Raw genomic sequence first — 372,027 nt, 5'->3', positions numbered from 1 at the left:
GACCTTCTTCCATCACTTGGTGTCCACCTATTTTGGTGGACACCTCATGCCAAAGCTCACTCAATTGCAGAAGGTGCGGGGAAAATCGCGCTTACCGATACTCGGTTGAAATCGTGGCTATTCACCATCATGCGCAACACATTCTGCACAAAGTTCCGCATCGCCAAACGCGAGGCTCCGGGTAACAAAAAATGCATATCAGACGTTGGCGTCGCACCAGCGTCGCAGGAATGGACAGTCCGTGCAAAGGAACTGCAGCGGGCGTGCAACCGCCTACCGGAACACTATCGGATAGTGCTGGAGTATGTGGTGATCGAAGGCCGCTCCTACGAAGATGCCGCCACGAAGTTCGGTTGTGCGATTGGCACCGTAAAAAGTCGCATCAACCGAGCTCGTCAGCAGCTCGCGGAGCAGCTTGATGAGGACCTTTACTGAGATTCCGGTTCTCAGACATCCAGCCGTCGCGCACCGAACAGCGCCATGGCGATATGCTCGATATCATCAACTTTTTCGCGTAGGACGAAGCCGGGAAATTGCGGAGGCGGGTTATCCGCTATGGCAAATACGTAGGGAAGCCCAACTTCCTCAAGCGCTTCAGCCATCGCATACGCAAGATCTGGATCAAGCCGAATGTCGATAATCGCGGCATCCACCTGATTGCTTTCGATCAAATCGAGAGCGTGGGGGACATCGGTCATCGGGCCGATCAGAATAGCTCCCAATGAACATAACTTCCGGCTTGTCCGTTCTGTAAGGAAATAGTCGTCCTCGACGATCAAGAGCCGTTTGCCGGAAAACATTTTACTATACGCAGGTGTCGAATCGCTCATTGGCCAGCCTAGCTCAGGTTATGCGATCATAGTTCGCTCTGCGTGAATTCAAAGTGAATGCGAAGCCGGTCGTCGCGCATCAACGCGGCCGAGCGAGCTGTGCGGTCAGAAGATTACCTTCAAGCCAGCAAAGATCCATGTGTCGAATGAAGTGGGGGGACAAAGCCTTTCGAACTGTATGTCCGCTTTTTTGACATAGAGATCAAATTGAGCGCGGCGGCACGCCGTGGACAACCATGAAGCCCCAATGGCGCGGGACGTGATACTCGTCTGCTTTGAGGCACACTGTCGAACATGTTGCCTCGACCTGACGGAGGGGAAATGACATCCAGCCCTCCCAGTTCATCGGCGGCGGTTCACACCGCCGTCAAATGGGGTGCAAGATCTGAATGCGACACTTTATTTTACATGCCGTTAGGGCGCGGACCAAATAGCGCTTGTGCGATCTTCTCCAATTCGAACGGCTTTTCGTTCAATAAAAATCCCTTGAACGACGCGGGCACGATGGAAGGATCATATCCAGTAGCAAAGATGAATGCGACATTGAGCTCCTGTAGTCTCTCCGCAACTGGGAACACCAGTTCTCCGTCGAGATATATATCGAGAATAGCAACATCTATCTTCTCGTCATCAATCAGTTCCAGAGCAACGTCAACACGACCGGTGGGGCCAATGACGGTCGCTCCCAACTTCTTGAGCTGGCGGCGCGTTTCGTCGGCCAGCAAATACTCATCTTCAACGATGAGTACCCGCTTGCCCGCAAACATCTTGCTGTAGCTGCGAACCATGATATCGCTTCCACGTCAGGACCAAGACGACCTACAAACTCCTTGCCTGACTGTACAGTGTTTTGAACCGCCTCGGCCTCCATTTCCTCCCAACTTCCAGGGCTACGGAAGGTTGCCTCAAAACCTGCATTTATCAGTAAGTAGCCGGCGGTACCGCCTGCGCTGCTTCGCACCAATGGTGACGACACCGGCGAAACTGGTCCAGAGCATGCGGCGAATGCTGGCCGAGGCGTTTTGAACATCCTCGGACGTGTAACTGAAGTCAATTGCAATAGTGCGCGGCCGCCGATCCCAGCACGGTCATTCACCCGTTGAACGAGATCTCCGTTTTGAGACGGTGGGCAATTCAAGAAGGATCGCCCTTGATTCAGGAACCGCGGCGAGACAGTCTGTCTGGAAGATCTTGCGCTGCTGGCGGACCAAAAGCCTTGGGTTTTCGCGCCTGAAGCCGAGCGTGATCTGCGCGGCATTTTATCCGCACGGTATCGGTTCGATATTTATCTCCATTCAGGAACAAATCCCGCTCATGAGGGTTCGACCGCCGGAGGGAAGTCAACGCCGGTCCCTCCTGGCTCGCAAATCCGCTGGCGAGCCGCCTCCTGAGGCGCGTCATGAATTCAAAGGCCGCTGGGCTGGATTGGATTCATGGCGCGTCTGGTGGGAGACGCCAATCGCGATCGTGCGGTCAGCGGCTTTTCTTCATACTATTGGGATTGATCCAGGGCATGGGGCGAGGGCTGACCGGGCCGTTGTGGCTCATGTCGATGAAAGAAAAGGGCTCCCGCGACAAGTACGCAGCCGATAAGCACCGCCAATATGATATAGGCAATCAGAGCACCGAATTTTCCCTTTTCGAAGACGGCCATGACTGCACTTCCCTGTGCTAGAAACCAGCGTTTCACATCCAAACCTCCTTCCGACTCGAAAGTTCCTTTTTCAAATCAGGCTTTGCGGATGTCGGAAATTTGCAACAGTCGAACATCTCCCCAAATCGATACCGGCGAGGGTGCGCCAGTATCCCATCGGTTGCCCGGTCGTGAACTCCGGCCGCCAAATTTTAGTTGCCTGGGAACATCGCCGCAGGCCGACTGTTTGGCGCAGGATCGAGATGTTGGAGGAACCGATGAAAGCACTGACCTGGCACGGCAAGCATGACATACGGTGCGAGAGTGTTCCCGATCCTCGGTTAGACGATGAACGCGACATCATCATAAAGGTAACCGCGTGCGCCATCTGCGGTTCCGACCTCCATCTCTATGATGGCGTGATGCCCGCCATGGAAAGCGGTGATATCATCGGCCATGAAACCATGGGGGAGGTCGTTGAGGTCGGCAAAGGGATCTCGAGGTTAGCCGTCGGAGACCGCGTGGTCGTTCCCTTCACGATCGCCTGCGGCGAATGCTTCTTTTGCCAGCGCGGTTTCTTCTCAGGTTGCGAGCGGACAAATCCCGATCGTTCGAAGGTAACGAAGCTTTGGGGAAATTCGCCAGCCGGCCTGTTCGGCTATTCTCACCTCCTTGGCGGCTACAGCGGCGGTCAGGCCGAATATCTGCGCGTTCCCCATGGCGACGTCGGGCCAGCCAAGGTTCCAAATGGGCTGGATGACGAACAGGTGCTGTTTCTCTCCGATATCTTCCCGACCGGTTATATGGCGGCGGAATTCTGCAGTATTCAGCAAGGCGATACGATCGCGATCTGGGGATGTGGCCCGGTAGGTCAAATGGCCATTCGATCGGCTTTCCTGCTAGGTGCTGAACGCGTTATCGCCATCGATACCGTTCCAGCGCGTCTTTTGCTGGCTGAAGCTGGCGGCGCTGAGACGGTCAATTTCCTGGAAGAAGATGTCTATGACCGCATCATGGAAATGACCCGAGGACGTGGTGCCGATGCATGTATTGACGCGGTGGGAACCGAGGCCGAGGCTTCCGCCAGTTGGGATTCCAGATGGGATCGCATCAAGGTGGCGACCTTCATGGGTACGGACCGGCCCCACGTCTTGCGCCAGGCCATCCATTGTTGCCGCAACTTCGGCACCGTATCGATCGTCGGCGTTTATGGCGGATATCTTGACAAGATTCCAATGGGATCGGCGATCAATAGAGGCCTGACCTTCAAGATGGCGCAGACGCCGGTGCAACATTACCTGCCCATGTTGATGGACGTATCGAAAAGGGCGAAATCGATCCTTCCTTCGTCGTTACCCACCGCGGGACCCTGGAAGATGGGCCCGACCTTTACAAGCTTTTTCGCGACAAACAGGACGGTTGCGTGAAAGTCGTGCTCAAACCTTGAGAAGGAGCAGGCTTATGGCCAAACGGGCTTTGGAAAAAGGACTGGCTGTCATCACTGGCGCCTCTAGCGGCATCGGTTATGAACTGGCGGCCTGCGCCGCCGCGGAAGGTTACAATCTCATCGTGGCGGCCGACGAGAGCGAGGTCGAAACCGCGGCCGCGCAGCTCAGAAAGTTTGGCGGCGCGGTGCAAGCGGTGCAGACCGATCTTTCGACACCATCCGGGGTCGACACGCTTTTGGCGAACATCGCCGCGACCGGTCGGCCCGTCGATTTGCTCATGGCAAATGCCGGACAGGGGTTGGGCCGGCAATTTCTCGATCAAGACTTTACCCGCGTCAGAAAGGTCATTGATACCAATATCGTCGGAACCGTGTATCTGATCCAGCACATCGGAAATCAGATGAGAAGCCGCGGCAATGGCCGCATTCTGCTGACCGGCTCGATTGCCGGGTTCCTGCCAGGCGCTTACCAGGCGATCTACAATGGAACCAAGGCCTTTATCAATAGCTTCTCCTTCGCTCTGCGCGAAGAATTGAAGGGTACCGGCGTGTCGGTCAGTTGCCTGATGCCTGGGGCAACGGACACGAATTTCTTTAAGCGGGCCGACTTGATGGACACGGAAATTGGCCACGCCAAGAAGGATAATCCCGCGGAAGTCGCCCGGATCGGCTTCGATGCGATGATGGACGGTGAAGCGGATGTCGTGAGCGGCTGGAAGAACAAGCTGCAAGCCGCGGTGGCGAACATAACACCGGCCAGCATCTTGGCGCACCAGCATGCAAAAACGGCCCGCCCGGGCTCGGCCGAAAATTAATCAGCGTCCATGAGGTCCGACAAGCAAGCGAGGTATTCGTAATGGCCAAGTCGAACAATAATCCAGGCGGAAAAAAGAGGGGAGATCCCACTCAGGACGCCAAAGGTCAGTATCGAAAGCTGTTGCATAGCAGTCAGAGTGACGGTGTCGCGAGTGCCAAGCCAAGGGTCATTACCGGTTCCAGCGATGCAACCGTAAACAAGACCCCACCAGGATCGGCAGAACCCGAAAAGGACTGGGATCTCAATTATGATCCGCGTGACATGAACGAGGGCAAATATCGCGGCTGAATTCCTGTTTGCTGGATGATGGCGGGATGAAAACCTGGCTGCATTTGTGCATCGACATGCAATGCATGTTCTTTGAACCAACACCCTGGCAGGTGCCCTGGATGGCCCGCACGCTGGATCAGGTTGTGGAGGTGGTGGGGCGATTTCCCGAGCGGACGATTTTCACGCGCTTCATGCCACCAACACAGCCGGACATCATGCCAGGCAAATGGCGGACCTATTACGAGAAATGGGACATGATGACCGCCAGCAAGCTGCCTCAAGAGTTGATGGACGTGCTTCCAGTCTTTCGAGCCTTGACACCGCCGGCGCGCATATTTGACAAATTCACCTATTCGCCGTGGGTGGATGGTCGTCTCCATCAGATATTGTCCCGTCAAGGCGTCGACACTCTGGTCATAAGCGGGGGAGAGACGGACGTCTGCGTCCTGGCCGCGGTACTTGGCGCCATCGATCTCGGTTATGGCGTTATCATCCTGAGGGATGCCGTCTGCAGTGGTGATGACGATGCGCACGACGCAGCGCTTACGCTGTTTGAAAGGCTATTTTCGGTACAGGCCAAAATTGTGACGGTCGAAGAGTTTCTGTCTGCGGAATGATAACGGTGACGGCTAGCTCGACCCCCTGCGCATGAGCCAGCATAAATACAGAAGGATTTCCCATGATCGATCGCCGACCGGATTCATTGAGGACATGGTCCATTCGGGAACTCCGCGGCTCCGGCGCAGTTGGATGTCGGTATCTGCGAAAGGGCTCTCCGATGACAAAAGAGGACATCAGAAAGGCTGCCTATGCCAGGTGGGAAATGGAGGGAAAGCCGAATGGGCAGGAATTGCGCCATTGGTTGGATGCGGAACGTGAGCTAAGGGCCCGTGACGAAGATCTCCCGAAAACATCGTCTGATGACCATCATGCCGGCGTGGTGCCGGAGTCGGAGGATGAAACCCGCCCAGCTCCCACGTCGTCGGATGCCATTCCCTCACAAGAAGCCAAGCCAGGGAGATTCAAGCCAGGAGAGCTTGCCTCCGAGAACAAGTGAGATGGCTTACTTCTTCTAATCGGTCGAACGCTTGACCGTGCTTCGCGCCAACGAGAGGAGCCTTGATGCGCGTTCTTTTCATGTTTACGGCCTGTCTCGTCGGGCTAATCGGCATCACCCTTGCGTGCCTTGGCGCATGGCTATTCATACTCGGCGGCACTTCCTATTATCTGATAGCTGGTATCATCCTTTTGTGTATTGCGGTGCTGTTGTCCAGGGGAAGCGTCTTCGGTCCATGGCTTTACACGTTATTGCTGATCGGGACGCTGGCATGGGCTCTGACCGAATCCGTTTTTGATGGCTGGGCGCTTATCCCGAGACTGGTCGCTCCGGCGGTTCTTGGCTTATGGATCTGGTCCCCTTGGATTGCCGGTCGCATCGAGCGCTTGGCAAGGGCAAGAATGATCCTCGTCACCAATCTCGTTTTTTCATTGGCGATCCTGATCTTCGTCTTTGGCTCTGGTTATCGGATCAGCGAAGCCAGGACCATCAGTTTCGGCGATCCCGCCCGCTGGAAGGTCATGGATGGAGATCACAGCGATGCTGGTTCAGCAGGCGATTGGGCCTACTACGGAGGCACGCCAGCGGGAGACCGGTATTCGTCTCTCGACAAAATCACGCCTGACAATGTCAATCTCTTGCAACAGGCTTGGTCGTTTTCGACGGGCGACAAGCCGAGGCCGGGTGAGAATTCCAAAGGCAGGGAGTTCAGCTTTGAAGCGACCCCGATAAAGGTTGAAAATAGCCTTTATTTCTGCACGCCGCATCGCGAGGTTATCGCGCTCGATGCAACGACGGGACAGCTGAAATGGCGTTATGATCCGGGCGGCGACATGTCGCACAATGTCTATCAAGCTTGCCGCGGGGTTTCATATTACGACGCCTCGTCCGTGGCATCCGCGGGACCATGCGCGCACCGCATAATCTCGACGGCATCGGATCTTCCAAGGCTGTTCGAACTTGATGCCGATACGGGCAAGCCCTGCGAACAGTTCGGTGAGCGGGGGACGGTCGATTTGCGCGATCACATGGGGCCGGTTCCGCCAGGGTTTCATTTCATTTCGTCGCCGCCGCTTGTCCTGAACGGGCGTATAGTTCTGGGAGGATGGGTCTATGACAATCAGACCGTCGGCGAGCCTTCGGGCGTGATACGCGCCTTTGACGCAAACACGGGGCGACTTGCATGGTCTTGGGACATGGGGAAGAATCCCGCTAACAGGCCGTTGGGTGCAGATGAAACCTATACACGTGGAACGCCGAACGGCTGGGGCGTCTATACGGCCGATCCAAAGCTCAATCTCGTCTTCGTGCCCCTGGGTAACGCAACTCCGGACTATTTCGGAGGGCAGCGCAGATCTTTCGACGACCACTACTCAAGCTCGCTGGTGGCGCTGGACCTTACCACCGGGCAGGAGAGGTGGCATTTTCAAACCGTGCATCATGATCTCTGGGACTTCGATCTTCCCGTGGGGCCATCGCTTGTCGATCTCCCCGACGATAGGGGCGGCAGTATCCCGGCGCTTGTTCAAACCAGCAAACAAGGCCAGCTTTTTCTTCTTGACCGCCGCGATGGCCATCCTTTGGCCCAGGTCGACGAGCGGCCGGTACCGCCGGGCGATATACCGGGCGAACGCTATTCGCCCACACAACCCTTCTCGACCGGCATGCCGCAATTGCTCGCGCCCAAGCTTCGAGAAGCGGATATGTGGGGTGCAACTCCCATCGATCAGCTTCTCTGCCGGATCTCCTTTCGGCGGATGCGGGACGACGGTTTGTTTACGCCGCCAGGATTGAAACCGACCATCGGCTGGCCAGCCTTCGACGGGACCTCCGATTGGTATGGCGCGACGGTCGATCCGGAACGCAAACTCTTGTTTATCAATACGACATTCATGCCGTTTCAACTGCAGATGCTGCCCTATGCGTCTGCTCTCGCCAAAGGGCTCTTCGCGCCATGGGGCGGATGGAAGCAGCCATATCCGCAGCCTGACTTCCAAAATAATCCCGAGCATGGCACGCCTTTTTCCATTGTCGTCAAAGCTTGGCTCGGTGTGCTTGACATTCCTTGTACCCGCCCGCCTTGGGGTCAGATGCAGGCGATCGATTTGTTGACAAGAAAGGTCGCATGGCAGCGTCCCCTTGGAACGACAGAGGATATGGGGCCGTTTGGACTGCGCCTGCCCTTTGGTCTGCCCACGGGAATATTCAGCATGGGCGGGAGTGTTGCGACACGTAGCGGCTTGATCTTCATCGCCGCAACGACGGATCAATATATCCGCGCGCTCGATGGCAAGACGGGAAAGGTCGTCTGGCAGTTTCACCTGCCGGCAGGTGGAAACGCCACCCCCTTGACCTATCTCGGCTCGGACGGAAGACAATATGTCGTCGTTGCAGCTGGTGGGCACGGCGGCTTGCAGTCGCGCAACGGTGACGACATCGTGGCTTTTACGTTGCCGCATCGCTAGGTCAGTAAGCAATTTTCCGTTCAGGGCGGTGCTGACAGCAATTTTCCTGGAATGAGACGGGAACCAATCTTCAGGCCGTCCGTTCGGGAGGAGCCAAGGAAGATCTCAAGAAGAAGCCAGAGGAGAAAACATCACGCGCAAAAGACCGGCACATCGGCGCGCTGCTTCAAAATGATCTTTTCTCAAAATGTTGGAGGACTCCAAATGGCATCCGAGAAGACTTTGAATGATCTCTTTCTGGAAACATTGAAAGACATCTACTATGCCGAGAAGCAGATTCTAAGGGCATTGCCAAAGATGGCACGCGCGGCACATGCCGAGGAGGGCAAACAAGGTTTCCTTCATCACCGCGACGAAACCCAGGGCCACGTGGAACGCTTGGAGCAGGTATTCGAGCTGCTTGGAAAGCCAGCGCGCGGAAAGACCTGCGAAGCAATCCAGGGCATTATCGCCGAGGCCGACGAGATTATCGAGGAATTCAAGGGCACGCCGGCGCTCGATGCCGGTCTTATCTCTTCGGCGCAGGCCGTCGAGCACTACGAAATTGCCCGCTACGGCACGCTTATTGAATGGGCCAAGCAACTCGGTCTGAAGGATGCCGTCACTCTCCTGCAGCAGACGCTGGAGGAAGAAAAGGCGACGGATCAGAAACTAACGAAACTCGCCGAGACGGCGGCCAATGCGAAGGCCAGAAAGGCCGCATGAAACATGGTTGCCTTTGATCTTTGGTGCGTTGCGGAAGCAGCGCACCGTCAGGGGACGCCCTGGTCACGAATATGCTTCGTGCGACAGCGTTGAAGGGAGCTTGTCGGTTTCGATATCATGCCGACCCATGGGCCGGTAAGTTAGAGGTGTCATGTCAAACCGCCGACCCCATCTTGCGCGACTTGCCGCGCATATAGAGACCATCGCCGCCGGAGAGATGGCCGAGCAATACGGCGCGTTATGCTTTCGGCATCGCGACGATAATTCGCGTGAAGTGCTGCTTATCACCACACGGGAGACCAAACGATGGATGATCCCGAAGGGATGGCCGATTAAAGGGCTTGATGGTGGTCAGGTGGCGCGACGCGAAGCCTGGGAAGAGGCAGGCGTCAAGGGCAAGGTCAAAAAGGGGATATTCGGATATTTCACATATTTGAAGATGCTGGCTGACAGGCAGACGATACCGTCAGTGGTGGAAGTTCACCTGCTTGAAGTCCAAAAACAATGTGGAAAGTTTCCTGAAAGTGGGCAGCGGACAATCGAATGGATGATGCCGGAAGAGGCAGCCCGCCGTGTGCGCGAACCTGAACTGAAGGGGCTATTGATGCGCTTTGTGCTGGAGGAAACAAGGCCTACGGAGACGGATTAAGCAATAGCCGTGGGCATCGTCTCACGCGACCATGCAATTTCACCGTGGGCCAATCTAATACGCCTTGGTTCAGGCCGGGGTCGAATCCTTCTCCTCCTCATCGCGACCAATCGCAAGCTTGCGCCACTTCTTGGCAGTTTTCGTGGCGGCGCCATGGCCTGGCGGCATCGTCAATCATCGCCTTTTTGTTTCAGTGCGTCGGATACGCGACGCTTGCGTGGATGATCGATATTTTCGCCGTGGGCATCGCGCGCTTTTTCACCTCCATCCTTGGCCGGTAGGTATCCAGCCGGCTTTGATCCAGCCGGTCCTTCCCATCGCGGCGATTGATCCGTCGTTCCTGGCGCGCCTTCACGAGGTTGCTGATGTTTCATAGCGGGGCCTCCTCTGGGATGTATTTTGCGGCGATAGCGCCAAAGACGATCCGCCTTCGTCTTAAAAACTGCCGGTATCCCGCATTGTTCCAGGCAAACGGGATGGAATGCACCATCTGCGGCCGACACTACAGATGGTGGAACTTTCAACCCCGGTTTTCGTTTGACCCCATTGCGAGGGCGAATTCAGGGGAATTCCGTGGCGCAGATCTTTACGGCATCGGCTGATACGAGGCTGCGCGCATCTCTGCTCGTTGCCGCCATCCTGATATTCCTGATCGTCCTGTTTGTCGGCGGATACGCGAGTTCCAGCTATGGCACCCTGGTCGGCTGGGTGCAGGATCAGCCGGTTCCCTTCAGCCATGAGCATCACGTCGGAGGTCTCGGTATCGACTGTCGGTATTGTCACACCTCCGTCGAGACAAGCGCCCGCGCAGGACTGCCGGCGACACATATCTGCATGAGCTGCCACTCGCAAATCTGGACCGGTGCCAGCATGCTGGCGCCGGTCCGACACAGCCTCGCGGCCAACGTGCCGCTCACATGGAACCGCGTCAGCCGGTTACCCGACTATGTCTACTTCAACCATTCGATTCATGTCGCTCGCGGCGTTGCCTGCGTGACGTGCCACGGGCGGGTTGATCGGATGCCGTTGATGTCGCGCGCGCAGCCCTTCCGGATGCAGTGGTGCCTGGATTGCCACCGAAATCCGGCGCCCAATCTGCGCCCGCCCGATCAGGTGACGCGCATAGACTGGTCCGACTGGGACGCCAATCCCGAGCAGCACAAGGATTTCGGCGCGCAGGTGGTGAAAGCCTATGGCATCGAACCTAGGAAACTCATCCAATGCAACATCTGTCACAGGTGATCCGATGATAGATCGTCCGGTTCAAAAAGACACGGTCCACGAGCGGTTGATCGGCAAGACGGGGAGGCATTTCTGGCGGGCACTGGAGGAGCTCGCCGATACGGAGGAGTTTCACCGGTTCTCCAGGCGTGAATTTCCGATGATGCACAGAGGCGGTATCACCTTCGACCGCCGTACCCTCCTCAAGATCATGGCGGCATCGCTTGCGCTATCAGGCCTTTCGGCCTGCAAGGGCGAGGAGGACGAGGAGGCGCTCCCATACGTCCAGGCGCCCGAGCGCGTGAGCGTCGGCGTCGCCAAGTGGTTTGCCACAGCCGCGACCTTTGGCGGCTACGCGCAGCCTATCCTCGGCAAGACCTTCACCGGCAGACCGGTCAAGCTGGAAGGCAATCCCGATCATCCCGTATGCGGCGGGGCCACCGATGCTTTCACGCAGGCCTCACTCCTCGGCCTTTACGATCCCGGTCGCTCGCAAACGCCGCTGCACCTGGGCAAGCCCGCCGATTGGAACGCATTCGATGCCGAGATGGCGGCGAAAGCTGATGAACTGGACAAGACTGGAGGGGAAGGGTTTCGGCTGCTGACCGCACCTTTTAGTTCGCCGACCTTGCGCCGCCAGATCGAGGCGATGATGCAGCGGTGGCCAAGGGCACGGTGGCATATCTGCGATCCATTGCCTGAGACCGGCCGATGGAACGCCACGCAGCACATTTTCGGTCGCCCGCTGGAGTTTCAGCCAGCATTCGCCGCCGCCGAAACCATCGTCAGTCTCGACGACGATTTCCTCGGCCCTGGTCCTCGGCAGACGTCATATGCCCGTGCCTTCGCCGATCGCCGGCGGTTGCGCCAACACATGCAAGGGGCGAGCAGGCTCTTCGTGGCCGAACCGACACCTTCGGCCACTGGGGCGGTTGCGGATATGCACCTCGTTGCATCGCGTTCGGGGATGGATCGCCTGCTGCGCGCCATAGGCGCGCGGATTGGTCTCAAGGGCCTGGGGGATGTCAGCCTCGCTGATCACGAGCGACAATGGGTGATCGGCGCCTCAACCGCTCTCCAGGCATCTAAGGCCAATGCCTTGGTGCTGGTCGGCGTCCATCATGGAGACGATCTTCAGGCGCTTGCCTTGCTGATCAATGAGAGATTGGGGAGTCTCGGAAACACGCTTCACTTCTCCGAGCCGGTCAATGCCCAAGCGCCGGACGGCCCGCGATCGCTCGACGTGCTTGTAACCGACATGAACGACGGCAAGGTGTCGACACTGACGGTTATCGGTAGCGATCCCGCCTATTTTGCGCCGGGCGATCTCGCGTTTCGCGATGCTTTGCAGAAGGTGAAGCTCCGCGTTCACGCCGGGCTCTATGTCGATGAAACGGCTTCTCTTTCGCATTGGCATGTGCCGCTTCAACATGATCTTGAAAGCTGGAGTGACGCGCGTGCTGTGGACGGCAGCGTGACATTGATCCAGCCATTGGTCCGGCCGTTCTATGCGGTACGCGCAGCGCATGTCGTGCTTGAAGCAATGATGGGCCGCGCATTGAGCGATAGGGATCTGGTGCAGCAGACCTGGCGCGCGGCCTGGGATGGAGAGTTCGACGAGCGCTGGCGCGACGCGCTTTATCGCGGCTTCGTTTCGGATAGTGCCGCACCGTCGCTCATCCCGACCATTCTGGACCGCGCCGTCCCGCCGGCTGCGCCGGACGCCCCTTCCGGCCTGTCCCTAGTCATTCGTCCGGATGCCGGCGTCTGGGACGGTACCCTCTCGGAGAATGCCTGGGCGCAGGAGACGCCACGGCCTCTGACCAAGATCACATGGGGCAACGTGATCCTCATCAGCCCGCAACTTGCATCTGAACGGAAGTTGGAAAATGGCGCCGAGGTCAAATTGACGGCGGGGGACGCTTCCATTCACGGGCCTGTCTGGATCATGCCAGGTCAGGAAGCCAATACAATCGCCATCACGCTCGGTTATGGACGCAAGCTGAAGGATTCGATCGCGGATGGTCTTGGCTATGACGCCTACGGCCTGCGGCGATCGGCAACACCTTGGCATATAGCCGGCGTCACCATCGAGCCGACGGACAAAATGCTGCAGGTGGCAACGACACAATTACACCAGGCGATCGACGGCTTCGACTTCATCCGGACGGTCGAAGTCGGGCAGCTTGATCCACACTCCCGGCCGGATCAAAAGCAAAAGCCGCCATCGCTCTATCCGGACAGGCCGATATCGGATCCCTCCTGGGGCATGTCGATCGATCTCGATCTTTGCATCGGCTGCAATGCCTGCGTGACCGCCTGCCAGGCTGAAAACAACATTCCGGTGGTCGGCAAGGAACTTGTTGCCGAAGGGCGGCAAATGCATTGGCTGCGGATCGATCATTACCATGAAGGCGATGCCACGGCGCCGAAGTCCTATTTTCAGCCGGTCCCCTGCATGCATTGCGAGCAGGCGCCTTGCGAGATGGGCTGCCCTGTCAATGCCGCGGTCCATAGCATCGATGGCTTGAACCTGCAGATCTATAATCGCTGCATCGGCACACGCACTTGCTCGTCCTACTGTCCCTATAAGGTGCGCCGTTTCAACTGGTTCGACTTCACGGGCGACGATGCCGAGCAGATCCAGGCCATGCGCAATCCGGATGTAACGGTGCGCAGCCGCGGTGTCATGGAAAAATGCACCTACTGCGTCCAGCGCATCGCTGAGGCACGGATCGTAGCCGACAAGGAGGGCCGGCCGATGCACGATGGCGAGATCGTTACAGCCTGCCAGCAAGTTTGCCCGACGCAGGCAATTACTTTCGGCAATGTCGCGGACCCCAATTCCGGTGTCAGTCGACTCAAGGCAGGTTTGCGTGACTATAGCCTGCTCGAGGAAGCAAACACCCGGCCCCGAACAACCTATCTCGCCCGGATCGAAGATCCGTCCCTTGCAAAGACGGAGGCAGCGGGATGAGCGGGAAAATTCGCGATCAGGACGCCGCGGCCGCGGAGCGGATCACGCGGATCCCGTTGAAATATCCGGCACCCGTCGCATGGTGGATATGCTTCGCATTTTCCCTGCTGCTGCTTTTATCCTTTGTGGTTTCGGCGACGGTGCTTCTCATTTCGGGCGTCGGCGTCTGGGGCAACAATATTCCCGTCAATTGGGGTCTGGCGATCGCCAACTACATCTGGTTCCTGGGCATCGGGCACGCCGGGACGTTGATCTCGGCAATGTTGCTTCTATTGGGTGCCCACTGGCGCAATTCGCTCAACCGCTTCGCCGAAGCGATGACGCTGTTTGCCGTCATTTGCGCCGGGCTATATCCCATCCTGCATCTTGGCCGGCCATGGTTCTTCTACTGGATCGCGCCCTATCCCAATACGATGACGATTTCGCCGCAGTTCAAGAGCCCGCTGAGCTGGGATTTCTTCGCCGTCCTGACCTATCTCACTGTTTCCATACTGTTTTGGTATATCGGCATTATCCCGGATCTAGCGGCGGTACGCGACCGCGCCAGGCGACGCTGGCAGCAGGTGATTTACGGGCTCGCGGCGCTCGGCTGGCGGGGATCCGCCCGGCACTGGGCACGCTGGAACCAGGCCTACAGGCTGACGGCAGCGATCGCCGTTCCGCTGGTGGTCTCGGTTCATTCGGAAATTTCGCTTCTCTTCGCCGCCGGTCCGATACCGGGCTGGACCTCCACGGTCTTCCCGCCCTATTTCGTGCTTGGGGCGGCCTTTTCCGGTTTCGCCGTCGTCGCCATGATCGCGGTCGTGCTGCGCCACGCCCTCGGTCTTGGCATGCTGGTCACCGACCGCCATCTCGACCTGCTCGGACGCTTCCTGCTCGCAACCGGCCTGATGACGGCCTACGGTTATGTCGCGGAAGTGTTCGACAGCCTTTACGGCGGTGAATTGCAGGAGGTGGGAACGCTGATGGACCGGCTGGCCGGCGCCTATGCCTTCAGCTATTGGAGCGCCGTCATTTTGAATTTCCTACCGCTGCAGCTGTTATGGTTCGAAAGCGTCAGACGCCAGCCGCCCATGCTCTTCCTGATCGGCTTGTCCGTCACGATCGGCATGTGGTTCGAGCGTTACATGTTGCTGACGACATCGCTATATCGCGACTATCTGGTTTCCTCCTGGGGCCAATATCATCCGAGCGTTTGGGAATGGGGCCTTTATGCCGGAATGCTCGGCGTCTTCCTGACACCGTTCCTTCTCTTCGTGCGCTTCCTGCCTGTGATCTCCACGTTTGAAGTGGAGGAGGCTTTACGCGAGACGGGGGATTTGAGGCATGCGTGAGCCGCGTCCTGGAGGAGATCTGTTCGGGCTGCTGGCCGAATTCGACAGGCCAGAGCGACTGATCGAGGCGGTGAAACGCGCGCGCAAGGCGGGCTTTACCGCCATGGAGGCATATTCTCCGTATCCGGTCGAAGAGCTGACGGAGGCGCTCGGCTTCGAGGAGAACATCATTCCGTGGCTGACTTTGGCCGGCGGTCTCTTCGGCGCGGTGCTCGGCTACGGGCTGCAACTCTACACCAACTACGCCTATCCGATCGAAATCGGCGGTCGGCCCCTCTTTGCCTGGCAGTCCTTCATGCTCATCACCTTCGAACTCACGGTTCTTTTTGCCGTACTTTCAGCAATTTTCGGCATGCTGCTTCTGAACCGCTTGCCGCGACTGCATCACCCGCTATTCGACATCGAGGCGTTCCAGCTCGGGCAGTCCGACAAGTTCTTTCTCATCATTCTGAGTAACGACCAGCGCTTCCATGCGAAGCGCACACGCGCCTTTCTCGGCATGCTCGAGCCAATCAGCGTGGACGCCGTCGAGCATACGGAGCAACCGGAATGAGGTGCGGTCTTCTCATTCTTGCGCCGATGCTTCTGCTTGCCGGCTGCGATGACATGAACCATCAGCCGCGCTATGATTCTTATGAAAAGAGCCAGCTCTTTGCCGATGGCAAAGCCCTGCAGGCGCCGCCGGATGGAACGGTCGCGCGGGACGATCTTCAGAATGCGCGGGCGCTTGCCGATCGCCCAGCGATGAATATCGAGCTTCTCCAGCGCGGGCAGCAGGAATTCGGCATCTATTGCACGCCTTGTCATGACAACGCCGGCTACGGCAATGGCACGGTGCCGGCGCGAGGCTTTCCCCATCCGCCGAGTTTTCACATCGACCGACTGCGACAGGCGCCATCCCGTTATTTCGTCGAGGTGATCTCCAAGGGGCACGGCGTGATGTATTCCTATGCGGACCGCGTTTCTCCACGGGATCGCTGGGCGATCGCAGCCTATATCCGGGCGTTGCAGCTAAGTCAGGGCGCCAGTGTCGCGAGCCTGCCGCCGGAGGATCAGGCGCAGCTGAAGAGGACGGGATCATGAGCCGGGTCGAAGCCCTGCCGACCCGCTTGCTGGCGCTGAGCGGCGTGATCTTCTGCCTCGCGGCCCTTTCCCTGGCGCTGGTCGCGCCCGCGCCTGCCTTGCTCGGTTGGCTTTCCGCGCTGGTCTTCGTAAGCGCGCTCCCGCTGGGTGCGCTTTGTCTGGTCATGATGATGCGCATCATTCCCGGAATCTGGCGGCATGATCTCGATCATGCGGCGAGATCGTCGCTGTCGCTGCTGCCGCTTGTGCTGATCGGCTGGCTGCCGATCCTGTTCGGCCTGTCATCCGTCTATGAATGGGTTCGGCAGCCTCCAATGGAACCGTTCAAGGCGATCTACCTGACGCCGTTATTCTTTGATCTCAGGACCCTCTTTATTCTCGCCGCCGCTTATCTGCTTGCGCAGGCACTGTTGCGCAGCCAATCTCGATCGATTGCGATCAGTGGACTCATCGGTTTCGTCCTCCTGCAGGAAATCCTTGCGACCGATTGGCTGATGTCGCTCGATCCCCACTTTCATTCCTCCGGTTTCGCGCTCTATGTACTCTCCGGCCAGATGCTGACCGCGCTTGCCTTGCTGGTGCTCATGAGCCTGGGGGAGGGTGGTGTCGCCAAGCCGAGCGTGGTCGGTTCGGTGTTGATCACCGCCATCCTCTGTTGGGCCTATTTGGCGTTCATGCAATATTTCATCATCTGGTCGGGCAATCTGGTTCAGGGCGCCCTCTGGTTTCAGCGCCGCAGTACGGGCATTTGGTCGTTGGTCGAGGTCTCGATTACCTTCCTGCATCTGACGCCACTTTTCCTTCTGTTCTTTCCACCGATCCGCCGATCCAGACGGTGGTTGGTGGGTCTGGTATCGATCATCCTCGCCGGGCGGTTGCTGGAATACGCCTGGCTCGTCCTGCCGAGGCTGACAGCGCATCTCGGCTACGCCATCATAGCCTATGGCTTGTCGCTTGCCGGTCTCGCGCAGATCACGCTTGCCATTCTTTCCCGCGCGAGCAAGGTCGCGCGCCGGCTGGCGGCGACCGCGACGGCGGAGGCTTCATGATGGCTGCCTCGCTTTCCAGGAAGCCGCGGCGGCAGAAAGCGTCGCCACTATTCGAACCGAAGGATGTCTCTCCCCGGCTGGTGCTCTGGGTGACGCTTGGCCTCTTCCTCGGCATGGGTCTTTCGGTTCTCCTTGTCTTTGGCATTTTGTGGTGGATTGGCCCGAACGCCGCGCCGCCGCGGACGAAGTTCGGGTCTAAGCAGGCGGAGCTAGGCCCATGCCTCGAAGTGTCACCATCCGCCAATCGCGAGCTGCTTCAGCGGCAGGCGGAACAGCGTCTTCAGGGTTACGGCTGGATCGATCGCCAAGTCGGGGCGGCGCATATTCCGATCGACAGGGCCATGGTCATCCTGGCGGCGCGCGGCTGGCCGGATCACGATGAACGGGAGGAAGCGCGATGAGGACGGCCGCATTCACGCTGGCTCTTGCCTTGCTTGTCTGCGCCGGCGAGGCACGCTCAGCCGCCTTCGATCCATTCTCTGTGACCGGAATCGATCAGAAGCCGGATGCCTTCATCCCCCTCGATCTGCCTTTCCATGATGAGGCCGATCGCGTCGTGACCCTTCGCCAGCTTGGGGGCGGCAAGCCGATCGTGCTGGCGCCCGTCCTGCATAATTGTCCCAATATCTGTGGTGTCACCTTGTCGGGGCTGATGGAGGCGATAGAGGGACAGTCATTTCGGCCGGCTACCGATTTTACAATTGTCGCCTTTGGCATAGATGCAGGCGAGGGTCCCAAAGAGGCTTCGGCTTCGCTCAAACAGCTGAAGCGCCGCTTTCCCTCACTCACAAACGACGGCGTGCATGCGCTGACGGGCGAGGTGGCCGCCATTCATAGCGTCACCGATGCCCTCGGCTATCGTTATGCCTGGGATCCCGACATTGGCCAATATGCCCACGATGCCGCTGTCGCTGTCTTAACACCGGACGGGCGGTTAAGCCGGTGGCTCTACGGACTTGCGCCGACCAGCGGAGACCTGAAACTTGCGCTCACCGAGGCCGGTGAGGGGCGCATCGGTAGCTGGCAGGACCAGCTTTTGTTGCTGTGCTATCATTATGATCCGCTTACCGGGCGATATTCGTCCCTTATTCTGATTGCGCTTCGTGTCGCATGCGGCCTCGTCGCGATCCTCGGCATCGGTGTGCTTGTCATCTTGCTCCTTCGCGAGTGCCGTTCGAAAGATGCCGGAAGGAGGCTGCCGTGAATTTCATTCCGCTCTGGCCCTCCGGCGCGTCCGCTTACAGTCATCAGATCGATTTGCTCGTCATTGCCTTCACCGTGCTGATCGTGGCGCTGTCGGCGCCGGTGTTCGTCCTGCTCCTCATCTTCATCGTCAAATATCGGCGGGGCAAGGAGGCCGATCGCAGGCATGCGCCGAACCGCAACATTCCCCTGGAGCTTTCCTGGACCATCGTCCCGTTTCTTGCCTTGTTCGGCTTTTATGTCTGGTCGACGGATCTCTTCGCCAGGCTTTATCATCCGCCTGCCGACGCCATGCAGATCGACGTCGTTGCCAAGCAATGGATGTGGAAATTCCAGCATCCCGAAGGACAGGCCGAAATCAACGAACTGCATGTACCGTCCGGTCAGCCGGTCAAGCTCACAATGGCGTCGCAGGATGTCATTCATAGCCTCTTCATCCCGGCCCTGCGCATCAAGCAGGATGTCGTGCCTGGGCGATATACGTCGAGTTGGTTCGTGGCCGACAAGCCAGGCACCTATCGCATTGCCTGCTCGCAATATTGCGGCAGCAATCATTCAGAGATGACCGGCAGTTTTATCGTCATGAACCCCACCGACTATGCCAAATGGCTGTCCCTGTCCTCGAATGACGTGAGCCTCGCCGCGGAAGGGGCGACACTCTTTCGCAGCCGTGGCTGTAGCGGCTGTCACGATCCGGGGGCGTCGGTGCGAGCGCCTTCACTGGTTGGCATCTATGGCAATCCAGTGCCGCTTCAATCTGGAGAGATCGTCACTGCGGACGATCAATATATTCGCGACAGCATCCTGCTGCCGCAATCGCAGGTCGTTGCCGGCTATCAGCCGATAATGCCGACCTTTCAGGACCTTCTGAGCGAGGAGGATGTCATGAAGCTCGTCGCCTATGTCAAATCACTAGGGCAGGCGGGGGGCACACAATGACCGATGTCGCTGATCCCAAGCTTGAAGAGGCCAATGTCGGCGGAGGCGGCTCAACGGAAACCACGGCGCAGCGCGTCAGCTACCTGCGCGCCGGGCATAGTCTCAAGTCGTGGCTGCTGACGACGGACCACAAGCGCATCGGTGTTCTCTATACACTCTCCATCACGTTTTTCTTCTTCATCGGTGCGGCCGCGGCCGCGCTGATCCGGCTCGATCTGCTGACGCCGGCAGGAGACCTTCTAACCAATGAAGGCTATAATCGCGCCTTCACGATCCATGGCGTCGTCATGGTCTGGTTCTTTCTCATTCCATCCATCCCCAACACCTTCGGCAATTTCCTGATCCCGTTGATGATCGGCGCCAAGGATCTCGCCTTTCCCAAGCTGAACCTGCTGAGCTGGTATATCTACATGCTCGCCGGGCTGTTTACGGTATTCATCCTGATCGCGGGCGGCGTCGATACGGGATGGACGTTCTATACGCCGCTTTCGACAATGTATGCCAATGGCAACGTGATCCTGGCCGCAAGCGCGGTATTCATCGTCGGCTTTTCCTCGATCCTCACGGGGTTGAACTTCATCGTCACGGTTCATACCCTGCGTTGTCCCGGCATGACCTGGGGCAGACTGCCGCTTTTCGTCTGGTCGCTCTATGCGACATCGCTGATCCTGGTACTGGCGACACCGGTGCTGGCGATCACGCTCGTGCTCATCTCGCTGGAACGGCTGTTCGGTCTCGGTATATTCAACCCCGCGATTGGCGGCGATCCGCTGCTATTCCAGCATCTCTTCTGGTTTTACAGCCATCCGGCCGTCTACATCATGGTCTTGCCCGCGCTTGGGGTCGTCAGCGAACTTGTCGCGGCTGGTGCCCATAAACCAATCTTTGGCTATCAGTTCGTGGCCGGCTCTTCGATCGCGATCGCGGCCCTCGGTTTCTTCGTTTGGGGCCACCACATGTTCGTTTCAGGGCAATCGCTTTATGCAAGTGCCGCATTTTCCTTTCTCAGCATCGCGGTGGCGATCCCCTCCGGCGTGAAAGTTTATAACTGGACGGCAACGCTGTTCAAAGGTCACATCTCGCTCGATCCGCCGTTTCTCTTCGCCATGACCTTCATCGGCCTTTTCGTCTTCGGCGGATTGACCGGGCTGATGCTGGCGATGCTTGCAATCGACGTCCACGTGCACGACACCTATTTCGTGATCGCGCATTTCCACTACATCATGGTCGGAGGAACGATATCGGCCTTCTTCGGCGCGCTGCATTATTGGTGGCCGAAGATCGTCGGGCGCATGTATTCCCTGGCCTGGGGGCGGGTCACTGCGATCTTCTTTTTCATTGGATTCAACCTGACATTCTTTCCGCAATTTCTGCTCGGCTATCTTGGCATGCCGAGGCGCTATCATGTCTATCCGCCGGAATTTCAGGTGCTGAACGTCGTTTCAACCGGCGGCGCCGCCGTTCTTGGGATCGCCTACCTCATGCCATTGATTTATCTGATCTATTCGATGCGCTATGGCAAGCCGGCACCCAACGACCCATGGGATGCGACCGGACTGGAATGGACGACGCCATCGCCGCCGCCGAAGCATAATTTCGAAACGCTGCCAGTCGTCGATCGCCCGCCTTACGACTATGAGATCGAGATGAGGGACGAGCATGTCTGACGCAAGGCCCTCCGTCGCCGAGCCATTCACGGATCCCCTCCAGCAGCATCGTGCCGCGATGATGGGGATGTACGTCTTTCTCGGTAGTGAAATCATGCTCTTCGGCGGCTTGTTCTGCATTGCCGCCGCCGTGCGTCTGGCGCATGCGCCCGAGATTGTCCGCGCCTCCCATGCATTACATTCCGGTATCGGCGGAATAAACACGGCGATCTTGCTGACCTCAAGCCTTTTTGTCGCCCTGGGCGTGGAGAGCGCCAAGGAGGGCCGCGCCAAAATCGCGTCCGGCTGGCTCGTTGGGGCCGCTGCCCTCGGCTTGGTGTTCCTTGTGATGAAAGCCTACGAGTATTGGATGGAGTTTACAGAAGGGCTGCTTCCGATAGAGGGCGTGCATTCCCGCTATGTGGACGACGTTCAGCATCTTTTCATGAACCTCTATCTCATCGCCACCAGCCTGCATGCGGTGCATCTGTCGATCGGCATCGTGCTTTTGATCGCGCTATTGTTTCGCTTGACGCTCAGCTCGATCAAGCTACCGGAGCGGGCGATCGTTCTCGTCACCGTTGGCCTCTATTGGCACCTGGTCGATGTGATCTGGGTGTTCCTCTATCCTGTGTTCTATCTTGCAAGGTGAACCTTAGATGCCGCGCCTCGTAAATCCTCTCGTCGTTATCTGGGTAATCTTGCTGGTTTTGCTAAGTGCCACTATCGCGGCAAGCTTCGTGCTGGGTGGGGCGGTGGGCCTGGTCGTCAGCCTTTCGATCGCGGCGATCAAATCCGCGATGATCTATTGGCGCTATATGCATCTGAACGAGGAGACGCCGCTTAACCGCATTGCCGCGCTTGCCGCCGGTCTCTGGCTGCTGATCCTGCTCGGCTTTCTCGGCGTCGATTACTGGACCCGCGCGCTCGTCTAGCCACATGCGAGCCCTCTCGGGCAAAAAACGCGCGACGTTCGCCGGCGGATCATCACGCGCGATCGTGGCAGCGATGGAGATATGCGCGCCCGTGAAAAAACCTCTTCGGAACATTGTCGGCCTGGTAGGGTTCTACCCTGGTCGACGAGAGATGCCGAACGGACAAGCATGCGTTAGTAGCTCGCGAGGAGACCACATGGACCACCACTCAGATGCACGCCGTCGCATGATGATTTTCGTCGTGACGATTTTCGTTCTTGCCTGCCTCATCGCTGTCTATTTTGCCTTTGCACTTCATCCCGGCGAGCCGGTTCCGCCGACCGCGGGGGCGGTGTCGTCCCAGGTCAAATGACGGCGGCGTAATGATGTGTGCACATGCGAAAAGCGGCAGGTAAATCAGCATCGCCTGATCGAGACGGCGCGCCTGATTTCCTGGTCATCCTGTCGAGGATGTGTGCCCAACGATTTTAGACCGCGCCGGCGATGCCGTTGGCCCCGGAGGCGAACGCCGAAGGTGCTCGTCAACGGGTGGTGAGGCGCAAGATCGCATCAAGGGTCTGCTTCGGTGCTTCCTGGGGAATGAAATGGCCGATCGCGTCGAGAACAACGCGTTCATATTGTGCCGCGAAATACTGGTCCTTGCCAGCCGAGGTATCAACGAGATTACACCCGTCGGAAGCGCCGTGCAGTACCAGGGTCGCAACTTGGATCGCCGGGTTTTCGGCAAGCCCGCGCTCGACATCCTCGTGCTCGGGCGCGCCGGGTGTCTCTTTCCAACGCTGCAGATAAGCATGAATGCTGATCGGCGCCCAATCGTCGTTCTGAAGCGAGGGTGCCATTTCGTCGGCCAATCGGGAGACCAGGTCGCCCAGAGAAATCTGGCAAGGCGGAGCCGGTCTTTGTCCATTGCCTCCTGTCCCTGCTTGAGTGCAACTACCCACTCGTACCAATATGCCTTTGCCAGGTCGTAGCTTATCTCCTTGATGGGCTGGGAGGTAGCGTAACCCGCAGCCATTGCCACCAGGCCGCGCAGACGCGCGGGAAAGAGTGCCGCCACGCCATAACCGGCACGCGCACCCCAATCATAACCGCAGATCACCACGTCACTCAGGTCGAGCGCTTCGAGGAATTCGGCTAGGTCCTCGGTTAGCGCCGCGATTGCGCCACTCCTCATCGTGTCTGCCGAGAGAAAGGTCGTAGGACCGGTGCCGCGCAGATATGGAGCAATGACGCGATGACCGCCATCCACTAAAGCAGGAACGATCTTATCCCAACAACGGACATCGTCGGGCCAACCATGGACAAGCACGATGGGCTTCCCGCGCGGGTCACCGGCTTCCTCATAGGCGATATCGAGATCGCGTGTTCTAATATGTTTCGTCATCGGCATGTCCATGATCGATTAATCACTTCCTTGGCCTCAGGCTCGGGGCGGATGAAATGGTCACACGACTAACCATAGCGCATGCCTATTGTTCCAAGGCTGATGGTCGGGTCAGACAGCTGGAATGCGGGATTATGAAAGGGCGAGGGAGGCGAAAGCCTTGTTGGCGTGGAACGCGGTATTGAGCCGAGCAGCAGCTCAATGGGAGGCTTCCAGGATCGCTCAAACCCGCTTTGGAATTTGATCGGAACATTTGGTCATTGCTCCGGTTAGGAAGCTCATTACCCGATCAAAGCGGTGAAAGGATTGCTGTGATGCAGATCAGCAGTTTCAAGGACATGTATCTCGCCGAGCTTCAGGAGCTTGTCAGTGTCGAAAGTCAACTCGCCGATTCGTTGCTGCGAATGGCTGAGGTCGCAGCACATCCGTCATTAAAGGATGCACTGGTCCACCATCGCGCGCAAACCGAGGTGCAAAAGGACCGCCTCGTGTCACTCCTGCAGAAGCATGGAGCCACCCCGGCAGCCCATACGGATCAGGCGATGCAGGCTCTGATCCATGAGACCGAAAAAATGGCTTCCATGCTGAAGGGAAATGACCTGCGTGACGCTGGTCTAATCGCTTCCGCTCAGAGGCTCGAACATTACGAGATCGCGGCATACGGCACGGCCGCCGCTCTGGCCGGCCAGCTGGACCTGCGAGAGGATCAGGAGGTGCTGCACCGGAGCCTCGAAGAGGAGAAGCAGACGGACATCCTGCTGACCCGATTGGCCAAAGGCGAAATAAATCGAGATGCGCTGCCGTCTGACTGACGGACCACTATCGTGACTATAGCCGGCTGCGAGCTCTATCTGAAAGGAGCATTCAATGAAGCACCATGCCCCTTCAAGACATTCAGACCGTTGCCAATGTCAATCTTGGATATCCGCACCGGCTGCCCGCGATGACCAGGCGCGAACGTCTCGAACGCTGGGTGGATCTTCTCGATGACTGTGGGCATCAAGCACTTTCAACCCTGGAGGAGATAGAATTTCAACCTGCGAGGGAACGCGCGCTCATGCGCGCGGACAACTCGCCTCTGTCAGTGGCGTTTGCCGACCAGCTTATGCAAGAAGCAGGCCTGAAAGACGACAGCTACGGCGAAGCCAAGCGATTCTTCGAACTGAGTGACAATCACTTGCATAAGCTTGTCTGTCATTGCCACTTCGGGCCAACGGTGCGTGCATCGACGGCCGCGCATAACGTTCGTGCAATCATTGCTGCAGGCGATCGGCCGGGCATTTTGACCAGGATGCGTAATATGTTCGGCGAGAAGATCCGCTTACTTGATCGTCGTTGTTGATACGCCGGCTGGAGCGAACTGAAATGGAGGTTCAAATGAAAACGTTTATCATTGTTACCAGCGTAGCGTTGTGTCTCACGGCTTGCTCTTCGACAGAGCAAGGCGCCGGGATCGGCGCCGCCACGGGCGCCGTCGTTGGCGGCGTAGCAACAGGCAATGTTCGCGGCGCCGCGGTCGGTGCAGCCGTGGGCGGAGTATCCGGCGCCTTGATCGGGAACGTCGCAGGACAGCCCGGCCGCTGCTACTACCGCGACCGCAACGGGAACCGCTATGTCGATCGCTGTTGAGCTTAGCAGACGTGGTCGGTGTCGTTCTTGAACAATCCATAGGAGCGGATTCGCCCTTACACCACGCCCGAAAGTCGCTGGAACGGCGAGGAAAGGGCAAGGAGGCCAAGATGGCCGACTACCAGCGCATGCGCGATTATATGGTCGAGGCGCACATCAAGCGACGCGGGATACGGGACGAGTATGTTCTCAATGCGATGCGTGCCGTACCAAGAGAACGCATCGTCGCCGAGGGCATGGCCGAGTTCGCCTATGAGGATGCGCCTCTCGCTCTCGGTGAGGGGCAGACCATTTCCCAGCCCTATATCGTGGCTTTGATGATCGAGGCGGCGGAGGTGCGCCCGGGCGATCGCGTGCTCGAGGTGGGAGCCGGCTCGGGCTACGCGGCCGCGGTGATCGGCCAGATCGCGGCGAATGTTTATGCGATCGAACGCCATGAAGCCTTGGCGGTGCCGGCGAGACGGCGCGTGTCCGACCTCGGCTATGACAATGTGGAGATATTTGCCGGCGACGGTACGCGTGGATTTCCCGACCAGGCGCCATTCGACGCCATTCTGGTGGCTGCGGGCGGCCCTGCCGTGCCGGAAGCGCTGAAGGAACAGCTCGCGATTGGCGGGCGGCTTGTAATCCCCGTGGGCGAGGAGTTCGGTCAGAGGTTGTGCAAGATCGTTCGGCGCACGGCGGTACGCTATGAGGAGACGGATCTCGGTGCTGTGATGTTTGTGCCCCTGATCGGCGAGCAAGGCTGGTCCGAGGATGGCCGGCGCGCGGCAAGCAATCATAAGCCGGGCGCGTCTCGAAAGCAGAGCCTGCCGGAGTTGATTACCGAAGCAGCGGAAGACCTACCGAACTTCGATGATCCTGCCTTCGGGCATCTTTTCGACCGCTTCGGCGACCGGCGCGTCGTTTTGCTCGGGGAGGCGAGCCACGGAACCGCCGAATTCTATCGTGCCCGGGCTGCGATCACGCGCTGCCTGATCACCCGTCGAGGATACACAATTGTTGCGGTCGAAGCGGATTGGCCGGACGCGGCGAAAGTAGATCGATATGTCAGACATCGGTCGGCCTCAGGGCGTGAGGAGACACCATTCCAACGGTTTCCAACCTGGATGTGGCGCAACACAGAGATCCAAGCGCTGATCGAATGGATGCGCAAGCATAACGCAGCTATCGACGCAGAGGACCGCACCGGCTTCTACGGGCTCGACATCTACAACATGTCCGGCTCGATCGGTGCAGTGCTTGACTATCTTGATACGGTCGACCCGCAGGCGGCAGCGATCGCCCGTGAGCGCTACGGCTGCCTGACGCCTTGGCAGAAAAACCCCGCGACCTATGGCCGGGCGGCGCTCAGTCGCGGTTACGCGGAATGTGAGCAGGCGGTGATCGACCAATGCCAGGATCTTTTACGCAGGCGGCTGGATTATGCCAGGCACGACGGCGACGCTTTCCTCGATGCCGCCCAGAATGCCCGGCTGATCGCTTCCGCGGAGCGCTACTACCGCATCATGTATTATGGCGGAGCGGAAAGCTGGAACCTGCGTGATACCCATATGTTTGAAACGCTGCAACGCCTGCTTGACGCGAAGGGACCGGATGCCAAGGCGATCGTCTGGGCGCACAACAGTCATATCGGTGACGCACGCTTTACCGATATGGGTGCAACGCGTGATGAGCTTAATATCGGCCAGCTTTGTCGAGAGGCTTTCGGAGGCGAGGCGGCTCTCATCGGTTTCGGCACCCATACTGGCACGGTGGCCGCCGCGCATGACTGGGATGGAGACATGGAAGTCATGCATGTGAATCCCTCCCGACCTGACAGTTACGAGCGGATGTGTCATGATGCGGGAGGTGACAGCTTCCTGCTCGACCTGTCGCCTGGCAAGCACGAGCCACTCCGGCGCCGCCTTTCCGAGCCACGACTGGAGCGCTTCATCGGCGTCATCTATCGGCCCGACACCGAACTGTGGAGCCATTACAGCCAGGCGATCCTTCCCGAGCAATTCGATGCCTATGTCTGGTTCGATGAGACGCAGGCAGTGGAGCCGCTTGGGATTGAGCACCATCGCGGCATGCCGGAAACCTATCCCTTTGGTGAATAGACGATGCTTCGCGACATTGATCGTGTCCTGGCCAAGCTCGTTGCGAGCTTCACCTCTTGCGGAGAAAAATGCGCTTTCTAAATTTTTCGGCCATCGGCACACCAGGTAAAGGAAGGAAACAATGACAAGTCACGTGTTTGACCGCCCTCTTTTCGTGAGAGGGAAGCACTTCATTCAGGAAATATGCTGCCTCGACGACATCATTGATTTCCTTGAGGAATGGCCGGAGGAGAAACGCGACGTCGCGCATGTCGTCATGCTGCGGGCCTGCAGAGATGCGGTAGTCGATCAGTTTCCATTGAGTGCCGTGAGGAAGAACTTCGAGCGGTTCCTGAAGAAGAACGATATGTTGGCATCGATCGAGGAGTTTCCATTTCGTCAGCAGAGCGCCGGCGATCGCGACATCGGTGGCGTTTGACGTTTTCGTGCATCGCCGACGAGATCCCGCTACGTACCCGCCCGCATCCCGGCTTGTCGTGAGGGTCTTTCATGCGGAACTTCAACGGCCGCTGAGTGTTTCCTGTAGATGCCGGACAATGACTTTCATATACGCTGGGATGCATCCGCGCTCGCGTTGTTGCGGTCGCGCATTCGCGGCTTTGAATGGCCGTACAACGCTGCGGACAGCGGATGGCGTTATGGCTGTGATCCCGATTTCCTGCGCCGTTTTTGCCGTCATTGGGCAGACAGCTATGATATCGAAGCCGGCGAGGGCATACTCAACCGTTATCCGCAGCTGCTCGCCGAAGTCGCGCCGGGGATGCGGCTGCACGTCGTTCATGTACGCGGCGAGGCGCAGGGGCGGCGTCCGCTCCTGCTGATCCACGGTTGGCCGGGTTCGGTCTACCAGTTCTGGCCGGTCATCGATGCACTGGCTTTTCCGTCACGCTTCGGCGGCACGCCGATGGATGCATTCGACCTCGTCATCCCTTCGCTGCCCGGCTACGGCTATTCGGATAAGCCGGCCGCGCCAGTCGGCCCGCGCGTCACCGCCGGGTGGCTTGCGCGCCTAATGCGCGACGCGCTTGGCTATCAAGATTATCTGGTGGCGGGGACCGACTGGGGTGTCGTCATCGCCGCCTGGCTCGCTCTGGATCACCGCGAAGACGTACGCGGCATCCACATCGACTATCCCGGCGCGCAACCCGCGGCGGCGCCGACGACCGACGCGGAACGCGCCTATCTCGAGGCATTCGAAGCGGCCGAAAACCGGCTCGGTGCATACAGCCGGCTCCACGCGACGCGGCCGCAGTCGCTCGCCTTCCTGGCGGCGGGTAATCCCGTCGCACAGGCGGCCTGGATTCTCGAGCGCTTCCATGACTGGGCGGATCTGCGTGGGCGTGCGATCGATGAGGTCTTCGGTCTCGATACCCTCATCACTAACCTCATGCTGACCGTCATGACCAATAGCTTCGGATCGGCGACCTGGATGTACGCTGGTGCAGAATCAGAGGGTGCACGACGCCTGCCGGAAGGATGTCGGGTCCCCGTCCCGGTGGGGTTCGCGAGCTTCCCCGATCCGCGTCATCCGCGGCCGCCACGGAGCTGGGTCGAAAAGGGTTACGACGTCGTTCATTGGCGAGAACACGATCGCGGCGGGCATTTCGCCAGCATGGAAGTGCCGGATCTCGTCGTCGCCGATCTCCGGGATTGGGCGGCGTCTTTAGCCAATATCCACCGGAAGGTCGATGGTATCGTCGAGGCTGAGAAAAAGGGCGACTGACTGAGCGAGGACAATTTCGTGGCGAAGTCGCCGGGAACCCTGTGGCGAATTCATGGTTAGGCGTGCTCACGGCGGTCCTTCGGACCGTGTGGTCTTCCTGCTGAAATCGACATCGGAAAGGGTATCGGATGTCTAATCCAGAAGAAGCCCCGGCCTCGGGGGTCACGAGGCGCACACTCCTGGCCGGGACAATCACGTCTGCAACGGCCATTTCAGTCGGTGCTGCCTCGAAAGAGCAAGAAGCGCGGCTCGCTGCGGTGTCGACGCAGTCCACGGTCCCGATAAAGATGAAGATCAATGGCCAACCCTATCAGTTCAGCGTTGACCCGCGCACATCGCTCCTGGATCTCCTTCGTGACCATGCGGGCCTGACGGGTACAAAAAAGGGCTGCGACCACGGGCAATGTGGAGCGTGCACGGTGCTCACCGATGGAAAGCGGACCTTGTCCTGCATGAGTTTCGCGGCGATGAATGACGGGCACAAGATCACCACGATCGAAGGTCTTTCGTCGGTTAATGGGCGTCTGCATCCGATGCAGCAGGCGTTTATCGACCATGACGCCTTCCAATGCGGTTACTGCACGCCCGGTCAGATCCTGTCCGCGGTTGCCTGCGTGCACGAAGGACATGCCGGTAACGATGCCGACATTCGCGAATACATGAGCGGCAATATCTGTCGATGCGCGGCTTACCCCAACATCCTCGCTGCCGTGAAACAGGCCCGCGACGAGATGGAGAAGCTCTGATGCTACCTTTCAGTTATCAAACTGCTCGTGATGTCGGCAGGGCCATCGCGGAGGCGAGCGAAGCAAAGGAAATTCCTCCAACCGCCGCGCCGTCACAGTTCATCGCCGGTGGCACGAACATGTCCGACTACATGCGGCTCGGCGTCAATCGGCCGTCGCGTCTGGTGGATATCAACTGCATCGAGGATCGATCATTGAAGACGATCGAGATCGGTGATCCCGACATTCGTCTCGGCGCTCTGGTCCGCATGAGCGAGGTCGAGGACCATCCGGAAATCAACCGAAGATGCCCGATGCTTGCCGAAAGCCTGAAACTCGCGGCCAGCCGACAGATCCGCAATATGGCAAGCCTTGGCGGCAATGTGCTGCAGCGGACGCGCTGCGAATATTTCCGCGAGATTTCATGGCCTTGCAACAAGCGCGATCCCGGCTCCGGCTGCGCTGCCATCGAAGGCTTCAACCGGCAGCATGCGGTGCTCGGGACTAGCGACTCCTGTATAGCGACCTATCATGGAGACTTTGCCCAGGCGCTGATTGCTCTCGATGCCTCCGTCGACATATCAGGCCAATCCGGCAGACGGCGTATCCGCTTTGCAGAACTGCATCGCCAGCCGGGCGATCGGCCGGATGTCGAAACGACGCTGCGGCCAGGCGAGATCATTACGGCCATCGCGGTGAATGTCCCGGCCTGGGCTGCACGATCTCGTTACCTCAAGATACGCGACCGTCAGTCCTATGCCTTCGCCCTCGCTTCCATAGCCGTCGCAATCAACCTCGATGGAGATATCGTGCGCGATGCGCGTATCGGTCTTGGCGGGCTGGCCACCGTTCCTTGGCGCGCCACGGCGGCCGAGGAGGTGCTCCGGAACAAGCCCCTCACGGAGGAAAGCGCCTCAATCGCGGCACAGGCCGCGTTTGCGGACGCCCGGCCGCGCGAGCATAACGCCTTCAAGATCGAGCTTGGAAAACAGACATTGATACGGGCCTTGCTCGAGGTTCGGGATATGAGGATATGACCATGAACGAGGCCGCACCACCTGCAAAGGAAAACATGGGTGAGCCACTGCCGCGGATCGATGCCCGCCTCAAGGTTACGGGAAAGGCATCCTATCCCGCCGACATTCCGGTCAACAATCTCGCGCATGCGATGCTGGTGACCAGTGCTGTAGCGCGGGGTCGCTTGACATCGCTGCATCTGGACCAGGCGCGGGCCGTGCCAGGTGTAATTGACGTCATTACTCATGAGAGCATCCGAGATGAGCTGGAACCCCCCGAATTCGGGACATCGGGATCGACTTCCATCGGGCCTCTCCATGATACGAAGATTTGGCATGACGGCCAGATCATCGCGCTGGTTTTGGCCGAGACCATCGAGGCCGCCCGCGAAGGCGCCATGCGCATCACCCCCGATTACGAGGCGGAGAAGCCGAGCACGAGCTTCGGGTCGGAGGGCACGGAAACCGTGGCTGCGGCAGAAGCGAGCAAGCAGTTCAAGGAAGACGTCAAGGCGGGCGATTTCAACGCCGCCTTTGCTGCCGCGGACGTCAAGATCGACGCCGAATACGAGATGCCGACGCAACATCACAATCCGATCGAACTGTTCTCCACGACTGCTTATTGGCGAGGGGATGAACTCGTTGTTCATGAACCGAGCCAGAATGTCTACGGCTGGAAAGTCGAGATCGCGCGGCAGCTGAAGATCAAACCTGATCAAGTAAGGGTGGTCAGTCCCTACATCGGGGGTGCCTTCGGATCGAAGGGGCCGATAACGCCGCGAACAGCCATCGTCGCGTTTGCCGCGCGCAGGCTTGGCAGGCCGGTGCGGTGTGTCGTTACCCGACCACAGGCGTTCACCACGCAGACCTACCGTGCCGAAACGCGCCACCATATCCAGATTGGCGCGTCGCGGGACGGCAAGATAACTGCTCTAAAGCACGAGGGCTGGGAGGTGACGTCCCGTCCGGATCCTTATGTGGTCGGCGGAACGAAGACAACCGGCCTCATGTATGATTATGGATCGGTACTGACCAAGGTTTTTCTGGTCAAGGCGGACAGGCCGACGCCGAGCTATATGCGTTCCCCACCGGAAACCCCCTATGTCTATGCACTGGAAAGCGCGATGGACGAGATGGCGGTTGCTCTTAACATGGATCCGGTAGAGTTCAGGCGCGTCAACGATGCCGTGAAGGAGCCGATCGAAGGCCGCCCCTTCTCCAGCCGCTCGCTGATGGAATGCTACGATGAGGCGGCCCGCGAATTTGGCTGGTCGAAGCGCAATCCGGATGTAGGCAGCATGCGGGATGGCGACTGGCTTGTCGGCATGGGCTGCGCGACGGCGATCTATCCGACCAATATCGCGCCTTGCGCAGTTCGCGTCACCCTGACCGATGATGGGCGGGCACGGGTCCAGACCGCCTCCCATGAAATCGGCACCGGGGTGCGCACGATTGCCGCCCAGGTTGCGGCCGAACAATTGGGGCTCGACGTAAGCGCCGTCGAGATCGAGATGGGTGATACGCGGCTTCCGCCGGCGCCCGTTGCCGGAGGCTCGAATACGACGGCCAGCGTCTCTTCAGCGATCATCAAAGCCTGCTGGGAAATCCGCGAAAAGCTCGCCTACGCGGCGGTGACATCAAATGACGGGCCACTCGCCGGCCGAGATCCGCACTCGATCATGCTCAGAGAGGGTAAGCTCGTCATCGGCGAGAGCTCGCAGGGCCTCAAGGACGCTTTCAAGCAGTTGGGAGCCGGCGTCATCGAGCAATATAGCGAATTTCGTCCTGACACTGCTTCCGAGGAAGCCGTTTCCAACCTGTACAAGGGCAAACTGGAAATGGTGAGCGGTGATCAAGGCAAGAAGGTAAAATATGCCTTCGGTGCTGAATTCGTCGAGGTCCGGGTTCATCGAAGAACCCGGGAAATCCGCGTCCCTCGGATCGTCGGCGCCTTTGGAGCTGGCCGGATCATGAATACCCGGACGGCGCGCAGCCAGCTCATGGGCGGGATGATCTGGGGAATTTCGTCGGCCCTTCACGAAGCGACCGAATTCGACCGGCGCGATGCCCGCGTCGTCAATCGGGATCTGCAGGACTATCTCGTGCCGGTGAATGCAGACATCCAGGACGTAAAAGTCATCCTTGTGTCGGAGACCGATCCGGACGTCAACCCGGCGGGCGTCAAGGGGCTTGGCGAACTCGGCAACGTCGGAACGGCGGCCGCGATCACCAGTGCGGTCTACCACGCTACCGGCAAGCGTATCCGCAAACTTCCGATCCGCATCGATAACCTGATTGGCTAATGTCAACGTAGGCGCTTTCTCGCGCCAAGACGTGCTTGTTCCCATTGGCAGGCACCCGGATGGGGCCACAGTTCCCTTATGCCGGCAAGCCGTTCTTGCCGGCATTTCCGCCTTGGCCACCGGCGAGCATGCCAATGCTCATGAAGGTGCGGATCACAGCGGTCGCTTTTCGGTACGTCGTCGCGCCCCCGCCAGTGACGCCCCACGTCGGCACGATGGTCAATACCAGTGGTTCGAAGATTTAATGTTCTCCCTCCCAGCCCCCTCGGCGCGCCGCAGCGCTTGTCATGCTTCCATCATTCGAGGCCGGCTGCTAAGTGCGGAGCGCCTAGGGGTTCCGAAACCGGTAGGTGGACAAGCATCGGGGAACTGAATTGCGGACATAGCGTTGGCAAAGAAACAGGATCGCTGGGACACTCGAGAACCGGATGAATATTCTTCGCAATGAACGTCGTCTGTTCGGATTTGGCATGTGCTGATACTTTTTCAGGGCCTGGTTAGAAAGGTGTGCACCTCTTCGGCTTCACCGCATTCTAACGAAATGTCTCTTCATTGAGGATAGTGCAGCGAGGAAGGCGGGGAGGCGATCGAATTCCCTCGACGGCATCGCCTTCGTTGCCGGTCTTGCCAGGGCTCGGGCGGCCATTACTTTTACCGGGAAACCTGTGACATATGTCGGGTGCATCTGCTGGAGCAAGGGGAATGATGCTGGAAGATCTATACCGCCTTTTGCGAACCGGACATGTCCAGGCGCAGGGAGTGGTCGATACGATGACGCAGCCGATTGTCGTTCTTGATCAGAACTTGTGCGTCGCGACCGCAAACAACGCTTTCTTGAAAACGTTCGAGGTCGAGCGGGATGATATTCTGGGAGAGAGTTTCTTTGATCTCGGCAATGGTCAGTGGGATATTGCCGAACTCCGGCAGCTGATCGCCGCGGTCATCCCAAAAGCAGCCGCTGTCATCGGGTACGAAGTCGCGCATGATTTTCCAACTATCGGCAGACGCACGTTCCACGTCGATGCGCGCCGTCTTGTGCACCCGGATGACAATAGCACCAACATCCTTGTCCTCTTCGACGACGTGACGGAAATGCAGCGGCACGAGGCCGAGAAGGATTTCATCATTTCGGAAACACGCCATCGGATGAAGAACCTTTTCGCGGTCGTGCGATCGCTAGCGATGCAGATGAATGCGGAAGATCTGACGGCCGTTGACTACCGTGATCGTTTCCTGGGACGCCTCGAGGTCACTCTTCATGCCCAGGAGATCGCGGCCATCAATGAAACGACCGATTTTGAAACCCTGCTGAGGCAATCGGTCAGCGAGCCTGGAATGGATCGTCTCCATTGCCGGGGGCCAAGAGTGCAGATTCGGGGCTCGGAGATCGTGCCAGTCAGCATGATGTTCCATGAGCTGGCAACGAATGCGTTGAAGTACGGCGCGCTATCCGCCCCAAGCGGTGCCTTGCATGTCGAATGGTCACTGGAGGAAGTGCCGGAGAGCCGCTCTTATTTCGTATGCCGGTGGCGCGAAACGGGCGGCCCCGCGATCATGCCGCCGACGAGAAGAGGCTACGGTACCGAGCTGATCGAAGGCACTTGCCGACATCTTGGTGGAACGGTGGAACTTAACTTCAATCCAAAAGGTTTGACTGCCATCATCAAGCTCCCTTGGAAACGTTCATGAGCGAACCTGAAAATGACAAGGCTCTTGGCAGGATCGTTCTTGTGGTTGAAGACGAGTTCCTTATCGCCCTGGAGCTGGAAAGCGTGTTGACCAGTAGCGGATTCGAGGTCCTGGGCCCGGCGAGCTCGGTCGGGCAAGCCCTCGACCTGCTGAGGAGCCAACGTCCGGATGCCGCTGTTCTGGACGTCACTCTCGGCAGCGAGAAGGTTACTCCGGTCGCTTTCCTTTTAAAATCATGGGATGTCCCGTTCGTCCTCGCCAGTGCAAGCGATGCGGCGGAACTTGCCCGGCATGATGTTTTGGCCAAGGCACTCAATCTCGGGAAGCCCACCGACATGAAACGTCTTGTGGACGTCGTTCAATCCTTCTTTAGCCGCTGACGATGGATAAAGCGGCGATCCGTCAAGTGAACGCCGCGAACGTGACCGCGTCGATTGGCATGCTACTCCTTTGAGGCGATCTGGAATACCAGCGAATGGGATGACACCAGCGACACGCCATCCCTGGCTCAGTGTCAGCGCTTCCGCCGCGGGCTGGTTAACAGTCGAACGACCGAAGGTAGATGGTTCAGATCTTCTTAAGCACAATTATTCGTCGAGGTGGGGCAGCAATATCGTCGGAAAAACGACATTATTCGAGATCCAAAATGCAAGCCTTTCGATCATCCAGACGATGCTTGGGAACCATCTCAACGCGGAATAGTTCCGTCCGGCGGATGACCACCTGGAAAGGGCTGTCATGAAGAAGCGGAAACATGAAGAGATGACGGATCCCCCTCGCTCGCGACCAGCGAAATATGAGGAGACCGAGGGCGCGACCGGTGCGGTCGAAAGGCCGGCCATCCCGCCGGTCATGAAAAAGGGAGAGAAGCCGTCTTCCAAGAAAAACAAGCACAAGGACGATGCCGGCGGGCAAGGGGACTGAACCTCGCGGTTGCGCAATAGGGCTTGGCGGCTTTATCCCACCCAGTTCGTGATCCAGTAGGCTATTGCCGAGATAGCCGCCGCCGCGGGCAGGGTTATTATCCATGCGACGACGATATTGCTCGCCAATCCCCATCGAACCGCCGAGATCCGCCGCGCGGCGCCGACACCGACGATTGCGCCCGTGATCGTATGGGTCGTCGAGACCGGGATGCCAAGCCATGTCGCGGCGAACAAGGTCAAGGCGCCACCGGTCTCAGCGCAAAAGCCCTGCATTGGATTGAGCCTCGTGATCTTCGAGCCCATCGTGTGCACGATCCGCCAACCGCCAAACAGTGTTCCGAGCGCCATCGCGGACTGACAGGATAACACCACCCACAGGGGCACGTGGAACTCCGCTCCGGTATGACCTTGGGAGTAGAGCAGTACGGCGATGATGCCCATGGTCTTCTGGGCGTCGTTTCCGCCATGGCCGAGGGAGTAGAGAGAAGCGGAGACGAATTGCAGGACGCGGAAGGTGCTGTCGACGGCGAAAGGCGTCTGGCGAACGAATATCCATGTCACGCATAGCACGAGGAAGAGCGCGAGCACGAAGCCAAGCAGTGGCGACATGACGATGGCACCGGCCGTCTTAAGCAGGCCGGACCAAACAATGGCATCCATGCCAATCTTCGCCACGCCGGCACCTACGAGGCCACCGACCAGAGCATGCGACGAGCTTGATGGGATGCCCAGTACCCAAGTCACGATATTCCATATGATCGCCCCCATCAGGGCGGCGAAGATGACCTGTGGCGTGACTATGTTGGGATCGATAATGCCGGTGCCGAGGGTTTCGGCGACGTGGAGCCCGAAGAACAGGAAAGCGATGAAATTGAAGAATGCGGCCCATAACACGGCGTATTGCGGTCGCAGGACCCGGGTCGAGACGATGGTGGCAATTGAGTTGGCTGCGTCGTGCAGCCCATTCAAAAAATCGAAGAACAATGCCACCGCGATGAGGCCCACCAGCAATGGGAAAGCGAGAGTGGCCTCCATCAGACGTTCTCGATTACGATGCCGTTGATTTCATTGGCAACATCCTCGAAACGGTCGACGACCTTCTCCAATTCACCAAAGATCTCGCTGCCGATGATGTATGCCATTGGATTGGTGCCGCCATATCGGCGAAAGAGATCTTTTAGACCTTGATCATGTAGCTCATCGGAGCGACCTTCGACCTTTACGACCTCTTCGGTGAGCGCGCTGAGGCGAGAAGAGTTGGCACTCATGCGATCAAGGAGAGGGATTGCCTCGGCTACCAGTTTTGCGGCCTCGACGATCGCCTTGCCCATTTCCTGCATACCGGGATCAAAGCTGTCCTGTTCGAATAGCCGGATCGTCTTGACCGTCTTGTGCATCATGTCGATCGCATCGTCCATTGACATGATGAGATCCTTGATGTCGCCACGGTCAAAGGGCGTGATGAAACTGCGCCGAGTGGCAAGCAGAACTTCGCGCGTGATGTCATCGGCCTCGTTCTCGAGCTCAACAATGCGCTGGCAGTGCTGCTCCGTGTCTTTGCCGGCCAGCAATTCGTTCAGAGCTTCCGCCGCGCTGACGATCGTGCGCGAATGTCGAGAGAAAAGATCAAAAAACCGGTCTTCTCTCGGCATCAGTCTACGAAACCAGTTCACTTTCCGCACTCCAAACAGGCGTTGTCATAAATCCGTCATAAATGAGGAGGCCCGACATGGAAAGCCGAGACATCCCCAAAACGGCGCTCTCTGACAGCCTCATCACAAGATTTGAACTGCTTATGCGCGGTCTAATCGGTTCCCGTGACCGTCGAAGAAATGCAGGCTCTCGGCGGAAGCGGTAACCACGCATTCTGTGTCCATTGCGAGCCGGGACCGCCCCGAAACTCGAAAGACGACGGTTTGGCCGTCCGCCAGGGTGCCGTAGACATAGCTCTCCGCCCCGACGAGCTCCACCGCCTGGATACGCACTTTCGCGCTGAAAGCCGCATCGCTCGCACCGCCGGCCAGGTGAAGATCCTCGGGCCGGACGCCGACCGTCATGTCAGCGGCGCCAAGGCGGCTGTCAGGCGAAAGCACAATTGTGCTGTTTTCGGTAGGTTTCAGAAGATTCATCGAAGGCGAGCCTATGAAGGTCGCAACGAAGGTCGTGGCCGGTCGTTCATAGAGCTCGATGGGTGTGCCGACCTGCTCGATCCGTCCGCCATTCAAGACGACCAGGCGATCGGCCAGCGTCATGGCCTCCATCTGGTCATGGGTGACATAGACGCTCGTGGTCGCGAGAGATCGTTGCAGCCGTTTGATCTCGACACGCATTTGCACCCGCAGCTTGGCATCGAGATTGGAAAGCGGCTCGTCGAACAGAAACGCCGCCGGCTCGCGCACGATGGCACGACCCATCGCTACGCGTTGCCGCTGACCGCCGGAGAGTTGACGTGGTCTGCGCTCAAGGAGGGGTTCGATTTCAAGCGATCGTGCCGCTGATTGGATGCGCTGGTCTATTTCGGCTGCTGGGACATTCCTGTTCTTCAGGCCATATGCCAAATTCTGTCGCACCGTCATGTGCGGATAAAGCGCATAGTTCTGAAAGACCATCGCGATGTCGCGCTCCGAGGGTTCCAGACGATTGACGATACGACTGCCTATGTTGATTTCGCCTGAGGTGATGGCTTCAAGGCCTGCGATCATGCGCAGGAGCGTGGACTTGCCGCAGCCGGAAGGCCCGACCAGGACGATAAGTTCGCCATCGGCGATATCGAGCGACACACCCTTGATCGCGTCGACGTTGCCGCCGTAACTTTTGCGGACGTCCTTGAGAGTGATCCCGGCCATTATTTCTCCGTCTCCACCAGACCTTTGACGAACCAGCGCTGCATCAGCACCACGACGAGGATGGGCGGAATGATCGCCAAGATCGCCGTTACCATCACAAAATTCCACGGTGTCGCCGCGTCGGCGAAATCCACCATCTTCCGGAGCCCGATGATGATCGTCGACATCTTCGCGTCATTCGTGACCAATAGTGGCCACAAATATTGCGTCCAGCCATAGATGAAGAGGATCACGAACAAGGCGGCGATATTGGTTTTCGATAGCGGCAACAGGATATCGCGCATGAAGCGGAATGGGCCGGCATTGTCGATGCGGGCGGCTTCAAGGAGTTCACCCGGCACCGTCAAGAAGAACTGCCGAAACAGGAACGTCGCGGTCGCTGATGCCATCAGCGGCAGGGTCAGGCCGGCATAAGTGTCGATCATGCCGAGATCCACGATGACCTTGTAGGTCGGCAGGATGCGTACTTCCACCGGCAGCATCAACGTGACGAAGATCATCCAGAAGAACACCATCCGCAGCGGAAAGCGGAAGAAGACAATGGCGAAGGCCGAGAGAAAGGAGATCGCGATCTTGCCGGCGGCGATGATGACAGCGACAACAAACGTGTTCCAGAGCATCCGTTCAAGGCTGACGCCGACCACGCGCTCGACACCGCCGTTCAGCGCCTCGCCATAGTTCTCGACGAAATGGCCGCCGGGCAGCAGGAAGATCGGCGGCCGCAAAATCTCGGCCGACGTCATCGTCGAGGCAACGAAGGTGTAATAGATCGGGAAGGCGACGATGATAATGCCGATGACCAGCATCAGATGGCCGATGAGATTGGCGACGGGACGCTTTTCGATCATCGGTAATCCTCACGCATAATGCACACGCTTCTCGACGAAGCGGAATTGGAATGCCGTCAGCGCTATGACAATCACCATGAGGATGACGGACTGAGCCGCGGAAGAGCCGAGGTTGAGATTGACGAAGCCGTCATTGTAGACCTTGTAGACGAGGGTCTCCGTCGCCTTCGCCGGCCCACCGCCGGTGACGGCATGGATGATGCCGAAGGTGTCGAAGAAGGCGTAGACCGTGTTGACCACCAGGAGAAAGAAGGTCGTCGGCGCAAGCAGGGGAAAGACGATCGTCCAGAAGCGCCGGTTGCCGCGGGCGCCGTCGATGGATGCGGCTTCCAGCAACGATTTTGGGATTGCCTGCAGTCCGGCAACGAAGAACAGGAAATTATAGCTAATCTGCTTCCAGGCGGCGGCGATGATGACCAGCACCATGGCCTGATTGCCGTTCAGCAGGGGGTCCCAGGCAAGTCCGTTGCGACGCAGGATATAGGCCAAGGTACCCATTGCAGGATTGAACATGAAGAGCCAGAGCATGCCGGCGACGGCGGGTGCGACGGCATAAGGCCAAATCAGCAGCGTTCGATAGAGTGTCTGGCCGCGCACCACCTTGTCGGCGGCGGTTGCAAGCGCGAGCGCGACGCTCATCGACAGCAGCGCCGTCGCGATACTGAAGATCACCGTCACCTGGAGGGAATGCAGGTAGGTCTCGTCGGATAAGATGGTGCGAAAATTCGCAAGCCCTACGAAGCCGCTCTTCAGTCCGAAAGGGTCTTCGCGCTGCGTCGATTGATAAAGCGCCTGGCTTGCCGGCCAGAAGAAGAACACGATCGTCAGGACGATTTGTGGCGCGACGAGGAAATAGGGTAGGATCTTGTTGGGAAAGACAACGCGCTGCACGGCGATCTCCTAGGACGAGAAAACGGCCCGCAGCTTTGTCGGCCGCGGGTCAAATCGCATCAGCCCATCAATTGCCAATGGCTTGCTGGATAGCGGCATCGCCACGCTGGACAGCCTTGTCGAGCGCCGTCTTGGCATCTTCCTTGCCGGCCAGCATCGCCTCGAACTCCTCGTTCATGATATCGCGTACCTGCGGCAGGTTGACGAGGCGAACGCCCTTGGAGTTGGCCGTCGGCGCCTTGCCGAGCATTTGCAGGATCGGCGTTTCGCGGCCGGGATTCTTGTCATAGAAGCCGGATTTTTTTGTTTCCTCATAGGCGGCCATCGTCACCGGCAGGTATCCGGAAACCTGATGCAGGCGTGCCTGGATCTTGGTCTGAGACAGGAAATGGAAGAATTCGGCAATGCCCTTGTATTCTGTGTCGCTCTTGCCGGCAAACACCCAGAGGCTGGCGCCGCCGGGAATGGTATTCTGTGGGCGGCCTTCGCCTTCGTAGTAAGGTAATTGGCCAATACCGTAATTCATGCCGCTCTTGATGATGTCGCCGAGGCCTCCCGACGATTCCGTCAGAATGCCGCATTCTCCCGAGGTAAAGAGCTGCTTTGCCTCCGATGTGCGGCCGCCATAGCGGAAGGTGCCATCCTTGGCGAGATCGGCGATCGACTGGAAATGCTGGACGAAGAGAGGCGTATTCAACGCCAGCTTGACGTCGGTGCCTCCGAGACCATTTTCGTTGGAGCCATAGCTGATATTGTTCCAGGCGGCGAAATTCTCGGTCTGAATCCAGGTCAGCCAGGTCGAGGTGAGGCCGCAGGCCGATGCCCCGCTCGACTTGATCTTCTTGGCGGCGTCGAAAACCTCCGGCCAGGTTTTCGGCGGGTGCTCGGGGTCGAGCCCGGCCTTCCTAAAGGTATCCTTGTTGTAATAGAGGATCGGTGAAGACGAATTATAGGGGAAGGACAGCATCGTGCCATCCGGCTTGGAATAGTAGGAAACGATACCGGGCAGGTAGAGCGACTTGTCGAATGTATAGCCGCCCTTTTTCAGAACTTCAGCCGCCGGCATGATCGCGCCTTCCGCACCCATCATCACGCCACTGCCGGCGTCGAAGACCTGCAGGATCGCCGGCGCCTGCTTGGCGCGAAACGCCGCAATACCGGCATTCAGCGCTTCCGGATAGGTGCCCTTGAACACCGGAACAATCTTATAGTCCTTCTGGCCGTCGTTGAATTCCTTGGCCAGTTGCTCGACGACTTCGTTGTTCGCACCCGACATGGCATGCCACCATTGCAGTTCGGTCACTGCAAGCGCGTGCGACGTCCCTCCGAATGAAATGGCAGCCGCTACAAGGCAGCTCCACGCGAGGCGATTAGGCATTTTTCCTCCCATTATGATCCCTTCCATGAAACGATTGGCTAACCCTCCTTGATCAGCCAGTCCGCTTTGCGCAGCGTGGCCACCCGATTTGGCGGCAGATTTGCAAGCGCGTTCATTTAAACTAATGCCTACTCGGCTGTTGTCTACCGGGAAAACTTATAAGCCAGCTATCTTTTTAAGATCATCGATCGCACCCGGGGCGGCACCCAGAACCACCGATCCCTTGGTCAGACGTTCACCTTCCGTCGGAAAGGGATGGTACCAGCCGCCGGCTTCCTTCACGAGGCAATAGCCGGCCAGGCAATCCCAGGCATGCATATAGGGTTCGTAATAGCCGACCAAGCGGCCGGCGGCGACATAGGCGAGCATCAAGGCGCCCGAGCCGTTGCGGATGAAATTGCCGCCGGCTTCGAGAACCTGCTCGACCATCTTCGCGACAAAGGCCGGTGAGACATGGTTGTTGGCGCCGATGCCGGTCACGGCGTTACGGATGTTGCGCGATACATCCAGCTTGAGGCTCTTGCCGTTCAAGGTGGCACCCTTGCCGTGCGCGGCGACGTAAAGCTCATCGTGGCATGGTGCGGAGATGACGCCGATCACGGGAATGCCGTCATGCAATACCGCGATGGAAACGCACCAGTTCGGCATGCCGCTGACGAAGGGACTTGTGCCATCGATCGGATCGACGACCCAGGTGTAGCCGGAGCTGCCCGTTTCCAGACCATATTCCTCGCCGAGAATGCTATCTTGCGGGTGCGCTTCATGGATGCGTCCACGAATGAGATTTTCAACCTCCCGGTCGGCGATCGAAACGACATCCTGCGGGTCGCGCTTGGTTTCGATGATCAGGGTCTCGCGGCGCTTGAAATAGTCGAGCGCGAGCTTGCCGGCCTCACGGGCGATGGTCTCGGCAAGGGCGAGACGTGCTTCGAGATCGGCGAGGGGAGCGGAGGTCATGCAATTATGTCCTTAATCGTCTGATGTTTGACGGCAATCAGTCGCTGATGACGGCAATGCCGCGATCCTTGAAAGCGATCGTGACATCGGTGTTGGGAGGAAGGGCGGAATCGACCGTGGCATCGACAACGAAGAGCGATCCGCGATCGGTCTTTACCTCATACTCGACATGATCGCCGAGGTATGCGGAATGAGTGATCTGGCCATGGAACTGGCCGTTGCCTGTCCTTGGCGTCAGAATGATCGCGTTCGGCCGGACGGCAAGCTGGGCGGGGCCGTGTTTGACTGAACGGTTGCTGATCCTGTGGCGAAGTCCTTCGATGGCGATTGTGACACCATCGTTGTCGGTTTCGACAACGTCGCACGGCATGACATTGGCCTCGCCCATGAAGTCGGCGATAAAGGCGGACGCCGGGGCATCGTAGAGTTCGCGCGGCGCACCTTGCTGAGCGATACCGCCATCCTTCATGACGATGATGCGATCGGAAACGGCGAGCGCTTCGTCCTGGTCATGGGTCACATAGACGGCGGTAAAGCCAAGCCGTTGCTGCAATTCGCGAATATCCGTCCGCACGCGCCGGCGCAGCCGGGCATCAAGATTGGAAAGCGGCTCATCGAGAAGCAGAACCTGCGGCTCAACGACGAGCGCACGGGCCACGGCGACGCGCTGCTGCTGGCCACCGGAGAGCTCGGCCGGAAGACGCGAGCCCATGCCGGCAAGGCCGACAAGACCAAGCGCACCCTCCGCCTTCTCGCGCGCTTGCCTGCGTTTCATGCCGGAGGATTCCAATCCATAGGCGACATTGTCGAGCGCCGTCATATGCGGAAACAAGGCATAACTCTGGAAGACCATCGAGACGTCACGCTCGTTTGCCGGAAGCATGGTGACATCCTTGCCGCCGATCAGAATACGGCCGGAGGAGGGATGTTCCAGCCCCGCCAGCATGCGAAGCGTCGTCGTCTTGCCGCAGCCGGAGGGGCCGAGCAGGGTGACGAGCGTGCCGGGCTCGATGGTGAGCGAGAGATCGGGAATGGCCGTGAACGCTCCGAAGGTTTTTCGAACATTCTCGAAGACGACGGAACCGGGAGCCTTCGGATTCATGCGGTTTTCTCCTGAACGAGGGATGTAGGCGCGGTCGGCGACGGTATTATCGCGACACGGTTCACGCGCCGCAGCCGCCTTTCTCCGACGAGCAGCTGGAACCCGGCGATGACTGATATCATGACGACGATAAGCGCGGAGGAATAAGCGATCGCGACGCCATATTCGCCGTTTTCGACCAGACCGACGATATAGGCAGTGGACATGTTGTACTGGGCGCTGACGAGGAAAATAACTGCGCTGATCGAGGTGATGGCCCGTACAAAGGAATAGACCAGCGCCGCGGTGATCGCCGGCCGCAGCAGCGGCAGGATCACCTTCCGAATGGTGCGCAGGCTGTCGGCTCGCAATGTCAGCGATGCTTCATCGAGGCTTTTGTCGAGCTGGCTCATGGCGGCAACGCCACCGCGCACACCAACCGGCATGTTACGAAACACGAAGCAGGCAACGAGAATCAGCGCCGTTCCGGTCATCTCCAGGGGCGGCAGGTTAAAGGCCATGATGTAGCTAATGCCGATGACCGTGCCGGGGATGGCAAAGCTCATCATCAGCGCGAATTCGAACAGGCCGCGACCGACGAATTTCTGGCGCACGATCAGATAAGCCGTCAGCAGGCCGACGGCAGCCGTCAAGGGCGCGGAGATCAGGGCGATCTCCATCGTCGTCCAAAAGGAGTTCCATGCAACGCCGGTCCAGGCAAGACCGCCATCGTCGCGCAGGCCGATCGAGAAGGCCTTGACGTAATGTTCCACCGTCAGCGTGTTGTCGAGACCCCAAGTGCGGACAAAGCCGCCGAAGAGGATCATGAGGTAGACGACGACGGTAAAGATCATCCAAGGGATGACGAGCGCATGGACGGCGATGGAGAGGCCGCGGGGCAGGGCGCCATGAGCGCCTGAATCTCCCTTGCCTGTCACCGTCGCAAAGCTCTTGCCCTGTAGCCACAGGCGTTGCGCGAGGAAGGCGCTCAGTGTGAAGACGAGCAGGATCATGGCAAGGACCGCCGCGCGTGAAGGATCGTTCTGTGCGCCGACGACACTGAAGAAAATCTCCGTCGACAGAACTCCATGGCTGCCGCCGAGAACCATCGGATTGCCGAAATCGGCCATGCTTTCGATGAAGCCGATCAGGAAGGCGTTTGCGAGGCCTGGTTTCATCAGCGGCAGGGACACCCGCCAGAAGGTGCGCCAACGATTGGCGCGTAAAGTTTGAGAAGCCTCTTCCATCGACGGGCTGACGCCTTCGACCACGCCGATGAGGACAAGAAAGGAAATCGGCGTGAAGGAGAGAACCTGCGCGATCCAAATGCCGGTCAGGCCATAGAGCCAGCGGCTGGGTTCCGTTCCGAAGATCGAAGCCGCGGCCTGTGTCACGACGCCGGCCCGTCCGAACAGCAGGGTCAGCGCGAGACCGACCACGAAGGGCGGCGTGATAATCGGCAGGATCGTGAGAAGCCTCAGTCCCTTCTTGAAGGGAAAGCGGGTGCGGGTGGCGACAAGCGCAAAGCAGAGCCCGAGCAAGGTCGACGCGCTTGCCGTCAGGATAGCAAGCCAAAGCGTGCGCCAGGCGACGCCGCAGCGGTCGCCGCCGACAATGCAGCTGAGGCTCCAGATCGACGGGTCCTGGATGTTCGTCGTGAAGCCGCTGGGATCGAAGGATCCGTCGAACGACTGGAAGGCTCCGACGAACATGCTGCCGACGGGATAAAAGACGAAGATCGCGACAAGGACGATCAGCATGGTAATGGCGCTGACGACGAAAGCATCTCCCTTCATCGCGCCGCGTTCGGCAAGGCCGAAGGAAAAGAACAGGACGAAGACGATGCCAAGGATAATGGCGCCGGCACCCATCGCTGGCTGGCCGTCCGCCAGCGCACCGAAGATGGTCTCGAAGATCGACCAACTCCAGCCCGACGGTGTGATCGCTAGTCCCTGCAGCGACAAAAAGGCAAAACCCAACGCACCGGCGAGCGCCATCAGCGCACCGCGCGGCATCGCTTTGGAGATGAAGCGCGCGATGCCACCGAGCATAAGGAGCCCGGCGGCGATCGCGAGCCACCATCGACCGTGACTGACGATTTGCAGGATTCCAGGCGCTGTGGAGGGGTCGCCGGGAAAGCCGCTCAGCCAGCCAAGGCCGAAGAAGCCGCCCTCTATGCGATACCATGGGAGTAGTATCAGGGCGGCAATGCCGAAGATCAGCGTAACATCCAGCCGGCGTTTGCTATTGGTCATGGTCGGATTCGCATCCCGTTCAGCAAAAATCAGAGATGACGCAGGCCGGTTGCACGAGGAGCCGGCCTGCGAGGGCAATCGAAAAAGCCGTCAGTTGGCCTTGGCGCCGATTTCCCTGTCCCATCGGGCAAGCAGCGCCTTACGGATCGTGGGATCGCCGTATTTCTTGAAGTCGTAGTCGATCAGCTTTATCTCCTCGAATTTCGGGGCCTCCTTCGGCACCTCGGCCGACTTGTTGGAGGGAAGCTGGTAGGACTTGGCATCCTTCATATGCGATTGTACCTCGGCGCTGAGTGCCCAGTCGTACCATTTCTTGGCGTTGTCGAGATTTCTGGCGCCCTTGATGATCGACATGGAGCCGATCTCGTAACCCGTGCCCTCGCACGGTGCCACCGCCTTGATGGGAAAGCCTTCGACGGTCTGTGCAACCGCGTCATGCATGAAAACGATGCCGATCGTCGATTCCCCGCGCGCTGCCGCTTTCACCGGGGCGGAGCCCGACTTGGTATATTGCGAGACATTGGCATTGAGCTTCGAAAGATAATCGAAGGCCTTGTCCTCGCCCATGATCTGCACGAGTGTCGCCAAAGTATTGTAGGACGTTCCCGACGAGTTCGGATTGGCAATCTGGATCTCGCCCTTAAAGGAGGGGTCAAGAAGGTCGGCCCAGCATTTAGGCTCCTTCAAGCCCTTCTTCCTCAAGATATCCGTGTTATAGCCCCAGCCAAGCGCTCCCGCATAAACGCCGACCGTGCGGAAATTGGCGCTTTCGGCCTGCTTCTTCGCCCAATCCTGAAGCTGGTCGAAAAGCGGTGATTTATATTCCAGCGTCAGGCCCTCGGCCGCGGCTTGCAAATGGGGGTCACCGGTTCCCGCCCACCAGATATCCGTCTTCGGATTGCGCGCCTCGGCGCGGATCTTGGCGTAGGTTTCGCCGGCCGAAAGCCGAACCATATTGACCTTGATGTCGCTTTGCTTCTCGAAGAGCCCCTTCATCAGGTCGCAAACTTCGGGATCCGCCGAGCAGATCACGTTCAAATCGCCCGCGGCATGCGCCGACCAGGCAATAAGCGAAATTCCCGCGGCAAGGGCTGTCGCGGCCATGTTGACCAATCGCATGATGTCCTCCTACTTTACGGCGCCTCCACGCCGAGCGCTTTTTGCAAGCGCGTGCAAATGCTGCATTGGTTATCTCACACTGTCAACTACCGCTGTCATAAAAGTTTCACAAAACCACCGAGATCACCATATTGCACGCGATTGCAAACTATGATGGAGTTTGGATGGAAGAGGAGAGGCGGTGTGTCGCAACGAGATTTTGTCAGTGCCGAGGAAGTTGCGCGGCGGGCGGGTGTTTCGCGCTCGGCGGTTTCTCGCGCATTCACGCCAGGGGCGAGCGTTTCGGAGGCCACCCGCCAAAAGGTTCTGCGGGCGGCGGAGGAGCTTGGATATCAGGTCAATCATCTCGCCCGCGGGCTGATGCGCAATGAAAGCGGCATCGTCTGTCTGATTGTCTCGGAGGTGGCGACACCTTATCGGTCTGCATTGCTGCGCGAGCTGACACAGCAGCTGCAGATCGTCGGCAAGGTCGCCATGCTCGTCAATACCGACCGCTCCGACGGCAGCGTCGATCGCGCGCTTCAGCAGGCGATCCGATATAGGGCGGATGCATCGATCATTCTCTCAGGCCTGCCCGACAAGTCGATCACGCAGCTCTGCCTGAGAAACGGCCAGCGCCTCGTTCTGATCAACAGAGACGACGATCAACCTGGACCCTTGCGGATCAATCTCGACGATCGCGAGGCGGCAGGGCGCGTTGTGACCGCTTTCGTTCGCGCCGGCTGCACCAGGCTGGCGTTCGCGAACTCGGAAGCCGGCACGCCGAGTTTGATGGCGCGTGAGGCCGGTTTCATCGCGGCGGCGAAGGCCCATGGACTGGATGTGATCGTCGAACGATATGGCTGGACCGGATACGAGGCTGGCAAGGTCGTCGCGCAGCGGCTGCTGACCCTAAGCGAACGACCGGACGCGGTGTTTTGTGCAACCGATCTGCTGGCCTGCGGCCTCATGGACGCGGCACGGCACCAGTTTTCGCTTTCGATCCCGGATCAGCTCTGCGTCGTCGGCTTCGACGATATTGAGCAGGCCTCATGGTCGTCCTATGATTTGACGACCTTTGCTCAGCCCGTCGTGGCAATCGCACGACAGGCTGTGACATGGCTGGGCGAGAGCCCGTCATCGGACAGGCTCGAGGGCCATTCCGTAACATTGCACGCCGAATTGGCGTGGCGAGGCTCGGTTAGAGGAGGATAGGGCGCTGGATAGGCTGATAAGTTGAATGATATGACATCAAAAAAAGACAGCGGCAAGCCAACATTCCCCAAATCAAAGCACCTGCTGCAACAGCTGGCACGCACGCCGGAACGGCTGTTTTCCAGTGCGTTTCGAAACCAATATGGCGCGCTTTGTTTTCGCTACAAGGAGGGCGGTGACGAGATCGAAGTTCTGGTGATTACCTCGCGTGAAAGCGGGCGCTGGATCGTGCCGAAAGGCTGGCCCATGAAAGGCAAGGAGCCTCACGAGGCAGCCGCCATCGAAGCATGGGAGGAAGCTGGTGTCCGTGGCAAGGTGAGAAGAGCGCCGATCGGCCGATACACCTATCTGAAAGAACTTGACGACGGAAAAGTCGTGCCATGCGTCGTTGACCTGTTTCAAGTGGAAGTGAAAGAAATCCGGAATGAGTTCAAGGAGCGAGGCCAGCGGCGGATCGATTGGGTCAGCCTCGACGAGGCGGCTAGACGCGTACGTGAAATTGAGCTCAAATCTCTGCTCATCAACTTTAGGCCTCAGCGAAAATAAACGTTGGAAATCAGAAACTTCAGAACCACAGGTCCTGGCCAACACCTGATCACATAGACTTCGGACTGTTCTCGCCCGCAATCAACCTGAACGATTTCTAGTGTTCAGGTTCGCGGAGGCCGGAAGGTTCGTTGACCGGGCTCCAGTTTGAGGGCACCGAACGCGGAGCTTGGCCAACATCGCACGGTGACGGAGCGCACCATTGAACGGGCGCCTCCTTTGATCAAACCGGTGTCTGATCTCCCAAAGAAGGTGAGAGCCGCCATAAGAGATGCGTTTGCGGGAGCCACCTTGGACAAGGGCCCTGGTAAGGTGCAGGCGCTTGACGATTACGCGAGCAACGAGGTTCGTGCCGCATGTCGGGCCGATGATGGGAAGGGCGGCTGGACCGCGATCGCCCCAGAGATTCTCAACAAGCACTCCAGCAGCCCGTCGTTTTTCGATGCCAAGGGGATGCGATGTCATTTGCCTGCATATCAGGAAGCATATTCCTTGCCTCATGCGCCTGGTCGTAGCCCATAGCCAATCTCTGCCCCCTCCTTTCTAGAGACAGGCGGAACCATCCAGCAAATGTGCTGTCGTCGACACGACGGACTGTCCAGACATCGCGCTCGGTTCTCTCAGTCTCCGGAGGTGAACCCAAGCTCCATTCGCGCGCAGGTCACAAAGGATCTTACTGGATCGAGGCGGCACTACGTATCGAATTCTCGCCGAGGATTTTAACCAAGGTCGCGCGTGCGCGTGACACGCGGCTTTTAATCGTCCCGATCTCGCACCCGGAAAGTCTCGCCGCATCGTCATATGACAAACCATCGACAATCATAAGAAGTGCGTCTCGTTGATATGTGGGAAGGCGAGCTAAGGCAGAACGGACGTCGGCCGTATAAATGCAGAGCTGCTGGCGGCCTGCTACTGGAATTTCGAAAAGTCCATCATCACTATTACGAAGCTGGACCCGTTTTTGGCGCTTGTATTCGGTCATGTAGGTGTTTCGCATAATGGTGAATGCCCAGCTCCTGAGCTTGGTTCCCGGAGTGAAGCTATCGAGATGGGCAAGCATTTTGCCGACAGTCTCCTGCGTGAGGTCGTCGACATCGGTCTCGCTAAAAACGAACCGTCGGGCAAAGTTGCGCAAGGCTGGCAGCAGGGCGACAACTTCGTCCTGCAATGTAGAACATGCGGTTATGAGCATTTGATTTATCCTCCTGGATAAATCTGCAATGCTTACTCGCCTAGCTTGTTCCCCTTTCATATTTTCCGTACGCAAGCAGACAAAACTATGTTCGGATAATTACAGAGAGCTTGTCCTTTCCGATCACGACCCAGCATGTTTTCCCATCTAGGTTTGATATCAGTGCAGTGTTCACAAAAGACATCGCATCATCGTATTTGCAGCTAGAAAGACGATAGGAATCGCCGCAGCATCGCCTTGTTCTTGGTGGTCAATCAGCATTATTCGCTGACTTGAAAATATGGCGAATCCGCTTCGCGAGTTGTCTTCACAAGATATATTCGATTGTGACTTTGGTCTTGTTTCGATCGCAATGGCGGGCTTTATAATTGTCAATTCATCTACGAATGATCCGAAAGCGAAATGAGACGATCGGTAATGTAGGCGCTAATCCGCTTAGCGGATATGCCTCGAAGCAGACCCAACGGCTGTCGCAAGGAGCGGTCTTGCCGCGATCATCATGAGGCTGAGAGGTAGCCGTCGAAGGACGCGCCCTGTTATGAAGGCCGCCAGTGATGCTGCGGATAACTTCAGCCATGGATAAGCTCCAAGTTGGTCATGCGCAGAGGCATCAACCAATCGGATTCCACTCCAGGCGACATTCCTTGCCCGATATTTAATCGTCAGCAGTCGAATTCGCACGATTGCAATTTGGGTTCGTAGCTCCAGCAATCGCAGCTGGAGCTTCTCGCGAGGGCCGATCTCTGCCTGGTGATGGGTTTCGAGTTTAGCTGTATCCTCGAGGCTGTCATTCTGATTCATCTGGTACTCTCCCTTGTGGCAAATAAGACTCTGCTACCGCAACAGTCCTTGCCCAACGTCGACGAACACCGGAGTGCCGGTGATAGGATCGAGCAAATCCCTAATCAGCTTGGCGACATTGATGGCACTTACTTCTTCCAGCCAGACCCATTCACCTGAGGCATCTCAGTTATTGCGCGTCATCCTCAATCCACCGGTATCTCGGCGGCGTTATTGATGATCGAATTGGTTAGCGTGTCATGCCACACGCAAACCCTATCACCGCGGCCGCAACTATTGTCGCGATCGGTCGCTCGCGAATCCTATGCTTGAACTCGCTTAGCAGACCGGCGCCATCTGGCGAAGGGACGGAAGCGTCACGCGCAGTTGGCGCCGGATCAGTTCGACTCGCTTGGCGCGCTGCTCGGTAAAGCGCACGAACCTCGGTTTTTGCGGCACCTTTGTCACCGGCTCCGTCGCCTGTCGTTACGTGCCTGTCTGAAGTGATAGGAAGTCTGTCTTCAAATGCATCAACATGATGCCGCGCCCTGCCTCTTTCGGAGGCTTCTGAGGAGGCATGCTTCGGTAAGACTGCTGTATGGGTCGCAGAAACAGGATCGGACGCCGGGAATGTGTCCTCAAGGCCCCTTTCGAGTTCGTTTTGCGTTGCTTGCTGCTGCTGCTCCTCGCGTTCGTTCGAGAGGGATTGAACTGCAGGAGAATCGTTCCGTTTGGGCATCTCAGGCTCCGTTCGTGGCGATCGACTTGTTTGACCGTAATGAACCTTGTTCATTAGGTACGTGTTAACTTACCGTTTTACTTCAGAGACCCGGCCGCGGGTTGTAACGACCAGGTCTTCTTCTTCGTCACGCTGCCGGCCGCCGAGGGCCGAAGCTGCGGAGGCGATGAAAGCGCCCACCAGGAGCGAAAGAGAACCGACCAGTGCGGTCGTCGTGCCCGCCTTCCTAGCCTTGTCAGCCGCTTCTTTCGCAGCTGACTTCGCGTCATCGATCTGTTTAAGCACGGTATCGACGCGGTTGCGCGCATCGGCCTCAGAAAGGCCAGCACGCGCGGAGATAATTGCTGCCATATAGGACTTATCGCTATCGGGAATTTCTCCACTGGCCGCCCCTTGCAGGAGGATGCGTGAGATTTCTGCCGCTGCTGCGCGATCATCGGATTGGGCACGGTCTGAAACCTTTGCGGGCCGAAGCAGGGCGTCGGTAAAGTAAGCTGTCGCGTCCGTCTTCGTCGCTGGTGCAGGAGAGGCACTAACATCCGCCGCGGTCTGCGCGACCTTACCCGCGGCATCGACTGACGCGCCCGCCAGCGATGTTAGCGAAGACGCTAGAAATCCAGCCACGAACACTGTTGCCAGCGCCCAACTTAGAAATCCATGCGCCGTGTCACGGAAAAAGACCTCATCGGAGTGTATCTCCACCCATTTCGTACGCAGCCTGCCAGTGATGTAACCGCCGATCGCGGACGATAGCCATTGAACCACTATCAGCCAGATCGCGGCGGTTATACCGACCGTCGCCGCTGAGCTGGTTTGGCTGGACCACGGTGAAACCATCGTCAAGCCGACCCCGGATCCGAGGAGGAGAAGGATAAGAGCAATGCCGGTCGCTGCGAGCGCGCCACCGATGATCGGGCCCCAGACGATGGCCGGCTTGGACGACTCGACTGGGACGGTTCCCGCGGGTACTTCTTCGACAGAGGACATCCGCACCTCCTATCGCGTGAAGAGAACGAGAAGAATGACGATTGGCAGCGGGATGCCGAGAAGCCAGAGCAGAATACCTCGACCCATGTTGAATATCCTCCAAACGTGAAACTCACGCCTATTGCAACGGCGGTCGACATTGTTTGTTCCAGATGATCACTCACCCGTTTGATGGATTTTCTCCGGGATCGATGCAGTTTCCCGTCACGACATAAGGCGCTCCGGGAACCGCGACGCCGGATGGGAGTTAACGGCCCATGAACCAGATAGTCGCCAAAGTCGAAGCCGCTGCCGCGGCTGCCGAAGCAAAGCTCCATTCCGGACTGATCTACATTGGCAATCTCGAAGACGGCATCACCCGAAAGCCCGGAAGGAACGGATTCGTCTATTACCTTCCAAACGGAATAAGGATTAGGGATCGAGATGAGATCGCTCGCCTGAATGCCTTGGCCATTCCTCCCGCCTATACGGATGTTGTGATCTCAACCAATCCGTTGTCTCATCTTCAGGCTGTCGGTTTCGATGCCCGGGGCCGCAAACAATATCGCTATCATCTGGAATGGCAGTCCGAGCGTGCCCGCGCGAAGTTCGATCGTCTCGCCGATTTCGGCGATACCCTTCCCGAAATTCGCCAGCGCGTCGACGTCGATCTGCGCTCGCGCGGCTTGACGATGGAAAAGGCTTTGGCCACGGTGATCTGGATACTCGATAACCTCTATATTCGCATCGGCAACACCGCCTATGCCGAAGAGAACCAGTCCTATGGAGTGACGACGTTGAAGAGCCGTCATGTCCGGGTGGAGGGCGGGACGGTCAAATTCCGCTTCAAGGGAAAATCAGGTAAAGAATGGAATCTGGTTCATAGCGACCGGCGTATCGCCAATGTCGTGCGACGTTTGCAGGAACTGCCAGGTCAGCAACTTTTTCAGTATGTCTGCGATGACGGTGGTTGTCGCCAGATTTCGTCGCAAGATGTCAATACGTATATCAGGGAAACCATGGGAAGTGATTTCACCTCGCGCCAATTCAGGACGTGGGGCGCGACCTGTTTGGCAGTCTCGGCGCTGGCTCCTCTCAAGGTCGAATCGTCGGAAAGCGCGATCACGCGGCAGCTTAATCAGGTGGTCGATGCTGTCGCAGCAATGCTCGTCAATACGCGCGCGGTTTGTAAGACATCCTATATTCATCCCGCGGTCTTCGAGGATTTCCGGAATGAGCGCCTCGGTGATGTGCTTAAGATTCAAACACGCAGTGAGCGGCTTTTAAATTGGATGGACATGGAGGAGATCCGCGTATTGCGGTGGCTTCAAAGACGGGCGGCGAGGGATGTCAGCCTTTAAACGGGAGTCCGCATCCTCTTGGATGAGGTGATCGGCGGACTGAGCATGGGAGGCGAGAATTGTTTGACGGTATGGCAGTCGAGACCGTGAATGTCGGACCTGGCAGTTTACGGGTTCGGTATGGAGGCAATGGGCCGCCCCTGCTTCTGCTCCACGGGCATCCGCGAACGCACATGACGTGGGGCCAGGTGGCGGACTTGCTGTCGCCGCATTTCACCGTCGTCTGTCCCGATCTCCGAGGGTTCGGGAAATCCTTTCAACCACCTGACACAGACGATAGCCGGCACTCGGCAAAGCGGGCAAAGGCGCTCGATTGCGTCAGCTTGATGCAGCTATTGGGCCATCGCAGCTTTGCCGTCGCGGGCCATGATCGTGGAAGCTACGTCGCTTTCAGGCTCGCCATGGATTATCCCGAGATCATCACGAAACTCGTCGTGATCGACAGTATCCCCATTATCGAACATCTCGAACGGATGGATTGGCGGTTCGCGCGCGATTGGTATCACTGGTTCTTCTTTGCTCAACCAGACAAACCGGAACAGGCGATCAATGCCGATCCAAGAGGCTGGTACAAGGCGATCACACCTGAGTTCATGGGGGAGGAAGCCTATCAGGATCTCATGGCGGCGATCCATGATCCGGCCGTCGTTCATGGAATGATCGAAGATTATAGGGCTGGCTTGACAGTCGATCGCGAAGACGAATGGCAGGATCGCAAAGCCGGAAAAAAAATTGCATGCCCGTTGCTTTGCTTATGGTCGACACGTGACGATCTCGAGTATTTCTTCGGCGATCCGAGAAAAATTTGGCGATCGTGGGCGACCAATGTCTCGGGTCATGGCATCGAGAGCGGACACCATGTAGCGGAGGAGAACCCCATGCATCTTGCACGCGCGCTGCTGCACTTCCTCAAGGCGTCCTGACGTAGGATTTTCCGCCCGGTCCTTATCTATTGTTGCGGCATTTCTTTCGTTAGCTCGTCAAAAGACGGCTTCCGCCCTTTTGCGGCCATCAGCAGGTCAAGTTCGATCGAGGATGGACCGAAGCGGATGAAGAGATCTTCGGCGCTGCGGTCGTCGAGGTCATACTTTTTCTGAAAATCGGTGAGCGTATATGCTGAGCCTCTTAACGGTCGACGTCGCTCGAAGCGCCGTTGCTTTTCCATATGCGCGGTCTCCTTAGTTGCGTTGTAGATCAAATCGATCTGGATGCAGAAGGTTCCCGCGCGGAGAAGATATTGCGAGGAGCAAGCAGGAATTGATCGTGCCGCCCCTTCCAAGCTTTTGAAATTGGATTGCTTTCGCGCGGGCTGCGTGTCCGGGAACAAATGATCAATAAGCACGGTTTGTTCGCACCGCGACCGACAAGATGCGCGGTCCGGTTCTGCAGGAGGCAGTCATGAGCGGCTATCAGATGGACGACAAAAGCTCTGTCGTCGAACCTTCAAAACCACGTCTGTTGGAAATCCTGGGACCAGGCCTGGTCACCGGCGCCTCGGACGACGACCCAAGCGGGATCGCGACTTACTCACAGGCCGGAGCGCAGTTCGGCTACCTCGCGAGCTGGACGCTGGTGTTCACCTATCCGCTGATGGTGACGGTGCAGATGATCAGTGCCCGCATTGGCCGAACGACGGGCCGAGGTTTGGCGGGCAGCATGGTGAAATGTTATCCGCGCTGGGTGGGCGTCAGTGTCACCGTTCCGCTCCTGATTGCCAATGTCATCAATCTCGGCGCCGATCTCGGCGCGATGGGGGATGCGGCACATTTGCTGTTGAATGGCAATTCGCTCATTTACGTCGCGGCTTTTGGCGTGATCTGCATCCTTCTGCAGGTCCTCCTGAAGTACAAGCGTTACGTCGCCGTCCTGAAATGGTTGAGCCTGGCGCTCTTGTCATACATTGCGACCCTCTTTGTGGTGCGTGTCGACTGGTTGGCCTTTAGCCGCGGTCTCCTGCTCCCAACCATCAAGGCGGATCCGAATTACTGGTCAATGATCGTCGCGATCTTCGGAACCACCATCAGCCCCTATCTCTTCTTCTGGCAAGCATCTCAAGAAGCCGAGGACCTCAAGGAGAAGCCTCGTGAAGAACCTCTCGTCAAGCATCCGGCGGAGGCGGAGAAGGCAAATACACGGATCACACTGGATACGCTCGTTGGCATGGCCGCTTCCAATATCGCCGCACTCGCGATCATCACGACGACCGCCGCGACCCTTAACACAGCAGGCTCAACGAATATCGAAAGCTCCGTCGACGCGGCGAAAGCGATCGAACCACTGGCCGGACCGTTTGCCAAGATCATCTTTGCAATAGGCATTATGGGGACCGGTCTTTTGGCAGTGCCCGTTCTTGCAGGTTCAGCTGCGTATGCGATTGGCGAGGCGGCTCGTTGGAAGGTCGGCCTATCTCGCGACCCCAGCGAGGCCAAGGCTTTCTACACGACCGTCGGTCTGGCGACTATCGTTGGCATGCTTTTGAACTTCACCCCCATCCCGCCGATGAAGGCCTTGTTCTGGAGTGCGGTGATCAACGGCGTGGTCGCCGTTCCCGTCATGGTGATCCTCATGCTGATCGCTTCCAATCGCGATGTCATGAAACAGTTCGTCATCGGCAGGGGCCTGCGTGCTGTCGGCTGGGCGGCGTGTCTAGCGATGTTCGTTGCCGTGATAGGAATGGCGGCAACTGCGTTTTTTTGATCGCTGCTGGGAACCAACATGTCCAAAGCCTGTTTGAAGCCGCGAGACCAATGAAGGTCTCGCAATCAAACAAGAGGAGAAACATCATGGCTTCCCAAGGTGGGTCCCACGAACAGCACGTCAAAGCCGGCCAGCAGAGCCACAAGAACGCCGACAAGGATACCAACACGAAGCACGCTTCGTCTCGTAACGAGCAGTCGGGCGGCACCCGTGGCGGTAGCCACGAACAGCATGTGAAGGCTGGCCAGCAAAGCCACAAGAATTCCTGATAGAGCTCGCTAGGGAGGTCCGCATGGCGGACTTCCTTTCGATCCTTATTCGATGGAGGACATCCATGGCATCCGAAAAGACACTCAACGACCTCTTTCTGGAAACGCTGAAAGACATCTATTACGCGGAAAAGCAAATCCTCAAGGCCCTGCCGAAGATGGCGCGCGCAGCGCAAGCGCAGGAAGGCAAGGACGGCTTTCTCCACCATCGCGATGAGACCCAAGGTCACGTCGAACGCCTGGAACAGGTATTCGAGCTCCTTGGAAAGCCAGCGCGCGGCAAGACCTGCGAAGCGATCCAGGGCATCATCGCGGAAGCTGACGAAATCATCGAAGAGTTCAAGGGAACTCCGGCACTCGATGCAGGTCTGATCTCCTCGGCGCAGGCCGTCGAGCATTACGAGATCGCCCGCTATGGCACTTTGATCGAATGGGCCAAGCAGCTCGGCCTGAAGGATGCGGTACCTCTTCTCCAGCAGACGCTCGCGGAAGAAAAGGCGACGGATCAGAAGTTGACGAAGCTGGCGGAAACAGCGGCCAATGCAAAAGCCAAAAAGGCGGCATAGGACTACAGCCGGCACTTCTTCTTCGGTGCGTTGCCCCCTGGCAGCGCACCGCCTGAGGTCGAACATGACGAACTTTTATTTCGCAACGAAAGATCGCGAGACAGTGCTTGATGATGACGAAGGCCAAGATCTCCCGGATCTCATATCAGCCGTTGATGAGGCGAAGCGAATACTGGCGGAGATGGCGTTGGATGGTATCCCGAACAAGAACGGCGAATGCCTTGCTGTCGAAGTCGCCAGGAGTGACAAGATTCCGGTAGTGCGGCTCACTCTGACAATGGAGATCACGTACCTGGCTCTCAAGGATGAGGGAACCTGACTATATACGGGCGAGCCGCTGGTCGCCAGTTGTTGCAATCAGATTATTTCAACCCTGCCGTGCATCGCGAGGAGCAATCGCGCCGCTCTTTGCCTGAAATCCATCTCCCACTGAATTGCGGGAACAATGGGCCCTTCGCGTGGTTCGCATCGGCAGTAACGAAAGGTTTGAACATGAACAAGCTTATCAGCATCACATTTGTCGCGATGGCTTTTGCGACGGGATCGTTCGCGCAAAGTGAGAAACCAACCACATCGCAGACAACGCCCGCCGTCAACACTGACCGCAATCCCGGGGCTCCGATCGCCGGCAAAAACAGCTTCAGTCAGAAGCAGGCGAAATCGCGCTTCGAAAACGCCGGATACAGGAATATTCGTGATCTGAAGCTCGATAGCCAGGGCGTCTGGCGTGCAAGCGCCGACAAGGATGGCAGACCAGTCGGCATCTCCCTGGATTTCCAGGGTAACGTGACAATGGCGAAATAACCCACAACAAAGCGAGAAGCATCCAATGCAAACGGTTACTGGACTTTATGACAGCTATGATAATGCCCGCACGGCCGTAAAGGCCCTTGAGGATGCAGGTGTCGCGTCTGACGAGATCAGCATCATCACGAACAAGGCCGATGGCGTCGATGTCGAAGGGCAAGGCAGCTACGGCGCGGAAGGCGCCGGCACCGGTGCGGGCATCGGTGCCGTTGCAGGTGGCGCCGGGGGCCTGCTCGGCGGCCTCGGCATGATCGCCATCCCCGGAGTGGGACCGGTCGTTGCAGCCGGTTGGCTTGCTGCGACGGCCGCCGGTGCAATAGCGGGCGCTGTGGCCGGTGGAGCGGTGGGGGGGGATTATTGGCGCGATGATCACGGAAGGCATTCCCGAAGAGGATGCGCATTTCTATGCAGAGGGTATTCGTCGCGGCGGATCGCTGGTCGCTGCTCATGTCGAAGACAGTCGCGTAGCCCAGGCTCAATCGATCCTTGCCGCGTCTCGTCCGGTCGACATTGCACAACGGCGCGCGAGCTATGTGGAGCAAGGATGGACCGGCTTTGACGAATCGGCACCGCCTTACACGTCGGAACAGATCCTGGCCGAGCGCGAGCGCAATCGCGCGCACCGCCTCTAGAGCAATTACAGGAAAAGTGTGTAGCGGTCTTTCGCCCGCAATTGCGTGAAAACAAAAAGATAGGGCGGTTCAGGGATTCCGCGAAAAGCTGAACCGCTCTAGGAAGCTGATCAACGGGCGGTTCAAGCCTCTTCCGGCGGTCTCGTTCGGGGAAGAACATCGGCTGGAATTCGCAGTGTAATCTTCAATCCCGCCGGATCCCAATCACGATTGATTGCACCTTGGAGGGATGCAATCGTCGCGCGCTCGAGCTGGGAGCCGAAGCCGCCCGGCCCCTCGGGTTGGTTGACCGATGGACCACCTATTTCAGTCCAGGTCAAAACAAAATCCGGATCGTACCGCACTTCGATCTCAATACGGCCCGCCGGCGCGGAGAGCGCGCCGTATTTCACTGCATTCGTTGAGAATTCGTGGAGCAGAAGCGCGAGCGATGTCAGCGTCGTTCCGCAGACTGGCACATCCTGGCCGCGAATGGAGGCCCGTTCGATGTCGGCGCCTTGGTGGGCGGCGAAAAGGGCTTTAACGAGTGTAAATAGCGACGTCTCGCGAAACTGAACGGCGGTGAGGCCGATGTCTGGCAGCGTCAGTTCATAGGCGATCGCCAAGGTATTTACCCTTGCACGGATGTCGCTCGTTAGTTCTTTGACGGTTGTTGCCGTGCGCTCGCTTACTCCAATGACCGCACTCATGATGGCGAAGATATTCTTGATGCGGTGGCTCATTTCCCGCAGCAACAGCATCTGGCGTTGGGCCGCATGCTTGCGTTCGGAAATGTCGCGCGCGATTTTTGATGCACCGACAATGGCGCCGCTGCTGTCGCGAACGGGCGAAACCGTCAGGGAGATGTCGAGCGGACTTCCATCCTTATGGCGACGGACGGTCTCATAGTGCTCTATTCGCTTTCCCTCGCGGATGCTGGCGAGAATCGTGTCTTCTTCATGCCGGCGATCTTCCGGGATGATGATGGTGATATGCTGTCCGACCGCCTCTTCTGCGCTGAAGCCGAAAAGCCGTTCGGCGCCGCTGTTCCAACTGGTAATGAAGCCATCAAGGGATTTGCTGACGATCGCGTCATCCGAACTTTCGACGATGGCTGCAAGCAGAGCTTGAGCTGAGGGAGTATCGCCCCCGCCCCGTGGAGTCGCAACAGCGGAGGGTATCGATATGGATATTCTTGGTGCTCTATAAGGGGTATCTGTTGACGGCGTGGACCGATCAGTCTTCCCAGGCATCTCCACCTCCCATTTTTCGGCAGAAAAGGTCACATGCCGTTGCCGATGCTCCTGTGGCGCCTATGTAGAAGTCATGCCAGCGAGATTTTATCTCGCAGATGATATTTGTGCTCCGCATTCCTGAGCCGATATCATTTAAGTAAAGCCTTCAGCTCTTCAGCCGAAGGGCGCTGCCGCATTTCAGGGACGGTAATAGCTACTGGCTTATAGGCGTCATCCAACGAGCGACCGCGTAGTGTAAAATAGGCCAAATTGCGAGCTTTGCCACAAAATCCGCTCTTCTGTCTGCTAGCGTACATTCCTTGTGACGCAGCTCCAAGAAGAGTAGCTTCTTTCATGTTGCCCGGCTGCAGCTCAGACGGCAAGGCGTGCATGCCATGCTCTTGCCTAACCAGGAGGAAGCGCTGTCATGCCAGCCCCCCACCAGTCCAATATGCAAAACAAACTGCTCTCCGTTCTTCCGTCGGGGGATTATGAACAGATTGCGCAAGAGCTAGAATATGTGGCGCTTCCGCGCGGCACGCTCATCGGAAAAGCCGGCCAGTCGATCGACTATGTTTATTTTCTGACATCCGGCATCGGATCAATCGTCGCCGTGACACCGGAAGGCCGCCGCGCCGAAGCGGGCGTGTTCGGCTTTGATGGCTATGTGCCGACATCGGCCGTTGCTGGCACCGAATTTAATGCTCATGATGTTATTGTGCAGCTCGAAGCGGAATCCTATCGGATGAACTATGGATCGTTTCGTCATTTCATGGATCGGAATCGAAATTTCAACAAACTTATAATCCGTTCCATCGAGGCCTTCGCCGTCCAATTGGCCTACACCGCTATTTCCAACGCTCTTCATGACGTGAACGAGAGATTGGCGCGATGGCTGCTGATGTGCCACGACCGAGTATCGGGCAACGAGATAGCGCTGACGCATGAATTCATATCCCTCATGCTTGCGGTGCGGCGACCAAGCGTCACCACCTCGCTGCATATTCTCGAAGGCAATCGCTTCATCACAGCGGAGCGCGGCAGCATCACCATTCGAAATCGAGCCGCTCTCGAGGAGTTTGCCCATGACGCTTACGGCAAGCCGGAAGAGGAATATCGGCGTTTGATGAAGGATCTCTTTTGATCGCGGCGGCAATGGCGCCAGTGGTGTTGGCGGTGGACAAGTGCTGAAGGAGCCTGCATGACACGCTACTTCTTTCATATTCGCCGAAATGGCGAAACCGTCCGCGATGGCGAAGGCGATGAATTTGCCACCATCGATGATGCGCGTTCGAGTGCAATAAAGGCAGTGCGGGAACTCGTCGCCGCGCGGATCAAGAATGGCCAGATGGTCCCCGATGAGCATATCGAGGTTCACGACGAGACCGGTAAGCTGCAGTTCTCGGTTTCATTTCATGCGGTCGTTCGCGACCATTTGAAATAGCGCTCCGTCAGAAATCACCGATAAGGCGACGATATTCCTCTTCCGGCTTGCCATAGGAGCCGCCAGTAAATTCTTCAAGTCCTCTTCTGTCGCGGATCGTAATGCGGCCACGCTCGGCCCTGATGAGCTTCCTTCCCTCAAGAACGTGCAGGGCCGTCGTGATGCTCGGCCTTCTGACACTCAGCATCGCGGCGATGAAGTCATGTGTTAAAGCAATCTCGTCGCCATCCACCCGGTCATGGCACATGAGCAGCCAGCGGGCGAGCCGTTCGTCTACCTGATAGTTTGCGTTGCAAAGGGCCGTATAGGAAATCTGTGTCGCAAAGGTCTGAATGAAACGCGCCAAAAGGTTGGAGAAAACCGGATTTTCCGGCAATGCTGCAAGGAGCGCATGCAGCGGCATCCGTACGCCCTGACCGTCCATTTGCATGAAGACCTCGTGGATGCTGATCGTCCCACCGACGCCGGCCGGCATTGGCAAAAAACCTTCACGCCCCACCATGCCGGCTTCGGCGCGCTGGCCGTCAGGCGAAATGGCAACGACGGAGCTAATTCCACTCGAAAGGAAATAGACATCGTCGATCAGGCAATCGGCTCCGGCAATGTTGAAGCCGCGCTCGAGATCGATCTGCTCCAACTGCTTGCCGATGCTGCGAAATTCATCTGCGGGCAGGCGAGCGAGAAGCCGGTTCGTTGTCATTAAACGTTCTAGGTCGAGCATGGCTCTCGCGAAAGATCGAGCATGGGAATTGGGTCCTCGCCGGCCTGCCCTTAGCTTTGTGGGCGGATCATGATTCTATAGCACCCTGATGTTGGGGATGATTTTGCGTACGCTGGCGGACGTTCGTCGTGCACCAAGTTCCATGGCTGTTTCCGAGCGAGCGTTATCTTGGCGAATGAAGCGATCGGAGGAGGGTAGACCCTTAGGTTGGAAAGGGCGACCCTAGCGAGAATGGTGAAGGATGGCGCTGGACTGAATGACGAGTACGGCTACGATCCCGACACGTTGCTTGCCTTGCGTTTCTCCCACACTCATCGGGATGCATGCGTTCGCCGCGGCCAACGTTCGTTGACAGAAGTCATCGGCAAATATCACGTCTCGCCCGGCGCATTTTTCGCAACCCTCGCCGCTCACGAAGTTTGTCGCATGAGGTAAACTCGTGATGGCTGCAGATGGTAGCCAAAGAGGAACATTCTGATGGCTGTGCAATTTTCCTTTCAGTTCGTAAGAACTAAAATGCAAAGGAGAATGCTATGAGAACGAGACTCATCGTTTCAGCGGTTGCCGCCTTTGGCCTTCTCGCTGGTTCAGCCTTGGCGCAGTCTTCCACGGTCACTGGAGCCGCGGGCGGCGCGGCCACTGGAGCGGTTGTAGGGGGGCCTGTCGGTGCTGCAGTTGGCGGTGTTGCCGGAGCGATTGCCGGTACCGCGATCGATCCGCCGCCACAAAAAGTGATCACCTATGTTCAGGAGCAACCACTGCCTCCAACCGAGACTGTCGTGCAGGACCAGATTGTCGTCGGTCGAACTCTCCCAGAGACCGTTGCCATCACACCGGTTCCGGACAACCCGACATATGGCTACGCTGTCGTGAACCATGAACGCGTCATCGTCCAACCGAAGACGCGTAAGATTGTTCGCATCGTTGAATAATGCCGAGAGGGCCTCCGAAAGAGGCCCTTTTGGCTAAACCAGGCAAGTACATTGTCAAGTCTTGGCCGACACGGACTTGAATGTGACATGGCGCATAGCGCCCTTGTGATAAGCGGCAAACCACATCCAACTTCAGCGTTTGTGAACTCCTCCGCAGTTTGGCGATCATGGCCTCGCGCATTCCGCGGCGCAGTCGGAACATTTTTGTGGCGATATCGTTCGGCGGGGAAAAGGGAACACCCGCCATGATGCCGTTTCGAAGAATCTCGCACTGTCTCAGAATCGTCGCCATGGCCGCCGCTATCTTCTTAAAGGTGGCGGCGGTGAGCCATGCATGTCCTGAAGAGACTAGTGCTGGCTACATGATCGAACGGAGCGGTCCGCGTGAGGTTCAGACAGAAGGCACACCGCGGCCGTGTTGTTGTTCCGTCGCGCATTGTTGTGCGCTAGTTCCTGATTACTTTGCAGGCGGGCTATTCATCAGGGAAGCCGACAATCTCGTGGCCCGAACGATCCAGCCGAGTCCTCTCCTCCTTATCAGGGCGTTGGATCCGCCGCCTCGATCTTCGTTTGGTTAAGAGAAGCGAACCAAATCAGAAGGAGATCGACATGAATATCACCAGGAAGATCGCATTTGCAGCGGTCATCACCATGGCAGCCTTCGCGCTGAAACCTGCCGGCGCAGCGGCGCAGATCGCCTATCCGGAGACGTGTAAATCCGAGGAGATGCAGATGTCGTCGGCGGGCATGCAAATGCCTGGCGACATGACCGACTACCAGAAAGCGGCCATGGACGGAATGAAGAGCATGAATTCCAACATGATGCAGGGAATGATGAAGAAGGATGCGGACGTGTCCTTCCTTTGCGGCATGATCGCTCACCACATGGGTGCGATCAGCATGTCGCAGGTCGAACTCAAGTACGGCCATAATAAACTGGCGCGGCAAAAGGCTCGCAAGATCATTAACGATCAGACGAAGGAAATCAAACAGATGAGCGGCTTGCTCCACAGCGAAGCCAAGTAAGGAGGATGCCAATGCACCACGTTTCAGCCGAAATGAAGAGCTGCATCGAAGACTGCCTCGCGTGCTACGGCGAATGCCTGTCCACTGCGATGGGACACTGTCTCCAGGCTGGAGGAGAGCACACCAGTCCGCCGCATTTCAAGCTCATGATGGCCTGTAGCGAGATATGCCGGACGGCCGCGCATTTCATGCTGATAGGCTCTCAACATCATCGCCACGTCTGTCGTGAATGCGCGGAGATCTGCGCTCAATGCGCGGATGATTGCGAACGGATCGGTGACATGCAGGATTGCGTTAAAGCCTGCCGCCGCTGTGCGGACAGTTGCCATCGCATGGCGTCATAGAGAAGAAGGCCCTCGTACCATCTTCGCATCTGACAAGCGGGTCGACGTTGCATCTTTGCGCCGGCCCGCCGATTGAAGCGTCGCTGTGGTAGATGTGGGTCGGGCTTGCAACACCTCCATCCCATGATGCGGCTTCGTCAATTTCGCTAGAAAACGTCGATGCGATCAAGCTCTCCATTTAGTAGCGGAGTGATTTGAAATGCGAACGGTAGCCGTTACCATTTCCGCAGCAGGATACGACATGACGGCGCAGATTATAGCGGAATGGGCAGCACAACGGTTTCGAGGTTCTCGATCCGTGGACGTATCGTCGGCCTATGTCACTGATATCGTCTACGATCGCCGTGCCTGATTATTGACGTCTGCTACGACATCTCAGATACCGGCATACCATTCGTAGCCACGATCTTCCCAGAACCCGCCGTTACCACCCCACAAATCATCGAACCGGTCACGGATTTCGATGCGCATGACGTATTTGGCGTGTTTGTAACCAAGATGACGCTCGACGCGCAGCCGCAAAGGAGCGCCGTGTTCGACTTCCAGATCCTTCCCGTTAAGAGAATAGGCGAGGATCGACTGCGGATGAAAGGCGTCGATCAGGTCAATACTCTCGTAGTAGCGACCGCTGCCATCGAGGGTTTGTTCCAGTTCATCTGCACAATAAAAGACGGCGTAACGAGCGCCTGGCTTCAAACCCGCAGTCTGCAGGATAAGCCCGAGAGGAACGCCCTGCCATTTCCCGATGGCGCTCCAGCCTTCGACACAGTCGTGGCGGGTGATCTGGGTGCGAGAAGGCAGCTTCTTTAGGTCGGCCAACGAAAATTCCATCGGCCTATTGACCATGCCATCGATCTTGAGCCGCCACTCGGCAAATTGAGTTTCGACCATCTGGATATATTCGAAGCTGTTTGGCTGAATTGATCCATTCGGATGAAAGCTCGGTGAAATATCTGCGTCGGTATATTCTCGAGCAAGCGTCTGCGGCGAAACTATGAGCCGCTGTGTGCCCATGGTCAGCCGCTCAGCCAGAGCGAGCACCTTCTGAACGTGCTGGTTATGGGAAATGTCATCGCATCCCGTCAGGCCCACGGCGCCCAGACTGGCGGCCGAGCCAATGAGAAAACGGCGGCGGGTGAAGATGGAGCTCATCGGTCGGCCTCCTCGTTGATGATAGCGTAGCGGCCGGTCACCATCGAACGCATGTTGTTCCAAAGCCCGGAGAGAATGACCATCGCGATATGCACGACGACGAAGGCCACCAGGCTCCAGGCGGTGATGAAATGAATGGAGCGGGCTGATTGGCGACCACCCAAAATATCGAGCAGGAAGGGGTAACCGGCGTCTATCGCCGGTGACATGGTCAATCCTGAACCGATCATCAGCGGCAGCAGGATGAAGATTACGATGAGATAGGTCAGCTTTTGCAACGCATTATAGTGCTGCGCCTTTTCCCCCTGCGGGAAGCGCAATCGGGCATGATCCTTGATTTCATGCCAGATGTTCCCGGGCTTGATGTCTTGAATCGTCGGCGCCAGATCGCGGCGGAAATGACCGCCGATGAGGCTGTAGGTCATGTAAACGAACCCATTGATGACAAGCAGCCAGGCGAAGAAGAAATGCCAGCGTCGGCCAGCCGCAAGATCCTGGTAGCTCGGTATGGTTGCCCAGGCCGGAAATGCGCGCGGCATCCTTTCGCCGTCGGCCGTGGAGGCCCCGAGTATGCCGGTTGTGGTGATCGAGAGACGGCCGATGCGCACTAATCCGGTGATGTTGTTGCCATCCCGATTGCTGGCGATTTCGAACCATGACGGATCTTCAACCGCTCCGTAGTTTCCCCAATGTAATTGTGGATCGGCATTGAAGATCTGCATGCCACTCATCATCAGTAAGGTCAAACACAGCACATTGATCCAGTGCGTTATCCGCGTAAGAGCCGAATGACGGCGAATGAAGATCTTGGCCGGGGGCGGGGGCGGGGGCGGCGCTGTGCCGATCTGCTCGATGCTTGTCATGGGTAATTCTCCTGACGTGCCGCCAAAAGGCGGTGTCCGAAATCATATGCTGCAACGCTATCGCCGCTCATTGAGCTGCCCGGATGCGATCGGCAACCGGGCAGCCCCGTGGTGGCAGCATCGATGCGTCACATTGGCGGGATGACGCCGTTTATGCCGACCACGACACGGTCGGATTCAACCGTATTGTCTCCATCGGTCGTGCCGTTAATGATGACTCCTGCGCCGGGCTTGATGTCGTCCTTCGTCGCCTTACCGAAGGTGACGACCGGCGTGCCCGGCGGGATCGAGATCTTTTTCTCGCCGCCCTTATAGGTGAGCGACAGGGTGGGGCCGTTGACCGAGGTGACGGCGCTGGCAACCGTCGCATTGGTCATCGAGCTCTTCGGCTTCAGATCCCAGCCGTAATCGCCCTCGCCGGTGCCTTTCATCGCGGCCGGGAAGATCAGTACCTCAAGCGCCCCGTTGATGCCGCTGTCGGTCGGAACGGACGCGATGCCGACGAAATCCCCAGGCTTGATGTCTGTCACGGAGGCGTTGACGATGCCGTTGACGGCCCAGCCGGATTTCAGCTTGATCGTCACGTCCTTGCCTTCGCGCGATTTGACCATCAGCGTATCGCCGCTAAGGCTTTCCACGACGCCGCGAACGCGCGCCTTATCGGCAGCCTGTGCGGATAGTGTGGTCGCGGCACCCAGCGCCAGCACCATACCCATGATTTTGAACTTCGTGAGCGACATTCTGCTCTCCATATCTCACATCTTTTGACATGATGCCCATCCAGCTATCTGGAGCGGGTAGGGCGATCGATTTGGAAATGAGGCAAAGCGGCTATGGCATCCTACCGGCGACAACCGATCGTCCCTCAATTCCGCCCCTTCATTCGGCGCTGGTGCGAATGCGTTACAGCGATCACGCCGTTGTGATCGCAAGAAGGGCGACAAAAAATCCGGTTCGGGATGTAACAAATAGCGCCGATCAACGAATGACTGCACGCGAATGACGAAATCGGTATCGGAACAGGTCCTGAAAGGCTTGATGCTTCTCTCGCTTGACGGCGATGAGGCTGCGTACAGGCGCTTGCTCGTCATGTTGCGAGATCTGCTTCTGGCATTTTATCGAAGGAGGCTTGGATCGAATGCGGACCGTGATGGCGAGGATCTGGTCCAGGAGGTGCTTTTGGCGGTGCATAGCCGGCGCATTACTTATGATCGGGAACGGCCGTTCACCGCGTGGTTTTTCCAAATCGCGAAATACAAGCTGATCGATCACTTCAGGGTAAATGGCAGCAGAAGAGGCGTAGAAATTGCTTTGGAAGACGAGATCGCCGCTGAATTTCGAGAGGAGACACTCTTTGCTCACCTCGACATCGACCGTCTTCTCGACCAATTGCCTGCCAAACAAAGGGAGCTTCTGCGCCAGGTAAAGATTGCTGGCAAAACCACTGCTGAAGCCGCGAGCGAGAGCGGCCAGTCGGAAGCAATGGTTCGCGTCAGCATTCACCGAGGGATGCGCGCGATTGGACGCAAGCTGGGTTTTGCCAATGACGAAAAATGATGAATTGATCGAGGCTCTGGTAAGCGATCTCACTCCGGTTCGCCATCATGCGCTGCGAGTGAGGCTTGCGCTTACAATCATTGTCGGCGTGATCGGCGCGGCCATAGCACTGCTGATATCGCTAAGTTTTCGCCCGCATCTGCACCACGTGACGGTGGCGGCGTTTTGGGTGAAGTTCTTATATACTGCCGTACTACTGAGCGCGACGATCGTGGCCCTTGAACGGGTTGCGCGCCCAGAGGGTTCGATTGGGAGTATGGCTCGGGTTCCGGTCGTGGCATTCGGCATCGTCGCGCTTCTGGCCATCGCTCAACTCGGGCTGTCGCCGGCTTCATCCTATCCGGGTTTGATCATCGGATATTCGGCGTCCTTTTGCCCTTTCCTGATCGTAGCTTTCGGCATTCCCGCTTTCTGCGCCAACATGTGGTTTCTCAGACGTGCAGCCCCCACGCGCCCGGCATTCGCCGGTTTCGTTGCAGGCGCTTGCGCCGGGGGCGTCGGCGGCTGGGTCTACTCCTGGGCCTGCGTCGAAAACGGCATTCCATTCATCGCGATATGGTACACGCTCGGCATCTTGCTGAGCGGGCTGGCCGGAAGCCTGGTCGGCAAATTCAGTCTACGCTGGTAGGTACGTTTTGACCTGCCGAGGTGCTGCAGGCATGCTGCCGATCTGAAGCCTTTCCCAATTTTTTGATGGTGATGGTCATCATGAGGGTGATCGGCGGGAGACGATCGGGCATTTTCGCGGTATGAATGGTAGTCATTGATCCTACCAATCAGACGCTGAGGTCCTTCACATGGCTTTGAACGTGCTTTTCATTGGCGGTACCGGCCAAATCTCATATCCCTGCGTCGAGCGTGCTGTTGGCCAGGGACATCGCGTCAGTGTCTACAACCGCGGCCTGAGAGGGGACCCGTTGCCTGCTGGCGTGACTTCGATCACCGGCGAGCTCGGATCGGCTGCCTATGCTAATCTGGCCAGAGCCAACTATGACGTCATATGCCAGTTTATCGCTTTCACGCCGGATCAGATTGCGCGAGACATCGAGGTGTTTGCAGGCAATTGCGGCCAGTACATTTTCATCTCTTCGGCTTCGGTTTATGAGAAACCGGCACGCCACTATGTCATCACCGAAAAAACGCCGGCCATCAATCCCTACTGGCCCTACAGTCAGGCCAAGATCGCCTGCGAGGAGCTGCTGATGGCGTCAAAGGGGCTGGCCTGGACGATCGTTCGCCCCAGTCACACCGTGCGCACGGGCCTGCCGATCATGATGGGCGACAGCGATATAATGGCGCGGCGCATGCTGGATGGCGAGCCCACGATCGTCGCGGGTGATGGCCACACGCCGTGGACATTGACGCGCTCGGTCGATTTCGCAGTGCCTTTCGTTGGGCTTTTCGGCAAGCAGGCAGCTTTAAGCGAAATCTTCCACATCACCTCCGATCGCGCCCATTTATGGGATGATATTCAGAAGGCGATCGCCAGATTGCTGGGTGTCGAGGCGAAAATCGTCCACGTACCGACGGATACGCTGATCAAGTATAATCCGGATTGGGTAGGCCCTTTGGTCGGCGACAAGGCCTGGACCGCGATCTTCGACAATTCGAAGGTCAAGCGCGTTGCCGGTGACTTCAGCTGCGCCGAGAACCTGGAAGAGATCCTCGCCGAACCGATCATGCATTTGAAGCATCGCTTCTCCAAAAATCGTCCCCCAAAGGGTGAGCTCGACGCTCTGATCGACAGGATTTGCACAGCACAAAGCGCTCTGCGATAGGACAGGCATCTCTCGAGCGACGCTTAGCGTATTGCCGGTTGATTATCAGCTGAAAATGACCCAGCTGCACATTTTACGATCACCTGCTGCGTTCCCAACTTTTTGAAAGAATTGGTCTTTTGCTTCTGTAAGATCGGAGTGAAGTGTCAGACTGGGTCGATTCGAGGCAATATCAACACTGAGCCGAAACTCGGATTGACCGGCGGCTGGCGGCTTTGTAGATCCTGCCTTCAGGGGAAGGGCAGGCTTGGACCCCGGACAGTCAAACCTGGGTAGCGCCGCCGTCCACGCACAGTTCCGCGCCGGTCGTGAAGCTGCTTTCGCTGCTTGCGAGGAAGAGCGCCGCCGCCGCCACTTCATCAGGTCTGCCGAGACGGCCTAGCGGGATCATCCCGGTAAGTGCGGCACGAACTTCGTCTGTAGTCGCCGCCATCATGGCCGTGTCCGTAGGTCCAGGGCTAACGACGTTGACGCGGATCCCTCTGGGGGCAAGTTCGTTTGCCCAGGTGCGGGTGAACGATCGAACCGCCGCCTTGCTCGCGCTGTAGACACCGTATCCTTTCGGACCGATCGCATCGGCTATGGATCCGATCAACACGATCGAACCGTTATCAGGGATGAGTTCCAAGGCGTTCTGTGCGGCAAAGAGGAGAGAGCGAACGTTTAGGTCGAATATGCGATCGTATAGATCTTCCGAGATGCCGCCGAGCTCTGCGTATTCCGACATGCCCGCGTTCAAGACCAAGACGTCAATTCCGCCGCGTTCCTCGCGAACCCGGTCGTATAGCTGCTTCACATCGGAGGCGAGGCCGGCGTCTGCAACGACCGGGACTATCCGGCCTTGGTCAGGGGACACGAATGGCTTACGGCTGGTCGCGTAGACAATTGACCCTTCGGCCGCAAAGCGAGCCGCGACCGCGGCTCCGATACCGCTTCCACCACCAATAACCACTGAAATCTTGTCTTCGAGTCTCATCGTGAACTCCTTGCGATTGAACACGAGGAGTCAGATATAGTTCCTATATCTAGTGCGAAATACGCACCGTGTGTAAATCAGATATAGGAAAGTATATCAGTGCCAAGTTCTATCGATACGAGAACCGCAACCGCGGGGCGAACCCAAAAGTCGACAAAGAAGTTGATCGACGAGGCAATGATCGATGCAAGAAGGGCGAGGCCGGTGCTCGAGCAAGTCGCAAATAAGTGGTCGCTCCTGATCCTAAGCGTACTCTGCACGAAACCGTCCCGTTTCAACGAGATCATGCGTCGTCTCGACGGTATAACGCACAAGGCCCTCGCGGATGCGCTCAAGCGTCTCGAGAGAAACGGACTCGTTCGAAGGCATGTTTTGCCGACAGCCCCGGTGGGCGTCGAGTACTCCATCACGCCAATGGCCGAGTCTCTTCGCGAGCCTTTCGCGGCGCTTTACCAATGGGCGATGGCGAACGGCGCGGCCATGGAACAGTCTCAAGAGGAGTATGACCGCAGGACCTCGACTTCAACCGAGGAAACGTTCTGATGGAAAGCTGGGCGGCCGACGCTCTCGACACGTCTGGCATGTTTGACGCGCATCATCTTCAGCTTGCCAGCAAGCCATCCTGGAAAGATGCAGAAGATGATCGTGGCGAGCGCGTGCGCGATCGTGCTGCTGTTCGGGCGACGCTTGCCCTTGAAGATGAAGTAGATACACGGCGCTTATGTTCCATAATATAGATTATCTGATACTTGCATGTAGCCGGGCAGATTCCATTTTCAAATGCAACGAAGACAATAATGGCCATGATTTGAGGAGGATGGAATGGCCCGCTCTTTTGTGCAGTTGAGTATGGACGAACGTCGCGTCATCGCGCGGATGCATGAGAAGAAGATCAGCCAGGCGGAAATCGCCCGCACCCTTGACCGCGACCGCTCGACGATCAGCCGGGAGCTACGTAACATGTTCCATGACTGCGAGTTTCCGCGATATAGCGGCTACTTCTCTATGCTTACCGATGATATCGCCAAGGAACGCCGCGGGCGCTTGAGGAAACTACGACGCCAACTGTGCTAGGCTCCTTTCAACAGGAAACCTCTCTCTCTATCTCGCATCCGCCGTAGAGCGATCTCAGCTTAGCTCGCTGAGTGCTCGACATTGTCTGGGAAAAGTCGCTCAATGCCCAGAACAGCGCGATCTTTTCGAGCTGGGTCGGATTGACTATTCCACATCGAAACAGGTCGATCAGCGCGACGGCAAAGCCCTCACGGCTGTATTCAGCGTCATCGAACCAGCTCTGCGTCGTAGCTAAGTCGAACACCCGCTTTATGACTTCGAGCTCGCTTTGCGACAAAGCGCCTTTTGCGAGGCGTTTCAACCTTTCCATCATCATCTCCACCGCGAGACTGCTGGCAACCCCACGTATGCCGGCCGAGTTCTCCTAGGTTCTTTCCGCCATTGACTGTGCCCATAGAGCTTGGGGGTGGACCAGCACACTTGGCGGCATCAAGCAGCATGAGATTGCGACAGCGATAGGCACTATCAACGATTGTCTCGCCGGCGTGATCGGGGTCGCCTCGCGATCCCTATTCTTAGCCTTGGATCAGAGCCAGTTCAGCGAACGGCAGATATTGTAGGCAATCGCAAGCCATGCAGCGATGATTGCTCCAAATATTAAGAACGCAACCCTCATATTCCCTTCTTTGAAATCCGCGACGATGCCTGCCGTATCGGTGGAGCTTACTTTTCTCACGGACCATCCCACCCTGGTTAGTATTCGTCTCAGCAGACTGGATCTCTCGAAGTTTCCGTGTGTCAGCCCGACATCAATCGTTGATAAGAGAAAGACCAGAGCTTGCTAACAGTGACCACGTGCGTCGCCGACAAGCCCGTTCAGATACTCGCCGGACAGCCTCGGGAACTCGGTTTCCAAAAGCGAAAGAAGAGCAGCTTGTGCGGCGTTTATAAGGAATACGGCCTGCGATGCGTTCAGCTCACTTGCGACGCCTCCGGCATACTGCATCATTTTTGCAAGCGCCAAAATCTCTCCCTGGCGTTCCTGTTCCTCAAAATCAGTCACTTTTAAAACCCCAACAAATGATTTCGTTGGGGTAGATTGGCATATTTCGATCGACACGGTGCGTTGCAAAAGCGTTGCACACGCAGTGCCTGTATTTTGGAATAAATTATATACGGTAAAATTGTGGGAAAAGTTTGCGCCACAGCGGAGTTGCATTGAATGACCAGTCCGTTATAGGTGCCAGCAACGGTGCCTCGGCAATGGCGCGTATAAGCTCTATGGCATCGTCGCGCTTTTGATCAGTCCATGCTGTTGCGACGAGAGCCCTCACCTGCCCTATGTCCATATCGGCGGTTTCGGCAAGACGTCTCCAGGTCCGATCCTTGAAGAATAGACGTCGTGCCGCCCGGGAGAGCCGCAGAGCCTCTTCCTTGCCGATAATGGCCTGGTCAATCGCAGTCTCTAGTGTCGCATCGACATTGACCAACGGCACCGACAAAGGGGGATAGCCCAATTCCGCTGGGCCATGAAGGAGAGCGACATCCGCATCCTCCTCCCGGAGTCCGGAGGCATAGTCACCGAATATCCTCCCGATGCCGACCATGCCGTAGGCCTGGCACTCCACCGCGCGGAGCGCTCCCATGCTGGCTGCTCCGAGCACGGGAACGCCCTGGGATAGGGCAAAGAGCAGCTCCTTGTGCCAGACCGGCGCGACGAACTCGAACTGGCCGTCGACAAGACCGATAGCGGTCGCGCCATTCTCAAGTGCTCTGACAACGTCGCCCTGGGATGCCGGCGGCCGTATGAGCATTGTGTCATCGGCGAACGTTTCTGCATCGGGGAGGCTCGGACCCACGAAGATCACTTTCATAGGAAACCCTTTGACAACGCGCGGCTGCCGAGACGAATGCGGCGATCCCCGTCTGGATGCTCAAGTTGCGGCGCGAAAACCTTTGCGACCGATGCCGGTAGCCATTCAGGTGCCAGCTCGATAGCATAAAGCTGGTCAACTCCGCATTCCAAAAGCGTCTCGACAAGCTGGTCGAGCGCATCTTGCGCCGACGTGGCCGACATCGTCGCCAGTTCGGCCAGGCTCGTCGTGCATCGCGCCTGAAACGACTGCAGATGGTCGAGATCGGCGCGGCGTGAGAACAGCTCCGGGATAAGATCATCTCTGGCCCCGGCGATGAAGGTCATCCGCGACTGCACGGCCTCGGAAATGGCTCGGGCTGCTGCCACATCGGGGGACAAGGATGCCCCTGCCCCCATGGTCAAGTCGACATATCTGAGCGAGCCGTCATCGCCTTTCGGCCGCAGCAACGCGACGATGGAGGCAACGGCCAGATCGCTCGTCACATCGAAAAGGGCGAGATCGAAGTCGGCCGAGAAAATCTTCTCCAGCATCTCGCGAATACCCTCATCTTCAATGCTATGCGGATCGATCCGGCGCGCATGCCGGCATGCCGGATCGCCAACATTCCAGAGGACGCAAGCATCCCGCTCTATTCGCTCCAGCAACCCGTGCAGGACTGCCTCATGCCAAGTATTCCCCGATGCCAGTCCATCCGATGATACCCAAAATCGCGGGCTGACATGCGTCCGGTCAAGATGAATGGCCTCGAAAGGTACGAATATCGAGGCGTTCTTTGCCAGATCGTGGGCTTGAGACCATCTGATCTGTTCCATGGTCTCTATCGGTTGCGCGCCGATCGCCAGCAGATCTTCCAGGCAATCCGTGGCATGACCGCTTGCGGTAAGCTCATCCAGACTCGCCATGAGCACTGAGCAACAGGGTTGGGTCGCGACCGATCGTTCGATCGCTTCCATCACCGCGGATGTCTTCGCGGAGACGTCGTCAAGGCCTTTTCCCTGAGCGATGACGATCGCCCTGGAATTCGGGGCGTAGGCGCACCAAACGGGAATACCTATGCGATCGAGCTCAGTCTGGCGGCCAACACGAGTTATGCCAAGTCGTCCCAGATAGGGCCAAACCCTCGACAAGGTTTCGCCAGGCGGGAATGCTCTAAAGTTGTTTGACACTGAATGATGAGTGCCTAGCCTTCATAAAGGCCAGATGCGATGTCGCCTACCGACTTCAACGCCACAGCGAAATCGACACCTTTCTCCACCCTGACCCCTTTGGCTCGCCAGGATTCTGCCCTCCCCAGATCACCCGTCAGCCGCCGCGTATATCGAACGATAGTCCCTTTTTCGAGGTCGGCCAGCCAAAGTCCCTTTTCACCCTTAATCCCGATCAGAACTGCCCCTGCCATGATTTCGTCCTTTCAAAAACCGGCCTTCCGCAGGCCCTCCCTGTAATGCTCCGTCTGCCATTTTTCCTTGTTTGGAATCATGGCAAGCCATGCCTCAAGATCGAAATTCGGGTTGTCGCGCAAGGCGCGCTGTCGATACATCTTCGCCTTGGCAAGGTTCCCCAGCATTGCCCAGCTTGCGGCAGCAAGTCTGCTTGCTGGTGCAGGCTCTCTCATCCTGTCCAGATAGGACAATGCTTCGGTATATTCTCCAAGGAAATAGCTGGCTCCAGCCGCGGTCCAGTAATAATAGTCCGGGGCAAGCGGATTGAGATCGAGAGCGGTTACGACCTTCTCCAACGCTGCTCTTGGATTGGCGCCATGGGTGAGGCTGTCGGCGTGGCTACAAATGACATCAGCATAATGCGGGCTTAGGTTCTCGGCATTCGACAAGGCCTCGAGGCTGCCGTCGATATTTCCCCGGTAGAGCCGGGTGACGCCGATTTCCTTGAAGCCTCCGGCAAACTGGTTGTCATCCCGGATTGCATCGGCCGCCATTTTTTCCGCTTGATGCAATAGATCGCCATCGCCGCGCGCCGTCAGAACCCATTCCATCGTCAAGGTTCTGGCAATGCCCGCAAGTGCCGCTGCAAAGCCCCGCTCGTGCTCGAGCGCCTCCTTAAAATGCTTGCGCGCGCGACGGACATTCTGAAGGCTCAGGCGGGACAGACATTGTACGCCCTCAAGATAGGCAAAATAGGCTTCCGGCTTGCAGCTAAAGTCAGAAACGATGTGGTGGAAGGCTCCCACACGCTCGATGATGGAGTGCTGGATCGCAGTGGCGATCGCGTTGCGCTGTTCTGTTATGGCCGCATTGTCCAGCTGGACGCGCGTTGCCCAGACAATTTCGTCGCGCGGCATGAAAATCAGCTGCGCGAAAAGGCTGCCTCCCGTTCTCTTGGTATCGAGCGCGTAGACAACATTATGTTGCTTGAGAAGTGCGGCCTTGTCGTTTGAGGAGCGAATCTGCTCAGCGGTATAGGGCGCGACTACGGATACGCTTCGATCGACACAAAGACTGATCGTCAGGTCTTCGATGACAGCATTGGCGACCGATCCGGCACGCTCCGAATCCTCCAGGGTCTCGGGAGGAAGCAGAGCGATACGTGGCACTGCGTTGTCAGTGATCGCAATCATATCCTGAGCCGACGGGCCGGGATTCGGATCTCTCGTTACGCTAATCAACTGACTGTAGGAGGTGATTTTTTCACCGAGCGCGACCCTGACTTCATCATCGGTCTGGTCCCAGTCCAGCAGAAGCATGGCTGCACGCTTCAATTCGCCGCGATTTTGAGACAAGGAAGGTTGGCTCATCGCCTTGAAGAATTCTGCTCGCAGCTCCCGCGCAAACCGTGCCCGAACATCGCGTACCCAGACAGCCACAGCTCCGGAGCCATTGCCGTAAGCCGGTAGAAACGTCTTGGCGACGGCATCGGCGAACACGCTGAGCTTGGCAACGCCGGACGCATTTTCGATGCTATCCAGATCGCACCGCAGCGCGTTGAAGTTCAAGATAATGTCCGTCGTGACACCGCCGATCAGCGGCTGGGGGGATTTGGACGTCGCAGTCGCCAAACGCAGCAGGGTCGACCTTAAATTGGCGCCGGCGGCCTGAAGATTGCTGGACCAAAGAAAAGCCGCCAAATCTTTCCGCGGCATCGGCTGCCGACGATCGTAGAGATAGGCCAGCATGAGCAGAGCCTGCTTAGGCACGTTCACGCGATCGCCCATCTCATCATAAAGGGCGCAGCTGCCGAGTGTCGTTAAATGAAATGTCATCTTGCCAGGTCAGCGCTCGTTGTCGGGTTCGGATGATTGCACGAAGGCGAGGATCTTCGCCCGCAAACGCTTGTCCTCGATCCTGGACAAGGCCGTGCGTAGAACGGCCTTATGATGCTTCGCAAGTCGAAAATCGGCCAGCGCCTCCTTGGAGGGAAAGGCGTCGTCCGATGCACTTTCGAAGAAAAACATGACCGGTACAGCGAGGAGTTCTGAAATGCGCAGAAGGCGGCCAGCGCTGATTTTTTCGATGCCGCGTTCGCATCTGTCGAGCTGTAGAGGGCTTATGCGAAGCTTCTCGGCCAATACCTCCTGCGCGATTGACAATTCCTCCCGACGCAATCGGATACGTAATCCAACCTCGACATCGATCGCATCGGTTTTTTTGTCCATGAGGGAACCGCCAGAAGAGAAACTGCTTTCATGTTCGCAGGTTTCCCTTGAATTCACAATCTTCCAACAAGACTCTCAAAGTCAATTTTACACAGAGGCACGACGTTTCCGATCATTGTATCAAGACCATAGCGAAATCGTTCTTGGCGGTTGCAGCCGCATCGGCGATATCTTATCGCAGCGCTTCCCGGCTGCCGTACAATGTCAGGCGTTGGCAAAAACATCGGCGCCGAGAATTCTCTTAAGCGATCCGATGGCCGAGGCTGGGGTATAGGAGCCGGTCACACCGCCGAGCGACTGCGAACTCACCGAAATATCCCATTCAAGACCCCTGCCGGAAACCGCTATATGGTGCTGCATCGTTTTCGTATCGGGATCGGCGACAACGATGCTGCGGGTACGGTCGAAACCGATCCCCGCAAAGGCAACGGCGGCATGGACATTGACGTTGCGCGGAAACCGCATGCAGGCTTCGCGGGTCGAGCCATCGAAGAGCGTTCCCCTGGCATCGGCCGGCTGACCGAGGCTCGCGCCGCTTTTCGTCGTGGTTATCACTACTTCTTCGATCTGCTCACGACCATCGCGCAGACCATCGAGACCGAGAACGGCGCCGTGGGGAACGAAGAAGCGTCGTCCGCTCCTGCTGGCTGCCGCATGCATCGCCGCCTCCACGGTGTGATCCGCCAACGCGGAGCAACTGAATCCGCAAAGGTCCGAATGGGCAAGGATGTCCGGCCCCAGCGTACCCAGAAGAGCCGGCGTCGCGCATTCGAGCACAAGGTCCGCCTTCCGGTCGAGCGCATATTCGGCATCATCCGTGACGAGCGTAGCCATGGCGGCGTTCCGCGCGTATTTATCCTTGTCGGATACGAGAATATAAACGACCTCGACCCCATCCAGACTGCTGACATAGTCGAACAGGCTCCTGCCGATCACGCCTGCGCCGATAATTCCTATAGTTCTATATCTCATCATTTCGCCTACATGGATTTCAAGTTTTGGAGATCCCTTCACAGGCCTCGACAAACGCGCGAATGGCCGCAATCCGTGGGCCGGAATTCGCCCACAGCACTCCCATATTGCGAAGCTCGCCATCTTCCATGCGATGTTTTTGCAGACGCAGTCCCTCCGGCCACGGCGGAGCCCAGTCGGGAACGAGCGCGACGCCCAGTCCGCGATCGACCAATGCCGCAATGGCATCCAGCGCGTCCAGTTCCGCCCATTCGCGCACGCTGATGGCATGGCGGCGCAGATAACGATCGACGATCTGGCCTCCCCACTGATTGCGGTCATAACGAATGAAGGGCTGCTGCGTAAGCGCCAGATGAAAATCGTGAATTTCCAGGTCCGCGGGCGCCAGCAAGACCAAAGGTTCGCGCCGGATGGTCGACCAGCCGAATGCTTTCGGAATGGGAAATTGCGGCTCGATGATGAGAGCGGCGTCCAGCTCACCTGACAAAACCGCATGATAGAGGTTCACAGACGAACCCGGCTGCAGGAAATAGTCGATCTGCCGAAATCGCTCGCTGAGGGCCGCGGTAATCTGGGGAATGAGACCCGTCATGGCCGTCGCCGTCGCACCGAGGCGAAGCTGCCCGCTCGGGAGATCGCCCGCAGCTATTGCTCGTAGGTCCCTTGCCATGCGCACAAGCGCCGGTCCATGGCTCTGCACGGCAAGTCCCGCCGCAGTGGGTCGGACCGTGCGCCCCACGCGAGAAACCAATGGCTGCCCGAGCTCCGTCTCCAGCGCCCTTATGCGCTGAGCGACCGCCGCCGGCGTCATATTCAAGCGCCGCGCGGCTTCGGCGACCGATCCGCATTCGGCGACGATGAGGAAGCTTTCGAGGAATTTCGTGTCCATAAGATATATTTTCTATCTTCTGAAGAAACTGGCAAGCATATTTTATTGCTTTAAATCCAGGCTATCCTAGCTTTCCAGTCTTACGCCCTCGCCGATAGAAGGAGTTTCAATGACCATTCAAGCCAAGTTCGAGCGCATGGGCACCGACGCCGCGCCAGGCCAGGAAGTGCGCCAGCAGGTCGAAGGCATCGAAGCGCTGTTGCGGGGTGAACGGATCGCGGGACGTCAGGTCGATTTTTCCCATGGTGACGTCGATGCGTTTACGCCGACGCCAGGCTCTTTCGAAGTCTTCACCGCTGGGGTGGAGGCCGGCGGCAAGCAGGCCTATACCGAATACCGCGGTGATCTCTCGATCCGCGAGCAGCTTGCGCCTAGTCTTGCGAGCTTCACAGCCGCCCCGGTCGACCCCGCCGATGGCATGATTCTGACGCCCGGCACGCAGGGCGCACTGTTCCTCGCCGTCGCCTCCACCGTCGCCCATGGCGACAAGGTCGCGGTGGTGCAGCCGGATTATTTCGCCAACCGCAAGCTGGTGGAATTCTGCGAGGGCCATATGATGCCCATTCAGATGGACTACCTGAATGTCGAGGGGCGTGCGGGTCTCGACCTCGGCCAGCTGGAAGATGCCTTCGCGGCCGGGGCGAAAGTTTTCCTGTTTTCCAATCCGAACAACCCGGCCGGCGTCGTTTATTCGCGCGAAGAAATCAAGACGATCGCATCGCTGGCCAGCCGTTATGGCGCGACCATCATCGTAGACCAGCTTTATTCGCGGCTGCTCTATTCCGGCGTCGATTATGCGCATTTGCGCGCGGAAGCCGTCGACGCGGAAAACGTGATCACCATCATGGGGCCCTCGAAGACAGAGTCGCTGAGCGGTTACCGTTTGGGCGTCGCCTTCGGCTCGAAGGCGATCATCAACCGGATGGAAAAGCTGCAGGCGATCGTATCGTTGCGCGCCGGCGGCTATAGTCAGGCGGTTTTCCGTACTTGGTTCAACGAACCGCAAGGCTGGATGGATCGGCGCGTGCGCGAACATGAGGCCATTCGGGACGATCTCCTCGGGCTATTTCGCGCGGGCAAGGATATCAAGGTTCGCATCACCGAGGCAGGAAGCTATATATTCCCGCAATTGCCTCCCCTTGCCGTCGGCGGCAAGGATTTCGTGCGGATCCTCCGGTTGCAGGCAAGCGTCATCGTGACGCCCGGCACCGAGTTCAGCCCTTTCTGCGACAGCAGTGTGCGCCTGAACTTCTCGCAGGACCACGCTGCCGCAGTAGCCGCGGTGGAGCGGCTCGTTTCGCTTGTCGATCGATATCGCGCATGAAACAGAGCTCCGCAATATAGCATGAAGGCTCCCTGCTCGCGGATATCGAGTGGACAACACCCATCATGAGCTCCGTGCGGAGGTCAAATCCGACCGCGCAGCTTTTAAATCGATTTTAAAAAAGCGAGATACGAAGCTAATCGATTTTAATTTGCGTATTAAAAAATTCTTGTTGCGGCGCGAAGAAAATCACCCCTAATTGCCTCAGCTGTTCTGTCCGTTCTCAGGAAACGCGCAATGACGATTTCATTTCCGCTTACAGACAAACGTACTGTCGATGAGCTGCTGAAGCACCTGAACGCGCATAAGCTGTTCTGTCCAGGAAACTGCGCCATCACCGTCAAACCCCTCGCCGCGCACGTTTCGTCGTGCCTTTCATATGCGCTCAGCACCGCCCGGACCGCGTGGTAGACCTGATCGTTCCTCCATTAAGCCTGTTTCGAGTGTGGAGATCCGAAGCTTGACCTCGGCGCAGGCCGCGTTGTTGGCATCCGCCCGGCATTGCTTGATTCCATAACGATACACTTCCGCAGGAGAAAGACATTGATGACGACATTCGAAGCCTATCTCGATGCCCATAAGGGAACATTGTTGAATGAGGACATGGTCGCCATCCTTCGCAATATTGCCGAGGCTACCCGGCAGATTTCGAACAAGCTCAGAAGCTCGTCATTGTCAGGCCTGACGGGCGCGACCGATGCTGTCAACGTTCAGGGCGAGACGCAGAAACCGCTCGATATACTTTCCAACGAGATCATGCTCGAGGCATGCCGTAAATCGCCGGCGGTCGCATTTGCCGTATCGGAAGAACTCGATGCCGAAGTGCTCATTCATCCCGCTGGCAGATATGCGATGATCTTCGATCCGCTCGATGGATCCTCCAATCTCGATGTCAACGTAACGGTCGGAACGATCTTTTCCATCGTCGAGGCTAGCTCCGCGGCTGAGATCCTGAAAAGCGGCCGCAGTCAGTTGGCTGCGGGGTACGCGGCTTACGGGCCGCAAACCAATCTCGTGCTTGCGATCGGAGATGGCGTACAGATTTTCACGCTCGACCAATACGACGTCTACGTGATGACGACCGCGAACGCCAAGATCGTTCCGGAAACCAAGGAGTTTGCGATCAACGCGGCACGTCGCCCGTCATGGGACGACGTCATTACCGAATATGTCGACAGGTCCATTGGAACTCCTGGGTACAATATGCGCTGGGTCGGTTCGATGGTTGCCGACACGCATCGCATCTTCAACCGCGGCGGAATCTTTCTCTATCCCGCCGATCGAAGTAAGCCTGCCTCCAGCGGCCGCCTGCGTCTGCTTTATGAGGCAAATCCGATCGGCTTTCTGGTCGAAGCCGCGGGCGGTTCCGCCATTGCCGGGAAGACCGCGATCCTCGACATCGAACCAACCTCCTTGCACCAGCGGGTTCCGGTGATTTTTGGCTCGCGCCAGGAGGTCGAAAAGATCAGTCGGGCGTATTGCGTCGAGCGGACCATCGAGACGGTGTAGCAACCGAACAGAATTCCGCTTGAACGGGCAAGCACCCGCTCCCGCTCCAAGCCTTTGTCGCGATGATCGGATCATGAAAAGCGCGCGCGTCGATCGTTGCACCGTCGAGAAGTATCATGAGGATCGAAGCAACGCACGCAGCGGCGGCTTCTGGTAAAAGCGCCTTAAGCATGTCGGCCATCAATGCCGTCATGGTCTTCTTGCATCGAATGGCGAGGGCACAGATATTTGGATAATCGGCTCCGAACGAGATTTTGCGCGAACACGCAAAACGTTTGATCGCGCGCCCATTGCCACATTCTCCGGTTGCTCTATTTATCGCTCAAAGGCCATAGGCCTGAAAGTAGACAGTTCCCGTGAACCGGATGCCTTCGACCTTCATGTTCAATTTCTCAATACTCGACTTTCCCGAAAAAGATCGGTTTCATGCTTGGGTCAGCGACAACAACTGCGATTGCATATTGCGTGACGATGCTCCCCATCGAGTTCGACGCAGAAGCAAGCAGCGCGGCGCTTGGTCCTCTTATCCTGTCCACCACGCGGTGGCTCGATCAGGTCCGACCTTCTGCCTATGAGGTTAATCGAACCGAACGACATATACGGAGCGATCGCCCGAGGTTCATCGATGCAAATCGGACTTCAGGTCCGCATTGGCCGATTTTCAGAAGGCGCTCGCATTGACGTCGGCCGATGATCCAAGCCGCACCAATATGCTGTTGGCAACAGAATCGGTGAAAAGATGAACTTAATCGCAGCTTCGCCACGAACCGCGCCGCAGCACGGCACGTGGGGTCGGCCACCGCGACTGTCCTAGCCCTGCCCCATAGATCTATCGTCGTATCATCAACAGAGGATGTTTTCGCTTTGTGTAAGACAGCTTTCTACGCTTTTGCGTTCGCCACTATTTCTCTCGGCTCCGCCGCCGCCAGCCCATGCTCGCAACACTATCAGAGCACCGGCGTTCCGCTTGTAACCGGGGTGACCTATAAGACCTGGATGGAATTCCCGTCAATCAGCCCCGCCGTCGCCTTTGATAAAGTCTCGCGGGCGGTCCTGGCCGAAGGTTTTGTGGATGTGAATGTCGAGAAGCAGCTCGGCACGCTAACCGCGCAGCAGGAAACGACCGGTTCGGGTCGGCCTCAGACCCTGCGCGTCGTCGTCAGAAAGAGTGGCAAGGGCAGCCGGGTTGATGCGCTTTTCATGGTGCCGCAGGGCCAAGTCGCTCCCAACATGAGCGACAATCTCTGCCGTGTCGTCAATTCTGTAGCCGATTAAGTCTTCCGCGATCCTGCCGAGCATGCGCGTGTTTAATCTCACGTTTCGGCTGCTATTGGAGTTTGATTGCTGTTTGGGCCGGCCGCGACATGCGGCCGCGCTCTTCAATATCGACAGGTTCGACTTGATCCGCTCATGAACAACGGCTTCACGACCGTAGTTCAGTAGGAAATACGTCCATCGACAATGGGCGAGGAGCCAGATGAAAGCTGCTGCTTCAACACCTGCCTTGCATCATCGCTGACAATAGACATGGGAGCGGCGACCACAACTTTCGCTGCGGAGCCCGCCAGGTCCGCGGTTCGCACCGCCGCCATGCCGACCCGATCCGCAAGCGAGGTTTGCCCGGTGTCCAACGACTGTCCTGCCAGCCGCCGTCCAAGCAATTGGACCATATCGCGATTGTCCGCAAACGTATTATGGCCCAGCGCATCGTCGGGTTTAACGGAACTCGTATCGACCACCGTGATACCGAGCTTGGCCAAATCGGCTGCATAAGGTGTCGAATCGAAGCCGCCAACACGGTTGACGCCGCCGGAGAGCCATCGCGAAACCTGCAATGCCTTGTCCCTTGTCGATGAAAAGATCGTGAAATGCGGGTGCTGCGGCCCCATTTCGATCATCTGCCGACGAAAGACGTCGATATCGATGTCGGGCGATGCCAGGATAACATTCTTTACCTTCGACGGAATTGTCTTGTTACGCATCGCGACGCCGCGCAGCGCCTCTGCGGTCAGCCAGGATCCCATGGAATGGGCAAGAATGGTCACTTCCCCGACATCAGGGCTTCTGGCAGATTGCAGGATCAGATCCTCCAACGCCCGGCGGGAGAAATTCGTGCTCTCCTTGTCGTAGAGATAGTCGAAGACATTGCCGCGCGAGGGCCAGGTGAAGAGGATCGGCGCGGCGTCGGTTCCCGAATCATGAATGATCTGCGCGAAGCGAAAGACCGCGTCGGAATAGGTATTGTTGAAGCCGTGCACGAAGATGACGACCTGGCGCTTGGCATTGCGGTTCTTGCTGAACCACTCGAAGATATTGCGTTCGGACGCCACCCTTCCGACCTTGAGGACAGCGAACTCCTTTTCGGGATTGGCCGGCACATGCGATGGCCATTGCACTTCGCCGATCTTGCGACTTCGATCGGGAGGAATGGAAACGACGATATCGTTGAGAGAAATCGCCGTTCCACGTTCGCCGGAGTAAAGCTCACCTGGCTTGTCGGTCGGCTGGCGGGTCGTCGCCACCATCATGTCCACGGTGCTGGTGCCCGGTCCCGCCGTTGCGACCGGCTGGAGAACATTCTCCAGCCGCCCCGCGCATCCGGCCAATACCGATAGGGCCATCAGGACAGAAAGACATGACCGCCTAGCAGCACAGGTCGCCTTTCGAACGCCAGACATCAGATCACCTCGTTCCGGGCGCCATCACGGGGAATGCGAAACCAGGCGACGTACAGGGCGGGAAGGAAAAGCAACGTCAAAGCCGTGCCGACGACGATGCCGCCCATCATCGCATAGGCCATCGGACCCCAGAATATCTCCCTGGAGATCGGGATTAGCGCAAGCGTTGCCGCAGCGGCCGTCAGCATGATGGGCCGCATTCGATGCTCCGTTGCCTCGATGACGGCTTGCCAGGCCGGCACGCCCTCGCTTCGAAGGTGCTCGATCTGCACGACAAGGATCACCGAATTGCGGATCAGGATCCCTATGAGAGCGAGCACGCCAAGGATTGCGACGAACCCCATGGGCGCGTTGCTGAAGAGAAGTGCGATAACGACACCGATAAGTGCTGTGGGAGCGACAGCGAACACCAGAAAGAGCCTGCTGAAACTTTGCAGCTGGATCATCAGGATCGTCGCCATGATGAAGAGCATCAGCGGCGCCACCGCCACGATCGGCCCTTGCGCTTTGGCGCTTTCCTCGACCGAGCCGCCATCCACGATATGGTAGCCGCTTGGAAGCGTCTTGCGGAATTCGTCGACTTTCGGCCGCAGTTCGTTGACGATCGTCGCCGGCTGCGTCGACCCGACGACTGCGGCCTTGATGGTGATGGTCGGTATGCGCGTCCGCCGCCAGATCGTCGGCTGCTCCAGCTCGTAATGGAAATTCGCAACCGCCGAAAGGGGCACGGATTTGCCGTTCGAGCCGGCCAGTAGAAGGTTCTGCAGCGTCTCGATCGAGCCGCGCTCGGCCATCTGGGCTCTGCCGATCACATCGATCAGATAGATGTCGTCGCGAATATTCGTTGCGGCCGTTCCCTCGACGATGCCGTTCAGAGCCGTTGCGATATCTTGGGACGAGACGCCCAGCTGCCGCGCCTTGTCCTGCAGAACGTCGACTTTGACGACGCGCGAAGGTTCGTTCCAGTCGAAGGTCATGTTGGACAGCAGCGGATGCTGACCGACGATGCCCGCAAATTGCTGGGCGATGTCCCGGACCTTCTGGACATCGGGTCCGCTGATCCGGTACTGCACCGGTTTGCCGACCGGAGGGCCGATGTCGAGCAGCTTCACGAAAGCGTCGGTTCCGGGGAAGGTCTTCGTCAGATAATCCTGCAATTCGGCTTTGACCTTGTCGCGAACGTCAAGACCCTTGGTGACGATCACTGTCTGACCGAACGAGACGTCGGGTGTTTGCACATCGAAGGACAGGATGAAGCGAGGAGCGCCTTGCCCGACATAGCTCGTCCAATGATCGATATCCTTGTTGTTCGCCAGCATCTCGCGTTCGAACCTGGCCATCTGCTTGTTCGTCTCGGAAATCGAGCTGTTCTGCGGCAGGTTCCAGTCGACGATCAGTTCAGGTCTGTCGGAGGAAGGGAAGAATTGTTGCTGCACCAGGCTCATCCCGCCGATGGAGAGGGCAAACGCGGCCACGGTCGCACCGATGGTTATCCAGCGCCAACGCAGGGCAAGGCTCAGGAGCCAGCCAAAGACGCGCGCAAAGCGGCCTTTCTGCTCATGGTGGGATTTCATGGTCTTCGGAAGGATCGTCACGCCTAGAAGCGGCGTGAACAACACCGCGACGACCCATGAAACCAGGAGCGAAACGGCAATGACCACGAAGAGAGTGAAGGTGAATTCGCCGGCAGCACTAGTATTGAGACCGACGGGAATGAAGCCCGCCACCGTCACAAGCGTGCCCGTCAACATCGGGAAGGCGGTCGAGGTGTAGACGTAGGTCGCCGCCTTTCTGAGGTCGTCGCCCACTTCCAGTCGGGCTACCATCATCTCGACGGCGATCATGGCATCGTCAACAAGAAGGCCAAGGGCGATGATCAGCGCTCCAAGCGAAATACGCTGCATGGAAATGCCGGTATAGGCCATAACGAGAAAGGTAATCGCCAGCACGAGCGGAATTGAAATGGCGACCACGAGTCCCGCCCGGACGCCAAGGCTGATGAAGCTGATCGCAAGCACGATGACGATCGCCTCGAACAGCGCGCGCGTGAAGCCCGATACGGCCTCGTCGACGACGGCGGGCTGATCGGATACGCGCTGAACGTCGACGCCGATGGGAAGATCGGCCGTGACCTGCTCGATTTCCTTGTCGAGCGCCTTGCCGAACTCAAGCAGATTTGCCCCGGTCTTCATGCCGATGGCAAGCCCGATGGCCGGCTGCCCGTTAAATCTGAATAGGGACGAAGGAGGATCGACATAGCCGCGTTTGATCGTCGCGACGTCGGTCAGCGGAAAGAAGCGATCGTTGACGCGAAGATTGATCGATCTGAGGCTATCCTCGGATGTGAACTGTCCGCTCACCCGCAAGGCGATGCGCTCAGGACCGGCGTCGACGAAACCGGATTGGGTCACGGCATTCTGCGCCTGAAGCGTGTCGATGACGGATTGCTGGTTAAGGCCGAGAGCGGCGATCTTTCGCGTGGAAAATTCGAGATAGATGGCCTCGTCCTGCGCGCCTATGATATCGACCTTGCCGACATTGGGAACCGTCAGCACCTTCGCGCGCGCATCCTCGACCAGATCCCGAAGCTGGCGCTGCGTCAGTCCATCACCGGTGAAGGCATAGATATTGCCATAGACGTCGCCGAAGTTATCGTTGAAAAACGGTCCGACGACGCCGCTTGGAAAATCTCCCTTGATGTCGCCGACCATGTTGCGGACCCGCATCCAGATGGCATTGACATCCTTGGCCTTGGTCGTCGGCAGAAGCTCGACAAAAATGGTCGTCTGGCCGGCAACCGTCTCGCTCTTCGTATAGTCGAGCGAATCCAGCTCCTCCAGCTTCTTTTCTATGCGGTCGGTGACCTGTTTGGTTACCTCCTCGGCCGATGCACCAGGCCATTGGGCCTGAATGATCATGGTCTTGATGGTGAAGGCGGGATCTTCTTCGCGACCAAGACCGATATAGGAAAACGCGCCGGCCAGAATGAAGACGATCATGAAGTACCAGACGAGCGAACGATGTTCGAGCGCCCAGTCGGACAGATTGAATTTTTTCACGGGGATCTTTCCTTAGTCTACCCTGACGGCCTGGCCGTCGGCAAGCTTGTGAACGCCGGCGATAACAATGCGTTCGCCCGGGCTGATGCCTTCGGCGATCCTCACCGAACCGCCTTCGACGAGGTCCCCGTCGATCTTGATCGCGCGAATGGAGACCTTGCGAGCCGCGGTATCGACCACCCAGACGTTTGGCTTTCCGTCTTTCACCAGCACGGATGAGGACGGCAGCAAGATCATCGGATCCGCGATAACAGTCGCGGTCGCGGTAACGACGGAGCCAAGGCGAAATGCTGCCGGCGGATTGATGAGCGTGATTTTCGTGCGCCGCGTGCGGGTGGTGGCCTCGGCTTCCGGAGCAATCTCTCGGACCACACCGCTCGCGCGGATGGTCGGGTCGAGCTGGAGCGCCACTTCAAAGGGCGAGCCCACCTTGAGACCGTCGAAGCTTGCCACCGGTATGTCGATGATGGCATCGCGCTGGTCGGGACGTGCGACGGTGGCGATGCTCTGGCCGGCCGAGACGACCTGGCCCACTTCGGCGGAAGTTGCGGTCACGACGCCATCGAATTCCGCGCGCAGCTGCGCATAGCCCAGCTGCTCCTCGGCCTTGTCCAGATTGGCCTGCGCCTTGGCAACCGCCGCACTCGCGCTCTTGCGGCCAAGTTCGGCTTCTTCGTAGGCCGCCTCGCTTCCTGATCGGCTCTCGAGCAGGGACCGTTGGCGTTCTTCCGTGGATGCGGCATTTACCAGCTGTGCCTGGGCATTCGAAAGCTCGGACTGAGAGCTCTTGACCGCAAGCTCGAGCGAAAGTGGATCGATGGCGGCAACGACATCGCCTTTCCTGACGATGTCGCCGACGCTGACCTTGCGCGCAATGACCCGTCCCAGGACCCGAAATGCCAGCTGGGTCTCGATCTTGGCCTCGACCGTTCCCGGCAGGGTCAGCGCCGAAGCCGCTGTGGACTTGGCGACAACGGAAAGCACGGGACGCGGCGGCTCGTAATGGGCTTCATCCTGTTTTTCGCAAGAAGTCAGCAGCAATGACCCGAGGATCGCCAGGCCAGTCGTGATGCGGATATTCATTTTGCAGCTCCGTTGTCATATGTGACGGCCTGGCCCGATCGCAGGAATTTCGCGCCGTCAGCGACAACGATCTCGCCCGGCGACACGCCCGCCCGCACGGCAAAACGGCCGGTTTCATAGCTGGAGACTTCGACCTGGCGAAGAGAGACACTCGACGAGGCAGGATCGACAATCCAGACGGCCGGCTTGCCGCTCTTCGACGCCATCGCCGACCACGGCAGCTCGATTGCGTCCCGCGCCGCGGACCGAAACAGCCCGACCACCGGAGCGCCGAGCGGCATGTCTGGCGCCCCCTCGAGCGCCACCTTGATCCTGATCGTCCCGGTCGACGAGTCAATCGTGGGCGAGATTTCGCGGACGGAGGCCTCTATCCTGTGAGACGGCGCCGAAAGGAGGCTGACAGCGACCTTGTTTTCAAGATTGCGGCCCAGATAAAGGGATTCAAAGACGTTGAAGACCGCGTCGCGCGGACCGTCATGCGCAAGGGTGAAGACAAGTTGCGCTGCTTGCGCGACCTGGCCGACCTCGGCGTTTCTGGCGGTGATCACACCGTCGGCATCAGCGCGCAGCTCCGTATAAGAAAGCGCGTCCTGTGCGGTGTCGAGCTGCGCTTGCGCGGATTTCACGCTCCCCTGGGCCGTCAGGAGGGTTTCCTGGGCCTGATCAAGCGCGGCGCGGGTCGTAACCTGCGTCTTGAAGAGGTTCTGCTGCCGGTCGAAGGCGAGCTGAGCCTGTGTCTGCTGGGCAAGCGCCGATTGCAGGTTCGCCGTGGCGACCCCCAGATCGGCCTTCTGTTCTTCCGCATCCATGCGCGCAAGCACCTGTCCCGCCTTCACCGACGAGCCGACATCGACGAGGCGTTCGACAATGCGCCCACTGACCCTGAAGGAAAGATCGCTCTCCACCCGGGCACTGACTTCGCCGGTGATGCTGTTGTTTTCGACGACCGGCGTCACCTTGGCGACGACGGTCTCCACATTCTTCGGCTTGGCCTCGCTCGCGCTTTGCTCTTCGCATGAGGCAAGCGCGACGGCGCTGACACCGAGCCAGGCGACGACAAGGACAGTTTTCATGAATTTGACCTCTTGCATCCGTTCGGCAGACGAATATTATTGACTGACTAGGAAGTCAATGGAAATTGTCTTGACGCCAAACGACGAATAACGCTCAAGGTGGGATATGCCCGATACGAAAAAGCTGACGCGCGCGGAGCAGAAAGCCCGCCGCCCCGTTCAGATCCTGGATGCTGCGTTTGAGGAATTCGTCGAACGTGGTTACGTCGCGACGCGCGTCGAAGATATAGCCACCAGGATTGGAGTTACGAAGGGAACCATCTACGTCTACTTCGAGACGAAGGAGCAGCTTTTCGAAGCAATGATCCGGCACATTTCGACGCCCCTCGAAGATCTATTGATAAGCGGAAATGAGCTGAAGGGGACCGCTACGGAGCGGCTTCGGAAAAATATCGAGCTGATCTACGATCTCATAATCAATGATCGCAAATTGCGCGAATTGATGAGGTTCGTCATTGCGGAAGGTTCGCGGTTTCCACATATCGTCGACAGGCACCACGACATATTCATCGATCCTCTCGAACGGCAGATGCAATCCCTTATCGACGAAGGGGTAAAGCTTGGGGAGTTCCGTCAAGCACCAGCGGCGTTCTGCGACGCGGTCGTCGCTCCTGCCATTGCCTTTCTATTCTTCAAGCTTCTTTTCGACGAGCGGCGAACTCTGGACAAGGCAAGCTATGTGAAAGCACATATGGATCTCGTCCTGCATGGGCTGCTTGACCGGCGTTGAACGTGCAATGCTCTTTATGGCCTTGCCGGCCATGGTGCGTCTCGGAACTCAATGCGCCCCTTTCGGCTCTCTGATCTGCTTGGTGGAATCGTTCGTCCGAACAAAAAGCAGACCACTCGTGAGATATTGAGCAGAAAGCTAACCGATGAAACAGCGTATGGCCAAAACTTACGGCGGCAGGCTGGGGCGATTATAGCCTTATCGACTGACACATGGAGGACGATATGTCGCTGAATGATTTCGGAAATGTCGGAGGCGCCTATCAGAGATATTCGGAGGGGATACGCGGCAGAATACGACACGAACTGGTGTTCCAGGTGGTTGCTGAACTGACAGCTGCGGGAGGAACGGTTCTGGATATGGGATGTGGCGATGGTGAAATAGCCGTGCGTCTATGCGAGGCGGGTTTCAATGTTCTTGGTGTCGATGCATCGCCCGAAATGCTGCGTCGAGCCTATTTGCGTAAGGATCAATTGTCGGAGCGAGCCCGCAATCGACTAGATTTTGCAGTCGGCACTATCGAAAATTTCAAGCCAAAGCAGACATTCGACGCGGTCTGCTGCCACGGAGTGTTGATGTACTTGGATGACAGCGGCGCTGCCATTCAAACATTAGCAAACCATGTCAGCCCCGGCGGCCTGCTTAGTATTCTAACCAAGAATGCACTCTCCAACGGTTTTCGCGAAGCACTCCGAGGAGACTATGAGTTGGCTCGGCAATTGATCGAGACCCGCGCGGCGAGCAGCATCGGCAATCTCGGCATCAGCACGCGCGGCGACGATCCTTCAGTAATTGTTGACTGCATGAAGCAATGTGGTTTCAACGACTGCCAGTGGAGGGGAATCCGCATTTTCTCAGATCACCTCGATGCGGACAGCTTTGACGACAGTATGGCTGATGCACTCATTGCGCTGGAGCAGGCAACCTCGCTGCGCGATCCATATAGGCTAATGGCCCGGCTGTTCCACGCGACGGGTCGAAAAAATCAATAGGTTTGCCACTGAGCTGGTCAAGAGCGAAGCGCTGGCGTTATCGTCGCGCCGTTACCTTCCCCGAAAGTCACCGCGCGTCGCCATGCCCGCTTACCGCAACGTGCCGATCGTTGCCGCACAGCTCGGGCGCCATGCCGGCTTGATCGGTGCGGCCAGCCTCATCTTCGATAGCTAGCTGCTGGCAGACAGCTCGTTGTTCGAGAAATAGCTCATCGGGTCTTCGGTGCGGCCACTCGTTCGAGCCATCCGCACCGTGCATTTTCTATCGGCTGGCCAATGCAACTACGCGATCGGCCGCCGCTGAGAAGCCTTGCAGAGACACCTGAAATCCAAGGGCATTGCCGCCATCGGCAACAACCTTGAGATTCAAGCGCGAGCCGGTTCGCAATTTGGCAAGGGTCGGAGCATCGATCGGAAGCAAGGCTATGCAGCCGTTCGGCAGGCAGGTGCGAAAGCGCACCGGCTTCAGGGGCGGCTGATCGTCGATATTCGGGGTGACGCCCGAGTCGAGCACAATACCGAACGGCAGCAGCAGCGTTGCAAGCGCGCTGCCGTCGGGACGCATCTGCATTTCCACGGCGAGCAATCTCTGACCATTCTGCTGGGTTTGATCCTGCGAGAGCGCACAAGACGCAGCCTTGTCGCGCTGATTGCACGCGACATGCCAATCCTGATAGGTCTCCTGCAGACTGGATGCGCCGTTCGGCAGAGCCGATTGGGCAAAGGCCAAAGGTGCGGGCGTCAGAGCAAAGCCCGCGGAGATGAAGGCAAGTACCGCATGGGATATGCGGCTGATGGTCCGAGATGAAATGAATGCGGAATTTGACAAGGGATAAAATCTCTCAGCTTGAAACATGACCTTGTGCAATCGGTTGCGCAAAAGGCCAAGATAACGGGCTAGCGGCGGCGGCCGCCTTTGAACGCGAACTGGCGCGCCCAAAGGCGGTCATGTTCGAAAGCGTTCAGGTACATACCCACTCCCGTACGCTGCAGCGGGAGCCGGAGCTCTCGCAGGCCTTGAGCGCGAGGTCTTCGGCTTCGCGGCGCGTCGGTGCCGAATTCGCACCCCATGGCGTAACGCGCTTGCCGCCTTCCTTGCCGATGGCGAGTGCGCCGCAATGATTGTAGGGAAAGCCGGTTTTGTCGTCGTCATCCCAGTGACGATGATTGCGGAAGACGCTGACGACGATGCAGCTCTTGCCCTTATCCCGCTCGCAATGCTTGAGGGCGATATCCATGGCTTCCTGGCGCTTGTCGGCTCCCCAGAAGAAGCCGTATTTTTCATCCGGTGCCGAATAGGCGATGGCTGCCCATATGCCGCGCTCTTCAGGCGGGGGAGCCGGCGGCTGCTCTGTAGTGAAGAGATCGGCGGCCCACGGATGGACGGCGGAGACAAGCAGCATGCCTATCGCGGCAATCGCGGATTTCAACCTCATTTTGCGCTCCCTTGGTTTCCTGCTGCCGAAGCCACGGAAATGACGACGCAGCCGCTTCCTGTCGGCAAAAGCATCGCGTCACCGCCATCGTTGCCGAGCTGGTAGACACCGACCTGGTCGAGATTGTCGACGAGCTTGCTTCCATTCGGGAACTTGGCCGAAACTTCCGGGCAAGACATCGTGAACGGTGCAACGCGAACCATTGATCCTTCACAGCCGGATGCGACGGGCGCTGCGAATACGATGCCGGCGGCCGGACCGTTATAGCCCTGTGTGGCATAGTTCATGCCGACAAGCGCTTGTACGGCATGCTTGTCGGCTGCCTCTTTGTTCCACACCGATTGGACATTGTACTGCGTGCCATTGGTCAACAGCTGCCCGAGAACCGGGAAAATCGTCGAGCAGGAATGCAGTCCGGCCTGCTTGGCGTGCTGCAGGAATGGCGTATCGGGCAGCGCCTGATTGGCATCATTCGCGGCCGCGACCGCCGGCTGGGAGAGAAGATTACCCAAGACATCATATCGTAAGGCGGCATAGCCGCCAGCGGCGACGATTGCGATCGCCAGCACCGAAAGGGCGGCGGTCTTTCGCCAGCTTCGCTTCGGCTTGACTTGCTCGACGGCCAGGTTCTGAATTGCGGCGTCCTTGGTGTTTCGCGACATGATGCGATCGTGAATTGATTGCTGGGTCATTGAAATCCATCCATCACTTTATCGCCTTCACGGCTGTGGAAAGGCCTTTGAGATTTGCGGTCACGCTGATCGTTCTCCCGTCCGCGGTCGGGTAGGAAACCGTTGGCGCGGTATTCTTGGAAATCTGCTCGCGCAGTAGGGGGCCGACCGGCAGCATGCCGACGCATACCGTGTTGTTGCAGCCGTTGAACCGGACCTGTATCGGCTCCTTGCGGCCCTCGAATTGCAACAGGATACCGCCGTCGTTTTTGGCAATCGGGGCCGCACGCAAGATCATGTAGGGATCGCCCTTTTTCGTCGCGGCGAGTGACCAGCTGAATGCGACCTGCCCCGCCTCGTTCTCGATGATCTGGGTAACGTTGCAGACCCGCTGGCGAATTTTGAGATTTTCGTCGCAGATCAGCGTCCAGTTTTCGAAGGGACGAATGGTTCGCTGATAATCGCCAGGCCTTACTTCCGGAGGAACAACGACCTCAGACGGCTTTATGCGATACGCGGGAGTGGCAGTCTCCTGTCCGGCTGCAATCGGGCCGAACAAGAGCATGCACATCAGGAAAGTCGGGACGCCGAGAAGCGCTCCTTTGACCATGACAGGCTCAATTCAGAGTGAAGCTGAGGCCAGCGCCGACACCCACCTGGCCGCCGGCTGCCGTACCGGACAAATTCGCCCGGACCCTCCCGTTCTCGCTGGTGTAGCCGGCACCGAAGGCCAAGGCGCCCTCGCCTCTCCACACACCGCCGCCAACTGCTACGCTCACCTTGCCGGGGCGATCGTCATAGCGAAGCGATGCCGCGGCAAGTCCAATCGCGGCTGCCTGTCTCGCTTCCGACCGTACGTCTCCGAGTTCTCGGTTCAATTGCCCGAACTTCTGGTCTGTATAGTTGTTCGCGGAAGCCAGCGTAGTGGCGGCGGCCGTGTCCGCGTAGGATTTGACCTGAGTGATGCTGTCACCCAATTGAGCGACGTTGACGGCATCCGTCGGGGCGACACCCTTGCCGACATTGGAAATGACCACCGGCGCATTCACGTCACCACCCTGCAGCGTGATGCTGTTCTTCTTGCTGCCATCGGGATTGAGATCATAGGTGACGGCGTTCTTGGTGATCGTTCCGACACCCGTCTGCAGGCTGTCGATCGCCTGATTGGTCGCATAAAGCTGCGATCCGTTGATGGCATCGGTGCTGTCGGAAGAAATGCGGCCGGCAGCGACGTTCGTGATGGTTCTTTCAGCCCCTTGGGAACCCACACTCACCGTTCCGACAGGCGTGGTACCGGCGAAATCGTAGTGCTGACCCTGAATATCCGTGCCCGACGTGCCGACAGCAGCTTGTGTTGTAGAACCGGAGCCCAAGGCCACATCATTGGCATTGTTAGCCTGCGCCCCCTGGCCGAGGGCAACCGCCCCCTCCCCTGCCGCCGTAGATCCAAGTCCTGCTGCCAGGCTGCTCACGCCGCTGGCGACACTCTGCGGACCGATCGCAACGCTATCCGTGCCGCTGGCGGTGGAATCGGCCAGCGTCGAGTTGGCGTGGAAATACTTGATGCCGCCGCCATTCATGATGTTGGTCAGGGAGTTATCGACCGCACCGAAGGCATCATAGACCGTATTGTAGTTGTTGCCCTGGATATTATAGGTCGGGCCAGTGATCGATCCATCCGGGTTTACCGTCGTATTGCCGCCGATCAGGTTGGTAACGTTGGTGCCGAGACCCTTGAGCTGGCTGACATTCACCGCATCCGTATCAGCCGAACCGGCCGCGAGATTGGTCAGCTTGCGCTCCGATCCAGCCGAGCCGATCGATACTTCGCCGACGGAGGTTTGCGGCGCCGTAAGGGCAAAGCCGGTGTAGCCGGTTTGAGCGCCCACTGTGGTTACGGATTGGGCACCCAGCGCAACGCTGTTGATGTTGTTGGCTTGCGCGCCGGCACCGAGCGCCACCGACTGGACGCCCGCAGCCAGCGAGTTCGTACCAAGCGCGACGCCATCAGCCAGCATGACATGGGCATTCTGGCCGATGGCCGTGCCGCCAGGGGCAACCTGGTCGACGACAGCGCCATTGCCGATGCCGATGCCATTGTCGCCGTTGACGACGGTCGTCGGGCCGACTGCTACCGACTCTGCGCCAACAGCAAGCGAGTCACCCGCCGCTGAATTGGCATGGAAGTATTTGCTTGGTGTCGTCGCCACCGAAGCGATGGCGCCCTGGAGCTGACGAACGGTGACGGCGTCCTGCGCGTTGGTGCCATCAGCCACATTGATGATCTGTCGATAGGCCGTGCTCGAACCGACCGAAACGGCGCCCAGCAGGGTCTTGTCCGTCGTATTGTATTGGATGAAGTTCGTCGGCCCGGCCGCGATCTGGCCCGTTGCCGGTGCGAGGGCGCGATCGGAAACCGAGTCGGAACCGAGGGCAACTCCGCCGACGATGGTGGCTTGGCTTTGTCTTCCAAGTGCCAGGGCATCGCCTGCCGTAGCGGTCGCGTTATAGCCGACCGCCGTGGAGCCGACGCCCTGAGCCGAGGAGTCGCTGACGGCAAGCGTGCTGTCATTGGTGCGCACATATCGGATACCTTTACCGTTTGCATCGGTATAGGTCGTCGATGTGTCACCGGCGAGATTGTTGATCGTATTGCCGAGATTGGTCAGGTTGCCGTTGATGGTGGTGACCGTCGTGCCGAGAGCATCGACCGCCTGGTTGGTGGCGAAGAGCTGCGAACCGTTGATGGCGTCGGTGGACGAGCCGCTGATCCGGCCCGCCGCCACGTTGGTGATGGTGCGCTCGGCGCCAACTGCGCCGACGCTGACCGTCGAAGCCGGATTGGTGCCCTGGAAGGCGTAGGTCGTGCCGTTGATCACCGTACTGGCGGTGCCGACGGCGACGTCGGTCACAGAGCCCGAACCGAGTGCCACTGCGCCTGCGTTGCCGGCGGTAGCGTTGACGCCCAGAGCGAGCGCATCTGCGGCACTGGCATTCGCTTGTTTGCCGAGAGCGGTTGCTTGAGCGGCGGTGGCAAAGGCATTTTGGCCGACCGCGGTGCTGGAGATGGCCGTGGCATTGGCATTGGGGCCGATGGCCGTGCTGTAGTCACCCGTGGCCTGGGATATGTATCCGAACGCTGTCGCGTCGAGACCGGAAGCCGTCGCGCTGTTGCCGGCCGCGATGGCGTTTGCCCCTGCCGCAGTCGAGAGAGGTCCGATCGCAACCGATTCCGCACCCGTCGCCGATGAGTCTGCCGCTGCCGAATTAGCATGGAAATACTTGATGCCGCCGCCCGTGGTGATGTTGTTAATCGCGGTTGTGTTCAGGTCAACCTGCTGGTTGGTGGCAAACAGCTGCGAGCCGTTGACGGCGTCGGTGGACGAGCCGCTGATCCGGCCCGCCGCCACGTTGGTGATGGTGCGCTCGGCGCCAACTGCGCCGACGCTGACCGTCGAAGCCGGCGTCGTGCCAGCAAAGTTATAGGTATTGCCGCCGATCACCGTGCTAGCCGTGCCGACGGCGACGTCGGTCACCGAGCCCGAACCGAGCGCCACTGCGCCTGCGTTGCCGGCGGTAGCGTTGACGCCCAGAGCGAGCGCATCTGCGGCACTGGCATTCGCTTGTTTGCCGAGAGCGGTTGCTTGAGCGGCGGTGGCAAAGGCATTTTGGCCGACCGCGGTGCTGGAGATGGCCGTGGCATTGGCATTGGGGCCGACGGCCGTGCTGTAGTCACCCGTGGCCTGGGATATGTATCCGAACGCTGTCGCGTCGAGACCGGAAGCCGTCGCGCTGTTGCCGGCCGCGATGGCATTCGTCCCTGCCGCAGTCGAGAGAGGTCCGATCGCAACCGATTCCGCACCCGTCGCCGATGAGTCTGCCGCTGCCGAATTAGCATGGAAATACTTGATGCCGCCGCCCGTGGTGATGTTGTTGACCGTCGTGCCGATGGCATCGACCGCCTGGTTGGTGGCAAAAAGCTGCGAACCGTTGACGGCGTCGGTGGACGAATTGCTGATCCGGCCCGCCGCCACATTGGTGATGGTGCGCTCGGCGCCAACTGCGCCGACGCTGACCGTCGAAGTCGGGTTGGTGCCCTGATAGGCGTAGGTCGTGCCGTTGACCACCCCACTGGCCGTGCCGACCGCCGTGGAGGTCGAGGAGCCCGAGCCCAAGGCCACGTCGCCGGAACTCGCCGCCGCCGTTGCGCCGTTACCCAAGGCGACGTTGCCGGCGAAGCCAGATGCGCCCGCCGTGGAGCCGTTGCCGAGCGCAACCGAGCCCTGACCGATCGCCTTGTTGTTGTTGCCGATCGCGACCGCACCGGCGGCTTGGTTGGCGCTGGTGGCGGTCGCCGTGCCATCGCTATTGGCGATGTTGTTGGCGCCGCCCGTGAAGGCGCCGGTGCCGCTCGCATAGCTCGGATCGCCGATCGCGACCGCGCCGTCACCGTAAGCGGAATTGCCGTAGCCGATTGCGACGGCCTGACCGCCATCGGCGATCGCGCCCGTGCCGATTGCGACGGAATCGTCGGAGAGCGAGCCGGCGGCGGTGCCGATGGCGATCCCGTTCACGCCTTGTGACACCGCGCCCGAACCGAGTGCAGTCGAGGCCGCTCCTGTCGCGACGGCCGACGTGCCAATGGCGGTCGAGTCATCCCCTCCGGCATTGGCGATACGGCCAGCGGCGAACGCGCGGTTACCGGTGGCCTTGGCCGCCGATCCGATCGCTGTCGCATAGTCGGCTCCCCCGTTCGCGTTAATGCCCAAAGCAACCGACTGAAGCCCGCTGGAGACCGACCCGCCGCCGATTGCCGTGCTGCTCACACCACTGGCGGTGGAGGACTCGCCTAAAGCAAGGGTGTTTGACTGGCTCGCGTTCGCGTTCGGGCCTAATGCGACTGCATTGATGGCGGTAGCCTGTGCTACATAACCTATGGATACGGCCCCAGTGCCTGAGGCATTCGCACCGGCACCAACCGCAGCGGATAAATTGGACGCGGAGTTTGCGTTGTTGCCGAGAGCAATGCCGGAAGTCGCACCGTTTGCGACGACTGCGCCCGAACCTATCGCAACGGCACCGCCGGCAGCGATTGCTTGTGCCTGGTTACCTAAGGCAACCCCGAAGGCTCCCGACGCGACGGTAGTAGGACCGATGGCGAGCGAATTGGTTCCGGAGGCGGCGGCTGACGTGCCAACGGCGATGGTATCGGTGTTCGAGGCGGCGGCGAGATAACCCATGGACGAGCCTCTCAAGCCGGAAGCGGTCGCCCCATTTCCGACTGCGGTGGACTGGTTGGCCGACGCGGTCGCTGACGTGCCGAAGGCACTGGCTCCAGTCCCCGTAGCCGATGAGCTGGAACCAACCGCATTCGCCCACGCTCCCGTGGCCGTCGCGGCGGAGCCTAACGCAACAGACTCGAACGTGAAGCCGGAAGGAGCAGTGCCACTTGCATTGGCATTGGTGCCGATGGCAATCGGAGAGCCGCCGCCTGTTCCAGCGTTAGCCTTGGAGCCGACGCCCATGGCGATGGCGGCACCGTTTGACGATGAGGCGTTGGAGGACAATCCAACCGCTATCGAGGCGCCTCCGGAAGCGCTCGCAGTCGAGCCGAGGGCGACGGCGTTCGCTCCATTTGCCGTGGTGTTGACACCAAAGGCCGAAGCGCCGTCCTTCAATGCGCGGGCATTTCCACCCACGGCAAGAGCATTGACGCCGGTGGCGTTCGCGAAAACACCCATGCCTATGGCATTGAGGCCATTGACGCCCATCGAATAGCCGATGGCGATCGAAGCATCCCCCGTCGCACTATTGGAGGTACCCAACGCGATGCTGTTCGGATTATTCGCTACGGTACCGTTACCGATAGCGACGGCGTTGCCGCCGGTCGCCGTGCCGCCGCCGGCCGCATACTGCGCCAGAGCCGGCGTGGCGATGCCCCCGAATACGATCGCTCCCAGTGCCGCCACTCCACCAACACCCAGCATCCCGTGCCCCAGACGGCTCCGCTTGAAGCCGAGCACGCGAGATGCCATCCGCAGCACCGCCATCAGCCGACGGCGAACCAGGCGATTGCTATCACCGCCCGAAATCCAGCTTCGTGCAAATCCGACACGCGATTTAGTCTGCAGATGTTCCCCAACGCACTCGCTCATGCTGCTTTCTCCTCGCTGCTATCTGGACGACCGAGCGCGCGTGAACCCGCATCTGCGGCTGTGTCGTCATTGAAATTGTGCGCTTCCTGAAGCGCACGACCCATTTTGGCGGCCTGACTTTCGAGCTGTTCGCGCACGGTGTCGGCCCATGGCTGCGTCAGTTCCGGAACGGAATACAACGCAGCGTCAGCCCGATCGGGCGGAAGCTTCATCGTCACCAGGGCGCGGCAGACATCGAAATGGAATAATGGTTCTCCTTCCCCATAGGCCGGAGAGGTCAAACCAAAGACAAGGCAGGCAAATAGATAATCGACTTCCGGGCCGGTCAGGCGGCTGGCATATCGTTCTTGCAAGGCAGTCCAGGCTACCTCGATTTTCGGAGCAAAGATTTCAAATTCAGGGAATTGAATGTCCATGAAGCACCGGATGGTTACCAGCACGAACATGGCCTTATTTCAGCACAACGGTATTTTAGAAAATTCCGGATTTTTTTTAGGAAATTACGGTTTTTTGCTTAGCCGGTTGCAGGTGTAACCGCTTTGCCACACTTAACCTAAAGCTGTTCCGCATGAAGAGGCGAATCGCCTGATGATCGGCGCCAAACGATTCTTTTCATTCCGAAAATCTCTTCTGCCGCGTGAGCAGAAAAACCCCATGCCACATACGCCTCTCGGTCAGCCCCCGGAAAAACATGGGTTACGGAATATTCGAATTGGCTTGGAACGAATCCGGGGGTTGCCTACAAAACCCGCGCGGTTATCGCATGTATCGAAGCTCCGTCGGCGTCCGTCCACGGTATCTCTTCATCGTGGTCGCCAGGTGGCTTTGATCCGAAAACCCTGTCATGTAGGCGATTTCCACAATCGCGATCTCGCCTTCGGCGAGCAGCTTTTCCGCAAGATCCAAGCGCAGATTTATCAGATACCGGTGTGGAGGCATGCCAAAGGTCTTGGCGAACCTCACGATGAAATGGTTGGGCGAAATGCCAGCGACCGCCGCAAGTTCAGCGACGTGAACCTTTTCGGTGAAATGTTCGCGAAGATACTCTTCCACGCGTCGAGCGCTTTTCGCGGAGAGCCCTCCCCTGGGCGACGGAAGCTGTCTCATATTGTTCGCATAGGTACGGAGAAGATGGGTACTAAACAGCGTAACCAATGAATCCAGATAGAGTTCATTCGGAGTTGCTTTCCCGGTTAGCTCGACGGAAATCCTCTGCGCTATGCCGAGGGCGATAGGATCGACGGTTCCAAATGCTGGAGGTTCGAGTTCTACGTCGGCAAGATCAAACTCTTGGAGCGCCAGCTCGGACAAGATTTGGGGAGGAATCGCGACCACCAGATTTTCCCTGGTTTCCGACCAGGCAAGAGTGCTGTCCACGCCAGCAGGATTGATGATGAGGCAACCAACAGGCGCGTCATACTGGGTGATCTTGTCGCTGCCGAGAGACGCTCGCAAGCCACGCATGGGAGCCAGCACGATCCCCATCGCATGTTCTTTGGCCAGGAACGTCTGCGATCCAGGCTCGCGAACGGAGCTGATGACGCTCCCCCGCATGGTGGCCTTTCTAGGACCCGCGCTTTCGGGAATTATGTCGAACACATATCGATCGGTACGTTCCCGCACCTCACCCGCATAGTCCATTCTTCATCGCCCCGCCCGAACGAAATCATGCAATTGCTAACAAGCAGACGAGATCCCAACGTCATCTGAGATCTCATTATTCCCAACACTGCCCGCCGGATACCGCCGTAAACCAGCTTATAGCGCAAGATTAAATAGTATAATTCACTGAGTTTGGAAGGGGGATACGCATATGGTAAAGAAAGAATGACGCGGTAAAAACACTTCAATCTTTAGCGCGGACAAATATATCCACGCACTTCGATAGATGGTTGCAGTCGGGCTAAACCTTTGTTCACGTCGAAGTAGAAAAAAGCGATTGTGGAGCGGCTGTGACCGCTAAAGATCGCCTCGGCGCTTTTCATATAAGTCCCAAGCGACATCCACCATCGCTAGAAGAACATCCTTCTGATTCCATCCAGCTGCAGCCGCGGCCCGAACGATTTCACTAACTATAGGCTGCAATTGGCGCTGGCACTCGTTTGAAATGTCATCGGCCCCGTTTCCTACAGGTGGTTCACTAAATTTGAATTCTACCATTCGCACTCTCGCAGCCTTAATATATGTCAGCTATCACATTCCCAACATAAAATAAATCCGTAAGGACGCCCCGAGATTTTCATAGCCCCGTACCTAGTCACACTATCGCTATGCTGTAATCAAGCCAAACTTCATTACAACCATTAACTCTATATCATTGGGCAACTCGCACAGTGAGCAGCAAGTGATACAAGAAGAACGGAAGTTATTCTGCCGCCCCGACGAAAGAGCTGAAAGAGGCGGCGGCAAATCTCCAAAGCCGATCGTCAGGCCGAAATCCTCAACGAAGGGGTCTGTGCCTTCGAAATCGCGAACATTGCGTATCACGACACTCAAACCGTGAACGAGCGCAGACGGGCCTTCTGGATTTCGCGCAAATGGCAGGCGCACCCGCAACGGGTTAATGCGGCCCGGGTCTTCGGATTGTGGTGCCGGAGAGCTAGCCTATCGCCCGCTATTGGACCTCATGCACATAGCGATGGCTTCTGGTCGTCGCACGATGTTTCGCGACGAGAACCGGAACCGCGGATTGATCATAGGCCACTTCGTCGATCGTCAGTACGGCGCTGGGCATGCTCAACTGCAACAGCCGGCAATCCTCCTCCGTCGCCATGTCGGCGGCAATCTGCTCTCTGACGGCGGAAATGCGAATCCCGTAGCGATCGAGAAGGAAGAGATAAAGAAGGGAGGGAATCTCCTCCTTCTTATCGGGAAACTCCGGCAGCATGCTCGCCGAAAGTGCCATGACTTCATGCATGACCGGCTTGCCTCCGACGCTGCGCAGCCGGTGAATCGAGATGACTTCAGCCGCATTGTCAAGCCGCAGTCCGGCCCGCTCTTCTTCGTTCGCCCCACGGCGTTTCAGCGAAAGAATGTCGGATGTTGAGTTTTGCAACGAACCGTCGAGCCCATGCAGGCGAAAATACTGGAAGAAAAAGCGAAGGCTGTGCTGCGGCGTGCGACCGGTGACCACCGTCCCCGTCTTGCGCCGGCGGCTGAGCAAGCCCTCATTGGTCAGGTCCTGCAGGGCACGCCTGATCGTGCCGACAGCAACTCCAAACTTTTGCGACAGCGCGATCTCGCTCGGCAGCACGGTCCCGGCCGGCCATTTGCCCATCATGATTGCTTCCGTGATCTGACGTTTCACGACTTCGTAGAGCGGAACGGAGAGCTCGGATGCACGCGGTACATCTGCTGAAAATTTGGGCATTTCGCGCAATTATTTGCCTCTTATTTGGAGTTGACTCGAAGCGTGAGCGGCAGCATCATTACTATATAGTTTATATAAATACGAGTGCGGAACCTCCATGTGTTTCTGCGCGTCTTTTCGGAATTCGAGCATGCGCGATCAAATCTTGTCATCTTTCGAGGAGCCATTTGCAAGCGCCTTGAAAATCATTGAAGAGACCGTCGAAAGCGCTGTCAGCGACCTCGCGCGGATGGTCGCGATCGATACCTCTTTTCCGCCCGGAGACGGCTATCCCGCCTTTGCGGCGCTGATGTCGGGCCTGCTGGAACCCATGGGCTTTCATTGCCGGGAGGTTACCGTTCCGGAAGAGCTGTGGCGGGTCAGCAATGGCCCTGCCCAAGGGGCGCGGGTTAATCTCATTGCCGCGCGATCCGGCAGCAAGCCGGTTTGCGGGCTGTACTACCACGTCGACACGGTTCCGGCCGCCCCTGCCTGGCAACAGGATCCGCTCTGTCTGCGCCGCGAAGGCGAACGCCTCTTCGGGCTTGGAGCTGCGGACATGAAAGGCACCATCGCGGCGACCCTCCTTGCGCTGCGTGCCGCCGATGCGTGTGGGGTCGAGCTTGCCTACGATCCGATGCTGCTCCTCTGCACCGATGAGGAAGGCGGCCTCTATCCGGGAATCCGATATCTCGCCGAGCAGGGCATGCTCAAGGGACATATCGTCAATTTCAACGGTTCGGCAGCACCACGCATCTGGGCGGGCTGCTTCGGCGTCTTCAATCTTCAGATCACTATTCGCGGCCATGCGGTTCACGCGGGCGAAGGCAACCGCACCGGCTCGGGCATCAATGCCATCGACGGAACCCTTCCGCTTCTGAATGCCTTGCACGCCTTGAAGCCGCAGGTGGCTGCCTTCGCATCCGCCTTGCCAGCGCCGCCGCATGCGAGCGGACCGCTGCGGCCACAGCTTTCCATCGCCGCCATCAATGGCGGTACGTCGGGAGGACAGGTTCCCGCGGAGCTGAAGATCCTCGTCAGCCGCCGTTACGCACCCGAGGAAAGTTACGAAACGGCAAGGGCTGAGATCGAAGAGCTCGTGCGCACCGTCATGGCAAAATCGCCCGAGCTGCGCGTCGAGATCGATCTTGTCGGCCATCTCATTCCGACCTCAGACCCGGACGGTCCGCATTGGCCGCGCTGGCAGAAGGCGCTCAGCCTCGGCTTCGGCTATCAGGATTCCGATTTCAGCAAATGGGGCGCCGCCAGCTGCTCCGATTTCGGCTACGTGCAGCAAACGGGTACGATGCAGGAAGTCCTGCTCGGCGGCCTTGGACGTCCGGAGAGCTGCATCCATAGCGCCGACGAACATACGACGATCACGGATATCGTCGCGCTGGCGCAGAGCATCCTTGCCTATCTCGCCCGCGACTTTGAGACCGGCCTTATTCCAGAACACGCACCATCAAAATAAGGGAACATCGCAATGCTGAAGCTGAATCGACGTCATTTCCTGGCGAGCACCGCCGCCATTCTGGCAACGCCTACCATCGGCTTTGCTCAGGCCGCCGTTCCAGCCAAAGGCGGCACATTGCGCATTTCCGTCGATCAGGCCGCAAGCGTGATCCATCCGCTGCTGACGCGCGTCAACCCGGAATACATGGTCACCGAGTTGCTCTACAGCAATCTGACCCGGCTGAAGGTCGATATGTCGGTCGAGCCGGATCTTGCCGAAAGCTGGAGCGCCAACGATGCGCTGACGGAATGGACCTTCAAGCTGCGTAGCGGCGTCAAGTTCCATGACGGATCGCCGCTGACCGCAAACGATGTCGTCCAGAGCTTCAAGGCAATCCTTGATCCGAAGAACGCTTCGCCGGCACTCAACAATGTCGGCCCGATCGCCGATGTGATCGCAGTCGATCCTCTGACCGCCGTCTTCAAGCTTTCGACCCCTTACGCTGACTTCCCAGTGGCGACAGCCTACACGGTCGCGCGCATCATCCCTGCCTCCATCGCCACAGGCGACTTCAAGAAGCTGTCGACCACGGCCGTCGGCACCGGCCCGTTCAAGCTTGTCTCCTACGAACCCGACCGACTGATCGTCGTCGAGCGCAATCCCGATTATTACGATCCGAAGCGTCCCTATCTAGATCGCGTCGAAATCCAGGTCTTTCCAGATACCTCGGCGCAGACCTCGGCCCTGCTTGCCGGCGATATCGACATCATTTCGACCGTGCAGCCGACCGAATATCTGCGGATGAAGGATGCCCAAGGCGTCAATCCGCTGCGCGTGCCGTCGGGCCAGTTCTGCAACATCAATTTCGGCTGCGACACAAAGCCCTTCAACGATGCCCGCGTTCGCCGCGCGCTGGCGCTTACCGTCGACCGGCAGGCGATGGTCGACTTCGTCACCGAAGGCTTCGGCACGCCGGGCAACGATACCGCCCTCAATTCCTCCTATCGCTTCTATGCCGACCTGCCGCTGCGCCAGGCCAATATCGAGGAAGCCAAGAAGCTGCTGGCCGAGGCCGGTTATCCGAACGGCTTCGAGGCGACGCTGATTGCATCGGATAAGCCGAGCCAGCGCACCCAGCTCGCTGTCGCATTGCGCGAGATGGCGAAGGAAGCCGGCATCAACATCAACGTCCAGACGATGCCGCACGCGACCTATCTCGAGCAGGTCTGGAAGAAGGGCAGTTTCTATGTCGGCTTCTACAACATGCAGCCGACGGCGGATGCGATCTTCAAGCTGCTCTACACCTCCGATGCCGCTTGGAATGAAACGCGCTGGAACAATGCCGCCTTCGACAAGGTCGTCAACCAAGCGCGCGGCATCACCGACGAAGCCAAGCGCAAGGAGCTTTATGCCGAGGCGCAGAAGCTGATGAATGAGGACGTTCCTTCCATCATTCCGGTCTTCTTCGATGTTCTCGCCGCCAAGCGGGATTGGGTCGCCGGTTTCGAGGTCCATCCGCGCGCTTCCGTCTTCCGTCTCGATTATGTCTCCTTGACGGACAAGGCGCCGAAGCGGAGCTGATAGCACCTGCGAGCTGAATGAGCGTCGCGAGGCCAACGACCTTCGCGACGCATCCCATAGCAAGAAGATCGGCGCTTATGTTGAAGCGACCGGTCGCTCCAACGCCAGGGAATGGCCCTTGTCACCGAACTATCTCCTGAAGCGGCTTTTGATGATCGTTTACACGCTCTTCATCGTGTCGCTCGTCGTCTTCGCGATCACCCAGGTCCTGCCGGCGGATGCCGCCGTGATGATGCTTGGGGAGAACGCCACCGACCAGGCGCTTGAGGCACTGCGCCAGCATATGGGATTGAACGATCCCGTCTGGCTGCAATATCTGCATTGGCTGGGCGGCGTCCTGCATGGCGATTTCGGCCAGTCGCTGCGCACCGGCCAGCCCGTCGGGCCGGCCATGCTCCAGGCTCTCGGCCGTTCGCTTCTACTCGCCGTGCTCTCCATCGCCTTGATGCTCGCGCTTGCCATACCCCTCGGTGTCCTCGCAGCGATCCGCCGCGGCAAGCTCGCCGACATGATCGTCAGCCTCATCTCCTATGCCGGCGTATCGCTGCCGGAGTTTGTGACGGCGACGCTCGCGGTGCTCTTCGTCGCCGATTGGGCGAAGCTTTTGCCACCGACGGGCTATGTGCCGCTGACCGAAAATTTTGTCGACGGCCTTGCCCACCTGGTGCTGCCGGTTTGCGTGGTGTCGATCATCCTCATCGCGCATGTCTCCCGCATGGCGCGTTCCGAACTCGTCGATGTGCTGCATACCGATTACATCCGCGCGGCTCGGCTAAAGGGTCTTTCCACATCAAGAGTGCTGTTCGGTCATGCGCTGCGCAACGCCCTGCTGCCGACCATTACCGTCGTCGCGCTCGATGTCGGCTATCTCCTCGGCGGCATCATCGTCGTAGAGGAAATCTTCGCACTTCCCGGCATCGGCCGGCAGTTGATCGTCGCCATCCAGACGCGCGATCTTCCCGCGATCCAGGCCGGCGTGCTGCTCATGGCGGCAACCTATTCCATCGTCAATTTCGCCGCCGACATTCTCTACGCATGGCTCGACAAGAGGATCCAGTATGATTGAGCTTCTCAAACGGCTGCTGCGCACGCCGCAGGGCGCGGTCGGCCTTGTCCTGGTCGTCCTCGTCTTCATCGTCGTCGTCGTCGGTCCCTGGCTTGCTCCACGCGATCCGGAAGCCATGTCGATCCTTGCCCGCTATAAGGGACCGAGCGCGAATTTCCTTCTCGGCACCGACCAATACGGCCGCGATATCTTGAGTCGCCTGCTGATCGGTGCGCGCTCGACCGTGACGATGGCGGTCTTCGCCACGCTTGCCGGCACGCTTGCCGGAGCCCTCATCGGAACGGTATCGGCCTTCCTGGGCGGCCGCGCCGACGAATTCATCATGCGCACCATCGATGCGATCATGGCAATCCCGAACCTTCTGTTCGCGCTGCTGATCGTCAATCTGCTTGGGTCCAGCAGCATCAATGCGCTGGTCGCCGTCGCCGTTGCCTTCGCGCCGGGCATGGCGCGCATCACTCGCAGCGTAGCCCTTGCCGTGCGCAAGCAGGACTATGTGAGCGCGGCGATCGCCCGCGGCGAAAGCTCGCGTTACATCATCCTGCGCGAAATGCTGCCGAATGTCGTCGCACCCATCGTGGTGGAAACGACGATCCGCGTTTCCTTTGCCGTCATGCTGTTCGCGACGTTGAGCTTCCTTGGTCTGGGCGCCCAGCCGCCCGCCACCGAATGGGGGCTGATGGTCTCGGAGGCGAGACAATACATGCACCTCAGCGCCGGCATCCTGATCTGGCCGAGTCTCGCCATCGCCATTGTCGCCATCGGCTTCAATCTTCTCGGCGACGGGCTGCGCGATGCGCTCAACCCGCGCACCGGAGGCTGAGATGACAGAAACGGCAAGCAATATCGTCCTACAGGTCCGCAATTATTCGCTCGACTATCTGACGGCGGGCGGCGTGTTTCATGCGCTCAAGAATATCGATCTCCAAGTCGGAGCCGGCGAGATTCTCGGCCTCGTCGGTGAGTCCGGCTCGGGCAAAACCTCAATGGCCTGGTCGATCATGCGCTATCTGCCGGCGAACGCTCGGGAGGTCGGTGGCGACATCCGGCTTCGCGGCGAGGATCTAACGGCGAAATCGTCAGCCGAGGTCAATCGCATGCGGGGCAAACGGATCAGCATGGTGTTCCAGGACCCCGGCACCTCGCTCAACCCGACGCTCTCGCTTGGCACGCAGCTCACGGAAACGCTGAGGCGCCATCGCGGCCTGACCGCAAGGCAGGCGTGGAACGAAGGCGAAGCCATGCTGCATCGCGTCGGCCTTAAAAGCCCCGCTGACATGATGAAGCGCATGCCGCACGAGGCATCGGGCGGCGAAAAGCAGCGCGTGGTTATCGCCACCGCCTTTGCCTGCAATCCGGAATGCATCATCTTCGACGAGCCCACGACGGCGCTCGATGTCATCACCTCCCGTCAGATCCTCGACCTCTTCCTCGACCTGCAGGCCGAGACGGGCGTCGCCTCGCTCTATATCTCGCATGATCTCGCCTTGCTGTCGCGCACCGCGAAACGGGTCGCCGTCATCCGGCGCGGCGAAATCGTCGAGCAGGGAGCGGTCGACGCGATCTTCCATGCGCCGCAGCATGATTATACGCGCCAGCTGACCGCCGCGGTGCCGCGGCCGAGCGACCGCCGGACGCAGACACGCCCGTCCTATCAGGACCAGCCCCTGATGAAGGTCGAGAATGTCAGCGTGCATTACGGCCGCAAGCCGTTCCTGTCGACGCTGACCGGCCGGTCCTTCGAGCGCTTCGCGGGCAATCGTGCCATCAGCCTCAGCGTGCAGCCGGGAGAGATCCTCGGCATCGTCGGGGAATCAGGCTCCGGCAAATCGACGCTTGCCAAGGCAATGACCGGGCTCAATCCCTTCGAGGGCCGGATGACTTTCGCCGGGCGGACGATTTCAGGCCTTGCCGACATGGACAAATCCTATCGCAAGAATGTCCAAATGATCTTCCAGCATCCGGACGCCTCGCTCAATCCACGCCAGAAGATTCGCGAAATCCTGGCACGGCCACTGAAACTCTATGGCGAAGGCGAGAATGGGGCCATCGCCCAACGGATTGGCGACATGCTCGAGCAGGTGCGCCTGCCGCGTACCCATGCCGATCGCTATCCGCATCAGCTCTCCGGCGGCGAAAAGCAGCGCGTCGCCATCGCGCGCGCCTTCGCATCCAGACCGAAGCTGGTGATCTGCGATGAGATCACCTCGGCGCTCGACGTCTCGGTGCAGGCCTCCATCATCGAGCTGCTGCTGGAACTGCATCGCGAACATTCCACCGCCTTCCTCTTCATCACCCACGACCTCAACCTCATCCGCCAGATCGCCCACCGCATCGCGGTGATGTATCGCGGAGATCTCCTCGAAGTCGTGCCGGCGGAAGACATCACCAGCCCCGAGCGGGCCGACTATACGCGCCGGCTGCTTGCCGCGGTCCCGACGCCTGTCGGCGCCGCACCTACAGAACGAGACTTCTAAGGAGCATCAAAAATGGACCCGAAATCGCTCATCGGAACAATCGATGAGAAGAGCTGCCTCGACTTCCTGTCGATGATGGTTCGCCAGAAGAGCCATTCCCAAACCGAAGGCGAACGCGAGCTCGCGCGCATCATGGCGCGCCAGATGGAGGCGATCGGACTTCAGTCCGAACTGCAACCCTTCGATAACGGCGAGCGCTTCAATGCGATCGGACGCCTGAAGGGAACCGGCGGTGGAAAGAGCCTGCTCTTCAACGGCCATCTCGATACAAACCCGGTTACCGAGGGCTGGACCGTCGATCCCTGGGGCGGCCTCGTCGACGACAAATTCATCTATGGCATCGGCGTATCCAACATGAAAGCGGGGGATGCCGCCTACTTCTGCGCGGTCAAGACCTTGCTCGACGCCGGCGTCAAGCTGAAGGGGGATGTGATCCTAACCTATGTCGTCGGCGAGCTTCAGGGCGGCGTGGGCACGCTTGCAGCCATCCGCAGCGGTGTTAAAGCCGACTATTTCATCAACAGCGAGCCGAGCGATCTTGCCGCCGTGACGATGCATGCCGCCGCGCTAAGCTTCGTGATCGAGCTGACCGGCGACACACGGCACCTGTCCAAACGCGAACAATCGGTCGACGCCATCGCCGCCGCTTGCGATCTTATCCCGCGTATCAACGCCATGACCTTCAGCGGCGCGAGAAGCGAAGTGCACCGCTCGATCAATCGCGGTCATGTCGGTGTCGTCCATGGTGCGCTCGGGCGTGAGCTGGAGGAATGGCGCCCGCCGCAGGTCGCCGATTTCGTCCGCATCCGAGGTTCGGCCCGCTATGCGCCGGGCCAGACGCAGGAAGGCGTGCTTGCCGATCTCGCCGCGGAATTGGTCGCGCTCGAAAAGCGCTTTCCCGGGCTGAAAGCCAAGCTGGTGCCTGAGATGATCGAAGGCCGTCCCCTGATGCCTCCTTTCGAAGTCTCGCCGACTTCACGCATCGTGACCTCGATCAACGCCGCCTATGAGACCGTCCGCGGCGAGACGCAGCCGACGGGCGCCATTACGCCCACGCGTTTTTACGGAACGGACGCCGGCCATCTCTACCATGAACTCGGCATGGAAGGCATCGTCTGCGGACCAGGCGGCCGGTACAACACCATGCCGGACGAACGCGTCGACATCGTCGACTATCTCGACATGATCCGGATCTACATGCTCACCATTCTCGATATTTGCGAGGCTGCCTGAGGCCGCATGTTTCCTCGTGACGAATATGATTGGCGTATCGCCAAGGCACATGCCGCCATGGACGCCGCCGCTGTCGATCTCCTCCTGATCGACAGCGGTGAGCTCCTTGCGTGGCTTACCGGTTATACCGTTTCGGAAACCATGTACCGCGCCGCCTTTCTCCCGCGACACGGTGCGCCCTGGTTCGTCCTGCGCGAGCTCGACGAAGCGCCGTGCAGGGAAAAAACCTGGATCTCCGATATCATCGGGTTCGCCGATACGACCAATCCGCACGAGGCGATCGCCAGCAGCATCCATGCTCGAGGTTTCGCCAGCGCCCGCATCGGCGCCGACTTCGCCTCCTATAGCTTCAGCGCCGATACGGCGGCCAAGCTTCGGGCGCACCTGCCCCAAGCGCAATTCGTCGCTCTGCCCGGCATCAGCGACAGTCTGCGATGGGTCAAATCGGCTCGCGAGATTGCCGTTCTGACGCAAGCGGCCGGCATCGCCGACAGGGCCATGCTGGCGATAGCGCAGAATACGCGAGCCGGCTCTTCGACCCGTACGGCTGCGGCGACCGCGGCTGCCACCTTCCTGCTTGAAGGTGCTGATAGCGGCGAGACCGGTCCGATCGTCAAGGCCAGCGGCGACCACCAATTCCTGCACGGCTCTTTCAAGAGTGAATTGCTTGACGCAGGCGATATTCTGCACGTGGAGCTTATTCCGCGCGTGGGCAGCTATGGTGCCCGTCTCATGCGGCCGATCGTCATCGGCAGTGCATCGGCAAGGCTTCAGGATATCGCCTCGCGCATCATCGCGCTGCAGGACCGGCAGATCGAAGCCATGAAGCCGGGCGTTCCTGCCTGCGAGGTCGATGCCATAGTCCGTCGGGGTCTCATGTCGTCAGGACTGAGACAGCGTTATGACAATGTAACGGCCTATACGCTTGGTCTCTATACCCGCACGCCGCGCACCAGCGATTTCTCCCGGGTTTTTCTGCCGGACGCGAATTGGCCGCTGGAGGAAGGCATGGCTTTCCATGTCTATACGACAGCCGCCAGGCTTGGATTCAGCGAGACGGTGGTTGTTACGCCGGAGGGCGGAAGACGGCTGACGATGACGCCACGCCGCCTCCTCGGTCTGGCTAAATAACATCTGGCCGACACGCGAAAGTCCTGCGCGCGGCGAGGTCGTGCCGAGATTTTAGCCGAGCGCCTGGCTAGCGAGAGCATATGTGACCGCCATACCGGCGCTGGCCTTGTTTCTATTGGAGGGATGGTTTCCAAGCGACATGGTCAGGACGGTATCGTAGACAAGCATCCCGCACTGCGACACGTAAGAGGCGAAATCGCCGCTCTCCATGTGCGTGTCGAGACGAAGAAATTGGCCGGCATGATGCACCACGTGTGGCTCGACCACGACGATCGCATCGGCATCACTCGACGCAACCACGGGCCCGACGACATGGCCGCGTCCGAAGGGCCGGCACAAGGCGAAAGCCTGCAAATCCGCTCCCCGGAACAGGCCGTAACCGATCGATTGCTCGTTGAGACGCCTGACCAGCTCCGAGCGATCGGCACCGAAGGCGATGGCATCGAGCCGCAGGATCGCGGCAAGATCGGCGGCGCCAAGCCGCCTTACCGTGCCGTCCGAAGGCAGCGGCGCGAAATCCTTCGCGATCCGCGCCTCCCCCTGACATTGGTAGACCGTCTTTTCCGGCTTGAAATCCAGCGAAAGATACAGACGCCGCGCCGCCCGTGTCGCGCTGAGGCTGAGGCGGCGTCCCGCAACCTTGTCGAGGATCCGGCTCATCAGCCATTGACCGGTGCCATTGGTCTGCAAACGCGGAGAGGTAATCACCATGCCGACGGTGGCAAACTCGTCTCCGTGCGGAAACCACATGGCAGATCCCATGACGCGACCGATCTCATCGAGTGCGACGATGCCGCTACCCGTCTGCCTCAGAAATTCCCAGTCTTCGGCTCGATGCGGCCAACGGACTGAGATCGACAGCGCGTGCAACTGATCGAGCTCCACGTCCTTGATGTCGCCGATATGCATGGAGAAAGCATCGACCCGCAAACTGTCAGATACCTTCACTGGACCACCTCGAAACCTGCTAGCTATACCCATGCGCCAAAACAGACGCGCTCCCCGTCAGCAAGGATAGGCGACGCCCGCCGATACAATTAGCTCGAATTGCGTGTGCCTGCACAACAATCGACTGAAACACTTCGACATTCGGCATGCAATTATGAAAGCGCAGGCCAATGCTATTGGGAAATGTCAGCAAATGCCGCAGCCGCCGAGGAGCATATGGACACGGTTGAAATCCTCGCCCGTCTTGTCGCCTTTCCGAGCGTCGTCGGCACGCCGAATGACGGGATCGTCGGCTGGATCCAGACGTATCTGCAAGGCCTCGGAATCCACGTCACCGTGCTTCCAGGGCCTGAAGGTGACAGGTCCAACATCTTTGCCACGATCGGCCCCAGGGATGTCGCGGGTTATATCCTATCTGGCCATATGGATGTCGTTCCCGCTGGAGAGCCCGGCTGGGCGTCGGAACCTTTCGCGCTCAGAAAGGAGGCCGATCGGCTCCACGGGCGTGGTACGACCGACATGAAAGGGTTTCTTGCCGCAGCGCTTGCCGCGGCGCCGGAACTTGCCAGGGCAAATCTTGCCCGTCCCATTCATCTCGCATTCTCCTATGACGAAGAAGCGGGATGCCGGGGCGTGCCGCATCTACTGGCGCGGATGAAGGAACTCTGCGCACCCCCGCAAGGCGCTATCATCGGCGAGCCCAGCCGCATGCAGGCCGTGCGCGCCCATAAGGGGAAAGCGGCGGCTCGCGTCACCGTCGGCGGACGGGCGGGCCATTCGTCTCGTCCAGACCTGGCGCTCAACGCCATCCATGCCATGTCGCGGGTGCTCAATTCGGCGGTCGATGAAGCTCGGAGGCTGACGCTCGGCCCGTTCGACCCCGTATTCGAGCCGCCGTACTCGACGCTTCAGGCCGGCATTGTGTCCGGCGGACTGGCGCTGAACATCGTCCCCGACAACTGCCGGCTCGACCTCGAGGCACGTGCTATCGCCGACGTGGCCCCTGAGGAACTGCTTGCCCCAATCCGCCATTGCGCAGACATGCTCAAGGAACAGGGCTTTTCCGTCGATTGGACGCCGCTCAGCGCCTATCCCGCGCTGTCGCTTGCGAAGGACGCGCCACTTGCGGCCCTGTTGGAAGAAATGACCGGCAGGCCGTCGCTTGCGGCGGTCAGCTACGGGACCGAGGCTGGCCTATATCAGGCAGCCGGGATCGATGCGATCATCTGCGGGCCTGGCGACATAGAGCGCGCGCACAAGCCCGACGAATACATTCTAGAGGACGAACTCGAGGAATGCCGCCAGATGATATTGGCCCTGGCCGCGCGCTGCGCACGGGCTTGAGGGAGCGATCGCCATGACATTTCTCTTCAATTCGGATGCCAAGCGCGGAGCGATCTTCGCGCAGGCCTTCGCCGAGGAACTGCCGGATCTGGCATTTTCGATGAATGCGGCGAGCGTGGATCCTGATGAGGTTCGCTTCCTCATCACTTGGACGGTGCCCGACGACCTCGCCCGTTACCGCAATCTGGAAATCCTGTTTTCGATCGGCGCGGGCGTTGACCAGTTCAAGACGGATCTCGTGCCTGAACATGTGAAGATCGTCCGCATGGTCGAGGATGGCATCGTCAGGATGATGCAGGAATATGTGACGCTTGCGGTGCTCGCGCTGCATCGCGACCTTCTTTCCTATCTTGCGCAGCAGCGCGCCGGGGAATGGCGCGGCCTGCCTCAGCGCCAGGCGCATGAAAGACGAATCGGAGTTCTGGGATTGGGCGTTCTCGGGACAGCCGTGCTCGAGCGGCTGAAGCCCTTCGGTTTCCCACTCGCCGGCTGGAGCAGATCGCCCCGGACGATCGAGGGCGTCGAGTGTCATCACGGCGAAACCGGCCTCAGAACCATGGTGGCTGCGACGGACATTCTCATTTGCCTGCTGCCTCTGACGCAAGAGACCACGGGGTTCCTGGGCGACACGCTTCTTGGCGGCCTTCCGGCGGGGGCGATGCTCGTGCATGCCGGTCGCGGCCCACAGCTCGATGCCGACGCGCTGATCGAGGCGCTCGATAGCGGCCGTCTGGCGGCGGCGGTGATCGACGTGACCGACCCAGAACCCCTGCCTTCGGGTCACCCTTTATGGCGACACCCGAAAATCATGCTCACTCCGCATATCGCCAGCGTTACACAGCCCGATACCGCCGCACGCGCGGTGATCGACAACATCCGTCGTTATCGCGAAGGCCAGGATCCCATCGGGCTCGTCGACCGGCGGCGCGGATATTGAACCCATAGCAATGAAAGGCTCACCATGACCTTCCTCAAGACCGTCGTAACCAATCCCGGTACGGCCCCGCGTGAATCCAAAGCCTTGCCGGAAAGACTGATTGCCGGCGATCCCTCGTTCAAGACCTGGGCGCAGGATGAGGCGAAGGACGGCGCCGTGCGCACTGGTGTCTGGGAAGCGACGCCAGGCGAGACCCGGTCGATCAAGGGCGAGACCTTCGAATTCTGCCACATCCTCGCGGGTGTCGTCGAAATCACCCCCGATGACGGCGAACCGGTCATCTACCGGGCCGGCGACAGCTTTGTGATGAAGCCGGGCTTCGTGGGCAGATGGAAGACGATCGAGACCGTTCGCAAGATCTATGTGACGGTGGGATGAAAGCTGCTGGCCGCCGCAACAGAAATCACTGTTCGCCCCGGCTGAAACGCAAGATTCGTCGGCCCGCGCGCCGGCATACGGAGCAAGCTGCTCGTAAGCCGGCGCTAGGCTCTGGCAAAGCCTTAAGAAAGAGCTTCCCATGAGCTTGAGCTTCGATCCTGACACCTTGCCATTGCCGATCGGCCATTTCATCGGCGGGGAGCTCATTGAAGCGCCCGGCGAGATCGACATGAAAAGGCCCTCCGACGGCAAGCCTTATGCAGGTTGCCCGATTGCGAGCCACGAGATGGTGGACCGCGCCGTCGAATCGGCCAAGGCGGCATTGAAGGCCAGCAACTGGAGCGGCCTGCGGCCGCGCGAACGTGTCCGCGTAATGCATGCCTGGGCGGACCTGATTGAAGCGGAGACGGAGACGCTGGCTCGAATAGAGGCTCTGTCCTCCACCCGATTGATCAGTCAATTGCCGGCCGGCGACATAGCGGTCACCGCGGAGCAGATTCGTTTCTTTGCCGAATTCGCCGACAAGGAGGGCAGCGATGTCGTGCCGACCGATGACAAGACCTTCGGCATGATCCTCAGCGAACCCTACGGGGTCGTCGGCGCGATCACGCCCTGGAACTTTCCGGTCTCCATGGCCGGCTGGAAGCTCGGTCCGGCGCTTGCCGCAGGCAATGCCGTCGTCCTCAAACCTTCGGAAATGACGCCATTTTCGACTGTTTACCTAGCCGAGCTCGCCGTGAGGGCCGGATTGCCCGCCGGCCTCTTCAACGTCGTTCTCGGCGACGGGCTCGCCACCGGTACGGCGCTCACCGGCCATCCCGATATCGCCAAGGTCAGCTTCACTGGCTCCACCCGAGCGGGATCCGCGATCATGGAGAATATCGCCCGCTCTGGCATCAAGCCGATGACCCTGGAGCTTGGCGGCAAGAGCCCGCAGATCGTCTTCAAGGACGCCGATCTTTCGAAAGCGGCCGATGCGATCGTCGGCAGCATTCTCTTCAATGCCGGCCAGGCTTGCGTCGCCGCGACGCGCGTGATCGTGGAGGCAAGCGTTGCCGGCCAATTCACGGAAGCCCTCATCGCGCGGATGGCGGATATCGATCCTGGCCCCACCTGGGATGAGGCGACACGCTATTCGCCGATCATCTCCGAACGCCAGCGCGACCGGATCGACGCGATCGTTGCTGCCGCGATCAGCGAAGGCGGCCGCTGTATCGCCGGCGGCAAGCCGATGGATAGGCCGGGTTATTTCTACGAGCCGACGCTTTTGACCGATCTCGATCCGTCTTCTCCCGCCATTCTCGAGGAAATCTTCGGGCCGGTCCTGACGCTGCAGACTTTCGTGGACGAAGACGAAGCGATGGTGCTTGCCGATCACCCCTCCTACGGGCTTGCCGCGGGCCTGTTTACATCCGACCTGTCGCGTACCATCCGCCTCAGCCGGCAGATCCAGGCAGGTACGGTCTGGGTCAATCGCTACAGCCGCTCGCGGGATCATATCTTACCGACCGGCGGCTATAAGCGCTCCGGCATCGGCAAGGACCTGGGACGCGAGGCTTACCTTGCCAATCGCAAAACGAAGAGCGTGCTCATCAGCCTTTAAGGGACCTATACCATGAAGACCTATTCCATCGCTCTGATCCCTGGTGACGGCATCGGCAAGGACGTGACAGACGCCGCATGGTCGGTGCTGCAAGTTGCCGCCGAGGCTGGCGGCTTTGCACTGAATAGCACCGAACTTCCGTGGTCCTGCCAATTCTACAAGCAGACGGGGCGGATGATGCCGGAAGACGGGATCGAGATGCTGAGAGCGTTCGATGCGATCCTACTCGGGGCCGTCGGCTGGCCGGCCGAAGTGCCCGACGCGGTCTCGCTGCACGGCCTGTTGCTGCCGATCCGCAAGGCCTTCGTGCAATATGCCAATATCCGACCGCACCGGCTGCTGCCGGGGGTCCAGGGACCGCTGCGGGCGGAGACATTCGACATTCTCTGCATCCGCGAAAACACCGAGGGTGAATATTCGGGCGCCGGCGGTCGCGTCCATCAGGGCACGAGTGATGAAGTCGCGGTGGAGACGTCGATCTTTACCCGCGCGGGCGTCGAGCGCATCCTGCGTTTCGGCTTCGAGCAGGCGCGTACCCGGCGCCGCAAGCTTGCCTCCGTCACCAAGTCCAATGCCCAGAAATATTCCATGGTGTTCTGGGACGAAATCACCGCCAGGCTTTCGGCCGAATATCCCGATGTCGAAGTCACGAGCTATCACATCGACGCGATGGCGGCCCGCATGGTGATGGCGCCGGAAAGCCTTGACGTCGTCGTCGCCTCCAATCTGTTCGGCGATATCCTGACCGATCTTGGCGCCGCCATTCAGGGCGGCCTTGGATTTGCGGCTTCAGCCAACATCAACCCGCAGCGCAATGCCCCATCGATGTTCGAGCCGGTTCACGGTTCAGCCCCGGACATTGCCGGCCGCGGCATCGCCAACCCGATCGCCGCCATCTGGTCGGGAGCGATGATGCTCGATCATCTGGGCGAGAGGGATGCTGCCACCTGCATCATCGCGGCGATGGAGGCAGCAACCGCGCGCGGCATCGGCACACTTCCGGGCAAGGATCGAACGGAAACCATCACCGCCGGCATCATCGCGGCGCTCTCCTGATTGCAGAGGACCTCATGTTGGATTTGAAAGACAAGCAGCTTTTTCGTGACAAGGGATTGATCGATGGAGCCTGGGTCGCGGCGGCCTCAGGCGCGGCGGTGGATGTTCAAGACCCCGCCAGACAGGCCAACATCGGCACGGTGCCCGACATGGGTTCTAGGGAGACGCGCAACGCGATCGCGGCTGCCGAGCGCGCGCAGCGCAGCTGGAAGCGTAAGACGAATGCGCAGCGTGCCGTCCTTCTCGAAGCCTGGCACGATCTCATGCTTGAGAATGTCGACGATCTCGCCCTCATTCTGACAACGGAGCAAGGCAAACCGCTCGATGAAGCCCGTGGGGAAATCCGCTATGGCGCCTCCTTCGTGAAATGGTTTGCCGAGGAAGCCCGCCGCATCAACGGTCACACGATACCGTCTCCCACACCCGATCGCCGCATCATCGTGCTCAAGGAGCCGGTCGGCGTCTGCGGCATCATCACGCCCTGGAATTTTCCCAATGCGATGATTACGCGCAAGGTCGCGCCCGCCCTTGCCGCCGGCTGCACCGTTGTCATCAAGCCCTCGGAATTCACCCCCTATTCCGCGCTCGCCCTCGGGGTCCTTGCCGAGCGCGCCGGCATCCCAGCAGGCGTCATCAATATCGTCACCGGCATGCCGGCCGAGATCGGCAACGAGATCATGGGCAACGAAACCGTGCGCAAGATCTCCTTCACCGGCTCGACGAGGGTCGGCGCGTTGCTGATGCGCGGTGCTGCCGGCAGCATCAAGCGGCTCAGCCTCGAACTCGGCGGTAACGCACCCTTCATCGTCTTCGACGACGCCGATCTCGATCTGGCCGTCGAAGGCGCGCTTGCCTCCAAGTTCCGCAATGGCGGCCAGACCTGCGTCTGCGCCAACCGGCTCCTTGTGCAATCGAGCGTCTATGACACCTTCGCAGCGAAACTGAAAGCGAAGGTCGATGCCATGAAGGTCGGGCCGGGCACGGAGGCCAGCGTGTCGATCGGCCCGATGATCAACCAGGCGGCAATCGAGAAAATCGACCGGCATGTCCGCGACGCGCTGGCAAAGGGCGCAACGATCATCACAGCCGCCCGGCAGCTACCCGACGGCGGACAATATACGGCTCCGATCGTCCTGACCGGGGCAACGACCGAGATGGAGCTTGCCGGCGAAGAGACCTTCGGGCCGGTGGCGCCGCTCTTCCGCTTCGAGACCGAAGAGGAGGCGATTGCGATCGCCAACGGCACGCCCTTTGGCCTGGCGTCCTATTTCTATACCGACAATCTCAAGCGCGCCTGGCGCGTCGGCGAGGCCTTGGAATTCGGCATGGTCGGGCTCAATACCGGCTCGGTGTCGATGGAAGTTGCCCCCTTCGGCGGCGTCAAGCAATCCGGGATCGGCCGTGAGGGCGCGCAAGCCGGTATCGAGGAATATCTCGAAATGAAGAGCTTTCACATGGGCGGGCTGGGCTAGATCAGAATCCAGTACCATAGCGGGTCAATCTGCTCGCGATCGGCCCGCCATGGCCCCGGCAACTGTCGTTACTGGAACTTGTCCAGCGCCTTATAGTAGAGGCCCACCAACGGCAGGAACCATGGTTTGCCGAAATGACCCGGCACGGCCGGCCAATCGACATCCCTCATGGGATTGCGATCCTCGCGGCCGAGCATGGCATCGGCCATGATGATGCCGAGATGGGTCGACAGTTGAGCACCATGGCCGGAATAGCCCATCGCATACCAGCTTCCATCATGATAGCCGGCGCGCGGATAGCGATCCTTGGTCATATCGACGAGACCGCCCCAGCAATAATCGACATCGACTCCGGAAAGCCGGGGGAATATCTCGGCCAAACCCGCCCTCAGAATTGCGCCACTCTTGGCGTCGGAACGATGGTCGGAGGTCGCGGAAAATCGTGCCCGGCCGCCGAATAGCAACCGGTTGTCGGGGGACAGGCGGAAATAGTTGCCGATGTTCATCGAGGTAACGCAGGTGCGGTTTCCCGGCATGACCGATGCGATCTCATCCGCCGTCAGCGGTCGGGTTGCGATCAGGAAGCTGCCGACCGAGATGATCCGCCGGCGGAAATAGCTGAAATTCGGGGTCGTGTAGGCGCCGGTCGCCACCAGTACATTGTCGGCCGTGATCTCGCCGCGCGGTGTCACCAACCGATGCCTGCCCTTTTCCCGCAGCCTGTTCGTCACCGGCGCCGCCTCATAAATTGCCGCGCCATGGCGAACCGCTGCATCCGCGAGGCCGACAGCGTAGCGGCCCATATGCATCATCGCGCTTTTCTTGAAAAGCATGGCTCCATGGAAAGGCGAGCCGATTTCCTGTTTGAGATCGTCCGGCGTAAGCAGCGCCGTATCCGGATCGACTTCGGCATGAACCTCTTCGAAATTGCGGGCGATCGATCCGAAATGCTGCGACTTCGATGCCAGCTTCAGCTTTCCGGCCCGCCGAAAATTGCAGTCGATGCCCTCTTCGGCGACAAGCGCCTCGATCGTATCGATGGAGGCATCGAGCGCCTTATAGAGCGCGATCGCCCTCTCCTTGCCGAGTTCGGCTTTGGCGGCTGGATAACTATGGGCAAGACCGTTGTTCAGATGACCGCCGTTACGGCCCGAGGCGCCCCAGCCGACACGCTCGGCTTCGAGAACGACGACCCTCGCACCGGCCTTGGCCAGTTGCCGGGCCGCGGACAGTCCGGTGAAACCGGCTCCTATGACACAGGCGTCGTAATGCCCTTCGACGGGGCCTTGCCGGCCTCCGGCAAAGGCCGGCGCCGTGTCATGCCAATAGGAGACGAATTTCATGAGGCTGCCTTTCCCTTAAAGTCCGACGACGCCGGGCAGGCCGGATATGTCCGCGATCTCGACATAGCCGTAATAGGGATTTGCCGGCTCATGACCACGGTTGACCCAGACCTTGTTCTTGATGCCGAGATCATGCGCCGACATCAGATCATAGCGGAAAGAGGACGAGCAATGCAGGATGTCCTCCGGCCCACAGCCCAGCATGTCGAACATATATTCGAACGCCTTGAAGCGCGGCTTGTAGGCATTGGCCTGCTCTGCCGTATAGACGGCATGGAAAGGCGCGCCGAGTTTCTCGACATTCGACATGATCTGGCTGTTCATCGCGTTGGACAGGATGACCAGAGGGATTTCCTTGGCAACCTTCGCCAGTCCGGCCGGCACGTCGGGATGCGGCCCCCAGCCGGGCACGCGTTCATAGATCGCCTTGGCGTCTTCCGCACGGAACTTGACGCCATTCGCGCGGCAGGTCCGCTCGACCGCATTGTGAACGACGTCGGCATAGGGCTTCCAATCACCGAGAACCTCGTCCAGCCGATAGGCGGCGAAATTCTTGATGAATTGCAGCATCCTCGCCTCACCGAGCTCGGCGCCATAGATGTCGCGAGCCGCTTCGGCCATCTCGAAATTGATGAGCGTGCCATAGCAATCGAAGGTGATGTATTTCGGCCGGAAAGGCGCCATGTCCGTTCGTCCTCTATCTAAAGGGCATCTGCGTTCTTTATGAGACGATCATAGGCTGAAGTCCCACGACGGACGTGATCGAATTGGCGTGTCCGCAAAGCATATTGTTTCGTATGCGCGGCGTCCTTTGGCAGAGTGTTGCAGCGGATATGCGTCGCGACGTGGTTTTTGGACCATTGCGGAGCGACCGAAAAAGGATCTTCAGCATAAGATGCGGCCAAGCGCGCCCGCTACGGCGAAAGATATCACGACGAACCATGCCTTCAGATAATCTGCCATGCGGGGATCGCCGAGACTTGGGGCAAGGAAAGGATGCCCATGCGTACCGATAGCATAAATTTGGTCAGCTTCACACCGGAGCATATAGACGGCGCCCTCGCCCTCTCACGTCAAGCCAAATGGCCTCATCGTGCCGAGGACTGGAATATGGCCTTGCGTTTGAGCCAAGGCGCAGCAGCCGTGGACGAGACGGGCCGCGTCGTGGGCACCATCCTGATGACCCCCTATGGAGAAGATTGCGCGACGATCAATATGGTGATCGTCGACGAAAACCTGCGCGGCCGCGGGCTTGGCCGCAAGCTCATGGATGCGGCAATGGCGCTGGCTGGCCACCGCCCTCTGAGGCTCATTGCAACCACGGAAGGACTGCCGCTGTATCGCAAGCTCGGCTTTGTCGCCGAGGGCGAGATCTTTCAACATCAGGGACATCTCGCCGACCTCGCGCCGGCTGGGGATGTCGAGGCCGCGACCACCGATGATTTTTCCGCGATCAAAGCGCTCGACCGCGCAGCTTTCGGTGCGGATCGCCGCACGTTGATCGACGTGCTCACAGATGTCGCGCAGGTGGTCGTCATTCGACGACATGGTCGTGTCGAGGCTTTCGGCGCGCTGCGCACCTTTGGACGCGGCGATGTGATCGGGCCTGTCGTCGCATCGAATACCGAGGATGCGAAATCGCTGATAACGGCGCTTGCCCTTCGCAAGCCGAGCGAATTCCTGCGCGTTGATACGAACGAAAGCTCGGGACTGGCCGGCTGGCTGGCGCAGATCGGCCTTAGCCATGTGGGTGGCGGTATCGCGATGCGGCGCCCGGGCGGCGCTGGAGCCCTCGACCGGGACGCGAGAATATTTGCATTGGCCAATCAGGCTCTTGGATAATTTGGAGATCATCATGCTCGCCAACTCGCTCATCGAACTTGATCGCGCGCACCTCATCCATCCGGTCTCATCCTATCGCGGCCATGAAAAACTGGGCGTGCGGGTGTTGCGGTCCGCAAAAGGCGCAACCGTCACCGACGCATCGGGCCATCAGCTTGTCGACGGCTTTGCCGGCCTCTGGTGCGTGAACGCGGGCTACGGGCATGAGAGCATCGTTGAAGCAGCAGCCCGCCAGATGCGTGAACTGCCCTATGCGACGGGTTACTTCGATATCGGTTGCGAAGCGGCCATTCGCCTTGCGGCCGAACTCGCCGACCGGGCGCCCGGCGATCTCAATCATATCTTCTTCACGCTCGGCGGATCGGATGCCGTCGACAGCACGGTGCGTTTCGTCCGCTACTACTGGCATGCCAAGGGCAAGCCGGAGCGCGACCAGTTCATCTCGATCGAGCAAGGCTACCACGGCTCCTCGACCGTTGGAGCCGGCCTCACGGCGCTACCCGGCTTCCATGCAGGCTTCGGCGTCCCCTTCGACTGGCAGCACAAGATTCCCTCGCCCTATCCGTATCGCAATCCGGTCGGCGAAACGGCAGATGCGATCATTGCCGGCTCGATCGCGGACCTCAAATCAAAGATCGAAGCGATCGGCGCCGAGCGCGTGGCGGCATTTTATGCCGAACCTATCCAGGGATCGGGCGGCGTCATCGTGCCGCCGAAAGGCTGGCTCAAGGCGATCCGCGATCTCTGCAGTCAATATGACATTCTCTTCATCGCCGACGAGGTCATTACCGGCTTCGGCAGGACCGGTCCGCTGTTCGCCTGCTCGTACGACGAAATCGTCCCTGACTTCATGACGACGGCCAAGGGCCTGACCTCCGGCTACGTGCCCATGGGCGCCGTGTTCATGTCCGATCGGGTCTATGATGTCATCGCTGACAGCGCCGGTAGTGCGGCGGTCGGCCATGGCTACACCTATTCGGCCCATCCCGTCAGCGCGGCAGTCGGGCTCGAAGTACTGAAGCTCTATGAGGGCGGCCTCCTCGAAAATGGTGTCAAGGCTGGTGCGCGTCTGATGGAAGGACTGGAAAATCTGCGTGACCATCCGCTGGTCGGCGATGTCCGCGGTCGCGGCATGCTGGCGGCCGTCGAACTGGTCGTCGACAAGGCCAGGAAGACCCCATTGCCAAGTGCTGCCGCGCCGGCGCGCAGGATTTTCGATCGCGCCTGGGACAATGGCCTCGTCATCCGCGCCTTCGCCCATGGCGTGCTTGGATACGCACCGCCGCTTTGCTGCACGGATGATGATATCGACGCGATCCTGGAGCGCACACGAAAGACCCTCGACCAGACTTTGGAAGATCCGGACGTCCGGGAAGCCATGCGTTGAAGCGGCGTATGCCGTTCTTCGTTGGCGAAATGTCGGAGAGGGCCAGAAATTCGGAATTTTGTGCCGCTGTACACCATCGATTCGGCGACTTCGCCGTTCAGGAACTGCCAAACTGCTTCCTAGAACGGCTGAAAGCCGGCTTTTCCGGGCCTTGGCAGGACGATTTCCGCCCTTTGGGTCAGAATTTTATGCTGCAAGCGGCTTGTCCGCAGCGGATCATGAAGGAGAGCATGACTTGGCCAAAGACTTTCAGGACTTCAAATATCTTACCTTCGATGTCGTCGGCACCCTCATCGACTTCGAAGGTGGCATAAAGACCTGCCTCGCCGAGATTGCGGCTGAAGCTGGCACCTCCATCGATGGCGAAGAGGCGCTGAGGCTCTATCGCCAGGCGCGCTACAGCGGAGACGCGGAACTCTTTCCGGACGATCTTTCACGGGTCTACATGGTCATCGCACCCGCCCTTGGCCTGCCGGCGGAAGATCGATATGCGCAGCGACTGCGTGATTCCGTCGCCAACTGGAACGCGTTCGACGATAGCGCGGCAGCACTTGCCGAGCTCAAGAAAACGCACCGCCTCGTCGCCATGACAAACGCTCGCCGCTGGGCGCTCGATCACTTCGAAAAAAAGCTCGGCTCGCCGTTCTTCGCGAGCTTCACGGCCGACGACACCGGCACGGAAAAGCCAGATCCCGCCTTCTTCGAACAGGTATTCGAATTCGTCGGCGGCAAAGGAGCGAGCAAGAACGATATCCTGCATGTCGCTCAAAGCCAGTACCACGATATCGGCATTTCGCGAAAGCTTGGGCTGACCAATTGCTGGATCGAGCGCCGTCATGCGCAGGACGGCTATGGCGGCACGATAGAGCCGGAGAGCTTCACTCAACCCGACTACCACTTCACGTCGATGGCTGCCTTCGCCTCGGCGGTCAAGGAAAGGCTGACCGAAAGACAGTGACCCAACCCGGGAGAGCTTGCGACCAAGACGGGCATCCCATCAATCAATAGAAAAAGGGGAATGAGATGACTGACGGAATTACGAACTGGACCACCGCCGACGACGCGATGGTGGAGAACGCCATCAGGCGCGGTGCAACGCGGCGCGACCTCCTGAAACTGATGCTGGCGGGAGGTGTTGCGATATCATCGGCGGGCATCATTCTTAGCCGCGCCACGCAGGCCGTCGCAGCAGCGCCGGTTTCCGGCGGCGCTTTCAAGGGGGCCGGCTGGTCGTCCTCGACCGCCGACACGCTGGATCCCGCAAAGGCGTCCCTGTCGACGGACTATGTGCGCTGCTGCTCGCTCTACAATCGCCTGACCTTCATCGACAAGGCCGGCGTGACACAAATGGAGCTTGCCGAGAGCATCGAAAGCAAGGACGCCAAGACCTGGACGATCAAGCTCCGCAAGGGCGTGACCTTCCATGACGGCAAGGAACTGACGGCCGACGATGTCGTCTTCTCGCTGAAACGCCATCTCGACCCCGGCGTCGGCTCCAAGGTCGCCAAGATCGCCGCCCAGATGTCCGGCTTCAAGGCCATCGACAAGTCGACGGTCGAAATCACGCTTGCCGACCCCAATGCCGACCTGCCGACCATTCTGGCCCTGCATCATTTCATGATCGTCGCCAATGGCACGACGGATTTTTCGAAAGGCAACGGCACGGGCGCCTTCGTTCTCGAAACCTTCGATCCGGGTAATCGGTCGGTCGTCGTCAAGAACAAGAACTACTGGAAGTCCGGCCAGCCCTATCTCGATTCCTTCGAGTTCTTCGCGATCAGCGATGACAATGCCCGCGTGAATGCCCTGCTCTCGGGCGACATCCATCTTGCCGCCGCCATCAATCCCCGCGCCGTGAAGCTGGTCGATGGCCAGTCCGGCTTCGCACTTTCGAAAACGACAAGCGGCAACTACACCAACCTCAACATGCGCCTCGACATGACGCCGGGGAACAAGAAGGACTTCGTCGACGGGATGAAGTCCCGGGTCAATCGCGAGCAGATCGTCAAATCGGCACTGCGCGGTTTTGGCGAAGTGGCCAACGATCAGCCCGTTTCCCCGGCGAACATCTACCATAACAATGACTTGAAGCCGAAAGCCTTCGATCCGGACAAGGCCAAGTTCCATTTCCAGAAGGCGGGCGTGCTCGGACAGTCCATTCCGGTGATCGCATCCGACGCGGCAGGCTCGTCGATCGATATGGCAATGATCATCCAGGCCGCGGGCGCGAATATCGGCATGAAGCTCGATGTCCAGCGCGTTCCGTCTGACGGCTATTGGGATAATTACTGGCTGAAGGCGCCGATCCATTTCGGCAACATCAATCCGCGCCCGACCCCCGACATCCTGTTCTCGCTCCTCTATGCCTCCAACGCGCCATGGAACGAGAGCCAGTATAAGTCGGAGAAATTCGACAAGATGCTGATCGAAGCCCGCGGCTTGCTCGATCAGACCAAGCGCAAGCAGATCTACGACGAAATGCAGGTGATGATCGCCGACGAGGCGGGCACCATCATCCCTGCCTATATCTCGAATGTGGATGCCATTTCGAGCAAGGTACACGGATTGGAAGCCAATCCGCTCGGTGGCATGATGGGCTACGCGATGGCGGAATATCTCTGGCTCCAGGCCTGACCCCTGCTGGACATCTCTCCCGGGGACGGTCGCGGCCGCCACCGGGAGCCGTCCCGCGAACGCCATTCGTTTCGTAGAACGCCGCAGGAGCGATTTGTTTGAGATCCGAGGTTTCCATTCTTGTCCTGAACCGGCTTTTAATTGCGATCATCTCCTTGTTGATCGTGTCGTTCGCCGTCTTTTTTGCAACCAGCATGCTGCCGGGAGACACCGCCTCGATCCTGCTCGGCCAGGCGGCTACGCCCGAGGCGGTTGCGGGCTTGCGCAAGGCCATGCACCTCGACGAGCCAGCGATCCTGCGGTTCATGGGATGGCTTTTGGGTCTGATGAGAGGCGACCTCGGCATTTCCTACGCGAATAACATGCCTGTCGCGCAGCTGATCGGCGGCCGCCTGGTGGCGACCTTGGAGCTTGCCGCCATAACGACGCTCGTCTCGGTGCCGCTCGCGCTGCTGCTCGGTATCACATCCGCCATGCTTCGCGGCTCCTATTATGATCGGCTCGTAACCGTCATCTCGATCGGTGTCATATCAGTGCCCGAATTCATGGTCGCGACGCTCGCTGTGTTGCTGTTTGCCGTCTATCTGCGCTGGCTGCCGGCATTGTCGTCGACGAGCGAGGCGCATACGCTCTTCGACCTCATGAAAATCTATGCCATGCCGGTCATCACGCTCACCTTCGTGATCTCCGCGCAAATGATCCGCATGACCCGGGCAGCGCTTATTGAGACGCTGAAGACCCCCTATGTCGAAATGGCGCTGCTCAAAGGCGCCTCACGCAGCCGCATGGTGTTCAGGCACGCATTGCCCAATGCTCTCGGGCCGATCGTCAATGCCATCGCGCTTTCGCTTTCCTATCTCGTCGGCGGCGTCATCATCGTCGAGACGATCTTCAACTATCCAGGCATCGCCAAGCTGATGGTGGACGCGGTCGCGACCCGCGATCTGCCGCTGATCCAGAGCTGCGCGATGATCTTTTGCCTTGGTTATCTCCTGTTGATCACCGCCGCCGACATCATTGCCATCCTGTCGAATCCGAGGCTGCGATGACCACGAAAAGCTTGGCTCCCCGCACTCCATCCCTGTTTGGCTACAGGGTCAGCCCCGTTGGCGTCGTCGCCTTCGCCATCATTCTCGGCTGGACGATCGTCGCCCTGTTCGCACCCTATATCATCCCCTACTCTGTCGGTGACATCGTCGATACGGACTATTTCGGCCCGATAAGCGATCAATTATGGCTCGGCTCGGACTATCTCGGCCGAGACATGCTTTCGCGCGTCCTGATGGGCGCGCGCTACACGGTCGGCATTTCCTTGGCTGCGGTGGCGCTCTGCTGTCTTTGCGGCGTGGCGCTTGGCATGACGGCCGCGGTCATCGGTGGGTGGTTCGACACGATCCTGAGCCGGTTTCTCGATGCCCTGAACTCGATTCCAAGCAAGCTTTTCGGCCTGGTGGTCGTTGCCGCCGTTGGCTCTTCCATCCCCGTCCTGATCATTACGCTCGCCGTCATCTACACGCCCGGCGCCTATCGCTTTGCTCGCGCGCTCGCTGTCAATATCAATACGATGGACTTCATCACCGTTGCGCGTATCCGCGGCGAGAAGGTCGGCTATATCATCGCCTCCGAAATCCTGCCGAACATTATCCGACCGGTCCTGGCGGACTTCGGCCTGCGCTTCGTCTTTGTCGTGCTCCTGCTCTCGGGCCTTTCCTTTCTCGGCCTCGGCCTGCAGCCGCCCCATGCCGATTGGGGAGCCCTGGTCCGCGAGAACATCGGCGGCCTGCCCTTCGCCGCCCCTGCCGTGATCGTGCCTTCCTTCGCCATTGCCAGCCTCACCATCAGCGTCAACCTGCTGATCGACAACCTGCCACGCAGGATCAGGGACAGGAGCGCATGACGATGACCAACCTCGTTGAAATCAGGAATTTGAAAGTCGAGGCCAGGACAGATTCCGGCCGCGTCATCGAGATTATCAAGGATGTCAGCTTCGACATCGCGAAGGGCGAAATCATCGCCCTCATCGGCGAAAGCGGCTCGGGCAAGACGACGATCGCGCTGACGCTCATGGGACATGCGCGGGAGGGCTGCCGCATCTCCGGCGGCAAGATTTACGTGGATGGTCAGGACATGGCCGCGCTTTCCGAAAGCGAGCGCGCAAAGGTTCGCGGCACGACGGTTGCCTATATCCCGCAAAGCGCGGCCGCCGCCTTCAACCCGGCCACGAAGATCATGGAACAGGTGATCGAGGTTACCCGCATTCACCGGCTGATGCCTCCCGAACAGGCCCGTCGTCGCGCGATCGAGCTCTTCCGGGCGCTGTCGCTGCCAAATCCCGAGACGATCGGCGAACGATATCCGCATCAGGTCTCCGGCGGCCAGTTGCAGAGGCTGGCAGCGGCCATGGCGCTGATCGGCGAACCCAAGCTCGTTATCTTTGACGAACCGACCACCGCGCTCGACGTGACGACGCAGATCGACGTGCTTAAAGCATTCAAATCCGTCATTCGCGCCGGTGATATTGCTGGAGTCTATGTGTCACATGATCTGGCGGTCGTCGCCCAGATCGCCGATCGCATCGCCGTGCTCAAGGGCGGCGAAATCCAGGAACTTGCGAAGACCGAGGCGATCCTGACGCGACCAAGCCATCCCTATACGCGCGAGTTGTTGGCCGCCTTCGAGCCGAAGCAGGCCATCCGGGATAGCAAGACAGGCGGGTCGATTGAGCCCGTATTGAGGATCGACAGCCTGGTTGCGGGCTATGGCGATCTCCAACCCAACGGCCTGCCGGCGGTCTGCGCGGTTCAGTCCGTGAGTCTCGAGGTGGAGAAAGGCAGGAATCTCGGCATCATCGGCGAATCCGGATGTGGAAAGTCGACGCTGGCGCGTGCGATCGCCGGAATACTGCCGGCCGTGTCGGGCACCATCGGCTTCAATGGCAGCGATATCAATCGCGCCGCCAAATCGCGTACGCGCGATCAATTGCGGGAGATGCAGATCGTCTTTCAATATGCCGACACCGCACTCAATCCGGCAAAGTCGATCGCCGACATTCTCGAGCGGCCCCTGGCATTTTATCACGGGATGGATCGCGAGGCCCGGGCGGCGAGGGTCGATCAACTGCTTGACATGGTGCGATTGCCCCGCGCGCTTCGCTATCGCTATCCGTCGGAATTGTCAGGCGGACAGAAGCAGCGCGTGAATTTCGCCCGCGCCCTTGCCGCCGAGCCACGCCTGATCATCTGCGATGAGATCACCTCCGCTCTCGACACCGTCGTTGCCGCCGCGATCATCGATCTCCTCAAAGAACTGCAGCGTGAGTTGCATCTGTCCTACATCTTCATCAGTCACGATCTTTCGGTCGTCGAGGCAATCTGCGACGAGATCGTCGTGATGTATGGCGGCAAGAAGGTGGAGCAAATCACGCGCGAGACCGCGAATGCGCCCCGGCACCCCTATTCGCAGCTGCTGTTCGGGTCGGTTCCGAAGCTCGATCCGACCTGGCTCGACAATCTCGTCCAGGACCCGGAGCTCAAGCGCGAATATGGGCACGGCTAGAGCGTGATGCCGAAAAGTGTCAGGGGATTTCGGACGACATCACGCTCTACTTCTTTGATTCTAGAGCGGATTCAGATTTTAGGTCGACTCGATCTAAAATCATCCGGCTCAAGCCGCCGACCTGGCCTTGAAAGCTCGTTACATGGGAAACAGGCTGGTCAGCGGCATATGCGACTTGACGATCGGTGATTTCAGCACGACGAAGCTGAAATATTTGTCGATCCCGATATCCATATCGGTCAGCCGTTCCATGATGGTCTGGTACTCGCCGATCCCAGCGGTTACGAACTTGATGAGATAGTCGTAGCCGCCCGATACGAGATGGCACTCGATCACCTGGTCGATTTTCTCGACCACGTTGAGGAAGCGCGCGAAATCGATCTGCCGGTGGTTCTTCAGGGTGATTTCGGTAAAGACGGTCAGCGTCTGCCCGAGTTTGGCGAGGTTGATCTGGGCCGAATAGCCTTCGATATATCCTTCGGCTTGCAGCCGTTTGACTCGCATCAGGCATGGGCTGGGTGAAAGAGCCACCAGTTCCGCCAGCTCGACATTGGTGATGCGGCCGTTTCTCTGAAGCTCATAGAGGATTTTGATATCGATCCGATCCAGTTTCATCAGAGGTCCGCCAATAAAGGAGCGCCGAGGGAAGACGGCACAAAATGCTGTTATCACGCAAAGCAGAACCTAGCATATTGCCCGGTTATGTCTATCGGGAAGACAAATCTCCTTTGAAGCACAATAGTTTATAGACTGCATCAATCACGGCATAAAATTTTGTGGATCCACCATCTCCGGCAACGTCTGGCGAAGCAATGGGGTAGATTTGGTTCGAACCTGGAGATCGCGCATGCCTGCACCGCTTTGCCTTGTCGAAAGCTCGCCGATATTGCCGAAGTCAGCCGATGTCGTCGTGATCGGCGGAGGAATTGTCGGCGTTTTCGCCGCATACTATCTCGCACGGTCGGGCCTGCGCGTCGCCCTTGTCGAAAAAGGCCGGGTCGGGGCAGAGCAATCCAGCCGCAATTGGGGATGGTGCCGGCAGCAGAACCGCGATGGGCGGGAACTGCCGATCGCGACGAAAAGCCTCGATCTCTGGGAGCGATTTGCCGCTGATAGCGGCGAGGACACAGGCTTCCGCCGCTGTGGCCTGTTCTATCTCAGCAATGACGAACAGGAGATCGCCGGTTGGGCGCGCTGGCACGACTTTGCGAGAACCGTCGGTGTCACGACGCATATGCTCGACAGCGCTGCAGCGAGCGAACATGGCCGCGCCACGGGGCGCATCTGGAAAGGCGGAGTTTTCTCGCCGACGGACGGGGTTGCCGATCCGGCCAATGCGGCGCCGGCGGTGGCACGCGCGATCATGAAGCTAGGCGGCACGGTCCATCAGAATTGCGCTGCCCGAGGTCTGGAAACGGAAGCGGGGCGCGTCAGCGGCGTGATCACCGAAAACGGCTTGATCCGCACCAAGACCGCGATTCTCGCCGGTGGCGCCTGGGCGTCATCCTTCTGCCGACAGCTGGGCATTCGCTTTCCTCAAGCCTCCGTTCGTTCATCCATTCTGGCCGTTTCGGCCGGTGCCGAAGGATTGCCGGATGCCTTGCACACCAGCGGCGTATCGGTCACGCGACGTGGCGACGGCGGCTATACGCTGGCCATCAGCGGTCGCGGCCGGGTTGACGTGACGCCTCAGCAATTGAGGTTCTCGTCGCAATTCATTCCCATGTTCCTCAAGCGGCGAAAAAGCCTGTCGCCCGGCGGCCTCGAAGGCTTTCGCTCCGGTCATGAATCGCTGAAGCGCTGGCGGCTCGACCGAACGACGCCGATGGAGCATATGCGCATTCTCGATCCAAGACCGGACCATGCCACGATCGAACTGACGCATGCGAGAGCCCTGGAACTCCTGCCGGAGCTTCACAAGACGAGGATCACGGCCGCCTGGGCCGGCTATATCGACAGCACGCCGGACGGTGTTCCCGGCATTGGGGAAATCCAGGGCCTTCCCGGCTTCATCCTCGCCGCCGGATTTTCCGGCCATGGTTTCGGGATCGGACCCGGCGCCGGCCATTTGATCGCCGACATCGTGACCGGCGCTGCGCCTATCGTCGACCCGACGCCCTATCATCCAAGCCGCTTCGCCTCATCCGTTTGGGGCAAGGTCGCCGATTTCTGAGGCACAAAAACACTGGTCTTCTGATTATTGACCAAGCTCCGCAGACGGATGTTATCATCGGCAAGGGCAGCCGCCCTGGAAAGACGATGAACATGCCTCTGCGCATCAAACGAATTTACGAACCCGCTGATGACGGCGACGGCAAGCGTATCCTCGTCGACCGTCTATGGCCTCGCGGCATCAGCAAAAACGACGCTCATATTGACGCCTGGCTGAAGGACATCGCCCCAAGCGCCGAGCTGCGACGCTGGTTCGATCATGATCCAAAAAAATGGGATGAATTTCGCCGGCGTTACCAGGATGAGCTCAAGAAGAACTCGAAGGCCGTGGAAGAGCTTAGGGAGCAGATCGGGCCATCGACTGCCACGCTTCTTTATGGTGCGAGAGACGCCGAGCACAATAACGCTGTCGTGCTCATGGACTTCCTCACCAATCGGTAGATCATTGACCGGCATTGTCATCGCCCAAGATGGAAGTATGTCGAAACCTCCGCGCGGATTTCAGGCGACGGCCTGAGCCGGGGCATCGCGGGGCGGCAGAAGTCGCGCCATCGCGCTCAACAAATCCGTCTGCGATATCAGACCAAGAACGCGCCGATCGGCATCAATGACGATGACCGCGTGTGTGCGTCCGTCCGCCAGAACAGGCAGGAGCGAAAGAGCAGGATCGGTCGCGTCGGCGACAGCCGGTTTCGATATGGCGTGCGCGATGGCGTCGAGGCCGCTGGAGAGCTCGCGCAAACCAACCGTACCGATCAGGCGGCCCTCCCGATCCTTGACCGGCAATGTTCGAATATTGTGCTTCAGCAGAAGATGTCTCGCGTGATCCGGCTCAGCATCCTCGCCAATGGCGATGACATCGCGCGACATGATGTCGGCGCAGCTTATATCTCCATGCGATCGCACCGCTGCCTGCAGTTCGACCTGCCGCAAGAGGCGGCTGAGGTCGGCGCGATCGATATCGAAGGTCTCGTCCAGCACGCCCAAGGCGGCATCGACATCTTCTTCTCGAAAGCCCACCCGCAAGGGCGGCGGAAGATCACGTGTCTGATGGATATTCTCGGCAGGCTTTGCGGCGACATGCGGATAATTGCGCCTGGAAAGCTTGTGAAACATAAGTCCGAGGCCGACGAGTATACAGGAGTTCAAGGCAACCGGCACGAACGGAAACAGGAAGCCCCAGCCTGCGACGACCGGGCCGCCAAGAACGGCGGTCAAGGCGGCAGCACCGCCTGGCGGATGCAGGCATCGCGTAAATGACATCGCTCCGATCGCAAGCGAGACGCCGACCCCGATCGCGATGATCGGATCATGGATGAGATAGGCGGCGATGATACCCATCATGGCTGAAATGGTGTTGCCGCCAATGATCGACCAAGGCTGGGCAAGCGGACTTGCCGGAACCGCGAAAAGCAGCACCGCGGATGCTCCCATTGGCGCGACGATGAGCGGTAGATGCGGCCCCTGACCGAAGAGATAGCCGCTGATCACGCCGGTAAGGCCGATGCCGATCAAGGCACCAAGGCACGCGATCAGCCGTTCGCGCAAGGTGGCTCCGGCCAGGATCGGGGAAAATAGGCGGAACCGGCTGGACGCCGCCTTGTGGGACTCTGGATGCTGCATGATGGAACCAGTTTTAGAGAAGGGCTTTCCTTGGATGAACGGCGGGACGCCGGCTAGTTCGGCGCTAGCGGCAGGCCCTTGCCCCTGGTGGCGCCGAGGACCTCATGAAACGCATCGAGCGAACTCGGGCGACCATTCTTGCGCGAGATCAGGATCGTGTCGACGATGGCGAGCTGGTGCGTCACCGATGTCGCCGGCCAGTGCATGAGATCGAGAACCGATCTTGGCATGACACCGGCTGCGTTGCCGGTCGCCACACTGGCCAGAATCGCATGATAGGAGCCAAGTTCGGTCGTTGGCAGAGAGCTCGACCTGCGCGCCCAGCCTTCAGCAATCCCGCGATAAGTGCATCCGGGCTCAAGGGCAGCAATCGAACCGACGCGCAAATCGGCAGCCGACCGGATCGGCGGATGCCCGGATGGCAGCAGAAGCAGCAGATCCTCGACAAATACCGGTTCGGCTTCGAGCTGCTTGAGTTCAGCCGCGAAACTTGGATCTTCATCCAGCATTGCTTTTGGCGGCCGGGCGATCAGCGCGCAATCCAGAACATCGCGCAGAACATCTTGAGCAAGGTCGCGGGAGGCGCCAAGCGTCAACTTGAGCGATACATCCGGCCACATTTGGTTGAACCGGCTGAGCGCCGCGGGCAGCCGGCTTGCCGCCGTGCTTTCCATCGTCCCCAGACGCAATGTGCCCGTTGGGCGCTGGGGCCGGACCGCCTGACGCGCCTCGAGCGCAAGCGCGGCGAGCCGATTGGCATAGCGGTGAAATGTCTCGCCTTCTTTCGTAAGGGTCATCTTCTTGCCGTTGCGGCTGAAGAGCAGGACACCCAGATCGTCTTCCAACTGCTGAATGCGCGTCGTCACGTTCGACGGCACGCGCCCCACGGCCTTGGCGGCCTTGGTCACGCTGCGGTCACTGGCCACGGCAAGGAAGATCTCGATTGATGAGAGGTCCAATTAAAAGATCTCGATTCAGGAATTAAGTTACCTTATCATTCCCTATATAAAAATCATTGTCGCAGCTCAAGCATGTTTCGGTATCGAGCCAGGGAATGGAGTTCTGACGGGCGGATGGCAAAACCAGATCGACATGAAACCGACGAGGCAATCCGCGAATACGCGTCGCCTGCCTGCATGTTGCACGAGGTCGATCCAGCCTATAGCGGCATTTCACCCGATGAAGACCGGACTTCGGATATTTTCGCGTGGCGAAGGACTGAGCGGCAAAGGCTGATCGGCGAGCGAAAGGCGCTGCCAATCGCAAAGCGTGATGAATATACAGGCGCGATCGCCACCTATCTCGATCAGATTGTCACCGATATCGACGGCAAACATATCAGCCTGTTCTGGCCCTTCTCGGGAGAGCCGGACCTGAGAGGATGGATGGCGGCCTTGACGGCACGCGGCGCGGATTGCCTGTTGCCGGTCGTTGTCGCCAAGGCAGAACCCTTGATATTCCGATCATGGAAAACAGGAGAGCGGCTCGAACGCGGGGTATGGAACATTCCCGTGCCGGCAGAGGGCAGGCAAGCGGTTCCCGATATCGTCATCGCGCCCCTGGTCGGCTTCGATCCAGCCTGCTACCGTCTTGGTTATGGAGGCGGATTTTTCGACAGAACCCTTGCGGCCCTCGAGCGCAAGCCTTTGGTCATCGGCGTCGGCTTCGAATCGCAGAGGATCGATACCATCCGTCCGCTCGCTCATGACATTCCGATGGACGTGATCGTCACGCAAGCGGGACCGCGCTATCGATGAACTCAAAGCCCCTTTCCTGCCCGGCATTAAGCCTGCCGATTCCGGCGGGATGCTGAACGGAGCGGCAGATCGCCGCACAAACGGGCAGCAGTCTACACCTGAGCTCCGATATACCCGGCCGGATCAACGCCTGCGCCTATTGGCACATGAATTGCGTCTTTACGATTGATCCATCGGAAGAGACGATATTCATGCTGTCCATTCTCCTGCCGCTACTTTTGAGCATTTCCCTCGGCTTGAGCTGGAACAGGTTTCTGCTGACCTTCGCAAGCCGCGGTGACAGCCTTCAAAACCAGATGCCGGTTACGATGGTCGCGGCGGCAGTCAGCCTGACGGCCCTTGCATTGTCCTTTGCCGATAAGGGGCCGTTACTGGGAAGTGCCATCGTCTTGCTCGGCCTGCTGCTCGCGGCCATCAGCAAGAGCCTTTCCCACCCCGCTGCGATTGTGGCGCTTTCCGCCGTCAGCCTTGCGGCCTATCTCCAGTTTACGGGGAACCACTGAGCCACTGATATCGGCACGGTATTCGAAGCATACATCGAGTCCGACGTTGAAATCGGAGATTTCCGCGACGTCAGGCCCAGCGTCGGGGGCTGGGCGCGGATCATCGGCCAAAATACGATCTTCGTCGACGATCGAGATCCTTTGGCCTATGGTTTCCAGATCAAATGGAAGAGGTCTGTCCGTCGAGGCATTGCATGAAATCCGTCAAACAAGAAGCTAAGCACGATCCCTTGAAGGTCGGATTCATCCTCGCGCGATCATTTACGCTTTCCGCCTTCGCCCTGTTCGTGGATACGCTGAGATTGGCGAGCGACGAAGCCGATAAATCGGGCAGGGTGCTGGCCGACTGGCAGGTATTGGGTAGCACCCGGCATCTCATCACATCGAGCTGCGGTGTTCAGGTCGCACCGACGTCGGACTTTATCGACCCCAAGGAATTCCACTACATTGTCGTCGTCGGCGGACTCTTGAATGCCGACATCACGATCGATCAACAGACTTCCGATTATCTGAAGAAGGCCGCGGCTCAGAAGATCCCGCTGATCGGGGTCTGCACCGGCACGTTCATCTTGGCACGCCTTGGCTTGATGAAAACACACCAGACCTGCGTCAGCTGGCTGCATTATCAGGCCTATCGGGAGCAATTCCCCGAAAACCCCGTTCGCTCCGATCGCCTGTTCAATCTCGACCGGAGCCGCGGATCATGCGCCGGCGGAAGCAGCGCCGCCGATATGGCCGCCTTTCTCGTCAGACGGCACATCAGCCGGGACGCCGAGCGAAACGCGCTTGAAGTGCTGCAGATCGAGCGCGCTCGATCCGGGCTGGATATCCAGCCGCGCAAGCCGCTCGCGATCGAATGCCAGGACCCACGCCTGAAGGCCGTGCTGATTACCATGGAGAGCCATATCGAGGACGTGGTGCCGACCGAAGATCTTGCCGCATCGGTCGGACTGTCCCGGCGGCAGCTTGAACGTCTGTTTACCGAGGAAATGAAAACCTCTCCCGGAGCCGTCTACACCCGTATTCGCATGGAACGGGCCAAGCAGCTGGTTCTCCAGACAGAGGCTCCGCTCATTGAAATCGCACTGGAGGTCGGCTTCGACAGCGCGTCCCATTTTGCGAGGCTCTTTCGCCGGCTCTACGGACAATCTCCCACGGAGTTACGGCGCGCGCATGCCTGAAGAGCTGATGGCGCGATGACTGCCAGGTTCGCCAAAGGGACTCCCGATCAAGAGCGAGCCGGAGCTCAGGTCTTTGGCGACACGGCGCGCAGCGGTATCATTCAACGTCCAGATCAAAGAAATGCTGGGTCGCCAGAGCTGCGGCGCCCCGCGCCCAGGAGCCCGGCACCCAATCAGGAAGTAATTCTGGCGTATTCAAGAAGACATATTTTGCCATCGAACGGCGGATCGGCTCAAGAATCGCCTCGCCAAACTGCATGGCTTCGCCGCCGGCGATGAGGACCTCGGGATCGAACAGGTTCACCAGATCGGCCAGATGGCGCCCGATCAGCTCCCCCGCCTCCGCCATGACCTGGAGAGCCGCCGGATCGCCGCCATCGATCGCGGCTGCGAATTCATCGCGATTGGCCTTTGCGCCTCTTTGTCGGCCCCAGTCCTCGATCATCGCGGCCTCGGCTGTGTGCGCCTGAAGGCAGCCCCTTCTCCCGCATTCGCAAAGACGGCCGCCGGGAACAGTGATGATGTGGCCGAGTTTCCCGGCTAGGCCGTGACTTCCGTGATAGATTTCTCCACCCATAACGAGCGATGACCCGACGCCGGTGCCAACGGCGATCGTCGCGAAATTGCTGTAGTTGCGGCCCGCGCCGAAGAGCCGCTGCGCGACGGTGAAGGCGCTGATATCGTCGTCGATCCAGACCGGAACATGGACCCGCTCACGCAGCAGCTCGGGAAAAGCAAGATTGCGCCAACCGAAGCGCGGGCTCTGGACGCAGATGCCGTTGACCGCGTCCACCTCGCCCGGGATGGAAACGCCGACCCCCATGACCGGCAAACCGGTGCGCCCGGCATCGGCAAGAAGCTTCGGGATGGCCGTCGCAATCGCCTCGACCATTGTTTCCGGTCGCGTATCCGGCACAGGCATATCGAAGGAGGCGATCGGCGTCGTGGCGAGATCGGTCAGGACGCAATCGATGCTGTCATGGCGAAGCTTGAAGCCGACAGCGAGGTGGCCATCATAATTAATATCGACCGGCACTGGCCGCCGACCCGTGGCACCCGTCTGCGCTTTTCCCTCGATGACGAGCCCCTCCTCGACCAGCTCCGTGACCACGAAAGTCACGGCCGCCGGGCTGAGGCCCGTCACGGTGGCGATTTCGGCGCGCGGCATCGCTCCGCGGTTTCGCAGCAGGTTGAGGATGAGCCGCCGGTTGAGGGCTCGGGAGGTACTAGGGTTGCCGCGCACGGTGATCCTTTAAATTTATTTTGTAAATTAACTATTGTCGCTTCTTGGAAGATACGGTATGCAATAGCGCATGGCAATGGAGGAATGTCTGCTTGTATCAGCACAAGCGGAATTGCCGGTTTATTGCGTAATTTCTGAAGGTTAGTGGCTGCTCACGTCGGTGGGCGGGCCCGGATTTGATGTGCCTCGGGAGGAAAAAGATGGCATCGAAGAACGAACTTTCACTCGTCAATGCAATCAGGGCGTCTCGGCGCCAGTTCATGATCGGCACGGGCGCTGCCCTGGCCGCCACGGCTCTTTATCGGCCGGCAATTGCCAATGGCGGCGAGGTGACGATCATTTCGGATATCGGCAATGCCGATCAGCGCGCCGTCCTTGACCGTATCGCTGCCGATTTTACCAAGAAGACAGGGACGAAAGTCACCATCAACAATATGGATCACGAGGCTCACAAGACAGCCATCCGCAGCTATCTCGTCGTCGGTGCCCCGGATATCTGCTTCTGGTTCTCCGGCAATCGCATGAAGGCTTTCGTCGACCGCGGACTGTTCGACGACATTTCCGACCTGTTCGCCAAGGAAGGCTATAGCGACAAACTCGGCGCTACGATGACGGCGGTCACCGTCAACGGCAAGCAGTATGGTCTGCCGCTTGGCGGCATTCTCTGGGGTCTTTTCTATCGCAAGGATGTTTTCGCCGACAAGGGCTGGACGGCGCCCAAGAACTGGGACGAGTTCCTGAAATTCGGCGAGGCGGCGAAATCCGCCGGCATGACCCCGATCAGCATGGGTACGAAGGAACTCTGGCCGACCGGAGGCTGGTTCGATCACATGAACCTGCGCATCAACGGTCTCGACAAGCACCTTGCGCTGATGGAGGGCAAGATCCCCTATATCGACCCGATGCTGAAGCCGGTCTTCGACAAATGGGAAGAGCTTATCAAAGCCAATTTCTTCTCTGCCAACGCGCCGTCCTTCGGCTGGGAACAGGCGGGTGCGGCCCTGGCGCAGAAGAAGGCCGCGATGATGGACCTTGGAGGCTTCATCAAGTCCGCATTCCCGGCAGGCGACGAGGGCCAGATTGCCTTCGCTCCCTTCCCGGAAATCGTCTCCGGCGTCGAACGCTACGAGGATTTCTCGGTCAACTCCGTGCATATCCCGGCCAAGGCGAAGAACCGGCAGGGCGCGCGCGATTTCCTTGCTTACTTTTATCAGCCTGACAATCTCGGCGCATTCCTCGAAGCCGAAGGCACCATTCCGCCGCGCAACGATTGCCCACCCAGCAAGGACCCCTTGGTCAACATCGCCGTGGAGTCGCTCAGGAGCGTGAAGGGAACGTCGCAATATTATGACCGTGACACCGACCCGGACATGGCGCAGGACGGCATGAAAGGCTTCCAGGAATTCACGGTCAAGCCCGAGCGTCGCGACCAGATCCTGGCGCGGCTCGAAAAGACCCGCGCGCGCATTTTCAAATAGTCCTCCCGGACCAAGGCGCGGCGGGCATCGGCTTTAAGCCCTCACCCCGCCGCGCGTGCCTTGAATTATCGAACCAAAAAGTCTGAGCCATGTGGAAAAAACACAGGAACTGGCTGACGCCTGTCCTCTTCATCGTGCCGGGATGCATCCTGTTCGGAACGATCATCATCGCTTCCTCGATCCAATCGATCTGGATTTCCTTCTTCGATTGGGACGGCGTCGGACAGAAGAGCTGGGTGGGATTGGCAAACTATTCCGAGCTTTTTGCCGACCCGCAATTCTACGTCTCGCTGAAGAACAACATCATCTGGCTCGTCATGTTCATGGCGGCGCCGCCGCTTGGGCTGGCGCTGGCACTGCTCGTCAACCAGCAGATCGCCGGCATGCGGATCTTGAAGTCGCTCTTCTTCATTCCGCTCGTACTCGCCACGGTCACGGTCGGTGTCGTGTTCGGCTGGGTCTATGATCCGAATTACGGGCTTCTTGCGCTCATCTTCAACCTCTTCGGCGCGACGGCGCCTGCCCTGCTCGCCGATGAGCATTTCGTCACCTTCGCCGTGGTTGCCGCCGCGCTCTGGCCACAGATCGCCTTTTGCATGGTGCTGTTTCTCGCCGGCCTCAACAATCTGAGTTCCGACATCATCGGGGCTGGACGGGTCGATGGCGCGCGCGGCTGGAACATGCTCTGGCACGTCGTCCTGCCGCAATTGCGCCAGGTGGGTTTCATCGCTCTTGCCGTGACCGTTGTCGGCGCCTTGCGATCCTTCGACATGATCGCGGTGATGACATCAGGCGGGCCCTTCGGCTCGTCGGAGGTGCTGGCCTACCAGATGTACGAGCAGTCGATCTTCTCCTATCGTTTTGGCTACGGCGCGGCGATCGCCACCGTCCTCTTTGCAATCATGATCGTTTTCATCACCTGGTATCTGCGCGTCATGGTGCGCATGGAACGGGAGACACGCTGATGTATCCTCGCCCCATCCCCGAAGAAAAGCCCGTACTTCGCGGCCTTTATGCCGGCTTCGTCGGCCTGATCCTGATCCTCTGGCTGCTGCCCCTCTTCGCGGTCATGTTGACCGCATCCAAGACGGCCGATGAAATCATGGCCGGCAAATACTGGACATGGCCCGAGCACGTCAATCTCGTCGAGAATTTCCAGGCGGTCTTCCAGCAGACGAATATGTGGGGCTATTTCATCAATAGCCTCATCATCACCCTGCCTTCGGTGCTGCTGGTTCTCCTATTCTCGACGCTGACTGGCTATGTGCTCGCGCGCTATAATTTTCGCGGCAACGCCCTGCTCTTCTCGCTCTTCGTCGGCGGCAACTTCCTGCCCGCGCAGATCATGATGATCCCGGTGCGCGATCTCATGGTCTCGGTTGGCCTCTACGACACCTATTTCGCATTGATCATCTTCCATGTCGCCTTCCAGACCGGCTTTGCGACCCTGTTCATGCGCAATTTCATCGCGGCTCTGCCCGACGAATTGTTTCAGGCCGCGCGCGCCGAAGGCGCGTCCCCCTGGCAGACGATGCGCCATGTCGTCATACCGCTGATGCGGCCGGCGCTCGCAGCCCTTGCGATCCTGATCTTCACCTTCATCTGGAACGATTACTTCTGGGCGATCGTGCTCACCCAGAGTGATGTCGTGAAACCGGTAACGGCGGGTCTGAACAATCTCAGAGGCGAGTGGACCTCCGCCTGGAATATCGTGGCGGCGGCAACCTTGTTCGTCGCCGTCCCACCGGTCCTGATGTTCTTCCTGATGCAGAAACATTTCATCGCGGGCCTGACCATGGGCGCCGTCAAGGGCTGACGCTTTCCGCACCGCGCGAACAGATTTGGAGTATCACTCATGAGCCATGTAAAGCTGATCGACATCGACAAACATTACGGCGGCTATCACGCCCTGCGTTCGGTCAATCTTTCCGTCGACAAGGGCGAGTTCATCGTCATGGTCGGCCCGTCGGGCTGCGGCAAGTCCACCACGCTGAAGACGATCGCCGGGCTTGAGACTATCAGCTCAGGCGAGATCTGGATCAACGGCCGCAACGTCACGCGCGAAGAGCCGGGCGATCGCGGCATTGCCATGGTCTTCCAGTCCTACGCGCTTTATCCGCATATGACGGTCGCCGAGAACATGGGCTTCGGCCTGAAGATGGCGAAGCGCCCGCAAACCGAGATCGACGCTGCCGTCAAGCGCGCGGCCGAGATCCTCAGAATATCCGACCAGCTCGACAAGCGCCCGAAGCAGCTTTCGGGCGGCCAGCGCCAGCGCGTCGCCATCGGCCGCGCCATCACCCGCTCGCCGGAGGTCTTCCTCTTTGACGAACCGCTCTCCAATCTCGATGCCGCGCTGCGCACGCAAATGCGCGTCGAACTTTCGACGCTGCACCAGCAGCTTGGCTCGACGATGATCTATGTGACGCACGATCAGGTCGAGGCGATGACCATGGCAAGCCGCATCGTCGTGTTCAACAAGGGTATCATCGAGCAGGAAGGCGCTCCGCTCAATCTCTATCACAATCCGGCAAACCAATTCGTCGCTGGCTTCCTGGGTGCGCCACGGATCAATTTTGTCAATGCAAAGCTCGTTTCGCTTCGCGACGGCATCGCTGAAGTCACGCTCGAAGGTAGCGGCACGACGGCTCGCATTCCCGTGGCCGATGTCGGCGATCTTAAGGCGCAAGCAAGCCTGACCCTGGGCATTCGGCCGGAATCGCTGAAGATAGGCTCCGCCACTGAAGACGCCGCGATTTCATTCGACGGCAAGGTCCGGTTGGTCGAGCAGCTCGGCCGCGAAACCATTCTTTACGTAGACGCAGGCCCACTCTCCACGATCGGTTCGGAAAGCGGCACGCGCAATTTCACCGTTCAGCTCGGTAATGCCGCCGGCTTTTCCGCCGGCGAGCAGATCAAGCTATCCGCTTCGACATCGTCCCTCTATCTCTTCGGTCCCGATGGCAGAACCCTCAGCCGGCCGAAATCAATCATTGCCTCTCTGTAAAGAAAGCTTGTCACCTCATGAAAGTTTTGGAAAGAAAGCCGCTATCCGTCTGGCGGACGCTCAATCTCGACGGCTTCTTGGTCGGCGTGCCGCATTATCCCGAACATGTCGACGAGAGTTATTGGGACCGCGATGCCGAACGCATGGCGGCCGCCGGTTTCAACACCGTTCGCATGGCGGAATTCGCCTGGCATATCATGGAGCCGCACGAGGACCATTTCGACTTCTCGCTCTTCGACAAGGCAATCGCCGGCCTGGCCAAGCATGGCATCAAGACCATTCTCTGCACCCCGACGGCAACACCGCCGCGCTGGCTGACGGCAAAATATCCGGAAGTCCTGCGCGTCGATGCCAATGGCAGAGAGGCAAGCCATGGATCGCGCCAGCATTGCGATACGACGAGCCCGGTGCTGCGCCGGCACAGCCAACGGATTACCCGCGCAATGGCCGAGCATTATCGCGACAATCCTCACGTCATCGGCTGGCAGACGGATAACGAGCTCAATACGACGACCTCCGAAAGCTATTCGCCTTCGGCGCTCATCGAGTTCCAGAAGTTCTGCCGCGCGAAGTATGGCACGATCGAAGCCCTAAACTTTGCCTGGGGCGGCGATTTCTGGGCAACGGCCTATCAGACCTTCGACCAGATCGTCTTCCCGCAGCCGATGAACCCGTCCTTCTCCAGCCCCGGTCACGTGCAGGACTATCATCGTTTCCTCGCATTCGCGACGGCTCTCTTCCAGCACGATCAGGTCGAAATCCTGCGGGCGACCAATCCCGCATGGTTCATCTTCCATAATCTGGGCGGCCTTGTAGATATCGATTTCCGCGGCCAGTTCGGCCAGGATCTCGATTTCATCGGCTTCGATATCTATCCGTTCCTCTATGACGAAATGCGTCGCGGCGGCGGTCATGCGATTACACAGGCCTTCCATCTCGACCAATGCCGCGCCTATTCCGGCAATTTCATCGTCCCGGAACAGGCCTCCGGCCTCGGCAGCCAGCCGGGCTTTTCCTCCTCCGTGCCGGAGCCGGGCGAGATGCGCCGCATGGCGATGACGTCGGTGTCGCGCGGCGCGGACGGCCTGATGTTCTTCCGTTGGCGGCCGGCGCATTTCGGCGCCGAGATCTACTGGAACGGCATTATCGACCATGACGACGTTCCGCGCCGTCGCTACGAGGAAGCCAAGCAATTCGCATCCGACATCCGCAAGATCGAGGACAAGCTGCTCGGCACGACCGTCCGCATGGATATTGCCATCGCCGGCGCGGATTTCGACAATCAGGAAGCGTACAAGACCTACGCGATCGGCCTGCCAAGCCCGATGCAGGATTCAGCCCATCTGCACCGCGCATGCTATGAGGCGGGCATAGCCTGCGGCTTCATCCATCCGGAAGATGATCTATCGCGCGTCAAGGCCCTCTATGTCCCCCATTGGGTCATGTGGAAAGAGGAGTGGTCGAAAGTCGTGGAGAAGTTCGTCGCCGATGGCGGTACGCTCATCCTGTCGGCGATGACCGGAACTCGCGACGACAACAATCACATCATCCGTACCCAGGCACCGGGCAAGGCGCTCGCGGAGCTTTCCGGCGTGCGTGTCCATGAATTCGGACCAGTCTCCGCCCCGGGGGCGGATGGATTGTTCAGCGGCTTCCGCGAGGGCGGTATCGGCAGCCACCAACCATCCCCGCGTCCGCCGGCATCCTCGGCTTCGCGCAAGTATGCCTATACGATCGGCAATCGTCAGCTGGAAGCCGGACACCTTTACGAGAAGCTGGAGACATCCGCCGATACCGAGATCATCGGCCGCTGGTCCGACCGTTTCCTGGAAGGCACGCCGATGCTGACGCGCCGCCGGCATGGCAATGGTCAGGTCTACTACCTCGGCACCTATCTCACCGCGCCGCTCGCGGAGGTCATTCGCGAGCTTCTCGTCAGCAACGATGTCGCCGCGCCGCTGGTGCAGGATCTGCCTAACGGCGTCGAAGTGTCACTGCGCGAAAGTGGCGGCAGGAAGCTGCTGTTCGTGCTCAATACCGAGCATGAAACGAAGATCGTCAATCTGCCGGCGGGTACCGACCTGCTGACGGGCAAAGCCATATCAGGCGCGACCGAGCTCGCCGGCTACGGCGTATTGGTGATCGAGCAATCGGTCTGATACCATCTGTGACGTCTCCGGCGCCGAGGATGAAACTTCGGCGCCGGAGTTTTGGGATCGAGGCTCTTCGATTATTGGTCGGCGTTTAGGCGCGCAGCGAATTGAAGTGCTGCATCATACGCTCGGCCGCCGGACGGATGCCGGTGAAGAGTTCGAAAGCCTTTACCGCCTGGAATACCGCCATGCCGCCGCCGTCGAGAACACGGCACCCTGTCTGTCGGGCGCGTTTCACCAGCGCGGTCTCGATCGGGAAATAGACGATTTCCGCGACCCAGAGACGATCGGATAGAAGTTGCGCATCGAGCGGCAGCCCAGGATGGGCGGCCATGCCGGTCGGTGTTGCATGAACCAGACCATCGGCGACATCCAGTGCCGCGGCAAGATCATGACCGACCGAGAAACGGCAAGCGGCATGTGCCGGCTGAAGCTGATCGACGAGGGCCCGCGCACGCGAAGGGTCGAGATCGAATATCTCCACGGAATGCGCGCCCATTTCAGCCACCGCATGCGCAACGGCAACGCCGGCGCCGCCCGCGCCCAGCTGCACGACATGGTCGAGTGAAACCCCGGCCAGCCCGCGCCGGAAGCTTTCGGCAAATCCCCACCAATCGGTATTGTGGCCGATCCTGCGCCGCCCATCAAAAACGATCGTGTTGATGGATCGCAGCGTCTGGGCATCGGGCGAAAGCTCGTCCACCAGCGCGACGGCCGCCTGCTTGCAAGGATGGGTGATATTGAGGCCGGCAAACCCCATCGCCTCGGCTTCATCGATGAGAGCCGGCAGGTCCGATACGGAGAGACCACGGGCGTCAAGGTCGATGAGATCGTAGCGATAGGACAGGCCGCAATGCTCGCCTTCGCGCATATGCATGGCCGGCGTCAACGATCGGCCGATTCCGGCGCCGATCAATCCGACATGAAGTTGACGAGGAACAATGGCGGCTTGAGTGTTCAATCTTTCCTCCCGAGCAGCAAAACAAAGCCATGCCGCAGGCTTGTTCGCAAAATGTACGAACTAGTACGTAAAGTCAATATGAGGCGTGATGGAGCGCCGCCGGAAAACGCCAAAGCCAATCAAATCACTCCGGGCCTCGTCAGGCCATTTCGGAGGAAGGATGTCTCAGAAATGCAAGGATCGCATCGACGATTAGCGACTTGTGCCGCTTCTTCAGGGCTTCGGACGACAGGTCACGCTCGAAGATCGCCCCAAAGGTATGGCGATTGGAAACGCGAAAGAAGCACTGGGCGCTGATCATCATATGCAGATCAACGGGGTCTACCCTGCGCACGAAGCTGCCATCGGCGTAGCCCCGTTCAAGGATTTCCGTGATGATATCGATGACGGCGATATTCATCTGCGACAGGACGACCGAACGTTTCATATGTTCTGCGCGATGAATGTTTTCGATGCTCACGAGGCGCACGAAATCGGGATTCTGATCATCATGATCGAAGGTGCTTGCGATCAATTGCGCCATAGCTTGAACGGGCGGCATGTTTTCGAGATCGAGTTCGCTCTCCAGTGTACGAATCTTCGTATAGGCCTGCTCGAGAACGGCAAGATACAGCCCTTCCTTGCTGCCGAAATAATAGTAGATCATGCGCTTGGACGTCTTGGTGCGCTCGGCGATCTCATCGACGCGCGCACCGGAAAAACCGGCTGCGACGAATTCCTCGGTGGCGATCTTGAGAATGTTTTCCTTGGTCGCGTCTGGATCGTTCTTTCGCGTAAGACGCTCGATCTTGGCCGCTTGCGCTTTTGTCATGCCTTGCCCGTCTTCCTGGGTCTGTCCCTGCCCAACATTGAAGATCAAAGCTTTAACACAGGCTTCACGCCAATGGGGAGGGCCTAAAGTTTCGGCAGACCAATCGGTCGCAGATGCCGCCTCAGCGCCGCAATGCGAAAAATGGCATTCGCCGCGCCATATCCACGATAGCCGCCGCGCTGAACAATTTCGAAGAAGAAGCCTTCGCCGTAAGTGGGGCTGTAAAGCTGGAAATATTCGCCGTGATCGTCGCGGTCATAGAGGATGTTGTGCGCCTTCAGGCGATCCGTGAAAGCCGGCTCCAGGCCGAATCTCGCTTCCAGATCGTCGTAGTAGTTGGGCGAGATCATCAAGGTGGCAAAGCCGTTGTCCGACAGAGCGGCCGCGGCGGCAAAGATATCATCGGTCGCAAAGGCAAGATGCTGGATGCCGGAGCCAAAAGTTTCGGCGATGAAATGCCCGGCGAGCGTGTTGCGATTTTCCGCACCGTTCAGCGTGATGCGCAAGCTGCCCGGCTCGTTTTCGACGACCTGGCTGCGAACGACCCCGGCGGGATCGATAATGTCGACCATCGGCGTCTTATGCGCATTCAATATCGCGGTATAAAAGAGCAGCCAGGTCAGCAGCTCTTCGTATTTCATCGTTTGCGCGACATGGTCTATGCCCGTCAACCCAACAGGCCGCCAATCGGTATCGTCATGGACCGGATCGAATTCGATCTCCCATATGCGGCTAAGCGCGCTCCTGCGATCGAGGAAATACAGGATGCCGCCGCCAACGCCCCTGACACCAGGCATTTCAATCTCGCCGGGATCCAATGGTTGTTCGAAGCGTTCGGCGCCCAGGGCCACGGCCCGCGCAACCGCGGCTTCCGCATCATCCACCCATAATCCCATCGCATAGGCCGACTGCCCATGCAAAGCGTACGAGGCGCCCGCAAACCCGTCCGGATCGGTATTGACGACAAGATTAATGTCGCCTTGCCGGAAGACATCGACACGCTTGCTCTTATGGCGCCCGACATGGCGAAAGCCCAGCGCACGCAGCCGATCAGAAAGGACAGACGCCTCGGCTTCGTCGACGGTAAACTCGACAAAGGCAACGCCGTCCACTTCGGCACGCGGCGGCATCGGGGGCAAGGTGAGACCGCTGTTCTCCGCGCGACGAACCTGGTCGCCAAGATAGATGAGCGAGCGCCGGCCATCGACGGCGATGGCGGTCGGCGAGCCGCCGCGGAACTGGTCGTTGAAAATCTCCAGCGACAGATAGCCGTCATAGCCCGTCGCGGCGACGGCCTTCATGAATTCGAGTACGGGAAGGTCGCCCTCCCCTGGCATGTTGCGGAAATGGCGGCTCCAATAGAGCAGATCCATGTCGATTAGCGGCGCGTCGGCAAGCTGGATGATGAAGATCTTCTCTTTCGGGATCGACCGGATCGAATTGACGTCGATCTTGCGAGAAAGCGTGTGGAAGCTGTCGAGAATGAGGCCGATGTTTGGATGATCGGCACGGCGAACAATTTCCCAGGCATCGCGGTGGTCGTTAATGTGTCGTCCCCAGGCGAGCGCCTCATATCCGACGCGCAGGCCGCGTTTGGCCGCTCTCTCGCCGAGCTCGAAGAAGTCGGCGGCGGCACGATCAATCCCGCCCAGCGCCACGGACGAGACGTTCGAACAAACAAGAACGAGATCGGTCCCCATCTCCTGCATTAGATCGAACTTGCGTTCTGCGCGATCGAAGGTCCGGCTGCGGAAGGGTTCAGGCATGCCTTCAAAGTCCCGGAAGGGCTGAAAGAGTGTAATCTCCAGCCCATGATCCCTCACGATCTGACCGACCTGGCGCGGTGATTCATCGAAAGCGAGAAAGTCGTTCTCGAAGATTTCGACGCCATCGAAACCTGCCTTGGCGATGGCCTGAAGCTTTTCCTTGAGGTCACCACTGATCGAAACGGTCGCAATCGAGGTTTTCATTGTTTCATCCCGTTACTTGACGATTTTCAACAAACTCATCCGCGATCGCGACACGTCATTGCTGCGCAGATCGGGACTGGCCGCTAGACAGCCCGATCGGCGTGGCGAACGGCAGCTGCCAAGCGTCGTTCATCCCTGCCAAGCTGATCGATCGGCGTCCGGTAGGTCTCCGTCGCGGTTGCCGCGGAAATGGCGGCAATCAAGGCTGTGATGGAGGTAAAGACCGCGACTGGCACCCAACCCATCGGTCCGGTGCCCATGACCGCCGCGCTGATCGTTGGCGCGAAGCCGCCGAGCGCGAAACCGATCTGGGTTCCGACGGCCATGCCGGACAGACGCACGCGGGTATCGAACATTTCGGCATAGAGGGCCGGCCAGATGCCGTTCGATGCACTATAGACCACGCCCGAAAGCAGGATGCCGAGGACGAAGACGAGCATGAGGTTGTTCTGGCTGATGGCCCAGATGTAGGGCCAGATCAGCACCGCGCAGCCGACGGCTCCAAAGATGAACACGGGTTTGCGGCCGATGCGGTCTGCTAGAATGGCCCATGCGGGAATCGCGCCCAGCGCCGCGATATTGGCAAGCACCAGAACGGTCAGCATCGTCGAACGATCGATATGCATGGTATTGACCGCATAGGACAGCGTGAAGACGCTGAAGATCGTGCTGACGACGGAAATCAGTGCCGCGAAGATGATGCGCAGGACATCCGCCCAATAATTGGTGAGCAGCGAGACGAGCGGCAGCTTTACGATCTCGCCCTTCTGGGTTTCCTCCAAAAAGGCCGGGGTTTCGGCAAGCGTGCGGCGAACCCAGAATCCGACGATGACCACCACGAAGCTCAGGAAGAACGGGATACGCCAACCCCATGACATCAACGCGGCTTCATCGAGCTTTCCAAGCGGAATGAAGACCAATGTTGCAAGGATCAGTCCGGCCTGTGTTCCGCTCAGCGTGAAGCTGGTAAAGAAGGCCCGTCTATTTTCTGGCGCGTGCTCAAGCGTCATGGAGCTGGCGCCGGCCTGTTCGCCGGCGGCCGAAATGCCTTGCAGCACGCGCGCCAGAACCAGAAGAATGGGCGCCAGGATGCCGGCCTGATTATAGGTGGGCAGGCAGCCGATGATGAAAGTCGAAAAACCCATGAGGAGCAGGGTGAAGGTCAGCACCTTCTTGCGGCCGAACTTGTCGCCGACGTGACCCAGGACGACCGCCCCCAGCGGCCGCATGATATAGGCGACGCCAAAGGTCGCGAATGAGGCGATGGCGGCCGTTTGCGGGTCTTCCGCCGAAAAGAATATCTTCGGGAAAATGAGCGCTGCTGCCGTACCGTAGACGAAGAAATCGTAATATTCGACGGCGCTTCCCAACCAGCTCGCAAGAGCCGCGCGCTTGGGTGTTTTATGTTCGATTTGTCTTTTCATGGTCGTTCCTCCCCAGAGCATTCGGATGTCGAGAACATATCGCAACCGTGGCATCCGGCCTCCGCCTGCACCCGCTTGCAAGGACATCCCAGATCATCCTGACAATCTTCGATGCTGCACGATGCAGCACCCTCACTCCTCGTTAACAATAATGTACGAACTAGTTCGTTTTGTAAAGCGCCAGCAACCTGTCATCCCGCAGCGCCTCGTGTCGAGCAATAGAAACAATGCGTTGAAGCAGCTTGTTACGTCACAGCCTGAGGCGGTGAAGGCCTCCCAGTCGGGCTGAGCGCGCCTGCAGAGGCCCCATCATTATTCGTTGAAAATCTTGAAGGTCAGGCAATATCAGCTGGACCAAGGACAGTTCCCTCTCGCCCAGTACATGTCAATGATCGGCGAGTACGGCACGCCCTCGATCATCCCGCGACCCGCGGCTTACCGGCCGGCCTCGTTGCCATCTGCCAGCGGCACGAACAAACCAAGCTTAACGTCACGCAGCACCACATTCGTGTGCATACGCCGTATCTGCGGATTCTCCGCCATGATCACGGCGGCGATGTCGTCATAATGCTCGACATCCCTGGCGGTGACGATCGCAATGAGATCGACCGCGCCCGTGACGTAATAGACCTGCTGGATATGATCCTGCTTTTCCGCCCAAAGGCGGAACTTGGCAAGCGCATCGTAATTGTCCCGCTCGATCTCCATGCCGACAATTAACACCATTGGAGTTCCGGTCGCCTTGCGGTCGACGACCGCGATTTCCGCCTTGATGATACCGTCCTCGCGCAACCGTTTCAGGCGCCGTTGCACAGCCGAAGTCGAAAGGCCGACCTCCTCCGCGATCGCTTCGGCAGTGAGCTGGCAATTGCGCTGGACGATATCGAGAATATCGCGATCAAAGCGATCCAGATTTTCCATTCCCGCTCCTTTCGGCGTCGATGAACTTAGGCGACGACATCTCTGTTCCATCGTAAAAGATGCACAAGAAATACATTTTTGCTTTTTATATGCAAAATAATCGGAAATTGCGCGCAAATTCCGCTCTCCTTCGCGATATTCTCCGCAAATTGTTTTTCATCGGAATTCTATATGCCAGAGCTGCCCTCCCAGGCTCTTCGCGTGGAAGATCTCCACAAGAGCTTTGGGTCACATCAGGTCCTCAAGGGCGTTTCAACGACCGCCCATCAAGGGGACGTGATTTCCATCATCGGCTCGTCCGGTTCCGGGAAAAGCACGTTCCTGCGCTGCATAAACCTGCTTGAAATGCCCGATCGCGGCCGCATCGTCGTCAACGGCGAGGAAGTCGCGCTGAGGCAGGGACGCCATGGACAGATGCAGCCGAAAAGCTGGCGGCAGATCGAACGGATGCGCAGCGGATTGGGCATGGTATTTCAGAGCTTCAATCTCTGGGCGCACATGACCGTTCTCGAAAACATCATCGAGGCTCCGGTGCATGTCCTCGGCGTCCCCCGTCGCGAGGCTATCGACAAGGCAGAAGTTCTTCTCAACAAAGTCGGGCTTTACGACAAGCGCGACGCCTATCCGGCCTTTCTCTCCGGGGGACAGCAGCAAAGAGCGGCGATCGCTCGCGCGCTTTGCATCGACCCGGCCGTGATGCTCTTCGACGAGCCGACATCGGCGCTCGATCCCGAACTGGTCGGCGAGGTCCTCAAGGTCATCCGCGATCTCGCGGAAGAGGGCCGAACCATGCTGCTGGTCACCCACGAGATGCGCTTTGCCCGCGATGTCTCGAACCACGTTCTCTTCCTGCATCAGGGACGGATCGAGGAGGAAGGGCCGCCAAAGCAGATCTTCGACGCCCCGATCAGCAGCCGATGCCGGGAATTTACCGGCATGCTGACGTCCTGATCCACATCCCATTCGCAGACAACACCATTAGGAGAATCCCTTATATGAGAATGGCTTCCACTCTGTTCGCCGCGCTTGCCTTCGCTCTCTCTTCGATGACGGCGCAGGCCGAGGTTCGCTTCGGCATCATGAACGAATCCTACCCGCCCTTCTTCGCCAAGGATGCCTCCGGCAAATGGCAGGGCTGGGAAATCGATATGATGGACGCCGTTTGCGAGCAGATGAAAGAGAAATGCTCGATCATCGAGCTTTCCTGGGACGGCCTCATTCCGGCGCTTCAGAGCAAGAAGTTCGATGTGATCTGGTCGTCGATGTCGAACACGGCGGAGCGTTCGAAGATCATCGATTTCACCGACAAATATTATAACACGCCCAGCACGCTGATCGGCCCGAAGGACCAGAAGACCGGAGCGACGGCAGACGATGTCAAGGGCAAGACCATCGGCATCCAGGTGTCGACGATCCAGTCGGAATATTACAAGAAGTACTTCGCCAAGGTTGCAGACGAAAAGACCTACCAAACGCTCGACGAGGCGTTTCAGGACCTCGCTGCAGGCCGCATCGACTACGTCTTCGGCGATTCCCTTGCGCTTGATGCCTTCCTCAAGAGCGACAGCGGCAAGGATTGCTGCGCCAAGATGGGCGATGTCGCCGACGACAAGGAAATTCTCGGAGCCGGCGTTTCGGGCGGTTTGCGCAAGGAAGACACCGAGCTCAAGGCTAAGCTCAACGCAGCGATCGCCGCGGTACGCGCCAGCGGCAAATACGACGAGATCACGAAGAAGTATTTCAGCTTCGATATCTACGGCGCCAAGTAAACGATCGCAACGATGGCGACCTCTCCTCAGGGCATTCTGGACCTGCTCTCCCCCTATCCTCCGGGCTGGGGTGGAGTACTCTTGACCGGGGCCGCCTCCACGGTCGCCATCTCCGCCGGCGCTTTTCTGATCGGCCTTCTGCTCGGTACGGGCGGCGCGCTCGGCAAGCTCTCCGGCATCAGGCCGCTCCGGCTGCTGCTTGAACTCTATACGACCGCCGTCCGCGCGGTCCCCGAGCTGATCCTGATCGTCGGGCTCTATTACGCAGGGATGGACGGCCTCAATCGGCTCCTCATTGCGCTCAATCTGCCGGCATTCGAATTGAATGGCTTCGCTGTCGCGGTCGCCGTGCTTGGCTTCGTGCAGGGCGCCTATATGACGGAAGTGCTGCGCGGCGCGATCCTGGCGATCCCTGTCGGCCAGATCGAGGCGGCAAAGGCATTCGGCATGGGCGCACGCCTGCGTTTCCGTCGCATCATCTTACCCGCCCTGCTGCCGAATGCCCTTCCCGGTCTTGCCAATCTATGGATGTCGGTCACCAAGGACAGCGCTCTCGTCGCCGTCGTCGGCTACCAGGAACTGGCTCTCGCCACGCGGCTCGCTGGCGCTAGCACCAAGCACTATTTCATCTTTTTCCTGGCTTCCGCCCTCATTTATCTCGCTCTCACGCTCGTCTCGAACGCCCTCTTCGACCTGCTGGAGCGGCGTGTACGCCGCGGCCAGCCGAAGCTTGCCTGAGGGGTGCCGGCATGACCTTCTCATGGATATCCGCCTATTGGCCGCTTCTGTTGACGGGAGCCGTGCAAACGCTGTCGCTGCTTGTGATTTCCGTCGTCTTCGGCTTCGTCATCGCGATCGGCCTCGCCTTTTCCCAGGTCAGCGGCGGCCCCATCCTGCGAAGCCTTGCGCGTGGCTACTGCACCTTCTTTCGGGGCACGCCGCTGCTGATACAGCTCTGGCTGCTCTACTACGGCGTCGGCTCTCTTCTGCCGATGATCCCGGGAATCCGCCAAAGCCTGTTCTGGCCGATCCTACGTGAAGGTTTCTTCTTCGCGGCCGTCAGCTTCACGCTGAATTACGCGGCCTATGAGGCGGAGGTTTTGCGCGGTGCATTGCTGGCCGTTCCGAAAGGCGAGCTGGAAGCCGGCCGCGCCTTCGGCATGCGCCCCCTGACGCTGACGCGGCGCATCTGGCTGCCGCGCGCCATTCGCATCGCATTGCCGACGATCGGCGGCGAAATCGTCATGCAGTTGAAGGCAACGCCACTCGCCTTCACCGTCACCGTGATGGACCTCTATGCCGTTGCCACCAAGGTTCGTCAGGACACCCTGCTGGTCTACGAGCCTCTGATCGTCGTCACCGTCTTCTATCTCGTCATCACAGCCATCATCGCGCGAAGCTTCCGGTTCCTAGAAGCGCAGGTGCCGGTGCGGCGCTAACCCCGGCATGAAGGAGAGATCAAACCTCTCCGCAGATCCGAGCCATTCTGGAGATCCCATTCATGAGCAAACCCTTGATCCTCGACGGCGGCATGAGCCGCGAACTGCTGCGTCTCGGCGCGGAACTGAAGCAACCGGAATGGTCGGCGCTGGCACTGGTCGATTCACCGGAGATTGTCCGGCAGGTGCATGACGAATTCATCGCTGCCGGTTCGGATGTCGTTACGACCAACAGCTACGCGCTCGTGCCCTTCCACATTGGCGAGGAACGGTTCTGGAAGGAAGGGGCTGATCTCATCACCCTTTCCGGACGGCTGGCGCGCGACGCCGCTAACGCCTGCAAGGATCGAAAAATCCTGGTCGCAGGCTCCCTGCCTCCGATCTTCGGCTCCTACGAACCACAGAATTTCGATCCGTTACGCGTTCAGGACTATCTCAAGGTTCTGGTCGAAAACCTCTACCCTTACGTCGATGTCTGGCTCGGGGAAACCCTCAGCTTGATCGCGGAGGGAGAGGCGGTTCGGACGGCGGTCGCTGAAACCGGCAAACCGTTCTGGATCTCCTTCACGCTTGCGGATGACGCCGCGCAAAGGAATGGCGCCTCGCCTAAGCTCCGCTCCGGCGAACTTGTCGAGGATGCGGCTCGGTGGGCAGCGTCATCTGGCGCGGACGCGCTCCTGTTCAACTGCAGCAAACCGGAAGTCATGCGCAAGGCCGTCGATGCGGCAGCGGAGGTTTTCAAGCAGGGCGGCGATAATCTGCGGATCGGCGTCTATGCCAATGCTTTCGAGGGAGAACAAGGCGAGTCGGCCGCCAACGAGGGCCTTCACGCGACCCGTCAGGATCTGAATGACGACGCCTATTCGCGCTTCGCCTGTTCATGGGTCGATGCCGGCGCGACGATGGTCGGTGGTTGCTGCGGGATCGGCGCCGGGCATATTCATAGGCTGAGGAAGGCTCTCCTTCATCCTCAAGGAGCATAGGAGAGCCTTGCGCAAGCATCGATCCGGGCAGGATCAAAATAGGCTGTATCGGAACGATCAGGCAGCCTTGAAGGGAGCGCTTGCGGCCCTGTAGGCAATCAGATCCTCGATCGTCACGAGATGGAGGCCATGCCGCTCGGCAAAGACCTCAAGCTCTGGAAGGCGCGCCATCGTGCCGTCGTCGTTCGCCACTTCGCAGATGACGCCGGCCGGCGAAAGGCCGGCAAGCCGGGCCAGATCCACGGCTGCTTCCGTGTGCCCAGGACGCGACAGGACGCCGTTTGGATGCGCGCGAAGCGGAAAGATATGACCGGGCCGGGCAAATTCCTCAGGACGCGATCCGTCCCTGACGAGGGCTTGAACGGTTGCCGCCCTGTCGGCGGCGGATATTCCGGTCGTGGTTTCCGGAATGTAGTCGACGGAAACGGTGAAGGCGGTCTTGAGGACTTCCGTGTTGCGCGGCACCATCAACGGAATATCGAGCTCGTCGAGCCTCTCGCCCTCCATCGGAACGCAGATGAGACCACGGGCATGGTTCATCATGAACGCGATCGCCTGCGGTGTGACCGCTTCCGCGGCGATCACCAGATCGCCTTCGTTTTCGCGGTCACGATCATCGACAACCACGATGATCTCGCCCCGCGCAATCGCAGCGATCGCATCTTCAATTTTCGAAATTGCCATTTTCCTGCCTTTCAAGGGTTGCCGTTCGAAACGGCGTGCATGGCCGGTCAAAGCCACCATTTTCCCTTGGGCGAACAAGCATGTGAACGCCGCCACGACGCGGCGTCTCCTGCATTGCTCTCTTCCATCCGGACTATACCGTCGGCTCCGGCATCTCACCGGATCTGCTGACCCTTCCGAAAGCTCGGAAGGCGCTCGCGGGCTCGAGGAAACTCCCCATACCGCCGGTGGGGAATTACACCCCGCCCTGAGAACAATTGAAAGATAAGGGATCAATGCCTCATTCCGCAAGAGGCTTTGATCGCCAAAACGTCGAGAATCCGATCCGCCCAACGAACGCACCGTTCCTCATTGTCGAACTACGACATGATCAAGCCGCCATCGACATTGATCGTCTGGCCCGTGATATAGGCCGCATCGTCGCTGGCCAGGAAAGTGACGAGACCGGCGACATCTTCGCCCGATCCGGCCCGTTTCATCGGAATGCCCTGGACCCATTCCTTCATGAGTTCGCCGGGGCCGTAATTGCCCAAAAGCTTCCCCCAAGCCTGGTCGTTATAGGCCCACATGTCGGTTTCGATGATGCCTGGGCAAAAAGCGTTCACTGTGATGCCTTCGGTCGCGACTTCCTTGGCAAGGCTCTGGGTAATGCCGACGACGCCCATCTTCGATGCCGCATAATGCGGCGTGTAGATGAAGCCGTCCCGCGCCTGGCCGGAAGCGGTATTGATGATGCGGCCGCCGCGGCCATGTTTGCGCATGCGGGCAATCGCCTCCTGGGCGCAGAGGAAGACACCTTTGGTATTGACCGCCATGACCTTGTCCCATTCGCCCTCGGTCATGTCCTCGACGCGGGCGATGGTGATGACACCGGCATTCTGGATGGAAACATCGACGGCACCGAAGGCCACCTCAGCCGCCTCGTAGAGCCCCTTCACACTGGCCTTGTCGGTCACGTCACCGATGAAGGAAATCGCCTTCCCGCCGTCAGCCTTGATCGCATCGGCGACCGCATGGACGGAATCCTCATTGGCCGAGACTACGAGATTGGCGCCCTCACGCGCGAACCGTCTGGCGATCGCGGCCCCGATGCCGCGGCTCGCGCCGGTGATGACCACGGTCTTGTTTTCGAAACGCTGCATTTCCTATTCCTTTCGCGGTGACAGCCACGCCAGGCGCCGGCTCAAGGGGCCGAGCGCCCGCCTGTTGCTGGCGACTTCAAACGGCGGCCGAGATAATCCCGGCAAACTCCGATGCCTTCAGGGATGCGCCCCCGACCAGGGCACCATCGACGTTGCGAACGCCGAAGATTGCCCTTGCGTTCGATGCTTTGACCGAACCGCCATAGAGGATCCTGACATCCTTCCCCTCTTCTCCCAGCCGCTTTTCAAGCGCCTGGCGGATGGACGAATGCATCTCCTCGATCTGCTCCAGGGTCGGAACTAGCCCTGTTCCGATCGCCCACACTGGTTCATAGGCGATCACCGTGTTCGAACTGGTTGCGGTGTTGGGAATTGATGCTTCTAGCTGGGCACGAACCACTTCGATCGCCCTGCCCTCGTCCCGTTCCGCACGTGTCTCCCCGACGCAAATGATGCTCGTCAGCCTGGTCTCATGGACCGCGACAGCCTTGGCCGCAACTGCGCCGTCCGTCTCCCTATAGGCCGAGCGCCGCTCGGAATGTCCCAGAATGACGAAACGAGCGCCGATTTCGGCGAGCATCTCGGCGGAAACATCTCCGGTATAGGCGCCTGAGGTCCGCGCGTGGCAATCCTGTGCCCCAATGGCAATCCCTGATCCTCGCACCCGTTCGACCGCTTTCTCGACCAGCGTTAAGGGCGGGCAGACGACGATGTCACACGCCGCCTCGCCCGTTATTCCCTTCAGCGCCTCGATCTCGGCCAGGGAGGAGGCGAGACCGTTCATTTTCCAGTTGCCGGCAATCAGTTTCCTCATCGCATCACCAGCAGCAAAACCCGCCATCGACGAGCAGATCGACGCCCGTCACGAAGCTTGCGGCATTCGACAGCAGGAAGACGGCTGGGCCGACCATCTCATCGACCGTTGCCATGCGCTGCATCGGCGTCTGCTCTTCGAAAAGTTTGCTCTGATGAACCATTTCCGGACGCGTGTTCATCGGCGTCGCCGTGTATCCCGGCGAGATGGTGTTGACGCGGACGCCGCGACCGACCCACTCCATCGCGAGCGACTTCGACATGTGGATCACACCGGCTTTGGAGGCGTTGTAATGAGCCTGGCTCAGGCCGCGATTGACGATAACGCCGGACATAGAGGCGATATTGACGATCGATCCGCGCCCGTTCTTCAGCATCGCGCGTGCTTCCGCCTGGCAGGACAGAAAAACGCCCTTTAGGTTGATGTCCATCAGCGTCTGGTACTGTTCTTCTTCCATCTCTTCCGCGGGATTGGCGTTGGCGATACCGGCGGCATTGACTGCAAGCGTCAAGGCCCCAAGTTCCGCCTCGGTACGCGCAACCGCCTCCCCGAGAGAGGACTTGCTGGTCACATCGGCTGCAATCTGGATGGAACGGCGACCGGCAGCTTCGATATGCGAAGCCGTGTTCGCTAGACCATCGTCGGATCGACGGTCCAGAAGCGCGACGTTGGCGCCGCACTGCGCAAGACCGATGGCGATACGCTGCCCAATCCCGCTTCCAGCGCCGGTCACAAGCGCGACCTGTCCCTCAAGATCGAAAAGCTTCGGGGCGTTCAGAGTGATGTCGGACACCGCTCTTCCTTTCTGTTTGTCTAGATTGTCGCAAGTTCCATGACAGAGACGTCATTGGCCTCGTCACGATTGAGAATGCCTGCCTGCTTGCCCTGTGCAAGCACGAGAATCCGGTTGGAGACACCAAGAACCTCCTCGAGATCGGAGCTGACGACGATGACGGCCACCCCCTGCTTTGCGAGGTTGACGATGATGTCGTAAATGCTGGCTCGCGCGCCGACATCGATGCCACGGGTCGGCTCGTCGAGGACGACGACCTTGGGGTCACGCATCAGCCACTTTGCGATGACGACCTTTTGCTGGTTGCCGCCCGACAGGTCCGAGGCATATTGCTCGGCCCGGCCTTTGACGCCGAATTTCGCCACAGCCTTTTCGGCGAAAGCACGTTTGACACGTGATGTGATCCAGCGTCCACCGAGCTTGTCGAGGTTGGCATAGATGATGTTTTCACTGATGCGATGGCCGACGACGAGACCCTGCTCCTTGCGATCCTCGGGCACCATCACGATGCCCTTGGCGATCGCCTCGGCCGGATTGCGAAGCTTGAGCTCCTCACCCTCCAGCTTGATCGAGCCGGCGATGATCGGATCAGCGCCAGAAACGGCACGGACGAGTTCGGTGCGGCCGGCACCAACCAGCCCGGCAATGCCGAGGATCTCCCCGGCGCGAACTTCGAACGTCACGTCCTCGAAGGACCCGTCAGGCGAACTCAATCCGCTGACCTGCAAAACAGGGCGATCCGTCGGTTCGGGAAGAGCCGGGAACATCCGGTCCAGCGAACGGCCGACCATGCTTTCGACGATGGTACGAACAGGTGTGGCGCTGTCGGCGAACTCCTGAACCCGCTCGCCATCGCGCAGGACGACGATGCGATCGGTGATCTGCTTGATCTCCTCCATGCGGTGGGAGATGTAGATGATGCCGACACCTTCGGACCGAAGCTTTCTCACCTGCTCGAAAAGCGCTTCCGTCTCCGCGCCACCAAGCGCTGCGGTCGGCTCATCGAGAATCAGCAGCTTGGCATTGAGCGCCAGCGCCTTGGCGATCTCGATGAGCTGCTGATTGGCAGTCGACAGGCCCGCGACCTTGCGTGTCGCTGGAATATGTAGGTTCAGGCGTGCGAGCTGTTCCTGGGCGCGCCGGACCATCTGAGGGCGATCGACAGCCCCGTTCTTCATCGGCCATCGCCCGATGAAGACATTTTCGGCGATCGAAAGATGCGGCAGGAGCTGCAATTCCTGATGGATCAGGACGACGCCCTTGTCGATCGCCTCGCGCGGAGTGGCGGGGGCATAGGGCTGCCCCAGCCATGTCATCGTTCCCTCGGAAGGCGTGCGTGATCCGGCGATGATGCCCGACAAGGTCGATTTGCCGGCGCCGTTTTCACCGAGAAGCGCGACCACTTCACCCGGATAGACATCAAGGCTGACATTCTTCAGCACCTGAAGCGGTCCGTAGCGCTTGGATATGCCCCTCAGGGAAAGAACGGGCTCAGTCACGGCACACCTCCTCAAGATTTCAGGACGATTACGGGTGGTTGGCGATGAAGCCGGCCACGTTTTCCTTGGTCGTCAGCGTGGCGTCCATGAGCTGCACCGCGGGCACCTTCTCGCCGGCGACGAGCTTGACGGCATTCGCGACCGCGTCGCGGCCCATCTTCTGCGTCTGCTGCGTCGCGGTCACATCGAAGACACCCTTGCTGAGCGCTTCCAGAGCCGCCGTATCGCCGTCGAAGCCGCCGACAACGATCTTCTGGGACGGGTTTGCAACCTTGATCGCCTGCGCGGCGCCGAGGGCAAGCGCGTCGGCCTGAGCAAACACGATCGATACGTCGGGATTTGCCTGAAGCATGTTCTGCATGATCTGGAAGCCCTCGTCCTGGGCCCACATGTTGGAATATTGCTCGGCAACCACCTTCACGCCGGGGTTTGCCTTCAGCGATTCGCCGCAACCCTTGCTGCGGTCGACTTCAGGCGTCGTGCCCTTCTGGCCGTGGATGATCACCATCTTGCCCTTGCCGCCGGCCTGCCTGAGGATGTAGTCACAAACGGCCTTGGCCGACGCGACAGAATCCGTTGCAAGGAAAGTGTCGCCCGGCGCGCCGTCGGCATTGCGGTCGACGTTGACGACAGGAATACCGGCATTCTTGGCGAGCTTTACCGGAACACTCGCGGCAGCGGCACCGGCCGGAATATAGATCAAGGCGTCGATATTCTGGGTGAGCAGATCCTGAATCTGGTTGATCTGCGTCGGACCATCGCCCTTGGCATCCACGGTGACGACCTGAATGCCACGCTTCTTGGCCTCATCCTCGACGGACTGCTTGATCTGGTTGAAGAAGTTTGCCTGCAGGTTCGCGACCGCCAGACCGATCTTCTTGGTGTCTTTTGCCTGAACAGAGCCCAACGACATGGCCAGCACGGCGGCCGAGGCCAGAAGTATGCGCGCAAGTTTCATTTCATTTCCTCCTTTTTTAGTGAACCCTTGGGCATATCCTCCCCCTCGGGCAAATGATCCGCTCCAAACCTTTCGGAGAGGAAATCGCTGGGATCCGCCGGACGCGGGCCAGAATGTCAGGCCCGCCGCCTGCGGATCGTTTCCGCACCGACCGCGAGCACGATGACGATGCCAATGATGACCTGCTGCAGGAATGGCGAGACGTTGAGAAGATTGAGACCGTTGCGCAGGACACCGATGATCAGGACGCCGATCAGCGTGCCGCCGATACCGCCGGCCCCACCGGAGAGCGAAGTGCCACCAATGACGACGGCCGCAATCGTGTCGAGTTCGTATCCAAAGCCGCTGGATGGCTGAACGGAATCGAGACGAGCCGCCAGTACGATACCGGCAAGACCGGCAAGTACCGCGCTTGCGACATAGACAGCAATCGTCACGAGCTGAACATTGATGCCGGCGAGACGAGCCACTTCCGGATTGCCGCCCACGGCATAGAGCATGCGCCCCTCGGAGCGGAAGTGAAGGAACACCCAGGCCACGGCGACGACCGCCAGCATCAGGAAGACCGTTGCCGTCAGCACGCCGAAATGGCGATCGATCGCGAGCATCATGAACCAGTCGGGAAATCCGACGATCTGCTGGCCATCCGTGATCATGTTCGCGACGCCCCGCGCGGCCGACATCATAGCCAAAGTTGCGATAAAGGCCGGAACCCTGAAAAGAGTGACGAGAAGCCCGACGATCAGTCCGCTCACCGCGGAGGCGGCAAGTGCAACCACGATGCCGGCGGCAAGCGGCAGGCCGGCGATATTTGCCGTCCAGCCCATGACCATCATGGACAGCGCAAGAACCGAACCGACGGAAAGGTCGATGCCGCCGATCAGGATGACGAAAGTCATGCCGACGGCCATGATTCCGAGCACGGTGATCTGATCGAGAATGTTGAGGCCGTTGCGGAGCGAAAGAAACGCATCGGTGCTGAGGCTCAAGAAAACGCAAAGAGCGAGCAATCCGACAAGCGGTCCGGTAGCACCGGTGAGCTTTCTCAGCCATGCCACGGACGGACGGCTCTGTTCATTAACGTCGATCGCCACCATCATTCCTCCCAGGGACCTGAGGCTAGCGGCCATGTCTGGCGGCTAGAACTTCAAGCTAGAATATTTATTCACATATGCTGGAAAATTCATTACCAACTCACTTTGGCGCTGTCAACCGGGTCTTATCTGCCTGTTTTACTGACAATGGATATATGGGGGCTTGACTAACGGCCCTCCTGTGCAAAAATATAAACTGATGAATATTTATTCACACGAGGAAATAATGGAGCCTTCCGAACTTGAACGTGTTGCTCGCCAGATACGTCTGCGAGACCTCCAGGCAGTCTACGAGGCAGGGGCCGGACATATTGGCGGCGAGATGTCCGTGATCGACCTTCTGACCGCGTTGTATTTCCGCGTGCTGCGCGTCTGGCCGGATCAGCCGAAACATCCCGATCGGGACAGGTTTGTGCTGTCGAAGGGACATACGGCGTGCGCGCTCTACGTCACTCTGGCGAAACGCGGCTTCATCCCGGAAGACGAGATTTCGACGTTCCTGAAGCCGCATTCGCGGCTCAATGGACACCCCAATTGCAACAAGGTGCCGGGCGTCGAAACCAATACTGGTCCTCTCGGACACGGCCTACCGGTCGCGGTTGGCATGGCCAAGGCGGCGAAATTATCTGGGGCCGGCTACCATACCTACGTGATCACCGGCGATGGCGAGATGCAGGAAGGCTCCAACTGGGAGGCGATCATGGCCGCGGCGCAGTTCCGGCTTGATAACCTCACCCTGATCGTCGACCACAACCGTTTCCAGCAGGGTGCCGCGCTTTCGGATACGAACGACATAGCACCTCTTCGCCCGAAGCTCGAAGCCTTTGGCTGGGACGTCAGCGAAATCGACGGCAACAACATGCACGAGGTCGTCCCGGCGCTCGAGCGCCGAAGCGAGCGCCCCCACTGCATCGTGGCCCACACCAACAAGGGGCACGGAATCTCTTTCATGCAGGACCGTGTCGACTGGCACCACAAGGTTCCGAACAAGGAACAGTACGAAGTCGCATTGGCAGAATTGTCGGAGGCACTTTAATGAACGCGCCCGTGAACGCACCCAAGCTCCATGATTGCCGAGACGCTTTCGCAGCGACGCTCGAACGCCTTGCCGCCGAGAACGAAACGATCGTCGCAGTCTGCAACGATTCGGTCGGCTCTTCGAAGCTCGGCGGCTTCAAGTCCAAATTCCCCGATCGGCTGGTCAATGTCGGCATCGCCGAGCAGAACATGGTCGGCGTGGGCGCGGGCCTCGCCAATGGCGGACGCCTCCCCTATGTCTGCGGCGCGTCACCGTTCCTCACAGGTCGATCGCTTGAGCAGATCAAGGCCGACATCTCCTACTCGAACGCTAACGTCAAGCTCGTCGGCATTTCCTCCGGCATGGCCTATGGGGAGCTCGGCCCGACCCATCACTCGATAGAGGATTTCGCCTGGACCCGAGTTCTGCCCAACCTCCCCGTGATCGCGCCTTGCGACCGCATAGAGACGGCGGCGGCGGTGGAATGGGCGGCAAATTACAATGGCCCTTGCTTCCTGCGCCTGTCTCGGGTCGGCGTGCCCGACCTGCTGCCGGAGGACTACAAGTTCGAGCTTGGAAAGGCCAATCTCTTGCGTGAAGGTTCCGATGTTACGCTCATTGCGAACGGAACGTTGACCCATCGCATGGTGAAGGCCGCCGATATCCTAGCGCGACGCGGCATAGAGGCCAGGGTGATCAATCTCGCCACGGTTCGTCCGATCGACGAGGATGCCATCATTGCCGCCGCCAAGGAAACCGGCGCGATCGTGACGGCGGAAGAACATTCGATCTTTGGCGGGTTGGGATCGGCCGTGGCCGAGGTTGTCGTCGACAACGCCCCCGTGCCGATGACGCGCCTCGGCGTTCCCGGCATCTACGCGCCGACCGGTTCTGCCGAATTCCTGCTCGATGAATTCGGCATGGCCCCACCAGCTATTGCCGACGCCGCGCAAGCGCTTATCAAGCGCAAGTAGACAAACAGACGCATTGGAACCGAGGCGGATTGCCGTCGGTTCCAGTAATTGGAGGCGGATGATTTTAGCTGGAATAGAGCCAAAGTCTGAATCCGCTTTGAAATCAAAGAAATAGAGCATGATGTCGTTCGAGAACCGCTCACACTTTTCGGTACCATGCTCGGGTGGAGGATATGATGCGGGCCATTCTGGCAATCGACCAGGGAACCACCAATTCCAAGGCGGTACTGGTCTCCGAGAGCGGAGACATCATTGCCAGAGGCTCGGCTCCGGTAGGCATCTCCTATCCGCGGCCCGGCTGGGTCGAGCAGGATCCCGATCGGATTTACGCATCCGTCTGTGAAGCGATCGCACTATGCCTGCGAAGCGCGCCCGTCGCGACAATCGAAGCGATAGCGATCTCCAATCAGCGGGAATCCGTCACCATTTGGGATGCCGAAACTGGCAAGGCGCTCGGACCGGTCTTGAGCTGGCAATGCCGGCGCACCGCGTCGGATTGCGAGCGTCTTATCGCGGACGGACATCTCAAGCGCGTCGAGGCGCTGACCGGCCTCCCCCTTGATCCGATGTTTCCTGGTCCGAAATTCCGATGGCTTCTCGATCGGGTCGCGCATGGGAAAAAGGCCCGCATCGGAACGATCGACAGCTGGCTCGTTCACTGCCTTACCGGCGGTCGCAAGCATGTCTGCGACGCCTCGAACGCCGCGCGAAGCCAGTTGTTCGACCTTGAGGCCCAAACCTGGAGCAGGGAATTGGGTGCGATTTTCGGAGTCGATATCCGGCTCCTTCCGGAGGTACTCGACAGTTCCGCGGACTTCGGAACAACGCACGGCCTTGCCGGCGTTCCGGACGGCACGCCGATCAGATCGGCCATCGGGGACAGCCATGCGGCCCTGTTCGGACACGGGGCCTTCAAGCCGGGCGACAGCAAGGCGACCTTCGGAACAGGGTCTTCCGTCATGACCACTCTTCCGCGCTTCATCGCGCCGCGCAACGGCATCACCACGACGGTCGCCTGGCGCATCGCCGGACAACCGACCTTCGCATTCGAAGGCAATATCCTCGTGTGCGCCGCGAGCCTGCCCTGGATGGCCGGCATCCTGGGCCTTCCGGATGTTGGCTCCCTTATCGACCTAGCGGCGACCGCTGAGCCTGATGGCCCGGGCTTCGTGCCCGCCTTCGTCGGTTTGGGCGCCCCTTACTGGAATTCCGACGCCCGTGCCCTTTTCTCACAGATCAACTTCAGCACAACCCGCGCGCAGATGGCGCGCTCGGTTACTGACTCGATCGCTTTCCAGGTTCATGACGTGATTACGGCCATGCGGGCGCAGAGCGGTGACGATCTCGGCACGCTTTATGTCGACGGCGGCCCGAGCCAGAACCACTTTCTCATGCAGTGCGTATCAAACCTGGTGAGGCACGCCATCATCCAGTGCGAGGCACCGGAAGCCTCCGCTCTAGGGGCAGCCCATCTCGCAGGTCTCTCGATAGGCCTGTGGCCGGATCTCGTCGCCATCGCGGCGCTTCCGAGAAACAATAAGATCATCGAGCCGGAGAACATCGACAGTACAGGCCTCCTGAACAGGTGGAATGATGCGCTGGCCCGCTCGACGTTGCGCGCAACTCCGGTTAAAGGTGAATAAAAATTCACCCCGGGATCAACGATGGCTCGCCTTAACGAACTCCGCCTCATCTCAAGAGTTGCCCAGATGTACCATATAGAGGGCAAGCGGCAGGCGGATATCGCGCAGCACCTTCGCCTGTCGCAGGCGACGGTGTCGCGAATGCTGAAACGGGCCGAGGCGGAAGATATCGTTCGCACGAGCGTCATTCCGCCCGTTGGCACCTACAGCGAACTCGAAGGAGCGCTGCGCGAGAAGTACGGTCTCCCCGAGGCAATCGTCGTCGAATGCACGGAGGACCGCGACGGCGCCATCATGGCCCGGATCGGCGAAGCCGCCGCGCATCTTTTGGAGGTGACGCTTGCACCCGGCGAAATCATCGGCGTGTCGAGCTGGAGCCAGACGATCTTCAGGATGGTGGAAAACATTCATCCGCAAAAGAGCGCCCAGGCCAAGTACGTCGTTCAGACGCTGGGCGGCATGGGCGACCCGTCGGTCCAGACTCATGCCACCCAGCTGACCACCCGCCTCGCTCGACTGACCGGCGCCGAACCGAAGCTTCTTCCAGTACAGGGTGTTACGACCTCGCGCGAGGCTAAACTCCTGATGCAGGCGGATCCGTTCGTGCGGGAGACCATGGATCTTTTCGGCAGCATCACGCTCGCCATCGTCGGCATCGGCGCCGTGGAGCCGTCGGAACTGCTGGCGAGATCCGGCAATATCTTCTCGTCGCGGGAGCTCGCCGATCTTGCCGAGGCCGGTGCGGTCGGCGATATATCGCTGCGGTTCTTCGACAAGGACGGCAAGCCTGTCAAAACGCCGCTCGATGAGCGCGTGATCGGCTTCCCGCTAGAAGATCTCGAACGGGTCGATCGGGTCATCGCGCTTGCCGGCGGAGCGAAGAAGACAGCGGCGATCGCCGGCGCCCTGAGGATCGGAGTTATCGATACGCTGATAACGGACAAGTTCAGCGCCGAGCGCCTCATAGAATCATAGGCGGCCACGGCGGCTACAATCTGTTGTCAATGGAATCGCCGCCTATGTGGTGACCGTAGAGAGTTGCGCCACTTTCGTGGGCGCTTGTGGGCGCCGTTTCGTTCCGGCCCACTCCAGCAAGCAAAAAGGCTTTCACCGCATCCGTTCAGGCCCGATGCATTGCATCAGATGGTGTCTTCCTTCAGCGGCGGCACATCCGGCGCTTTGTCCAGCAAGCCTGTCAGCGCACCGCGCTTCGTCGTACCTGCACGCGCTTTCAGGAATTCGCTGGCCGTCTCAACGGCCCCGATCTTCTGCGCGACCGCAGAAATAATCCACTGATTGAGGGACACGCCGTCTTCTTGTGCCAGACGCGCCGCCGTCTCCTTGAGCGACTGCGGCAGTTGCAGCGGGTATTTATAGCGTTGGGTCTGCGTCATGTGTTCAGTCTCCTGACAATCTCTCCCGGTGTTATCACGGTCACGCCCAATCCAAGCGCCGGACGGAAATCCTTGACGTTATACGTCACGATGGCCTCAGCCTGTCCGTTTAAGGCAGCTTCCAGCACCATTTCGTCGGCGACATCGGAGAGCATCGGTCGCGTCCGAAACGAGATATCGACGCCCTCGGCAATGGCGGCAAGCGCGCTCATCACCGAAGCGACATCCTCAAGGCTGTGTCCGGTCGCCTGTCGGGTTTCCTCGCGGCTCAACACCGCCTCATACTCCAGAAACACCGCCGTCGAACAAAGCGGCGTCACCATGCCCCGATCAGCAAAGCGCAGAAGCAGGTTGCTTGCGCCATTCCGGCTGCGGAACGCCGCTACGATCACATTGGTATCCAGAACCAGCCTCATGGCAGAGAATTTATAGACATCCCATAGGATGTCAATGTTTTGAATGGTGGATCCCATTATCCATTGTCATCCTCTGCGCTGTCTTCGCTTCTGCCCCGATTGTCACTGGCAGCCCGCAACGCTTCGAAGTGTTCCCGCGCCATCTGCCTGCCGATCAACCGGGCAATGGACAGCACAATCGCGTTCAGCCGCTCGGAAGCCTCGGCCTTGCCTGCTCCCTCCTGTCCATCAGGCGGTTGATTGTCATTCGCCAGCTCCTCTCTGTCATTGAGCTTTCTATCATCGGCCATCATCGCGCTTTCCCTTCGGCCGCCGCCATGCGACGGGGTTTGCGATCCAGCGGTTGATCTCGGATTCATGCCATCCCGCGCCGTTGACGCTGATCCTGATCTGCGCGGGAAACGTACCCTCGGCGATCTTGCGGTAGATGGTGGAGCGGGAAAGACCCGTGCGGAAACGCACGGTATTCAAGCGGATGATACGGTCTGGCACGGGCATGGCAGCGCTGCCCCCTGCTGGTTGTTCCTGAACCAGGGAGAAATCAAGATTTACCCTTTTGCAATAGGTATTTAGCCGTCGTCGTACTGGTGCGTAGAGACGGCGGAAAAAAGGAAAAACTTACAATCGCTGTTCCGGCCTCAACGCGTGGTCTTCTTCGCCAATCGCACGCCCGGACCACCGCCGTTCTCCGGGATGAACTCTATGCCTTCAGCTTCAAGAGCAGAACATATCTTCCGCTGAGTTTCGGAAGATACGACGGGTATGTTCTCGCCCTCACTTTCGCAACGCTTAATCGTCGGCACAGAGACGCCGGCCCGACGAGCAAGCTCTGCCTGTGATATTCCAATCAATGCGCGAGCTGCCCGCATCTGTCCTGCTGTTACCAAAGCCCATTGATCCCTTTAGATCATTTCGGTATGATCCAAAAGGATCAATCGCCCTTAACGCGGCTGAACACGGTGTTCGCGCACCGCGCCCAGCCTGACCACAACCAAGCTGTATGGAGCTCAGATCATGGCTGATTCTGACAATAACACGACTTTGTCTTCCGTCACGCGCAGGATGTTGCTGACGGGCACGATGGCAGCCACGGCGACATGGCCGTTCGACTATGGCGCGGCCGCCGCCGAGGCGCTGGCCGGCGATGTTGTCTCCGATCCCGCGCTGGACCTTTGGCGGCAATGGCTGGCGGCACACAATGAAACGCAGCGGCTTTGGAACATACAGCTGGACCTTGAAAGCAGGATGGTCGCCGCCGTCGGATTTCCGCAGGTGGAAATCACACTGCCCGGAAAAAAGAAGCCGGTGCGTGCGTTCAGCCTGGAAGACATAGACCGAATATGCGGCGATGCAGCCGGGCATGAGCCCGTGAAGGCGCAAGCAATAGCCGCCTTCCGGGAACGGCAGGAAGTTTGGGATCGTCTGGATGACGCTTTGGGATATAGTCGTGTCGAGAAAGCCGAGATCCAATCTGACCGCATGGAAATGAAGTTGGCCGACGCCCTGATGGCCATGCCGGCCACGACGGTTGCTGGTGTGCCCGGCAAGCTTGATGTGATCTTGTGCGGAGGCGAACACTTCGACAAAGGCCCAGACTTCCCCTCGCTGCAAGTGAGCGCGGCGCTGGCCGATTTGGTGCGCATCGGGCAAGCCCTACAGCCGGGTCTCTTCATGCCCGGAAGCGACCGGCTCCCGGGAGCCAATGGCGGCGCATCATGAAAAGCCTGCTCGGGGAAATAAGACGGCAAAGCCCTCCACGGCACATTTGCACCGAGGGCTGCCGTGTCTGTGACCCTTACTGAACGCCTCAGCCATCTTCCCGAGAACAGGCGTCGTGAACTGGAACGGATCGCGCGAATCCTGTTCGATGAATTCGAGGACGTGCAAAAGAGCAGACTGTCGGACACGGAGAAGGGTGGACGTATCCTCAAACTGCTTCTCTTTAGCCCTTTTGCACGCTGTGACTGGGTAGAGGACCGCGAAAACGATGGTCGTTCCGAATATAACCTGCTCGTCGTCGTTACGACTGAAACCTTTGCCGATCCACGTTTCTGGTACCGGGGTATCGATCGCTTCCTACGGGAACTGACGGTCACCAGACATCTGGCAACGCCGGTCAACTTCATCGTTCATTCCGTCACGGACCTCAATAAGCAGCTCGCGTATGGTTGACCCTTCTTCGTGGACATCGCCCGTGACGGCATCCTGCTCTACGAAACGCCGGGTCTTCCCCGCGCCAAACCCAAGCCACAGGATCCAGAGGTCGTCGAGGCTGAAATGATCAGGCATTTCGGCCATTGGTTCCCAAGCGCCACGCATCGCTTCGAACTGGCGAAGGAGGCCATGGGTCGTGGTTACGGCAAGGAAGCAGCCTTTGACCTGCATCAGACCGTCGCGACGCAATATCGCTCGCCGTGGGACGTTCTCCATCCCGGTCGCGCCTTCGCGACGAAATTGGCGGCGAGCCCCCTGACGGACGCTGTCCTACAGAAGCGAGTATCTGACTATCTATGATAAAGGCTCAGGGTCCCCACATAAGCCAGGACCTGCAGGTCCCAGCGATCTGGCTGACTACCTCCCTACACGATGGCTCTCACGATGGGGTCAAAGGAACTTTTGATGGCGCAGCGCTGCGACCGACGGGGCAGCTGTCACCAATGGGCATATCGAAGCCACATCGGCGCCGCGCATTCCGGCCCAACCGCCCGACAGACGGCTGAAATAGATCTTTTAGTCATGTGCAGTCACTGCAACCGGTGGCACCGGGCTCGGCGTCCGGCTTTGCAAGAGTTCGCCGCGCTCCTCCAGAACGGGATATGCTGCGGCGGCGACGAGGTGGGAATTGATCTGCTTGAGGTCGCGCAGAAGGTCGAGGTGAAGCGAGCTGGTCTCGGCGGTCTCGATCCCGCCCTGGCGCAAGCGCTGGAAATGGGCTTCCGTCCCCTCGCGCTCCGCCTTGCGGAAAATCACCTTCTCCTCCGCCAGCATACGGGCGGCACTTTCATTCTGCGTCATGAACAGGGCAGCCGCCGTCTGGAGGTTCGACTGCAATCGGTCGAACAATGTCGCCAGTTCGAGCTGTCCTTCCTTCGAGAAACTCAAACCGCGACGCAGGCGTTTTGCCAGGTGCGGCAGAAGGTTCTGGTCGAGCACGTCGCCGGCATGTTCCATGTTCATCGAAAACAGCAGGATCTCGTTCAGACGCCGCCGGTCGGCTTCTCCAAGCTCGTCGGGATCGATCGATGTCAGATAGGTCTTTACGGCCGTGTTCAGGCTGTCGAGGATATTGTCCAGCGATCGCAATCGCGTCAGCGCCTTTCGATCCGTGTCCGATAAGGCAGACTTGGCGCCCGCAAGCATTTCCGAGAGCACGTCGACCAGTCTCAGCGCCTCGCGCGCTGCCGCGCCGAGAGCAACCACGGGCGTTTCCTTGGCCGCCGGATCAAGATATCTCGGGCGCGTCGGATCGGCCTCGTCGATCTTCCGCGGCAGCAATTTGGTCAATAGATCGGCATAGGGCCGCAATAGCGGCATGAACACCACGGCCAAAACGACATTGAAGGCGGTATGAAAATTGGCGACAGCTCGGGCGCTGTCGCCATCGATCATCGCCGACAGACGTGCGGCTGGCTCCAACAGGGCGATCATCGCGATCACACCGACAATGCGTGTCAGCATATTGCCGATGGGCAAACGCTTCACCGATAGATCCGCTCCCGACTGCCCTTCGATGAGTGGGTTGATCGCGGTGCCGAGATTGGCACCGAGAACGAGAGCAAAGGCCTGATCGACATCGATGAGCCCCTTGCTTGCAAGCGACATGATGAGCAGAACCACAGCCACGCTGGAATGGGCGGCCCATGTCAGAATAGCTGCGAGAAGCATACTCAGCACCGGCGTCGCGGCGATCGCATCAAGGACGTAGGCGAGCGCCTTCGACCCCTCATACTGCGTCATCAGGTCGAGGAGCTGATGCAGTGCCAGAAGCATGAAGCCAAGCCCAATCATGACGCGGCCAAGATCGTGCACGCGTGAATTCCCGGTTCGGCGGAACATCAGCACGCCGATCAGGATTAGCGCCGGCGAAGCCGCCGCGACATTGAAAGACAACACCTGAACGATCAGGGTCGTGCCGACATTGGCTCCCAGCATGACGGCAAGTGCCGGCACGAGATCCACCAGGCCGCCCGCCGCGAAGCCGGAGGCCATCAGGCCGGTTGCCGTACTGCTCTGCAGGATGGCGGTGACACCGATGCCCGCAAAAAAAGCCTTCGTGCGATTGCTGAGCGCCCGGCCGAGAAAAGAGCGCAGATCAGGCCCGAATGTGCGCTGGATACCGGTCTGGACCATGCGCGTGCCCCAGAGCAGAAGGGCGATGTGGCCGGCCAGAGCAACGAGGCCGAGAATAAGCGCCATAGTGGTCCTCCATATGCCTACGATGCTGGGCATCAATATCGCGATTATCTAAACTTTCATTAGCCGACTATGTTTCTTTGTCTTGGCGCCTTTTGCAAGGTCAGATTGTCATAAATCGATGAAATAAGAATTTTTACGTTAAAAATCATAGATATAGGATTGCCATGAATCCTACCACCATTCGTTAGGAATATCCATTTTCCCAAGAAAGGTCGGCCTGAAAGCGACGATTTTCTGTCTCCAACGAGATCGTCTGAGGGTTGTTGCGTCGCCTTTTTGCTTTGATCCGTCCAAGGTCTGGCCAATATAGCACAGAAGCCTTCACTTGCCGTGCGGCGGGTCCGTGGTCGCAGGCTGGAAAGACAGACTGGCGAGGAGTTCGAGATGACGCATTTTATCTGCATCACATGCGGCACACAGTTCGACGAAGGCGACGGACCACCTCTGGCCTGCCCAATCTGCGAAGACGAGCGCCAGTTCGTACCTCAATCGGGACAGGAATGGACAGACATGGCGAGCCTCGGCCAGAAGCATGAGGTAATCTGGAACGAGGAAGCGGAAGGCGTCCACAGTCTGCAGATCTCGCCTCATTTCGGCATTGGCCAGCGCGCCTTTCTGATCGAAGGACCTGACGGCAATATCCTCTGGGACTGCCTCAGCCTTATCGACGAGCCTAGCAAGGCACGGATCACCGCCATGGGCGGCTTAAGCGCGATCGCGATCTCCCACCCTCATTTCTATTCGTCGATGACCGAATGGAGCGCCGCCGGCGTCAGCGTGCCGATCCATATCCACGCCAACGATAGCGAATGGGTGCAAAGGCGCGATGGGGCGCTACATCCATGGACAGGCGAGACACTGTCGATTGGCCAGGCGACCATGATCCGTTGCGGCGGCCATTTCGACGGCAGTTGCGTGCTCTATTGCCCTTGGCTCGAAGGCGGGCGCGGCGCGCTCTTCGTCGGCGACACGATGCAGGTGACCATGGACCGCCAGTTCGTCAGCTTCATGCGCAGCTACCCAAACCTCGTTCCGCTCGACGCCAAGGCCGTGACGGCGATATCGGAAGCGGTTCGACCCTATCGGTTCGAAGCGATATACGGTGCATTCCCCGGTCGAACGATCGAGATCGACGGCAATCGCGTGGTGGAACGTTCTACTGAGAGATACCTGAAGGCTATCGCAGGTTGAGGTTTCATTGGGCTAAGAATATGGCATCTGCTGCCTGCTTCTTCCCCAGTGGTCATCGATCGGTCATGATTAAAGGCACCTTAACGCTTCTCAAGCATACCTGACCGCATGTCTCATCAAGACATTCGCGGCGCCATGACGGCATTTGCTGGAATGACCATGACGTTTGGCCCATCCGGCGCGTCGGCTTCTTCAATCATCGACACGCTGGATCACCGTAAAGGACCGATCCCGTGCAAACCCGTTTCAATTTGATGACGAAAATTTTGGTGGTGGCATCTCTGGTCGTCATCGCCGCCCTCTCCGGTTTTTCAATTTACATAGACAGCCTTCAGCGCACGGCCGCCAGCGAAGCGGTCAAGGGAGAGATCGAATCCTCCGGTCTTCAGGCGTCGCAGAGTATCTCGAACTGGCTGGGCGCACGCGTCATGCTGACCGAACTTGCCGCCAATGCCGCCGCCAAGGCTGGAAATCCGGCTGGCATCAGCGGCGCCTTCGACAATCCCGTTCTGCTGCGCGAATTCATGTCCACCTATGTCGGAGACGAGCAGGGCGTCTTCACCAGCGTTCCCAATCAGCCGCTTCCGGCGGATTACGACCCGCGCAAGCGGCCCTGGTACAAGGATGCCGTGAAGGCCGACAAGCTGGTCCTGACCGATCCCTATAATGACGCCTCGACGGGCAACCTCATCATCAGCGCCGCCATGCCGGTCAAGCGCGACGGCAAGCTGTTCGGCGTTGCCGCAAGCGACTTCTCGCTCGGTTCGCTCGTCTCCATGATCAAGTCGGTCACCATGGGCGGCAAAGGTTCGGCATTCCTGGTGAAGAACGATGGAACCATTCTTGTCCATCAGGATCAGCAGCTGGTCACCAAGAAGCTCGCCGATGCCTTTCCGCAGGCAACGCCTGCGATCGGCTCCGGCATTTCCGAAACGATCTTCAACGGCAAGTCCGTCCTTGTCAGCTTCCTGCCCGTTCAAGGCTTGCCGCGCACCGACTGGTATCTCGGCGTGCAGATCGACCGCGACGCTGCTTTTGCCGGCGTCGCCAAATTCCGGATTGCTGCGACCGCCGCGACCGCTATCGGCGTCGTCGCCCTGATCGGCGTCTTGGCGATGCTGCTGTCGAGATTGGTAGTCCGCCCGGTCCTGCAGATGACGAGCGCCATGGGCAAGCTTGCCGGCGGTGACGTTTCCGCCGAAATTCCAGGAACCGATCGCAAGGATGAGCTCGGGCGCATGGCCGCGGCGGTCGCTGTCTTCAGGGACAACATGATTCAGCGTGGTCGCCTTGCGAAGGAGGCCGAAGATACGCGGATGCTGAGCGAGCAGGAGCGGCGCGACCGCGAAGCCCTCAGGGCCATTGAGGAGGAACAGATCGCTTCCGCCGTGCAGTCGCTCGCCGATGGGCTTGGCCGTCTTGCCAATGGCGATCTCGTCCATCGCATTAACGTTCCCTTTGCCGGTGATCTCGACCGCCTGAGAACCGACTTCAATACGTCGGTGGCACGGCTCCACGACGCCATGGCGACCGTCGGGCGCAATGCCCAGGCAATCGACACCGGTGCGGGAGAAATCCGCGCCGCCGCGGATAATCTTGCACGCCGCACCGAGCAACAGGCCGCTTCTGTCGAGGAGACCGCGGCAGCCCTCGAGGAAATCACGACAACGGTCAAGGATAGTGCCCGCCGGGCGGAAGAAGTCGGCCAACTCGTCACGCGAGCCCGCGGCGGCGCGGAAAAATCCGGCGAGATCGTCGAAAAGGCCGTCGGCGCCATGAACATGATCGAAAAATCCTCCGGCGAGATCTCCAACATCATCGGCGTCATCGACGACATCGCCTTCCAGACCAATCTTCTGGCGCTGAATGCCGGTGTCGAAGCAGCCCGTGCCGGCGAGGCGGGCAAGGGCTTTGCCGTGGTCGCGCAGGAAGTCCGCGAGCTCGCACAGCGCTCCGCGCAGGCGGCAAAGGAGATCAAATCCCTGATCACCGCCTCCGGCGAGCAGGTCAAGAACGGCGTTACCCTTGTTAACCAGACGGGCGAAGCGCTTGAGGTGATCGTGCGGGACGTTCAGGAGATCAACCGCAATATCGAAGCGATCGTGCGGGCCTCGCGCGAACAGTCGACAGGTCTCCAGGAGATCAACACGGCGGTCAACACCATGGATCAGGGCACGCAGCAGAACGCCGCCATGGTCGAGCAGCAGACGGCCGCAAGCCACGGTCTGGCGTCGGAAGCCGCGACCTTGAACGAGCTGCTCGCACAGTTTCGCATTAGCGAGCAGGGCGCCAACGAAACACGCACCCGACGCGCGGCCTGAGGCGACAAGGTCCAAATTCAATCCGTCCGCCCGCCTTGCGAAAGCAAGAAGGCGGGCGGCAATGCTTGAGCCTATAGCGAACTAGTTCTCCAGCGCCGTCTGCTTATCCTTGACCAGCCGCGTCGGCAAATTGACGGTGACGGACAGCCCTCCGAGGCTGGAACGGGCGAGCGTTAGCTTGCCGTCATAGGCTTCGACCAGATCCTTGGCGATCGCCAGCCCGAAGCCGGTTCCGGCGATGCTTTCGTCGAGTCGCCTGCCGCGCCGGATGAAAGCCATTTCCGCATCCTCGGGCAGGCCCGGGCCATCGTCCTCGATGCACAGTTCCACGCCCTCGGGCAACTGCGACAGGCGAACCTCGACCTTGCCGGCCGTCCATTTCCTGGCATTGTCGATCAGATTGCCGGTAATGTCGGCAAAATCCGCCTCGTCGATCGCCAGCCACATCTCCGGCGGCGCCACGAGCTCGAAATCGATTTTCCGCTCGGCCGAGAGACGCCGCATGACCGAGATGATCTTCTGGAGATCGGCGCTGGCATCCATGACGCCAACGGTATGGGCGGCGGCGAGGCTTGCGCGGGTTTGCGCAAGCGTTCGCTTGATCTGCGCCTCCATCCGGCTCACCTCCGTCTGGATCGCCGCGGCCCGCTCCGACATCCCCTCTTCGGAGAGAATACGCGCGGTCGCCTCAAGCGCCGCGAGCGGGGTCTTCAGGCCATGCGCGAGATCGCCGGCGCGCGCACGCGCCTGTGTCAGTTGGGTTTCACGCGATGCGAGCAGCCCGTTGAGGTCGTCCACGAGAGGCTGTACTTCTCGCGGAAACTGACCAGTGATCTTGCGCGCGGACCGCTCCTGCACCGCCATCAGGGCCGTGCGCAGGTCATTGAGCGGCCGCAGCCCGTATCGCAGGAATACCACGACTGCCCCGATCAGGGCGACTGACAGCACGCCAAGAGAGGGCGCCATGGCATAGAAGAAGCGCCAGCGCGCCGGTGCAAGCTCGCTGTTGTCGAGCGCCATGACGATATCAACCATCTGGTCGCCCGTGGCCGAGGGGATCGAAATGGATCGTTCGACGGCGAGAAGACGGCTGCCATTTGGCCCTTTCATATCCGTCGCCCGACCGGCATCGCGAGGCCGGGCACGCAGCCAAGGCAAATTCTGCTCCCAGAGCGATTGCGAGCGCAGCTCGACAGTGCCATTGCGGCCGACCTGCCAATAGAAGCCACCATTCGGAATGCCGAAGCGGGGATCAGTCGGCGTGTCATCAAGGAAGAGCTGATTCGACGAATTGATATCGACCGCGGCGAGAAGAACGCGCAACTCCTCGTCTATCTCCGAGAGGGCGAGAGCTCTGACGGCCAGCCCGGAAATGGCATTGATGCCGACCCCCGCCAGAAAGGTTGCGACGATGATCGCCACCACGGAACCCAGCAGCAACCGCCCTCGCAGCGAGAACGGTGTCATGACGGCGGCGCCTCGCGCGGGATAATGTAGCCCTGGCCGCGCCGGGTCTCGATGACGGTGCCGTCGAACTTGCGCCTGAGGCGTGCGACAACCACTTCGAGCGCGTTCGACAGAAGCTCCGTCTCTTCGTCATAGATGCTGTCGGCGATCTGCGTTCGGGAAAGCACCGTGCCGGCATTGTGCATCAGATAGGCAAGAAGCCGGTATTCCAGCGCGGTCACCTGAACGGGCTGACCGCGGAACGAGACGGTGCGCTGGCGCGTGTCGAGCTCCAGCACGCCATTGGAAAGGATGGGAGAAGATTGCCCGGCGGCGCGGCGCATGAGGGCGCGCACGCGGGCCAGAAGCTCCTCCATACGGAAGGGCTTGGTCAGATAGTCATCGGCACCCGCATCCATGCCGTCGACCTTGTCGCGCCAGCCGTCGCGCGCCGTCAGTATGATAACAGGCATACCCCGTTTTTCTGCGCGCCAGCGCCGCAGAACCGTCAGGCCATCAAGCTTTGGAAGTCCGAGATCGAGTATGACAAGATCAAAGTGCTCGATATCGCCACGATACCAAGCTTCCTCTCCGTTGCTCACGCTCGAGACGACATAATGCTGATCCTCCAGGCAGCGGCGCATGTCCGCCACGATACTGGGCTCATCTTCAGCAATCAGAATGCGCATTCTCAGCGTCTCTCGATCACGGCAAGCGTTGCGCCGTCGAGCACTATATCACCACGTTTGCCATCCGGCTTCAACACGCGCACGGCATAGGCCTGACGCCCAGCCCGGCGAACCCGCTTGATGCGAAGCACCTTTCCCGGCATTTCGCGCGCAACGACCGCATAGATGTCGCGCAGCGGCCGCAAGCTGCCGGCATCTTCGACCAGAACACTGTTATGTATGCGACAGAATGCCTCCATGCCTGGCAAGCTTAGCGGAACCGCCACCAAGAGAACGGACAGCCAGCGGGGCCAGCCGGCTCCTCGCCCGAATATGCGCAACAATATCAATCCTTCTTTCGAGCTGGCACGCAGGGCTCGCCCTGCAGCGAACCAAGCATAGCTTTCCCAACATTACAATTCACTGACAACGCCCGTAAGAGAGCTGCAAATTGAAGGGTGTATAAGCATGAACAGATGGCACGCTGATTGTGCCGAGTTTCGTTCCGCAGAAGTTACCATGACTATCCAGATTTCGTCGATTACCCCAAATGCCAGCCTCTCGGTTTCCTCAGGCGGCATTCGGCCTGAATTCGTCCGCAATGAAACCATGGTGGACATCTTCAAGGCAACGGTTGCCCGCAGCTCCCACAAGACGGCACTCACGCTGATCGGAACCGACCAGGCGATGACCTATGCCGAACTGGACCGGCGCTCCGATGAGGCAGCGCGCGCGCTCAGCCGTCGCGGCATTGGTCCGGGTGACTTCGTCGGTCTGTGGTTCCAGCGTTCCCTCGAGCTACATGTCGCACTTTTGGCGATTCTCAAGGCCGGAGCTGCCTATATTCCCTTCGATGCAGCGGCCCCTGCCGACCGCGTGGCGGTTAGCCTCGCCGATTGCGGCGCGAAATGGCTGCTGACCCATGATGAAAAGGCGGCCCTTGCCCCCGAATTCGACGGCCAGACCCTGATCCTCAAGGGACTGCTCGCAGAAGACAATGATGGCATCGCGCCGCGTGCCGCCACGCATGACGATCCCGCCTATGCGATCTACACCTCCGGCTCCACGGGCAAGCCGAAGGGCATCGTCATCACGCACCGGAATATCTGCCACTATCTGCGGGCAGGCAACGATGTCCTCGGCATGGTCGAATCGGACGTCGTTCTTCAACAGGCTTCGGTCGCCTTCGATCTTTCGCTCGAGGAGATATTCGTTCCCTATCTGGTCGGCGCGACATTGAAGGTTGCGACATCTGCCGTTATGGCCGAACTCGACAGGCTCGCAGATGTACTGGAAGCAGAAAAGATCACGGTCATCGACACCGTGCCGACGCTGCTCACCATGCTGGAGCGCGATGTCGAAAGCCTGCGCGTCATCATCGTCGGCGGCGAAGCCTGCCCTCCGGCGATCGTCAGCCGCTTTTCGAAAGCCGGCCGGCGCCTGATCAATACCTACGGCCCGACCGAGACGACGGTGGTTGCAACCTACGCCGAACTCGATCCATCCCGGCCGATCACGATCGGTGGGCCGATCGCCAACACGACCGCCTATGTCGTCGACGAAAACCTGCAACTCGTGGCACGTGGCGATACCGGTGAATTGCTGATCGGCGGACCGGGTGTCGCTGCCGGCTACAGAAACCTGCCGCAGCTGACAGCCGCGAAGTTCATCGCCAATCCCTTCGCCGGTCATGACGACCCGATGCTTTACCGCAGCGGCGACGCCGTGCTGATGGACGAGGAAGGGCAGCTCCATTTCCTCGGGCGCATCGACGACCAGGTCAAGATTCGCGGCTATCGCATCGAGCTCGGCGAGATCGAAACCGTCGTGGGCGAGCTTCCCGACGTGAAGGCCGCATCCGTCGTCGTGCATCGTCCGCCGGATGGCGAGGACATGCTGGTTGCCCACGTCGTTACCACGGGCAGCAGCTTCGATCGCGACAAGGCGCGCGCCGTGCTTACAGCCAAGCTGCCGCCCTACATGGTACCCGCCGCCTGGCATAGCCATGTCTCGCTGCCGCGGCTTCCTTCCGGCAAGATCGATCGCAAGACCCTTGCCGCCATCCCGCTGGTGACCGATCAGCCGACCCAGGCACAAGAGCCGCCGCGCACATGGACGGAAGCACAGCTACTCAAGGCCGCCACGGAAGCGCTTCGGCTGCGCTCCATCAGCTTCGAGGCGGATTTCTTCACCGAGCTCGGCGGCCATTCCATGCTGGCGGCCCGGTTTGTTTCCGAAGTGCGTAAGATCCCGCTGCTGGCGGGCATCGCCCTGCGCGACGTCTATGCCGGCCGCACTTTGCGCGGCATCGCGGCGATCCTGGAGCAGCGCGCGGAGCGCGCTTCCGGACAGGAGCGCAAGAATTTCGAGCCCGCTCCTTGGCGCCGGCGCTTTCTCTGCGGTCTTGCTCAGGCCGTGGTGCTACCCTTCATCGTCGCGATCGCAACGCTACAATGGATCGGCCTACTGCTCGCCTCCATCCTGCTGATCGATGACGGCGCGTCGGTCTGGAATGAAATCCTCATTCTGGGCGGCGTCTATCTGGCTCTCAATCTCGGTGAGAAGCTGGTCGTCGTCGCCCTCAAATGGCTTGTCATCGGCCGCACGCGGCCCGGTGTCTATCCCTTGTGGGGCACCTATTATTTCCGCATCTGGCTGATGCAGCGCATCGTTCAGCTCACCGCTCCGAAATTCCTGAGAGGTTCGCCGCTTATCCGCGTCTATATGCGCGCACTCGGCGCCAAGGTCGGCAAGGATGCGATGATCGATGAGTTCGAGGAAGGCGCGATCGACCTTGTGCGCATCGGCGCGAGATCCAGCCTCGGTGTCAAGATCAAGCTCGCCAATGTCGAAGTCATCGGCAATGAGATCCATGTCGGCACGATCGATATCGGCGAAGGCGTGCAGATCGGCAACGGCTCCGTCATCGGCCACAATGTCAAGATCGATGACGGCGCCGTCATCGGCGATCTGACGGCGATTGCCGCCGGCACCCATGTTGAAGCCCATACGCGCTGGGATGGCTCGCCCGCCCGCCAGACCGGGCACGCCGAGCACGAAGAGATGCCCGCCCATCCGGAGCTCGGTACCGTCGGACGCATCTTCCAGTTCGCGGCCTATTTCGTTGCCTACAATCTTAGCCTCGTCGTCGGCCTGCTGCCGATCTTCCCGGCCTTCTATCTGTTCTCCGCCGTACAGCAGATCTACGCGCCCGGCTCCGATGAGGCCTTGTCCTGGGGTATGATCGCCGCGCTCTCCTGGCCGGCCGCCTTCCTGCTGATCGTCGTGTCGATGGCTGTCGTCGTGGCGCTCAGATGGGTACTGTTGCCTCGCGTCGTACCGGGTCGCTATTCCATTTTCGGCAATCTCTATTTCCGCAAATGGGTCGTCGGCCTGACCACCGAGGCCATGCTGGAAACCCTGAATTCGCTCTACGCCACCGTCTTCATGCGCAATTGGTACCGCCTGATGGGGGCCAAGATCGGCAAGGGCACGGAGATCTCGGCAAACTTCGCCGGCCGCTACGACCTTATCGAAATGGGCCGCGACAACTTCATCGGTGACGAGACCATCTTCGGCGACGAGGAAATCCAGAATGGCTGGATGATACTCAAGCGCCTGAAAACAGGCGATCGCTGCTTCTTCGGCAATTCCTCCGTCATCTCGCAGGGTGCGGTGATCGAGAGCGATTCGCTCGTCGGCATCAAGACGCGCCTGCCCGATTCCCTGCACGTCAAGTCGGGCGAAACCTGGTGCGGCAGCCCCGCCTTCCAGTTCCCGACGCGCGAGAGGCTGCAGGCGGCTGCGAACACCACCTATGCACCGCCGCTCCGCATGCGCCTTGTGCGCATCCTGTTCGAGGCTATGCATACGTCGTTGCCGACCGCCATCCTCATCGTCATGGCACTCGCCATGTCCGACATGCTGGCCAGCGAAATCGACAACGGTGCCTGGGGCAGCCTTTTCTGGACGCTGATGGCCGCCGGCCTCGCAACCTCCGGCATCCTCTACCTCGTTGCCGTCGCATTCAAATGGACGCTGATTGGTACCTACAAGCCGATGAACCGGCCGATGTGGTCATGGTGGGCCATGCGCACCGAAGCCGTCGCGGTCTTCTACGGCGGTCTCGCCAGCAAGATGCTGCTCGACTATCTGCGCGGCACGCCGTTCCTGCCCTGGCTGCTCCGTCCCTTCGGCGCCAAGATCGGCCAGGGAGCATGGATCAACAGCACCGATATCTGCGAATTCGATTGCACCCATATCGGCGACCACGCCGTCCTCAATATGGGCTCCTGCCCGCAGACCCATCTCTATGAAGACCGCATCATGAAGGTCGGCCGCATCACGATCGGCGACGGCGTCTCGATCGGCTCGGGCAGCACCGTGCTTTACGAGGCCAATGTCGGCGATTTCGCTGAAATCGGACTGCTGACCCTGGTCATGAAGGGTGAGGCCATCCCGCAAGGAACGTCGTGGGTCGGCGCACCTGCCCAGGCGGTTCAAACCGAGCAGGAACCGGCTCCCGTCGCTCAGAAAGAAGCCCTGCCCTCCGCCGCGGCGTGAGCGTGGGATGACTGCCCCTCAACTAGAGGTCGTCCTGGCGGTCGCGGATGCGATCGCCATTCTCGTCCGCCCGATGCCTGGCGGACGAGCAGAGCGTGATCAGATCGCGCAAACAGCCTTAAGAACAGCCACGCAGCGGGACGATCTTTCCATCTATCGCCGACCGAGCGAGCGGCCGGCGCTGAGGCAGCCCTATCACGAGCTGGGTATTTCGCTTTCACATCGCACCGATCTGCTACTGGCGGGCTTTGCACCCAATAATGCTGTCGGCGTGGATATAGAGATCGAGGATATCGACGGCTTCGACCCAATCGCTTTTGCCGCCGACCACTTCTCGCCGAGGGAAGCGGCCGCGGTTGCCACGTTCGATAGCGCGATCGCGCTGGAAGTCTGCTACCGGCTCTGGGTCGCAAAGGAGGCTGCGCTGAAGATCAGCGGCCGCGGCATCTTCGACGGGCTGGACGAACCCGATCTGGCGGCGCAACTGAACCTCCTGCGCACCGATGGCGCGACCATCCGTCTTGGCGCCGGATCGCGGCTGCCGCCAATTGCGCTCACCGTAACGCGACTTGGTGGAACCGTGGATCAAGCCGTCTATTGCGCCCTTGCCACGGATATGAGCTGAACGACGATTCAGCGATGAGAAGCATTTCGGCCGGCACGACGCGGGTTGAAGCCGCGCCCCATCCATACCCGTAGATTTCACGGCCGCGGCGGCGCGTCCGCATCTTGGCGCGAAGAAAACCAGTTTGCCAGGGTTGCACCGGAAATATTGTGCCAGACGGAAAAGATCGCGCTCGGAACGGCGGCGATCGGCGAGAAATAGGCTGTGGCCAGCGCTGCACCCAGGCCTGAATTCTGCATGCCCACTTCGATCGCCAGCGCCTTGCGCTTGTAGAAATTGAGCCCGAGCACTTTCGATGCATAATAGCCGAACAGGTAGCCGAGACCGTTGTGCAGGACGACGACGGCGAAGATCAGCAAGCCGGACTGCACGATGGCTGCCTTCGATGCACCGACGACAGCCGCAACGATCAGTACGATGCCGATGACGCTGACGAGAGGCAGGACCGGGATTGCCGCGCGAACCAGGCCGGGCACGGCCTTTTGTGCGATGACGCCAAGCAGCAGCGGCACGATGATGACCTGCACGATGCTGATGAACATCGACCAGGCATTGACAGGCAGATACTGGCTCGCGAACATCCAGACGAGGAACGGCGTGACGATGGGCGCTGCGAGCGTCGTCACACTCGTGCAGGCGACCGACAGCGCCACGTCGCCACGGGCAAGATAGGTCATGACATTGCTCGAGGTGCCGCCTGGGCAGCAGCCGACCAGAATGACGCCGGCTGCGACTTCCGGCGGCATCGGAATGATCCGCGTCAAAAGCAGTGCCAGCGCCGGCATAATGCCAAAATGTGCGATGACGCCGATCGCGACTTCATGGGGACGACGTGCCAGCTCGCGAAAATCGTCAACGGATATGGTCAGCCCCATACCGAACATGATGATGCCGAGAAGGACGACGATCCAGGGTGCGAACTGCTTGAAGAAATCGGGCAGGAAAAAGCCGAGAGCGGCAAACAGGATGACCCATATGGAAAAAGTCTTGCCGACGAAGGCGGAAAAGGATGCCAGGAATTTCATGGAATCTCCGGGGGGAAGGAGCATGATGATGTTCGGCCGGTCTAAACCCGGCGCATCGCGTGTCAAGGCTTCGAACCGCCCGATCCGTTCGCTTCCATCATCTAAGCAGCATAAATCCACCGAAGGGCGCGGCAAGTTTGCCTTGCAAGGAGCAACTGCATGACTGTTACCGAACCTGAACCCATGTCCCGCACGAAGGCCATATCCTACGCGATCGGTCTGCCGCTTGCGCTGCTTGCTCTCGTCTTTTTACCTGTCGGTCGCCTCGACTGGCGGCCCGGATGGGTCTTTATTGTTTTCCTCCTGGTAATCTACGGGATCGCGATACTGGTCATGCGACGCGTAAACCCCATGATCTTCAGGGCACGCAGCCGCTTCCAGGCCGGAACCAAACGTTGGGATCTCATTCTGGTCTCGCTCATCTGCCTGGGTATGATCGCCGAAATACCGCTTGGAACCCTGGATGCCGGCAGGATGAAATGGTCGGTGATGCCAACCTCCGTCGTGATCCTGGGTTATATCCTGCTAGCGGTCGGCATTGCGCTCGGCACATGGGCGCAGGCCGTCAATCGCTTCTTTGAACCCGGTGTCCGCCTCCAGCGCGAACGCGGCCAACATGTCATCAGCAATGGTCCCTACGCCTACGTGCGCCATCCGGGCTATGTCAGCGCGATCTTGGTATTTGCAGGGCTGGCGCTGGCGCTCGGTTCCTGGTGGGCTTTAATCCTAGCCGCTTGGGCAAGCGGGGTACTGATTCTGCGTACCAGCTGGGAGGACGCCCTGCTGCAGGCGGAACTCGAGGGTTATGCCGATTATGCCGGGCGCGTGCGGTTCCGATTGCTGCCGGGTGTCTGGTAATGCTCGATTTCGGCCGGCGCTAGGCTTTGCCATGCCATAGAGAGAGGAGGCCACCGGCCTCTCCTTTCAATGGATCCCTTGCGGGCACGCCAAGTTTTTCGATCATCGCCTGCTGCTCGGCCGTGGGCATTTCCCGGCAGAGATCGGCCTCCTGACCGGGAGGATAGCCGCCGATCACGAGCAGGTCTTCGCTCGCCTCCAGCCGGCAATGGCCGGTTCCGGCCGGTAGCAGCAGGGCATCGCCGGCCTCGACCGTGATTTCCTTGCCGCTGGGTCCGCCGATCATCAGCCGGGCCCGACCTGCCGCAACGCCCAATATTTCGTGCGCCGTGGAATGAAAATGGTGAAAGGGATAGACGCCATTTCGCCAGAGGCCGCCCCAGCCATTGGTTCGAAAGAGCCGTTCGAAACTCTCAGCTCGGTCGGGGCCATCGAGCACCTGCCGATAGACGATCACAGGAAATCGCTGATTATTCGGGATCCAGCCGGACTGCTCGAATTTGATTGCCTGCTCCATCCGATCTCTCCCTGTAGATTTCCATCATAACCGCGGGATCGCGCTGCGGTTCCCACAAAGCCGGGGAACGATTGCCTGCGGCTGGGGTTTGGAAACGGGCGTTCCGATCAACGATACAGCGAAAGGATAGATCATGCCTTCCATCAATTCCGCACATATCCTCATTCTGGCGACCGACGGCTACGAACGTTCAGAACTTCGCGTTCCCCTCGACGAACTCAGGAAGCGTGGCGCCGATGTCAAGGTTGCCTCCATCAAGAAGGACAGCATCAAGAGCTGGGACAAGACCGATTGGGGCGACAGCGTTGAGGTCGATATCATCGCTAAGGATGTCGACGTGAACCAGTTCGATGCGCTGGTGCTGCCGGGTGGCCAGATCAATCCCGACAAGCTGCGCATGGATGGCGATGCCATGCGGGTCGTCCGTGATTTCCTGAATTCCGGCAAGGTGGTCGCCGCCATATGCCACGCGCCCTGGCTGCTCGCTGAAGCCGACGCGTTGCGTGGGCGCCAGGCAACCTCCTACTGGTCCATCAAGACGGACGTCAAAAATGCCGGCGCAACCTGGAAGGACGAAAAGGTCGTGACTGATGAAGGCATCATCACATCTAGGTCGCCCGACGATCTTCCCGCCTTCGTAGACAAGATCGTCGAGGAGGTTCAGGAGGGCCGGCACCACCGGCGCGCAGCCTGACCACCCGATCCCTGCGAAACTTGCCAAGCCCCGACAGCATCTGCCGGGGCTTTCGCATCCTTTCCCTGTAGCAGAACGATAGCTCAGCCAATCCGCATATTGACTGGTCGCGCTTGCTTTGATCTGTTGGCTGAACATGACGATGCCTGATGCCCGCCGGAGGTAGACGGATATCGGGGAGGAAAGCAGGGCATGACGATGGAGGCTGTGAGGGCGGTCAGCCTGAAACAGGTGGCGATTTCCTTTGAAATGGCCGGCAAGACACGGTTCGACGCCGTAGCGGCGACCAATCTGAATGTTGAGGCGCATGAGTTCGTGGCTATTGTCGGCCCGACGGGCTGCGGCAAATCCACACTTCTCAATGCGACGGCGGGGCTTTTGACGCCCGCGTCAGGGACGGTCGAAGTCTTCGGCCAGCCCCTGAAATCCATCAACCGCCAGGCAGGCTATCTCTTCCAGCAGGATTCGCTGATGCCATGGAAAACGGTTCTCGAGAATGTTGCGATCGGACTAGAGATCACGGGAACGGATACTGCCGAGGCAAGAAGGATTGCGCGGGATTGGTTGGGACGCGTCGGCCTTGCCACATTTGCCGATCGTTTCCCGCGCATGCTCTCGGGCGGCCAACGCAAGCGGGTCGGTCTTGCCCAGGTGCTCATCCGCAATCCCAAACTGCTCCTGATGGACGAACCATTCGGTCCGCTCGATGCGCAGACCCGCCTGATCATGGGCGACCTCCCGCTGAAACTCTGGTCCGAGGACCGCAAAGCCGTGATGTTCGTCACGCACGATCTCGATGAGGCGATCGCCCTTGCCGACCGTGTCGTCATCATGTCCGCCGGTCCGAAGTCCCGCATTATCGGTGACTTCAAGGTGCCGCTGGAACGGCCTCGCGAAATCGGCGAGATCCGGCACGATCCCGTTTTCAACCAGCTTCATCGTGATATCTGGCAGGCGCTGCGCGACGAGGTGATGACCGCCTATCGCCAGAGCAGCGGAGAGATCGCATGAACCGCTCCCTCCTTCTCCTGCTGCAGATCCTGGTGGCGCTGGTCATTTTGGTCCTCTGGCATCTGGCGACGAATACCGGCCTCTTCGGCAATCCGAAGACCATATCCTTCTTCTTTGCCGATCCGCTCAAGGTCGCGCAACGTGTGATCCAGTGGTTCGCCAGCGGATCGATCTGGTATCATCTCTGGATCACGCTATCGGAATCGATCCTGGCCTTCCTGCTCGGCGCCTTCGGCGGCGTCGTCTTCGGCTTCTGGTTCGCCCGCCGGCCGCTGATCGCGGCAGTCTTCGACCCTTATGTGAAGGCGGCGAATGCGCTGCCCCGCGTCGTGCTCGCCCCGATCTTCGCGCTGTGGTTCGGTCTCGGCATCTGGTCCAAGGTCGCGCTTGGCATCACGCTCGTCTTCTTCATCGTCTTTTTCAACGTCTACCAGGGTGTCAAGGAAGTCAGCCAGCCGGTACTGTCCAATGCCCGCATGCTTGGAATGAACGAGCGGCAGCTGCTGCGCCATGTCTATATGCCATCGGCGCTTTCCTGGGTGTTTTCCAGCCTGCATACCTCGGTGGGTTTTGCGGTCGTGGGCGCCGTTGTCGGCGAATATCTCGGTTCTGCCGCCGGCCTCGGCTACCTCATCCAGCAGGCCGAGGGTGTCTTTGATGTGACGGGCGTCTTTGCGGGCATGGCGGTTCTGACCGCTTTCGTTCTGCTGGTGGATTGGGTCATGACGATGGTTGAACGACGGCTGCTTGCCTGGCGCGGCCAGTAGCGCAAAGAAACAGAGACGTGGAGGAAAAACTATGGAACGCAGGACATTTCTGATCGGGACGGCGAGCTTTGGAATTGGCGCTTCGCTTGCGGGGATTCTGCCGGCGGTGGCGCAGGACGCAAAGCCAGAAAAGCCGGACCTGTTGATCGGAGTCGGCGGCAAGCCGCTGCTCTATTATCTGCCTCTGACGATCGCCGAACGGAAGGGCTTCTTCAAGGAAGAGGGTCTCAACGTCACCATCAATGATTTCGCCGGCGGTTCGAAGTCGCTGGAGGGACTGATCGGCGGCTCCCTCGATGTCGTCGCCGGCGCCTATGAACATACGATCCGCATGCAGAACAAGGGTCAGGATATCGTCGCGATCTGCAATCTTGGCCGCTTCCCCGGCATCGTCATCGCCGTGCGCAAGGACCTCGCCGGCGAGATCAAGTCGATGGCGGACATGAAGGGCCGCAAGATCGGCGTCACCGCGCCAGGCTCCTCGACGGCGCTCATGTTCCAATATGCCATGCTGAAGAACGGACTGAAGACGGACGATGCGTCGCTGATCGGCGTCGGCGGCGGGGCCGGCGCCGTTGCCGCGGTCAAGAGCGGTCAGATCGACGGCCTTTCCCATCTCGATCCGGTCATCGCGCAGTTGCAGTATGATGGCGACGTCACGGTGCTTCTGGATACGCGCACCGAGGCCGGTACACGTGCGCTTTTCGGTGGTCCGAACCCGGCCGCGACCGTCTACATCAAGCGCGAATTTGCGAAAGAGAACCCAATCACCACGCAAAAGACGGTCAATGCCTTCATGAAGGCCCTGAAATGGATCGCGACAGCAAGCCCCGAAGATGTCGCCGGCGTCGTTCCGGAGGAATATCTGCTCGGCAATCGTGACCTCTACATGCAGGCATTCAAGAATTCCAAGGAAATGTATTCCCCGGACGGCATGGTCACGCCGGAAGGCTATAAGTCCATGATGGGCGTGTTGAAGACGCTCGATCCCGAACTCGCCAATGCCGACGTACCCTTCGAGAAGACATTCGATCCGACTTTCGCCAAGGCTGCAAAGATCTGACCGAAGCAACGGGTCTGCCCGGCGGTTGACCGGGCACATCCATGCCCTGTCGGCTCTCGGGCTAGCGAACCAAAATCCCTATCAGATCGGCGAGCGTCGGTGGGCCGGCGTGATGCTGGTGGCGAAGGCTCTCCCGCCTTATGGATCCAGCCCGCTGCTGTCTTTGCACGTCAAGCGATCATAACGGCGACTAAAAGCTTCCATCCCTCTCGAAAAAATCAACCAGGCGCCTAGATCACGCATGGTAGTGTGATCTGAGGTGTAGCGAGGTTTTATTGCCCGTGCCTTTCGGCGGCTTCATTCGTCGCCAAACGCCGGGATTCAAGCGGAAATCTATGGAGCACCAACGGCATGGCTTCACCCGCCAAACTGTTTCGAGCGCCCTTCCTAATTGCCTTATTTATCCTTTCCTGCGCGATTGCCTGGGCCGATGATGCCGGTCAATCATCAGGTGGGGCTCAGCTCCCGCGACCGACGAGCAGCTATAGAGCGACGGCGACGGAAAATATCCGCAATACATCAACTCAATGGATATAGAGACTATGACAATATCAACCTAAGGCTGAACAAAAATGAATCAGCAAGTGCGTGGGACGGACAGACCTTTTATGACGAGCTCGACGGCACCAACAGACCAGACCGTGACTTCACCATAGCCGATAGCGTCTCGCTCTGGATTTGCCGCGGAACGACGAACTTGGCCAGGCGCTGACAGCAATAAACGAAGTCACTTACTTGCCACCGCGACAAGCCTCGGCGTTCTGGAACGGTCGATCCTGTCGATTTTACCGCCACGGCCATCGGCAGCGCGATCATATTTTATGCAGCTAACGGTGGAATATCTCTACGTCAGGTATGATTAGTAATCTCATTGTCATATGACGATAGCGGAAACCTGATACGGCGTTGACAGGCGCATCAGCCAACTATCCTATTCCGTAAAGCAACACACGGGGGAAAAGTATGATCGGCACACGATATCAGATCAAGGCGGGCGATACGCTCTGGTCTATCGCCCACGAACATCTCGGCCATGGTGCGCAATGGCCGCGTATCTGGCGCTATAACAACCGCCGCGATGTCATTCGCACCACCGGACATGGAATTCCCGATCCGGATTTGATCCATACCGGCAGCACAATTCTGATCCCCGTTCTGCCAGGTCAGCGCGAGCATGGCAGCAACGGCCATAACCATACACCGCATACTTCGCGGCATCATAATCCCTCGACATCCGCCGCCACTTCGGCGGCGCATTCAGCCTCCCCGCAGCCACTTCGCGCCGGCAACCCGGCTACGGAACTGAAGAAAGAGTTGCCGCACGTCTATTCGCCGATCTCGATCAAGTACCGCTTGAACGATCTGACAATGCCCGTCATCGAGACCCCGACAGCGACGATCGAGTTCCGCATGACCGGCGATGTCGTCCTGATGACGGACAAGCGCTACCCGGCGACCTATGTGAGCAATGGCGGACGGCTGGAAACGCAGATTTCGCAGCAGGCCAACGTCGCTTTCGGCCAGCTCGTTGGCGACACCCGCTTCATCTACGATTCGAAGAAAAAGGAAGTGACAGTGCGTTCGATGCTGGTCAGCCAGAGCACGACGCCCAACGCGGCCGCCACCGCGGTTGGCGTCGAGTTCAGCTCCAGCAGCCCGATCCCGAAGCTGCGTGCCGAGGTCCGCTTCCCCAAGCTGCAGGGCAGGATCGGCCCGTTCCACTATGTCGCGATGAGCGTGGCTTTTGTGATTCTGATCACGCCTAAAGCACAGATTCCTCCGTCTGCGCCTTCGCCCCAGGCCGTGCGTGACGCGGTGCGTATCCGCGAGCCCGATGAAGGAACAAACTGGAGCCGCGTCATCGGCACCGGCCTGGTCATCGGTGCTGGCGTCATTGTCGTCGGCACCCTCGTCGAGGATTTCTTCTCCGGCGGCGTCGGCGTTGCCGATGATCCGGCCTCCTTCGCGGCCGCCGGTGCCTCGCTGACGCGCGGCCTCGCCATGCTTCGGGGTGCGGCCACCACAGCCCTGCCACGCGCCGCGGTTCCGGCCGCCGTGCATGTCGGCGCCCGGGTTGGACTGGCACATTGATTGTCTCACGGCGTCTTCTACTTGGCGCAGCAGTGGTTCTGGCAGGGAGCGGTTCCTACCTTCTCGGCCGATCTACACCGAAAGAGGATACCATTGCCGATGCTGATGCGTATGCGGCCAAGCTTGGCCGGCAACAGGGCCTGACGATCGGCTTTGGCGATCCATCAACCTTCTACGTGCCACCCTATCTACCTGCCGATGCGCCGGTGGAGGGCGTCGTGTTGAGCCCTGCCGACCACACTGCCGTGAAGGACTCGCTGCGCGGCATTGCCAGGGCTTTCGAAGCTTATCCGGATCAATGTCTCGGGCGGATCATCAAGGCGATCTTCATCGCCGGCAAGATTTTGATCGACGGCGCCGAAGCGGGAGGCACCTATGGGCAGGACTGGATATTTCTCGCCGCACCCTCCGACGTATCGGCCGAGACGCGTCAGCTGACCGCGGAGCTTGGCGTGCACCACGAAACAAGTTCCTTCATTTGGCTCCGCAATGATGCGCTGCAACGGGCCTTCACCGCGCTCGAGCCAGCCGGTTGGCAATTTCAGAACAGTGCGACCGATCAGATCGCTCGCAATGGCCAGACCGCTCCACCGGTGGAAACCGGCTTTCTCTCCGCCTATGGCGCGACAACCTCGGAGAATGACTTCAATACCTATGCAGAGATCGTGTTTTCCGATCCGGAGCGTCTGATAAAGCTAGCCGAAAGCGTACCGATCATCGCAAAAAAACTCGCGCTGACACTCGATTCCTACATCGCCGTCGACGGGCGGCTGCGCGAGACCTTCGCTCGAAACGGCCTGCTGAAAGCGGCCGTGCGATAGACCGGCCGTTCGCCTCACCGACATCTTCATCGCGATGAAGATGTCGGTCGACGCCGCGCCGAGATGCGGCATCGACCTGATATCACGTTATGTGGAGATCGTTTCGTCGCTTACTGTTGTGCAGGTGCGGCTTTCTGAATCTTATCCTGGACTTTCTTGACGATTGCAGGATCCTTCTTCGCAGCCGTTAGAATTGCGTTGTATTCGTCTACCGACATCCCAGGAGAGGTCTGAACGGCCTGCACCATCTGCTTGCTTGCCTCAGTCTGCAGCTGTTGTTTCGCGGTCGGATCCTGTGTCGCGCCGATCTTGGCCGAATATTCCTGCCTAATCTTATCCACCTGGAGATAAGCGACCGCAAAAGCCTCTATTTTTTGATCGCTGACCGTGGGGGCGGCAGCATTGCTATCGGGCTGCTGTGCTTGGGCAGGCTGCTGCTCTTGTGTTGCTTGCTGTGCGAAGGCTTGATTGCTGAGAACCATCAGGCTCAAGGCTGCAGCGGTCAACGATACAGCGGGGATATGACGAATCATCATCTCAATTCCTCTTGGTCGTGCGGGGGGAACACCTCTTTGATGGCGTAGAGCGAAATTTGGCATACCGTATTGGATTCAGCCGCCGGTTAGGGTCGAGGAACGATCCGGCGGCAATGTGGCGGTCAAACGTTTTCTATGAGGCAATAGCATGGCGATCCCCTGACCATGACGCGGCAGCTTCATGGCGATTGCTTATCGCGTATCCATGACGTCATTGGTCTAAAGAATCGGTCGGTGTGACAGGCGGACCGCTGACTACACGGCCACCACGCCTCTCCGCGAGACGAAGCAGCCGTGATCTTTGTCCCTCATCGGGGATGGGTGACGATTTCGACCCAGTTCGCGCGGCCTCGACGGAATAATAGTCGATTAGCATGAGCACGCCATTTGACTAGTCATGGCATGGACGAATGTCTGGCAAACAGACATGTGTAGATGCAAGCATTGCCGAGGTGGCCATCATCTCGATAGAAATTCGAGACGGCAAGCTAACCACGAGTATCTTCCCCCTGCAAAGCGCGATCGCCGGCATGGCCGACGATCATTCGCATGTGCTTGGCTGTGCCTCACGCGGCCCTGGCCGTCTCGATGATCTTTGCGAGCGCTGCCAGTTCCTCCGGCGTCAGATCGGTCAGCGGCGGGCGCACAGGACCTGGATCCTTGCCGAGAACATGCAAGCCGGCCTTGATGATCGAGACCGCATAGCCCTTCTTTCGATTGCGCAGGGCGACGAACGGGAAGAAGAAGCCCGTGAGGATTTCATCGACCGTTGCCTGATCTCCGCCCCGCAACGCGCTGTAGAAACGCTGGGCAAGCGCGGGAATGAAATTGAAGACGGCGGAGGAATAGGTCGTGACGCCTGCGGCGAAATAGGCTTGGGCATAGACTTCATGGGTCGGCATGCCGCCGACATAGACGAGACGGTCCTTGAGGGTCGTGGTGATCTCGATCACCTTGTCGACCTCACCGACCCCGTCCTTGTAGCCGATGAGATTGGGGCACTCGTCGGTAAGCCGTGCGATGCTGTCGGCGCTGAGCACCGCATTGTCACGGTTGTAAACGATGACGCCTATTCCGACGGATTGGCATACAGCCTTGACATGAGCAATCAGGCCGGCCTGTTCGGCGAACATGAGATAAGGCGGCAGGAGCAGCAGACCGTCCGCCCCCGCCTTCTCGGCTGCCTTGGCGATCTCGATGGCAAGCGACGTGCCATAGCCCGTGCCCGAGATGATCGGCGTATTGCCCGCGGATGCCTTTGCGGCGCGAACGACCTGCGGGATTTCGGCGGGATTGAGGGAGAAGAACTCGCCGGTTCCGCCGGCGGCAAAAAGAGCGGCGGCATCATAGCCTGCCAGCCACTCGACATGGCGGCGGTACTTCGCCTCGTCGAATTTGAGGTCGCTGTCGAAATGAGTGACGGGAAAGGACAGCAGACCGCTGCCAACCGCCTTTTTCAGTTCAATCGGGTTCATATCGGAATCCTGTTATCGATTGGTAGGGGCGATGGGTCTCAGGCGCCTTCGAGTGACTGGACGAGGGCGGCGATGTAGCCGTAGCAGAAGGCGAAGGCGACGCCGGTCGGGTCCCGGCCGCTGATGGTCGGAACATGATCGGGCATCAGCATGTATTGGTAGCCGACCTCCTTGTAGACCTTCGCGGAGCGGACCATGTCCATGTCGCCCTCATCCGGGAAGGTCTCCATGAAGGAGAGCTTGCCACCGCGAATGTTGCGGAAATGGACGTTGAAAAGCTTGCCGCGCGTGCCGAACCAGCGGATGATGTCGTCGATCTCCTCGCGCGGATTGTCGAGCATCTCGCCGACCGATCCCTGGCAGAAATTCAGCCCGTGATAGGGGCTTTCACGCATCAGCACGAACTTCTTCAAGCCTTCCACGGAGCCGAGCACACGCGTGACGCCGCGATAACCCGGCGGTGTGTAGGGATCATGCGGGTGGCAAGCGAGGCGGACGCGATTGCTCTCCGCCACGGGCACAACCCGCTCCAGGAAATAATCGATGCGCTCCCAGTTCTCGTCTTCCGACAGGACGCCGGCAAGGCCGGGGGCGGCGTGGTGGTCCGCCTTGTCCCAGCGGAAGCTCGCATTCATCGAACCGCCGCGTCCAGGCTCTTCCGGCGTGCGCGGTATGCCGATGAGATTGAGATTGTATTTTGCCGCGGGGATGCCGGCCGCCGCCACATCTTCGATGAGCTTGCAGACCGCATCGATCTGGCGATCGCGATCCGGTCCGGCAAGTAGAATATCAGGATAGGATGCCTTTTCGATCGGTTGAGACGGCAAGGGAAGCTGGATCATATCCAGAATCAGCCCGAAACTCTCGACCTTGTCGCGAAGGCGCTCAAGATCGGATAGCGTCCAGCTCTCCGGCTTTCCCGGCGGGTCCGCACATATATGCTTCAGCCCCAATTGCGCGAAAACGCGATAATCGTCGTCGTCGCGCGCCTCGACCTGTGTTCCTACATACACCGAGCGTCTCTCCCGTGAGATTGATCCATATCATATGACATAATATGAATTCTTAGAGGTGTCGAGAGCTATTGCCGCTCCGTGAGGAGGCGACACCCGCAATCGCTGATATCGAGCCGCCCCATCTCCGGCCTTATCAAATGCCACCCCATCTGGTACCTTTTACCGCCAAGCCATATGGCAACCGATCGATTGCCCGTTACGCCAGCTTCAGGCAACCCGGGTCTCATGTCGCCACTTTTGACCTCCGCTCATTCGCATCAGGTCATCCGCCTGGCCTTGCAAGCCATGCCGATTTTCGATAAATCATAATATGACATATAGACAACATCATACGTATTACATCGCACTCCCGGGAGGAGCCATATATGCGATCGCTTGCTGATCATGAAGGACGGGACCTTCGTCGATGAACTGACTAAGGCGGATTTGAAGGCCGGCACCACGCCTATACGCGCGAACTCTTCGAGGCGAGTTCCCTTTAAGTGGGCGTGACCGATAGCCGATCGCTCCATCTTCACGCGAAGGCAGATCGTCATCCGATTCCTATCGTGATCGTGATTACGATTTTCGTGGCCATGATTTTTCTACAACGGAATGCGGAAGTCCGAAGGACAGGTTGATGTAGGGCCATTCGCCTCGTTTCGATATGGTCCATGATGATGGTGGGTTTGCATTCATCATATGATCCTGTAATCGAAGACGGATGATGCACAAGTTTCTTGCTCTCCTCTTGATCGGTCTCACGCTTTCCGCATGCGAGCAACGCGGCACAGAGGCCGTGGATTGCCCGTCGCAAACCCCAAATCTGGAAGCTATGGGTCCCAATGGCGTGTATGAGTTCCGCGAGGATTGTGATCCCCATGCCTTGACATGCATCGATCCCAACAAGAAGGCGCGAACGGGTGACGGTACCGTCATCTGCAGGGTCCGGAAGCAATAGGCGCCGTTGCGAGCTTGCCGGAACTTCGGAACGTCTGAGGACCATATGACCGAAGTCCGGGCGTTCAGATGGCACGCCCAGACGCAGCGCATCGAACATGTGTCGAAACAGCGGCGGCGACGAAATACGTTTATTGCAGCCGTGGCCTCAGGTGCCGGGAATTGGCTCCCAGGCAGAATTGCCGGTCCTGGAGAATTGAGGAATATGAGCGAGGCCCTGAATGAGGTCGCAATCGGATCCCAGCGTCTCCTGCCAGTCTCGGGCCTCGGTCAGGATAACGCCAATGCCGACAACTTCGGCTCCCGCCTTGCGCACCAATTCCAGCGAACCCTTGAGGCTTGACCCCGAGGCGACCACGTCGTCGACGACAAGCACGCGCTTGCCCTTGAGAAGGGGGATCGCCGCGCGGTCCAGCAGCAGGCGCTGCTCGCCCTTGGAAGTGATCGAGGAGATGCGTTGTTCCAGCGCATTTGCCAAATGGATCTTCGGCGACTTCTGCAGGACCACATAGTTGTCGAGGCCGAGCGCCCGCGTCACTTCAATGGCGACGGGAATGCCGAGTGTCGCCGTACCGACCACGATGTCGGGCTTGAGCGACGCGAACTTGGCGGCAAGCTTGATGCCGACGTGCTCACCGAATTTCACGCCGAGATCGATGACCATCATGAGGGAAATGGCAAAATCCGGTTTGATAGCCACGATCGGCAACTCGACGGCATAGCCAGCAACATCGACCTTCCAGTTCTGCCCGGTTCTAGGGTCCGCGGTCTCAGGGGTCATGGGCCTTATCCTTCATACTGAGGCGCTGCTCGACCATCAGGCCGACTTCTCGCCAGGTTGTTCGCTTGTGTTTCAGATCATACCCGTAAAGGGTGAGGGAAAACGAGATGGCGTGCGCCATGCGGATCGCTTGGACGAGCAGCGGAATGCCGCGTGCCAGCGCAAAACGCAATTTTGTCGGCAGGCTGACATTGTCGATCTCCATGCCGCGAGAACGCTGGGCGTCCGCAATGCGCTCGAAATCATCGCGCAGCATCGGAATGACGCCGAAGGTCAGTGATAGGACGAGCGTGGCGATGGACGGCAGCCTCGCAGCGCTTGCCGCCGCCAATATTTCGCCCGGCGAGCTTGTCTCCATGACGAAATAGAAGGCGGCAGTCGTGGTCACCAGCCTGGCGGCCATCGCCGCCGCGACCGACAAGGCTTCCGGCGTCGAAAGACCCTGCAGCCAGAGATTTATCATCCAGCTCACCATGACCATGCCGGTCAGCAGCGCGGCGCCCTTGAGGTAGCCGCGGAGCCCGGGAACCCTCAAGCTCCATAGAAGGGCCAGGCAGATAAGCGCAAGGGGTACTCCGAACCGCCAGCCCGGGGCAAACCAGGCGGCCATCATGATGATGAAGGCGATTCCCAGCTTGATGAAGAAATTGAGCTCATGAAGCCGCGTCATGCCATGCTCCACGCTGTCATATCGTAGGGTGCTTGCCATCCGAGAGAACCGAAGGTGCCGCTTTCCCAGCCGTCTTCGGGCGCCCCCATGAACGCGATCCTGCCATTGTCGAGGATCATCAGGCGGGTAGCCAGATCGTCGACCAATTCCAGATCGTGCGAGATCAGCATGACCGCCCGCCCCGAAGACTGCATCGACGAGATGAAACGTTCCAGCATTTGCCGGCCTTTGATGTCTCTGCTCAAAAGCGGCTCGTCGATGATGGCAACAAGCGCGCCGGTCGCATCGGCGCAAGCAAGCCCCAGCAATGCTTGCTGGCGGGCCGAAAGAGCAAACGGATTGGCTTCCGCCAGGTCGGAGAGTGCGTATCGCTCCAGCGCTGCCTTGGCGCGCGCAACGACGGCCGGGTCGCTCGACGATGTCCTCGACGCCGTAATGGCAAAGATCACCTCGCCGATTACGGTCATGTTGAACAGGATATGGCGCATGTTCTGGGGAATGTATGCGATCTTGCGCGCCCTCGCCGCAACAGACCAGTCGTCAGCCTTTGTCCCGTCGAGAAGAATGGAACCCGAGGTGGTTTTCACCAGCCCGAGGATCGATTTGAACAGCGTCGTCTTGCCGGCACCATTGCGGCCGATGAGCGCCAGCACGTCCCCAGCCCGGATATCGAAACTGACGTCCTTCAATACCGGGTTGCCGCGCGATCGGGAAAGCTGGCTCGTCAGACCCGAAACGGTCAACAGCGGGCGACCCGGCTCAGCGGTCTGCCGCGCCGGCCGGGCGCGCATCGGTGGCAAAATGCCCGCGTCGATCCAGGCGGCGTCGTGCTTAAGCACCGTCTCCGGCGGCATGCTCGGAGAGACGCCGCCGCGACGCATCAGGGCAATGCTGTCTATTACGGATCGGAGTGTCAAAGGGTCCTGTTCCGAGATCAGCAGTGTCGGGGTGCTGTCCAGCACTTTCAGCAGGATATTGGACAGCCGCACGCGCGCGGCGGGATCAAGCCCGGTCGTCGGTTCGTCCAGCACCAGAATCGATGGGCTCGAGACGATCGCCGCGGCGATGGTGACCATTCGCCGCTCACCCCCGGAAAGGGTGAGAACCCGACCGCCGCTCAGGGCCTGTAGCTCGAATTCGGCCATCAGTTCGGTCAGCCGGTCCCGAATCTCGTTGCGCTCGATGCCCTTGTTTTCCAGGGGAAAGGCGATGACGTCCTCGACGCAGATATCCCAAAGCTGGTCTTCGCTATTTTGCGACACGAAGCCAATCGTGCCGAACAGTTCCTTCTTTGTGAAGGAAAGCAGCGGGCGGCCAGCAAGCTCCACCTGCCCGGAGAATTCGGCAACTGGAATAAGGCGCGGAATCAGGCCGGCGGCAACGCCGAGCAATGTCGACTTGCCGCTGCCCGCTTCACCACAGACGAGAAGCCGCTGCCCCTCGTCAAGCATGAGATTGGTTTCGGCAAGCACCGGCGCAGCGCCGCCGAAACCGATCGTCAGATTAGCGATATTGAGCACTTGTTGATCCAGATCGGGTTCAGAAGCGCTTGAAACCGGATGGATGCGCACTCTTCAGGATTTTCATGGCCGGGATGATCAGAAGCGGCGTGCCGACAACCATCGGGACGATGTCGGACAGGCCGAGATAGCCAAAACCCCACCAGAACGGGAAAATGCCGAGATAGGCAAGGCTCGCAGACACCGCTGCCACCATAACGAGCCCGACGATAAGGCAGACCACGGCAATCTTGATCAGCCCACTGCGATCGAAGGTCGTCTTGGCAGGATCGAAAAGCAGCCCTGGCACGAGGCCGGTCAGGCCGACCATGATGCCGTCAACAAGAAGCGAATGCGCAGGTATGAAGGTGCCGGCCAGCAGCGACCAGACGATGGTGCCGAGATAGCCGCAAATGAAGCCGCTGCGCCAGCCGAGCAGAATGCCGATCACCGATGGCAGAAAGGCGAAAATGCGCCATTGAATGACGCCAGGCACGAGCTGGATTGGATTGGCATAAGCCCAAAGCACGCCAGTCGCGGCAGCCGCCACGATCGAGAGTACGATAGGAAAGAGTGTATTGCCGTCGGTTTGTGAAACGGTCGCTGGTTGCATGATCTTGGTCCCTTTAAAAAGCAATTTCCAGAAATTCTCGGAAAACCCATTGGATGGTCCTCCGCGATCATTCAGGCGCAGTTTCGCGCTCTCTTATTGACGCATCCGATTACTCAGATCCCGGACTTCATCCAATCACGAACGGAGACCGGGACACCACACCCTACAGACCCTCGGGATCCCCCATAGACTACTGCTTCAGCCCCCTAAAACTCACAGGGACAATGGAGAAAAGGCCAGCGTAACGCGCGGTTTGGAATTGCAGTAGGAATGCAATGCCCGCGCACGGAAGTTCTCTCCAACATTCAAACGACGTATAGGAAATTCAAATCACGAAAACCACCCATGATTGCATATGGAACTTGATCTAGCACACGCAGTATCGGCAGGCCAATCCAATCACGCGCGTCGCGACCAACGCGAGCGACAAAGATAGTCGGCACCCTGCCTATATTCGCACGACGTCTTTCTCGGCCATGGAACGTTTCCGCCGGATCCGCGCGATCGGCTTGCTGACCGAAGCGCGATCTTCCGTCCAAGCATCCTTTTCGGTCGCGCCATCCGGCGTCGCCACTCCCTCGATAACATCAAACTGCGGAATGTGGCCCAGACTGGTCACCAGCTTGGCGTCCTCTCCGAGTAGCGTCCGCCAGGAATGACCTTCGGTCAGAATGGCGCCCGCACCAATTATGTTTGCGCCGGCACGACGCACGAGCCTGATCGCCGCCGCCATGCTGGAACCGGTGGCGATGACATCGTCGACAACCAGAACGCGTCTGCCCTGAAGCAGCCTTATCGAACGGCGATCCAGCAGAAGACGCTGTGGCATTGCGGTCGTGATGGAACGAACATCCTCGACCAAGGCGTCGGCAAGGTGAAATTTGGGTGATTTCTGCAAGATTACATATCGATCGATGCCAAGGCGCCGCGAGACCTCGATGGCGACCGGGACGCCCAAGGTCGCGCTGCCCACGACGATGTCGGGCCGCAACGGCGCAAAATGACGGGCCAGGGCCTCGCCGACGAGATCTCCGAACCGGATACCCATGTCGATGACCATCAGCAATGCGATTGCTCGCCGATCGCTCAGCTGGACGATCGGCAAGTTGAAATTCTCGCCTGCAACCTGCACCTGATGGGTTTGCGGGGTCTCCAGATACATGCTGCGGCCTTCTTGGCACATTGATTGCATTCAAATTATTGTCTTAATAGACACTAGATCACACAATTTTTACAACCAACAAAATTCGTCCGGTGTGTTTCCTTTTCTTCAACGAGGTATACTTCCGAATGAGCCGACTCCTGTTTTCTCGCTTCGCGCATTACCTCGACGAGATAGCCAACCATGGCTCGATCAGAAAAGCCGCGGAAAGACTGAATGTGTCGGCTTCGGCGATCAACAAGCAGCTCATCAGCGCAGAGGAGGAATTCGGTGTTGCCCTGTTCGAGCGCCTGCCGCGCGGCATGCGGCTGACATCGGCGGGCGAACTGCTCGTGGCTACAGGGAATGGAATAAGGACCTTTCCCGCATCAAATCCGAGATCGAGGAACTGAAGGGACTACGCCGCGGCGAGGTGAAAATCGCGGCTTCCCAGGAAACCGTGCCCGATTTCCTGCCGGCAGTGATAGCGCGATTCACGAAGGACCACCCTCGTATCCGCAATGCGATCGCAGTGGAGGATTCCGATCGCGTGCGACAGCTGGTCAGGGACGGGGACGCAGATTTCGGACTGACCTTCAGCCCCCTGCCCCTGCCGGGGGTCATTGTTACGCGCTCCGCCGATTTTCATCTCATCGCCATGCTGCCCGCAGGCGTAGAGCAGCAGGACAGCATCTCCATCGGCGAATTCTTCAAGAAGCCGACGATCGTTCCCGACACCAGCAGTCATCTACGTGATGTCGTTGATATTGCGGCGGCGCGCATCGACATCCGCTTTCAGCCTGTCTTGACGACCAACAGCTTGTCGCTCATGCGGTCCATGGTCCGCGAGGGCTGCGGTTTCGGGGTGACCGCGATCGCTTCCGGCATGCCCCTCCCGCATGAGGACGGATTGCACTATTCTCGCTTAGCCGACAGCGGCTTGCCGCCAATGATCCTTTCCTTGATCGTTGACCCCAGACGCAGCCTCTCGATGACATCCATCATTGCCCGCAGATATTTCGAGGAATATCTCGATGAGATCGCAGTTCGAGCCGGAAAGGCATCCGCGCATTCATTGGAATAGTCGCTCCCTTGTCTGGACAGGATGATCCTTGCTCGGCGGCGCTATCCATCACGGCGCTATCTCGCCTCCGTCGACCCATTATCAATCAAAGGTGGCAGGCATCGCCTTTTTTACTCCAGCTTGAGATGTCAACGCTCATGTCATTTTCGTGAGCGGCAGGCCGGAGCGCTGGCGCGTAACGTTATTCATGCATCGCGGAAGTATTCGGGGGCCGCTAAAGCAAATGTGGCTCAATATATTCGGATTAGAGGCCTCGGGGACACGTCGCCGTTGAAGAAAAGGCAACACACCGAACGAATTTTGATGCTTGCAAAAGTTGCACAAGCTCGCGCCTATAGGGCCAATATCTTCTGCTGCTAATTCTCGAGGTGGCATGGGAATGGCGAATGATTATAGCCCATATGAATCCCATAGGAGAGCACGACCGCAGCTTCGCCTCGTTCGTGCGCAAGAACCGCACTTCGTCGAACGGCAAACGGAAGAAATTCCCATGCCAGAAGCCAAGTCATATCTTTTAAGCACGGTCGACGGAACGATCCGGACGGTGATGCTTCCCGCCGGCAACCGGATCGAGCACATCCGCAAGTTGGTCGGCTCCAGTGGGATCGATATCGTCCGCATCGCGGACTCCCATCTTCTCTATGCCGATAATAACGGCCTTATCGACGGACTTTCCAGCATAGCGGATTTGAAAGATCACCCCTCGCCGCTGGCCGGCAATCTTTTGATCGTCGGCAAGGATGAAAGCGGCAAGACCACAAGCGTCAGTGCCAACATCGACGAGGTCGCTTCCTGGTTCACGATCATTCGTCCGGTTTTCCTGCCCGTTTTCGAAACCGTGCGCGAATCTCAAATTCTCAGCACGCGCGTCATCCGTCTGGATGTTCGCATTGAACGCTCGATCCCGAACATCATAGAATAAGGCGCGAGAAGATTTGGCATCGCAGCGCAAATTAGAAATATCTATTATATTTTTTTCCATGATACCCCGCTGACGGGATGTGAAGAGCATCGCTCGTCAACCTGTTTTCCGATAGCCGCATAACATAATCAGCGCCCATCCGGCAGATAAAGAGCCTCATTCAGGATCAGACAACGCCGCGCGATCAGCCCAATTCCACGAAGCAAGCTTGTCAGCTCTGGTTTCGAGTGCCATTGGTCTGGAAACGATAAGTGACGACAACAAGCAGCTTTCACATGAAACTTGATGCAATCGATCTGCGGATACTGGACGCCATTCAGCGCGATGGCCGCATCACCAAGCTCGCGCTGGCCGATAAGGTGGGATTGTCGCCGACGCCATGCTGGCTCCGCCTTCGAAAGCTGGAAAAGGCTGGAATTATCACTGGTTACCATGCACATCTGGCACTGCGGCGTCTTGCTCCGATCGCCAGCGTCATGGTCGAGGTCACGCTCGCCAATCATCGCCAGGCGGATTTCGAGCGCTTCGAACGAACGGTCGCGGCGACGCCGGAGATCGTGGCCTGCTGGGCCGTCGGCGGTGGCGTCGATTACATCCTGAAGATCATGGCGGCAGATATCGATGCCTATCAGCGTCTGATCGACGACCTCCTAAATCGCGACCTCGGGATCGAACGCTATTTTACATACATCGTGACCAAGACCGTAAAGGAAGAAACGGTGCTTCCCGTCGCCGACCTGCTTTCCCCGGATGCGCCTGGCGGCGAATAGAGAGATTCTCTACAGACACCATTCACTTTAGGTCCTTTCTCTCTTCCAACCACCAGCAATGGACAATCTCTCGCGGCGTTCCATGGCAGCATCGGGTATCTGGAACGAGAGACCCGACCATGACCGCGCTCCACGCTCGCGCCACCTATCATGAAGCCCTTTCAAGGCTGAACGACCGCCATCTGCTGCGAGATCTTTCCTATATTGCCGGTCGGTGGGTCGCCGGCAAAGCCAATCAAAGCTTCGAGGTCACGGACCCTGCATCGTCCGCGACGCTTGCCTGGGTTGCCAGTCTCGACAGGCAGGAGACCGTCGGCGCCATCGATACTGCCGCGCGTGCCTTTGCAGCCTGGCGTTCACTGCTGCCACAGCAGCGATCAGCGATTCTGCGCAAGTGGTATGAACTCATGCTGGAGGCGCGCGAGGATCTGGCGCTCATCATGACGCTGGAACAAGGCAAGCCGCTCGCCGAATCTCGTGGCGAGATCGATTACGCCGCAGGCTTCATCGAATGGTATGCCGAGGAGTCAAAGCGCATCAATGCTGAGAGCGTGACCAGCCATCTGCCAAATGCCGAAATGATCGTGCGCCGGGAAGCGCTTGGCGTCGTCGGCATCGTCACCCCCTGGAACTTTCCTTCCGCCATGATCACGCGTAAGGCCGCTGCAGCGCTTGCGGCCGGCTGCACCGTCGTCGCTCATCCGTCGTCCGAAACTCCGCTATCGGCGCTGGCCCTTGCCGAACTCGGCGAACGTGCCGGGCTTCCGGCCGGTGTGTTCAATGTCGTGACCGGTGATGCCGCAACCATCGTCGGCGCCTTCTGCGACGACCTCCGGGTCAGGGCATTGAGCTTCACCGGCTCGACCGGCATCGGCAAGATGATCGCCGGCCAGTGTGCGGGGACAATGAAGCGTCTTGTGATGGAGCTTGGCGGCCATGCGCCCTTGATCGTCTTCGACGATGCGGATCTCGGCCGCGCCGTCGATATCGCTATCAGTGCCAAATTCGCGACCTCCGGTCAGGACTGCCTCGCCGCCAACCGTATCTTCGTCCAGCGCCCGATCATGGACGCTTTCGTTACGGCGTTCGCCAAGCGCATCGAAGCTCTTAAGGTCGGGAACGGATTGGATGGCACCTCCGACATCGGGCCGCTCATGCATGAACGTGCGGTTGCCAAGGTCGAGGAGCAGGTCAGGGACGCCTTGCAGCATGGCGCAAGGCTCGTTACCGGCGGCAAGCGCCATGCGGCCGGCTCCCTCTTCTTCCAGCCGACCCTGCTCGTCGAGCCTGCGCCGGACGCGTTGATCATGCACGAAGAAACCTTCGGACCGATCGCAGCCGTCAGCGTCTTCGACAGCGAGGACGAGGTGGTGGCCCGGGCTAACAACACGGAATATGGCCTCGTCGCCTACGTTGTCACGGCCAACGGTGCGCGGCAGATGCGGCTTGGCCGATCGCTTGAATACGGCATGGTGGCCATCAACCGCGTGAAGATCACGGGCGGCCCAATTCCCTTCGGCGGCTGGAAGCAATCCGGTCTCGGCCGCGAAGGCTCCCGCCACGGCATCGAGGCTTTCACCGAGCTCAAATATCTCTGCGTCGACACGACAGCCTGACGCCGCGAATAAAAAAGAAGGAACGAGAATATGTTGGACAAGCGCAACGAATTGAATGCCTGGGACAGGGACCATTTCTTCCATCCCTCGACCCACATGGGAATGCATGCGCGCGGCGAAACTCCGACGCGCGTCATCGCCGGCGCCGAAGGCGTCTACATCACGGATACCGCCGGCAAGAAGAGCCTCGATGCCTTTGCCGGCCTTTATTGCGTCAATGTCGGCTATGGAAGGGAGAAAATCGCCAATGCAATCGCCGAGCAGGCAAGGAACCTTGCCTATTACCACGCCTATGTCGGCCACGGCACGGAAGCTTCCATCACGCTTTCGAAGATGATCATCGACCGCGCCCCGGAAGGCATGAGCCGCGTCTATTTCGGGCTTTCCGGGTCCGATGCCAACGAGACCAACATCAAGCTCATCTGGTACTACAACAATATTCTCGGCCGACCGGAAAAGAAGAAGATCATTTCGCGCTGGCGCGGCTATCATGGCTCAGGCGTCATGACGGGCAGCCTCACCGGTCTCGAACTCTTCCACAAGGCCTTCGACCTGCCACGTGCGCCGATCCTCCACACCGAGGCGCCCTATTTCTTCCGCCGCGCCGACCGCGCGATGAACGAGGAACAATTCGCGCAGCATTGCGCGGACAGACTGGAGGAGATGGTCCTCGCTGAAGGTCCGGAGACGGTCGCGGCCTTTATCGGCGAGCCGATCCTCGGCACCGGCGGCATCGTTCCGCCACCGAAGACCTACTGGCAGAAGATCCAGGCCGTCCTCGACAAATATGACGTGCTGCTCGTCGCCGACGAGGTCGTCACCGGCTTCGGCCGTCTCGGCACGATGTTCGGCTCCGATCATTACGGTATGAAGCCGGATCTGATCACCATCGCCAAGGGCCTGACTTCCGCCTATGCGCCGCTTTCGGGCAGCATCGTCTCCGACAAGATGTGGCAGGTTCTCGTGCAGGGATCCGACCAGCTCGGCGCCATCGGTCATGGCTGGACCTATTCGGCGCATCCGATCTGCGCGGCTGCTGGTATCGCCAATCTCGAGCTGGTCGACGAACTCGGCATCGTCGAAAATGCAGGCTCTACCGGCGCCTATTTCCGCTCCGAACTCGCCAAGGCCGTCGGCGGCCACAGGCATGTCGGCGAGGTTCGTGGCGACGGGCTGATGGCGGCCATCGAATTCGTCGAGGACAAGGATGATCGAAAGTTCTTCGATCCCGCGCAGAAGATCGGACCGCAGGTGGCGTCGGCATTGCTCGAGCGCGGTGTCATCGGCCGCGCCATGCCGCAAGGAGACATCCTCGGCTTTGCGCCGCCGCTATGCCTGACGCGCGAGGAAGCCGATATCGTCGTCAAGGCGGCGGCCGGCGCCATCGAAAGCGTATTTTCGAACCGCTGATCCGCTCCTGACGAGGCGACCCTGCACATCCTACGCCAATGGCGCGGCCTGTTGTTGACAAAAGGCCGCGCCATTGCATTCGGTCGTCGCCATCCGGTGCCGAATGGTGTACATGGACTCCTGTAATTGTACCGGATCAATCCATGTATCGTCATGATTCAAAAAGCCAGGACAATGGCGCCTGGAAGCCCGTCCTTCAGCATCGCAAGGGCGTGACCAAGCACAAGCTGCTCACCGACAAGATCATCTCCGACATCGATGACGGCATTCTGCCCGTCCACGCGCAGATGCCAACGCATCGCGATCTTGCCCATGCACTGGGAATTTCTGTCCAAACCGTGAGTTTGAGCTACAAGGAGGCGGAGCGCCGCGGCTACCTGCGCGGCGAGGTGGGGCGCGGCACCTTCGTGCGCAGCCGCGTCACCGAACGCGCCGACAGCTTCATGCTCGATCGCGATCCGAGCGGCAGCGCCGATCTCTCCATCATCCGAGCTGTCTATACCGAGGCGCATGAGCGATCGGCCCGTGAACTGATGCAGGCGCTTGCCGAAAGCGACAATAGCAGCTTCATGCGGCCCTGCCGGCCGATCGCCGGCCTCGATGCCCATCGCGCCGCGGCGCAGGTCTGGCTCGCCGGCTTGTCGGTGAAGACCGATCCAGACCGGATCCTGATCACGAATGGCGCGGCGCACGGGCTTTTCCTTGCCGTCGCTTCGGTCGTTCGTCCCGACGAAGTGGTCCTGACCGAGAGCCTGACCGATCACGGCATCATCGGCCTTGCCAATGTTCTCGGCTTTACGCTGCGTGGTCTTCCGACCGATCGCGAGGGTATCCTGCCCGAGGCCTTCGAGGCGGCCTGTGCCATCGGCGACGTAACGGCGCTTGTCATCGTTTCCTCGCTTGGCAATCCCACCAGCCATGTCATGGGGGCCGAGCGTCGGCGCGCAATCGCGGATATCGCCCGCCGGCATGGTGTCTTCGTCATCGAGGATGAGGTTTACAAGCCGATGCTGCGCGATCCCCTTCCCTCGATGGCGGACCTCATACCCGAGCTCGGCTTCTTCGTGACCAGCTTCACGAAATCCGTCATGACGGGATTGCGCATCGGCTATCTCGTCGTGCCGGCACATTATTCGATCCGCGCCGCTTCGATCCTGCGCGTCACCGGATGGAGCGCCACTAACGTCGTCGCCGAAATGGCGTCGCGCTGGGTACTGGATGGGACGGCGCAAGCCCTGCTTGCCGTCCAGCGAAGCGAGGCGGAGGCCCGGCAGGCGATCGTCTCTGATGTGCTGGCGCCATTCGTCGCCGGCAGCCATCCGCTGTCGCTTTGCGCCTGGCTTTCTGTTCCGGAACGTTGGACCGAGGAAGGTCTCGCGCGGGCGCTTGCCCGCAAAGGCGTGGCGGTCACGCCATCCGATCCGTTCGTCGCCGGTGGAGAGCGGCCGGTCGGCGGCATCCGCATCTGTCTCGGTGGCCGACTCTCCCATTCCGCCCTTCGCTCGGCGCTCGAAACCGTTCGCGGCACGTTCGAACAGCTGCCGCCTGTCTTCGATGTGGGATCGATCGTTTAATCGCAACGGAAGGCGTCAAGTTCAGCGCTGCATCCGATCAAAGAACGGAGCGCAGAAACTCCTTGGTGCGGTCTTCCTTCGGCGCGCTGAAGATATCTTCCGGCTTACCTTGCTCGCAGATGCGGCCCCTGTCGAAAAAGCAGACGCGATCGGAGACTTCGCGGGCAAAGCGCATCTCATGGGTGACGAGCAGCATGGTCAGATCATGTTCATGGGCTAGATCGCGGATGACGCCGAGCACCTCGCCGACGAGCTGCGGATCGAGCGCCGATGTCGGCTCGTCGAACAACAACACCCTTGGACGCATGGCGAGCGCACGGGCGATCGCGACGCGCTGCTGCTGGCCGCCGGAAAGCTGGCTCGGATAATGATCCTTCTTCTCCGAAAGCCCGACCATGCGCAAAAGCTCGACCGCGCGGCACTCGGCCTCCGCCCGGCCAAGCCCGAGCACGCGTGTCGGCGCTTCGACGACGTTGCGCAGCACGGTCATGTGCGGAAACAGGTTGAAGCTCTGGAACACCATGCCGACATGGGTACGGATCTGGCGCAGATGCGCCTCGCTGGCGAGGAAACGACCACGGCCGTTATCCTGATGATAGGACATACCGGCCAGATGCAGGGTACCCTCCTGGAAAGGTTCGAGCGTCATCAGGATGCGCAGGACCGTCGATTTTCCAGAACCGGAAGGACCGATCAATGTCACCTTTTCGCCGGGCGTGACGTCGAAGCAGAAATTGTCGAGAACGGTCAGGTGGCCGTAGCGCTTGGTCACATCTTGAAAGCGGATCAGTGGTTGCGTCATTTGAGAGCAATTCCGTTTTTCGGCAACGCCTTTTCGAGCCAATGAATGGCCGCCGAGCAGACGAGCGTGAGGATGAGAAAGATCAGGCCGACGAGCGAAAGCGGCACCAGATACTCGAACGTCCGATCCCCGATAAGATTGGCGAGGTTGAGCATATCAACCACCGTGACGACGGACAGGACCGGTGTCTCCTTCAACATGGACACGAGATAGTTGCCCATGGCCGGAATGATGCGGGGAATGGCCTGTGGGATTATGATATCCCAATAGGTGCGGCCGCGGCTGAGATTGAGCGCCGTCGCAGCTTCCCATTGTCCGAGCGACACGGCATCCAGGCCGCCGCGATAGACCTCCGACGTATAGGCCGAATACTGCAGACCGAGCGCCAACGCACCGGTCAGGAAGGCCGGCAGGACGATGCCGTAGATCGGCAGGACGTAATAGAGGAAGAAGAGTTGGACGAGCAGCGGCGTATCGCGCAGGAACTCGATGACGAAAGCCGTCGGCCAGGAGATCACCGCGAAGCGGCTGCGCCGCAGCAAGGCGAAGACAAGGCCGAGAACAAGCGCGATCGCAAAGCCGGCGGCCGCCGCCTCCAGCGTGACGATCAGGCCGATGCCAAGGATCGGCAGGATCGACAATGCGAAAGACAGCGTCGTCGACGTATCCCAGGTGAAGCCATACATCATGCCGGGGCCCTCCCCGGGAAGGCGACGCCACGGCGAAGAATCGTCTCCAGCCAGCGCATGAAGGCAACCAGAATGAGCGCCATGATGAAATATCCGATGAGCGTCAGCGAATAGATCGTTACGCTGTCGAGCGTGATGTTGCGCAATTGCTGCGCCTGGAAGGTGAGATCGCTGATTGAGATCAGCGACACCAATGCGGTGTCCTTCAGATTCTGGACGGCGAGATTACCGAAGGCCGGCATCATTTCGACCACGGCCTGCGGTAGGACGATATGGAAGAGTGTCTGGCCGTGCCCGAAATTCAAGGCGCGCGCCGCCTCATGTTGCGTGTCGGGAACCGCCTGCAACGCGCCGCGCACCACCTCCGCGCCATAGGCGCCGATGTTGAGCGCCAGACCGGCGATGCCCGTGGTGATGGGATCGAAGGAGATCCCGATCAGCGGCAGCGCGTAATAGAGCCAGAAAAGCTGCACCAGAAGCGAGGTACCGCGAAAGATCTCGATATAGACGATCGCGATTGCGGAGAGCAGCCGCCCTCCGGCAAAGCGCGCAAGGCCGGCCGCAAAGGCGAGGATCGCGCCCAGGAACATCGAGGCGACGGCGATGAGCGCCGTCACCTCCGCGCCCTTCAGCAATGCCGGCAGATAGTGGGTCCAGCTCATGTCCGGGTCACCTCCGTTCCAGAATGGGAGGGGCCGAACGACCCGGCAATCTTCCGCGGATGGCCGCCGAGTCGCTCTCGATTATCGATAGGCTCATTTGCCCGCGCACAGGTCTTCGGTGCTCTTCGTGCGCGCGGCCTCGACGCTTTCGGCGCTGAGACCATAGGACATCAGGATTTTCTTGTAGTCGTCGGTCTTCTTGAAAGCCTCGAGAGCGGTATTGAAGGCCTTGTAGAGATCCTTGTCCTCGGGCCGGAAATCAAAGCCGCCATAGCTTCTGACGGATTTCCCGTTGATGACCGGATCCGTGAACGGCTCTGCGTGCTCGACATTCGTGCTGCCCTGAACGAGCTTGGCGACGGTCAGTTCGGTTGCCGCATAGGCGTCGGCGCGGCCGGTCTGGATCGTGGACAGCGCATCCGCATTCGCCTGGATCATGACGATCTGGGACTCCGGAATGCCGAGACCATGGAAGAAATCGAGCTGATCGGCACCCGATACGATCGCGACCTTGAGCGACGGATCCTTCTTGATATCCTCATAGGAATGCAGCTTCTTCGGATTGCCCTTCGGCACCAATAACCCCTCGCCGTAGCTCGAATTCGGCGTGGTGAATTGCACCTGCTTGCAGCGCTCCGGCAGGATGTTCTGCTCGGCGGCAACGAAGTCGAAGCGCTTGGCCTTCAGGCCGGGGATCAGCGACCCGAATGGCGTCACGGTCCAGTCGACTTCCTTGACACCCATCGACTTCAGCACGGCGGCGGCAACATCGGGACCAATGCCCTTGGCGGCACCGCTCTCGTCCATATAGCTATAGGGAACCTCGTTGGCGCTGGCGCCGCGGATGTAGCCATCCTTCTTGATCTGCTCGAGGCTGGCGGCATGGGCTGAAACGGCGAAGCCAAGGGTCAGGCCCGTGGCAATGAGGCTGCGGTAAAAATTCGATCTCATGGTTCACTCCTCTGTGGTTGGATTCCGCTATCGGCCGTCCGGTTTTCCGGTTCTTTGCCGTCGCGGGTTGGTGATCCGCGCCGCGCTGTCGCGGCGCGGCAATTCAGGGGCCTCCCGTCAAGGTCGCGACGACGGCCAGGCAATCCCCGGTCTTGATGAGGCCGGGGAAATGACGTGCGGCGAGAACACCGTCCAGCGCGGCCCTATAGTCCGAGGGCTCCGATCCGGTGCGTCCAATCGGATGGATACGGGCGATGATTTCTCCTCGCGAAACCTTCTCACCCAGGTCCTTGAGCGGTTCGAATAGGCCGTCGCCATCGGAAAAGATGAAGCAGTCCGACGACGGCATGTCGAGCCATTGCGTCGCTTCGATCTCCGGGGCGCCTGCAACGATTCCGGCGTGCTTCAGCACATTCAATACGCCGCGCTTGGCAATGGAAGCCGTGCGCGCCGATATGGTTCCACCGCCCGAAAGCTCCGTGGTCACAAAGACCTTGCCCATCTCCTCGGCCGTTGTGTCGTACATGCCGACAGCATCGATCTCGATCATTCGCATGGAATAGGGTGCGGAGAACGCGGCAACTCCATCGAAGCAGGCCTTCTCCTGGCTCGTATCCGGCAAAGCATGCGCTGCGGCATAGGGCAGGAAATCGAGGGTGCGCCCGCCAGAATGAAAGTCGAGCACGATGTCGGCAAGCGGCAGCAGGTAGCGGGTAAAATAGTCCGCGATCTTCTCGGTCACGCTGCCATCAGGCCGGCCCGGAAAACTCCGATTGAGGTTGCCTTTGTCGATCGGCGAGGTGCGCGTTGCTGCGCGGAAGGCAGGGTAATTCATCGCCGGAACGATGATGATCCTCCCCTTGATCTCCTCCGGCTTCAGCGTGCGGGCGAGATCGAAGAGGGCAACGGGGCCCTCATATTCATCGCCATGATTGGCGCCAGTTAAAAGCGCCGTCGGCCCCTCGCCGTTCCTGATGACGCAGATGGGGATCATGATCGAACCCCAGGCGGAATCGTCGCGCGACCAGGGAAGGCGCAGATGCCCGTGCTGGATGCCGTCGCGATCGAAATCGACTGTCGGCGTGATCGGCGATGGCCGTTTGGATATGCTCATGTTGTTCATCTCAGGCGATCACTTCACGACAAGTCGTCGGGGAACGTTGGAGAGGCACTCGACGCCACTCTCGGTGATGACGATGCTTTCGGTGATTTCCATGCCCATGTCTTCCAGCCAGAGACCGGTCATGAAATGGAACGTCATGCCTGGTTTGAGCTCGGTGCGATCGCCGGGGCGCAGGCTCATGGTCCGCTCGCCCCAATCCGGCGGATAGGAAAGGCCGATCGGATAGCCGGTGCGGTTGTCCTTGACGATCCCGTATTTCTTCAGGACCGCGAAGAAAGCGTTGGCGATATCCTCGCAGACGTTACCTGGCTTGGCGGCGGCAAGGCCGGCCTCCATGCCCTCAAGCGTCGCCTTCTCCGCGTCGAGAAAGGCCTGCGTCGGCTTGCCGAGGAAGACGGTGCGCGACAGCGGGCAATGATAGCGGCGATAGCAGCCGGCGATCTCGAAGAAGGTGCCGTCGCCGCTCTTCATCGGCTTGTCGTCCCAGGTCAGATGCGGGGCGGAGGCATCGGCGCCCGACGGCAGCAAGGGAACGATGGCAGCGTAATCGCCGCCGAAGCCGTCAACGCCGCGAATGCCGGCATCATAGATTTCGGCGACCAGATCGGATTTGCGAATGCCCGGCTCGACCTTTTCGACGATCCGCTGGTGCATGGCCTCGACGATGCGACCTGCCTTGCGCATATAGTCGAGCTCGGTCTTGCTCTTGACGGCGCGCTGCCAGTTCACGAGCCCCTGGGCATCCTTGAAACGGGCATTCGGCAAGTGCTTGACGAGCGAGGCATAGGCAGCGGCGGTGAACCAGTAATTGTCCATCTCGACGGCGATCGAGGCGTTGGCCCAGCCGCGTTCCTCGATGATCTTCGAGAGCAGATCCATCGGATGGCGCTCATTGGACTGCACGTAGTGATCGGGATAGCCGATGATGTTGTCGTGGGCCAGATAGGCGGTGCGCTTGGCGCCATTGGCATCCTGGCCACGGCCATACCAGATCGGCTCGCCGGAGCCTGGCACCAGCACGCATTGATGCACGTAGAAGGACCAGCCGTCATAGCCGGTGAGCCAGTGCATGTTGGAGGGATCCGTGACTATGACGAGATCGACACCGGCTTTTTCCATCGCGCGGCGCGTCTTTTCGAGCCGCTCGGCATATTCGGCGCGGGTGAAATTGAGGGTTGGTTCGCTCACGCTTAGTCTCCTGATGCTTTCGTCGTTTCGATCGCTTGGCCTGCGCCGGCCGAGACGGCGCGTCGATGGGCAAGCGTGGCAATGGCGGTATCCTGGACGCCGGTCCCGGTCAGATCGCAAAGGGTGATCGCCTCGGGCGACCGGCGGCCCGCCGCTTTGCCGGCGATAATGGCGCCGAGTTCGGGGAAATCGGCGCTTTCGCTCACAAGTCCTGCTACGATCGCATGATGAAGCTCGCCCAGGCGCCGCGTCTGTTTCAGGCTATCGGCGACGTAAGGCGTGGCTTTCAAAATCAGGCGCGGATCGATCTCGTTCTTGTGTTCGGCGTCGGAACCCATGGCGGTGACATGCTGGCCCGGCTGCAGCCAGGTGGCATCGAGGATCGGCGTATCCGACGGCGTGGTGGTGACGACAATATCGGCGTCACGGCAGGCTTGTTTGGCATCCGCTTCCGCCACGACGGGAAAGCCGAGTTCGGCCGTCAGGTCGGTCGCGAGTTTGTCGGCCTTTGCTAGATCGCGCGCCCAAATCCGTGCAGCCTCGATTGGTCGGACGAGCGCAAGCGCGCGCAATTGCAGACGGGCTTGCATGCCGGCGCCAAAAATCGCTGCGATCCGGCTATCTGGGCGCGACAGGTGTCGCGCGGCAACGGCCCCTGCGGCGGCCGTGCGCACATCCGTCAGATAGCCATTATCGAGCAGGAGCGCCTCGACCAGGCCGGTGCGTGCCGACAGGAGCATCATCAGCCCGTTGGTGCTTGGCAGTCCAAGTGATGGATTGTCGAAGAAGCCGGGGCTGACCTTGATCGCGAAACTGGCGAGATCGGGAACATAGGCCGTCTTCACGTCGACCTCGCCGCGATGGGCGGGGATGTCGAGCCGCATGATCGGTGGCATTTCCACGGCCTTCGTCGCCAGCGCCGCGAATGCCTGCTCGACGCAATCGACAGCATCGCTATCAAGCTGAACGACCTTGCGAAGGTCTGTTTCCGTCAGGATCAGCACGCGTGTCATGGCGCCACTCCCTCATCGAGCCCGCTCACGATAGCCCGATGGGTCGCCGGATCGATATTGCCTCCGGAAACGACGACAACCGTTGGACCATTGGATTTGATCTTGCCGGCAAGCAGGGCCGCTATCCCGACCGCGCCCGCCCCTTCGACCGTCAATCCCTCGATCAAGGCCGCATGGCGAATGCCGGCGGCGATCTCCTCCTCGCTGAGCAGGATGACATCATCGAGAAGCGTCCGGCACATTCGGAAGGTCAGGCGGTTATCGAGCCCAATGCCGCCGCCCAGTGAATCCGCCAGGGTCTCTACCTCCTGCACATCCGTTGGACGACCCGCCGCAAGGCTTGTCGCCATCGCCGCGCCGCGCTCCATCGAAACGCCGACCACCTTGGCGGCCGGCAGACGGCTCTTGATCGCGGCGGCAACGCCCGAGGCCAGCCCTCCGCCCGAGACTGGTACAAGGACAAGCGCGGTCTCAGGCAAGTCATCGGCGACCTCGAGTCCGAGCGTGCCTTGGCCTGCAATGACATCGGCATCATCAAACGGGGGAATGAAATACATGCCCTCTTCACGGACGAGGCGCTCGACCTCCGACATCGCATCATCCTGCGAGTGTCCGACGATACGGATGTCCGCGCCAAGATTTCGGATAGCTTCGACCTTGTTGGTCGGAACAAGCGCGGACAGGCAGATGGTCGCACGGGCGCCCATCGCCTTGGCGGCGTGGGCAACCGCCCTGCCGTGATTGCCGGTCGATGCCGTCACCAGCCCGCGCGAACGTTCCTTCTCGTCCAAACATAGAAGCGCGTTCGTGGCGCCGCGAAGTTTGAAACTGCCCGTATGCTGATGGTTTTCCAGCTTGAGATGAACTGGAATACCCGCCCGCTGAGACAGAGCTTGCGAGAGCCGCAACGGCGTGCGCAGCACCTTTGGGGCAATGCGCCGCCGCGCCGCTTCTATATCCTCCAGCGTCACCATCATTGTCATGGCGCGCACCGATGCCTTGCCAATGATGCAACCGGCGTCATCACGAATTTCATCTCTTTCTCGGGCTGAATGTTCATGACATCAGCGTGAAAGAGACAATGGATCATGTCAATCTGTATATTGTTTCATTACAATTATAAGTGCTTCTTCCAAGACCGACAGCCAATTGAGGGCATGTCGGCATGACACGCGCTTGGCGGCTCGCCAAGCGCGTGGGAGTTCGGATTCGTGCTGGTGCTGGCAGCAGTTGCCGTGCGCTACGTTCAAAAAGACTTCAGGGTTTCAGCGCGTGCCTGACCCTCAGGATCGCGAGGGCAACCGCTCCGATCACCACGGGAATGGAGATCAGCATGTAGATCGGATTGATGTGAAGGCCGGCATGATCCGCCGTCTCGATCGCGACCTTGATCAGGCTCAGAAGGTAGTAGCTGATGGCGATGATCGAGAGACCCTCGACCGCCCGCTGAATTTTGACCCGGGTTTCGGCGCGTTCGGCCATGGCCTGAATCTGAACGGCGTTCTGGACCTCGATCTCCACCTGGATGCGGGTCTGAAGCAGGTCGATCAGATGCATGGTCGCATGCGACAATTGCTCCAAGCGCAATGCGGTCGCTTCACAGCTCCTGACCGCCGGTTTGAAGCGGCGCGCCACGAAAACCCCGAAACGCTGAAAACCTGGAACGTGGGTCTCGCGCAGCTCGGCGATGCGTTCCTCGACGATCTTGGCGTAGGCTGCCGTTGCGCCGAAGCGATTGCGCGTCTGTGCCGCCGCGGAGATCACCTCCGCGGAAAGCTGAGAGATCTCATCGAGCAGCCGCTTATGGTCTTCAGCGGAGGTCGATACGTGGCGATTGGTCAATTCGACAAGCTTCCGGTCGTAGCCGCCAAGAACCGGGCCAAGCCGCCGCGCCTCCGGAAAGCCCAAAAGCGCCATGACGCGGTAGGTCTCGATTTCATAGACCCTGCGCACCATGCGGCCGAGCCGATAGGCGTTGAGGTCGTGATTGAAAAGGATCGTGCGGCTGGTACCATTGTCTCCGACGCGAAAATCCGAGCAAACGAGCGCGGCTCCGCCGCCAATGGTGGACGCTGCCGTATCGCCGAATTGAAGCGACGAAAGGAGAGGGCCAAGTTCGCTGGGCGCCGATCCGCAAATGAGAATTTCCAATCGGCAAATGAACGCCCAGTCGATCAAGCCAGCGAGCCGCGCCGCCTCATCGATCGACAGGGAACCCGCGGGCCAGGCCGACGGATCGGCCTCAAGAGGTGTCACCCGGGTGACGGTCACGAACTCGGTATGAAACTCGACCTGTGTTCGAGGGCCTTCGATTGCGTCCTCGGCAACGACAACGCGGTGGCTGAGGTCGGAGATCGAGGGTGATGTGCCCGACAGGGCGATATGCTCGACCAGCGCCGGACCCGAAAAATAGATCGATGGCCGCGCATGAAGTTCCGAATTGAAATCGACTGCCACCGCTTTCGCCCCCCTAAGCACATCCCTACTCTCATCGTATGCCGGCCATTGCTGCGATCGGCAATGCTTCGCTGCCTGCGACAGAGTGTCCCGAGGTTTTGAAGCCAACCCTGCTCGCCGGAATTCTGACATAGGGTAGGCTCGACGCAACCAGCATCGATCGTATGACTTGCGAAGCAAGGCTTTCGGTAGAAAATGGCGGCGCCCGCGCGACGGGGCCGCGGAACCACACAGGCGACGGTTCGTCCTGGAACTGTTGAAGGGGAGACTTGCATGACAAATGCCGCAAGCCTGGGATTGCCAGGCCTCCTGGGTCAAGACCATACGGGCATTACCGTTCCTGATCTTGACGAGGCACTCGAATTCTTCGTCCGAATCCTTGGTTGCAGGCATGCCTATACATTCGGCCCGATCGGTGACGAAGACGGCGATTTCATGCGCCAGGCGCTGGGCACTCATCCACGCGCCCGCATCAGGCGCGCGGCGCTTATCCGCGTCGGCTACGGCTCCAGCCTGGAGCTCTTCGAATATGAGGCACCGGACCAGCGCCGCCTTGAACAAAGGAACAGCGACATCGGCGCCTTCCATGTCGGGCTTTATGTCGAAGACATTCAGGCGGCCAAGGCCTACCTGGATACACAAGGCATCCCGACCCGCCTCGGACCGCTCCCCATCAGCGAGGGACCGAATGCCGGACAGAGCATTCTCTATTTCCAATCACCCTGGGGCTTGCAATTGGAGCTCATCAGCTATCCGGAGGGCATGGCCTACGAAAAGACGGCCGAAACCATCCTTTGGTCACCGAAATCTCCGGAAAAATGATTATTGGCAGCTGAGACCGGTTCAGATGTGCAGGGCATGGCCAAGCGCCTTCAACGCGGCTTCCTGCAGGCTTTCGCTGCGGGTCGGGTGGGCGTGGATCGTCCCGGCGATGTCTTCCAGCCGCGCGCCCATCTCGAGTGCCAGCGAGAACGCGCTTGACAACTCCGAGACGCCGGCACCAACCGCCTGCAGGCCAAGCACCAGATTGGTGTCCGCGCGCGCTACAGCCCGCACAAAACCGTCTTCCGACTGGGTCGTCATCGCACGACCGTTGGCGGCGAAGGGAAAGAGACCGACGCGGATTTCATAGCCCTGGGCGCGCGCTTCATCGGGTGAAAGCCCCGCCGTGACGATCTCGGGATCGGTGAAGCATACGGCGGGAATGGCACGTTTATCCCAGACACGCTTTCGGCCGGCGACGATCTCCGCAACCATCTCCCCCTGCGCCATGGCGCGATGGGCAAGCATCGGCTCGCCCGTGACATCGCCGATGGCATAGACACCACGCATGGAAGTGCGGCAGCGCTCATCGATGCGAATGAAACGGCCCGCGCGATCGAGATCGAGTTCCTCGAGACCCCAACCTTCCGTGCGTGGCTTGCGCCCGACTGTGACGAGAACCTTGTCAGCGGCGATCCGCTCTTCCTCGCCGGCAGCGGTCTCGATCAGCAGCGCCTCTCCCGAATAGGCTTTCGCCTTCGCTCCAATCAGAACGCGCACGCCGAGCTCAGCCAAGCGTTTGGCAACCGGCTTGACGAGCTCGGCGTCATATTGTGGCAGGATTTGCGCCATCGCCTCGACCACCGTGACCTGCGCGCCCAGCTTGGCGAAGGCAGTGCCGAGTTCCAGGCCGATATAGCCGCCGCCGACAACAGCGAGACTATTGGGCACACTTGTCAACGACAGCGCCTCGGTGGACGAGAGGACCGCTCCGCCAAAGGGCAGCAGCGGCAACTCGACCGGTTCGGAGCCAGTCGCGATGACAACTGCTTCTGCACGGATGACCTGAGTTCCGGTCTCGGTCTCGACCTCGACGGTCTTGCCGTCGCGGAACGTCGCCTGGCCATGCACGATCTTGACCTTGGACTTGCGCAAAAGACCGAGTACGCCGTTGTTCAGCCGGCCGACGATGCCATCTTTCCAGCGTATGGTCTGCGCGAGATCGAGCTTTGGCGCCTCGACAGTGATGCCGAGCGCGTTGGGTGTGGTCATGTGGCTGACCTTTTCGAACTCCTCGGCCGCGTGGATCAGCGCCTTGGAGGGGATGCAGCCGATATTCAGGCAGGTGCCGCCAGCCTTTGTGGATTCGACGATCACCGTATCGACGCCGAGCTGACCGGCGCGGATGGCGCAGATATAGCCGCCGGGTCCGGCACCGATGACGAGGAGCTTGCAGACGATTTCTTTCATGTCATCAACCTTCGATGAAGATCAGCGCGGGGGTTTCGAGCAGCGCCTTGATCCGCTGGATGAAGACCGCCGCGTCCCAGCCGTCGACGATGCGATGGTCGAAGCTCGACGACAGGTTCATGATCTTGCGCGGGATGAACTGGCTCCCGTCCCAGACGGGCTGGGTCATGATCTTGTTGACGCCGACGATCGCGACTTCGGGATGGTTGATGATCGGCGTCGTCACGATGCCGCCGAGCGCGCCGAGCGAGGAGATGGTGATCGTGGAACCGGACAGCTCCTCGCGTGCGGCGGTGCCATTGCGGGCGGCGTCGGCAAGGCGTGTCAGCTCGGCGGCGCAATCCCAGATCGACCTGGCTTCGGCGTGGCGGACGACCGGTACGGTCAGGCCGGAGGGTGTCTGCGTGGCGATGCCGATATGGACGGCGCCGTAGCGGGTGACGACACCGGCATCGTCGTCGAAGGTGGCGTTGATACCGGGCTGCTCGCCCAGCGTCTTCACCATCGCCCGCATCAGGAAGGGCAGAATGGTCAGCTTCGGCTGATCGGGCTTGCGGCCGGCATTCATCGTCGCTCGCAAGTCTTCAAGGTCGGTGACATCGACCTCTTCGACATAGGTGATGTGGGGAATGCGCGAGGCGGCGAGGCGCATCTTCTCGGCGATACGCCGGCGCAGGCCGGTGACCTTGATCTCCTCGACATCGGTCTTGCGGGCGGGGCCGGTTGAAGCAGCGGTTGCATGCTGCACGCCATGCGCGATGAACTGATCGAGATTGTCATGGGTAATGCGTCCCGCGGGCCCAGTGCCGGGCACCTGGCGCAAATCGACACCAGCCTCCTGGGCACGCAACCGCACGGCGGGGGAAGCAAGCGGACGCTCCGCCGGTTCGCGAGGAACCGGGCGCTCGACCGGCGCCGTCGACTGAATAGCCTTCGCTTCGACCATCGGTCTTGCCGGAGATGGTGCGACCGGCTTGGGCCCTGTCACCTCGTCCTTGGCCGGTTCGGTCTTCACAGGTTGGGGAGCCGCGGCGAGGGAGGCCTCTTCGCTCGCATTCCCATCCTCGCCGGCGACCTGGATGCGCAAGAGCGGCGCCTTGACGGCGACCGTATCGCCGACATCGGCGCCGAGCCAAAGCACGACCCCTTCGACCGGCGAGGGGATTTCCACCGTCGCCTTGTCAGTCATGACTGCCGCGAGCACCATGTCCTCACGCACCGGGTCGCCCGGCTTGACATGCCATTCGACCAGCTCGGCCTCGGCCACGCCCTCACCCACATCGGGCATCTTGATGACGAATTCACCCATCCTCAGCCCTCCATCACTTCTTTCAACGCCCGGCCAACACGGGCGGGACCGGGGAAATAGTCCCATTCCTGTGCGTGCGGATACGGCGTGTCCCAGCCGGTCACGCGCACGATCGGCGCCTCGAGACTATAGAAGCAGTGCTCCTGAACCAGTGATGCGACTTCCGCGCCGAAGCCGGAGGTAAGCGTCGCCTCGTGCACGACGACGCAGCGGCCGGTCTTCTTCACCGACTGGACGATCGTATCGAGGTCGAGCGGCAGAAGGCTGCGCAGATCGATCACCTCGGCATCGATCCCTGTCTCCTCGGCCGCGGCAAGCGCCACATGCACCATCGTACCGTAGGCGACCACGGTGACGGCATTCCCCGGCCGGCGGATTTCCGCCTTGCCGATCGGGATCGTGTAATGCCCTTCCGGAACCTCGCCGAGATCATGTTTCGACCAGGGCGTCACCGGCCTTTCGTGATGACCATCGAAGGGGCCGTTATAGAGCCGCTTCGGTTCGAGGAACATCACCGGGTCCGGATCCTCTATCGCCGCGATCAGCAGGCCCTTGGCGTCGTAGGGATTGGACGGCACGATCACCTTCAATCCGCAGACATGGGTAAACAGCGCTTCCGGGCTCTGGCTATGCGTCTGCCCACCGAAGATGCCGCCGCCGGTCGGCATGCGCACGACGATCGGGCAGGTAAAGTCGCCATTGGAGCGGTAGCGGATGCGCGCCGCTTCCTGGGTGATCTGGTCATAGGCCGGATACATATAATCAGCGAACTGGATTTCGACGCAGGGCTTCAAGCCGTAGGCCGCCATGCCGATCGCCGTACCGAGAATACCGGATTCGTTGATTGGCGCATCGAAGCAGCGGGTCTTGCCGTATTTGGCCTGGAGTCCTTGCGTAGCGCGGAAAACCCCGCCGAAGTAGCCGACATCCTCGCCGAAGACGACGACATCGTCGTCACGCCCCATCGAGACGTCCATGGCGCTGCGCACGGCCTCGATCATTGTCATTCTTGCCATGTCAGTACCCCGCCTTCTGCCGCTGGCGGCGGATATGGGCGGGCATTTCCGCATAGACGCCCTCGAAGATGTCGCGCACCGATGGCTTGCCGCCCGCATGCAGCGTGCCGTGGCTTTCGGCCTGCTTCTGTGCCTCGATAACTTCATCGAGAACCTCGGCCTCCGCCTGGGCATGGCGCTCTTCCGACCAGACACCACGCACGATCAGATGCTTCTTTAGCCGCAGCACTGGGTCGCCGAGCGGCCAGGCCTCGGATTCGGTTTTCGGCCGATAGGCGCTCGGGTCATCGGAGGTGGAATGGGCGCCGACGCGGTAGGTGACATATTCGATCAGTGTTGGGCCGAGGTTGCGCCTTGCGCGCTCGGCCGCCCATTTGGCGACGGCATAGACCGCCAGATAGTCATTGCCGTCGACCCGAAGCGCTGGGATGCCGAAGCCAAGGCCGCGAGCGGCGAAGGTTCCGGAACCGCCGCGGGCAATGCCCTGGAAGGTGGAGATGGCCCATTGGTTGTTGACGATATTGAGGATGACCGGCGCCTTATAGGTGGAGGCGAAGACCAGCGCCGAATGGAAATCGGATTCGGCCGTCGAACCGTCGCCGATCCATGCGGCGGCGATCTTGGTGTCATTCTTGATTGCCGACGCCATCGCCCAGCCGACCGCCTGCACATATTGGGTGGCAAGATTGCCGGAGATGGTAAAGAAGCCATGCTCCTTCGATGAATACATGATCGGCAGTTGCCGACCACGCAAGGGATCGGCCTCGTTCGAGTAGATCTGGTTCATCATCTCGACCATCGGATAGTTGTCGGCGATCAAGAGGCCCGCTTGCCGGTAGGTCGGAAAGTTCATGTCCCCTTTGTTCAGCGCCTTGCGGAAGGCGGAACTCACCGCCTCTTCGCCAAGATGCTGCATATAGAAGGAGGTCTTTCCCTGTCGCTGCGCCATCAGCATGCGCGCGTCGAAGGCCCTGAGCTTCATCATGTTGCGCAAGCCCGTCAGCAACTCCTCATCGGAGAGCAATCCGGCCCAGGGGCCGACCGCCTCGCCGTCGCGGTTGAGAACGCGGATGATGGAATAGGCGAGATCGCGGATCTCCTCGGGCGCAACGTCGACCGCCGGTCTTGGCACGGAGCCGGCCTTGGCGATCTTGACATTGGAGAAATCCGGCTGGCCGCCTGGCCGCACCGCCGGCTCGGGGACGTGCAGGCTCAGATTTGGAACCTCGTTCATGCGCTGTGATACCTCCCTTGTCGGCCGCCCCTCCCGCGCTCCCCACGGCGGGCACGACCGCAAACATTCCACGAAAACATACTATAAGTTGCGCGCGATAACGATGCGCTGAACGTCGCTCGTTCCCTCGTAAATCTGGCAGATGCGGACGTCCCGGTAGATGCGCTCGACCGGATAGTCCGCCATATATCCGTAGCCGCCATGGATCTGGATCGCGTCGGAGCAGACCTTTTCGGCCATTTCCGACGCGAACAGCTTCGCCATCGACGCTTCGGTAAGGCAGGGCCGCCCCTCCTCCTTCAACTGTGCCGCGTGCAACACCATCTGGCGGGCGACCTCGATCTGCGTCGCCATATCGGCAAGCCGGAAGGCGACAGCCTGATGATCGATGATCGGCGAGCCGAACGTCTTGCGTTCACGGGCATAGTCGCGCGCCGCCTCGAAAGCCGCTCGCGCCATGCCGATGGATTGCGATGCGATGCCAATGCGCCCGCCTTCGAGATTCGACAGGGCGATCCTGTAACCGTCGCCTTCCTCGCCGAGCCGATTTTCCACCGGGACGCGCATGCCGGTAAAGGCGATCTGGCAGGTGTCGGACGAGTGGAGACCGAGCTTGTGTTCGACGCGCACGACTTCGTAGCCGGGCGTGTCGGTCGGCACGATGAAGGCGGAAATTCCCCTCTTGCCCGCCTCGGAGTCTGTGACGGCAAAGACGATGATGACATTGCCATTCTTACCCGACGTAATGAATTGCTTGGCGCCGTCGATAACATAATGATCACCGTCTCGGCGGGCACGAGTCTTCAGGTTCGAGGCATCGGAGCCAGCCTGCGGCTCCGTCAGGGCAAAGCCACCGATCCATTCGCCGCTTGCCAGTTTCGGCAGGAAGCGCTGCTTCTGCTCCTCCGTGCCGTATTTCAGGATCGGTACGCAGCCGACGGAGCTGTGCACGCTCATGATGGTCGAGCACGGCCCGTCTCCGGCGGCAATTTCCTCAAGTGCCACGGTATAGGCGATCACGCCCGTTTCCGAACCGCCATAGGCCTCGGGCACGAGCATGCCGAGGAAGCCGAGTTCGCCCATCTCCTTCAATTCCTCGCGGGGGAAGAGGCTCTTCGCGTCGCGCTCGGCGGCTCCCGGAGCCAGGCGCTCCCTGGCGAAATCACGCGCCATGTCGCGAATCTGGATGTGGTCTTCGCTCAGGATCATGGTCCGGTCTCCTCCTCGAACCCTTCAGTTCAGTTCGACGGCCATGGCGGTTGCTTCGCCGCCGCCGATGCAAAGCGTCGCCATGCCACGCCTCATGCCGTGGCGCTTGAGCGCTGCAAGCAGCGTGACGAGCACGCGGGCCCCGGACGCGCCGATCGGATGGCCGAGCGCGCAGGCGCCGCCGTGAACGTTGACCTTGTCGTGCGGCAGGTCGAGATCGCGCATAGCCGCCATGGCGACGACAGCAAAAGCCTCATTGATCTCGAACAGATCGACATCCCGAAGGCTCCAGCCGGTGCGTTCGGAAAGCTTGCGCAGCGCGCCGATTGGCGCGGTCGCGAAGAGATTGGGCGCCTGCGAATGCGTGGCGTGGCCGACGATAGTGGCAAGCGGTACGATACCTTCGCGCTCGGCCGTTGAGCGGCGCATCAGCACCAGCGCGGCGGCACCATCGGAGATGGACGAGGCATTCGCGGCGGTCACCGTGCCGTTTTCACGGAAAGCCGGCTTGAGCGTCGGGATTTTTTCCGGTTTCGCCTTGCCGGGCTGTTCGTCACGGCCGACAACCAGTTCGGATCGCCCTGTCTTGACGGTGACTGGCACGATCTCACTATCGAATGCACCCTCCTCGGTCGCCTTGCGGGCGCGGGTCAGGGATGTGACGGCGTAGTCGTCCTGCGCCGCGCGCGTAAACTGATAGGCTTCGGCGCAATCCTCGGCGAAAGTGCCCATGAGGCGTCCCTTGTCATAGGCGTCTTCGAGCCCATCGAGGAACATATGGTCGATGACGCGGGCGTGCCCGAGCCGGTAGCCGCCGCGTGCCCTATCGAGAAGATAGGGGGCATTTGTCATGCTCTCCATGCCGCCGGCAATGGCGATCGACGCGCTGCCGGCGCCGATCAGATCGTGTGCCAGCATGACGGCCTTCATTCCCGAACCGCACATCTTGTTGACGGTTGTCGCTCCCGTCGCAAACGGCAGGCCAGCGCCGATCGCGGCCTGTCTTGCCGGTGCCTGACCCTGCCCGGCCGAAAGAACGCAACCGAAGACCACCTCCTCAATTGCGTCCGGGCCAACGCCGCCGCGCTCGAGGGCCGCGCGGATGGCGGCGGCCCCGAGTTCCGGCGCCGTGCAATCCCTAAGATCTCCCTGGAAGCTACCCATTGGGGTACGGGCCGCGCCAACGATGACGATCGGATCTTCTCGCGTCATATCAAACCTCCAGTTACGAGCCTGCCTCAGTGCGGCGCCATGCGCAACGCTCCATCGAGGCGGATGACTTCGCCATTCAGCATGACGTTCTCACAGATGTGGCGTACCAATGCGGCGAATTCCACCGGCTTTCCGAAGCGCTGCGGAAAGGGCACGCTCTTGCTCAGCGAATCCTGCACCTCCTGCGGCATGCCGGCCATCATCGGCGTCTCGAAAATGCCTGGCGCGATGGCAACGACGCGAATGCCGCTGCGCGCCAATTCGCGAGCGATCGGCAGCGTCATGGCGGCAACGCCGCCCTTGGAAGCCGCATAGGCCGCCTGACCGATCTGTCCGTCGAAGGCGGCAATCGAAGCCGTGCTGACGATGACCCCGCGCTCGCCGTCCGTATCCGGCTGCTCCTTGGCGATGGCCGCCGCCGCGAGCCGGATCATGTTGAAAGTGCCGATAAGATTGATGCCGATCGCGCGGCTGAAACTGTCGAGCCGGTGCGGACCGTTGCGGCCGATCACCTTCTCGCCGGGCGCGACGCCGGCGCAATTGACGAGCCCATGCAGATGGCCAAAGCGTTCTATCGCCATGTCGATCGCGGCCTGGGCGTCTTCTTCCTGCGTGACATCCGTCTTGATAAAGGTCGCGCGGGCACCAAGCTCACCGACAATACCGGCGCCAGCATCGGCATTGACGTCGGCTATGACGACATTAGCCCCCTCATCCGTCAGCATGCGCGCGACCGCCGCTCCAAGGCCCGAACCGCCACCGGTAACGACGAAAGTCTTTCCCTGGATCAACATGGTCGCTCTCCTCCAGCGCAGCCGATTTCAACCGAGGGCCTCCACGCTTCGTGCAGTCGCCCGCAGTATCGCATCCCCGGAAGAGCGCGGTTACCTCGCGCCTCGCCTAAGCTTATCGTCGCGCGATATTGCATTCGATGACAAAAGCGTCTCAAATCATCGGCCAGTTTTACCATATTTTACAGGTCATGACGATGACGGAAACCGCGCGGCGGATGATATCACCTTTCTTCGTGAAAGAGGCGATCGACTGCCTTCGGCGGCATGGAAAATCCCCCGAACGATTGCTCGCGACACTCGGCCTATCCACGCAGATCGACGTGCCGGTTTCGGCCGAAAGCTATGGCGCGCTGTGGCTGGCGATCGCGGCCGAGATGGATGACGAATTCTTCGGCATGGGCGGCAGGCCCATGCGTCGCGGCAGCTTCACGCTGCTTTGCCATTGCGTGCTGCACGCAAGGACCCTCGACCAGGCGCTACGGCGCGCTCTCAGGTTCTTAAACATCGTGCTGGAGGATCCGGAAGGGCATCTCGAAGTGGCGGATGGGTTGGCGCATATCGTGCTGACCGACCGTGCGAGCGAACGCTCAGCCTTTGCCTATCGGACCTACTGGATTCTCCTGCACGGCATTGCATGCTGGCTCATCGGGCGCCGCATTCCGCTTAGAATGGTCGACTTTCGCTGTGCGGAGCCAGATCATGGCGCCGAGTACCGACAATTCTTCGGGGCGCCCGTCCGTTTCTTACAGCCGGTTAGCAGGCTCGCCTTCGATGCCGCTCTCCTCAGACTGCCGGTGATACGCAACGAGCAAGCCCTGAGGCAATTTCTTCGCAATGCGCCGGCCAATATCCTCGTGCGTTACCGCTATGACGCCGGCCTTGCAGCGAGCGTGCGCAAGCGGCTGCGCCAATCATCGCCTGCCTCATGGAAGGCATTTGACGATTTGGCCGCGCAAATGCGCATGTCTCCTTCGACCCTGCGGCATCGCCTCCATGCCGAGGGCCAGAACTATGCCGCCATCAGGGATGAAATCCGCCGCGATCTTGCAATCGAGATGCTGCAAACGACCAAGTTCGGCGTCGGGGAGATCGCGACACGCCTCGGCTTTTCCGAACCCAGCGCCTTTCATCGGGCATTCCGGAAGTGGACCGCAAGAAGCCCCGCGGCATTTCGAAAGGAAATGACCGCGCGGAACCGGTGACCGCGCCAGCCGCCGGTCTTCCAACGGCCTGCGCCATGGTGCTTCGTCATGGCCAGCGACGGTATTCGCGATCTCGACAAGCCTTATCTAGCTTGAGTTTCGAAACTGGCCTTACCGCGTCAGCGCATTGGCAAGCCAGTGTGCGGCGTGTTCCGCGGCGAGCGTAAGGCGCGGCCTTGCTGGAAGGAGAACGTGATACCGGTCGGGGGTGGAGATCTCGCGCTCCTCCAAGGCGACGAGCGTGCCATCCTCCAGGAAAGTCTGGACAAGAAGACGCCAGCCGAGCGCGATCCCCTGCCCCGCACGCGCGGCCGCGATCGCCTCCGTATAGTGGTTGAAGCGAAGATGCGGCTTTATTCGCAACGCCCGGCCCGTTTCCTGAACCCATTGCGTCCAGGAGAGCCATGAGCGATCGTGAGCGTCTGTCTCTATGAACTCATCGGCATCGGACATCTGCGCCGTCGGACGACGCCGATAATAGTCGGGCGAGCATACGGGAACGACGACGTCCTCCTGGGCGGCGACTATCTTGGCGTCGGCAAACGGCGGCCTGCCGTATCGAATGGCTACGTCTATGCCGCCAGCGTCCAGGTCGATTCTTGCGTCCTGCGAGATGACCCTGATCTGCACGCCCGCATTCTCCCGCCGAAACTCCGTCAGCCGCGGGAGCAGCCAGAAGGAGGAGAAGGCGACGGTCGCGCCGATCGTCACGACGTTCTGCTGGGAGGATCTGACCACATCGACGGCGTCCGCGATGCTGGCGAAGCTTTGCGCGAGCGTTGTTCCCAGGGTGAGGCACGCAGCAGTCGGTTCGATGGCGCGATGCTTGCGTACGAACATCGGCAGAGCGAGTTCCTCTTCCAATGTCGCGATCTGGCGGCTGACGGCTGCCTGAGTGACGCCAAGCTCGATCGCCGCCGCCGTAAAGCTCCGGTGCCGTAGAACGGCCTCGAGCGTCATCAACGCGGTCAGGGAGGGAATTCGCCGCCGAAAGTTCATATGCATCCCTCACATTACATAATGTTATGCGTTCGTGAAAATTAATGCCGTTGAAGCATAACGGATGCAAGGGCAAACTGCGGATCATAGAACCATAAGAGGCTATCATGCTAAACAGGCTTCCATCCTCCATCTCCGCCCTGCTTGAAGCACGCGCCGATGGTTATTCCCTGCCTGCCGGCCTCTATACCCGCGAGGATGTCTTCGAGGCCGATATCGACGTCTTCTTTCACAAGCACTGGATCTGCGTCGGCCTCGACTGCGACGTACCGGAACCAGGCGATGCCACCGTTGTCGATATTGGCAAGACCAGCCTGATCCTGCTTCGCGACGACGACGGCGAAATTCGCGTGCTTCACAACGTCTGTCGCCATCGCGGGTCGCGCCTGCTCGATGCCGGCAAGACGATCGTCTCGAAGCTTGTCTGTCCCTATCACACATGGACCTACGAACTGACCGGGGAGCTGAGCTATGCGCCACACATGGGCAAGGATCTGGACAAGCGGTGCCATAGCCTGAAGCCGGTGAACTTCAAGTCGATCGGCGGCCTGATCTATGTGTGCCTCTCCGACAATCCGCCGGAAGACATCGCAACCCTCGAGCAGGTGATGATCGAGCGCCTTGCGCCCTACGACATCCGGAATGCCAAGGTCGCTTATCAGACCGATGTCATCGAGGACGGCAACTGGAAGCTCACGATGGAAAACAATCGCGAGTGCTACCACTGTTCCGCCAATCATCCCGAGCTCTGCGTCTCCTTCGTCGATCTCGACTTCGGCTTCGATCCGGAAACGTTGAACCCAGAGGACCGCGAGCAGGCCGCCGAGCACTTCCGGCTCTACGACGAGCGGACAAAAGCCTGGGAGGCGGATGGTTTCCCGTCGGCGGCAGTCGAACAGCTCGTCGACTGCGCCACGAACTTCCGCACACAGCGTCTGATCATCGCCGGGGCCGGCGAATCCCAGACACATGATGCGACCGCGGCGTCATCGAAGCTGCTTGGTCGGATGACCCGCAAGGATCTCGGCGACACGCATCTTTGGGGCCATAATAGCTGGAATCACTTCATGGGCGATCACGCTGTCGTCGCGATCGTCATCCCGCTCTCTGCCGGCAAGACGCTCGTCAGAACCAAATGGCTGGTCCACAAGGATGCCGTCGAAGGTAAGGACTATGACCTCGACAAGCTTACGGACGTCTGGGTCGCCACGACGGACCAGGATGCAGGCCTCGTCGCCCGCTCGCATGCCGGCGTACTCGACCCTGCATACCAGCCCGGCCCCTATTCTCGATTCTCGGAAACCAATCTGGACAAGTTCGCGACCTGGTATATCGATCGGATGCGCGCCCATGGGTATTGAATTCGCTCAGATGCAGCGCGGCCAGGTCGCTATGTGGGATCCGGAGTACGACGAGACGCTTGTATGCATCGACGTGCACCAGGAGACGCATGACGTGAAGAGTTTCACATTCGCGTCTCCGGAAGGCAAGCGCTTCAGCTTCGATGCCGGGCAGTACTTTTTGTTCGATTTCCCGATGGGTCCGGATAGTGAAGCGCGCTGCTACAGCATCTCGTCGTCGCCCCATCGCGACAACGCGTTCACCGTCACGGTCAAGCGCGTGCCCGGCGGCAAGGTCTCAAACTGGCTGCATGACACCATGACTGCCGGCATGATGGTCAAGGGCCAGGGGCCGCTCGGTCACTTTATCCGTCCGCAAGGCGAAAAGACGAAACTCCTGCTGCTCTCGGGCGGATCCGGCATCACGCCGGTCATGTCGATCACACGCGATCTGGCGGATCGATACGAACCCTCGGACATCGTTTTTCTTCACGCGGCGCGCACGCCCTCCGACCTCATCTTCCGCCATGACCTTTCCGGCCTCGCGACAAGGATGAAAGGCCTGCGTCTCCAGTTCCTGCCGGAAACGGTGGCTGGCGAGCCGGCGTGGCCGGGATTGACCGGGCGGCTCTCGCTCGAGTACCTCAAGCTTGCGGTTCCCGACATCGCCGAGCGTGTCGTCATGTGCTGCGGCCCGGCCCCCTTCATGGCGGCGGCGCGTTCCATCACCGCGGCATTGGGCGTTCCCGCGTCAAATTACATCGAAGAGAGTTTCGATGCGGCTGTCATCGACGAGCCGGGACCGGAGGTCGAGCAACAACCGGCCCAGAAGATCTATCGGGTCGAGTTTTCGAAGCAGAAGCGAATGCTGCAAGTCTCCTCCGATCAAACGGTGCTTGCGGCCGCGAAGAAGGGTAGCATCAGGCTTCCTTCGTCCTGTTCGAATGGCATGTGCGGCACGTGCAAATCCAAGCTCGTCTCTGGCTCGGTCGAAATGAATCACAATGGCGGTATCCGTCAGCGGGAAATCGATGCCGGGATGTTCCTGCCCTGCTGCTCGAAGCCGCTTAGCGATCTCGTCGTTGATCGCTGACGAAGGATTGATGCGAGAGGCGATGCCATCTGCTCTCGTGCTTTAGCTGGCCAGCATTGCGTTGAGCGTCTGGGCCGTGTGGGACGCCAGGGTCAATCCGATGGACCCATGCCCATGCCCGACGGCAAGAATGACGTCCCTGCCGCCCCTGGAAGGCCCGATGACCGGCACGGAATGGGCATTGAAGGCCGAAACCCAGGTCAGGAACGACTTGGCGTCCCGGGCGCGGGAAAGAATCTCCCTCTGCAAGAATAGACCTTCTTCCGATCAGGACAACGAGCTTACATCCGAAGGTTGAGGCAATTGTTTGTTGATTAACCGTTTGCATTTCAAATAATGTAACACCATCCATGTCATGAATAGCGGCGTTACTCTATGAGCGGCGCTATGGAAATACTAAAAGCCAAACAGAAATTTCAGCATTTCATGTCCATTCGGTCCGATAATCCGGACTTGTTGAAAGCTCAGTACCGTGCTTTCACACGGCAGATGCCGATGATGTATTTAATTCTGATTTCGAGTACATGGGCGCTTTCCATTACCCATATGCAATCGGCACCGACTTGGCTCACCATTGGCATCCCTGCTTTCTTCACGCTCGGCTGCATGCTCAGGATCAAATTCTGGTGGAGGACACGCAATGTCGATCCTCAGCCCGCAGTGGCTTATGCAGCGCTCGTCAGCACCAATCGCCTGGCTATCGGGATCGCTACTGCATTCACTGTTTGGTCATTTTTGTTGGTGCCCTATGGCGATGCATATGCCCAGTCTCATGTCGCCTTCTATATGGCGATTACAGTCATTTCCTGCATTTTCTGCCTGATGTATGTTCGCTCGGCGGCATTCATAGTTACCGTGATCGTCAATGGAGCATTCGTTTTATTTTTCGCGGCCTCAAGGCAACCGACTTTTATTGCGATAGCTATCAATGTGGCACTTGTGTGCGCGGGCATGATGTCGATTCTCCTGACAAACTACCGCAATTTCGAGCGCATGATTATCTCGCAGCAACGCACGGAAGCGCTTAGCAATGAGAACCTCTTGCTTGCCAATGTCGACAGCCTGACGGAATTACCCAATCGTCGCGCGTTCTTTACGCATCTGGAAGCTGAGTTCGAACGGGCCAAGACCGAAAACACGCGGCTGGCTCTTGGCGTCATCGATCTCGATGGCTTCAAGCCGGTCAACGACCTTTACGGACACTCGGTCGGGGACAGGCTGCTGATCGACGTCAGCAGGCGCCTTACCACCAGCTTGAAAGCCAGCCGGGCGTTTCGATTGGGTGGCGACGAATTTGCAATCGTCGCCCCGGTCGCGCCTGAAGATGCTCAGCTTGTGAAAAACGCGAATGCGATTTCCGAATGGCTCGGAGCGCCTTATCACCTGCCGGAAGGAACGGTGCACGTATCCGCGTCGATGGGAATAGCGGTCTTCCCGAACCTCGCTTCTACTCTGGAGCAGCTTTTCGACAGGGCTGATTATGCCCTTTACCATGCCAAGAGAAGCCGTCGCGGAGGCGCGGTTTTATTTGACGCCGAGCACGAAAAGCAGATCAATATAGAAGCGCGCATCGAGCACCTGCTCAGGCAAGCCAATTTGGAAGATGAGCTCTCGGTCATGTTTCAACCGATCGTGAGCTTGGCGAATGATCAGACGGTGGGCTTCGAGGCCCTGGCCCGCTGGCACAGCCCGGTTCTTGGACATGTCTCGCCCGCGCAATTCTTCCCAATCGCCGAACGGGCCGGTATCGTCAGTTCACTGACACGGCCGCTGCTCAAAAGGGCACTTGCCTTCGCATGCGAGTGGGAAGAGCCTTTGCGCCTGTCGTTCAACCTGTCGGCCTACGACCTCAATTCCAACGAAGGGGTGCTGTCGTTGATCGGAATCATCGAAAGCAGCGGCTTTGACGCGAAGCGTCTCGACCTTGAAATTACCGAAACGGCCTTTACGCACGATTTCGAGCAAATCAAATCGTCGGTGGAAATGCTGCGGCATCTCGGTTGCGGCATTTCACTCGACGACTTCGGCACCGGTTATTCCAGCTTGACGCGGCTGCATGCCCTTCCTTTGACCAAGATCAAGATCGACCGCAGCTTCGTCACGGATTTGCACAAAAGGCCCGCCAGCTATAAAATCGTGAAATCACTTCTCAATCTCAGCCGGGACATGGAGCTGGAATGCGTGGTTGAAGGCGTCGAGACACCCGAAGAACTTGTGGCTCTTCGGGGGTTGGGGGGCACGCTGGTGCAAGGCTACCTCTATTCGCGGCCACTGAACGAAAAAGACGCTGCCGAATGGTGCTGCGCCGCCGCACGGCAAACAGGCTCGTCAACCAGCTGAACCACAAACATCTTCGATATGTGCCGCAGATGGCATGCTCCTGAACGGAAGCGAGCGGGCGACCCTCACATCAGCTCGACCGCAGGGCGGCGGTCAAGGGAAGTCGGCTGGCGACGGTGGCCGGCAAGGCGCCGCCCAGAACGCCGATCGCAAGTCCGAGCAGACCCGCCGTCGCCATGACATCGCCGGTTGCGGAGAGCTGGAACGCCATTCGCGTTCCGTTCGTCCCAACCGTGCTTGCCTGCCAGCCATTGAAGGCCAGCCAGGATGCGAGCAGTCCAAACGCCACGCCAAGGGCGGCAAGCACGATTGCCTCCACCCATGTGCCGAGAAACGCGGATATCCGGCTGAAGCCGAGTGCCCGAACCGTTGCGATCTCGACGGTACGGTCCGACACGGAGTTCATCATTGTGTTGAGGGCACCGGCGGTCGCACCGATGGCCATCAACAGAGCGAGCGGCCAGCCGAATAGGCGGATGAGACTGGCCGTGCGGGCTGATTGCGCCGAATAGAGGTCAGCTTCAATAACGTCGTGCAACGGCGATGTCTTTATTGTGTCGAGCTTGGCCTGCAGCCGGGACACAGAGGTGGGATCGGACAGGCGCAAGCGCAGGCTCTGGACCTGCCCCTGCCGGTCGAAGGCCGACCGTACCGCGTCGAGGTCGCCCCAGATTTCGGACTCGAAGGCGCTGCCGCGCGCCGAGAACAGGCCGACCACCGTCCAGTCGACCGTGCCGAGCCGCAAGGTGCCGCCGATCGATATTCCGACCTGTCGCGCGAGACGGTCCCCGACGACGATCTCGCGCGAGCCTGGCGTGAACAGGCGACCGGACGGCAGGGCGATATAGTCGCGGATGGAGGGACCGGACTGATCCATGCCACGAAGAGCCAAGGTCAGACCCTCTTCCGACCCGTTCGATTTGGCGTCGACGGCAACGACGATTTCACGCGAGAAAATCGGCATGCCGTTGGTGTCTCGCGTCACGCCGATATCCTCGGTCATTGCGCTTAGGGTGCGAATGACGGATGCCGGGACATCGGAGCCGGCCTCCTGGTTCGTACCGCCACCCAGAACGACGGCGAGGGAGTTTGAGCCGGCACTTTGCAGGGCCGTCTCGAAACCCCTTGCCATGGCCAGGAAGCCCGCGAGAACGCAGACGACGAGCGCCACGGAAAAAACCATGGAGACGGAAATGGAGATGCGTCGCGGCAGGCTGAACAGGTTTGCCCTGATCATGACAAATGCTTGTTTGGCATTGGAGGACATGAATCTACCTCGTTCTAAATGCGGAGATTATCGGGATCCTGAGCGCGTTCAGAGCCGGAAGGGCGCCTGTCGCAAGCGCTAACAGGGTGACCATCGCAAGAGCTCTTGCAAGAATTGCCTTGGAAAAGACGAGGCCGATCGCAGGTCCCGTGATGACCGTTGCAAGCAGTGCAAGCATGAGGCCGATGGTGCCGCCAACCAAGAATATGAACAATGTTTCGCCAAGGATCAGCGCCATGATCCATGAGCCGGAAAAGCCCAGGGTTTTCAAAACGCCGATCTCGAAGGTGCGCTCGCGAACGGCAAAGACCATGGTGTTGCCGACGATCATCAGCAGGGCGACGAATGCCGCGCCGACCACCATGTTCACGATCAGGCCGATATCGGCATATTGGCGAAGGAAAGCCTCGAGGAACTGCTTTTCCGATCTAGTCTGTGTCGGCGCCGCCGAATTGGCGAACAGCTGATCTATCTTCGAGGCAAGTTCCCTTGTCTGAACATCAGGCTGAGGCCTAATGATGAAGGCGTCAACCGTGTCCTTGTTGCGGGCTCTGAGCGCATTGACATAGTCGTATTGGGCGATGACGAAATAGGTGTCGGTGGAGGCGTTCTCGCCGTTGAAGATGCCGGCGATTTCAAAGGACCAGTCACGGCTGCCATCTTGTTTTGCCATATCGAAGCTGGTGACGGTGATCTTCTGGCCGACGGTCCAGCCTTGCGCCTCGGCGAGCGCCTGGCCGACGAGGACGGTGCTGCGGTCCCTGCTGAGTGCGCTGATCAGAGAAGGCGTCAGCCCGAGCTCCTTGCCGTTCGAACTGTAAAGTCGCGCGGGATCGGCGGCACTCACGGCGATGATGTTCTTTTCGACCGTCGTAAAGCCGCGCAGGCGCGACATATAGCCGACGGCGGCCACACCTGGTTCGGCGGCGATCCGGTTCAGGTAGGACATCGGCAGCGGCTGGGCGCGGCCAGCCGCGCTCATGACCCCGAGGATGTCCTCGCTGGCCGCCGACGAGCCCTGGCTACCGTCGATGAAGCTCGTCGTCAGACCATAGATGAGAAAGGCCGTGGCGACGCTGACCATCAGCAATATCGTGCGCAGCGGCTTTCGCCACGCGCTTTTTCGCACAAGATCGAGGAACGTCATGCATCCGCCCTCCGCTCTTCGACGAACTGGCCCTTGTCGAGATGAAGCGTTCGGCCGGCATAGCTTGCGGCCCGCGGGTCGTGGGTCACCATGATGATTGTCTTGCCGAGCTCGCGGTTCAGAAAACGCAGCATTTCCAGCACCTCGTCCGCCGATCGGCGGTCGAGGTCGCCCGTGGGCTCGTCGCAGAGCAGCAGCGCCGGGTCCGCGACGATCGCCCGCGCGATACCGACGCGCTGCTGCTGACCGCCCGACATCAGCTTCGGATACTGCGCCTGGCGACCCGAAAGTCCGACCAGATCCAGAACCTTGTCGACGCGGACCCGCCGCTCCCGCGGCGAGAGCGGCTTCAAGAGAAGCGGCAGTTCGATATTCTCGGCCGCGTTCAGCATCGGCAGGAGATTATAGAACTGGAAGACGATCCCCATGTTGTGGGCGCGCCAGGAGGAGCGGGCCGCCTCGCCCATCTGATCAAGATTGCTGACCCCGATACGCAGGCGGCCCTGATCCGGCTTGTCTATGCCCGACAGCATGTTGAGCAGCGTCGATTTCCCGGATCCGGAAGGCCCCATGATCGCGACGAACTCGCCGCGAGCGATCCGCAGGTCGAGATTGGAAAAGATCGGGACAATCTCGGTCCCTATTCTGTATCCCTTCTTGACATTGTTGAGTACGATATAGGGCTCGTTGCTTGTGGAGGCGGTCATCGAGGAATATCTCCTGGCTGTTGTGCTGGAATGGTCGAAATACGAATACGGGCGGCCATGTTGGGCATGGTGCCGTCAGGTGGATCGAGGAGCGCCAGGCGCAGCCTGATCGTGCCCTTTTCCGCCGAAGCGACTGGCCAAAGCTGCAGGATCTCGGTCGCGAAGGGCTTATCCGGAAAGCCGTCGAGGACGGCTTCGCCGCGAAGGCCCGGACGAAGCTCGCCGATATTGGTTTCGGCGACATCGGCGTCAATCACCAGGCTGTTGGTATCGGTGATCGTCAGCAGGCTTTCATTTTCCTTGATACTGTCCACTCGGGCCAGCACCCGACCGCCGACGTGGGCGTCGAGCCGTGTCACCGTGCCCGAGATCGGAGCTCTGACGGTCAACGCATCAACATGTTCCTGCGCGATCTTCACGTCGAGTTGGGCTCTGGCATAGCTTTGGCGTGCCTGATCAACCGCGTTCAATGCCGTATCTCTGGCTGTCTGTGCTTCCTCGACGGTCTGGATCGAGACAGCACTCTTCGCAGAGAGCACCGTATTGCGTTGCAGCGAGCTGTCGGCCTGCTTGAGGGCGAGGATCTTTCCGTCGAGGACAAGCTTGGCGGCATCGCTGTCGGCCTTGGCTTGCTCGAGTGAGAAGCCGGCGCTGACGTCATCGATCCTGACGATAACCTGCCCGGCTTCAACGCGATCGCCGATACTAACGCCAATCGATGCGATCTCTCCCTCATATTTGGAAAAGACCGTCACGATACGCGGGGCGACGACGAAGCCGGACCCGGTAATCTCCGGCGCGGATGCCGATCTCAGTGAATTGGCGGAAGGGATGGGCGAACCGCTACCGGAGGCCGCCTGAATGGATGGAACAGTTGATTTGTCACCAGTTTGCGCCATGCCCAGGGCCTCGATCTCCGGCTGCGGCTGAAGGGAGGTTTTGAGGCGAGGCGCGATATCCGGCCAGAAGAAGGCGACCGCGCTGACGCCAAGGGCGAGCATGGTACTCGTGAGGACAAACCGCCGGCTCTTCTTGACCGGCGACCCGACTGATTGGAACGAAGGCTCAAGCGACAATGACCTGAGCGTTTCAGCGAGTTTGCGATTTTGTTCGGTGTTCGTGTTCATGCCGCCAACATGAACGAGACGCCCGAAAACTCGACCTCAAACGCGTTCTGGCCCGTACTCGATCGCGATCTGGTACCTCTTGCGCCCTGCTGCCTCCAGACGGTCTTCTTCGCAACTCCAGTATTGGATGCACCCGAAGAGAAAATCATGCTTGCGGCGTTCGTTGATCCCTCCCGATCCAAGCTGCCCGGTGGGTCGCTTGCGCCGTGCATCACAGGCGGCTTTTTTCCATGGTCGATCTTGTAACAATCGCATGAATATGCTCACGCTCGGAGGTGGTCGATCGGTATCGATCGGCGCGAGTGAGACCATAACAGCCATGCCAAATATCAATCTTAAATTGCTGCAAACCTTTCTTCTTGCAGCGGAATCCGGAAGTTTCCGCAAGGCCGCGGAAGAAAGCAATCGGTCACCTTCGGCGGTGAGCATGCAGATCAAGGATCTTGAGGAGCAGATCGGCATCAGCCTGTTCACACGCACGCCGCAGCGGGTCAATCTCACCAACGAGGGCCAGGCGCTGTTCGAGGAAGTTGGGCGTGCCATGGCCGACGTTCAGGCCAGTCTCGACAGGCTGGCGGAATTGGCCGCCCGCCGCAAAGGGAAAGTCCAGATCGCCTGCGCCCCGACGCTTGCCACCAGCCGGCTCGGCGACATCCTGTCGACCTTCAAGCTGCGCTATCCGCGTAGCATGGTCGAGGTGCAGGAAACGCCGCCGCAGGCGGCACTCGTCATGCTGCAGCAGCAGGAGGTGGAGTTCTATATCGGCCCGGAGGTGCCCAACCTCAACGACTTCCACTTCGAATCGATCATCGACGATCCGCTCGTCGCCTGCATTCCCGAAGAGCTATACAGCGGTGAAAAAACGATCCGACTGGAGACCATCGCCCAATTCCCGCTGATCATGCTCAATCGCAAGACCGCCGTTCGCGGGCTCGTCGATCGCCTGACGCGCGAGGAAGGCGTCGAGCTTGATGTTCAATACGAGGTCGAGAGCGCACAAACCGCGCTAGCGCTCGCCGCGTCGGGGCTCGGCGTTTCGATCGTGCCTGGTATCGCGTTGGGGCAGAATGTCGACAGCCGCGTCCGCGTCGTAGCGCTCGACAATCCCAACGCCCGGCGGGCTGTCGGCATTATCACGACCCGTGGCTATGTGCAGCAGCGCTATGCCGAGCAACTCATCGCCCTTATCCGCACCAATCTGCGCGGCGAAGGCTGAACGCTAGTCCGTCTGTATCCAAACAGCCTTGGTTTCGAGATACTCGTGAAGGTGCTCGATACCACCCTCGCGCCCGTAGCCTGACATCTTCATGCCCCCGAATGGTACGGCCGGGTCGAGCGCATGATACATGTTCACCCAGACCGAGCCCGCCTTGATGCGGCGCACCAGCTTGTGCGCCAGTCCGAGATTTTGGGTGAAGATGCCCGCCGCCAGCCCGTAGGGCGATGCATTGGCGCGCTCGACCGCTTCCTCGATCGTATCGAATGGCATGGCTGAAATGACCGGCCCGAAGATCTCCTCGCGGGCGATCCGCATCTCGTCCTTCACGCCGCCGAATACGGTCGGCGCGATGAAGTTTCCCTTGTCGTAGAGAGCTCCGGAAAGGCGCGTGCCGCCCGCGACCAAAGCGGCACCTTCACTCTGCCCAGATGCGATGAAACTCTCGACGACCCGCGCCTGGCGAGCCGAAATCAACGGCCCGATGTCGGTATCGGCTTCGATCCCGTGGCCGATCCGAAGCGACCGGGCAAAATCGGCGACCTTGGCGACGAATTCCTCGTGGATCTCACGCGCGACGAACAAGCGCGAACCGGCGATGCAAATCTGCCCCGAATGCGCAAAGACCGCCATGGCGGCGACGGGCACGGCTCGGTCTATGTCAGCATCGCGGCAGACAATCACCGGCGACTTGCCGCCGAGCTCCAGCGAAACACGTTTCAAGTTGCCGACCGCGGCGCGCGCGATCGATTGTCCGGTGGCGGTGGACCCGGTGAAGACGATTTTGTTAACGTCGGGATGCTCGGCCAGCCGGGCGCCCGCGACCGATCCCTTGCCGGTGACGATATTGACCACGCCGTCCGGCACGCCGGCCTCTTGCATGAGTTTGGCGATCAGCAGCGGCGTGAGCGGCGCATCCTCCGAGGGTTTCAGAACCACGGTGCAGCCTGTTGCCAGCGCCGGGGCGATCTTCCAGATCGATGCTGCGGTGGGCGCATTCCATGGAATGATCGCACCGACGACCCCGATCGGCTCCCGGCGGGTGAAGGTCACGATCTCGCCGGGTATGGAATTGTCGATCACCTCACCGTGAAGGGCTGTCGCCATGCCGGCGTAAAACCGCAGCATGCCGATGACCCGACGCTTGTTGGCAAGCGTGCGCGTGATCGGCATGCCCATGTTCAGTGTATCGGAAACCGAAAGGCGCTCCCAATTCTCCTCAAACAGGTCGGCGATTTTCAGGAGCAGCGTCTGGCGCTCATAGGGCGAGAACTTCGACCACGGCCCTTCCAGAGCCTGACGCGCCGCGGCGACGGCGCGGTCGACATCGGCGGGAGCAGCCAACGGAACCGTTGCAAGGACTGCGCCGGTCGCCGGATTATAGGTCTCGCTGACTTCGCCGGATTGGGCCGCAACCCATTGGCCGCCGATGAACATTGGCCGGAAGCCACCATCGTAAAGCTCAGCCGCCATTTGCTTGGCGTCGAAAGTCAATGTCATGGCGCGGCCTCCCAGCTTCATTCTGTTGTCGATATTCACTATCAGACGGTCACAATACAAATAAAGAAAGCTAAAAAGGCGTTCAGATAATCGGACTGTGAAATCGCTTCGAGTTATCCGATGCTGTAGGAAATGGAGGAGCTTGACATGCGTCTTACGGGAAAAGTGGCGATCGTTACCGGTGGCGGATCGGGTTTCGGCGAAGGAATCGTCCGGAAATTCGTCGAGGAAGGCGCGCGGGTCGTGCTGGTCGATCGCGACCTCGCCGCAGCGGAGCGGGTGGCAACGCAGCACGAAGGATCGGTCGCACCGCTTGCCGGCGATGTCGCCACGCTCGACAGCCTCGCTGCCGCGCGAGATCTCGCGCTGGCGCGGTTCGGCGGCCTGCACATCCTCGTCAACAATGCCGGTATCGGACAGCCTCCAATGCCGATGGAGGATATGGATGAAGGCCTGTTCGAGCGCATCTTCAATGTCAACATCCGCTCGATCTACAATGGTGCGCGGGCGGTGCTGCCGCATTTCAAGGCCGAGCGGCACGGCGCCATTTTGAACATCGCCTCGACCGGCGGCGTCTCCCCTCGCCCCAATCTCACCTGGTACAATGCCTCGAAAGGATGGGGCATAGCCGCCACCCGCGCCATGGCCGTGGAGCTTGCTCCCTTCGGGATCCGCGTCAACGCGATCAATCCCGTCGCGGGCGATACGCCATTGCTCTCGACCTTCATCGGCTCCGACAGCGACGAAAGCCGGGCGCGGATCGTCGCCACCATTCCGATGGGGCGGCTTTCGACACCCGCGGACATGGGCAACGCCGCTACTTTCCTCTGCTCGGACGAAGCGAGCATGATCACCGGCGTCGATCTCAATGTCGATGGCGGCAAGTGCATCTGAAGAGGCAGCGATGAAGGATATGTAAGAGATAGCCGTCGTTCATGGCGACGGCATCGGTCCGGAGGTCTGCGCAGTCGTGGTCGATGTCGGCACGGTAGCAAGGCTCGATTTTACTTTAGCCCGGTTCAAATACACTCCGACGTTGAAAAGATCGGGGCCGAATGGCGCTAGGAATGGTCGCTGGGATGAATGAATATGGGCTCGTCGCCATGGTGACTTGCTAGAACAAAACTCCTCTCTGCAGAGCGAATTGAGTTTGCTCTTGCGCTGTCCCTTGGATGGTCTAAGTCATGTGGTCGTGGCGGCGAGCGACGTCGGCCTAATCGAATTTGACGATCGAAGGTAATTCAATGACCGGACAACTTTCTCTTCCCCGTGACCGGATTTCAGTCCTTCTCCTGGAAGGGATCAGCCAGAGTGCGGTGGACTATTTTGCCTCATCCGGTTACGTCAATCTCACCCATTTGCCGAAGGCCCTCGATGACAAGGATCTCAAAAGCCACATCTCAGAAGCACACATCATCGGCATCCGGTCGCGCACGCAGCTGACAGAAGAGATTTTCGGCTCCGCCAAGAAGCTCATGGCGGTCGGTTGTTTTTCAGTGGGAACGAATCAGGTCGATCTGGATGCGGCTCGTCGGCGCGGGATACCGGTGTTCAACGCTCCCTATTCGAATACGCGCTCGGTCGCCGAACTCGTCATCGGGGAAATCATCATGCTGACCAGACGGATTTTCCCGCGTTCGGCCTCGGCTCATGCAGGCGGATGGGACAAATCCGCCGAAGGCAGTCGCGAGATGCGTGGAAAAACGCTCGGTATCGTCGGCTACGGCAATATCGGCTCGCAGCTGAGCGTCCTTGCCGAGAGCATGGGTATGAACGTTCGCTATTTCGATCCGTCGGACAAGCTTCGCCACGGCAATTCGGAATCCATGGCTTCGCTTGGCGAGTTGCTCGAAATCGCGGATTTCGTGACGATGCATGTTCCCGAAACCAGCTCGACCCAGAACATGATCACCGAGGCCGAGCTGCGCAGGATGAAGAAGGGTGCCTTCTTCATCAACAACTCCCGCGGCACCGTGGTCGATCTTGATGCGCTTGCGAAGGTCTTGAAAGAGGGACACCTCGCCGGCGCGGCCGTCGACGTGTTCCCCAAGGAGCCGGCATCGAACAAGGAACGCTTCGAAACGCCGCTGCAAGGTTTGGACAATGTGATTCTCACTCCGCATATCGGCGGATCGACCGAAGAAGCCCAGGAGCGTATCGGAAGGGAAGTTTCCAGGAAGCTTGTTGAATATTCCGATGTCGGCTCGACGCTCGGCGCGGTCAACTTCCCCCAGGTTCAGTTGCCTCCGCGTCCAAACGGCACGCGTTTCATCCATGTCCACGAAAATCGCCCGGGGATCCTAAACAGCTTGAATACGATCTTTTCATCGCGCGGGTTGAATATCGTCGGCGAGTTCCTGCAGACACACGGCGAAACGGGTTACGTGGTTATCGAGGTCGAAGGCGTTGGCCAAACGGCGAATGAGATACTCGACACGCTTCGCCAGATCCCGGGAACGATACGAGCGCGATTGGTCTACTGACCGATCTGCTGTTGACGACGGTGGCCCCTTTCGGTGACGATAAGGGTGCACACCCCTTCACTATCATCGATCCATAGCGTTGAACGCGACCTGACATCGTCCAGCAGACCTACCACTTTCAGCAAGGCTTGCGGGCCGAGATCGGACCTCGAGTTTTCCCTCAATAATTCAGCGGGTCTCTCAATCAGGCGATACGGCGGGCGGCAGCGATCCGGGTGGCGCCGATACTGGCAAGAGCGACGCTGAACAGGGTCGGGTTTGTGGCGGTCTTCGTGGGAATGACCCCATTGCCGGCAACATAGAGGTTGTCGAAGCCCCAGACCTTGGAATTCCTGTCGCAAACGCTGGTGCCATCGTCGCGCTCGCCCATACGGATCGTGCCCTGATAATGCAGCGACGAGCCGACCGGCTGCACGAAGGTGGCAAAACCGGGCGCCGGGCGACCGATAATGGCGGAAATTCGCTGGGCATGGCCCTTGGCCTCTTCGAGGCGCGCCTTGTCGCCCTCCGACTGACGCCAATGGATGGAAATAGCCGGCAGCCCGAGCCAGTCACGGCGATCGTCATCGAAGGTGACACGGTTGTCGGCGCTGATATCGGAGGGCACGAAAACGCCCATGCCAATCGGCTGGCCGCTCATGTCGCTGGCATGCGGCATCGAGTGCAGGCTCGCCGGGGCGATGGTGACCGAATAGGGGAAATCCTTGGTAGCCGGAATCCAGCTCATCGCGGTCATGGGCACATCGGTTTGCATCTCGGTGATCTGCGAGATGATATAATGGTCGTTGATGTAGCGACCGAGCGCTTCAGGGCGGATGCCAGAGGCGTAGAGCAGCTGAGGAGAATGCAGCGAGTCGCATGCAACGACGACCGTGCCGGCCTTGACAATGAAGGTTTCCTCCGAGCCGGCGCGGGCAAGTTCAACCCCCGTGACATGACCATTTTCATGGATCACGCGGCGGCAGGCGGTTTCAGAGAGAATATGAAAGCTCTCCTCCGGCTCGTCGACAAGGTTGCCGAGAACGACGTCAGTGCCATGATAGCGCAGGCCGTCAGGACCTGGCGTTGCCGCGAGTGGCATTGGCTGGACGAAGCGATCGGGTGAGCGACCGGGATTGAAGACCTCGCCCAGGCGCTCGCGCATGGCGATTGCCGCGGCATCGCCGGCGCGTGGGTCCTTGTTGGTACCCAGCAATCGCGCCGACACGGCCAGGGCCTCATGCATCTCATCGGTGGGGATGAAGGGCACCAGTTCGATCTCGGATGGCACCGGTGTGCCGGTCGACCATTTGGTGCCCATGCCGCCGACATTGGCCGCCGAGAAGCCGGCGAAGAGGTTCTCATCCTGGGCATCAGCGTCATTGGCGATGAAAAGGCCCGAGCGGCGCAGCAACGAATGATCGAAGCCGCCAGCGCGGCGGGCCTCCCACTCTTCCTTGTTGATTGGCATGCGCGGGCTGCGGTCGCCGCCCTGGGCGCGCACCTCGCAGGCCGCGCGCTCGTCGAGATCGAGAATATTGTCGAGATGTGCGCCCTTTTGCGGCAAAATCTGCGGGCCGGCTTCCACCATCAGGATACGCGCTTCCGGCCAGTCGTTCCTGATGACCCGTGCATAGGCCGAGCCAGTCGGGCCACTTCCGATGATGACGACGTCGGCGGACTGACGAGACATTCCTGCTATTCCCCACTCTTAAATCAATTTGATTGCAAACAAAGATGTATCGTAGCCGAAGTCAACCGGGATTGTTAAGTTGCCGAACAAAGTTTTTGTGAAAAGCTCGAGGAGAGGCACGATGAAGGTAGGTCTGAGTTCATACAGTTTCCGTCCGTTGATGCAGAGCGGCGCCATGCAGATCGAGGATGTCTTTGCCTGGGTCGGCAAACATGGCGGCGATCATGTCGAACTGGCGACGCTTTCCGTGGCGCCCGAAGGGCAGGACCTGCGATATGAACTCGCCGATGACGGGGAGATGCTGGAGCGGCTAAAGGGCGCGTCCCAGAAAAACGGCGTCCCGCTTTCCGGTCTCTGCATGTCCGGCAATTTCATTGATGACGGCGAACGCGCGTTCCAGCTTGGCCGGCTGAAGCGTTATGTCGAGCTTTGCGACAAGCTCGGTGTCCGCTTCCTGCGCCACGATGTCGTGCCCTGGTCGCTCCGCGCAACGGAGCCCGGCCAGTTCGAAGCGGCATTTCCGGCGATCGCCGACGCCACCCATGAGCTTGCCGCGCATGCCGGGCGCTATGGCGTGACCACCAGCGTCGAGGATCACGGGTTCTTCATGAATTCCAGCGAGCGGATCAAGCGGCTTCTTCATGCCGTCAATCTGCCGAGCTTCAGGCTCACCGTCGATATCGGCAATTTCCTCTGCGTCGACGAGAATCCGCTCACGGGGACGCGTGCCTGCCTCTCTCATGCAAGTTTCATCCACCTCAAGGATTTCTATGTGCGCCAGTCAGCGCCTGGCGCGGACTGGCTGCGGACGGTCGGCGGCCAGGCAATCCGCGGCTCGGTCTTCGGCTATGGCGACCTGCCTGTCAGGTCCATCATCGAGGACATCGTCGCTTCGGGCTATGACGGCTTCGTCTCGCTGGAATATGAAGGCAACGAGCCGACGCAATTTGGCTGTGAAACCGGCCTGAAGAATGCGAAGGCAATGTTTGCGGCCGCCGCCGGCCGCTAACCATCTCCCGCTGCAATCCTGCCATCAGAGCGTGGCGATCCGATCGACGCGCTTCTTCAAATCGGCGAGGCGCTGTCGGTCGCCTCCCGGCACCTCGAGGGAGGCCCAGCCGGAATAGCCAATATCAGACAGGGCCTTGTTGACCGCGGCCCAATCGCAGTCGCCCTCGCCCAGTTCGACATCGAAGCCCTTCCATGGGCCTTCGCTGTTCATCTTTTCCAGGCTGTATTCCTTGATGTCGATTTTCAGGATGCGCTTGCCGAGCGCTTCGATCCAATTTGTCGGCCGGCCGTAGCGGAGTACATTGCCGACATCGAAATACCAGCCGAGCTTCGGATGGCGGAAGCGATCGATGAAATCCGCCGCCTCAAGGGGGCTTAGCAGAAAGTCGTTCCACACGTTTTCGAGCGCGATCGATACGCCGCTCTCTTCCGCGGCGGGCAGGATCCTGGCGATTTCCTCGCGAGCTCTCGCGTAAGCGGTCTTGTAACTGGTGCCCGCATTGACAATGCCGGGAACGAGCAGCACCGTCGTCGCGCCATAGAGCTTCGCATCATGCAGAGCCTTGATCATCGAATCGACACAAGCCTGGCGTGCCGATGGATCGGGATCCGTCAGCGGACGCTTCCAGTGTACGGCATTGACGAGGCCGGGGATAGCGAGCCCAGTCTTGTCGCGGGCATTCAGAACTTCGCCGAGCGGCAGATCATTGGGCGCATCGAGTTCCACCCCGTCATAGCCGAGATCCCGCAGGAGCTGGAACTTCTCCAGGATGGAGAGCGAAGGCTCCTCGACCATGCCCCATTTCAGGCTGATCTTCGCCAACGGGCGAGCGGAAACGGGCGAAAAGGAATTAGCAGCGGATTCGGTCATTGATGGGTCTTCGCGTGGCATGGTCGGATAGCGGCGGCACTATGTCAGCCAATTCAGGGCCGATCAATCGATCATTGGCAGCCAGGACGCGATGCCCGCCATGCTGCCGTCCGGAAGGCTTTCGGCTTCCATCAGACCAAAGTCCAATCCACGACAGGACCTAGGCCCGAAGATGCAATCTTTGGTCCTAATGCCATGGATTGCCCGGGCCTTTGCGCCAGTTGTTTCCGGCGATGGAAGCGGTCGGATACCCGGCCGCTGTCGTAATGCATGCGGAGAAGGTCGATGAATATCAACGGCGTCCTTGAAAGCGGCATCCCAGCCCCGGCATCCGACATAGTTTCCGACGGCGGCGATATCACGCCACTAGTGGCGAGATAACCGTCATGCAGCAAACAAAGCGAATCTTGGTTACCGGCGGCGCAGGTTTTCTCGGCTCCTTCCTATGCGAACGGCTTTTGCGGGAAAAACACGAGGTTATCTGCGTAGACAATTTTTTTACAGGACGGAAAAGCAACGTCTCGCATCTGCTCGATAGCAGATCTTTCGAAATCGTCCGCCACGACATTACCTTCCCCCTTTATGTGGAGGTCGACGAGATCTACAATCTCGCCTGTCCGGCGAGCCCGGTTCACTATCAGTTCGATCCGGTGCAGACCACCAAGACCAGCGTCCACGGCGCGATCAACATGCTTGGCCTCGCCAAGCGGGTCGGCGCCAAGATCCTCCAGGCCTCGACATCCGAAGTCTATGGCGATCCCGAGATCCATCCCCAACAGGAGGAGTATTGGGGCCGGGTGAACCCCATAGGCCCGCGCTCCTGCTACGACGAGGGCAAGCGCTGCGCGGAGACCCTGTTCTTCGATTACTGGCGTCAACACCGGCTACGGATCAAGGTGGCGCGCATCTTCAACACCTATGGCCCAAGGATGCGTCCCGATGATGGCCGCGTCGTCTCCAACTTCATCGTGCAGGCGCTGCAGAACAAGCCGATAACGGTCTATGGCAGCGGCCATCAGACGCGCTCGTTCTGCTATGTCGACGATCTTATCGATGGCCTGGTTCGCCTGATGGGAACAAAGGACGAGATCACAGGCCCGATCAATCTCGGCAACCCGGCGGAGTTTACGATGCTGGAACTTGCCAATCTCGCGATAGAACTGACCGGCAGCCGCTCGGCGATAAAATACCTGCCACTGCCGGCCGATGATCCCAGGCAACGGCAGCCGGATATCGGGGTCGCGTCGCGCGAACTCGGCTGGAAACCGAAGGTTCAGTTGAAAGCCGGGCTTGGCAAAACGATCGCCTATTTCGAGGAACTGCTTTCGTCTGGCCGTTCGCGCGCGATCGCCGCCGAATGAGGACGGTCCTTGTCACCGGCGGAGCCGGCTATATCGGATCGCATTGCTGCAAGGCCTTCGCAAAGGCTGGATGGTCGGTTGTCACCTACGACAATCTCTCCCGCGGCTGGCGTGACGCCGTGAAATGGGGGCCGCTGGTCGAGGGCGACATTGCCAACCGCGAGACGGTCGCGGCGACGTTACGCCAATACCGTCCGGATGTGGTCGCCCATTTCGCGGCCTATGCCTATGTCGGCGAATCCGTCGAGTTTCCCGAACTCTACTATCGGAACAACACATTCGGGACGCTGGTTCTCATCGAGGAAATGCTCAAAGCGGGCGCCAACCGGCTGATCTTTTCAAGCACCTGCGCATCCTATGGCATTCCGAGCCGCACCCCGATTGACGAGACTCATCCGCAGTGGCCGATCAATCCCTATGGATGGTCGAAGTTCATGATCGAGCGGATGGTGGAGGATTTCTCGCGCGCCCACGGCCTCAACGCGGTAATGCTGCGATATTTCAATGCAGCCGGCTGCGATCCCGATAGCGAGATCGGTGAACGGCACGAGCCCGAGACGCATGTCGTGCCACTCGCCATAGAAGCGGCGATCAGACCGCGCCGAACCTTCACCATCAACGGCACCGATTTCGACACGCGCGACGGAACGGCCATCCGCGACTACATCCACGTCAGCGATCTCGCGCAGGCTCATGTCCTTGGTGGAGAGAAGCTGTTGCGGGATGAGGGTGTACACATCTACAACCTCGGCACCGGCAACGGAACGACCGTTAGGGAATTGGTCGATGCCGTCAGCCGCATTTCCGGACGCAGCCTTCCGGTCGCCTATGGTCCCCGCAGGGCCGGCGACCCACCGGCTCTTGTGGCTGCGGCCGATAAGGCCGAGCGAGAGCTTGGATGGGTGCCCAGGCATTCCAGCATCGAAAGGATTATCGAGACGGCGCTCGCCTGGTATCGCGACCGGATGTGATCCTTACCTGCGTGCCGTTGTCAGAAACTCATCGAGAGCGGCGCCAACCGCTTCGATCGAAAACTTTTCCATCACCCGCCGTCGGGCGGCGGCACCCAATCGCGCGCGAAGAGCTTCATCATCTTTCAATCTCGCCAAGGCCGACGCGATTTCCTCGGGCTGTTCCTGCGCGACCATCAGGCCGCCCGAGGCCTCGCCGTCGACGAGAATGTCCGGCAGGCCTTGTGCATCCGAAGCGATGACGGGAAGGCCGCAGGCCATGGCTTCCAATGGCGCGACCGGCATGCCCTCGATACGGGAAGCCGTTACATAGACGTCCGCGGCCGATAGCCAGCGGCGGATCAAGGTTCGGTCCGTCATGTAGCCGGACAACCATTGCACGTTCGCCAGTTCGCTTGCGCGAACGAGTTTGGCGAAGGCGTCATTGTCCTGACCCGAGCCAATGATCACCAATCGGCACGCAGAAACACCGGCGAAGCGTTCCCAGGCCTTGAGAAGCACATCGAGCCCCTTGCGGCGGATATCGATGCGCCCGTGATTGACGACGATGAAGCAATCCCGCGGCAGGCCAAGATTTGCTCGCGCCTCGCTGCGATCCAGCGCTTGCCATTCCTGGGTAGCCAGCGGATTGGGGATATTCGCTATATTGGGAGCAATGCGTGGATAGGCCCTGGCAAGACGCTCACGCTCCGCGGAAGACGCAACGATCAGGCCGCGGCAGGCGCGCAGCGAAAGCCGTCTTGCAGCGGCCTCGACCCAGGACAGCGTGCGATCCCCTCCCTGAAAGGTGGCATAGAGTGGGAGGTCCAAGCCTCGTGCCAGCCATGCCAGCGCATCGAAGCGCGTATATTCATACTCTTGGGCAAGCAGCAGATCGCATTTGGAGCGGCAAAGAATCTCGCGGAAGGCTGAAAGCGGTGTTGCAGACCAGCGTCGCAGGCTATAAGCGGCAGGAGAATGGCCCTGGCGTGGCCGCTTTGCCGGTGCGACCCAGATCGGCGTGCCCGTGCCGGGGTGCTCATAGCATTCAATCCTGTTCACTCGCTCCGATGCACAGACGATGATCGGCTTGTGGCCGGCCGAACCCAGTGCCGCCGCATAGCCGAACAGCCAGCCTCCCGTCATCCGCTCGACGAAATCCTGAAGTTTAAGCCCGATCGGATCGAGAAATTCTTCGATCACGTCTCCCCATGGGAAAAGCGCGATCACCTTTGACGTCTGGACACCTCTCATTTGCGCCAGGCAAAGGCAGTCTCGGTGCCACGCGTGGATGGCCGGTGCATCAGGTAACCGAGGAAGGTCACGGGCGCGGCCAGCGCATAGAGGACCTTGCGACGACGGCGTCCGATGCGGGAAAACGAAACGTCGTGGAAAAACGCGGTGGCGGCGTTGATGAAGGTGGCGCGCCGTTCCGGGCGTCTGTCGAAAAGGGCCGCGAGTTCCGGGTCCCGGTATCCCCGCCTGACATGGCCCCATTCGCGCATCAGTTCGCTTTCATGCGGACAATGGCGTTTCATGACGCTGAAATAGGGATAATGCCAATTGATCTCGGGGGTGGAGATCAGGACATATCCGCCCGGCCGTACCACCCGCAGCGCCTCCTGCGCTGCGCGGCGGTCGTCCTCGATGTGCTCCAGCACGTCGAACATGGTGACGATATCGAAACTGTCGTCATCCATTGGCAGCGAGCAGGCGTCGCCGCAAATGAAGGTCGATTTCGCCCAGGACGGCTGATGGTCGGCCAGTTCAGGGTCGATATCGAGCGTGACGATTTCGGCTTGCGGATAAAGGATGCTGGCAAGACCGCTGCGACCGCCGCCGATTTCCAGCACCCGTCCGGTGCCTCCGGTTTCCGCCGGCGCCACCCGATGGATGGCGCGCATCTTTTCGCGATAAAACAGACCATCCGTCAAGCCGTTCGGATAAGGGTTTCCGGACAGAAACTGGCCAAGCGCTGCTTTCTTGATCATCGCGATATTCCCTTTTCAGCCTTAGCAGCGGTCCCCATCGGGGTTCGCCGCATTCTCCAGCCGAAGCGCAGGAGAAACTGCAGGCCGGTGAGCCAGCCCTCTACTTCGGCCGCCAAAATTCCGAGCCTGCCCGGAGGCCCTTCGAAAAGCGCCTTGACGAAGGTCTTGGCAAAATAGACCGGCAGCTGCTTGCCGATGCGCACGATGTTTCCGCGATCGCCGAAATTGTCGTATTGCGTCACAAGGGCTGCCACATGGCCCTTCATATAAGCTTTGATCTGCCGCTTGAGGCCGGGCCAGTCGCTACGATGGTGGTGGAAGACAACGGCCCGGGGTTCGTAGAGGCATACGCCGCCGGCCGCCAACAGTCGGTACCAAAGCTCCGAATCCTCAGAGCATCCCGCCGCTCCCGCGCCAAGGCGTTCGTCAAAGAGGCCAACCCGCTCGAATACGCAGCGTCGAAAGGCCATGTTGGCGCCGGCGCCGATCTTCCAGACATGGGCTCCGCTCGGCCGCGTCTCCTCAAAGAAACGCCTGTCGAAGGTGAGCGGCACAAAGGTGGAGCCAAAGCCGCCCATGGTGAACTGAAAGGAGCATTGCGCCGCCGTATCGAGACGCGCCGGCAGCACAAGACCGGTGAACGCGTCGACGACATTCCGTTGCGCAAAGGCACGCGCGATCTCCGCGGTCCAGCCCGGATGGGCTTCGACGTCGTCATCGGTGAAAGCGACGATATCAAACTGGCTCGCTTGAATCCCAGTGTTCCGGGCTCGACTTAGACCGGCATGGGGCTCGTGGACATAGCGAAAATCGGGGAATTGCCTGCAGATGTCCCTGGCGTTCCCGTCTTCGGAATTGTCGACGATGACGACCTCGCCCGGAGCGCTGCGTTGCGCTGCGAGGCTGGCCAGACATTTGCTCAGGGCCGGACCACGATCACGGGTGCAGACGATCACGGAGACATCCCGCGCCGAAGCCGAGGATGGAATTGCGATCGCATCGAGCGTCTCTACCAGATTTTCCGATTCAAGCGCGGTCTCCAGCGAGAGCGCGGGCTTGGGCTGTCCTTCATAGGTGGCACGCAACGGCGCGCCCAGCCCGACGCTGCGCGCTTGGAGTTGTGCGGCCGCATGTTCGGCAGCAAGCTGGCGCAATTGAGAGGCACCGTGAGGTAGCTCGTCCTCCAGGGATGCCCGTGCCCCGAGCGGCAGGTCCTTCCACCAGAAGATCGACAATGCGGGCGCACGAGCGCCGCCGATATCCGCAGCGGCAAGATCGACATGCCTCACCTCAAAACGTTCTGTCGTCATGAATTGCGCTCCCGGATCGACCTGATACGGGCGCGCGAGCGATCGTATTCACCGGCAAGGCCGTAGATTCCGCCCCACAGCTCCGCGATACCGAAACGCAGCTCATGCCCACGCAGCCGCCGCGCAGCGCGGGCAAGCGCCTTCAACTGGTCGAAGAACCACCAGCGGACCATGGCGCGATGGCGCGCTCGCATCGCGCTATCGGTGCGATAGCTCTTGACGAGAAAGGCCATCATGCCAAGACCCCAGGTCCAGTATTGCCGCCTGAGCTGCGGAATGGTTTCGCGGTGCTCGTGATAAACCGCATATTCCGGCTCATAAATCATCGGGCGTCCGGAGCGCAGGACGCGGTAAAAGATATCGAGATCCCCGCCTCCGGGCAGCGGCGCGCCCGTATCGAGCGCCTCGTCGAAACCGCCGAGCTCGATCAGCAACGCGCGGTCGAAGGCCATGTTGCAGCCGGCGCCGAGAATGCCGGCGCCAACGGGATGGAGCGGATTGTCAAAGCGCGCCTTGTGAAACTCCCGCCGCGCAAAGCCGCGACCGAACCCTCCGCGTCGCTCGAAAAAGACCTGCGCCTCGGTGTCGAGACGAAACGGCAGCACGAGGCCGGTGAAACCGCCGACGCCAGGGTTGTCGCGGCACGCCTTGGCAAGGCCTGCAAGCCAATTGCGGTCCACCACGACATCATCGTCCAGATAGGCGATAATGTCGCCCCAAGCCGCATGAAGGGCGGCGTTTCGGGCGAAATCCAACCCAGCCTTCGGTTCGAAAACGTAGCGGATATCGCGGAAACTCTCGGCGGCTTCGCGCGTGGCCGCATCCACCGAGGCATTGTCGACCACGATGATTTCGACGAACTGGAAAGGAGATCCATCCCGAACCTGATCGAGCGACCGCAGCAATCGGGAGAGGCGCTGCGCACGATCCTTGGTGCAGATCGCGATGCTGAGACTGGGCAGCGTCGTCTCGCTCGCCGGCAAGCGCGCCCTCAGCTCCTCCTCCAGCTTCGCGACGAGGATGCGTTCCGCAAATCGCTCATCGGCAAGGGATTTCAGGCTCTCGGCCGGCAGCATGGAGCCGGCGGGTCGCTCGATCATTTCAAATGCGATCAGCCGGCCTTGCCATCGCGCGATCAAGCCGACACCGGTCTGCTCAGCCGAGAGTTCGATCGGCGCCAGGGGCTTCGACAACTCGATATCAATAAGCTTGTAACTCATCACCCAACTCCCGCCCGCCGCGGCGACCGTGCTGAAATTCGTGGAGCCTGGAAAAATGTCCCTGCCGCTTGAAGAGCTCATCCGGCGAACCAGCCTCGACCACACGGCCCTTCGTCATGACGATGATCTGATCGGCGGCCAGAACGGTCGAGAGCCGGTGAGCGATCACGACAACGGTGCGGTTGTGTGAGTACTCGTCGAGCGCCAGCTGAAACGCCTGTTCGGTTTCGGCGTCGAGCGCGTTCGTCGCCTCGTCCAGGAGCAGAATATCGGGATTTCGAAGGATCGTTCGCGCAAGGGCCACGCGCTGCCTTTGCCCGCCCGACAGGCGCATTCCCTGATCGCCGATCCGTGTGCCGTAGCCATCCGGAAGCAGGCGGATGAAATCGTCCGCCTTGGCGATTTCGGCAGCCTTGCGGATCTCGGCGGGCCCGGCCTCCAGATCGCCATAGGCGATGTTGGCTGCAATCGTGTCGTTGAAGAGATGGACCTCCTGCGACATCAGCGAAAGGCGCTTGCGCCAGCTGCGGAGATCGAATTCGGAAAGAGGCATGCCGTCTGCCACGATCGCACCGGATGTCGGATCCATGAAGCGAAAGAGCAGCGCCATGACCGTGGACTTACCAGCCCCCGATTCGCCGACGATCGCCGTGGTTTTGCCGGCGGGAATGCTGAAGGAGACATCCTCCAGCGCAAGCGGCTGACCAAGCGCATAGCGGAAGGAGACATTGCGGAATTCGACGGCTTTCCTGAAGGCGGGCGCCTGCACGTGCCCCTGCGAGAGAAAAGGCTTCTCCGTCGTGCGGAGGAAGTCGTCGACATCGTCGATGCTGCCGGCGAGCCCATCGAGCGCGATCTTTGATTGCAGCAACTCGCGCGTTGGGCCTTGCAGACGATATAGCAGCGAGAGAAACGCGGCCAGTGCGGCAATGCCCAATCCTACCGATTGAGCGACAAGAACGAGCGCACCGATCAGGATCGTAATCGAGATTTCCGAGACAGGTCCCGGTGTCGCCCACAGCATATCGAGCTTCAGAAGGCGTCGCCGCACATTGTCGGAAGTCTTCCGGAAGCGGTTGCGTTCGTAGTCCTCCTGGGCGAAGGCGCGGATCAATTGCAGCGCGTTGATGCTCTCCCACATCCTCAGGCCGAACTGCTTGTTTTCCTCGACAACGGCCTTGCCGGTCTCGTCCGCGCGCCGAGTGGCCAGGCGAATGGCCATGGCGCCCATGAGCAGGAATATCATCGAGAAGAAGGTCAGACGAACGGAAATCAGCAGCATCAACAGCATGAAGACGGCGAAGGTGCAGAAGCAGATCATCAAACGGTAAGCGAGGCTTAAGGCCTGACTGACTTTCCAGGTGTTGTTGGCGATCGTCGTGATGATATCGGAGCGTTTGTTTTCCACCCGATAGTCGATGCACGAGCTTATCGTCTGATCGAAGACCCTTGCTCTTAGCCGATGCGCAACGAGACCGTCGATATACCGGGTCACCCAGATATTGACGAGATGGACGGCGTTCTTCAGAAGGATACTGACGCACAACACGCCCACCAGGAATGCCGTCAAATGGCTCTGTGGAACGGCCGCGAGCAGCCGGTCGAAAATTCGCTGCCATTCTCCCTGCTGCGCCGCTACGGCACCGAGACTCTGAATGAGGGGAATGAAGAGAAAGAGGCCTGCCCCCTCGAGAACCGCGGCGGCCAGGCCGAGCCCGATGATGGTCGGTCCTGCCCAGGCAGGCGCCTCCGCCAGGCGGAAGAGCCGTTGCAGGCGCGTGAGAAACGAACCACCCGGCCTCACGGGACCGTCTCCAGATAGAGCGGCCGCAACTCCGCGTTTCTTTGCAATCCCCTCAGCCGAGCCTTGAGCCAATCGGGAACCAGCCTGGCACGGCAATATACGTCCAATATGTTTGGCAGGCTCGAAATCGCCTGACGTGGCTCCAATGCCAGAAATCGCCGAAACAGATCACAACCATCGAAAAAGCGACCGCTGACAAAAGCTCTGACGACCAGCCAATGGATCATATCGACCAGATGGGCATCGAGATCGCTACCATACTGAGGATATTTTTCACGATACTCGGCGAGGACGATTTCGCATGAAGAGAGCATCCGCCTGACGTCGCTCGACATGTTCGTGTTCGTCATGCGGTAGCCGATCAAGTGCTGCTGTATGACGCGGAATTCGTAATTCTCCGCAATTCTGAGGCAGATCAGAAGATCCTCGCAACCCTGCGCGTTGCGTGCCCTTAAGGATGGGTCGAACTGCCCGGCGTCTTCGAAGGCGGAACGACGCATGAGCATCGAACTGCCGTTGCCGACGAAATTGTTTCTGCACATGCGCTGAAGCACGTGTCCTTCATGGCTTGGCCGGTTATGCAGCGAAAACACGCGGCTATGTTCGTCGATGAGCGCATACCAGCAATAGGCCAATCCCACTGACGGCCCGCCCACGTCAAGCGCTTGCCACTGAAGTGCGATCTTTGACGGAGCCCATAAATCGTCGGCATCGATAAATGCGAGAAATTCGGCATCGGTCGCGGCCGCACCGTTGTTACGCGCGACGGCGACACCACTATTGGCCTGCCGAAGGATCCGAATTCGCCGATCCTGCCTCGCATATTCAGCCACGATCGATAATGATCGATCCGAAGAACCATCATCGACAATGATGATATCGAGCTCCTGATGCGTCTGGCGACAGATGCTGGCCAGGGTCGCACCGATCGTTCGTTCGGCGTTGAACATCGGTACGACGACCGCAACGGTGGTCCTTCGCTTAGCTTCCACAGCCATTGCCACCCTTGGCGACGAAGCAGATGATACAGCTACCGACGGAAGCATTGGTGAATGCCGGGGCTGGGGTGCCGCTTTCACGGGCGCCGTTCATATTCATCGATCTCTCCGCATGCACTACGACAGCGGCCGAATATCCCGCCGCTTCCCTCGCGGGAAACAACTGGCGCAAAGGTCGGGGCAATCCATGGCATTAGGACCAAAGATTGCGTCCTCGGCCCTAGGTCCGATCACAAACCAGACTTTAGTCCGATGTAGATGGCTTTGTTGCCAAAATCAGCGGGGCGATTTCCGGCAGCGATGGTTTTCAGCGGGATTTTTTACGGGCACTTCCAGGTGAACTCACCGCGGGGGCGGTGACTTTGCGGGTATATACATCCCGCCGCCTACCATATTTCGATTCGGCGCTGATCCATTCAATGCGACACGCCCGCGGACGCCAACCGGAGGCGCCAGCAATTTCAACACATCGGCGCGCACGAGGCTTGCATATGTAACGGGGTCGCGACGACGGCGCGTAGATCGATCGGACAACGACTGGGCTTGATGCGTGATCCTATCCGACCACCTCCACCATCTGCAAGACATCTCGCCTTCGCCCAAAGATCATTCGTTCAGACGGCTAGCCAATCGCTTCATCAAATCCATTCGTTCATGAAAAATCGCCGCGATCAGTGCAGGCGCATCTTCGCGAAGCAGACAAAAGACATAGTAGTGTTCACATCGCGCCATTCACAATGCCGGATAAAGCGCACTCATATCCTTAAAAGGACCCTTACCCTCGGCAAGATTCGCAAAACCTCGCTCCAAAGCCGCGATGTACCAGCGCACCTGAGCGGCACCCCATTGCGCATGCGTGTAGCGGATTACAGATCGCAGATCAGATTCTGCATCCGCGGTAAGAATGTAAGCCGTCAAGCACGATCCTCGGCAATTTCCTCATCGAGGATGTCACCTACGGTTTTAGTCGACAGTTTTCCGGCGAGCCCATCATTGATGCGCGTATTCATCAACATCTTTAACTCCTCCCAGGCTCGATCTCCATCTATATCCCCGGGAAAGAGACGCTCAAGTGCATACTGTTTGATTGTCTTACCCTGCAAAGCGGCCATCGCCTTTAGGCTTTGATGTTGCTGGTCTGTCATGTCGATCGTTAAACGGCTCATCTAGCGTGCTCCTCAAGGCCCACATTAGCACATATGTGGGTACGTGACCACTGCCGCGAGGCTTATTGAAATGCACGGCGGCCGCTCCCAAGCGCTACAACCATTCCTAGAATAGGAGAATTGCTCATTCGTAACGGCGAGCAAATGATGGTACTTCGCTTGAAAAATAGCCTTGAAGCGGTTGCCTGCGCTCACCCGCGCTATACCTTGTCGATAAATATGGACGTCTGTCGTCATGGAGGAGAGCATCGTTATGCCAGCTAAGCAATGGCTGATCGGTTTTGCGGATCAATCGAAGCAGCAATGCCACGAGCAACTCCAGCGGACAATCGATGCGGCCGTGCAGGATCTCCTGCAAGATGGATCGGAACCTCAGTGCATAGCGGAAGCTCTGCTCGAAATCGCCGACAACTATTTCGATACGGTCATCGGTGACATGGAGATGACGCCTTCGACACCATTGCATTGATCTGGCATCGACCGCTTGGGGACTACAGGTTGTTGGCCCGCGGGTTTTGTCCCACCACCTGCTCTGCGTCGACGGGCACCTCGACCAGGATGGATGAGCGACCAGGGCCGTAGCTCTCGCGCATGATCTCGGCCAGGTTGCTAAGATCCGGCGCCAGCTTGCGGCTTTCCCAACCGCATGCGCGCGCCATCGATCCAAAGTCGATGCGGTGCAGATCGCTGTGGTAGCGATCGGACGAATAGTCGGGAATGACCACGGGCAGGCCCTGCACCATGATGCCAAGCGCGCCGTTGTCCAGCACGAACAGGACGAGCCCCAATGATCGGGCTTCGGCCAGGCAACCGGCAATCAGCCGGAAGCAGCCATCACCCGTAAAAGCGAAGACCGTCGCGTCCGGTTTCGCGAGCTTAGCGCCGATTGCCACGCCGAATGCTCCGCCCATTGCCGAACCGCGATAGAGCGAATGGAAGCGGACGTCCGGATGCGGGCGCTGCGTGACATACTGACGATCCTTGTAGGCAAGGCACACATCATCGAATGCGACGCTTCCCGGCCGCCAATGACGGTCGAGCTCCTGATAAAATCGGGCGATATCGATTGTGCCGGGACGTGGCGGCATGATCTCGCGATCATTAAGATCGGCCACGAAAGCCGGTGCCGGAGGGCGCGGCAGCTGAAGGTCCTCGAGCCGACCGATCGCTTCGCTCAGAACCTGATCGATCGGTCCTCGAACATCGAAATATTCGCCTCGTACGCGATGCCGAAATTCGCCTCCAACGCTGCCATAAGGGGCGGCCAGATTGGTGAAATTCCATGTCGTATGGGCAGGTATGTCCGAAAAATTAAGCGTATATTCGTCAGGGCAAAATCCGAGAGTGATGACAATATCGTCAGGGCCAAGGCTTCTCCAGAGCTGCATTGCGCGATCATTACCGCCAAATCCCAGATAGCCGAAACCGAAGACATTGTTGCGCGCCACCGCATTCGCCCCGTTTATGCTCCAGACGATCGGTGCCTGTAATGCCTTGCACAAACGTGTGGTGAGAACAGGCATATACGGATACATGGCCGCCTCTTCTCCAGCGAGCACGATCACCCGGCGCCCAGCCGATTGCCGCGGGAATTCGGCCAGAAAATGGGCGAGCGCCCCATGGTCGATCCTGTTCGGTTTATGGGGGTAGTCACCACGCCGAGGCGTATGGACCGGCTCAGGCACCATCTTTCCGAGCGCCTCCGGCGGCATCAGAAGTGCGATAGGCGAGCCCTGATCGAGATGTTTGCGGGCCTGCTCGAGTTGCTCTCCGATACGTTCCGGATCATTCAGGACGAATGTGCCTGATGGCAGCTCGGCCATCATCTGAGCCACGACGTCCGCGCCTTCCGGGCTCGTATCTTGCAGCGGCGCTCGGTATCGCGTATCCGCAGGGCTGAGAGGAATGAGATAGATTGCCGGAATATTGTGCAATTTCGCATCACTCAGGCCGCAGGTCAGCAGCCGCGTTGCGGCTCCCGTTGTCGCAATAGCCGCACCGATTTTCCCGCTCGCCAGATAGTATCCCAACGGAATAAAGCCGGCGACATACTCTCCGATATTGAAGAAAACCGGGAACTCGGCACCGTCGTCGGCAGAGACCATCGGCTCGATGTGTTTGAGCAAATGGATGACCCCTCCTCCCGTGACCCCGGCATAGTGACGCACATTCCAGGTCGCAAGCGTATCGATCAGGAATTCATATCCTGTTTTTGGCACTGCTCTCGGCTTGGCTATCCGAATGTCGCCCGCCGTTTCGACTGCAAGATCCATCGTCATTTTCTCGCTTCTCCGCTGTGACCATCGTTCCCGAATGCTGCAAACTATTGACGCGCGGTTCCCCCGGGCCGGCCGAGGTCCGCGGCAAGCGCGGTTCCGGCACATGGCCGATCCCGTTTAGACGTTCTGGAAGCAGAACTAGGCGATGTGGCTTTCCCTGGAGAGGGCTTCCATACCGACAACCGTCGCCAGAAGGTCCTCATCGCAAAGCGATGCCTTTTGATCGGCGATATCCTTGAAACGAGAGAAAGCGCGATCGAGATCGGCGTCGGAACCGAACTCGACGCCCAGCGAGCGCATGCACATGCGAAAACCGTTGCGGCCCGAATTCTTTCCGAGCACCAGCCGATACTCGTCTGCACCGACCTCCGCCGCCGTCATGATCTGATAGGTCAACGGGTTCTTCAACATGCCATCCTGGTGAATGCCGGACTGATGCGAGAAGGCATTCCTGCCGACGATCGCTTTGTTAGGCTGCACAACGAAACCCGTGATCTCCGAGACGAGCCTGGATGCGGCCGTCAAACGCCGGGTTTCAACGGAGGTTTGGCATCGGAAAAAATCCTCGCGTGTGTGCAGCGCCATGACGATCTCCTCAAGCGACGCATTGCCCGCTCGCTCACCGATACCGTTGATCGTGCATTCGATCTGGCGCGCGCCCTGCCGGGTCGCTTCGAGCGAGTTGGAAACAGCCATGCCCAGATCATTGTGACAATGCGCGGAGAACACGGCCTTGTCAGCGTTGGGCACGACATCGCGCAGATAGGTGAATAGCTTGCCGTATTCGTAAGGCGTGGCGTAGCCGACCGTATCAGGCAGGCTGACCGTGGTCGCGCCGGCTTTGATCACCTGTTCCACGAAACGGGCAAGAAATTCGGGCTCCGATCGGCTCGCGTCCTCGCAAGAAAACTCGATATCCTCGGAATAACGTCGCGCGTGGGCCACCGCGCGAACGGCATGTTCGAGCACGTTTTCCGGTGTCATTTGCAACTTGTATTTCATGTGAATGGGTGAGGTCGCCAGCACGATATGGATACGGGACGATACCGCAACGGAAACAGCCTCCGCCGTCAGATCGATATCGCGCTCGACCGCGCGGCTCAGGCTGCAAATCGTGCTGTCCTTCACGACACTCGCCACGGCCTTGATCGCGTCGAACTCGCCTGGACTGGAGACGGCAAAGCCGGCCTCGATCACGTCGACTTTCAGGCCTTCGAGCATAAGCGCGATCTCGACCTTTTCCCCGGCGTCGAGGTTGATGCCGGGGCTTTGCTCGCCATCACGCAAAGTGGTGTCAAAGATTATGATCTTTTCAGTGTTCATGCGACTCTCCCGATCAATTGAAGCATCGGCTTTGCCGAATTCCTAAGGCTGGCTGTATGGCACTACACACAAGTCATGGATGACCGATGCCTCGGGCGCGTTTCATGCCTGCGGCGAAAATCCATCATCGGATGCAAGTCTCGTCGGATCTGATCCTGATCGCCCCTGGCGTTGCCGGCATGCTGGAAACCGGGCAAAGCGCTTCACGCTTTGGTCGGTATCCAAGCCTGCGCCGTCGGCGAAATTTCGCAATTCTTGGTGTACGCGTCCCATCCAGATGCCTGGCTTTCGATCTGCAGTGATATCCGTGTCTCCGGGCGGCGGCGGCGTCGGAGCGGGATGCAGTCCAGCATGCATGTGATCGGAAGGGAGCTCCGTCCCCGCGCGGGGGCGGCGGGCATCTGGCCGTTGCAGGACAGTCCAGGCCATCTCTATTTTCGGAGCAAAAATTTCAAAACCTGAGAATTGAATGTCCATAGCGCACCGAATGGTTACCACGGCGAGGATGGCTGCATTCGAGGCGGCGGTATTTTAGAAAACTATGGACTATTCTTAGGAAATTACGGCTTTTTGCTTAGTGATAGACACGTGTCGCCAGTTTGCCACACTTGTTTCTGCCAGCAGGCATTTCAATGATATGCTGACGGTTGGCACCTACCCCCGCAGCTCTTCGGCAGCATCCCACACGTCGACGACTACCTGCACCCGCGCGCCTATTGGCGGATCTTGTTCATGCCCCCCACCCCGCTGGTGCGCACACAAGGTACTTTCGCCAGTTTCCATGCTAGGCTGCCATTGATTTGGACCGGAGCACCAAACTCGGTCGACGATCTTCTCAAACTTTGCCGTTCGGAGGAGCTTACGAAGTGACGCAGACGCGGGAGTTGGTCGACTGGATCATAGCCATGGGCCTGACCAGCGACAGCATCGAAGAGATCCTGACCGGAGTTTCAGAACGGCTGACCAGGCTCGACTATCCACTCGTTAGGGCGTCCATAGCCATGCCGTCCATCGATCCACTTCAAAAGGGCTCTTCTATTTCCTGGTCGCGGTCGTCGAGCATCTCTCTCGAAATACAAGAGCACGGCGAAGCGGGTGACGCGATGTTTCGCCGCTCGCCTATTTCATATCTTCTTTCACGAGAGCTGGATGTTGGGCGCTGGAGACTGCCGCCCTGCGGTGACGCAGCCGGGTTCCCGCTGCTAAACGAACTCTCCGATCTTGGGGCAACCGATTACCTGGTAAAACTTGCCCGGTTTCCCGGGGGAACCGCACTGGGCGGTATCGGCTTCTCCTTGGCCGTCGATAACCCGAAGGGGTTCTCCGACGACCAGATTGCCGCCCTGGATGAATTTCTACCGGCCCTCGCCCTCGCATGCTGCCGCATCGCGGCGATGCGTGTGGCGACAGACATGCTCGCCGTTTATACCGGAGCCCGCACGAGCGGCCGCATTCTCCGCGGCCAGACACAACGCGGCAATGGTGATGCCATCCATGCCGCCATCCTGCTTGCGGACCTGAAGAATTTCACGGCGCTAAACGAAGGTTTTCCGCCCGAGCGTATCGTCGGTTGGCTGAACGAGCATTTCGACGCGATCGGCGGGCCAGTCGAGCAATTCGGCGGTGAGATCCTCAAATTCATGGGCGATAGCCTGCTTGCAATCTTCCCGACCGATATTGAAGATCCGGCCAACGCGTGTGAAAGGGCCCTGTCCGCGGCGAAGATGGCAATCGAGGCGAATGCGGCGGTCAACCGGGCACGCATGGTTTCCGAGGAACCACAGCTCCTCGTCGATATGGTTCTGCATATCGGAGACGTATTCTACGGAAACGTCGGAGCTGCCCGCAGACTTGATTTCACGGCAATCGGCAGAGCTGTCAACGAGGCGGCCCGGATGGAAAAGTTGTGCGATACGGTCCAACGCAGCGTGTTGGCCTCCGAACTATTCGCCTCGCAGGTCCAAGACGGATTTGAACGGCTCGGGATTTTCACGCTGAAGGGTGTGAGCCAGCCCGCCGCGGTTTACGGCCTGCCGGATGGGCCAAATTGTTGACTATCACTTCGATGCGCCCTTTCTACCGCGTCCGCACGTTTCCCTACCAACGCTTCGAGCGCGATCTCAAGCTACTGCGAATTAGTTCCGCCGGGCGAGGCTTCCTCACATATCACTTTTCCACCGTCCTGGCTCCGCATACCGGTTTGGCCCACTTGCTGCTTGGTATCCGGCAAAAAACCCGCGAGCAACTGCGCAAGTCGTTCTTTCGACATCGGCGGGGCGGATAAGCGCATGACAAGCCTCCTTTTTGGTGTCGTGATCGTGCCAATGCATGCTCATGGGAGCAACGGTGACGAGGGATCATCCCCAAATAATTTCAGCTGGAAGTATTTTCAGTCGATCTGAACAGCGTACGAGTTCAAGAGCAATCCGGTTCTGGTTGCAAAATGAGTGGCCTCCGTATGCCGATCCGCTCAATGCTCAAGCCGGAGTTGCCCCGTGAAACGGCGATTGCGCTCGGCCTCGAGCCGATGGTCAACCGGCTCCTTGCCCCGCGTCATTCACCGCCAACCTGGCGAGAGCGAGCGCCGCCTCTCGCGTTTTGGCGGCGGCGATAAAGCGGCCGTTGTGGCAGAAACTTGCGCCCTCAATGCCGGTCGCCACTTCCAGGTCGCGACCGCTCAATCCCGCCCAGGTGGCCGGAAGATCGGCTCGCAGTTCGAATCCTTCCTCCGCGCGGCGAATTCCCGTCAGGCACCAGTCGGCCTCGCGCGGATGGACCACGAACAGGACATGATCGGCACCCGCCTTGACGATCGCCGAACGAAATGGCATGCCCATCGGCAGTTCGAGAACACGGCTATCGCCGGCGGACGCAATCGCCTGCAGCACCAGAGTTTCGGCACGCAGTTTCGCATGGAGCCCGGCAATCTTCGCTTCGACGAAATTGCTGGCGATCGCAACGGCGGCGTGGAATGCCCGATCGGTCGCCTCCGGATCCGCGTCGTCGAAGACGGGCTTCAATGTTTCGAGCAACGACGGCAGGGTCAACCCAGCCAGCAGGCCGGCGCTATCCGGGCTGAGCGCACCATTGTCGACCAAGTCGATCGGCAGGACGAAGCCGGCATCGAAAGCCGCATGCACGGTTTCGACAAAGCTGCTTGGGACCAAGAGGGCTGTCAGGTAATCGCGACCGAAATGTTTCCAGATCAACCCGAACGAACTGAAGGGCTGATCATCGTCGCGTCGCGGTGCGCCGCGCTGGTGATGATCGAAAATCCCGGCAGTCGCATCATAAGCGCCGCCGACATCATAGACGATGCGATCGACACCGGGCGTGATCCATTCCGGCGTCCTGCTGCGAACCAGGCGGGCATCAGGGAAAAGCCGCGTGAGAATGACGCTGGACAACACTTCGTCGGCATGGAAGCCGCCGGAATGGGTGACGAGGAAATTGGGAGCCATACGGCCGGGACCTTACTATTCGCGAATTGGACGGACAGGCAGATAACCGGATTTGCGCGTCATCTCAACCGGCAAAGCGATTAGGGGATCCAATAATTGCATGGCCGCGTTCGGCGCGGGAATGGCGCGATGATCGGCGAAAGAAGATTCCCATTGCTTCATGGCGCCCGAGCGCGCGACCGATCTTTTCAATCGAGAGCAAGGTGATTTTACTTCGTCGCTCCAGCCGTCAGGCCTGTGATGAGTTTCCGTTGGAAGAACATATAGGCAAGAATGAGCGGTCCGATAACGATGACAGCGCCCGCCGTCAACACAGGCGTATTGACCGTATAACGTCCCTGGAAAAATAACATACCAATTGGCAGGGTTCGGTAGTTATCGTCATTGACGAGAACAAGCGGAATAAGAAACTCGTTCCATGTCCAAATAAACAGGAACAATGCCAGTGTGGACATCGACGGCAGCATCAAAGGTACGATAACCTTTGAAAGAATATATCTTCTGGATGCTCCATCGAGAACCGCTGCTTCTATGATTTCCGATGGCAGTTGTTGCATCGCGCTAGCCATGAACATGGTGGCGAAAGGCAGAGACATGGCAATTTGGGGAAGGATCAGCGCAGCATAGGTGTTTATGAGGCCGACATAGCGCATTTCATAGTAGAGTGGAATAATGAAGGCTTCGGTCGGCACCATCATTCCAACAGTTAAAAGGACGAAAATGGTGCGCCTGAACGGAAAGGTCAGGAACGCGAATCCGAATCCCGTCAGCGTGCCAAGTATGATGCTAACCACGACAACAGGGAAAACAATCATGACGGAATTCAGGAAATAGACATTAAACCGGCCATCGATCCAAGCATTTGCATAGTTCTCGAAATGCGGATAGGCTGGCAATACGAATGCGCCTTGTATCAGATCGGCACGGCTCTTCAGAGACGTAAGTATCAGAAGGGCAAAGGGAACAATCGCCAAGACCGCGAACAGCCAAAGAATGATACGTGAGGGTAGCACCGCACCTATCGTATGAAAATCTCTGCTCACGTTGCACTCCCTTCATTCACAGGGCGCACCAGCCGGTGAACGGCATAGTTGATAGTAAAGACGAGAATCGCACCGATGATGGCAACGGCTGAAGCATATCCATAACGATTCAGTTGAAATCCAAGCTCATACATATAAATGTTGGGAACAAGTGTGGCGTTGGCCGGACCGCCTCGAGTCATCGTAAAGATCAGATCAAAACTCTTGATCGAGGAAATGATCGTGAGAAGGAGCGCGATGCGTATTTCCGGCAGCAGGAGCGGCAGTGTAATGAAGAAGAATATCCTACTTCCGCTGGCACCATCGACTCGCGCCGCTTCAAACAGCGCAGGATCGATCCGCTGGATGCCGGAGAGAAACAGCACCATGCAGAAACCGAAGAAATACCAGCTCGCAACAATGCCGACCGCTGGTAGGACAAACGTGAAATCGCCGAGCCAGGGCAGAGCGATGGAACCCAGGCCAACCAGCTTTAACGCCTGGTTGATCGGACCAAAAGCGGGATTGTAAAGCCAGTGCCAAATGATGCCAAGCACGGCGGTGGGCATGATATAGGGTAGGAATAGCAGTGTCCGCAGCGCGAACTGCTCCCGCTGCCTAAACGTCCAAACCATCGCGGCAAGTGACAGACCAACGACAATCGGGATGACACAGTAAAATACCATGAAGAGAGCATTGTTTTTCAATGCAACATAGAAAGTTTCATCTGAAAACAATTTTACATAATTGCCAAGACCGATCCAATTGGGCGGGCTGATCCCATTCCATTCAGTGAAACTGATACCGATTGCCGCGACAATAGGACCAAGAATGAGAGCAAAATAGAGCAGCAAGCCAGGCAGAATGTAGATGAGATTTCTACTGGCCTTCGCGTCAAGTGGTGAGCGTTTCATGCACCATCTCGTGGATATGCCAGAGGTCGAATGGCGCCGCTCTGGCCGTGATCAGGATAGACGTACCGAAGTTTCCCGCCGCTGCCTTTCTTCGATCGAGTAGCGCGGCGGGATTGGCTTGTTCGCCGGCAATCACTTGCTCTTCATGTAGGCGGCGTAGTCCGCGTCGAGCTTGGCGATCAGCTCTTCAGGCGTTTCCTTGTTCGCAAGCAGCAGGGGCGTGTTTTCATCAAACGTCTTGAGCATGGTTGGGCTCGCCCAATCGGGATAATGCCCGAGTGCATTGTCATCGTTCAATGATTTCCAGATCGCGATGCCCTCCTTCAGGAGCGGGGACGCGTTAACCCCGGCGTCTGCCGGAACAGGGGTGGCGGGCAGATAGCCGGCGCGGGCCCAGGTCACGGATGCGTCCTTGGAGACCATGTAGTTGATGTACTCGCCGGCGAGGTCCTTCATTTTGTCGCTCTTGGCCAGGCTGGTGATCGCCCAGGCAAGGTCGACGCCGCCAACCGAAAGCGGATGCTTGATACCGGCGGGCGCCGGGATGGACATGAAATGGATATCGGGATTGTTCTGCATATCGCCGAAGTACCAGGTGCCCGAAATCAGGAAGGCCCCTTGGCCGGCGACAAAAAGCTGAACGGCATCATCGCCCGAGATACCCTGGTAACCATCGGAGAAATAGCCGTTTGTTGCCCATTTCTGCACAAGTTTCACCGATTCCAGATTGCCAGGCGTATTCCATGTGCCGCCGCGGCCATAGATCAGGTCATCGAGCGCCTTTCGATCCGAAGCATCGATATGCGCCTGGCTGATCCCGGCCAACATATGGAGCGCCAGATGGCCCTTGGCTGTACCGATTGTCAGCGGTGCGCTGCCTGCCGCCTTGACCTTATCGAGGGCGGCAAGGAAATCGTCGAAGTTCTTGATCGGAAGTTCGACGCCAGCTGCTTTCAGAACCTTTTCATTGTAATAGAGGCCGACGATTTCGGCGAGCGACGAGATGCCATAGGTCTCACCAACACCGAACTCGCCCTTGCTCGACCAGCGGTCACGCGCCAGGAGACTATCGGATTGGTTTTTATCCCATCCATATTTCTTGAGGTAGTTATCGACAGGAACGAGAAGGTTTTCCTTCACCATCGCGCCCATCGCGCCGGCTCCCTGGTTGACCTTAGTCACCACCGGACCATCGCCAGACGAAACGGCGAGCTTAAGCGTGAGATTGAGGTCCTGGAAATCGCGTACGGTGTGATCAAGCTTAACGTCGGGATGCGCCTTCTGGAAATTGGCGTTGAGTTCGGTCATCACGGCGGCTCTCGACTCAGAATCGTGGTCGTCCCAAACCGTGAGCGTCTCGGCAAAGACGGTTGTCGACATGCCGATGCCAATGAAGACGGATGCGGCCAAAATTCCTGTCTTCTTCAGAATGGATGCTGCATTGGTGGAGATGAAATCGCTAAACATTGATTGGTTCCCTCTAGCTGCGTTTTGGCAGTTTCTATCGATTCCAACCGGCTGATCTTGCTAAGACGCGCCGAATGTCTTGCATTGTCGGGCCTTTACTGGACCGACGAATTTCCTTATTCTTTTCCAAAATCTGCGGGTTTAGCCCTCAGATGCAGTCCCTCAAACTTCCCAGTTTTACCGCCGCGTGACGTCAGTTCTCACCGAGCAGCGGCCAGCAGATCGATGATGCCATGCCTCCCAAGATCGACGATTATTTCATCCGTCCGGCCGCTGAGGACGACGTTGACGCCCTCTTTCACATTTGCCTGGTCACGGCTGACGCCGGGGCCGACGCGAGTGCGCTTTACAGCAATCCGCGCCTTCCCGGCTACGTATGGGCCGTGCCTTATCTCAAATTCGCTCCGAATTTTGCGTTCGTTCTTGCCAGGCAGGATCGGGTGGTCGGCTATGTTGTCGGTACGCCGGATACCGCCGGCTTTGACACAGTGCTCCGCAGAGATTGGTGGCCGGTTGTTCGCCGGGAGATCGCCGGTCTGATACCCAAGACGGAAAAAGACGCCGATGTTCTGGAGCGAATAGCCAGTCCTCACAGCGGCACGCCGGGCCTTGAAGAGACCTACCCCGCGCATCTTCACATCAATATTCTGCCTGAAGCCCAATCGGGCGGATGGGGACGGCTGATGATCAAGACCATGCTCGAAGCCCTCACGGCGTATGGCGCACCTGGCGTCCATCTTGGTGTCAGCCCCGCGAACGAGCGCGCCAAGGGATTTTACCGGCATCTCGGTTTCGAAGAACTCAGCCAAAACGGTCACCTCGCCTTCGTCATGAGATTGGACAAGCCGGTAGTCTAAGGAAAATCCGGCCCATCCGCTCATTACCTATTCTCCGCGTTCGCAGCCTCTAGGCCATATTTAAGAACAACAGCCGCCGGCATCGCACTCCATCCCTGCAGAAGGGAACCGCGTCCGTATGGCGGCGAGAAATATTCGACCGCACCGGCCCATCCATTTGCGAGGCAGGTTTCCCACCAGCGTATAAGCGCATAACGCGCTCCACCGAGACCGTGGCGTATTCTTTCTTCCGCATAGACGCCGTCCCAATAGGGCCAATCCGATCCATTATGATAGCGAAAGGGGAACGCGGTCTTCGATCTTACATCACTTGCCCGTTTAAATGGTGGAAACGCGCAAAGGACGCCCCAATCACCATAGGGCTGTTTCGTATTGTTTCGAGCCTCCAGAGCTCCTTCCATCGCCTTCAGGAGACCAATGGCGCGCGTTCGCGAAATCGCCCCATAACGGGAGAGTGTCAGACTGTCGAGCACGAGATGATCCTCGACAAATCCATCAGGAGTGACGAAATCGGCGTAACCGTTCCTGCTCGGGACAAAAAGCTTGTCCTCGATTTCGGCGCGAGCGGACAGCGCTATTTCGCTTGCCTTCCGCGCCAATGTGGGATCATGCCCGGCTCCCAGTTTAGCCACCGCATCCAGTGCACCGACGAAAAGGCCGAGATTGTAGGATACGAGACCTTCCCGGTAGACATTGTCCGCCCAGTCCCTGTCGTTTCGCGGCTTGAGTGGCAATACGCTGCCAGGGCCTGCGAGGGCCAGGTATCGTTCAACGATTGCGGTGACAAGCGGCCAGTGCCGCAATGCTTCCGCCGTATCCCCGGTCGCGTCCACATAATCGACGAGAAAGAGGATGAAGAAAAGCGGGCTGTCAAAATGATCGCTCCACCAATCACCTGGACGATTGTGATGCTCCGGAGCAGCCTTGCCACGATATTTTTCGGGATTTTGTTTGGCATCAAGAACGAAGTTCTGCCAGGCACGAGATTGCGCCGGTCCGGTCAATATCACGCCGCTTGGCGCCTCTCCATCAGGCTGAATTCCCTTGGCCAAAAGTCGAATTTCATCGCGTACCGCCTCCGGCGCAAGCTTCAGCAGCATTTGCATCGTCCAGTAGCCATCGCGATAATAGGTGCGCGCGGGCGCGCTATAGGCCTGACCCGCGGCTAGGCCGGCGAACACACCGTTCTCGTCCAGTCGAATGCTGGAAAGCGCGGCATGCGTGCCTTGAATCACCATGCTGCGCATCACGGGATCGGCATCGGGCGCGACGTCGCACCGGGCGACATAATTCGCCGCTTCTGCCAAGATAGCGTCGCTGGCAAGGCTCAATGCGGCTTCAGCCTCCTCTTCCGAGGCCCCGGCCGCGACGCGGATATCTCCGTCGCCAACCTCGACGATCATCACACCCCAGCCACTCACGACGATACGGCGACTATCGCGTTTGATGATCTTGGTTCGCTGACTGTCCTCATCGATCTCATGCCACCAGGCACCCCGACGAGCCGGATGGATTCCTTCCAGGCGGGCATTGCGGATCAGAAGGATGGGCTTTGACTGGGCGACGAAGATGCCACCTGCTTCGGCGGTGACCCTGTTTGGACCGTAAACGTAAGGTCCGGCAAGTTTGGAAAAACGTATTCGTCCAAGACGGCCGCTTCCCCAAAGAGCGAGATCAAGATACCCGTCGGGATGCGCGTCCGCCTGCAGTCGAGGCGCCATGATCGGCAGAATGACCGGGTGCTTGGTTGTGATTTCGCCTTGGGATGTGGGGGTCATCATGGCAAATCCAGCACCTTTCAACGCGCGGTGTCAGAGATGGGATCAAGCGTGAGATCCAGATTGCAATATCCAGTACACTCGCCGGAATGGAGCGTCACGAAGTCCTCGGCGAATGCGGGATTACACATCCTTTGACCTCGCTTTCATTACCCCTCCGCAACTTGCTCAGCCATTGGGCAAGTCTACAAATTGGGCGCTTAATTTGTCAATGACATGGACAAATTAAATGGTTTTGTTTAGCCAACTCACGGAGATTCACTTGAATTTTGCGATATTCCAGCCGAAGCTAGCGCAGCCACGCGCGAGGTTGGATGAATTAGGAAAAGGTCCCGAACTAATTAGAGGCAGAACCCGAGCCAGCACTGATGCCAAATGCGACCCAGACACCGATAGCGCGAAAAATTTCAACAAATTCCGTCATTCGGACCATACTTGCAAAAGGCCCTATTTCCCGCGCGGATATCGCCAAGCAAACGGGCTTGTCCAAGCAAACGATTTCCGACGTCGTTCGCAATCTCGAAAATAATGGTTGGTTGAAGCCGACTGGATACACCGATGGGCGCCTGGGGCGAACCGCAATAACCTACGAGCTCGATGCAAGTGCCGGTTTCGCTGCATCGATCGATCTAGGCGGAACCAAAATCGCGGCTGTCATCTGCGATCTGGTTGGAAATATCGTTGCTGAAACCAAGGTGCCGACAAGCTCGCGCGGCGGGGTTCATCTCGTTGATCAATTCCACGCCATTGTACAGGACCTCGCCGGGAGCGCCGACATCGATCTTTCCAAATTGCGCGTCATAGTGCTGGCGACCCCAGGCGTGCTTGATCCGACCACCGGACATATCAATGTCGCCCCGAACATCCCCGGAGTCGAAACGATTGACTTGCGCCGGCTCCTGAGCGACCGGATGGCAATCCCGGTCATCATTGAGAACGACGTCAATCTTGCCGCGCAAGGAGAGCGATGGCGAGGGCACGGCGCCACATCGGATAATTTTGCCTTCGTGGCCGTAGGCACCGGTATCGGCATGGGCATTATTGCAAATGGTAGCCTCATGCGTGGCGCACGCGGTGCCGCCGGGGAGATCGCCTATCTGCCTCTCGGCGGAGAGCCGTTTGATCCGGGCGGCTTTACTCTTGGTACTCTTGAAAGCGCCGTGGGTAGTGCGGCGATGGTGCGGCGCTATTGCGGATATGGTGGGCAGAGCGACGCAACGGTCGCGGATCTTTTTTCGGCTCTGGTGGCTGGCGAGCCGGCCGCTGTTGCGGTGATTGAGGAAACTTCGCGATCGATTGCGCTTGCCATTGCCGCGATCGGTGCGACCCTCGATCCGGAGCTGGTGATCATGGGCGGCGGTATCGGCGCGCGCCCCGAACTTGTTGAAGCCATCCGCAGGTATCTGCCACGTTGTACGCCTTACCCACCTCGCATCGAGATTAGTCAGCTTGGCAATCGGGCGGCTCTGGTCGGCGGCATCGGCATCGCAGTCGAGCACATGCACCAGGAGCTGTTCGGTGTTGATTTGCAAGATTCATGAGATGGGCATCGTATCGCGCAGGCGAATTGCTTGAAGACAAATTCAACAGGCAGAGTTTAAAGATAGCAGGCTGCCGGACAACTGGCCTCAAGGAGTATATGAACAATCGGGAATGCGTGGCAGATGCCCGACTTGCGTGAATGGAATGCGACCATTCCTCAAGCAATTCGTCTGGAGCGATGACCTTGCCGACGGCGAAGTAACCACGATGCCCTCCGTCCGTCGGCGCATGAGCGAGAGTGCGATCCAGTACACCGATTGCGGCCGCGATCTGCTCCTCGACGTTGCGCAGCAAATCGCGGACCTCATTCAGTTTCATTCCCTTCTCTTCCTGGGCCCGGCGGCGCCCATCAGAGTATCCGCTCCAGAGCTGTTCAAGTCTCGAGAGTTGGCGCTCGCATCAGGCTGCCTGAGCCGCTGTTAACCGCTGCGCAACTCGTGCCACCCGCTCTCCGTAGATGCGGGCGGTTTCGAGATCGCCGCTCGACATTTCACTTGGGGCTGCGTCGGCATCGGATTGCGCCATGGGCGCGATATATGATCCCATCCTGTTCGCATCGTCTCGTTTCGACGCCTTCACATTTGCCGGCTTCATCCCCAGGCTGACCCAAAGACCGCCGTGCTGTCCCGCCAGAAGCACGAAGTATTCGAGGGTGTTGAGCTTGTCGCCGTTCAAACTGGCGCTGTTGGTGAAGCCCCCGAATACCTTGTCCCGCCATTTGTTGGCAAACCAGGCCTTCGAGGACGTATCGGCAAACTTCTTAAACTGCCAGCTCGGGCCGCCCATGTAGGTTGGCGACCCGAAAATGATGGCGTCCGCGGCATCCAACGCGGCCCATCCCTCATCTGAAAGATTGCCATCAGCGTCAATGGCGTAAAGCACGCCTCCTGCCCCTTCCGCGACGGCCTGAGCCATCCGTTGGGTGTGACCGTAACCGGAGTGATAGACGACGACTGTATTGGCTTTGCGATGTGACATGATGGTCTGGCCTCCTTGGGGCCGTTGCTTTACACCGTCCGAAGGCGATTTCGCTCCGTACGGCACTTTCCTTCGGAAGAGTTGATGGCGGGAGTTCGGGTGACGTCCAGCGTCTGGCGACAGATGGTTTTATCCAGCCAGCTACGCGGAGGTTCTCGGCATGATGAACTCATCTGCTGCGAGATGCTCAAACATGACCGCTGACGCCGGCCAGTACCAGCAACAACAGGAACACCACAGGCGGTGGGAGTTCTCTATAGTTCCGGATGCGGACAATGGCCGCAATTGCAGCGAGCATGATGCAAGCGCCCAATGCCACTCCGATGTATCGGATACCGGCTGTTACCAACAACACCGCCGTCAAGAGCTCAAGCGCGGCCGTAACCCAGCACCACCAGAATGGAAATCCGAGCTGTACAAAGCCCGCGCGGATTTTTTGGTGGCCACTCATGTTGACGATGGCGCCAGTGAGAAACGCCCCTGCGGAGAGCCAGACCAGAACGGTATCGGGCACGGTTGCGCCTGTGAAAATTTGAACTGGAAGATTCATCGATATTCTCTTCTCTGCCGATCCGTACCGGCGAAAACTTTTATAGCGCCGTCACATATTCTAGCGACGCTAGTTTGTCAATCGACATTCTTTTTGATAGCTTCGCCGGCAGAGAAATCGCGAATGAAGACGGGAGCCAACGTGGGCATCAGCGAACGCAAGATCCGGGAAAAGGACGAACGACGCCGCAGGATCGTTGCTGCCGCAAGGACGATCGCGGAACGCGACGGCTGGGCTTCGGTCACGATCCGGCGTCTTGCCGACGAGATAGAATACAGCCAGCCCGTTCTCTATTCGCATTTCCAAAATCGCGACGAAATCGTCGGCGCGGTCGCGCTTGAGGGCTTTAGTGAGTTGGCGGCAATACTGCGTGCCGCGATCCGGCCATCGTCCACGCCCGGAGAATTGGTGGAAAGTGTCGCGACCGCCTATCTCGATTTCGCCTTCGCCCGGCCTGCAATGTACGAGGCGATGTTTATCCTTCCGACCGGTCTCCGCTTCGCCAAATCCGACACGCCAGCACAGCTCCGTGAGGGTTTTGGAGCCATGGCGACCGTGATCACGCCATTCTTCAAGGATGGGGATACCGCTACCGAAACTTTCTGGGCGGCGCTCCACGGATTGGCGGAACTCGAGCGCCACGGCAGAATAAGACCCGCTTTTCGGTCTCACCGCATCACCCTCATCACGCAGATGATATCGGGTCGGATATGAGAGATTCTGCCTTTAGGATTGTCGCAGGGCTTCAATGACAACGCTGAAGGCAGGCGAATTCCGTTTCCGACTGAAATAATTGTCCGGCCGCAAAGATCGCGTGAGGGGGGAGGTCCGAGGATCAGGCTTGCCGAGGCTCACCTAGCTGACGCCGTTGAACACCACCATCTTGTCGTCGGCCATCTCCTCCATCGTCCAGGGAATACCCCCGACACCATATCCCGACTGCCTGCGCCCGGCAAAAGGCATCCAGTCGGTTCGAAACGCCGTGTGGTCGTTGACGAGCACCGCGGATGCGTCGAGATGCCTTGCCGCCTTGAGCGCGACGGCTATATCGGTGGAAAAGACGCTCGCCTGGAATGCGTAGGGCAGCGAGTTGGCTGTACGGATCGCCTCGTCGATGTCGCTATAGCCATAGACACAGGTCAGCGGTCCGAACACCTCGAGCCGCGACACCTTGGCGTCCGCCGGCGGATCGAGCAGGACGGAGGGCAGAAGCGTGGTCTCGGACAGCCGCCCTCCCCCGAATTGCCTTGCTCCCGCATCGGTCGCTTCCTTGATCCAACTTGCGACACGTTCCGTCTCGCGCGGCAGGATCAGCGGCCCGACCTCCGTCTCCTTCAACGTAGGATCGCCGACACGCAGGCTTGCGACCTTGGCGGCAAGGGCGTCGGTGAAGTTGGCTAGGATATCATCGTGCACGAAGAGGCGCTGCACCGACACGCAGACCTGCCCCGCGTGATAGTATCCGCCTTTGACGATCGTCCCGACGATCGCGTCGATGCTGGCGCTGCGATCGACGATGACGGGGGCTGCTCCACCATGTTCCAGCGCACATCTCGTGCCTGGCGGCAGCTTGCTTTTCAAATACCAGCCGACCTTCGCCGAACCGATGAAGCTCAGGAAGGCGACGCGCTGATCCACAGCAAGGCTCTCGGCAAGCGCATTGTCCTCGGTGATGAAGGTCTGGCACCAGCGCTCGTCCAGTCCCGCCTCCCAGAACAGCTTGACGATCTCGGTGCAGGAAATCGGTGTGGTTGCCGCCGGCTTGACGATGACGGGGCAGCCAACGGCCACAGCCGGCGCAATCTGGTGGATGATGAGATTGAGGGGGTGGTTGAACGCCGATATCGCCGCCACGACGCCGATCGGCTCCTTGGTGGTGAAAGCCCATCGGTTGGTGCTGGCGGCAGTCAGGCCCATCGGGATTTCTTTGCCGCCAAAATTGCGCAGCTCGTCCGCCGCGTTGAGGAGACCATCGATCCCGCGGGTGACCTCGACGATCGCATCCGTCAGCGGCTTGCCACCTTCGCGGGCGATCATGATGGCGAAGCGGTCACGGTTCTCCGAGAGAAGCTCGGACACCCTTCTGAGGATAGCCATCCTGCGATGCGCTGACAGCCAGGCGCTACGATCGGCATAGGCTTTCGCGGCGACATCGAGCTTATGCTCGAGAACAGCGGCATCATCGGCCGGTATTTCGGCAATGAGCGCGCGATCGAATGCCTGATAGACCTTCAGCTTAGGCGTCATCTTGATCCTCCAGAATGGCGGGAAGCCGTTCGCGCAATTCCTTCACCAGCACACGTTCGTTTTCCGAATAATCGACCGGGACGTTGACGAGATGAACACCACCGCCGGAAAAAGCATCTTCAAGCGCCTGCTTGAACTGGCCGATGTCGTCGACCCTCGTCCCCTTGGCGCCATAGGACTCGGCATATCTAACGAAATCCGGGTTGCCGAACGTCATTCCGAAGTCCGGAAACTCGTCCACCGCCTGCTTCCAGCGGATCATGCCATAGGCATCATCCTCGATGACGAGAATGACAAGGTTCAGTTTCAGCCGGACGGCCGTCTCGATCTCCTGCGAGTTCATCATGAAGCCGCCATCCCCGCAGACTGCCATGACACGCCGCTCGGGATAGAGCATCGAGGCGACCATGGCCGAAGGGAGCCCGGCCCCCATTGTTGCGAGGGCGTTGTCGAGCAGCAGCGTGTTCGCCATGCGCGTCCGGTAGTTCCGGGCGAACCAGATCTTGTACATGCCGTTGTCGAGCGCGAGGATGCCGTCATGCGGCATGACTTCCCGGATGTCATGGACCAGCCGCTGCGGCGTGAACCGATCTTCCGTCGCCCGATCCGCGATGCGCTCGAGGATACGTTCCCTAAGATGAAGAAGGGCCTGCGCGTTCGGCAGTTTACCCGCAAGGCGATCCGCCAGCGCCTTCAACGATGGGCCAATGTCGCCTATGACCTCCGACTGAGGAAAGTAGACCTGCTCGACGGTCGCCGGCTGATATCCGACATGGACGACATTCGGACCACCCTTGCCCATGATGAAGGGCGGCTTCTCGATCGTGTCATGGCCGATGGTGATAATGAGATCGGCCTGCTCGATCGCCTCGTGGACATAGTCCCGCTCCGACAGTGCGGCCGTGCCCATGTAGAGCTCGGTTCCGCCCGGGACCGTTCCCTTGCCCATCTGGGTCGTGAAGAACGGGATGCCGGTGCGGATGACGAACTGCGCGATATCAGAGGTCGACCGGGGACGCGAAGCGGCCGCCCCGAGCATGAGCAGCGGGCGTTTTGCCGCGGTGATGAGGGTGGCCGCGCGATCGAGGGCCGCGTCGCTTGCGATCGGCAGCTCCAGTTGATGCGGAGCGACGAGAGCGACCGGCGCGCATTCCTCGGCGGCGATGTCCTCCGGAAGCTCGAGATGGACCGGTCCCGGCCGCTCCTCCTGTGCGATCCGGAATGCCTCCCTGACCATCGTCGGGATCATCTGCGGCGAAACGATCTGCCGGGCAAGCTTGGTGAGCGGCTTCATCGACGCCACCACGTCTACCACCTGGAACCGGGCCTGCCGGGACGAAAGTATCCCTTTCTGGCCGGTGATCATCACCATTGGCATGGCGCCGAGCAACGCGTATGCCGCGCCCGTCGAAAGGTTCAAGGCGCCTGGCCCCAGCGTCGTCAGGCAGACGCCCGGCTTGCCGGTCAGGCGACCATAGGTCGCGGCCATGAACGCGGCGGCCTGCTCATGCCGGGTCAGCACCAGCTGAATGGACGATTTGCGGATCGACTCGACAACATCGAGATTTTCTTCGCCTGGAATACCGAAGATACGGTCGACACCCTCGTTTTCGAGTGCGGCCACCAGGAGATCGGAGCCTTTGGTCATGGATGGAGCTCGTGCTTGTTGGCAGATCGATTGATTGATGCTTCCCAAACTGGAAGACGGACAGCAAGAATAGATCCTTTTGCTGGCTAGTCCATCAGAGTTCTATCAGATTCCAGTTACCGCGGATGACCGGAGCTGCGCGAATGCTCGACGAAAGCAGGCAAAGCCGAGTCACGGAAGGAATGGCTATCGCTGATACAAGACTTCAAAGACGATCTGGTGCGAAAAAACACGTTTGATCACAGGACCTGACGGGCGCCATTAGCAGATGTGCTTGATCTGACAGCAGTTGCCCGCTAGGTTGCCGCCGCGATCAACTGCAAAGACATGGGGATTTCATGCCAACTGGCACGGTTAAGTTTTTCAACACCGACAAGGGCTTTGGCTTCATTACGCCGGAAAGCGGGGGACCTGACGTTTTCGTTCACGTCTCCGCCCTGCAATACGGCAATGTGCTCAGGGAGGGGCAATCCGTCTCTTACGATCTGGGTCAGGACCGGAAGACGGGCAAGTCGAAGGCGGAAAACGTCAGACCGCTCTAATCATTATGGACACGTCACTACCCGAGATCTCGGGTAGTGCACTCGGGCGCCATGGAAATCATGTGAGCGCCCTGCTTCGCACGGGGCATGGGCGGTAGCCCTTTGCCCGTTTCTGCCGCGTCAGTGCGAGGAACAGTCTGACGGCATCCCTTTCATCCTCGAAATGATGCGCCATCGTCTGTCCGCTGAAGCCTATGCGGCCCCATCGTCGCGTAAGACACGTATCGCCGAACAGGGTCGTCGATATCTCCAGCACATAGTAGCGTGCCATGTTCTTCGCGGCATTGGTGCGCTCGATATAGAGATGATAGGGCTGAGTAAGCATGCCGGAAGAATCGTCGATCGCGCGGCTGCGGTCCAACGAGTGTTTTGAATCGGTCGGCCAGCTTCGATTCATTTCCGTGATGTATTCGGCGATCCGCCGAACAATCGTCAGCCCAATCCCGGGCGCCGGCTCCAATCCAGCGGTACCTCAAGGCTGATGTGCTACGTTGACGACGGATCACCAGGGAACCGTTCGGCCGAGATAATCCAGATATTCAAGGCCTCGCTTCCCTTGCTGGCCGAGAAGTACATTCACCAGGTTCGGAATGCTTTCCTCGATCGTCAGCCGCCCGTCGGGACCGCCCAGATCGGTCTTGACCCACCCGGGAGCCATGAGCACCAATGCACGCGCGTCATCCGCGTGCCGGGCGGCATAGCTGCGCATCAACGTGTTCAAGGCCGCCTTGCTGCCGCGATAGACCTCCCGCATGCCCGTGGTATTGTTGCTGACGCTCCCCTGGCCCGAGGACATGACGCCGATCAGCCCCGTCGGCGAAACGAGGTCCTGCAATCCTTCCACGCTCCGCATCGGGCTTAGCGCATTCGTCACCATGACGCGCACGAACTCCTCCGTCGTCACCTCCGCTATCGTCTCGGTCGGGACATTCGTCGTTCCCGCATTGACGAACAGCATGTCGAAGACGCGGCCGTCGAGGCGCGCGCGCAACGAGGCGAGCTGTTCCGGCTCGTTGATGTCGAGCGTTTCGATGGTGACGCGGCCATCGGAACGGTCCGCCAGATCGTGCAGTTTCGTCTTCGCCGTCGATGCCCGCACCGTGCCGACGACGGACCAGCCCTTCTTGAAGAATTCTTCGGCCATGGCATGGCCGAGACCGCGTGATGCACCGATGATCAGGATGCTGCCGGTGGACAATGATGATGACGGCATGGGCACGCCTCCTTTGTTTGCTGTGAGCCCAATATGAAAGCCCGATCCGGATTTCTCCAGACGCACAGGATGCAAAGAATAGTTGCGTCGGACGCTAGGCATGGCGATCGATCTGGTCTACCCAAATGCCATGGAAGACATAGATCTCAATCTTCTCATCGCCCTTGACGTCCTGCTTGCCGAGGGGAGTGTGACGGAAGCGGCAAAGCGTCTTGGCTTGAGCCCTTCCGCCATGAGCCGCACGCTGTCGCGGCTGCGTGCCGTGACGGGGGATCCGTTGCTTGTCAGGGCAGGCAGATCCCTCGTGCCGACACGCTTTGCCGAGACCCTTCGGGATCGCGTTCATGCCGTCACACTGGATGCGCGCGCCATTCTTCGGCCTGCGGCCGGCGAACTCGACGTTACCACATTGGAGACTACATTTTCGATCCGCGTGAGCGAAGCCTTTCTTGAGCTTTTGTCTGCGCCCCTTGTCGCGGCCATCACGGAGGCCGCACCCCGCGTTCGCATCCGCTTCGTGCTCAAGCGCGACAAGGAGCCACACATGTTGCGGGAAGGATTGATCGATCTGGAAATCGGCGTCTTAGGCGTGCCTGCGCCCGAGCTGCGCACGCGGCTTCTGCTTCGCGATCGGCTGGTTGGAGTGGCGCGGGAAGGTCATCCTCTGCTGACGGGCGGGCCGGTAACGGCAAAGCGCTATGCGGCCTGCCGTCACCTCGCCACGTCCAGAAAGGGAGAATTTGCCGAAACGGTCGATGAGGCCTTGGAAAGGAAAGGTCTGAAACGGGAAATCCGCGTCGTGGTGCCTGGTTTTCCGGATGCGATGAGAATTGCAGCTTCGACGGATTTCATCGCGGCTGTCCCCCTCTCCTGCCTCGGCAAGAGCAAGCTGAACGAGCCGGTGGGCGAGTTTGGTATTCGAAGCTTTGAATTGCCGTTTGAAACGCCGGAAATACTCGTAGCCGCGATATGGCATCCGCGCGTCGACGCCGACCCCGCTCATAAATGGCTGCGCAATCTCATCACGCGCGTCTGCCGCGCGGCTTACCCATGAACTGATCAGCAGGCAGTCGAACTGCGAAATGAGATGCACTGGCACGCATCGTTCCCGGCTCTGAAAACCATCTCGAAAATGGAGTGTCGGATTCTCGCTCAGCCGATCGTCTTTAAGCCAGACAAAGCCACGGAGAGCAGCAATGACGATAACGATCACCGCCTTTGAAAAATCGCCGGATCGCGGCAGAGGCCTGGCGCGCGACATGCGCGTTCGCTGGGCGCTCGAAGAAGTCGGCCAGCCTTATGAGGTGCGCCTCCTCTCCTTCAAGGCGATGAAGGAGCCTGCGCATCTCGCTCTTCATCCCTTCGGGCAGATCCCGACCTATGAAGAGGACGGCCTTGTCTTGTTCGAATCGGGGTCGATCGTGTTCCATATCGCGGAGCGTCATGCCGGGCTGCTGCCGGACGACGCCAAGGCGCGGGCACGGGCGATCACATGGATGTTTGCTGCGCTCTCCACGGTGGAGCCGCCGATCATCGATCGCGCAATCGCAAGAATCCAGGAGCGCGATCAGATTTGGTACCAGCAGCGCCTGTCCATGATCGATGAGCGCATCCACCAGCGGCTGAACGAACTTTCCGATCGCCTCGGCAGCGCCGACTGGCTCGAGGATGCATTCAGTGCCGGCGATCTTTTGATGATATCGGTCCTGCTCAGGCTGAAGGACTCGGGGCTGTTGCAGGAATATCCGAACCTCTGCGCCTATGTCGCCCGCGGCGAGGCCCGGCCGGCATACAAGCGGGCCTTCGAGGCTCAACTGGCGGTCTTCACCGCCGCAAAGGCCGACTAAGCGAACTCAGACCGATCAACCGTTGTCGACCCGCAAGCCCTCAAGGAAAGTCCGGAATGCGCCCACCGCCCGTTTTGAGGTCGTCTCGGGATCGTCCGAATTGGCGATCCACTGCGCGGCACAGCTGCTTGCAGCATTGATGAGGCGAGCACCGGCTTCCACGTCGATATCAACGATGATGCCCTCCTCGCGAAGGCAACGAAGGCTTTCTCTGATCGTGGCGATACAACCGTTGGCGCTCGGCCATCCGGAAGGCTCGCCGAGCACGGCAGGCCCGTCACGAAACATGATGCGCTGGATTTCCGGCTCCAGCGCCATCTCGACATAACCGACATTCTCGTCGACGAATGCCTGCCAGCGCGACGGCGCTTTCGACGCGATCTGACAGAGCCTTGTGGTCATTTCCGCATCGATCTCGCTGACGACGGCCTGCAGAAGCCCCTTCTTGTCGCCGAAATGATGATAAAGTGCGCCCCGCGTCAGTCCGGCGTCCGCTGTAAAGTCGTCCATCGATGCATCGGCATAGCCGACGCTACCGAATGCCTTACGGCCGGCAGCCAACAGCTTGGCTCGCGTCTCCGCGATCATTTCACTGCGAGGTTTGCGCATTGCGTCTCCGTCGATCACGCACATTAATTTGCATACGCCACGTATATTAGTTGACATACGCCGCGTATGCAATTACTTCATTCACATACGCCGCGTATGTTTGCGGCCATTTCGTTCAATACAGGGAATGTTCCGATGTCCAATCCGTACAGAGCGATTTTCCGCGCACCAGGCGCCAGGAGCTTTTCGGCCGCGGCCTTCTTTGCCCGTCTTCCGCTTGCCATGGCTCCCATCGGCATCGTCGCCATGCTGTCTCAGACGCGCGGTGAATATTGGCTGGCCGGCGCCGTTTCGGCGACCTTCGCCCTGACCAATGCGTTTGTCTCGCCGCAGATATCGCGCCTCGTCGACCGGCTCGGTCAGCGTGCGGTCGTTACGCCCGCCACCATACTCTCGGTCATCGCCTTCATCATTCTCATTATCGCCGCAAACCAAGTCTGGCCGGCCTGGACACTGTTTACCTCGGCCTTCTTCGCGGCAATCATGCCGAGCATACCGGCAATGGTACGCGCCCGCTGGACGGAGATCTTCCGGGACCGGCCCGAATTGAATACAGCCTTCGCCTTCGAATCCGCCGCCGACGAGCTCGTCTACATCATGGGTGCATCTCTTTCCGTCGGGCTAGCGGTCTCGCTGTTCCCGGAAGCCGGCATGGTCGTCAGCACCATCTTCCTCGCGCTTGGATCGGCGGCCTTCCTGGCGCAGCGATCGACGGAGCCGAAGGTGCGCGCGGCTGGCTCCGCAGGCTCGCAACGCTCGGCGATCCGGCTGCGGCCGGTCCAGATCATCACGCTCGCCCTGATCTTCGTCGGCGCCACCTTCGCCACGGCGGAAGTGAGTGCCGTTGCCATCACCAAGCAACTGGGGGAGCCGGGTGCCGCCAGCATCGTCATCGGCGTCTATGCGCTCGGCTCCTTCATCGTCGGTCTCATCATCGGAGCGCTGAACCTCAAGATGCCATTGCAGCGCCAGTTGCTGGTGGCCGTCAGCGTTCTCGCCCTTACCTCCCTGCCGCTTCTGGCTGCCAGCACCTCGGTCGCTCTGCTTGCCTTTGCCGTCTTCCTCAGCGGCGTTGCCATTTCCCCCACCTTCATCACCGCCTTCGGATTGATCGAACGACGCGTGCCCGAAGCCATGCTGACCGAAGGCGTGACCTGGGTGATGACCGGCATCGGTATCGGCATGGCACTCGGTGCCTTCGTCTCCGGCTGGGTGGTGGACAGCTTCGGGCCCGCAAACGGCTTCTGGGTTTCGGTCGCGGCGAGCATCACAACCGTCGCGGTGGTAGCGCTCGGACAAGCAAGCCTTTCCGGCACGCGTGCGTCCGGCTCAGCCGCCGTCACGCAACTGGCGGAATGAGCGGGCCGCCAAGTTCCAACAAGAGCCGCGCGGGGGCATATTGGTCAGTGACGAATTTGCCTTCGTGACAACATTTCCTATGCGCGCCGAAAAGTCCGTTGCCTGGCACTGACCCAGTCGAGAAAAGTCAGCACTCCCCCCAAAACCAGCAGGGCCGATGCCAGGAACCCCATGTTCAGAAGGACCGCTTCAAGGCCGATATCGCGGACATCCAGGAACGGGTATGGATAGAAGTGGGAGACATATCCATGCGCAAGCGTATAAGCGGAGTGTGCCGCGGGAAAAGCCAACCACCAGAGCACATCGCGCCAGGAAAGCCTGCCGCGCTCACTCAGAAAAATCCAATCCGCGGCGTACAGCAGCGGAACGCAATAATGGAGTATCTGGTCTCCGAACAATTGCCACCCGCGAGGGTGCCAAACGTCCCTTAGCATCAAAGCGTAAACGATGCCGGCGATCCCCACGTAAAGAAGAAGGGCGCTTCGTACCGACGGCTTGTTCGCCCATTTGCCGATCGACGAGAGCGGCGCAGTTTGCGCGCAAAGTAGTATCACAGCGAGCAGAAGATTGGATTGCATGGTGAAATAGCTGAAGAAATTCACCGTCATCGTCAGCCGTGAAACATGCACGCCCGGTGTGATGGCGATATATGAGACCGCGATACCCGATAAAGCGAGCATGGCAAGCAGATAGCGATAGACGCGGATCAAGCCCGCCATGAAGTCCTCCCCGCTGAATTGACGCCGGAATGGGGCCAGGAAGAATTCAGCATCGTATCGTTCGACTTCATCGAAACCCTATATCTCATTGATGACAGATCAGCCTCGAAATCCCCAGCAACTCCACCGAACTCCGCGGCAAAATCGACTGTATTGAAGACATCTACCGCCTCGCAGAAGAATACGCGATTGCGGCAAATCAAAAGCAGGCGTCGAACGGCCAACCATCGGCCTGCCGCCCTTCCCTCCGACCACGCGATATTTCTCGGGCCGGCTTTCTCTGGGGAGCAGGCGCGGCGGTCTCAGGCGAGCCCAGGGATCGGAATGCCGAAAGTCTGCAGAAGCAGGATCACGTTCAGGCACAGGATCACGATCGTTCCGACGATCGCGGCGATATCGGTCATCCGGCCGTTTGCGAAATCCCCCATGATGGCGCGATTACGCGTGAACATGACAAGCGCGATCATCGGAACCGGCAGCGCGAAGGACAAGACGACCTGGCTATAGAGCAAGGCATCGGTCGTATTGACGCCGAAGAGAACGACCGCGAAGGCCGGCAGCATCGTCACGAGACGGCGCACCCAGATCGGAATATGGAAGCCGACGAAGCCCTGCATGATCATCTGACCGGCCATGGTGCCGACAGCCGACGACGAAATGCCTGAAGCCATAAGCGACACCAGGAAGACGGCGGCCGCCGCGCCGCCCAGAAGCGGCGTCAGCATGTGATAGGCGGTCTCGATCTCGGCGACCTCGGGATGGCCGGCATGGAAGGCGGCCGACGCCATGACCACCATGGCGATATTGACGGCACCGGCCACCGCCAGTGCGATGATGCACTCCCAATTCGAAAAACGGACCAGCTTGCGCCGCTCGAAATCATTGCGGGCCGGCGCGCGATGCTGCGTGAGGCCGGAATGCAGATAGACGGCATGCGGCATGACCGTTGCGCCGATAATGCCGACAGAGATGGTCAACGCAGTCATGTCAGGCATGGATGGGGTCACGAGCCCCAAGCCGACCTGCCCCCAGGCCACCGGCGCGATGAACATTTCGATGACGTAGCAAAGGCCGATGACGGCCACCAACGCGCCGATGATGAGTTCCATCGGCCGGAAGCCGCGGCCCTCGAACAACAGGACGCCATACGTGACGATGGCGGTCACCGCCATCCCGGCCAAAAGCGGCATCTGGAAGAGCAGCGACAGCCCGATGGCGCCCCCGAGGAACTCGGCAAGATCGGTCGCCATGGCGGCAACCTCGCTGACAATCCACATCGCGATGCGAACCGGCGTCGAAAACCGATCGTGGCATATCTCGGCGAGATTGCGGCCGGTGACGATGCCGAGCTTGGCCGACAGCGCCTGGAACAGCATGGCGATCAGATTCGCCATCAGCACCACCCATAGCAGCGAATAACCATAGCTGGAGCCTGCCTGGATATTCGTCGCGAAGTTGCCGGGATCCATGTAGGCGATGGAGGCGATCATGGCGGGGCCGGCAAAGAGCAGCATCGCGCGGACACCTCGCCGCCGTCCAGCCAGCACCTCTCGGATCTGCTCATCCGTCCGTTCCGACAATGTCGATTGCCTCACTATTTCAGTCATCGCATTTCTCCAGCCTGGGGGTCTGCGGTAGATTCTTATTTGCAATTCATTCTTAATTGCAAGATATGGGAAATCGAGCGAGCGTCAACCATTTTTGCAAATCAGTATCAATTGCAAAGAGAACGGGACCGCCTGCTAGATGCATTTAGCTCTTAATATGAAGCTGGAGATTATATGTTCGACGACGTCGGACGATTTGCCCTGGCGGAAATGGCGGGCGCATTTGCCGCCGCCCTGGCGGCGGTCCCCAGCATTGTTGAAGAAAATTCAAAGCGGTTACGACCTTCACGATCATCGCCGACATGGCAAGGAACGTTGCGAGTGATGACGCGACCGTTGAATCCATCGCCAAGCCGGGCGCGCAGATCCACGAATACCAGCCGACGCCGGGAGATATTCAGCGGGCACCAGGGGCAAAGCTCATTTTCTCGAACAACCTGTGGCCGCCGGATTATCCGATGTTTTTGCGGCCGCGCGCTCTTTTCAAGGGTCTGACATAGATCTCGAGCTTGTGCCCGACGATCTCGAAACCATGCTTGCGCGCAATCTCTTCCTGAAGGCGCTCGATTTCATCGGACCGGAATTCGGTGATCGTGCCGGTCTCCATATTGATCAGATGGTCGTGATGCTCCTGATCTGCACTTTCGAAACGCGCCGGACCGTTTCCGAAGGAATGACGCTCGAGAATGCCGTTTTCCTCAAGGATGCTCAGCGTGCGGTAAACGGTGGCGATCGCGATGCCGGGATCGATCGCCGTGACGCGGCGATGAATTTCCAGCGCGTCCGGATGATCCGACGCCTCAGACAGAACCTTGGCTATTGCCTGCCTCGGTGCCGTCAAGCGCAGTCCCTTCTCCTTGCAGAGCCCGGCAATATCTTTCTTTTCATTCATGGATCAGAACCCAAATACATCGGCGCATCGCAATTATCGTGATTCCACGCCAAGCCCCAGCGCAACCTCTTCTGCTTTACAGTCATCGACACCGCATCGCAACGATCCGGCGGAGACGCCTCGGTAAGCACCCCGACGCACAGACGGCAGCCCACACCAAATTATCAGTTGATATCCCCACCTTGCCCCTAGAAGGTGATTTGCCTTTCGCGACAGCGAAAAAGATCGTCAGATGCGCATCCGTGGCACATCGTTGGGATCGAGGCGCAGCTCGATCAGCACCGGGCGGCTACGATTCCTGATGGCGTCCAGAGCCCCTTCAAGCTCATGAGCCGAGCTGACCGCAACCCCGTGTCCGCCGAGCGCAGTCGCGACCTCGGCAAAGGAAGGCCAGTTGAACTGGGTTAGCCCCGGATCCATGCTGCGATCACGAAATTGGATATGTTCGGCCCCATAGGCGGAATCATTGCAGACGATGACGATCAGGTCCTGCCCGAGGCGCACGGCGGTATTGAACTCGTTGACGCCGCTCATCATGAAACCGCCATCGCCGGTGAAAAGCACCACCGGGCGATCCGGCGCGGCGACGCTTGCGCCAATCGCTTCCTGCAATCCCAGGCCGATCGAGCCAAAATTTGCCGTCACGACAAAACTCCGCGGGTCGCTGACGGAAATCCGGCACCAGACCTCGGTCATGAAACGCCCGCCGTCGGTCACAAGCACTCGGTTCTTCGGCAGGGCCTTTTCCAGCTCTTCGAGCGCCCAGATGTAGTTCACATATCCCGCGCTCGTCTTGCCGCGCTGATCGCGTGGATGGGTGGTCAGCGATGGAACATCCAGTTCTTGCGTGAAGCCGCTCGGCGGAATTTCAGCCGCATCCAGCCAATGGACGAAATTGTCTGCCGTCAGGCCTGAATCGGCCACCAAGGCCGCATCCGGATGAATGTTCTTGCCGATCGCGCGCGCATCCATGTCAATCTGGACGACGCGCTTACCCTTCAGGAGCTTGCCCCTGTCAGTGGTGAAATCATGCAATCCCGCTCCGAAGCAGATCAGGCAATCCGTCCTGGCGATCAGGTCATAGGCGGCAGGGGTGCTGAGCGTGCCGAAAATGTCCATATTATAGGGATGGCCACCGAAGAGCCCCTTTGCTTTTAAGGTCGTCGCAAGCGGAGCCTCCAGCCGGTCCGCCAGGCGGATAAGCTGATCGCGCGCAGCGCAAGCCCCGCCGCCCGCGAGGATGAGCGGACGCTTTGCAGAGGCGATTATGCCAATGGCCCTGTCCAACCCATCTCCTTCAGGCACATATCCGGGGGCATCGAAGACTTCGAACACGGCCCGCATGTGGGCCTGCTCGCACCACATGAAATCGGCCGGCATATTCAAGACGATCGGGCGCCGCTCGACTCTCGCACGATAGAAAGCGCGGGCAACGTCCCACGTTGCCGTTTCTGGCGAGCGCATCTGCTCGAAGCCGGCGCCGGTGGCCTTGACCACCTCGCGCTGGTCGATGCTCTGCAGATGGTGCGGGTTGACGACCGGCGTGTCACCCGCCAGCAGCACCATGGGGATGGAACCGCGGGCACCTTCGGTGAGCGCGGTGACGCAATTGGTCAAAGCCGGACCGTGAGTCACGCTGGCCACACCAACCTTTCCGGAGACATGGGCATAGGCGAGCGCCATAAGGACCGAGCTTCCCTCATGGGCCGCCGGCACGAAGCGGCCGCCGCATCCGCGTACATAGTGGTCGATCATGAAGAGGTTGGCATCCCCCATGAGGCCGAACATCGTGCCGGCATCGTGATCGCAAACCGCACGTGCAATCGACTGGTACACATAGATCGCATTCTCGGCCATCTTGAGTATTTTCCCTCCCGCAGCGCCTCAAATCACTGATGCTCAGAATATCAGCAAGAGCGTGCAAAAGGCGCGCAAGTTCCAGATAGAAACCCTATCGCTGCGCAAGGTAGTTTCACAAATCGAAAAAGAATGCACGATGCGTGCACGAACTCATCCAGGGTTCATCGTGCCATCAAAATCCGCCATCCCCCCGGAAGATGGAGGCGGTTCCAGGACGCGAGGTATTAAGGGGACCAAATGATTTTGTCCCAATTCTGCGGCCGCTGACGAGGCAGGCCAACTCTCCTATCGGGAAAGATGGAGGTTCTCGCCCGCAAGTTTCTGCTTGGTGTCATCAAGCTTATTATAACCTGCCTGTATGATATCGATATCGGCTGCATGACCGACGCCGGCCAATTTATAAAGCACATCGCCAACAGCTATATCCACGCGTGGCTTGTTCTGCGAATAGACTTTCTCGATGATCGGCTGGATTGCATCCAAGGCGCCGCCGGCAGCGAAATAGAGCTCCAGAGCTCGATATAAAAACGCATCCCGGCGATCGTTCAAATCCAGCAGCGACTCGTGGCCGACGCTCGAAGCCAACAACCTGACCGCCTTGTTTTGATACTCGCTCATTATACCCCACCCAAATCTTCTGAATGATACTCGAGCCCGAAAATGGACTATATGTTTCTGCCCATGTATTCTTTCGCGAGACTGAACCGGCCTCCATGACCGCATCGTCACTTGTGTCGACGCGAGGGGATATAAAGTCGCTGCTCCGTGTCGGCTGCATGGAGCGTTCCCCCCTTCCAATTCCACCAGCGAAAGATCGCGGTCCGCCAACCAGACCAGCGCGGGCATGGCCTTCTGGTAAGGTGTTTCGCATTTTTCTATAAAGTCATGAGACGGCACACACCGTAACGTGCAACGCTCGTTTGGAGGAAACGAGAAACGCAAAGGTATGGAGGAGATTACCTTGGCAATAGCAGCAGAGGAAAATACCGCACGCCTGGCCCCCGAAGATGAAAAGCTCAGCCTTGGCGCCAATCTGGCCTATGGCCTTCAACATGTCCTGACCATGTATGGTGGCATCGTTGCCGTTCCGTTGATCATCGGCCAGGCATCGGGCCTGACACCTCCCGACGTCGGCCTGCTCGTAACCGCATCGCTGTTTGCCGGCGGTCTCGCGACCATCCTGCAGACGATCGGAATACCGTTCTTCGGCAGCCGTCTCCCCCTGGTGCAGGGCGTATCCTTTTCCGGCGTCGCGACGATGATTGCCATTACCGGACATGGGGGCATCCCGGCCGTTCTCGGCGCAGTCATTGCGGCGTCCTTCATCGGGCTCCTCATCACACCCGTCTTTTCACGCATCACCCGCTTCTTTCCGCCGATCGTCACCGGCATCGTCATCACCACGATCGGGTTGACGCTGATGCCGGTCGCGGCGGGCTGGGCGATGGGCGGCAACCGGAGCGCGCCGGATTTCGGCAGCCAGGCCAATATCCTGCTTGCGGCGGTAACGCTCGTGATCGTTCTGCTGCTCAGCAAGTTGGGTAGTGCCGCCATATCAAGACTATCGATCCTGCTCGCCATCATGATCGGTACCGGGATCGCCTATGCGGCCGGCATAGCGGACTTCTCGCGGGTGACGAGCGGCCCCTTCGTAGCGCTGCCGCAGATCTTCCATTTCGGCTATCCCGTGTTCGATACCGCGGCGATCATCTCGATGTGCATCGTCATCATGGTGACGCTGGTCGAAACCTCGTCGGATATCCTCGCCGTCGGCGAGATCGTCGGCACCAAGGTCGATGCGCGCCGGCTCGGCAACGGCCTGCGTGCCGATATGCTTTCCAGCATCCTCGCGCCGGTCGTCGGCTCCTTCACCCAGAGCGCCTTTGCCCAGAATGTCGGCCTCGTGGCCGTGACCGGCATCAAGAGCCGATTTGTGGTGGCGACCGGCGGCCTCTTTCTCGTCGCTCTCGGCTTGCTGCCGATCGTCGGCCGCATCGTCGCCGCCGTTCCGAGTTCCGTCCTCGGAGGGGCAGGCCTCGTCCTGTTCGGGACGGTCGCGGCAAGCGGTATCCGCACGCTCGCCAAGGTCGACTATGAGAACAACATGAACCTCATCATCGTGGCGACCTCGATCGGCTTCGGCATGATCCCGATCGCCTCACCGGGCTTCTACGAACACTTTCCCGCATGGGTCATCACCATCTTCCACTCCGGGATCAGCTCGGCGGCATTGATGGCGATCGCGCTGAACCTCCTGTTCAATCACCTGACGACCGGAAACTCGGATCAGCAATCGGTCTTCGTCGCGGGAACGGAACGCCTGATCCGCTATCAGGACATTGCCGGCCTGCATGACGGCGATTATTTCCTGAACGGCAAGCTTTACGACGCCAATGGCGCGGAAGTTCCATTGGTCCCCGCGGAAGCCCATTAAAACACAGCGGGACCTGCTTCGGCGGCTGCGAATCATTCCGCACGGCTGAGTCCGCCTGCCAAACCCCGTGGACCCGCGGCCCCACAATTGCGCCGATCTCGTAATCCAGCCATTTGGCCGGGGGACACCTGCTACTGAAGCATTGCCCGAGTGCGCGAGTGGCCTGCGCTAAGTTCGGCTCAAGGCGCGCTGCCGAGCAGCACTTCCCCTCTCCACCCGTAGATTGGCAGGTCGTAAACCACGACCTCCGATCCCTCCGCAATTCATCTAACTGACTTGAATAAGATTGAGTCAGGATTCGCGCTACATGCCCCCCTCGGTGTTTATTGTATAGTTTGTATTCTTTACTTATTATTTTGCGATATTTTCGATTAATAACATACATTTGGTACGTTTAATACGTATAGATTTCTAATATACTTCATATACATACTAAGGTCGCGTGATTTTATGGTGTATTTTTGCATCTTTGACGAATTTATGACGATAATTACTTCACGGCTCCGAATTATTCTATTCCGATGCATCAAAAGCCCCGCTAGCGTGCCAGCACGAAAGTCTTTCGGGCTTTCGGTAAGAGGGAACACCGAATTGATGAACGTGGCGGAAGACGTCCGGCTGCGTTCCGATCCGGCAAATCGATTGGAGAAAAAATGAATATCAAGAGCCTTCTTCTCGGCTCCGCTGCTGCCCTGGCAGCAGTATCCGGTGCTCACGCGGCTGACGCGATCGTCGCAGCCGAGCCGGAGCCGCTGGAATACGTCCGCATTTGCGACGCATACGGCGCAGGTTACTTCTTCATCCCGGGCACCGAAACCTGCCTCAAGATCGGCGGTAAGGTTCGTACCGAAGGCAAGTGGTACGACGCCTACAACCCAGACACTCACTTTGGCACTCTCTGGCACACTCGTGCCGAGCTGCAACTGCAGACGGCAACCGACACCGAATACGGCCCGCTGAAAACCAACACCGAGCTGCGTTGGGACTGGAACGACGGCGGCGCTACGGCTACCAACCTGCTACACGCCAGTATCAGCCTCGGTGGCTTCACCGTTGGTAAGGAAGACTCGCAGTTCAACGTCTTCACCGGTTATGCCGGCGACGTCATCAACGACGACGTGATCGCCGACGGTCCGTACGAACTCAACCAGATCACCTACAACTACGACGCCGGCAACGGCTTCACGGCTGTGATCTCGCTCGAAGACAGCAACTCAGGCCCGGGTGCCACGGGTGCAAACGGCGAAGACAGCCACAACCATTACGCTCCTGACGTGGTCGCCGGTGCTGGCTATAAGGCCGGCGCATGGAGCTTCAAGCTCGTTGGTGGTTACGACTCGATCGTCGAAGAAGGCGCCATCAAGGCTCGCGTAGACGCTGACTTCGGCGTATTCTCGGCCTTCTTGATGGGCGCCTGGAACACCGATGGCGACAAGTTGAACAAGTATGCGCCTGGCGATTCGATCGGCCAGAGCTGGGGCGACTGGGCTGTTTGGGGTGGCGTTGGCGTACCGGTCAACGAGAAGCTGAAGTGGAACCTCCAGCTCGCCTACACCGACAACAAGACCTTCTCGGCAACGACGAACGTCAAGTGGAAGCCTGTCAAGAACCTGCTCATCGAGCCGGAAGTCACCTACACCAACTGGGACTCCATCAATCAGGACCAGTGGGCTGGCATTCTCCGCTTCGAGCGTACGTTCTAATCTGATCTGAACTAGACCTCCGATCAGAGACGGAAGAAGACCTGGTTTCCCTCCAGGTCTTCTTCTATTTTACTGCAGCTGTATTCGGGCGGTCATTCCAGGCCGCATGGCCGGCAAGCCCAATCGAGCGATCGGATGGGGCGTCGATCATCAATGGGCTGATCCGACGATGATTCCGCCGGGCCTACGGCGGCGCCACCGAACGGCTCGCATGGCGCCTCTAACATTTGAAGGTTGATTTCGGCGCCCCTGGCTTCGTTTTTGTCGATCTGCCGACGGCAGGCACACTCGCTTCACGCAAATGTTTCGAGAATCTTTCTCGAAGGAAAGCATCTGTCTGGTTGCCAAAAAACCATAATTGTTCCACCTAGATTATAGATTGAACATTTAACGATTGAGAATCGGGCCAAGACTTGATGCGTACGAAATATGGTTTCCTCTGCCTGTTCCTGGCATTTGCTTCATCGGCATATGCTCTGGAAGCCGGTTCACCGCCAGTTTTGACACCACTGCCGCAGCAGGCGCAGGCCGCGCATTTGACGGCGCAATTTCTGCAGCGCTTCCACTATAAGCCGGTCCCACTGGACGACGTCCTCTCCGCCAGGATCATGAATCGCTTCATCAAGTCCCTTGATCCGGACCGTGTCATCTTCCTGCAGAGCGATATCGACAAGTTCATGGCGGGCAGCACCAAGATCGATGACGCCATCAATCAGGAAGACTTGAATATCCCGTTTTCCATTTTCAATGTGTACGAGCAGCGCGTCGTCGACCGCATGACCTATGCGCGCAGCCTGCTCAACCAGAAGCTGGACTTTACCACCAAGGAAGACTACGCGCTCCTGCGCGACAAGGAGCCTTGGCCACAAACCGAGGCGGAAAGCAACGATCTCTGGCGCAAACGGGTCAAGAACGACTGGCTGCGCCTCAAGCTAGCCGGCAAGGATGATGCCGCCATTCGCGATACGCTCGACAAGCGCTACGAAAACTCCCTCGAGCGCGCCTATAAATACAAGAGCGACGATGTCTTTCAGACATTCATGGACGCCTATACGACGTCGGTCGACCCGCATACCGACTATTTCGGCGCGACCGCCTCGGCCGAATTCGATATTTCCATGAAGCTCTCTCTGGTCGGTATCGGCGCGGTGCTGCAGGAAAGGGATGATTACACCACGATCCGCGAACTGGTCGCAGGCGGCCCGGCGCAACTCTCCGGCAAGCTCGCGGTCGGCGATCGCATCATCGGCGTCGGTCAAGGCGAAAACGGTCCGATCAAGGAAGTCGTCGGCACGCGACTCGATGAAATCGTGCAGATGATACGCGGCGCCAAGGGGTCAGTCGTACGCCTTGATATTTTGCCCGCCGATGCCGGGCCGGATGGCAAGCATCACGTCATCAGTCTCGTCCGTGACAAGATCAGCCTCGACAAGCAGGCTGCCAAGCAGACGATCCTGTCGGTAAAGGATGGTAATACGACGCGCAGGATCGGCGTGATCACTCTGCCGGCTTTCTATGAGGATTTCGAAGCCCGGCGCAAGGGCGACAAGGACTACCGCAGCGCCAGCCGCGACGTCGCCAAGCTTCTCGGCGAGTTGAAGCAGGAAAAGGTCGACGGCGTCCTGATCGACCTGCGCAACAATGGCGGTGGCTCGCTGGCCGAAGCGATCGACCTGACAGGCCTGTTCGTCGGCAAGGGTCCGGTCGTCCAGCAGCGCGATGCAGGCGGCGAGGTGGAGGTCGAGAGCGATGACCTTGCCGCTCCGGCCTGGACCGGCCCGGTCGGCGTGCTGATCAATCGTGGCTCAGCATCGGCCTCCGAGATTTTCGCGGCGGCGATCCAGGATTACGGTCGCGGCGTGATCATCGGCGAACCGAGCTTCGGCAAGGGCACGGTGCAAACCGTGGTCAATCTCGATCAGGTGGCCCACAATCAGAAACCGAAATTCGGCGAGCTGAAACTGACGGTCGCTCAATTCTTCCGCGTCAACGGCGGTACGACGCAGTTGCGTGGCGTGACGCCGGATATCAGCCTGCCGGGACTTGCCGACCTCAAGACCTTCGGCGAATCCAGCTACGACAACGCGCTGCCTTGGACACAGGTAAAGCCGGCGAATTACAAGCCCTGGGGTGACATCCAGGCGCTGCTACCGCAGCTGCAAGGTCGCCATGACGCGCGCGTGAAGGATGATCCGGAATACCAGCGCTTCGTGGAAGACGTCACCACGCTGAAGGAGCAGCGCGACAAGAAGGTCATCTCTCTCAATGAAACCGAACGCCGCAACGAGTTGACCGCCCAGGCAAACCGCATCAAGGCGCGCGGACAGTCCAATGACGGCATCGATACCGGCGAGGATGATGGCCTGCAGGCCAACGAGCGCAGCCTGAGCGCCGATATTGCCATCGAAAAGGCCCGCAAGAACGCAAAGGATATACTGCAGAACGAGGCTGCCTCCATCGTTGCCGACGAGGCGGACCTGCAGGCCGGCACGTCGAGGGCCGCGGCAAAATAGTCGCGAAACTACATCGTGTTGCTCACGACCGAGGAATCGACGTCGCCGCTGTGACGTCGACCACCACCTCGCCGGCTGTGGGTGCATAAGACTAACAGCTAAAGCAAAATGCCAAAAAGTGTGGATGACTTTTGGGCACATCCGCTCTATCTATTTAATTTTAAAGTGAATTCTTATTTAGGGTTGGACAGGCCTGAATTCATCTGCCTCTGGGGCCTCAGCTACGTTTCAGCTACCCGTTGTAAGCTATGTGCGTGCGATACTTGCGCCCCCAACAAAGTTTCGCACGAGGCGCCGATAAGGCTCTCTGCTCTGCCTCGTGCCCATGAGGCAGAGCTTTCCCGCCTTGACCACGCTCAACGAGTTTCGGCTACGCCATTGAAGGCCTGGGAAACTCTCGCGGCGATCCTCATCCAATTCATTTTGTCCCACGTTACCTCATGTCTCTCGGAACAGCGGCAACTGCCTCTTCGCAGAGTGCACGAAATTGGCTAAGAGGCCGTATGTTTGAGCTTGTTTCGATCGCCACCGCCAATCAGGAAATCAAGCGAAGCCGGTTCGTTGCGACGGCCGGTCCGATTGCCGATAGCGAGGCAGCAAAGGCGTTTGTCGCACAGCACTCGGTCACGGATGCCAATCACAATTGCTGGGCCTGGCGTATCGGACAAACCTATCGCTTCAGCGATGATGGCGAACCGGGCGGAACCGCCGGCAAGCCGATCCTCCAGGCCATCGACGGCTTCGAATTGGATATGGTGGTCGTCGTCGTGACACGCTGGTTCGGCGGCACTCTTTTGGGTGCTGGCGGGCTGATCCGCGCTTATGGCGGCACCGCCGCGCTATGTCTGCAAGGCGCGGAGAAGAGAGAAATACTCCCAACCGTCGCGGCAACGATCGATGTGCAGTTTTCACATCTCGCTCTGGTGAAAGCGAAACTTTTGACAGAGGCAGGCGTGCGGCTTGTGGAGGAACGCTTCACCGAATCCGGAGCCGTGCTCGGCGTGACCATAGCCGCCTCGATGGTCGAACGGGTCGTTGACAACATTCAGGATCTGACAAGCGGTCGGGCAACCGTAAGGTTGGATTGATCGGGATATACCGAAGGATGACGCTCTCGACGCGTTGTGATGGAGCCGCGATAAGCAGCTCAATCGCCGGAGAAAACAACGCCCTGAGGCTGCCCCGGTACGGAAGCGGCTACGCGCAGCACGCCATGAAACCCGACCCAAAGCGCAATCGACCCGAGTGCAAAACTGCCGAGGATCATGAACATCGTGCCATAGCCGATCTCCTGCGCCAGCCAGCCGCCGATTGCCGGGCTCAGGGATGCGCCGACCCCTTGCATCGTCATGACGACGCCCTGGCCGACATTGATGCGGCCGGTTCCGTTCAGGATGCGGGCGACGAGCGCCGGCACGGCAACGCTTTGCAGGCCGGCGCCGATGCCATCGAGAACCTGAACGGGATAGACACCCCAGGATGTAATCAGATGCGCCGCCACGAAGCCGCGGATCGGCAAGGAGACAAACGAAATCAGCAGCACGAGCCATTGCCCTCTCCTTTCCGCCATATGCATCGCGATCAAGGAGGTGATGATCATCGTGCCCTGCGCCACCACCACGGTCAGGGCAACAAAGCCAGCGGGATCGGCGTGACCGGCAGAGACGACAGCCAGCCCGAACAACGGCAACATCGCGCCGTTGCCGAGATGGAACAGCGCAAGCGCACCCGCCAGGATCAGCAGCGGCTTCGACTCGGCGAGTACTTTAAAACCGCTCGGTTTTCGGTGTCTGGAAGGCTCCATCTCCCCCACCGGACCAAGGGCGGCAAGGGTCGCACCCCGCGCTTCGTCATCGTCGATCGCATCGGCCGGGATCATCAGCACGGAAATGATGGTCAGCACGCCGAAGATGGCCGACAACCAGAACACGGCAGTCAGCCCGAACATCCAGCCGAGCCATCCCGACAGCCCGGCGCCGACGAGGTTGCCGGCATGATTGAATGCCTGATTGTAACCATTCTGCCGATTGAAGCCGGCCTGCCGGACAATGCCGAGCGTGATGCCATTGAGGGCAGGCCCGATCGCGGCACCGGCAACAGCGGTCGCAACCTGCGACAGGGCCACGACCCAGAAGAGCTGCGAGACCAATATGATCATGGAGGCGAGGACCGTGCAGATGCCGAGCACGATCACGCATGTGCGCTTATGCGTCGTCTCATCGATGAAGGCTCCGGCAGGTGCCATCATCACCATCCCCGCAACCCCGCCGATCGTCATGACGGAGCCGATCGACCCACTTTGCCAGCCATGGGCGACGAGGAAAACCCCAAGGAAGGGTCCGATGCCCGCCTGAACATCGGCCATGAAGAAATTCAGAAATCCAAGTGGGACGAGAGCTCGGGCTTGCTGCTGGTCGTTGGGGGATGAACGCGACAAATGACAACCACATGGCTTCTAAAATCGTCAAATGAAAAGCGTTTGATGGCAAAAGGTTCCCTTTTAGATGAATAAGGCCCCAGGGCTCCCTGTCTAGCTGCTCCGGCGAAATCGATCCTGCGGTGTTTATCCAACGTTGAAGCAGCCGAGCCGTCGCGATTTCGATAGCACGTTGCTGTTCGAAGAGAGTCTCGCCGGTCTCGTCGGCAAAAAAGAAGGATTCGGAGGGAAAGCCGAATCCTTCTCGTCTTGATCGGAGGTCAACCGATCGGGGTGGGCAGCCGCATCGGATTGGAACGATAGGCTGCTGCTACCGACACAGTGTGTCGGATTGTGGCGGACTCGGAGTTTGAAAACGCCCCCTCGCCCAAGCTTGGCTCCTATATACATACATTCGGTATGTTTGACAACAAGTTCGATGCGAATTAAGGCAGAAACTGGAAAAAATTCTTGTTCGCACGTGCCGCGGCATTCATATTCTCGCAGCCACAGGCGGTTATCTGACCAGGCGGATTCGCCCAGCGTCATACGGGAGCGCTGAACGCGAACAACGACGAGGATACTTTGACGACCTGGCTACCGAAGGAATAATATCTGGCAAATCAGATCTGCCCTCGAGATGCCGCCCCCTGAAATCTTACTGAAAACGATTGTGTCGCCGCGACATCTATGACATGGCGCCTGCGACGATAGTGGCAATCGCTGGGAGAACCGGATGAACTTTCTGGGAAAAGACAGGTTTGCGGGTGCGCATCAGCAGGCTGCGTCCATCGACAGCAGCTCACCCTCCGAATATTGGTGGGTACCGGGATGCCTGGCCATATATTTCATCGTCCAGGCAGCCATCCGCATCGCCATCTCCAGCTCGCTGCGGATCGACGAAGCACAGCAGTTTCTCGTCGGCCAATGGCTCGCCTGGGGTTATGACGCCCAGCCACCGCTCTACAACTGGATTCAGTACGGCATCTTCGAAATCTTCGGCACGAGCGTCGCATCGCTCGTCATCGGGAAGAATCTCCTGCTTTTCCTCGTCTATCTCGCCTATTACAAGCTTTTGCGATTACTTGTGACCGACAAAAGCCTGGCGGCGGTCGGGACGCTATCGCTCCTGACGATGCCGCAGATGTTCTGGCAGGCGCAGAGAGACCTGACGCATACCGTCGGCACCCTGCTTGCGGTGCTCATGATCATCTACTTCGTCGTTGCGACCATTCGTCGCCCGACGCTCATCTCCTATGCGCTGATCGGCCTTTGGGCCGGACTTGGCATGCTGACGAAATACAATTTCGCTCTGGTGATCGTCAGCGTCCTCGTCGCGACCTTCTTTCATCCGGTCGGGCGAAAAAGGCTCATCGACTGGCGCCTTCTGCTAACGCTGGCGATCGCCGTTCTCGTGTTCCTGCCGCACGCCATATGGATGGTCTCCAACATGGACCGGGTCCTGGCAACGACGGTCCACACCATGTCGGAGCAAGGCGCCGGCGGAAAGCTTTCCGACATCGGTTTCGGACTTCTCGAACTGGTCAAGACGAGCATCGCGATCGTCGCTCCCACCAGCGTGATCTTTCTGCTGTTCTTCCGTCAATCATTCCTGCGTTCGCTGCGTGCCAGAAGCGAATGGAGCGATTTCGTCGGAAGGATACTTTCAAGCACCGTCGCGATCCTGCTGATCTTGATACTGGTGATCACGCTTACGGAGTTTCGTGACCGCTGGCTGCTCCCCTTCCTGTTTCTGCTACCGGCCTATTTCTGTCTGAAGCTCGATGCAGCGGGACTGCAAAGCCAGGCCGATATAAAGAAATTCCTTTACCTGCCCATCGTCATGATGATTGCGCTGCCCCTGATCATAGCCGGAGGTGTCCTTTTTGCGCGGTTTTTCCATTCTTATGAGCATTTGAACGCGCCCTACGCCACCTTCGTGGACAAAGTCGTTACCGTAGAAGGAAAACAACCCTCGGCGGTCGTGACGACGACGTGGCTCAAGGCCGGCAATCTGCGTGTGAACATGCCGCGCACATCGATCATATCGACGGAATATCCTGCGTCGGATTTAAGCCCGCAGGCCATAGGAAATGGACCGGTCCTGCTGGTTTGGAACGAGCGGGACGGACATCAATCAACCATGCCGAATGCACTGCAACAATGGCTCACATCGAAATTCGGAGCGGCGACACAGTTGCCAACGCAGCAGGACATTGCCCTTCCGTATTACTACGGAAAGGAGCCGGATCGTTATCACTTTGGTTATGCGTGGTATTATCCCAGGCCCAACTGACTTGAGATTGTCAAGCGGTTCGAGCTCATCGAGCGAGAGGCGGTCAATAGGAAGACGCCAATTGCTGGCTACCGCTCCAGCGCGCCCTTTCCGGCGAGAATATGATTGCGAAACTTCGCAATTCGCGCCGCCCGGGTTTCGGACTTCTTCACGGAGCCGAGGTTGATCACATAGCTTTTCTTTCGCCCCGGCGTCAGATCATGGAAAGCCTCCGCCAATTCGGGATCGGAATCCAGCGCCTCGATCAGCTCGTCAGGCAATTCGATATCGCTTTGTTCTTTCGGCGGCTTGATGCCGGCCTCGGCATAACCCATTGCCTCCTTCAGATAAGATCGGATGACGGGCTCCATTTTCGCCACGGCGTCATTGCTCACAAAGCGGATCATATCGGGATGCCGGGTATTCTGACCCTGCTTTTCGAGCACGCCCTCAGGGTCCTTCATCAGTGCCGCGTTGAAGAAAGTGAGGCGAAAATCGCCACGAAAGGCACCGATGATCACGATGTTGCGTCCCTCATGCATGTAGCACGGATGAGCCCACTTCACCGTCTCGACGAGCCCCGCCTCCAGGCAGATTCGACGCAGTTCGTTCAGACCGTCAATCCACAGCCTCGTCGAGCAGTCCGGCGTCGCAAAGCGTTCGCAGCGCCCACATCCCTTGGTAAAGAAGTCCTCGATATCGGTAATCATGTCCTCATCCACTTCATATTCCGGCCTTCTGAATCATCGACATCGTCAGCTCGAGCACGGCGTGGTGAAAGCAAGCGGCCGGACCATGCTCGCATGATTGTATTCCGGGCTTGCCAGCAATGGGTCTCACTTCACTTCTGCCAGCACCTGTTCAAGTCTTTCGAGGAACTGCCGCCATCCCGCCTTGGCACCGCCATAGGCCTGCTTCTGGTCCGGTCGGAAGCCGACCTGCTCCATGCGCAGATGGGTTCCCTTGTCCGTCTGCGTGAGCGTGAAGGTCACAACGCTCTTCAGATCGAAAGCCGGGTCATCATGTGCGAAATTCCATCGATAGGACAGCCTGGCGTTCGGCTCGACGACGAGCACTTCGCAATCCAGGACGCCACCCCAATCGCCACGAAAACTAAACCGATGTCCCAGGATGGGAACGAAGTCGTTCTTCATCAACCACTCCGCGATCAGATGCGGCTGTGTGAGTGCACGCCAGACCTTTGCCGGCGGATGCGCAATTTCGCGCTCAACCACGACAGCGCGTACCTCGCCCGATACCGCTTTCATTGATCCATCCGATCGAGCAAATCTTCGAGATCACCGAACTTGTCTTCCCAGAAACCGGCCATTTCGCTCGTCCAGTCACGCAACGGCGCAAGAGCGTTTCGTTGCGCGCTATAATGCGTCTGGCGACCTTCGTGCCGGTCGCATACCAGCCCCGCCTGTTTCAGAACGGCGAGATGCTTTGAAACGCCCGGCTGGGAGACACCGGCATAAGCCGTAAGCGCGACGACGGTCTGATCGCCGTCACGGCACAATCGCTCGAATATCGCCCGCCGCGTCGGATCGGCGAGCGCTCGGAAAATGGGATCATGGGCGTTTGCCATACCGATTCATAACTCTTTGGCTATTGATTAGATCAATAGCTGACAGGCTATGAATAAGTCAAGCGCCGATCGGCGGCGCTATTCTCAGGCGCTCATGCTCAGCATGCGGAGGAAATCCACATCGTCGCCGATAAGGGCATCGACCAGCCGGTCCCTGACGCAGCCGCGGATCATGGGAAGCAGGTCGCGGCCACCCTGCCAGAACATGGCAAGCTTTTCCGGCAGCGGCAGGCTCAGACGCACTGCAATGCCGGCCTGCTGCAGCGCCTCTGCGTCAGTGCGGTGAAAGCGGTTCAATTCCAGCGAGACGCCATCAATGCCGCCGGCGCGCATCGAGGCGACGATGTTTACCGGACGATGGTGGAGGATCGCTTCCGTCTGAAGGCGCGGTTCGAGCTCTTTCACCCGCCGCAGATCGATATGATCAAAGGAGGATATGGCGACATGGTCAAACGCGTCGAGCTCTCGCAGTGTCGCGATCATGATATCGATGAGACGATCGGCACGCTCGGGCTCCTTCATTTCGATCGCCAGGCGGGTATCCGTTTGCTTTGCCCACAGCAGCGTATCGGCAAGCGTCGGCACGCGGGTTCCGGCGAAGCGCGCGTCGAATTTCGCGCCGGCATCAAGCGAAAGAATGTGCTGGAGATCGTGATCGGCAACGAAGCCGGAGCCATTGGTCGTGCGATCAAGCGTTCTGTCGTGAATCACGACGATCTGGTCGTCGCGCGTCAGCATAAGGTCGATTTCGCACTCGTTGGCGCCTGCGTTCACACCCGCCTGGAAGGCGAGAATAGTGTTTTCCGGGAAGCGCCGGCTGAAGCCGCGATGAGCGGCGATGCGGAGCGAACCATGACGAGCGGCGTGAAGGGGCAAAGGCAATGCAAGTCTCCTTGGAGGCGGTTCTTTAGGGGGCAAGCTAGTGAAGTGTCGGATCGAGAACATCGCGCAGATAGTCGCCAATCAGGCTGATCGACAGCGACAGGATGAAGATCACGATGCCCGGCAGGATGGCGATCCACCACTCGGTCATCACATAGTCGCGGCCAGCGCCGACCATGCTGCCGAGGCTGACAAGCGGCGGCTGGATGCCGAGGCCGAGAAAGCTCAACGCCGATTCCTGCAACAGGATTTCCGGCAGGACGATCGTGAGGTTGACGAGGACGACAGAGAGCGTGTTGGGCAAAACATGCAGGAAGGCGATGCGCCCCGTTCCCGCACCATTTCGTCTCAGCGCCGCGACATAGCCTCGCTCCAGCTCCAGCCCTGCCATGGTGCGCACCAACCGCGCGTAACGCTCCCAGCCGTAGAGGCCGAGCAACGCCATGAAAAGCCAGAGATTGTCGCCGAAGAAGGCGAGAACGGCGAGGGCAATGATGAGGAACGGCATCGAGGCCTGAAAATCGACGGCGACGCGGATCAGCATATCGGCAAATCCGCGACCGAAAGCGGCAAGCAGCCCAAGCACCGTGCCCAGCGCCAGGCTGATCGCCGACGCGCCGAGCGCGATCAGCAGGCTGGTGCGCAATCCATAGAAAATGCGGCTTAGAATATCGCGGCCAAGCTCGTCCGTGCCGAGAATATGCTTGAATGAGCCGCCGAACAGGATCGGCGGCGCCTTGCGGGCATGAAGATCGATCTGTGCAAAACCATGGGGCGCAAAGACATTGGCGAAGATCGCAACCGTGATGAAGGTTACGAGAACAATGGCGCAAATGGCCGTCATCAAATCGAACCGAAGCCTGGGTTGAAAAGATCGCTCCGATCTGGTTTTGCGAGGAACGTCGGCGCCGGTCGCTGCATTCGCCATGGTTTTACCTTTCGAGGCGGCCGATCAGGCCGATGCGCGATGCCGCAGACGCGGATCAGCGAGAATGTAGAGACAATCGATCATGAGATTGGCCGTCACCATCGTCGCCGTGATGAGCAGCACGATGGTCTGCACGATGTTCAGATCGCGCTGCGCGACGGAGGAGACGAGAAAGCGGCCGACACCCGGCCAGGCGTAAACACTCTCGACCACGGCCGCCCCGCCGATCATGCCACCAACAAGGAAGCCGAGCATGGTCAGAAGCGGCAAGGCCGCATTCGGCATGATATGCCGCCACAGAAGGGCGCTTTCGCCGATGCGTTTGGCGCGCGCCGCCAATATGAACCGCTGGCCCAGCACCTCCAGCACGCTCGAGCGGACGAAGCGGGCGATGATGCCGGCATTGTAAAGGCCAATGACCAGAACGGGCATGACGAGATGCGCCATCGTCGATCCCCCGCCGCTCGGCAAGATCCGCAGGGAGACGGCGAAAAGCTGGATGAGCAGGATGGCGATCAGGAAATTCGGAAGCGAATGCATCAGCACCGCAAGCGCCATGACAAGGCGGTCGATCAGTCCGCCGCGGTTGCGCGCGGCCAGAATGCCGAAGGGTACGCCGGCGCCGAACGCCAATATCAGGGCAGCGCCCATCAATTCCAGCGTCGCCGGGACTTTCGATAGAACCAGCGTCAGGGCATCCTGCCCGTTCAATAGCGACGTGCCGAAATCGCCGCGCAGGAGATGGCCGAGATAGGCGAAGTATTGAATGTAGAGCGGCTGATCAAGACCCCATTGCTGCCGCATCAGCGCCACGACTTCCGGCGGTGTCTCGATCGGCAAAAGGGAATGCAAGGGGTCACCGCTGACGCGCAGGATGACGAAGGTGAAGGTCATCGCCAGGAACAGGGTCACGAATGCTCGCAGAAACGCCCGCAGGATGGATTGAAGCATTGCCTATTCCTTCAGAGCGTTTCAAGCATGGCCGCTGCCTGCCGTACCCCACCGCGCCGCCCGCGAGGAACAGCGGACAGGAGCTTGGCGGTATAGGGGTGGACCGGGTTTGCGAAGACTTCCTCGGTCGGGCCGGTTTCCACGATCTGTCCCGCCTCCATGATCGCGACGCGATGCGAGACATGACGAACCACGCGCACGTCGTGGCTGATGAAAAGTAGCGACAGGCCGCGTGCCCGCTGCAGTTCGAGCAGGAGGTTGAGCACCTGGGCCTGCACGGAAACGTCGAGCGCCGAAACCGGCTCGTCGCAGAGCAGAATTTGCGGTTCGACCATGAGAGCACGGGCGATGGCGACGCGCTGACGCTGGCCGCCGGAGAGCTGATGCGGAAATTTCTGCAAGGCGGAGACCGGCAGGCTGACAGCTTTAAACGCCTCCGCCGCGCGATCGAGCCGGCTTGCCGGATAGCCTATGCCGTGGATGGTGAGCGTCTCCACCATCTGATGGCCGACGCTCCGGCGCGGATCGAGCGCACCCATCGTATCCTGCGAAATAACCTGCAGATGTTTTGCCAGACCGCGCCGGTTCGGCTTCATCAGGCTTTTGAAGGACTGACCGAACAGCGTGATTTCGCCTGATGTCGGCTCGCGGTCGCCGCAGAGCAAGGAGGCAAGCGTGGACTTGCCGCAACCGGACTCGCCGACAAGACCCAATGTTTCGCCGGGTCTCAATTCCAGGCTCACATCCTTGATCGCGTGAAATCCCTTGGCGCGCCCCGGCCAAAGGGAAAAACCCGGAGCATAGGAAAATTGCAGATCGCGGGCGGCAAGTGCAATTCTCGTCTCTGAATTGGCGGCGACTTGCTTCTCAGGCATTATGGGCACTCCATGGATTGAAGCAGGCAAGCGCCGCCGCACCGGCAATCAACGGCGGAACCATCGTCGCGCAATTCGGCTCCGCGCGTGGACAACGGGGCGCAAAGGCGCAGGCCTGCGGCAGGTCGTCATGCAGCTTCAGCTCGCCGGGGATATCCGCGAGCTTCTCAAGCGGCCTGCCCCGTCCGGGCATGGCCTCCAGCAACAGGCGCGTATAGGGATGGCGCGGATTGTCGTAGAGATCGTCCGTGCGATTGATCTCGACCAGGGAGCCCGCATACATGACCGCGATACGGTCGCAGACCTCCGAGACGAGATCGAGATCGTGGCTGATGAAGATCATGGGGATGCCGCGCTCGCGCACCGCCTTGACGAGGAGAGCGACGACCTGCGCCTGCACCGTCACATCAAGCGCCGTCGTGGGTTCGTCGGCGATAATCAATCGCGGCTGCATAGCGAGCGCCGTGGCGATCATCACGCGCTGGCACATGCCGCCGGAAAATTGCGCCGGATAGGCGTTGTAACGCGTCTCTGGCTGTGGAATGGCGACTTCCGCCAGAAGCCGGAGCGCCTCGTCCCTGGCTTCCCTTGTCGACATCCCGGCGCTGACGGCCGCCTCGGCGATCTGGGAGCCGATCGTGCGCACCGGATCGAGGCAGGAAACGGGCTCCTGAAAGATCAGCCCGATCGGGGGCAGCTTTACCCGTGACCGCGGACCGAACTCGGCCGCGTCGTACATGGCATCCTGGAAGGAAATATAGCCCGTGGCACTGGCGCTCGGCCCAAGAAGACCAGCAAGCGCGAGGCAGGTGAGACTCTTTCCCGATCCGCTCTCTCCGACAATGCCGAGGATCTCACCCTCGGCAAGATCGAAAGACACGTTGTTGACCGGATGAAACCGCCCCGCGCCCGTTCCGAACGAGATGCTCAGATTGTCGACCGAAAGAACTGGAACGCCCATCGCGAGGAAGCTCAGCTCTTCTGCTCTTCGAAGGAAAGGCTGCCCGCGCCAAGATCCATCTGGAAGGCCGGCAGAGGCTGCCACTTGATGCCCTTGCGGATGCCGAAGAAGACGGCATTCTGATGCAGGACGGTCTCGCCCGGATCCTCCCATTCGATCAGATGCAGCATGTCGCGGAAGATCTTGGCGCGGTCGGCCGGATCGACGGCCTGCTCCATCTTGGCGCCGAGCGCATCGAAATCGGGATTCTGCCAGATCTTGAACGAGCTCAGATTGCCGGCCGAGCTGAACTGCGTGAAGAAGGAGATATAGGGGTCGGGGACCTGGCCTGTGCTCGACCAGTTGCCGGTCGCGCGGGTTGGCGAGTTCTCAAACAGCTTGCCCGACTCCACGAACTTCATCTTGGCATTGACGCCGACAGCCTGCCACATGGCGACAACGGCCTGCGTCACCGGGTTTTCCGCCGTGTAGTAATTGTTCTGCGAGCGGATCTCGATCTCCTCGCCATTATAGCCGGCATCCTTCAGGAGCTGCATCGCGCGATCGGGATCGTACTGATAGGCCGGATAATCCTTGAGATAGACGGGGCCATAGAGCTCGAACTGCAGCCCGTTCGGTACTTTCGTGCGGCCGTTCCAGATCGTGTCGACGATCGCCTGGCGATCGATGGCGAGGATGAGTGCCTGGCGAACGCGCGGGTCCTTCAGCGCGGGATTGTTCTTGTCGAAGAACAGAATGCGATTGTTCGGAACCGGACCGCCGACGATCTCGTGATCGGTACTCGCGGTAACAACCGAGAGCTGGTCCGGCGGCAAGTCCGTCGCAATGTCGTAGTCGCCGGCCAGCAGGCCGGCAATGCGCGAGGAAACCTCCGGCACGATGCGCAAGGTCACGCGGTTGGCGGCCGGTTTGCCGCGATAGGCCTGATCGTGAGCGGCGAGAACGACGCTCTCATTGGCCGTATAGCTTTCGACCTTATAGGGGCCGGCGCCGACCGGCTTCTGCCGCCAGGTCGTCCAGTTGCCGCCGTTTTTCTGCCAGGCATCCTTGCTGATGACAACGGCCGCATAGGATGCAAGGCGCTGCAGGAAGATCGGGTCCTGGAACTTGGTGACGAAGCGGACCGTCAGCGGATCGACCACCTCGACATGGTCGAGGCTGGTGAAATTAGTGCGATAGGTCGGATAGCCCGGCGCGTCCTTGTTCAGGAGCCGCTCAGGGCCGAAGGAGAAGGCAACGTCTTCGGCGGTCATCTCCCGGCCATCATGGAAGATCACACCAGGGCGCAGCTTCATTTCGAGCACGGTCGAGGAGATCCAGGTCCAGGACGTCGCGAGATTGGGCTTGACCGAAAAATCGCCGCGCATGTCGAGCGCGAGCACAGTCTCGTGGATGGAATAGTTGTTGCGGAAGGCGACGTTGCTGGCGGCGTCGATGGGCTCCTGCGAGACCGGATTCATCTGAACGGCGATACGAAGTTCCGGCCTTTTATCGGCGTTTTCATCAGCGGAAGCGGACAGCGCCGGGATGAAGGCGGAGAGGCCGGCGCCGGCTCCCATAAGAAGGGTCGTACGACGGGTGACCGGGCTGTTGAGGCCGGTGAGCAGAAATTCGGACATCGGCACACTCTCCTATCAAATCTTTGCACAAACGTTTGCGCAAATAAAATACGGCCACTTGCGTTCAGAACCATCGTTTCTTCTACGCAAGGGAGAATGGCCGCAAGCTAGGCGAGCTCGATGACGCACGTATGACAAGTTCGGGAGTAACGAACCGGATCGGACGCTTTTCAACGCGCAGATCCGACGGAAGATTTGAAAGCTCAATCAGAAGATCAAGCGATGCTTCGCACAGTGCATCCGTCGGCTGTGCGACCGTCGTCAGAGGCGGGGCCCAATAGGCGGTATCGGGCACGTTGTCATAGCCGACCACGGAAATATCGGTGGGGATCCGAAGGCCGAGATCGCGCAGGAAAGCGACGACTTCGATCGCAAGCCCGTCGCTACCACAGATCAGCGCCGTCGGGCATTGCGGCGATGCCAAGATATCCGCAAGGAGCTTGCGGTCGCGCTCGCCCTTCTCAAAGGAAATGACGTCGCCGACAACCAAGCCCGCGCTGCTGGCAACCGCGTCCTGAAAAATCGACATCCGATCGCGAAGCGCGCTGCGACTGACGCGGTAGACGAAGGAGATGCGGCGGTGTCCGAGCTCCACCAGGTGATCGAACAGCAATCTTATGCCCTGCCGGTCGTCGGTGAGAACCGCGGGAAGCGGCCCCGTCAGTCCCGCGCCAAGCGTCACATGTGCCTTGCCCATGAGATCAAGGTGATCGCAGAGCGCTTGTTGGCCCGGAAGATCGCTGACCATGATGACACCATCGAAGAAATCCTGCTGAAACAGGCGCAGCTGGCCGGCGATCTCGCCGGCGTCCGCCTTAGCCTGCGCGACCAGCAGTTCCACGCCACGGCGCTGCGCCACGATTTGGAGGCGACTTGTCAGATGCGGCTGATAATGGCCGGAGAGGCTATTGACGATCGCCCCGAAGACACCGGTCCTGTGCGTCCGAAGCGATGTTGCCAGACGGTTGACGACATAGCCGACGCTGCTTGCCGTTGCCTTGACCCGCTCCTGCGTCTCCAGGCTGATGCGGCTGTCAGCCTGGCCGTTCAGGACGCGGGATACGGTCGTCGCGGACACGCCAGCCAGCCGGGCGACGTCCAGAATGCCGATTCTTTTGGGTGCTTTCATACAGTCTGCCGAAATTTTTCGCGCCGTGCCGCACCGGCGCCAGGGGGTTCGGGAACTCTTGCCCCACTTGCCTCGAGACGCAAGATCACATTTCGACTTGGAGGGAAATTTTCATAGACAACTATAGATCACGAATTCCTCAACTGCTCTAAAGACTTCTAAATCAAAATGGCATTGCGCCCATCTTTAGGGCCCACAGAGCAATTCATGAGATCGTCACGACCGTGACGCAAAGTGGGATAAAGCCACCTAACTGGCCCGGCAGTCGGTTAGACACGGTTTTCAGTTTCGGCGCAAATTCCTGCCTGGAGTTTAATCCCAAATGCCGCAAAAGCTGTTGGCAGGCGATCAGCAAGCATTTTCCAGCCCGTAATGAAGGTCCTTTCTCATGACACGTCAACGTCGAAAACCCAGGAGTGCCCAGCGCACCTACGGCGTCCTGGTCGGCAAGGTCGCCGATGGCACGATGAAGCCGTCCGGCTCTTCGCCGCATTACGAGATCTGGGTCAAAGCGAATGACGAGGATTTCCGCATTGCCGTCAATGTCCAGTCCGTTGATGGCAGCGAAGTGTTGGTTCACTACGACCCGGACTTCAAGGACAATAGCGGCCACGACATTGCCGGCATCGCCGAAGGGCCTGCGGGTTTCAAGCCCTTGCAGAGCGGACCCGATGGAGAAGGTCTCGACTATATCCGAGATACGCTCTTCCCGATCGACGACATGACAGCCATTCCGGCCGATGGCGCGCAGCTGTCGCTCTCCAACATGCTCGACGCACAGATCGAACGCGCCAAGGCCGACACGGGCGCCGTCATCGTTGCCTTCGGTGAGTATTTTCAGGACCAGGGGAGCGACGAAACCTTTCATTTCAGCCCGGAACGCGGCGTCCACGATATCCACTTCATGCAAGGCAACTCCGGCAGTTTCGCCGATGACAATCGTGTCCACGGCGATGGCGGGCTATTCATACGTTTTACGGGCGGCGAGACCATCGCCCTGTTCGTGCGCTTTAGCGTGCAGGCGCTCAAGACGGACGAACAGACGGGGGCGCCGCTTAGCTGACGCACCTTGCTATCCAAGGTCTCGCGGCCAGGAGCGTCAGCACTGATTTCATGCCTGGCAGCAATCGTAGCAACTGGAGCAATCATCGAGGGAGAGGTCCAATGAACATCAGTCTGATCGTGCATCCCGGTGTGGATAGCGCTCTTATTGCCTGGCGCAGCGACTTCATCGACCAGTGCCGTGGCTTTGCCCTGCGGCGAAAGATCAAGCGGGCGGCTGGAAGCCCGCAAAGCCCGAATACGGTCTCCGATGTCGATGCCGAGGGTTTTCATGAGGAGATCGTCGCGAGCTGGGTCGGCTTCGCCGACGGGCCGCCCGTCGAGGAAGGCACGCGCAAGCCGACGACGGAATGGCCGATCCAGAAATATCTCTGGTCCGATTTCGCCGTCAATCCGGGTGATGTCGTCGCCTACCGGGTCTCCGCCATGATCGGGCCTGAGACGGCGTTGCAGGAATCGGCCGATCACGTATCGGACTGGAGCGATGCCGTGCAGATCGGAGCGGAAACCAGCGGCCATGTCAGTTGCTATTTCAACCGGGGCATCGTCGCCAGCCAATGGCTTGCCCGCCTATTACCGGAAGAGGCTCCCACCACCAAGCTCAAGAAGGCGATCGCCAACCCGGAGGACCCAATCCGCCAGTTCCTCGCAGGGCCGATCCGCGACAAGCTGGTATCGCTCCTCAATGATGTCAGGTCGAATGGCGGCCATATCTATGCCGCCCTGTTCGAGCTGGATGATCCTGAACTCATTCCGCTGCTGCAGGGCTTCAAGAAACGCGCCCATATCGTGCTGGGCAATGGCAGCGTCAAGAAAAAGGGAGAGGACGAAAACGAGGATGCCCGATCCGAACTGGCTTCCTGTGATGTCAGGGATCGCATGAGCGCGCCGCGGGCGTTGGCGCACAACAAATTTCTGGTCATCTGCGGCGCCGACAAATCGCCCCAGGCCGTATGGACCGGCAGCACGAACTGGACAATGACCGGCCTTTGCACCCAGGCCAATAATGCGCTCCTGATCGACAACCCGGCCGTGGCGCAATTCTATCTCGATCAGTGGAAGACGCTGGCCGCCGACGGCAACGATTCTCCGCCCGCCCTCTATCAAAGCAATGCCGAGCCCCGAACAACGCCGAAAGCCAAGAATACGACGGTCTGGTTCACGCCCATGCGCGAAGGGTTAGATCTAGAACAGGCAGGCGAGCTGATCCGTGGCGCCCAGCAGGGCATCCTGTTCGCCATGTTCAATCCCGGTCCTCGCGGTACGCTTCTCAACGACATCATCGAGCTTGCGTCTCCGTCGAGCCCTTCGTTCAAGCCCGATCTCTACATCCAGGGCGTGGTCAACCAGAATCCGGGTACGGCAAAGAACCCGGTCGTGCTGTTCAACAGAGGCGAGCGGATCGACGCCAATGCCGACGTCGTCCTGCCCGCCGCCATCCCCGGCCGTTTCGCCTATTGGCAGAAGGAAGTTCTGAAGCTGCCGACGGCTCACGCCATGGTCCATAGCAAGGTCGTCATCGTCGATCCATATGGTCCCAATCCCGTCGTCATGACCGGCTCCCACAATATGGGCCCTAAGGCGAGCGGCGTGAACGACGAGAACCTGGTAATCATCACTGGCAACGGCGATCTTGCCAGCCAATATGCCGGCAAGATCATGGAGATCTATGCCCAGTATCGCTGGCGGCAATCCGTGCAGAAGCAGGGCGGCACGCCGAAGTGGACCGGCCTGGCTGATGATGACAGCTGGCAGATCAAATCGCCGGATCAACCCTATGACAAGCGTCGCATACGCGAGCTCGACTTCTGGTTCGGCAACAATGACAACAACTGAGATCTGACGCGCGTCAGCCCTGGATCGCAGCAAACCTGCCGCGATCCTGCTTGCGGGCATGGCTCGACTTTTTCGTGCATGTGTAATGCCGACGCAATCTTCGGCTTCTAGTGGCTTGGCAACAATCTGGATTTCCGAATGTTGCTTCGCTGCTTTCCTCCCATGCTTCTCTTTATCGGCGCTTTAGCGCTTACGGCGTGGCCTTTCATCGTCGTCAAAACCCATAGCGATGGGTCAGGCGAGATGGTTGAGCAATATCACCGGCCACTCGCTGGCGTTCTTCGTCCCATACCCGAACGACAGTTCATCGCAGGATATGAGATTGCCGGCAACGCCGTGCCGCTCCACTTCGGTCGCAGGTTCCGCCAGGCTTCCTCGCTACATGGCGATGGCAGCTCGCCCGCAACGCATGGCTATTTCGAAAGAGCGAGGATCCTTCTGTACATTCTGCGTTCGCGCCATTGGCGAAAAGCCTAACGAAGCTTCGCAAGCCGACCGGCGAACATGAATGATCCCCCGTTTGCCTCCCAAGTCGCCCGGGCTCTCAGCCGTCCATTCGGGTAGGTTAAATAAACCTCTGGTAGATGCTATAACTTACTCTACCGGCTTGGACGCCACCCCCGAGCCGGGCATTGCAGCGTCCGACGAGACTGCATGCCCTCGCAGTGTCGTCGGACACCCTCCCGTGAAGGAGCGGTTAATTCGACCGGCTCACGCTGCCTGCCCCGCCTTGCGGCCAGAGAAAATGCATCCTCCCAGGAAAGTGCCTTCCAGCGCATTGTAGCCGTGATATCCACCGCCGCCAAAGCCCGCCGCTTCACCGCAAGCATACAATCCCGGTATGGGCGCGCCGCTCTGTCCGAGCGCCTGGCTATTCAGATCGGTCTCCAGTCCGCCCAGGGATTTTCGCGTGAGAATGTTAAGGCGCACTGCAATCAGTGGGCCGGCCTTCGCATCCAATATGCGATGAGGTGGGGCCGTGCGCATGAATCGATCGCCGAGATAGCCGCGTGCCTGTCTCAAAGCGACGATCTGGGCATCCTTGGCAAAAGGATTGTCCAACTCGCGATCACGAGCTTCTATCTGGGAACGCAGATGCGCAAGGTCGAGCGGGTGGTCGCCGATACGGTTCATGCCGGCGACCAGTTCTTCCAGCGTTTCAGCAACGATGAAATCCCGACCCTTCGCCTTGAAGGCTTCCACCGGCGGCGGAGCCGACCGCCCTAAGCGGCTGCGCAGAAGGAGCCCGATGTCGCGTCCCGTAAGATCCGGATTCTGTTCGGAGCCCGAAAGGGCAAACTCCTTCTTGACGATCTTTTGCGTGGTGACGAACCAGCTGTAATCGTGACCGAGCTTGCAGATGTGCCGCAGCGTCGCAAGACTGTCGAAGCCCGGCAGGCACGGCGCCGGCATGCGATTGCCATTGGCGTCGAACCAGAGGGAGGACGGGCCTGGCAGGATGCGGATACCGTGGTTCGGCCAGATCGGATCCCAGTTGGCAATGCCTTCGGTATAGTGCCACATCCGGTCGCCATTGATCGGCCGCGCGCCGGCCGCCTCGGCATGACCGATCATCAAGCCATCCACGTGATGAGGCACTCCGCTCAGCATCCGCTCCGGGGGTGCGCCAAGACGTTCGACGGGCCAGGCGCGGCGAACCAGTTCCGGATTGCCGCCGATGCCGCCGCTTGCCACGATCACGGTACCCTCGATGCGGAAATCCCCCACGACGTCACGGTTCGATTGCCGGCCACGGGGGGTACCATCCTCCGCCAGAAGCTCGCCTTCCACGCCGGTTATACCATCGCGATCGCCGATCAGCCGCGTCACTCGCCGACGGAACAACAGCTCGATTTTGCCTTCCCTCTCCGCCGCCAAAACCCGCTTTAGGAATGGCTCGAGAACGCCGGGACCTGTGCCCCAGGTAAGATGGAAGCGCGGCACGGAATTGCCATGTCCGTCGGCAAGGCCTCCGCCACGTTCCGCCCAGCCGACGACGGGAAACCAGCGCATGCCGAGCCCATGTAGCCAGCTGCGCATTTCGCCGGCGGCAAAATCGAGATAAGCATCCGCCCAGGCACGCGGCCAGAAATCCTCGGCCCGGTCGAAACCCGCCGCCCCCAGCCAATCCTGACGGGCGAGATCGAGACTGTCGCGAATACACATGCGTCTCTGTTCCGGCGTATCGATCATGAACAGCCCGCCGAGCGACCAGAAGGCTTGCCCTCCGAGGCTTGCACGCGGCTCCTGATCGACAAGGATCACCCGTTTTCGGCGCTCCATCAGCTCGCAAGCGGCGACAAGGCCCGAGAGGCCGGCTCCGACGATGACGACATCTGCACGACTGCTCATTCGTTCTCCCCTCCGCGAATAGCGTATCAACGGGAGAGCTTAGTGAACCTTACGTAAAAGTAAAACGGATACCGGAGTTGAAGGGCATTGGGAATCGATCCACCGAGCCTGCATGTTGCCTCCATGAAACCTGCACGATGTTCATGTTGTCTTCCGACGCTCGCGGCGACCAATCGCCATTTTTGTTAATGCGGCAGCCGCTGTTGACACGAAGGCCCCTCGATAGGGATGCGGCCTTCCGTGGGACAGTGATGTGATGAACGATATCGGCAAGCCCTCAAGGGAAACATCATGTACAAACAGAAGACGCCCACACTTATCGATTGGCTTTCGATGTTGGCACGTCTGACGCCGATCATCATGGTTTACTTGTGGCCGACATTTCTTCGGTTCATTCTAGGCACTGTTCTTTTTGTCACCCTCGCCGCGCTCATGTATCATTTGCTTGATGTGGAACTGTATTTTTCGGTGCAGGGCCCTCCTCCACAAGTGCCTCCGCTTTCTGGCGAGCGCTAATCCTTATCTTCGGAACGGAGAACTTTCCCCATTGCCGAGCCAGGATGGCGCCGCTTCCACAACGAAGCCTCGTCCCGCAATTGACTGCCGGAGGGAAATCACGACAGAGTAGGTGCTACACGGCCTTCTCCATCGCATCGGCTTGCCTGACATCGGAAAAGGCGCCATCCGATTGCTTAATCAAGAGAGGAGCAGCAGCCATGGGCAAGCTTCCCGATATGACGAAACACCGCGGCTTTCCTTCCGGCATGCCGGGCACAGGGGTGCAGTTCACCATTCGCCGCGCAAATCCCAAGGGCGTGACGCCGATCAAGAAACTGCCGCGGCGTGCGCGGCCAGGATCGCAGGAACATCTGATTGATGCCGCATTCCTGCACGCGCTCTGGCATTATTTCGGAGCGGAACCTTTCGAGCGCGGCAATCTCGATGCTGCGCGGCTGAACCTCCTGTTCGGACGGGAGGTACTGCCCGCCGACAAGGATTTCGATCCGCTCTCCTATGAGGCCCTGCTCGTCATCAACGAGAAAGTGGCGCGCGAAAGCTTCCCCGAAGCATTCGAAGATATGATGGAAATCTGACGACACGCCGAATGCGCAGCTCTCTTGAACAGGCAGTCAACGGAAGCGCTAAGCGACAGACCGATATCGATAAGAGGAGCTGCGGCCCTATGCCCGGTTGCCTCCGGGCTGGAGTGCGCTAGCTTCCGGTAGTCGACACCCTTCATTCGAGGCTGATATGTCTGACGATGTCTTGCTGACATTTAATGCCGGCTCCTCGACCTTGAAAATCGGGGTCTTCGAGCTGGCGACCGAAGGGGCAAGGAATGTCGGCCGCGGCAAGATCGATTTCGATCAGAGCCCGCTGATGCTCCGCTATTCCATCGGCACGGATAGATACGAGAAGACGATCAGGGGCGATAATGGCACGCAGTTCGTCTCCGTGATCTCCGACACGCTGGATCATTTGCTCGCCCATCTTCCCGGCAAGCTCCGGGCGGTCGCCCATCGCGTCGTTCACGGCGGCATGGCGTTTCAGGAGGCTGTCCTCTTGGATGAGGCTGCAATCAAGCGGATCGAGAAGCTTGTTCCTCTTGCGCCTCTGCACCAGCCGCAGGCTGTGCGTGCCATTCGGTCAATGCAAATGCTGCGGCCGGACGTCCAGCAGACCGCCTCCTTCGACACGGCCTTTCATTCGTCGCAAGCCGACGTCGTGCGGCGGCTGGCGATACCGCGCGCCATGCATGATGACGGCGTGCGCCGCTACGGCTTTCACGGGCTCTCCTATAAATACATCGCCGCAAAGCTTCGCGAGATCGATCCGGAGGCAGCGAAGGGAAAGGTTGTCACCTGTCATCTCGGCAGCGGCGCCAGCCTGTGCGCGATGGAAAACGGCACCAGTCGCGACACGAGCATGGGTTTCTCGGCGCTTGACGGCATCCCCATGGCAACGCGTCCCGGCTGGCTGGATCCAGGCGCCCTGCTTTATCTCATGAGGACGGGAAAACAGCAGCCCGAACGGATCGAGGATTTCCTCTACCATCAATGCGGCCTGCTCGGCGTCTCCGGCATCAGCGGCGACACACGGGTTCTGCTCGATGACAAGAGCCCGGATGCCGCCGAGGCCATAGATTTGTTCTGCCTGCGCATCTCAGGCGAGATCGGGCGGCTATGCGCAACGACGGGCGGTCTCGACGCCATCGTCTTCACCGCCGGCATCGGTGAAAACCAGCCTGAGATCAGGACGCGTGTCGCACGAAGGTTGCAGTGGCTGGGTATTGAGATCGATGAAGATGCAAACGACAGCAATTTGACCTCGATCAACGCGGCATCCAGCCGCGTGAAGCTATTCGTGATCCCGACCGACGAGGAACGTGTGATCGCCGAGGAGGCGCATGCCCTCATCGCCTGACAAAAACGAGGAGACGCAGATGAATGCCGTGACCACACCGCTTTCGCCCGAGGAACTCTCCCTGATCGACCGTTACTGGAAAGCGGCAAACTATCTGTCGGTCGGCCAGATCTATCTGATGGACAATCCGCTGCTGCGCGAACCGCTGAGACCGGAGCATATCAAGCCGAGACTGCTTGGCCACTGGGGCACGACGCCCGGCTTGAATTTCATCTACGTGCACCTCAACCGCATCATCAAGGCACGCGATCTCGACGTCATCTATATATGCGGCCCCGGCCATGGCGGCCCCGGCATGGTCGCCAACACCTATCTCGAGGGTACCTATAGCGAGATCTATCCGGATATCTCTGAGACGACGGAAGGCATGCAAAGGCTGTTCAAGCAGTTTTCCTTCCCAGGCGGCATTCCGAGCCACGCCGCACCGGAAACGCCCGGCTCCATCCACGAGGGCGGCGAACTGGGCTATGCACTGGTGCATGCCTACGGCGCCGCCTTCGACAATCCCGATCTGATTATTGCCTGCGTCGTCGGCGACGGCGAGGCCGAAACCGGACCTCTGGCTGCGAGCTGGCATTCCAACAAGTTCCTCAATCCGGCGCGCGATGGCGCGGTACTGCCCATCCTCCACCTCAACGGCTACAAGATCGCCAACCCAACGATCCTCGGCCGCGCAGATGACGACGATCTGCGCAAGCTACTCTCAGGCTATGGCTACGAACCCTTCTTCGTCGAGGGACATGAACCACCCGCCACGCATCAGGCGATGGCCGGCACGTTTGACCAGGTGTTCGACCGCATCCGCGACATACAAAGAAACGCACGCGAACAAACGTCGTCGGAAAGCATGCCGCGCTGGCCCATGATCGTGCTGCGAAGCCCGAAAGGCTGGACCGGCCCCAAGCAGGTCGATGGCAAGAAGGTCGAAGGATTCTGGCGCGCGCATCAGGTGCCGGTCGCCAATTGCCGCGGCGACGAGGCGCATCGCAAGATCCTGGAAGACTGGATGCGAAGCTACGATCCCGATGATCTTTTCGATCACAGCGGGCGGCTGAAGGAGGAGCTGCAAGCGCTGGCGCCGCGCGGCGAAAGGCGCATGGGCGCCAATCCCCACGCCAATGGCGGCCTGCTGCGCCAGGAGCTTCTGGTTCCGTCCATCGAAGATTACGCCGTGGAGATCGGCGAGCGCGGCAGCAAGCAGGTACAATCCACCGAAATCCTGGCGCACTACTTGCGCGACACGCTGAAGCTCAATGATGCCAAGCAGAATTTTCGCATCTTCGGCCCCGACGAGACGGAATCGAACCGGCTCGGCAGCGTCTTCGAAGCCACGAATCGGGTCTGGATGGAGGCGATCGAGGATTATGACGTCCATCTGTCCCGCGACGGGCGGGTGATGGAGGTGCTCAGCGAACATCTATGTCAGGGCTGGTTGGAGGGCTACCTGCTCACGGGTCGGCATGGGCTCTTTTCGTGCTATGAAGCCTTCATCCATATCGTCGATTCCATGTTCAACCAGCATGCCAAATGGCTGAAGGTTTCGCGCGAATTGCCCTGGCGCAAGCCGATCTCGTCGTTGAACTATCTGTTGACGTCGCATGTCTGGCGACAGGATCACAATGGCTTTTCCCACCAGGATCCGGGCTTCGTCGATCTCGTCGCCAACAAGAAGGCCGACATCGTGCGCATCTATCTGCCGCCGGACGCCAATACGCTGCTGTGGGTCGGTGATCATTGCCTCAGGACCTATGACCGGATCAACGTCATCGTCGCCGGCAAGCAGCCGGAATCGCAATGGCTCGGCATCGACGAAGCGGCCGCCCATTGTAAGACGGGCGTCGGCATCTGGGATTGGGCGAGCTACGAAGACAACACCATCGCCCCTGACGTCGTGATGGCCTGCGCAGGCGATGTCCCGACCATGGAGACGCTTGCTGCCGTCATGCTGCTGCACGAGGCGATCCCCGATCTCAAGATCCGCACGGTCAACGTGATCGATCTCCTGGCTCTGCAGGACCCACAACAGCATCCGCATGGTCTCGATCATGAGGCATTCGATCAGATCTTTACCACGGACAAGCCAGTGATCTTCGCCTATCACGGCTATCCCTACCTGATCCACCGCCTGACCTATCGGCGGACCAACCATGACAACATCCATGTTCGCGGCTTCATCGAAGAGGGTACAACGACCACGCCATTCGACATGACCGTGTTGAATGAACTCGATCGCTACCATCTCGCCTTGGAGGCGATCAATCGTATTCCCGGCCTATCGGAGAAGGTGCCGGAGGTCGTGGATGGCCTGAAGGCAAAACTCACCAAGCATCACGATTACGTCCGCCGGCACGGCGAGGATATGCCGGAAGTCTCAAATTGGCGGTGGAGGCGATAGAGCAGCCGGAAATACCGCGGTGCAGCGTTCCTGGATCTCAGGACTTGGATGCGTGCTGCGGCTTTCCCTTTTGCTTGGTCGAGGCCATGTCGTGAAGCTCCTTCTCGCTCATGGAGTCGACCATGCTTTTCGACGCACCCTTCAGTTCGCTCTTCTTTCGTTCGCCACGTTTGGCGGCAAGCGCCGCACCGGCGGCCATTTGCTGTGATTTCGACTTTGCTGGCATGATGACATCTCCTTTGGATGAGGTTGAAATTTTGCCGGCCTATCCGGCAAAGCGGACCAGCAGGATAACGAGGACTACGGCGGCAAGTCCGCCGATGAACACCAGACGCTGCCACCGTCGCTTCAGGATGATCTCGCCTTGGCGTGCATCTTCCGCGGAAAACGTGCGCGGTTCCTGTTTGTGCGCACCGTCTGGGTCTCTTCTGCTCATTGCAACCATCCCTCGGCGGCAGGAACCGCCGATCATGTCTGCCTGCAAAGCGTGGCTTACGACTGGTAGCTGCCAGTAAGGCTTGCCTCTGCAAGCATGTGTTTCTTCACTTTCTGCCACATGGCTTCCGCGCCAGCGGCTTCGGGAAGCGTCATCCGCGCTACATCGAGCGCGGCAAGCCGGAAAACGTACCGATGGGGCGGATCGCCTGCCGGAGGACGCGGACCGTCGTAACGGGCATTGCCGAAATCATTCTTATAGAAACGCAGCGCCTGCTCCTGCATCGCATCCACGTTTTCAACCAAGCCGCTCCACTCCGCCGGAATGTTGGCGATGCCGCAATGGCGGAATGTTCCCGCCGGCGCATCCGGGTCCTCGATGATCAAGGCGAAGCTCTGGGTCCCTTTGGGAGCGCCGCCCCAGGCAAGCGGCGGGAATATATTTTCTCCATCCAGAGCGTATTTGCTCGGTATCGGCGCATTCTCAGCAAAGACCTTGCTGATCAACGTCAAAGCCATTCGATCCTCCTCTTGCTGTCATGGATTCATGAGCCTGTGAACTTCTGAACCTAAAGTGGAACACATCAGAATCATTATTGTTCCCCATAGGGAACATTCGCACTCACCCGCAGTTGTGGGAGCGTCCATGAAGGAGGAAAAAATGACGGACGAACGGTTCGAGTGGATCAGCAAGAGGGCCTACGCCATTTGGGAAGCAGCCGGCCGTCCCTGGGGCTGCAGCCAGCATCACTGGGAGCAGGCGGCCAAGGAACGCGAGATCATGGAGAGAACGCGAGCCTCTGTGGACGGAGAAGAAGTGCTCGCAAGGTTTCGGCGAAGGGCTGCAACAAACCCACCCAAGAATGACGCTCGGGAATCCGAGGAAGACACCCCCTCCGAGGATCGCCGCGTCGGATAATTTTTCGGCAGTTCCGCTGGCAAGCCGTTCCCATGTCCGATCCCTCAAAGAGGAACGTATATCCGCGATACACATTGATCCCTATGAATTTCCAGAGCCCGCCCGCTAATTCTGCGTTCCGTCGCGGTTTGGTTGGGCTGGCGTGCTCTTTGTGCCTTGCTGGTTGTTCTCAGTGCGATCGGTTGGAGCGGGTGGTATGGATTGCCCTGCTGGCGGCGTATTGTCTATCGTGCCGGTCTGCGGCTGACCGCTTGAGGAACTTATTGTAGGCGCCGGGTTCTGCGGTTTGTTTGGTTCGATATAACGACCCCAAACTTCAACGCCCGCCCATACGATTGCCGCCAGAACCAATGCCGTGATCAAGATGGTAGACAGATGCGTGCCACGCACCCCCTGGCGGGCCTCGGTCGCGGACAATGGTTTCTTCTGATCCTGGGGCTTCTTCGGTTCCTCGAATGCCATGGCAAGCCTCCATCTCTACAAATTCCATATGGACCTAACAGAGACGCCGAAAGATGGTTCCATCAAAGGAGCACCTGCATCCGATCGGAATTAAACCGGAACAATGCGCGAAGCCCGGCGTTAGCCCAATGAGGTCGTAGATCGTGCCAAGCGGACGCGATGGTGCTGAAGAATATGGAGATTTTTCCGCTTTCTCTCCATAGCCAACGAAACGGCAGTCGAGCTTCCTACCCATCCGATCTGCGACCTTTCCAACATTCGAGGAGACGGAAAGGGAAGGGCCTTTGATGCTCTACCGTGTGGTCCCGGTCGTGTCCGACGACAATCCATACCGTCATCGAGGTGAACAATGACAAGGATTATCATCAGCGCGGTGTCGCCGAAGGAATCGTCGGCGTCAACACCATTATCTCCGCCCCGGTTTGATCGATTGCGCCTTTCGAACACCCGGATTGCGGTGGCCAAATACGCAGTCTTCCTGCTGATAACGGCGGTCGCGGCCGTCATGTCATCGAATTTCGTGTTCGCACAGCAATCGAACGACGATCGATGCAAGGCAGAGGATACCAACCGGCAGACTGACAACAGGCATGCGGAAAGCGGGCAGACGTCCACGCCGGACGGCAATCCCAGCCAGAAGCTGTCCGACTGCGGCGGCGTGCTGAAGCCACCGCCAGTTGGTGACAGCAAAATGGAAAAGCCCGCCCCGCAGGTCGGCAACATGCCTGTCATCAAGCCTGGCGACCAACCGAAAGAACAGCAAAACGGCCAACAGCCAGACAAATAGAGCCGATCTTTCCTACGGCTTTGGCTCCGGCTGCTCTATGGGACCGTGCGTAACGGCGCCAGAATCTCGATGATCGCTCGACGTAAACGGCTTAATGACGAGAATCCCCAGAATGGACGCGATCATCAAGCCGAAAATGAGGAGCAGCAGCATTCGCATGTCGAAGTCCTGATCCTACGAGGATTTGCGCACGGTAAGATTGCTGTCATGCCCAATTATGCCGCTGGCTTGCCGGGAGATCGCCTCGGCGCGCTGCTTGGCTTCGTGATTTTCAACAGACCCTTCGACAATGACTCGCCCGCGACTGACAGTGACGAAGATGCTCGCCTCGTTTAGCAATCGGTCGCCCTTCAGCCTGCCTTCGATCTCGGTACGAATTTCCTCATCGGTCCTTTCCGTGGTCGGCGTGGAGGTTCTGGCTGACGGGTCTTCGGAGATTCTGTCGCCCCCGGCCTCCCCTGATCCGGAGGTCGTCCTGACATTGGAAATCCTGACGGAAATTTCATCAGCCGTTTGCTCGCGCTGCCGATCGGATTCGGCTGAATCCTCGCAGCGTGCGTCATCCGTACCATATTCAGGCCGAATTTCCTTTGACGGATGTCGCCTCGTCTCCTCGGCTGCGACATCCCCCGAGCCACCGGCGGCCTGATCAAGCGCCTGAAGGGTGCGTATATCGCCGCGATCCGGAGAATTCTTTGCCCTTGTCTGTTGCTTGGCTTCGGTCATGGTTTTCTCCCTCCGTAATTAGGGACAAACTTTCACCGCTCCGGAATGTTCCGATGTGGGGGTCGTATCAAGTTCCACTCGTCAGCATTTCCAAAGACACGACCTTATAACGCTCTTGAAGGGATGCCAGCAGCCGCGCACCGCCGCCATCCAGTCCTGCCTGCCGCCACCGCACCTCGTAGGAAATATGCGCAGTGGCCTCGGTCGAGCCCGCCGCCTTGCCGACAAAAAAGAAGACATATCCGAGCGGTTCAAGCGCTGCCTGCATATCGGAGATCCCAACGCCGGCATCGCAAGGCAGCTCTATCACGATACGCGCCTTCTGCCTGCGAGGGATCAACCTATCGAACTGTTTAAACGGCGAGAGCACCACGAAGGCGATGAGGGCGCCGGCCGAACCGACAACGAGTTGACCGCCGCCGATGCATAGGCCAACGGCCGTCATGATCCACAGGGTCGCAGCTGTCGTTACGCCCGTGACGAGATCTCCGCGCTTAAGGATGGCGCCGCCGCCGATGAAGCCGACGCCGGTCAGGACGCCGAGTGGAAAGCGCAGCACATCCATCGAGGCAAACGATTGTGACGTCTTGCCCAATGTGGACAGTAGGAGGTTAGCCTGGATCATCGACAGGCACGCGGCAAGCCCGACAAGGATCGTCGTGCGAAACCCCGCCGCATGCCCGCCCATCTCTCGATTGATGCCGATCAGCCCTCCGGCAATGACAACCAGCACCAGACGGACAACAGTATCCAGCCAGTCCATCTCCACCCGCATGATATCGCTAAAGTCAGGCACGATGTCCTCCCAGAATGGGTCACCACCGGGATTTTTCAGTTGGGGAACATCGCAGACGGCGTTTCGTTCCATCGCCGACGGAAGCGCTCACGAAAAGCGCAATAAAGGCAGCATGATGATTTCGAGCTCTCTTGTCAGTTCGAGGGAAAGCGCTTAGCCAGAGGATCGCTCGCGCCACCATACCGCGAACCGCTTCCTGCAATGGCAAGCGACCGTATCGATTCGACATACCCTGCGAGGCCATATGATTTCCGGAAACCGTGAGAAGGGACCCATTGCAGGGATCGCACTCGCCTGCGCGGGATATGCCTGCTTTTCCCTTCAGGACGCGATAGTGAAGTGGCTGGTCGCCAGTTACGAAGTACCGGAGATCCTCTTCATGCGCAGTCTGGTCATCGTGCTGGTCGCAGGCGTGCTCGTCCGTTATCGGCGCCATCCCTCAATTTTCAAAAGCCCCTATCGCGGCACGGTCGTCCTGCGCGCCGGGCTGATGCTGCTTGCCTGGCTGCTCTTCTACAATGCGGCCCGCTATCTGGGTCTGGCAGAACTGACGACACTATACTTTTCGGCGCCGATGATCGTCGTGATTCTATCGATCTTCGTTCTCAAGGAGAAGGTCCATGCGGGCCGCTGGATCGCCTGCATAGGAGGCTTCATCGGGGTGGCGATCGCGGCAAATCCAAGCCATTCGCCCAACCTCCTGCCCGCCGCCATGTGCATCGTCGCGGGTTTTTGCTGGGCTTGGAGCACGATCCTGATCCGACTCGTCAGCCGAAGCGAGACCACGCTTACCCAGATGTATGCCACGAGCCTGATATTCGGCATTGCCTGCGCCCTGTCCTTTCCATGGACATGGAAGACCCCTGACGCGAGCGGCTGGGCACTGATGCTGACCCTCGGCATTATCTCGACGATTGGGCAGTTTCTGCTCTATGAAGGCTTTCGATACGCACCCGCTTCGACGCTGGCGCCCATCGAATATAGCGGCCTCGTTTGGTCTTTCGTGTACGGCTATGTGATCTGGGCCGAGGTTCCGGCGACGAACGTCTTTGCCGGCGCCCTCCTCATCATCGCCTCAAGCTTCCTGCTTATCCTGTGGGAGCGCCGCATGGCACGCCCACCGGAAGAACGTGAAATACTGAGACGCCACCGATAGATGGTCCGCCTGCACTCGAAACCACGAGCCAGATGCGCGAAAGCGGATGGCGGCTTTACGACGAGGATACCGAAGATCAGGACGTTAAGTGGCTGAAGCCGCTCCGCCGGATCGCGCCACAGTCCGGGTCTTTGAGCTGGGACATACCGTTGTCCCGAAAAGCCATCAGATTGCTTTGCCGCCAGTCAGCCGGGCTGCGCGCTGCATGCGGTTCACCTCCAAAGCTCGCTGAAAATCCAGATCGGTTTGCGCGTGATGACGGAGATCATCAAGAAACTGAGAGACGCCATCAAGCGTATCGACGACGACATATCGCAAACCGCCACCAGCATCGATCAGGTCATGGCTGACGCTCACGCCGAAACCACCGGTGACCTTGCGAAACCACGCTGAGCGCCAGCGCTTGAAACCGTCGGGATCCGACTGAAACTCCGCAAGCAGGATCTTTTGCTGGTCAAGCCGCGCGAGGAACGCCTCAACCACGCCCTGCGTGCCGGCCTTCGGCTTCTCAGCCTTCCTTGCAATCCATTTTTCAAGAAACTGAAACGCCGGCCGCGGAGCCGTCGCTTCATCATGATCGATAACCGTCTCGGAATCCGATGTCGGAAGCGCCGCGCGATCCGCGAGCTGAGACGCGCTTGGCTGCGTTTCCTGCTCCATTGCCAGGGTCTGCTTGAGATCGGCTGCAAGCTCTCCCCAGATCGATCTTGCCGATTCGACTGGCTTTGCTTTTGTTCGACGGGAGGATTTGATTTCGATAACGAAGGGCTTTGTCTGTTTAACCATGATATTTCAGTGTGTGCTCGACGACGGAGCGCAGTTGATGGACAATCAGCATTGATGAGAGGCTTGCATTCTCTGAGAGCAACGACCGTCGCGCGGCGATCGCTTGCGATCATTATGGGCTAGGGCCGTACACCAAACCGATCGATGAAGCAATCTCGTCGCTCCGTCAAAAATAAACTTCAGCGCCTCGGGACCTGATCTACAACAAAAGCAAGACAGGCATGTAGCAAAGGTGAAGAAGATCCACCACCTGAAGCAGCATGCACTTTCCGCCTGCAAGCTGAAACTCGCGTCTGCGCATTGCAGATCCCACATCGTGTCGCTATGTTCTAAGAAGGCACACGAACAGCAAAGGAGGTTGCCTATGTCATCGCGGGACGCCTGATCCAGCAATACCAAGACTTCTGCCTTTCCAAAGGCATCAAATTCACACGCATAGATTCCGTACGGCCGCACGATAATACCACGCTCTTCTGCAGCGCTGGGATGCAGCAGTACAAACCACTCTTCTCCGATCCATCCTACATTGGAACCGTTGCGAACTCTCAGGCCTGCCTGAGAATGGGCGATCTCGACGAAATCGGGGACGGCACCCATTTCCTCCACTTCACGATGCTAGGGCTTTTCTCGTTTCGAGAACTGACCGTCGGCGACGCCATCGACTTCTGGATTGAGTTTCTCGGGACGCTCGGCCTGGTCCCGGACCATGTCACGATCCATCCAGACCGACTGGAGGATTGGACGCCGCTTTATCGGGATCGCATTCCTATCGTTCCGGATGAAGAATGCACCTGGAGCGACGGCAACGTCAGCGGCTACTGCACCGAGTTCTACAAGGATGGCATCGAGATCGGGAATATCGTCAATCCGCTCGGAACCTGTATCGACGTGGGTTTCGGTGCCGAACGTCTGGACATGATCTTGAACGGGACGCCTCCGGATGACGCTCTGGTCACATTGCAAGATACCGTCATGCGGATCGTGGAGAGCGGCTACAAGCCGGGAAACAAGGAGCAGGGATATGTCTTGCGAAAGCTCCTTCGCCGCATCCATGTGATGGGCGGAGCACTGGACCATCCCTATTTCGAACAGGAAGTCGTGCGTCAGGAACGATTGCGCTCCAAATATTTGCGCCTTCGCGAAAAATATCCCGACATGCCACCGGAATGGTGGTTCGACACGCACGGCATCGATGTCGCCGACCTGCAGGTGATGAATGGAACGTAGCGTCGACTGATGATGAAGCGGCGAAGGAGATCGTGCGAGTGGCCACCTTCGCCGCCCTTCCGGAAACACGTGAGGACGTGGAGCCGGCCAATTCATGACAAGTCGGCAAGATCCTGAATTTTCGGAGATCACCAAGCGGCCGCTGGCAGCGATATCGGAAGTTTTCTATTTGTAGCCGTAAAACGATGACCTGCGAGTGGACGGAAGCGTCCCGATCATGATCCGCTGTCTGCCTGCATAGCCTGGAAGGCGGCACCGAAACCGGTCAGGGAGATCGGAAGCTCCGCCATGTTTCCCTGCATCATCCGGATCGAGACTTTTCCCGACTTTTCCTTCATCAAGGCGGCAAGCATCGCGGGTGGGCACAACCCCTCCACTAGGCATCCTTGCGTGGTGCAGCGCGATACCTTCGCCATCGTCGAATATTTGCTGCCGAAGCCAATCTTCACACCACCCTGAATAGCAAAACCAAGCGGAAGAGCCATCTGCATGCCAATCTTCTTGTCCGCGGAACGCGCCATGCTGATGACCATGAACACCTGCCTTTGATCCGGTGACGTCAACCGGTAGACGATCTGGCAGCGCGGCTTCATCGTTTTGTCGCCCGAACATTGCAATATCCACGCATCGAACTTCTGTTCGCTAATCTGCGGACCGGCTGGCGCTGGTGTAGCCGGAGCCGGCGCCGCGGCGCTAGATGGATCGCTCTTGCCGGCATCCGGCGTCACATTTTGAGACCCCGATTGCGGCGTCGCTGAGCTATCATCGGCCCAGAGCGTGGAGGAAACGCCCGCTCCGCAAAGCGAGAAAATCACACAACACAGGAATGTCTTCAAATATAAATTCATTCCATCCTCCCGATTTTGTTTGCAATTTTATAGTACAATTGCAATAATGTCGAATATTGATCAATTTCAAATTGCGTTTAAAGAAGATAAAAATTCGAAGAATTTCAATTCATTTATTCAATGCAGGGACATAGGCGTTTAATATCCTAATAAAACGCAGGGAACGATTCAGATGACATCAAGACTCGTTGTCGGCTACTCCCTGATCGTCATGCTCGCGCTGACCGATGGCGCCATATGCGACGAAAGCTATCTGCAACAGGCTCCCTCCGCGGAAGCAAACCCTGCCTTCGTCGAACAGCTGCCGGAGACATCCGTCATGCCCGTGCCTCGATCTCCGATTAACCGCCGGGTGATGCCGCACAAGCCGAGGCAAGCATCACGAACGCAGGCGAACGTCCGACTGGCAGGCAGCATTTTTCCGAATGTGGGCAATGGCGTGACCGAGCGAGCTGCAGCCGCACCGGCCGATGGCCATTTGCCAACGGTTGGGTCAGGCGCGGTATCACGCTGACTGTATCTTGGCGGCAGGCAATGATCAAAGCACCAGGCGACCGCCCCAGGCGCGCGGCGAGAACAAGACCGCCAATGAGAGCGGCAGCAAGCATGAAACCGAGAGGCCCTCGGCCAGCTGAAACTTCGAGAGCGGCATGTTCGGAGCCGATAATTCGATATCGGCTCAAGATTGCGATTCAGGAGCAGTATCGACATGATGCATCCCAGTAAAATCATTGCTGTTACGGCTATCTTGCTTCTTGCCGGAACGCTTGGCTCAGCCGATGTCCTAGCAAGCGGTCAACCCATTATCCGGCGTTCCGGATTTTCAGAGACCCAAATTCCCCAGGTGAAAGGACGTATTCCGCCGAGGAAGAACGGCAACCTGGAGAAAGGACCTGCCGGCAAGGCTCCGGTCAAACCAAATCCGAATGCCAGCACCCAGAACGGAGCTGCGACCTGCGGACCTGACAACGCACAATCCGAAATCTGCCGGAAAAAATGATTTGGCGCCGGCAACGATCATGAGCTCTTCGGCCTGTCCTTGACCAGGATGGGCTGGGAAGCGGCCTCCACGGCCGGTTGCGCCGCGCTGGCGGCGGGAACGGCGACCGCCGGACCGATCGGTCGGCCGTTGGCATCGAGCTTGTACGTCATGGCTCTTTGATGCTCGTCCAGATATCGCATGAACGCCGCGCCTGCGGCGGCATCCCTGAACTGCCACAGCCCGTTCCTTACGCCCTCGAAAATCAGCGAATAGACTGCGAGCTGAATGCCTTCCTGGACGCCCAAGGTCGTGGGCGCGTTTCGTGTAATACCGCCCTCGATCTGGAGCAGCTGGTCGACGCCGACGAAACGGAACGCCGATCCCTGCAACTGCACGGAATAGATCGTCTTGGTCGTGCTGACAGAGGCTAGCACCCGCCCCGTACTGACGCTGACGGCCCGCAAGGATACGGTAACGATGTCCTTTCGGTATTGTGTGTTTCCGCCGATCCCGAGATAATTGGCACCGATACCGCCAGTCGTTTCATTGGAATCATAACCGATGATCCCGCCATCCAGCAGCACTCCGGCAAACCGAAGCGGCGGGATGCCGCCAGCCTTCGCGCCGTAAACCGCCGATCTCGTGTTCTGGATGATCTGGCGCTCCTGCAGCAGCGACTGCAGATCCGTGCGCTCGACGACATTGAACCAGTTACCGTTACCAGCCTTGGTCAGCACGTCAGTCAACAACTGCGCGCCGCCCTGCGTCAGAGCGCGGGAATATTCGGCAAAGTTTTCATTGGGTTTGTTCTGTCCCGTCAGATCGGGAAAGGAATAGACCGCCACATCGAGCTTTTGTATGGGTGGCGGCAGACTCTCCAATGCCACACCTGACTTCGTGGCGGGCATAAGCGTCGCTGGAGTGCTCATCGGGTCGAGGCTGCTGCCCGCGGCGGCGCAGCCACCAAGACCCAATCCGCATAGAATGGCTGCGACAGGAAAACCAACATGTGACATGGACGCTCGAATAAATCGCTCCCAACAACACCGAACGAGGACACAATCAATTTGGTTCAAGGATTGGCCGGCACCTGGCCGCTCTGGATCACGATGACCGGAGATGTTCCGGTTGAACCCGTACCTTGATTAACGTTCCCAAGATTACTCAAGGCCTTGTCGAGACCGGATAGATCCGGCGTCTGTTGCTGCCCCGACTTGACGCCGGCGCCCTGCGTCTGCGCCGTCGAAAGAAGGAATGAACCATTCAACGGATTTCCCCCAAATGTCGGATTGGTTGGCTGATAGACCAATTGCCCCGCCATGGCCGGCGCCGCCATCAAGGCTACCAGACCAACTGTAATCATTGCCGCATCTATTCTCATTGCTATTCCCCTCCCCTATTTTCAAAGGCTGCTGCGTCCACTCAACGTTTGATGAGCAAGCCACCACCCGGTAAACGTGCGATCAGCACATTGACAGGTGCCGAACCCGCAGGTTGAAGAACACTTACGTTCAGGCCTGCGCCATTCAGCAATACGACATTCGACTTCAGATTATTGCCGCCCTGCAGGACGTTGATATTGCCGTAGTTCCCTATGATACCGGCAGTCGAGCTGTTACCCGTTCCTGACTGAAGGTGATACACGCTGTTGCGCGTTCCTATTTCCAGCGTCCTTGCCAAGTTATTGCCTCGCGGCACTAGGATCGCTTCCGGCGTAGCGGCCATACCTGCGGCAAGGTGGGATGACGAAGAATGATATTGCTGCTGCTGTTGAGGCGGCAGATTTCCGAGTTGCACCGTCGTCGTGACATTTACCGGGATCTGGGCGACATAGGCCGTCTCGGCTCGACATTCCGTTGCAATCTGGCAGAACGAGGCAACCAAGACGAGAGCAGCGCCGAGCACGGATTTCGTATCGTTCAGGCGTTTCATTCTGGCAATCTGCATTGTGATATACCTCGATCGGTTTCGATCAATAGTCTTGCACTCAGTTCTACCCCGTTTCCTGCATCGACAATTGTCGTGGCAAGAAGGTTCTCTGCTCCTGGCTTTAATGCGAAGCTACCTTGCTGAATGCTCTGGCTTGAACCTGCTGCGCTATGTTTGAAAAGAACCAGCCTGTATGTTCCGGATACTGTTACTACAGACTTTGCAATCGCCCGCACCATAAGAAACTCATCCTTCCTGTCTGCCTTGATCAGGCACTCAAACTCAGCCTGAGACGATGCAGGAGCGGCGTACGCGAACAACAAGGCCGCGGACAAGAAGGATTTCAGAGGCAAGATGGATGTTGATCGCCCGACATTGTTTCCGGCATACATGGCTGGTTCAGCCGCATTAAAGGAGGAGGCGGACATTTGCTTTCGCCTCCTCCATCGGCAAACTCAGTGCTGGACCGTAACGGCCGTGTTGCGATAGCCGAACTGCGCCGTAACCGACGTGTTCGTCAGGCCGCTCGAGCTGGTCTGAGAGGTAACGGCATAGTTTCCCGAACCGATCTGGATGGTTCCCTGAAGGTTCGAACCGCTGACGGGGAACACTGTCTGCAGCCCCGATTGCGAAGCGATCGCGGTATTGCGATAGCCGGCCTGCACGATCATCGAATTGTTGGAGCCGAGCGGATTGGCGATCTGGGATGTCAGAGCGGTGTTGCCCACACCGAACTGCGCCGTGGTCGCCTTGTTCGTGCCGAAGAACGACGACTGGCCGGTCATGGCGAAATTATGCGCGCCCGCCTGCAACGTGTCTTGCGAGTTGTTGCCGCCCGCCTGATCGGCGAAGGATATATTGCCCCAACCGAACTGGGTCGTCGACGACGAATTGCCGTTGAAGCCGATGACACCGAACTGAGAGGTGACGGCAAAGTTGCCGGCGCCGACCTGCAGCGTTGTCTGGTCGTTGCCGCCGCCGTCCTGGCCGACGATGGCGCCATTACCCCAGCCGAACTGCATGGTACTGGAGTCGTTTCCGCCATGCTTGCCGTCGGTCTGGGTTGTCGAGGCGAAGTTCAGGCCACCGACCTGCAGCGTGTCTTGGGAGTTATCTCCCTTGGACTGGTCCGCGAAGGCGGAATTGCCAAAGCCGAACTGGGCGATCGTCGAGCTGTTATCCGCGCCGTCCCGCTGCAGGGTCGAGGCGAAGTTCATGACGCCGGCCTGGAACGTGCTCTGATCGTTCGTCTTGCCTTTCTGGTCGGCGAAGGCGACGTTGCCGTCACCGAATTGCAGGATGGCTGATGTGTTGGATTTGGCCTTGTCCTGATTGGTGACGGCGAAGTTGCCGACGCCATTCTGGAATGTCAGAGCATCATTATTGCCAGTGTTCTGACTGACGAAAGCACCGTTGAATGCACCCACCTGGCCGATAAACGATTCGTTTTCGGCTGGCGGCGACGGGGGCCCGGCAAATGTCAAAGACGTGCTTGCCAGCAAGACGGCGAGAGCTCCAATCGTCCTCATGTGATCCTCCCTGTTCTCCATGACGGGGCAAGCGACCATTCGCCGCCCTCGAGCTTTTTAATAGGCCGCGGAAGGAGAGCCGAACAAGAGAACCGTTCGGACTAAGACAGCAACGCAGATCTATGTGAAATAGAAAGCGCCTACTTCGAAATGAGTAACGGATTAGATGTGTATCGCTATGACGTATGAGCTATACTCTTCTTTGATTAGGCATTCTAACCCATATGAAAGCTAGATAAATACAATCCAGGTGTGCAGCAATTCATGCTACCCATAGATAGCTTCGATGAAAGGCTTGCCACATGATAATGGATTAGTTGACAGCTATGGCTACGTTTGACAGTCTCGTGGCATCCGAAGCAATCGTTAAAGTTGAGATCCAGCTTGGTCGAAAGCAGTCACCCAAGCGACTGCTTTTCGCGACACCAAGCTTCGTGAACTGGTTGAGCGAGCGCGTAAGCAAGGACGAACCATCGTCGCTCGGTGCGGTCCTCAGGCCTGTCGAGCAGCTGGATTTTCTTTTCTATACATTCGTTTCAGGGAAACCGCTCATTCATTGCCGACAATTCCGGGCAATCCGGGTCGAACGAAATGCGGTTTGGGAATTGAAGACTGTCGATTTCCGCATATTCGGCTGGTTCGCCATGCGAGACTGTTTTGTCGCTGTCTTTGGAGACTGGGCCGATCATGTGAAGGATCACGATCTTTACCGCGGCTATCGGCTGGAGGTGCGCCGATTGCGCCGCACGCTTGGTGTGGGTGATGCGTTGTGCGTAGAGGGAGTAAATCCGGAAGATGTCATTTCGGTTTGAGATAGGGGCGCGGGCGCGGGCGGCCAGCCGTTTCATCGCAGATGTTCGCAGCGACCTGGCCGCCGCCGTCCTCGAAAGGCGATCGCAGAAAGGGTTTACTCAGCAGCGACTTGCGGAGTTGGTCGGCGTCAGCCGAAGGGATCTGAACCGTTATCTCTGCGGGCAAACAGAGCTTCCGCTTCGTTCGATCGCGGATCTCGCCTGGGCGCTCGACAAAGAGATCCACATTGAGCTGTGCGATCCCAAGGGGTCTACGGCAGACGTTAGTGGCCTCTCCGAACCGGAGACCCGGGCAGCTATCTATCCGGTTCGGTCCGGCGGGGCCGTTTCCTGGAGCTCATCAAGGGCCATCCGCACGATAATTGCTCGCAGCAACAACGATCGGGACGATTGAAACACATGCGCTATGGATATTGCATATTTTGCGACGACGTTCGCACGGAAATCGGCGAAAAGCTCAGCTTCATCGGCGTCTATAGCGGCGTCCTGATGCTGCCGGAATTTCCTTTTTCACTGCCGAAGTTCTGCGTGCATGTGAATCTGATCACCTTGGCGACGGAACCCTACCGATCGATCGTTTTGCGTTGCACCGCGCCCGGCGACCGTCAGCCGCTTCTTGAAGAGCGATTGGACGCCGCCCAGCTGAGCGAGCAGAAGGATGTCGTGGAGAACGCGGAGGCGAGTGATATCCCGATCAATGTCGTCGTGGGCGCCAGCCTTGTCTTTTCACCGCTGAGATTGCGTCAGCCAGGCCTTCTGACCGTCAGTGCGATCATCGACGACAAGCCCGCGGAAATCGCGTCCCTGCGTGTGGTGCAACACTGAGCTGACCCGCGCGAGCTTCGGCCACCAAACAGCATCGACATTTGTCGGATTGGTTTTTGAGATGCCGTCGTCGATGCGTGTGGAAGCTGCGCTCATCGTACAAAAGCAGCAAACTCAAACTTTGGCGGAAATGCCTGTTGGTCGGCCCCTTAGAACAGGCCCGGCAGCTCAAATACGCGGGAATCCCCAACTTGCTATATCAACTTTTGGCGGCGATCAGCCGCCGGCGCTTTTCCATCGAGCGACGGCAGCTTCAAGAGCCGAGGCTTTGCGAACCTGCCCTGCAGGTCACTTGTTGCGCCGGCGCCGGGGGCCGATGTCTTCTAGCTGGAGCGACACGGCGCTTCCCGGCATTATTTTATATGATAGGTGGTCGCGGCCGACTTATTATCGAACGAGTTCCCGAATCTTGTAGGCAACTTCCGTTCGGTTCGTCGCGTTCAGTTTCTTCATGATATTGCGAATGTGCACTTTGACCGTGCTCTCGCAAAGATCCATCTCGTAGGCGATGATCTTGTTTGCCTTGCCTCGTCTCAAAGCCTCCGCGACGACGACTTCGCGTGGCGTAAACAAGCTGTCGAGGCAGCAGTTGCGGCTGGCCACGGGTGCGATCGCCTCCTTGGCAGCCAGCAGGCTGCTTGCCGGCACGAAGACACCACCTGCCCGCGCGAGAGCCACTGCTTCGGCGGCGACCTTGATTCCGACGCTGGTCGGGATGTAGCCGCGGGCGCCGCACTCCAGCGCATGCAGCAACTGTGCAAGCTCATCGCCATCAGCGCCGACGATCACCGGGCTCGTCTGGAATCTTTCCACCAGAGCGCAGATCTTGGCACTGACATCCGCGTCGGAAACCTTACGGCCGCCGATCATGAAGAGAACCGCGGACGGTAATACTTGCATATTGCGCATCTGCCATTCGTCGAGCGAACCCACGGTAACGATATGCATGGCGCTATCGCATTCGGTCAGACTTTTCGACAGGCACTCGCGATCGAGAGCGCGAGAATCTATGAGAAGAATATAGTCTTCCCATTCATCGATCCCGGGCGTGCCGGATGCGATGAATGGCCTCAACGTGTCGGATGTCCGAACTGAAATGATGCGTGCGCCCGTGTCTGACGTGAATTTTTCACTTGTGAGCGATTGTCCAATCATGGCCGTTACCCCCAACTTTTAAAATGGCCTTTGTATTTCTTGCAACCTTTAGAGTATTTACTCGATTTAAAGAGAATAACATCCGTTTAAGCCGAGGATCTTCTTGAGTTCCCATATTTTTCCCCTCTTTTTAGGTTTATGTTACCGTAGTAATTGCTTATTTTGTTTTTCCGCGCATTAACATATGTTAATAATGAATTTAAATATTGCATAAAATAATTCTTTCTTGCTCCATTAGTAATGGAGACAAAGTATTGCTCAAACCATAGTTGTATCGAAACAGGACTCGTCGAAGTCGACTAGATCGGCTAGACGCGGCCGATCGAGAAAGGCGACAATGCCGTTGCGGAAGGACAGCAGGCCGGCTTCACGCATGTCCCTGAGGACGCGGTTGATGTGTACCGTTGACAAGCCAACCGCGTCGCCAATATCCGCCTGGGTCAAAGGACAATCGAAGTATTCTGCGTTTGCATAGTCCCGCGAAGTGCCGATGCGCGCCCCGAGCTCGAGCAGCAGGTAGCCGGTTTTCTCCAGAGCGTCGCGGCGTCCTATATTGGCGAGCCTCTCAGACATGCGCGCCTGATGTCGCACCAGTTCAGCAATGACGATACGATAGAAAAACGTTGGCGCTTCGATCTTCGGCAGAGAAGTAAAGTCAGGGAAGACCATCACCGTGACATTGGTGATCGCCCGCACGGTCTCGCGCGAAAGCGCCGTCAGGGATGTCGAAATCATATCGCCGCGCAACACGAATTCCGTCATGAAGCGCGTGCCGTTCGGAAGCATCTTGCTGCGCGAGGCCCACCCATCGAGCACAAAGAGAAGGCGTGGCGTATCGTGGTCGTAGTCGCAGATCACACTACCTGCAACAAAGGTCCGCGCTACACCACCGAGGCTGCGAATATGCTCAATTGAAAGCTGCGCTGCCATGCCGTCATCCCCTCGGACGAAAAGCATATTTCGAATGCTCCATGGGCCTTTCGAAAATATATTTTTCGTGAGTTCCAAGTATTCAATACCATAGAAAATCCACGATGTCTTTATTGCAAATCGATATCCGTTGTTCCTCGAATTTTTACCGCCATAGCGGGACAAAATTCGATGTCTTTATGTATACCTTTTAGTATTTCCGTCCGCGTCACAAATTCTATACTAACGACCTCTTGTATCGTTTTGCGTGCACCTATATCCGCGACATAACGCATTGGTCGCGCTCGACCAGATATCGCCGCATGTTGGAGATTCCGGCGCGGGCTTCCGAAATCGTGTCGCGATGGCGGCGCGCCTCTATGCCTTCCTGCTGCGCCGCCTTCAGGAGCAGGGCGACATGCTTCGGCGGTGGGGATACTCCCTTTATGAAGTAGGTTTCGCGCCCGACCGAGTTGAAGAAACCTTCGACCTTCTTGTCCCAAGCCAAGCCGACATGCGGAATTCCGAGCGCATAGGCGGCAATGCATGCGTGCAATCTATGAGCCAGAACCACATCCAGCGACTGGATGATCTGGATGAGATCGATCGGAAGCCGCGGGCGTCTGGAAACATCCAGGGTGCCGGACGTGGCGATACGCTGCCTGGCGACCGAAGCGCCGATACGCTCCGCAAAAGCTTGATCCTCTTTGGCTCCATTGCAGAACAAGACCACCTGCTGGCCGTCATCCAGGAGAAGCTCGATCAGATCACGATAGGCTTCAACATCGGCGAAGGGGATACCATCGGTCTGAACGGCACCATGCCGATGCAGGACGATGGGATCCGTCACGCATAGACCTATGGTCAAAGGGCCTTTGGACGGAGCGCGCACGCCTTCCTGCCCCGGCGAGGCCTGTATCAGCAGTCCGGGATCACGCACGATCTTCGCATCGGGTCCATCGGGAAAGTGCTCGCGCCAGTTATCCCGCGCGAAGCCGTCGCGTACCGAAAGATGAACAAGGCGCGCTTGCTTCAATCGCGCGAAGAGATGATATGCTGGCTCCGACCAATGGCCGCCCACCCCAACCGCATAGATCGCCAGCGGCCGATCGTACCGTACGACACAATCGAGCACAGCACCGATCTTCAGCGGGAAATTGAGATCATCGTCCTGAAACAGGTTCCCGCCGCCGATCACCACGGCATCGGCATCCGCAACCTTCTCGTCCCATTGTCCGCGAAGCGCGCGCAGCCTGCGCTCCAGTACGGCGCGAACGAGCCGCCGACGGGCGCCCGGGGGCAGTCGATGGAGTAATCCCAGCACGAGCCGTCTGCGGCCGCCATGGCCTGTCGCGAACGCCTGTCGCCCGGCGAGGTCGATCGTCTCCACTTCGATCTCATCCCTGCCGCTCGCCAAGGCGGATTCGACGCATTCCGCAAGCAGCCCGTCCCCGAGGTTTTCGCTGTATTTGACGTTGAAGACGACAACCTTCATTGCATCTCCCCGATGGTGCGCAGCCGCGGAGTGTATTCGCCTCGGATCTGCCGTGCTTCGGCACTCAGCGCGGAAATACTGCCAGCAAGGATATAGAACATCAGTCCGAGGTCATACACAGTACCGGACGTGGCCGCTGAAATGAGAACCGTGATGATCCCGGCCTTAGCAGCGCGCAGAACCGCGGTGGTTTCCCGTGATGATGAATGCGAACCGCGCATGTCGGCCAAGAGCAGCCGAGCGACGAACATCGCAAAGAGTAGCGTGCCGAAGACGCCGATATTGGACAGCAGCACCAGACCGAAGCTCGATGCCCGGGCACTTCCAAGGCCGGCGCCAAAACCGCTCGTGTCCAGAAAGGCCCGGTAAGCCATGGCGTTCCACATGAAGCGCTCCCGTCCCGACTGGCTATCGGCCTTCGAAAACAGCATCTCGTCCAGAAAATCTTGCAGATTATGCGCGAGATCCGGCATGACGATGAGAACGAAGAAGATGACGAGCGGCATGCTCGCCAGAATGGACACGATCAGAACGGGCCGGCCGGCGCCAGGATCGCGACGGGAGGCCAGAAACGACTGGAGGCTGAGGATCGGCAGGATGGCGGCGAGCCCGACAAGTGCGGTCGCCGACGTCGACAGGATCAGCGCGACCAGCAGCAGACCTGAAAAAGTGCCGGTGACCTTCGAGCGGATGCCCCCAAGCCAGAGGCTGGTGACGATGGCAAAGAGCACGAGCGTGAAATCGGCGAAGGCCGAGGCTTCGGGAAAAGTGCCTGAAATGCGCTTCAGGCCGCCCTTTTCGGCATTGGTCAGGAGCGCGTAATTGGCTGTCCGCACGAAACTCAGCAGAAAGTCTGTATGTGTGAAATGGGTCACTATGTCGGCGAGCGCGAAGCCGAGATTGACACCGATAACGACCAGCACGCCGTTGATAAAGGCCGAAGGGGTGCCCTGGCGACGAAAGAAGGCAAAGGTCGTTATGAAGCAGATGAGGCCACCCACCGCGTAGACCGATTGAGTGATATTGTTCGAAGAGAAACGCAGCGGCACCAATGCAATCAGGTTACGTGCCCCAATCGATCGTTCGACCGTCATCGTCTGCGTCATGCCTTGGAACATGCGCGGGAAGAAAATCGCAGAGAAGATTCCGAAGGCCGTCAGAAGCAGCAGAAAGAAACCAGGGCGCCAGGGAGCCAGGGCGCCGAGGAACGGCCCCTCCCCGTAGGCCGCAAACAACCGTGCGGCGAAGAATACCAAAAACAGGCTCGGAACGAGTACCGATGCACCGCCAAGACCGGGTATGCTGAAGGCCGCCGCCGCACCGAATACCGTCGACAAAACCATGATGATGAATGACCATCGCACAGGCGCGGTCAGCGCAACAACTCCTACAATCAGTGTTACGAGCCCCATGGCATTCATGTCTGGCAATCCGGTTGTTCTGCCTCAATGTCGCCGCAAACTACCACGGCGTCATGCAGCTGTATTTCCGCCGCGCCTAAGCCTTTTGGTGGACGTTATGGCCGAAATACGTTCTATACCGCGGAAATTGCACCGTTCATGCTTGCATTCATGGATCAGTTCTCGCGGATATCTAATGTTCGATGCAGGAGCAACCGCCGCGTATTTCTTCGCGCGTCAATTGCGGCTGCGTTAGTTTCGATCATGGATGTAGGAATTGTTCGCGCCGGTGATACGGGCGATACGCTTGATGTCAGCAGCATGACACTTACCTTCGAGGATGCTTTCAACGATCTCAGCATCTCCGCCTGGGGTCCTGGTACCCGCTGGATTTCCCACACACCATGGAATGGCGACTTTGGCGGCGCTCGCTTCTCGGATCCGAGTGGCGACTTCCCCTTCGCAATCCAGGACGGTATGTTGCGCATTACCGCTGCACGCGACAGCAAAGGTCTATGGCGCTCCGGCTTGATTGCCTCTGTCGATGAGCATGGAAATGGCTTTTCTCAGCAATATGGCTACTTCGAGATGCGGGCGCGATTGCCGGATGGCCCCGGTGTCTGGCCGGCCTTCTGGCTTATCGGCGAGGATCGGTCAAAGGCTACCGCCGAGATAGATGTCATCGAATATTACGGCGATAAGCCCGGCGCCTACTCTTCAACGGTGCATGTTTGGCATCGGGATGGGCGGCACGATTCGGCCTTTTCCCGCATCAAGGTGTTCGCCACCGCAAATCCCGCTGATTTGCACACCTATGGCGTGAAGATCGATTCCGATTTCATACGCATGTATTTCGACGGTAATCTCGTCTGGAAAACCAAAATTCCGCCAGAACATCGCCAGCCGCTGTATATGCTCATCGACCTCGGTATCGTCGAAGGCATATCCAAAATGGCTGCGGCCGACCCATCCTTCATGTTTGTCGATTACGTCAGAGCCTATCAGTTCAAATAGCCTCTGCATCGTCCCCCTCTCCGGCAATTCTTCCTGAACCAGGGCGACCACGTGACCTTCCGATGGGCAGGATTGATGCCACGCATAATGCTTTCGGCCGGGTTGCGGCTGCCATGGCGGACCTCTCCGACAAAATGGCTACGCGCCCTTAGGACTTACGACTTTCGGTGGTGCGGACAATCATCCCAATGACCAGCTGGTGCTTTTGCTCCAGCGTGAAATTCTGCGATCGACGACGAAGCATTTCGCAACATGCCGTCATCCATCGCAGGACAACCCGGAGAGCGATAATGATTGACCGCGAGGCACAGGCAGACGCAATTGGCGCAGCAAGTATGCATTACGATCGCAATCTTTGCCTTCATCACATCCTGCGCGAACAGGCCAGGGCCGCACCGGAAGCAACAGCTCTTGTTTCCGGCGATATCCGTATTACCTATCGTGACCTTGATCGCATATCCGATGCGCTGGCGTTGCATTTGATAAAGGTAGGTGTCCACAAGGCCGACATCGTCGGCCTTTTCCTGCCGCGCAGCATCAATGCGATCATTTGTACCCTGGCCATACTGAAAGCCGGCGGCGCCTATCTCCCGCTCGACCCAGCCTTTCCGGTGGAGCATCTCGACTTCGTCATCGCGGAATGCGCTCCCAAGGTCATTTTCGTCGACTCCGCCCATGGCGAGAAGCTGGCCGGCGTGCCGAGCATGAACGGCAAGGTCATCGAAGCGGATGCCATGATCGCGGAAATGGCACATCGGCCCGGCGCGACCATGCCGTCCATTGAGATAACGGGCGGCGATCTCGCCTATATCATGTACACATCCGGCTCAACCGGTCGGCCCAAGGGAACGATGATCAGCCATCGCAGTATTTCGCGGGTCGTTCTCGATCAGAACTATATCGAATTCCACCGCGATGACGTCGTCCTGCACACAGCCACCATCTCCTTCGACGCATCGACATTCGAAATCTGGGGTGCGCTCCTCAACGGCAGCACCTTGGCGGTCATGCCCGATACCGATTTCTCGATTTCACGGCTGTCCGATTTCATGCGGGAGACGGGTGTCACTATCGCCTTCCTGACGACGGGGCTATTCAATCTCTTCGCCGATCACGCCCGCGCGACCCTGCCGAAACTTCGTCATATCCTCTTCGGAGGCGATGTCGGTTCGGCCGTCCACGCTCGCCGTTTCCTGGAGCACTATCCCGGCTGCAGGCTCACCAATGCCTATGGGCCGACCGAGACGACCGTCTTTGCCACCGCTTTTCAGGTTCTGCCAGGCTTTTCGGGCACTGAGCTACCGATCGGTAAGGCAATCGCTCATACCGGAATCGCGATATTAGACGAGGAATTGCGTGTTGTTCCTCCAGGCATTGAAGGCCAATTGGCGATATCGGGGGACGGCCTCGCCATCGGCTATTTCAAGCGACCGGAGCTGACGGAACAGAAATTCGTCACCATCGAAACCAAGGATGGCGTGACGCGCTTCTATCTGACGGGCGACGTGGCCTGCCTGAAGCCGGATGGCACCGTCACCTTCAAGGGCCGCCGCGACCGGCAGATCAAGATCAACGGCAAACGCATTGAACTCGATGAGATCGAGGCAGCACTTCGCCGTGATCCGCGCCTTGCCGACGGGATCGTGCTTTGCCACATGCAGGGCGAGAACCTCAAGCGCATCGTTGCCTATCTGTGCCCGAAGGAAAGCCATGTGGGCGTGGGCGCCGATCTGGCGCAGGGCGTCATGGCGACACTGCGCGCGGCTCTTCCCGCCTATATGATCCCGAATGCCACGGTCATCGTTGACGCCTTGCCGCTGACGCCGGCCGGTAAAGTCGATCGTTCGAAATTGCTGCCGCCTCCGGTTGAAACCCAGACAAAGCCCGCCGATGTCAGGAGCCGGACGGAGGAACTGCTGACGACGCTATGGCAAGACGCATTGGCGCTCGAAAGCGTCGATCTCTATCGGAACTTCTTCGATCTCGGTGGCACGTCCCTTCAGCTGATGGAAATTCATGCCGGTCTCGAAGAGACGCTCGGTCACGCGATCGATGTCGTTGCGTTGCTGCGTCATCCGACCATTCGCGAACTCGCACTTCACCTGGATGGCCGCGCATCCGGCCCAACCCGTCTTGCCGCCGCGGCGCAGCGTGCCGCGCTGCAGAAAAAGGCGATCTCTCATATCCGCAGGAGCTCCTTATGAAAGGGAATCACCAGGACAATGGCAATCAGCGTGATTTCGAAGACAATGAGGATCTGAGCGAGCAAATTTCCGGGCATATCGCCATTATCGGCATGTCCGGCCGCTTTCCCGGAGCCCCCTCGGTGCAGGCGCTCTGGCAGCTTGTACTCGAAGGAAAGAACGCCTTTTCGCTTTTTTCGCCGGATGAGATTGAAGACGCTTTTACCGATGAAGAACGGGCACAGCGGAATTATGTCGCCGCAAGGCCCCATCTCGACGGTGCCGATATGTTCGACGCCGAGTTCTTCGGCATGTTTCCGCGCGAAGCCGCCGTTACAGATCCGCAGCACCGGATCTTCCTCGAAATATGCTGGGAAGCCCTCGAGGACGGTGGCTACGATCCACAGCGCTATGACGGCCTGATCGGGGTTTTCGCCGGCTCTTCGATGCCGACCTACCTGATCAACAATGTTCTGCGCGATCGCGCCAAGGCGGAAGAATTCACGTCGAACTACCAGATCGGCTGCTTCCATGAGCTTGTTGGCGCGCTCAATGACACGCTGGCGACCCGTATCGCCTATAAATTCAACCTGCGCGGTCCGGCTTTCACCGTGCAATCCGCCTGCTCAACCTCGCTCCTCGCGGTTTCCCAGGCATGCCAGAACCTGCTGACCTATAGCTGCGACATGGCTCTGGCCGGCGGCATCTCCGTTACCATTCCGCAAAAGCGAGGCTACATCTACCAGGAAGGCGGCATGGCCTCACCCGACGGAACCTGTCGGCCGTTCGATGCCAACGCCGCCGGAACGGTTTTTGCCAGCGGGGCGGGCGTCGTCCTCCTGAAGCGGTATGAGGACGCGCTCAAGGACGGCGATCACATCTATGCGGTCATTCGCGGTTATGGCATCAACAATGACGGCAGCGACAAGGTCGGCTTCACGGCACCGAGTGTGGAAGGCCAGGCCGAAGCGATTGCCACGGCTCTCGCAAATGCGGCCGTCGATCCCTCGACCATCGGCTATATCGAATGCCATGGCACGGCGACGCCGCTTGGCGACCCCATCGAATTCAACGGATTGACGCGCGCCTTCGCGCAGGATGCGTCGCAGCCAGCCCGCTGCGCGCTCGGATCGGTCAAGGGCACCATCGGTCATACCGACGCGGCGGCCGGCGTGACAGGCCTCATCAAGACGGCCTTGGCCCTGCGCAGCGGGAAAATCCCGCCGATGCCCAATTATCAGCGGCCCAATCCCCGCATCGATCTTGAGAAAAGTCGTTTCTACATTCCAGTAACGGCAACCGAGTGGCCCCGGGGACAGGCGCCACGAAGGGCGGGTGTCAGCGCTTTCGGCGTAGGCGGAACAAACGTTCACGTCGTTTTGGAGGAGCCGCCCTACCCGCCGGCTCAGTCGAAAGAGGTAGAGGGCCACTACATTCTCCCCCTTTCGGCTCGCAGCAAGCCGGCGCTTGCCGAGATGCGCACCAATCTGAGTGATCATCTCGCCGAAAACCCGAAACTTTCAATGGCGCAACTGGCCCACACACTTCAAGCCGGACGACGCGAGTTCGGCCACCGGCTGGCCGTTGCCGCCGAAAATATCGAGGAAGCGATCCTCAAGCTGACGACGGAGAGCTATCAGCCGCTCACCGCCGCCGATCAGCCGTCCGTCGCCTTCATGTTCCCAGGCCAGGGCGCGCAATATGTCGGCATGGGTGCCGGGCTTTACCGCTCGGAGCCGGAGTTTGCGCGCTGGATCGACCGCGGTTCCGAGCTTTTGAAGATGACGCTCGGGCTCGATCTGCGCGACTACATCTGCCACACCGGCCCGGCGACGCAGGCCATCACCGATGAGCAGCGCGAAACCCGCATCGCGCAGCCCTGCCTCTATCTCGTCGAATATGCGCTTGCCCGATTGTGGCTCAGCCGCGGCGTCAAGCCGTATGCCATGATCGGTCACAGCGTTGGCGAGTTTGTTGCCGCTACGCTCGCCAACGTCATTTCGTTCGAGGATGGCCTCCGTCTTGTGGCCAATCGCGGCCGGTTGATGCAGCATCAGCCGCAAGGCGCGATGGTATCCGTTCGTGCCGATGCCGCAACGACGGCCTCCTACCTGCGCGGCGCGGTGGAGATCGCCGCGATCAACGCCCCGAAACTTTGCGTCATCTCCGGTCCGTTTGCCGATATCGAAATGGTTTGCGCGGCACTTTCGGAAGCTGAGATCGCCTTCAGCCGGCTGCACACATCGCACGCCTTCCATTCCGCCATGATGAACGATGCGGCTCTGGCGCTACGCCAGGAGACCGAGAAGGTCACCTACGGTACGGCCACCATACCCTTCATCTCCGGGGTGACGGGCGATTGGCAGACGGCTGAATTGGCGACCTCGCCGGATTACTGGGCCATGCATTGCCGCGACGCCGTTCGCTTCGCCGATGGGCTTGCGACGCTCTGCCGCGACCGCAAGCCGGTTCTTCTCGAAGTGGGGCCAGGACGCACACTGTCGGTCTTTGCCGCCCAGACGCTCGCACGCGACAGTCTTGCCGCAGTCGTACAAAGCCTGCCCGAACATGACCGGGCCTCGGCCGCCGCGGCAACGCTTGCAGAGGCTCATGGAAAGCTTTGGATGGCCGGCTGCCGCCTCAACTGGCCGGCTCTTCCATCGGTGTCACGGCAGCGGCTGTCCCTGCCAACCTATCCCTTCCAGCGGCAGCGCCACTGGATCGATGCTCCGTCATCCGCCCGTCGCGCATCGACCCAGCGCCCGAATGCCGAAGCAGACACTCGGCCAGCCGCCGAGCCCTTTGTCTCTGACGTCAACCTTACCGGGGAGAATCGAGCAATGAATGTTGCAGCACCCATTCCCACCTCCAACCGTCTGCCGCAATTGGAAGCGGCTCTTCTGACCTTGCTCAGCGACATGTCGGGCGAAACGCTCGGGCCGGACGAGCGAGCAGCAACCTTCCTGGAGCTCGGCTTCGATTCCCTCTTCGTCGGCCAGTTCGCGCAGCGCATCGAGAAAGACTTCAAGGTCAAGATCTCCTTCCGGGAACTGCTGAGCGATATTCCCTCCGTTGCCGATCTGGCTGTTTATCTCGATCGTCAAATGCCACCGGATGCAGTGAAGACGGCTGAACCATTGGCCGCGGCCCCCATCGCTGCTGCGGCGGCGCCTCCCATGCCGGTTTCGACGCCGATGCCGATCATTGCGCCTGCTCCACAGGTCGCATCGATCCCGGCTGGAGCATCGGATCTCGCCACGGTGCTGCAATCGCAGATCCAGATGGCGCAAAGCCTGTTTTCCCAGCAATTGCTGATGCTGCAGGCCATGCAGGGCGGAGCTCCGGCTGCCGCAGTACCAAGTGTGCTGCCCGCAGCACCCATCGTGCCGGCGCCGCAAGCTGCAGCGAGCCAGCCCTCCTCCCCGTCGGCTCTGGTGGCTCCCGCAGCACCTGCCGAAGGCGATTTCGGCACCGAGCGCATCAAGCTTTATCGTCCGAACGCCAAAAGCGTGACATCGGAGATTTCCGCCGCCAAGCAGGGTTTCATCACTGATCTCACCAGGGCCTATGAAACCAAGAATGCCAAGTCCAAGGCCTTCACGCAGGAGCATCGCGGATATCTGGCCGACCCCAGGTCCGCATCGGGCTTCCGCGCCGATTGGAAGGAGATGGTGTTCCCAATCGTCTGCGACCACTCCAAGGGAGCCTATATCTGGGATATCGACGGCAACCAGTATGTCGACCTGGTCAATGGCTTCGGACAGACGGCCTTCGGCCACGCACCGGATTTCGTGATCGACGCCGTCAAGGCTCAAGCCGATCGCGGATTTGCGATCGGTCCGCAGACGCCTCTTGCCGGCGATGTCGCAAGGATGATCGCCGATGTAACCGGCCACGAGCGGGTAACCTTCTGCAATACCGGCTCGGAAGCGGTCATGGCCGCGATGCGGATTGCGCGCGCCGTCACCGGCCGCGATCGGGTCGTCGTCTTTGCCAACGATTATCACGGCCAGTTCGACGAGGTTCTGGTCAAGGGCCGCAATCGCGCCGACAAGCCGATTGCCCTGCCGGTCGCCTCCGGCATTCCGTTGGCCTCCGTGTCGAACATGACGGTCCTGCGTTATGGCGCGCCGGAGAGCCTCGATTTCATCCGCGCCAATGCAACCGATATAGCGGCTGTCATCATCGAACCGATTCAGAGCCGCCATCCGGAACTGCAGCCGCGCGAATTCGTCCGGGAATTGCGTGATGTCGCCACTCAATTCGAATTCGCCCTCGTCTTCGACGAGGTCGTCACCGGCTTCCGCGTCGATCCCGGCGGGATGCAGGCGATCTGGGGCATCAAGGGCGACATGGCGACCTATGGCAAGGTCGTGGGCGGCGGTATGCCGATCGGCGTGCTGGTCGGCAGCCCGCGTTTCATGGACGCCCTCGACGGCGGCCATTGGACCTACGGTGATAATTCCGTTCCCATGACGGCACCGACATTCTTTGCCGGAACCTTCGTCCGTCATCCGCTGGTGCTTGCCGCCGCCGAGGCCGTGTTGCATCATATCAAGGGAGAAGGCTCCGCCCTCTACGACCGTGTCGCAGAGCGAACGGAGGCACTCGTAGCCGAGATCAAGGCCGATCTCGCCAGGCGCGGCATCGCGGATGTCGTTCATGGCTACAAAAGCTGGTTTGCCACCGACTTCTCCAGTCAGGATCCGCTCGGCGCGCTGTTTTATGCGCAGATGCGACTGAATGGCGTCCATATACAGGACGGTTACCCCTGCTTCCTGACGACAGCCCACAGCGAGGACGACTTCCGCTCCATCGCGAAAGCCTTCCGCGACAGCCTCGACGCCATGCAGGCCGTCGGTATATTCACCGCGATCAGGGAGCCAACCCTATCGCCAATGCCGGTACAGGCATCCGAGGCAAGGCCGCAATCCGCGCCGCTGACGGAAGCGCAGACGGAAATATGGCTTGCGGCCCAGGCGGGCGACGAAGCCTCCTGCTCGTTCAACGAGTCCTTCTCGCTGGCGTTGGAGGGGACCCTGGACGAGACAGCCTTCCGGCGGGCGTTCGATACGGTCATTGCCCGTCACGACGCCTTCCATATTCGCTTCGATCGCGGCGGCGAGTATTTCCGCTTCATTCCGGATTTCAAGCTCGACCTGCCGCTCCTTGAAGACATCGATGACCAAGGCCTTGCCATTCTCATCGACGATGATGCCCGTACGCCCTTTGACCTGATCAACGGCCCTCTTGTCCGCGCCAGCATCATCAGGTTGGCCCCCGAAAAGCATGTGCTGGTCTTTACGGCTCATCACATTATCTGCGACGGCTGGTCTATAAACACTTTCATCGAAGAGCTGGCGACGGCCTATAAAGCCTATAGCGTCGGAAATGTTCCGGAATTCCAACCGGCACTTTCCTTCGCCGCCTATTCGATCGACCTTTCGCCCAGGCCGGAGAAATCGCAGGCGACCGAGCAATTCTGGCTCGATCAGTTCAAGACGGTTCCCGATCTTCCCGATCTGCCGCTGGATCGCCCGCGGCCGGAATATCGCAGCTTTGCCGGCGGCAGCTGCACCGGCTATATCGATGCCGACGTCTACAAGGCGCTGAAGAAGAAGGGGGCAAAGTCGGGCGCCACGCTATTTTCGACGCTGCTGGCGACCCTCCAGGTGATGGTATCACGACTGTCGGGCCAGGACGATATCGTCATCGCCATTCCGTCGGCCGGTCAAAGCCTGCTTGACGGCCAGATCCTCGTCGGCCATTGCGTCAATCTGCTGCCGTTGCGTCAGGCTGTATCGCTCACAGAGCCGTTTGCGGCGCATCTGAAGGCAACGCAGCAGCTCGTCTTTCAGGCTTTTGAACATCAGGATTACACCTACGGCACGCTGGTGCGCAAACTCGATACCAAGCGTGATCCACGCCGCCTGCCGCTCACCGAGATCCAGTTCAACCTCGAGCGCATGGCCGGCGGATCGTCCTTTGGTGATCTAACGCCGAGCATCGAGCCGAATGCAAAGGCCTTCTCCAACTTCGACCTGTTCTTCAACATGATCGAGGCGAGCGACCACATCCGCATCGATGTCGACTATAACGCCGATGTCTTCGACCGCGCGACCGTGGAACGATGGATCGGCCATTTCTCGACGCTGGCGGCAGCCTTGGCCAAGGACATGGATCACAAGATCGGCGAGCTGCCTCTGCTTTCCGCGGGCGAGAAGTCCTGGCTGATCGACGATCTCAACCGGACGGCAATGCCTTACGATCATGATCAATTCGTCTTCTCGCTCTTCTCCGCGCGTGCGGCCGAACATCCGGATGCCGTTGCGGCTCAACATGACGGCCAGTCGATCACTTACGGTGAGCTGGAAACTCGATCGAACCAGCTGGCTCTCTACCTCCAGATGGCGCTTCCCGAACCCGGCCAGCGGATTGCTATATTGGTCGAGCGTTCGCTGAACATGATCGTCGCCCTCCTCGCCGTCATGAAAGCGGGGCATACCTACGTGCCGATGGATCCGGCGCATCCGGAACCACGCTTGCGGCAGACGCTGGAAATCGCCCGCATCCGCGGCCTGATCTGCGACAGCGACGACATGGCTCGGCTGGCGTCGACGGATATCCCTGTTATCCGGCTCGATCAGGATGCCAAGGCGATCAACTCGATGACGGGCCTCCCCCTGAAGACCCTGCCCGTCGATACCACAGCATCGGCCTACATCATCTTCACATCCGGTTCCACCGGCACGCCGAAGGGCGTGGAGGTCTCGCATCGGTCCCTGACGAACTTCCTGCTCTCCATGGCGAAGGAACCTGGCTTCGGTGCGGATGACACGCTTGTCGCAGTCACGACCATCTCGTTCGACATAGCCGGTCTGGAACTTTACCTGCCGCTGATATCGGGCGGAAAGGTCGTCATCGCCAGCCGGAGCCAGGTCCAGGACGGCTTCGAACTGGTCAAGCTCATCGACGAACACGATGCCACGGTGCTGCAGGCAACGCCTACGCTTTGGCAGATGCTGGTGGAAGCGGGCCTGAAGGACCGGCCGGCGCTGAAAATGCTTTGCGGCGGCGAACCCCTACCCAAGGAACTGGCGCGATCCCTACTTCAAATCGGTGGCGAGCTCTGGAACATGTACGGCCCGACGGAAACGACGATCTGGTCGTCGCTGCAGCGCATCACGGATGCGGATCAGCCAATCACGATCGGTCATCCGATCGCCAATACCCAGCTCTTCATCCTCGACCAGAGCGAGAATATCGCGCCGGTCGGTGTCATTGGCGAGCTGCACATCGGAGGCGACGGGCTTGCCGAAGGCTACTTCGATCGTCTCGATCTCACCGAGAAGGCTTTCGTTCCGCATTGCTTTGCCATCGGCAGGCCGATGCGGCTTTATAAGACCGGTGATGTCGGACGACGGCTTGCCGATGGGTCGCTGCAGCTACTCGGGCGGCGTGACCAGCAGATCAAGCTGCGCGGCTTCCGCATCGAGCTTGGCGACATCGAAGCCGTCATCTCCAAGGTGGAAGGCGTGCGCCAATGTGCGACCGTCGTCGCCGAAAACGCCAGGGGCGATCGTTCCTTGGTCTGCTACATCGTGCCGACCGCGGAGGGCGGCGAAGCACTTGCGGCCGATATCGCGGCGCATGCCAAAGCCAATCTGCCGGCGCATATGGTGCCGAGCTTCTGGGTGATGGAGAGCGAGCTGCCGCAGACCGGCAACGGGAAGCTCGACCGCAAGACCTTGCAGCAGCGCGGCGTGCCGCAGCGTGTTGTCGCGCCAACCAAGGTCCAGCCGAAAACCGAGATGGAACAACGGCTGCTGGCGATCTGGCAGGATGTGCTCAACCTCGGCGACATCGGCATTGACGACAATCTCTACGCGCTGGGTGCCGATTCACTTGCCATATTCCGTATCGCCGCCCGCATGCGCGACAACGGGCTGTCGCTCGAGGCAAAACATCTATTGCGTCATCCGACGATCGCCGCGCTGGCAGCCTTTGCCGACGCCCAGGGAGGGGATCCATCCGATGCCGTGCATCTCCACATTCCATCACTGCGAGATTTTCGTAACGGCGCGCGCCGCGGCCTGGGGGCATCTCTATGAGTACAGTCGATAACAGCCCAAGCGGTTCGCTTGCCGAACCGCAGATCATCGGTGAATTTCCTTGTACGCAGACACAGCTTCGCTGCTGGATTCTCGATCAGCTCAATCCCGGCAACCCCGCGCTCAATGTCGCGGTTCGATGGGAGATCCGGGGGGTATTCAGGGTCTCGACCCTTGAAGCAGCCTTTCGAAAGATCATTCAGCGTCACGAGATCCTTCGAACGCGCTTCATCGAGAGGAATGGCAGGCCCTTCCAGCAGGCCGTCAGCGACGTCAACTTCAAGATGTCGGTGATCGATCTGCGCGGCATGCCGCCCGAGCAGCGCCAGGCGCGGATCCTGTCGATCGGCGAGGAGACGGCGCAGGCGCCATTCGATCTCAGCGCGCCGGGCCTGTTCCGCGTCACACTGCTGATGGCGGAAAACGAGCGCGGCTTCCTGCTGATCACGGCCCATCAGAGCTGCTTCGACGGCTGGTCGATCCGTGTCCTCGGGCGAGAGGTCGGCGAAATAGCCGCCGCAATCGATGCGGGGCGTGCACCGGTCCTGCCCGAGCTGCCCTTGCAATATGGCGACTATGCCCTCTGGCAGCAGGAATATCTGCAGAGCTACGGCTTCGAGACGGAAAAAACCTTCTGGCGCGAAACTCTGCTCGGCGCCCCTTATTTCGAGGTCATTTCCGACCGGCCTCGCGGTCAGGTTAAAACCAATCGCGGTGATATTCTCTCCATTGTCCAGCCACTCGCCTTCACCGATCGCATGGATGCGGCCGCGCGCGCTCATTGCGTCTCGCAATATAGTTTCGGCGCTGCCGTCCTCAGTGCGGCCCTTCATCGGTTGACCGAGGCTCCGACCGTGCTCTTCGGCTCGCAGATCGCCGGCCGTGAACATAGCGATCTGGAGGATATGATCGGCGTCTTCATCAACAATCTGGTGCTGCGTTTCGATTTCGGCTCCGATGTCAGCTTCGCCGAACATATTCGTTCCGTCAGCGCGACGATCGAAGGGGCGCTGAACCATCAGCGCATGCCGTTCAACAAACTCGTGGAACTGGTCAATCCGGTGCGCGATCCTGCGCGCAACCCGCTGATCTCGGTCAACTTCAATCTGCAGAAAGCCTTTCTTGAGGATCGTCGCTACGGCGGCTTCGAGCTGATCAGCTCGCCCTCGCAATCCCCCGGCGTCATCTACGACCTAAGCTTCATCATGATCGGACGGCCGACAGGCTGGCGTATGTCGATCGAATACAATGCCGACCTTTTCGAAGCCAGCACCATCGAAAGCCTCCTGCAACTATGGAGGAACGCTTATGAAATTGCTCTCGATCGCCCTGAGGCGCCGCTTTCTTCGCTCATTGCGCCGGACCGGCACGTGGCAGCTGCCGCCGAGACTGCGCCGATGGATGGCGCCGTCACAGGCAAATCGCCGCCGAATACGCGAATGGAAGCGCTTGCTGAAATCTGGAAGGAAGTCCTACAGGTTCCGCAAATACGCCCGGATGATGATTTTTTCGCGCTCGGTGGCCATTCGCTTCTCGCGCTCCGGCTTCTATCGGAAACACGCGCAAGATTTGATGCAAGCCCGACATTGCAGCTTCTATTCAAACAGCCGACGTTTGCGGGCTTTGCAGCTGCGGTCTTCAACAGCGAGGAGATCGAGAAACCGCGGGAAAAAGCAGTAAACCCGTGGGAGTTGATTACCTGCAAACATGGGGTGGGGACCGGGGCGGTCTATACCCTCAACCATCCATTCCTGTACTACCGTCTTGCCAATGAATTGCCGGACGAGATTTCGGTATACAACGTCAACATGTTCCACGCGGATCTGACGGGCGGCCTGGACGGTCTCAGCATCGAGGATATCGCCAGCCATGCGATCGATGCCATGCGGATCGACAAGGCCGCGGACCGCATTGCCATCGTTGGGCTCTGCGTCAATGGCGTCCTCGCGATGGAAATCAGCCGGCAATTGCGCGAGAGAGGCATAGATGTCGGCATCACGGCCATTATCGATGCCTGGGCTCCAGGCTATTTCGCCTCCCTGCCGAAGCGGGAGCAAGCGCGATGGCATCGGGAGCGGCGGCGCAAACGTCTTGCCTATTTCACCCGGAAACTGCTGTCCCGCCGTATCCGGCTGATCGACTATCTCAAGGAGTTCGAAGTCTCACTGGCGCTACTGAGGATCCTCGGCGTCAAGGCCGGTCAATACTCTCCGGAAGAAGAGGCGAACGAGGCTGTTACCAAATTGCTGGTGACGGCGGCTCGCCGCTATAAGCCGCCGCGGACAAGGGACGAAAGCGTCGTCCTGCTTCGAAGCAGTGCGACCCATCCTCGGGCGCGCAAAATGCGGTTTGGATGGGGTGAGGCGGTCGGAGAGGACTGCATGGTGGTCGATATCGACGGCTGGCATGAGGATTCGCTGACCAGCAACGGCATCCGCGACCTGGCGTCGACGCTCTCGGGAAAACTCACCGATGGCTAGAGCAATTCCACGAAAAGCGCATAGCGGCTTTCAGTCCGGAATTACGTGAAAACAAAAGGATAGAGCGCTTTCGCGACTCGAGAAAGCGCAAAGGCTTCAGGTAGCCGCCAATGCCTCGGACCATATCCGGCAAATGGTCGAGCCATAGAGGAAACAGTTATGAACGAGACCAAGCCATTGAGGGTCGGCATTCTCGTCGCGCGCGGACATGCGCTCGAAAATTGGGAGCTGATGATCCTGGATCGAATTCTGGCCGCCCCGGGCCTGGAGCTTGCAGCCGTGCTGACCCATCCTCATCCGTTCGGCGTCGGCAAGGCATCGAAGCTGTTGTCCTGGAGTGCGCGACTGGAGGCTCAGGCTCTAGCGCGTCAACCCGCCTATTTGCCAAAGCATTTCAATAGCCGCCGTCGTTTTGTCGACTGCTACGAATCCGATGGCGACAAGACGGGCGCTGTCGACAACATCACGGCGGCGTCGCTGCGCCGTCTGAAGCTCGACCTCGTCATCCGCATGGTTCCAATGAGCATGGCCGACGAAGCGATCGCGGCTCTCCCATTCGGGGAATGGGCCTTCAACCTCTCCGACCAGCGATCGGCGGATGTGGATTGGTACGGCTATGCCGAGATCCTTGCTCGCGCGTCGACTGCCGATCTGGTCCTTTATGCCAAGCGCGGTGGCAAGGCCGGCAGGTTCGAGATTGCGCGGGCGTCATTCAACATCAAGCCCAGTGCAGCGCGATTGAGTGCCTTCGTAAGGGAGCGAAGCGTTACCCTTCTGCTGCGGGAGCTGACGCGGCTCGCCGACACCAGGCGGTTCAACCCATCCGCTTTTGCTGGCTCGATCATCGAGCAGGCGCCATCGCCCGGCGATCTCTTTCGCTACGGCTGCATCGTTGCGGGATCGATCTCGGTCAAGGCCATCAAATCGATCAGGGCGAGACTCCGCGCCGAGTCGGCCATATGGACACTTTATACGGGACACGGTCACATCGATGATTTCGATCCGAGCAAGGCCGTGGAAATTCCACCTTCCGATAACAGGATCAAGGCCGATCCGTTCCTGTTTCAGGAGGATGGCAAATGCTACCTGTTCTATGAGGCCTATTCCCACGGCGACCGCAAGGCGCATATCGCGGTCGGCCGTTTCGACGGCGATGCGCTCACGCAGGTTGGGGTGGCGCTGGAGCGCCCCTACCATCTCTCCTATCCATTCATATTTCGCGATGGCGACCAGATCTTCATGATACCGGAAACGCATCAAGCACGGCGGCTCGAGGTCTGGCGCTGCCGTGAGTTTCCGGTGAAATGGGAGCTGCACGCCACTGCCTTCGAGGGCCAATCGCCGGCCGATAGCGTCTTGATCCGCCATGGCGGCAAATGGTGGCTATTCACCAACCTGTCGGATTTCCATGCCTATGAAGACCATTGCAGCGAGCTCTATCTGTTCGAAGTCGACGGCCCGGCGCTCACAGGCATAAGACCCCACAAACGAAATCCGGTCGTGATCGGGAGTACCGAGGCTCGAGGCGCAGGGCGCATCTTCGAACGTGGCGGCAGGCTGTTGCGGCCCTCGCAGCACAATGCATACGGCATTTATGGCTATGCTCTCAACATCATGGAGATCGAGAGACTCACGCTCGACGACTATCGTGAACGCCGCATTCGCACCATTACCCCGGCTTTCAAGGCCGGACTTCATGGTTGCCATCATTTCGATGCCGTCGACGGTCGCTACATTCTCGATGCGCGGCTGACCATCTGACTGATATTTCCATTGCGATAGCGCAGGCCTACCTGGTGCCCGCCGGTCGAGGCAACAACGGCGCCAGCGAAGTTGGCCGGTGTCGCAAGCTCCAGAATGGCCCAGTTTTGCGGTGCATCCTCGTCCTCCTCCAGCCGTTCCAATCGCGATTGCTTCGATCTGTCGAACGTGACATCGAAACTGTCGAGCGGCAGCGACAAGCCGGCACCATGGGCTTTGATGAACGCTTCCTTGCGCGTCCAGCAGCGATAGAAACCATCCAGGTAGCTGTCAGCCGGCAGAGATCGAAGCGTCTGATACTCCTTGCGAGAGAAGAACCATTTCGCAATATCTTCCTTCAGGAACCGAATTTCCTCGATATCGATGCCGAGTTCATAACGATCGGAAACAGCAAGAACAGCCCGGTCGGCGCTGTGGCTGAGATTGAAATGGATGGGACAAGCGCCGCCGATCGCGACGTAAGGCTTGCCGTTGTCGCCGTAGTCGAAGCCTATCGACCGCGGCGGAATGCCGAGATAGCGCCCGAGGATAACCCGCATTCCGGTCCTGGCGGCGACGAAACGATGCCTGTCCCGCTCATGGACGAAGCGAATGGTCCGAACGCATTCGTCGAGCGACAGCAATGTGATATACATGCCGAGATCAGGCAACGGCATGTCCAGCTTCCAGTGCCAGACATCGATTATGTCAGGCCCGATATTCTCCATGTCAGATCGTTGCGTAGAAGAGATTGGCGTTCTTCGATTTTGCCTGCCGTGACATCCGCCTCGCCATATAGGCGACCAACGCGACGGGATAGTTTTCTCCAAGGCTGATGCGGCAGCTGCGCTTCAGGATGTCAAGTGTCTGCGCGCAAAGTTCCGGTGTGTATTCGATCTTGCGATCGGTCCAGTGGAAGGGGTTCATCGCCGGATGGCCTGTGCGTTGCTGCAGAACAGGTTGCCAGTTGGTATAGACATGGCGGCTGGAATCGAACAGCCGATAGACACCGCGCTTGTTTTCCTCGGCAAATCGCTTGGCCTCGTCCGACGTCTCGAAGATGACGTGGAGGCCCGCCGCATTGCCGATATCGTTGTGGGGCCCCACCATGATCTGTCCGCTCTTGGCGAAGATTTCACTCATCACATCATAGCGCTCACGCAAGCGGGCAATCATCGGATCAAGCTTTTTCAACTGCACGTTCAGCATGGCGCCTTGAATCTGGCTCGCCTTGAAATTCACCCCCAGCATGGGCGGTTCGTTGGCATTGTCGAGATGGCCGCGAAACATGGAGCCGATGTCGTGATACATCCGGGCGCGCGCAAACAGCCGCGCGTCGTTCGTGACAACGGCCCCGCCCTCCCCGCAATTGATGTTCTTGAACTGATTGAAGCTGAAGGCTCCGAAATCACCGATTGTCCCAACCCGCTTGGTCTTGTAATGCAATCCGACAGCCTGGCATGCATCCTCGATGACGACGAGGTTATTCTCCCGGGCAATGCGCATGATGCTGTCCATGTCGCATACCATGTTCGACATGTGGACCGGAATGATTGCCCTCGTCTGTGGCGTAATCTTACGCAGTATGTCCCGCGGATCCATCGTGAGCGTGTGGTCGATATCGACCAGGACCGGCACCGCGCCGGCGGCCAGTGGGGCGGCAGCGGTCGCGATCCAGGTATAGGCGGGCACGAGCACTTCATCCCCGGGACCGACGCCGGCGGCAACCAGCGCCGAGATCAATGCGCCGGTTCCGCTGCTGGTGGCCAAGGTATGGCGGACACCGAACTTGGTGGAAAAATCGGCTTCGAAGCGCCCGAGCGGGCCGCCGGTCTCGTCGCTGTAGCGTGCCAATTTGCCCGAGGCAAATACCGGCGCGAGCGCCAACCACTCCCGTAACCCCACCTTGGCCATGATCTTCGCTCCCAGGAAACTCGGCATTTGCTGGAGAGCCTAGCCTGTGATTGATGCATTTTCAGCATGGACTTCCGACTGAAAGAAGCGCCGGAACCGATCAGATCACCTATCCGAAATCGGTAGATATCGCGCCCGCCTATGCCAATCGAACAGTTATCCGCATGCTCGCGATGCTGGTAAAAACTAGGAAAACGAGCGGGAAAACGATCATGATAACCAGTGACTTGAGGTCTATGCCGGAAGGCATTGAAATACATGCCGATATTGCGATCGTCGGTGGCGGACCGGCCGGAATTGCGATCGCCCGCGAGTTGGTCGATACCCGCTTTCGGGTCATTGTCATCGAGAGCGGCGGCCAGGATTACGAGGCGGAAATACAGGCGCTGAATTCCGTCGAGAACATTGGCGAGCCATTCATGTCGGCGAATGCCGTGCCCGAAGGACGGGGCTATACCGGCGGATTGGCATGGCTGAACGATGTTCCCGCATTCGAGTTGCGAAATCGCATGCTTGGCGGCAGCAGCCATACATGGATCGGCAAATGCGCCGCCTTCGATGACATCGATTTCCTGAACCGACCGTGGCTTCCGCTCTCCGGCTGGCCGATCGATCGCGGGCAGCTGCTGCCTGCTCTCGATCGTGCCGGCAAACTGCTCAACCTCGGGCCGAACCTCTACGATGAAAGCCTTTTTGCGCTGCTTCGTTCACGCCCGGACGATCTTGGCCTGGACAAGCGGCTTCTGAAACCTTTCTTCTGGCAATTCAGCCACATGCGCCATCCGCGTGCCGAGCCGACGCGCTTTGCCCGACTTGCTGGCGATATCACGGCCGCGAACATAAGCTTCCTGACGCATGCCACGGTGACCGAGATCAATGTCGACAGCCAGGGCCGTCGGGTGACCTCGCTCAATCTCCGGAGCGCCACCGGCCGCAGCGCGACTGTCCGTGCAAACACGATCGTTCTTTGCGGTGGGGGCGTCGAGAATGCACGCCTGCTGCTCGCATCCAATTCCCTTCTGCCGGCGGGCATAGGCAATGAGCATGATGTTGTCGGCCGCTATCTCTGCGACCACCCCCGAACATCGCTCTGCCGCTTCACGGGACGCGACATCGACGTGATCGCACGTCATTTCAATTTCTATGGCCTCAGCCACGAGGGGCGCACGCATTTCTATCTCAGGGGCCTGTCCCTAAGCCCTGAAATTCAGGCACAGGAAGGCCTTACCAACTGCGCCGCCTATCCGGTGCAGCTCCATGCTCGGGATGATCCCTGGGCGGCGCTGAAGCGCTTGACGAAGGGGGTGGGCAAGACCGTCATGGGAGATCTTGCAACAGTCGCGAGATCGGCTGATATGATCAGCTCGGGGCTCTACGAACGCCTCGTGCGCAAGCGCGGCCTGCCGCATCGCTCGACGGAATTGCGCTTCGACGTCATGGTCGAGCAACAGCTCGATCCCGAAAGCCGTATCATGCTCGCCCAACAGCGCGATCGCTTCGACCAGCCATTGCCGCGGGTCAACTGGAAAATCGGCCAACGCGAAATAGCCAGTGTCAAACGACTTGCAGGATTGATCTCGAAAGAATTCGTTCGCGTTGGCTTACCGAAACCAGTGCTGCCGGATTGGATCGCGGCGAGGGAGAACACCCAGCCCGTCTTCATGGATATGGCCCATCCTTCCTGCACCACCCGCATGGGAACCGATCCGCGAACGAGCGTCGTCGATACCAATGCCATGGTTCACGGCATCGATGGCTTGTTTGTTGCCGGCAGCTCGGTCTTCCCGACGCCGGGCCACGCCAATCCGACGCTGATGCTACTCGCCTTGGCTATCCGCCTTGCCGATCACCTCAAGCAACGGCACGCCTCCAAGCAATCGCACAGACCGGATCATCGGAACGAAGCGGACCTATCGCTCCATCGCGGCTAAAACCTTCCGCTCGAATCGCGAAAATGCTCCGGCCTTTTTGCGCGATTCCCGACGGAAAACCGCTATGCACTTTTCCCGGAATTATCCTAGCCCAGCCGAAAATAGAAACCGGCGCTCTCGCTACGGCCGAGTTCCGGGTGCGTGTCTATGGCGTGGGACAGGGAGGGAATGGACCAGCGGTCGACCTGCTTGTAGCCGAGCTTTGCGATATCGTCGATGAAGTCCGCCTCGTTGCGCATGTGATAGGGGACATAGGACCTGCCGATGCGTTCCAGCGTGACGACCGTGCCGCCCTTGCGGAGCGCAACCTTGTTGAGGATCAGGTGCTGCGGCCGGGAGGGCATTTGCGATAGCAGTCCGGACAGCGGCATATCGAGATATTGCATCAGCCCCGATCCGAGCAACAAAGGCATCTCGCCGGCATCTCCAATCCGATCGACAAAGGACAGGCTCGTCAGGCCTTCCTTCTCGGCAAGGCTCTGCCCGGCGCGGACGATGGCCGGCAGATCGTAGACGACCCAGCGAAAAGCGTCGTCGAGCGGCAGCAGGGGACGGAAGGCGCGATATTTCGTGCCCATGTGCCCACCAGCATCGACGAGGCCATCGATCTCGTGCAGCAAATTGCGGACCCAGAACAGCACCGGATAATCCCAGGGGGCCACCTCACACATTTTGACGAAGGCGACGGTTGCGATCTCGTCATGATCGTAGCCAGCCATGGTCTGCCTGCGGGCGGAGGCCATGGCGGCGTCATAGGTGTCATAGGCGCCGGTAAACCGCCGTGGAAAGGGCAAGAGATAATTCAGCCTTCCTCTGGCAAGGCGCAGTGGCGAAAGCCCTTGAGCGGCCGCCTGTGCGGCGCTCTTCAAGGCCGAGCGCGCATGCGCCGACCATGACGCATTGGATTGCAACGAAGCCGTCATCCTGCATCCCCCTATCTAAATCCATCCTGTCGTTGCCGGTCACCGCCTGCCCGAGAGAATCGAAACCGCACCTCCGCTCATCTTCTCCAGAGCAAGTAACGTGCAGACATAGATTGCACCGCCCGAGACCACCTGCAGCAGTACAGTCAATACGCGCTGCATGCTGAGCGATCCGGCGAAATAGCCGAGCCCGTAAACCGCCGACGCCATCAACACCACGGCAACGGCAAGATAACCGCTCTTGCGCAGCACACGTCCCCACCGAAGGCCGCCATAGTTCTTTTGCAGGTGCATCGATGTTAAAAAGGAGATCAACGACGCCAGACACTGTCCCCAGGCGGCAGCGGCCACGCCGAAAGGCGCCAGAAGCAGGATCAGGGAGACGGAGACCACCGCATTCAACAGCAGGGTGGGAGGCATGCGCCTGATATTGCCCGACAGGGATAGCAGGGCTTCCGTGACGTAGCCCGGCATCAACAGGATCTGTTTTATCGACAGGATCGCGACCAGAATCGCCGCTGGCGCCCATTTTTCGCCGAGGACGATGTCGATCAAATCGGACGATATGAGCGAAAGGCCGAGATAGATCGGCGTCGAAATTGCCATGAGAACCGTCATGAAGATCGTTGCGGAAGGACCGGCGTCGCGAACCTGCCTTCCGTCCGCTCCGATCACGATCGCGGCGCGGCGAAACAAGGTCCAGGCCAGCATTCGCGCTGGTTCGCCGATGAGTTCGGAAAATGCCGCGACGATACGTTCCGCGACACGATAATAACCTGCCTCCGCGAGGCCCAGAAAGCTGCCGATCGCGAGCGTTCCGGAATAGGATCGCAGAAAGAGGATCAGCCGGTTCGACAGAATATGGCTGGAAAATTCGAGAATCTCGCGCGCGAAAGGCCAGGTGAGATGCAGCTTGGGACGCCAGCCAAGCACGGCCACCGAGCCGGCAAGACAAACGAGCTGCGAAACGAGCCGGCCGGCCGCGAGCGAAAACACGTTCCAGCCGAGCCACAGCCCAAGCATCGTAGCGCTAAGCCCGGCAACTTCGCTTGCCATCCGGATGGTGGCCTGCTTGCGCAGCAGGCCACGTGCGACCAACAACCCATCGTAAACCGCGTAAAGGGACGATGGCAAAAACCAGCAGCTGAAAAGAACGAGGAGTAGCGCTTCATGCGGCCTGCCGAAAAGGAGCCAGGCAATGGCGGAAGCAAGCAGCCCGACGATCGTCACGAGCACCCCGGCGACGATCGAAAGCGTGCCGATCTGGTCGAGCTCGCGATCCGTACACTCGGCCTTCATGACGAACTCGCCCCATCCGCCTTCTGAGATCACGACGAGCATGACGACAATAGCGGAACTGAACGCGTAGAGACCGAATTCGGCCGATTCCAGCACACGGGCGGCGACGAGGAATATGAGAAGCTGGACGACCTGAGATACGACTTTCGAAACGAGCGTCGAGGCTCCATCGCCGACGATCGCGGGCATGCGGGCGCGTAGCCAGTAACGTATGCTCGTCCAGACGGCACGCTTGGGGCGAGGCGGAAAGTTATCCATCAGCGCACCGTCGCGGCAAGTAAATACGAGCATAGGCGGCCTTCGCATCGCCCGGTTGAGAAATCCCATTGAAGTGTAACATGATAATCCACAGTTGTTTCCAGCCTTGCACCAGATAAAGTCTATAGTGTTCCCATTCAGGACATGATTCCGTGCAATGAAGCGCTGCCTGCAAGCGGGGTGCGCCGGAATTATTCGATTTTCCATCAGAGAAATTATTACCCTGAACGTCAGAGTCCGATGGAAGTTCTCGGCAATAGAAGAGGGGCTTGCCGGCAATCGTCATGAAACACCACGCAGAGCCGCTTATGAAAGACGAAAACCATGATCGCATCGCCCCGGAACGGCCGGGTGGATTGCGCCAGAAACTTTTGCTTCGTTGGATTCTGGTGATTTTCTGCCTTGTCGTCTGGATTGCCGTAGCCGCTTTTTTCATTTGGTGAGACGTTCTTTTTCGTTGCGTGCAAGCAGCACGACGCCAACCGTTTTTACGAGAATTGCAAAATCGGTGCGCAAGGAACGGCTATGGAAGTAATCCAGATCAAACTGGATACGCTCCTCGTAAGTGGTATCGGCATGGCGGTTGACCTGCCAGAGGCCCGTGATCCCCGGCCGCAGCCCCAGATAACAATAGAGATTGGCTCCATAGCGATCGAGCTCCGCGGCAACGACAGGTCGAGGTCCGACCAGGCTCATCTCACCGCGCTGAACGTTCACCAGTTGTGGTAGCTCGTCGGCGCTGCTCATGCGCAGGTATTTCCCGAGCCAGTGCACGCGAGGGTCGTTCGTCAGCTTCTGTGTCGATAGCCACTCCTGCTTTCGCGTTTCGTCACGTGCCAGTAGTTCCGCCAGCTGCCGATCGGCATCCTTGCGCATCGTGCGGAATTTCAGGCAGTCGAACGGGCGTCCATCGCGGCCGACGCGCGTATGGCGATAGATGACGGGCCGGCCGTCGACCAGAAGCAATGCAATCGCGATGACAAGCAGCGCCGGCGCCAGAAACAACAGCCCGAGCCCAGAAAGAACAAGGTCGACAATACGCTTGGCGCGTCCCCTTCGTTCCGCCCGCTTCGCCTCGCGGCGAGATCGCTCGCGATGGGCAATGCTGTCAAAAGTCGATAACATCTTCCGGACCCCTCACCACCATCATGCTTCCTTCAAAGGCTGCCAGCTGCCCCAATCCTTGACAATTGACCCTGCGGACATTGGGTTAGTCCCATTGGCGTAGGACGCCGGGCACAGAGCTACCCACAAGCCTCAGCCCGCTTCGTCGATCAGTCGATGGGCGGCTGAAAAGTCGTCGTCCAAGGTCGACCGCAAGTTCGTTCTGGCAGCGTTTGCGCGGTCGAGAACACGATCGTACAGGGTAAGCAATGCGTCGCGCCATGAGACAGGTGTGTGCGCCAGCTCGCCTGATCGGCGGAGGCAATTCACGCTCATCCGTCGAAGAAGTATGTCATCGCTGGCAAGCCGGCGCATTCCGCTTGCCAGCGTTTCCACCTTGCCGCCCTGAAAGGTCAGTCCGCATCCGAGCATCGCGAGTTCGTCGCCGAGAAGCGCGGTATCCGGCAAGATCACCGGTATGCCGCTCGTCACGGCCTCGAGCGCCGCCAATCCGAAAGGTTCCGGCACCCGAGAGGAAATGACGAGGGCGCGCGCGTCGCAAAGGATGTTCCGCATCTCACTCTTGGATTTCCAGCCGTGAATGACGACTTCGGGAAAGTCCCGCTCCAGCCGACCGCGGCCGGCGCCGTCGCCTATGATCTGCAGCTTTCCACCGGCAAGCCGCGCCGCGATCGCGGCATCTTCAAATCCCTTTTCCGGCTCCAGCCGACCAACAAAGAAGAAATCGCGCTTCTTCCATGGCTCCGTAGGATGATCGAGGAAGGGTTCGACCGGATTGCGAATTGCCTCGATATTGCCCATGTTGATCTGGCCGCGGGCGAAGTATTCGCGCATACGTTGATGTACGACGATGATATTGGCGGCAAATTGCTGGATGGGGTAATAATGCTCCCTCACCATATGGCGGGCCGATCTCCAGATCTTCTCGTGATAGCCGCGCTTGTCGCAGTTTGTCGCCAGACAGCCGAGCGACATCGGCGTCAGAGGGCAGACCTGGCTTCTCCGGTAATTGGCAAATCCTCCGTTCGGGCACGAGAGGAAATAGTCATGAGCGTGCAGGACGACTCGGTCCCGAACCGGCCATAGGGCGCGGAAAATCGACGGCGATAGGATCTTCGACCAGCCGTGGACATGATAAATAGTGCCCTTGGTATCGACGCGCGACATGAGAGCGCTCAAGCCTTCATAGGCCCGATGGCTATAAAGACCGCTGGCAAGTGCGCTGAGACGCGGCTGCTGCGTTAGCGGCTGTGCGGCCAGATTGATGGTGTCGGCCGCTGGCTGTTCGGAGCCGGCGCCATCGCCGGCGAAGTAGGTCACGGCTACCCCGGCTTCCTGCAGCAAAGTGGCCGAGAGCATCGCCAGATTCGATGCTCCGCCTATCCTGGCGGAGCGGTCGTTGATGATGACGACACGATCGAGGTCGGATGAGCGTGCCACCGGATTATTCCAGCGCTTCGATGTTTTGGGGCGCCAACCTGCCCTTGAGGAGATCGCGAAGCGCGATGACATTGCCCTTAAGGCGGCCCTTGCGGTCGACCCAAGGCTCCGGTCGCCAGACCTTGACGAGGTTAGCCGCGAGATTGCGGCCGATCTGCATTGTTGCCTGCGGCACGCTCATCGTGCGCTTGCGCATGAGATAGAGCGGGTTGGCTATTTGCGAATAGCCGAGACGAACACCGCCCGGTCGGCCACCTTTCGTGCCGAGATGAACGCCTTCGAGTTGCTTGACGCTCACGACCTGGCCGTAATGGGCCACGAGTCTGCTGAAATCGACATCCTCGAGCCAGCCATAGAAGGGTAGGTTCTCGTCAAAACGCAGGGCCGCGGCTTTGACGACGGCCATGCGGATCGCCATGTTGCAGCCATAGGCATTGTAAACAGATCGGATTTGCATCGAGGGCTCGGAGCGGCGGCGGCGCTCCGTGCCGACCAATCGTAAGCCGTCACGAACGGAAATGCCCGGTCCGGTAATGCCGTCGGCCAAGACCGTGCCGGTGCACATGGCGACATCCGGCTGCAGCTGAAACAGTCGTTCCGTTTCTGCGATATAGGCAGGCGTCATCAGAAAATCATCATCGAGGAAAAGGACGATATCCGCGTCCTGAACGCTGTCGAGAATGCGATTGCGCTGACGGCAGAGCCCGCGCTCGCTGATAAGCACCCGCACCGGAATGTCGAGATTTCTAAGGCAGCTCGGATCGATGTCTTCCGGGGAGGAAAGGCAGACGACGATCTCGTCCGGCTTCCGTGTTTGGCTGGCAACATGGGGGAGGATGGACGACAGGATATCGCGGCGGCCGGAGCTTGCAACACCGAGCGTGATCTTCAAGGGCCGGCCCGTTACGCTGCCCGTAAGTCGTCGCGCCGACGCGCGCACCTGGCGACGATCCTGACGGCGGCGCCAAAGCCGCTTGTCCTGGCGGTGGCGCCTCTCATGGCTGCGGTTGGCGATGATGCCGAGGATATTGATCGTTGTCGTGCCAAAGCTTGCCAGCGCGTCCGACAGCCTCTCCACCGTCATCTTGTTCGTCTGACCGACGACGACGACAATGCCCTCGAGATAGGTGCAGATGACGCGGGTATCGGCAGAATCCTCGAAGGCAGACATATCGACGATGACGACCTTGTATCGCCGGCGCAACAAGTCGATCTCAGCCTTCAGCGCGGGCAGATGCCCATAGCGCTGAAAAGCGGTCACGGATTTTTCGGTCTCGTCGACGGTGACGACCGGGACGCCACCATGGGCCTGCATGACTTCCGCCTCGGGCTCATGCTCGGCCTTCGCGACAAGCAGGCCGCCTTCATGGGCGACGGCATAGCGGCGCGGCGCATCGTTGATGCTCAAGGCCTCCATGCCGAAATCCGTGCCGGCTTCGGTAACCACGCAGCTCAGTCTCGCATTGAGAAAGTCGGCGTCGACGAGCACAACGGATGCACCTTCGTGCTGATAGAGCTGCGCGAGATTGGTCGCGATCGTGGTCTTGCCTTCGCCGGTGCCGACCGAGGTGATGCCGATCACCATGGGTGCGTTCGGCGGAAATGCGGAATCGATCGAGTGCTTGACACCACGCAAGGCTTCCGAAAATTGCGAATAGGGCGTATCGAGCACGGATCTCAACGGCAGCATCGTTCGTCGCCAGCCCGCGTTGGCGGCCGCCATTCTTCCCGGCAGGAAGGACGGGCTCATGTAGACGGGCACGTGGCCAAGAGAGCTGATCCCCAATTCCCGCCGCAGCTTTTCACTGGAGCTAACGCGGCGATCCAGGCCGTCCCGCAAGAGCGCCGCCATGACACCGGCCGCAAGGCCGAGCATGGCCGTGAAGGGCAGGACGAAGGAAGACTTCGGCCAGCTCTTTGCCAGCGGCACGGCGGCCGCGGTCACGACACGAACATTGCCAAGCGGAAACGATTCCTTTTGCAGCGCGCCAATCAGCTGCTGCAGGATGCTTTCATACATCCGTCGGTAGGTGGTGGCGCGGCTTTCCATCTCCGACAGCTCCACCCTTGCCAGATTCTTGTCCGTTCCGGCGTCCTTAAGCGACGCCAATTCATCGCTGAGCAGCTTCTCGCGGGTTTGGGCGACTTCCAGATTTACCTTGTAGACTGCCTGGATACGCTCGAACTCCTTGCGCATATCTCCCTTTATTCGATCGATTTCCTGCTGCGCGGCAATGATGGCGGGATTATCGGCATCATATCTGCCGGTAAGGTTGTTCAATTTGATTGTCGCAGCTCCGAGATCCTCCTGCAGCTTCTGTATGCGCGGATTGTTCATCGTCTCATCGACATCGCCTTCGACTTTACCACCCGACATCAGCTGGTTGAGTGTCGCGAGCTTGGCTGATTCTGCCGCCGTCTGTGCCTTGGCCGCGACTGCTTGACTACTGATCTCCGATAGTTGCTGCTGATCGAGGGAGGACGATGTACTGATCTCCATGATGCCGTTTTTAGCGCGAAACTCCTCAACATTCATCGCCGCCTCGCGAGCTTGCCGTCCGACTTCGATCAAACGTGTCTCCAGCCATTTGGCACCACTTTGCGCTGCCGATGCCCGCTCCGACAGGCCGGTGCTGATATAGGCCTCTGCAATCGCGTTCGCCGCCAGAGCCGCCTTTTGCGGATCGACCGAACTATATCCGATCTCAAGAATGTAGGACTGGCCAACGCGGGTAACCTCGACTCTGGAGAGGAAGGAGGCCATGGTGCGGCGCATGAGATCATCCTCCGTGGTTTCCACTTTCGCGCTGCCATCATCGCCGTGCTTGAAGTAGCTGAAGAGTGCGCGCAGCTTGTCATGCAGCGTCGCCTGCCAGGACATGCCGCCGACTATTTCCGGATCTTCCGTGAGATTGAGTTTCTGCACGACCGCGCGCGCGATCGCCTCGGATTTGACGATCTCGACCTGGCTCGCGATTTCCGCCGCCTCGATGATGACCGTTCCGGTGAAGGCGTCCTGCGAGACGATGCGTCCCTGGTCTGGATCCATGACGAGCCGCGTGGTCGCCAAATAGACCGGCTGGGTGGTCGCCATGTAGAAGCCGCCGACGCCGAGGCCCGCCCCCGTAAACAGTGCGAAGATCATCCAGTGGCGCTGCAGGAAACGCCAGACGTCACGAAAGGAGATATATTCGCTGCCCCCTGTCCCCTTGGCGCTCGAAGGAATGCTGCGCAAGCCCTTACCGATCTCGTGAATTGCCATGATTGTCGCCCCACATTGCTCGCTTATCACTATTGAGATTGGCCGGTATCGGCAGACGAAAGCGCCGTGCCGTCCAGGCTTCCGGAAATATTGTAGCGCACATCCAGAACGTCCCCCGGCTGCAGCACGGTCGCTTCCGATGCCTTGATCGCATTGGCCTCGTCGCCGTTGCGGGTGATCCAGTATTCCATCGGCTGGAGATCGAGCGCCTTCATGCTCTGACTCCTCGAAAGCGAAGCGCCCGAAAGCTGCAGAAGTTGCAGCGTCGTGTTTCGCTTTAGTTTGGTATCCTCGATTTCGGTCTCGGTAGTCTGCAGCAGTTGGCCGGCATCGGTCTTGCGCTGGCCCTTGAGATTGAGCGCGTCACGTTCGGTCTCGCTCAGCTTCTGCTTTGCCTGCATCGAAGCAACGACAAGATCCAGCTTGCCTGCCTGCATCTCGGCGACGATCCGCTCCAGCGAGGTTTTCCGAGAGGTGGTCAGGATCTTCGTGTCGACCAGCTTGGAAATGTCGCTCAACTCGTCCTGCGCGATCTTCACCTGCTCGTCCTGCGACGACATCTTCTCATCAAGGATGTTGATTTCGTTGCGCAGCAGCACTTCCAGATCCGCGGCGGCGGCGAGTTGCTGACGCAGAGCATCTGCCCTGGCATTGAACAGGTCTACTTCGCTCGTCATGATCTGCCAGATGGCCGATCCCTCGGGAGCGACCTTGATCTCCGGCGGGAATGTGATCGCCGGCTGATCGTTGAGTTCGGCCATCAGGCGGGCCCGCCGGGCGCCGAGCTGTTTCAGCTGCAGCTCCATCCGGCTGATCTCGCCGGCATAGCTGACCTGCTGCGCCTCCGAGTAGTCACCGGTCTGGCTGGACCGACGCTCACGCCCACCCGCCATGGCAACCGCCTGCTTCACCGTCAGGCCGGGCCTGAACTCCAGCTCGCTCGGCTTTTCGACAGCGCCGGACACGTAGATCATCGGATATTTGACCACCTCGACCGAAGCGGTCGGTGCAAGCGCCAGACCGGTGATCTGCTTCAGCTTGTCGCCGATATCGGCGCTGATGTCCTCGACGGTCTTGTCGCCGACCCGCATTTCTCCGATCATCGGAATTGAGATCGAACCCGATTGCGACACGACATATTCGCCGTTCAGCGCCGTCCATTCCTTGTATTCGCCGGTTGCGGCGATCCATTCGACGATGGCGACCTTGATCCGCGCCTGAGGTCCGACACGATAGGCGTCGGCCGCCGCAGCACTCGCCATGCCATGCATCCCCACGCCGGAAAGAAGCAACGCCATCAACCAGGGCGCCATCAATCGAGATGGCCTGGAGATGGAATGGTAAGCCGAAGCGCACACTCTGGACATGAGTCTAAATCTCGCTTTCTTGATCGCTTGCGCCATCACACGGAAAAGGCGCCATGGAGCGAGATCAGCAGCTGAACGCATAACGTGTAAATCCCCTACCGAAGCAACAGGGCTTATCATTTCTGGCAGGGAGGTAGGCGACGCTGCCGTCTCTTGGTCGGATGGGCATATCCTTGTGTGCAGGCACATACCGGCAGCTAAATCTTTTGGTCACTCGCTTCGGCCATTTGTATGCCGCGCTGAACCGATGTAGGCCCTGTCGCAAAAGTTGCCGGCTGCCCAATGTTGTCTCGACCCATGGAGGGAAGAGCAATGCGGGTAGCGATCGTGCATTATTGGCTGGTATCGATGCGCGGCGGAGAAAAAGTGGTCGAGGCGCTCTGCGACATGTATCCGGACGCCGATATCTTCACTCTCGTCTATGATGAAAGCCGTGTCTCCGAGAAGATTCGCAGGCACAAGATTTTCACCTCCTTCCTTCAGCGGATTCCGGGTGCCGCCAAGACCTACCAATCGCTCTTGCCGCTGATGCCCTTCGCGTTGGAGAGCTTCGACCTCACCGGCTACGATCTGATCATTTCCAGCGAATCCGGCCCGGCCAAGGGTATCATCCCGTCGCCGCGGGCGACGCATATCTGCTATTGCCATTCCCCCATGCGGTATCTTTGGGATCACTATCACTTCTATCGATCCCATGCGGGCCTCGCATCCCGGCTCATATTGCCGATGCTGGCGCCGATGCTGCGCTCCTGGGACGTCAATACGAGCATGCGCGTCGACCGCTTCGTCGCCAACTCGCATCATGTCTGCGACCGCATCGGCAAGTATTATCGGCGGCCCGCGACCGTGGTCTATCCACCCGTCAATGTCGATGACTTCACGCCGGCGCCATCGACAGAGGATTTTTATCTCTGCGCCGGCCAGTTGGTTCCCTACAAGCGGATTGATCTGGCGGTGAAGGCTTTTACCCGGATGAATCGCCAACTGGTCATCATCGGCGAAGGCAGCGAAGCGGAGGAGCTCAAACGTATCGCCGGTCCCTCGATCACTTTTCTCGGCCGGATCCCATTTCCAATATTGAGAGAAAAGCTCGCGCGCTGCCGTGCGCTGGTCTTTCCCGGCGAGGAGGACTTTGGCATGGTTCCGGTGGAAGCGATGGCCAGCGGGCGACCCGTCATCGCTTACGGAAGTGGGGGGGCGCTGGAAACGGTCGCGCCGGGAGTGACTGGCATTCTCTTCGACCAGCAGTCCGTCGATGCGCTGATCAAGGCCGTGATCGATTTCGAGGCCATGCAGCACCGCTTTCACCCGGAAACACTGCAAGCGCATGCGGAACAGTTCAGTCCCCGCAAATTCACCGCGAGCATGCAAGCGATCATCAATGAGGAGTTGCTTATTCGCAAGGCCGCAAGGCTTCGCAGCCACCCTGTCGTTCAAGGGGGCCGCGAAGCGCAATTGCCGGTCCTTGCGATGGAGCCGCAAAGCAGGACACTTCAGTAGAAGGCGGCGGGACTGCGACCGCTGGCGTCGATCGGAAAAGAGGACACTCCACGAATCAACCATGGAGCCATCGAAATCACCCGATGGAAACACTGCAATCTAAACGCATCGTGCGATCTGGGAGTGCAATCTTCTAGCACTCAAAATGAAACAGATAATATCGCCGCGGTCGATTTAATCTGCACATGTTTTAGCAGTCATTGCTAAATATGAAGGTCTAGTAATATATTCGCTTAAAGCGGCTGTCACGTTCTGATAAGTTACGACTTGCGCCCGCACGATCGATGAGACTGCGATTGTTGATGCGCACGCTCCGATGCGAACGGACCAGTTGAAACTGAAGAATGGCCGGATTTTGTTTGACCGGCTTGGGGAGGACGAGGCCATATGCCTGAGAACCGAGTGGATCGGTCGCAGCAAATTCCATATGAGTCCGAATCCGACAACGGTTTAGAGGCGGTTATTTCGCTTTGGAACCTCGATCTCAAACTGCTCGACTCCTCTAAGGGATTCAAAGAGCATATCGGCCTTCCCACCCGGAACAAGGTGACATTGTGGGAGGCCTATCCGGCACTTGCAAAACCGGCGCTTGCCGAGCTCATTCGTCAGGTAATCGATACAGGTGAAGCTCGCACGATCCCGCTCGACGATCCGAGGCGAGGAAAACGCAACGTTGTCGTCTCCTACATTCGAGTAGGCCTCCTGATCGTCGAAACCAACGGGGCAAGCTCGAATGGGAACCTGCCATCCGACGACGGTGAAAAAGCGCGGCTGATCCATCAGGCAACACACGACGCGTTGACCGGATTGCCCAATCGCCGCCAATTCAGTACCGCGCTGGCGCAGCTCCTTCCGGCGAGCGGCAAGATCGGGCCGGCGCTGATGCAGCTCGATCTCGATGACTTCAAGCCCGTCAACGACACGCTCGGCCACGGTGCCGGCGACATCGTGCTGAAACTCGCCGCCGCACGAATCAAGGAAGCGCTCGGCGAGGGCGGAACGGTCTACCGTCTCGCCGGCGACGAATTCGCCATCATCCAGGTCGGACCGCAGCGTGCCTTCGAGGCGGAGCGACTGGCAGACGCGCTGGTGAGCGAATTCAAGAAGCCGTTCACGGTCAACGGCATCTCTCTTTTCGTCGGCGTAAGCGTCGGCATTGCAATTGCGCCGCGCGACGGCAACGAGGGGGAACAGCTGATGAAGGCTGCCGATGTCGCCCTTTATGCCGCCAAGAAAGAGGGACGACGGCGGGCGCGGACTTTCGATCCGGCCATGCTGATCGTGGTCGAACAAAGGGAGCTGCTGCGACGAAGCCTGCGCGTGGCGCTGCAACGCGACGAGTTCTTCATCGAATATCAGCCGCTGGTGGAGTCTTCGTCCCATATAGTCGGCTTCGAGGCGCTGCTGCGCTGGCGGCATCCGACCCTCGGGATCATTCCGCCGGCCGCTTTCATTCCCATGGCCGAAGCCGACGGCCTCATGCGCGAAATCGGTCAGTGGATGCTGGAAGAAGCCTGCCGCGAGGCCTTGGCATGGCCGGCGCATTATACGCTCGCAGTCAACCTTTCTCCGGCGGAATTCCTGACGCCGGGCCTGACCGATCGCATCTCCCAAACGCTCGATATCGTCGGATTTCCAGCCGAGCGCCTGGAGCTGGAAATCACCGAAGGCGTGCTTCTGGAACGCACGACCAACAATCTCGACACGCTGAACACGCTGAACGTGCTCGGCATCCAGATTTCCCTTGATGACTTCGGCACGGAATATTCCTCGCTCAGCTATCTCAAGAATTTTCCCTTCGATACGATCAAGATCGATCGCTACTTCATCAGGGATATTTTGCAGGACGGCAAAAGCCAAGCCATTGTGCGCTCCGTGATCGGGCTTGCCCACGGTCTGGACATGCGGGTGACCGCGGAAGGCGTCGAAACGCAGCAACAGGCCGCCTGGCTCCGGGAAGAAGGCTGCGACCGCCTGCAGGGCTATAGCATCAGCCCTCCGCTCAGCGCCGACAAGCTCGATGATTTCATAAGGCGGGGTGCGCGCACTCAACCGGTCACCACATTCGACGAATATCACGCCAGCCCGTGAGTTTCGCATTTCGTTCGGGAATTTCTTGAGGGGGTAACATGGAGGAGGTGCAAATGGGCGCGGCCTTCGAGCCATTGCTTGAGCTGGAGATGGAGATGGCGACCCTGGTGGCGGACTGGTCGCATTGCGACCAATGCGCCGCTTATGTGGCACGCATGGTCAGCCATGATCGCCACGATCCCATCCGTCATGCCAACCTGCTTTCGTCAGCCCTGAATGAACTCTTCGAGATGTCGTTTCATACCAGGGAAAGCGGCGGCACCCTTACCTGCCGCTTCTACCGGAATGGCTTGATCGAGCGAATCGAACTGACTTTTCCCTGCTCGGCCGAACAACGCGCTTCATATCAGGCAATCGTCGAGCGCATCGGAAACGGCCATGCGCTTGCAAACTATCTCGATGTCATCACCGATGACGCCGCGCGTGCCGAGCACGCGATCCTTCTTGGCCTTGCCGTCAATTACGATGCGGATATCGAGCTGTCCGATCAGGATACAGGCGTGATGACTTTCGTGGTGGATCTCGCACTCGAAAGGCTACTCAATTGAACAACCCCTCCTCTAGCCGTTTCACAGCGCAATTCGATGCCAACAATCAGGAATTTTCCCTGTCGGGAGTCCTTAGACCGCATTCGGTTGCCGAGCTCGCCGATGATCTCGCCCTGCTGCGAAACGGTATCGAGACGGTGAACGGTGTCTGCTACATCAATCTGAAGCGCGTCATCCACATGAACAATACGGCGTTCCGCGCCCTGACGCATGCACTCCTCGATGCCACCCGGTCGAGGCCGGATCTCAAACTGACGGTCGTCGCCTCGAGCGTCGTCGCATGGGCATCGCGGCTGTTTCGCCATTTGAGCGATCTGTCGCCCAACATCGCCGTCGAGATCTACGATTCAGCCTTCTATCCCGGGCAGACGTTCGTGGAGAACCAGAGCTTCATCCCGATCCTCCGAACCCAGACGAAAATGACCTGGCGGCACGAACGCGAGATATTGCCGCGACACGGCCTTCGTGAGGGTTTGCATATTGCCGACATCTGTTGCGGCATCGGCGATTTCGCCATGCTGCTGCGAAAGGATTTCAAGCCGGCGCGGATCGTTGCCCTCGATCACTCGGTGACGAGCCTGGAATATGCCCGCAAGGTCGCGGACGACTTCGACGTCCAGGATATCGAATATACCTATGGCGATGCATCCCAGATGCTGTTCGAGAGCGACCAGTTCGATTTCGTGACCTGCAGGCATTCGCTGCAGATCTTCGACCGTCCGGATATTCTGCTGCGCGAGCTCTATCGCATATGCAAGCCAGGCGGCAGGGTCTACATCACCAACGAGAAGAACTCCCATTGTCTTGGCGAGCCCAGAGCCGACAGCATCCAATGGACCTATAACGAGGTCGCGAAGCTGTTTGCCCATTTCGACATGGATGTCGAAATGGGTCCCAAGGGCCGCCGCATGCTGCTGGATGCCGGCTTCAAGGATGTGCGGATGGAAAGCTTCATGGTCACCAATCTCGACGGCGATCCCCAGGATTTCGCCGACATCATCACGGCGTGGCGGAATGTCTACGCAGATGAGATGGCGGTCCGAAGAGGGGATTCGGCCGCATTCATCGAGCGATTCAAACAAGGTTTCGCCGACCATATTTTTGCCGCGCTCCACCCAAGAGGCTATGCCGGCTGGCCGATCTGGGCTTCCTCGGGACAGAAACCGCTATGACAGACGCGTCAACCGCCAAGCAACGGCTCGGACTGCGCTCCTTTCGCGCCAAATTTCTACTCGTGGTCG

Annotated in this window: 342 protein-coding genes, 9 pseudogenes and 1 riboswitch (1 of these 352 running past the window's edge); of the genes and pseudogenes, 176 read left to right on the top strand and 175 right to left on the bottom strand. The window is 59.2% G+C overall.

Features of this window, described 5'->3' with window-relative positions; all coding sequences use genetic code 11:
• Positions 1–435: sigma factor-like helix-turn-helix DNA-binding protein (locus FBZ99_RS20865; protein WP_145634670.1), on the top strand; the 435-nt coding region annotated here is incomplete at its 5' end.
• Between the two features lie 11 nt (positions 436–446).
• Here FBZ99_RS20865 and FBZ99_RS20860 read toward each other — a convergent pair.
• The gene (locus FBZ99_RS20860; RefSeq protein ID WP_113388618.1) at positions 447–830 is read right to left on the bottom strand and encodes a response regulator; all 384 of its coding nucleotides are present in this window, start codon (positions 828–830) and stop codon (positions 447–449) included.
• Between the two features lie 404 nt (positions 831–1,234).
• A complete protein-coding gene (locus tag FBZ99_RS20855) occupies positions 1,235–1,618 on the bottom strand; it encodes a response regulator (RefSeq protein ID WP_173004554.1) in 384 nt (127 codons plus the stop codon).
• Between the two features lie 1,123 nt (positions 1,619–2,741).
• Here FBZ99_RS20855 and FBZ99_RS20845 point away from each other — a divergent pair.
• From FBZ99_RS20845 to FBZ99_RS20810, 8 genes and pseudogenes are all read left to right on the top strand, one after another.
• Positions 2,742–3,910 (top strand): annotated as a pseudogene (locus tag FBZ99_RS20845) (zinc-dependent alcohol dehydrogenase).
• A gap of 14 nt (positions 3,911–3,924) precedes the next feature.
• A complete protein-coding gene (locus tag FBZ99_RS20840) occupies positions 3,925–4,725 on the top strand; it encodes an SDR family NAD(P)-dependent oxidoreductase (protein WP_145634666.1) in 801 nt (266 codons plus the stop codon).
• 41 nt (positions 4,726–4,766) lie between these two features.
• Positions 4,767–5,015 carry a hypothetical protein gene (locus FBZ99_RS20835; RefSeq protein ID WP_145634663.1) on the top strand — a complete coding sequence of 83 codons (249 nt, stop codon included), beginning with the start codon at positions 4,767–4,769 and terminating at the stop codon, positions 5,013–5,015.
• A 26-nt stretch (positions 5,016–5,041) separates the two neighbouring features.
• On the top strand, positions 5,042–5,614 hold the full coding sequence (locus tag FBZ99_RS20830; protein WP_145634661.1) for a cysteine hydrolase family protein: 573 nt from the start codon (positions 5,042–5,044) through the stop codon (positions 5,612–5,614).
• A gap of 161 nt (positions 5,615–5,775) precedes the next feature.
• Positions 5,776–6,054 (top strand): DUF2934 domain-containing protein, encoded by a 279-nt coding sequence (locus tag FBZ99_RS20825; protein WP_113388624.1) that lies wholly within the window; start codon positions 5,776–5,778, stop codon positions 6,052–6,054.
• Between the two features lie 65 nt (positions 6,055–6,119).
• Positions 6,120–8,519 (top strand): membrane-bound PQQ-dependent dehydrogenase, glucose/quinate/shikimate family, encoded by a 2,400-nt coding sequence (locus FBZ99_RS20820; protein WP_145634658.1) that lies wholly within the window; start codon positions 6,120–6,122, stop codon positions 8,517–8,519.
• Between the two features lie 204 nt (positions 8,520–8,723).
• The gene (locus FBZ99_RS20815) at positions 8,724–9,224 is read left to right on the top strand and encodes a YciE/YciF ferroxidase family protein (protein ID WP_113396531.1); all 501 of its coding nucleotides are present in this window, start codon (positions 8,724–8,726) and stop codon (positions 9,222–9,224) included.
• A 217-nt stretch (positions 9,225–9,441) separates the two neighbouring features.
• Positions 9,442–9,873, top strand: coding sequence for an NUDIX hydrolase (locus FBZ99_RS20810; protein WP_246661158.1), 432 nt, complete (start codon positions 9,442–9,444; stop codon positions 9,871–9,873).
• 170 nt (positions 9,874–10,043) lie between these two features.
• Here the strand turns inward: FBZ99_RS20810 and FBZ99_RS20805 are convergent, their stop codons facing one another.
• The gene (locus FBZ99_RS20805) at positions 10,044–10,247 is read right to left on the bottom strand and encodes a hypothetical protein (protein WP_069614275.1); all 204 of its coding nucleotides are present in this window, start codon (positions 10,245–10,247) and stop codon (positions 10,044–10,046) included.
• A 199-nt stretch (positions 10,248–10,446) separates the two neighbouring features.
• Here FBZ99_RS20805 and FBZ99_RS20800 point away from each other — a divergent pair, with 199 nt between their 5' ends.
• From FBZ99_RS20800 to FBZ99_RS33190, 13 genes are all read left to right on the top strand, one after another.
• On the top strand, positions 10,447–11,115 hold the full coding sequence (locus tag FBZ99_RS20800; RefSeq protein WP_145634656.1) for a cytochrome c3 family protein: 669 nt from the start codon (positions 10,447–10,449) through the stop codon (positions 11,113–11,115).
• Between the two features lie 4 nt (positions 11,116–11,119).
• A complete protein-coding gene (locus FBZ99_RS20795; protein ID WP_145634653.1) occupies positions 11,120–14,071 on the top strand; it encodes a TAT-variant-translocated molybdopterin oxidoreductase in 2,952 nt (983 codons plus the stop codon).
• A complete protein-coding gene (gene nrfD / locus FBZ99_RS20790; RefSeq protein WP_113353074.1) occupies positions 14,068–15,405 on the top strand; it encodes an NrfD/PsrC family molybdoenzyme membrane anchor subunit in 1,338 nt (445 codons plus the stop codon). Before FBZ99_RS20795 ends, nrfD begins: the two co-directional genes overlap by 4 nt.
• The gene (locus FBZ99_RS20785) at positions 15,398–15,958 is read left to right on the top strand and encodes a DUF3341 domain-containing protein (protein ID WP_113388628.1); all 561 of its coding nucleotides are present in this window, start codon (positions 15,398–15,400) and stop codon (positions 15,956–15,958) included. Before nrfD ends, FBZ99_RS20785 begins: the two co-directional genes overlap by 8 nt.
• Positions 15,955–16,488 carry a c-type cytochrome gene (locus tag FBZ99_RS20780; RefSeq protein ID WP_145634651.1) on the top strand — a complete coding sequence of 178 codons (534 nt, stop codon included), beginning with the start codon at positions 15,955–15,957 and terminating at the stop codon, positions 16,486–16,488. The genes FBZ99_RS20785 and FBZ99_RS20780 overlap by 4 nt, the downstream gene beginning before the upstream one ends.
• Complete coding sequence (locus FBZ99_RS20775) at positions 16,485–17,537, top strand: hypothetical protein (protein WP_145634648.1); 1,053 nt, start codon at positions 16,485–16,487, stop codon at positions 17,535–17,537. The genes FBZ99_RS20780 and FBZ99_RS20775 overlap by 4 nt, the downstream gene beginning before the upstream one ends.
• The gene (locus FBZ99_RS20770) at positions 17,534–17,938 is read left to right on the top strand and encodes a hypothetical protein (protein WP_145634646.1); all 405 of its coding nucleotides are present in this window, start codon (positions 17,534–17,536) and stop codon (positions 17,936–17,938) included. The genes FBZ99_RS20775 and FBZ99_RS20770 overlap by 4 nt, the downstream gene beginning before the upstream one ends.
• On the top strand, positions 17,935–18,741 hold the full coding sequence (locus FBZ99_RS20765; protein WP_145634643.1) for an SCO family protein: 807 nt from the start codon (positions 17,935–17,937) through the stop codon (positions 18,739–18,741). The genes FBZ99_RS20770 and FBZ99_RS20765 overlap by 4 nt, the downstream gene beginning before the upstream one ends.
• Positions 18,738–19,679, top strand: coding sequence for a cytochrome c oxidase subunit II (gene coxB, locus FBZ99_RS20760; RefSeq protein WP_246661157.1), 942 nt, complete (start codon positions 18,738–18,740; stop codon positions 19,677–19,679). Before FBZ99_RS20765 ends, coxB begins: the two co-directional genes overlap by 4 nt.
• The gene (locus FBZ99_RS20755; RefSeq protein ID WP_145634638.1) at positions 19,676–21,346 is read left to right on the top strand and encodes a cytochrome c oxidase subunit I; all 1,671 of its coding nucleotides are present in this window, start codon (positions 19,676–19,678) and stop codon (positions 21,344–21,346) included. Before coxB ends, FBZ99_RS20755 begins: the two co-directional genes overlap by 4 nt.
• Positions 21,339–21,977 carry a cytochrome c oxidase subunit 3 gene (locus tag FBZ99_RS20750; protein ID WP_145634636.1) on the top strand — a complete coding sequence of 213 codons (639 nt, stop codon included), beginning with the start codon at positions 21,339–21,341 and terminating at the stop codon, positions 21,975–21,977. The genes FBZ99_RS20755 and FBZ99_RS20750 overlap by 8 nt, the downstream gene beginning before the upstream one ends.
• 7 nt (positions 21,978–21,984) lie before the next feature.
• Positions 21,985–22,260 (top strand): cytochrome C oxidase subunit IV family protein, encoded by a 276-nt coding sequence (locus tag FBZ99_RS20745; protein ID WP_145634633.1) that lies wholly within the window; start codon positions 21,985–21,987, stop codon positions 22,258–22,260.
• Between the two features lie 196 nt (positions 22,261–22,456).
• Complete coding sequence (locus FBZ99_RS33190) at positions 22,457–22,612, top strand: hypothetical protein (RefSeq protein ID WP_156090772.1); 156 nt, start codon at positions 22,457–22,459, stop codon at positions 22,610–22,612.
• Positions 22,613–22,781: 169 nt separating this feature from the next.
• Here the strand turns inward: FBZ99_RS33190 and FBZ99_RS33510 are convergent, their stop codons facing one another.
• Entirely contained in the window at positions 22,782–23,099 is a 318-nt protein-coding gene (locus FBZ99_RS33510) for an alpha/beta fold hydrolase (protein WP_246661156.1), read from the bottom strand.
• Positions 23,100–23,140: 41 nt separating this feature from the next.
• A pseudogene (locus FBZ99_RS33900) lies at positions 23,141–23,644 on the bottom strand (alpha/beta fold hydrolase); the annotation flags it as partial.
• Between the two features lie 338 nt (positions 23,645–23,982).
• Here FBZ99_RS33900 and FBZ99_RS20735 point away from each other — a divergent pair.
• From FBZ99_RS20735 to FBZ99_RS20680, 12 genes and pseudogenes are all read left to right on the top strand, one after another.
• Positions 23,983–24,456 (top strand): YciE/YciF ferroxidase family protein, encoded by a 474-nt coding sequence (locus tag FBZ99_RS20735; RefSeq protein WP_246661155.1) that lies wholly within the window; start codon positions 23,983–23,985, stop codon positions 24,454–24,456.
• Positions 24,457–24,511: 55 nt separating this feature from the next.
• Positions 24,512–24,986: pseudogene (locus FBZ99_RS20730) on the top strand (hypothetical protein).
• Positions 24,987–25,021: 35 nt separating this feature from the next.
• Complete coding sequence (locus FBZ99_RS20725; RefSeq protein ID WP_095437759.1) at positions 25,022–25,273, top strand: YMGG-like glycine zipper-containing protein; 252 nt, start codon at positions 25,022–25,024, stop codon at positions 25,271–25,273.
• Between the two features lie 110 nt (positions 25,274–25,383).
• Positions 25,384–27,375 carry a protein-L-isoaspartate(D-aspartate) O-methyltransferase gene (locus FBZ99_RS20720; RefSeq protein ID WP_145634629.1) on the top strand — a complete coding sequence of 664 codons (1,992 nt, stop codon included), beginning with the start codon at positions 25,384–25,386 and terminating at the stop codon, positions 27,373–27,375.
• Between the two features lie 121 nt (positions 27,376–27,496).
• Positions 27,497–27,793: a DUF982 domain-containing protein gene (locus FBZ99_RS20715; protein WP_113421074.1), complete on the top strand. Its 297-nt coding sequence runs from the start codon at positions 27,497–27,499 to the stop codon at positions 27,791–27,793.
• Between the two features lie 108 nt (positions 27,794–27,901).
• Positions 27,902–29,098: an epoxide hydrolase family protein gene (locus tag FBZ99_RS20710; RefSeq protein ID WP_145634626.1), complete on the top strand. Its 1,197-nt coding sequence runs from the start codon at positions 27,902–27,904 to the stop codon at positions 29,096–29,098.
• Positions 29,099–29,226: 128 nt separating this feature from the next.
• Positions 29,227–29,844 (top strand): (2Fe-2S)-binding protein, encoded by a 618-nt coding sequence (locus FBZ99_RS20705; RefSeq protein ID WP_113421072.1) that lies wholly within the window; start codon positions 29,227–29,229, stop codon positions 29,842–29,844.
• Entirely contained in the window at positions 29,844–30,860 is a 1,017-nt protein-coding gene (locus FBZ99_RS20700) for an FAD binding domain-containing protein (RefSeq protein ID WP_145634624.1), read from the top strand. The genes FBZ99_RS20705 and FBZ99_RS20700 overlap by 1 nt, the downstream gene beginning before the upstream one ends.
• Positions 30,861–30,862: 2 nt before the next feature.
• Positions 30,863–33,142: a xanthine dehydrogenase family protein molybdopterin-binding subunit gene (locus tag FBZ99_RS20695; RefSeq protein ID WP_145634704.1), complete on the top strand. Its 2,280-nt coding sequence runs from the start codon at positions 30,863–30,865 to the stop codon at positions 33,140–33,142.
• Positions 33,143–33,844: 702 nt separating this feature from the next.
• Entirely contained in the window at positions 33,845–34,831 is a 987-nt protein-coding gene (locus FBZ99_RS20690) for a PAS domain-containing protein (protein ID WP_145634622.1), read from the top strand.
• Positions 34,828–35,211, top strand: coding sequence for a response regulator (locus FBZ99_RS20685; protein WP_145634619.1), 384 nt, complete (start codon positions 34,828–34,830; stop codon positions 35,209–35,211). The genes FBZ99_RS20690 and FBZ99_RS20685 overlap by 4 nt, the downstream gene beginning before the upstream one ends.
• A gap of 358 nt (positions 35,212–35,569) precedes the next feature.
• On the top strand, positions 35,570–35,755 hold the full coding sequence (locus FBZ99_RS20680; RefSeq protein WP_145634617.1) for a hypothetical protein: 186 nt from the start codon (positions 35,570–35,572) through the stop codon (positions 35,753–35,755).
• 32 nt (positions 35,756–35,787) lie between these two features.
• Here FBZ99_RS20680 and FBZ99_RS20675 read toward each other — a convergent pair whose 3' ends face one another.
• The 10 genes from FBZ99_RS20675 to FBZ99_RS20630 form a co-directional block, all read right to left on the bottom strand.
• The gene (locus FBZ99_RS20675) at positions 35,788–36,792 is read right to left on the bottom strand and encodes an inorganic phosphate transporter (RefSeq protein WP_145323093.1); all 1,005 of its coding nucleotides are present in this window, start codon (positions 36,790–36,792) and stop codon (positions 35,788–35,790) included.
• Positions 36,792–37,409 (bottom strand): DUF47 domain-containing protein, encoded by a 618-nt coding sequence (locus FBZ99_RS20670; RefSeq protein WP_145634702.1) that lies wholly within the window; start codon positions 37,407–37,409, stop codon positions 36,792–36,794. Before FBZ99_RS20670 ends, FBZ99_RS20675 begins: the two co-directional genes overlap by 1 nt.
• A gap of 141 nt (positions 37,410–37,550) precedes the next feature.
• Positions 37,551–38,603 carry a sn-glycerol-3-phosphate import ATP-binding protein UgpC gene (locus FBZ99_RS20665; protein ID WP_145634614.1) on the bottom strand — a complete coding sequence of 351 codons (1,053 nt, stop codon included), beginning with the start codon at positions 38,601–38,603 and terminating at the stop codon, positions 37,551–37,553.
• The gene (ugpE, locus tag FBZ99_RS20660; protein ID WP_113353098.1) at positions 38,603–39,451 is read right to left on the bottom strand and encodes a sn-glycerol-3-phosphate ABC transporter permease UgpE; all 849 of its coding nucleotides are present in this window, start codon (positions 39,449–39,451) and stop codon (positions 38,603–38,605) included. Before ugpE ends, FBZ99_RS20665 begins: the two co-directional genes overlap by 1 nt.
• 9 nt (positions 39,452–39,460) lie before the next feature.
• A complete protein-coding gene (gene ugpA / locus FBZ99_RS20655) occupies positions 39,461–40,342 on the bottom strand; it encodes a sn-glycerol-3-phosphate ABC transporter permease UgpA (protein WP_113353099.1) in 882 nt (293 codons plus the stop codon).
• A gap of 67 nt (positions 40,343–40,409) precedes the next feature.
• Positions 40,410–41,720, bottom strand: coding sequence for a sn-glycerol-3-phosphate ABC transporter substrate-binding protein UgpB (gene ugpB / locus FBZ99_RS20650; RefSeq protein ID WP_368518497.1), 1,311 nt, complete (start codon positions 41,718–41,720; stop codon positions 40,410–40,412).
• 156 nt (positions 41,721–41,876) lie between these two features.
• Positions 41,877–42,677, bottom strand: coding sequence for an inositol monophosphatase family protein (locus FBZ99_RS20645; protein ID WP_113388649.1), 801 nt, complete (start codon positions 42,675–42,677; stop codon positions 41,877–41,879).
• Between the two features lie 37 nt (positions 42,678–42,714).
• Positions 42,715–43,779 (bottom strand): ABC transporter ATP-binding protein, encoded by a 1,065-nt coding sequence (locus FBZ99_RS20640; protein ID WP_145634611.1) that lies wholly within the window; start codon positions 43,777–43,779, stop codon positions 42,715–42,717.
• On the bottom strand, positions 43,776–46,013 hold the full coding sequence (locus FBZ99_RS20635) for an ABC transporter permease (RefSeq protein ID WP_113388684.1): 2,238 nt from the start codon (positions 46,011–46,013) through the stop codon (positions 43,776–43,778). The genes FBZ99_RS20640 and FBZ99_RS20635 overlap by 4 nt, the downstream gene beginning before the upstream one ends.
• A gap of 90 nt (positions 46,014–46,103) precedes the next feature.
• The gene (locus FBZ99_RS20630; protein WP_145634609.1) at positions 46,104–47,132 is read right to left on the bottom strand and encodes an ABC transporter substrate-binding protein; all 1,029 of its coding nucleotides are present in this window, start codon (positions 47,130–47,132) and stop codon (positions 46,104–46,106) included.
• 183 nt (positions 47,133–47,315) lie between these two features.
• Here FBZ99_RS20630 and FBZ99_RS20625 point away from each other — a divergent pair, with 183 nt between their 5' ends.
• The 3 genes from FBZ99_RS20625 to FBZ99_RS33840 all read left to right on the top strand — a co-directional run bounded on the left by FBZ99_RS20625 (position 47,316) and on the right by FBZ99_RS33840 (position 49,394).
• Positions 47,316–48,326: a LacI family DNA-binding transcriptional regulator gene (locus tag FBZ99_RS20625; protein WP_113353104.1), complete on the top strand. Its 1,011-nt coding sequence runs from the start codon at positions 47,316–47,318 to the stop codon at positions 48,324–48,326.
• 30 nt (positions 48,327–48,356) lie between these two features.
• Positions 48,357–48,872 carry an NUDIX hydrolase gene (locus tag FBZ99_RS20620; RefSeq protein WP_113353105.1) on the top strand — a complete coding sequence of 172 codons (516 nt, stop codon included), beginning with the start codon at positions 48,357–48,359 and terminating at the stop codon, positions 48,870–48,872.
• Positions 48,873–49,058: 186 nt separating this feature from the next.
• Positions 49,059–49,394: a DUF6714 family protein gene (locus FBZ99_RS33840; RefSeq protein ID WP_308936549.1), complete on the top strand. Its 336-nt coding sequence runs from the start codon at positions 49,059–49,061 to the stop codon at positions 49,392–49,394.
• 151 nt (positions 49,395–49,545) lie between these two features.
• Here FBZ99_RS33840 and FBZ99_RS20615 read toward each other — a convergent pair whose 3' ends face one another.
• The 3 genes from FBZ99_RS20615 to FBZ99_RS20605 all read right to left on the bottom strand — a co-directional run bounded on the left by FBZ99_RS20615 (position 49,546) and on the right by FBZ99_RS20605 (position 52,570).
• Positions 49,546–50,064: a sigma-70 family RNA polymerase sigma factor gene (locus FBZ99_RS20615; RefSeq protein WP_113353107.1), complete on the bottom strand. Its 519-nt coding sequence runs from the start codon at positions 50,062–50,064 to the stop codon at positions 49,546–49,548.
• Between the two features lie 435 nt (positions 50,065–50,499).
• On the bottom strand, positions 50,500–50,865 hold the full coding sequence (locus FBZ99_RS20610; RefSeq protein ID WP_145634607.1) for a hypothetical protein: 366 nt from the start codon (positions 50,863–50,865) through the stop codon (positions 50,500–50,502).
• A 787-nt stretch (positions 50,866–51,652) separates the two neighbouring features.
• The gene (locus FBZ99_RS20605) at positions 51,653–52,570 is read right to left on the bottom strand and encodes a hypothetical protein (RefSeq protein WP_145634604.1); all 918 of its coding nucleotides are present in this window, start codon (positions 52,568–52,570) and stop codon (positions 51,653–51,655) included.
• 257 nt (positions 52,571–52,827) lie between these two features.
• Between FBZ99_RS20605 and FBZ99_RS20600 the strand changes: the two genes are divergently transcribed.
• Entirely contained in the window at positions 52,828–53,910 is a 1,083-nt protein-coding gene (locus tag FBZ99_RS20600; RefSeq protein WP_145634602.1) for a DNA topoisomerase IB, read from the top strand.
• A gap of 59 nt (positions 53,911–53,969) precedes the next feature.
• Positions 53,970–54,833 (top strand): alpha/beta fold hydrolase, encoded by an 864-nt coding sequence (locus tag FBZ99_RS20595; protein WP_113353111.1) that lies wholly within the window; start codon positions 53,970–53,972, stop codon positions 54,831–54,833.
• A 26-nt stretch (positions 54,834–54,859) separates the two neighbouring features.
• Here the strand turns inward: FBZ99_RS20595 and FBZ99_RS20590 are convergent, their stop codons facing one another.
• Positions 54,860–55,075 (bottom strand): hypothetical protein, encoded by a 216-nt coding sequence (locus FBZ99_RS20590; protein ID WP_069614249.1) that lies wholly within the window; start codon positions 55,073–55,075, stop codon positions 54,860–54,862.
• 233 nt (positions 55,076–55,308) lie between these two features.
• Here FBZ99_RS20590 and FBZ99_RS20585 point away from each other — a divergent pair, with 233 nt between their 5' ends.
• From FBZ99_RS20585 to FBZ99_RS20560, 6 genes and pseudogenes are all read left to right on the top strand, one after another.
• Positions 55,309–56,607: an NRAMP family divalent metal transporter gene (locus FBZ99_RS20585; protein ID WP_246661154.1), complete on the top strand. Its 1,299-nt coding sequence runs from the start codon at positions 55,309–55,311 to the stop codon at positions 56,605–56,607.
• An 86-nt stretch (positions 56,608–56,693) separates the two neighbouring features.
• Entirely contained in the window at positions 56,694–56,876 is a 183-nt protein-coding gene (locus FBZ99_RS20580; protein WP_113353112.1) for a hypothetical protein, read from the top strand.
• 65 nt (positions 56,877–56,941) lie between these two features.
• Entirely contained in the window at positions 56,942–57,442 is a 501-nt protein-coding gene (locus FBZ99_RS20575; protein WP_113388654.1) for a YciE/YciF ferroxidase family protein, read from the top strand.
• Positions 57,443–57,506: 64 nt separating this feature from the next.
• Positions 57,507–57,761, top strand: coding sequence for a DUF6894 family protein (locus FBZ99_RS20570; protein WP_113353114.1), 255 nt, complete (start codon positions 57,507–57,509; stop codon positions 57,759–57,761).
• 173 nt (positions 57,762–57,934) lie between these two features.
• The gene (locus FBZ99_RS20565; RefSeq protein ID WP_145634599.1) at positions 57,935–58,246 is read left to right on the top strand and encodes a PepSY domain-containing protein; all 312 of its coding nucleotides are present in this window, start codon (positions 57,935–57,937) and stop codon (positions 58,244–58,246) included.
• Between the two features lie 25 nt (positions 58,247–58,271).
• A pseudogene (locus FBZ99_RS20560) lies at positions 58,272–58,881 on the top strand (general stress protein).
• Between the two features lie 122 nt (positions 58,882–59,003).
• Here FBZ99_RS20560 and FBZ99_RS20555 read toward each other — a convergent pair.
• Entirely contained in the window at positions 59,004–60,113 is a 1,110-nt protein-coding gene (locus FBZ99_RS20555) for a PAS domain S-box protein (RefSeq protein ID WP_145634597.1), read from the bottom strand.
• 131 nt (positions 60,114–60,244) lie between these two features.
• Positions 60,245–60,487 carry a hypothetical protein gene (locus FBZ99_RS20550; RefSeq protein WP_145324640.1) on the bottom strand — a complete coding sequence of 81 codons (243 nt, stop codon included), beginning with the start codon at positions 60,485–60,487 and terminating at the stop codon, positions 60,245–60,247.
• Positions 60,488–60,522: 35 nt separating this feature from the next.
• Between FBZ99_RS20550 and FBZ99_RS20545 the strand changes: the two genes are divergently transcribed.
• Both FBZ99_RS20545 and FBZ99_RS20540 read left to right on the top strand, forming a co-directional pair.
• Positions 60,523–61,239: a Crp/Fnr family transcriptional regulator gene (locus tag FBZ99_RS20545; RefSeq protein WP_145634594.1), complete on the top strand. Its 717-nt coding sequence runs from the start codon at positions 60,523–60,525 to the stop codon at positions 61,237–61,239.
• Positions 61,240–61,296: 57 nt separating this feature from the next.
• Positions 61,297–61,539, top strand: a complete 243-nt coding sequence (locus FBZ99_RS20540) for a DUF6894 family protein (RefSeq protein WP_113353119.1) — start codon at positions 61,297–61,299, stop codon at positions 61,537–61,539.
• A gap of 7 nt (positions 61,540–61,546) precedes the next feature.
• Here FBZ99_RS20540 and FBZ99_RS20535 read toward each other — a convergent pair whose 3' ends face one another.
• Positions 61,547–62,239 (bottom strand): Crp/Fnr family transcriptional regulator, encoded by a 693-nt coding sequence (locus tag FBZ99_RS20535; protein ID WP_233788515.1) that lies wholly within the window; start codon positions 62,237–62,239, stop codon positions 61,547–61,549.
• A 554-nt stretch (positions 62,240–62,793) separates the two neighbouring features.
• Between FBZ99_RS20535 and FBZ99_RS20530 the strand changes: the two genes are divergently transcribed.
• From FBZ99_RS20530 to FBZ99_RS33505, 3 genes are all read left to right on the top strand, one after another.
• Positions 62,794–63,192, top strand: a complete 399-nt coding sequence (locus FBZ99_RS20530) for a DUF1236 domain-containing protein (protein ID WP_113353122.1) — start codon at positions 62,794–62,796, stop codon at positions 63,190–63,192.
• Positions 63,193–63,801: 609 nt separating this feature from the next.
• Positions 63,802–64,218, top strand: a complete 417-nt coding sequence (locus FBZ99_RS20525) for a DUF305 domain-containing protein (protein ID WP_113353123.1) — start codon at positions 63,802–63,804, stop codon at positions 64,216–64,218.
• Positions 64,219–64,229: 11 nt separating this feature from the next.
• Positions 64,230–64,562, top strand: coding sequence for a four-helix bundle copper-binding protein (locus FBZ99_RS33505; protein WP_113396557.1), 333 nt, complete (start codon positions 64,230–64,232; stop codon positions 64,560–64,562).
• A 375-nt stretch (positions 64,563–64,937) separates the two neighbouring features.
• On the opposite strand, the gene FBZ99_RS20515 is transcribed toward FBZ99_RS33505, so the two are convergent.
• The 3 genes from FBZ99_RS20515 to FBZ99_RS20505 all read right to left on the bottom strand — a co-directional run bounded on the left by FBZ99_RS20515 (position 64,938) and on the right by FBZ99_RS20505 (position 67,317).
• Positions 64,938–65,714 (bottom strand): molybdopterin-dependent oxidoreductase, encoded by a 777-nt coding sequence (locus tag FBZ99_RS20515; RefSeq protein WP_145634592.1) that lies wholly within the window; start codon positions 65,712–65,714, stop codon positions 64,938–64,940.
• Positions 65,711–66,577: a cytochrome b/b6 domain-containing protein gene (locus FBZ99_RS20510; protein WP_145634590.1), complete on the bottom strand. Its 867-nt coding sequence runs from the start codon at positions 66,575–66,577 to the stop codon at positions 65,711–65,713. Before FBZ99_RS20510 ends, FBZ99_RS20515 begins: the two co-directional genes overlap by 4 nt.
• Positions 66,578–66,705: 128 nt before the next feature.
• Entirely contained in the window at positions 66,706–67,317 is a 612-nt protein-coding gene (locus FBZ99_RS20505) for a hypothetical protein (protein WP_113353127.1), read from the bottom strand.
• 259 nt (positions 67,318–67,576) lie between these two features.
• Between FBZ99_RS20505 and FBZ99_RS20500 the strand changes: the two genes are divergently transcribed.
• The 3 genes from FBZ99_RS20500 (at position 67,577) to FBZ99_RS20490 (ending at position 69,912) form a co-directional block, all read left to right on the top strand.
• Entirely contained in the window at positions 67,577–68,134 is a 558-nt protein-coding gene (locus tag FBZ99_RS20500; protein ID WP_113396622.1) for a sigma-70 family RNA polymerase sigma factor, read from the top strand.
• The gene (locus FBZ99_RS20495) at positions 68,121–68,762 is read left to right on the top strand and encodes an NrsF family protein (protein ID WP_145634588.1); all 642 of its coding nucleotides are present in this window, start codon (positions 68,121–68,123) and stop codon (positions 68,760–68,762) included. Before FBZ99_RS20500 ends, FBZ99_RS20495 begins: the two co-directional genes overlap by 14 nt.
• Positions 68,763–68,931: 169 nt before the next feature.
• Positions 68,932–69,912 (top strand): SDR family oxidoreductase, encoded by a 981-nt coding sequence (locus FBZ99_RS20490; protein ID WP_145634586.1) that lies wholly within the window; start codon positions 68,932–68,934, stop codon positions 69,910–69,912.
• Between the two features lie 262 nt (positions 69,913–70,174).
• Here FBZ99_RS20490 and FBZ99_RS20485 read toward each other — a convergent pair whose 3' ends face one another.
• On the bottom strand, positions 70,175–70,888 hold the full coding sequence (locus tag FBZ99_RS20485) for an SDR family NAD(P)-dependent oxidoreductase (protein WP_145634584.1): 714 nt from the start codon (positions 70,886–70,888) through the stop codon (positions 70,175–70,177).
• A gap of 177 nt (positions 70,889–71,065) precedes the next feature.
• Here FBZ99_RS20485 and FBZ99_RS20480 point away from each other — a divergent pair, with 177 nt between their 5' ends.
• The 3 genes and pseudogenes from FBZ99_RS20480 to FBZ99_RS20470 form a co-directional block, all read left to right on the top strand.
• Positions 71,066–71,431, top strand: coding sequence for a winged helix-turn-helix transcriptional regulator (locus FBZ99_RS20480; protein ID WP_145634697.1), 366 nt, complete (start codon positions 71,066–71,068; stop codon positions 71,429–71,431).
• On the top strand, positions 71,431–71,625 hold the full coding sequence (locus tag FBZ99_RS20475) for a hypothetical protein (protein WP_145634582.1): 195 nt from the start codon (positions 71,431–71,433) through the stop codon (positions 71,623–71,625). Before FBZ99_RS20480 ends, FBZ99_RS20475 begins: the two co-directional genes overlap by 1 nt.
• A gap of 85 nt (positions 71,626–71,710) precedes the next feature.
• Positions 71,711–71,959: pseudogene (locus FBZ99_RS20470) on the top strand (helix-turn-helix domain-containing protein); the annotation flags it as partial.
• Between the two features lie 10 nt (positions 71,960–71,969).
• On the opposite strand, the gene FBZ99_RS20465 reads toward FBZ99_RS20470, so the two are convergent.
• From FBZ99_RS20465 to FBZ99_RS20425, 9 genes are all read right to left on the bottom strand, one after another.
• Positions 71,970–72,284: a hypothetical protein gene (locus FBZ99_RS20465; RefSeq protein WP_145321617.1), complete on the bottom strand. Its 315-nt coding sequence runs from the start codon at positions 72,282–72,284 to the stop codon at positions 71,970–71,972.
• A 459-nt stretch (positions 72,285–72,743) separates the two neighbouring features.
• Complete coding sequence (locus tag FBZ99_RS20460) at positions 72,744–73,022, bottom strand: hypothetical protein (protein ID WP_246661153.1); 279 nt, start codon at positions 73,020–73,022, stop codon at positions 72,744–72,746.
• Between the two features lie 49 nt (positions 73,023–73,071).
• A complete protein-coding gene (locus FBZ99_RS20455) occupies positions 73,072–73,776 on the bottom strand; it encodes a TfuA-like protein (protein WP_145634579.1) in 705 nt (234 codons plus the stop codon).
• On the bottom strand, positions 73,773–74,906 hold the full coding sequence (locus FBZ99_RS20450) for a YcaO-like family protein (RefSeq protein WP_246661152.1): 1,134 nt from the start codon (positions 74,904–74,906) through the stop codon (positions 73,773–73,775). The genes FBZ99_RS20455 and FBZ99_RS20450 overlap by 4 nt, the downstream gene beginning before the upstream one ends.
• 53 nt (positions 74,907–74,959) lie before the next feature.
• Positions 74,960–75,178: a hypothetical protein gene (locus tag FBZ99_RS20445; protein WP_145634574.1), complete on the bottom strand. Its 219-nt coding sequence runs from the start codon at positions 75,176–75,178 to the stop codon at positions 74,960–74,962.
• A 12-nt stretch (positions 75,179–75,190) separates the two neighbouring features.
• The gene (locus tag FBZ99_RS20440; RefSeq protein WP_145634572.1) at positions 75,191–76,996 is read right to left on the bottom strand and encodes a hypothetical protein; all 1,806 of its coding nucleotides are present in this window, start codon (positions 76,994–76,996) and stop codon (positions 75,191–75,193) included.
• 9 nt (positions 76,997–77,005) lie between these two features.
• Positions 77,006–77,389, bottom strand: a complete 384-nt coding sequence (locus tag FBZ99_RS20435) for a helix-turn-helix domain-containing protein (protein WP_145634570.1) — start codon at positions 77,387–77,389, stop codon at positions 77,006–77,008.
• Positions 77,390–77,593: 204 nt separating this feature from the next.
• On the bottom strand, positions 77,594–78,361 hold the full coding sequence (locus FBZ99_RS20430) for an aspartate dehydrogenase domain-containing protein (protein ID WP_233788512.1): 768 nt from the start codon (positions 78,359–78,361) through the stop codon (positions 77,594–77,596).
• Positions 78,362–78,380: 19 nt separating this feature from the next.
• Positions 78,381–79,250: a LysR family transcriptional regulator gene (locus tag FBZ99_RS20425; protein ID WP_113353143.1), complete on the bottom strand. Its 870-nt coding sequence runs from the start codon at positions 79,248–79,250 to the stop codon at positions 78,381–78,383.
• 109 nt (positions 79,251–79,359) lie between these two features.
• On the opposite strand from FBZ99_RS20425, the gene FBZ99_RS20420 reads away from it, so the two are divergent.
• The 4 genes from FBZ99_RS20420 to FBZ99_RS20410 all read left to right on the top strand — a co-directional run bounded on the left by FBZ99_RS20420 (position 79,360) and on the right by FBZ99_RS20410 (position 83,358).
• A complete protein-coding gene (locus FBZ99_RS20420) occupies positions 79,360–80,574 on the top strand; it encodes a pyridoxal phosphate-dependent aminotransferase (RefSeq protein ID WP_145634566.1) in 1,215 nt (404 codons plus the stop codon).
• 237 nt (positions 80,575–80,811) lie between these two features.
• Complete coding sequence (locus FBZ99_RS33180) at positions 80,812–80,985, top strand: hypothetical protein (protein WP_173004553.1); 174 nt, start codon at positions 80,812–80,814, stop codon at positions 80,983–80,985.
• 135 nt (positions 80,986–81,120) lie between these two features.
• Complete coding sequence (locus tag FBZ99_RS20415; protein WP_113353145.1) at positions 81,121–82,083, top strand: class 1 fructose-bisphosphatase; 963 nt, start codon at positions 81,121–81,123, stop codon at positions 82,081–82,083.
• 864 nt (positions 82,084–82,947) lie between these two features.
• Entirely contained in the window at positions 82,948–83,358 is a 411-nt protein-coding gene (locus FBZ99_RS20410) for a hypothetical protein (protein ID WP_246661151.1), read from the top strand.
• Positions 83,359–83,519: 161 nt separating this feature from the next.
• On the opposite strand, the gene FBZ99_RS20405 is transcribed toward FBZ99_RS20410, so the two are convergent.
• The 4 genes from FBZ99_RS20405 to FBZ99_RS20390 are packed head-to-tail and all read right to left on the bottom strand — an operon-like array spanning position 83,520 to position 89,976.
• The gene (locus tag FBZ99_RS20405) at positions 83,520–84,761 is read right to left on the bottom strand and encodes an alpha/beta hydrolase (protein ID WP_246661150.1); all 1,242 of its coding nucleotides are present in this window, start codon (positions 84,759–84,761) and stop codon (positions 83,520–83,522) included.
• Positions 84,761–87,820, bottom strand: coding sequence for an efflux RND transporter permease subunit (locus tag FBZ99_RS20400; protein ID WP_145634564.1), 3,060 nt, complete (start codon positions 87,818–87,820; stop codon positions 84,761–84,763). The genes FBZ99_RS20405 and FBZ99_RS20400 overlap by 1 nt, the downstream gene beginning before the upstream one ends.
• Positions 87,821–87,832: 12 nt before the next feature.
• Positions 87,833–88,903, bottom strand: coding sequence for an efflux RND transporter periplasmic adaptor subunit (locus tag FBZ99_RS20395; RefSeq protein ID WP_113420840.1), 1,071 nt, complete (start codon positions 88,901–88,903; stop codon positions 87,833–87,835).
• Entirely contained in the window at positions 88,900–89,976 is a 1,077-nt protein-coding gene (locus FBZ99_RS20390) for an efflux RND transporter periplasmic adaptor subunit (protein ID WP_113353547.1), read from the bottom strand. The genes FBZ99_RS20395 and FBZ99_RS20390 overlap by 4 nt, the downstream gene beginning before the upstream one ends.
• Positions 89,977–90,082: 106 nt before the next feature.
• Between FBZ99_RS20390 and FBZ99_RS20385 the strand changes: the two genes are divergently transcribed.
• Both FBZ99_RS20385 and FBZ99_RS20375 read left to right on the top strand, forming a co-directional pair.
• On the top strand, positions 90,083–90,706 hold the full coding sequence (locus FBZ99_RS20385) for a TetR/AcrR family transcriptional regulator (RefSeq protein ID WP_113353148.1): 624 nt from the start codon (positions 90,083–90,085) through the stop codon (positions 90,704–90,706).
• A 224-nt stretch (positions 90,707–90,930) separates the two neighbouring features.
• Entirely contained in the window at positions 90,931–91,698 is a 768-nt protein-coding gene (locus FBZ99_RS20375) for a methyltransferase (protein WP_162749384.1), read from the top strand.
• Between the two features lie 262 nt (positions 91,699–91,960).
• Here FBZ99_RS20375 and FBZ99_RS20370 read toward each other — a convergent pair whose 3' ends face one another.
• The 8 genes from FBZ99_RS20370 to FBZ99_RS20330 form a co-directional block, all read right to left on the bottom strand.
• Positions 91,961–92,527 carry an invasion associated locus B family protein gene (locus FBZ99_RS20370; protein ID WP_113420837.1) on the bottom strand — a complete coding sequence of 189 codons (567 nt, stop codon included), beginning with the start codon at positions 92,525–92,527 and terminating at the stop codon, positions 91,961–91,963.
• A 133-nt stretch (positions 92,528–92,660) separates the two neighbouring features.
• Positions 92,661–93,134, bottom strand: a complete 474-nt coding sequence (locus FBZ99_RS20365; RefSeq protein ID WP_113388672.1) for a DUF4189 domain-containing protein — start codon at positions 93,132–93,134, stop codon at positions 92,661–92,663.
• Positions 93,131–93,826 (bottom strand): hypothetical protein, encoded by a 696-nt coding sequence (locus FBZ99_RS20360; RefSeq protein ID WP_145634562.1) that lies wholly within the window; start codon positions 93,824–93,826, stop codon positions 93,131–93,133. The genes FBZ99_RS20365 and FBZ99_RS20360 overlap by 4 nt, the downstream gene beginning before the upstream one ends.
• 13 nt (positions 93,827–93,839) lie before the next feature.
• Positions 93,840–94,415, bottom strand: a complete 576-nt coding sequence (locus tag FBZ99_RS20355; protein WP_145634560.1) for an invasion associated locus B family protein — start codon at positions 94,413–94,415, stop codon at positions 93,840–93,842.
• A gap of 7 nt (positions 94,416–94,422) precedes the next feature.
• Positions 94,423–99,960: a beta strand repeat-containing protein gene (locus tag FBZ99_RS20350; RefSeq protein ID WP_145634558.1), complete on the bottom strand. Its 5,538-nt coding sequence runs from the start codon at positions 99,958–99,960 to the stop codon at positions 94,423–94,425.
• Positions 99,957–100,406 (bottom strand): hypothetical protein, encoded by a 450-nt coding sequence (locus FBZ99_RS20345; RefSeq protein WP_233788509.1) that lies wholly within the window; start codon positions 100,404–100,406, stop codon positions 99,957–99,959. Before FBZ99_RS20345 ends, FBZ99_RS20350 begins: the two co-directional genes overlap by 4 nt.
• Positions 100,407–100,716: 310 nt before the next feature.
• Positions 100,717–101,601: a helix-turn-helix domain-containing protein gene (locus FBZ99_RS20340; protein WP_113353155.1), complete on the bottom strand. Its 885-nt coding sequence runs from the start codon at positions 101,599–101,601 to the stop codon at positions 100,717–100,719.
• Between the two features lie 973 nt (positions 101,602–102,574).
• Positions 102,575–103,330, bottom strand: a complete 756-nt coding sequence (locus FBZ99_RS20330; protein WP_145634556.1) for a GntR family transcriptional regulator — start codon at positions 103,328–103,330, stop codon at positions 102,575–102,577.
• A gap of 130 nt (positions 103,331–103,460) precedes the next feature.
• Here FBZ99_RS20330 and FBZ99_RS20325 point away from each other — a divergent pair, with 130 nt between their 5' ends.
• The 7 genes from FBZ99_RS20325 (at position 103,461) to FBZ99_RS20295 (ending at position 112,253) form a co-directional block, all read left to right on the top strand.
• Positions 103,461–104,783, top strand: coding sequence for a M20 family metallopeptidase (locus tag FBZ99_RS20325; RefSeq protein WP_145634554.1), 1,323 nt, complete (start codon positions 103,461–103,463; stop codon positions 104,781–104,783).
• A gap of 12 nt (positions 104,784–104,795) precedes the next feature.
• Positions 104,796–106,346, top strand: a complete 1,551-nt coding sequence (locus FBZ99_RS20320; protein ID WP_145634552.1) for an ABC transporter substrate-binding protein — start codon at positions 104,796–104,798, stop codon at positions 106,344–106,346.
• A gap of 118 nt (positions 106,347–106,464) precedes the next feature.
• Positions 106,465–107,412 (top strand): ABC transporter permease, encoded by a 948-nt coding sequence (locus FBZ99_RS20315; protein ID WP_145634549.1) that lies wholly within the window; start codon positions 106,465–106,467, stop codon positions 107,410–107,412.
• Positions 107,405–108,235, top strand: coding sequence for an ABC transporter permease (locus FBZ99_RS20310; RefSeq protein ID WP_145634547.1), 831 nt, complete (start codon positions 107,405–107,407; stop codon positions 108,233–108,235). The genes FBZ99_RS20315 and FBZ99_RS20310 overlap by 8 nt, the downstream gene beginning before the upstream one ends.
• A 1-nt stretch (position 108,236) precedes the next feature.
• A complete protein-coding gene (locus tag FBZ99_RS20305) occupies positions 108,237–109,889 on the top strand; it encodes a dipeptide ABC transporter ATP-binding protein (RefSeq protein WP_145321579.1) in 1,653 nt (550 codons plus the stop codon).
• Between the two features lie 12 nt (positions 109,890–109,901).
• Positions 109,902–111,122: a M20 family metallopeptidase gene (locus tag FBZ99_RS20300; RefSeq protein ID WP_145634545.1), complete on the top strand. Its 1,221-nt coding sequence runs from the start codon at positions 109,902–109,904 to the stop codon at positions 111,120–111,122.
• Positions 111,123–111,128: 6 nt separating this feature from the next.
• Positions 111,129–112,253: a M24 family metallopeptidase gene (locus FBZ99_RS20295; protein ID WP_145634543.1), complete on the top strand. Its 1,125-nt coding sequence runs from the start codon at positions 111,129–111,131 to the stop codon at positions 112,251–112,253.
• Positions 112,254–112,304: 51 nt separating this feature from the next.
• Here FBZ99_RS20295 and FBZ99_RS20290 read toward each other — a convergent pair whose 3' ends face one another.
• The gene (locus FBZ99_RS20290; protein WP_145634541.1) at positions 112,305–113,234 is read right to left on the bottom strand and encodes a GNAT family N-acetyltransferase; all 930 of its coding nucleotides are present in this window, start codon (positions 113,232–113,234) and stop codon (positions 112,305–112,307) included.
• A gap of 183 nt (positions 113,235–113,417) precedes the next feature.
• On the opposite strand from FBZ99_RS20290, the gene argE reads away from it, so the two are divergent.
• The 6 genes from argE to FBZ99_RS20260 all read left to right on the top strand — a co-directional run bounded on the left by argE (position 113,418) and on the right by FBZ99_RS20260 (position 119,991).
• The gene (gene argE / locus FBZ99_RS20285; protein ID WP_145321571.1) at positions 113,418–114,545 is read left to right on the top strand and encodes an acetylornithine deacetylase; all 1,128 of its coding nucleotides are present in this window, start codon (positions 113,418–113,420) and stop codon (positions 114,543–114,545) included.
• Between the two features lie 13 nt (positions 114,546–114,558).
• Positions 114,559–115,482, top strand: coding sequence for a 2-hydroxyacid dehydrogenase (locus tag FBZ99_RS20280; RefSeq protein ID WP_145321569.1), 924 nt, complete (start codon positions 114,559–114,561; stop codon positions 115,480–115,482).
• Between the two features lie 24 nt (positions 115,483–115,506).
• Positions 115,507–115,860, top strand: coding sequence for a cupin domain-containing protein (locus FBZ99_RS20275; RefSeq protein ID WP_113331033.1), 354 nt, complete (start codon positions 115,507–115,509; stop codon positions 115,858–115,860).
• Between the two features lie 139 nt (positions 115,861–115,999).
• Positions 116,000–117,463, top strand: coding sequence for an aldehyde dehydrogenase family protein (locus FBZ99_RS20270; RefSeq protein WP_145634539.1), 1,464 nt, complete (start codon positions 116,000–116,002; stop codon positions 117,461–117,463).
• A 12-nt stretch (positions 117,464–117,475) separates the two neighbouring features.
• Positions 117,476–118,519 (top strand): tartrate dehydrogenase, encoded by a 1,044-nt coding sequence (locus FBZ99_RS20265; RefSeq protein WP_145634537.1) that lies wholly within the window; start codon positions 117,476–117,478, stop codon positions 118,517–118,519.
• 14 nt (positions 118,520–118,533) lie between these two features.
• Positions 118,534–119,991 (top strand): NAD-dependent succinate-semialdehyde dehydrogenase, encoded by a 1,458-nt coding sequence (locus tag FBZ99_RS20260; protein ID WP_145634535.1) that lies wholly within the window; start codon positions 118,534–118,536, stop codon positions 119,989–119,991.
• A 68-nt stretch (positions 119,992–120,059) separates the two neighbouring features.
• On the opposite strand, the gene FBZ99_RS20255 is transcribed toward FBZ99_RS20260, so the two are convergent.
• Both FBZ99_RS20255 and FBZ99_RS20250 read right to left on the bottom strand, forming a co-directional pair.
• Positions 120,060–121,334 carry an NAD(P)/FAD-dependent oxidoreductase gene (locus FBZ99_RS20255; RefSeq protein ID WP_145321558.1) on the bottom strand — a complete coding sequence of 425 codons (1,275 nt, stop codon included), beginning with the start codon at positions 121,332–121,334 and terminating at the stop codon, positions 120,060–120,062.
• Between the two features lie 15 nt (positions 121,335–121,349).
• Complete coding sequence (locus tag FBZ99_RS20250) at positions 121,350–122,018, bottom strand: haloacid dehalogenase type II (protein WP_145634533.1); 669 nt, start codon at positions 122,016–122,018, stop codon at positions 121,350–121,352.
• Between the two features lie 318 nt (positions 122,019–122,336).
• On the opposite strand from FBZ99_RS20250, the gene FBZ99_RS20245 reads away from it, so the two are divergent.
• The 7 genes from FBZ99_RS20245 (at position 122,337) to FBZ99_RS20215 (ending at position 130,752) form a co-directional block, all read left to right on the top strand.
• On the top strand, positions 122,337–123,176 hold the full coding sequence (locus FBZ99_RS20245; RefSeq protein WP_145634531.1) for a GNAT family N-acetyltransferase: 840 nt from the start codon (positions 122,337–122,339) through the stop codon (positions 123,174–123,176).
• A gap of 13 nt (positions 123,177–123,189) precedes the next feature.
• Positions 123,190–124,563: an aspartate aminotransferase family protein gene (locus FBZ99_RS20240; protein WP_145634529.1), complete on the top strand. Its 1,374-nt coding sequence runs from the start codon at positions 123,190–123,192 to the stop codon at positions 124,561–124,563.
• A 235-nt stretch (positions 124,564–124,798) separates the two neighbouring features.
• Positions 124,799–125,521, top strand: coding sequence for an HAD-IA family hydrolase (locus FBZ99_RS20235; protein ID WP_145634527.1), 723 nt, complete (start codon positions 124,799–124,801; stop codon positions 125,519–125,521).
• Positions 125,522–125,586: 65 nt separating this feature from the next.
• The gene (locus FBZ99_RS20230; RefSeq protein WP_145634525.1) at positions 125,587–127,197 is read left to right on the top strand and encodes an ABC transporter substrate-binding protein; all 1,611 of its coding nucleotides are present in this window, start codon (positions 125,587–125,589) and stop codon (positions 127,195–127,197) included.
• Positions 127,198–127,295: 98 nt separating this feature from the next.
• Positions 127,296–128,246, top strand: a complete 951-nt coding sequence (locus FBZ99_RS20225) for an ABC transporter permease (protein ID WP_113331042.1) — start codon at positions 127,296–127,298, stop codon at positions 128,244–128,246.
• The gene (locus FBZ99_RS20220) at positions 128,243–129,094 is read left to right on the top strand and encodes an ABC transporter permease (RefSeq protein ID WP_145634522.1); all 852 of its coding nucleotides are present in this window, start codon (positions 128,243–128,245) and stop codon (positions 129,092–129,094) included. The genes FBZ99_RS20225 and FBZ99_RS20220 overlap by 4 nt, the downstream gene beginning before the upstream one ends.
• A gap of 2 nt (positions 129,095–129,096) precedes the next feature.
• Entirely contained in the window at positions 129,097–130,752 is a 1,656-nt protein-coding gene (locus FBZ99_RS20215; protein ID WP_145634691.1) for an ABC transporter ATP-binding protein, read from the top strand.
• 138 nt (positions 130,753–130,890) lie between these two features.
• Here FBZ99_RS20215 and FBZ99_RS20210 read toward each other — a convergent pair whose 3' ends face one another.
• On the bottom strand, positions 130,891–131,367 hold the full coding sequence (locus FBZ99_RS20210) for an Lrp/AsnC family transcriptional regulator (protein ID WP_092713673.1): 477 nt from the start codon (positions 131,365–131,367) through the stop codon (positions 130,891–130,893).
• Between the two features lie 232 nt (positions 131,368–131,599).
• On the opposite strand from FBZ99_RS20210, the gene FBZ99_RS20205 reads away from it, so the two are divergent.
• Together FBZ99_RS20205 and FBZ99_RS20200 are read left to right on the top strand one after the other, a co-directional pair.
• A complete protein-coding gene (locus FBZ99_RS20205; RefSeq protein WP_145634520.1) occupies positions 131,600–132,925 on the top strand; it encodes an NAD(P)/FAD-dependent oxidoreductase in 1,326 nt (441 codons plus the stop codon).
• Positions 132,926–133,017: 92 nt separating this feature from the next.
• Positions 133,018–133,365, top strand: a complete 348-nt coding sequence (locus FBZ99_RS20200; protein WP_113388855.1) for a DUF488 domain-containing protein — start codon at positions 133,018–133,020, stop codon at positions 133,363–133,365.
• A gap of 60 nt (positions 133,366–133,425) precedes the next feature.
• Here the strand turns inward: FBZ99_RS20200 and FBZ99_RS20195 are convergent, their stop codons facing one another.
• Positions 133,426–134,547 (bottom strand): HPP family protein, encoded by a 1,122-nt coding sequence (locus tag FBZ99_RS20195; RefSeq protein ID WP_145634518.1) that lies wholly within the window; start codon positions 134,545–134,547, stop codon positions 133,426–133,428.
• Positions 134,548–134,600: 53 nt separating this feature from the next.
• On the bottom strand, positions 134,601–135,506 hold the full coding sequence (locus tag FBZ99_RS20190; protein ID WP_145321536.1) for a LysR substrate-binding domain-containing protein: 906 nt from the start codon (positions 135,504–135,506) through the stop codon (positions 134,601–134,603).
• 114 nt (positions 135,507–135,620) lie between these two features.
• Here FBZ99_RS20190 and FBZ99_RS20185 point away from each other — a divergent pair, with 114 nt between their 5' ends.
• From FBZ99_RS20185 to FBZ99_RS20170, 4 genes and pseudogenes are all read left to right on the top strand, one after another.
• On the top strand, positions 135,621–136,304 hold the full coding sequence (locus FBZ99_RS20185; RefSeq protein WP_145634516.1) for a 5-formyltetrahydrofolate cyclo-ligase: 684 nt from the start codon (positions 135,621–135,623) through the stop codon (positions 136,302–136,304).
• 191 nt (positions 136,305–136,495) lie between these two features.
• Positions 136,496–136,807, top strand: a complete 312-nt coding sequence (locus FBZ99_RS20180) for a hypothetical protein (RefSeq protein WP_113353552.1) — start codon at positions 136,496–136,498, stop codon at positions 136,805–136,807.
• 9 nt (positions 136,808–136,816) lie between these two features.
• A pseudogene (locus FBZ99_RS20175) lies at positions 136,817–137,005 on the top strand (proline racemase family protein); the annotation flags it as partial.
• On the top strand, positions 137,002–137,988 hold the full coding sequence (locus FBZ99_RS20170; protein ID WP_092713702.1) for a GlxA family transcriptional regulator: 987 nt from the start codon (positions 137,002–137,004) through the stop codon (positions 137,986–137,988). The pseudogene FBZ99_RS20175 and the gene FBZ99_RS20170, both read left to right, overlap by 4 nt.
• 97 nt (positions 137,989–138,085) lie before the next feature.
• Here FBZ99_RS20170 and FBZ99_RS20165 read toward each other — a convergent pair whose 3' ends face one another.
• The gene (locus FBZ99_RS20165) at positions 138,086–139,231 is read right to left on the bottom strand and encodes an ROK family transcriptional regulator (RefSeq protein WP_113353178.1); all 1,146 of its coding nucleotides are present in this window, start codon (positions 139,229–139,231) and stop codon (positions 138,086–138,088) included.
• A gap of 200 nt (positions 139,232–139,431) precedes the next feature.
• On the opposite strand from FBZ99_RS20165, the gene FBZ99_RS20160 reads away from it, so the two are divergent.
• The 5 genes from FBZ99_RS20160 (at position 139,432) to FBZ99_RS20140 (ending at position 145,875) form a co-directional block, all read left to right on the top strand.
• Positions 139,432–140,709, top strand: coding sequence for an ABC transporter substrate-binding protein (locus FBZ99_RS20160; protein WP_145634514.1), 1,278 nt, complete (start codon positions 139,432–139,434; stop codon positions 140,707–140,709).
• An 89-nt stretch (positions 140,710–140,798) separates the two neighbouring features.
• On the top strand, positions 140,799–141,674 hold the full coding sequence (locus FBZ99_RS20155) for a carbohydrate ABC transporter permease (RefSeq protein WP_113353180.1): 876 nt from the start codon (positions 140,799–140,801) through the stop codon (positions 141,672–141,674).
• Positions 141,674–142,525: a carbohydrate ABC transporter permease gene (locus FBZ99_RS20150; RefSeq protein WP_113353181.1), complete on the top strand. Its 852-nt coding sequence runs from the start codon at positions 141,674–141,676 to the stop codon at positions 142,523–142,525. The genes FBZ99_RS20155 and FBZ99_RS20150 overlap by 1 nt, the downstream gene beginning before the upstream one ends.
• Positions 142,526–142,564: 39 nt before the next feature.
• Positions 142,565–143,716, top strand: coding sequence for an ABC transporter ATP-binding protein (locus FBZ99_RS20145; protein ID WP_145634511.1), 1,152 nt, complete (start codon positions 142,565–142,567; stop codon positions 143,714–143,716).
• 17 nt (positions 143,717–143,733) lie between these two features.
• Positions 143,734–145,875 (top strand): beta-galactosidase, encoded by a 2,142-nt coding sequence (locus FBZ99_RS20140; protein ID WP_145634509.1) that lies wholly within the window; start codon positions 143,734–143,736, stop codon positions 145,873–145,875.
• An 85-nt stretch (positions 145,876–145,960) separates the two neighbouring features.
• On the opposite strand, the gene FBZ99_RS20135 is transcribed toward FBZ99_RS20140, so the two are convergent.
• From FBZ99_RS20135 to FBZ99_RS20115, 5 genes are all read right to left on the bottom strand, one after another.
• Positions 145,961–146,830, bottom strand: coding sequence for a shikimate dehydrogenase (locus FBZ99_RS20135; protein WP_145634507.1), 870 nt, complete (start codon positions 146,828–146,830; stop codon positions 145,961–145,963).
• 139 nt (positions 146,831–146,969) lie between these two features.
• On the bottom strand, positions 146,970–147,641 hold the full coding sequence (locus tag FBZ99_RS20130; RefSeq protein WP_113331056.1) for a TetR/AcrR family transcriptional regulator: 672 nt from the start codon (positions 147,639–147,641) through the stop codon (positions 146,970–146,972).
• 83 nt (positions 147,642–147,724) lie between these two features.
• On the bottom strand, positions 147,725–149,611 hold the full coding sequence (locus FBZ99_RS20125; protein WP_145634505.1) for a bifunctional sugar phosphate isomerase/epimerase/4-hydroxyphenylpyruvate dioxygenase family protein: 1,887 nt from the start codon (positions 149,609–149,611) through the stop codon (positions 147,725–147,727).
• A gap of 83 nt (positions 149,612–149,694) precedes the next feature.
• A complete protein-coding gene (locus FBZ99_RS20120) occupies positions 149,695–151,035 on the bottom strand; it encodes an MFS transporter (RefSeq protein ID WP_113353186.1) in 1,341 nt (446 codons plus the stop codon).
• Positions 151,036–151,470: 435 nt separating this feature from the next.
• A complete protein-coding gene (locus FBZ99_RS20115; RefSeq protein WP_145634503.1) occupies positions 151,471–151,956 on the bottom strand; it encodes an Lrp/AsnC family transcriptional regulator in 486 nt (161 codons plus the stop codon).
• 171 nt (positions 151,957–152,127) lie between these two features.
• On the opposite strand from FBZ99_RS20115, the gene FBZ99_RS20110 reads away from it, so the two are divergent.
• The 5 genes from FBZ99_RS20110 to FBZ99_RS20090 all read left to right on the top strand — a co-directional run bounded on the left by FBZ99_RS20110 (position 152,128) and on the right by FBZ99_RS20090 (position 156,147).
• Entirely contained in the window at positions 152,128–152,907 is a 780-nt protein-coding gene (locus FBZ99_RS20110) for an ABC transporter ATP-binding protein (RefSeq protein ID WP_145634501.1), read from the top strand.
• Positions 152,908–152,951: 44 nt separating this feature from the next.
• A complete protein-coding gene (locus tag FBZ99_RS20105) occupies positions 152,952–153,725 on the top strand; it encodes a transporter substrate-binding domain-containing protein (RefSeq protein ID WP_113353188.1) in 774 nt (257 codons plus the stop codon).
• 12 nt (positions 153,726–153,737) lie between these two features.
• Positions 153,738–154,463, top strand: coding sequence for an ABC transporter permease (locus FBZ99_RS20100; RefSeq protein WP_113353189.1), 726 nt, complete (start codon positions 153,738–153,740; stop codon positions 154,461–154,463).
• Between the two features lie 11 nt (positions 154,464–154,474).
• The gene (locus FBZ99_RS20095; protein WP_113353190.1) at positions 154,475–155,164 is read left to right on the top strand and encodes an ABC transporter permease; all 690 of its coding nucleotides are present in this window, start codon (positions 154,475–154,477) and stop codon (positions 155,162–155,164) included.
• A gap of 62 nt (positions 155,165–155,226) precedes the next feature.
• A complete protein-coding gene (locus FBZ99_RS20090) occupies positions 155,227–156,147 on the top strand; it encodes a homocysteine S-methyltransferase family protein (protein WP_145634498.1) in 921 nt (306 codons plus the stop codon).
• 57 nt (positions 156,148–156,204) lie between these two features.
• Here the strand turns inward: FBZ99_RS20090 and ribB are convergent, their stop codons facing one another.
• The 7 genes from ribB to FBZ99_RS20055 all read right to left on the bottom strand — a co-directional run bounded on the left by ribB (position 156,205) and on the right by FBZ99_RS20055 (position 163,134).
• A complete protein-coding gene (gene ribB / locus FBZ99_RS20085) occupies positions 156,205–156,831 on the bottom strand; it encodes a 3,4-dihydroxy-2-butanone-4-phosphate synthase (RefSeq protein WP_113353554.1) in 627 nt (208 codons plus the stop codon).
• A gap of 112 nt (positions 156,832–156,943) precedes the next feature.
• Positions 156,944–157,090: riboswitch (FMN riboswitch) on the bottom strand.
• A gap of 100 nt (positions 157,091–157,190) precedes the next feature.
• Positions 157,191–157,973, bottom strand: coding sequence for a glucose 1-dehydrogenase (locus FBZ99_RS20080; RefSeq protein WP_145634496.1), 783 nt, complete (start codon positions 157,971–157,973; stop codon positions 157,191–157,193).
• A 76-nt stretch (positions 157,974–158,049) separates the two neighbouring features.
• A complete protein-coding gene (gene tpiA / locus FBZ99_RS20075; RefSeq protein WP_145634494.1) occupies positions 158,050–158,787 on the bottom strand; it encodes a triose-phosphate isomerase in 738 nt (245 codons plus the stop codon).
• A gap of 4 nt (positions 158,788–158,791) precedes the next feature.
• The gene (locus FBZ99_RS20070) at positions 158,792–159,580 is read right to left on the bottom strand and encodes an SDR family oxidoreductase (RefSeq protein ID WP_145634492.1); all 789 of its coding nucleotides are present in this window, start codon (positions 159,578–159,580) and stop codon (positions 158,792–158,794) included.
• A 20-nt stretch (positions 159,581–159,600) separates the two neighbouring features.
• The gene (locus FBZ99_RS20065; protein ID WP_145634490.1) at positions 159,601–161,079 is read right to left on the bottom strand and encodes a sugar ABC transporter ATP-binding protein; all 1,479 of its coding nucleotides are present in this window, start codon (positions 161,077–161,079) and stop codon (positions 159,601–159,603) included.
• Positions 161,080–161,107: 28 nt separating this feature from the next.
• Positions 161,108–162,037 carry a sugar ABC transporter substrate-binding protein gene (locus tag FBZ99_RS20060; RefSeq protein ID WP_145634488.1) on the bottom strand — a complete coding sequence of 310 codons (930 nt, stop codon included), beginning with the start codon at positions 162,035–162,037 and terminating at the stop codon, positions 161,108–161,110.
• 116 nt (positions 162,038–162,153) lie between these two features.
• On the bottom strand, positions 162,154–163,134 hold the full coding sequence (locus FBZ99_RS20055) for an ABC transporter permease (RefSeq protein WP_113331068.1): 981 nt from the start codon (positions 163,132–163,134) through the stop codon (positions 162,154–162,156).
• A 223-nt stretch (positions 163,135–163,357) separates the two neighbouring features.
• Between FBZ99_RS20055 and FBZ99_RS20050 the strand changes: the two genes are divergently transcribed.
• From FBZ99_RS20050 to FBZ99_RS20035, 4 genes are all read left to right on the top strand, one after another.
• On the top strand, positions 163,358–164,167 hold the full coding sequence (locus FBZ99_RS20050) for a transketolase (RefSeq protein ID WP_113331069.1): 810 nt from the start codon (positions 163,358–163,360) through the stop codon (positions 164,165–164,167).
• The gene (locus tag FBZ99_RS20045; protein WP_113353196.1) at positions 164,167–165,123 is read left to right on the top strand and encodes a transketolase family protein; all 957 of its coding nucleotides are present in this window, start codon (positions 164,167–164,169) and stop codon (positions 165,121–165,123) included. The genes FBZ99_RS20050 and FBZ99_RS20045 overlap by 1 nt, the downstream gene beginning before the upstream one ends.
• A gap of 176 nt (positions 165,124–165,299) precedes the next feature.
• A complete protein-coding gene (locus FBZ99_RS20040; RefSeq protein ID WP_145634689.1) occupies positions 165,300–166,766 on the top strand; it encodes an FGGY family carbohydrate kinase in 1,467 nt (488 codons plus the stop codon).
• A 21-nt stretch (positions 166,767–166,787) separates the two neighbouring features.
• A complete protein-coding gene (locus tag FBZ99_RS20035; protein ID WP_113353198.1) occupies positions 166,788–167,741 on the top strand; it encodes a sugar-binding transcriptional regulator in 954 nt (317 codons plus the stop codon).
• 164 nt (positions 167,742–167,905) lie between these two features.
• Here FBZ99_RS20035 and FBZ99_RS20030 read toward each other — a convergent pair whose 3' ends face one another.
• The 5 genes from FBZ99_RS20030 to FBZ99_RS20010 form a co-directional block, all read right to left on the bottom strand.
• The gene (locus FBZ99_RS20030; protein ID WP_037155628.1) at positions 167,906–168,160 is read right to left on the bottom strand and encodes a toxin-antitoxin system HicB family antitoxin; all 255 of its coding nucleotides are present in this window, start codon (positions 168,158–168,160) and stop codon (positions 167,906–167,908) included.
• Entirely contained in the window at positions 168,157–168,633 is a 477-nt protein-coding gene (locus FBZ99_RS20025) for a putative toxin-antitoxin system toxin component, PIN family (protein ID WP_233788508.1), read from the bottom strand. The genes FBZ99_RS20030 and FBZ99_RS20025 overlap by 4 nt, the downstream gene beginning before the upstream one ends.
• Complete coding sequence (locus FBZ99_RS20020) at positions 168,633–168,869, bottom strand: hypothetical protein (RefSeq protein ID WP_145321508.1); 237 nt, start codon at positions 168,867–168,869, stop codon at positions 168,633–168,635. Before FBZ99_RS20020 ends, FBZ99_RS20025 begins: the two co-directional genes overlap by 1 nt.
• Entirely contained in the window at positions 168,856–169,074 is a 219-nt protein-coding gene (locus FBZ99_RS20015; RefSeq protein ID WP_113353199.1) for a helix-turn-helix transcriptional regulator, read from the bottom strand. The genes FBZ99_RS20020 and FBZ99_RS20015 overlap by 14 nt, the downstream gene beginning before the upstream one ends.
• A 140-nt stretch (positions 169,075–169,214) precedes the next feature.
• Entirely contained in the window at positions 169,215–169,445 is a 231-nt protein-coding gene (locus FBZ99_RS20010) for a helix-turn-helix domain-containing protein (RefSeq protein ID WP_233788507.1), read from the bottom strand.
• A 145-nt stretch (positions 169,446–169,590) separates the two neighbouring features.
• On the opposite strand from FBZ99_RS20010, the gene FBZ99_RS20005 reads away from it, so the two are divergent.
• The 3 genes from FBZ99_RS20005 (at position 169,591) to FBZ99_RS19995 (ending at position 171,090) form a co-directional block, all read left to right on the top strand.
• Complete coding sequence (locus FBZ99_RS20005; RefSeq protein WP_145634485.1) at positions 169,591–170,295, top strand: hypothetical protein; 705 nt, start codon at positions 169,591–169,593, stop codon at positions 170,293–170,295.
• 63 nt (positions 170,296–170,358) lie between these two features.
• Positions 170,359–170,748 (top strand): hypothetical protein, encoded by a 390-nt coding sequence (locus tag FBZ99_RS20000; protein WP_145634484.1) that lies wholly within the window; start codon positions 170,359–170,361, stop codon positions 170,746–170,748.
• A gap of 9 nt (positions 170,749–170,757) precedes the next feature.
• Positions 170,758–171,090, top strand: a complete 333-nt coding sequence (locus FBZ99_RS19995; protein WP_113353203.1) for a hypothetical protein — start codon at positions 170,758–170,760, stop codon at positions 171,088–171,090.
• A gap of 216 nt (positions 171,091–171,306) precedes the next feature.
• On the opposite strand, the gene FBZ99_RS19990 is transcribed toward FBZ99_RS19995, so the two are convergent.
• The gene (locus FBZ99_RS19990; RefSeq protein WP_113353204.1) at positions 171,307–172,992 is read right to left on the bottom strand and encodes a Na/Pi cotransporter family protein; all 1,686 of its coding nucleotides are present in this window, start codon (positions 172,990–172,992) and stop codon (positions 171,307–171,309) included.
• A gap of 384 nt (positions 172,993–173,376) precedes the next feature.
• Between FBZ99_RS19990 and FBZ99_RS19985 the strand changes: the two genes are divergently transcribed.
• Entirely contained in the window at positions 173,377–174,183 is an 807-nt protein-coding gene (locus tag FBZ99_RS19985) for an MBL fold metallo-hydrolase (protein ID WP_113353205.1), read from the top strand.
• A 254-nt stretch (positions 174,184–174,437) separates the two neighbouring features.
• A complete protein-coding gene (mcpU, locus tag FBZ99_RS19980; protein ID WP_145634482.1) occupies positions 174,438–176,504 on the top strand; it encodes a methyl-accepting chemotaxis protein McpU in 2,067 nt (688 codons plus the stop codon).
• A gap of 81 nt (positions 176,505–176,585) precedes the next feature.
• Here mcpU and FBZ99_RS19975 read toward each other — a convergent pair whose 3' ends face one another.
• From FBZ99_RS19975 to FBZ99_RS19965, 3 genes are read right to left on the bottom strand one after another with little or no spacing between them, the layout of a single operon-like run.
• Positions 176,586–177,971: an ATP-binding protein gene (locus FBZ99_RS19975; protein WP_145634480.1), complete on the bottom strand. Its 1,386-nt coding sequence runs from the start codon at positions 177,969–177,971 to the stop codon at positions 176,586–176,588.
• A complete protein-coding gene (locus tag FBZ99_RS19970; RefSeq protein WP_113353208.1) occupies positions 177,968–178,639 on the bottom strand; it encodes a response regulator transcription factor in 672 nt (223 codons plus the stop codon). The genes FBZ99_RS19975 and FBZ99_RS19970 overlap by 4 nt, the downstream gene beginning before the upstream one ends.
• Before the next feature lie 2 nt (positions 178,640–178,641).
• Positions 178,642–178,959: a PepSY domain-containing protein gene (locus FBZ99_RS19965; protein ID WP_246661149.1), complete on the bottom strand. Its 318-nt coding sequence runs from the start codon at positions 178,957–178,959 to the stop codon at positions 178,642–178,644.
• Positions 178,960–179,137: 178 nt separating this feature from the next.
• Between FBZ99_RS19965 and FBZ99_RS19960 the strand changes: the two genes are divergently transcribed.
• Positions 179,138–183,181 (top strand): Pls/PosA family non-ribosomal peptide synthetase, encoded by a 4,044-nt coding sequence (locus FBZ99_RS19960; protein WP_145634476.1) that lies wholly within the window; start codon positions 179,138–179,140, stop codon positions 183,179–183,181.
• Positions 183,182–183,188: 7 nt separating this feature from the next.
• Positions 183,189–183,806, top strand: a complete 618-nt coding sequence (locus FBZ99_RS19955; RefSeq protein ID WP_145634474.1) for a 4'-phosphopantetheinyl transferase family protein — start codon at positions 183,189–183,191, stop codon at positions 183,804–183,806.
• Between the two features lie 77 nt (positions 183,807–183,883).
• On the opposite strand, the gene FBZ99_RS19950 is transcribed toward FBZ99_RS19955, so the two are convergent.
• Complete coding sequence (locus FBZ99_RS19950; RefSeq protein WP_145321492.1) at positions 183,884–184,831, bottom strand: bile acid:sodium symporter family protein; 948 nt, start codon at positions 184,829–184,831, stop codon at positions 183,884–183,886.
• Positions 184,832–184,990: 159 nt separating this feature from the next.
• Here FBZ99_RS19950 and FBZ99_RS19945 point away from each other — a divergent pair, with 159 nt between their 5' ends.
• A complete protein-coding gene (locus tag FBZ99_RS19945) occupies positions 184,991–185,689 on the top strand; it encodes a methyltransferase family protein (RefSeq protein WP_186450323.1) in 699 nt (232 codons plus the stop codon).
• Positions 185,690–185,708: 19 nt separating this feature from the next.
• Here the strand turns inward: FBZ99_RS19945 and FBZ99_RS19940 are convergent, their stop codons facing one another.
• Positions 185,709–186,206: a cupin domain-containing protein gene (locus tag FBZ99_RS19940; RefSeq protein ID WP_145634471.1), complete on the bottom strand. Its 498-nt coding sequence runs from the start codon at positions 186,204–186,206 to the stop codon at positions 185,709–185,711.
• 133 nt (positions 186,207–186,339) lie between these two features.
• On the opposite strand from FBZ99_RS19940, the gene FBZ99_RS19935 reads away from it, so the two are divergent.
• The 6 genes from FBZ99_RS19935 to FBZ99_RS19910 all read left to right on the top strand — a co-directional run bounded on the left by FBZ99_RS19935 (position 186,340) and on the right by FBZ99_RS19910 (position 192,653).
• The gene (locus FBZ99_RS19935) at positions 186,340–186,900 is read left to right on the top strand and encodes a DJ-1/PfpI/YhbO family deglycase/protease (protein ID WP_113395066.1); all 561 of its coding nucleotides are present in this window, start codon (positions 186,340–186,342) and stop codon (positions 186,898–186,900) included.
• 192 nt (positions 186,901–187,092) lie between these two features.
• Entirely contained in the window at positions 187,093–187,911 is an 819-nt protein-coding gene (locus tag FBZ99_RS19930) for an ABC transporter ATP-binding protein (RefSeq protein WP_145634469.1), read from the top strand.
• Positions 187,908–188,678 (top strand): ABC transporter permease, encoded by a 771-nt coding sequence (locus tag FBZ99_RS19925; RefSeq protein ID WP_145634467.1) that lies wholly within the window; start codon positions 187,908–187,910, stop codon positions 188,676–188,678. Before FBZ99_RS19930 ends, FBZ99_RS19925 begins: the two co-directional genes overlap by 4 nt.
• Positions 188,679–188,709: 31 nt before the next feature.
• Complete coding sequence (locus FBZ99_RS19920) at positions 188,710–189,741, top strand: ABC transporter substrate-binding protein (protein ID WP_145634465.1); 1,032 nt, start codon at positions 188,710–188,712, stop codon at positions 189,739–189,741.
• A gap of 963 nt (positions 189,742–190,704) precedes the next feature.
• Complete coding sequence (locus FBZ99_RS19915; protein ID WP_145634463.1) at positions 190,705–191,832, top strand: LysM peptidoglycan-binding domain-containing protein; 1,128 nt, start codon at positions 190,705–190,707, stop codon at positions 191,830–191,832.
• A complete protein-coding gene (locus FBZ99_RS19910; RefSeq protein ID WP_145634461.1) occupies positions 191,829–192,653 on the top strand; it encodes a hypothetical protein in 825 nt (274 codons plus the stop codon). The genes FBZ99_RS19915 and FBZ99_RS19910 overlap by 4 nt, the downstream gene beginning before the upstream one ends.
• Positions 192,654–192,763: 110 nt before the next feature.
• Here the strand turns inward: FBZ99_RS19910 and FBZ99_RS19905 are convergent, their stop codons facing one another.
• The 3 genes from FBZ99_RS19905 to FBZ99_RS19895 form a co-directional block, all read right to left on the bottom strand.
• Positions 192,764–193,189, bottom strand: coding sequence for a DUF4168 domain-containing protein (locus FBZ99_RS19905; protein ID WP_145634458.1), 426 nt, complete (start codon positions 193,187–193,189; stop codon positions 192,764–192,766).
• 566 nt (positions 193,190–193,755) lie between these two features.
• The gene (gene kdgD, locus FBZ99_RS19900) at positions 193,756–194,664 is read right to left on the bottom strand and encodes a 5-dehydro-4-deoxyglucarate dehydratase (RefSeq protein ID WP_145634456.1); all 909 of its coding nucleotides are present in this window, start codon (positions 194,662–194,664) and stop codon (positions 193,756–193,758) included.
• A gap of 38 nt (positions 194,665–194,702) precedes the next feature.
• A complete protein-coding gene (locus FBZ99_RS19895; RefSeq protein ID WP_113353222.1) occupies positions 194,703–195,677 on the bottom strand; it encodes a mannonate dehydratase in 975 nt (324 codons plus the stop codon).
• Positions 195,678–196,037: 360 nt separating this feature from the next.
• On the opposite strand from FBZ99_RS19895, the pseudogene FBZ99_RS33495 reads away from it, so the two are divergent.
• Positions 196,038–196,162 (top strand): annotated as a pseudogene (locus FBZ99_RS33495) (ABC transporter ATP-binding protein); the annotation flags it as partial.
• A gap of 605 nt (positions 196,163–196,767) precedes the next feature.
• Here the strand turns inward: FBZ99_RS33495 and FBZ99_RS19885 are convergent.
• From FBZ99_RS19885 to FBZ99_RS19865, 5 genes are all read right to left on the bottom strand, one after another.
• Complete coding sequence (locus FBZ99_RS19885; RefSeq protein ID WP_113331104.1) at positions 196,768–197,400, bottom strand: phosphoribosyltransferase family protein; 633 nt, start codon at positions 197,398–197,400, stop codon at positions 196,768–196,770.
• Complete coding sequence (locus FBZ99_RS19880; RefSeq protein ID WP_113388742.1) at positions 197,390–198,070, bottom strand: energy-coupling factor transporter transmembrane component T family protein; 681 nt, start codon at positions 198,068–198,070, stop codon at positions 197,390–197,392. The genes FBZ99_RS19885 and FBZ99_RS19880 overlap by 11 nt, the downstream gene beginning before the upstream one ends.
• On the bottom strand, positions 198,067–199,590 hold the full coding sequence (locus FBZ99_RS19875; RefSeq protein ID WP_145634454.1) for an ABC transporter ATP-binding protein: 1,524 nt from the start codon (positions 199,588–199,590) through the stop codon (positions 198,067–198,069). Before FBZ99_RS19875 ends, FBZ99_RS19880 begins: the two co-directional genes overlap by 4 nt.
• A gap of 19 nt (positions 199,591–199,609) precedes the next feature.
• On the bottom strand, positions 199,610–200,182 hold the full coding sequence (locus tag FBZ99_RS19870; RefSeq protein ID WP_113353226.1) for an aminotriazole resistance protein: 573 nt from the start codon (positions 200,180–200,182) through the stop codon (positions 199,610–199,612).
• A 448-nt stretch (positions 200,183–200,630) separates the two neighbouring features.
• Positions 200,631–201,344, bottom strand: a complete 714-nt coding sequence (locus tag FBZ99_RS19865) for a phosphoribosyltransferase family protein (RefSeq protein WP_113353559.1) — start codon at positions 201,342–201,344, stop codon at positions 200,631–200,633.
• Between FBZ99_RS19865 and FBZ99_RS33895 the strand changes: the two genes are divergently transcribed.
• From FBZ99_RS33895 to ehuR, 6 genes are all read left to right on the top strand, one after another.
• Positions 201,343–202,407, top strand: a complete 1,065-nt coding sequence (locus FBZ99_RS33895; protein WP_442966495.1) for a substrate-binding domain-containing protein — start codon at positions 201,343–201,345, stop codon at positions 202,405–202,407. The two genes, FBZ99_RS19865 and FBZ99_RS33895, sit on opposite strands and share 2 nt — an antisense overlap.
• Before the next feature lie 307 nt (positions 202,408–202,714).
• On the top strand, positions 202,715–203,329 hold the full coding sequence (locus FBZ99_RS19855; RefSeq protein WP_233789999.1) for a DUF3846 domain-containing protein: 615 nt from the start codon (positions 202,715–202,717) through the stop codon (positions 203,327–203,329).
• Between the two features lie 275 nt (positions 203,330–203,604).
• The gene (locus FBZ99_RS19850) at positions 203,605–204,099 is read left to right on the top strand and encodes an Lrp/AsnC family transcriptional regulator (protein WP_113353229.1); all 495 of its coding nucleotides are present in this window, start codon (positions 203,605–203,607) and stop codon (positions 204,097–204,099) included.
• A gap of 119 nt (positions 204,100–204,218) precedes the next feature.
• Positions 204,219–205,715 carry an NAD-dependent succinate-semialdehyde dehydrogenase gene (locus FBZ99_RS19845; RefSeq protein WP_145634452.1) on the top strand — a complete coding sequence of 499 codons (1,497 nt, stop codon included), beginning with the start codon at positions 204,219–204,221 and terminating at the stop codon, positions 205,713–205,715.
• 30 nt (positions 205,716–205,745) lie between these two features.
• Positions 205,746–207,125: an aspartate aminotransferase family protein gene (locus tag FBZ99_RS19840; RefSeq protein WP_113353231.1), complete on the top strand. Its 1,380-nt coding sequence runs from the start codon at positions 205,746–205,748 to the stop codon at positions 207,123–207,125.
• Positions 207,126–207,268: 143 nt separating this feature from the next.
• Positions 207,269–208,699, top strand: a complete 1,431-nt coding sequence (gene ehuR / locus FBZ99_RS19835; protein WP_145634450.1) for a MocR-like ectoine utilization transcription factor EhuR — start codon at positions 207,269–207,271, stop codon at positions 208,697–208,699.
• A gap of 37 nt (positions 208,700–208,736) precedes the next feature.
• Here ehuR and ehuA read toward each other — a convergent pair whose 3' ends face one another.
• From ehuA to FBZ99_RS19790, 9 genes are all read right to left on the bottom strand, one after another.
• A complete protein-coding gene (gene ehuA, locus FBZ99_RS19830; protein WP_113353233.1) occupies positions 208,737–209,501 on the bottom strand; it encodes an ectoine/hydroxyectoine ABC transporter ATP-binding protein EhuA in 765 nt (254 codons plus the stop codon).
• The gene (gene ehuD, locus FBZ99_RS19825; protein ID WP_113353234.1) at positions 209,498–210,190 is read right to left on the bottom strand and encodes an ectoine/hydroxyectoine ABC transporter permease subunit EhuD; all 693 of its coding nucleotides are present in this window, start codon (positions 210,188–210,190) and stop codon (positions 209,498–209,500) included. Before ehuD ends, ehuA begins: the two co-directional genes overlap by 4 nt.
• Positions 210,187–210,852, bottom strand: coding sequence for an ectoine/hydroxyectoine ABC transporter permease subunit EhuC (gene ehuC / locus FBZ99_RS19820; RefSeq protein ID WP_113353235.1), 666 nt, complete (start codon positions 210,850–210,852; stop codon positions 210,187–210,189). Before ehuC ends, ehuD begins: the two co-directional genes overlap by 4 nt.
• Before the next feature lie 93 nt (positions 210,853–210,945).
• Positions 210,946–211,803 (bottom strand): ectoine/hydroxyectoine ABC transporter substrate-binding protein EhuB, encoded by an 858-nt coding sequence (gene ehuB, locus FBZ99_RS19815; RefSeq protein WP_145634448.1) that lies wholly within the window; start codon positions 211,801–211,803, stop codon positions 210,946–210,948.
• A 103-nt stretch (positions 211,804–211,906) separates the two neighbouring features.
• A complete protein-coding gene (gene doeB, locus FBZ99_RS19810) occupies positions 211,907–212,926 on the bottom strand; it encodes a N(2)-acetyl-L-2,4-diaminobutanoate deacetylase DoeB (protein ID WP_145634445.1) in 1,020 nt (339 codons plus the stop codon).
• Positions 212,927–212,935: 9 nt separating this feature from the next.
• The gene (gene doeA / locus FBZ99_RS19805; protein ID WP_113420767.1) at positions 212,936–214,114 is read right to left on the bottom strand and encodes an ectoine hydrolase DoeA; all 1,179 of its coding nucleotides are present in this window, start codon (positions 214,112–214,114) and stop codon (positions 212,936–212,938) included.
• Positions 214,115–214,116: 2 nt separating this feature from the next.
• Complete coding sequence (gene eutC, locus FBZ99_RS19800; protein ID WP_145634443.1) at positions 214,117–215,127, bottom strand: ectoine utilization protein EutC; 1,011 nt, start codon at positions 215,125–215,127, stop codon at positions 214,117–214,119.
• Positions 215,124–216,101 carry a hydroxyectoine utilization dehydratase EutB gene (gene eutB, locus FBZ99_RS19795; RefSeq protein ID WP_145634685.1) on the bottom strand — a complete coding sequence of 326 codons (978 nt, stop codon included), beginning with the start codon at positions 216,099–216,101 and terminating at the stop codon, positions 215,124–215,126. The genes eutC and eutB overlap by 4 nt, the downstream gene beginning before the upstream one ends.
• A 283-nt stretch (positions 216,102–216,384) precedes the next feature.
• Positions 216,385–217,584 carry a DUF3422 domain-containing protein gene (locus tag FBZ99_RS19790; RefSeq protein ID WP_246661146.1) on the bottom strand — a complete coding sequence of 400 codons (1,200 nt, stop codon included), beginning with the start codon at positions 217,582–217,584 and terminating at the stop codon, positions 216,385–216,387.
• Positions 217,585–217,857: 273 nt separating this feature from the next.
• On the opposite strand from FBZ99_RS19790, the gene FBZ99_RS19785 reads away from it, so the two are divergent.
• Positions 217,858–218,406, top strand: a complete 549-nt coding sequence (locus FBZ99_RS19785; protein ID WP_145634439.1) for a VOC family protein — start codon at positions 217,858–217,860, stop codon at positions 218,404–218,406.
• A 21-nt stretch (positions 218,407–218,427) separates the two neighbouring features.
• On the opposite strand, the gene lpdA is transcribed toward FBZ99_RS19785, so the two are convergent.
• The 7 genes from lpdA to FBZ99_RS19750 all read right to left on the bottom strand — a co-directional run bounded on the left by lpdA (position 218,428) and on the right by FBZ99_RS19750 (position 226,590).
• On the bottom strand, positions 218,428–219,816 hold the full coding sequence (lpdA, locus tag FBZ99_RS19780) for a dihydrolipoyl dehydrogenase (protein ID WP_145634437.1): 1,389 nt from the start codon (positions 219,814–219,816) through the stop codon (positions 218,428–218,430).
• A gap of 4 nt (positions 219,817–219,820) precedes the next feature.
• A complete protein-coding gene (locus FBZ99_RS19775; protein ID WP_145634435.1) occupies positions 219,821–221,125 on the bottom strand; it encodes a dihydrolipoamide acetyltransferase family protein in 1,305 nt (434 codons plus the stop codon).
• 2 nt (positions 221,126–221,127) lie between these two features.
• On the bottom strand, positions 221,128–222,141 hold the full coding sequence (locus tag FBZ99_RS19770) for an alpha-ketoacid dehydrogenase subunit beta (RefSeq protein ID WP_145634433.1): 1,014 nt from the start codon (positions 222,139–222,141) through the stop codon (positions 221,128–221,130).
• Between the two features lies 1 nt (position 222,142).
• Positions 222,143–223,375, bottom strand: coding sequence for a 3-methyl-2-oxobutanoate dehydrogenase (2-methylpropanoyl-transferring) subunit alpha (locus tag FBZ99_RS19765; RefSeq protein WP_113353245.1), 1,233 nt, complete (start codon positions 223,373–223,375; stop codon positions 222,143–222,145).
• 81 nt (positions 223,376–223,456) lie between these two features.
• Positions 223,457–224,584 (bottom strand): acyl-CoA dehydrogenase family protein, encoded by a 1,128-nt coding sequence (locus FBZ99_RS19760; protein ID WP_145634431.1) that lies wholly within the window; start codon positions 224,582–224,584, stop codon positions 223,457–223,459.
• A gap of 24 nt (positions 224,585–224,608) precedes the next feature.
• Positions 224,609–225,796 (bottom strand): acetyl-CoA C-acyltransferase, encoded by a 1,188-nt coding sequence (locus FBZ99_RS19755; RefSeq protein WP_113353247.1) that lies wholly within the window; start codon positions 225,794–225,796, stop codon positions 224,609–224,611.
• Between the two features lie 26 nt (positions 225,797–225,822).
• Positions 225,823–226,590 (bottom strand): 3-hydroxyacyl-CoA dehydrogenase, encoded by a 768-nt coding sequence (locus FBZ99_RS19750; protein ID WP_145321467.1) that lies wholly within the window; start codon positions 226,588–226,590, stop codon positions 225,823–225,825.
• 137 nt (positions 226,591–226,727) lie between these two features.
• On the opposite strand from FBZ99_RS19750, the gene FBZ99_RS19745 reads away from it, so the two are divergent.
• Positions 226,728–227,792 (top strand): AraC family transcriptional regulator, encoded by a 1,065-nt coding sequence (locus tag FBZ99_RS19745; RefSeq protein WP_442966494.1) that lies wholly within the window; start codon positions 226,728–226,730, stop codon positions 227,790–227,792.
• A 111-nt stretch (positions 227,793–227,903) separates the two neighbouring features.
• Here the strand turns inward: FBZ99_RS19745 and FBZ99_RS19740 are convergent, their stop codons facing one another.
• The gene (locus tag FBZ99_RS19740; protein WP_145634429.1) at positions 227,904–228,791 is read right to left on the bottom strand and encodes a LysR substrate-binding domain-containing protein; all 888 of its coding nucleotides are present in this window, start codon (positions 228,789–228,791) and stop codon (positions 227,904–227,906) included.
• Positions 228,792–228,898: 107 nt separating this feature from the next.
• Between FBZ99_RS19740 and FBZ99_RS19735 the strand changes: the two genes are divergently transcribed.
• Together FBZ99_RS19735 and FBZ99_RS19730 are read left to right on the top strand one after the other, a co-directional pair.
• Entirely contained in the window at positions 228,899–230,152 is a 1,254-nt protein-coding gene (locus tag FBZ99_RS19735) for an aromatic ring-hydroxylating oxygenase subunit alpha (RefSeq protein WP_113353249.1), read from the top strand.
• Positions 230,142–231,224: an FAD-binding oxidoreductase gene (locus tag FBZ99_RS19730; protein ID WP_145634426.1), complete on the top strand. Its 1,083-nt coding sequence runs from the start codon at positions 230,142–230,144 to the stop codon at positions 231,222–231,224. Before FBZ99_RS19735 ends, FBZ99_RS19730 begins: the two co-directional genes overlap by 11 nt.
• A 42-nt stretch (positions 231,225–231,266) precedes the next feature.
• Here FBZ99_RS19730 and FBZ99_RS19725 read toward each other — a convergent pair.
• A pseudogene (locus FBZ99_RS19725) lies at positions 231,267–231,463 on the bottom strand (FAD-dependent oxidoreductase); the annotation flags it as partial.
• Between the two features lie 148 nt (positions 231,464–231,611).
• Between FBZ99_RS19725 and FBZ99_RS19720 the strand changes: the two are divergent.
• Entirely contained in the window at positions 231,612–233,564 is a 1,953-nt protein-coding gene (locus FBZ99_RS19720) for a putative bifunctional diguanylate cyclase/phosphodiesterase (protein WP_186450321.1), read from the top strand.
• Positions 233,565–233,634: 70 nt separating this feature from the next.
• On the opposite strand, the gene FBZ99_RS19715 is transcribed toward FBZ99_RS19720, so the two are convergent.
• From FBZ99_RS19715 to FBZ99_RS33175, 5 genes are read right to left on the bottom strand one after another with little or no spacing between them, the layout of a single operon-like run.
• On the bottom strand, positions 233,635–234,831 hold the full coding sequence (locus tag FBZ99_RS19715) for an ABC transporter permease (protein WP_145634424.1): 1,197 nt from the start codon (positions 234,829–234,831) through the stop codon (positions 233,635–233,637).
• Positions 234,832–234,835: 4 nt separating this feature from the next.
• Positions 234,836–235,978 (bottom strand): ABC transporter permease, encoded by a 1,143-nt coding sequence (locus tag FBZ99_RS19710; protein WP_145634422.1) that lies wholly within the window; start codon positions 235,976–235,978, stop codon positions 234,836–234,838.
• Entirely contained in the window at positions 235,975–236,685 is a 711-nt protein-coding gene (locus FBZ99_RS19705) for an ABC transporter ATP-binding protein (protein WP_145634420.1), read from the bottom strand. Before FBZ99_RS19705 ends, FBZ99_RS19710 begins: the two co-directional genes overlap by 4 nt.
• Positions 236,682–237,812 carry an efflux RND transporter periplasmic adaptor subunit gene (locus FBZ99_RS19700; protein WP_145634418.1) on the bottom strand — a complete coding sequence of 377 codons (1,131 nt, stop codon included), beginning with the start codon at positions 237,810–237,812 and terminating at the stop codon, positions 236,682–236,684. Before FBZ99_RS19700 ends, FBZ99_RS19705 begins: the two co-directional genes overlap by 4 nt.
• A 36-nt stretch (positions 237,813–237,848) precedes the next feature.
• Positions 237,849–238,241 (bottom strand): hypothetical protein, encoded by a 393-nt coding sequence (locus FBZ99_RS33175; RefSeq protein WP_183810312.1) that lies wholly within the window; start codon positions 238,239–238,241, stop codon positions 237,849–237,851.
• Between FBZ99_RS33175 and FBZ99_RS19695 the strand changes: the two genes are divergently transcribed.
• Positions 238,132–239,028, top strand: a complete 897-nt coding sequence (locus tag FBZ99_RS19695; protein ID WP_145634415.1) for a LysR family transcriptional regulator — start codon at positions 238,132–238,134, stop codon at positions 239,026–239,028. The two genes, FBZ99_RS33175 and FBZ99_RS19695, sit on opposite strands and share 110 nt — an antisense overlap.
• A 3-nt stretch (positions 239,029–239,031) precedes the next feature.
• On the opposite strand, the gene FBZ99_RS19690 is transcribed toward FBZ99_RS19695, so the two are convergent.
• Complete coding sequence (locus FBZ99_RS19690) at positions 239,032–240,528, bottom strand: aldehyde dehydrogenase family protein (RefSeq protein WP_145634413.1); 1,497 nt, start codon at positions 240,526–240,528, stop codon at positions 239,032–239,034.
• 147 nt (positions 240,529–240,675) lie between these two features.
• On the opposite strand from FBZ99_RS19690, the gene FBZ99_RS19685 reads away from it, so the two are divergent.
• Together FBZ99_RS19685 and serA are read left to right on the top strand one after the other, a co-directional pair.
• A complete protein-coding gene (locus FBZ99_RS19685; RefSeq protein WP_145634411.1) occupies positions 240,676–241,422 on the top strand; it encodes a glucose 1-dehydrogenase in 747 nt (248 codons plus the stop codon).
• 350 nt (positions 241,423–241,772) lie between these two features.
• A complete protein-coding gene (gene serA / locus FBZ99_RS19680; RefSeq protein ID WP_145634409.1) occupies positions 241,773–243,011 on the top strand; it encodes a phosphoglycerate dehydrogenase in 1,239 nt (412 codons plus the stop codon).
• 184 nt (positions 243,012–243,195) lie between these two features.
• Here serA and FBZ99_RS19675 read toward each other — a convergent pair whose 3' ends face one another.
• A complete protein-coding gene (locus tag FBZ99_RS19675; protein ID WP_145634407.1) occupies positions 243,196–244,683 on the bottom strand; it encodes a GMC oxidoreductase in 1,488 nt (495 codons plus the stop codon).
• A 121-nt stretch (positions 244,684–244,804) separates the two neighbouring features.
• Between FBZ99_RS19675 and FBZ99_RS19670 the strand changes: the two genes are divergently transcribed.
• A complete protein-coding gene (locus FBZ99_RS19670; protein ID WP_145634404.1) occupies positions 244,805–245,692 on the top strand; it encodes a sugar phosphate isomerase/epimerase family protein in 888 nt (295 codons plus the stop codon).
• A 24-nt stretch (positions 245,693–245,716) separates the two neighbouring features.
• Here FBZ99_RS19670 and FBZ99_RS19665 read toward each other — a convergent pair whose 3' ends face one another.
• Complete coding sequence (locus tag FBZ99_RS19665) at positions 245,717–246,565, bottom strand: sugar phosphate isomerase/epimerase family protein (protein ID WP_233788504.1); 849 nt, start codon at positions 246,563–246,565, stop codon at positions 245,717–245,719.
• Positions 246,566–246,951: 386 nt separating this feature from the next.
• Here FBZ99_RS19665 and FBZ99_RS19660 point away from each other — a divergent pair, with 386 nt between their 5' ends.
• Both FBZ99_RS19660 and galE read left to right on the top strand, forming a co-directional pair.
• Positions 246,952–247,926, top strand: a complete 975-nt coding sequence (locus FBZ99_RS19660) for a UDP-glucuronic acid decarboxylase family protein (RefSeq protein WP_145634402.1) — start codon at positions 246,952–246,954, stop codon at positions 247,924–247,926.
• A complete protein-coding gene (galE, locus tag FBZ99_RS19655) occupies positions 247,923–248,897 on the top strand; it encodes a UDP-glucose 4-epimerase GalE (protein ID WP_145634400.1) in 975 nt (324 codons plus the stop codon). The genes FBZ99_RS19660 and galE overlap by 4 nt, the downstream gene beginning before the upstream one ends.
• 3 nt (positions 248,898–248,900) lie before the next feature.
• Here galE and FBZ99_RS19650 read toward each other — a convergent pair whose 3' ends face one another.
• From FBZ99_RS19650 to FBZ99_RS19615, 8 genes are all read right to left on the bottom strand, one after another.
• Entirely contained in the window at positions 248,901–250,079 is a 1,179-nt protein-coding gene (locus tag FBZ99_RS19650) for a glycosyltransferase family 4 protein (RefSeq protein WP_246661145.1), read from the bottom strand.
• 47 nt (positions 250,080–250,126) lie between these two features.
• Positions 250,127–250,867 (bottom strand): class I SAM-dependent methyltransferase, encoded by a 741-nt coding sequence (locus FBZ99_RS19645; protein ID WP_113331142.1) that lies wholly within the window; start codon positions 250,865–250,867, stop codon positions 250,127–250,129.
• On the bottom strand, positions 250,864–252,177 hold the full coding sequence (locus tag FBZ99_RS19640; protein WP_113353264.1) for a glycosyltransferase family 2 protein: 1,314 nt from the start codon (positions 252,175–252,177) through the stop codon (positions 250,864–250,866). The genes FBZ99_RS19645 and FBZ99_RS19640 overlap by 4 nt, the downstream gene beginning before the upstream one ends.
• The gene (locus tag FBZ99_RS19635; protein WP_113353265.1) at positions 252,174–253,397 is read right to left on the bottom strand and encodes a glycosyltransferase family 2 protein; all 1,224 of its coding nucleotides are present in this window, start codon (positions 253,395–253,397) and stop codon (positions 252,174–252,176) included. Before FBZ99_RS19635 ends, FBZ99_RS19640 begins: the two co-directional genes overlap by 4 nt.
• The gene (locus tag FBZ99_RS19630; RefSeq protein ID WP_145634396.1) at positions 253,378–255,201 is read right to left on the bottom strand and encodes an ABC transporter ATP-binding protein; all 1,824 of its coding nucleotides are present in this window, start codon (positions 255,199–255,201) and stop codon (positions 253,378–253,380) included. Before FBZ99_RS19630 ends, FBZ99_RS19635 begins: the two co-directional genes overlap by 20 nt.
• On the bottom strand, positions 255,198–256,199 hold the full coding sequence (locus FBZ99_RS19625) for a glycosyltransferase family 2 protein (protein WP_173002523.1): 1,002 nt from the start codon (positions 256,197–256,199) through the stop codon (positions 255,198–255,200). Before FBZ99_RS19625 ends, FBZ99_RS19630 begins: the two co-directional genes overlap by 4 nt.
• A gap of 732 nt (positions 256,200–256,931) precedes the next feature.
• On the bottom strand, positions 256,932–257,117 hold the full coding sequence (locus FBZ99_RS33890) for a type II toxin-antitoxin system RelE/ParE family toxin (protein ID WP_442966493.1): 186 nt from the start codon (positions 257,115–257,117) through the stop codon (positions 256,932–256,934).
• On the bottom strand, positions 257,114–257,365 hold the full coding sequence (locus FBZ99_RS19615) for an antitoxin (protein ID WP_069615183.1): 252 nt from the start codon (positions 257,363–257,365) through the stop codon (positions 257,114–257,116). Before FBZ99_RS19615 ends, FBZ99_RS33890 begins: the two co-directional genes overlap by 4 nt.
• 253 nt (positions 257,366–257,618) lie before the next feature.
• On the opposite strand from FBZ99_RS19615, the gene FBZ99_RS19610 reads away from it, so the two are divergent.
• Complete coding sequence (locus FBZ99_RS19610) at positions 257,619–257,834, top strand: hypothetical protein (RefSeq protein WP_113391713.1); 216 nt, start codon at positions 257,619–257,621, stop codon at positions 257,832–257,834.
• 22 nt (positions 257,835–257,856) lie between these two features.
• Here the strand turns inward: FBZ99_RS19610 and FBZ99_RS19605 are convergent, their stop codons facing one another.
• Both FBZ99_RS19605 and FBZ99_RS19600 read right to left on the bottom strand, forming a co-directional pair.
• Positions 257,857–259,644, bottom strand: a complete 1,788-nt coding sequence (locus FBZ99_RS19605) for a thiamine pyrophosphate-dependent enzyme (protein WP_113388749.1) — start codon at positions 259,642–259,644, stop codon at positions 257,857–257,859.
• Positions 259,645–259,782: 138 nt separating this feature from the next.
• Complete coding sequence (locus FBZ99_RS19600) at positions 259,783–260,967, bottom strand: 2-isopropylmalate synthase (RefSeq protein ID WP_145634394.1); 1,185 nt, start codon at positions 260,965–260,967, stop codon at positions 259,783–259,785.
• 866 nt (positions 260,968–261,833) lie between these two features.
• Here FBZ99_RS19600 and FBZ99_RS19590 point away from each other — a divergent pair.
• Complete coding sequence (locus FBZ99_RS19590) at positions 261,834–263,021, top strand: adenylate/guanylate cyclase domain-containing protein (RefSeq protein ID WP_145634391.1); 1,188 nt, start codon at positions 261,834–261,836, stop codon at positions 263,019–263,021.
• Between the two features lie 477 nt (positions 263,022–263,498).
• Here the strand turns inward: FBZ99_RS19590 and FBZ99_RS19585 are convergent, their stop codons facing one another.
• The 4 genes from FBZ99_RS19585 to FBZ99_RS19570 form a co-directional block, all read right to left on the bottom strand.
• Positions 263,499–264,428, bottom strand: a complete 930-nt coding sequence (locus tag FBZ99_RS19585) for an MYG1 family protein (protein WP_145634389.1) — start codon at positions 264,426–264,428, stop codon at positions 263,499–263,501.
• Positions 264,429–264,637: 209 nt separating this feature from the next.
• Positions 264,638–265,471: a carbohydrate ABC transporter permease gene (locus FBZ99_RS19580; protein ID WP_113331154.1), complete on the bottom strand. Its 834-nt coding sequence runs from the start codon at positions 265,469–265,471 to the stop codon at positions 264,638–264,640.
• A complete protein-coding gene (locus tag FBZ99_RS19575; RefSeq protein WP_145634388.1) occupies positions 265,468–266,364 on the bottom strand; it encodes a carbohydrate ABC transporter permease in 897 nt (298 codons plus the stop codon). Before FBZ99_RS19575 ends, FBZ99_RS19580 begins: the two co-directional genes overlap by 4 nt.
• A 132-nt stretch (positions 266,365–266,496) precedes the next feature.
• A complete protein-coding gene (locus FBZ99_RS19570; protein WP_145634386.1) occupies positions 266,497–267,831 on the bottom strand; it encodes an extracellular solute-binding protein in 1,335 nt (444 codons plus the stop codon).
• Positions 267,832–268,064: 233 nt separating this feature from the next.
• On the opposite strand from FBZ99_RS19570, the gene FBZ99_RS19565 reads away from it, so the two are divergent.
• Positions 268,065–268,688, top strand: a complete 624-nt coding sequence (locus FBZ99_RS19565; RefSeq protein ID WP_145634384.1) for a GNAT family N-acetyltransferase — start codon at positions 268,065–268,067, stop codon at positions 268,686–268,688.
• A gap of 23 nt (positions 268,689–268,711) precedes the next feature.
• Here FBZ99_RS19565 and FBZ99_RS19560 read toward each other — a convergent pair whose 3' ends face one another.
• Positions 268,712–270,466 (bottom strand): glycogen debranching protein, encoded by a 1,755-nt coding sequence (locus tag FBZ99_RS19560; protein WP_442966497.1) that lies wholly within the window; start codon positions 270,464–270,466, stop codon positions 268,712–268,714.
• A gap of 368 nt (positions 270,467–270,834) precedes the next feature.
• Here FBZ99_RS19560 and FBZ99_RS19555 point away from each other — a divergent pair, with 368 nt between their 5' ends.
• On the top strand, positions 270,835–272,007 hold the full coding sequence (locus FBZ99_RS19555; RefSeq protein ID WP_145321418.1) for an ROK family transcriptional regulator: 1,173 nt from the start codon (positions 270,835–270,837) through the stop codon (positions 272,005–272,007).
• A gap of 400 nt (positions 272,008–272,407) precedes the next feature.
• On the opposite strand, the gene FBZ99_RS19550 is transcribed toward FBZ99_RS19555, so the two are convergent.
• Positions 272,408–272,986 (bottom strand): flavodoxin family protein, encoded by a 579-nt coding sequence (locus tag FBZ99_RS19550; RefSeq protein ID WP_162748836.1) that lies wholly within the window; start codon positions 272,984–272,986, stop codon positions 272,408–272,410.
• A gap of 187 nt (positions 272,987–273,173) precedes the next feature.
• Positions 273,174–273,536 (bottom strand): DoxX family protein, encoded by a 363-nt coding sequence (locus FBZ99_RS19545; protein WP_145634379.1) that lies wholly within the window; start codon positions 273,534–273,536, stop codon positions 273,174–273,176.
• Positions 273,537–273,677: 141 nt separating this feature from the next.
• Between FBZ99_RS19545 and FBZ99_RS19540 the strand changes: the two genes are divergently transcribed.
• On the top strand, positions 273,678–274,250 hold the full coding sequence (locus FBZ99_RS19540) for a TetR/AcrR family transcriptional regulator (protein ID WP_113353566.1): 573 nt from the start codon (positions 273,678–273,680) through the stop codon (positions 274,248–274,250).
• A 141-nt stretch (positions 274,251–274,391) separates the two neighbouring features.
• On the opposite strand, the gene FBZ99_RS19535 is transcribed toward FBZ99_RS19540, so the two are convergent.
• Together FBZ99_RS19535 and FBZ99_RS19530 are read right to left on the bottom strand one after the other, a co-directional pair.
• Positions 274,392–275,783, bottom strand: a complete 1,392-nt coding sequence (locus FBZ99_RS19535) for an aldehyde dehydrogenase family protein (RefSeq protein ID WP_145634377.1) — start codon at positions 275,781–275,783, stop codon at positions 274,392–274,394.
• On the bottom strand, positions 275,773–277,431 hold the full coding sequence (locus FBZ99_RS19530) for an acetolactate synthase large subunit (RefSeq protein ID WP_145634375.1): 1,659 nt from the start codon (positions 277,429–277,431) through the stop codon (positions 275,773–275,775). Before FBZ99_RS19530 ends, FBZ99_RS19535 begins: the two co-directional genes overlap by 11 nt.
• A gap of 338 nt (positions 277,432–277,769) precedes the next feature.
• On the opposite strand from FBZ99_RS19530, the gene FBZ99_RS19525 reads away from it, so the two are divergent.
• Entirely contained in the window at positions 277,770–277,973 is a 204-nt protein-coding gene (locus tag FBZ99_RS19525) for a cold-shock protein (RefSeq protein WP_047631453.1), read from the top strand.
• Positions 277,974–278,031: 58 nt separating this feature from the next.
• On the opposite strand, the gene FBZ99_RS19520 is transcribed toward FBZ99_RS19525, so the two are convergent.
• Together FBZ99_RS19520 and FBZ99_RS19515 are read right to left on the bottom strand one after the other, a co-directional pair.
• Positions 278,032–278,298 carry a WGR domain-containing protein gene (locus tag FBZ99_RS19520; RefSeq protein ID WP_113353567.1) on the bottom strand — a complete coding sequence of 89 codons (267 nt, stop codon included), beginning with the start codon at positions 278,296–278,298 and terminating at the stop codon, positions 278,032–278,034.
• 177 nt (positions 278,299–278,475) lie between these two features.
• Positions 278,476–279,186 carry an SDR family NAD(P)-dependent oxidoreductase gene (locus FBZ99_RS19515; RefSeq protein WP_113353284.1) on the bottom strand — a complete coding sequence of 237 codons (711 nt, stop codon included), beginning with the start codon at positions 279,184–279,186 and terminating at the stop codon, positions 278,476–278,478.
• Positions 279,187–279,316: 130 nt separating this feature from the next.
• On the opposite strand from FBZ99_RS19515, the gene FBZ99_RS19510 reads away from it, so the two are divergent.
• Together FBZ99_RS19510 and FBZ99_RS19505 are read left to right on the top strand one after the other, a co-directional pair.
• A complete protein-coding gene (locus FBZ99_RS19510) occupies positions 279,317–280,240 on the top strand; it encodes a LysR family transcriptional regulator (protein ID WP_113353568.1) in 924 nt (307 codons plus the stop codon).
• A 142-nt stretch (positions 280,241–280,382) separates the two neighbouring features.
• Positions 280,383–281,033: a glutathione S-transferase family protein gene (locus FBZ99_RS19505; protein WP_145634373.1), complete on the top strand. Its 651-nt coding sequence runs from the start codon at positions 280,383–280,385 to the stop codon at positions 281,031–281,033.
• Between the two features lie 15 nt (positions 281,034–281,048).
• On the opposite strand, the gene FBZ99_RS19500 is transcribed toward FBZ99_RS19505, so the two are convergent.
• Entirely contained in the window at positions 281,049–281,642 is a 594-nt protein-coding gene (locus FBZ99_RS19500) for a TetR/AcrR family transcriptional regulator (protein ID WP_162748838.1), read from the bottom strand.
• Between the two features lie 135 nt (positions 281,643–281,777).
• Between FBZ99_RS19500 and FBZ99_RS19495 the strand changes: the two genes are divergently transcribed.
• Complete coding sequence (locus FBZ99_RS19495; RefSeq protein WP_113388754.1) at positions 281,778–283,001, top strand: MFS transporter; 1,224 nt, start codon at positions 281,778–281,780, stop codon at positions 282,999–283,001.
• Positions 283,002–283,078: 77 nt separating this feature from the next.
• Here the strand turns inward: FBZ99_RS19495 and FBZ99_RS19490 are convergent, their stop codons facing one another.
• Together FBZ99_RS19490 and FBZ99_RS19480 are read right to left on the bottom strand one after the other, a co-directional pair.
• Positions 283,079–283,720, bottom strand: coding sequence for a Pr6Pr family membrane protein (locus FBZ99_RS19490; RefSeq protein ID WP_246661144.1), 642 nt, complete (start codon positions 283,718–283,720; stop codon positions 283,079–283,081).
• Between the two features lie 302 nt (positions 283,721–284,022).
• Positions 284,023–285,327, bottom strand: coding sequence for an Nramp family divalent metal transporter (locus tag FBZ99_RS19480; RefSeq protein WP_145634370.1), 1,305 nt, complete (start codon positions 285,325–285,327; stop codon positions 284,023–284,025).
• A gap of 210 nt (positions 285,328–285,537) precedes the next feature.
• Between FBZ99_RS19480 and FBZ99_RS19475 the strand changes: the two are divergent.
• A pseudogene (locus tag FBZ99_RS19475) lies at positions 285,538–285,767 on the top strand (metal ABC transporter solute-binding protein, Zn/Mn family); the annotation flags it as partial.
• 11 nt (positions 285,768–285,778) lie between these two features.
• On the opposite strand, the gene FBZ99_RS19470 reads toward FBZ99_RS19475, so the two are convergent.
• From FBZ99_RS19470 to FBZ99_RS19460, 3 genes are all read right to left on the bottom strand, one after another.
• Positions 285,779–286,219 (bottom strand): Fur family transcriptional regulator, encoded by a 441-nt coding sequence (locus tag FBZ99_RS19470; protein WP_145321404.1) that lies wholly within the window; start codon positions 286,217–286,219, stop codon positions 285,779–285,781.
• A 228-nt stretch (positions 286,220–286,447) separates the two neighbouring features.
• Positions 286,448–288,076, bottom strand: coding sequence for a thiamine pyrophosphate-binding protein (locus FBZ99_RS19465; RefSeq protein ID WP_113353288.1), 1,629 nt, complete (start codon positions 288,074–288,076; stop codon positions 286,448–286,450).
• 288 nt (positions 288,077–288,364) lie between these two features.
• Positions 288,365–288,697 (bottom strand): hypothetical protein, encoded by a 333-nt coding sequence (locus FBZ99_RS19460; RefSeq protein WP_229002209.1) that lies wholly within the window; start codon positions 288,695–288,697, stop codon positions 288,365–288,367.
• Positions 288,698–289,040: 343 nt separating this feature from the next.
• Between FBZ99_RS19460 and FBZ99_RS19455 the strand changes: the two genes are divergently transcribed.
• The 4 genes from FBZ99_RS19455 to FBZ99_RS19440 all read left to right on the top strand — a co-directional run bounded on the left by FBZ99_RS19455 (position 289,041) and on the right by FBZ99_RS19440 (position 295,817).
• A complete protein-coding gene (locus tag FBZ99_RS19455) occupies positions 289,041–290,513 on the top strand; it encodes a nucleobase:cation symporter-2 family protein (protein ID WP_145634367.1) in 1,473 nt (490 codons plus the stop codon).
• Positions 290,514–291,166: 653 nt separating this feature from the next.
• The gene (locus FBZ99_RS19450) at positions 291,167–292,216 is read left to right on the top strand and encodes a porin (RefSeq protein WP_113331171.1); all 1,050 of its coding nucleotides are present in this window, start codon (positions 291,167–291,169) and stop codon (positions 292,214–292,216) included.
• A 416-nt stretch (positions 292,217–292,632) separates the two neighbouring features.
• A complete protein-coding gene (locus tag FBZ99_RS19445; protein ID WP_145634365.1) occupies positions 292,633–294,729 on the top strand; it encodes a carboxy terminal-processing peptidase in 2,097 nt (698 codons plus the stop codon).
• Positions 294,730–295,232: 503 nt separating this feature from the next.
• Positions 295,233–295,817 (top strand): IMPACT family protein, encoded by a 585-nt coding sequence (locus FBZ99_RS19440; RefSeq protein WP_113353291.1) that lies wholly within the window; start codon positions 295,233–295,235, stop codon positions 295,815–295,817.
• Between the two features lie 59 nt (positions 295,818–295,876).
• Here the strand turns inward: FBZ99_RS19440 and FBZ99_RS19435 are convergent, their stop codons facing one another.
• A complete protein-coding gene (locus FBZ99_RS19435) occupies positions 295,877–297,166 on the bottom strand; it encodes an MFS transporter (RefSeq protein ID WP_145634363.1) in 1,290 nt (429 codons plus the stop codon).
• 715 nt (positions 297,167–297,881) lie between these two features.
• Here FBZ99_RS19435 and FBZ99_RS19430 point away from each other — a divergent pair.
• Entirely contained in the window at positions 297,882–299,441 is a 1,560-nt protein-coding gene (locus FBZ99_RS19430; protein WP_145634361.1) for a glycosyltransferase family 39 protein, read from the top strand.
• 68 nt (positions 299,442–299,509) lie between these two features.
• Here the strand turns inward: FBZ99_RS19430 and FBZ99_RS19425 are convergent, their stop codons facing one another.
• The 10 genes from FBZ99_RS19425 to FBZ99_RS19380 form a co-directional block, all read right to left on the bottom strand.
• Positions 299,510–300,130 (bottom strand): YdeI/OmpD-associated family protein, encoded by a 621-nt coding sequence (locus FBZ99_RS19425; RefSeq protein ID WP_113388756.1) that lies wholly within the window; start codon positions 300,128–300,130, stop codon positions 299,510–299,512.
• A gap of 126 nt (positions 300,131–300,256) precedes the next feature.
• The gene (locus FBZ99_RS19420) at positions 300,257–300,688 is read right to left on the bottom strand and encodes an SRPBCC family protein (RefSeq protein WP_113353295.1); all 432 of its coding nucleotides are present in this window, start codon (positions 300,686–300,688) and stop codon (positions 300,257–300,259) included.
• Positions 300,685–301,008 (bottom strand): ArsR/SmtB family transcription factor, encoded by a 324-nt coding sequence (locus FBZ99_RS19415; RefSeq protein ID WP_113395096.1) that lies wholly within the window; start codon positions 301,006–301,008, stop codon positions 300,685–300,687. The genes FBZ99_RS19420 and FBZ99_RS19415 overlap by 4 nt, the downstream gene beginning before the upstream one ends.
• An 84-nt stretch (positions 301,009–301,092) precedes the next feature.
• Positions 301,093–301,890 (bottom strand): glycerophosphodiester phosphodiesterase, encoded by a 798-nt coding sequence (locus FBZ99_RS19410; protein WP_145634359.1) that lies wholly within the window; start codon positions 301,888–301,890, stop codon positions 301,093–301,095.
• A 37-nt stretch (positions 301,891–301,927) separates the two neighbouring features.
• Positions 301,928–302,818, bottom strand: coding sequence for an ABC transporter permease (locus FBZ99_RS19405; protein WP_145634357.1), 891 nt, complete (start codon positions 302,816–302,818; stop codon positions 301,928–301,930).
• 24 nt (positions 302,819–302,842) lie between these two features.
• Complete coding sequence (locus tag FBZ99_RS19400) at positions 302,843–303,769, bottom strand: ABC transporter permease (protein WP_113353298.1); 927 nt, start codon at positions 303,767–303,769, stop codon at positions 302,843–302,845.
• A gap of 11 nt (positions 303,770–303,780) precedes the next feature.
• Positions 303,781–304,644 (bottom strand): ATP-binding cassette domain-containing protein, encoded by an 864-nt coding sequence (locus FBZ99_RS19395; RefSeq protein WP_113395098.1) that lies wholly within the window; start codon positions 304,642–304,644, stop codon positions 303,781–303,783.
• On the bottom strand, positions 304,637–305,605 hold the full coding sequence (locus tag FBZ99_RS19390) for an ABC transporter ATP-binding protein (protein WP_113395099.1): 969 nt from the start codon (positions 305,603–305,605) through the stop codon (positions 304,637–304,639). Before FBZ99_RS19390 ends, FBZ99_RS19395 begins: the two co-directional genes overlap by 8 nt.
• Before the next feature lie 11 nt (positions 305,606–305,616).
• Complete coding sequence (locus FBZ99_RS19385) at positions 305,617–307,224, bottom strand: ABC transporter substrate-binding protein (protein ID WP_145634354.1); 1,608 nt, start codon at positions 307,222–307,224, stop codon at positions 305,617–305,619.
• Between the two features lie 82 nt (positions 307,225–307,306).
• The gene (locus tag FBZ99_RS19380; RefSeq protein WP_233788500.1) at positions 307,307–308,353 is read right to left on the bottom strand and encodes a LacI family DNA-binding transcriptional regulator; all 1,047 of its coding nucleotides are present in this window, start codon (positions 308,351–308,353) and stop codon (positions 307,307–307,309) included.
• A gap of 388 nt (positions 308,354–308,741) precedes the next feature.
• Here FBZ99_RS19380 and FBZ99_RS19375 point away from each other — a divergent pair, with 388 nt between their 5' ends.
• Positions 308,742–309,416, top strand: a complete 675-nt coding sequence (locus FBZ99_RS19375) for a DUF2278 family protein (protein ID WP_113353301.1) — start codon at positions 308,742–308,744, stop codon at positions 309,414–309,416.
• 101 nt (positions 309,417–309,517) lie between these two features.
• Entirely contained in the window at positions 309,518–311,251 is a 1,734-nt protein-coding gene (locus tag FBZ99_RS19370; protein WP_113353302.1) for a phospholipase D-like domain-containing protein, read from the top strand.
• Positions 311,252–311,962: 711 nt separating this feature from the next.
• Here FBZ99_RS19370 and FBZ99_RS19365 read toward each other — a convergent pair.
• Positions 311,963–313,603, bottom strand: a complete 1,641-nt coding sequence (locus FBZ99_RS19365) for an FAD-binding dehydrogenase (RefSeq protein ID WP_113395104.1) — start codon at positions 313,601–313,603, stop codon at positions 311,963–311,965.
• A gap of 291 nt (positions 313,604–313,894) precedes the next feature.
• Between FBZ99_RS19365 and FBZ99_RS19360 the strand changes: the two genes are divergently transcribed.
• The 4 genes from FBZ99_RS19360 (at position 313,895) to FBZ99_RS19345 (ending at position 318,422) form a co-directional block, all read left to right on the top strand.
• Positions 313,895–314,119, top strand: coding sequence for a hypothetical protein (locus FBZ99_RS19360; RefSeq protein ID WP_113395105.1), 225 nt, complete (start codon positions 313,895–313,897; stop codon positions 314,117–314,119).
• A 200-nt stretch (positions 314,120–314,319) separates the two neighbouring features.
• Entirely contained in the window at positions 314,320–314,697 is a 378-nt protein-coding gene (locus tag FBZ99_RS19355) for a hypothetical protein (protein ID WP_145634352.1), read from the top strand.
• A 157-nt stretch (positions 314,698–314,854) separates the two neighbouring features.
• Positions 314,855–316,027: an acetate/propionate family kinase gene (locus tag FBZ99_RS19350; protein ID WP_145634350.1), complete on the top strand. Its 1,173-nt coding sequence runs from the start codon at positions 314,855–314,857 to the stop codon at positions 316,025–316,027.
• Positions 316,028–316,046: 19 nt separating this feature from the next.
• A complete protein-coding gene (locus tag FBZ99_RS19345) occupies positions 316,047–318,422 on the top strand; it encodes a phosphoketolase family protein (protein ID WP_145634348.1) in 2,376 nt (791 codons plus the stop codon).
• A gap of 37 nt (positions 318,423–318,459) precedes the next feature.
• Here the strand turns inward: FBZ99_RS19345 and FBZ99_RS19340 are convergent, their stop codons facing one another.
• The 3 genes from FBZ99_RS19340 to FBZ99_RS19335 are packed head-to-tail and all read right to left on the bottom strand — an operon-like array spanning position 318,460 to position 319,376.
• Entirely contained in the window at positions 318,460–318,648 is a 189-nt protein-coding gene (locus FBZ99_RS19340) for a DUF3008 family protein (protein WP_095438378.1), read from the bottom strand.
• Between the two features lie 39 nt (positions 318,649–318,687).
• A complete protein-coding gene (locus tag FBZ99_RS33170) occupies positions 318,688–318,858 on the bottom strand; it encodes a hypothetical protein (RefSeq protein WP_173004547.1) in 171 nt (56 codons plus the stop codon).
• A 56-nt stretch (positions 318,859–318,914) separates the two neighbouring features.
• Complete coding sequence (locus tag FBZ99_RS19335) at positions 318,915–319,376, bottom strand: YbhB/YbcL family Raf kinase inhibitor-like protein (RefSeq protein WP_113331190.1); 462 nt, start codon at positions 319,374–319,376, stop codon at positions 318,915–318,917.
• Between the two features lie 142 nt (positions 319,377–319,518).
• Between FBZ99_RS19335 and FBZ99_RS19330 the strand changes: the two genes are divergently transcribed.
• On the top strand, positions 319,519–319,776 hold the full coding sequence (locus FBZ99_RS19330) for a DUF2934 domain-containing protein (protein ID WP_113331323.1): 258 nt from the start codon (positions 319,519–319,521) through the stop codon (positions 319,774–319,776).
• Positions 319,777–319,881: 105 nt separating this feature from the next.
• On the opposite strand, the gene FBZ99_RS19325 is transcribed toward FBZ99_RS19330, so the two are convergent.
• A complete protein-coding gene (locus FBZ99_RS19325) occupies positions 319,882–320,238 on the bottom strand; it encodes a hypothetical protein (protein WP_113331191.1) in 357 nt (118 codons plus the stop codon).
• Positions 320,239–320,587: 349 nt separating this feature from the next.
• Between FBZ99_RS19325 and FBZ99_RS19315 the strand changes: the two genes are divergently transcribed.
• Positions 320,588–321,025, top strand: coding sequence for a hypothetical protein (locus tag FBZ99_RS19315; protein ID WP_145634344.1), 438 nt, complete (start codon positions 320,588–320,590; stop codon positions 321,023–321,025).
• 174 nt (positions 321,026–321,199) lie between these two features.
• On the opposite strand, the gene FBZ99_RS19310 is transcribed toward FBZ99_RS19315, so the two are convergent.
• Together FBZ99_RS19310 and FBZ99_RS19305 are read right to left on the bottom strand one after the other, a co-directional pair.
• Positions 321,200–321,751, bottom strand: coding sequence for a BON domain-containing protein (locus FBZ99_RS19310; RefSeq protein WP_113331194.1), 552 nt, complete (start codon positions 321,749–321,751; stop codon positions 321,200–321,202).
• Between the two features lie 67 nt (positions 321,752–321,818).
• On the bottom strand, positions 321,819–322,547 hold the full coding sequence (locus tag FBZ99_RS19305) for an MgtC/SapB family protein (protein WP_371864842.1): 729 nt from the start codon (positions 322,545–322,547) through the stop codon (positions 321,819–321,821).
• A 244-nt stretch (positions 322,548–322,791) separates the two neighbouring features.
• Between FBZ99_RS19305 and FBZ99_RS19300 the strand changes: the two genes are divergently transcribed.
• Complete coding sequence (locus tag FBZ99_RS19300; protein WP_145634341.1) at positions 322,792–323,703, top strand: DMT family transporter; 912 nt, start codon at positions 322,792–322,794, stop codon at positions 323,701–323,703.
• 165 nt (positions 323,704–323,868) lie between these two features.
• On the opposite strand, the gene FBZ99_RS19295 is transcribed toward FBZ99_RS19300, so the two are convergent.
• Positions 323,869–324,489: a hypothetical protein gene (locus FBZ99_RS19295; RefSeq protein WP_113331197.1), complete on the bottom strand. Its 621-nt coding sequence runs from the start codon at positions 324,487–324,489 to the stop codon at positions 323,869–323,871.
• Positions 324,490–324,870: 381 nt separating this feature from the next.
• Here FBZ99_RS19295 and FBZ99_RS19290 point away from each other — a divergent pair, with 381 nt between their 5' ends.
• A complete protein-coding gene (locus FBZ99_RS19290) occupies positions 324,871–325,716 on the top strand; it encodes an alanine--tRNA ligase-related protein (RefSeq protein WP_173004563.1) in 846 nt (281 codons plus the stop codon).
• 215 nt (positions 325,717–325,931) lie between these two features.
• On the opposite strand, the gene FBZ99_RS33795 is transcribed toward FBZ99_RS19290, so the two are convergent.
• On the bottom strand, positions 325,932–326,564 hold the full coding sequence (locus FBZ99_RS33795; RefSeq protein WP_113331199.1) for an invasion associated locus B family protein: 633 nt from the start codon (positions 326,562–326,564) through the stop codon (positions 325,932–325,934).
• A gap of 172 nt (positions 326,565–326,736) precedes the next feature.
• Here FBZ99_RS33795 and FBZ99_RS19280 point away from each other — a divergent pair, with 172 nt between their 5' ends.
• Together FBZ99_RS19280 and FBZ99_RS19275 are read left to right on the top strand one after the other, a co-directional pair.
• On the top strand, positions 326,737–327,078 hold the full coding sequence (locus FBZ99_RS19280; RefSeq protein WP_145321361.1) for a hypothetical protein: 342 nt from the start codon (positions 326,737–326,739) through the stop codon (positions 327,076–327,078).
• A 195-nt stretch (positions 327,079–327,273) separates the two neighbouring features.
• Entirely contained in the window at positions 327,274–327,564 is a 291-nt protein-coding gene (locus FBZ99_RS19275) for a hypothetical protein (RefSeq protein ID WP_145634339.1), read from the top strand.
• A 17-nt stretch (positions 327,565–327,581) separates the two neighbouring features.
• Here the strand turns inward: FBZ99_RS19275 and FBZ99_RS19270 are convergent, their stop codons facing one another.
• The 5 genes from FBZ99_RS19270 to FBZ99_RS19250 form a co-directional block, all read right to left on the bottom strand.
• A complete protein-coding gene (locus tag FBZ99_RS19270) occupies positions 327,582–328,475 on the bottom strand; it encodes a CsgG/HfaB family protein (protein ID WP_246661141.1) in 894 nt (297 codons plus the stop codon).
• A 143-nt stretch (positions 328,476–328,618) separates the two neighbouring features.
• Positions 328,619–328,927, bottom strand: coding sequence for a curli assembly protein CsgF (locus FBZ99_RS19265; RefSeq protein ID WP_113353315.1), 309 nt, complete (start codon positions 328,925–328,927; stop codon positions 328,619–328,621).
• Positions 328,928–328,968: 41 nt separating this feature from the next.
• Complete coding sequence (locus FBZ99_RS19260) at positions 328,969–329,478, bottom strand: hypothetical protein (protein ID WP_113331203.1); 510 nt, start codon at positions 329,476–329,478, stop codon at positions 328,969–328,971.
• Positions 329,475–329,903, bottom strand: coding sequence for a curli-like amyloid fiber formation chaperone CsgH (gene csgH / locus FBZ99_RS19255; protein ID WP_145634337.1), 429 nt, complete (start codon positions 329,901–329,903; stop codon positions 329,475–329,477). Before csgH ends, FBZ99_RS19260 begins: the two co-directional genes overlap by 4 nt.
• 27 nt (positions 329,904–329,930) lie before the next feature.
• A complete protein-coding gene (locus FBZ99_RS19250) occupies positions 329,931–331,004 on the bottom strand; it encodes a hypothetical protein (RefSeq protein WP_113353317.1) in 1,074 nt (357 codons plus the stop codon).
• A gap of 347 nt (positions 331,005–331,351) precedes the next feature.
• Here FBZ99_RS19250 and FBZ99_RS19245 point away from each other — a divergent pair, with 347 nt between their 5' ends.
• Genes FBZ99_RS19245 through FBZ99_RS19235 form a run of 3 tightly spaced genes read left to right on the top strand, consistent with a single transcriptional unit; the run spans position 331,352 to position 332,641 of the window.
• Complete coding sequence (locus FBZ99_RS19245) at positions 331,352–331,816, top strand: hypothetical protein (RefSeq protein WP_173002521.1); 465 nt, start codon at positions 331,352–331,354, stop codon at positions 331,814–331,816.
• Positions 331,800–332,210, top strand: coding sequence for a helix-turn-helix domain-containing protein (locus tag FBZ99_RS33885; RefSeq protein ID WP_113331207.1), 411 nt, complete (start codon positions 331,800–331,802; stop codon positions 332,208–332,210). Before FBZ99_RS19245 ends, FBZ99_RS33885 begins: the two co-directional genes overlap by 17 nt.
• A gap of 5 nt (positions 332,211–332,215) precedes the next feature.
• On the top strand, positions 332,216–332,641 hold the full coding sequence (locus FBZ99_RS19235) for a DUF6941 family protein (RefSeq protein ID WP_113331208.1): 426 nt from the start codon (positions 332,216–332,218) through the stop codon (positions 332,639–332,641).
• A gap of 387 nt (positions 332,642–333,028) precedes the next feature.
• Here the strand turns inward: FBZ99_RS19235 and FBZ99_RS19230 are convergent, their stop codons facing one another.
• The 4 genes from FBZ99_RS19230 to FBZ99_RS19215 form a co-directional block, all read right to left on the bottom strand.
• Positions 333,029–333,796 carry a response regulator transcription factor gene (locus FBZ99_RS19230; protein WP_069615132.1) on the bottom strand — a complete coding sequence of 256 codons (768 nt, stop codon included), beginning with the start codon at positions 333,794–333,796 and terminating at the stop codon, positions 333,029–333,031.
• Between the two features lie 258 nt (positions 333,797–334,054).
• Positions 334,055–334,726 carry a Crp/Fnr family transcriptional regulator gene (locus FBZ99_RS19225; protein WP_162746339.1) on the bottom strand — a complete coding sequence of 224 codons (672 nt, stop codon included), beginning with the start codon at positions 334,724–334,726 and terminating at the stop codon, positions 334,055–334,057.
• A 253-nt stretch (positions 334,727–334,979) separates the two neighbouring features.
• A complete protein-coding gene (locus FBZ99_RS19220) occupies positions 334,980–336,200 on the bottom strand; it encodes a polysaccharide pyruvyl transferase family protein (protein ID WP_145634335.1) in 1,221 nt (406 codons plus the stop codon).
• The gene (locus FBZ99_RS19215; RefSeq protein ID WP_183810074.1) at positions 336,197–337,621 is read right to left on the bottom strand and encodes a hypothetical protein; all 1,425 of its coding nucleotides are present in this window, start codon (positions 337,619–337,621) and stop codon (positions 336,197–336,199) included. The genes FBZ99_RS19220 and FBZ99_RS19215 overlap by 4 nt, the downstream gene beginning before the upstream one ends.
• Positions 337,622–337,648: 27 nt before the next feature.
• On the opposite strand from FBZ99_RS19215, the gene FBZ99_RS19210 reads away from it, so the two are divergent.
• From FBZ99_RS19210 to FBZ99_RS19190, 5 genes are all read left to right on the top strand, one after another.
• On the top strand, positions 337,649–338,614 hold the full coding sequence (locus tag FBZ99_RS19210; protein ID WP_246661140.1) for a glycoside hydrolase family 16 protein: 966 nt from the start codon (positions 337,649–337,651) through the stop codon (positions 338,612–338,614).
• A gap of 290 nt (positions 338,615–338,904) precedes the next feature.
• Positions 338,905–340,818 carry a non-ribosomal peptide synthetase gene (locus FBZ99_RS19205; RefSeq protein WP_145634333.1) on the top strand — a complete coding sequence of 638 codons (1,914 nt, stop codon included), beginning with the start codon at positions 338,905–338,907 and terminating at the stop codon, positions 340,816–340,818.
• Positions 340,815–348,908 carry a non-ribosomal peptide synthetase/type I polyketide synthase gene (locus tag FBZ99_RS19200; RefSeq protein ID WP_145634330.1) on the top strand — a complete coding sequence of 2,698 codons (8,094 nt, stop codon included), beginning with the start codon at positions 340,815–340,817 and terminating at the stop codon, positions 348,906–348,908. The genes FBZ99_RS19205 and FBZ99_RS19200 overlap by 4 nt, the downstream gene beginning before the upstream one ends.
• Positions 348,905–351,388, top strand: coding sequence for a condensation domain-containing protein (locus tag FBZ99_RS19195; protein ID WP_145634328.1), 2,484 nt, complete (start codon positions 348,905–348,907; stop codon positions 351,386–351,388). Before FBZ99_RS19200 ends, FBZ99_RS19195 begins: the two co-directional genes overlap by 4 nt.
• A gap of 159 nt (positions 351,389–351,547) precedes the next feature.
• Positions 351,548–353,149: a glucosamine inositolphosphorylceramide transferase family protein gene (locus tag FBZ99_RS19190; protein ID WP_145634326.1), complete on the top strand. Its 1,602-nt coding sequence runs from the start codon at positions 351,548–351,550 to the stop codon at positions 353,147–353,149.
• Here the strand turns inward: FBZ99_RS19190 and FBZ99_RS19185 are convergent.
• On the bottom strand, positions 353,119–353,856 hold the full coding sequence (locus tag FBZ99_RS19185) for a 4'-phosphopantetheinyl transferase family protein (protein WP_145634324.1): 738 nt from the start codon (positions 353,854–353,856) through the stop codon (positions 353,119–353,121). The two genes, FBZ99_RS19190 and FBZ99_RS19185, sit on opposite strands and share 31 nt — an antisense overlap.
• Before the next feature lies 1 nt (position 353,857).
• Positions 353,858–355,042 (bottom strand): DegT/DnrJ/EryC1/StrS family aminotransferase, encoded by a 1,185-nt coding sequence (locus FBZ99_RS19180; RefSeq protein ID WP_113353577.1) that lies wholly within the window; start codon positions 355,040–355,042, stop codon positions 353,858–353,860.
• Positions 355,043–355,254: 212 nt separating this feature from the next.
• Between FBZ99_RS19180 and FBZ99_RS19175 the strand changes: the two genes are divergently transcribed.
• Complete coding sequence (locus tag FBZ99_RS19175) at positions 355,255–356,973, top strand: GMC oxidoreductase (protein ID WP_233788497.1); 1,719 nt, start codon at positions 355,255–355,257, stop codon at positions 356,971–356,973.
• An 86-nt stretch (positions 356,974–357,059) separates the two neighbouring features.
• Here the strand turns inward: FBZ99_RS19175 and FBZ99_RS19170 are convergent, their stop codons facing one another.
• Both FBZ99_RS19170 and FBZ99_RS19165 read right to left on the bottom strand, forming a co-directional pair.
• Entirely contained in the window at positions 357,060–357,896 is an 837-nt protein-coding gene (locus FBZ99_RS19170) for a methyltransferase, TIGR04325 family (RefSeq protein ID WP_145634322.1), read from the bottom strand.
• A gap of 39 nt (positions 357,897–357,935) precedes the next feature.
• On the bottom strand, positions 357,936–359,486 hold the full coding sequence (locus FBZ99_RS19165) for an oligosaccharide flippase family protein (protein ID WP_246661139.1): 1,551 nt from the start codon (positions 359,484–359,486) through the stop codon (positions 357,936–357,938).
• Between the two features lie 236 nt (positions 359,487–359,722).
• On the opposite strand from FBZ99_RS19165, the gene FBZ99_RS33165 reads away from it, so the two are divergent.
• Entirely contained in the window at positions 359,723–359,896 is a 174-nt protein-coding gene (locus tag FBZ99_RS33165; protein WP_162718440.1) for a hypothetical protein, read from the top strand.
• On the opposite strand, the gene FBZ99_RS19160 is transcribed toward FBZ99_RS33165, so the two are convergent.
• The 4 genes from FBZ99_RS19160 to FBZ99_RS19145 all read right to left on the bottom strand — a co-directional run bounded on the left by FBZ99_RS19160 (position 359,886) and on the right by FBZ99_RS19145 (position 366,578).
• Entirely contained in the window at positions 359,886–360,578 is a 693-nt protein-coding gene (locus FBZ99_RS19160; RefSeq protein ID WP_069615122.1) for a sugar transferase, read from the bottom strand. The two genes, FBZ99_RS33165 and FBZ99_RS19160, sit on opposite strands and share 11 nt — an antisense overlap.
• Positions 360,579–360,710: 132 nt before the next feature.
• Positions 360,711–362,018 (bottom strand): glycosyltransferase family 4 protein, encoded by a 1,308-nt coding sequence (locus FBZ99_RS19155; protein ID WP_113353328.1) that lies wholly within the window; start codon positions 362,016–362,018, stop codon positions 360,711–360,713.
• A 4-nt stretch (positions 362,019–362,022) separates the two neighbouring features.
• Positions 362,023–365,280, bottom strand: coding sequence for a nucleotide-binding protein (locus FBZ99_RS19150; protein WP_233789986.1), 3,258 nt, complete (start codon positions 365,278–365,280; stop codon positions 362,023–362,025).
• A gap of 29 nt (positions 365,281–365,309) precedes the next feature.
• On the bottom strand, positions 365,310–366,578 hold the full coding sequence (locus tag FBZ99_RS19145) for a polysaccharide biosynthesis/export family protein (RefSeq protein WP_246661138.1): 1,269 nt from the start codon (positions 366,576–366,578) through the stop codon (positions 365,310–365,312).
• A gap of 381 nt (positions 366,579–366,959) precedes the next feature.
• Between FBZ99_RS19145 and FBZ99_RS19140 the strand changes: the two genes are divergently transcribed.
• From FBZ99_RS19140 to FBZ99_RS19120, 5 genes are all read left to right on the top strand, one after another.
• On the top strand, positions 366,960–368,147 hold the full coding sequence (locus FBZ99_RS19140) for a glycosyltransferase (protein ID WP_145634315.1): 1,188 nt from the start codon (positions 366,960–366,962) through the stop codon (positions 368,145–368,147).
• A gap of 387 nt (positions 368,148–368,534) precedes the next feature.
• On the top strand, positions 368,535–370,238 hold the full coding sequence (locus tag FBZ99_RS19135; RefSeq protein WP_113331223.1) for a putative bifunctional diguanylate cyclase/phosphodiesterase: 1,704 nt from the start codon (positions 368,535–368,537) through the stop codon (positions 370,236–370,238).
• Between the two features lie 53 nt (positions 370,239–370,291).
• Positions 370,292–370,786 (top strand): ubiquinone biosynthesis methyltransferase UbiE, encoded by a 495-nt coding sequence (locus FBZ99_RS19130; protein WP_246661137.1) that lies wholly within the window; start codon positions 370,292–370,294, stop codon positions 370,784–370,786.
• Positions 370,783–371,958, top strand: coding sequence for a class I SAM-dependent methyltransferase (locus tag FBZ99_RS19125; protein WP_113353330.1), 1,176 nt, complete (start codon positions 370,783–370,785; stop codon positions 371,956–371,958). The genes FBZ99_RS19130 and FBZ99_RS19125 overlap by 4 nt, the downstream gene beginning before the upstream one ends.
• A protein-coding gene (locus tag FBZ99_RS19120) for a SpoIIE family protein phosphatase (RefSeq protein WP_113353331.1) crosses the window boundary here: on the top strand, positions 371,955–372,027 show its 5' portion. Its footprint extends 2,288 nt past the window's final position; the window shows 73 of its 2,361 coding nt (coding positions 1–73); its start codon is at positions 371,955–371,957; its stop codon lies off the right edge, out of view. The genes FBZ99_RS19125 and FBZ99_RS19120 overlap by 4 nt, the downstream gene beginning before the upstream one ends.

Source organism: Rhizobium sp. ERR 1071, from assembly GCF_007828675.1.
GTDB lineage: Bacteria > Pseudomonadota > Alphaproteobacteria > Rhizobiales > Rhizobiaceae > Rhizobium > Rhizobium dioscoreae.
The sequence above is the reverse complement of the archived record's forward strand: the minus strand, read 5'-3'. Positions and strand labels throughout refer to the sequence as shown.

Coding starts and splice junctions, on each gene's coding strand:
- FBZ99_RS20860 (WP_113388618.1), bottom strand. CDS start 830: ATGAGCGATTCGACACCTGCGTATAGTAAAATGTTTTCCGGCAAACGG.
- FBZ99_RS20855 (WP_173004554.1), bottom strand. CDS start 1,618: ATGGTTCGCAGCTACAGCAAGATGTTTGCGGGCAAGCGGGTACTCATC.
- FBZ99_RS20840 (WP_145634666.1), top strand. CDS start 3,925: ATGGCCAAACGGGCTTTGGAAAAAGGACTGGCTGTCATCACTGGCGCC.
- FBZ99_RS20835 (WP_145634663.1), top strand. CDS start 4,767: ATGGCCAAGTCGAACAATAATCCAGGCGGAAAAAAGAGGGGAGATCCC.
- FBZ99_RS20830 (WP_145634661.1), top strand. CDS start 5,042: ATGAAAACCTGGCTGCATTTGTGCATCGACATGCAATGCATGTTCTTT.
- FBZ99_RS20825 (WP_113388624.1), top strand. CDS start 5,776: ATGACAAAAGAGGACATCAGAAAGGCTGCCTATGCCAGGTGGGAAATG.
- FBZ99_RS20820 (WP_145634658.1), top strand. CDS start 6,120: ATGCGCGTTCTTTTCATGTTTACGGCCTGTCTCGTCGGGCTAATCGGC.
- FBZ99_RS20815 (WP_113396531.1), top strand. CDS start 8,724: ATGGCATCCGAGAAGACTTTGAATGATCTCTTTCTGGAAACATTGAAA.
- FBZ99_RS20810 (WP_246661158.1), top strand. CDS start 9,442: ATGGCCGAGCAATACGGCGCGTTATGCTTTCGGCATCGCGACGATAAT.
- FBZ99_RS20805 (WP_069614275.1), bottom strand. CDS start 10,247: ATGAAACATCAGCAACCTCGTGAAGGCGCGCCAGGAACGACGGATCAA.
- FBZ99_RS20795 (WP_145634653.1), top strand. CDS start 11,120: ATGATAGATCGTCCGGTTCAAAAAGACACGGTCCACGAGCGGTTGATC.
- nrfD (WP_113353074.1), top strand. CDS start 14,068: ATGAGCGGGAAAATTCGCGATCAGGACGCCGCGGCCGCGGAGCGGATC.
- FBZ99_RS20785 (WP_113388628.1), top strand. CDS start 15,398: ATGCGTGAGCCGCGTCCTGGAGGAGATCTGTTCGGGCTGCTGGCCGAA.
- FBZ99_RS20780 (WP_145634651.1), top strand. CDS start 15,955: ATGAGGTGCGGTCTTCTCATTCTTGCGCCGATGCTTCTGCTTGCCGGC.
- FBZ99_RS20775 (WP_145634648.1), top strand. CDS start 16,485: ATGAGCCGGGTCGAAGCCCTGCCGACCCGCTTGCTGGCGCTGAGCGGC.
- FBZ99_RS20770 (WP_145634646.1), top strand. CDS start 17,534: ATGATGGCTGCCTCGCTTTCCAGGAAGCCGCGGCGGCAGAAAGCGTCG.
- FBZ99_RS20765 (WP_145634643.1), top strand. CDS start 17,935: ATGAGGACGGCCGCATTCACGCTGGCTCTTGCCTTGCTTGTCTGCGCC.
- FBZ99_RS20755 (WP_145634638.1), top strand. CDS start 19,676: ATGACCGATGTCGCTGATCCCAAGCTTGAAGAGGCCAATGTCGGCGGA.
- FBZ99_RS20750 (WP_145634636.1), top strand. CDS start 21,339: ATGTCTGACGCAAGGCCCTCCGTCGCCGAGCCATTCACGGATCCCCTC.
- FBZ99_RS20745 (WP_145634633.1), top strand. CDS start 21,985: ATGCCGCGCCTCGTAAATCCTCTCGTCGTTATCTGGGTAATCTTGCTG.
- FBZ99_RS33190 (WP_156090772.1), top strand. CDS start 22,457: ATGGACCACCACTCAGATGCACGCCGTCGCATGATGATTTTCGTCGTG.
- FBZ99_RS33510 (WP_246661156.1), bottom strand. CDS start 23,099: ATGGCACCCTCGCTTCAGAACGACGATTGGGCGCCGATCAGCATTCAT.
- FBZ99_RS20735 (WP_246661155.1), top strand. CDS start 23,983: ATGTATCTCGCCGAGCTTCAGGAGCTTGTCAGTGTCGAAAGTCAACTC.
- FBZ99_RS20725 (WP_095437759.1), top strand. CDS start 25,022: ATGAAAACGTTTATCATTGTTACCAGCGTAGCGTTGTGTCTCACGGCT.
- FBZ99_RS20720 (WP_145634629.1), top strand. CDS start 25,384: ATGGCCGACTACCAGCGCATGCGCGATTATATGGTCGAGGCGCACATC.
- FBZ99_RS20715 (WP_113421074.1), top strand. CDS start 27,497: ATGACAAGTCACGTGTTTGACCGCCCTCTTTTCGTGAGAGGGAAGCAC.
- FBZ99_RS20710 (WP_145634626.1), top strand. CDS start 27,902: ATGCCGGACAATGACTTTCATATACGCTGGGATGCATCCGCGCTCGCG.
- FBZ99_RS20705 (WP_113421072.1), top strand. CDS start 29,227: ATGTCTAATCCAGAAGAAGCCCCGGCCTCGGGGGTCACGAGGCGCACA.
- FBZ99_RS20700 (WP_145634624.1), top strand. CDS start 29,844: ATGCTACCTTTCAGTTATCAAACTGCTCGTGATGTCGGCAGGGCCATC.
- FBZ99_RS20695 (WP_145634704.1), top strand. CDS start 30,863: ATGAACGAGGCCGCACCACCTGCAAAGGAAAACATGGGTGAGCCACTG.
- FBZ99_RS20690 (WP_145634622.1), top strand. CDS start 33,845: ATGATGCTGGAAGATCTATACCGCCTTTTGCGAACCGGACATGTCCAG.
- FBZ99_RS20685 (WP_145634619.1), top strand. CDS start 34,828: ATGAGCGAACCTGAAAATGACAAGGCTCTTGGCAGGATCGTTCTTGTG.
- FBZ99_RS20680 (WP_145634617.1), top strand. CDS start 35,570: ATGAAGAAGCGGAAACATGAAGAGATGACGGATCCCCCTCGCTCGCGA.
- FBZ99_RS20675 (WP_145323093.1), bottom strand. CDS start 36,792: ATGGAGGCCACTCTCGCTTTCCCATTGCTGGTGGGCCTCATCGCGGTG.
- FBZ99_RS20670 (WP_145634702.1), bottom strand. CDS start 37,409: ATGCCGAGAGAAGACCGGTTTTTTGATCTTTTCTCTCGACATTCGCGC.
- FBZ99_RS20665 (WP_145634614.1), bottom strand. CDS start 38,603: ATGGCCGGGATCACTCTCAAGGACGTCCGCAAAAGTTACGGCGGCAAC.
- ugpE (WP_113353098.1), bottom strand. CDS start 39,451: ATGATCGAAAAGCGTCCCGTCGCCAATCTCATCGGCCATCTGATGCTG.
- ugpB (WP_368518497.1), bottom strand. CDS start 41,720: ATGCCTAATCGCCTCGCGTGGAGCTGCCTTGTAGCGGCTGCCATTTCA.
- FBZ99_RS20645 (WP_113388649.1), bottom strand. CDS start 42,677: ATGACCTCCGCTCCCCTCGCCGATCTCGAAGCACGTCTCGCCCTTGCC.
- FBZ99_RS20640 (WP_145634611.1), bottom strand. CDS start 43,779: ATGAATCCGAAGGCTCCCGGTTCCGTCGTCTTCGAGAATGTTCGAAAA.
- FBZ99_RS20635 (WP_113388684.1), bottom strand. CDS start 46,013: ATGACCAATAGCAAACGCCGGCTGGATGTTACGCTGATCTTCGGCATT.
- FBZ99_RS20630 (WP_145634609.1), bottom strand. CDS start 47,132: ATGCGATTGGTCAACATGGCCGCGACAGCCCTTGCCGCGGGAATTTCG.
- FBZ99_RS20620 (WP_113353105.1), top strand. CDS start 48,357: ATGACATCAAAAAAAGACAGCGGCAAGCCAACATTCCCCAAATCAAAG.
- FBZ99_RS20615 (WP_113353107.1), bottom strand. CDS start 50,064: ATGCTCATAACCGCATGTTCTACATTGCAGGACGAAGTTGTCGCCCTG.
- FBZ99_RS20610 (WP_145634607.1), bottom strand. CDS start 50,865: ATGAATCAGAATGACAGCCTCGAGGATACAGCTAAACTCGAAACCCAT.
- FBZ99_RS20605 (WP_145634604.1), bottom strand. CDS start 52,570: ATGTCCTCTGTCGAAGAAGTACCCGCGGGAACCGTCCCAGTCGAGTCG.
- FBZ99_RS20600 (WP_145634602.1), top strand. CDS start 52,828: ATGAACCAGATAGTCGCCAAAGTCGAAGCCGCTGCCGCGGCTGCCGAA.
- FBZ99_RS20590 (WP_069614249.1), bottom strand. CDS start 55,075: ATGGAAAAGCAACGGCGCTTCGAGCGACGTCGACCGTTAAGAGGCTCA.
- FBZ99_RS20585 (WP_246661154.1), top strand. CDS start 55,309: ATGAGCGGCTATCAGATGGACGACAAAAGCTCTGTCGTCGAACCTTCA.
- FBZ99_RS20580 (WP_113353112.1), top strand. CDS start 56,694: ATGGCTTCCCAAGGTGGGTCCCACGAACAGCACGTCAAAGCCGGCCAG.
- FBZ99_RS20575 (WP_113388654.1), top strand. CDS start 56,942: ATGGCATCCGAAAAGACACTCAACGACCTCTTTCTGGAAACGCTGAAA.
- FBZ99_RS20570 (WP_113353114.1), top strand. CDS start 57,507: ATGACGAACTTTTATTTCGCAACGAAAGATCGCGAGACAGTGCTTGAT.
- FBZ99_RS20565 (WP_145634599.1), top strand. CDS start 57,935: ATGAACAAGCTTATCAGCATCACATTTGTCGCGATGGCTTTTGCGACG.
- FBZ99_RS20555 (WP_145634597.1), bottom strand. CDS start 60,113: ATGCCTGGGAAGACTGATCGGTCCACGCCGTCAACAGATACCCCTTAT.
- FBZ99_RS20550 (WP_145324640.1), bottom strand. CDS start 60,487: ATGCACGCCTTGCCGTCTGAGCTGCAGCCGGGCAACATGAAAGAAGCT.
- FBZ99_RS20545 (WP_145634594.1), top strand. CDS start 60,523: ATGCCAGCCCCCCACCAGTCCAATATGCAAAACAAACTGCTCTCCGTT.
- FBZ99_RS20540 (WP_113353119.1), top strand. CDS start 61,297: ATGACACGCTACTTCTTTCATATTCGCCGAAATGGCGAAACCGTCCGC.
- FBZ99_RS20535 (WP_233788515.1), bottom strand. CDS start 62,239: ATGACAACGAACCGGCTTCTCGCTCGCCTGCCCGCAGATGAATTTCGC.
- FBZ99_RS20530 (WP_113353122.1), top strand. CDS start 62,794: ATGAGAACGAGACTCATCGTTTCAGCGGTTGCCGCCTTTGGCCTTCTC.
- FBZ99_RS20525 (WP_113353123.1), top strand. CDS start 63,802: ATGAATATCACCAGGAAGATCGCATTTGCAGCGGTCATCACCATGGCA.
- FBZ99_RS33505 (WP_113396557.1), top strand. CDS start 64,230: ATGCACCACGTTTCAGCCGAAATGAAGAGCTGCATCGAAGACTGCCTC.
- FBZ99_RS20515 (WP_145634592.1), bottom strand. CDS start 65,714: ATGAGCTCCATCTTCACCCGCCGCCGTTTTCTCATTGGCTCGGCCGCC.
- FBZ99_RS20510 (WP_145634590.1), bottom strand. CDS start 66,577: ATGACAAGCATCGAGCAGATCGGCACAGCGCCGCCCCCGCCCCCGCCC.
- FBZ99_RS20505 (WP_113353127.1), bottom strand. CDS start 67,317: ATGTCGCTCACGAAGTTCAAAATCATGGGTATGGTGCTGGCGCTGGGT.
- FBZ99_RS20500 (WP_113396622.1), top strand. CDS start 67,577: ATGACGAAATCGGTATCGGAACAGGTCCTGAAAGGCTTGATGCTTCTC.
- FBZ99_RS20495 (WP_145634588.1), top strand. CDS start 68,121: ATGACGAAAAATGATGAATTGATCGAGGCTCTGGTAAGCGATCTCACT.
- FBZ99_RS20490 (WP_145634586.1), top strand. CDS start 68,932: ATGGCTTTGAACGTGCTTTTCATTGGCGGTACCGGCCAAATCTCATAT.
- FBZ99_RS20485 (WP_145634584.1), bottom strand. CDS start 70,888: ATGAGACTCGAAGACAAGATTTCAGTGGTTATTGGTGGTGGAAGCGGT.
- FBZ99_RS20480 (WP_145634697.1), top strand. CDS start 71,066: ATGATCGATGCAAGAAGGGCGAGGCCGGTGCTCGAGCAAGTCGCAAAT.
- FBZ99_RS20475 (WP_145634582.1), top strand. CDS start 71,431: ATGGAAAGCTGGGCGGCCGACGCTCTCGACACGTCTGGCATGTTTGAC.
- FBZ99_RS20455 (WP_145634579.1), bottom strand. CDS start 73,776: ATGAAAGTGATCTTCGTGGGTCCGAGCCTCCCCGATGCAGAAACGTTC.
- FBZ99_RS20445 (WP_145634574.1), bottom strand. CDS start 75,178: ATGGCAGGGGCAGTTCTGATCGGGATTAAGGGTGAAAAGGGACTTTGG.
- FBZ99_RS20440 (WP_145634572.1), bottom strand. CDS start 76,996: ATGACATTTCATTTAACGACACTCGGCAGCTGCGCCCTTTATGATGAG.
- FBZ99_RS20435 (WP_145634570.1), bottom strand. CDS start 77,389: ATGGACAAAAAAACCGATGCGATCGATGTCGAGGTTGGATTACGTATC.
- FBZ99_RS20430 (WP_233788512.1), bottom strand. CDS start 78,361: ATGAGATATAGAACTATAGGAATTATCGGCGCAGGCGTGATCGGCAGG.
- FBZ99_RS20425 (WP_113353143.1), bottom strand. CDS start 79,250: ATGGACACGAAATTCCTCGAAAGCTTCCTCATCGTCGCCGAATGCGGA.
- FBZ99_RS20420 (WP_145634566.1), top strand. CDS start 79,360: ATGACCATTCAAGCCAAGTTCGAGCGCATGGGCACCGACGCCGCGCCA.
- FBZ99_RS33180 (WP_173004553.1), top strand. CDS start 80,812: ATGACGATTTCATTTCCGCTTACAGACAAACGTACTGTCGATGAGCTG.
- FBZ99_RS20415 (WP_113353145.1), top strand. CDS start 81,121: ATGACGACATTCGAAGCCTATCTCGATGCCCATAAGGGAACATTGTTG.
- FBZ99_RS20405 (WP_246661150.1), bottom strand. CDS start 84,761: ATGTCTGGCGTTCGAAAGGCGACCTGTGCTGCTAGGCGGTCATGTCTT.
- FBZ99_RS20395 (WP_113420840.1), bottom strand. CDS start 88,903: ATGAATATCCGCATCACGACTGGCCTGGCGATCCTCGGGTCATTGCTG.
- FBZ99_RS20390 (WP_113353547.1), bottom strand. CDS start 89,976: ATGAAAACTGTCCTTGTCGTCGCCTGGCTCGGTGTCAGCGCCGTCGCG.
- FBZ99_RS20385 (WP_113353148.1), top strand. CDS start 90,083: ATGCCCGATACGAAAAAGCTGACGCGCGCGGAGCAGAAAGCCCGCCGC.
- FBZ99_RS20375 (WP_162749384.1), top strand. CDS start 90,931: ATGTCGCTGAATGATTTCGGAAATGTCGGAGGCGCCTATCAGAGATAT.
- FBZ99_RS20365 (WP_113388672.1), bottom strand. CDS start 93,134: ATGAGGTTGAAATCCGCGATTGCCGCGATAGGCATGCTGCTTGTCTCC.
- FBZ99_RS20360 (WP_145634562.1), bottom strand. CDS start 93,826: ATGACCCAGCAATCAATTCACGATCGCATCATGTCGCGAAACACCAAG.
- FBZ99_RS20355 (WP_145634560.1), bottom strand. CDS start 94,415: ATGGTCAAAGGAGCGCTTCTCGGCGTCCCGACTTTCCTGATGTGCATG.
- FBZ99_RS20350 (WP_145634558.1), bottom strand. CDS start 99,960: ATGAGCGAGTGCGTTGGGGAACATCTGCAGACTAAATCGCGTGTCGGA.
- FBZ99_RS20345 (WP_233788509.1), bottom strand. CDS start 100,406: ATGTTCGTGCTGGTAACCATCCGGTGCTTCATGGACATTCAATTCCCT.
- FBZ99_RS20340 (WP_113353155.1), bottom strand. CDS start 101,601: ATGGACTATGCGGGTGAGGTGCGGGAACGTACCGATCGATATGTGTTC.
- FBZ99_RS20330 (WP_145634556.1), bottom strand. CDS start 103,330: ATGCCCAAATTTTCAGCAGATGTACCGCGTGCATCCGAGCTCTCCGTT.
- FBZ99_RS20325 (WP_145634554.1), top strand. CDS start 103,461: ATGCGCGATCAAATCTTGTCATCTTTCGAGGAGCCATTTGCAAGCGCC.
- FBZ99_RS20320 (WP_145634552.1), top strand. CDS start 104,796: ATGCTGAAGCTGAATCGACGTCATTTCCTGGCGAGCACCGCCGCCATT.
- FBZ99_RS20310 (WP_145634547.1), top strand. CDS start 107,405: ATGATTGAGCTTCTCAAACGGCTGCTGCGCACGCCGCAGGGCGCGGTC.
- FBZ99_RS20305 (WP_145321579.1), top strand. CDS start 108,237: ATGACAGAAACGGCAAGCAATATCGTCCTACAGGTCCGCAATTATTCG.
- FBZ99_RS20300 (WP_145634545.1), top strand. CDS start 109,902: ATGGACCCGAAATCGCTCATCGGAACAATCGATGAGAAGAGCTGCCTC.
- FBZ99_RS20295 (WP_145634543.1), top strand. CDS start 111,129: ATGTTTCCTCGTGACGAATATGATTGGCGTATCGCCAAGGCACATGCC.
- FBZ99_RS20290 (WP_145634541.1), bottom strand. CDS start 113,234: ATGGGTATAGCTAGCAGGTTTCGAGGTGGTCCAGTGAAGGTATCTGAC.
- argE (WP_145321571.1), top strand. CDS start 113,418: ATGGACACGGTTGAAATCCTCGCCCGTCTTGTCGCCTTTCCGAGCGTC.
- FBZ99_RS20280 (WP_145321569.1), top strand. CDS start 114,559: ATGACATTTCTCTTCAATTCGGATGCCAAGCGCGGAGCGATCTTCGCG.
- FBZ99_RS20275 (WP_113331033.1), top strand. CDS start 115,507: ATGACCTTCCTCAAGACCGTCGTAACCAATCCCGGTACGGCCCCGCGT.
- FBZ99_RS20270 (WP_145634539.1), top strand. CDS start 116,000: ATGAGCTTGAGCTTCGATCCTGACACCTTGCCATTGCCGATCGGCCAT.
- FBZ99_RS20265 (WP_145634537.1), top strand. CDS start 117,476: ATGAAGACCTATTCCATCGCTCTGATCCCTGGTGACGGCATCGGCAAG.
- FBZ99_RS20260 (WP_145634535.1), top strand. CDS start 118,534: ATGTTGGATTTGAAAGACAAGCAGCTTTTTCGTGACAAGGGATTGATC.
- FBZ99_RS20255 (WP_145321558.1), bottom strand. CDS start 121,334: ATGAAATTCGTCTCCTATTGGCATGACACGGCGCCGGCCTTTGCCGGA.
- FBZ99_RS20250 (WP_145634533.1), bottom strand. CDS start 122,018: ATGGCGCCTTTCCGGCCGAAATACATCACCTTCGATTGCTATGGCACG.
- FBZ99_RS20245 (WP_145634531.1), top strand. CDS start 122,337: ATGCGTACCGATAGCATAAATTTGGTCAGCTTCACACCGGAGCATATA.
- FBZ99_RS20240 (WP_145634529.1), top strand. CDS start 123,190: ATGCTCGCCAACTCGCTCATCGAACTTGATCGCGCGCACCTCATCCAT.
- FBZ99_RS20230 (WP_145634525.1), top strand. CDS start 125,587: ATGACTGACGGAATTACGAACTGGACCACCGCCGACGACGCGATGGTG.
- FBZ99_RS20220 (WP_145634522.1), top strand. CDS start 128,243: ATGACCACGAAAAGCTTGGCTCCCCGCACTCCATCCCTGTTTGGCTAC.
- FBZ99_RS20215 (WP_145634691.1), top strand. CDS start 129,097: ATGACCAACCTCGTTGAAATCAGGAATTTGAAAGTCGAGGCCAGGACA.
- FBZ99_RS20210 (WP_092713673.1), bottom strand. CDS start 131,367: ATGAAACTGGATCGGATCGATATCAAAATCCTCTATGAGCTTCAGAGA.
- FBZ99_RS20205 (WP_145634520.1), top strand. CDS start 131,600: ATGCCTGCACCGCTTTGCCTTGTCGAAAGCTCGCCGATATTGCCGAAG.
- FBZ99_RS20200 (WP_113388855.1), top strand. CDS start 133,018: ATGCCTCTGCGCATCAAACGAATTTACGAACCCGCTGATGACGGCGAC.
- FBZ99_RS20195 (WP_145634518.1), bottom strand. CDS start 134,547: ATGCAGCATCCAGAGTCCCACAAGGCGGCGTCCAGCCGGTTCCGCCTA.
- FBZ99_RS20185 (WP_145634516.1), top strand. CDS start 135,621: ATGGCAAAACCAGATCGACATGAAACCGACGAGGCAATCCGCGAATAC.
- FBZ99_RS20180 (WP_113353552.1), top strand. CDS start 136,496: ATGCTGTCCATTCTCCTGCCGCTACTTTTGAGCATTTCCCTCGGCTTG.
- FBZ99_RS20170 (WP_092713702.1), top strand. CDS start 137,002: ATGAAATCCGTCAAACAAGAAGCTAAGCACGATCCCTTGAAGGTCGGA.
- FBZ99_RS20160 (WP_145634514.1), top strand. CDS start 139,432: ATGGCATCGAAGAACGAACTTTCACTCGTCAATGCAATCAGGGCGTCT.
- FBZ99_RS20155 (WP_113353180.1), top strand. CDS start 140,799: ATGTGGAAAAAACACAGGAACTGGCTGACGCCTGTCCTCTTCATCGTG.
- FBZ99_RS20150 (WP_113353181.1), top strand. CDS start 141,674: ATGTATCCTCGCCCCATCCCCGAAGAAAAGCCCGTACTTCGCGGCCTT.
- FBZ99_RS20145 (WP_145634511.1), top strand. CDS start 142,565: ATGAGCCATGTAAAGCTGATCGACATCGACAAACATTACGGCGGCTAT.
- FBZ99_RS20140 (WP_145634509.1), top strand. CDS start 143,734: ATGAAAGTTTTGGAAAGAAAGCCGCTATCCGTCTGGCGGACGCTCAAT.
- FBZ99_RS20130 (WP_113331056.1), bottom strand. CDS start 147,641: ATGACAAAAGCGCAAGCGGCCAAGATCGAGCGTCTTACGCGAAAGAAC.
- FBZ99_RS20125 (WP_145634505.1), bottom strand. CDS start 149,611: ATGAAAACCTCGATTGCGACCGTTTCGATCAGTGGTGACCTCAAGGAA.
- FBZ99_RS20120 (WP_113353186.1), bottom strand. CDS start 151,035: ATGAAAAGACAAATCGAACATAAAACACCCAAGCGCGCGGCTCTTGCG.
- FBZ99_RS20115 (WP_145634503.1), bottom strand. CDS start 151,956: ATGGAAAATCTGGATCGCTTTGATCGCGATATTCTCGATATCGTCCAG.
- FBZ99_RS20110 (WP_145634501.1), top strand. CDS start 152,128: ATGCCAGAGCTGCCCTCCCAGGCTCTTCGCGTGGAAGATCTCCACAAG.
- FBZ99_RS20105 (WP_113353188.1), top strand. CDS start 152,952: ATGAGAATGGCTTCCACTCTGTTCGCCGCGCTTGCCTTCGCTCTCTCT.
- FBZ99_RS20100 (WP_113353189.1), top strand. CDS start 153,738: ATGGCGACCTCTCCTCAGGGCATTCTGGACCTGCTCTCCCCCTATCCT.
- FBZ99_RS20095 (WP_113353190.1), top strand. CDS start 154,475: ATGACCTTCTCATGGATATCCGCCTATTGGCCGCTTCTGTTGACGGGA.
- FBZ99_RS20090 (WP_145634498.1), top strand. CDS start 155,227: ATGAGCAAACCCTTGATCCTCGACGGCGGCATGAGCCGCGAACTGCTG.
- ribB (WP_113353554.1), bottom strand. CDS start 156,831: ATGGCAATTTCGAAAATTGAAGATGCGATCGCTGCGATTGCGCGGGGC.
- FBZ99_RS20080 (WP_145634496.1), bottom strand. CDS start 157,973: ATGCAGCGTTTCGAAAACAAGACCGTGGTCATCACCGGCGCGAGCCGC.
- tpiA (WP_145634494.1), bottom strand. CDS start 158,787: ATGAGGAAACTGATTGCCGGCAACTGGAAAATGAACGGTCTCGCCTCC.
- FBZ99_RS20060 (WP_145634488.1), bottom strand. CDS start 162,037: ATGAAACTTGCGCGCATACTTCTGGCCTCGGCCGCCGTGCTGGCCATG.
- FBZ99_RS20055 (WP_113331068.1), bottom strand. CDS start 163,134: ATGGTGGCGATCGACGTTAATGAACAGAGCCGTCCGTCCGTGGCATGG.
- FBZ99_RS20050 (WP_113331069.1), top strand. CDS start 163,358: ATGGAGCCTTCCGAACTTGAACGTGTTGCTCGCCAGATACGTCTGCGA.
- FBZ99_RS20045 (WP_113353196.1), top strand. CDS start 164,167: ATGAACGCGCCCGTGAACGCACCCAAGCTCCATGATTGCCGAGACGCT.
- FBZ99_RS20040 (WP_145634689.1), top strand. CDS start 165,300: ATGCGGGCCATTCTGGCAATCGACCAGGGAACCACCAATTCCAAGGCG.
- FBZ99_RS20035 (WP_113353198.1), top strand. CDS start 166,788: ATGGCTCGCCTTAACGAACTCCGCCTCATCTCAAGAGTTGCCCAGATG.
- FBZ99_RS20030 (WP_037155628.1), bottom strand. CDS start 168,160: ATGACGCAGACCCAACGCTATAAATACCCGCTGCAACTGCCGCAGTCG.
- FBZ99_RS20025 (WP_233788508.1), bottom strand. CDS start 168,633: ATGGGATCCACCATTCAAAACATTGACATCCTATGGGATGTCTATAAA.
- FBZ99_RS20020 (WP_145321508.1), bottom strand. CDS start 168,869: ATGATGGCCGATGATAGAAAGCTCAATGACAGAGAGGAGCTGGCGAAT.
- FBZ99_RS20015 (WP_113353199.1), bottom strand. CDS start 169,074: ATGCCCGTGCCAGACCGTATCATCCGCTTGAATACCGTGCGTTTCCGC.
- FBZ99_RS20010 (WP_233788507.1), bottom strand. CDS start 169,445: ATGCGGGCAGCTCGCGCATTGATTGGAATATCACAGGCAGAGCTTGCT.
- FBZ99_RS20005 (WP_145634485.1), top strand. CDS start 169,591: ATGGCTGATTCTGACAATAACACGACTTTGTCTTCCGTCACGCGCAGG.
- FBZ99_RS19990 (WP_113353204.1), bottom strand. CDS start 172,992: ATGGCGCTTATTCTCGGCCTCGTTGCTCTGGCCGGCCACATCGCCCTT.
- FBZ99_RS19985 (WP_113353205.1), top strand. CDS start 173,377: ATGACGCATTTTATCTGCATCACATGCGGCACACAGTTCGACGAAGGC.
- mcpU (WP_145634482.1), top strand. CDS start 174,438: ATGACGAAAATTTTGGTGGTGGCATCTCTGGTCGTCATCGCCGCCCTC.
- FBZ99_RS19975 (WP_145634480.1), bottom strand. CDS start 177,971: ATGACACCGTTCTCGCTGCGAGGGCGGTTGCTGCTGGGTTCCGTGGTG.
- FBZ99_RS19970 (WP_113353208.1), bottom strand. CDS start 178,639: ATGCGCATTCTGATTGCTGAAGATGAGCCCAGTATCGTGGCGGACATG.
- FBZ99_RS19960 (WP_145634476.1), top strand. CDS start 179,138: ATGACTATCCAGATTTCGTCGATTACCCCAAATGCCAGCCTCTCGGTT.
- FBZ99_RS19955 (WP_145634474.1), top strand. CDS start 183,189: ATGACTGCCCCTCAACTAGAGGTCGTCCTGGCGGTCGCGGATGCGATC.
- FBZ99_RS19950 (WP_145321492.1), bottom strand. CDS start 184,831: ATGAAATTCCTGGCATCCTTTTCCGCCTTCGTCGGCAAGACTTTTTCC.
- FBZ99_RS19945 (WP_186450323.1), top strand. CDS start 184,991: ATGACTGTTACCGAACCTGAACCCATGTCCCGCACGAAGGCCATATCC.
- FBZ99_RS19940 (WP_145634471.1), bottom strand. CDS start 186,206: ATGGAGCAGGCAATCAAATTCGAGCAGTCCGGCTGGATCCCGAATAAT.
- FBZ99_RS19935 (WP_113395066.1), top strand. CDS start 186,340: ATGCCTTCCATCAATTCCGCACATATCCTCATTCTGGCGACCGACGGC.
- FBZ99_RS19930 (WP_145634469.1), top strand. CDS start 187,093: ATGACGATGGAGGCTGTGAGGGCGGTCAGCCTGAAACAGGTGGCGATT.
- FBZ99_RS19925 (WP_145634467.1), top strand. CDS start 187,908: ATGAACCGCTCCCTCCTTCTCCTGCTGCAGATCCTGGTGGCGCTGGTC.
- FBZ99_RS19920 (WP_145634465.1), top strand. CDS start 188,710: ATGGAACGCAGGACATTTCTGATCGGGACGGCGAGCTTTGGAATTGGC.
- FBZ99_RS19915 (WP_145634463.1), top strand. CDS start 190,705: ATGATCGGCACACGATATCAGATCAAGGCGGGCGATACGCTCTGGTCT.
- FBZ99_RS19905 (WP_145634458.1), bottom strand. CDS start 193,189: ATGATGATTCGTCATATCCCCGCTGTATCGTTGACCGCTGCAGCCTTG.
- kdgD (WP_145634456.1), bottom strand. CDS start 194,664: ATGAACCCGATTGAACTGAAAAAGGCGGTTGGCAGCGGTCTGCTGTCC.
- FBZ99_RS19885 (WP_113331104.1), bottom strand. CDS start 197,400: ATGACCCCTGAGACCGCGGACCCTAGAACCGGGCAGAACTGGAAGGTC.
- FBZ99_RS19880 (WP_113388742.1), bottom strand. CDS start 198,070: ATGACGCGGCTTCATGAGCTCAATTTCTTCATCAAGCTGGGAATCGCC.
- FBZ99_RS19870 (WP_113353226.1), bottom strand. CDS start 200,182: ATGCAACCAGCGACCGTTTCACAAACCGACGGCAATACACTCTTTCCT.
- FBZ99_RS33895 (WP_442966495.1), top strand. CDS start 201,343: ATGCTGCGGCCTTCTTGGCACATTGATTGCATTCAAATTATTGTCTTA.
- FBZ99_RS19865 (WP_113353559.1), bottom strand. CDS start 201,344: ATGTATCTGGAGACCCCGCAAACCCATCAGGTGCAGGTTGCAGGCGAG.
- FBZ99_RS19850 (WP_113353229.1), top strand. CDS start 203,605: ATGAAACTTGATGCAATCGATCTGCGGATACTGGACGCCATTCAGCGC.
- FBZ99_RS19845 (WP_145634452.1), top strand. CDS start 204,219: ATGACCGCGCTCCACGCTCGCGCCACCTATCATGAAGCCCTTTCAAGG.
- FBZ99_RS19840 (WP_113353231.1), top strand. CDS start 205,746: ATGTTGGACAAGCGCAACGAATTGAATGCCTGGGACAGGGACCATTTC.
- ehuR (WP_145634450.1), top strand. CDS start 207,269: ATGTATCGTCATGATTCAAAAAGCCAGGACAATGGCGCCTGGAAGCCC.
- ehuA (WP_113353233.1), bottom strand. CDS start 209,501: ATGACGCAACCACTGATCCGCTTTCAAGATGTGACCAAGCGCTACGGC.
- ehuD (WP_113353234.1), bottom strand. CDS start 210,190: ATGATGTATGGCTTCACCTGGGATACGTCGACGACGCTGTCTTTCGCA.
- ehuC (WP_113353235.1), bottom strand. CDS start 210,852: ATGAGCTGGACCCACTATCTGCCGGCATTGCTGAAGGGCGCGGAGGTG.
- ehuB (WP_145634448.1), bottom strand. CDS start 211,803: ATGAGATCGAATTTTTACCGCAGCCTCATTGCCACGGGCCTGACCCTT.
- doeB (WP_145634445.1), bottom strand. CDS start 212,926: ATGAACAACATGAGCATATCCAAACGGCCATCGCCGATCACGCCGACA.
- eutC (WP_145634443.1), bottom strand. CDS start 215,127: ATGACACGCGTGCTGATCCTGACGGAAACAGACCTTCGCAAGGTCGTT.
- eutB (WP_145634685.1), bottom strand. CDS start 216,101: ATGGTGACGCTGGAGGATATAGAAGCGGCGCGGCGGCGCATTGCCCCA.
- FBZ99_RS19785 (WP_145634439.1), top strand. CDS start 217,858: ATGACAAATGCCGCAAGCCTGGGATTGCCAGGCCTCCTGGGTCAAGAC.
- lpdA (WP_145634437.1), bottom strand. CDS start 219,816: ATGAAAGAAATCGTCTGCAAGCTCCTCGTCATCGGTGCCGGACCCGGC.
- FBZ99_RS19775 (WP_145634435.1), bottom strand. CDS start 221,125: ATGGGTGAATTCGTCATCAAGATGCCCGATGTGGGTGAGGGCGTGGCC.
- FBZ99_RS19770 (WP_145634433.1), bottom strand. CDS start 222,141: ATGGCAAGAATGACAATGATCGAGGCCGTGCGCAGCGCCATGGACGTC.
- FBZ99_RS19765 (WP_113353245.1), bottom strand. CDS start 223,375: ATGAACGAGGTTCCAAATCTGAGCCTGCACGTCCCCGAGCCGGCGGTG.
- FBZ99_RS19760 (WP_145634431.1), bottom strand. CDS start 224,584: ATGATCCTGAGCGAAGACCACATCCAGATTCGCGACATGGCGCGTGAT.
- FBZ99_RS19755 (WP_113353247.1), bottom strand. CDS start 225,796: ATGACGCGAGAAGATCCGATCGTCATCGTTGGCGCGGCCCGTACCCCA.
- FBZ99_RS19750 (WP_145321467.1), bottom strand. CDS start 226,590: ATGTTGATCCAGGGAAAGACTTTCGTCGTTACCGGTGGCGGTTCGGGC.
- FBZ99_RS19745 (WP_442966494.1), top strand. CDS start 226,728: ATGACAAAAGCGTCTCAAATCATCGGCCAGTTTTACCATATTTTACAG.
- FBZ99_RS19740 (WP_145634429.1), bottom strand. CDS start 228,791: ATGAACTTTCGGCGGCGAATTCCCTCCCTGACCGCGTTGATGACGCTC.
- FBZ99_RS19735 (WP_113353249.1), top strand. CDS start 228,899: ATGCTAAACAGGCTTCCATCCTCCATCTCCGCCCTGCTTGAAGCACGC.
- FBZ99_RS19730 (WP_145634426.1), top strand. CDS start 230,142: ATGGGTATTGAATTCGCTCAGATGCAGCGCGGCCAGGTCGCTATGTGG.
- FBZ99_RS19720 (WP_186450321.1), top strand. CDS start 231,612: ATGGAAATACTAAAAGCCAAACAGAAATTTCAGCATTTCATGTCCATT.
- FBZ99_RS19715 (WP_145634424.1), bottom strand. CDS start 234,831: ATGTCCTCCAATGCCAAACAAGCATTTGTCATGATCAGGGCAAACCTG.
- FBZ99_RS19710 (WP_145634422.1), bottom strand. CDS start 235,978: ATGACGTTCCTCGATCTTGTGCGAAAAAGCGCGTGGCGAAAGCCGCTG.
- FBZ99_RS19705 (WP_145634420.1), bottom strand. CDS start 236,685: ATGACCGCCTCCACAAGCAACGAGCCCTATATCGTACTCAACAATGTC.
- FBZ99_RS19700 (WP_145634418.1), bottom strand. CDS start 237,812: ATGAACACGAACACCGAACAAAATCGCAAACTCGCTGAAACGCTCAGG.
- FBZ99_RS19695 (WP_145634415.1), top strand. CDS start 238,132: ATGCCAAATATCAATCTTAAATTGCTGCAAACCTTTCTTCTTGCAGCG.
- FBZ99_RS33175 (WP_183810312.1), bottom strand. CDS start 238,241: ATGCTCACCGCCGAAGGTGACCGATTGCTTTCTTCCGCGGCCTTGCGG.
- FBZ99_RS19690 (WP_145634413.1), bottom strand. CDS start 240,528: ATGACATTGACTTTCGACGCCAAGCAAATGGCGGCTGAGCTTTACGAT.
- FBZ99_RS19685 (WP_145634411.1), top strand. CDS start 240,676: ATGCGTCTTACGGGAAAAGTGGCGATCGTTACCGGTGGCGGATCGGGT.
- serA (WP_145634409.1), top strand. CDS start 241,773: ATGACCGGACAACTTTCTCTTCCCCGTGACCGGATTTCAGTCCTTCTC.
- FBZ99_RS19675 (WP_145634407.1), bottom strand. CDS start 244,683: ATGTCTCGTCAGTCCGCCGACGTCGTCATCATCGGAAGTGGCCCGACT.
- FBZ99_RS19670 (WP_145634404.1), top strand. CDS start 244,805: ATGAAGGTAGGTCTGAGTTCATACAGTTTCCGTCCGTTGATGCAGAGC.
- FBZ99_RS19665 (WP_233788504.1), bottom strand. CDS start 246,565: ATGACCGAATCCGCTGCTAATTCCTTTTCGCCCGTTTCCGCTCGCCCG.
- FBZ99_RS19660 (WP_145634402.1), top strand. CDS start 246,952: ATGCAGCAAACAAAGCGAATCTTGGTTACCGGCGGCGCAGGTTTTCTC.
- galE (WP_145634400.1), top strand. CDS start 247,923: ATGAGGACGGTCCTTGTCACCGGCGGAGCCGGCTATATCGGATCGCAT.
- FBZ99_RS19645 (WP_113331142.1), bottom strand. CDS start 250,867: ATGATCAAGAAAGCAGCGCTTGGCCAGTTTCTGTCCGGAAACCCTTAT.
- FBZ99_RS19640 (WP_113353264.1), bottom strand. CDS start 252,177: ATGACGACAGAACGTTTTGAGGTGAGGCATGTCGATCTTGCCGCTGCG.
- FBZ99_RS19635 (WP_113353265.1), bottom strand. CDS start 253,397: ATGAGTTACAAGCTTATTGATATCGAGTTGTCGAAGCCCCTGGCGCCG.
- FBZ99_RS19625 (WP_173002523.1), bottom strand. CDS start 256,199: ATGGCTGTGGAAGCTAAGCGAAGGACCACCGTTGCGGTCGTCGTACCG.
- FBZ99_RS19615 (WP_069615183.1), bottom strand. CDS start 257,365: ATGAGCCGTTTAACGATCGACATGACAGACCAGCAACATCAAAGCCTA.
- FBZ99_RS19610 (WP_113391713.1), top strand. CDS start 257,619: ATGCCAGCTAAGCAATGGCTGATCGGTTTTGCGGATCAATCGAAGCAG.
- FBZ99_RS19605 (WP_113388749.1), bottom strand. CDS start 259,644: ATGACGATGGATCTTGCAGTCGAAACGGCGGGCGACATTCGGATAGCC.
- FBZ99_RS19600 (WP_145634394.1), bottom strand. CDS start 260,967: ATGAACACTGAAAAGATCATAATCTTTGACACCACTTTGCGTGATGGC.
- FBZ99_RS19585 (WP_145634389.1), bottom strand. CDS start 264,428: ATGGCTCCCAATTTCCTCGTCACCCATTCCGGCGGCTTCCATGCCGAC.
- FBZ99_RS19575 (WP_145634388.1), bottom strand. CDS start 266,364: ATGAAACGCTCACCACTTGACGCGAAGGCCAGTAGAAATCTCATCTAC.
- FBZ99_RS19570 (WP_145634386.1), bottom strand. CDS start 267,831: ATGTTTAGCGATTTCATCTCCACCAATGCAGCATCCATTCTGAAGAAG.
- FBZ99_RS19565 (WP_145634384.1), top strand. CDS start 268,065: ATGCCTCCCAAGATCGACGATTATTTCATCCGTCCGGCCGCTGAGGAC.
- FBZ99_RS19560 (WP_442966497.1), bottom strand. CDS start 270,466: ATGACCCCCACATCCCAAGGCGAAATCACAACCAAGCACCCGGTCATT.
- FBZ99_RS19555 (WP_145321418.1), top strand. CDS start 270,835: ATGCCAAATGCGACCCAGACACCGATAGCGCGAAAAATTTCAACAAAT.
- FBZ99_RS19550 (WP_162748836.1), bottom strand. CDS start 272,986: ATGTCACATCGCAAAGCCAATACAGTCGTCGTCTATCACTCCGGTTAC.
- FBZ99_RS19545 (WP_145634379.1), bottom strand. CDS start 273,536: ATGAATCTTCCAGTTCAAATTTTCACAGGCGCAACCGTGCCCGATACC.
- FBZ99_RS19535 (WP_145634377.1), bottom strand. CDS start 275,783: ATGACGCCTAAGCTGAAGGTCTATCAGGCATTCGATCGCGCGCTCATT.
- FBZ99_RS19530 (WP_145634375.1), bottom strand. CDS start 277,431: ATGACCAAAGGCTCCGATCTCCTGGTGGCCGCACTCGAAAACGAGGGT.
- FBZ99_RS19525 (WP_047631453.1), top strand. CDS start 277,770: ATGCCAACTGGCACGGTTAAGTTTTTCAACACCGACAAGGGCTTTGGC.
- FBZ99_RS19520 (WP_113353567.1), bottom strand. CDS start 278,298: ATGCTTACTCAGCCCTATCATCTCTATATCGAGCGCACCAATGCCGCG.
- FBZ99_RS19515 (WP_113353284.1), bottom strand. CDS start 279,186: ATGCCGTCATCATCATTGTCCACCGGCAGCATCCTGATCATCGGTGCA.
- FBZ99_RS19510 (WP_113353568.1), top strand. CDS start 279,317: ATGGAAGACATAGATCTCAATCTTCTCATCGCCCTTGACGTCCTGCTT.
- FBZ99_RS19505 (WP_145634373.1), top strand. CDS start 280,383: ATGACGATAACGATCACCGCCTTTGAAAAATCGCCGGATCGCGGCAGA.
- FBZ99_RS19500 (WP_162748838.1), bottom strand. CDS start 281,642: ATGCGCAAACCTCGCAGTGAAATGATCGCGGAGACGCGAGCCAAGCTG.
- FBZ99_RS19495 (WP_113388754.1), top strand. CDS start 281,778: ATGTCCAATCCGTACAGAGCGATTTTCCGCGCACCAGGCGCCAGGAGC.
- FBZ99_RS19490 (WP_246661144.1), bottom strand. CDS start 283,720: ATGGCGGGCTTGATCCGCGTCTATCGCTATCTGCTTGCCATGCTCGCT.
- FBZ99_RS19480 (WP_145634370.1), bottom strand. CDS start 285,327: ATGACTGAAATAGTGAGGCAATCGACATTGTCGGAACGGACGGATGAG.
- FBZ99_RS19470 (WP_145321404.1), bottom strand. CDS start 286,219: ATGAATGAAAAGAAAGATATTGCCGGGCTCTGCAAGGAGAAGGGACTG.
- FBZ99_RS19465 (WP_113353288.1), bottom strand. CDS start 288,076: ATGGCCGAGAATGCGATCTATGTGTACCAGTCGATTGCACGTGCGGTT.
- FBZ99_RS19460 (WP_229002209.1), bottom strand. CDS start 288,697: ATGAGCGAGTATCAAAACAAGGCGGTCAGGTTGTTGGCTTCGAGCGTC.
- FBZ99_RS19450 (WP_113331171.1), top strand. CDS start 291,167: ATGAATATCAAGAGCCTTCTTCTCGGCTCCGCTGCTGCCCTGGCAGCA.
- FBZ99_RS19445 (WP_145634365.1), top strand. CDS start 292,633: ATGCGTACGAAATATGGTTTCCTCTGCCTGTTCCTGGCATTTGCTTCA.
- FBZ99_RS19440 (WP_113353291.1), top strand. CDS start 295,233: ATGTTTGAGCTTGTTTCGATCGCCACCGCCAATCAGGAAATCAAGCGA.
- FBZ99_RS19430 (WP_145634361.1), top strand. CDS start 297,882: ATGAACTTTCTGGGAAAAGACAGGTTTGCGGGTGCGCATCAGCAGGCT.
- FBZ99_RS19425 (WP_113388756.1), bottom strand. CDS start 300,130: ATGATTACCGATATCGAGGACTTCTTTACCAAGGGATGTGGGCGCTGC.
- FBZ99_RS19420 (WP_113353295.1), bottom strand. CDS start 300,688: ATGAAAGCGGTATCGGGCGAGGTACGCGCTGTCGTGGTTGAGCGCGAA.
- FBZ99_RS19415 (WP_113395096.1), bottom strand. CDS start 301,008: ATGGCAAACGCCCATGATCCCATTTTCCGAGCGCTCGCCGATCCGACG.
- FBZ99_RS19405 (WP_145634357.1), bottom strand. CDS start 302,818: ATGGCGAATGCAGCGACCGGCGCCGACGTTCCTCGCAAAACCAGATCG.
- FBZ99_RS19400 (WP_113353298.1), bottom strand. CDS start 303,769: ATGCTTCAATCCATCCTGCGGGCGTTTCTGCGAGCATTCGTGACCCTG.
- FBZ99_RS19395 (WP_113395098.1), bottom strand. CDS start 304,644: ATGCCTGAGAAGCAAGTCGCCGCCAATTCAGAGACGAGAATTGCACTT.
- FBZ99_RS19390 (WP_113395099.1), bottom strand. CDS start 305,605: ATGGGCGTTCCAGTTCTTTCGGTCGACAATCTGAGCATCTCGTTCGGA.
- FBZ99_RS19385 (WP_145634354.1), bottom strand. CDS start 307,224: ATGTCCGAATTTCTGCTCACCGGCCTCAACAGCCCGGTCACCCGTCGT.
- FBZ99_RS19380 (WP_233788500.1), bottom strand. CDS start 308,353: ATGAAAGCACCCAAAAGAATCGGCATTCTGGACGTCGCCCGGCTGGCT.
- FBZ99_RS19375 (WP_113353301.1), top strand. CDS start 308,742: ATGACACGTCAACGTCGAAAACCCAGGAGTGCCCAGCGCACCTACGGC.
- FBZ99_RS19370 (WP_113353302.1), top strand. CDS start 309,518: ATGAACATCAGTCTGATCGTGCATCCCGGTGTGGATAGCGCTCTTATT.
- FBZ99_RS19365 (WP_113395104.1), bottom strand. CDS start 313,603: ATGAGCAGTCGTGCAGATGTCGTCATCGTCGGAGCCGGCCTCTCGGGC.
- FBZ99_RS19360 (WP_113395105.1), top strand. CDS start 313,895: ATGTACAAACAGAAGACGCCCACACTTATCGATTGGCTTTCGATGTTG.
- FBZ99_RS19355 (WP_145634352.1), top strand. CDS start 314,320: ATGGGCAAGCTTCCCGATATGACGAAACACCGCGGCTTTCCTTCCGGC.
- FBZ99_RS19350 (WP_145634350.1), top strand. CDS start 314,855: ATGTCTGACGATGTCTTGCTGACATTTAATGCCGGCTCCTCGACCTTG.
- FBZ99_RS19345 (WP_145634348.1), top strand. CDS start 316,047: ATGAATGCCGTGACCACACCGCTTTCGCCCGAGGAACTCTCCCTGATC.
- FBZ99_RS19340 (WP_095438378.1), bottom strand. CDS start 318,648: ATGCCAGCAAAGTCGAAATCACAGCAAATGGCCGCCGGTGCGGCGCTT.
- FBZ99_RS33170 (WP_173004547.1), bottom strand. CDS start 318,858: ATGAGCAGAAGAGACCCAGACGGTGCGCACAAACAGGAACCGCGCACG.
- FBZ99_RS19335 (WP_113331190.1), bottom strand. CDS start 319,376: ATGGCTTTGACGTTGATCAGCAAGGTCTTTGCTGAGAATGCGCCGATA.
- FBZ99_RS19330 (WP_113331323.1), top strand. CDS start 319,519: ATGACGGACGAACGGTTCGAGTGGATCAGCAAGAGGGCCTACGCCATT.
- FBZ99_RS19325 (WP_113331191.1), bottom strand. CDS start 320,238: ATGGCATTCGAGGAACCGAAGAAGCCCCAGGATCAGAAGAAACCATTG.
- FBZ99_RS19315 (WP_145634344.1), top strand. CDS start 320,588: ATGACAAGGATTATCATCAGCGCGGTGTCGCCGAAGGAATCGTCGGCG.
- FBZ99_RS19310 (WP_113331194.1), bottom strand. CDS start 321,751: ATGACCGAAGCCAAGCAACAGACAAGGGCAAAGAATTCTCCGGATCGC.
- FBZ99_RS19300 (WP_145634341.1), top strand. CDS start 322,792: ATGATTTCCGGAAACCGTGAGAAGGGACCCATTGCAGGGATCGCACTC.
- FBZ99_RS19295 (WP_113331197.1), bottom strand. CDS start 324,489: ATGGTTAAACAGACAAAGCCCTTCGTTATCGAAATCAAATCCTCCCGT.
- FBZ99_RS33795 (WP_113331199.1), bottom strand. CDS start 326,564: ATGAATTTATATTTGAAGACATTCCTGTGTTGTGTGATTTTCTCGCTT.
- FBZ99_RS19280 (WP_145321361.1), top strand. CDS start 326,737: ATGACATCAAGACTCGTTGTCGGCTACTCCCTGATCGTCATGCTCGCG.
- FBZ99_RS19275 (WP_145634339.1), top strand. CDS start 327,274: ATGATGCATCCCAGTAAAATCATTGCTGTTACGGCTATCTTGCTTCTT.
- FBZ99_RS19270 (WP_246661141.1), bottom strand. CDS start 328,475: ATGAGCACTCCAGCGACGCTTATGCCCGCCACGAAGTCAGGTGTGGCA.
- FBZ99_RS19265 (WP_113353315.1), bottom strand. CDS start 328,927: ATGAGAATAGATGCGGCAATGATTACAGTTGGTCTGGTAGCCTTGATG.
- FBZ99_RS19260 (WP_113331203.1), bottom strand. CDS start 329,478: ATGAAACGCCTGAACGATACGAAATCCGTGCTCGGCGCTGCTCTCGTC.
- csgH (WP_145634337.1), bottom strand. CDS start 329,903: ATGTCCGCCTCCTCCTTTAATGCGGCTGAACCAGCCATGTATGCCGGA.
- FBZ99_RS19250 (WP_113353317.1), bottom strand. CDS start 331,004: ATGAGGACGATTGGAGCTCTCGCCGTCTTGCTGGCAAGCACGTCTTTG.
- FBZ99_RS33885 (WP_113331207.1), top strand. CDS start 331,800: ATGTCATTTCGGTTTGAGATAGGGGCGCGGGCGCGGGCGGCCAGCCGT.
- FBZ99_RS19235 (WP_113331208.1), top strand. CDS start 332,216: ATGCGCTATGGATATTGCATATTTTGCGACGACGTTCGCACGGAAATC.
- FBZ99_RS19230 (WP_069615132.1), bottom strand. CDS start 333,796: ATGATTGGACAATCGCTCACAAGTGAAAAATTCACGTCAGACACGGGC.
- FBZ99_RS19225 (WP_162746339.1), bottom strand. CDS start 334,726: ATGGCAGCGCAGCTTTCAATTGAGCATATTCGCAGCCTCGGTGGTGTA.
- FBZ99_RS19220 (WP_145634335.1), bottom strand. CDS start 336,200: ATGAAGGTTGTCGTCTTCAACGTCAAATACAGCGAAAACCTCGGGGAC.
- FBZ99_RS19215 (WP_183810074.1), bottom strand. CDS start 337,621: ATGAATGCCATGGGGCTCGTAACACTGATTGTAGGAGTTGTTGCGCTG.
- FBZ99_RS19210 (WP_246661140.1), top strand. CDS start 337,649: ATGTCGCCGCAAACTACCACGGCGTCATGCAGCTGTATTTCCGCCGCG.
- FBZ99_RS19205 (WP_145634333.1), top strand. CDS start 338,905: ATGATTGACCGCGAGGCACAGGCAGACGCAATTGGCGCAGCAAGTATG.
- FBZ99_RS19200 (WP_145634330.1), top strand. CDS start 340,815: ATGAAAGGGAATCACCAGGACAATGGCAATCAGCGTGATTTCGAAGAC.
- FBZ99_RS19195 (WP_145634328.1), top strand. CDS start 348,905: ATGAGTACAGTCGATAACAGCCCAAGCGGTTCGCTTGCCGAACCGCAG.
- FBZ99_RS19190 (WP_145634326.1), top strand. CDS start 351,548: ATGAACGAGACCAAGCCATTGAGGGTCGGCATTCTCGTCGCGCGCGGA.
- FBZ99_RS19185 (WP_145634324.1), bottom strand. CDS start 353,856: ATGGAGAATATCGGGCCTGACATAATCGATGTCTGGCACTGGAAGCTG.
- FBZ99_RS19180 (WP_113353577.1), bottom strand. CDS start 355,042: ATGGCCAAGGTGGGGTTACGGGAGTGGTTGGCGCTCGCGCCGGTATTT.
- FBZ99_RS19175 (WP_233788497.1), top strand. CDS start 355,255: ATGATAACCAGTGACTTGAGGTCTATGCCGGAAGGCATTGAAATACAT.
- FBZ99_RS19170 (WP_145634322.1), bottom strand. CDS start 357,896: ATGACGGCTTCGTTGCAATCCAATGCGTCATGGTCGGCGCATGCGCGC.
- FBZ99_RS19165 (WP_246661139.1), bottom strand. CDS start 359,486: ATGCTCGTATTTACTTGCCGCGACGGTGCGCTGATGGATAACTTTCCG.
- FBZ99_RS19160 (WP_069615122.1), bottom strand. CDS start 360,578: ATGTTATCGACTTTTGACAGCATTGCCCATCGCGAGCGATCTCGCCGC.
- FBZ99_RS19150 (WP_233789986.1), bottom strand. CDS start 365,280: ATGGCAATTCACGAGATCGGTAAGGGCTTGCGCAGCATTCCTTCGAGC.
- FBZ99_RS19145 (WP_246661138.1), bottom strand. CDS start 366,578: ATGGCGTTGCTTCTTTCCGGCGTGGGGATGCATGGCATGGCGAGTGCT.
- FBZ99_RS19140 (WP_145634315.1), top strand. CDS start 366,960: ATGCGGGTAGCGATCGTGCATTATTGGCTGGTATCGATGCGCGGCGGA.
- FBZ99_RS19135 (WP_113331223.1), top strand. CDS start 368,535: ATGCCTGAGAACCGAGTGGATCGGTCGCAGCAAATTCCATATGAGTCC.
- FBZ99_RS19130 (WP_246661137.1), top strand. CDS start 370,292: ATGGGCGCGGCCTTCGAGCCATTGCTTGAGCTGGAGATGGAGATGGCG.